A 461373-nucleotide genomic window follows, 5' to 3' on the forward strand; every position below is an offset into this window, starting at 1 on the left:
CTGCGCTCACCGGCCAATCTGCGGCGCCCGCTGCAGAAGTTCCACACGCCCGAGGACATCGCCGATCTGCTCACCCGCGATCGCGACCAGGCCGAGCGCGACCTGGCCCAGGAAGGTTTTGCCTACCTCAACCTGCGCGACTACCAGCAGCGCGCGATCCTGGCAGTGGAAGGCGCGCTGGCATCGGGCTCACGCAACTGCCTGCTGGCGATGGCGACCGGCACCGGCAAGACGCGCACAATGATTGGCCTGATCTACCGTTTGCTCAAGGCCGAGCGCTTTCACCGGATTCTGTTCCTGGTCGACCGCTCTGCGCTCGGCACCCAGGCCACCGAGACGATGCAGGACATGCAGCTTGAGCAGAACCAGACGCTGGCGCAGATCTACAACCTCGATGGCCTGGACGACACCCGCACCGCCGATGAGACCCGCGTGCAGGTCGCCACGGTGCAGGCCATGGTCCGGCGCATTTTCCAGTCCGATGACCCGCCACCGATCGGCACCTTCGACTGTATCGTCGTCGACGAGGCCCACCGCGGTTACACGCTCGACCAGGAAATGACCGACGGCGAGCTGGCCGTGCGCGACCACGCACAATACCTGTCGCAATACCGCCGCGTGCTCGACTACTTCGATGCCTGCCGTATCGGCCTGACCGCAACGCCGGCCAAGCACACCACTGAAATCTTCGGCAAGCCGATCTACACCTACAGCTACCGCGAAGCAGTGGCAGATGACTGGCTGATCGACCACGAGCCGCCCATCCGCTACACCACCGCGCTCGGCAAGAACGGCATCCACTTCGATCGCGGCGAGCGCGTCAGCGTCATCAACACGCAGACCGGCGAAGTCGATACCGCAGACCTGGAAGACGAACTCGATTTCAATATCGAGTCGTTCAACCGGCGTGTGATCACCGCAGATTTCGACCGGGTCGTCTGCGAGCAGCTTGTCATTGAACTGGACCCGGACGGCGAGGAAAAGACCCTGATCTTCTGCGTCAGCCAGCCCCACGCCGAACGCGTCAAGAACCAGCTGGACGAGGCCTTCAAACAGGTTCATGGCAATTACTACAACCAGGCCAGCGTCGCGGTGATCACCGGCAAAAGCGACAAGGTCGACCAGCTGATCCGCAACTACAAGAACGAGCGTCACCCCAATATCGCCATCACCGTCGACCTGCTGACCACCGGCATCGATGTGCCGCGTATCGCCAACCTGGTATTCATGCGCCGGGTCCGCTCGCGCATCCTCTACGAACAGATGAAGGGCCGCGCCACCCGCCGCTGCGACGACATCGGCAAGACCGTGTTCCGCATCTTCGATCCGGTCGATCTGTACGCCGCGCTCGAAGACGTCGACACCATGCGCCCGCTGGTCAAGGACCCCAACATCAGCATCGAGCAGCTGGTCCACGAGCTCGGCCAGCAGCGCAGCTTCGATGCCCCCGGCAGCAACGGCGGCAGCCATGCCGACGACGCGCTCGACCAGTTGAGCCAGCGCATCATGCGCGTGCTGCGCAAGGCCCAGCATCGCGCCGAGCAGCGCCCGGATCTGCGCGACAAGCTCAGCGAGCTGGAAACCTCCTGGGGCGTGGCGCCCGCCGTGCTGCACACCCACCTGCACAAGCTCGGCGCGCGCAATGCGGCCAGCTTCCTCCGCGAACACCCGCGCCTGGTGGAGCAACTGGCCGAAGTGGGCGTGCTGCTGGGCACGGACCGCTACCCTGTCATTTCCGAACACACTGACACCCTGCTCGAACGCGCACAGAACTACGGCGTCAACGAAGCCCCGGCCGATTACCTGGACAGTTTCAACGCCTTCATCCGCGAGCAGATCAATCAGTCCGCCGCGCTCAGCGTCATCGTCAACCGCCCCCGTGACCTCACCCGCGCCCAGTTGCGTGAGGTACGCCTGCTGCTCGACCAGCACGGCTACAGCGAGGCCCACCTGCGCGGCGCGTGGCGCGACAGCACCCAGCAGGAGGTCGCTGCCAGCATCATCGGCTACATCCGCCGTGCCGCGCTGGGCGAGGCATTGGTGCCGTTCGAGCAGCGTGTCGACAAGGCCATGCAGGGCATCTATGCCCAGCGCAGCTGGACGCCGGTGCAGCGGCGCTGGCTCAAGCGGCTGGCCCAGCAGTTGATACACGAGGTGGTGATGGACCGCGACACCGTACAACGCAACTTCAGCGGCGACGGCGGCGCCCTGCAGTTGGACCGCCTGCTCGATGGCCGGCTGGACCAAATCCTGGGCGATCTGGGCGAGCATCTGTGGGATCAGACGGGCTGAGTCGGTGGTTCACACTGGCGTATGAGCCGATTAACCGGGATAATCGGCTCATCCAAAGAGCCAATTAACCCAGCCAATCGGCTCATCGATGCCCAACCAGACAACCGAACTCCGCCCCCGCTGGATCTGGCAGCAGCCTGACTGGCCTCGCTTCCACTGGCAGGCCGATGCCCTGGCGGCACTGCTGCGGGACTGCCAGCACGCCCACGGCCAGCTGCTCGGCATGGCCGGCGCGGTCGCCGGCGACCAACAGACCGCCGAAGCGCTGGACACCCTGCTCTCCAACATCGTCACCTCCTCGGCCATCGAGGGCGAGCGGCTGGATGTCGGCTCGGTACGCTCCTCGCTGGCCCGCCATCTGGGCCTGGCCGAAGACAGCCCGCGGCGCACCACTGGCCGCAGCGAGGGGCTGGCCGAGCTGATGCTAGACGCCACCGGCCACGTCGACGCCCCGCTGGACCTGCCCCGACTGCTGCAATGGCACCGCTGGCTCTTTGCCGAACAGGACAGCCTGCTGCCCACGCGCATCCGCATCGGCGCGCTGCGTGGCGATGAACCGATGCAGGTCGTCTCCGGCCGCCTCGACCGCCCCACCGTCCACTTCGAAGCCCCGCCGCGCGACGGCCTGGACGCCCAGCTCGCCGCCTTCCTCGACTGGTTCGCCAGCTCGCGCACCGACGCCACGCTAGACCCGCTGTTGCGTGCCGGCATCGCCCATCTGTGGTTCGTCACTCTGCACCCGTTCGACGACGGCAATGGCCGCCTCACCCGCGCACTCACCGATCTCGCCCTGGCCCAGGCGCAACCGCAGGCGATCCGTCTCCATGCACTGTCGGCCAGCATCCTCGCCGACCGCAGCGGCTATTACCGCAGCCTGGAAACCACCCAGAAAGGCCTGCTCGACATCACCCACTGGCTGCACTGGTTCCTGACCACCCTGCATGACAGCCTGGTGCAGGCACTGCACCGTATCGATCGGGTAGTGGCCAAAGCACGCTTCTGGCAGCAGCATCACGCACAGCCGCTGTCGACCGAACAGGTCAAGGTGCTCAACCGCCTGCTCGATGGCGGCGAGCGCGGCTTCGAACACGGCATCAGCGCCTCGCAATACCAGGCCGTGGCCAAGGTCTCCAAGGCCACCGCCACCCGCCATCTGGCCGACCTGCTGGAAAAAGGCTGCCTGCGCCGCCTGCCCGGCAGTGGCCGCAGCACCCGTTACGCCATCAACACGCCGGCCTCCAGCATCGCGCTGCCGGCCCGCACCACTTCAGAACAAGGCAGCACCCCATGACCCATAACGACATCGTCCAGAAACTCTGGAACCTCTGCGACGTCCTGCGCGACGACGGCATCAACTACAGCGATTACGTCACCGAGCTGGTGCTGCTGCTGTTCGTCAAGATGGAATACGAGCAGGTGCAGAACAATCCCAACTTCGAGCACAAGCTGCCTGAAGGCAGCCGCTGGCCGGATCTGAAAAGCAAGTCTGGTCGCAACCTGCTCAATCACTACCGGCAGATGCTGCTGAACCTGGGCCAGAGCAGTGATCCGATGATCGCCGCCATCTACGCCGATGCGCAGACCCGCCTCAAGGAACCGCGCCATCTGGAAACCCTGGTCACCGCGCTCGACGGGCTGGACTGGTTCAGCGCGCGCGAGGACGGCCTGGGCGACCTTTACGAAGGCCTGCTGCAGAAGAACGCCAACGAGACCAAGTCCGGGGCTGGCCAGTACTTCACCCCACGCCCGCTGATCGACGCCATCATCCGCTGCCTGCAGCCGCAGCCCGGCGAAACCCTGCAGGATCCGGCCGCCGGGACCGCCGGCTTTCTGATCGCCGCCGATGCCTACATCAAGGCCAACACCAACGCTCTGTACACGCTCGACGACAAGGCCCGCCGCTTCCAGCAGCACAAGGCCTACACCGGCATGGAGCTGGTGCCCGGCACCCGCCGCCTGGCGCTGATGAACTGCCTGCTGCACGGCATGTCCGGCGAAGGCGCCGGCGTGGTCCAGCTCGGCAACAGCCTCGGCAATGCCGGCGCCGCCTTGCCCAAGGTGGACATCATCCTGTCCAACCCGCCGTTCGGCACCGCCAAGGGCGGCGGCGGCCCCACCCGTGACGACCTCACCTACAAGACCAGCAACAAGCAGCTCGCCTTCTTGCAGCACATCTACCGTGGCTTGAAGCCCGGTGGCCGCGCCGCCGTGGTGCTGCCGGACAACGTGCTGTTCGAGGCCGGCGTCGGTACCGACATCCGCCGCGACCTGATGGACAAGTGCACCCTGCACACCCTGCTGCGCCTGCCCACCGGCATCTTCTACGCGCAGGGCGTCAAGACCAATGTGCTGTTCTTCCAGAAAGGCACCGCCGCCAACCCGCGCCAGGACACCGGCTGCACGCAGGCGACGTGGGTCTACGACCTGCGCAGCAACATGCCCAGCTTCGGCAAACGCACCCCGTTCGGGCCGACGCACCTCAAACCGTTCGAGGAGGCCTACGGCAGCGACCCCAACGGCGCCAGCCCGCGCACCGATGAAGGCGAAGACGGTCGTTTCCGTTGCTTCACCCGCGCGCAGATCGCCGAGCGTGGCGATTCGCTGGATATCAGCTGGCTCAAGGATGCCGACAGCGTCGACGCCAACAGCCTACCCGCGCCCGAAGTGCTGGCCGCCGAAGCGATGGCCGAACTCAGCGAAGCCCTGCGCGAACTCGACGCGCTGATGGAGGCGCTGGGCGCCGGTGACGAGGCGCTGGAACAGAAGCGACTGCTGGCCGAAGTGATGGGGCTGGAAGTGAGTGAAGGGGAAAAGCAGTGAGCACCCCCACTCAACACTTTCCGAAGTGGGCAAACTGCACACTTCAAGACGTGTGCACTCTAATCACGGATGGGACACATCACTCCCCAGTAAATTCAATTTCTGGGGAGCACCCATACATAACAGCAAAAAACATAAAAAAATACGGGCTCGACACATCAATAGAGCTCACTTATGTTTCGAGCGAAGTTCACAAGGAGATCTATGCCCGATGCCCCGTGGAGTTTGAGGATGTTCTTTACATCAAGGACGGCGCTACCACCGGCATTGCTGCGATAAATACTCTGAAAGAAGAGTTCTCACTGCTCTCGAGCGTCGCGCTATTGAAGTGCAACAGGTCTGCGATCAACCCTTATTTCCTCAAGCACTGGCTTAATAGCCCGGACACCTTGAGAATGTTCACCGGCAAGATGACCGGAACCGCAATCAAGAGGGTTGTCTTAAAGCAAATCCGCGAGGCCGAGATATATCTCCCGCCGCTCGCAGAGCAAAAGCGCATCGCGCAGAAGCTGGATGCGCTGCTGGCCCAGGTCGACACCCTCAAGGCCCGCATCGACGCCATCCCCGCCCTCCTCAAGCGTTTCCGCTCTTCTATCGTTGAGAGCGCGACTCGTGGAAGTCTGACCAGCGATTGGCGGACTCTGAACTCGACTACTGAATGGGTTAAAACGGTAATTGGCGAACTTATCAAAGAGAAGCCAAGAAACGGATACTCGCCCAAGCCGGTCGACTACGAGACAAAAACACGCTCTCTGAGCCTATCAGCCACAACATCGGGCAAATTTAGGCCTGAGTTTTCAAAATTTATTGCCGAAACCATTCCTTCCGGCTCACACCTTTGGCTTGAGCCAGGGGACATCCTGATCCAGAGAGCCAATACACTGGAATACGTCGGTGTATCAGCCCTTTTTGATGGGCAAACTGGAAATTTCATTTATCCAGATTTGATGATGAAGTGCAGGGCCAAGCCCAGTGTCGCCCCTGCATTTCTTCAACTTGTTCTCAACTCGAAATCAGTGCGCAAATACTTTCGAGACAACGCGACTGGCACGGCGGGTAACATGCCGAAGATCAATCAACAGACGGTGGTGAGTGCTCCAGTGGTGTTGCCCATGATTGAAGAGCAAACCGAAATCGTCCGCCGCGTCGAACAACTCTTTGCCTACGCCGAACAGTTGGAAGCCAAGGTCGCTACTGCCCAGCAGCGCATCAACGCGTTGACCCAGAGCCTGCTCGCCAAGGCCTTCCGCGGCGAACTGGTGCCGCAGGACCCCAGCGACGAACCGGCCAGCGTGCTGCTGCAGCGCATCCGCGCGCAGCGCGCCGCCGCACCCAAACCCAAACGCGGCCGCAAGGCGGCGACAAGCTGATCTGATCCATCCCATCCATCACAAGGAAGCGAACCCATGACCACATTCGACAGCACCAAACTGCCATTGAAGGACCTGCTTAAGGACGTCGTCCAAGGCAAGATCCAGCTACCGGATTTCCAGCGCGGCTGGGTCTGGGATGACGAACATGTGCGTAGTCTGCTGGTCAGCCTGGGGCGCTCGTTCCCGGTAGGCGCGGTGATGCTGCTGGAGACCGGCGGCGAGGTGCGCTTCCAGGTCCGCCCGGTGGAGAACGTGCCGCTGCAAGGACTGGCCGCGCCGGAGAAGCTGATCCTCGATGGTCAGCAGCGTCTGACGACGCTGACCCAGGTGCTCAAGCTGTCCGGCCCGGTCAAGACCACGACCGACAAAGGCAAGCCGGTCGACCGCCACTACTACATCCACATCCCCACCGCCCTTGCCGGCCCTGACCGGCTGGACGAGGCCATCATCGCCACCGACGGCAGCCGCCAGCAGCGCAGCGATTTCGGCCGCAGGCTGGATCTGGACCTGTCCACGCGCGCGCTGGAATGCAAACAGCTGTACTTCCCATGCTCGGAGATCCTGGAGGCGATGGGCTGGCTGCAGGACCTGTTCAAGTTCAACGCCGCTACGCAGGCGCAGTTCTTTGAGTTCAAAGAAAAGGTGCTCGATGCATACAACGAGTACCAGATCCCGCTGATCGTGCTGAAGAAGGAGACCAGCAAGGAGGCAGTGTGCCTGGTGTTCGAGAAGGTCAATACCGGCGGCGTCCCGCTATCGGTGTTCGAGCTGGTGACCGCCAGCTACGCGGCCGATGGCTACAACATGCGCGACGACTGGTACGGCAGCGAGCTGCGTAAGGTGTCCTCGCGCTACAAGCGGCTGGCCAAGGAACCCATCCTGCGCGGGGTGGAGAACACCGACTTTCTGCAGGCGGTGACCATGCTGCACACGCTGGAAAAGCGCCGTGCCGATATCGAGGCCGGCAAGACCGGCAAGCAAGTGGCCCCGGTCAGCGCCAAGCGCGCATCGGTGCTGGAATTACCGCTGGATGCCTACAAGCGCTGGGCTGACCCCGTTGAACAAGGCTTCCTGCGTGCGGCCAAGTTCCTGCGCCAGGAATGCTTCACTGCGCCACGCGACCTGCCTTACCGCACCCAGCTGGCGCCGTTGGCGGCGGTGTTGGCACTGATCGGCGCCGACGAGCACTGGCGCGAGCCGCGCATCCACCAGAAGCTGGCGCAGTGGTTCTGGTGCGGCGTGCTGGGCGAACTCTACGGCGGCGCGGTGGAGACCCGTATTGCAAATGATGTCGATGAGCTGCTGAGCTGGATCGAGCACGATGGCCAACCGCCACGCACGATTGCCGATGCCACCTTCCAGATCGACCGCCTCGCCTCGCTGACCTCACGCCTGAGCGCCGCCTACAAGGGCATCAACGTGCTGGTGCTGCGCGAAGGCGCACAGGACTTGTTCTGGAAATCGCGCATCCGCGACCTGGAAGCCGACGAGGTGGCGCTGGACATCCACCACATCTTCCCGCGCGATTGGTGCGAAAAGCAGGACATCCCGCGTCGGCGCTACGACTCGATCATCAACAAGACGCCGATCTCCTACAAGGCCAACCGCATGATTGGCGGATCGCCCCCCTCCAGCTATCTGGCCGCCCTGCAGGCCCACAAGCAGGTCCAGCTGGACAACGTTGGCATGGATGCACTACTGGCCAGCCATCGCATCCCGGTAGATGCCCTGCGTGCCGATGACTTCGACAGCTTCTGCGATCAGCGCCAGCAGAACCTCTTGGCGCTGATCGAGGCGACAATGGGAAAGCGCGCTGCAGCGGTGGAGACTGACTGACAGCCATCGCTTAGAGCTTTGCCGCCAGCTCCTACAGTAGCGCCGAAGGGCGCTGCGTTTTCCAGCTAACAGGGCACGTCTGGCTGTGCCCTGCGCGCTTGGCCACACCGGTACCTCCCCTGGGGCGCTGGCAATCGCAGTGGACAGTGCGGGCACGCCAAATGCCGTAGGAATGCCACGCTTTGGCGGCCCGATCACGGCGGGAAAGGCATAGCGCACGCCGTGGACCGCAAACTCATGCAGCGCCGTGCGTACCGTCTCCAACGCGCCGCGGCTTTTTTCCAGCGCCAAGCCGGATGCCACCGCGCGCTTGACGCTGCGATGCACCTGAGAAGGGCGCATGCCCAGCGCTTCTCCAAGGGATGCATAGGTCCAGGCCTGGCCCGCCATATTCCATATTCCATATTCCGGAATATGGAATATCCGGCGAACGAGCTGTTTTGCGAGCGGTCTTTGCTGGGCGCTCTGACCCAAACGAGGATCTACCGCTCAACGGCGGAAGCCAGACACGGCTCACCCAATGCTCAGCGGCTTCACCCCCTCCTGCGGCAGCGATCTCTCCTGCGCCTGGCTTTGCCTCTGCACCAAGGTGTGCACGTCGAACTCTTGCAACCTTGCCAGCGACTGCTCCACCGGCGCTGACTACCAAGTCAGTGGGCATGCTTGCACGCAGGTGAGTCCACAGTAGAACGCCCCTGCCCCCGCAACCAAGCACTCGGCCTATCCCCGCAGCGCCACCCGAAGCGCCTCCCCCGCCAACCGCGCACTCGCCAACAAACGCTCCAGGCTCTGCCCATGCCGGGCGCTGGCGGATAGCCCGGCCATGGTGGTGCTGACGAAGTCCGCCAGCCGGTCTGCGTCGTGCGGGCACTGCTTGGCGATGTGGGAGCGGATCAACTCCTGGGCGGCGACATGAAAGCCGCAGGCCGCCTCGCGCGCCTGCGCGTCGTTGCTGCGCGTGCCTTCCAGCACCAGGCAGCCGGTGGCGGCAGGGTCTGCGGCGTAGCAGCGGGCGGCCTGCTCCAGTACGTCGGCCAGGGCGTCGGCCAGCGGGCGGGCGGTGTCCAGGATCTGGGGCAACGGGATGGCCCCGGTCTGCGCGTAGCGGTCGAGGATGCGCGCATACAGGCCGGCCTTGCTGCCGAAGGCGGCGTAGAAACTGGGCGGGTTGATGCCCAGCGCCTGGGTGAGGTCGGCCACGCTCAGTGCGTCGTAGCCGCGCGCATGAAACAGCTGCTGCGCGGTGGCGACCGCTTGATCCGGGTCGAACGCCCGTGGTCGGCCGCGGGCCCGGGAGGCTTCTGTAGCCATTGTTACAAAATCCTTGACGGCAGACGAAATCTATTATGTATTACTCGCTACATTAATTGCGAGGTGGTGCATGTCAGCGTTCAAAGACAAGTCGGTGTTGGTACTCGGTGGCAGCCGGGGGATTGGGGCCGCCATCGTGCGGCGCTTCGTGGCCGAGGGCGCGCGGGTGATGTTTACCTATGCCGGTTCTGCCGAGGCGGCGCAGCGCCTGGCCGGTGACACCGGCAGCACCGCGGTGCTGGCCGACAGCGCCGACCGCGATGCGGTCATCGCCACGGTGCGCCGCAGCGGGCCGCTGGATGTGCTGGTGGTCAACTCCGGCATCGCCTTGTTCGGCGACGCCCTGGACCAGGATCCGGACGCGGTGGACCGGCTGTTCCGCATCAACTTGCACGCGCCCTACCACGCCGCCGTGGAGGCCGCGCGGCAGATGCCGCCCGGCGGGCGGATCATCGTGATTGGCTCGGTCAACGGCGACCGCATGCCGCTGCCCGGCATGGCGTCCTACGCGCTGAGCAAATCCGCGCTGCAAGGGCTGGCGCGCGGGCTGGCCCGCGACTTCGGGCCGCGTGGCATCACCATCAACGTGGTGCAACCGGGCCCGATCGATACCGACGCCAACCCGGAAAACGGGCCGATGAAAGACCTGATGCACAGCTTCATGGCGATCAAACGCCACGGTCGCGCCGACGAAGTGGCCGGCATGGTGGCCTGGCTGGCGGGCCCGGAAGCGGGCTTTGTCACCGGGGCGATGCATACGATCGATGGTGCGTTTGGAGCATGAAGCGGCGGCGTCTGCCTTGATGGCACTGCAGCTGGATACGTCGCGCGACGGATGGCGGCAACGCCCTCCGTCAATCACCTGACGAGCCGCCGTTGCACTGCCAGCATCGTGGTCCACGCGCATTCTCCTACGGGCCGAGTGGTCGCATTCCCATGTCATGCGGCGCATTGCCTATGCAATCGCTGGCTGGGCCTTGGCTGTCGCGTTGATGCTGATTTGATTTGCCTCTAGTCCCGGCGAACCCTGCAATGGATTGACCAATGCACATGATGTCATCCGGCCGGTGCCTGGCTCTTGCACTCGCCGTCGCCGTCACCTTGACCGGCAGTGCCTGTGCACGGACGCCATCACCCGAACAAAAACGGACTTCCCCCATGTCGGACACCGTTACCACAGGCCGCACCATCAACGGCCACACCTACTCGGATGCGCCGGTCGACGTAAAACACCTTCCGCATCCCCGCCAACTACCTGGACAGCCAGATCGCACCGTGACCGGGCGAAGGCGTGACGCTTGTCATCGAGTGGCCGGACATGACCCCGACTCCACCTGGAGCACGGGCCAATCCGCGTACGAATGATTTCCGGAAGGAGATCCCAGTTCGAATCAATTACATCGACCGGGCTCCTATCGAGACATCCTTAGAGCGTCATTCTTCCAATGATGCGATTACCGAGGCCAATTCAGTGCAACGTCGAGATCCGAGGCAGCGCCTCGATCTCCGCCTTGCCCAGCAAGACACGTTGGGCATAACGCCCTACGCAATCGACGAAACGAAAATGCTGGCGTATTCGAAAGAGTACGAAGACCGCTACGGGAAACCGCCGATTCGCAACCCAGCCTACGAAGATGACTGGTATGTCGCCCGCGACTCAAGCGGCGGCCTCAATCACCTTCATCAAGTGCGACAGCACCAAATTTCGTGGAGACGGTGTGCGACTGGAGGCAGCCGAATTAGTACATGAAAAAGGCGCTGTTGCCGCAAGTTGTGTCCACTACTTCTCTGATATCGAGAACAAGCTTTCCATCACCCTGAACTATAAGCGCGCCTTCTTGAAGGACTGGAAACGCATGAAAGACGCGGTAAAGACCGTACTGGCCCGCACCAAGGTCAGGTGATCGGCGCAACGATAAGAAGCAGGACATGAGCGGATTGAATGAGCAGGACCTCAAGATTCTTTCCAGTTATGCAGACGCGGGCAACCGCGAGCTGTACTGGAATTATCTTTCGCAGCTAGACGGTGCAGATCGCTATGGGGCACTGGCGCTAGGCGTGGTGCGTAACGATAGCTTGCCCGGTCAGGTTGCAAATAGTTACGCACAGAATCATGCCAGGACACAGCACGACAACGGCTCTCAGTTTGCCAACGCAAACCTGAGCGAGAGACAGTGGGAAGCGTTTGGGCAACCCCTGCTCGAAAAGGATCTTGAAGCCAGGCAATACTGGATGAGCGAACACCATCCGGACCTGGCGCAGAATTTGCCTGGTGCTGATGTCATGCGGGCACACGATCAAGCCTTCCTGGACCATGAGCTCGATCCCAACTGCTGGACGCCCCGCGTGCTCCTGCAGGCGGCCCTGGAAAAAGCGGCCCCCAGAAGCTGGAACAGATCTGGACCAACATGCTCGACAACGCGTACGCGGGCACCACCCGCATCAGCAACACGGGCTACGAGACCTTTGCGCAGATGGGCATGGTGGCCGGTAGCCAGTACCTGGCCAAGCTCGGCACCACCGAGGCGATCCAGATGCTGGAAGGCCGCTCAGCCGTCGACCCCAACGTGATCGGCAGCAACAGCGTCTATGCGATGTACTTCGAAAAAGAACAGAAGTGGGTGAACGTCAGCGCAGGCGGCGGGCATCCTTCCATGCGCGAAGAGACCAATCCCGGCCGTATCGCCGAACTTGACGATACCCGCGCCATGCGCCTGAAGCGGCAACAGAAAGCCACGCAGTTTCATGCAGACGAGCCGTACCGCTCCATCACCCGCAGCCCGTTCACGGCATCGGTGGATGGCCTGCCCGATCGGACGCAGCCGCCCACCAAACTGGCCGATATCGGCCCTGATCACCGGGACGACGCATTGCTGCAGCAGGTTCGCGCGGGCGTGAGTGCCATTGATGCGCAAGCCGGGCGCACACCGGACGAGAACAGCGACCGCCTGATCGCCAGCGTGATGGCCCTGGCCCGCCAGAACAATCTGGATCGCACCGATCATGTTGTGCTGAGCAACCAGACCACCGAACACCCGGCAGGGCGCACCGTGTTTGTGGTGCAGGGCCAATTGAACAACCCTGCCCAGTTGCGTGCTGCCATGCCCACCGATGTGGCGGTGCGCACACCGGTTGAGCAGTCGCTGCAGCAACTGGAAACGGCTAGCGTGGAGCGGTAACAGGTCTTGATGCAGAGCCAGCAGCAAGACATGGACAATCGTGTTCGCGAGAATATGTCGACGCGCATGGTCTGATGCACGCAGCCAACCGCAGCCGGTCAGCCTGCCCGCTGGAGCCTGGAGCGGCGCACAGAGCTGCACCACGCAGCACGGCTCAGAATCCGCTCGACACCGGAATCGGCAGCCAGCACGCGTGCGCTACGCTTTTCAGGCATCCACCCGCCGGCTCCTCGCTGCTGTTCTTGGCATCCGATGCAGCTGCAATGGTCGCCACTGGGTCAAACAAAACGCCCGGAAACTACCGGGCATTTCGTACCTCCGCGCAACTGCTCAGCCTTTGCGATTTTTCAACCATGCCGCAATCTGCGGCACGCGCCGCTCGCGCAGCGTCACCCGCGTCTTGATGGTACTGATGGCGGTCTCTGCATCGCGGCGTGAAGTGGGGGCCAGGTACTTTTCGGCGTACGCCTTGATCTTGTCGACGGTCTCCAGCTTGCTCGATCCTGCGGCCAGATGCGGGTAGTACCGTGCACGTGACGTGGAGTCGATCAGCGTATCCACCTGGGTGCGATGCGCCAGCGCGAAATCGAACGCCAGCTCTGGGTGCTCGCGGGCAACATCGCCGATCATGCCGGCGCCGGTGGTGGCACCGGGTTCGTCGGTGAGTGCCAGCGCAAGGGCGCGCTGCGCCAGCGCCGGGTCTTTTGCGTAGGCCAGCAACGCGTAAGACTGATCGCGCAGCATCGACGAGGTTTCCTTCTTCGCCATGGCATGCAATGCGTCCCAGGTAGCCGCGTCCGCATGGCGGGCGACGATGCTGAGCACGGTGCTACGCAGCTCCGGCGATAACGTGGCCGGGTCTGTCTGGAAGGCGGCAAAACGGCGACGCGCCTCGGCAATCACCTGCGCATCGTCCAGGGTGCTCAAGCTGCTGAGCAGGTGGGTCCGCAGCTGCTTGGTCTGGGCACTATCGTCCTTGCGCTCGTCCCAGCCCAGCGTGGCGAACTCGGGAGCAAGCCGCGCGCGCGCGAAGCGCCGCCATGTGGCTTGGGCCTTGGGCTCGCCGTCGAACAGACTATCGATACTGGAATACGTACTGGAGACCACGTCCCACAGATCAGGCGCACCGCCGACCGGCACCTTGGCGGTGAGCTCGAGCAACTCCGCTTCGGGCTGCAAGCCCACCGGCGCCAGCGCACCGGTGTCCATCAACACACCCAACTGGTCCACCACCGGCAATGTGCCAAAGCGCTTGCTGAGCGCGGTGAACTGCTCCGGCGCATACAACGTGCGGAAGTAACCCTTCTGCCCGGCATTGACCACAATGGGGGCATTGCAGCCAGGTAGCTGCACCTGTGCACTGCCATCCACCAGCACACGTACCTGCTTGCCGTCGGCACCACGCACCGCCACCGGCACATGCCAGCGCAACGGCTGTTTGTCGGGGCGATCGACGGTGTACTCGCCTTGTTCCAGCGTCACGGTGGTGGTGCCGGCGGTGCAGCTGGCGCTGACCTTGATCAGCGGCACACCCGGTTGCAGCGTGAAGTCGTGCGCCACCTGGGTGAACTGCTTGCCCGGTGCCACCGCATCGACCTGCTGCCACAACGCATCGGTGACGGCGTTGCCGTATTGATGCTGCTTGATATAACTGCGCACGCCACTGCGCCAGGTGTCTGCGCCCACATAGTCTTCGAGCATGGCGATCACCGCTTCGCCCTTGTCGTAGGTGATTTGGTCGAATGCCTGGCTGGCCTGCTCCACGGTGTCCACGTGCTGCACCACCGGGTGAGTCGTGACATACGCATCGCGAGGCATCGCCGCGCGGCTCTTGAACGCCGCGCCGGTATTGTCGATATCCCATTCCGGATGCAGTTTGTGCGTGGTACGCGCTTCCATCCAGTTGGCAAAGCCTTCGTTGAGCCACAGGTCGTCCCACCACGCCATGGTCACCAGGTTGCCGAACCACTGATGCGCAATCTCATGCGCAGCCACGGTGAAAACGCTCTGCTTGTCGTTGATGTTGGAGGTGGCCGGGTCGAGCAGCAGCGAGTATTCGAAGGTGAAGATCGCCCCCCAGTTTTCCATTGCGCTGAAGAATTGGCTTTGCCCGGGCGCTGCGATGTTGTCCAGCTTCGGCAACGGATACGGAATGCCGAAGTAGGCGTTGTATTCGTGCAGCACATCGCGACCGGAATCCAGTGCGAACTGCGCTTGGTCTACTTTGCCTTTCTGTGCGATCACGCCGATCTCGGTGCCGTTGTCGGCCTTGCGCGTCGCCCGCTCGAAATCGCCCACACTCATGAACAACAGATACGTGGACATCTTTGGCGTGGTCTGGAAGACCACGCGCTTCATGCCACCAGCAGCATTGCTGGATGAGGCAACCGGCATATTGCTCACCGCCATCTGCGCGGCCGGCGCAGTGACCGCCAGGTCGAATGTGGCCTTGAAATTGGGCTCGTCCCACGACGGAATGAAACGGCGCGCATCGGAGTTTTCGAACTGGGTGAACAAGGCGCGGCGCTGGCCTTGCGGAGTGGCGTAATCCAGCGCGAATAAACCGTTTGCCTGCGTATTGATCACGCCGCTGTAATCGATGGACAACACGTAGTTGCCCGGCGCCAGCGGCTTGTTGAAGGCGAACGTGGCGGTCTGCGCCTGATCGTCGGTACTGACCTTGGCGGTCTGTGGCGTGCCGCCCTTGCGCTGCGCCAGCGTGCTGCGCGCGAAGCTGAGATTGGCCGCCTGCAACACGATGCGGTCGGTGGCTTGCAGCACGACGATGTCGATGGCGACCTTGCCGTCGAAGGTCATCTTGTCGGCATGCGGGGTGATCTCCACAGCGTAGTGCGTGGGCTTGGCCGTGCGCGGCAACTGGCTGGTGACCTGCGTGGCGGATGCGCTGACTGCATCCGGTGCGGCGGCAGCAGCGTGAGCCGACGCAGCGGCGGAGGTGCTGGCCAAGGCCAGCGCAATAGCGGTCACCAGGATCTGGCGCATGACATCCCTAAAAGAAGTAATGAAGTAAACGGAGTAACTAGCGGCCAGCAGAATGGCGCCGGCGCAGATGAGCACACACGGCCGAAAGTCATGCGCCATCCCTGCGGACGCGAAGACACAGACGTCAAAGAGAAGCCACGCTAACGACTGGGTGTGAATCCATCAGACCGGGGCAGGCAATCCCCACTGGCGCAAGCATGCTACAGGGCCGTGCTGAACACGCCCCGCACCGACAGGGCTTACAACAGCAACGCTCGACCGCAGCGTGCAAACAAAAGCCCCGCTTTCGCAGGGCTTTTGTCGCTTCAATCACGCATCAGCCGATCAGGCGAACGGGTCCTGCAGCACCATGGTGTGGTCGCGGTCCGGGCCGGTGGAGACGATGCTGATCGGGCAGCCGGCCAGTTCTTCCAACGCGCGCAGGTAGGCACGCGCGGCCACCGGCAGCTTGTCCCACTCGGTGATGCCGTGGGTGTTCTCGGTCCAGCCCGGGAACTCCAGGTACACCGGGGTGCACTCTTCCCACCCCTGTGCGTCCAGCGGGGCGTATTCGGTGCGCTTGCCGCGGTATTCGTAGGCGATGCAGACCTTGAGCTTTTCCATGCCATCGAGCACGTCGAGCTTGGTGATGCACAGGCCGGAAATCCCGTTGATGGCCACCGCACGCTTGAGCGCGACGATGTCCATCCAGCCGCAACGACGCGGGCGGCCGGTGGAAGCGCCGTACTCGGCACCGCGATCGCGGATGCCCTGACCCACTGCGTCGTCCAGCTCGGTCGGGAACGGGCCACCGCCAACGCGCGTGGCGTAGGCCTTGGCGATACCCAGCACGTAGTCGATCGCGTCGGCGCCGACGCCGGTGCCGGCCAGCGCGCCGCCCACGGTGGTGTTGGAGCTGGTCACGTACGGATAGGTGCCATGGTCGATGTCCAGCAACGCGCCCTGCGCGCCTTCGAACAGCACGCGCTTACCCTGCTTGCGCAGGTCGTGCAGGATGCCAGCCACGTCCGACTTCATCGGCTGCACGTAGTCGCCGAAGGCAAGCGCTTCGTCGAAGGTCTTCTGGAAGTCCACCGCTTCCACGCCCAGGTACTTGGTCAGCACGAAGTTGTGATAATCCAGCGCGGTGCGCAGCAGTTCTTCCAGCTGCGGCGGGTAATGCAGGTCGGCGATGCGGATACCGCGACGCGCTACCTTGTCTTCGTACGCCGGGCCGATGCCGCGGCCGGTGGTGCCGATGGCCTTGCCGCCGGCGGCCTTCTCGCGTGCCTGATCCAGGGCGATGTGGTACGGCATGATCAGTGGGGCAGCCGGGGAAATCTTCAGGCGCGAACGCACTTCCACACCGGCGCCTTCCAGCTCGCTGATTTCCTTGATCAGCGCGGCCGGGGAGATCACCACGCCATTGCCGATCAGGCACAGCGCGTCTTCGCGCAGGATGCCGGACGGAATCAGATGCAAGACGGTCTTCTTGCCGTTGATGACCAGCGTATGGCCGGCGTTATGGCCGCCCTGGAAGCGGACGACCGCACCGATCTCTTCGGTAAGCAGATCGACGATCTTGCCTTTGCCTTCATCGCCCCACTGGGCACCGAGCACGACAACTGACTGACCCATGACGGGTGGACTCCTGAGTTTTGCTGCGGCCATCGGGGCCGCGGGATGGGACCGGTTCGGGGCTGGCGGCGCCACCTGGCGCGCGGCTCCATCGGGGAGCGTTGCAGCGGCGACCAGCCCGGACACGGAAAAAGCCGAACGGGGTGCTCTGGTTGGAGCATGCCCGTCCGGCTTTTGTGCATTATCCGGGTTTCCGGTGACGTGCACTACCCCTGGCGGCCGGCGGACCGGGCGCGGGTCAGATTGCGGCTGGCCGTCGGTTACGCGGTGCTCCGAGCGCTGCCGGCCCCTAGCCCGGGAGATCCCGTCGCGACAATCCCAATGGCTCGTAGGAGCGCACCAGGGCGCGACGAGCATTCCCGGTAAAGCCAGTCGCGCCCTGGTGCGCTCCTACGCTGCCCGTTGCGGTCGGAATGGACCACCCACTCAGTGACGCACGATCCACAGTGCAATCGCGCCCAGCACCAGCGTCACACCACCAATCACACGCAATTGCGCGGTGGGCAGACTGAACAGTTGCTCGACCATGCGTTTCCAGGCGGTGGGCGCGGCAAACAACAGCAGGCCTTCGATGACGGCGATCAGGCACAACGCGGACAGAAATTCATGCATCAGCAACACCAGGACGTGGGGAACTGCAGTGTGCCGTGTCAGCGCCCTCCACGCGCCCCGCGTAGGAGCGCACCTGGGCGCGACAGGCATTCCCGATAAAGCCGGTCGCGCCCAGGTGCGCTCCTACGCGGCAACGTACCGAACCTAGCCAAACCGGCAGACCGCCCAAAGCACCATCGCCCGATCCACGACAGGCAAACCCCGACAAACCCACCCCGTAGGAGCGCACCCGGGCGCGACGGGCATTTCCGGTAGAGCCGGTCGCGCCCGGGTGCGCTCCTACGCGGCGGCGCGCGGCAAACGGTGGGCATGCACTAGGCCTGCTCGCGGCTCGACGCTCAGAGCCAGATCGCGTCCCAGAACGGATAATCACCGACGTGGGTGACCAGCCCGGCCCGGAGCGGATTGGCGATGAGGTAACGCGCGGCTGCGTGCAGGTCGTCGTCTTTGCGCAACGCGTGGTCGTGGTAGCTGCGGCTCCAGACCGGTGCGTGATGCTGCCGCTGATCGTTCACCGAACGCGCTGCGCACGCTTTCATCCGGGACACGGCGTCGGCCAACGCGGTGACGCTCCCCAGCTGCAACAGCCAATGTGCATGATCCGGCATCAACACCCAGGCCAGCAGCCTGGCATCGCAAGGCGTTGCTGCGGTGAATGCCCGGCAGGCGGTTGCTGCAAGCAGAAAATCTGCGAACACGGCGCGACGCTGCCATGTCGTAGTGGTCAGCAGGTAAACGCTGTTAGGCGAAGACTGCCTGCCGCGGCGCAGCGCGCGATGCCCTGGAGAGTCGATGTTGGCCATGCCGCGATGCTGGCGGCCTTGGACCACGCGGGATATCGGCGGTTACCGCGTTCTGCGCTAGGGAGAATCCATATGGCGACTGACTATCAACGGCAATCAGCGGGGTCCGCCGGTAAGGCCCGTCGCGCCCGGGTGCGCTCCTACCGGGCCGAGTTTGGTCAACACGACGGGAGAGCCGCTCCAGGCAGTTGGATTCCAGACGTGACCATCAGCATCGCAGTGCACGAAGCGCCATGCGCCCGACCCATCCGCCCCATATGCCCCGCGTAGGAGCGCACCTGGGCGCGACGGGCATCCCTGGCAAAGTCGTCGCGCCCGGGTGCGCTCCTACGGTGGGCGAGGCAGCGAGAGGCACATACGACAACGCCCGCATTCCGCGGGCGTTGTCGATTCAGCGCAGAGCGATCAACGATCGCTCTTGAGGTACTGCAGGAACGGGTCGTTCTTGTCGAGCACGATCACGCCGTTGCCGTCGGTCATGGAGCCGCGGTAGGCCTCCAGGCTGCGGTAGAAGGCATAGAACGCGGGATCCTTGGAACCTGCCTGGCCGTAGATGCGGGCGGCTTCTGCATCGCCTTCGCCGCGCAGCTTCTGCGCGTCACGCTCGGCATCGGCCACGATCACGGTGGACTCGCGGTCGGCTTGCGCACGGATGGTCAGCGCCTGCTCTTCACCTTCGGCGCGCAACTTGCTGGCTTCCTGCTTGCGCTGGGCGCGCATGCGCTCGTAGACGTCGGTGATCACCTGGCTGTCGGTCGGCAGGTCGATCTGCTTGATGCGCAGGTCGGTGATCTGCATGCCCAGGCCCTTGATGGCGCCGTTGATGCCCTTGAGCTGGCTGGCGATCAGTTCGCTGCGGTCGCCGGAGACCAGCTGCTGCAGGGTGCGCGAGTTGATCTGGTTGCGCAGCGAGTCGGTGATGATCGGGGCCAGGCGCGAATTGGCGACCGACTCCTCACCACCGGTGGCGCGATAGAACGCCCGCACATCGGAGATGTAGCCGATGGCGAAGAAATCCACGCTGACGTCTTTCTGCTCGGCGGTGAAGTAGCGCGCCGGAGCGGTGTCCAGCACCTGGAAACGTCGATCGAACACGCGCACCGATTCCACCACCGGAATCTTGAAGTGCAGGCCGGGCTTGAGGTCGGCACGCACGACGCGACCCAGGTTGAGCACCATGGCGGTCTGATCTTCGCGCACCACGAACACCGAGCCCATCAGGGTCAGCAACACGGCGACGATCAGGCCGATGATTAGCGAATTCTTCATTATTCGGTTCCCTCACGGCCGGTCGGGCGCGGGCCGCGTTCCGGGTTACGGATGGCCTCGCTGCTGGTGCTTTGCGGCGGATTCAACAGCACGTCCTGCGGCACCATCGACGGCATGCCGCCCGTACCCGGGTTGCCGCCGGCGTTGGCAGCCTTGCCGGCATCGGCCGGCAGCGGCACATAGATGACCTGGCGGCCATCGCTGCCGATCACCTTGCGGTTCTCCGACAACACCTTCTGCACCGTCTCCAGCCACAGACGCTTGCGGGTGACCTCCGGCGCACCGGCGTACTGCGCCTGCAACAGCGTGAAGCGATCGGCATCGCCCTCGGCCTTGGAGATGGTGGCCTGCTTGTAGCCTTCGGCACCGGTGCGGGTGCGTGCACCCTGGCCGCGCGCTTCGGGCACCACCTTGGCGGCGTACGCCTGGGCTTCGTTGATCAGGCGCTCGCGCACCTGCTGGGCACCGTTGACCTCGTCGAAGGCCGGTTTCACTTCTTCCGGCGGGCGCGCATCCGGCAGGGTCACGCCGGTGACGGCCAAGCCGGTGTTGTAGGCATCCAGGGCCGCCTGCAGACGGTCTTTGGACGCGATCGCCAGCGGGCCGCGATTGTTGAGCACGGTATTGAGGTCCGACCGCCCCACCTGCTCACGCACGGCACTCTGCGCGGCCTGCTCCAGCACCAGATCGGCATTACGCGAGCCGAACAGGTACTTGCGCGGGTCGCTGATCTGGTACTGCACGTTGAGCGAGACGTTGACGATGTTCTCGTCGCGCGTCAGCACCGGCACCTGGTTGCTGAAGGTCTTGATCTCGGTGGCATTGACCTTGCGCACCGATTCGATCGGCCAGGGCAACTTGAAGTTGGGGCCGGGCTGCAGGATGCGCGAGAACTGGCCGAAGCGCAGCACCACGCCACGCTGCTGCTCGCCGATGAGCTGGAAGCTGGAGAACAGCACCATCAGCACTACCGCGACAAGGATCCAGCGCCCAACGCCGCCGTCGAACAGCTCTTTCAACGGGGCGGGCAGATTGCCCCAACCGCCACCATTGCCACCACCGCGCGGGCCCCAGGACCTGCGACGGTTGGGATCCGGGCCGTCTCCGCCCTTGTTGCCGGGTGTGTTCCAGGCCATGCACGCTCCATGATCGAGGGGCTGCGCGGGCCAGTCCCGCAGTGCCGCCATGTTGTTTGATTCGCCGATTCTACTAGATGGGGCAGACCCACCGTTTTGAAAGGCCCGGTGTGATGCATTGTTGGTTTAGCCGGCGGGGCGGATCGGGCGGCGCGGACAACAACGCGGCGGTTCTTGGAGCTAGGACTGCGCGCCGCGGATTAGGGTGCGTCCGCGGCATGCGCCGAGGGCTGGTACAGGCCATGCTCGCCCGGAAGCTGCGCACGCGTGTCGTTGGTCCCCGCCCCGGACGCTGATCGGGTCCTGGCTGTATGGAGCCAGCTCGCCGAGTGCGTGCCTGATTGGCTGGTTCTCACGGGAGGCGTGGTGATGCGCGTGACAAGCGGGCACGCCGCGAGACGATTGCTTACTTGGAGCCGGTGTCTTCAACCCGATTGTGGGTTTTAGGCAGAGCGGTGGCTACGCCAGGTACGCTCACCCCAACGCCTACCCCGCGCTTGCGGCGTGGGCGCTCAGAACACGCACGCCACTGGCGCGCAGGCCGTGCCTTCTCGCCACGAAGGAGCGGGGCTTGCCCTTCTCCCACATCGACCGTCGCCCCAATCGACCTGTCCCGAAATCCGACTTCGATCACGTCTGGCCGACGTACTTATGCTGTCGGCGGTTCTTCTTTCTGATTGAACACGCGCTCCATCACTTCCAGCAGCTCATCTTCCGAGAACGGCTTGGTGATGTAGGCGCGGGCGCCTTGGCGCATGCCCCACATGCGATCGGTGTCCTGATCCTTGGTCGTGACCAGGATCACCGGAATGTGCTGGGTAGTGGGCTCGCGCTTGAGCGTGCGCGTGGCCTGGAACCCGTTGAGGTTGGGCATCACCACATCCATCAGCACCAAATCGGGCAGCGATTCCTTGGCCGCTTCCACGCCGGCGGCACCATCGGTGGCGGTGATGGTTTCGTGGCCCAGCTTCTCAACGATGCGCTGAATCCCCAGCAGCTGCGATGGCGAGTCGTCGACGATCAAAATACGTGCCATGTGTTTCCCCTAGTATGCGCGGCGAGTGTAGTGCGCCGGCCGCGCTTTCGATAGCTGGGCCAGGTTTGGTGCTTGGTGAAGGGGTTGCGATCAGCCATTGACCGTCGTTCTTTGGAGACGACTGGAGGAGTACTACGTCGGACAGGGCACGATTGGATTCAACACAGAAGCCAACGAACAGCGGCGTTGATTCCCTCCTCCCATCGGCAAAGGTGGCGCGCAGCGCCGGGTAAGGTGCGGCTGCGATGCGATGGCGTCGGTCGACATTGACGGCCGTGTGGCCTACCGAACCCTCACCCCCAGCACCCCGGCCCGCGCTCGCGGCGCGGGCACTCGAAGGCCTGCGCGCCACTGGCGCGCAGGCCGTGCCTGCCTGCACTGCAGGGAGAGGGGCTCTTCTGGCTTGGGCCGATCAGCTCAGCGTCTCGCCAAACGCCTTGGCCAGGTTGCGGTATGCCTTTTTCTGCGCATCGTCGGTCGGGGCCGGCGCCAGGATTTCCAGTTCCACAATCTGGTCGCCCGGGGTAGTGCCGGGCAGGCCGCGACCGCGCAGGCGCAGCTTGCGTCCGGCATCGGAGTCGGCCGGCACCTTCAATTCGACCGAGCCGCCCAGGGTCGGCACGCTGATCGTGGTCCCCAGTGCAGCCTGCCAGGGCATGACCTGCAAGGTGTACAGGATGTTGCGCCCGTCGACCTCGAAGTGCGGGTGCGCTGCGTATTCGATCTCCAGCAACAGGTTGCCGCCGCCATTGCCCTGCCCGCTCAGGCGGATCACCTGGCCAGGCTGCACGCCCTTGGGCACGCGCACGTCCAGTTGCTTGCCGTTGATGGTGATGCGGACGCTGTCGCCCGAATGCACCGCCTCCAGCGGCACCGCAAGCTTGGCGCGGGTGTCGCCGCGAACCTGCGGGCCGGCACCTGCACCAGGGCCGGCGCCCGGACCGCGCGGACGACCGCCGCGCTGGCCGGCGAACAGGCTCTCGAAGAAATCGCTGAAGCCGCCACCCGCACCACCGTTGCCGAACACCTCTTCGAAATCGAAGCCCTGCCCGCCGCCGTAATTGGGCGGGGCCTGGAACTCGTCGCCCGGCCGGAAACCCTGCGCCTTCAACTGATCGTAAGCCTTGCGCTTGGCCGGGTCGCGCAGCGCTTCGTAGGCTTCGTTGATCGCCTTGAACTTCTCTTCGGCGCCAGCTTCCTTGCTGACGTCGGGGTGATATTTGCGCGCGAGCCGGCGGTAGGCGGTCTTGATCTCCGCATCGCCTGCACTGGGCTCCACGCCGAGCGTTGCGTAGTAATCCTTGAATTCCATCTAATCACCTCTGGAAAAAAAACGGCCCGCAGCCTAGGCCACGAGCCAGTTCGAGCAGCCAGCACTCCGGCGGACAGCGCGTGTGCGGCGCGGAAGGCACGCGGCCCTGCAGCGTACGGGCGTACGTGCCGAGTTCGCATACCAGCCGCGCCCGCAAAGCGGTGAAGCAACGGACGTGTTGGCCAATCTATTCGCAGCCGGGCGGGCAACTGCGCCTATTCTACGGCGCGGCTGTCGCCGGGGAGCGAAGCCGATGGCTCCGCTCCAGGTCCAGGTCCAGGCGCTAGTGGCGGCCTGCCCCGACTGGCACACGTGCCGGCCGAATTCCTCCGGCCGCTGGGCGGACCTGTGCGCCCAGCAAAGGCCTGCCCAGCAAAGACCGCGCGTCAGTTAAGCGCGCCACCGCTACATCCGCTGCGCTTACTGCACCGTGCTGCCGCTGGTGTCCTGACCGTTGCCGACCTGGATACGGCGCGGCGTGGCTGCCGGGCGCTTGGGAATGCGGATTTCCAGCACGCCGTTGTGGCCCGAGGCAGTGATGCCATCGGCATCGGCACTGTCGGGCAGCGCGAAGCGGCGGTGGAAGCTGCCGTAGCGGCGCTCGATCCGTGAGAAACGCTCGGTCTCGGTGCTGGATTCGCTCTTGCGCTCGCCCTTGATCGACAGAATGCCCTTGTCCATCTGCACCTCGATCTGGCTGGGGTCGATGCCCGGCAGGTCGGCGTAGAGCACGAAGTGTTTGGGCTCTTCCTTGATGTCCACGCGCGGCACCCATTGGGCGGTGACCACGGCCGATTCGTCGGTATCGCTGTTGTGTTCGAAGAAACGATCGAACACGTGCTTGATCTCGTTTTGCAGGGCGTGCGTGGGCCACTGAGGATAACGAACGCTGTTCATTGCAAGCCTCCAAAAGGTTGGTTGAAGGGCCGGCAGCTGCGGCATGCACCATCGCGCCGGCCATGTGCGTCAGATAGGCGTGGCCGTGCGGATTTCAAGCGCGTTGACGCGCTTTTCCCCTGCCCTTTTCTAGAATTCGTTCAGCCACACAGAGCCCAGCCCCATGACCATCGCCGTTGGTGACAGCATTCCCGAAGTGGTGCTCAAGCGCATGCGCGACGGCATCGAAGCAGTCGACACCCACACCTTGTTCGCAGGCCGCAAGGTGCTGTTGTTCGCGGTGCCGGGTGCCTTTACCCCCACCTGCTCGGCCAAGCACCTGCCAGGCTATGTGGAACACTTCGACGAATTCCGCAAGCGCGGGATCGAAGTGCTGTGCACCGCCGTCAACGACCCGTTCGTGATGCAGGCCTGGGGCCGCAGCCAGCTCATCCCCGACGGCCTGCACCTGCTGCCCGACGGCAACGCCGAACTGGCGCGCGCCCTGGGCCTGGAAATCGACGCCAGCGGCTCGGGCATGGGCCTGCGTTCGCGTCGTTATGCGCTGTATGCCGACGACGGCGTGGTCAAGGCCTTGTTCGTCGAAGAACCCGGCGAGTTCAAGGTGTCTGCGGCCGACTACGTACTGCAGCATCTGCCCGATTGAAAGAGCAAACCCCCGTCCACTCAGAAGGAAAACGGCCAGCCATGTCTGATCAGCCAGCCAGCAAGACCTCCGCCGGTATCACCGATACCGCCACCTTGCGCGCACGCGCACGCCAGAGCATCGAAGACGGCGCCATCACCGAGAGTTACCATGCCGATCGCGAGAAGGTGATCGAACTGCTCAACACCGCGCTCGCAACTGAGTATGTGTGCACACTGCGCTACTACCGCCACTACTTCATGGCCAAGGGCATGCTTGCCGATGCGGTCAAGGGCGAGTTCCTCGAACATGCGCAGCAGGAACAGGCGCACGCGCACAAGCTGGCAGAGCGCATCGTGCAGCTGGGTGGCGAGCCGGACCTCAATCCGGACACACTGACCAAGCGCTCGCACGCCGAATACAAGGAAGGCACCGATCTGCGCGACATGGTCAAGGAAAACCTGATCGCCGAGCGCATCGCCATCGACAGCTATCGCGAGATGATCGATTTCATCGGCGACAAGGACACCACCACCAAGCGCATTCTCGAAAGCATCCTGGCTCAGGAAGAAGAGCATGCCGACGAGTTTGCCGACATGCTGGAAGGCTGGATCGGCGAGTGAGTTGATACAACCTGTGGGTAGTGCGCTGCACCTTGCGCCTAGGACATGCTGCACATCGGTGCATGCAGGCTTCTTGGTGGCTTCCCTGCCACCAAGAAATTCCGTCACCCGCACGGACACGGGCAACGCGGCGAGCACGAACGAGTGAGTTGATCGACCGCTGCTGAGTTCATCGACCGCTTCCAAGATTGCCTATTGCTCGACCGACGTCGCCAAGTCGAGCCTAAAGCACATTCGCTGCATGAAGGGCGCAATGCCCTCACCCCTCGCCGCACACGCCGTGACTCCGCCCCTGGCGCTCGATGGCGGCATCTATGTCACCAACGTCTGCGCAATTGGAAAGGACATCGCGCCAGACGCGATGGTCTTTGTACTTGGCACATGCCGCGACACGGCGATGCCATACCGGACAGCCACCCGTACGATCACTGGCGGCTCTTGAGCTCGGTTTCAACGCAATACCCGAAAGCGCACCTGCGTCCATGCACCATCGCTGGCCATTGCGGTGAGCGTGTGCAACCCGATTTCTTCGAAATCGCGCTGAAATCCTTGTCGACCGTTGGTCTGCGCGATCCAGCGGCCGTCCAGCAACCAATCGATCCGCGCCTCACTGCCCAATGCACGCAACTGCAATCGTACCGGGCGTGCGGTGTCGTTGGCACGCGCAAGCGTGGCGCGGTCGCTGAGGCCGTCGATGCGTAGCACCCCGCCACCGGTCATGCGCCCGTCCGGCACACAATCTGCAGCCAAGGGCGGTAGTTGCGCGGCAGCGCGTTCGGACGTACTGAGCCAGGGCGACACCAATGCTGGCCAGCGCGCGACTGCGCGCGAGACACGCGCATGCGGCTGGCTGCATTCCTGCGACAACCGCTGACCACTGCGGGCATCGATATCGAAGCGCACTTGTCCGCTTTGCCACAGACGCGCATCGCGCTCGGCGAAGGTGGGCGGCACTGCGCCCTCGAGTGCATACGCATCGGCACGGCGTGCGCAGAGAGGCGGCGGCGTTTGATCGGCAGCGCCGCCCAACGGCCAGCAGATGTTGATTGCCTGCACCGTGGGCGGCATCGGCAACGGCGCGCTGTCGCCGGCGCTGCGTGGCAACGCATCAATGACTTCGAACATCAACGGCAACGCGGTGACCGCACCGTATTGGCCCGGCAACGGCGTGCCATCCGGCCGTCCTACCCAGACGCCCACGGTATAACGCCGCGTCCCGCCAATTGCCCATGCATCGCGGTAGCCGTAACTGGTGCCGGTCTTCCATGCCACGCCCGGGCGCGCGGTGGTGTCGAAGGTACCACTGCCATACCCGGGGCGCGGATTGCTTTGCAAAATCTCGCGCACGATCCAGGCCGCACCCGGCGACATCAAGCGGCGATCGATACGCGCGTCATTCGGCGTATAGCGCACACGTCCGGCAATGCCGCCACGATTGAGCGCGGCGAACGCACCCACCAATTCCTGCAACTGTGCGCCGGTTCCGCCCAGTATCAAAGCCAGCGATGGCGTGCTGCCTGAAGGAAAATGCAGCGCGATGCCGGCATTGGACAGCCGCGCGGCGAACCGCGCCGGACCGATGCGATCGAGTAGATCCACCGCCGGCACGTTCAACGACAGACGCAACGCTGTGGCCGCGCTCACCGGGCCGTTGAATGCCGCATCGAAATTACCTGGACGGTAATCGCCGAAACTCTGCGGCGCATCCACCAGCAGGCTTTCGGAATGGATCAAACCATCGTCCAACGCCATGCCATACAGGAACGGCTTGAGGGTGGAGCCGGGCGAACGCCATGCCTGCACCATGTCGACATGGCCCAGGCGCCTGCGGTCGCCGAAACTGGCCGAGCCCACATAGGCGCGCGCTTCCAGCGTGGCGTTGTCCACCACCAACAACGCCGCGGACGTGCGCTCTGGCAGTTGCGAAAAATACGTGGACACGCGCTCTTCCAGCGTGCGCTGCAATTCCACATCCAGCGTGGTGATCAGACGCGCCGCACGCGGCTGCGCGCTGTGCAGACGCTGCGCCAGCAAGGCCGCAAGCAACGGCGGTTTGAGCGAGCGTGTCACCACCGGCTCGATGCGCGCATCGTCCACCTGCGCACGCGACCACACGCCCAGCTCCACCATGCGATCGAGCACCTTGTCCCGTGCACGCTGCGCGGCTTCGGGATGACGATCCGGACGCAGCCGGCTGGGCGATTGCGGCAGCACCGCCAGCAACGCGGCCTCGGCCTGCGACAAGTCCTTGGCCGGCTTGCCCAGATACGCCCAACTGGCCGCCTCCACCCCTTCGATGGTGCCGCCGTAGGGCGCGCGCTCCAGATACAGCATGAGAATCTCGCGCTTGCTCAGGTGCGCTTCCAGCTGCAGCGCGCGCAACAGTTGCTTGGCCTTGCCCCACGGCGTGCGCGTATGCGGGTCCAGAATGCGCGCCACCTGCATGGTCAACGTGGAGCCGCCGGACACGATGCGGCCCTGCCTGATCCATTGCCCGCCTGCACGCAGCAGCCCCCACGGATTAACGCCGGGGTGGCGCCAGAACCAGCGGTCTTCATAGTTCAACAGCGCCTGCAGATACAGCGGCGACACGCTCTGCGATGTGGCCGGATAGCGCCACACACCGGTGTGGTCGGCGAACGCGCGCAACGGCGTGCCATCGCGCGCAACCACCAAGGTGGAGGTGTCGCGCGACTTGGGCAGCGGCAGTGGGAAGGCCAGATCCAGCAGCAGGATGACGGTCAGCAACGCGGCTGCGCTCCAGCGCAGCCATCGCATCCAGCGGCGTCCATTTCGGGCGTTGTGCTTCGGCATCTGTGGGCGCGGCTGCGTCCGGTTCATCCTTGTTTGCGCCTGCGGTTGTTCGTCCATCGTGCAAAGCATGCAGGGCAAAATGTATTTCGGCCACTGCTATGCGACTGACGCCTCGTAACAGCGACTTATGAGGCCAGTGCCGGACGCCAGGCGACGCCCGACACGCGAATACGCAACCGAATTGGCGGAACGCGATGTCTTCGGCCAGCGGAAACAACAGCTACAGAGCGGTCAGGCGTTGCGCCTCGTCCGTTGAACTGATTGTTGCGCAGCGCGTCGTGCAACGTCCTGTTGCTGGCGCGTGAGGCTGCGCTCAGTGCTTTTCCAGCGTCGCGCGATAGCGCAACAAGGCTTCCGGCGCATCGGTCTGGATGATCGACACACCGTCGCGGTACATCCGGCCCCACACCTTGTCCGGGTCGCGCTCGGCATCGGCGTCGCCACCGTAGCCGGCAATGAAGCCGTCCCACAACGAATTGACCATCAGTCTCACGTTGTGCGCCTTGCTCACCGCGGCCAGCGCCGGCAACTGCGCGGCCGCCATCTTGGGCAACTCGAATGCCATCGGGCGCGCGTTGCGGGTCTGCGCAGTGGCGATTGCCGCAAGATCGGCACTGCCATGCGCGTTGATCAGGATCGGGAAGAAGTACACCGTATCGAACGGCGTCATCGCCGCCAACGGCGGCGTAGCGATGCCGGCTTCGGCCTTGACGATCACCTGGTGCTGCATGCCGGCGCGTGCGACCGCGTCGATCACCTGCACGTAGATCGCATCCTTGACGTCCAGGTTGAGCAGGATGTGCCCTTTGGCCTTGGCGAGCATCTGCTCGAGCGTGACGACGCGCTGGTCGGTCAGTGATGCCTGTGCACCACCTTCGTCGCTGCGCAGGCGCAGTTTCTGCAGGTCGGCCAGCGTGAGCTCGGACAGCTTGCCGGTGCCATCGGTGGTGCGGTCGACGGTGGCGTCGTGCAGCATCACCAAGGTGCCATCGGCTGCACGGCGCACATCGGTTTCCATCACGTCGGCGCCGATGGCGATGCAACGCTCCAGCGCCGCCAGCGAATTTTCCGGCGCGGTGTCGGTGAAACCGTGCTGTGGTGCGACCGCATGACAGCCGCGATGCGCAACCACCACAATGCCGCCCTGCGGATTGGCCAGGCGCGCCTGGATCGCGGCCACGCCGGCAGGCGCTGCACCCGCGCTGGTGGACACGGCAGCACACAGCAACGCAGCGAGGATGGCAGTAAGACGTGAGGTCATCGAACAACTCCGATCAAGTGGCTTGCAAAGCGAGAGCGAGGTAAGCGTAAGGTGCCGCGCCTGGTGCGCGTTACTGGAGTGAAACGGGTGAGCGGCAGTGACAGGTTTCAAGATGCAAGGCTTCGGCACCCCGCGCCCGGCGGCGCTTACAAGGTCGGCGTAAACCGCAGGCCCACCCAATAGGTGGTGGGTACCGAATAACTGTCCTTGAGCAGATTCTGCCCCGGGCCAGTGACGCTGGTGATACGGCTATGGGTGATGTTGCTGACCTGGCCGATCAGGCTCAACTGTTTGCTGACCGCATAGGTTGCAGTGAAATCCAGCTGCGAGCGCGGCGACCAGTACAAGTCCTGCCAATCGATATTGCTGACGATGGACCGCAGCGCCTTGCCCTGCCGGTTGTAAGCAGCACGCAGTTCCAACCCGCCGGTGTTGTAGAACAACGTGGCATTGGCGGTGTAATCCGGCTGGCCGACCAGATTGTCGAGTTTGCGCTCGCGCTGGGTCACGCTGCTGCCGCTGCCGACGCTGTAAGGCACGTCCAGACTGCCGTCGAGCAACGCGACATTGGCGCTGAAACCGACGCCGCTCAGCCACGGCGCGATGGGTGCCAGCGTGTTGACGATGCCGTTGAATTCCACACCGCGAATGCGTGCCTTGGCGGCATTGGCCGGTGTACTGATCAATGCATTGGCATAGGTGGTGCCGTCGAAGGTAAAGCTGTCGGTGCGCGAGAGCGTAAAGATCTCGTCCTGGATGCGCTTGTCGAACACGGCAGCGGACGCGAATGCATCGAACTCGCCGGGAAGGCGCCATTCCAGCGACAGATCCAGGTTATTGGACACGCGCGGTTTGATATCCGGATTGCCAATGGTGACGGTCACACCCTGCGCATTCGGGTTGCCGGCGTCCGTTGTGTTGACGAAGCCGATCGAGGTGCGTGCGGCATATGCATCGTACGGCGGGCGACCCAAGGTGCGGCTTGCACCGGCACGCAGATCCAGTGCATCGGTCAGGTGATAGGTCATGACCGCCGACGGCAATAAATAGTGGTAGTCCGCAGTGGTCTGGTTATCGACATACACGTAGTGATTGGTTGTCGTATCCAGCTGCCGCTCGCGGCCTAATGTGTCGAGCTTGGTACTGTCCAAATGCACACCGGCTTGCACATTCAAACGATCGCTGCGATAGCTGACCAAGCCATAGCTGCCAAACGTTTTTTCGGTATGCGTGAAGTTGTCCTGATTACTGAAAGCCTGCTGGTCGGTGCTGTTGAAGGCGCTCAATGGCGTGGCAGCCAGCACGCGGTTGGCCTTGTTCGGGTCGATGCTCAGCAGATTCAAACCGAGATAGCGCATCGGCGCCCTGCCGGTTCCCACCACATCGGCCAGGCCGAATGCTGGCGCCGTTGTATTGGGCTGATATTCGACACGGTAGATGCCATAGGACGGCTTGTCGGTGGTATACGACACGCCTGCCGCAAAGCCGATGCCCTGATCGCTTTCGCCTTGATTGAAACCGTAGTCGAGCCGGCCGGTGAGGATACGATCGGCAGCAGTGCGTTTGTAGTCCGGGCGCCAGTACGACAGGCTGTAATTGTCGAGATTGTCGTAGGCCTGCGGCGATACGCCGAACCGCTGATCCAACCCGGACGTGTCGTAATTGAATGCGTAGTTCGGCGTAGCATTGAGGGTGACGCCGCTGCCGGTCTGGCCCACCGGCACCGGTGCCGGGCGCGTGATGCCGGTGGCGTACTTGATCATGCGGATCGGCTCGTCGTAGGTCGCATCCGACCACGCCCCACGCGCGGAAAACTGCTGCCGATCGGTCGGCCGCCAGAGCGTGCCCAGCTGCGCAACCTTGGTACGCGTGGTGACGATCTGGTTCGAGTACCCCACCTCGATATCGCCCCCCGGATAGCTGCCAGAGGTGGCGGTTTGATTGAAGACCTGACCACGGTTGCGCGGGTCGATGATGACCTCGTTGCGCTCCATGTTGTCCTTGAAATAGTAGTAGCCGGCCATGGCATACGCTTCGAGCGCTGCACTCGGCCGCATCTCGAATTTTCCGGTGACGCCATAGCGCTCGCGCTGATCTTGCACGTACCAATATTTATCCTGCTGCGGCACCGCCCAGCCGTTGCCAAGATTGGCGCCGGTCTGCAACACACCGCTGTTGTCGTAGAACCCGTAATGCACCGTGTCGGTCGTCATATGGGTTTCGGTGTAGCTGCTCAGCGTTTGATAGTTGGCCGACACGGTGACGCCGTATTGCTGGTCGCTGCCGAAGGTGCGGCTGCCGGTGGCATTGACGCGGTAGCCGGGATCATCTTGATCGCGCGGCTTGCCCACATCGTTGGCGTGGCCGAGTGCCGCATCGGCGCTGAAGAACGGCTTGCCGCCGTTCTCGAACGCGCTGCGGGTCTTCAGGTTGATCGCACCGCCAGTCGCGTTGGGATCCAGATCGGGCGTAAACGTCTTGACGACCTGCAACTCGCTGACCATCGATGCCGGCAGCAAGTCCAGACGCACACCGCGGGTGATCGAGCCGAGTGTCCCGTTCGGTGTGCCGGGCGAGGCGATGGTGAGCCCGTCGATGGTCACGTTGTTGTACGACGGCCCCAGGCCACGCAACACCGGCGTGGCTGCTTCATCGCGCGGATGCTCGTTATCGGTCGCCGGTAACACCGACAAACCCGGCACGCGGCGCAATGCCTCGACGATGGTACTGTCGGGCAAGGCGCGCACATCGGTGGCGCTGATCACATCGGTGATGTTGGTCGCAGCGCGCTTGCTTTCCACTGCGGCGGCGTTGGCGCGGCGCACGCCGGTGACCTGCATGGCGTCGAGCGTTTGTACGCCGCCTTTAGCCGCGTCTGTGGCAGGCGCCTCGCTGCCGGCTGCATCGTTGAGCGCGGTTGTCGGGTCGATGCTCGAGGGATGCGCTGCCGCCGACGCTGTCTCGGTGGGACGCTGGCTCTCGTTGGCTGACGCACTGTCTGGATAGGTTGGTGACACAAAGCGCGCGGAGTCGGCTGACGCACCGACGCTTTGAGCCTGCAGTGCAGGCGAGCATGCGGCAATGGCCACGGCGAGAACGGACAGGTGCATACGGTACGGATCGAGGCGGTGCATGGAATCCCGTAAGTTGCGCAGCAATGACGCCGCGTCGATGAGAAAGCACGCCACCGTAGAACCTGGAAATGACTCTCTGGTGTCGCCTGCATCGCACCGAAAAGACAAAGCGCAGCGATGTCGCGGTGTGCGAAGCAAGCACTCAACGAATCGCCAAAACATCGCACATGCCAGCGAAGGCCGCTCTCCCGCAGGGAGAGGGATTGCAGCAAGGGGACGGGGCGGAACCACTCGCGCTGCTCCAACCCACTCAGGCTTCGCTCGCACCCTCACCCGCCTCTCGCGGTGCACCGTCCCCCTCCCCCCATGAAGGGGGCAATGTCCCAATGGGAGAAGGAATCCGGCCATCGGCCTTCTCCCGAGGGGAGAAGGGCCAACCAACCCATCACCTTACGGCTGCACCACCGTCATCGTGGCTGGCGTGCTGCGACCCACACCGCGTAGCTCGGGGCGGTACATGTCTTCCACCAGCGATGGCGGCACCGTGTACGTGCCAGGCGTGACTGCACGGACCAGGTAATACACCTGCGCCTTGCTGCCGGAGGACAGCGCCAGCGCGGCCACATAGCGGTCGTCGCGGAACTCTTCGTGCTTGACGTCGGCGGCGCTGGAACGCTCGCTGATGCCGATGCCGTCCACCACCACGTCCGCCCACTGCTTGGCATCGCCGAGATTGAAATTCTCGATCTCCAGGCCGGCTGGCAGCAGGTCGGTGAGCAAGGCATCGGGCATGCTGCTGTTGGCGGTGATGGTGACGCGCACGATCAACGCCTCGCCTTCCTTGAGCGGACGGGGCGTCCACGGCTTGCCGTCGGTGGTGTACCAGCTACGCTCCACACTGAGATTGCGCGTGTCCGGTTCCGGTGCGCTGCGCGGAATGCCGGCCACTTCCAGGCTGGCGTACATCGGCGCCTCGCCTTGCGGTGCGAACTGCACGCCGCGCGCCAGGACGGCACTGTCGAAACTGCGCCCGAACACACGTGCCGGTGCGATCTGCTGCACCTGGCCGCCCACCGTCAAGGTGCCCGCTACCTGCTTACCCTGCCCACCCATCAAGGCCTTGCCCAAACGCGCCAACGCGACTTGCTCCTGCGTGCTCAACCACAGCCAACCGGTGGCGCGACGCGCGTCCAGCGCGCGGCCCAGGGCCACCGCGCGGGTGTCGTACTCGGGCTTGGACAAACCGCGCTCGTGCAGCAATGCCATCATCAAGGCATCGTCGCGGATCGCGCTGCCGTAATCGCCGAAGTACGGTGGACGCTCGCTACTGTCCTTGGCAAACCCGGCCTTGATCGCCGCATCGCCACGCTTGGTGTCGCCCTGCAGCGACAAGGCGATGCCCAGATGGACCAGCGACAGACCGGTCAGCGCCTTGTCGCGCTGGTTGTCGTACAGCGCGCGCAGCGTGCCCAACGGCGCGCGGTTGACGCGTGCCAGCACATAGCCGGACCAGGCCTGATTGGCGAACTTCAGATTGTCGCGACGGTCCTGCCCGTAGAACTCGTTGCCGCCGGACAGCAGATCTTCGCTCAGGCGATTGAGCGCCTTCTGCAGCACGTTGTCCGGCACCGCGAAACCGGCGTCCTTGGCGTCGAGCAGGAACTCGGCGATGTAGGGCGTCAGGCTTGGATTGCTGTAGCCATCGTCGCCCCACATCGAAAAATGCCCGCTGGCGATCTGCATCGACGCCAAGCGCCCGAACGCTCCTTCCATGCGTTCGCGCCGCTTTGACGCCTCCAGTCCCTGAGTGCCGAGCGCCTTGGCGGTGGCATCGTCGAGCAGCAGTGCTGCATAGCCTTTGCTGGTGGTCTGCTCGGCGCAGCCGTACGGGTACTCCAACGCGCCTTGCAGCGCGCTGGCGAACGGGATCGGCGGCAGTGCGCTGACCACCATGCGCGCGGTCACCGAGCCGGCCATCAGGCCATCGGCAAAACCGCTGTCCAGGGTGATCGGCGCCAGCGGGTCGAGCACGCGCGTCTGCGCACGCAGTACCTGCGGCCAGCCGGCGCGCACCGGCAGCTCGTAGCTGCGATCGGCCTTGAACCCATTGCCGTCCACGCGCACGCGCACCTTGGCCACGCGATAGCCTTCGGTCGCGCTCAGCGGGAAGCTCAGCGTCTGCTTGGCATCCACACCGAGCTTGACGCTGCGCGACGCCTCGCCAATGGCGAGCGGGCCAATGCCCTCGACACGCACATTGAACTCGCCCGGCTTACCGGTGAAGTTCTGCACGTCCAGCGTCACCGTGCTGCGGTCGCCCGGTGCCATCACGCGCGGCATGCTGGCTTCGGCCAGGATCGGCGCGCGCACGATGGTTTCCATGTCGCGGTTGCCGTAACGCGTGTCCGAATACACCAGCGCCGACACCCGCAAGGTGCCGTTGAAATCCGGCACCGGCAGTTGCACGCGTGCGTTGCCACGGGCGTCAAGTTTTACCGAACCGGAGAACAGGTCAACGGTCTGCACGCGCGCGGTCGGGCGCTTGGCCTGCGGCAAGGCTTCCAGCGCCATGTCGCCGCCGAACTTGAGCTTGCCGCTGGCGCCTTCGAAACTTTCGATGACCCGGCCATAGATGTCATAGGAATCGGTTCCCAGACGACGCTGCGCGAAGAACTGCGCGTTGGCATCGGGCACCGGGAAGCGGGTGATGTTGAGGATGCCCACATCCACCGCCGAGATGGTGACGTGCGCCGCCTTGCCCGCCAGCTCCGGCACGCTCACCGTCACCGGCAGCGATTGCTCGGGGCGCATCTGCTTGGGCGCGGACAGACCCACTGCCACGCGGCGCGCCTTGCGATCCATCGGCACATACGCCACACCCACCGCACGCGCGGGAGTGATCTTGCTCGGCGCGGTGCCGCCGCGGAACACCAGCGCGGTGACGTAGACGTCGTGCCGCTCCCAGCTCTCCGTCACCGGAATTTCGAAGGTGCTACCCGGCTTGACGTCGATGTCCTGCACGTACAGCAGCTTGTCGCTTTCCACCAGCAGCACGCCCTTGCCGGCATGCGGCGGGGTCAGCGTGACGGTGAGCGTGTCGCCGGCGCGATAGCCGGTCTTGTCCAGCGCCAGCTTGACCTTGTCCGGGCGCGCGTCCAGGCCGCGGTTTTCGTCGTTCCAGCTCCAGCCGGCACGGAACGGGTAACGCGTGGTCAGCCCGCTTGCCGGGTCGAACACATCCAGGCGGTACTCGCCCCACTCCACCGGGAACTCGATCTTGGCGTTGACGCTGCCCACATCGAGCGTGCGCGTGTCCTTGTTTTCGAAGCGGCGGGTGAAGTCGTAATCCCAATGGTCGTCGGTGTAGTTCCAGTGGTAGTCGCGCAGCTCGCGCACCAGCGTGGCCTTCAGGCCCTTGGCCGGCTGCGACTTGCCATCGGCATCCACGCGGGTGACTTCAAAGCGCGCCGTACCGTTCGCATCGGCGCCGTCCTTGTCGTCGAACAACGGACGCACGCCGACCAGTGCCTTCGCCGGCCACAGCACGCGCTTGAGGGTGCGGGTGACGGTGCGACCGCCGGTTTCATACACGCTGCCGGAGACGACCGCCGCAATCGTGCTGACCGGCTTGGCTTCGGCAGGCAGCGCGATGTCTTCGCGCAGGATGCCGTCACTGCCGAACGTGGTGTCGATCACGTCCTTGGCGTCGCGCGGCAGCTCCAGCGTGGGGTCGCCGAAGAACCAGCCCGGCAAGGACTCGAGCGGGTGCTGCTCGACGCTGACCGCAAGCTTGGCGGTGAAACGGTTGCCGTCGGCCGGCGCGCCATACAGGTACGCGGCATTGGCGACCAGCGTGAACGGCTGGCCGGGGCTCAGGGTCTTTTGGGTGCTGTCCAGATCCAGCTTCATGCGCTCGGGCAGGAACTCTTCCACGCGCACGGTCATGCCCTGCACGGCGTCCTTGCTGGCCGGATCGGTGCGGAATTCCACCTGCCAGCGGCCGGTCGGCGCATCGGCCGGAATCTGCTGGCTGAACTCGAAATAGCCCTGCTCGCCCGGCTGCAGCTTGGTCTCGCGGAAGGTCTTGCCGTCCGGCTGCTTGAGGCGCAGAAATACCGGTTGCGGCTTGGTCGGCTTGCCGTCGTTGTCGCGCAGGATCGCCGACACCCGCATGGTCTCGCCAGGGCGATACAGGTCGCGGCCGGCCCAGGCAAACACGTCGAACCAAGCGCCCTGACGCCCTGCCACGGCGAACTCGCTCAGATCCAATGCCGGCTGATTGAACGGCAGCAGCGAGATATCGGTCTTGCTGCGCGCGGTCAGCACATGGCCGGCATCGAGCGTGTAGTTGAGCAGCGCGTTGCCGTTACCGTCGGTCGCACCTTTCAGGAACAACTCGCCCTTGGCATCGAGGATGCGCAGTTCCACGTTCTTGAGCGCCTCGCCACTCTGCAACGAGGCGGTGTGCACGAACAGCTTGTCCTTGTAGGCGCGCGTGTGCAGGCCGATGTCGCTGACGGTGAAGAACGCGGTGTCAAATTCATTTTCGAAACTGCCCGCACGCTTCATCACCGCAAAGTACAGGCCCGGCTCCTGCAGTTCCTTGATGTCCTGCGTCGGCAGGTAGGTCAGCACGCGCTCGTTCTGCTTGCCGCCAAGAATGAAGCGATTGACATACACCGGGTCGGCCAGCTTGGACAGCGGCTCCTTGCCGCTGTACTCGCTCTCCAGTTCCCAGCTGCCACGGCGCCCGCCGCGCTGGAAATGCTGGAAAAATGCCGGCAGCGACTTCTCGCGCACGCGCAGGAACTCGACGTCCACTTCCGGCACGTTCACCGACACCACCGGCAGACCACGGCTCTCACGCGCCGGCAGCACGCTGCCCTGCGAAGCGAACCCGGCCACTGGCTTGAGTTCCCCGGTGTAGACCTTCTGCTTGAGCGGCTTACCCAGGCGACTGCCGTCGGCGGCCAACAGGTTGGCGTCGACCAGCACGGTGTAGTCCTTGGCCGCTTCCACATAGGGGTAGCGCAGGGTCTTGCCGTCATCGGACAGCGACCAGCTGCTGTCGCCGGTGCCGACTTTTTCTTCGAAACGCACCAGCGCATCGAAATCCTGCGTCCCCACCAGCGGACGCGAAAATTCCAGCGCCAGCGACAAACCGTCGCCGGTCTGGTCGGGATAGGCACGCGCCAACGCGAAGCCGGTGATGGTCTGCTTGTCGGCCTTGATCGCCTCGCCGCTGGCGGCAGGCAGCTGGCCGCTTTCGTTGCGCTTGCACGCCACTGCGCCGATCGCCACGGCCAGCAGCACCACCCACAGCAGCATGCGCCGCGCACCAAACCACCTCATCCCTGATTGCTGCCTGTCCATTCGCGCTGTCCCATGACTGAGACGGCCAGTATAGCGGCGCGCATCCTGCGGAGGCCGGGTACGTCAGCCCCGCGCCCTCATCCGGCGCTGCGCGCCACCTTCTCCCGCCTGCAGGAGAAGGCAAGGGCGATGCTGCTCACCTCCACGTTACCAATGCTGTCTTCACCGCCTGCCAGCGCTGTCTTGCCCGCCTACAATGCTGCCTTCCCCCGCTCGCGGGGGAAGGTGCCAGAAGGGCGGATGGAGGCGCTTTCAAACCACCCCACCGTCATCCCGCGCTGCGCACCACTGTCTCCCGCGAGCGGGAGAAGGATTTCCAGGAACGGCCTTCGGCACGCTTGCTCAGCGCAGCAGTTGCTGCATGTACAACGCCGTCCATGCCGGCTTGTCCACGCGCAGGCAGGCCTGCACGTTCGGCGTGCCTGGCCCCTCGCGCGTATAGCCCTGCGCATCGACGTCCAGATGCAGTGGCGTGGTCGGGCACAATGCGGGACGCAGCAGCCAGGCTACCGGCACGGCATCGAACAAGGTCGGTGTTGCACTGGCCCAGGGCTGGTCGGTATTGCGCCACTGGTAGTAGAGCTGGGTGAGCGCGTCGGTCAGGCCGTCGCCGTGCGCAAACAGTGCAATGCGCTCGGGCTCTTCCAGCGTGATCTGCGTGGCATCCAGTGGCAACAACACGATCGGCACCCCGGCCGCGAACACGCGCTGCGCTGCCCGCACATCGGCCAGAATGTTGTACTCCGGCGCGGGCGCACTGGCCGGACGATACGCAGACTTGCCGTAGCCCACCCGCACCGATCCGCCCATCGCCACCACACGCTTGAGCTTGGCAAAGCCGGCCGGATCGCGTTGTTGCGCCAGCGCAGCATCGGTCATCGGCCCCAGCACCAGCAAGGTGACCTCACCCGGATGCTGGCGCGCCTGCTGCAGGATCATCGCCGCCGCATCCGGCAGCGCAGACGGCACCTGCCCCTTGGCCGCCCAACGTGCCTGGCTGAAAGCACTGCTGCTGGTGGTGCGCGCACCCACCGCGAGCGGAATCTCGCTGCGCCCGGCCTGCTGCAACAACCGCTGCAGCAACTGCACACGCAACGTGGTGTCGCCCCACGCCGATGCGATGCCCAGCACCTGCAACTGCGGGCTACGTAGCAGCAGCCCCAACGCAAACGCATCGTCGATGTCGTCGCCGATGTCGGTGGAAACCACCACTTTCTCGGTCTGCACCGATGCAGGCGTGGATTGCACCGCCGCCACAGGCTGCTGCGCCCATACGGCTGTCGACATGCACCACATCGCCATCAGTACCCACGCGCGTTGCCAGGTCCGCTGCATCTGCCCACTCCTGCTGCCATAAAAAAAAACCGCCGGCATGATCGCCGGCGGTTCGATACTGCTACACCACGGCGCCGATCAGAAGTTGGCGCGGAACTGCGCACCCACGATGCGCGGGTCGTTGATGAAGCCGGTGAGATTGTTGAAGTCGATCGCACCGGTGACGCGGATCTGGTTGGTGCAGTTGCGGCAGAACACCGACAGCTCGTATGCACCGGCGCCCCAGTTGTAGCCGATCTTGGCGCCACCTTCGACCAGCGGCTGGCCGGTGAATTCCTTGGAGTCGTACAGGAAGAAATTCACTTCGCTGCGGTAGGACCAGTCGGTGTAGAAGAACAGTTCGCCGTCGTTGCCCATCGGGATGCCGTAACGCAGGGTTGCGTTGGCCATCCACTTGGCGGCCTGCGGCAGATCGTTGCCGTCGATCACGGCGCGACCGGCCGCGTTGATCGGATCGGTCACGGTGCAGGTGCGGCACACGCCCACCGACAGGTTCGGGTCGTCGATGCGGGTCCAGTTGTAGGCGCCACCGGCAGTGACGCGCAGGTTCTGGGTGAGCAGGGCTTCGAAATCGAATTCGGCGCCGCGCGCCTTGGTCTTGTCGGCATTGAGCAGACGCACGTCATTGGACGCGCCACCCACCGCGGTGAGCTGCTGGTTCTTCACCCGGAAATCGTAGACGTCGAAGCTCAGACGCGCGCGGTTGTCGAACAGGTCCGACTTGATGCCGACCTCGAACGAATCCACCGTCTCCGGCTCGGCCACAGTCAGCGGCGCGGTGCCAGAGGGCACGCCGAAGCTGGCGCCGCGGAAGCCGCGTGCGGCACGGGCGTACACGTTGACGTCGTCGTTGATGGCGAAGGTGGCCGCCAGATCGCCGGTGACCTTGGAGTTGTCGGTCTGCCCGCTGGACGGCTCGACCAGGGTGACGCGGTCCAGCGCCAGCACGTCGAAGGTCTTCTTGTCGTAGGTGTAACGGATGCCGGCGCGCAGGTTCAAACGGTCGGTCGCCGCGTAGTTCAATGAACCGAACGCCGCCCACGAAGTATTGCGCTGGCGGGTCAGCTGATAGCTGGCCAGGTCGCCGCCGCTGAAGGTGTTGTAGGTGTAGTTTTCGCCTTCCACATCGTCGTGGAAGTAGTACAGGCCGGCCTGCCAGTTGAGCGGGCCTTCGTACTGGGATTCGGCCCGCACTTCCTGGCTGTACTGGTCCAGGCTCTTGATGCCGCCGGCGGTTTCCACCGGGAACGGAATCACGCCCGGGCCCGACGGCGGTGCGAACACTGCGCCGAAGCCGCCATCGATATCGCCGCGGCTGTAGTACTTGCCAATGCCTTCGTAGGCGGTGATCGAGTGCAGCGCGATATCGCCCAGATCCCAGGTCAGGTTGGCGCTGCCGCCGTAGGTCTGCAGTTCCTGGCGATTGGCACCGTCGATGAAGGATTTTTCAGGATCGAAGCCATCCACCAGCTGGTTGGTACCCGGCTGGATGATGTTGGCGCGGAACAGGCGTGCGGTGCCGTCCAGGTGACGCGCATGCGCGTTGAACAGCGCACTGAAATCATCGCTGGCCTGGTACAGCAGCTGCAGGCGCACGGCCGAATCGGTATAGCCTTCCAGATCGCGGCCATCGCGGTTTTCCACCCAATCGTCGCGGCGCTGGCCCAAGGTGGACAGACGCGCTGCCCAATGGTCGCCCATCGCGATGCTCAGGCCGCTTTCCAGGGTCATGGTGCCGTAGGTGCCGTAGGACAGGCTGGCGTAGCCGTCATTGGCGCCGATGGTCGGCTTGACCGAGTTGAACTTGACCACGCCGGCCGGCGTGTTGCGGCCGAACAGCGTGCCCTGCGGCCCGCGCAGCACTTCCAGGCCTTCCAGATCGAAGATCGGGAAACCCTTCAGGAACGCGTTTTCCTGCACCACGTCGTCATAGATCAACGACACCGGCTGCGAAGCATAGGTATTGAAGTCGGTGTTGCCGTAGCCGCGGATGTAGACGCGCGGGAACACACGGCCGTTGGAGGATTCGATGTTGAGGCTGGGCGCCTTGCCGGCCAGCACGCGGATGTCCGAGCCGCTGGTGGAGATGGCATCCAGGAATTCCGGGCGCAGCACCGATGCAGAAACCGGCACGTCCTTGGAGTCTTCCGAACGACGCTCGACCGTGACCTTGACCGCATCCAGACGCACGACACCGTCGTCGCTGGGCGCCTGCTGGGCGGCGGCATAAAGCGGAAGAAGGGAAACGACGGCGACGGCGAGCGCGCTGATCTTGAGCGACCGGCTGGCGGACATGGGGAGAACTCCGGATTCTGGTGGCGGGGCGGCCCGGCCTGCGTGCCGCGGTGCAACAGAATTAACACGATTTACACAAATATGGCAGAGCCCGTACGAAAAAGTTTCCATAATTCGAAAATTCGTTCTAATTAATGCAACACGCCCCGTCAATTTGTGCGATGGCGCATGGAGAGTCTCAGTTAAGCATGCTTGTCACGCCACGCTCCTGCGCCGGGCTTGCGCCATTCGCTGAGCAAGAGAATGTCCATCCACAGCATCGGCGACCATCCAGCGCCTGGACATATGCCAAACCGCAAGGCGAACGACCCGGCTCTACCGCTTACATCTGGAACGCCGGTGCGCGGCGGCTCCGGCTAACACGCGCGCGTGCCACCACTGCCACACCGTGCAACCGACTGGCGCCCGACCGAAGCGATGCAACCATCGCACGCAACATCGCTAGCGCCCCTCTAACCGACGCGTGCGCGGTGTGCATCCAAGCCATCCCACATCCTGTGCCGGTCACTCAGGACCCGGCACCCGCACCCAGCCTTCCATCAGCACCCGCGCGCTGCGGCTCATCAGTGCCTTGGTCACCTGCCACTGGCCATCGACCAGTGTCGCCTCCGCACCGACGCGCAAGCTGCCGGACGGATGGCCGAAGCGCACCGCCGTCCGCGTCGTGCCACCGGCAGCCAGATTGACCAGGGTGCCGGGAACGGCAGCAGCGGTTCCGATGGCGACGGCGGCAGTGCCCATCATCGCGTGGTGCAACTTGCCCATCGACATCGCGCGCACCAGCAGATCGATCTCGTCCGCATGCACCGGCTTGCCGCTGGACGCGGTGTAGTCGGCCGGCGGCGCGACAAAGGCGACTTTGGGCGTGTGCTGACGCGTAACGGCGTCCTCGACGCTGGCAATCAACCCCATCCGCACTGCGCCATGCGCGCGCAATGTTTCGAACATGCGCAGCGCGCGCGCATCGCCGTTGATCGCCTCCTGCAATTCGGTGCCGGTGTAACCCAGCTCGTGCGCATTGACGAAGATGGTCGGGATACCGGCATTGATCAACGTGGCGGCGATCGTACCCAGACCGGGAATCTCCAACTGGTCGATCAGATTGCCGGTAGGAAACATCGCACCGCCCTCGCCCTCGGTCGCATCGGCGGGGTCGAGAAATTCCAGCTGCACTTCGGCGGCGGGAAAGGTCACCCCATCCAGCTCGAAGTCGCCGGTTTCCTGCACCACCCCATCGGTCATCGGTACGTGCGCCACGATGGTCTTGCCGATATTGGCCTGCCAGATCCGCACGGTCGCCACGCCATCACGCGGCACGCGTGCGGAATCGATCAAGCCGCTGGAAATTGCAAACGGACCGACCGCCGCCGACAGATTGCCGCAGTTGCCGCTCCAATCCACAAACGCACGATCGATGGACACCTGCCCGAACAGATAGTCCACATCGTGCCCGTCGCGCGTACTGGCAGACACGATCACGCTCTTGCTGGTGCTGGAGGTCGCCCCGCCCATGCCATCGATCTGCTTGGCATACGGATCGGGGCTGCCGATCACCCGCAGCAACAAGGCATCGCGTTCAGCGCCTGGCTGCTGTGCGGCCACGGGCAGATCCTGCAGGCGGAAAAACACGCCCTTGCTGGTACCGCCACGCATGTAGGTGGCGGGGATGCGGAGTTGGGGTAGATGGGTCATTGGTTTGGTCTATCTCGGTTGAGCGTTATCGCAGCACAGACGCGCCGACTGCGGCATTGCCAGAAGCGTTGGGCGAAACTCGCATCGAACCGTTCAGGCGTCGTCGCTTATCCACGCAGGAATATCGCGCTGCATCTGCAGCACACGCCAGATGACGATGTCCGCGTCGCATTCGATGTAGAAAATCAAATAGGGAAATCCCGTGGGTGGCCACGAGCGCAGGTCCTGCAGCCTTAGCAGCACCGCATGTCGGCTGGAACCGACACCCGGGTGCTGCATCAGCGTCTTGAGCGCCGACTCCAGCGCGTTGGTAAATGCCCCCTCCAGCGCAAGCCCACCTTGTTCGCCGTACCCCGCGGCAGCTTCATCGATATCGCGCAGCGCCAGCGGACGCCAGTGCGCGGGCTTCACTTGCCGGCGACGCGGGCCTGCGCACGCGCACGCATCTTGTCGAAATAATCGGGCTCCATTGCCAAGGCCGGCCCGGAGTTGGCCCCATCCAGCAGCAACCCACGCAGTTGTTCCACATCGCGCTGTTTGCGGATCAGTTCGCGCAGATACTCACTGCTGGAACCGTAGGCATGCTCCTGGACTTGCTGATCGACAAACTGCTTGAGCTCGTCGGGCAAGGAGATATTCATCGTGGCCATGCTGCCTCCGGATGGCAAAGATTGCCAAAGTGTGCGCGCCTGCCTGGGCAGGTGCAAGCGGGCGATCTAGCGCCCTCAGTCATCAAAGGCATCAGGCCGCCGAGGCCTCAAGAAAATCCTGCGCAAACCGCTGCAGCACGCCGCCCGCCGCGTAGATCGACACTTCTTCGGCAGTATCCAGACGGCAGGTCACCGGCACCTGCACCTGCTCGCCGTTGCGCCGATGGATCGAGAGCGTCAGCGTCGCGCCCGGCGTACGCTCACCCATGACATCGAATGTTTCGCTGCCGTCGATGCCCAGGGTCTTGCGATCGATACCCGGCTTGAACTCCAGCGGCAACACGCCCATGCCGATCAGGTTGGTGCGGTGAATCCGCTCGAAACCTTCGGCCACGATCGCTTCCACGCCTGCCAGCCGCACGCCCTTGGCCGCCCAGTCGCGCGAAGAGCCCTGCCCGTAGTCGGCGCCGGCAATGATGATCAATGGCTGTTTGCGCGTCATGTAGGTTTCGATCGCCTCCCACATCCGCACGACCTGTCCTTCAGGCTCCAGACGCGTCAGCGAGCCTGCGGTGACCTGGCCATCGACCACCGCCATTTCGTTGACCAGCTTGGGGTTGGCGAAGGTCGCGCGTTGCGCGGTGAGGTGATCGCCGCGATGGGTGGCATAGGAATTGAAGTCTTCCTCCGGCACGCCCATCTGCGCCAGATATTCGCCCGCCGCACTGCTGGCCAGGATCGCGTTGGAGGGCGACAGGTGGTCGGTGGTGATGTTGTCGCCCAGCACCGCCAGCGCACGCATGCCATGCAATGTGCGTGCACCGGCCAGCGCGCCCTCCCAATACGGTGGACGGCGAATATACGTACTGGTCGGGCGCCAGTCGTACAGCGGGCTCACGCGCGCGCCCTGCCCGACGCTGCGCTTGAACATCGGGTCATACACGCTGCGGAAATGCTCCGGCTTGACGCTGCGCGCCACCACCGCATCGATCTCCGCATCGCTCGGCCATAGGTCCTTGAGCGTCACCGCCACGCCATCGGCATCCATGCCCAGCACGTCTTTTTCGATATCGAAGCGCACCGTGCCGGCAATCGCATACGCAATCACCAACGGCGGCGAAGCGAGAAACGCCTGCTTGGCATATGGATGGATGCGCCCATCGAAATTGCGGTTGCCCGACAACACCGCCGTGGCATACAGATCGCGGTCGATGATCTCCTGCTGGATCACCGGATCCAGCGCACCACTCATGCCGTTACAGGTGGTGCAGGCGAACGCCACGATGCCGAAGCCCAGCTGCTCCAGCTCGCCCAGCAGGCCGGCCTCTTCCAGATACAGCTGCACCGCCTTGGAACCGGGCGCCAGCGAACTTTTCACCCAGGGTTTGCGCGTCAATCCGCGTGCGTTGGCATTGCGCGCCAGCAAGCCTGCGGCAATGACATTGCGTGGGTTGGAGGTATTGGTGCACGAGGTAATCGCGGCAATGATCACCGCGCCATCCGGCATCTGGCCCGGCACCGCGTCCCAGACGCCGGCAATGCCGCGCTCGGCCAGCTCGCTGGTCGCCACCCGCTTGTGCGGGTTGGACGGGCCGGCCATGTTGCGTACCACGCTCGACAGATCGAACTGCAGCACGCGTTCGTACTGCGCGGTGACCAGATCGTCGGCCCACAAGCCGGTGTGCCGCGCATAGGTTTCCACCAGCGCAATCTGCGCGTCTTCGCGACCGGTCAGCCGCAGGTAGTCGATGGTCTGCTGGTCGATATAGAACATCGCCGCCGTCGCACCGAATTCCGGCGTCATATTGGAGATGGTGGCGCGGTCGCCGATGGTCAGCGCGCTGGCGCCGGCGCCGTAAAACTCAAGATACGCCCCCACCACGCGCTGCTGCCGCAGAAATTCGGTCAAGGCCAGCACGATGTCGGTCGCAGTGATGCCCGGTGCCGGCCGGCCGGTCAATTCCACGCCAATGATGTCCGGCAAACGCATCCACGAGGCACGCCCCAGCATCACGTTCTCCGCTTCCAATCCGCCCACGCCCACCGCGATCACACCCAGTGCATCCACATGCGGCGTGTGGCTGTCGGTGCCCACGCAGGTATCCGGGAACGCCACGCCGTCCAGGGTGTAGATCACCGGCGACATCTTCTCCAGATTGATCTGATGCATGATCCCGTTGCCTGGCGGAATCACTTCCATGTTCTCGAACGCACGCTTGGTCCATTCGATGAAATGAAAGCGATCGGCATTGCGGCGGTCTTCCACGCTGCGATTTTTTTCAAAGGCCTGCTTGTCAAACCCGGCGTACTCCACCGCCAGCGAGTGATCGACGATCAGCTGCACCGGCACCACCGGATTGACCTGCGCCGGATCCCCACCCTGCTCGGCGATGGCGTCGCGCAGGCCGGCCAGATCCACCAACGCGGTCTGGCCCAGGATGTCGTGGCAGACCACGCGCGCGGGAAACCAGGGAAAGTCCAGATCGCGCTTGCGCTCGATCAACTGACGCAGGTAGGCCTCCAGCAGCTGCGGCTCGGCGCGCCGCACCAGGTTTTCGGCATGCACGCGCGCGGTGTACGGCAGCGTTGCATAGGCGCCGGGCTGCAGCGCATCCACTGCGGTGCGTGCATCGAAGTAATCCAATGAGGTGCCCGGCAAGGGCTTGCGGTACTGGCTGTTCATGGCTGGCGATATCGAAGCGGACGAAGTTTTTCGCGGTTGCGGTGCTGCTATCGCGGCGCCGCTGCGACTGCAGCCCTTCTCCAGCAAGCGGGAGAAGGTGCCCGAAGGGCGGATGAGGGCCCACGCCCCCACACACTCTCAGGGACGCTGATCCAACGGCACGAATACCTGATCTTCCGGACCGGTGTAGTTGGCCGACGGGCGAATGATCTTGCCATCCACGCGCTGCTCGATGATGTGCGCGCTCCAGCCGGCAGTGCGCGCGAGTACGAACAGCGGCGTGAACATCGCCGTCGGCACGCCCATCATGTGATAGCTCACCGCACTGAACCAGTCCAGGTTCGGGAACATCTTCTTGATGTCCCACATCACCGTCTCCAGGCGTTCGGCGATGTCGTACATCTTGCGGCTGCCCTGCTCCTCGGACAGCTCGCGCGCGACTTCCTTGATTACCTTGTTGCGCGGATCGGACACGGTATAGACCGGATGGCCGAAGCCGATCACCACTTCCTTGCGCTCAACACGTGCCTTGATATCGGCTTCTGCTTCATCCGGGGTGTCGTAGCGCTTCTGCACTTCGAAGGCCACTTCGTTGGCGCCACCATGCTTGGGCCCGCGCAATGCGCCGATACCGCCGGCAATGGCGCTGTACATATCACTGCCGGTGCCGGCGATCACGCGGCATGCAAACGTGGAGGCGTTGAACTCGTGCTCGGCATACAGGATCAGGCTAGTGTGCATTGCGCGCACCCACGAGTCTTTCGGCGCAAAGCCATGCAGCAGATGCAGGAAGTGCCCACCGATCGAATCATCGTCGGTTTCCACGTCGATGCGTTTGCCGTTGTGGCTGTAGTGATACCAGTACAGCAGCATCGAGCCCAGCGAGGCCATCAACTTGTCGGCGATGTCACGCGCGCCAGGATGGTTGTGGTCGTCCTTTTCCGGCTGCAGGCAGCCCAGCACCGAGACACCGGTGCGCATCACATCCATCGGGTGCGCCGATGGCGGCAATTGTTCCAGTGCAGTTTTCACTGCAGCCGGCACACCGCGCAGCGAACGCAGCTTGGCCTTGTAACCGCGCAGTTCGCCGCTGTTGGGCAGCTTGCCGTGCACCAGCAGGTAGGCAATCTCTTCGAACTCGCTGGTCGTGGCCAGATCGAGAATGTCGTAGCCGCGGTAATGCAGATCATTGCCGCTACGCCCCACCGTGCACAGGGCCGTGTTGCCGGCGGCAGTACCGGACAAGGCAACGGATTTTTTCGGCTTGAAACCAGGATTGACGGTGTCGTTCATGCGATGAGCTCCCAAACTGTGTCGTGCCGCGGTAGGGCTGACGAGGTGGCAATGAAGGTGATCAGCAACGCGTAATCATGCGCCTTTGCGTGCAAACAAGGCATCCAGGCGTTGTTCGTAATCGTGGTAGCCGATGCGCTCGTACAGCTCTTCGCGCGTCTGCATCGTTTCCAGCACCGCTTGTTGATGGCCGTCGCGCCGGATGGCGGTGTAGACGTCCTCGGCGGCCTTGTTCGCCGCGCGAAAGGCCGACAGCGGAAACAACTGGATCGCCACACCGGCAGCGGCAAGTTGGTCGCGCGTAAACAGCGGCGTCTTGCCGAACTCGGTGATGTTGGCAAGCACCGGTACGCCCACCGCATCGACAAAACGCTTGTACGTCTCAAGATCGTAGGCAGCCTCGGCGAAGATGCCATCCGCCCCGGCCTCCACGCAGGCGATGGCGCGCTCGATCGCCGCGTCCACGCCTTCCATCTGGATGGCATCGGTCCGCGCGATCAAAAAGAACGCCGGATCGATCTTGGCATCGGCCGCCGCCTTGACCCGGTCCACCATCTCGCCCTGACTGACGATCTCCTTGCCAGGCCGATGCCCGCAGCGCTTGGCGCCGACCTGGTCTTCGATATGGCAGCCGGCCGCGCCCGCCTTGATCAGCGATTTGATGGTGCGCTCGATGTTGAACGCGCTCGGCCCGAAGCCGGTGTCCACGTCCACCAACAACGGCAACGCGCACACATCGGTGATGCGGCGCACATCGATCAGCACGTCTTCCAACGTGTTGATGCCCAGGTCCGGCAGCCCCAGCGAACCGGCCGCCACGCCGCCGCCAGACAGGTAAATCGCCTGGTAGCCGGCGCGCTGGGCCAGCAGTGCATGGTTGGCGTTGATCGCGCCGATCACTTGCAGCGGCGATTCGGCAGCCAGCGCGGCCCGGAAACGCGTGCCGGCAGAAGAGGGGGACGAAGGCGTCATGGCGGTTCCTTGGATGGATATGGGTTAGGCGCAAACAGCGTGCCAAGTACAAGCTATTGATTCTGATGTAATCCACCGGCGCAAATGTTGCAAATTTGCAACAATCGATTCACCATGAAACACCACTGAAACACAGCAACACAATGCGCAGCTCCGCCCTTCCGACGACCGCAGACGCCTCCCTACCCATCATCTGGACCGTCAGCGTGTCGCGCCTGACCGGACTGCTGGCCGATGTCATTCCCGAGTTCGACACGCGCGCGCGTATCGAGCAGATCAACCTCGGCTTTGCCGAAGCAGTAGAGGTCATCGGCCAGCGCCTGCGCCGCGAACGCTGTGACGTCCTGGTCGCTGGGGGCTCCAATGCCGCCTACCTGCGCAGCCGGCTCGCGCTGCCGCTGGCACCGATCCAGGCCACCGGCTTCGATCTAATGGAAGCGCTGGCGCGTGCGCGCCGCATCGCGCCACGCATCGGCGTGGTCACCCATGCCAGCGATGTGCCCTCGTTTCGCGCCTTCCAGCACAGCTTCGATCTGGAGATCGAACACCGCCGTTTTGTCACCGCCGAAGACGCACGCGACTGCATTGCCGACCTGCGCGCCAGCGGCATCCAGGTCATCGTCGGCACCGGTATGGCGATCGATTTCGCCGAGCAGGCCGGGCTACCCGGCGTGCTGCTGTATTCGGCCGATTCGGTGCGCCAAGCATTGGAACACGCCATCGCGCTGGGTACCGCTCCGAGCACGGATCGCCCCGCCGGCCGCACCGTCACGCGCCGAGCACGACGAGCCGATGCCCTGCTGGGCGAAGACAGCGCGATGCTGCAGGTGCGCGAGTTGATCCAACTCTACGCACCGCATGCCGGCACCGTGTTGATCAGCGGCGAGACCGGCACCGGGAAGGAACTGGTTGCACGGCAACTGCATGCTGGCAGTCGACGCCGCGGCCGTTTCGTGGCGATTAACTGCGGCGCCATCAGTGAGTCGCTGCTGGAAGCGGAATTGTTCGGCTACAGCGATGGCGCCTTCACCGGCGCGCGCCGCGGCGGGCATACCGGCCTGATCGAAGCCGCACAGGACGGCACGCTATTTCTCGACGAAATCGGCGAGTTGCCCATGCCGCTGCAAACGCGGTTGTTACGCGTATTGGAAGAACGCGAAGTGCTGCGCGTTGGCGCAACGATGCCCATTGCGGTCGACGTGCGCGTTGTCGCCGCCAGCCTGCAGGAACTGCAGCACCTGGTCGAACAAGGCCGCTTCCGCCGCGACCTGTTCTATCGCCTCGCCGCACTTCGCATCGCCCTGCCGCCGTTGCGCAACCGCCGCAACGACATCGCGCTGTTGCTTGCACATTATTTCGAGCAACTTGGCAGCATTGCATCGCCGTTGTCGCCAGCGGCATTGCAACGTCTGCAACACCACAGCTGGCCCGGCAATGTGCGCGAGCTGCGCAACCTGGTCGAACGCTTGTGCATTCACTGGAAAGCCCAACCGCACAACAGCCTCGACCCGGAGCAACTCGAACGCTGGGCGCCGGAATTATTCGATACGCAGCGCGGCAACCGCCACGCACCGCGTGAGCACGCCGACCTGGCAACCTCTCGCCTGCAACTCACCGCCGCCGCCGTTGGCGCGGCACTGGACCGCGCCAACGGCAACCGCGCCCTCGCCGCGCAAGCACTCGGCGTCTCGCGCACCACGTTGTGGCGCTGGATGCAGGCACAGGCGTCGGCGCGTACGCAAGACCCAGACGTGCGGTGACAGGATTCAGTCGCACCACACATGCACTTCGTCTTTCCCACTCTGGCGGGCATCGAAGGCGTGGCATTGCGCGCTGTGCGCATGGATGCGCCATCCACGCGCACAGCGGCACGCGCCGCAGCCCGCACGACATGCAGCTACAAACCGAAAAGCGAACACCGCGCCGACCGCGACGCCACTCAATCCAGCCCACGCCCGCTGACGAGCGCTTCGCGCTCACTTCACCCGCGTGTACTCGGTATCGCCTGTGCTCAGTTTGCCGGTCGCTTCATCGATCGCGTAGTTGACCGTGCCAACCCCGTTGGACACCTGCAGCACGCCATTGGTCAGTAGCGCAGGATGATTGCGGGTCTTGACGCCGTTGCCGAACAGTTCCGGCCGGGTGTCGCGAATGATGAAACTCTCGCCGTTGTGCTCGATGCTCAGCACGTTCTTTTCCGACTTTACGTTGACCCACTTGCCCACGTACTGCTCGCCCGCATCGCGGGCACAGCCGGCCAACAGCAGCGTCGCAATCAGCGCATTTCCCAGCAGCGTCTTCATCGCCACTCCATCTCGAAACGGGGGGCCTTGCAGGATGGCAAGTCCTTGTCGAGCTCGCAATCACCAGATGCTGGCGGCCCCTGACTCTTACCATCGAAAAGCTCGGGAGCGCCCAACTCGATGCGTGAGCAGTCCAGAAGCGCAGACACAAAAAAACCGGCGCATGGCCGGCTTTTTCTTCGCGTCGAATCCGTAGATCGACTGGATTTCAATGGTGGGCGGTACAGGGTTCGAACCTGTGACCCTTGCCGTGTGAAGGCAATGCTCTACCGCTGAGCTAACCGCCCGGTGACGCGAGCCGTACATTATAGGGCAGCAGCAGCGGTCGTCAACAATTGTTTACTCGCCCCGCCATTCCTGGGAAACCGCAGGTTCAGCGCATCGATCTGACGCAATGATGTGATGACTCGGCCGTGCGCCTCACATGCCGGCCGTGCCATCGCAGCCTTACATCGTATGCGTCGGTTTATCCGAGGTGGTCAAACCGGCCAGCAGCGTCTCGATCTTGTTGCGCACCGCCTCGCCTTCCGGACCGTCCGGGAACTGCACGCCGATGCCGGCAGCGCGGTTGCCCTGCGCTCCTGCAGGCGTGGTCCAGATGACCTTGCCGGCGACCGGCAGGCGTTCGCTGGAATCGGGCAGGGTCAGCAGCAGGAAAACTTCGTCGCCCAGCATGTAGCGCTTGGGCGTGGGCACGAAGATGCCGCCGCCTTTGACGAACGGCATGTAGGCGCTGTAGAGCGCCGGCTTGTCTTTCAACGCCAGCGACAAAATGCCTTGGCGTGCATTCATTGCACTCATCGAGTTCCCCTAGAACGTGGCTGGCGCTCTCCTTCGCGCCAGGCCAGCAACAATTCCGTCACTGCCAGGTCGGCGCGGACGGTGGTGCGCAGCAGATCGCGGGTGCGGTTGGCGGCGTCGAACCAGGTCGCCAGCTTGTGCAACCGCGATGGATCGGTCAAGCCGGCCGATGCTTGCGTCAATGCCAGATCGGCGGCGTGGCGCAGGCGTTGATCGGCCTGGCCATCGTTGGTCCAGCGCTGCGCGACATCCACCGCGCCGGCACGGCCGCTGGCGATCTGCTCCAGATCCTGCGCAACCGCACGCCGCACGGCCAGGCCGTCTTCGCGCAGCCACTGCGCGGCCAGGCCGGGATGGCCGCGGGCGGCCTCCAGCGCTTCCTGCGCGGCGCGCGCATCCATCCCTTGCGACAGCAACCAGGCCAGCGCTTCGTGCGCCGGCGGCAGTTTGAATTCCAGGCGTTGGCAGCGGCTGCGAATGGTCGCCGGCAGGCGCGCCGGTTGCGCGCTGATCAACCACAGGTAACGCCCCGGCGAGGGTTCTTCCAGGGTCTTGAGCAAGGCGTTGCAGGCGGCGCGATTGATCGCATCGGCCGGATCGACGATCACCACCTGGGCAATGCCGTACTGCGGTGTGAGCGAGAGCTTCTGCGAAATCTCGCGCACCTGCTCGATGACGATTTCCGTGCGCAGCTTGTCGCCGGTGCGGTTGGGAATGAACGAGATCAGTTGCAGGTCCGGATGGGTGCCGGCGGCGATCAATTGCCGGGTGCGCTGCGCCAGCGCGGGGTCCGGCGAGCTGGCCAGCACGTGCTCGGCAAGGGCCAGGGCCACGGCGCGTTTGCCCAGACCCTCCGGCCCGCAGATCAGCAACCCGTGCCCCAGCCGACCGGCATCCAGCGCCGCCACGGTCTGGTCGAAGGCGCGCTGCTGCCAGGGCGAAAACGCGGCGGTCATGGCGTGGGCTCCGGTTGCGGCATGTTCGGCTGGCGGCGACGCTGCAGATAACGCGCCACCGCAGCGTTATGTTCGGCCAACGTGGCCGAGAACGCGTGCGCGCCGGTGCCATCGCCCACCGCCACGAAATACAGCGCCTCACCGGGCGCCGGGCGCACCGCCGCCAGCAGCGCCTCGCGGCCCGGCATGGCGATCGGCGTGGGGGTCAGGCCGGTGCGGGTGTAGGTGTTGTACGGAGTGTCGGTGGTCAGGTCGCGCCGGCGGATATTGCCGTCGTAACTGCTGCCGATGCCGTAGATCACGGTGGGGTCGGTCTGCAACTTCATGCCCATCTGCAGACGACGCAGGAACACCCCGGCGATCAACGGCCGCTCGGAGGCCAGGGCAGTTTCTTTTTCGATGATCGAGGCCAGGATCAACGCCTGTTCCGGCGAAGCGAGCGGCAGATTCGGGGTGCGCTGTTCCCATGCCTGCGCCAATGCCTTGTCCATGGCCGCATGCGCGCGCTTGAGCACCTCGATATCGCTGTCGCCACGCTGGTACACATAGGTTTCCGGCAGGAAGCGCCCTTCCGGATGCTGCTTGGCGAACCCCAGACGCGCCATCAGTGCCGCATCGTCCAGCGCATCGATGGCGTGCTGCAGCGGCGTCGCGGTTGCAAGCGCAGCGCGAAGCTGCCGGAAATTCCAGCCTTCCACGATCGTGAAACGGTATTGGATCACCCGCCCCTGGCGCATGCGCGTCAGCAATTCGCGCGGCGACAGCGCCGGTGCCAGCGCGTACTCGCCCACCTTGAGCTTGCCGGCCGCATCGACCTGGCGCGCCAGCAGCTGCCATTCCAGCTCGGTACCCTGCTGCAGGCCGGCCGCACGCAGTTTGCGCAGCGTGACCTTGAGCGAATCGCCGGGCGCAATCACCACGCTGGGCGCACTCGCGGGCATGGGGGTATCGGCAAAGTGCACGTAATGCCGCCACGCCACCACGGCGACAGTCGCCAGCAGCGCTGCGAGCAGCAACACCGTGCTCAGCACGGCCAGACATCCGCGTTTGCCAGTCACCGCCACACCCTCCTCGTCATTGCCCCAGCGCCGCGCAGGATACCGTGCGCCGGTGATGTCCCGTTGAAGCGCTCATGTTGGCTCGATCGCGCGCAGCACGCCACGCGCCTTGGCACGGGTTTCGTCCAGCTCCCGCTGCGGATCCGAATCCACCACAATCCCCGCTCCGGTGCGGAACCGCACCTGATTGCCGGCCACCTCAGCGGTGCGGATCAGAATGTTCAGATCCATGTCGCCATCGCGATTGAGCCAGCCGAATGCGCCGGTGTAGGCACCACGCGCGGTCTGTTCGAGCTCGGCGATGATCTGCATGCAGCGCACCTTCGGGCAACCGGTAATGGTGCCGCCGGGAAACACCGCCGCAATCACCTCGCCCGGCATCATCCCGGCGCGCAGGCGCCCGCGCACATTGCTGACGATGTGATGCACGTGTGCGTAGCTCTCCACGCACATCAACTCGTCCACCTCGACCGTGCCCGGCGCGCAGATGCGACCCAGGTCGTTGCGTTCCAGGTCGATCAACATGACGTGCTCGGCACGCTCCTTCGGATGTCCGACCAGCTCGCGGATGCGCGCGGCATCGTCGTCGCCGGCAAAGCGCGCGCGGGTGCCGGCGATCGGGCGCGTCTGCACCACATCGCCCTGCACCGACACCAGGCGCTCGGGGGAGGAACTGGCCACTGCACGCCCGCCCGCAACGAACAGTCCGGCGAATGGCGCTGGATTGGCCGAACGCAGGCGCGCATGCAGCGCGGCCGGGTCGACCGCCGCGGCAAATGCCGCATGCCAGGCACGCGAGATATTGGCCTGGAAGACATCGCCGGCATGCAGGTAATCGAGCACCCTGCGCACCGCATCGGTAAAGCGCTCGGGTGCGTCCTCCTCCACTGCCACCGGCCCGACCCAGGCCGGCAACGGCGGCAGCGCGGCGCAAGCGGCGATGTCCTCGACGATACGGGCCAGCAGATCGTCGCGCCCCGGTTCGGCCAGCGCGATGCAACGTCCTTCCACGCGGTCACGCAACACCGCTGCCGGCGCACGCAGGGCCAGCGCGCTCGGCAGGCGGTCGGTGCGCACAGGCAGCTGCAGGATTGGTTCGACCTGCGCGGCCAGTTCGTAATCCAGCAACACCGCCCAGCCGCCACGAAACGGCCATGCGCTGCGCGCATCGCGCGGCACCCGTTCGGCGCGCCAGGCGGCGTCCAGCGCATCCAAGAAATTGCTGTCGATCACCCGCCCATCGCCATCGCGCGTGCGCCCGTCCGGATCCAGCCGCAGGCTGGCGCCGTCTGCAAGCAACAGCACGTCCCAGCGCCCGTGTTCGGTGCCGGAAGCGGTGGATTCCAGCAGCGCCGGATAGCGCTGCGGCGCCAGCCGGTGCAGCGCCAGCAAGTCGATGTCCGCGTGCAGTGATCGGGTGAGCGTCATCGGTCCGGAGTGGCGTGAGATACGAAAGCGCGCCGGCCTTGAGAAAGGCAGCGCGCGCAATGACTGGATCAGGAATCTGTGGAACCGACACCGTCCGCTGGCCGCACGCACGCAGTGCATGCGGCGGCCCGGGACCGTTGCAGGATGCGCCGTGCGACGACTCAGACGCGCCGACTCAGACGCGCTTGAACACCAGCGTGCCGTTGGTGCCGCCAAAGCCGAAGCCGTTGGACATCACCGCCTCCACCTGTACTTCGCGCGCCACGTTCGGCACGTAATCCAGGTCGCAGCCCTCGCTGGGCTCTTCCAGGTTGATGGTCGGCGGAATGATGCCGGTATGCAGCGCCATCACCGAGAAGATTGCTTCCACACCGCCGGCCGCGCCGAGCAGATGCCCGGTCATCGACTTGGTCGAACTCACCATGGTTTTGTAGGCGTGATCGCCCAGCGCGCGCTTCATGGCCATGGTTTCGGCCAGATCGCCCAGCGGCGTGGAGGTGCCGTGCGCGTTGAGGTAGCCGATCTGCTCGGGATTGAGCTTGGCATCGCGCATGGCCGCAGCCATGCTGCGCGCCGCGCCTTCGCCATCTTCGCTTGGGGCGGTCATGTGGAACGCATCGGAACTGGCGCCGAAGCCGACCAGCTCGGCATAGATGCGTGCGCCACGCGCCTTGGCGTGTTCGTACTCTTCCAGCACCAGCACGCCGGCGCCGTCGCCCAGTACGAAGCCATCGCGCTGCTTGTCCCACGGCCGCGAGGCGCCGGTCGGGTCGTCGTTGCGGGTGGACATGGCCTTCATCGCGCAGAAGCCGCCCACCGAACTCGGCGACGAACCACGCTCGGCGCCGCCGGCCAACATCACATCGGCATCGCCGTGCTGGATCATGCGCATCGCCGTGCCGATCGAATGGTTGGAGGTGGCGCAGGCCGAGACTGCCGAGAACGTCGGGCCCTTCAGGCCTTTGATCAGGCTCACCTGGCCAGGCAGCATATTGATGATGGTGCTGGGCACATAGAACGGCGAAATCTTGCGCGCGCCGCCCTCGTGAAATTTGATGGTCTGCTCTTCGATACCGAGCAGCCCGCCGATGCCGGAGCCGAGAATGGCGCCCACGCGTTCGGCATTGCTGTCGTCGATCACCAGCCCGGAATCGTCCAGCGCCATGAACGAGGCGCCGACACCGTAGTGGATGAACGAATCCATCTTCTTGACGTCCTTGGCGGACACAAAGAGCGTGGGGTCGAAATTCTTGATTTCACCAGCGATCTTGGTGGTGAACTGCGAGGCATCGATCTGCGTGATCGGGCCAATGCCTGAGCGGCCGTGGACGATTCCATCCCAGCTGGTGGCCAGATCATTGCCCAGCGGCGACACCATGCCCATGCCGGTAACGACAACACGACGACTCATTGCAGATCTCCTCACCACGGAACGGACAGTGCTTGCGGTTTGCGGGTGACATTTGAAAAACACAGGGCCGCATCAGCGGCCCCATGGAATGTCTGACGCGGCAGCGGCTTGATGCGCGCCGCCACGATCAGGAACAACGCATCAGCTCTTGACGTGAGACTTGACGTAGTCGATCGCCTGCTGCACCGAGGTGATCTTCTCGGCCTCTTCGTCCGGGATCTCGCACTCGAACTCTTCTTCCAGCGCCATCACCAGCTCGACGGTGTCCAGCGAGTCGGCACCCAGGTCATCGACGAACGATGCGCTGGTGGTGACTTCCTCTTCCTTGACGCCGAGTTGTTCGACGACGATTTTCTTGACGCGTTCTTCGATGGTGCTCATTGGGGATATCGCTCCAGATGGAGTAGTGGTGGTACGAAAAAACGCCATCGCCGCTGCGATGGCCGCGTTGGATAGTGTAGTGGAAGCGACCGGGCCTTGCATTGCATCACAACTCCCGGCCGATCAGCCACTTAGCGCCTCCCGGCGCCGCACGCTTACGGCATGTACATGCCACCGTTGACGTGCAGGGTCTCGCCGGTGATGTAGCGGGCAGTCGGGCCGGCCAGGAACGCCACCGCATTGGCGATGTCTTCCGGCTGGCCCAGATGACCCAGTGCGATCTGCTGCAGCAAGGCGGCCTTGGCCTCGTCCGGTAGCGCCTTGGTCATGTCGGTATCGATGAAACCGGGCGCCACCACATTCACGGTGACCCCGCGCGAGCCGATTTCCTTGGCCAGCGACTTGGAGAACGCAATGATGCCGGCCTTGGCCGCAGCGTAGTTGGTCTGGCCGGGGTTGCCGGTCACACCCACCACCGAGGCGATGTTGACGATGCGGCCCTTGCGCGCCTTCATCATGCCGCGCATCACCGCCTTGGAGGTGCGGAACACGCTGGTCAGGTTGGTGTCGATGATCGCCTGCCAGTCGTCGTCCTTCATCCGCATCAACAGGTTGTCGCGGGTGATGCCGGCGTTGTTGACCAGGATCGAAATCGCGCCGAACTCCTTGCCGATCGCATCGATCAGGCCATCGACCGCCGCAGCGTCGGTGACGTTGAGCGCACGGCCGTGGCCGCCCTGGGCAGCCAGGCGCGCGCCGATCGCCGCAGCGCCGGAGGCCGAGGTCGCGGTGCCGATCACGGTGGCGCCCTGGGCGGCCAGCGTGTCGGCGATGGCCGCGCCGATGCCGCGACTGGCGCCGGTGACGAGGGCGATTTCACCCTGCAGGGGCTTGCTCATGAATGCTGTTCCTCGAAGGGGGACGTCGCAACCGCGGCCGCGAACGTCGAGGGATGCCGGCACAACCGGCAGCGGCGTTGGATCAGTGGGACCACGCGTCGAGTGCGCCGGCGTAATCGGCAGGCGTGGCCAGTGGGCGCGCGTCCAGGCGCTTGTCGATGCGCTTGATCAGCCCGCTCAGCACCTTGCCGGGGCCGCATTCGGCAATCCGGGTGATGCCCTGGCTGGCGAGCGCCTGCACGCAGCCGGTCCACTGCACGGGCAGGTAAAGCTGTTCAACGAGCGCCTGGCGGATGGCCGCGCTGCCGTCATGTACGCGCGCGTCCACGTTCTGCACCACCGGAATCTGCGGCGCGTGCCAGCTCAGCCCGGCCATCGCCTCGCCGAGCTGGTTGGCGGCATCGCGCATCAGCGGGGTGTGCGACGGCACGCTCACCGCCAGCTTGACCGCCTTGCGCACGCCGCGCTCGGCCAGCAGCGCCAGCGCGCGATCTACCGCTGCGGCATCGCCACCGATCACGATCTGGCCCGGCGAATTGAAATTGGCCGGCACCACTACCTGGCTGCCTGCGGCTTCGGCGCAGACCTCCAGCACCACGGCGTCTTCGGCGCCCAGCACTGCAGCCATCGCGCCGACGCCTGCCGGCGCTGCGGCCTGCATGAACTGGCCGCGCAGCCGCACCAGGTGCGCGCCGTCGTGCAGCGACAAGGCGCCGGCGGCGACCAGCGCGGTGTATTCGCCCAGGCTATGCCCGGCCAGCAGCGCCGGGCGCTGCCCGCGCTGGGCAGTCCAAAGCCGCCACACCGCCACGCCTGCGGCCAGCAAGGCGGGCTGGGTGTATTCGGTGCGGTTGAGCATCTCTTCCGGGCCGCCCTGGGAGAGCGCCCACAGGTCGACGCCAGCGCCTTCGGAGGCTTCGGCGAACGTGTCGCGAATCTGCGGATGCAGCTCGGACAGTTCGGCCAGCATGCCCAGGGACTGCGAGCCCTGGCCGGGAAACACGAAGGCGAGAGTGGATTCGGTCACGCGTTGCTGCCTACAAAAATCGAGCCGGGATCATACGTGCGAAATCGCTCTGGCGTCTGTACTGCCGCGTATGCAGGAGCCACCAGAACGCGTCACGACGTCGCAAAACCGCACACCGGTCTCGATCGATGACGCAACCGCAACGGCCGCGCAGATGCGCGGCAATCCGGAATCGATGTGAGACGCGTTGCCGGCGCATGCGGCGCGGCCACCGCCTGCAAGGCCAATGAGGAAACTGAAGGGATCGGGCATCCCAGGTGTTGCCGCCTGCATCGTTTACCCAGGCAACGGGAATGCCGCCGCCTGTCCACGCAGCACCCCGTCCTCGTCGACAAGCTGCCAGACCACACCCTCGGCGATCCGAAAGCGGGACCCATCCTTCGCGATCCGCACGCCCGCGTAGTCCCTTACGACGCCATCGCGGGTGACCGCATCGAGCAAACGCTGACGTTCCGCTCGCTCCGGCAATTCTGCCGACAGGCGCGAGGGCATCCCAACGAACTCGCTCCAGTCGTAGCCGAAAACGCGCTGCGCGGCCTGGTTCGCATAGACAAACCGCGGGTCCGGAGCGGTGTCGTGCGCAAGCAGCGCGAACGGCGCTTCGTGATACAGCCAATCGGGCTCGATCTGCCGATCTGTAACCAGCGGGCGACCTGCGAACCGCTGGTAACTGCCGGCAAGCAAGGCAACGAAGATGGGGTCGTGAGCAGGGTGCATGCCCCGAATCTACCGGATGGGCGGCCTACTCGGCGTACTGGCCCGCAGACCGGTCGCGTTGAGCGAATCAAACGATACGCGGGGAGCTCAGATTGGCGGAGTTCAAAGACGCAACCCGGCCGCGAGAAGAACAGAGTTGCCGCCATCCCAACCAGCCAGGCGCATTGTCCGCCCTGCATGAACTCGCCCGGGCGGACGCCAGCGCCCGCCCAAACGCAGGAGGCAAAGCCTCAGTAGCGCAGCAGCGCCGAGCCCCAGGTAAACCCGCCGCCAAACGCTTCCAGCAGCAGCAGCTGGCCACGCTGCACACGACCGGAGCGCACCGCTTCGTCCAGCGCCAACGGCACCGAGGCCGAGGAGGTATTGCCGTGGCGATCCACAGTGACCACCACTTGCTCCATCGGCAGGTCCAGCCGCTTGGCGGTGGCCTCGATGATGCGCAGATTGGCCTGGTGCGGGATCAGCCAATCCAGATCGTGCTTGTCGTAGCCGTTGGCGGCCAGGGTCTCATCGACCACCGAGTCCAGCGCCTTGACTGCGTACTTGAAGACGTCGTTACCCTTCATCAACAACGCGCCGCCGCCGTTCTTGCCCTCGCCGAATCCCACCGACACGCCCACCGGATCCCACAGCAGCTCTTTCTTGCTGCCATCGGCATGCAGGTGAGTGCTGAGAATGCCGGTCTCTTCGTCGGCTTGGAGGATCACCGCACCGGCACCATCGCCGAACAGCACGCAGGTGGTGCGATCGGTCCAGTCGACGATGCGGGTCAGGGTTTCTGCGCCCACCACCAGCACGGTCTTGGCGTCGCCACTGCGCACGAACTTGTCGGCCACGCTGAGCGCGTAGACAAAGCCCGAACAGGCAGCGTTGACGTCCATCGCACCGCAACCGATGTTGCCCAGCCGCGCCTGCAACAAACAGGCAGTCGACGGAAAGATCAGGTCCGGGGTGGTCGTGCCGATGACGATCAGATCGATCTCGTCGGCAGTCACACCCGCCGCTTCCATCGCCTTCAGCGAAGCGAAGTACGCCAAGTCGCTGGTGGTCTGGTCGTCGGCAACGATGTGACGTTCACGGATACCAGTGCGCGAGAAGATCCATTCATCGCTGGTGTCGACGATCTTCGACATGTCGTCGTTGGTCAACACCTTTTCGGGCAAATAGCTACCCGTGCCCGCGATTCTGGAATAGATCCGCTTGCTCATACTGTTCCCTGTTGCAAGAGCCGCGGCGACCGGCGGCTCCGGAAGAAGCGAGAGTCACCCGGCCGCGTTGAACGCGGCGGGCGCCACGGATCAATCTTCTTGGACGGCCGACGACTTGGTCGCGATCACCTTCTTGCCGCGGTAGTAACCGTCAGCGGTGATGTGGTGGCGCAGATGGATCTCGCCGCTGGTCGGGTCGGTCGACAGCTGCTTGGCGGTCAGGGCATCGTGCGAACGACGCTGGCCGCGACGGGACGGGGTGACACGGGATTTCTGCACAGCCATGGGATTGCTCCAACCTTTAGTTCGATAACTTGTCTGTTGAGTCGAACAGCACGCTCTACGCCCGCGTCGACCTGTCTTACCGCCCTTAACAGCGGCGGTTACTGTTTCTTCAACGCTGCCAGCGCCGCGAACGGACTGGCCTTGTCTTGCTCTTCCTGGGTCGGAACCCATTCGGCGTCGATCGCTTCGCTGCCCGGTGCCATCGGTACCACGGGCACTGACAGCACCAACTCGTCTTCGACCATGTCGACGGCCCGCAGCATGCCATCTTCCGGCACCAGCAACGCTTCGTACTCGGCCGGCAATGCTGCTTCGTCGGCTTCGTCACGGATCAAACCAAGACGCTGTCTGATTTGCACCGGATACAGGAAACGTTGCAGGCTGCGCTGGCAGGCCAGCGGAAGCTCGACATCGATACTGAGTTCGACATAAGCGACCTTCAGCAGTTCGTCCTGGTCAAACTGAAGCGAATAGACACATTCGCCGTCGGTATCGACAAGACTTCCCTGCAAACGGGTCATCGCAGATAGCGGGATACGGCCATCGAAGCGCCTGCGCGCTGCGACCATCCGCCAAGCATCCAGCATTTCGGGTACGTTCGCGGACATAAGCCGCAGAATGTTAAAGACCCGCAGCGGCCATGTCAAACAGCCCCATTCATGCGATTGCCGCGCCGCCCGCAGAACGGCAGACTCCCCTGCCCGCCCCGTGTAGTGCGCCATGATGCCACGCCTGATCCTTGCCTCCACATCTGCCTACCGGCGCGAGCTTCTGAGCCGCCTGCAGCTCGAATTCGACACTGCCCGACCCGAGGTCGATGAGCAGGCGCAGCCGGGCGAAACCCCGGGCGCATTGGCCAGTCGCCTGGCCGCCGAAAAAGCCACTGCAGTGGCAGCTCGCTGCCCCGAGGCCTGGGTGATCGGCTCGGACCAGGTCGCCGACCTGGGCGGCCAGGCTCTGGGCAAACCAGGCACGCGCGAGCAGGCGCGGACGCAACTGACAGCCATGTCCGGCCAGACCGTGCGCTTCCATACCGCCGTCAGCCTGATCGGCCCGGAGCGCGAGCTGCACGCGCTGGACCTGACCGAGGTGCAGCTACGTGCGCTGACGGCCGCCGAGATCGAGCGCTACCTGGACGCCGAACCGGCCCTGGATTGCGCCGGCAGCTTCAAATGCGAAGGCCTGGGCATTAGCCTGTTCGACGCCATCCACTCGGACGACCCCACTGCTCTGGTGGGACTGCCGCTGATCGCGCTGGCGCGGTTACTGCGGCAGACGGGGTTTCAACTGCCTTGAGTGGCCGGCAACGATGGCTGAGGTGGCAACAACCACCCCCTTTGCATGCAGTGACAACGCCAAAACGGATCCAGTCACTTGAGAACCAGTTGCGAAGGCGAATCTAAAACAAGGCGCCGCCCTTCACATTGAGAGCCCGAAGGCAGGATGGAGCAACAGTTCGTGCCGACCAACCACCCCACTGCGCGCGCCCTCCAACACGCGTCGCCACTCCGATCGGATTTTTATCGCATATCAGCACCAGACCTGACGCCGACGTCTGTCTTGAAATCAAATCGAATCGCGGATTGATCAGTTAAAAGATGACGGACAGGTGTCGCAGCAACATCGCTGATCACCACTGGATCGGTAGCGACCTGCATGCCGCCCGGATCACGTGTTTCCGGCCAAGCAAAGATGGACGTATTTCTGCTTTCAGTATAGGCAGCGCATCGGCAACTTCCGCAAGAACGGTCTCTGCGTGGACGGCATCAACATCAATCACTCCTGCTGCCGCTGCGGTTGCCGTCATGGCGGCGACGGTCTGCATGCGCTGGGCAAGCAGTGCCATCCAGACCGTACTTGGCAGCAGGCAACATGCCCGCGCAATACCGGCACTGCAACTGTGCGCGGGCGCAGCCTCCCATGCCGAATGAACAACCACAGCAATAGACCACTCCCGAACAGCACAATGCACCACCGGGCCCATTGCGAAATAGAACCATTCGGCATCAACCAGCAGTACCTCCGGCAGCTTGCTCCAAGCCCTGCCTGCTCCACGGCACTTCCGGGAATCGCTTGGTAAATGCGTATACGACCGCTTTACTTGGCGCTCGAACGTTACAAGCCACCATCATTCTCGACAGTAAGCGCCTGCTCCCACCAATCTTCCACGCTGCCGTCATGGCCGTGCAGGCGCAGTCCCAGCCAGTGCATGCCGGGTGGCAATGCGTGGGTGTCAAGCGTGGCGGTGAAGCCGACGTTCGGGTGCTGTGGGTCGGTGGAGATTTTCCAGTAAGGGCGCACATCGAGCGGCTTGCCGTAGGTAGCTTGCGCGACCGAGCGACCATCGAGCAGCAGCTCGACATTCGATAGCCCGACGCCGTCCTTGAAGGCCCAGCCACGCACCTCAAACTTGCCTGACACGGAGACGTTCGGCAGCGGTGTGTCGATCCACGCCATCGCCGGGGTGACGCACGGCCCGGGCTGGCGTTGTGCAGGCAGTGCGAACAGCAGGAAGCGCTGATAGCCGTGATCGGTGGACACCACGGTCGGCGGCGGCAGCGGACCGACCATATCGCAGATGGCGTGGTAACGCTTCAACAGCTCGCGGTAGCGCTGATCGCTGGGCGAGAGCACCAGCAGGCGCGGTCCGGTACGCGTGCCGTCACTGAGCAATCCCCACTGCAACAACTGCGCGCTGCGCCCGTGCTTGTCGTTCACCTCGGCAGGCAGCACGTCGATGTTGGCATCGTGCAGCTGGAAGCCGAGCTCGGCGCCCACCTTGAAATTTTCTGCCAGCACGCGCGTGCCCGGCGGCATCTGCGCCAACTGCGCTTTGACCGCGCGCCCCAGAGCGTTCCAGCCAGCGAAGTTGCGCGGGTAGTATTTTTCGCCAGCAGCATGCGCGCGAATCGATGGTACCGACACCGCCAGGTAGTAGCCGTACGCGCCGAGCATGCCGAGCAGTGCGATCAGCCACGCTGCGCGGCGCAGCGGATGCGGCCAGCGCAGCAGGATCACCGGCACCGCCACCAGCAGCGCCAGGTAGCCGGGCAGCGGCCAGTGGAAGCTGATCCTCTCGGCATCGCTGAAGAAGCCGAGCACGAAGATTGCCACGGTCGAAATGCCGCCAAGCAAACCGAAATAGCGCCATTGCGCACGCGAGCCGCCGCCGCTGCGGGTGCCAGCCAGACCGACCTTGACCATCGCCCACGCCAGCAGCGGCGTCACCGCCACCGCCTGGATCAGCAGGAACCACAGCCCGCCGATCTGAAAACGCCATGGATGCCGGTCGACCAACTGGAAACGTAGCCCCGCTTCGTCATGGTCGGTATTCCAGAACAGCAGCGGCAACCAGCTCACCGCGCCCACGGTCAGCGCCATCCAGATGCGTGGATCGCGCATCACCGCGCGCCCTTGGGGGATGCACAGCAACGCGATGCAGCCCACCCCGATCACGCCAACGAAGCGATAGTGACTGAGCGCACCGATGACCAACCCGATGGCAAGCTCCAGCGCACTGGTGGCATCGACCTCGCGCAGCAAGCGAGCGCCAGCATCCATGCACAGCACCGCCGCCAATGCCATCGGCACATCTGGCACGGCCAGAATGCCCAGCGTGGCTGATAGCGGCATCAACAGGGTAAGGCTGCCGGCCTGCCAGCCCAGCGCGGAGCCGAACCAGCGCGTGGCGATATGCGCGACCAACCAGGGAATCAGCGCGGAAATGGCCAGAAACGGCAGCCGCAAGGCCAGCAGGTGATGCCCGCCCACCTCCACACCCAGCCGCGCCAGCCAGGCGGTCATGCCCGGCAGATCCGAATAGGCCGCGGCCAGATGTTGGCCTTCCTGCCAGTAAAACGCTTCGTCCACGAACAGCGGCAAGCGCGCGGCGATCAATAGCTTGACGGCCGTGGCCAGTGTCCACAGGATCACGAAGGTGCGATGTGCGCGTTGGTCCCCTTGCATTGCCCTGTGCACTCTTCTCTCACCTACGGAATTGTGATGTCGACACCGCTGCGTTCCACGGAAATGCTAACCGATGCGCTGCGCCAATCGCTGCGGCGCGCACAAGACCAGGTCAATTCGCTGCTGTTGGGCAAGGTGCAGGAAGTGCGGCTGGCATTCGTGGCGCTGCTGTCCGGTGGACATTTATTGATCGAGGACCTGCCTGGCCTGGGCAAGACCACCCTCGCCCATGCGATGGCCTCCAGCTTGGGCCTAGGCTTTCAGCGCGTGCAGTTCACCTCCGACCTGCTGCCGGCCGATGTGCTGGGCGTGTCGGTGTACGACGCCGCCTCGCGGCAGTTCCAGTTCCATCCCGGCCCGGTGTTCACCAACGTGCTGCTGGCCGACGAAATCAATCGCGCCCCGCCGCGCACGCAGAGCTCGCTGCTGGAAGCGATGGCCGAGCAGCAGGTGACGCTGGATGGCGTGACGCATGCGCTGCCGGAACCGTTCTTCGTGATCGCCACGCAGAACCCGGTCGATCTATCCGGCACCTTCCCATTACCGGATTCGCAGTTGGACCGCTTCCTGCTGCGGCTGAGCCTGGGCTACCCCAGCGCCGATGCCGAGCGTGCCCTGCTTTCCGGGGTAGATCGGCGTGAATTGATCGCCCAGGCCGCACCGCAGCTCAGCGATACCGATGTGGTTGCGCTGCGTGCGGTGGTCAACCAGATCCATACCAGCGATGCGTTGATCGGCTATGTGCAGGCGCTGCTGCTGCGCAGCCGCCAGCACGCCGGGGTACGCGTAGGCCTGTCGCCGCGCGCAGGCATTGCGTTGTTGCGCGCCGCCAAGGCCTACGCACTGCTGCTCGGGCGCGAGCACGTGCTGCCGGAAGACGTGCAGGCGCTGTTCGTGGCCGTGGCCGGGCATCGGCTGGTGCCGGAAGCAGAATCGTCCTCCGGGCCGGCGCTGGCCAAGGCGCTGCTGCACAGCGTGCCGGTGGACTGACCCAGGTGCCTGCGCGCCTGCGCGGCATCGGCCGCCGGCTCAGTCTGCTGGCCCGTCCACGGGGAGCGGAAGCGTTGCCGATCGTGCTGGATCGGCGGCGCATCTATGTGTTGCCGACCCGCTTCGGGTTGTTCGTCGCCGCCCTGCTGTTGGCGATGCTGCTGGGCGCGCTGAACTACAACAACAATCCAGCGCTACTGCTCGCGTTGCTGCTCGCGACAGCCGGGATCGCCAGCAGCATCATGGCGCACCTGCAGTTGTCGGCGCTGCGTATCGAAGCGGTATCGGCCGAACCGGTGATCGCCGGCGAACCGCTGCGCATGCGGGTGTCGTTGGCGCGTCGCGATACCCGCACACGGCGCGGGCTGCGCCTGGATCATCTGGAGAGCAGCGGTTTCTGTTCGCTGATTGAGCACGACATGGTCGAGGTCGACCTGCTGCTGCCGACCGAACGCCGCGGCTGGCAGGACATCGAGCGCATCCGCCTGTCCAGCACCCAGCCGCTGGGCCTGGTACGCGCCTGGTCGTGGGTGTGGCCGGAGACGCCGTTGCTGGCCTACCCCAAGCCAGAAGAACAGGGCCCTGCACTGCCCGACGGTGCAGGCTCGCCCAACCAGACCCGCTTGCACGCGCAGGGCGAAGAACTGCATCAGTTACGCCCGTATCGCGCCGGTGATGCGCCGCGCACGATTTCCTGGAAGCATTCGGCGCGTCGCGACACCTTGCTGGTGCGCGAATACGAACAGCCACTGGGCATCGAAGTCACGCTTGATTGGCGCGCACTGCACGCACTGCCGTACGAACGCCGCATCGCGCGGCTTGCCCGCTGGGTGAATCTTGCCGAACGCGACGGACGCCGCTATCGCCTGCTGCTGCCGGGCCAGCCGCCGCTAGGTCCCGCGCAAGGGCCGTCGCATCACCACCTGTGTCAGCGCGCCCTGGCCCTGCTTCCTCATGACTGAGCCCTCCCTCCCGATCAGCCCGGCAAGCCGCGCCTGGGTGCTGGCCACCAGTTGGCTGGCATTGACGCCACTGCTGTTGCAGCTGCCCGGCCTGCTTGCCGCCACTGTCGCCGTGGCTGCGGTGCTGGTCGGCGTGCTGAGCTGGCGCGGCACCTTGATGGCGCCGGTGCGGTTGTTGCTGGTGATCGCGATGCTGGCGGCGGTGTACTGGCAGATCGGCATGCGCTTCGGCCGCGACACCGGTTGTGCGGTGCTGGCATCGATGCTGGCGATCAAGGCTTCCGAACTGCGTACCCTGCGCGATGCGCGCAGCCTGCTCGGCTTTGCCTTGTTCGCCCCGTTTGCAGCATTCCTGCTCGACCAGGGGCCGGCAACGATGGGGCTGGCGTTGCTGGCGGTGGTCAGCGCCTTGCTCAGCATGCAGCGGCTGGCTGACGAAGAACATCGCACCGCCACGCCCGCCCTGCGCCTGCAATTGCGCGGTATCGGCAAGCTGGTCGCTATCGGTGTGCCGTTGGCGCTGGCCACCTTCTGGTTGCTGCCGCGCCTAAGTGCACCGCTGTGGGGTGTTCCCGAACGCGCGCTGTCGCGCCCGGGACTGTCGGACAACATGTCGCCGGGCGAGTGGATCGACCTGATGGCCGACGACAGCCCGGCCTTGCGCGTGCAGTTCACCGGCAAGGCGCCACCGCCGCAGCAGCGCTACTGGCGCGGGCCGGTGATGTGGGACTTCGATGGTCGCACCTGGCAGCGCGCGCGCTGGACCGGTCGCGCCCAACGCGCTTCGGTCACCGCAGGCCCGCAAACCTATCGTTATCGCCTGGATTACGAGCCTACCGATCGCCGCCAACTGGTGTCGCTGGATCTGCCCACCCACGCGGTAGCCAACGCCGAGTTATCGCCCGACTACGAACTGTTCGCGCAACGCCCGTTGAGCGCACTGACCCGCTGGGACCTGCAATCAGCACCGCCGGCGCGCTTCGATACCGACCTACCGGATCAATTGCGCAAGCGCGCACTTGCCCTGCCGCCCGGCTTCAATCCGCGCACGCTCGCGCTGGCACGGCAATGGCGTAGCGAGGCCGGCAACAACGACGATGCGGTGGTGCAGCGCGCGCTGCAGTGGATCACCGGCGAATTCGCCTACACGCTGGACACGCCGCTGCTTGGCCGCAACAGCGTGGACGAATTCCTGTTCCAGCAGAAGGCTGGTTTCTGCGAACACTTCAGCTCCTCGTTCGTGGTGCTGATGCGCGCGGCCGGCATCCCGGCGCGCGTGGTCACCGGGTACGCCGGTGGCACCTACAACCGGCTGGGCAACTACTGGGTAGTGCGGCGCATGGATGCACATGCCTGGACCGAAGTCTGGCTGGCCGGACGTGGCTGGGTCCGCGTGGACCCCACCGCCGCAGTGGCGCCGGAACGCATCTACGACACGCTCGAAGATCGCCTGCAAAGCGGCGGCGGCAACAACTTCGCCGACCTCGGCGCATGGGCCAGCATTGGCCAAGTCAGCGACTGGCTGCGCCGCGGCTGGAACGAGCTGGTGTTGTCCTTCGATGCCGACCGCCAGCAACGGCTACTGCAACCCTTCGGCATCGATCGCCTGGACACCGCACAACTGGCCGCCATCTTCGGCGTGTTCGCGGTGAGCGCGCTGGCATGGATGGGCTGGCTGCTGGCACGCGGCGAACGTGAGCGCGACCCGTTGCTGCGTGCCTGGCACCGACTGAGCCGGCGCTATCGCAAGCTCGGCCTTGCCCGCGAGCCGCACGAACCGGCCGGCGCCTGGGCACAACGTGTCGCCCGTTCCCACCCGAATACGGCATTGTTGGCACTCAGCCAACGTTTCGCTGCCGCGCGATACGCTGGCGCTGATTCGGACAGCGCCACTCTCTTGAAAGACTTGCTGCAGCATCGCCCGCGAACCGGAGCTTCCTCATGAGTACCCGTTTTCTTGTTCCTCTTATCGCTGTGCTCGGGCTCGCAGCCTGCGCCACCGCGCCCAAGCCGCTGCAGGGCCAGTTTCCTACGGTCAGTCCCAGCGATTCCACCGCCAGCGCCCAGGTCGGCACGTCAGTGCGCTGGGGCGGCAAGATCATCAAGACCACGCCTGGCCAGGGCCAGACCTGCTTTGAACTGATCTCGCGCCCGCTCAATGCCAGCGGTCGACCGGACCGTAATGCCGTCGATGCCAGCGACGGCCGCTTCCTGGCCTGCCGCTCGGGCTTCTACGATCCGGCCGTGTTCGAGCCTGGTCGCGAAGTGACCTTCATCGGCAAGATCGAAGGCTACGAAACCACCAAGATCGGCGAGTACGACTACAAGCTGCCCAAGGTCAATGCCGACGTGGTCTACCTGTGGCCGGTCGTGCGCGACGTGGAAGTCGTACCGGCTTACCCGTACGGCCCGTGGGGCGACCCGTGGGGTCCGCGCTGGGGCGGTGGTTGGGGCTGGGGCCGCGGCTGGTGGTAATGCGCCGCTGACCTAAATGTTATTCGCAAAAACGCCGCTCGCAGGGAGCGGCGTTTTTGTATGTGCGCGACGATCGCAGCGCTACGCGGACTGCGCGCAACGCGTGATCGAACCACGCGTCACGGCGTGCCGAAGCGGCCCAGTGGCGCACCCGCCAGCAAATGCAGATGGATATGGAAAACCGTCTGGCCGGCATGCTCGCGGCAATTCATCACGATGCGGTAGCCGTCCTGCGCCAGCCCCTGTGCGCGCGCGTATGCCGCTGCCGCAATGGCCAATTTACCGACCAGCAGCGCCTGCTCCGGTGGCACATCGTCCAGGGTCGCGATGGCGTGCTGCTTGGGAATGAAGAGCACATGCACCGGCGCCTGCGGTGCGATGTCTTCGAAGCCCAGCACCTCATCGTCTTCATAAACGATGGTGGCCGGGATTTCGCGACGAATGATCTTGCCGAAGATGGTGTCAGACATGGGAAGGAATTGGAGATGGGTCATTTGGGGTTGGCGAGAGCTTACCGCGCGCGCCAGTCTGCTTTAGCGAATCCACAACACCGACTCCCCCAATCCCCGCCTTCAAGGCACCTCACTGCGGGTGCCGAAGGCGTGCGACAAGGTGCCGCGGTCGACGTATTCCAGCTCGCCGCCCAGCGGCATGCCCTGGGCAAGCCGGCTCGGCCGCACCGTGTGCTGGCGCGCCAGTTGCGCGAGGTAATGGGCAGTCGCCTCGCCTTCCACGGTAGCGTTGGTGGCGATGATCATTTCGGTCACTTCGCCAACGGCCAGACGCTCGCCGAGCCGATCCAGCCCCAGTTCGCGCGGGCCGATGCCATCCAGCGGCGACAAGCGCCCTTGCAAAATGAAATACAACCCGCGGTAGCCGGTGGCGTGCTCGATCGCCAGGCGATCAGCCGGCGATTCGACCACGCACAGTTGCTGCCGGTCGCGACTGCTGCTGGCGCAGATGGTGCAGATTTCCGATTCGGTGAAATCGCGGCACTGCACGCAGTGCCCCACCTTTTCCACCGCATTGGCCAACGTCGTCGCAAGACGCCGCCCACCCTCGCGCTCGCGCTCAAGCACGTGATACGCCATGCGCTGCGCCGACTTCTGGCCCACACCTGGCAATACCCGGAAGGCCTCGATCAGTTGTTCGAGCAGAGAGGACATTGGTTCGGGAATCGGGAATCGGGAGTGGGGAATCGCAAAGGCTGAAAAGCAATTTCGCTCTTACGATTCCCGATTCCCCACTCCCGCTTCCCCGCCTCTCAGAACGGCAACTTCATGCCGGGCGGCAACTGCATTCCAGCTGTCGCCGAGCCCATGCGGTCCTTGGATTCGGCGTCGATCTTGTTGGACGCGTCGTTGAAGGCGGCGGCGATCAGATCCTCGGCCATCTCCTGGTCGGAGAGGATGCTCGGGTCGATCCGCACCTTGCGGCATTCCTTGGCGCCGGTCAGCGTCACGCTGACCATGCCGCCGCCGGCGGTGCCGGTGACTTCTAGCTTGGCCAGTTCTTCCTGCGCGCGCTGCAGGTTTTCCTGCATCTTTTGCGCCTGCTGCATCAGTTGGGCAATGTTTCCACGCATGGGGCGTCACTCGTCGTAAGGGCGGATGGAATCGGGGACGATCCGCGCGCCTTGCTGCTGGATCAGCAGCTGCACCGTCGGGTCGTTCATGAAGGCGGTTTCTGCCGCTCTCTGGCGCTCGCCTTTCTGGCGGTTGGCGCGCTCATGCAGGGTCTCGACATCGGCGCTACCGGTTTCGATGACGATGCGCGGCGTGTTTCCCAACACCGGTGCCAGCGCTTGCGCGAGGTTGGCGATGGAGCGCTCGGAATTAAGATATTCAAAGCCTGGTGCCAGCGCCAGCCGCAGCACGCCATCGCGATGGCCGATAAACGCGGCGTTGGCGGCCAGTTGCCGCGACGGGCCGTTCAAGCCGCTGCGCGTGACCAGCTCCAGCCATTGCTCGGCATCGGCGATGCGGCCGTCATCGAGCAGGGCCGATGCATCGGTTGCCGAACGTGATGCTGACGATGCCGTTGCCGATGGCGTAGCCACCACGGGTTCTACAAGCGATGAGGGCTCGACAAGCGGTGTGGGCGAAAACGTTGCGACCGAAGCCGGAGCTTCCACCGCAGCGTCTGACGCAATCGCAACGGGGTGCGCGAGCTCGGCGGGTGCAGACGGCGGAGCCATCGCCGCTTCAGGCGCAAGCACGGCCATCGTGTCGGATGCAGGCGTGGCCTGCGTACGCACCGGCGCATCGTCCACTGCCCACGGCGGTGCGTCCTCATTGCGCGCACTGGCTGCAGACGCACGATTGGCCGAAGAAGACTCTTGGGGGGGAAGCACGACAACGGGAGCCGCGGCCAGAGTCGCCTGGGTCGCTGTGGCCGGCAAGGCCGCCTCCGCAGCAGCAGGCATCATGTCTGTCACCACAGCAGGCACGGCCACCACGGCGGACGCCGCCGTCACCGGCGCAGCCCCTGCCGGCGCAGCAGCCTGACCGCCGCCGGCGGCAGAACGCGCGCCAGCGCCTGCAGTGGCACCGCGCCCGTCATCCGAGCCGCCAGCCGGAACAGCCGCAGCGGGGCGGAAGGCCAGCATGCGCAGTACTGCCATTTCGAAACCGGCGCGCGGGCTGGGCGCCAGGTACAGATCGCGGCGCCCGTTGAGCGCCATCTGGTACCACAGCTGCACGACCTCCGGCCGCAACTGCGCCGCAAACGGGGTCGGGTCGATCCCGTCGCCAACGAAGGCCACCGACGGCACCAGCTGCTGCACCTGCACGCGATGCAACGCCTCGGCCAGTGCTTCCAGCACACCGCTCCAATCGGGTGAAAATTCGGCCAGCGCGGCGACCAACTGCAGCAGGCGTGCGCCATCGCCATCGGCCAGCGATTGCAGCATCGCGCCGACTTGGGTGCGATCGACCGTGCCCAGCATGGCGCGCACCACATCCTCGCGCAGCGCGCCACCGGCGTAGGCGATCGCCTGATCCAGCAGCGACAGACCATCGCGCAACGAGCCGTCAGCGGCTTTGGACAACTGCACGATCGCCGATGGATCCGATTCGATCTGCTCGGCGGCCAGGATGCGGGTCATCTGGCCCTGAATCTGATCCTCATCCAGCCGCTTGAGGTTGAATTGCAGGCAGCGCGACAGCACGGTCACCGGCAATTTCTGCGGATCGGTGGTGGCCAGCAGGAACTTCACGTGCTCCGGCGGCTCCTCCAGCGTCTTTAGCAGCGCATTGAAGGCCGCCTTGGAGAGCATGTGCACTTCGTCGATCAGGTAGACCTTGAACTTGCCGCGCGAGGGCATGTACTGCGCGTTCTCGATCACCTCGCGCACATCGTCCACACCGGTGTTGGACGCGGCGTCGATTTCCAGCAGGTCGATGTAGCGGCCGGCATCGATATCCAGGCAGGCCGGACAGATGCCGCACGGGTCGGCACTGGTGCCGGTCTCGCAATTAAGCGATTTGGCGAAAATGCGCGCGATGGTGGTCTTGCCAACGCCGCGGGTGCCGGTAAACAGGAACGCGTGATGCACGCGCCCACTGTCGAGCGCGTTACTGAGCGCGCGGACCACGTGTTCCTGGCCTACGAGTTCGGCAAAACGCTTCGGGCGCCACTTGCGGGCAAGAACGAGATAAGACATCGGGCAACCGGCTTTGTTTGAGCCGATATTGTGCCACGCCCTGTCTCAACGGCTGCGGCTGGAAGATTCAGCTTGTGGTACGGGCCGGCGACCGCTAGAATTTGCGGCCCTGTTCGACCACGGTCGTGCAGGCACGGAGAGGTGTCCGAGTGGTTGAAGGAGCACGCCTGGAAAGTGTGTAAGCGTCTAAACCGCGCTTCGGGGGTTCGAATCCCCCTCTCTCCGCCAGATTACGCAAACCCCTGAGAAATCAGGGGGTTTTTTGTTAGCGTAAAAACTGGCTGCAGCTGCGCACGTCGGAACACACGACGCCCATGCGCATTCCTCATCATCTCGTTCGAGCCCCCTCCGGACTCTGGTCCTACCGACAGCGTGTGCCGGTCGATTTGCAGCCCATCGTGGGTCGGCAGACCTTCAAACGCACCCTGCACACCTACGACATGCGGGAGGCGAGACTGCGCGCTCTGACCCTGGCTGCCCGGTATGCTCAGGTCTTCACTGTGTTGAAGGAACGACGCATGCAAAGCCAAGACGACGACCTGGACGCGCTCCTGGCGCGCCTGACCGGCACCGAACGTCCGCAGGAGTTGACCCTAAATCGGACGCGCTCGGCAGATGGGTCGATCACCGAGCAATGGCAGATCGACACCCCCGAGGACGTCACGCTCTTCCAGCAACTGATGGCGCTCACCGCCCCGCAGCCCAGTGCGCTGGGGGAGCTGATTCAACAGCACGTGCCGCCTCTCCCCACGCCGAGGCGGGTAACCAAACCCTCCCTCGAATCAATCACGCTCGGGAAGGCCCGAGACGCCTGGCTGAACAGCCTCAAGGGCAGCACCCTGCCCAAGACCTGGACCATCAAGCGGACCGCTGTCGAACTGCTGACCAGCTTCGTGGGCGAGAAGACCAAGCTACACACGATTACCCGCTCGGACCTGGCCCGGTGGTATCAGGACATGCGGGAAAAAGGCGCCTCTACACCGACGTCCCCCCAATTTTGAGTAGCACCTCAGTTTGGAGTCCAATTCCCTACCCCAAGGAGATTGGACGTGAAGAAGCGTTTTACCGAAGAGCAGATCATCGGCTTCCTGCGCGAAGCCGAAGGCGGCGTGGCGATCAAGGATCTGTGCCGGCGCCATGGCTTCAGCGAGGCCTCGTACTATCTGTGGCGTAGCAAGTTCGGCGGGATGAGCGTGCCCGATGCCAAGCGGCTCAAGGACCTTGAGTCAGAGAATGCTCGACTGAAGAAGTTGCTGGCCGAGCAGTTGTTCGAGAACGACCTGATCAAGGATGCGTTGCGAAAAAAGTGGTGAGCGCACCGGCGCGTCGTGCGCTGGTGTGCGAGTGGATCAGGCGTGGTGCCAGCGAACGTCGTGCCTTGGCGGCGATCGGCATGAGCGCCAGCGCGCTGCGCTATTGCCCACGCCAAGACCGCAATGGCGAACTGCGCGAGCGCATTCTTGCGTTGGCGCATCGCCATCGCCGCTACGGCGTGGGGATGATCTATCTCAAGCTGCGACAGGAAGGACGCCTGGTGAACTACAAGCGCGTGGAGCGGTTGTATCGCGAGCAGCAGCTACAAGTCCGGCGCCGCAAGCGCAAGAAGGTACCGGTTGGCGAGCGTCAGCCGCTGCTGCGGCCAGCGCAGGCCAACCAGGTGTGGTCGATGGACTTCGTGTTCGACCGGTCCGCCGAAGGTCGAGTGATCAAGTGTCTGGTGATCATGGACGACGCAACGCACGAAGCGGTCGCCATCGAGGTTGAGCGCGCTATCTCCGGGCACGGGGTTGCGTGCGTGCTGGATCGGTTGGCACGGAGTCGCGGCCTGCCGCAGGTGATCCGCACCGACAACGGCAAGGAGTTTTGCGGTAAGGCAATGGTCGTCTGGGCACATGCCCGTGGTGTGCAACTACGGCTAATCCAACCCGGCAAGCCAAATCAAAACGCCTATGTTGAATCGTTCAACGGCCGACTACGCGACGAATGCCTCAACGAGCACTGGTTCCCGACGTTGCTGCACGCGCGCACCGAGATCGAACGCTGGCGACGCGAATACAACGAGGACCGACCCAAGAAAGCAATTGGCGGCATGACACCGGCTGCCTACGCCCAACATCTTGCCAACACCGATATCATCAGCCCCGGACTCTAAACCCGACCGCTACTCAGGGCGGGGGACGTCGGTCTGCCCTTGGCAGCGCGATGGGCCTCCCTCATTGGCTTGTATACCGGCGCCCGCGCGTCGGAGGTCGGCCAACTCCTGACCGCCGATGTGGTGGAGGACGGCGGTATCCCTTGCATCCAGATTTCAGATGAGGGAGAGCATCAGAAGGTGAAGACGGATGTGAGTTTGAGGACGGTGCCGGTCCACCCCGACCTGCTCGCTTTGGGCTTCCTGAGCTGGTTCGAGCAGGCGCGCGCCGAGGGGCAGGAGCGTTTGTTCCCATCGGCCAAAGCCGACGCCAAAAACGGCCAGGGCAACTGGATTTCCAAAGCGTTTAGCCGGCACCTGGCCGAGGTGGGCAAGAACTGGCCCAAGGCCAAGCGCGGCTTCCACTCGCTCCGCAAGACCTTGATTCAAGAGTTGCAGGGCGCAGGCGTGGTGTCCGAGCTCCGGGCTCAATTGGTCGGCCACGAGTTGGACGACGAGCACCACGTCACTTACAGCCGGGCTTTCACCGCCAAGGAAAAGCTGGACGGGCTCAGGGGCGTGTCGCCGGGGCTGTCGGTGTTGGCCTATGGCCTCAGCCTCGATTCCCTGTCGGCCTTGATGAATCAGACAACGTCAGTCGTTTCCTTGAAAAGCAACGCTCTGAGAGCTTGATGACCTCAGCGAAGGCGTCACCCTAAATGGCTGCAAGCAATCGAACGAAGGGCATCATCTGCGACCAAATTAGGCCGCACCTTGCGCTGAAGCGCCTTGATGCGTTCCCTCTCGGCCGTGCAGCCCACCTTAGCCGACACGGACACCATCGCCGCCCATTGCGGCTCGCACTCGCCTTGGTGCTCCAGCGCCATCTTCGCCGAACGCTCCCCGGATTTCCGGGGAGAACTTGCTTGCTCCGCTGATGGCTCCACCTTCTCAAGAAATGGAACCTCAAGACTTCTCGGGGCGGTTCAGCAATTGGCGGCACGACGCCATCTACGTATGCCAAACAGCTGACCAACACCGATATCACAAACCACGACCTCTAAGCCCGACCGCTATTCAGATTGGGGGGATGTCGCCTTTGATTCACGCATGAATTTGCAGCAAATCAATAAAGCAAGTAGCCAAGCTATTGCTGGATAAATTCCGGTCCAAACTTTATCCGCATTATTGAGATCAAATGTCACGAGAACGACAAGGAAACACACCATAAGGAATGCAAATGCCATCGCACTTGCCGCGAAAAAAATCCTGGCGATCATCTTGATCCTCATCACTTGCAGCCACATTTGGAAACGGATGAATCTACAACTGTGGCTGAGCCAGCAACACCGCCAGCGCCTATTTCAAAGCCACGACTCGGGCCTTTCTCTAAGAAGTTGTAAGCACCCGACCTCTCAGGAGGACTCAGTGCCCCCCCATCACCGCCGACCTGGATCATTGAAAATCCATAGCCGCCAAATGCGGTGATGCCAGCGCTCCACATTGAAAACCATCCATTCAAAACGTTGGGATTAACGTAATTCAGTCTGTCTTGAAGGGTGACGGTTGATGTTGTGAGGCTGAAAGGCGGCACGCCTTTTATCTCCACACCAATCGTTGGGCCTATCGCAACAACTTCCGCACGCCCTTGCTCGCCATTTACGCACTCCGAATTCAGGGAGAGCCTGTAGAAGCCACCTCCAATTCCAGATGCAGCACTGCCACTGGTCATGGTTCCACTCCATTTGACTAACCCCAGTGGATCGATTAATCCAACTGGGTTACCGCCAACATAGGCATACGTAGCAATCCCCCCATCGAGGCCAATCGGATCACTCTGCCCATATCGCCCAATGGCAGCATCGTAATCCCGGAAGTAATTCTGATTTAGTCCACTAGCCGCATCAAACCGCTGCCCCGGGAACCGCATATCCAACACCAACGCCGCACCATCGCCATCCGGATCCTGATTCGGCGCAGTATTGCCGAAGGCTTCGCCCTTTAGGCTCCAGTTCCACACCGCCACGTTACGAGCCGGGTCAACCACCACACGCGGGCTGCCCAAGTGATCGGGTTCGATGTAGTGCAGCTTGTTTGCGCTGGCTAGCAAGCCGACCGGCATGTCGTATAGCCAGATCACCTGTTGTTTGGGCGCGCCATTGGTGTCGTAGTCGCCCAACCAGTGGCCGGCTTCATCGTAAAGCGTGTAGGTGTTGGTGGTGCCGAGGAAGCGGCGCACCTGCTCGCCTTTACCGTTGTAGCGATAATTCATCACCAGCACGCCTGCACGCTTGACCATGCTCATGCGGCCGGATGCGTCGTAGGGGAACTCCCGCGCCTTGCCACCGATGCTCAGCGTATTGCCTGTCTTGTCGTAGGTGCGCGCCACGCCAGCTGCTGCACTCAGGCGATGATTGGTCGTTGGATAGGTGTAAGCCTGTGTAACGCTGCCGACCTTGGCGCTGAGGCGATTGCCGGTGGCGTCATAGCTATAGCCGTCAATGACTGTTCCTGTGATGCCATCGGTGAGGGCAGTGAGGCGGCTGAGCGTGTCGTAGCCCAGGCCGATCTCCGGCGTTGGATTGCCGGCTGGGGTCAGTGCGGTGAGATTGCCCACCGCATCGAACCCGAACCCCACATCCAGACCGCCAACCGCTTTGTCTTGAATGGCCTTGGGGCGGTAATCCTGATCGTAAGCTCGGGTCAGCACGCGGCCGTTGCCGTAGGTCCAGCCGGCCACCGGGCCCATCGGCAGATACGTGACACCCTTGACCAACACCTCGCGCGAGCCTCCAGGCGCGGTATAGCCCACCTCGGCGATCTGGCCCAGCTCATTGCGTACATAGTCAACCATCGCCCCGTCCGGATAGACCATGCTCGTCAGGTTCCCGCCTGCCGTATAGGCATAACGGACCGTCAATGCCTTGCCATTGGTCGTCTGGACCTTACGCACAATGTCGCCGAACCGGTTGTAGCAATACTGCGTCGTGCCGCTGCCGTCCTTCATGCTGGCCAAGCGCCCGGCTGCGAACTGCTCTCCCGCCACGCAGACAGCCGGGGCCACGTCGTAGACAAAACGGGTCTCAAGCGCTGCATCGGCATAGGACACCGATACTGGCCGGTTTAAGGCATCGTAGGTGTAGGTGGCCTGCCGGTTGGCTGCGTCCTTTCTAGACAGCACGTTGCCTGCGTCGTCGTAGGTGAAGCCGGTGCTGCCCGTGTCGGGACTTGTCAGCGCCAACAGTTCGCCCAGACCGTTGCGCTGGTAGGTAGTCTTCAAGCCTTTCGGATCCGTCACCACTGACGGTTGTCCAAGCACGTCGTATTGAAAAGCGCTCGTCGCCTTGATGCCGCCGGCGTCTTCGATACTCTGCTTCAAGCGATGCAAGGCATCATAGGTATAGGTGCTTGACCTACCCATGGCATCTGTCCGCTCCTTCAACGTGCCCACTGCATCGTAGGTGAAATCCGTCGGGTTGCCCTGCGCATCTGCGGTTGTTTTTAGGTGGCCTAGCTCATCGTAGAGCCGGGACATGGTGGCCTTAAGCACACCTTTTGAGTCCTGGATCTCCTCCTTAACTCGCCGTCCGGATTTGTCGAGCGTATAGAGGATGGCATTTCCGTAACGATCCGAAACCTTGGTCAGGCGGAATGCGCTGTCGTAGGTGAAGTTAGACACGTCGCCGCCCGGCAGCGCAACCTGCTTGACCAAGCCGGTGGGCCAATAGCTGTAGCGCGTAATGCGGTCATCCGTCTCCGAGCCGCTGTCCTGTCCCCGGACCATGCTTGCCGTCAGCCGACCTCGGGCATCGTAGCTATAGTCGGTCACAACCCCATTCGGATCCTTCTGCGACAACACACGGCCGGCGCTATCGTAACTGAGGAACTGGGTGACCTGGCCCACTGCATTGGTGATCGTCTTCAGGTCTCCGCCCTGGGCCGCGGGATAGTAGTCGTAGGTGGTGGCGTCGCTGAGATCCGTGCGCGCTCCGTCCACACGCAGCAGCACTCCCACCAGGGGGCAGCTTCCTGCGGTTACGTCGGCCTGCTCGCAATAGGTGAAGGTCTGCTGACGCTGCTTCCCGGAAACGGCATCTTGCTCGACCTGGGTCAGTGCTTGGCCACGCTCATTGCGAGTCCATCGCTTGGACACAACCAGCCCCTGCGCCCCCTTCACATTGAGCTCGGTCAATTGGTGGGTCAGCGCATCCCTCACGCTCTCGGTGCGCACCGCCTCCGGCGTGCCGTCGCCGACCGTCACCGCCGATTGATACGCCGGCGCGTATTCGTAGGAAACCTTGCTGCCCGATGCGTCCGTCACGCTTTGCAGCCGACCATCGCTGAAGTAGGTGTTGGACGTGCTTGCTGGGCCTTCGGTTACGTTGTTGACCGGGCTGAAAATGGTAGACCCATACTCGAAGCGCTTGACCGCGCCAGAAGCTTGTGTAACTTCCGTAACGCCTTCGGCCACGTAGTTTAGGGTCACTCCATCGACCACCTCGGTATCGCCATGGAGAACGCTGCTGATCACGCGTCCATAGGTGTCGTAACCAAACGAAGCATAACGCTGTCCGTTCTCCCCAGTGATACCAGTCAAATAGTTGACCAGCTGGGGCTCCGCAAGCCCCTTCTCATGATAGTGGTAAAGGCGCTTTGCGCCGTCGGGATACGTTGCGACAATCAGATTTCCATCCACATCGTAGTCGTAAAGGACGATGCCGCCACCAGGAATCTCCATGCCTGTGACACGCCCGTCGGTATAGGTGAACGTCACGGCGCGGCCATGGCCATCAACCAATCGCGCAATGCGCGTGCCATCGTAGACCACTGTTACGTCACGGTCCGGCGAGGCTGGATTGCGCACCGCGAGCAGTTGGCCATCCTTACCGAAATCGCGGTATTCGCCAGTTTCTCCGATGACCCGGTAATACGTGGTGCTGTTGCTGATGCGGCGATACAGCCGCCCCGAATTCTGAGCACGACCGGTGCCAGCAGCAACCGTGGTGAAAACATCCCTGTTGCCCGCCTCGTCGAGATAGGCTGTGTTGGAACTGTCGAATCGGTCACTGTAACTCAGCGACCAGCCTTCTCCGACTGGAATGACACTCTTGGTCTGATTGACAGAATGATAGTAGCGATTGAACGGGCGCCCTGCGAACTCAAAGTCTTTCTCTTCTCGAGACTTGTCGCCTGTCGTCGGGTGGCAAGGGTTGTTGGTGCTGCAGCTTTGGAACTGCTTCAAGGGCGACGTGACCCAGGTGTTATCGTCGTTCTCGGGTCTACAAACAGGCTCCGTCGTGAGAGTAGCCTCTGTAAGAATTGAGTCTCGAAGGTAAGGTGTGAAGTTAGCCTCGCAAGTCAACTTTCGCTTTTTGTAGACGTTCCAGCGCTGCGACACCGACACAGGTGCCCCCGAGTTCGACTGACAATTAAATTTCGCGGTGAAATATTTGTCTGAGCTATAACTAACATCGCCACTTGGGAGCAGACCCAGCCCCGTCGTGTTGTAATCCGACGTTTGAGTATTGGACAGAAGTGAACAAGATTTCCCGACCTTGGTCGTTAGGATGTCCAACGACTTGGCGATGAGTGCGCCTTCATCCGTGCACCAGCTTGATCCAAACTCTGGGGACGCTGTGCACCCGGGGTTCCCGACCCCGTAGATACCCAAATTGACCCCATAGGACGGGCTGGAGACCGAGGTTGCTTTTAGAGACGGGACACGGAAATAGGTCCAGACCTCTCCCGCTCCCCGATTCAAGAAACCTCTTGAGTAGGCCTTCAAATACTGACCGATGCCTTGGTAGTCCTTGGAGTTGCGAAGGGCATCGGCAGCCTTCTCCATTGTGTCGTAGCAGCCGAGGGACAGCGCGCAGAACGTAGCTTTAGGCGGAGTTTGGGCGTGCGCAGGACTAGCGCCTAGTAACCCATAGGCACCAAAAACAACCGGCATCAAGAGCGCCGCGCAACGCGCGCTCTTTGACAGAACTGAGGAAGCAGAAAAACGCGCCACGGCCCGATTTGACACGGCAACACTCCTTGTCAGCTGCACTTGCAGCATCAGTTAGGAATCCATTCCCACCCACCCCACGCTAGCAGCGGTGGTGATTACAACCAATCCCATGAAAAGGACGGCAGGCGTTAACGATATCGGATTAGCGATGAGGCGACAAGCAAGGCGTTTCCAACGCAGAAAGTATCGTCTTAAATCATGGTGGCATCGTCAGCGGCAGTGGGGTAATCCCCCGCTTTTAGCGTTCGCCAAAAGTGGAGCTACGCGGCCATCGCCAATTTCATTGCTGGGGTGATACCGCCGAGCGCCATGTTGGGGCGCTCATGGTTATACGTCCATAGCCAGCGCGTGGCCTTGTCCTGAACCTGCTCGATGGTGTCGAACAACGTTGTGGCCAGCCAAGCGTAGCGGACGGTGCGGTTGTAACGTTCGACGTAGGCATTTTGCTGCGGTTTGCCCGGCTGGATGTGCTCGATCCGAATGCCGCGCTGCTGTGCCCAAGCTAGCAGCGCGCCGCTGATGTACTCCGGGCCGTTGTCGCAGCGAATGGCGTTTGGCTTGCCGCGCCAGTCGATGATCTGATCCAACGAGCGGATCACCCGGGCCGATGGCAGCGACAGGTCGACCTCAATGCCCAGACCCTCGCGATTGAAGTCGTCGAGCACGTTAAATAACCGGAAGCTGCGACCATCGGCTAACTGGTCGTGCATGAAGTCCATCGACCAGACCTGGTTGATCGTCTCCGGTACCGACAACGGCTCTGGACGCTCACGTACCAGCCGTTTCTTCGGCTTGATCCGCAGGTTCAACTCCAGCTCCCGGTAGATGCGGTACACCCGCTTGTGGTTCCAGCCGAAGCCCTTCACGTTGCGCAGGTGCAGAAAGCATAGGCCGAACCCCCAATCACGATAGGTCGTGGTCAACCGGACAAGCCAATCGGCAATCTGGACGTTCTCCTCGCTGGCCTTGGCTTGATAGCGGTAGCAGGTCTGGCTGACCTCAAACGCCTGGCAGGCATGCCGGATGCTCATCGCCTTGTTCGCCACCGCCCATCGGGCCATCTCCCGGCGTTGAGATGGCCTCACCATTTTTTTGCCATCGCCTCACGAAGTACTTCGGCAGCCATTTGCGATTCGGCGTACATCTTCTTCAGGCGCCGGTTCTCGTCCTGCAGCTCCTTGAGCTGGGACATCAGCGACGCATCCATGCCGCCGAACTTGCTGCGCCACTTATAGAACGTTGCCGAGCTGATGCCGTGCTCTCGGCACAACTCCGGCACTGAGGTGCCGGCCTCGGCCTGTTTGAGGACGGCGATGATCTGGCTGTCGGTGAAACGGGATGTCTTCATGGAACCTCCTCAGAAAAGGGTACGAGAAAATTCCACTTCTGGCGTCAGCTAACCTGTGGGGGGATTACCCTCTGCAATGAACTGCTGCCCGAGCGAGGAGCAGTGCTTGACCGCACCCGAGCTGTCGATGGCTACACCTCCGAGAATACCCGCCTGATTCATGCCTCCTGCGACGTGGCCCATCAGGTGGCGAAGGGGTACACCTAGATCAACCCGGTTCCGGGAAGTCCGAGTCCTGGGCGGGATATGGCAACAGGGTGCAGGTCGGCTACCGGGTAGTGACCTGCTACCTTCGTCATCGCCATTTCCTTGCGGTCCACCTTCACCGGCTTGTTCTCAGAATCCAGCGTTACCAGTACGTCCGCTTTGATGAGCATTGCAGAGACTACGTGGATGGAATCCGGAGTAGTCAGGATATATGGCTCGCCTGCTCCGTTCTTCTCCTTGCCATAGCAGTGACGTCGGAGGCGGGCCGCTTGTCGAGCGATACCATCGCTTAGGGCTATCGTCTGGAGTTGCTACGGCGAATCATGGACTCGAACCGCTCGCGCGCCTCATCGCCCAATTTCATCGACAAGACCTCTGTAATGCCCACCGTCGAGATCGCAAGGACGATCTGGTTGCGGTCAAATGCTCCGGCTTGCGACAAGAGCGCGTTATAGACTCCGTCGCCGTGGTTCTTTTCCTCTTTGAGCAGCGCGATGAACGCCGAACTGTCCCAATAGATGATAGTGGCCTTACCACTCATTCCGCAGCTCCCGGACGAACTCCGCCGCACTCAACTCGCCGGTGGAGTCCGGCGCGCTTCCAGCAAGTTCACTCAGCGTCGGAAGATCGCTATCTAGTGGATGAATTTCAATGTGCCGGACGCTAACCTCGTGCGGCCAAAAATCATCTTCATACGATTTGAGTTCCCCTTCGACCGTGGCGTTGTGCTCGACAGAGGCGGCGGCTTGAGTAAGCAATTCGAGTGGGAAAAAACACTTGATTTCCACACCTCCAACCGGGGGCACGATCTTGAAATACGGCTGTTTCCCGACGCCCGAGTAACGCTTGACCACGCCCTTGACTGCTCCGAATTCTCGCCGCACATCAGGCAGCGCATCATCGAGAGCTTTGGCGACAGCATCATCGAGTGGAATGGGAGCAATTCCAGGGCCGTCGATCCAAAGCCGCTCGAACCTCTCGCCAACTCCTGCGACCAGCTTCCGCAAGTGACCAACAAGACGGGCACGATCGGAATCGACGCGCGCGGTCCGGCTCCGGACCTGACCCAAGAACGTGACAAAAGAATCTGCGACGCGGCCCGCCTGATGGCCGTTGTCGGCAAGCGAAATAGGCAGCACACCCACCATCGCCGGGCTGTTATGGCTCAACTCAGAGACTACAAAGTCCACCGCAGGCGAGCCCTCATGGGAAACAAGATTTCCCGTCTCTGCCAGCGCCGCTTTGAACGCAGCGAGCTTGTCGATAAACGCGCCCAAGCGAACGTCGCCGCCGAGTTCATCAACGCCTTCCATATGAAGGCGCAGAACCCGGGGCTCGGCAAGTTGGTCAATGGGACGGCTCATGGCGGCATCTTAAAGGCTGAATGACAGAAAGGCTCCCATGCTTCTGTTCACAGGATGAGACGGTAACAAATGGAGGCTAAACGGCTGGCATTTCCAGAGAAAAACCACCGCAGACCCTTGCCCAGCAGTGACCGCAGCGCGAGCCGCCAGCTCCGGGAGGTCTCAATGCGCCCGGCCAAGAGGCCATCCAGCGAATTGGCCCGCAAGCCGTGTTCTTCGCGAATTTCGAGCTTGGTCCGGGAGAGACTATCCGTCCGGACTCGACGTGCTGCCAGCGATAGATGCATTCGCTGCCCCGGGCGCGCGCCCGGCAGGTCGGGTCCGCCCATGGCCTTCACCTGCGCGAACATGCGAGCAAGGTAGCCCGGATCGGGCATAGCCGGGCAATCGCATTCCGCGTAGCGATTGCCTGTGTAGTGCAACTTCCCCCGTCGCCGTCGCTACCTCGTCATTCCCGTCCGCGCCGGGAGGGGTTGGGACCGCGCCTTTCATGCTTCGTAATCCTCGCCCAAAGTCTCGGCGATGGCCTGGGCGGCGAGCTGCCTGCTCAGGTTGGCGATGGGGGTCGGCCCCCAAGGCTAGCGGCGAGCATGCCAGACCAGCTACAATGGCAGACCACAAAGCAGGACACCTTCCTGGTTTGCGTGGCTGTAGGAGAGTCAGGAAGTTGGATCGGGATCAGTACCTCCCCCTCTCTCTCCGCCAGTTTCATGATTTGCGCACTGACACCAATGCCGCAAATCCCAGGGCCATGCCAATGGCCCACGTCTTATGGTGGCCCCGTCGGTCCCTCGCGACGCTAGATCGAAAATCCCGCCAGGGCCGGAAGGCAGCAACGGTATCGATTGATGCGGGCGCCGAGGTCAACCGGCGGGGACACCACCCTAACTTTCGACAGACACCCAGCGGATTCGCCGGAACACTGGCTTGTGCGCGATTGATCGAGCAGCGAGCAGCAGTCATCTTTTGCAGCGCGAGGCCGCCACGCCTCAAGCCGACCAGTCATTCGTACCCGCCGTGGCAACGGCGCATGCATTACCGCAGCATTAGCGTCTCCCACGGCGCGATGCGGGCGCCGAGGTCAACCGTCGGCACACTACCCTAACCTTTTGGATTTCCCCTGCACCAATTTTGCAGGGGGGGAGCATTACCGTGGCTGCGACTCTGGATGCAACCAGCCCGCATCGCCTTCCAGGTAATGCTCGTGCTTCCAGATCGGCACGCGTGCCTTGACCTCATCGATGATGTAGCGGCACGCATCGAAGGCGGCGCCACGATGTGCCGCACTGACGCCGACCCACACCGCCATGTCGCCGATGCGCAGTTCGCCCACGCGGTGCACGCAATGCGCGTGCACGATGGCGAACCGCTGCATTGCTTCGTCAAGAACGCGCTGCCCTTCGGCCTGTGCAAGCGCGGCGTAGGCTTCGTAGCGCAATCCGGCCACGCCGCGGCCTTCGTTGTGATTGCGCACCCAACCTTCGAAACTGGCAAACGCTCCGGCATGCGGGTGCTCGACGCCGGCACGCAACTGATCGACCGGCAATGGCACGTCGGAAAGCGCAAAGATCGCTGCAACCTGCTCGTTCACCGTCAACCTCCCGACACCGGCGGAATAAACACCACTTCGCTGCCATTGCGCACCGCATCCTCCCAGCGCGCGAATGCGCCATCGACGGCCACACGCAACTGCGCAGGCAGCCAGCGCAGGCCATGCCGTGCATCGAGTTCTGCATACAGGCCGCGCAGATCCTGCGCGCCGGTCTGCACACGCTCATCGGCAATGCCTGCGGCCTCGCGCAAGCTGGCGAAATACAACACCGTCACCGTGGCCGTCACTAGGCCGCTCCGATATCGCGCTTGCCGCCGCGCTTGGACACCAGCTTGGTCGGGCCGATGCTCATGCTGTGCGATAACGCCTTGCACATGTCATAGACCGTCAGCGCAGCCACGCTGGCGCCGGTGAGCGCTTCCATTTCCACACCGGTGCGATGCACGCAGCGCACCGTGCAGCGAATATCCAGCACCTGTTCGCCCGCCCAGTCGATCTCGAAACGACACGCATCGATCGGTAGCGGATGACAGAACGGAATCAATTCGTGCGTGCGCTTGACCGCCATGGTGCCGGCGATTACCGCCGTCTCCACGATGCCGCCCTTGGCGCTACGCAAGCCGTTGGCGCGCAGTTGTGCGGCCACGGCAGCCGGAAAGCGCACACGGCTTTCTGCAGTAGCGCTACGGGCGGTGACCGCCTTGTCCGAGACATCCACCATGGTGGGAAGCCCGGCATCGTCGAGGTGGGTCAGGCGTGCGGAACGGGAATTTGCAGACATGGGAAGCAACGCGAAGACAGGTACTCAGAATGCAGCATTCTCGGTGAACAGGGTGCCTTGATGGAACAACAGCTGCCATCCAGCAGCGTTGTTTCGCCACAACGAACTGCGCAAGGCTTGCCGTTTGACGCCATGACGGCAATCCATCGAGCGATAGCGCAACTGCGCCAGATCCGGGGCCAGCCGTACGCATTCGAAGCCATCGGCGTAGTACTCGGCAGCACCACTGGGTGCGCTCAAGGCCGCGATCACCTCGCGCCGTGTGTACCGACGGCCTGACGTCCCGAACTCCACGAAAGCGGGATCGAGCAACGCCTCCAACACTTGCACAGTGGCACGCAGCTGCGGATCGAGCAGATGCAGTTCCAGCGTGCGCAGCTGCGCCAGTAGCGTGTCTTCGCTCATCCGCCGATCAAGAACATCTCGACCGGCTTGCCGCGCCGTGGCACCGAGGCGCGCACTTCGCTATAGCGGTCGCCGCGCACGCTCCAGCGCTGCCGCAGGTGCATTGCCAGCGCAGGCTCGCCATTGGCCAGAGCCGGTTTGAGGTCATCGCCCTGGCTGGCGAACAGGCAGGTGTACAGATGCCCGTCGGCCGACACGCGTGCGCGCTGGCAATCGCCGCAGAACGGCACGCTGACCGAACTGACAAAGCCCACTTCGCCAGTGCCATCCGCAAACGCGTGGCGCTGCGCCACTTCACCCGTGTAATTGGCGTCCAGCGCCACCAACGGCCAGCGCGCGTGGATGCGTTCGTGCAGTTGCGCAGAGGTGACCACCGCGTCCGGCGTCCAACCATTGCAGCTGCCCACATCCATGAATTCGATGAAGCGCAGCACGTGCCCGGTGCCGCGGAAGTGCTCTACCAGCGGTAGCACCTGATCTTCGTTGACGCCACGCTGTACCACGCAATTGATCTTCAACCGCTGAAAGCCGGCCTGCTCGGCAGCGGCAATGCCGGCCAGCACCTGCGCAATCTCGCCGCGATCGCCACTCATGCGCCGGAACAACGCCGGCTCCAGCGCATCCATGCTGACGGTGATGCGGCGCAGCCCCGCCTGCCGCAGCGCAACGGCCTGGCGGGCAAGCAAGGTACCGTTGGTGGTCAGCGCCAGATCTTCGATGCCCTCGATCGCGGTCAGCCGCGCAATCAGGCTCGGCAGGTCGCGCCGCAGCAGTGGCTCGCCGCCGGTCAGGCGCACCTTGGTCACCCCGACCGAGACGAACGCACGCACCAGCGTTTCCAGCTGATCGAAACTCAACCGCTGCTGTGAGTCGAAGCCGTAATCGTCCGGCACACGATCGGCCGGCATGCAATAACCGCAGCGAAAATTGCAGGCTTCGATCACCGATAGACGCAGATCGTGCAGCGGGCGGCCATGGCGGTCCTGCATCGGCGCGGTGACAAGATCCGGCAGCAGCAAGGCGCCCATCAGGGCACCGTCGCGGCGGTCGGATTCGCCAGCGCGAGGTATTGACCGGGCACGGCAACGCGGTGGCCACGTGCACGCAGCACATCGCCGTCGGCGTCGCTGGCGTAGTGGTACAGCAGCATGCGGCTCAACAGGTCCTGCGGGTATTCCCGCTCCAAATCGTCCACCCCAGTATGCGACGGGTTGCCGTGAACGCCGCAGTCATGCGCGATGAGCTCGCTGTCGTCGGCATAACGCTTCAGCATTTCCGGGATCGGCCGGGTATCGCCGGTCCAGACCAGTGCGCCCTTCAACCGCAGGCCGTAGGCCGTCTCCGGCCAGTGGTGGCGTACCGGGAACACTTCCAGCCGCACCCCGTCGTGCCAGAACGCATCGCCGACCGGCACCAGCTGAAACGCATCCCAGAAGTTGGCCCCGCCCTCGGCCAGCACATTGGGGTAATCGGCGATGCGCCGCTGCAGCAGCGGCACGACCGGCGCCGGCACGTACAGGCGCGTGCGTCCGCAGCGCTCGGAGAAATAGCTGTCGACGAACACCCGTTCCAGCCCACCGACATGGTCCAGATGCACATGGGTGATGAAGATCGCCTGCGGCAGCTGGCCGTAGTGGGCCTGATAGGCAGTCAGCCCCTCGCTGCCGCAATCGATGGTCAGCCATGGCGCGCCGGCGCGTTCGAGCGTGGCCATCGGCGAGCCAAGCGCCACCGCCGACGCATTGCCGACTCCCTGCACCCGCAAGGCCCAGTCCATCAGTAGCCCCGGCCCCAGGCCAGTTCGTAGGCGCGGTGCAGACGCTCATAGTCCTTGTCGACGTCCTCGCGACTGCGGTTGCCGCGTAGCTTCAGCAGCGAGCGATGCAGGCGCTCGAGATTGCGCTCGCGCCAGCGTGTGGCCGGAATGCGCAGCACGCCGCGATCGAAATCGATCAGCCAGCCATGCCCGCCGGCATCGAACAGGATGTTGTGCGCGTTGAGATCGGCATGATCCAGGCCGGCGCGATGGAAGCGCGCGATCAATTGGCCAGTGGCCTCCCACGGCGCACCGCGGCCGGCCACCTGGGCATGGTCGGCCAGCGAGCGCACGTCTTCCAAGCGCTCCATCAACAGCGCCGCACGATAGCCCATCCCTTCGCGTAGGTAGCAGGCGGCCAACGGACGCGGCACCGGCAACTTGCGTTTGATCAGTTCGCGCATCAGCCGGAACTCGGCAAAACTGCGCGTGCGCCCTGCCCCTTTCCACAGGTAGCGGTCGCGGCTCACACGTGCGGCCATGCCACCACGCAGGTACTGCCGCAACACGCTGTGGCCGAACGGCGCATCCACGAACCACGCGCCACCACGCCCGCCTTCATCCACCGGCCGTGCCCTGTCGCCCCACGATTGCGGCGAAAACAGGCTGGCATCGGCTTGCCGCAGCCGTTCGCGGTCGAACACAATGGCGCCATAACCGCGACCTTCGCGGTACGGCGCCAGCGCTTCGGTGGCATCGAAAGAAACCATCTATCGAGTCTAACAACACCATGGCTGTAACGCCCGCATCGCTGTGTTTGCTGCGCTTGTCCGCCCTGGGCGATGTCACGCATGTGGTGCCGCTGGTGCACACGTTGCAGGCAGGGTTTCCGGCAAGCGCGTTGCATTGGATCATCGACAAGGCCGGGCTGAAATTGCTTGAGGGGCTGCCCGGTGTGCACTTCCATGCCTACGACAAGCGCAGCGGCGTGGCCGGCATGCGCGCGCTACGCCGGTCGCTGGCACCGCTGGGGCGTTTCGATGCCTTGCTGCAAATGCAGGTGGCCTTTCGCGCCAATGTGCTGTCGGCCTTCGTGCCGGCGCAGCGACGCATCGGCTACGACCGCAGCCGCTCCAAGGACCTGCACGGCCTGTTCGTCAACGAGCGCATCGCCGATCGCCCCGGCATCCATGTGCTCGACGCCATCGGCAGCTTTGCCGAGCCGCTGGGCCTGCGCCAGACCCAGGTGTGCTGGGATCTGCCGGTCCCCGATGAGGCGCATGCCTGGGCACGCGCGCAATGGGACGACGATGGCCGCCCGGTGCTGATGATTTCGCCGTGCTCCAGCCACGCGCGTCGCAACTGGTATCCCGATCGCCACGCCGCGCTGGCCGATCACGCTGCCGCGCAGGGTTGGCGGATCGTGCTGTGCGGCGGCCGCAGCGACCTGGAGCGCAGCACTGCCGACGCCATCGTCGCGGCAGCACGCACGCCGGTACTGGATCTGGTTGGCAAAGACACCCTAAAGCAACTGCCTGCCCTGCTCGCGCGTGCGGACCTGGTGGTCACGCCGGATTCCGGGCCAATGCACATCGCCAACGCGATGGGCACCAAGGTGCTCGGGCTGCACGCGGCCAGCAATCCGCTGCGCAGTGGCCCATATTCGGACGTGCGCTATTGCGTGGACCGCTACGATGCAGCCGCGCGCAAGTTCCTGCACAAGCCGGCCGAACAACTGAGCTGGGGAACCAAGATCGAATTCGACGACGTCATGTCGCTGATCACCGTGGACGATGCGATCGCCGCCTTCGAGCGTTATCGCACCGATCACTCGCGCTAGGGATTGAGCACAGACCGTCGGCGCATCGCAACGGAAAGAATGCTGATCGCCGCAGTGCAAAAGTCGCCGCTCCACTACGACGTCACAACCACAGGCACCGCGCCAGTTGCGTAATGCCAGCCACCATTACTCAGCGATCACGCCGACCAAGCGGCCAGCGCGATCGGTCAATCGGCGCGCTCAGGCACCGTAGCGCGATAGTCCTGATAGGACTTTTCTTCCACGTACGAAGAACCCAGCGCCAGGTTGATCTCTTTCTTGATGCGCGCACGCTCGTCGTTTTCGATATACACGCTGCGTGCCAGCTGCACGAAGGTATCGTCGAAGGTCTGCGCCTGTTCCTTAAGGCGGATGTCGTCCTCGATCACCCACAGCCGCTCATTGACGGCCTTCAGCTCGGCGCGCAGGCGCACGATGTCGTGGCCGGCGGCTGGATGCGCCATCCAGGTGGTTTCCAGCGCAGACAGCTCGTTGCGCACATTGGTCAACTTGGCCGCATCGCGCATGCGCTCGGATTTGATCTGCAGGATCGCGATCTTGTCGAGCAGCTCACCAAAGGACACAGGTACCAGGATCTCGGACATGACAGGTCTCCAACGGGGATCGGGCGGATTGTAGTCATCGCCGCGGCGGGCGACTGCCACACATAAACAAAAGCCCCCTTACGGGGGCTGATGCGAATCTGGCGGAGAGGGGGGGATTCGAACCCCCGAGGCGCTATAAACGCCTGCCTGATTTCGAGTCAGGTACATTCAACCGCTCTGCCACCTCTCCAGATGGTCCCCAGTGTCCTGGGGCCGTGCATCATACGGGCACACGGCCCCCGCCACAAGCGGCCCGGGCCGGCGCCGATAGCACGGCCCTCGCCCAGGCGTGAACCGGCACTGCGACGCCCGTGTCCGGTGTGTTGCCGCTAACCGGCCGGGCCGCGATGATGGTGGCGCATCTCCTCCTTGGCGACCCGGCCCCATGCTCGAATTCGGACACCTCACCCACGTCGGCCTGCGCCGTGACCTCAACGAGGACACCTATTACGGCGACAGCGAGCTGGGATTGTGGCTGGTGGCCGACGGCATGGGAGGGCATGCCTGCGGCGAAGTGGCCAGCGCACTGGCGCGCGAAACCATCGTGCGGGAAATCCGCGCAGGCACCCCACTGGCCCAGGCGGTGCGCATCGCCGACGAAGAGATCATCAAGACCTCGCGCCGCTGCAACGACACCTTGCCGATGGGCACCACGGTGGTCGCCGCACGCGTGCTGGGCCAGCGTTTCGAAGTGGCCTGGGTTGGCGACAGCCGCGCCTACCTGTGGCGCGATGGCCGGCTGGCCCAGCTGAGCCAGGACCACAGCTATGTGCAGGAACTCATCGCCCAAGGCACGCTCACCAGCGAGCAGGCGCGCGCGCATCCGCATCGCAACGTGGTGACCCAGGCACTGGGCGTGACCGACCCGGCGCATCTGAATGTCGCCACCATGCAAGGCGAACTCAAATCCGGCATGCAGCTGCTGCTGTGCAGCGACGGCCTGACCGAAGAAGTCGACGATGCGGCAATCGCGGCCACCTTGGCGCAGGCCGATTGCAGCGCGCAGGAATGCGTGGAATGCCTGGTCGCCGCGGCACTGGATGGCGGCGGCTCGGACAACATCACCGCGATCCTGGTGCGTAGTTACTGACGGTGCGACAGGCCGGACTGCGTGCACTGACGGGCGCACAGCGAATACGCGGGATCGCCAGGGACTGTTTCAGCAGGTACGACCGTCCGGTGTCTGCAGTCAAAAAGATCGCCATCGCTCACCACGCTTTGCCAGCCAATCTGCCAACCGGCGAATCGCCAGCAACGGCGTGCTGAGGCGGAATACGCACGCAGCCATCACTGCAGCTCAAGCCCAGGTGCAAAACAGAGGCGGCCGTTCTTCTCCAACGGCGGCACATCTGCGCGAAATGCCCTGGATCGGCTGACGACATGTAGCGAACAACCGTCAGGTTGGCCTAGACGGTGCGCAAGACCTGCAGCGTACAAGTGGCACATGCAGCACCGAGCATCGGCCGCGCCACCTGGCGGTCAGCGCAGCCGTTTCGTTAGCCGCTCTCACCCGGCAACGGCGACTTGTTCGACCGGCGGATCCCACAACGCACGCCCGGCTTTCTTGCGTAGTTGCGCCAGGCGCGCCTCGTGCGCCTGCGATTCGGAGGCGGTCACTGCAACGCGCGGACGCGGCAACAGCAGCGCCGGGTCGAACGCGATTACGCCGCTCGCGGTGTCGGTCTGCTGGCCAGCGTCAGCGCTGGCAAACCCGATTTCCTCCTGACCCGAGGTCAGCGCGATATACACATCGGCCAGGATCTGGGCATCGAGCAAAGCCCCGTGCAACTGGCGATGCGAATTGTCCACGCCCAGACGCTTGCATAAAGCATCCAACGAATTGCGCTGCCCCGGGTAACGCTCGCGCGCCATCATCAAGGTATCGACCACCGTGGCGCGCTCGACGATGCGGCCGTAGCTATCACCCAGCAGCGCCAGTTCATTGTCCAGAAAACCCAGGTCGAACGCAGCGTTGTGGATGATCAGTTCCGCGCCCTCGATGTAGGCGAGAAACTCGTCCACCACCTCGCCGAACAGCGGTTTATCGGCAAGGAATTCCAGAGTCAGCCCAGTCACTTCCTGCGCGCCTGGCTCGAAGTCGCAATCGGGCTTCAGATAGCGATGGAAGTTATTGCCGCTCGGGCGCCGCTCCAGCAACTCCACCGCACCGATTTCGACGACGCGGTTGCCCTTGCGCCATTCCAGGCCGGTGGTTTCGGTATCGAGAATGATCTGACGCATGTGTCCTCTTACGATGTTGCACGGCCATCGCGCTGGGCGGTGGCCTGATTGCGGGCGAGCACGTCGACGCGCTCGTTGTCCGGGTCGCCATTGTGGCCTTTCACCCAGCGCCAATCGATGCTGTGGCGTTGCGTGGCCGCGTGCAGCCGCTCCCACAACTCGCGATTCTTGACCGGATCGCCGCCGGCGGTTTTCCAGTTACGCCGCACCCAGCCTGGCATCCACTCGGTGATGCCCTGGCGCACGTATTGCGAGTCGGTATGCAACACGATCTGGCACGGCTCGGTCAGCGTTTCCAGCGCCATGATCGCCGCCATCAACTCCATGCGGTTGTTGGTGGACACGGCCTCACCGCCGGCCAGTTCCTTTTCGCGCCCGTTGTAACGCAACAGGGCCGCCCAACCGCCCGGCCCGGGGTTGCCGAGGCAGGAGCCATCGGTATGCACTTCAATGGATTTCATCAGGTTCCAGAGTTGAACGTAAACAGGTCAGATCGTGGCCACCGGTTGCGGCCAGCGGGCTGGCAGCGCAATCGGTGTCGGGCCGATCGTCGCGGCAGCGCGCTTTTCCACTTCCAGCAAATACACTGCGCGCCAGGGTGCGCGGCCGGGGTCGGTGGACGCGCCGCCGGTGCGCCAGATCGGCCCAAGGTAGCGTCCCGCTTGCACGCTATGCAGACCGGCACGTTGCGCCAGCAGGCGCCAGCGATCCGGGCGCAACGCGACCGGTCCACGCCGCGCCCAGCGGAACCGGTAGGGGCTCATCGGATTGAGCGTGAACAACCACAGCCGGCCGCCTGGCATCAGCAGCCGCTCACATTCGGCCAGAAAGTCCGCTGCCCCGCCAACCACTGCATGCTGCACCACGATCGCCTGCAGGCTTTCGGTCGGCAACGGAAACGGCATCGCACAGCGCGCATCGCCGGCGAAGCGCCCGGCGCTGCGGTGCAGCCGCAAACCGCGCCCTTGCAGCGATTCGCGTGGGGGCAATTCGGTCGTCGGGGTCAGCCATAACCAGGGTTGCGACGGACGCGTCTGCAGCGCCTCCAGCGCCAATCGACGCTCCAGCTGAAGCAGGCTGCGCCCCGCACCGGTTTCAAACCAGGATGAGACGCCAGCTTGACGGGAGAATGGCGGGGCAGGCATGGTCCCAATTCTATGCGACTGATCGCCCTGCCCGCATTCGACGACAACTATATCTGGGCGCTAGTCGCTGCAGATGGCCGCGCCATCATCGTCGACCCCGGGCAGGCAGCGCCGGTTATAGCCGCCGCCAAGCGCGAAGGTTTGGTTCCCAGCGCCGTCCTGTTGACCCACCACCATGGCGACCACATCGACGGCGTGGCCGAACTCCAGCAGCGTTGGCCGGGCATGACGCTGGTCGGCCCGGCCGACGAGCGCATCCCGGCAACGGCGCACCCAGTGGGTCATGGCGAGCGCTTGAGTCTGCTTGATGTCGATTTTCAGGTGCTCGAAGTCCCTGGCCACACCCGGAGTCACATCGCCTTCGTCACCGACGGTCATCTGTTCAGCGGTGATACCCTGTTCAGCCTAGGCTGTGGGCGGATGTTCGAAGGTACCGCTCCTCAGATGTTCGACTCGTTGCAGCGCCTGGCCTGCCTGCCTGGCGAAACGCTTGTGTGTTGCGGCCACGAATACACATTGGCCAACGCAGCTTTCGCGCTGCACGTCGATCCCACCAACGCTGCCTTGCAGCGCCGTCAACAGGAAGCCCAGGCCATGCGTCATGCAGCCCGTCCTACCCTGCCGATTTCGCTCAAGAGTGAACTGGCCAACAATCCGTTCTTACGCACCAACCGCCCCGAGATTCGCGCCGCAGTGGCACCGCGCGCAACCGGCGCACTTTCCTCTGAAGTTGATGTTTTCGCCGAACTTCGGCGCTGGAAAGACGAATTTCGCGCATGAGGCGCCTGGTTTTGGCAGTGCTGGCCGCCTGTTCGGCCATTGCACCAGCAGCCGCTTCGCCCAACGACACAAGCGCTACGACCGCAAGCAAGGCCGCCGCGCAGACCAGCGCACCCGGCATACGCAACGGGCGTGAGATTTTTTCGTCGTTCCTCGAGGGCCGCGCCGACCCAGGCTGCGACAGCGCACATAGCGACAGCCGGTGGGAACAGCATTTTTCGCGTGCCCCGGCGCGCTTGGCCGACGATGGACAGGATGTCTTGCCGCTGTTCGGTTATGTGGTCGATGAGCTGCGCAAAGCCGACATGCCGACCGAATTTGCGCTGATTCCGTTCGTGGAAAGCGGCTACCGACCCGGCGCACGCAACGGCAGCGGCCCTGCTGGCCTGTGGCAATTCATCGCCACCACGGCGCGCAATCACCAAGTGCCGGTTGGCGCGCAGTACGATGGACGCCTGTCGGCGGTGGACTCCACCACGGCGGCGGTGCGCTACCTCAAGACCCTCTACGGCATGTTTGGCGGCGACTGGCGCCTGGCGCTGATGGCCTATAACGCCGGCGAGTACCGCGTGCTGCAGGCAATGCGCAGCGCCGGGATGAACGCGCAGAACGCGCGCCCGTCCGAATTGCCGGGCATGTCCAAGGTCACCTTCGAATACGTGGAAAAACTGCACGCGCTCGCCTGCGTGCTCGATCACGCGCAGCAGCAGGGCAACCTGCTGACTTCGCTGGATCGCCCCGTGCCCGTCCTTACCGAACATGCGCTGCCGGCGGGCACCAGCCTCAACGCCTGGGCCGGGCAGCGCGCAATCGAGCCGCAATTGCTCGCCCGCCTAAATCCCGCCCTTGCCGGCGCACGCGCCGCACCGCGCGGCGTGCATGTCCTGGCTCCGATCGCGCTGGCGCAACCCGGTTCTAGCAGCGCCGTGGTCGCATCCGCCGATATGGGACGTGACGTCATGAGTAACGATGCCGCACCGACCGTGGTTGCCACGGTAGCCAGCAAAGCTTCGACCTCGCCAACCCGCACCCACACCGTGCGCAATGGCGAATCGGCCTGGGCAATCGCACGCCGCTATGGCGTCACTGTGACGACCCTGCTCGCCAGCAATGGCCTGGACAAGAGCGCCATCCTGAAGCCGGGCATGGTGCTGTCGTTCGACGATTCGCCATGAGTTGTATGGACTGAGTCGCAGCGCGCATTCGCGCGCGCAGTGCGGTGCAAGCAGGCGACCGGCCGCGCGATCGCGACGATAGCGAACTCCATGTACCAAAATCGATGTATCAGACCGCTTCGTTTCCGGGTGATAGGCTCCAAGAGCTAGCGGCGTCGAGACGGACACGGTGAGCCCTTGTCTCACGCCTGGCGCGCGCCACTCCAAAGAGCCGACTTGGTCACTCAGGTGCGAGTGAAGCTTCGGCAAAAAATCAAAATCTGCAAATTTCTACGCGGCGCACGTCATGCTGTTCGCGACGCGCGCTGCTGAATCAGCCATGCATCGCCGCCTGGCTGATCTAGCCGTTGCAGATCACCCGCACGAGACCTTAGGTGTATTTGCACCACCACCACCCGCGCAGTTATCGCAGAGTCGATCGTCAGCAACCAGTAGCTGACAACGTATGCGACCCAGCTGACAACCCGGCGATTGGCGATTGGCGAGCCTAAATCGCAACTGCCATCAGCCAGCGGAAGCACGCAAACGCCGACGGCAAATCGATAGGCAGCGCGTGTCAGCTCGACATCCCCTGCGCATCCGCCGACTCGCCTTCTGCCACCAAAAACTCAAAGAAAAAGCCCGGTTACCCGGGCTTTTTTTGTCATCCATCGATCACTCAGCCTTAGAGCTGCGCTTCTTCGATCTGGATCTTGTAGCGCTTGCGCATTTCCTTGACGTAAGCCTGCGCAGCGTTGTTGCCGTCGATCTGGCTCAGCTGCTCACGCAGCATCGCCTGCTGTTCGGCCGGCATCTGTTTCAGATCGCCCGGAGTGGCCTTGCTGATGACGAAGACAGCGAAGCGCCCGCCATCCAGTTCTACCTTGCCAACCGACAGCTTACCTTCGGTCGGTCGCGGCGCGCTGAAAATCGCACGGTTCGCAGCCGGGGTCGGGATCGGCGCCGTCCGCGGCAGCCCCGGGATCGGCTGCACCTGCAGTTTCTCGCTGGCGGCCAGCGCCTGCAGCGTCTCACCCTTCTGCACACGTGCCAGCAAGGCATCGGCCGCAACCGCGGCGGCCTTCTCGGCACGGTCAGCGCGGATCGCCGCCGTCACCTTGTCGCGCACCTTGTCCAAGGGCAACGCCTGTTCGGCGGTGTGATTGGTCACACGCAACACCACGCTATGGTTCGGCGCGATGGTGATCGGATCGCTCACCGTGCCGTCCTGCACCAGCGTTTCAGAAAATGCCGCGCGGAGCACGGCTGGATTGGCGGCAACACCGCTGGCATTACTGCGCGAGAACGGCCCCAGCGTCTGTACCGGCAGGCCGACCTGCTTGGCCGCCGGCTCCAGCGCGGTGGGATTCTTGTAGACCTGGTCCACCAACTTGCCACTAATATCAGCAAATGCCTTGTCGGCATCGGCCTTCAGCTGCTCGGCAGCCAGCTGGTCGCGCACCTGCTCGAACGACTTGCCCTGGCCGCCCTTGACCTCACGCAGCTGGATCACGTGGTAGCCGAATTCGCTCTTGATCGGGCCCACCACCTCGCCAGCCTTCATCGAGAACAGTGCGTCCTCGAACGGCTTGACCATGGTCCCCTTCTCAACCCACCCCAGGTCGCCACCGGCATCCTTGGAGCCGGGATCCTGCGAATTCGCCTTGGCAAGCGCAGCGAAATCGGCGCCCGGCTGCTTGGCCTCGGCGGCGAGTTTGGCCGCCTTTGCTTCGGCAGCCTTCTGTGCTGCCGCATCACTGCCGGCACTGATCAAGATGTGCGATGCAAGGCGCTGGTCCGGCTCGACGAAGCGTGCCTTTTCTTCTTCATAGCGCTTGCGCAGCGTTGCTTCATCGGCGGCAGTCGCTGGCGGCATCGTGGCGGCGTTGAGCTCCACATATTCGATCGTGACGGTTTCCGGCTGACGGAAGTCCTGGGTGTGCCCGTCGTACCACTGTTTGATCTGCGCATCGCTCACCGGCGCGGTATCGACGGCCGGCGGCGGCAGCATTGCCAACTCCACATCGCGCGTTTCACCCATCAGCTTGAGCAGACGCTCGAACTCGGACTTGGTGGCAAAGCCGGATTCCGCCACGGCCTGCGGGATGACCGACTGCTGCAGGCTATCGCGCACCAGGGCGTCGAACTGTGCAGGCGTACGCGGCGGCGTGCCTTGCGCGAGGGCGGCGCGGTATTGGTCGGGACTGAACTTGCCATCGACCTGGAACGCCTGAATGTTGGCGATGTAATCGCGCACGGTCGCATCGCCGATGACGATTCCCGCATCTTCTGCGCCCAGTCGCACCACCTGTTCGTCGACCAGTTGGTCGAGTACCTGCAGCTTGTTTTCGCGGGATTCGAACGTGCGCGGATCGAATTTCTCGCCCTGGCGCTGGCGTTCCTGCATGCGCGCCTGCTCGAAACGCGCGCGGAAATCCTGCGTGCTGATTTCGTGGTGCTGCCATAGCAGCGAGACCGGCCACCATGATGGTGCCGATTTCCACCAATTCGGCGGCGCCTGCACCTTGGCCACGTTATTGGCGCCAATGCCGCCCAGGTAGCTGTTGTCGATGACGAACAGGAACGGAATCATCAGCAACCCCAGGATGGCGGTAGCGATCCAGCCTGACGTCTTGTCGCGAAGTTTCTGCAGCATTGGCAAATCACGGCCTGTGGGCGAGCCGCGCAGTGTAACGCGCTTGACGCCAAGCACCCAGCCCATTGCCCGTTAGCACAGTGTCGTGGCGCATCGATCGGCGCCAGGGGTTCACTTCGGTAACGAAAGGCGGACACGAAAGCGTCGAACGCATGACCCGACGCCGCATTGCCGATGCGCGACTCAATCCGCACCATTGACGCAAATCCAAAAAAAAGCCCCCGGCGCAAGGCCGAGGGCTTTCGTATAACTGGCGGAGCGGACGGGACTCGAACCCGCGACCTCCGGCGTGACAGGCCAGCATTCTAACCAGCTGAACTACCGCTCCGCTTTAAACTTGGACATCGTTCTCAACCTCATCCGCAGCGCGAATGTCGTAGAGAAAACGAAGCCCCCAATTGCTCAGGGGCTTCGCGTGTAACTGGCGGAGCGGACGGGACTCGAACCCGCGACCTCCGGCGTGACAGGCCAGCATTCTAACCAGCTGAACTACCGCTCCGCGCTTGAAACGTTTGCCTGGTGCTTAATGGTGGGTGCTGAGGGTTTCGAACCCCCGACCCTCTCCGTGTAAGGGAGACGCTCTACCGCTGAGCTAAGCACCCTAGCGAGTCGATTAGTTTACTGCATCCTTCAGGGCTTTACCAGCCTTGAATGCAGGATTCTTCGAAGCCGCGATCTTGATGCTGTCGCCGGTCTTCGGATTGCGGCCGGTGCGCTCAGCGCGCTCGCGGACCTGGAAGGTACCGAAGCCAACGAGGGTGACGGCGTCGCCCTTCTTCAGTGCCTTGGTGATTTCGCTCACAACCGCGTCAACAGCACGGCCAGCCTCAGCCTTGGAGATGTCAGCGGCAGCGGCAACGCCATCGATCAATTCGGTTTTATTCATTCTTGAAACTCCCTTTGCGGCAGATGCCGCGGAATCGACAATCGGCGCTCTTGCCGTTAGCGAAGAACCCGACACAAGTGGTATCGCGTGACGCATCGCATTTGCCGCGCCCACGAGTCGTGCATTTATACCAGCGCCCCCAACTGCACGCAAGCCAAAACCCAATAACGACGCGGGTTTTGGCTTGTTTTGCGGGAGCCTAGACAGCCCCCGTTAGTGCTTGACGCGGGTGCCGGGTGTGCTACGCGACTTGCCGCGCACGGCGACGCGCGAGGCTGTCTTGCGTGCTTTTTCCTTACTGGCCTTCTTCGGCGTCAGCGGACGCTCCAGTGCCAGATCGAGCACCTCGTCAATCCATTTCACCGGCACGATCTTCAGATCGCGGGTGACGTTGGCTGGGATGTCGGCAAGATCCTTGCGGTTCTCGTCGGGAATCAACACGGTACGGATACCGCCGCGCAGGGCCGCCAGCAACTTCTCCTTCAAGCCGCCAATCGCCGAGACGCGACCACGCAAGGTGATCTCGCCGGTCATCGCCACGTCCGCGCGGATCGGCACCCGGGTCAACACCGACACCAGCGAGGTCACCATCGCGATACCGGCGCTCGGGCCGTCTTTCGGTGTTGCGCCATCGGGCACGTGCACGTGCACGTCCTGCTTCTGCAGGAAATCCACATCGATGCCGAGCCGCTCGGCGCGCGAACGCACCACCGACAACGCCGCCGATGCCGATTCCTTCATGACGTTGCCGAGCTGACCGGTGAGGATCAGATTGCCCTTGCCCGGCACCAGCGTCGACTCGACCTGCAGCAGCTCGCCGCCAACCTCGGTCCAGGCCAGACCCGTGACCAGGCCGATTTCGTTTTCTTCTTCGGCACGGCCGAAATCGAAGCGACGCACGCCCAGGTACTTGTCGAGATTCTTCGCGTTGACGGTGACCAGCGCCTTTGGCTTGCCCTTCTTGGCGACCACCTTCTTGGCCGCGGGCTGCGGACCCGCCAGCGCGATTTCCTTGACCACCTTGCGGCAGATCTTGGCGACTTCGCGTTCGAGATTACGCACACCCGATTCGCGCGTGTAATACCGCACGATGTCCTGGATGGCGTCGCTGCCGATCTCGATCTCTTCCGGCTTCAAGCCGTTGGCCTTGATTTGCTTGGGCACTAGGTAGCGCATCGCGATGTTGAGCTTCTCATCCTCGGTGTAGCCGGGGATGCGGATGACTTCCATGCGGTCCAGCAGCGGGCCTGGAATATTGAGCGAGTTGGAGGTGGCAACGAACATCACCTCCGACAGGTCCAGATCGACCTCCAGATAGTGGTCGTTGAAGGAATTGTTCTGCTCCGGATCGAGCACCTCCAACAGCGCCGACGACGGGTCGCCACGGAAGTCCATCGACATCTTGTCGATCTCGTCTAGCAGGAACAGCGGGTTCTTGCTGCCGACCTTGTTGAGGTTCTGCACCAGACGCCCGGGCATCGAACCGACATAGGTCCGGCGGTGGCCGCGAATTTCGGCCTCGTCACGGATGCCGCCCAGACTCATGCGCACGAACTTGCGATTGGTCGCCTTGGCGATCGACTGCCCGAGCGAGGTCTTGCCCACGCCCGGCGGCCCGACCAGGCACAGGATCGGCCCCTTCATCTGCTTCACGCGCGACTGCACCGCCAGATACTCAAGGATGCGCTCCTTGACCTTGTCCAGACCGTAGTGATCGGCGTCCAGCGTGTCTTCGGCAACCTTCAGATCCTTGCGGACCTTGGTACGCTTTTTCCACGGAACGCCCAGCAGCCAATCCAGATAGTTGCGCACCACCGCCGCTTCGGCGGACATCGGCGACATCTGCTTGAGTTTGTTGAGCTCGGCCTTGGCCTTGGTCTCGACCGGCTTGGGCATGCCCGCTTCGGCGATCTTGCGTGCGAGTTCTTCCAGCTCACCGGGCGCATCGTCCAGGTCGCCCAGCTCCTTCTGGATCGCTTTCATCTGCTCGTTGAGGTAGTACTCGCGCTGGCTCTTTTCCATCTGCGACTTCACACGACCGCGGATGCGCTTTTCCAGCTGTTGCACGTCGATTTCGCCGTCGACCAGCCCGACCAGCAATTCCAGCCGCTCTCCGATGTCGGTAATTTCCAGCAGGCGCTGCTTGTCGGCCAGGCGCACCCCGATGTGCGCGGCGATGGTGTCGGCCAGGCGGCCAGGCTCGTCGATGCCGGCCAGGGTCTGCAGCAGTTCCGGCGGCAGCTTGCGGTTGGTCTTGACGTACTGTTCGAACAACGACATCAGCGAACGCGCGATGGCTTCCACCTCACGCGGCTCGCGGCCATCGCTGGCCTCAACTTCGGTGCCCTGCCCCTGCAAAGCGCCGTCCTGCTCGACAACCTTGTCGACGGTCACCCGCGACAGGCCTTCGACCAGCACCTTGATGGTGCCGTCGGGGAGCTTGAGCAGCTGCAGCACCTGCGCCAGGGTGCCGACGGTATACAGATCGCCGGCCGCCGGGTCATCGGTTTCGGCCGACTTCTGCGCCACCAGCAGGATGCGCTTGTCCGCCTCCATGGCTTTTTCCAGCGCACGCATCGACTTGTCGCGGCCGACGAACAGCGGAATCACCATGTGCGGAAACACCACCACGTCGCGCAGCGGCAACACTGGCAGATCGAGAACTTCTGGTTGGGACTGGGCCATGGGGCGCTCCGCAGGAATGGGGATTTGGGGCAATAAAAATGCCGATGGCCCCGTTATGGGGCCATCGGCGAGGTGTTGCAAGTAGCACTCGGAAAGCCTTTAGCCGCGAGCGAGGCCAGGGCCTGGCGAGGCGGCGACGAGGCTCAGTCGCCGGACGCAGCCTTGGCCGGTGCCGGTTGCGCCTGGTAGATCAGATACGGCTCGGATTTGTGCTCGATCACCGATTCGTCCACGACCACCTTGCTGACATTTTCCTGCGAGGGCAACTCGTACATCGTGTCCAGCAGCACCGATTCGACGATGGTGCGCAGGCCACGCGCGCCGGTCTTGCGCTTGAGCGCCTTCTTGGCGATCGCAGACAGGGCGTCGGGGCGGAACTCCAGCTCCACGCCTTCCATATCGAACAGCTTCTTGAACTGCTTGGTGATGGCGTTCTTGGGCTCGGTCAGGATCTTGATCAGCGCCGGCTCGTCCAACTCCTCGAGCGTGGCGACCACCGGCAGGCGGCCGACGAACTCGGGGATCAGGCCGAACTTGATCAGATCTTCCGGCTCGACCTCGGCCAGGATCTTGCCCACTTCCTGCTTGCGCTCGCTGCTCTTGACCTTGGCACCGAAGCCGATGCCGCCAGCATCGTTGGAACGCGCCTGGATCACCTTGTCCAGGCCGGCGAACGCGCCGCCGCAGATGAACAGGATGTTCTTGGTGTCCACCTGCAGGAATTCCTGCTGCGGATGCTTGCGCCCGCCCTGCGGCGGCACCGAGGCGACCGTGCCTTCGATCAGCTTCAGCAGCGCCTGCTGCACGCCTTCGCCGGACACGTCGCGGGTGATCGACGGGTTCTCGCTCTTGCGCGAGATCTTGTCGATTTCATCGATATAAACGATGCCCTGCTGCGCCTTCTCGACGTCGTAGTCGCACTTCTGCAGCAGCTTCTGGATGATGTTTTCCACGTCCTCGCCGACGTAGCCGGCTTCGGTCAGCGTGGTGGCATCGGCGATCGTGAACGGCACGTTGAGCAGGCGCGCCAGTGTTTCGGCCAGCAGCGTCTTGCCCGAACCGGTCGGACCGACCAGCAGAATGTTGGATTTCGCCAGCTCGACATCATCGTTCTTGCTGCGGCTCTCGATACGCTTGTAGTGGTTGTACACCGCCACCGCGAGCGTGCGCTTGGCGCGCAATTGCCCGATCACGTATTGATCCAGCACCTCAAGAATCTCGCGCGGCTTGGGCAGGCTGGAACGTGCCGACTGCGCCTTCTCTTCGAGTTCCTCGCGGATGATGTCGTTGCACAGCTCAACGCACTCATCGCAGATGAATACGCTGGGACCGGCAATCAGCTTACGGACTTCATGCTGACTCTTACCGCAGAACGAGCAGTAGAGAATCTTGTTGCTGTCGCCGGAACGACCTTGGCGGTCTTCGCTCATGCTTCTGTTACCCAGTTACCCCACCCGATGCACGGGGGTTCGATTTCGAGAATAGCACAGGGTCGGGAGGACATTCGCCCCGCCCGACCCTGCCGGTTTTTCCTGCAATTTCAACGATCTGAGATCAAGACGGCTGGATCGACTCTTCCGGACGACGCTCGAGCACCTGATCCACCAAGCCATAAGCCTGGGCATCGACCGCGCTCTTGAAGTTGTCGCGCTCAGTGTCGCGCGCAATGGTCTCCAGCGACTGACCGGTGTGCTTGGCCAGGATCTCGTTCAAGCGCGAACGCAGGGTCAGGATCTCGCGTGCATGGATGTCGATATCGGTCGCCTGACCCTGGAAGCCGCCCAGCGGTTGATGGATCATCACGCGCGAATTCGGCAGCGCATAGCGCTTGCCGGCGGCACCGGAGGCCAGCAGCAGCGCGCCCATCGAGGCGGCCTGGCCGACGCAGATCGTGCTGACGTCCGGCTTGATGTACTGCATGGTGTCGTAGATCGCCATGCCGGCAGTGACCACGCCACCGGGCGAGTTGATGTAGATGCTGATGTCCTTTTCCGGGTTATCGGCTTCCAGGAACAACAACTGAGCCACGATCACGTTGGCCATATGGTCGTCGATCGGACCGACCAGGAAGATCAGACGCTCCTTCAGCAGACGCGAGTAGATGTCGTACGCACGTTCGCCACGGCTGGTCTGCTCGACCACCATGGGCACCAGGTTCAGGGCTTTGGTCACAATGCTCATCAGTCTTCCTGTTGTGGCAGCGGCCTGTGCCGCTGCCCGTGTTCGACATCCGCGCCCCTGACCGCAGGCGCGGTTCTTCTCTTACTGCCGGATCAGACGCGGATGGCGTCCTGGAACGACAGCGACTGCTCGGTGTGCTGAGCGCGCTCGGCGATCCAATCGATCACCTGCTCCTCCATCACACGGCTCTGCAATCCATTCATCAGTTGGGGGTCGTTGCGGTACATCTCAATGACCTGTTCCGGCTCTTCGTAGGTCGAGGCGATCAGACGCAGCGTTTCGCTGACGCGTTTGGATTCCAGGCGCAATTCGTTACGACGCGCCACTTCACCCACCAACAGCCCGACCAGCACGCGCTTGGCGGCCGCGTCCATGAACCCCTGGTGCGCGTCGGCCGGTACCTGACCCGGATCGCGGCCGCTGCGGCGGACCTGCTCAACCTGCTGGGCCAGCATGGAACGGGCTTCGCTCTCGACCAGACGCGGCGGCATTTCGACGTGCGCATAGGCGGCAATCAGCTGCTCGCCCACTTCGCGGCGCAGACGATTCATCAGCGCACCCTTGAGCTCGCGCTCCAGGTTGGTGCGGATGTCGGCGCGGAATTGCTCGACATCGCCACTCTTCACGCCAAAGCTCTTGATGAACTCCTTGTCCACGGCCGGCAACACCGGCTCGGACACCTCGACCGCCTTGACGTGCACCTGCACGGTCTTGCCGGCCAACTGCGGCACGCGCCACTCGGCCGGGAAATCGACGGTTAGGGTCTTGTCTTCGCCCTTGGTCAGGCCTTCCAGGCCCTTTTCGATCTGGTCGAACATGACGCCCGAGCCCAGCACGCTGCTGCCGGTTTCCACGCCTTCGGCGGGCAGACGCTCGTCGCCGGCCTGCGACCAGGTCTCCAACGCCACCAGGTCACCGACCTGCGCGCCGCGCTCGACCGGGTTCCAGGTACGGCGCTGCAGGCGCAGGTTTTCGATCATCTGGTCGATATCGGCATCGGTTACTTCAGCAGTCGCACGCACCACCGACAGCTTGGTCACGTCGATGTCGCCGAAGTCCGGCACCACTTCGAAGGTGGCGACGAAGTCGAAGTCGCTTTCGCCCTGGTCGATGCGCGGGTTGCCGGCCAACCGCAGCGAATGCTCGCGCACGGCCGAATCGAAGGTCTCACGCAGCAGGCCTTCCATCGCCTCGGCACGCACCTGCTGACCGAAGCGCTGCTCGATGACCTTGGTCGGCACCTTGCCGGGACGAAAGCCCTTGATGCGCGTGGTCCGCGCCAGCTCGCGCAGGCGACCGCCGACGTGGGTCTCCAGACGCTCCTGCGGCAGGGTGAAGGTCAGGCGGCGTTCCAGATTGCCGGTGGATTCGATCGATGCTTGCATGTTGACTCCTGCCACCGACTGCACAAGCGTCGGCACGAGATGGAAGATGCGGGTTGACGGATGGCGAGAAAGCCGCCGAGCCTTGTAGTTTCGCCGATAACGGCGGCGGCTACCAGCGGCATGCGCGTCGCGTCGCCGCGCAATGGAAAGATCCCAGGCCTGCGGCTGGAAGCGGCCGGAACACGCACGGCCGCACTGCATTGGTGCGAAAGGGGGGACTCGAACCCCCACGCCTTGCGGCGTCAGAACCTAAATCTGGTGCGTCTACCAATTCCGCCACTTTCGCGATGCTGCTCTTGCCCGGCCATTGTTGCAGGGATGCCGGGAAAGAAAAAGCATCGCGGGAACAACGATGCCGCTGAATGTCGCCCACGGTTCGCATCCTGCGCGCCCGGACGGACAGCGCGCGCGGCCGACTCTGAATCCGACGCGCCGACGATAAACACATTCATCATGCAACTCGGCGCGCACTGGCGTACCTTGCTTCCGCCCGCCAGCGCTGGGTAAAGCTGGCATTCGATAAAATTCCGTTAACCCCAGTGAGAGGCAGTCATCGCGATGAGAGATCGCTATCGGCAGATCGTGGCCCTGTCCCGCGACTGCATCAAGGAGATCGACCTCGACGGGCGGATTACGGCCATCAACATCAATGGCCTGACCGAACTGCGTGCCAGCCACCAGGATCAGCTGATCGCGCGGCCCTGGCGCGACCTGTGGCCGCCGGAGGCGGCCGAGCTGGTGGATGCGGCAATCGCCGGCTCCCGCGCCGGTTCGATCCAGGAATTCGAGGCCGCCAGCGTGAACTTCGCTGGCGTGCGCCAGATCTGGCAGGTCGTTACCAGCCCGCTGTTCGATGCGCTTGGCAAGGTCGAAGCGATCCTGGCGGTGAGCAGGAACATCTCCGACCGCCGGGCACTGGAGACCGCCTTTCGCACACTGGATTCGACCCTGACCGCAGAGCGCGCATTTTCCAGCGGCGTGCTGCGACTGGCGCGCGCGCGAGAACATTCGCTGTCGACCGAACTGCACAGCCTGCGCGACCTGCAAGAGCGCATCGAAGGCGATCTGGACATTGCGCGCGCCGCACAGAGCGCTGCCGAAAAGATTTCCGAGCAGGCGCAAAAGGGCGAAGCGGTGGGACAACTGCTGGCCGGCGTGGTGCACGATTTGAACAACGTGCTGCAGGCGGCAACCTCGGCCATCGAGCTGGTGGTACAGCGCGCCAGGATCGATGCGCACGACACCAAGCTGTTGAGCGTGGCCGATGCGGCGCTTCAACATGGCTCGGTCATGGCACAGCGCCTGGTCGGGTTTTCGCGGCAGTATCCGTACAGCCCGGAATCGGTGGACCTGGCTGCCTTGACCGAACAGCTCGGCCCCTTGCTCGAACAGGTGATCGGCGCGGATCTGCAATTGCGGCTGCGCACCGCCGAAGGTGGATGCTGCGCAATGGTCGATCGCCACACGGTGGAACGCGCCATCTTGAACCTGGTGATCAACTCCCGCGATGCCTGCCAGGGTGGCGGCGTCATTCGCGTGGAGACCGGCGACGCCGTGGTCGCTGAAGAACAGGCCAACCTGGCCAGGCCGGCCGGGCGCTACGTCACCATCGCCGTGGCCGACAACGGGCATGGCATGGATGCGCACGTGCAGGCGCACCTGTTCGAAGCGTATTTCACCACCAAGGATGCCGACAAAGGCGCGGGCCTGGGGCTGGCGCAGGTGTACAGCGCAGTCCGTCAGGCAGGTGGCTTTGTCGAGGTGACATCGGCGCCCGGCCAGGGCGCGTGCTTTACGCTGGCGTTCCCACGCATGCAGCAGAGCGCGGCGCCCGGGCCCGCCGCATCGCCGTAAGCGACCACGGCTGCAATTGCCCGCAGCCGATCAGGCGCGGCGCATCGCCTCAGGGGCGTATCGAAGCGCCGTCCAATGCAGCAAAGAACCTTTTCCTGCGCATGCTGATGGACACTGCCTGGCGCCCCGTTACTTGGCGCGGGGCAACACTGCCAGGCGCGACCACATCAGCCAGACAAGCACGGCACAGGCGCCACCTGCCGCCAGCCCACACTGCAGCAGCGTCAGCATCACTGCGCGATCGGACATCATCGACCAGCCGCCGATGATCGCCAGCAGTAGCACGATCACCCCGGTCGAGAGCAGACCGCTCAACGCACCGATGCCAACGTGGACTAGCAGGTTGGGCCGGCGCCCGCGATATCGCCAGGCGCAGACGCGCGCGCATAGCGCTCCCGCCGCAGTGCAGGCAATCACCGGCAACACCAGGCCGTAGGACCAGACAACGATCGACAACGCGGTCTGCAGGTCGAAACGGGGCAACAGCACCAGGCCCAGCAGCCCACCGAACGGAGGACCGACGATCGCGAAGACGCCAACCTGGCCCAGGATCGAATGCCGCAATGCTCCGGACACCTCAGACCTCATTGGCATCCGCTCATCCGGGCGACGGTCGGCAGCGATTGCGCAACTGACACAGGCAGCAAGACATCGCGCCGGGCCGAGATCGGCACTGCGTTGCCGCGGCCGCCGACCGAGAAGACAGCAAAGCTGCAGCCGATTTCTTGCGTCATCCTTTCCTCAGCACAAAAAGAAAAGCACCTAGGCTGATGCCTAAGTGCTTTTGTTTGGTGGGCCGTCAAGGATTCGAACCTTGGACCTATTGATTAAGAGTCAACTGCTCTACCAACTGAGCTAACGGCCCTGAAACTGGTCGCACATTGTATGTGCATTTTTGCTTCGTTGCAACACCCGGTGACACATCGGGTCAAACATTCCTGCAATTGCTTGTCATCAGTGGGGTGGCTGAGGGGACTCGAACCCCCGACATCTGGAATCACAATCCAGTACTCTAACCAGCTGAGCTACAGCCACCACTGAAAACTTGCTTCCTACCGTACCGCCGATGGCGCGCCCGACAGGACTCGAACCTGTAACCGCCGGCTTAGAAGGCCGGTGCTCTATCCGGTTGAGCTACGGGCGCCCGGACCGAACTTCGCATTCCCACGCCGTCAGGAGCTCGGAATGGTCGGGGTAGAGGGATTCGAACCCCCGACATCCTGCTCCCAAAGCAGGCGCGCTACCAGACTGCGCTATACCCCGGCGGGACCTTTCAATCCCGAAGGCTCGAAAGGTCGGCTATTTTGGGAACGATTGGCCTCGCTGTCAATCACTCTGTGTAAATTGAACGATCAGCTATCCTCGCAACAACGCTCGTCAGTACGGTGAGCACTACTTTCATGGAGAACACGCATGCGTAGCGGTAACCCTGCCCTTCGGGAATCCACATTCCTCGACTCGGGCTCCGGCTCGGTCATCACCCGCGATGGTCAGGCGATGACCCTCAACGGCACGGTCAACAAGACCGGGGCGCTGTTGCTGATGGCCGTGGTCACGGCTGCCTTCGCCTGGTCGCAATCGATCGGTGCCGATGGCATGCCGCTGCCTGCCGCACGCATCTACATGATCGCTGGCGCGATCGGTGGCCTGGTGTTCGCACTGGCCACCAGCTTCAAGCCGACCTGGGCACCGATCACAGCGCCGCTGTACGCGCTGATCGAAGGTTTTTTCCTCGGCTCGATCTCGGCTGTGTACGAAGCGCGCTTCAACGGCATCGTGTTTCAGGCGGTGCTGCTGACCTTCGGCACGATGTTCGCGCTGCTGTTTGCATATCGCAGCGGCATGATCAAGGCCACCGAGAACTTCAAGCTGGGTGTCGTCGCAGCCACTGGCGGTATCGCGCTGGTGTATCTGGCGACCATCGTGCTGGGCTTTTTCGGCGTGCGCATCCCTTTCATCCACGACTCGGGCCTGATCGGAATTGGATTTAGCCTGTTCGTGGTGGTGGTGGCGGCGCTGAATCTGGTGCTGGACTTCGACTTCATCGAGAGCGGCGTCGAACACGGTGCACCCAAGCACATGGAGTGGTACGGCGCGTTCGGCCTGATGGTCACGCTGGTGTGGCTGTACATCGAGTTCCTGCGTCTGCTGTCGAAGCTGCAATCGCGCAATTAAGCAGGGAGCTGGGAATCGGGATCGGGGAATCGCAAGAGCGGTTCCTTCGAACATCCGGATTTCGAGCAAAAAGAAAGGGCGCCTGGGCGCCCTTTCTTTTTTTGCTGTCGCCGTGTCGCTCAGAGACGGCTGGCGATGGCCTTGGCAAAGCCCATGGTGTTGCCGGTGCCGCCCAGGTCGGGGGTCAGCGAGTCCTTGGCTTCCAGCGTGGCGACGATCGCTTCGCGCAGGCGCTCGGCGTTCTGGGGCTGACCGATGTGGTCCAGCATCTGCGCCGCGCCCAGCAGCAGCGCGCACGGGTTGGCCTTGCCCTGCCCTGCGATATCCGGCGCCGAGCCGTGCACGGCTTCGAAGATCGCCGCGTCCAGACCGATATTGGCACCCGGGGCCAGGCCCAGGCCGCCGACCAGACCGGCGCACAGGTCGGAGATGATGTCGCCGAACAGGTTGGTGGTCACGATGATGTCGAACTGCTCCGGACGCATCACCAACTGCATGCAGGTGTTGTCGACGATCATTTCCTGGAATTCGATTTCCGGGTACTGCGCGGCCACATCGCGCGCCACCTTCAGGAACAGGCCCGAGGTCGACTTGATGATGTTGGCCTTATGCACCGCAGTGACCTTCTTGCGGCCGGTGGCGCGTGCCAGGTCGAAGGCGTAGCGCACGATGCGCTCGGAGCCCTTGCGGGTGATCCGGGTGCCGGAGAACGCAGTCTCGCCATCCTCGGACACGGTCTGGCCTTCACTCAGGTACGCGCCTTCGGTATTTTCGCGCACCGTGATCAGGTCCACGCCATCGGCGAAACGCGACTTGGTGTTTGGGAACGACTTGGCCGGACGCACGTTGGCGTACAGGTCGAACTTGCGACGCATGGCGACGTTGATCGAGCTGAAACCCTCGCCAACCGGCGTGGTCAGCGGGCTTTTCAGCGCCACCTTGTTCTTGGTGATCGAGGCCAGGGTGGACTCGGGCAGCAGATCGCCGTGCTTTTCCAGCGCGACCAGGCCAGCGTCGGCGTATTCGTAGGTCAGGCCAGCTTGCAGCGCGTCGAGCACGAACAGCGTGGCATCCATGATCTCCGGGCCGATACCGTCGCCGCGGATGACCGTGATTGTCTGCGTCATAACGTTGGGTTTCCGAACTTGAAGGGGGGAGCGCCGGCCGGAAAGCCGGCGGATCGGCGCAATGAGGTTTCACTGGCAATTATGCCCGATGCCGGTGAAGGCGCCCAAACCGACCATCGTCTAAGAGCGGCAGGCGCCCAAACGCAACGCGCCACATCGATGGGTGGCGCGCGCGTTGCTGGACCTTATCAATCGCCAATCCCCGTTTCCGCGCCTCAGCGACAGACTCAGTCGTGCGCGTGCTGGGCTGGCGCCTGCGCGCCGCCTTCGAGCTGGTCGAGGAAATCCACAGCGCGACGCAAGTGCGGGATCACGATGGAGCCGCCGACCACCAGGCCGACCGAGAAGGTTTCGAAGAACTCTTCGCGACTGACGCCGGCTTCCTTGCACTGGGCGACGTGGTAGCTGATGCAGTCGTCGCAGCGCAGCACCATCGATGCGACCAGGCCCAGCAACTCCTTGGTCTTCACGTCCAGGGCGCCTGCTTGGTAGGTCTGGGTGTCCAGCGCGAAGAACCGCCGGACCACCTGGTTCGGCTCGGCCAGGATGCGTTGATTCATGCGCTGACGGAATTGCGTGAACTCGCGCAGGCGGTCGGCGCTGCCGTCGTCGGAACCACTCATGCCTGACCACCCGCGCTGCCGGCCAGCAGCGGCTCGAGCTTGCCGGCCCGGTGCATGGCCATCATGTCGTCGTACCCGCCTACGTGAACGTCGCCGACGAAGATCTGCGGCACGCTGGTGCGCTTGGCCAGGGCAACCATCTTGTCGCGCTCGGCCGGGTCCAGGTCAATCCGCACTTCGTTCCAGGTCTTGCCCTTGCTCTTGAGGAAATTCTTGGCGGCCACGCAATACGGGCAAATGGCGGAGGAATACAGGGTGATCTGCGGGCCGGGGGCCGCGTCCTGATCAGTATGGTCTTGGCTCACGGGAAACTCCGTGGTTGGTGTGAGGTCTACCACATGGTACCGGGCGACTGGAATTTCCATGTCGTCACCGCAACACTGTGGGTTAATCGATGATTCACGCCGTCGCGCCGTGCTGCCCGCATGCTCCGCGCACTACCTGGGAGTTCCACTTGCGCCTGCTACCGCTCGCCACTGCCCTCACGCTGGCTGTTGCCATGGGTGTGGCACCTGCGCAGGAAAACCGCCTGCCCGACATCGGTTCGTCGGCCGGTGAGTTGCTGACCCCGGCACGTCAGGCCGAGTACGGCAAAATGATGCTGGCCGAGTTGCGCAACTACGACTACGTGCTGGACGACCCGCTGATCACCGACTGGCTGCAGACCATGGGCACCCGGCTGGGCGCAAACAGCGACCAGCCGCAGCAGCCATTTACGTTTTTCATGCTGCGCGACCGCCAGATCAATGCGTTCGCCACGCTGGGCGGCTATGTCGCGGTCAACGCCGGACTGGTATTGACCGCCGAGCGCGAGGACGAAGTGGCCGCGGTGCTGTCGCACGAAATCGCCCACGTCACCCAGCAGCACGTGCTGCGTGGGGTGGAGCGCGCGCAACGTGACCAGATCCCGATCCTGCTCGGCATGCTGGCGGCGGTGGTGGCGGCGCAGCAGGCCGGAGGCAACTCCAAGGGCGACGCCACCATGGCCACCATCACCAGTGCGATGGGGATGATGCAGCAGCGGCAGATCGACTACACCCGCTCCAACGAATCCGAAGCCGACCGACTGGGCATCCGCACACTGGCGCGCAGCGGTTACGACGTGGATGCGATGGCCGGCTTCTTCGAGCGCATGTCGGTGGCCATGCGCGCCAATGAAGGCGGCTACAGCGCGCCGGATTTCCTGCAGACCCACCCGGTCACCGTCACCCGCATCAGCGAAGCCAAAGCGCGCGCCGAGCAGATGAAGAAGAACACCGTGGTGCTGACCACCTCGGTACCGGGGGGGAGCCGCCAGGAGCGCGTGGACCCAGCAGACCCGTCGCTGTCGGAACCGCTCAGCCGCAATGGCAACGCGCTGCTGCCCTACGCCCTCCGGCTGCCGGTGGACGCACTCAGCCGTGGTGCCGACCAGCGAGGCTTCGATTGGGCCAAGGAGCGCCTGCGCGTGCTCAGTGCGAGCACGCCCGATGCGGCCATTCGCGAATACGAAAACCTGCGCCGCAGCGCCAAGCAGGGCCTGACCGATGCGCAGCGTTACGGGCTGGCGCTGGCGCAACTGCGCAACAGCGGGAGCCGGCCGGGCGAGCCGGTCGCCGAGCTGAGCAGCCTGCTTGAGGCGCATCCGGATAATCTGTGGCTGGCGCTGGGCCTGAGCGAGGCGCAGGCGCGCGTGGGCCAGCACGAGGCGGCCAACGCGCGCTTCGACGCGTTGCTCAAGCAATTGCCGAACAACCGCGCGGTGGCGCTGACCTATGCCAGCGCGCTCAACGAGCAGGCCAGCAAGGAGTCCGGCCAGCGCGCGCGCCAGGTGCTGGAGCCGTTGTTGCACCGGAGCAGCGACGACCCGTTGCTGCAACAGAGCTACGCGCGTGCCTGCGAGCTCTCGGGCGACCAACTGCGCGCCAGCGAAGCGTATGCGGAAGCGGCGTTCTTGAATGGCCGCGCCGAACAGGCGCTGATCCAGCTGGAAGCGCTGAAAAAGAAAGATCTCGACTATGTGACACGGGCCCGCGTGGATGCGCGCATCGCCGCCATCACTCCGACCGTGCTGGAGCTGCGCCGCCAGGGCATTCGCGACCCGGATTTATCCACGCGCTGAACGCTGGTGTGCGTTGCCAGCTGTAAGCGACAGCAGCATATGGAGTGGCCGCCTGCGGCAATGCAACTGCCGAGTCCGCTTCGCCAAGCCGTCACCATCGCGCAGGCGACGCCAGCAATGTCACATTAGAGTCACAAAACCGTAGTCTACTGGCGACCACCACAGCCAGACGGTAAGCCCCGCGTGCAGAAACGCATTCTGATCGTCGATGACGAACCCGCGATCCGCGATATGGTGGCGTTCGCGCTGCGCAAAGGCGAGTTCGAGCCCATCCATGCCGGTGATGCCCGCGAGGCGCAGACCGCCATCGCCGACCGCGTGCCGGATCTGATCCTGCTGGACTGGATGTTGCCGGGCACCAGCGGGCTGGACCTGGCACGACGCTGGCGCAAGGAGCAACTGACCCGCGAGATTCCGATCATCATGCTGACCGCGCGTGGCGAGGAAAACGACCGCGTCGGCGGCCTGGAGGCCGGCGTCGACGACTACGTGGTCAAGCCGTTCTCGGCACGCGAGCTGCTGGCACGCATCCGCGCGGTGATGCGGCGCACCCGCGAAGACGACGAAGACGGCAGCGTGGCAGTGGGACGCCTGCGCATCGATGGCGCCGCGCACCGCGTGTTCGCCGGCGATGCGCCGGTGCCGATCGGCCCGACCGAATATCGCTTGCTGCATTTCTTCATGACCCACCCGGAGCGCGTGTATACGCGCACCCAGCTGCTGGACCATGTCTGGGGCGGCAGCGTGTATGTGGAAGAGCGCACCATCGACGTGCATATCCGCCGCCTGCGCAAGACGCTGGAACCGTTCGGCCTGGAAAACATGGTGCAGACCGTGCGTGGCTCGGGCTATCGTTTTTCTTCGGCGACCTGACGTGCCGCAAAGCCAGCCGGCCGCAGTCTGGCCGGCCGGCTGCCTACCTGACGCTTCGTGGTAACGCCTTCCATGCCCCAACATATCCGTTCCGCCTGGCTCAAGACGCTCGGCACCCTCGCGCTGTTGTTGGGCGCTGCCGTCGTCGCCGGCGTGCTGATCGGGCATGTGTGGATGGCGCTGACGCTCACCGCCCTGGGCGTACTGGCCTGGCATTACTGGCGGCTGCGCCAGGTGCTGCGGCGGCTCACCGCACGCCAGCGTGCCGAGCCTGCCGCCGGCATCGGCGCCTGGAACGAACTGGACCGGCTGCTGTATCGCAGCCAGGCCGAAATGCGCGGGCGCAAGCGGCGCCTGATCGAGATGTTGCGCACCTACCGCGCCGCGGCGCAGGCGCTGCCGGATGCGGTGGTGGTAGTGGATCGCAACAGCCAGCGCGTGCAGTGGTTCAACAAGGCGGCGGGCGGTTTGCTCGGCCTGCACCATCCCGGCGACATGGGCGTATCGGTGGTGGAGCGACTGCAGCCGCTGCCGCTGGCGCATTGGCTGGCAGCCGGGCGCAATGCCGAACCGATGCTGGATGCCGCCTCGCCGGCGGACCCGGATCTGCGCCTGAATCTGCGCCTGATCCCATATTCCGACGACTACTGGCTGCTGGTGGCGCGCGATGTCAGCAAGCTGCTGCGGCTGGAGCAGGTGCGTCGCGATTTCGTGGCCAACGTCTCGCATGAACTGCGCACCCCGCTGACGGTGGTGCATGGCTATCTGGACATGCTCGACCCGGAAGACTTCCCCGATTCGGGCCCGATGCTGGCGGAGATGCGCAAGCAATCGCAGCGCATGGCGCAGTTGGTCGAAGACCTGTTGACGTTGTCGCGACTGGAATCGCAGGAAGAACTCGGCGAAGAACACGTGGCGATGGCACCGATGCTATCGACCCTGCGTCGCGAAGCCGAGGCGCACAGCCAGGGCCGCCACACCGTTGACGTCATCGACGAGGCTGGCGTGGATCTGCTCGGCTCCAACAAGGAACTGCACAGCGCGTTTTCCAATCTGGTCACCAACGCGGTGCGCTACACGCCGGGCGGCGGCACGGTGACGATCCGTTTCGTGCGCGAAGGCGATGGCGCGGCGCTGGCAGTGCGCGACACCGGCTATGGCATTCCCGCCTCGCACCTGCCGCGTATCACCGAACGCTTCTATCGCGTGTCCAGCAGCCGCTCGCGCGAGAGCGGCGGCACCGGGCTCGGGCTGTCGATCGTCAAGCACATTCTGGGGCTGCATCAAGCGCGCCTGGACATCGAAAGCGAAGTGGGACGCGGCAGCGAATTTTCGTGTCATTTCGTGGCTGCACGTGTCGTGCAGCGCGAACCATTGGTGCCACTGTCACGCTCGGCGTGATATGTAGTCAGTGCGCGCCCAGCGCGGTGCGATGGTCGCGTCTCGCGCGCCGCATCGCTTTCGCTGCAGTTGCCCGGTAACCACGCACATAACCCGTCTTGATGATCGATTCCATGGGCCACGCCAAAGAACTGCACGACATCACACCCGGCGACGACATCGCCACCGATCCGTTGCGTGATCCGGCGCTGTACATCAACCGCGAGTTGTCGCAACTGGACTTCAACTTCCGGGTGCTGGCGCAGGCGCTCGATGAGCAGGTGCCGTTGCTGGAACGGCTGCGCTTCCTGTGCATCTCGTGCACCAATTTGGACGAGTTTTTCGAGATCCGTGCGGCCACCGTGCGGCACGCGCAAGAGTTCGGGCTGCCGCCGGCACCGGACGGGCTGAGCCCGACCGCCATCCTCAACGCCGTGCACGACCGCGCTGCCAAGCTGGTAGAGCAGCAATACCACGCGTGGAATGAAGTGCTGCGCCCGGCGATGGAAGACGCCGGCGTTGCCGTGCTCAGCCGCTCGGCATGGACCTCGCGCCAGAAACGCTGGCTGCGTGCCTACTTCCGCAACGAGATCATGCCGGTGCTGTCGCCGCTGGGGCTGGACCCGGCGCATCCGTTCCCGAAGATCCTCAACAAGACCTTGAACATCGTGGTGGTGCTGGAAGGCCAGGACGCGTTCGGCCGTGCCGGGCATCTGGCCATCGTGCGCGCCCCGCGTTCGCTGCCGCGCATCATCCAGCTGCCGGCAAGCCTGTCGCCGGAGGGCGCGCAGAGTTTCGTATTCCTGTCTTCGGTGTTGTCCGAATTCGTCGACGAACTGTTCCCGGGCATGCAGGTCATGGGCTCGTATCAGTTCCGCGTCACCCGCAATTCCGAGTTGGTGGTGGACGAGGAAGAAGTCGAAAACCTGGCGCTGGCCTTGCGCGACGAGTTGGTCACGCGTGGCTACCGGCCGGCCGTGCGGCTGGAGATCGCGCACGATTGCCCGGCGCCGATCCTGCGCACCTTGCTGCAAAATTTCGGGCTGAATGAAAACGCGGTGTATCGCATCGTGGGGCCGGTCAACCTGAGCCGCGTTACGCAGGTCTACGATCTGGTGCAGCGCCCCGAACTCAAGTACCCCTCGTTCAATCCGCGCACCTTGCGCGACAGCGAGGGCATCTTCGAGATCGTCAAAAAAAGCGATGTATTGCTGCATCACCCCTTCGATGCGTTTACTGCAGTGCTGGATGTCATCCGCCAGGCCGCGGTCGACCCGAACGTGCTGGCGATCAAGCAGACGCTATACCGCACCGGCAAGGATTCGTTGATTGTCGATGCGCTGATTCTGGCCGCACGCAACGGCAAGGACGTCACCGTGGTGGTGGAGTTGCGTGCACGCTTCGACGAAGAAGCCAACCTAGGTCTGGCCGACAAGCTGCAGGAAGCCGGCGTGCAGGTGGTCTACGGCGTAGTCGGCTTCAAGACCCACGCCAAGATGCTGCTGATCGTGCGGCGTGAGGGGCGCAAGCTCAAACGCTACGTGCACCTGGGCACTGGCAATTACCACAGCGGCACCGCACGCCTGTATACCGACATCAGCCTGATCACCGCCGATGCCGAGATCGGCAACGATGTGCACATGCTGTTTCAGCAGTTGTCCGGGCTTGCCCCGCGCATGAAGCTGGACCAGCTGCTGCAGTCGCCGTTTACGCTGCATGCCGGCGTGCTGAAGCGGATCGATCGCGAAACGCGGCTGGCCCGCAAGGGTCGCCCAGGCCGCATCATCGCCAAGATGAACGCCCTAAACGAACCGCAAGTGGTGCGTGCGTTGTACATGGCATCGCAGGCCGGGGTACAGATCGATCTGATCGTGCGCGGCGCCTGCACGCTGCGCCCCGGTGTGCCGGGCGTGTCGGACAACATCCGCGTGCGCTCGATCGTAGGGCGCTTTCTGGAACATAGCCGCGTGTACTGGTTCGGCAACGACGGCGCCGCCGAGTTGTATTGCGCCAGCGCCGATTGGCTGGAACGCAATCTGTTGCGGCGGGTGGAGACCTGCTTCCCGATCCTGGAACCGGATCTGGCCAAGCGCGTCTACCGCGAGGTACTGCAGAACTATCTGGACGACAACGTCAGTGCCTGGGAACTGGATGCCGAAGGCGTGTACCACAAGCGCACGCCTGCCCCGGGTGAGCCACCACATTCGGCGCAGATGACCTTGCTCGATCGGATCTGAGCGACGCTGCAGCATGCAAGGTGGGAAGCCGTTCGCGCAGGCGAGCGGCATACCCGCAACGGCGGCCCGCAGGTCGCACCCAGCGATTGCGAACACCAGCTGCGCCCTGACGCTGACGGGGCCCACGCATGACATCTCACGGGCCAACGGCCCATCGGCTACCATGCGGCCATGCCAATGCCCTCCCCCACGATTCGGCCACTGCGCGATGGCGATTTTCTTGCTGCCATCGACCTAGGCTCCAACAGTTTCCACATGGTCATTGCGCGCTACCTGATGGGTCAGCTGCGCGTCGTCGATCGCCTGCGCGAGACCGTGCGCATGGCCGATGGCCTGGATGGCAAAGGTGGTCTCTCCAACGACGCACGTCAGCGCGCGCTCGAATGCCTGGCACGCTTCGGCCAGCGCATTCGCGACGTGCCCTCGCTGCGCGTGCGCGCCTTGGCCACCAACACGGTGCGTCAGCTGCGCTCGCCGCAAGCCTTTTTGATGCCGGCGGAGACTGCACTGGGGCATGCGATCGAAGTGGTCAGCGGGCGCGAGGAAGCGCGCCTGATCTATCTGGGCGTGACCCATGCACAACCGCCCAAGCCCGATCAACGCCGGCTGGTGATCGACATCGGCGGTGGCTCGACCGAATTCATCATCGGCCAGGGCTTCCAGACGCTGGAACGCGAAAGCCTGCAGGCCGGTTGCATTGCCAGCACGCGGCGATTTTTCCCGGGCGGCAAGTTGTCGAAGAAAAAATGGAAGGATGCGCTGACCGAGATCGGTGCCGAATTTCAGCAGTTCGCCGGCCAGTACAAGGCGCTGGGCTGGCATGAGGCGATCGGTTCGTCCGGCACGCACAAGGCGATCGGCGAAATTTGCGCGGCGATGAAGCTCACCAAGGGTGCGATCACCGCGCAGGCGCTGCCGGCGCTGCGCGATGAGTTGCTCAAGGCCAAGCGCATCGAAGATATCCAGCTGCCCGGCCTGGCGGCCGAGCGGCGGCCCATCATCGCTGGCGGCATCCTGGTGCTGGAAGCTGCATTTCAGGCGCTGGGTCTGGAGAAACTGATGGTCAGCAAGGCGGCGATGCGCGAAGGCATCCTGTACGACATGCTCGGCCGCGGCGGCCAAAACGACCCGCGCGATAGCTCGGTGGCCTCGCTGGTGCAGCGCTACGGCATCGATGAGGTGCAGGCGCAGCGCGTGGAAGCCACGGCCTGCCGCCTGTTCGATCAGGTCTGCGAATCCTGGCAACTGGATGGCGACGATGCGCAGGTACTGCGGCGTGCCGCACGCCTGCATGAGTTGGGCCTGATCATCGCGCACAGCCAGTATCACGTGCATGGCAGCTATATCCTGGAACATTCGGATATCGCCGGTTTTTCGCGGCAGGAACAGCAGGTCCTGGCGGCGCTGGTACGCACGCACCGGCGCAACGTGCCCAAGACCGCCTTCGATGCGCTGCCGGACCGCCTGCTGCTGCCCACCCGACGCAAGGCCGCGCTGCTGCGGCTGGCCGTGTTGCTGCACCGTGCGCACGAAGCGGATCCGATCCCGACACTGGAACTCACCGCCGACGACACGCGGCTGTCGTTGATCCTGTCGCAAAGCTGGATCGACTCGCGCCCGCTGCTGCGCGCCGATCTGATCGGCGAAGTCGAAAGCATGGCCGGCCTGGGCATCGCGTTCAAACCGTTTGTGACCTGAGGCCTGCGGCCTCAGGCGGGATCCGGGAGTGGGGAGTAGTCGACTGCGGGGCTCTGATGTCTCTCCCTGACAGGCGGCGGTGGCGCTAAACGCAGGCAGTGCGGCGCCTTTGCGAATCACGAATCCCGAACTCCTAATCCCGTCGCACTTGTCACCGCCGCGTCTTGTCGGCGCAACATCAATGCCATCGCCCTGCCGGAAGCTAGTGAAAACCGGAGAACGGGCATGCGCTACGCGATCGTTACCGAAACCTATCCCCCCGAGGTCAACGGTGTTGCGTTGACCGTGCACGGTCTGGAAACCGGCCTGCGCGCGCGTGGACACCAGGTGGATGTGGTGCGTCCACGCCAGAGCGCCGATACCGCAGCGACCGATGCGCTGCTGGTGCGCGGTGCATCGCTGCCGCGCTACCCGGGATTGAAATTCGGCCTGCCGGCCACGCACCGTCTCGTACGTCATTGGCGCAGCACGCAACCGGATGCGATCTATGTGGCCACGGAAGGCCCCCTGGGCTGGTCGGCAATGCGCGCAGCACGCCGGCTCGCCATTCCGGTCGCCACCGGCTTCCACACCCGCTTCGACGAATACCTGCCCGATTATGGCGCCGCCTGGCTGCAGGGCACCGCGCTGCGCTGGATGCGGCGCTTCCACAACCAGGCCGATGCCACCTTGGTACCCACGCGCGAGCTGCAACAGTTGCTGCGCGATGACGGCTTCGAGCGCGTGCAATTGCTGGCGCGCGCGGTGGACAGCCAGCAATTCGATCCTGGCCGTCGCGATCTCGCATTGCGCGCCGAGTGGGGCATCGAAGGCGAAGGCTTTGCCGCCATCTACGTCGGGCGCATCGCCAACGAAAAGAATCTGCCGCTGGCCGTGCATGCCTTCCGCAGGTTGCAGCAGATTCGCCCGAAGGCGCGCTTTGTGTGGGTCGGCGATGGCCCGGCACGCGAGAAGATTGCGCACGAAAATCCCGACTTCATTTTCTGCGGCGTCCAACGTGGCGATGCATTGGCGCGTCACTTCGCCAGCGGTGATCTGTTCCTGTTCCCCAGCCGCAGCGAAACCTTCGGCAATGTGACGCTGGAAGCGATGGCCAGCGGCGTGGCGACAGTCGCTTTCGATTACGGCGCGGCGCGCGAATATCTGCGCAATGGCCATACCGGCGCAGCGGTGGACACCGACGAGGCCTTCATCCAGGCCGCCGTCGCACTCACCGAAGACGATGCACTGCGCCAGCGCATGGGCACGGCAGCGGCACAGGCCATGAAAAAACTGCACCCAGACAATGTGGTCTCCGACTTCGAAGGCTTGTTGCTGGGAATCAGCGCTGCACGGGGGCGTTATGTCGTCAACGCGGCTTGAGGTCTTGCGCGGTCACGAAGCGCGCTGGTGCCGACGCGCCAATCACTGGTGCCGGCGTAACCCGGTCCGGCGCGCATTCGCCACCATCAGCCGCTTGGGCGACGGCGTGTTCTGGTACGCCTTGATGGGCTTGCTGGTAGTGCTCGACGGCATGGACGGCGTGCGCGCATCAGCGCACATGGCTGCCACCGGTGTGCTCGCATTGACGTTGTACAAAGCCCTCAAGCGCTGGACCCGCCGCCCGCGGCCCTACGCCGCCGACGTGCGTATCCGCGCCTGGGTCGCGCCGCTGGACGAGTTCAGTTTCCCCTCCGGCCACACCTTGCATGCGGTGTCCTTCAGCATCGTGGCACTGGCCTACTACCCATGGCTTGCCCCCTTGCTGGTGCCGTTTTCGGCCGGCGTAGCGCTCTCGCGCGTGGTGCTGGGGCTGCATTATCCCAGCGACGTGCTCGCCGCCACGGTCATCGGCGTCCTGCTGGCCAGCCTGTCGTTGTGGGGGCTGCCGGTGATGTTTGGGTAAGCACTGGCCGTTTGCGACAGCGTCACTAGGTGACGTGCATGCAGACGAGCAACCAAGGCGGAACCGCCGAGCAGAAAGGTTTCTTTGCCTCACCCTTCCCCACCGGGAGAAGGTGCCCCGCAACGGCGGATGAGGGTACGGGCCAAGCCTCGTGCACTTGCCTTGGAAATTCTTTCGCGAACGCCGGAAAAGTCACGACGCATCACATTGCGACGTCAGCGTGCGGCTTCGCCACCCTCCCCCCGCCGCTCCACGCCTTAGCCCACCCCTGCGGCGCGTGCGCACCAATGCACGCGCGCCGGTGGCGCGCGCCGTGCATTGCCGCCCCGCAGCGAAAGGTGGCGAGCCCTAAGCGCTGTGCTTTCAATCACTGATCGCCGATCACTAATAACGATCGCTGATCGCCCCCCCCGAACGTCCATTCCGGAATCACCAACCCGCAATTTCGAATCCTGACCGGAGTCCCGCATCCCGAATTCCCGTCCTCGCCCCTGACCGCCCCGCGCTCCCGCCGTACAATGGCGCGATGACGACACTGTTCATTTCCGACCTGCATCTGGACCCGGCCCGGCCGGCGATCACCGAGTTGTTTCTGGATTTCCTGCGCACGCAGGTACCCGGCAGCGATGCGCTCTACATCCTGGGCGACCTGTTCGAAGCCTGGATCGGCGATGACACCCCGTCCACCGCTGCCGATGAGGTCGCGGTGGCATTGCATGCGGTGGCCGATGCCGGCGTCCCGGTCTTCTTCATGCCGGGCAACCGCGATTTCCTGGTGGGCGATGCCTACGCGCAGCGCGCCGGCTTCCGCATTTTGCCCGACCCCACCGTGATCGACCTCTATGGCCATACGACGCTGCTGCTGCACGGCGACCTGCTGTGCACCGACGACACCGCGTATCAGGCCTTCCGTGCGCAAACGCGCGACCCCGTGTTTCAGGCGCAGTTTCTGGCGCAGCCGCTGGCCGCCCGCGTGGCCTTCGCGCAGCAGGCGCGTGCGGCAAGTCAGGCCCGCTACGCCGAACTCAAGCAGGGCGACCAGGCGCAGCTGGAAAGCGTCACCGACGTGTCGCAGGCCGAGGTGGAGGCGACCTTCGTACGTTACGGGCTGGATCGCATGATCCACGGTCATACCCATCGCCCTGCAATCCATACCCTGCAAGCCGGTGGCAACACCTGCACGCGCATCGTGCTGGGCGACTGGTACGAGCAAGGCTCGGTCTTGCGCGTGGATGCCGATGGCGTATCGCTGGAGCAGCTGGCGTTGTAAGGCAACTCATCCACACGCTGTGCCTGCACTGGCAAGACACAGCGATGCTGAATCGAATGCGCGCGCCGGATCTTCTCAAGCGCGCCTTATGCGACCGCCTCGCCGCTCCGTAGGAGCGTCATTGCTCTTGCTGAAATCTGCGCGCAAATCAGTCTGCATTGTCGATCAATGACTGCAACGCATCACTGCATACTTCGCGCACGCTCGGAGTAGTCGACGAAATCCGCATTCACTACGTCGTACCACAGCAACGTGCCATCCGCCTGCACGCGGAAACGGTCGCGTACCGGGCTGGTCTGCGGGTCGCCAGGGCAACCGTCGCCGTGGCGTTCGCGCACCGCAAAATCGAACGCGTCCGGCGAAGGCGCATCGCCTTCCTCGGCCATGAGGCTGATGCAGTTGTCCGGGTACACATGGTCGCTCTGCAAGCGGGCTTCAAGCATCTTCAACGCACGGGTTTGCGCGTGGTCACTGGCGGGCGCTGCAGGCGCGGTAACGGCAGGCTTGGGCTGCGTGGCAACGGGGTCGGCCGGTTGCTGCTTGCATCCGGCAGCCGCCAGCGCAGCCAGGAGAACAAGCGCATAGCGCAGGGACGTGGACATGAGAGCTCCGCTCGACAGGACAGGGCCGGCAGTTACCGCCGGTGCGCCTAGTCTGCGCGATCCACGCGCGCGGGTGTAGTCAAAAAGCCCGGCACTTGCGGTGCCGGGCCGGACTTGGATCAGTCCACAACACTCAACGGAAGCCGGCAATCGTGGCCTTGGTGTTGACCAGCACGCGTTGGTTGTCGGCGGTGCTGGCATTGCCCATGGGCACGCCGTTGTAGCTGATGTTGGGGTTAGACCAATAGTTCAGACGCGGGCAGCCGCCGGAGCAATCGTAGGCCATGATGGTGCGCCAGCTGTTGCCGTAGCGGTAGCCGTGGCCATAAGCGTAGGGCGAGGTGCTTGGGTCGTTGGTGGCATCGTGGCGTGCGCTCTGCAGATGCCCGATTTCATGCGCAAAGCTGTAGTAGCCGGTGGCGCAATCCCAGTACACCGAAGCGAATGCGCTTGCAGCGGTTGAGCCGATTCCCGATGCCAGACCGCAGTAGCTGCTGTTGTCCAGCACGATCACGCCCACATCGGCGGTGTAGGTGTTGCGGCTGGTGTGGATGCTGTCCATGTAGCCATCGTTGGTCACGCGGAAGCGCTGCAGGTCGGTAGTGAAGTTGCCGGTCTCGGTATAGCTGGTGGTCTCGTAGCGCGCCAGCTGCAAGGTGATGCCGACGTTGCTGTTGATGTAGCCCTGGTTGGCTTCGGCCACCGCCAGCTGCACCAGCGATTGCATGTTGCCGCCGTAAGCGGTCACGGCCTTGTTGGTGGCAACCACCAGCACGCGAATGGTCGCCGGACTACCTGATGAGGCAGCAGCGGCAGTGACGCGTCCATCGCCGGGCATGTCGAACGTCGGCAGCAAGCTGTAGTCAGCCGGATGCTCCTGCGGCATGCGTTGCTCATCCACTTGCACCAGCACGTGACGCCCATCGGCGAGCGGACGCAGGCGATACAGCTTGCCGGCGTAGCGAATGGTGCCGGTGACGGTGTCGCCGCTGCGCACCAGGATGGCCGAGTTCAGCGGGTCGACGCCCGAGAGCGTGCGTGCACGAGTGCCGGCACGCGGGCCGAGGTTGCCGTACCACACGCTATCGCCGCCTTCCAGCGCATCGACCTTGGCCTGAGTGGCGGTGATGGTCTGGCCATCCAGCTGCAGTTCCAGCAATTTTTCCGCGGCGGTCACCGCACCGCCATCGAGCTGGACCACCTGCGCATTGGCAGTGGACGGCGCGCTCAACACGCGTTGCAGCGAAGGTTCGGCTGCTGCGGTGGCGGTGGCGCTGCGGCTCAGCGCAGGACCGGTTTGATACAGCGGTTTGCCGGCAGCGGCGGCCGAACCGGCCAAGCACATGGCGATCAGACCCATCGTGGTGCACATCGACTTCGACTTCATCGTCTTTCTCTCCTAAGACATGAAAGTTATGGATGCGAAACACCGGGCCCCTGCCCCGGGACGCCATTAGGGCGCGTTGCGATCTACCGAATGCAAGTTGTTACAACAGAAAATTACAGTTCTGTGATGTTTACCGATGACTGGATGCGATTCCGGCCGCATGCGCGACGACGTAGCGCACAGTTTCGGTCGACAGGGTGTCGGCAAGACGCGCGCGTCATGCTGCATCGCCGATGTTGCAGCGGTGGAAGTCAGACGAAGTACGCAGATAGACCGACAGACCGAACGCCGCTCGCCAGCCAACGCGCGTCGATCAGGCGGGCATCGCCGTTATTTGGCTGGGCCTGTATCGAATGGACATGTCGGATGCCAGTTCTGGGGGCGCGGCCAACAGCCCCCTGCTTGTTGTTCCCGGCGTTTTCTCAGCCGCTCTAACGAGAAGGTCCACGGTTGTCTTGGAAAGTGTAGGCGCGCTGCATGCGGCGCTTGCAAAGCGCTTGATCCGTGCTTTGGCTGCAGGGCCCTTAGCTGCCACCATCGCGGGACGCGCGGTGAATCCGTCCATGCAGGCTCTTATGCAGCATCCATGCCGCACCAGGTCCCGCGACGGTGGTCGGCCAAGGACCGGTCGTGATGGTCGGTATGCCTGGCTTTTGGAGCGAGCCATCGACCAAGTCCCTGGCGTGTGCCTCTCACCGCGTGCAGGACGTGGTGACCGCAGGGATGGATTCGCTGCGTCGCTTCCGATTGGTGAGGACACCGCAGCCTCGACCAGCGCAACTTGCGAAGCGCGGATGGCACCGAGCGCGCCTACATCACTCTGCGACCCGGGCCCGACAGGGCATGCGTGTGCCGCTGCATGACAGCGGCATCGAATCACGCCCTTAGCCGGCCTGCTCCACCAGATCAGCGAGTTCGTCTTCGTCGAAACCGGCAAGCAGCCGCGCCTGCAGATTGAACGGGCCATGCAGATAACCGCCGGCATATTCGCGCAACAACGCCTTGAAGCGCGCCCTTGGTTCGATACCGGCCTGTGCGCAATACCAGCGGTACCAGCGCGAGCCGGCGGCCACGTGCGCCACTTCCTCGCGCAAGATGGTCTCCAGCACCTCGGCCGTGGCGGCATCGCCGAGCGAACGCAGTTTGACGATCATCGCCGGTGTGACATCCAGGCCGCGCGCTTCCAGCACCCGCGGCACCAACGCCATGCGTGCCAGACCGTCATGCGCGGTTTTTTCGCACATTTCCCACAAGCCGTTGTGCGCGGCAAAGTCGCCGTAGTCGCGATCGTGTGCCTGCAGGCGTGCGCGCAGCAGCATGAAGTGGCGCGATTCGTCGTCGGCCACCGCCACCCAATCGGCGTAGAACGCCTCGGGCAGACCACGGAACCGGTAGACCGCATCCCAGGCCAGATCGATGGCGTTGAGTTCGATATGCGCGATGGCATGGATGAAGGCAGCACGCCCTTCCGGCGTGCCCAGTCCACGCCGCGGCAGCTCGCGCGGGTGCACCAGCAGCGGCGTGGCGGGCCGGCCCGGCATGCGGATCGGGCACGGTGCCGGCGCATCGGCATCGCGCCTCAGCGTGCCATCGCGCCAGGCGGCGGCGTAGCGCTGGGTCAGCGCGACCTTGTGCAGCGGGTCGGCCGCGTCCAGGCAGGCGCGTGCGGCCTGGTACAGGTCGCCGTTCACGACACTGCCGGCGCGCGCGGCGGCGCCTGGCGCATATCCAGCCAGGCGCGCGCGGCCTGCTCGCAACGGTTGCCAGCCACCTTGAGCTCGCAATCCACACGATGCGCGCAGGCCAGGGCGAACGCGCGGCGGCGGTCGGTGATGGTCGGTTCGGCAATGTCCGCCACGGGTGCGCGCGAGGGCCAGCCGGCATCGACGCCGATGCCGGCGGCGAGCAGACGATCCGTGCCGTCCCGGCAGTCAACCGCATAGCCCCACTGCAGCGCATCGGCGCGTACGTCATCGGAGGAGCGCTGCGCGCGCAGTCGCAACATGAGTAGATCCTGGCCGATCCGGTAGCCGCCGACAATCGCCAGCGGTGCGCTGTAGCCGGGCTGCAGCACCGCCAACTGGTCCGGGGCCATGGACAGTTGCAGCGCGGTCAACTGCCCGCTTGGTACGCTGCCGTCGCGCAGACGCGGGTCGTCCACGCTGTGGACCGCTACCGGATCGCGGCCGATGCAGCCGACCAGCATCAACGCGGCAAGCACTGCAGCCGCACTGGCCCGCCGGCTACGTCGCACCAGCGACTCAGGCGCGACGACGCTTCTTGGCATCGTCCGAGCGCAACTGCTGGATGCGTTCGAAATAGCCAGGCTCGATGCCGGTGATGTACTCGCCGTTGAAGCACGAGGAATCGAACTGCTGGATGTCCGGATTGCCCTCGCGCACCGCCACTTCCAGGTCTTCCAGGTCCTGGTAGATCAGCCAGTCGCAGCCCAGGAATTCCTGGATTTCCAGCTCGCTGCGGCCATGCGCGATCAGCTCTTCGGCGGCCGGCATGTCGATGCCGTAGATGTTGGGGTAACGCACCGGCGGCGCGGCCGAGGCCAGATACACCTTGCGCGCGCCAGCGTCGCGCGCCATCTGCACGATCTGCCGGCTGGTGGTGCCGCGCACGATGGAATCGTCCACCAGCAGCACCACGCGATTACGGAATTCCAGGTGGATCGGGTTGAGCTTGCGACGCACCGATTTCTGCCGCTCGCCCTGCCCCGGCATGATGAAGGTGCGGCCCACGTAGCGATTCTTGACGAAGCCCTCGCGGTACTTCACCCCGAGCACGTTGGACATCTCCAGCGCCACGTCGCGCGAGGTGTCGGGGATCGGAATGATGGTGTCGATATCGTGATCCGGGCGCAGGCGCAGGATCTTCTCGCCCAGCTTCAGGCCCATGCGCATGCGCGCCTTGTGCACCGAGATGTTGTCGATCATCGAATCGGGACGCGCGAAATACACATATTCGAAGATGCACGGCGCATTGGTGGTCGGCGCGGCGCAGACCTCCGAAAACAACTCGCCACGTGCGGTGATCACCAAGGCTTCGCCCGGACGCACATCGCGCACGCGCTGATAGCCCAGGATGTCCAGCGCCGCCGATTCGGAGGACACGATGTATTCGATGCCTTCGGCGTGCTCGCGCTTGCCCAGCACCAGCGGACGGATGCCGTGCGGGTCGCGAAAGGCGACCAGGCCCAGGCCCAGCACCACGCTGACCACCGCATAGCCGCCCTTGCAACGACGGTGCACGCCGGCCACCGCGCGGATCGCCGCCTCGGGGGTGAGCATGCGCTGCGCGTCCAGTTCGTAGGCGAACACGTTCAGCAGCACCTCGCTGTCCGAATCGGTGTTGATGTTGCGGCGGTCGGCTTCGAACACCTGCTGGCGCAGGGCCTCGGTGTTGATCAGGTTGCCGTTGTGGGCCAGCGCGATGCCGTAGGGCGAATTGACGTAGAACGGCTGCGCCTCGTCCATGCCTTCCGAGCCTGCCGTCGGATAGCGGCAATGCGCGATGCCGACACGGCCTTCCAGCACCGCCATCTTCTTTTCGTCGAAGACATCGCGCACCAGCCCGTTGGCCTTTTGCACGCGCAGGCGCGTGCCGTCTGCGGTGGCGATGCCTGCGGCGTCCTGCCCTCGATGCTGCAGGACGGTCAGGCCGTCATACAGCTGCCCGGCGACGTTCTGGTTGCCGACAATACCGACGATGCCACACATGGTGCGCGTTCTCCGCTTCGGCTTGCGCCGTTAGTGTGAAGGTGGCCGTGCCTGGCCTTGGGATTCGACCCGAGCCGGGTCGCTTTCTCCGCCGCGAACCTGCGCCGGATCGATGTTGGCCGGCATCGCCTGCGCCGGACTGCGTCCGTCGCTGGCGGCGTTGCCGGGTTTGCCAAGCGCCCGCGACACGGTGTCGCTCAGTCCAGACCCGGACAGCATTTTGCCCAGGTCCGTATTATCGCCTGTCGAAGGCAACTTCCCCAACTCCGTGGGCAGGTTGCCCAGTTCCATGGATGGCATGTCCATCGACGGCATGCGCCAGGCCGGAAGTTGCGCCCGCATCCAGCCTGCGCCTGGCTGCAGCATGGGCAGCAGCACAGACTGGCGCCATGCCGGCTCGCGCGGCAGCGGGGTGAAGCCCATCAGCAACACCAGCACGCTGGCCAGAAACCCCCCGCGCACAACGCCCAGGCCGAAGCCGAGCATGCGGTCGGTGCCGCCGAGCTTGATCGCATCCACGCCGGCGCGGATCACCATGCCGATCACCGCCACGCTGATCAGCACACCGACGAACACCATCGCGTAACCGCCGAACGATTCGGTAGCCGACGGATGCTTGCCGTCGGCCAGCCAGCGCGCGGCCGCGCCGCCGAACATGAAGGTCGCCCAGCCGGCCAGCAACCATGACAACGTGCCGACCACGATCGCGACAAAGCCGCGCAGCAGGCCCAACAAAGCCGACACCAGAATGATGACGCCCAGCACCATGTCGATCATCGGCAACCTCTCAGCGCGGCGCATACGCCGCTCGTGCAATCTGGCTCGGTCTTCATTGCCCTCCCCTCCGTGGGTGCGAGGCGTTCGGAAATCCAGTGGCTGCGGGCCGCGCAGTGCAGGCAGTTAGCGGACCCATGACGGGGCGCCAGCAATGCAGTGTACGAGCGGCTGCCACACGCGCAGCGGCCGCGTTTGCTTGCGGCCGGCGCACAGTTTACGGATGTGGCCGCACCATGCCGGAAATACCGACCTTGGCTGCAACCTGGGCACGCAACTGTTCGGCATCGCTGCGATTGGCGACCGGGCCGACACGCACGCGGTTGAGCGCGCCCTTGTCGGTCCGCACCTGTTCGACGAAGGCGCTGAAGCCGGCGGCGCGCACACGGTCGCGCAAGGCATCGGCATCTTCGGCGCGCGCGAACGCACCCAGCTGCACTGCAAAACCGACCGAACTGGCCGCGGGCGCTGCCGGCGCGGTAGCTGCCGGCTTGGCAGGCTCAGGCTTGGCAGCAATGTCGGGCTTGGCGACGGCAGGCGTCGGGGTTGCAGGCTTGGCGACTTCGGGCTTGGCCGGCACGGGCTTGGCCACTTCGGTCGGCTTGGGCGCGGCCACCGGCTTGGCAGGCTCCGGCGGCAGGCTTTCGGTCTTTGTCGGTGCGGTGGTGCTGGCGGCGGCTACGCTGCTGCCAGGTTTCGCGACGGTCGCCGGCGCTGGTGTGCTGGCGACCGGCGCCGGAGCGGCGGCGTTGGCATCCAACGTCACCACCTGGGCGTTGACGTCGCTGCGCACCTTCACTGCCTGCAGGCGCGCCGATTCGGCCTGGGCCTGGTCGGCATACGGTCCAATCCGCACGCGCCAGGCCGGGCGGCCGTTGATCTGGGTTTTTTCGCTGAAGCCGGGCAACTGCGCCTGCGTGAGCCGCGCAATCACCGCATCGGCGTCGGCACTGGTGGCGTACGCACCGAAATTGACCGCGTAATTGCCAGCGGCCACTTCCGGCGCGGAAGGCGTGCTGGACGGGGCGGCAAGATCGGCCGCATCGGGGTTGTTCTGCACCGGCGACGGCGCACCGGCCATGCCCAGCGCGCCACCGGCCGGCGCATTGCCCGGAGTGACCAGCGGCAATTCGCGGGTTTCGAACTCGCCATTGGCGGGTGCTGCGGGTGCCTCAAGCGGCACATCGGCCACACCGCTCGACGGCGCGGGGCCCTTGACCAGCATCGGCAGGAAGATCACGGCAAGCGCCACCAGAACGATGGCGCCAATCAGTCGCTGTTTCAGAGCAGTGTCCACAGTAAAGAGCGCTACAGGCGTGGCGGGGTGCCGCGGCGATTATAAGGCCGGCGCCACCTCCCCGACCCTAGTGGGCTGAACGAAGTGCGTTCAGCGCGTCGGCAACGGTGTGAAACGAGCCAAACACCAGCACGCGGTCGCCGGTCCTGGCCATGTCCAGGACCGCGCGCACTGCGCTGGCAACGTCGCGATGGCACGGCGCCTGCGCGGCGGCACTGCCCTGCAGACGGGCCTGCAACGCGTGCGCCGATTGCCCGCGCGCGCCCTCCTGACCCGCCAACACCCAGTGATCGATCTGCGCAGCGACTGCCTCCACCACGCCCAGCACATCCTTGTCGGCCAATGCGGCGTAAATCGCATAGGTGCTGCCGGCATGCGCCGGCGCACCGAGCGCGGCGGCCAGCGCGCGCGCGGCCTGCGGGTTGTGGCCGACATCCAGCAAGACCTGCACGCCATCGACCTCAAGGCGCTGCAGTCGGCCGGCCACTTGCGCGTTACCGATGCCCTGCGCCCAGGCTGCAGCGGGCACCTCGACCGGCAACGCCTGCAATGCGGCGATTGCCGCGGCCGCATTGGCCAGCTGTATCGGCGCATGCAATGCCGGCATCGGCAATTCCAGTGTCACTGCCACATCGCGCCAGCGCCAGCGTGGCGCATCGGATTGCGGGCTCTCGGCGTGCGGTGTGTCGATTGGCTCGAAGAAATAATCGCTGCCGGCACGGATCGCATTGGCACCCAGCTGGTAGGCGCGCCGCAACACGCTGGACGGCGGGTCGATCTCGCCCAGCACCACCGGCTTCCAGGCGCGAATGATGCCGGCCTTCTCGGTGCCGATCGCCTCGCGGTCTTCGCCTAGCCAATCGGTATGGTCGATATCGACGGTTGTGATCACCGCCACATCCGAATCGACGATGTTCACCGCATCCAGGCGGCCACCCAGGCCGATCTCCAGCACGGCCAGCTCCAGCGCAGACTGCTGAAACAACCACAGCGCTGCCAGCGTACCGAACTCGAAATAGGTCAACGCCGTGTCGCCGCGTGCCGCCTCGACCGCAGCAAACGCATCCACCAACTGCGCGTCACTGACCTCCTCGCCATCGATGCGCACGCGCTCGTTGTAGCGCAGCAAGTGCGGCGAGGTGTAGGCCCCAACCTTCCAGCCGGCGGCACGGCCGATCGCCTCGATGAAGGCCACCGTCGAGCCCTTGCCATTGGTCCCACCCACGACGATGACGTGCGTTGCAGGCGCTTCGATCTGCAGCCGCACGGCGACCTCGCGCACACGCTCCAAGCCCATGGCAATGGCGCTGGGATGCTGCTGCTCGATGTAGGCGAGCCAGTCGGAGAGCGTAGTGGGGGTGGTCATGGGGTTACCTGATGTCGTGCGGCCGACATTATCGCGTTTGTGACGCCAGCGTGGCCTACCAACGGTCGCAACACTGGGTGCATGGCCTGGGCAGATGGCGCTGGCGAGGCAACGCACCTTAGAGCGGCTAACAAAGCTACTGCACAGCAGTCAGGCGGACGCGGTCGGTGCTCGGAATCGGCATGGACCACACGTACACTCCGGTTCTGAGCGCGCCGCCCACACCCACCTGACGACTGCTCGCTACGTTCTGTTAGCCGCTCTTAGTTTCCTGACGGGCAATGATGCGCATGAGGCAAAGATGAAATCGCAAGTCATCACCTGAGCGACCACATCACGTCATCCAGGACGGCAGGTCACGACCCAATCACTGATGGGTGGCATTGAGATGAAGATTGCGCACTGTGGAGCCAGCAGCGGAGCGTTTCCCCTCGATCACTGCCTGTACATGTCCGCCACCCAAATCAGGAGCTTCACCAGCCAACATACAAAGCCGTTGCGGGGCCCCACGCGGCATGGGGTCCACGGTCACCGCATGCGGGCATAGCAAACTCCCAGACGCCGAGCGGATCACGACATCTTCTGAGTACACATCGCCAAAGACTTGTGTCCATCCCCAGGGACCGAGTCTGACAATCAATGCCCATCCCAGCATCGCAATGACGATCCCCAGCAACGACCATCGGAACATGACGCTACCGACACCATGTCCTTCGATCTGACGTTGAAGCCGGCCAGTTGCATTGGCCCAGAGCAACAAGGAAAAAAACATCGCAGCTGCAACACATGCGACCACAAAGGTCAGATCGATTAATGCATTCGTCGGCGGAAGAAACCTGAAATTAGTGGACTAGCAGAAAAAACGAGAATGTCAGAAAGAGGCAGGCGAGCCGCAGACTTCCTGTGTACCGCGACATGTCCATGATGACTCGTCTCCGTCCTGGTAGACCTGCGCCGACGTTGCCAGACGCTACAACGCCCGATGCTTGGCCTCGCCAAAGAACGGTGTGTGGTGGGCGCAGTCGTTGAGGCGGACCACTTCGAGGTGCTCGACGTCCTCGCCTTCCAGCAGATTGAGTGTGGTCGGGGCCTGGCGGAAGCTCCACAGCTTGGACAGCGGCAGCCCCAGGATCTTGCACAGGATCACGCGGTTGACCGCGTCGTGCGCGACCACCAGCAAGGTGTCGTCAGCGCCCAGTCCATCGGCGGCGCGCACCAGGCCGCGCCAGCTGCGGTCCAGCACCTGACGCAATGATTCGCCGCCTGGCATCAGCACGGTGTCGGGTTCTTCGCGCCAGGCGCGCAGACGCGCGGGATCCTTGTCGTTGATCTCGCTGGCCAGCAGGCCCTCCCATTCGCCGTGCGCAATTTCCTGCAGGTCGGCATCGGTCTGCAGCAGTGCCTCGCGCGAAGCGCCCAGTGCGGCCTTGGCAGTAGCCTGCGCGCGCGACAACGGCGACGCCACTGCGCGATCGATCTGCAGCGTGTGCAGCCGTTCGCCCAATGCGCGCGCCTGGCCTTCGCCGACCGGCGACAGCGGAATATCGATCTGGCCCTGGTAACGGCCTTCGGCGTTCCACGGCGTCTCGCCGTGACGAGCAAGCAGGATGCGCATGCGCTGGGAGTTCCTTGGGGGAGGGACCGGCTCGCCGCAGCGAAACCGGACCGCATCATAACCCCTGCCGCCGCCCCGCTGGCCGGCCGCGTCAGCGCACGCCGAGTTCCTTCAAGAGCTTTGGTGCCGGGGCGACTTCGGTCATGATCCAGCGCAGATAACGACTATCTACGGCGATCATGCGGGTCATTGCCGGGTCGAAGACCCAGTTGCTGCTCACCGACTCCCAATTTCCGTCGAATGCCAGGCCGACCAGCTTGCCCTGCGCGTCCATCACCGGCGAACCGGAGTTGCCACCGGTGATGTCCAGGTCCGACAGGAAGTTGACCGGTACCGTGCCCAGGCGCTTGTCGTCCAGGCCGGCATAGCGCTTGGCCTTGACCGCATCCAGCAGGGCCTTGGGCGAATCGAACGGATCGACGCCGGTGTCCTTGGCGGCTACTCCCTCCAAGGTGGTGAACGGCGTGTAGGCCATGCCATCCTTGGGTGTGTAGCCCTTGACGTTACCGAAGGTGATGCGCAGCGAGGAGTTGGCGTCCGGATAGACGAACTCACCCTGGCTCTTCTTGTAGTCGGCCAGCGCCTGCAGATAGCGCGGGCGCGCCAGCAGTTCCTCGCCTTGGCGACGTTTTTCCTCGCGCTCGATCTGCAGCAGCGCCGGCATCAGCGCCACCGCATAGCGCAGCGCCGGATCGTCGCTGGCCTCGAACGCAGCGCGGTCGGCATGCAGCCACTTCAAGCGCTCTTCAGTGCTGCCCAGCGTGGTGCCGGCCAGTCGCGCCGCGGCGGCCTGCGCGTCGGCGCCGGCCAGCCACCGGTCCAGCGCCGGCAAGCGCTGCGCAGCGGGCAGCTTCAGATACTGGTCGAACCAGTAGCGCTGTAACTGCCCATCCATCGAGGCGACGTAGCGACGCTCCATCTGCTTCTGCGCGCCCTCAATCTCCGGAAGGTCGCGCTCTTGGTAGCCTGGTTCGCGTTCGGCGTCAGGTTTGGCGCGTTCGATTGCCAGCCGGTACAGCGACAGCGCGCTGCCGAGCACACCGGTACGGCGCATCTGGCGCAGGAACAAGTCGCGGTCGCGCGTGGCCTTGGCCTGCTCGTCCAGTGCCAGCAATTGCGTATGTGCCTGCAGCGCGCCGCGGCCGTCGCGGCCCTGGCGCTTGAGCCAGGCCAGCACCGCGCGTTCCTCGGCCTGTTTCTGCGTGGCCGCGTCGATGCGCGTGAAACCCTGCAGCTGGCCTTCGTAGTTCTTGGCTGCGTTGTTCCAGCTAGCCATGGTCGCGGCGTACTTCACCTGGATATCCGGGTCCTGCTTGCCGGCCTGCTCGACCAGTGCGATCAAGTCGCGGTACTGACGTCCGGCGGTGGGATAGGCCCAGTTGGCGGTGTTGTCGAATTCGGCGGCCAGCGCGTAGCGATTGGTGCGGCCCGGATAACCGGCAACCATCACGAAGTCGCCAGCGCCCAGCGGCTGGTCGGCAAATTTCAGGAAGTGCTTGGGACGGTACGGCACATTGTCCTTGGCATAGGCGGCAGGCTTGCCGTCCTTGCCGACATAGGCGCGGTAAAACGAGAAATCGCCCGCGTGGCGCGGCCACATCCAATTGTCGACGTCGCCGCCGAATTTGCCGATTCCCGATGGCGGCGCGTAGGCCAGGCGCACGTCGCGAATCTCCAGCGTGCGGAACAGCCGGTAGGTATTGCCGCCGGAAAAGCTGTATAGCTCGCAGCGGTAGCCGGCCTCGGATTCGCAGGCCGCGACCTGTGCCTTGTCGAACGTTTCCAGCGCCTGGGTGCGCTTGAGCGCATCGCCACCGGCGCCGGCTATCGCGGCCTTCGCCTGCTCGGTGACGTCGGTGATGCGGTCGAGCACGTAGATGCGCGCGTTCGGCCCGGCGCTCAGTTCCGCGCCGACGCTGGTGGCGCTGAAGCCGTCGCGGATCAGATTCTTCTGCGGAGTGGAGTTGAGCTGGATCGCGCCGTAGGCGCAATGGTGATTGGTCACCACCAGCCCTTGCGGCGACACGAAGCTGGCGGTGCAGCCGCCAAGCGACACCACGGCGCCCATCGGATCGCCGGTCAGGTCGGCCAGTTGCTGCGGCGCAAGACGCAAGCCTGCTTGCTGGAGTGGGCCGGCAATCTCCGGCAATTGTTGTGGAACCCACATCCCCTCGCCAGCCTGTGCAGATGAAGTCACTGCCAGCGCGGCCAGCATGGAAACAGCAAGTAGGTTCGGACGCATCCACAGCCCCAGGGTTATTTTCGTTATAGTGTAACGCTGGCGTCTGCGAACTACCCCATGACTGATGGCAGGGTCTGCGCGTGCTCTCTCGACACGCAGACATGGTCGGCGCGCAGCACGCGCCAGATGATCGGCCCGCAGCATACCGGGGCTGAGCGTCGGCTTAGACGCGGCCGAACGCAGGGTCGCTACGACTGGGCCTGCCGGTTTCCAGATGCCCGGCCAGCCGGCGACGGAAGGCGCTACCCGGTTGCTCGACCACAAGGTCGTACCAGTGATCGCTGGCGGCGAGCGCGAAGCGAATGGCCTCGCGCTGACCTGCGGCCAACTGCAACGTGCGTTCGGTTGGATCTGCGTAGTCCAGCGCACGTAGCTGCAAGGTGCATGCGTGCTGCCCCGCATTGCCGATCTCCAGCACCAATGCGTCGCCATCCTGCCGCGCATCTACCCACGGCGCTGCCGATGGCGTGGAGGTCGGTGAACTCTCGCCAGCGAATTCGCGCAGGAAGCCATTGGGCCCATGCACACGCAAAGCGTACGCACCGTGCTGTGTCGCCCCGACCGGCACATCGTCCAGCTGCGTGCCGGGCAGCACCGTGTAGTACCACGGGCCGCCGCTGGCAGCGCTGCTGTAGACGTTGAACGCTGCTGCAGCTGCGCCGCTATTGATGAACTGCAACTGCAGGCCTACGGCATGGTGCACGCGTGCGTGCACCTGCAAGGCATATGGCAGCGCCCGCGCGGGACGTTGTCCTGGCTCCTGCTTCGGCATCGTTGCGGCGGTGGGTGGCGCCGGCTGCGGTTTATCGCGTACGGCAGCCGTACGTGCGCGATAGTCGTCGACCGACGGCAACGCGCTCAATGCCGAATCGTCCGGCTTGCGGAAGTCGAACACGCTGGTGAGATCGCCACTCACCGCCCGACGCCACGGGCTGATGTTCGGCTCGGCCACGCCGAAGCGCCGCTCCAGCAGGCGCAGTACCGAGGTGTGATCGAACACCTGCGAGTTGACCCAGCCACCGCGCGTCCAAGGTGAAATCACCAGCATCGGCACGCGAACACCCAGACCGATCGGCAAGCCGTCGTAGACCTCGCCGCGCGTGTCGACATTGCTGCGGCCCATGCGTGTGTCCAGTGCCGGCAATGGCGCGGGCACATGATCGAAGAAGCCGTCGTTTTCGTCGTAATTGATGATCAACGCGGTCTTTGCCCACACCTCCGGATTGGCGGTGAGTGCATCGATCAAACGCGCCACCAGCGACTCGCCGTACGCAGGCGGGGCTTCCGGGTGTTCGCAATAGGCGGTGGGCGGAATGACCCACGACACCTGCGGCAGACGATTGGCCTGCACATCGGCGGCGATCGCGGCAACCAGATGCTCGGCCTGGGTGGTGGCGGCATTGTCCGCGGTGGAACCGGGCACGCATGCACGGGCGCGCTGGTAACGCTCGTCGTCTGTGTGCAGATCGCGATAGTGCGAAAAATACGCCAGCGAGTTGCAGCCGAAGTTGTCGTATTCCTGATACACGCGCCAGTCCACGCCGGCGGCCTGCAGACGCTGTGCGTACGTGGTCCATTCCAGCGCTGCATAGCCGAGCGCGTCGCGCGCCATGTCCGCGGTCCAGTTGCCATCGTCGGCATTGGTCACTGCCTGCGCACCGAAGTTTCCCACGCTCGGGCCGCTGGTACCGGTGAACAGATACATGCGATTGGGATTGGTCGGTCCGTGCAGCGAGCAGTAGTAGCCATCGCAGATGGTGAACGCGTCGGCAAGCGCGTGGTAGTAAGGGATGTCGTGACGCTGGAAATATCCCATCGTCAATTCGCCCTTGTACGGGACCCACGCATCGTATTCGGCCCAGCGGACCGGATCCTGCCCATGGCCGGCCTTCCAGGAGTGATCCAGGCTCTTGATCAGGGGCGCGCAGGTATTTTGCGAATCGAACGCAAACGGCAGCAGGCGTCGTCCATCGGCTGCGGGCTGACTCCATACCGGATGACCATCGCGCAGTTGCAGCGCGCGCGGATCGCCGAAACCACGCACGCCACGCAGTGCACCAAAGTAATGATCGAACGAACGGTTTTCCTGCATCAGGATCACCACATGTTCGACATCGCGCAATGTGCCGGTCCGCGAGTTGGCTGGCAGCGCAAGCGCGCGGCCGATCGACGATGGCAAGGCGCCAGCAGCGGTGAGCGCAGCAACGCGCTTGAGGAAATCGCGGCGCGAAGGGGAAGACGTCATGGCGGCAAAACCTGCAGAAAAGGACGCGTACGTCCACACGTATAGCGGGCAAGCGCGACAGTTTTGCGACAGCCACCGTCATCAATGTTTCATGAGCCGTTGACACCCTGCGTCGCGAAACGCCGGCTTTACGCCGTGCATCCGCCCTCAGCTTTGCCCGAACAGGACTCCCCCATGACTTCCGCTTGTCGCTTTCATGTCACTCCGCTGGCGCTTGCCCTGGCAACGCTGTTTCCCGTCATCGCGCAGGCCGCGTCGCCGGCCGATCCGGCCGACCCGGCTGCCGTTGCTCCGGCGGAGACAGCGCTGCCGGCCGATGCCAATGCCAATGCCACGCAATTGGATGCGATCAACGTGGTGTCGCAAGGCAGCACGCGCCAGGTGCAGCGCATCAGCCGGCAGGACATCGAGCAGTTGACACCCGGCAGCAGCGCGTTCAAGGCGGTGGAAAAACTACCGGGCGTGCAGTTCCAGTCCGCCGATCCGTTTGGCACGTACGAATGGTCCACACAGGTCACCTTGCATGGCTTCGATCAAAGTCGCTTGGGTTATACGCTCGACGGTATTCCGCTCGGCAACATGAGCTACGGCGTGACCAATGGCTTGCACATCACGCGCGCCATCATTTCGGAAAACCTCGGGTCGGTGGAGATTGCGCAAGGCGCCGGCGCACTTGGCACTGCGTCCAATACCAATCTGGGCGGCACGATGCAGTTCTACTCGGCCGATCCGCTGACCACGCCCGGCGCGCGGTTGGTGCAGACGGTGGGCAGCGACGCAACGCGCCGCACCTTCGTACGTGCCGACACCGGCGATCGCGATGGATTATCGGCATATCTGTCCTATGCCAATGCCAGCACCGACAAGTGGAAGGGCTATGGCGATCAAAAATCCGAGCAGGCAAATCTCAAGACGGTGTACCAATGGGGCGACGGCAACCGTCTGAGCCTGTTCGTGGATACCTCGCGGCGCAAGGAATACGACTACATGGATCTGTCGTTGACCAGCCAGCGCGCGCTCGGCTGGGACTACGATTACCTGCAGCCGGATTGGGCTACCGCCGTGCAGATGGCACGCGCTTATCAGAACACCGGCGCCACCAGCGGCGTGGCCAACGGCTACCCGCAATCGCTAGCTGGCCTGCCCAGCGACTACAGCTGGCTCGATGCCAGCTACTACGCCGGTGGCGGCCTGCGCCGCGACAATCTGGCCGGCTTGTCGGGCACCTTCGTGTTTGGCGGCGCCACGCTCGATGCCAGCGGCTACTACCACGGCAATCGTGGCGAAGGGCAATGGGTGACGCCGTATGTGCGCACCTCTGCAGACATTCCATTGTCGATGCGCACCACCGACTACGGCCTGGACCGCTTCGGCGGCACCAGCGCATTGAAATGGTCGTGGGGCAATCACGATCTGGAAGTGGGCGCATGGGCAGAAAACGCGCGCACCTCGCAGGGCCGCAATTACTTCGCGCTCGGCAACCAGGGATACACCTCCCTGTACAACGTGTACGAAGCGCAGACGCCGTTTCGCCGCGACTTCCTGCAGCGCTACACCACCCAGACCCGCATGCTGTACCTGCAGGACACCGTACGCCTGCTCGACGACCGGCTGACGTTGAACTACGGCGCAAAGGCGCTCAACACCACCACGCGCGCGCAATCGCTGGTGCCGACCACCGCACTGGCGCAAGGCCGTATCCGTGCCGAAGATAATTTCCTGCCGCAGGTGGGCGTGAACTACAAACTCGATGAGCGCCAGGACCTCTACGCGTCCTACAGCAAGAACATCGCCGCCTTCGGCTTCACCCCGTTCGCCACCTCGCAAGCCGCCTTCGACCGCAGCCGCTCCACGCTGGAGCCGGAAGAATCGCAGACCGTGCAGGTGGGCTATCGCGTGCAGGATGCGCAGTTCCAGCTGTCGGCTGATGCCTACTTCACCAAGTTCTCCAATCGCCTGCTGACCACCTCCCCGTGCACCGCGGTGCAGACCTGCGCCTCGATTCTCAGCAACGTCGGCGCAGTGCAAAGCGCCGGTGCGGATCTGGCACTGATGTGGCGCCCGACCGAAGGCTTGAGCTGGTTGAACTCGCTCTCGTGGAACCGCTCGCGTTACCAGGACGATTACCTCAACAACGGTGTGGTCGCGACGTCCGGCAAGGATGTGGTCGGCATCCCGGCGTTGATGTTCTCTTCCAGCGTCAGCTATCAGATCGGCAACCTGCGTTTGGATCTGGATGGCAAGTACGTGGACAAGCGCTACATCACCTTCCTCAACGACTCGCAGGTGCCGTCGTACTGGCTGTTCAATGCCGGCGCGCGTTACGACTTCGGCCGTGTCGGCGGTGTGGCGGATGTGGCCCTCGCGCTCAACGTCAGCAACCTCACCGACAAGCGCTACTTCGCCAGCACCGGCACCAACGGCTACGTCGCCTCCGATCCGGATGGCTATAACCAGACCATGGTGGTTGGCGCACCGCGGCAGTACTTCATGAGTCTGGATGTGAAGTTCTGAGCAGCCCTGCAATCGCCCCTCTCCGGCTGGGCAAGGGGTTGGGGCGAGAATATGGGCGCACGCGAGGCACATGGCGACTCCGCTGGATAGCAGACTGCCTTGATGCCTGAGGCGCCCCTCATCCAGCGCTGCGCGCCACCTTCTCCCGCACGCGGGAGAAGGCATGCAGCCGATCGCCTGGCGTCTTGCATCGATCCGCCGCTGCCTGCCCCGACACAATCCTTCTCGCTTTCTCGATTTATTCGGCCTCTCGACTTCCTCTGCTTCTTTGGCATTCCCGCCCATCCCCCGCTAGCGGGGAAAGGGCGGGAAGGGCGGATGGGGGCAGCAGTCGCCAGCCAACCCACGCATGCGGCCCCCAACCTATCCAGCTCCGCCTTCGCCACCACCCACCCGAACGGCAGGCATCACCGCAGCCTGGTTCTTGCACCGCCGCATGGCTTCCCTGCCGCGACGCTTATAATTGCCGACTTACTTTTACTCAGCAGGCCCGCCAGATGGCGCAGACGATGAAGGCGCTGGTCAAGCGCGAAGCGAACAAAGGCATCTGGCTGGAACAGGTGCCAGTGCCGACGCCCGGCCCCAACGACGTGCTGATCAAGCTGGAAAAGACCGCCATTTGCGGCACCGATCTGCACATCTACCTGTGGGACGAGTGGAGCCAGCGCACTATCAAACCCGGCCTGACCATCGGCCATGAGTTCGTCGGTCGCGTGGCCGAGCTCGGTTCGGCAGTGACCGGTTACCAGGTGGGCCAGCGCGTGTCGGCCGAAGGTCACATCGTGTGCGGCCACTGCCGCAACTGCCGCGGCGGCCGGCCGCACCTGTGCCCGAACACGGTGGGTATCGGCGTCAACGTCAATGGCGCCTTCGCCGAATACATGGTGATGCCGGCCAGCAACCTATGGCCGATTCCCGACCAGATTCCCTCCGAGCTGGCCGCCTTCTTCGACCCCTACGGCAATGCTGCGCACTGCGCGCTGGAGTTCGACGTCATCGGCGAAGACGTGTTGATCACCGGTGCCGGCCCGATCGGGATCATTGCCGCGGGCATCTGCAAGCACATCGGCGCGCGCAATGTGGTAGTCACCGACGTCAACGATTTCCGTCTCAAGCTGGCCGCCGACATGGGCGCCACGCGCGTGGTCAACGTCTCCAAGACCTCGCTCAAGGACGTCATGGCCGATCTGCACATGGAAGGCTTCGACGTGGGCCTGGAAATGAGCGGCAACCCGCGCGCGTTCAACGACATGCTCGATTGCATGTACCACGGCGGCAAGATCGCCATGCTCGGCATCATGCCGCGCGGCGCCGGTTGCGACTGGGACAAGATCATCTTCAAGGGCCTCACCGTGCAAGGCATCTACGGCCGCAAGATGTACGAGACCTGGTACAAGATGACCCAACTGGTACTGTCGGGTTTCCCGCTGCAGAAGGTGCTGACCCACCAGTTGCCGATCGACGATTTCCAGAAAGGCTTCGACCTGATGGAAGAAGGCAAGGCCGGCAAGGTGGTGCTGAGCTGGAATTGACCGCACAAACCGCTTGAACGTAAAAGGCGCCCGAGGGCGCCTTTTGTGTGTTCGCTCAGTGCAGCCGGGTCACGGCCAGGTCACCGTGGCGGTGGCGACGGTCCGGCCTTCGGTATTGGGACGACCGAAACCGAATTCGACAGGCTCGCTGGTATCGTAGTAGCCGATGCTCAACGCAAGCGGGCCAAAGCTCTTGCCGACGGTGATCGCGTAATCGTCGTAGTCGTGATCCACCTGCTTCAGCGCCGATGTGTAGCGGGTGTGCCCGACATGCGCACCGATGCTGAACTTGTGCGGCAACGGCCAGTTGGCATCCAGCGCATAGTAATAGCCGTCGGTCTTGGTGCCGTACAGATCGTTGGTGTATCCGACGGTGAGGCTGTAGGTCTTCAGGAACGTCGTCTTGGTGACCAGTTCGTTGTAGTTCGTCTCGCCCGCACCCGGATAGTTGTAGCGGGTGACCGCGACATCGAGGTCCCACTGCTTGCCCAGTTCGACACCATAGCCGACCGTTGCATCCACTTCCCAGTCCGGATCGCCTTCGCCGGGATCGACGTTGGATGTCCAGGCGGCCGCGTAGAAGCCGGACGGATGCTTGTAGGTCAGCCCGGCCTGGAATGCGGGATCCCCGTTGGTCTGGGACACACCGCGGAACACGTAGTCGCTGGTGACTGCAAAGGTGCCGGTGAACGGCGACACGGGGGCTTCCTCTTCCTGCGCCTGCGCCAACGGCGCGGCACTCAGCGACAGCAAGAGACAACAAGCAAGCGTAGACATCTTCATGGGGCATCTCCTAGAGCGATGGGTGATCGAATCGCGCGAATCGGAACTGACTTCACTTCATAGTTGGACTGCCATTGCAGCGCAACATAAAAGTATCGCTCGCTTGACACAGCGCACACCCTCGGCGCGTCAGAGGCCGATCGGAGTGCTACCGGCAACGTCATCGACTCCAGAAACCGCTTCTTGAGATGCAGTCTGCATCGCCGCATTCCCCTACACCACGTCAGGCCAGACCGCAGTCCGCCAGGTCCCGGTGTCGTCGCCGCTACCGCCCATCTGCTGGTCGAGCCAAGCGCTTCGCCCATTCGCACGGCGGGCATCCTCGCCCATGCGCGGGGGAGCATCGCTGACGATCAAACGGCAGGAAAGACCCCGTAATGCCGCGCCGCCAGCCGCAACTGCTGCCCCGGCTGGAAGCTGCCAGCCGATGCCGGCAGTTCCACTTCCACCTCGTTGCCGGCGGGCTCCAGCGTTGCGCGTAGGCGCAGGCGTGCCCCGCTGCGCTGCGACCACGCCACCGTCGCCGGCCAGCCAGCCTCATCGGGCACCAGATCTTCCGGCCGTACATAGACCTCCACCGGCCCCGCCGCCAACGCGGCATTGGCCAGCGGCAGTGCATGCCCCGCCACCTGGATCTGGCCTTGCGCCAGCACGCCAGGAATCCGGTTCACTGCCCCAACGAACGAATATACGAATGGCGAAGCCGGCTTGTCGTAGATCATTGCCGGTGTGTCGAGCTGCTCGATGCGGCCGCGGTTGAGGATGGCCACCCGGTCGGCCAATTCCAGCGCTTCTTCCTGATCATGGGTGACGAACACCGTGGTCAGGCCGGTGCGCTCGTGCAGCTCGCGCAGCCAGCGGCGCAGATCGCGGCGCACCTGCGCATCCAGCGCGCCGAAGGGCTCGTCGAGCAACAACACGCGCGGCTCGATTGCCAGCGCACGCGCCAACGCCACGCGCTGCCGCTGACCGCCGGAAAGCTGAGTGGGATAACGCTGTTCCAGACCCTGCAGCTGCACCAGCGCCAGCAGTTCTTCCACGCGTGCACGAATGCGCGCTTCGGCCCAACGCTCATTGCCGCGACGTACGCGCAGGCCGAACGCGATGTTCTCAAACACGTCCATATGCTTGAACAGTGCGTAATGCTGGAACACGAAGCCGACCCGGCGCGATTGCACGCTCATGCGGGTGGCATCCTCATCGCCAAACAGCACCTGCCCGCCATCGGCATGCTCCAACCCGGCCATGATACGCAGCAGTGTGGTCTTGCCCGAGCCGGAAGGCCCAAGCAACGCCAGCAACTCGCCCTGGCGCACATCCAGGGTGATGTCGTCCAGCGCGGTAAAGGTCTCGAACTGCTTGCGCAGGTGGTGAATGCGGATGCCCATGGTCACCTCAGTGGCGGTGGTTGGCGGCCAGCGAATCGCCGTGCCGCCATTCCAGATACGTCTTCAGCGCCAACGTCAGCAGCGCGGTCAATGCCAGCAGCGAGGCGCAGGCAAACGCTGCGCTGTAGGCATATTCGTTGTAGAGAATTTCCACATGCAGCGGCAGCGTATTGGTGCGTCCACGGATATGCCCGGACACCACCGATACCGCACCGAACTCGCCCATCGCACGCGCCGCGCACAGCAACACGCCGTACAGCAGGCCCCAGCGGATATTGGGCAGCGTCACTCGCCAGAACATCTGCCACCCGTTCGCGCCCAGACTCAGTGCCGCCAGTTCTTCGTCGCTGCCCTGCTGCTCCATCAGCGGCATCAATTCGCGCGCGATGAAGGGGAACGTCACGAATGTGGTCGCCAGTACGATGCCCGGCAACGCAAACACGATCCGCGGCAGCTGAATCACAAATTCGCCAAGCGCCGGCAGCTGCACATGCCAGCCTTCGTCGATCAACGGCCAGGCCCAGCCGCTGCGGCCGAAGATCAGCACGAAAATCAAGCCCGCCACTACGGGCGACACCGAGAACGGCAGGTCGATCAGGCTGACCAGCAGGCGTTTGCCCCAGAACTGATGCTTGCTGATGGCCCACGCAGCGGCCACGCCGAACACCAGGTTCAACGGCAGCACGATCGCCGTCACCAGCAAGGTCAGCTTGATCGCCGACAGCGCGTCCGGGTCGATCACCGCGCGCAGGAAGGTCTCCCACCCGCCACGTAACGCCTCGGCAAACACCAGCACCAGCGGCAGCAGCAGAAACGCCAGCAAAAAGAGCAAAGCACCCAGGATCATCAGCCATTGCACCCAACGCGGCTCGTTGGTGGCCGAATCGGTGATGCGACGCGCCTGCTGGGTCATGACATGGGTCGGCAACATGGAGGGCAGCGAAGAAACAGCATCGCTCATGCGGGCCTCCGTTGATAGCGCAGCAGGCGTGCCTGCAACGTATTGACCACTAGCAAAATCACGAATGACAGCAACAACATGGCTGCGGCAATGGCGGTGGCGCCAGCGTAGTCAAACTCTTCCAGCCGGATGGTGATCAGCAGCGGCGCGATCTCGGTCGAATTGGGCAGGTTGCCGGCGATGAAGATCACCGAGCCGTACTCACCCACGCCGCGCGCAAACGCCAAAGCGAATCCGGTCAGGACCGCCGGCCATACTCCCGGCAGCACCACCCGCCACACCGTCTGCCAGCGCGAAGCGCCCAATGTGGCAGCGGCAGCCTCCATTCCACGATCGCTCTCGGCCAGCACCGGCTGCACCACGCGCACCACGAACGGCAGGCCGACGAACACTAAAGCCAGCACGATGCCCAGCTGCGTGTAGGCCACCTTGATACCGATCGCCTCCAGCCAGCGGCCGACCCAACCATTGCCGCCATACAGCGCGGTCAGCGCAATGCCGGCCACCGCCGTCGGCAATGCAAACGGCAGATCGATCACCGCATCGAAGAAACGCTTGCCTGGAAACTGATAGCGCACAAACACCCACGCCACCCAGGTACCCATCACCGCATTGAAGGCGCCAGCCGCGAGCGCGGTACCGAAGCTCACCTGCAGTGCCGACAGCACGCGCGGCTCGCTCCATACCCGCCATAGACCCTCCCAACCCAGACCGCTGGTCTTGATGAAGATCCCTAACAACGGGATCAGCACAATCAGGCCAAGCCAGGTCAGGGTGATTCCCAGACTCAAGCCCAGCCCCGGCATCACGCGTCGGCGCGATGACGGCGCTGGGTGGGGTGCAACCGACATCGACATCGCCTACTTTTGTGCCTGGATCTGGTCGAACACGCCACCGTCGGCGAAGTGCTCCTGTTGCGCCTTGTCCCACGAGCCGAACGCTTCCTGGATGGTCACCAACTTGATGTCCGGAAAACGCGCTATGTCGGCCGGGTCGGCAAATTCGGGATGCCGCGGGCGATAGAAGTGCTTGGCCGCCAGCTTCTGTCCTTCCGGCGCGTACAGATAGCGCAGGTAGGCTTCGGCCACATCGCGCGTGCCGTGCTTGTCGACGTTCTTGTCGACCAGCGCCACCGACGGCTCAGCCAGGATCGACAACTTGGGCACCACGATCTCGAACTTGTCCTTGCCAAGCTCCTCGCGCGCCAGCAGCGCCTCGTTTTCCCAGGCCAGCAGCACATCGCCGATCCCGCGCTGCACGAAGGTGGTGGTGGCGCCGCGCGCGCCGGTGTCCAGCACCGGCACATTGCGGAACAACGCCTGCATGTAGCGCATGGTGCGCTCGCGATCGCCCTTGAAAATATGGTCGGCGTACGCCCAGGCGGCCAGGTAGTTCCAGCGCGCACCACCGGAGGTCTTGGGATTCGGTGTCACCACCGCCACCCCCGAGCGCAGCAGGTCCGGCCAGTCATGGATGTTCTTGGGGTTGCCCTTGCGGACCAGAAACACAATGGTCGAGGTATACGGCGCACTGTTGTCGGGCAGCCGCTTCTCCCAATCGGTATCGATCAGTTTGGCCTTCTGCGCGATGGCATCCACGTCGTAGGCCAGCGCCAGCGTCACCACATCGGCCTCGATGCCATCGATCACCGCGCGCGCCTGCTTGCCCGAGCCACCGTGCGAGGTTTCCACGGTGACGGTGTCCTGCGGGTGCTGCTGTTTCCAGTGCGCGGCAAAGGCGGTGTTGTAGTCGCGGTAGAACTCGCGGGTGGGGTCGTAGCTCACGTTGAGCAGCCCAATCTCGCGTGCGCCCGCCGGGCCGGCCAGGACCAGCAAGGCGCAAAGAAGGGAAGCAAGACGGAAACGGGGGTATGTCACGAGGATCTCCTGGCCGGTTGAGCACAGCTGAACAGCAAGCATGCCATGCTGCGCAGCGGCACGCAGGCGGTAAAATGACATCAGCGCCGCCGCTTATGCCGATTTTGCATGACGTAGTGGTATGCCACCGTGATCGTTAAAATCATGCGTCTCTTGCCACTGCGACCGCCATGACCAACGCTCCCGCTGCGCTGACCGCCCATTACGCCGCCGAACTGGAAACCATCCAGTCCCAGGGCCTGTTCAAGTCCGAGCGCATCATCACCGGCCCGCAGTCGGCGCGGATCACCCTGGCCGATGGCCGCAGCGTGCTCAACTTCTGCGCCAACAACTATCTGGGCCTGGCCGACCACCCGGACATCATCCAGGCCGCCAAGGACGCGCTGGACACGCACGGTTTCGGCATGGCCTCGGTCCGTTTCATCTGCGGCACCCAGGACCTGCACAAACAACTCGAACGCACCATCGCCGAGTTCTTCGGTACCGAAGACACCATCCTCTACGCGGCCTGCTTCGATGCCAACGGCGGCCTGTTCGAACCGTTGCTCGGCGAACACGACGCGATTATTTCCGACGCACTCAACCATGCTTCCATCATCGATGGCGTGCGCCTGTGCAAGGCCAAGCGCTTCCGCTACGCCAACTGTGACGTGGCCGACCTCGAAGCGCAGCTGCAGGCGGCAGACGCGGCCGGTTGCAAGACCAAGCTGATCACCAGCGACGGCGTGTTCTCGATGGACGGCTTCATCGCTCCGCTGGACGAAATCACCGCCCTGGCGCGCAAGTACAACGCACTGGTGCATATCGACGAATGCCACGCCACCGGCTTCCTTGGCGCCACCGGCCGCGGCTCGGCCGAGGTCAAGGGCGTGCTGGACCAGATCGATATCTTCACCGGTACGCTGGGCAAAGCCATGGGCGGCGCACTCGGCGGCTTCACCACCGCAAAACGCGAAGTGATCGAGCTGCTGCGCCAGCGCTCGAGACCCTACCTGTTCTCCAACTCGTTACCGCCGCACGTGGTGGCTGCCGGCATCAAGGCCTTCGAGATGCTGGATGCCGCCGGCGAGCTGCGTACGCAGCTGATCGAAAACACCCGCTATTTCCGCGAGCGCATGACCGCCGCCGGTTTCGACGTCAAACCGGGCGTGCATCCGATCAGCCCGGTGATGCTGTACGACGCACCGCTGGCGCAAAAATTCGCCGAGCGCTTGCTGGAAGAAGGCATCTACGCCATCGGCTTCTTCTTCCCGGTGGTGCCCAAGGGGCAGGCGCGCATCCGCACCCAGATCAGCGCGGCACATACGCGCGAGCACCTGGATCAGGCGATCGAGGCGTTTATCAAGATCGGGCGCGAACTCAAGGTCATCACCGCCTGACATGCGTACGGTCCTGCGCCAACGGCTGCTGCTGGCGGCGCAGACCGATGCGCAAGCGCAACTGATCGACGGTCATTGGGACACGCGCTGCCTGCACTGCCGTCGGCATCTGCAGATACGCGCCGATGGCGAGCCGCTCGGCCACACCACGCTCGAACACGTGGTGCCGCAAGCCTGGTTCGGTCGTCGCACGGCGGCATCGCTCTGCGCGTTGGTGGGCGACGATGCCAACGATGCGCGCAATCTCGCCCTGGCTTGTGCTGGCTGTAATCACGCCAAAGGCCGCCGTCATGATGCCAACGGCGCGGGCGATGCGCGCGCTTACGAAGTGGTGAGCGCCCTGCTCAGCGCGCGTCTGGCGCGCTGGCGGGTGCCGGCACCAGCGCTCTGACTTCCTCGGCGCTCAGCATTCGCCACGCGCCTTTGCCTAGCTCGCCCATCGCCAGCGGGCCGATCGCCACGCGCATCAGCCGCAGCACACCGATGTCCACTGCGGCCAACAACCGGCGGATCTGCCGATTACGGCCTTCGTCCAACACGATTTCCAGCCAGGCATTACGCTGGCCTTCGCGCAGCACGCTGACCTGCTTGGCGCGCAACAGCACGCTCCCGCCCTCAGGATCGGGATCAACCACACCGGTCTGCAACTGCGCCAGCTGCGCGGCACTGGGCCGGCAATCGATCTGCACGTGGTAGGTCTTGTCCGGTCCGGTCGTCGGGTGGGTCACCGTCGCCGCCCACTGCGGGTCGTTACTGAAAAGCAGCAGGCCTTCGCTGGCCTTGTCCAAGCGCCCGACCGGAGCGATCCAAGGCAGCCCGGCACCATCGAAACAACGGTAGACCGTGTCCCTGCCCTGCTCATCGCGTACGGTGGTGACCATCCCGCGCGGCTTGTTGAGCATCAGATAGCAACGTGCCGGCCCTGCCAGGGGCTGCCCGTCGACGGTGATTGAGGATTGCTGATCGGCGCGGATCGGAAATTCGGGATCGCGCACCACGCGTGCCGAGACGCTCACGCGACCATCGGCGATCCAACGCCCTGCCTCGGTGCGCGAACACACCCCGAGCTTGGACAACACGCGCGCCAGCCCATGGCGTGGCGCAGCAATGGCGGGTGCGGCAGCGGACGCCCGCGTTGCGCCTACCGCACCCGGACCACGCTGACGTTGCCGGGACGTTGCCGGCGGTGGCCGCCGGGGCATGCCGTCCCGACCGCGTGGCTTACTTGTTCTCGACCGGCTTGGCGTCGGCCGCAGGTGCGGCGAGCGCTGCCGGTGCCGCGCTGGCGGCCGGACGTGCCTTGACCACGCGCACACCACGCGCCTTCATCCAGGCATCGAATTCTTCTGCCGTCATGCGCTTGCCGTTCTGGCTCATGTCGAAGCGCCACGGGGTGTTGTCGAACGCCGTCTTGGCCTTGTAGGCCGCCGGATCATTCGGGTTGACGGTGCCGCCGGGCGGAATGACCTTGGCCAGATCCTGGCAGCCTTCCACGCGCAGGCGCAGCAACACGCGATCCACCGACTGGTCGCTGGTATAGGGCTGTGCCAACACGCCGGTGGGCATGCCCAATTGCACGCTGCGGGTGTAGAACTCTGCAGCCGCCGGTGCGACAGCGGTAGCGGGCAACGGCAGCGGCTGGGACACCGTGCTGCCAGCGCAGTTCGGAGCGGCGTAGGCGGCGGGAATCAGAGCGAGACAGAGCAGTCCTGCCGTAGCGGTACGCAGCATCGGGTTCTTCCAAGTATGAGGGTGGTGTTGACGCGGCGAGTGTAGGCAGCGATGAACGCTGTTTCAACAGGAACCGTGCCGGGATGACAACACAGACAGGATCCGCGGCGCTTGAGCGCGCTTTTCCAGAGCCTGCATAGACAAAACCCGGCGCAAGGCCGGGTTTTGTCTGCAGCAAAGCTAGCGGTCCAATTAGTTCTGGACGTTCAGCTCGGTACGACGGTTCTTCGCACGACCTTCCGGATTGTCGGAACCATCCGGGTTGGTGTTCGGAGCAATCGGACGGCTCTCGCCGTAGCCGATCGGGCCGACCAGACGCGACGCATCGACGCCGTTCTTGGTCAGGTAGTCGTACACGGTGGTCGCACGACGCTCGGACAGCTTCTGGTTGTAAGCGTCGGTACCCTTCGAGTCGGTGTGACCGGCAACCTCGACCTTCAGGTCGGGGTAACGCTTCAGGATCTCGGTCGCTTCGCTCAGGATCGAGATCGCGTCCGGACGTAGGGTCGACTTGTTGAAGTCGAAGTTCACGCCCTTCAGGTCGATCGAGACAGGAACCGGGCAACCGTCCGGACCGATGGTCTGGCCAGGCTGCGAGTTCGGGCACTTGTCGTCGCAGTTGTTGACGCCGTCACCGTCGTCATCCAGATCGGCGCAGCTCGGAGCAACCGGAGCCGGAGCCGGCGGCGGAGCGGTCGACGGAGCCGGTCCCAACGGGATCACGACGCCGACCGAAGCCAGCACGTCACCGAACCAGTCTTCACGCGGAGCAGCAACGCTCTGGTCGTTGAAGTCAGCGCGGTAGGCCAACTCGGCACGCACGGCGACGCGCTTGTCGAAGGTGGTCTGCAGACCGACACCAGCCTTGGCGGCAAAGTTGCCGTCCTTCTGCTGGCCCGGCGAAACCGGGTTCGGGGTCGCGTCGAATTCTTCTTCCGAACGCTGATAGCCCAGACCGAACAGCAGGTAGGGGTTCCAGCCGCGGCCTTCCTGGATGAAGTGGCGACGCAGGTCGAACGAGATGCCGTACTGGCTCCAGTTCAGATCCTGGTTGGCATCGAAGTTGGGGTTCTGATAGTTCAGTTCACCGTCGATCGACCAATTCGGGCTAACGAACTTGCCCAGACCCAGGGTCACGAACGGGGCATCATTGGTCAGACGATCGCTGTCCTGGAAGTTGAAGCCAGCGCTACCGGTCAGGTACCAACGGTCATCGAACTCCTGCGCGGAAGCAGCCTGGGCAACTGCCAGACCGCCGAGCAACGCGGCAGTGAGAATTTTCTTGTTCATTTATACAGCTCCTTCTTTGGGAGATAAAACCGATAGAGGCGTTGTGCTTGGTAAAGATGCTCGTCACATCCAGAGCCATCGGGGCGCAGATTAAGCCGGCCTCGGTGAAGATCGCGTTAACGGTCATATAACATGTGAAAGCAATCACCAGGTTCCGCAATCCCACGCAATACTACGTATACAGCTTCATGAAGGAAAGGACCGGGTACCCAATTCGGATAACTCGCCTGCATGAACCGCAGCCCAATTAAGCTGACTGAAGACGCTTACAAACCGACTGATTTTTAGCGTTCCAAGCGCGACGAAAAACCACATTGGTGAACGTCGAGCCCCGTCTGAGCTGAATTGTGGGGTTGATGGTTGCGGACGACTTGCTCCACAACGCACCCTGAACTTCCCGCTCAGGAGCGTCCCGATGAAAGCCGTCGCCCTCACCCGCCATCTTCCGATCGATGACCCCGCGTCGTTGCTTGATATGGAACTTCCGGCGCCTGCAGCGCCATCGGGGTATGACTTATTGGTGCGGGTGGAAGCGATCTCGGTGAATCCAGTCGATACAAAGGTGCGCGCGCCCAAGCTGCAGCAGTTGCAGGCGCCGAAGATCCTGGGCTACGACGCAGCCGGGGTGATCGAGGCGGTCGGTCCGGAGGTCACGGCCTTTGCCGTCGGCGACGAGGTCTACTACGCCGGCGATATCGGGCGGCCGGGCAGTAACGCGCAGTACCAACTGGTGGATGCACGCATTGCCGGATGCAAGCCGACCTCGCTTAGCTTCGCGCAGGCAGCCGCGCTACCGCTGACCACCCTGACCGCGTGGGAGCTGCTGTTCCAGCGCATGCCATTTGCCTTCGACGGTGCTCGCAATCGCGGCAGGCATTTGTTGATCATCGGCGGCGCTGGCGGCGTGGGCTCCATCGCGATCCAGTTGGCGCGACATGCCGGCTTCACCGTGATTGCCACCGCCTCGCGCCCGGAGAGCATCGAGTGGGTACGCCAAATGGGCGCGCACCACGTGATCGATCATCACCAGCCGCTGCAAGCGCAACTGCAGGCGTTGGGGATGGACACAGTGGATGCCGCGCTCAATCTGGCCGACACCGACCGCTACTGGCAGCAGCTGGGCGAGGTGCTCGCACCGCAGGGGCACGTGGGCTTGATCGTGGAGCCGCGCGGGCCGCTGATGATCGGCGACCCTTACAAAGCCAAGTGCATCGGCATCCATTGGGAACTGATGTTTACCCGCGCGCGCTACGCGACCGACGATCTGGTCGAACAGCACCGCATCCTCAACCGAGCCGCCAGCCTGATCGATGCTGGCGAACTGCGCACCACGCACACGGACACGCTGTCGCCGATCAATGCGCAGCAGCTGCGCGAGGCGCATCGTCGTCTGGAAAGCGGCAACACGATTGGTAAATTGGTGCTGGCCGGTTGGTAATGCACCGGCCGGGCTGGGTTCGCTGACGCAATGCGTTGGGGTGCACACAGCGCCTGCGCATTGGGATGCGGTTCGTGCAGGCGGCAGCGAAGGCGTATTTCTGATCGAACCCCGCCGCATCCAGCGGCAGCGCCGGATGCCTGAGGACTTGCCGCCAGCCGCATTTGCCGGCATCGTGCGCACTCCGTACGCCAGCGTATCCATATCATGTCGCCCGCCACCGGCCCGTCCGCTTCACCCTTCCCGCATCTGTTCACCCCGCTCGATCTGGGCTTCACCCAACTACGCAACCGCGTTCTGATGGGCTCGATGCACACGGGCCTGGAAGACCGTGCGCGCGATTTCCCCAAGCTGGCGGCGTATTTCGCCGAGCGCGCTGCCGGCGGCGTGGGCCTGATCGTGACCGGTGGGTTTTCGCCGAACGTGGTGGGCTGGCTCAAACCGTTCGGCGGCAAGTTGTCGTGGCCGTGGGAAGTCCGCCCGCATCGCCAGGTCACCCGCGCGGTGCACGAACACGGGGCCAAGATCTGCCTGCAACTACTGCATGCCGGGCGCTATGCCTACCACCCGCTGTCGGTGGCGCCATCCAAGCTCAAGGCACCGATCAACCCGTTCACTCCGCGCGCCTTGTCGGCCGGTGCGGTCGACCGTCAGATCGCCGCCTATGCGCACGCCGCGCGGCTGGCGCGCGAGGCCGGCTACGACGGCGTTGAGGTGATGGGATCGGAAGGCTATCTGATCAACGAATTCACCGCCGCGCGCACCAATCGGCGCAGTGACGCCTGGGGTGGCGATGCCACCAAGCGCATGCGCTTTGCGGTGGAAATCGTGCGACGCATTCGTGAGGCCTGCGGGCCGGATTTCATCATCATCTACCGGCTGTCGCTGGTGGATCTGGTCGAAGACGGCAACCAATGGCCGGAAATCCTGGCGCAGGCGCAAGCGATCGAAGCGGCCGGCGCGACCATCATCAATTCCGGCATCGGTTGGCACGAAGCGCGCATTCCCACCATTGCCACCTCGGTGCCGCGCGCCGCGTTTGCCGGCGTCACCGCCAAGCTCAAGCCGCATCTGCGCATTCCGGTGGTAGCGACCAACCGCATCAACATGCCGGAAGTGGCTGAGCGCATCCTGGCCGAGGGTGCCGCAGACATGGTGTCGCTGGCGCGGCCGCTGCTTGCCGATCCGCAGTGGACCAATAAGGCGCGCGCTGGGCAGTCGCACACCATCAACACCTGCATTGCCTGCAACCAGGCATGCCTGGATCACGTGTTCGACAACAAGCTGGCGACCTGCCTGGTCAACCCACGCGCTGCGCACGAAACCGAGCTCAATTACACGCCAACCACCGCGCCCAAGCGGATTGCCGTGGTCGGCGCCGGCCCGGCTGGCTTGGCCTGCGCGACGGTGGCAGCAGAGCGTGGCCACCGGGTGACCTTGTTCGATGCAAGCGATGCGATCGGCGGGCAGTTCAATGTCGCCAAACGCATACCCGGCAAGGAGGAATTCAACGAGACCTTGCGCTATTTCGGCCATCGCATCGAGGCGACCGGTGTGCAATTGCGCTTGAATACCCGCGTGCAGGCAGCCGATCTGAGAGATTTCGACGAGATCGTGCTGGCGACCGGCATCGAGCCGCGCAAGGTGGATTTCCCAGGCGCCGATCATCCGATGGTGGTGAGCTATCTGGATGTCGTGCTGGGCCGCCATGTGGCCGCAGACAAGGTGGCGATCATCGGTGCGGGCGGTATTGGCTTTGATGTCGGTGAATTTCTGGTGCACTCGGGTGAATCGCCGTCGCTGGACCCACAACGCTGGATGGCCGAATGGGGCGTGGATCCGAGCTTTGAAGCACGCGGTGCCTTGACCGAACCGCAGCCCGAGCGCCCTGCCCGTCAGGTCTGGCTGTTGCAGCGCAGCCCCGGCAAGCCCGGTGCGCGCCTGGGCAAGACCACCGGCTGGATCCACCGCGCTACGCTCAAAGCCAAGGGCGTCAAGATGCTCGGCGGCGTGGAATACCTGAGTGTGGACGATGCCGGGTTACGCATTCGCGTGGAAGGCAGCGAGCAATTGCTCGACGTCGGCACGGTGGTGATCTGTGCCGGGCAGGAGCCGCGTCGCGAGTTGCTGGCCGCGCTGCAAGCCAATGGCCAGCAGCCGCATTTGATCGGTGGCGCGGATGTGGCCGCCGAACTGGATGCCAAACGCGCGATCAACCAGGCGAGTCGGCTGGCAGCGACGTTGTAAGGGGTTCGCAAGGACGGCGTCACTACGATGACGTCGCAGCGTTCGAGTTTCGACTGCACTGCCGACCTGCATGCGGCGTGACCAACGCCGGCATGCCCGCGGATGCGGTGGTCTGCCACGCCGGCCGCGGGCGTGCGGCCCGGCTGCAAGCACTCGCATGTCATCGCCACCGCGCGCATTATCTACTGCGCTACCGCCTGCCGCATTGCTTGCCTACGCGGCAGCCCATTTCGGCAAGAGCCTGCTCTGGTACACCGGCCAATTGCTGCTGATTTTCGCGTTGACCGACTACTCGTGGCCTGAGCGCCCGTCGCGGCCGGATCTTCAGTGACGGGCGGATGGATCGTCAGCGCAATAATGGGGTTCGTTACTGCACAGCGTTGGGGTGCTGGCACGAGCCTGGCGTGGGTGGGACGAACGCAACGGCAAGGCATTGCGTTGGCCGCAGTGGCGCTGTCGCTCGTGCTCATGACTCCGCTACTTCCACGCCCGGCCAGCGTGTTGCTGCTCAGGCTAGCTGTCGTGCAAAAACACGCTGCTGGGGCTTGCACGCCGGCGCTGGCGCGGTGCACGTGGTGTCAGCGCAATGCGCCTGATCGGAAGCGGCTCGGCAGCTTTGCTGGTCGGCGCGGCAATCGGGCTGGTGTTGACGACCGGCTCTCACAATGCAGCGGCGACGGCATTGCTGATCGTCGTATTGTGAGCAGCATCGCGCTGCTCTCGACGTGGTGATTACACCAAACGCTGCAACCGCACATTCACCATGTTGCGAAAGTAACGGCATCGATGCCTGCAGTGCGATGGCAGCGCAGACAATCACTGGCGGTGGCACTAGCCCTGGCTTTACCGACCTTTACCAGGCTGACACCGTCCCTGGCGCAGTTACAACGTGGCGCTGCTGGATGGCGCAGCGCGGTACTGACAGTGCCCTCTGATTGAGGCCTGCTGCGTGCGTTGATGAGTTGCAATTGCCGCCACAGCATCACCTGTTGTTCCAAGATACGATCACGCTGGGTGATCTGTCATTTCGACTGAGATCTTCGCCAGATGCATGCGAGTTTCTGACGCCAGTCCATGTCGCGCCGACTGTCGCACTTGGCACCTCAGCGTTTCGTTGCGCTGGTGCATATGTGTCTTCAATTTTCTATTTTATTTTCTTGCGCATTTGCACGCCTTTGCACGCTCATGCCAATAACGATGCGATCTCGGAAACACAGTGCAACGCACTCGAACGCACTATCGACACATCGAATGATCGACAGGTTTTTTCAGCCTACCGCCAAACAACTTCGAACATCATCCAATGACGGCAACCACGTCGGGATGCCAAATCAGCTTTCCTTGCAACAGTGATACCTCCGCCGCCTCTGATGCTGCCATCAGAAACATGCGCCAAGGCGCGCATCTATCTGCCTCAACGGATGCTGCATAAATCAGCGGTCGTGCAGCACGCATGACACCTGCATCGCATGCGCTTCGCACTTCGCGGCTTTCGACGCTTCCGCAACTCGCGGGCGCATCTGTATGAGACAGCGTAAGAAGCGGCAGTACGCAACTTCACTCCAGCACCACACCACCGCGTGATGAAGGTGTACACAAATCTCGCAATGTTCTGAAATCCGTTTTCTTTGGCGCCTTCCAGCGACAATTCAAAGCAGCACGCAACAGCGTCGATACGCGCGAAACAGCAAAGACGTCATGCAGCACGGGAGTCGCTGCGAGGATGCGACGCAGATCCAATGCTGCGATGCACGGCGCAGTGTTGCGCGTCGCTAGGCACTGCAAGCAATCGCAATCGTCAACCCCTCTCATTCAGCCACGATTATGTGATCGACGCCTACCTTGCGCCAACTTTTTGACCTACCACATTTGGTGGGCACCTTCGGCAGATGTTCTTTCGCCGGAGACTGTGGCGACCAATGTCAGGCCGCCTCCCCATGACGCCAAGCCCTCTGCACTGGTGCGTCCACATTGGATGCTCTGCAGACCGGCCCATACGGAGCAAGGAGTTCTATGAAACTTGTTTGGATACTCTGGCTGTCGCATGTGTTGCCGCAGCCAGCCGCAGATTCGCTGTGTTTGAGTACAACCGTTTATCTGGAAGCGCGCGACCAGACCTTGCGTGGCCAACAGGCCGTCGCGGAAGTTGCGTTGCGTCGTCTGGATAGTGGTTTGTGGGGCGACTCGATGTGTCAGGTGGTTACTGCACGCAAGCAGTTTGCACCGACAATCGTGGCGCCGGGCACGCAGCTGAAGAACGACGATGCCTGGAACAAGGCGTTGGACGTGGCACTGGCGGCGCAGCGCAACTGGGCACTGCCGGTCGGCCAGCGCAAAGAGATCGTACCGGGTGCCAGCCACTTTGCCGCAAGCGCAATTGCGAGCCCCAGCTGGCGTAATGCCTATCAGGTGGCCACCATCGGCGACCATACGTTCTATCGCGTACAAACACTGCGCCCGCGCAACGCGTCCTGAGCGCGCCGTGCCGCGGCGCATCCACAGACACATACCGCTGACACGCCCAACTGCTGAGATCCGCTGATCACGCGCTTGATACGCTCTCATGTATCGAAGCCGCAGCGGCATGGCTGGCGCAATGAGCGCGCGTCGCGATCATCAGCCCACACCGAACTGGTTGGCCAATTGCATGCGATATCCGCATTTGGTGAGCGCCAAGGCTAGAGATTGAGCAAGGCAGCGTTGCTGCCGCTTGCCCCTCCGGCGCTAGCACTGGCAATCGCCCTGCCGCCACTCCAGCTGTCGCAGCCGCCACGTCCACCGATCTCGCGCCGCCGCAGCCACACCACCCGCCATTGCGCTCCACACCGAGTCATTCGCCGGCTAAGCTAGCGACTTCACTCCCGTGTGGATCGCCCATGAAGCTGTATACCAAGCCCGGCGCCTGTTCGCTGGCAGATCACATCGTGTTGCGTTGGTCTGGGTTGCCCTTCGACCTGAGTGTGGTCGATGCGGCGACGATGAAATCCCCTGAGTACCTACGCCTGAATCCAGCCGGTGCTGTGCCGTTGCTGTTGGTCGACGATTGGGCGCTGACACAGAATGCTGCCATCCTCAATTACATCGCCGATATCGCACCACTGACCGGCCTCTCCGGCGATGGCACCGCGCGCAGCCGTGCAGAAATCAATCGCTGGATCGCCTTCGTCAATGCCGACGTGCACCCCGCGTTCAAGCCGATCTTCGGCAGCACCGCGTATCTGCAGGACCCTGCGCTGATTGCGCGCAGCCACGACGATGCACGCAGCAAATTACGCACGCTGTACGAGCGTGTCGATGCGCATCTGCAAGGTCGCACCTGGCTTGCCAGCGACAGCCATACCGGTGCCGATGCGTACCTGTTCGTTACCTTGCTGTGGGCGCAGAAAGTCGCCGTGAATCTGGATGGCTTGGACGCGCTGCAGGCGTTCGTGCAACGCATGCTGGCCGACGCCGATGTGCAGGCCGCACTGAAGGCCGAGGGCCTGACCTGACAGCGCAGGCATCGCGACACGACACGCAAAAAAACGCCGGGCAATGCCCGGCGTTTTCATGACAGCAGCGAGCCAATGACTCAGCCCAGCAGGTGCGACACGCCGCTGCGCTCTTCTTCCAGCTCGGCCAGGGTCTTGTCGATGTACTTCTGGCTGAAGTCGTCGATCGGCAGATCTTTGACCACGGTGTACTGACCGTTCTCGGTGGTGACCGGGAAGCCGAAGATCACGCCTTCCGGAATGCCGTAGGAGCCGTCCGACGGCACACCCATGGTGACCCACTTGCCGTTGCTGCCCAGCACCCAATCACGCACGTGATCGATGGCCGCATTGGCAGCCGACGCTGCGGACGACAAGCCACGCGCTTCGATGATCGCCGCACCGCGCTTGCCCACGGTCGGGATGAAGGTGGACGCGTTCCATTCCTGGTCGTTGATCGCATCGCCTACCGAGGCGCCATCGGAGGTGGCGAAACGGTAGTCCGGGTACATGGTCGGGCTGTGGTTGCCCCACACCACCAGCTTCTCGATGCCGCCGACCGGCTTGCCGAGCTTGAGCGAGAGCTGGCTCAGCGCGCGGTTGTGGTCCAGACGCAGCATGGCGGTGAAGTTCTTCGGGTTCAGATCCGGCGCCGACTTCATCGCGATGTAGGCGTTGGTGTTGGCCGGGTTGCCGACCACCAGCACCTTGACGTCGCGCTTGGCGACCTTGTTCAGGGCAGCGCCCTGCGCGGTGAAGATCTTGGCGTTTTCCAGCAGCAGGTCCTTGCGCTCCATGCCGGGGCCGCGCGGACGCGCACCGACCAGCAGGGCGACGTCGATGTCCTTGAACGCCACTTCGGCGTCGTCGGTACCGACCATGCCGGCCAGCAGCGGGAACGCGCAATCTTCCAGCTCCATCATCACGCCCTTGAGCGCAGCCTGGGCCTTCTCATTGGACAGTTCCAGCAATTGCAGGATCACCGGCTGATCCTTGCCCAGCATTTCGCCGGAGGCGATGCGGAACAGCAGGGCATAGCCGATCTGGCCGGCAGCGCCGGTCACAGCAACACGAACAGGTGCTTTCATGGGGTGTTTCCTCTGCTAAAAAGCGTTGGTGGGGGTCGCGCGCTGGCGTGGCGCAAGGCCTGGCGGCGCGCTGTGACAAGCAAACGGCCGCACAAGGCGGCCGTTCGACGGGATGCGATCAGGCGGCGAGGATCTTGTTCCACTCCGCAACGCGGTCGGCCTTGGCGGCCAGCACAGCGTCGGTGTCGCCTTCGATGGTGAGCGTATTGATGGTGTCGCCCTGGGCCACGCTATCGACCACGTCCAGGCCCTGGGTGACCTTGCCGAATACGGTGTGCTTGCCGTCCAGCCACGGGGTGGCGGTGTGGGTGATGAAGAACTGGCTGCCGTTGGTGTTCGGGCCGGCGTTGGCCATGGACAGCACGCCGCGCTCGTGGCCGACGCCGTTGTTGGCTTCGTCTTCAAAACGGTAGCCCGGGCCACCGCGGCCGGAACCTTCCGGGCAACCGCCCTGGATCATGAAGTCGGCGATGACGCGGTGGAAGCTCAGGCCGTTGTAGAAGCCGCGCTTGGCCAGATTGACGAAGTTGGCAACCGTCAGCGGGGCCTTCTCCGGGTACAGCTCGACAACGATCGGGCCGCGGGAGGTGTCAAAGGTGGCGATCAGGGACATGGAAATCCTTGCAGGTTCTGGAGTGATCAACAGCCCATTAGGATACACCCGGGCGTGCGACCGGCCGCGTGGTTACGACCATGGTCCAAAGCCTGCCCGGCCCGGCCATGGGCCTCGTCACGCTGGCTGAATGGGCGATCTGAACGGACTTTCGCCAATCCGCAACGGGAGCGCAACGAAACCGCTATAATGTCGGGCTTACCTCATCTCAAGACTGGCGCCAGACAGGGGCCCTTTCCGCATGTCTATCGAAAAACTCCGCAATATCGCCATCGTCGCGCACGTCGACCATGGCAAGACCACCCTCGTCGACTGTCTGCTGAAGCAGTCCGGCACCCTGTCCGAACGCACCGTGTTGGCTGAGCGCGTGATGGACAGCAACGATCAGGAAAAGGAACGTGGCATCACGATCCTGGCCAAGAACACGGCCATCACCTGGAACGGCAACCGCATCAATATCGTCGACACCCCGGGACACGCCGACTTCGGCGGCGAAGTCGAGCGCGTGCTGTCGATGGTGGACTCGGTGCTGATCCTGGTCGACGCGATGGATGGCCCGATGCCGCAGACCCGCTTCGTGACCCAGAAGGCGTTCGCGATGGGCTTCAAGCCGATCGTGGTGGTCAACAAGATCGACCGTCCCGGCGCACGCCCGGACTGGGTCATCGATCAGGTGTTCGACCTGTTCGACAAGCTAGGCGCAACCGACGAGCAGCTGGACTTCCCGATCGTCTACACCTCCGCCCTGAACGGCTACGCCAGCCTGGATTCGGACGTGCGCGACGGCGACATGACCCCGCTGTACGAAGCGATCATGCAGCACGTGTCGGCACCGGACGTGGATCCGGACGGCCCGTTCCAGATGCGCATCAGCCAGCTGGACTACAACAACTTCGTCGGCGTGATCGGCATCGGCCGCATCCAGCGCGGCGTGCTGAAGAAGAACATGCCGGTCAGCGTGATCGACCGCGAAGGCAAGAAGCGCCAGGGCAAGGTGCTGCAGGTGCTGGGCTTTTTGGGCCTGGAGCGCATCGAGCAGGACACCGCCGAGGCCGGCGACATCGTCGCCATCTCCGGCGTGGCCGAGCTGACCATTTCCGACACCGTGTGCGCGCTCGACGCCCCGGAAGCGCTGCCGGCGCTGACCGTGGACGAGCCCACCATCTCGATGACCTTCCAGGTCAACAACTCGCCGTTCGCCGGGAACAAGGACCTGTCCGGCGGCAAGTTCCTGACCAGCCGCCAGCTGCGCGACCGTCTGGACCGCGAGAAGGTGCACAACGTGGCACTGAAGGTCGAGGAAGGCTCCGACGCCGACAAGTTCCTGGTCTCCGGCCGTGGCGAACTGCACCTGTCGGTGCTGATCGAGAACATGCGTCGTGAAGGCTACGAGCTGGCCGTGTCGCGTCCGGAAGTGATCATCAAGGAAATCGACGGCAAGTTGATGGAGCCGATCGAACAGCTGGTGGTGGATATCGAAGAACAGCACCAGGGCGGCGTGATGGAAAAGCTGGGTACCCGCAAGGGCCAGCTGAAGAACATGGAGCCGGACGGCAAGGGCCGTGTGCGTCTGGATTACATGATCCCGGCGCGTGGCCTGATCGGCTTCCAGAACGAATTCCGTACCCTGACCCAGGGCTCGGGCCTGCTGTTCCACGTGTTCGACCATTACGGTCCGAAGGAACAGGGCGCCATCGCCAAGCGCCAGAACGGCGTGATGATCGCCAACGCACCGGGCGCAACTCCGGCCTATGCGCTGGGGCCGCTGGAAGAGCGTGGCCGCCTGTTCGCCGCCGAAGGCGACAACGTGTACGAAGGTCAGCTGGTCGGTATCCACTCCAAGGACAACGACCTGACCGTCAACGCGATCAAGACCAAGCCGCTGACCAACATGCGCGCCTCGGGCAAGGACGATGCGATCAAGCTGACCCCGGCGATCAAGTACACGCTGGAACAGGCCCTGGACTTCATCGAGGACGACGAGCTGGTGGAAGTCACCCCGAAGGAAATCCGCCTGCGCAAGAAGTTCCTGACCGAAAGCGACCGTAAGCGCGCTGGTCGTTCGGGCTAAGTTGTCGGGCCGACACGCGTGAGCACCAAACCCTATAGCCCGGATCCGCGCGCGCATCCGGGGTTGCATGTGATCGCCTTGCTTGAGGCGGTCAAGGGAACGCTTGCGCTGTTGGCGGCGACGGGCCTGGAAATTCTGGGCCCGCTCCCCCTGCAAAATGCGGTCATCACCCTGATCCGCCGCTTCAATCTGGACCCGGACCACGGCGCACTGCCGTCGTTGCTCAAGACCATCAGCCCCGATGCCGTGCATCTGGCCGCTGCCGCCATGCTGGCATACGGCCTGCTGCATGTGGTGGAAGCCTGGGGATTGTGGCGTGCCAAGGCCTGGGCCTCGGTACTGGGCTGCCTGTCGGCGGCCATCTATCTGCCTTTCGATATCTACGCCATCGTCCGCCATCCTGGCTGGACCGCCTGGGCCGTGCTGGCGATCAACCTGATCGTGGTCGGCGTGCTGGCACGCGATCTGGTGCGACGCCGCCAGCGCTGAGCCGCCCTGCCCGTTTGCGGGCACATCATCCGTTGTCACCCCGACGCAGCGCCGTTAGCCTGCGACCTCTCCCCGGGGAAGATCATTCATGCGATTCACCACGTTGTCTTTCGCGCTGCTTGCTGCGCTGTGCGGTTGTGCGCATGCCGATGACCCGTCGCGCCCGGCGAACGGCACCCCAAAGGAGTCTGCGGTCACCCCCATCGATCTGACCGAGGCCGACGTGGCCGGCCTGCAAGCCCGCATGACCAGCGGCCAAAGCAGCAGCCTGCAGCTCACGCGCGCGTATCTGCAGCGCATTGCCAGCATCGATCGCGCCGGCCCCACGCTCAACGCGGTGATCGAACTCAATCCGCAGGCCGAAGCCGACGCACGCGCCTTGGACGCCGAACGCAGCGCCGGGCGTGTCCGTGGGCCGCTACATGGCATCGCGGTGCTGCTCAAGGACAACATCGACGCGTTGCCGATGGTCAACAGCGCCGGCTCGCTGGCACTGGCCGAGTTCCACCCCAGCCGCGATGCCTTCCTGGTACAACGCCTGCGCGCCGCCGGCGCGGTGATCCTAGGCAAGACCAACCTCAGCGAATGGGCCAATTTTCGCTCCACCCAGTCCAGTTCCGGCTGGAGCGGGCGCGGCGGACTGACCCGCAATCCGTATGCACTGGATCGCAATCCCTGCGGCTCCAGCGCCGGCACTGGTGTGGCCATCGCGGCCAGCCTGGCCACCGGCGGCATCGGCACCGAAACCGATGGCAGCATCACCTGCCCTGCTTCGGTGAACGGACTGGTCGGACTCAAACCGACCGTGGGCCTTGTCAGTCGTGACGGCATCATCCCGATTTCCGCCAGCCAGGACACCGCCGGGCCGATGACACGCAGCGTCGCCGATGCGGCCGTGCTCCTGCAGGCCATCGCCGCGCCCGACCCGCAAGATCCGGCCACCGCCAAGGCGCCAGCGACCAGCGTCGATTATCTCGCCCACCTGAAGCCCGACGGTTTGCATGGTGCGCGCCTGGGCCTGTTGCGCAATCCACTGCGCGAAGATCCCGCGATTGCCGCAGCATTGGATCGCGCCGTACAGACCTTGCGCACGGCCGGTGCCACGGTGATCGAGACCCGCCTGGCCACCGAGGGACAGTGGGATGCCGCCGAGCAAACGGTGCTGTTGGTCGAATTCAAGGCCGGCTTGAACGCGTATCTGCAAACCCACGCTGCGCCCGTGACGAGCCTGGAACAGGTGATTGCCTTCAATCGCAAGCATGCGCAGCGCGAGATGCCGTATTTCGGGCAAGAGTTATTCGAACAGGCGCAGGCGGCGCCCGGTCTTGACGAGGCAGGGTATGTGAGCGCGCGTGACACTGCCAGGCGGCTAGCCGGACCAGAAGGCATCGACGCAGCATTGAAGGCAGAGCGTCTGGATGCCTTGATCGTGCCCACGACGGGCGCGGCGTGGATCACCACCCTCGGCAAGGGCGACACCTTCCCGGGTGCCGGCTATGGCGCTGCGGCGGTGTCCGGCTACCCGAGCCTGAGCGTGCCGATGGGACAGACCCAGGGCTTGCCCTTGGGTCTGTTGTTCATGGGCACCGCCTGGAGCGAGCCGCGCCTGATCGAGCTGGCGTATGCGTACGAACAGCGCAGCCATGCGCGCTTTACGCCTGGCTATGCGCCGCGTGCGCCGGCTGCGCCAAGTTCTCCCACGTCAGGGACTGCGCCTGTGGCACCACCGCCGGGTTCTATCACGCGTGATTGACCGCCGCTACACCTAGCGCACAAGAGCAAGAACCGCCCCGGTGGCTACTTGTGCGTTACCGGCCGCACATCCTAGATGCCGGCAAGTAGAGCCGTGCGACCCGCTAAGAGCAGCGCCAAGAACATTGCCAGCAGTCGTCAGGTGCGCATGGACGGCGCGCTCACAATCACAATCGCATGCGCGAGTGGTACATGCCGATTTCGGACACCGGCCGCACTCGCTTGGCAGCTGTGCAGTCGGTTCCTGAGCTGCGCTAGATGGTGGTCGCGGGCTCGCCGTCCTCGGCGCCCGGCGAACGCACGCTCTCCTGTGCAATCGGCTGGGCGGCGCGCGACGGCGCTTTTTCCTGCGACGCGATTTCAGCGCGAATCCTCGGCAATGCATATGCATGCTCGCGGGTCAGGAAATCGATCATGCGTTCGCGCACCAGACAGCGCAGGTCGAAGGCATCGCCCGAGTTGCGCGCGCTCACCAGCAGTCGGACCTGGATGGTGTTGTCGCTGGTGTCGGTAATCTGGGTCACACACACGCGGCCATCCCATAACGGCTCGCTGTGACAGATGCGCTCGAGCTCCGCGCGTACCGCTGCAATCGGCGTGCGGTAATCCAGCCACAAAAACGCGGTGCCGAGTAGATCGGCGCTGCTGCGCGTCCAGTTCTGAAACGGGTTTTCGATCCACCAGGTCAGCGGCACCACCATGCGGCGCTCGTCCCAGATCCGCACCACCACGTACGCGCTGCCGATCTCTTCAATGCGGCCCCACTCGCCTTCCACGATCACGACATCGTCCAGGCGAATCGGCTGGGTCAATGCAATCTGCAGGCCGGCGATCAAATTGCCGAATACCGGCTTCGCCGCGATACCGGCCACCAGCCCGATGATGCCTGCCGAGGCCAGCAAGGTCTTACCGATCTGGCGCACCTGCGGAAAGGTCAGCAGGACGACAGAAATACCGAGCAAGATCACCGTGCCCATCAGCACGCGGCTCAGCACCCGCGTCTGGGTCTGGATGCGACGCGCGGTGAGGTTGTCCGACACTTCGATCGGGTTGCTGCGCAAGATCGCCGCCTCGCCAGCAGCCACCGCGCGCACCAGCAACCAGGTGACGCAGCCGACGATGCCCAGGTGCAGCAGATGCTGCACCGCTGCCAGCGCCTTGCCGGCCAACGGAGTCGCTTCGGTGGCGATCCCCAGAAACAACAGCGGCAAAATGAAGGCCGCCGGCAGCGTGATCACGCGAATGATGCGCGCACGGCGATAGTCGCGGCCCTGCATGCGGCGGAACAGCCACAGCATCAGCGACCAGGTGACGACACCCGCCAGCAGCGCGGCGCCTAGCGGGATTGCGTATTCGCGGATGACGTTCCAATCGGCAGTCAAACCGTTCCTCCTGTGGGGGGAAAGAGGGATGGCTGCAAGAGCATGCCGCACGCGGCATGAGCATCACGTCATACGCACGGTGCGGTCACGCGCCCAGCGGCCGCGAGCTCACCTGCTGTTGCTTGCGCACGATCGCCATCGCAATTTCCAGCGACTGCTCATAGTTCAAGCGCGGGTCCACGCTGGAGCGATAGGCCCGCTCCAGATCGCGCTCGGTCAGCTCGCGCGCGCCGCCAGTGCACTCGGTGACATCTTCGCCGGTCAGTTCCAGATGCACGCCACCCAGCCGCGTACCGGCGGCCGCGTGCAGGTCGAAGGAGACTTCCACTTCGTTGCGGATATTGTCGAAACGACGCGTTTTATAGCCATTTCCGGTGCTTTCGGTATTGCCATGCATCGCATCGCACACCCAAAGCACCCGTCGCCCATCGCGCTTTACGGCATCCAGCAGCGGCGGCAACTTCTCGGCGATCTGCGCTGCGCCCATGCGATGGATAAAGCTCAAGCGCCCGGGCTCGTCGTCGGGATTGAGCACATCGATCAGGCGCAGCAGTTGATCTGGCTGCACCGACGGCCCGACTTTGATCGCGATCGGGTTGCGCACGCCACGCAGGTATTCCACGTGCGCCCCATCCAGCGCCGCGGTGCGCATGCCGATCCATGGGTAGTGGGTGCTGAGATTGAACCAGCCCCACTGCCGCGGCACCTGCCGGGTCAGGCCTTCTTCGTACGGCAGCAGCAAGGCTTCGTGCGAGGTGTAGAAGTCGATGCGATTGAGGTTGTACACCTCCGCACCGGACAGGGTTTCCATGAAGCGGACGGCATCGCCGATCGAAGCGACCATCTTCTGGTAGTCCGCCGCCAGCGGCGAATAGCCCACCCAATCCAGATTCCAGTATTCGGGGTGATGCAGGTCGGCGAAGCCGCCGTCGATCAACGCACGCACGAAGTTCATCGTCATCGCCGACCGCGAATGCGCGGTGATCATGCGGCGTGGATCGGGCACACGCGCCGCTTCGGTGAAGGCCGGCGCATTGATCACATCGCCGCGGTAGCTCGGCAACGTCACGCCATTGCGGGTCTCGGTATCGGCCGAACGCGGTTTGGCATATTGCCCGGCAAAACGGCCTACCCGCACCACCGGCAAGTGCAGCCCGTGCACCAGCACCAGGCTCATTTGCAGCAGCACCTTCAGCCGATTGGAGATGGTACCCGACTCGCAATCGCTGAAATTTTCCGCGCAATCGCCGCCCTGTAGCAGGAAGCGCTTGCCTTCCTGCGCTTCCGCCAGCTGGCGCTTGAGCGCAAAGATTTCCCACGAGGTCACCAACGGCGGGAGCTGCCCCAACTCGCGCATGGCGGCCTGCAGCGCGGCCTCATCCGGATACACCGGCAGCTGCAACGCAGGTTTGCCGCGCCAGCTGTCCGGCGCCCACGCTGCGGCGGCGGGATCGGAAACGGGAGTGGGGGCGGAAAGATTCATGAAAGGGCTCCTAGGCAGTCTGCGATGTTGGCAGAGCCGGAACGCTACGCAAAGCACCCGCATGCCAAGCGCACCGAATTGCCACCGCAGCGCCCGCAGTGGCACTGGCGCGCAAGCGCCTGCGACCTGAACACCAAGCAACATCCCCCATTCGAGCCATGACTTTCGACCTACGCTAGCGCCCGCAAAGAGGTCCAATGTTACAAAATAACAACACCCTTCCCTTACCCGCCTCGCGAAACTGCCATGACTCCTCGTCTTCTGTCTGCTGCCATCACCGTCGCCCTGCTGGCCGCACCCGTCGGTGCGGCGTTTGCCGCCGATGCCGACTCCGAGCGCACTACCGATCTGGATACGGTCAATGTGATCGCCAAGCTCGAGGCGGCGCGCAATGCCCTGTCACCGGATATCGGCAGCAGCCAATTCGCCATCACCGCTGAAGATATCGATCGCCTGCCGCTTGGCGCCGCGACTCCGCTCAACCAGGTCCTGCTGCAGGCACCGGGCGTGGTGCAGGATTCCTACGGCAGCATCCACGTGCGCGGCGACCACGCCAACCTGCAGTACCGCATCAATGGCGTGATGATTCCCGAATCCATCTCCGGCTTCGGCCAGAGCCTGGAGCCGCGCATTATCAAGAACCTCAAGCTGCTCGATGGCGCCTTGCCGGCGCAGTTCGGCGATCGCACCGCCGCGGTGGTCGACATCACCACCAAGAGCGGTGCAGAACTCGGCAATGGCGGCAGCGTCGGCATCACCGCTGGCTCGTTCGGCACCATCAACCCCAATGCCTCGCTTTGGGGCAGCAGCGGGCGTTGGAGCTGGTTCGTCAGCGGCGATTACGACCAGAACAAGAATGGCCTGGAAAACCCGGTCGACAGCCTCAATCCGATCCATGACAAAAGCCATCAGGGCAAGGGCTTCGCCGATTTGACCTACCTGGTCAACGAGAACACCCGTCTCAGCCTATTGGTCGGCTACGCCAACAACCGCTTCCAGATCCCCAACAACCCCGGGCAGACGCCAGCGTTCGATTACCTGGGCACCACCGATTTCGATTCGTCGCAGCTGGACGAAAACCAGCGCGAAAACACCCGTTTCGGCACGTTGGCCCTGCAAGGCACAGTCGGCGACACCAGCTATCAGATCTCTGCCGGCCAGCGTTACAGCAGCGTGGCCTTCTCACCCGACGTCGCCGGTGACCTGATCTTCAACGGCATCGCCTCGCAAGTGGACCGCAGCAACCGCGCCAATACCGTGCAGGCGGACTTCGCAACGCCGTGGGGCGGCTCGCATACCTTGCGCTATGGCGTGTACGGCAATTTCGAACATGCCATCGCCAGCAACAACTCTTACGTCTTCCCGGCGAACGATGACGGCAGCCAGAGCAGCAACGTGCCGCTGTTCATCCCCGATGGCAGCCGTTTCCATGCCAGCACCTACGCGCTCTACCTGCAGGACGAGTGGAAAATCGGCGACGACTGGACCGTCAATTACGGGCTGCGCGGCGACAAATACAAGGCGTTCGGCAATACCGAAGGTCAGCTCAGTCCGCGCCTGGGTTTCATCTGGCGTGCCAGCGACAGCACCACCGTGCATGCCGGTTACGCACGCTACTTCACCCCACCGGCCAGCGAGCTGATCTCCACCAGCGACATCGCGCTGTACGACGGCACCACCAATCAGCAGTCGGCCGGCAACGGCCAGACCACGCCACTGAGCGAGCGTAGCGACTACTACGATCTGGGCATCTCGCAAGTGGTCACCGACCATCTGACGCTAGGTCTGGACACCTATTACCGCAAGGCAGATCGGCTTCAGGATGAAGGCCAGTTCGGTGCGGCCTACGTCTATTCCACCTTCAATTACCGCTATGGCCGCATCCGTGGCGCCGAGTTCAGCGCCGACTACACCAATGGGCCGGTCACGGCCTATTTCAACGTCGCCTACAGCAAGGCCATGGGTAAGCGGGTCATCACCAGTCTGTATAACTTCGACCCGGATGCACTGGCTTATGCCTACGACAACTGGATCCACCTGGACCACGATCAGAAGCTGACGTCCTCCGGCGGCATCAACTACGCCTTCAGCGAAGGCAGCAAGGTCGGCCTCAACTATCTGTTCGGCAGCGGCTTGCGTACCGACACCGACACCGTGCCCAACGGCGCTTCACTCCCGTCGTACTTTCAGTTGAATGCCAGCGTCGGGCACGACTTTGACGTCAATACGCATCCGCTGCATGTACAGCTGGCCGCAGTCAATGTCCTCAACCGCAGCTACCAACTGCGCGATGGCGGCGGCATCGGCGTGTTCGCGCCGCAGTGGGCGCCACGCCGCGGCGTCTATGTGAGCCTGCAGCAGGACTTCTGATTGCGGTACAAGGCAGCGCGGATGGACCGGATGCAGTCCGGTTCATCCGCACGCATGGCGACGATGGCGACGCATAAAGAGGCGACAGGATCAGCCTGCGCGCTGGCTGCGTGGCTGGTACGCATCGTCTGAAGGGCGCGTTGTTACCAACTTGTCGCTCTTACCGATGCTGCGAGCCAGGTCGCGATCCACCAGAGCTGGCCAACGGGAAAAATTCAGGCGTTAACCACACCGTAGATCTCACTCCACTCGACACGCCGCAGACGCGTGCAAGCGGCAGCAGGTGCCCAAGTGTTGGATGCAATGAAACAAACGCATCGAGCGCGTCGAATGCGTGCGGCGCAGATCGGTTGCGTACCGATGATCCAAAGGGTATGACCGGCAGCAGATCAGGGCGCCCCTTTCAGCCGTCTATCAGCCGTCGAACAACGCACCATCGCCGCCCAGGCGACGCAGAGCCGCGGTTTGGCTACCGCGATGACACCCGCCCGCCTCCAGGGCTGCACCGGGCGTGGCAACGCGCGGCACCGCTCATCAGTGACGAACCGAACTACGTCGTGCCTTGAAGCCCGCGTACAGCGCCCACAGCGCCAGCCCCACGAACCACACCATGCTCCACATCGGCATACTCAGCCCCAGGAAGCGCCAATCGATATTGCCGCAGTCGCCGGTGCCGGTCAGCACGGTACGGAACACCTCGAACGGCCCCATCGTCTCGCTCAAAAAGCTCAACGGCGGCCCGCACGAGGACATCATGTCCTTGGGCCGGATCTGCACCCAGACGTGCCGCGCAGCGATGCCCATGCCCACGCCTGCTGCGATGAAGCTCAACACGCCATAGACCTTCCGCGCGCCCGCAGCTCGCGGCCCATGCAGCGCGCCGATCAGGAAAAACACCGCCAGCGCCGCAAATGCGATCCGCTGGAAGATGCACAGCGGGCAAGGCTCCAGACCCAGGTGCAACTGCACATAGATCGCGTAAGCCAGCAGTCCTGCGCACGCAAGAAAGCCCAGCAGAAACTGCGCCCGGAAACTCCAACGAAAAGGATTCATCGTCACTGCTTGCCTAGGGTCGAGTTGTCGATTATCAGCCATCGCCACAGCCGTGACCACGCATGCGCGAGCGGGCGATCGCAGTGTGCGAAGCCCCCCCTGACGCCTGAAGCCGCGGCAACGCGTGCTAACTCGCACGCATCAGGTCATAGCGCCACGGGTTCGTAGGCTGCGATCCGCGCTGCGCGATCTACAACCTGCGATGCATCGACCAAGCCGCCGGCCGCTGCAGTGGACGCCAACCTGGCCGCCTCGCCTCATCTTTCGCGCAGCATCCGTCGACCGACCGGTGCAGCCGACAGCATTCAACGCCACCTCGTTCGACCAGCCAATAAAAAAGCCCGGCGTGCGCCGGGCTTTTTCAAGAATCTTCACAGAAGCGATCCGATTACTCGGCAACTTCTTCAGCAACGACCGGACGGTCGACCAGCTCGACATACGCCATCGGCGCATTGTCACCGGCACGGAAGCCGGCCTTCAGGATGCGCAGGTAGCCGCCGGGACGGGTCGCGTAACGCGGGCCCAGTTCGACGAACAACTTGCCCACTGCTTCCTTGTCGCGCAGGCGAGCGAACGCCAGACGACGATTGGCAACGCCATCGACCTTGCCGATGGTGATCAGCGGCTCGGCGACGCGACGCAGTTCCTTGGCCTTCGGCAAGGTGGTCTTGATCAGCTCGTGCTTGAACAGCGAGGCGGCCATATTGCGGAACATGGCTTCGCGGTGCGCGCTGGTACGGTTGAACTTACGGCCGGATTTCTGGTGACGCATGAGTGTGGTTTCCTAAGGAATATTGAGACTACTGCAGTGACGTTGTCGCCATCCTGGCGCTGTTGAATGGACTGCGGTTGGTCCTAGCCGGCCGTCCCTTGACCGGATGTCATCGCGGGCTTTGGCCCGTCAATGTAAAAAAACGAACATGGGCGCCCGAAGACGCCCATGCCTTGAAGCATTAACCAAGCATGCCGTGCTGGGCGACACCGGCCGGCGGCCAGTTCTCCAGCTTCATGCCCAGAGCAAGGCCGCGCTGTGCCAGCACTTCCTTGATTTCGGTCAGCGACTTCTTGCCCAGATTCGGGGTCTTGAGCAGCTCCACTTCGGTCTTCTGGATCAGATCGCCGATGTAGTAGATGCTCTCGGCCTTGAGGCAGTTGGCCGAACGCACGGTCAGCTCGAGGTCGTCGATCGGGCGCAGCAGCACCGGATCCACGCCGCTGGCAGCCGGCTTGGCCGCACCGCGATCGCGGTGGGTGAAATCGCCGAACACCGACAGCTGATCGCTGAGAATGTCGGCGGCCGTGCGCACGGCTTCCTCGGCATCGATCGTGCCGTTGGTTTCGATATCGATCACCAGCTTGTCGAGGTCGGTGCGCTGTTCAACACGCGCAGCTTCCACGGCATAGGCAACGCGACGCACGGGCGAGAACGACGCATCCAGCATCAGACGACCGATGGTGCGGGTCTCTTCGTCCGGACGACGACGCGCAGCCGCCGGCTGATAGCCGAAACCACGCTCGATCTTCAGACGCATGTTCAATGCGGTGTCTTTAGTCAGGTGGCAAATCACGTGGTCGCCGTTGATGATCTCAACGTTGTGATCGGTCCTGATGTCTGCCGCAGTGACCGTACCCGGACCCTGCTTGGACAACGACAGCGTGGCGCTGTCGCCACTGTGCATACGAATTGCCACGTCTTTCAAGTTCAGCAGGACGTCAAGCACATCTTCCTGCAAACCTTCGACCGTGGTGTACTCGTGCAGCACGCCGTCGATCTCGACCTCGGTGATCGCAAAACCGGGGATCGACGACAACAACACACGACGCAGGGCATTGCCCAGCGTATGCCCGTAACCGCGCTCCAAGGGTTCGATCACGACCTTGGCACGGTTGTCGGTAAGACGTTCGATCTGCGGACCACGGGGGCGCAGAACCTGGTTGGCGGTAACCGTCATGTTGCGGGGTCTCCTGCGAACCTCCGGCAGTACCGGAGGTTCTCCAATGTGAATTACTTCGAATACAACTCGACGATCAGCGCTTCGTTGATATCCGAAGGCAGGTCAGCGCGATCCGGAACGGCCTTGAACACGCCGCTGAACTTCTTCGAATCGACTTCAACCCACGACGGCGTCATGTCGTGCTGCTCAGCCACGGTCAGGGCTTCCTGCACGCGGAGCTGCTTCTGTGCCTTTTCCGACAGCGTGATCGCATCGCCAGCCTTGATCTGGTACGAGGCCAGATTCACCGACTTGCCATTGACCAGCACGCCACGGTGCGACACCAGCTGGCGCGCGGCCGGACGGGTGACGGCAAAGCCCATGCGATAGCAGACGTTGTCCAGACGGGTTTCCAACAACTGCAGCAGGTTCTCGCCGGTGTTGCCCTTCTTGGTCGAGGCCTTCTTGTAGTAGTTGCGGAACTGACGTTCCAGCAGACCGTAGATACGCTTGACCTTCTGCTTTTCGCGCAGCTGGGTCGCGTAGTCGGAGAGCTTGCCCTTGCGAGCCGCGCCGTGCTGGCCGGGCTTCTGCTCAAGCTTGCACTTGGAGTCCAGCGCACGCGCCGGGCTCTTGAGAGAAAGGTCGGCGCCTTCGCGGCGCGCGAGCTTACAGGTAGGACCGATATAACGAGCCATTTCTTATCGCTCCCTTTAGACGCGACGCTTCTTCGGCGGACGGCACCCGTTGTGCGGGATTGGCGTCACGTCGATGATGTTGGTGATCTTGTAGCCCACGTTGTTCAACGAACGCACGGCCGACTCACGGCCCGGACCCGGACCCTTGATACGCACTTCCAGCGACTTCACGCCGTAATCGAGCGCAGCGCGGCCAGCCTTTTCGGCGGCAACCTGAGCAGCGAACGGGGTCGACTTGCGCGAACCACGGAAACCGGCGCCGCCGGATGTAGCCCACGACAGCGCATTACCCTGGCGGTCGGTGATGGTGACGATGGTGTTGTTGAACGAAGCGTGGACATGAGCGACGCCGTCAGTGATGACGCGCTTGATCTTCTTCTTCGTTTTCTTTTCTGCTGGCTTTGCCATGATCTATCCCTTACTTCCTGATCGCCTTGCGCGGACCCTTACGGGTGCGGGCGTTGGTACGGGTGCGCTGACCACGCAGCGGGAGACCACGGCGATGACGTAGACCGCGATAGCAGCCCAGGTCCATCAGTCGCTTGATCGCGATACCGATTTCGCGGCGCAGGTCGCCTTCGACGACATACTTGCCGACTTCGGCGCGCAGGCGCTCGATTTCGGGTTCGGACAGATCACGAATCTTCGTGGTCGAGGTAACGCCTGCGGATTCGCAGAGCTTCTTCGAACGGGTACGGCCGATGCCGTAGATGCTTTGCAACCCGACCCAGACGTGCTTCTGGGCTGGCAGGTTGACGCCTGCAATACGCGCCATGACGCGATTCTCCAACTGAGTGATGGCCCGACAGCGCCCAGGCGCCATCCGGCAGGATGGATCAAAAGTGAACTCGGAATTATAGCAAGGCCTCGGATTGCTGTGAAGCCCGTGGAACCAAAGGTTCCATGGACCCGGCGTGGGGAGTGTGCCCTCGCTCCGGCGCCGGACGGTGTTGATCCAGAAAACTGCTCCGAATCGCCTGTGCTACTCCCGCACAGGACCACCCCGTCACACCCGCGCGCGAGACGTCGCGCGAGCCGCCCTTCTGATCGGAAGATCGTGGCCCGGGAACCAGGCCGTCTTCACGTAATGAAGATTTAGTGTACCACTTAACCGCGCGCAAGACCGCCGCGCGAGCCACCCTTGAGGTTGGCCTTCTTCAGCAAGCTCTCATACTGATGCGACATCAGATGCGCCTGGATCTGCGCAATGAAGTCCATCACCACTACCACCGCGATCAACAGCGAGGTGCCGCCGAAGTGGAACGAGGTGCCGAGCTGCGTGCGCATGATTTCCGGCAACAGGCAAACGATCACCAGGTACAGCGAACCGGCAGCGGTCAGACGCGTCAGCACGCCATCGACGTAATCTGCAGTGGCCTTGCCCGGACGAATACCCGGAATCAGCGCACCCGACTTCTTAAGGTTATCGGCGGTTTCCTGCGAGTTGAACACCAGCGCGGTGTAGAAAAACGCAAAACCGATGATCAGCGCCGCAAACACCAGCATGTGCACCGGCTCACCGGGCCCAAGCGCGTTGGCGATCTTCTGCAGCCACGAGCCGACACCACCCGACGCTGCCTGACCCGACCACATCGATAGCGTCGCCGGGAATGCCAGGATGCTGGAGGCGAAGATCGGCGGAATCACGCCGGCCATGTTGAGCTTCAGCGGCAGGAACGAGGTCTGGTTCATGTACGCATTGCGACCGCCCTGGCGGCGTGCGTAGTTGACCGTAATCCGACGCTGCCCTCGTTCGACAAACACCACGAACAGCGTGAATGCCAGGATCGTGATAACGATCAGCAGCAGCGAAATGAAGCTCAGGTTGCCTTCGCGAAACGCTTCGACGGTCTGGATGGCGGCCGACGGCAGGCCCGCCACGATGCCGGCAAAGATGATCAGCGATACGCCATTACCAATGCCGCGCTCGGTGACCTGCTCGCCCACCCACATCAGGAAGATGGTGCCGGCGGTCAGCGCAATTACCGCTGTAAGCACGAAGCCCATGCCCGGGGCATATACCACCGGAGCGCCACCGGGCGCGGTCTGATTCTGTAGTGCCAGCGCAATACTGCCGCCCTGCACCACTGCCAGCAACACCGCACCGATACGCGAATATTGGGTGATCTTGCGTCGACCGGATTCGCCTTCCTTCTGCATCGCCTTGAGGGCGGGAAAGATGTGCGTGGCCAACTGGATCACGATCGATGCCGAGATGTACGGCATCACATTCAACGCAAAAATACTGAAACGGTGCAGGGCGCCGCCCGAGAACATGTTGAACATGTCCACGATGCCGCCGCCCTGCGCCTGCATCAACGAAAGCATGGCATCGGGATTCACGCCAGGCACCGGCACGTAGCAGCCGATGCGATAAACGATCAATGCCCCGAGGACGAACAGCAACCGCTGGCGAAGTTCTGTGAACTTGCCGAGCCCGCCGCCGAGGTTACCAATGCCAGCCTGCGCCATCTGCCGATTACTCCTCTACGCTGCCGCCGGCAGCTTCGATTGCTGCCTTGGCGCCTGCGGTAGCCGCAAGGCCCTTCAGCACGAACTTCTTGCTCAACTCGCCCTTCAGCACGATCTTCGCCTTCTTGGCGCGGCTCGGGACCAGATTGGCCGCGCGCAGCGCTGCAAAGTCGACATCACCGGCATCCAGCTTATCCAGCTGGTAGGACAACACTTCCGCGGTGTCGCGCGCCATCTTGGAGCGGAAACCGATCTTCGGCAGACGGCGCTGCATCGGGGTCTGGCCGCCTTCGAAGCCGGCCTTGATCTTGCCGCCGCCCTTACGAGCGAACGAACCCTTGTGACCGCGACCAGCGGTCTTGCCGAGGCCAGAACCGATACCACGACCGACGCGAGTGCGCTCGGTACGGGCACCGTCGGCCGGCTTGAGGTCATTAAGACGCAGAGTCATGGGATTACTCCTCAACCTTGACGAGGTAGTGAACCGTATTGATCAGACCACGCACCTGCGGGCTGTCTTTCAGTTCACGCACATCGTTGAGCTTATTCAGGCCCAACGCACGCACCGACAGACGGTGACGCGACTGGGTTCCACGCAGGCCACGCACCAGGCGCACCTTTACGGTCTTGTTGGTGTCCTTAGCCATGGTTGAGCTCCTCCACCTTCTTGCCGCGCTTGGCCGCAACACGCGCCGGCGACTGCACTTCCGACAGACCCTTCAGGGTTGCACGTACCAGGTTGATCGGGTTACGCGAACCAACTGCCTTGGCCAGCACATTCTTGACGCCAACCGCTTCCAGCACAGCGCGCATGGCGCCGCCTGCGATGACGCCCGTACCTTCTGAAGCCGGCTGCATGTAAACGCGTGCTGCGCCATGACCCGACTTGACGGCATGCCACAAGGTGCCGTTATTCAGATCGACCGTGGCCAGGTTCTTACGCGCCTGCTCCATCGACTTTTGGATGGCGACCGGCACTTCGCGCGCCTTGCCATACCCGAAACCAACCTTGCCCAGACCATCGCCGACCACGGTCAGCGCAGTGAAGGTGAACTGGCGACCACCCTTAACCGTCTTGCTGACGCGATTGACCGCGACCAGCTTTTCGATCATGCCATCGTCGACTTTTTCTTCGCGGTTACGGTCGCGATCACGACCCCGCGGTGCGCGTTCTTCTGCCATCTTGATTCCTTGATTGATTGAGTATGTACGGCTCGAAGCCGCTTATGGTTGTGGAGTCACGCTGTGTTCCCGGCACCGTTGCAAAAGAACGGGACGGTCCGGCATCTCCCTGCCGGCGGTATCGCGGATGTGGTCGATGACCACATCCGCAGCAGTGCTTAGAACTGCAGGCCGCCTTCGCGCGCTGCATCAGCGAGCGCCTTGATGCGGCCGTGGTAGCGGTAGCCCGAGCGGTCGAATGCGACCTTCTCGATGCCCGCGGCCTTGGCGCGCTCGGCGATCAGCTTGCCGACCTTGACGGCCGCATCGCTGTTCTTGCCGTTCTTCAGACCGTCCTTGACGTCGGCCTGCAGGGTGTTCGCAGCAGCGATCACCTTGGAGCCGTCGGCAGTGAAGACCTGTGCGTACAGATGCTGACCGGTGCGCAGCACCGACAGACGGGCGACGCCCAGCTCACGGATGTGCGAGCGGGTGGACTTGGCGCGACGCAGACGGGCGATGTTCTTGTTGATGCTCATGATATTTATCCTACGGAAGCTGAAGGAAAGCAGGCTTTTGCATCGAAAAGTCCGGCCATGGATGGCCGGGCTCCTAGCAGAGGGACCTGCGTTACGCCTTCTTGGCTTCCTTGCGAATGATGACTTCACCGGCGTACTTCACACCCTTGCCCTTGTAGGGCTCCGGCGGACGGAAACCGCGAATCTTGGCGGCGACTTCGCCGACGCGCTGCTTGTCGGCGCCCTGAACCACGATTTCGGTCTGGGTCGGAGTCGACAGCGTGATGCCTTCCGGCGCCACGAACACCAGCGGGTGCGAGAAACCGAGCGCCAGGCTCAGGTCCTTGCCCTGCATGGCGGCACGGTAACCGACGCCGACCAGCTCGAGCTTGCGCTCGAAGCCTTCGGACACGCCCTTGACCATATTGGCCAGGATGGCGCGCACGGTGCCGGTGATGGCGATCTGCGACGGTTCGTTGGCCGACAGCGTGGCAACGTCGCCGTCAACGGCGATTTCGACGCCAACCGGCTTCGGCAGGGTCAGGGTGCCCTTCGGGCCCTTGACGCTGACCAGCTCGGGCTGGACCTTGAGTTCAACACCCTTCGGAAGGGAGACAGGCTTCTTGGCTACACGGGACATGATCGATTCCTTCCCTTAGGCCACGAAGCACAGAACTTCACCACCAACGCCGGCTTCGCGAGCCTGCGCATCGGTCATGATGCCCTTCGACGTGGAGATGATGGCGATACCCAGGCCACCGAGGACCTTGGGCAGCTCGGTCTTGCCGCGGTACTGACGCAGACCCGAGCGCGAGAAACGCTTCAGGGTCTCGATCACCGGACGGCCTTCGAAATACTTCAGCACGATTTCCAGCTCCGACTTGTTGTTTTCGGTCGCCGTAACGCGCAGGTCGGTGATGTAACCCTCGTCCTTCAGGACTTGGGCGATCGCGACCTTAATCTTGGACGACGGCAATTTCACCGTCTGCTTACCAACCGCGGCCGCATTCTTGATGCGAACCAGCAGGTCGGCGATGGGATCAGTCATGCTCATGTGAGTACCTTTGAGTGCACCGATATCCGCTTTCGCGAAAATCTTGTGTTTTCCTGGGGACGGGCCAGGACCCTTCACGCCATGCCAGGCCCGTACGGGCAAGACAGAAGCGGGAGTATACGACAAAAGAGCCCGACTTGCGTCGGACTCCCGTGTTGAACAGAACAATCCTGTTCAAATCCGGCCGCGGACGGCCGGGATGCTGTTACCAGCTTGCCTTACGCAGGCCCGGAACGTCACCGTTCATCGTGGCTTTGCGCAGCATGTTGCGACCCAGACCGAACTTGCGGTAGACACCGCGCGGACGGCCGGACAGCTCACAACGGTTGCGGTGGCGGCTCGGCGACGAATCGCGCGGCAGCTTCTGCAACTTGGTCGACGCATCGATCTTCTCTTCGTAGGACGCATCCTGACTGGAGAGGATCTTCTTCAGCGCATCACGCTTGCCGGCAAATTTCTTCGCCAGCTTTGCACGCTTGATGTCGCGGTGGATCATGGAGGTCTTTGCCATTTCGGATGTCCTCGACGGTCAGTTACGGAACGGGAACTTGAACGCTGCCAGCAGCGCCTTCGCTTCCGCATCCGTCTTGGCGGTGGTGGTGATGGCGATATCCATACCGCGAATCGCGTCGACGGCGTCGAAGTCGATTTCCGGGAAGATGATCTGTTCCTTCACACCCATGTTGAAGTTGCCACGACCGTCGAAGGAGCGACCGGACACACCACGGAAGTCGCGCACGCGCGGCAACGAGATGTTGATCAGGCGATCCAGGAATTCGTACATCTTGGCGCGACGCAAGGTGGTCTTGCAGCCGATCGGCCAACCGTCACGAATCTTGAAGGATGCGACCGAGACGCGCGACTTGGTGACCACCGGCTTTTGACCGGAGATCTTGGACATGTCGGCGACCGCATTTTCCAGAATCTTCTTGTTGGTGGCGGCTTCGCCCACGCCCATATTGAGCGTGACCTTGACCAGCTTCGGCACTTCCATCGGATTGGTGTAGCCGAATTCCTTCATCAGGGCCGGCACCACGTTTTCCTTGTAAAACTTTTCGAGACGAGTGTTCATGATCTCATTCCTCAGGCGTCGAGCGCCTCACCGCTGGAGCGGAACACACGCAATTTGCGTCCATCCTCCAGCACCTTGAAGCCAACGCGCTCGCCCTTACCCGTTGCCGGGTTGACGATATTGACGTTGGAGATATGGATCGACGCTTCACGCTCGACCACGCCGCCGGCGACACCCGCCTGCGGGTTCGGCTTGGTGTGGCGCTTGATGACGTTGGCATTGGAGACGATTACGCGATCGCCGTCCACACGCACAACTTCACCCTGCTTACCCTTGTCCTTGCCGGTGTTGATGACGACCTGGTCGCCCTTCTTGATACGGTTAGCCATGTATATGTCCTCCGCTCACAGCACTTCGGGAGCGAGCGAGACGATCTTCATGAACTTCTCGGAACGCAGCTCGCGCGTCACCGGCCCGAAGATGCGGGTCCCGATCGGCTCCTGCTTATTGTTCAACAGCACAGCGGCGTTGCCATCAAAGCGGATCAGCGAACCGTCGGGACGGCGCACACCCTTGCGGGTACGCACCACGACGGCGTCGTAGACTTCGCCTTTCTTGACCTTGCCACGCGGAATGGCGTCCTTGACGGTCACCTTGATGATGTCACCAATGTGGGCGTAACGGCGCTTCGAGCCGCCCAGCACCTTGATGCACATCACTTCCTTGGCACCCGAATTGTCGGCGACATCGAGGTAGCTCTGCATCTGGATCATGATTCAGATCTCCCTTATTCGGCCGAACGGGTGACGATTTCGACCACCCGCCAGTTCTTGGTCTTGGACATCGGAGCAATCTCGGTCACACGCACGACGTCGCCTTCGTTGCAGGCATTGTCGGCGTCGTGTGCGTGGAGCTTGGACGAGCGCTTGATGTACTTTCCGTACAGAGCATGCTTGACCTGGCGCTCCACCAACACGGTGACCGTCTTGTCCATCTTGTTGCTGACGACACGGCCTTCGACCGTGCGCAGCGTTTGCTTTTCGTTGTTGTCACTCATCGCGGCCGTCCTTACTTGGTGCTGCCGAGCAGGTACTTGACGCGAGCAATCTCGCGGCGCACCCGGCGGGTATCGTGGGTCTTCGGCAGCTGGCCGGTGACCTGCTGCATACGGAGCGAGAACTGCTCCTTACGCAGATCGGTCAGGTGGGCCTTCAGTTCGTCAGCCGACTTCTCGCGGAGTTGTTTGATATCCATCAGCGCACCGTCCGGGTCACGAAAGTGGTGGTCACCGACAATTTCGCGGCGGCAAGGCGGAACGCCTCACGTGCGATATCCTCGGGAATACCCTCGATTTCATAGATCATGCGGCCCGGTTGAATCTGCGCGACCCAGTACTCCACGTTGCCCTTACCGGAGCCCATGCGGACTTCGATCGGCTTCTTGGTGATCGGCTTGTCGGGGAACACACGAATCCACATCTTGCCGCCCTTCTTGACGTGGCGGCTGATCGTACGACGTGCTGCTTCAATCTGACGCGCGGTCAGCTGACCGTGCGCGGTTGCCTTGAGGCCGTACTCGCCGAAGCTGACGGCGTTTCCGCTCCATGCCAGGCCGTCATTGCGGCCCTTGTGCATCTTGCGATATTTGGTTCGCTTGGGTTGCAACATTGCCGTTACCTCGCTTCACGAGCCGGGCGCGAAGGACGGTCACCACGGTCGCCGCGATCGTTACGATCGTTGCGCGGGCTGTCGTCCTGCTTTTCCTGGCCAACCTGAGAGAAGTCGAAGACTTCGCCCTTATAGATCCAGACCTTGATACCGATGATGCCGTACGTCGTGGACGCTTCGGCAAAACCGTAATCAATGTCGGCACGTAGCGTGTGCAGCGGCACGCGGCCTTCGCGGTACCACTCCGAACGAGCAATTTCTGCACCGTTGAGGCGGCCAGCTACATTGACCTTGATGCCCAGGGCACCCAAGCGCATCGCATTACCGACCGAGCGCTTCATTGCGCGGCGGAACATGATGCGACGCTCAAGCTGCTGCGCGATCGACTCGGCGACCAGCTGCGCATCCAGCTCCGGCTTGCGCACTTCGGTGACGTTGATGTGCGCCGGAACGCCCATCAGCTCGCTCACTTCCTTACGCAGCTTTTCGATGTCCTCGCCACGCTTGCCGATCACCACACCCGGACGGGCGGTGTGAATGGTCACGCGGGCGGTTTTGGCAGGGCGCTCGATCAAGATCTTGCTGACACCTGCCTGCGCGAGCTTCTTGCGCAGCATTTCACGCACTTTCAGGTCGGCTGCCAGATAGGCAGCGAAATCGCCCTTGTTTGCGTACCACTTGGAGTTCCAGTCTTTGGAGATACCAAGACGGATTCCAGTCGGATGAACTTTATGACCCATGGTCTTTTCCTTTCCGCTTACTTGGCGGCGCCGACAATCACAGTGATGTGACTGGTGCGCTTGAGGATGCGGGTACCGCGGCCTTTCGCCCGCGCCATGAAACGCTTCAGGGAGGGACCTTCATCAACCATGATGGTCTTGACCTTCAGCTCGTCGACATCCGCGCCCTGATTGTTCTCGGCATTGGCAATCGCCGACTCCACAACCTTTTTGATCAGGTGTGCAGCCTTTTTGTCAGAGAACTTCAGCAGATTGACCGCACGCTCGGCGGACAAACCACGCACCTGGTCAGCGACCAGGCGGGCCTTCTGCGGGGAGATGCGCGCGGTGCGCAGGATTGCTTTCGCTTCCATCGTCATCTCTCCTTACCTGCTCGACTTCTTGTCGCCACCGTGACCCTTGAAGGTCCGGGTGACGGCAAATTCGCCGAGCTTGTGGCCGACCATATTCTCGTTGACGAGCACCGGAATGTGGTTCTTGCCGTTATGCACGGCGATGGTGATGCCTACCATTTCCGGCAGGATCATCGAACGGCGCGACCAGGTCTTGATCGGCTTCTTGCTACCCGCAGCGGACTCCACCTTCTTTGCAAGGTGGTGATCGACGAACGGGCCCTTCTTAAGTGAACGTGCCATGGTCGATTAGCCCCTACGATCGCGGACGATGAACTGCTGGGTGCGCTTGTTCTTGCGCGTCTTGTAACCCTTGGTCGGAACACCCCACGGGGTGACCGGATGCGGATTACCCTGACCAGCCTTCGCTTCACCACCACCGTGCGGGTGATCGACCGGGTTCATGGCCGCACCGCGAACGGTCGGGCGAACACCGCGCCAACGCTTGGCGCCGGCCTTGCCCAACTTCTCGAGGTTGTGCTCGTCGTTGCCGACTTCGCCGATGGTGGCGCGGCACTCGACCGGCACCTTGCGCATTTCGCCCGAACGCAGACGCAGCGTGGCATAAATGCCTTCGCGAGCAACCAGCTGGACGGCTGCACCGGCTGCACGTGCGATCTGAGCGCCCTTGCCCGGCTTCAGCTCGATACCGTGAACCGTCGTACCGACCGGGATATTGCGCAGCGGCAGCGTGTTACCGGTCTTGATCGGGGCATTGGCACCGGCAATGACCTGGTCGCCCGCCTTCAGGCCCTTGGGGGCGATGATGTAGCGACGCTCGCCATCGACGTAGCACAGCAGGGCGATATGAGCGGTACGGTTCGGATCGTATTCGATCCGCTCCACACGCGCCGGAATACCTTCCTTGTTGCGCTTGAAGTCGATGATGCGATAGTGCTGCTTGTGGCCACCACCGACGTGACGCACGGTGATGCGGCCATGGTGGTTACGACCACCAGACTTGCTCTGCGAGTCGAGCAGCGCCGCGTGCGGTGCGCCCTTGTGCAGATCGGGAGTAACCACGCGCACGGCGGAACGACGGCCGGGAGAGGTGGGTTTGAACTTCATCAATGGCATGGGATGGACCTCAGGCCTTGGCCGTTACGTCGATGGACTGACCATCAACCAGGCGGACGTACGCCTTGCGCCAATTGCCACGGCTGCCAGCACGGTTACGGAAGGACTTGCTCTTGCCCTTGACGTTGACCACGTTGACTGCCTTGACCTTGACGTCGAACAGCTGCTCAACCGCGGCCTTTACATCGGCTTTGGTGGCTTCGTTCGAAACTTCGAAGACATACTGGTTGGAGATTTCCTGCAGGCGCGCGGTCTTTTCGGAGACTCGCGGAGCACGCAGCACGCTGAAGATTTTTTCGTTGCTGCTCATGCCAGCCACTCCTCGACCTTCTTGACCGCATCGGCGGTGATCACGACCGTATCGGCCCCGACCAGAGCGACCGGATCCAGACCCTGCACGTCACGCACCTGCACATACGGCAGATTGCGAGCGGACAGATACAGGTGCTCGGAAGCCTCCTCGGTGACGATCAGGGGGCGCTTGCCCACGTCCAGTCCCTTGAGCTTTTCGATCAGGCCCTTGGTCTTGGTCGCTTCGAGGTCGAACGCGTCCACGATCATCAGACGGCCCTGACGGTTCAGCTCGGAGAAGATCGCGCAGATGGCCGCACGGTACATCTTGCGGTTGACCTTCTGCTCGAAGCTGCGCGGCTTGGCCGCGAAGGTCACGCCGCCACCGACGAAGATCGGAGCCGTCAGCGCGCCATGACGCGCACCGCCACCCTTCTGCTTCTTCGACTTCTTGGTCGTGCCCGCAACTTCCGAACGCGTCTTCTGTGCCTTGGTACCGGCGCGACCGGCGTTGCGATAAGCGACGACGACCTGGTGAACCAGATCTTCGCTGAATTCGCGACCGAACACGGCATCGGAGACCGAGACCTTATTGTTGCTACCCGTGATAACGAGTTCCATCGTCATCTCTCCTTATGCCTTGCTCGCCGGACGGACGATCACGTCGCCACCAGCTGCGCCAGGCACGGCGCCGCGGATAGCAATCAGACCACGCTCGACGTCGACCTTGACCACTTCCAGGTTCTGCGTGCTTTGCTGCACGGCGCCCATGTGGCCCGACATCTTCTTACCCGGGAAAACGCGACCCGGGGTCTGGCGCTGACCCAACGAACCCGGCGCGCGATGCGACAGCGAGTTACCGTGAGTTGCATCGCCCATACGGAAGTTGTAGCGCTTGATGGTGCCCTGGAAACCCTTACCCTTAGTGACGCCCTGGACGTCGACCTTCTGGCCGACCTCGAAGATGTCCGCCTTGATTTCGCCGCCGACGGCGAAATCGCCGAGCTGGGCATCTTCAACGCGGAATTCCCACAAGCCACGACCCGCTTCCACCTTCGCCTTGGCGAAGTGACCGGCGGCCGGCTTGTTGACCAGTGCGGCGCGACGCGCGCCAACGGTAATCTGCACTGCGCTGTAACCGTCGGTTTCAACGGTCTTGATCTGCGCGATGCGGTTCGGAGTTGCTTCGATCAGCGTGACCGGTACCGAGCGGCCGTCTTCAGTGAAGACGCGACTCATACCAGCCTTGCGGCCCACGAAGCCCAACGAATATTTCTTCGTCATGGTCGTAGTCCTCAGGTCAGCTTGATCTGGACGTCGACGCCAGCCGCGAGTTCGAGCTTCATCAGCGCGTCCACGGTCTTGTCGTTCGGGTCGACGATATCGAGCACACGCTTGTGCGTGCGGGTTTCGTATTGGTCACGCGCATCCTTGTCGGCATGCGGGGATACGAGGATGGTGTAACGTTCGATCTTGGTCGGCAACGGGATCGGGCCACGCACTTGCGCGCCGGTCCGCTTAGCCGTTTCGACGATCTCGCTGGCCGAACGGTCGATCAAACGATGATCGAACGCCTTCAGCCGAATCCGGATCTTTTGCTGTTCCGACATGACGGAAGATTCCTTCATTAAAAGAGCGACGGGCAAGGCCTCTGGGATACCTGCCCCGATATTCCTGACGTTGGTGAAATCGCTGCGCATCCTGCAAGCGAGGGCATTTCCTCCGCCCAAAAACTGAGGCAGACCGGTAAACCGGCCTGCCCAGACGGAAAAGTATAGGGCGCAACAAGAGCACCGTCAACAACGCGTGAGTTGTTGAGTGCTCCATGCAACGCGACCTTCCCGGTCTGGCGAACACGAGCGGCGTCCTGCCGTTCTTTTCGCTGTATCTCAGCGCCCTACCCAGGGACACCGAGCCGCGCATTTTAGCGCCCCGCTGAGGCGCGCGCAAGCGCCGTCCCCTATCTCAACTGAGCCCATGGCGGACCCCGGCAGATGGACAGCACTCCCTGGCGCCCAACCTTCATCGCCTGGCCGATTGGATGGGTTTTCAGGCGAAAGCTGAACGTGAAATCGCTCGGCGAGGTGACATCGCCGCGCCATCGCCCCCCTCAGACATCCAGCAGGGCCGGCTGACGCCGCCGGAAATATCGCGGCAACCGGCGAAAGGCTCGCGAAAGCTGGGCCTGCCAGAGTCAGGCAGGGCAGCCTCCACCATGCTGATGAATGGTGATCACCACCGGGCCGGATCGGCGCGGCACTCATAACGGAACGATGAGATCGGGGCAGTGCGCCATGGAAGGTTCGCTTTTCCGCGCGGCAAGGTGCTCGATTCCCCCAGCCGGGCGTGGCTGGGGACAATCAGACTTGCCACTGCTGAACGACGTGCGTGTCGGCACCAGTGGCGCGGGCTCTGACAACGCGCAGACGCTGGAGAATGCCGCGATGAACGATCCCAATGTCGGCTACGTGGGAGGCCGTGCCGGCACCCCTCCGATCAAGCCCCACTGCGGCCTGGACCATGGCCAGCCGAGAAACAGGCGCCACGACGCACATGCATATCAGCGCCTTCAAGTAACCGACCTCACCTCTCCCGAGTTGGAGATGCTCCAACTCGGGAAACAATCCCCTAACGGAGATCTTCCATGAAGTTCCTCTGCCAGCCCCGCCTGTTCGTGATGCTATTTCTCACCATCGCCGCCCAAGGTTCACTGCAGGCGATGCAGCCCGCGCCATCCAATGAAGCGGAGCAGGCGCTCGCTTATGTCTTGAAGAACGACAGGGTGCTATCGAGGACCTTCGGCGCATGTCCGGGCCTCACCTTCAAGCGCACCCAGGCGAAGGCGAGCAAGGCCTTCCTCATCGAAGGGACTTGCAACATCAGGAACAACCCCGAGGAAGATGCGGACTGTCCCGCCTACCAGGTCCGCGCCACCGGGACGATCGACACGCCCACCCATTGGACAGTCCGCCAGCTGCAATTGACGCTGGTTTGCTCCGGATAAGGAGCGGCAGCGCAACGCTAACGTTGAGCGAACGGTACGTCGCTTTCCCCTGAAGAACGGACTCGCCGACGCCGCCCGCGACCTGCAATCCGCATCGACAGCCACCCCGTCTCATCGTCCTGCGACCGCCCACGACATCGACGCGGCAATGCTCTCCGAAGGCCGCTACGCATCCATACGCCGACTTGCGCATCTATCGTCTCGCTGCCTGCGCGTTACACAGCGCAGCAACAGTGACACTGAGCGCGCGCTGCTTGTTGTCGCAGCGCGCCACAGGATCGGTTGGAATGTGTGGTCAGGAGCAGTGCGACCGGATAAACCAAAGCGAGGCCGCTTTTTCGCCGCATACCTTTAAAGCTACTACGAGGCGGGGAGCGCTCCCTGCCTCGTTCTTGCACGATCCCACCATCGGAAAGTCCTCATGTCCCGGTCCTCCCTTTCGCTGTTCGGCCTGTTGCTCCTCGGCCTGGTTGCCCCGCAGTCCCACGCTGCCGGCAGCGATGGCTTGGCCTGCACGCGCGCCCTGCACCAGGCGTTAGCGACCTCCGCCAACGCAGCCACCCTGCCGGTTGCATGCACGCGCATCGGCCCGGTCGCACTTGGAATGCGCAAGCAACAAGTCCTGGCCGCGCTAGGCCAGCCGGACGTCACCCGCACCGATGCGGCAGATCCGGGCAGGCTCAGCCTGTTGTATCTCTATCCACGCGACTTCAAAGCGCAGCTGGCGCAGCATCCGCGCCCAGCCGGCACTCTCGTCCACAGCGAGCTGGCCGTCGGATTGCGCAATGACCGCGTCAGCAACCTGATTGCCTTGGCCGATCCGAAGGCGCCCCTGCCCTTCGATCTGCTCGGCCAGCCGGCCGGCACCCTTATTGACCGCATCCTTCCAGCGATCGGCGGCAACCCACAATGGAACGCCAGCCGCGATTACATCCAGTTCGCCGCGATTCCACTGGGTATGGACGTGGCCCCGGATACCTCGGCCATCGTCGGGCTGAACATCGCAACGACCAAACAGGAGTTGGACAACTTCGGCTTGCCTGGCCTGGATCTGCTCAAGGACGCAAAAAGCGGACTGGTCAACGCAGTTCGCTAACCACGACCAGCGTCTGTACGCATGCTGCGCGGCATCCTTTGCATCCGAGTCCCCACCCGCGATCGCGTCGCTGACGCGACCTGCGCAGGCAGCGTTACGGGCGACCGGACGCAGAGACTGCAGGTGGCGCAGGCACCCTCTTCCCCTGGCTACCGCCGCGGCGGCACTGGCAGCGGCTTGCATCGATCGCGAGTCAGGGGTGTCTACACAACAGGCAATGACCGGCACCAGCGGGGCGTTGCACGAATGTTGTTAGACGTCAGGGAAAATAAGACTTCCCGTTGCGGGGGACCTGCCGAGCGCTCCCGTACGTGTCGGTGCGCCCGGCCATCAGGCTCCCGGCCCAGGTGCCCCTGCGATGCATTCCTGCGCTGGTCGCAGTCCTTGACCAACGCGCGGGCAAAGAAAAAGGCCGGCTTTCGCCGACCCTCTCTTTCGCGTGGCACGGCAGCCGAAGCTGCCGTGCTGCAGGCGTTGCTTACTTGATGATCTTGGCAACCACGCCGGCGCCGACGGTACGACCGCCTTCACGGATGGCGAAGCGCAGACCTTCGTCCATCGCGACCGGGTTGATCAAGGTCACGACCATCTTCACGTTGTCGCCCGGCATCACCATTTCCACGCCTTCCGGCAGCTGGCACGCGCCAGTGATGTCGGTGGTGCGGAAGTAGAACTGCGGACGGTAGCCCTTGAAGAACGGGGTATGACGGCCACCCTCGTCCTTGGACAGCACGTAGACTTCGGCTTCGAACTCGGTGTGCGGCTTGATCGAACCCGGCTTGCACAGCACCTGTCCACGCTCGACGTCGTCACGCTTGGTGCCGCGCAGCAGCAGACCGGCGTTGTCGCCTGCCTGACCCTGGTCCAGCAGCTTGCGGAACATTTCCACGCCGGTCACGGTGGTCTTCTGCGTATCGCGGATACCGACGATTTCGATTTCGTCGCCCACCTTGATGATGCCGCGCTCGATACGACCGGTCACCACGGTGCCGCGGCCGGAGATCGAGAACACGTCTTCCACCGGCATCAGGAACGGACGATCGACGTCGCGGGTCGGCTCCGGGATGAAGGTGTCCAGCGCGTCGACCAGCTTCAGAATCGCCGGCACACCGATCTCGCTCTGGTCACCGTCCAGCGCCAGACGCGCCGAGCCGTGGATGATCGGCGTGTCATCGCCCGGGAAGTCGTACTTGCTCAGCAGCTCGCGCACTTCCATTTCGACCAGCTCGAGCAGCTCGGCGTCGTCGACCATGTCGGCCTTGTTCAGGAACACGACGATGTGCGGCACACCGACCTGACGCGAGAGCAGGATGTGCTCACGGGTCTGCGGCATCGGGCCGTCAGCGGCCGAACACACCAGGATCGCGCCGTCCATCTGCGCAGCACCGGTGATCATGTTCTTGACGTAGTCGGCATGGCCGGGGCAGTCAACGTGCGCGTAGTGGCGGTTCGGGGATTCGTATTCGACGTGTGCGGTCGAAATCGTGATGCCGCGCGCCTTCTCTTCCGGCGCCGCGTCGATCGCGTCGTACGCCTTGAACTCACCACCGAAACGCTCGGCACCGATCTTGGTCAGCGCAGCGGTCAACGTGGTCTTGCCATGGTCAACGTGACCGATGGTGCCGACGTTCACGTGCGGCTTGGTGCGCTCGAATTTAGCTTTTGCCATGACTAACTACCTCTAATTAAAAAAATTTGTGAGAAGTGGCTGAGCGAACTCAGCCCTTCTTGGTGACGGCGTCGGCGATGTTGGCCGGTGCCTCTTCGTAATGGTCGAATTCCATCGAGAACGTCGCACGACCCTGGCTCATCGAACGCAGCGAAGTCGCGTAACCGAACATCTCACCCAGCGGAATCATCGCATTGATGATCTTGCCCGACGGGCTGTCGTCCTGACCCTGCAACACGCCACGACGGCGGCTCACGTCGCCCATCACATCACCCAGGTAATCCTCCGGGCTGACGATTTCGACCTTCATGATCGGCTCCAGCAACACCGGGCTGGCTTTCGCGAAGCCCTGCTTGAACGCCATCGATGCGGCCAGCTTGAACGCCATTTCCGAGGAGTCGACGTCATGGTACGAGCCGAACACCAGCTTGACCTTCACGCCAACCACCGGGAAGCCGGCGATCGGACCACTCGTGATCGTTTCGCGCAGGCCCTTCTCGACCGAGGGGATGAATTCCTTCGGAATGATGCCGCCGGTGATGTCGTTGACGAACAGGAAATCGTCCTTGACGTTGTCGCTCTTGCGCTCTTCCTCGGTCATCGGCGACAGCTCGATCACGACGTGACCGTACTGACCCTTACCACCGGACTGCTTGGCGTGCTTGTAGTCGGACTTGACGTCGGACTTGCGGATCGTTTCGCGGTAGGCCACCTGCGGCTTGCCGACGTTAGCCTCGACATTGAACTCGCGACGCATACGGTCGACGATGATGTCCAGGTGCAACTCGCCCATGCCCGAGATGATGGTCTGGCCGGATTCTTCGTCGGTCTTGACGCGGAACGACGGATCTTCCTGCGCCAGACGGCCCAGGGCCATACCCATCTTTTCCTGGTCCGACTTGGTCTTGGGCTCCACCGCCATCGAGATCACCGGCTCCGGGAACACCATGCGCTCCAGGGTGATGATCTTGTCCTGCGCACACAGCGTGTCGCCGGTGGTGACGTCCTTCAGACCCACGGCAGCGGCGATGTCGCCAGCGCGCACTTCCTTGATCTCTTCGCGATTGTTGGAGTGCATCTGCAGGATGCGGCCCACGCGTTCCTTCTTCGACTTGACCGGGTTGTAGACCTGGTCGCCGGAGTTCAGCGTGCCCGAATAGACACGGAAGAACGTCAGCGAGCCCACGAACGGGTCAGTCATGATCTTGAACGCCAACGCCGAGAACGGCGCCGTATCGGTCGCAGCGCGAGTGTCTTCCTTCTCGTCTTCGTCGATACCCTGGACCGGCGGACGGTCGGCCGGCGACGGCAGCAGGTGCACCACGCCGTCGAGCATGGCCTGCACGCCCTTGTTCTTGAACGCCGAACCACAGAACACCGGCACGATCTCCACCTTCAAGGTGCGCTCGCGCAGACCCTGCAGGATCTCTTCTTCGCTCAGGTCGCCCTCGTTGAGGTACTTGTCCATCAGGTCTTCGCTGGCTTCTGCAGCCGCTTCGACCATGAACGAACGTGCCTCGGTCGCGATATCGACCAGATCGGCCGGGATATCGCGGTATTCGAAGGTGGTGCCCTGCGATGCGGTATCCCAATGGATCGCCTTCATCTTCAACAGGTCGACCACGCCCTCGAAGCCGTCTTCGGCGCCGATCGGCACCTGCATCGGCACGGCGTACGCACCCAGACGAGCCTTCAGCTGCTCAACGACCTTGTCGAAGTTGGCACCGGTACGGTCCATCTTGTTGACGAAGGCCATGCGCGGCACGGAATACTTGTTGGCCTGACGCCACACGGTCTCGGACTGCGGCTGCACGCCACCGACGGCGCACAGCACGAACACCGCACCGTCGAGCACGCGTAAGGAGCGCTCCACTTCGATGGTGAAGTCGACGTGCCCGGGGGTGTCGATGATGTTGAAGCGGTGCTGCGGCATGGACTTGTCCATACCCGACCAGAACGCAGTGGTCGCAGCGGAGGTAATGGTGATACCACGCTCCTGCTCCTGCTCCATCCAGTCCATCACTGCAGCGCCGTCATGGACTTCGCCGATCTTGTGACTGACACCGGTATAGAACAGGATGCGCTCGGAAGTAGTGGTCTTGCCGGCATCGATGTGAGCCATGATGCCGAAGTTGCGGTAACGCTCGATAGGGGTGGTGCGGGCCACGGGGAGCCTCTCAATTTCTTGGATTTCGGATGGCCGAACGCCGCCTTTCGGCGGCCTTCGGATTGGATGCGACGCAAAATGCGTCGCAAACAGCACTCAGATGGTGCTGAAGGGCCCCGTTACCAAGGCCCCCGAGGTCACCAGCGGTAATGTGCGAACGCCTTGTTCGCCTCCGCCATACGGTGCGTCTCTTCGCGCTTCTTGATCGCGCCGCCGCGGCTTTCCGAGGCGTCCAACAGTTCTGCAGCCAGCTTACGCGGCATGGTGTTCTCGCCACGCTTGCGCGCGGAATCGATCAACCAGCGCATTGCCAGCGCCATGCGACGGGAGGAACGCACTTCGACGGGCACCTGATAGGTAGCACCACCGACGCGACGCGATTTAACTTCGACAGCCGGGGCCACGTTATCCAGTGCTTTCTGCACCAGCTCGATGGCATTCGGATTCTTTTCGCCAATGACGTCCATTGCGCCATAGACAATTTTCTCAGCAACCGACTTCTTGCCACTTTGCATCACCATATTGATGAAGCGGGCAATGGTTTCGCTGCCATGCTTTGGATCTGGCAGGACGGTGCGCTGCGGAGTAGAACCTTTACGGGACATTTGAGTATTTCCTTAGCTCTTCGGGCGCTTGGCGCCGTACTTGGAACGGCCTTGACGACGCTTGGCGACGCCGGCGGCGTCCAGCGAACCACGGACGGTGTGATAACGCACACCGGGAAGATCCTTGACGCGGCCACCGCGAATCAGGACCACGGAGTGCTCCTGCAGATTGTGGCCTTCACCACCGATGTAGCTGATGACCTCTTCCTGATTCGTCAGGCGCACCTTGGCGACTTTACGCAGGGCCGAGTTCGGCTTCTTCGGGGTAGTGGTGTAGACGCGTGTGCAAACGCCGCGGCGTTGCGGACACTTGTCCAGTGCCGGGGAGGCACTCTTGTAGGTGGTCGCTTGCCGAGGCTTGCGGACCAGCTGATTGATCGTCGTCATCAGTTGATTCTTCTGATTGAGAGGCCGAGACGGCCTGCACGAAAACAAAGGCAGGCCGAGACCGGCCCACCGAGACAAAGAAGTATAGCTGGCAGGGCGAAACTCCGTCAACTTCACGAAATCTGAACCTGCTGGCCCATCCAAGGCCGGAAAACGGAGGGCGTCCTGCCCTCCTTTTCGCTTGGCTTACAGCGGCCTTGCGACCGCCGTCGGAGCGCTTACTCCTCGTCCGCGCCAGCGTCGGCCACAGCTGCGACCGGTTCGGCAACTGCCGGCTTGCCCGACAGCGTTTCCATTTCCGAGTCGGTCAGACCCGAAGCCTTGCGACGGCCGGCGTGGTACGCCAGACCGGTACCGGCCGGGATCAGGCGACCCACGATCACGTTTTCCTTCAGACCGCGCAGGTTGTCACGGGTGCCGCGAACGGCTGCCTCGGTCAACACGCGGGTGGTCTCCTGGAACGATGCCGCCGAGATGAACGATTCGGTGGCAAGCGACGCCTTGGTGATACCCAACAGCACCGGATCGTACTTGGCCGGCAGTTCGTTGCGCTTGACCAGACGGGCATTTTCCTCGATGACGCGCTGGCGCTCGACCTGCTCGCCGTTGAGGAACTTGCTGTTGCCCTGATCGACGATCTCGACCTTACGCAGCATCTGGCGAGTGATCACCTCGATGTGCTTGTCGTTGATCTTCACGCCCTGCAGGCGATACACGTCCTGAATTTCCTTGACCAGGTATGCGGCCAGCGGTTCGACACCCAGCAGACGCAGGATGTCCTGCGGGCTCGGCTCACCGTCCACCACGGTCTCGCCCTTGGTCACGTGCTCGCCTTCGAACACGATGATCTGGCGGTACTTGGGAATCAGCTCTTCGTGTTCCGAACCATCGGTATCCTTGATGATCAGGCGCTGCTTGCCCTTGGTGTCCTTACCGAAGCTGATGATGCCCGAGCGCTCGGCCAGGATCGCCGGATCCTTCGGCTTGCGTGCTTCGAACAAGTCGGCAACGCGCGGCAGACCACCGGTGATGTCACGGGTCTTGGACGCTTCCTGCGGGATCTTGGCCACCACGTCGCCCACGCCGACGGCGGCGCCGTCCTGCAGGTTGACGATGGAGCGCGGCGGCAGCAGGTACTGCGCCGGCAGATCCGTATTCGGGATCGTCAGGTCATTACCCTTGCCATCGACGATACGCACGATCGGACGCAGTTCCTTGGCATGCGCACCGCGACGCTTCGGGTCGGTGATTTCGCGCGAGGCCAGACCGGTCAGTTCGTCGGTCTTCTCGATGACGGTGACGCCGTCGACGAAGTCGATGAAGCGAATGAAACCGGCCACTTCCGACACGATCGGGTGGTTATGCGGATCCCAGTTGGCAACGCTCTGCCCGGCCTTGACCGCATCGCCATCTTTGGCGGTGATGGTGGCGCCGTACGGCAGCTTGTAACGCTCGCGCTCGCGGCCATGGCCATCGAGCACGGACAGTTCGCCAGAACGCGAGACCGCAACCAGCGAGCCGCTGGCGTGCGCCACCGACTTGAGGTTGTTGAACTTCACCGAACCGGTGGTCTTGACGGTGATGTTGTCCACCGCAGCCGCACGCGATGCCGCACCACCGATGTGGAACGTACGCATGGTCAGCTGGGTGCCCGGCTCACCGATCGACTGGGCAGCGATGACGCCGACCGCTTCGCCGATGTTGACCTGGTGACCACGCGCGAGATCGCGGCCGTAGCAGCGTGCGCACACGCCGAACGAGGATTCGCAGCTGATGGTCGAACGCACCTTCACCGACTGCACGCTGGCGTCTTCGAGCTTGGCGACCCAGGCTTCGTCGAGCAGCGTGTTGCGGGTGACAATCGGCTCTTCGTCGTTGCCCGGCAGGTAGACGTCCTCGGCCACAACACGGCCCAGCACGCGCTCCCTCAACGGCTCCACCACGTCGCCGCCTTCCACGATCGGGGTCATGATCAACCCTTCGGTGGTGCCGCAATCGATTTCGGTGATCACCACGTCCTGCGCCACGTCGACCAGACGGCGGGTCAGGTAACCCGAGTTCGCGGTCTTCAGCGCGGTATCGGCCAGACCCTTACGGGCACCGTGGGTGGAGTTGAAGTACTCCTGCACGTTCAGACCTTCGCGGAAGTTCGCCTTGATGGGCGTCTCGATGATCGAGCCGTCAGGACGCGCCATCAGGCCGCGCATACCCGCCAGCTGACGGATCTGCGCCTGGCTACCACGGGCACCGGAGTCGGCCATGATGTACAGCGAGTTCATCGACTTCTGATCGATGGTCTCGCCCTTGGCGTTCTCGACCTTTTCGGTACCGATGGTATCCATCATCGCCTTGGCGATGCGCTCGCTGGTACGCGACCAGATATCCACGACCTTGTTGTAGCGCTCGCCGGCGGTGACCAGACCGGACTGGTACTGCTCCTGGATTTCCAGCACCTCGGCTTCGGCCTCGGTGAGGATGCCCTTCTTCTCGTCAGGGATCAGCATGTCGTCGATACCGATCGACACGCCTGCGCGGGTGGCGTAGGCATAGCCGGTGTACATCAGCTTGTCGGCGAACACGACGGTGTCCTTCAAGCCCAGCAGGCGATAGCTGGAGTTGATCAGACGCGAGATGTTCTTCTTGGTCATCTCGGTGTTGGCCAGCTGGAACGGGAGGCCTTCGGGCAGGATTTCGCTCAGCAGTGCGCGACCGACCGTGGTATCCACGATCGAGGTGCCGCTGGTGCGCTTGCCATCGACCGCGTCCACGTCCACCTGGGTGATGCGGACCTTGACCTTGGCATGCAGTTCGACCACGCGGTTGTCGTAGGCGCGCTTCACTTCGCTGGTGTTGGCGAACACCATGCCTTCGCCCTTCTTGTTCTCCAGGGCGCGGCTCATGTAATACAGGCCCAACACCACGTCCTGAGACGGCACGATGATCGGCTCGCCGTTGGCCGGCGACAGGATGTTGTTGGTGGACATCATCAGCGCACGCGCTTCCAGCTGGGCTTCCAGCGAGAGCGGCACGTGGACGGCCATCTGGTCACCGTCGAAGTCGGCGTTGAAGGCGGTACACACCAGCGGATGCAGCTGGATGGCCTTGCCTTCGATCAACACCGGTTCGAACGCCTGGATGCCCAGACGATGCAGGGTCGGCGCACGGTTCAGCAGCACCGGATGCTCGCGGATCACCTCTTCCAGGATGTCCCAGACTTCGGCTTCTTCGCGCTCGACCAGCTTCTTGGCCGCCTTGATGGTGGTGGCCAGGCCGCGACGCTGCAGCTTGGCGAACACGAACGGCTTGAACAGTTCCAGCGCCATCTTCTTCGGCAGGCCGCACTGGTGCAGCTTGAGGTACGGACCGACGGTGATGACCGAACGGCCGGAGTAGTCCACGCGCTTGCCGAGCAGGTTCTGACGGAACCGGCCCTGCTTGCCCTTGATCATGTCGGCCAGCGACTTCAGCGGACGCTTGTTGGTGCCGGTGATGGCACGGCCGCGACGGCCGTTGTCCAGCAGCGCATCGACCGATTCCTGCAGCATGCGCTTCTCGTTGCGCACGATGATGTCCGGCGCATTGAGCTCGAGCAGGCGACGCAGACGGTTGTTGCGGTTGATTACGCGGCGGTACAGATCGTTCAGATCCGAGGTCGCGAAGCGCCCACCATCCAGCGGCACCAGCGGACGCAGGTCCGGCGGCAGCACGGGAAGCACGGTCATGACCATCCACTCCGGACGGTTGCCCGATTCCAGGAAGGCTTCGATCAGCTTGATGCGCTTGGTCAAACGCTTGAGCTTGGTTTCCGAACCGGTGCTGGCGATTTCCTCGCGCAGGCGGGTCATTTCCGACTGCAGGTCGATCGTGCGCAGCAGCTCGTACACGGCCTCGGCGCCCATGGCAGCGTCGAAGTCGTCGTTGTACTCCTGGCGTGCGGTCAGGTACTGCTCTTCGGTCAGCAGCTGACGGCGCTCGAGCGGGGTCAGACCCGGCTCGGTGACGACATAGGCTTCGAAGTACAGCACGCGCTCGATGTCACGCAGGGTCATGTCCAGCATCAGGCCGATGCGCGAGGGCAGCGACTTGAGGAACCAGATGTGCGCGACCGGCGAGGCCAGGTCGATGTGACCCATGCGCTCGCGGCGCACCTTGGCCAGGGTGACTTCGGTGCCGCACTTTTCGCAGACCACACCACGATGCTTCATGCGCTTGTACTTGCCGCACAGGCATTCATAGTCCTTGATCGGTCCGAAGATGGCGGCGCAGAACAGGCCGTCACGCTCGGGCTTGAAGGTACGGTAATTGATGGTTTCGGGCTTCTTCACTTCGCCGTAGGACCACGAACGAATCAGGTCCGGCGACGCCAGCGCGATCTTGATCGCGTCGAAATCCAGCGTCTGGCGCTGCTGATTGAAGAGGTTGAGCAGGTCTTTCATTTGATATCTCCGGGTCGGAGGAATTTCGTATCTGAGATGAAACGCGAATAGCTTTGATCGGGACGGGGATCAGGGAACCGTACCGCGGAAGAGCGAACGCGCTAGGCGCTGGTCTCTTCCGGGTTGCCGGCCCCTGACCGGGCCCTGCTCTTACTCTTCCAGTTCCATGTTGATCGCCAGCGAGCGGATTTCCTTCACCAACACGTTGAAGGATTCCGGCATGCCCGCGACCATCTCGTGCTCACCATCGACGATGTTCTTGTACATCTGGTTGCGGCCCTGCACGTCGTCGGACTTCACCGTCAGCATTTCCTGCAGGGTGTAGGCCGCGCCGTAGGCTTCCAGCGCCCAGACTTCCATTTCGCCGAAGCGCTGACCACCGAACTGCGCCTTGCCGCCCAGCGGCTGCTGGGTCACGAGCGAGTACGGCCCAGTCGAACGTGCATGCATTTTGTCGTCGACCAAGTGGTTCAACTTCAGGTAGTGCATGTAGCCGACCGTGGTCTTGCGATCGAACGCTTCGCCAGTGCGACCGTCGTACAGCTGGGTCTGACCGCTCTGCGGCAGGTCGGCCAGTTCCAGCATGCGCTTGATTTCCGCTTCGCTGGCGCCGTCGAACACGGGGGTGGCCATCGGCACGCCGTCGATCAGGTTCTTGCCCAGGTTGAGCAATTCCTCATCGCTGAACTGCGACAGATCCACACGCTGCGCATTGATCGCGCTGTCGTGGTTGTAGATGTCGTCCAGGAACTTGCGCAGTTCGCTGACCGCCGTCTGCGCTTCCAGCATGCGCTGTATCTTGCGACCCAGGCCCTTGGCGGCCCAGCCCAGATGCACTTCCAGAATCTGGCCGATGTTCATACGCGACGGCACGCCGAGCGGGTTCAATACGATGTCGACCGACTCGCCGGTGGCCATGTACGGCATGTCTTCGACGGGCACCACGTTGGAGACCACACCCTTGTTGCCGTGGCGGCCTGCCATCTTGTCGCCCGGCTGGATCCGGCGCTTCACGGCCAGGAACACCTTGACCATCTTCAGCACGCCCGGCGCGAGGTCATCGCCCTGGGTGATCTTGCCCCGCTTGTCGGCAAAACGTGCTTCGAATTCCTTCTCGTGCGCCTGGATCTGCTTTTGCGCGCGCTCGATGGCGTCTGCAGCGTCCTCGTCCTTCATACGCAGCTGGAACCAATCGGACTTCTTCAGCCCATCCAGGTACGCGTCGGTGACGGTGTCGCCCTTCTTCAGGTTCGCGCCGCCGTTGGCAACCTTGCCCACGATCTGCGAGCGCAGACGTGCGTAGATGGCTGCTTCCAGGATGCGGAACTGGTCGTCGAAGTCCTTCTTGACGCGCTTGATTTCAGACTCTTCGATCTGACGCGCACGCTTGTCCTTCTCGATGCCGTCGCGGGTGAAGACCTGCACGTCGATGACGGTGCCGTCCATGCCCGGGGGAACGCGCAGCGAGCTGTCCTTCACGTCGGACGCCTTCTCACCGAAGATCGCACGCAGCAGCTTTTCTTCCGGAGTCAGCTGGCTTTCGCCCTTCGGCGTGACCTTGCCGACCATGATGTCGCCGGCGCGCACTTCTGCACCGATGTACACCACGCCGCTTTCGTCCAGACGGTTCAACGCCTGCTCGGACACATTGGGGATGTCGGCGGAAATTTCCTCCGGCCCCAGCTTGGTGTCGCGCGCAACGCAGGTCAGTTCTTCGATATGGATCGTGGTGTAGCGATCTTCTTCCACCACGCGCTCGGAGAGCAGGATGGAGTCTTCGAAGTTGTAGCCGTTCCACGGCATGAAGGCGATCAACATGTTCTGACCCAGCGCCAGTTCACCGATGTCGGTGGACGGGCCGTCGGCCAGCACGTCGCCGCGCGCAATCACGTCACCCACGTTCACCAGCGGACGCTGGTTGATGCAGGTGTTCTGGTTGGAGCGGGTGTACTTGATCAGGTTGTAGATATCCACGCCGGCATCGGTGCCGCCGCCAATTTCTGCCTCGTTGACCTTGACCACGATGCGGGCCGCGTCGATCTGCTCGATCACGCCACCACGCAGCGCATTCACGGTCACACCCGAGTCGCGCGCAACCGCACGCTCGATGCCGGTACCGACCAGCGGCTTCTGCGAACGCAGCGTCGGCACGGCCTGGCGCTGCATGTTGGCGCCCATCAGTGCGCGGTTGGCGTCGTCGTGCTCCAGGAACGGCACCAGCGCCGCTGCGACCGACACGGTCTGCATCGGCGAGACGTCCATGAAGTGCACTTCGGACGGCGGCTTCAACAGCGATTCGCCCTGGAACCGGCACGGCACGAACTGCTCGGTGAGCATGTTCTTGGCATCGGTCAGCGCATTCGCCTGGGCGATCACGTACTCGTTTTCTTCGATCGCCGACAGGTATTCGACGTCGTCGGAGACCTTGCCGTCCAGCACCTTACGGTACGGCGTCTCGAGGAAGCCGTACTGGTTGGTGCGGGCGAACACGGCTAGCGAGTTGATCAGGCCGATGTTCGGGCCTTCCGGCGTTTCGATGGTGCAGACGCGACCGTAATGGGTCGGATGCACGTCGCGCACTTCGAAGCCGGCGCGCTCGCGGGTCAGACCGCCCGGGCCCAGTGCGGAGACGCGACGCTTATGCGTCACTTCCGACAGCGGGTTGTTCTGGTCCATGAACTGCGACAGCTGCGAGGAGCCGAAGAACTCCTTGATTGCGGCGGCCACCGGCTTGGCATTGATCAGCTCCTGCGGGGTCAGGCCTTCGGATTCGGCCATCGACAGCCGCTCCTTGACCGCACGCTCGACGCGCACCAGGCCCACGCGGAACACGTTCTCGGCCATTTCGCCGACCGAACGCACGCGACGGTTACCCAGGTGATCGATGTCATCGACCACGCCGCGACCGTTACGGATCTCGGTGAGCACCTTGATCACTTCCAGGATGTCGGAAGTATCGGTGTGCTCGGCAACCAGACGCTTGGATTCTTCGTCGTTACGCTCGGCAAAGTACTTCTTGTCGTACAGCACCGACTCGCCCAGCACGTCCTTGCGGCCGACGCGACGGTTGAACTTCATGCGACCGACCGTGGACAGGTCGTAGCGCTCGAAGGTGAAGAACAGGTTGTGGAACAGGTTCTGTGCGGCTTCCTTGGTCGGCGGCTCGCCCGGACGCATCATGCGGTAGATTTCGACCAGCGCTTCCAGCTGCGTCTTGGTCGGATCGATGCGCAAGGTGTTGGACAAGTAAGGACCACGATCCAGATCGTTCACCCACAGGGTGCCGACCGCATCGACGCCGGCCTTGCGGAACGCAGCCAGCTGGTCTTCGCTGATTTCGTCGTTGGCATTGGCCAGCAATTCGCCGGTCGAGCCATCGACAACGTCGTGCGAGAGGATGCGGCCGACCAGGTAGTCGTCCGGCACGGCCAGCGCGGCAACGCCGGCGGCTTCCAGTTGCTTGACGTGACGCGCGGTGATGCGCTTGCCGGCTTCGACGATGACCTTGTCGCCGTCGGCCAGGTCGAAGTTCAGCGTTTCACCACGCAGACGCTCCGGCACCAGCTCCAGCTGCACGCCTTCGTCCGGATTGATGTGGAAGGTGTTGATCTCGAAGAACTCGGCCAGCATTTCTTCGTTGTTGTAGCCGAGCGCGCGCAACAGGATCGACACCGGCAGCTTGCGGCGACGGTCGATACGGGTGAACAGCGCATCCTTCGGATCGAACTCGAAGTCCAACCAGGAACCGCGGTACGGAATGATGCGGGCGCTGTACAGCAGCTTGCCCGAGCTGTGGGTCTTGCCACGGTCGTGGTCGAAGAACACGCCCGGCGAGCGGTGCAGCTGCGAGACGATCACGCGCTCGGTGCCGTTGACGATGAAGGTACCGTTGCCGGTCATCAGCGGGATTTCGCCGAGATAAACCTCCTGCTCCTTCACGTACTTGATCGCCTTGGTCGACGATTCGCGGTCGTAGATCACCAGACGCACCGTGACACGCAACGGCGCGCCGTAGCTCATGCCACGCTGACGGCATTCACGCTCGTCAAACACCGGCTGACCCAGCTTGTAGCCGACGTACTCCAGCGCAGCATTGCCGCTGTAGCTGGAAATCGGGAACACCGACTTCAGAGCCGCATGCAGACCGAGGTCCTTGCGCTTGGTCGGCTCCACGTCTTCCTGCAGGAATTCGCGGTAGGAATCCACCTGGATGGCAAGCAGGAACGGCACTTCGAGGATCGAGCGCTGCTTACCGAAATCCTTGCGGATACGCTTTTTTTCGGTGAACGAATAAGACGTCATGAGGTCTTCACCCTAGGCTGCGGGGGCCGCGTCGCGGCGGCCCTGAAATAACAAAATTGTCAGTTGGAAGTCGCTGGTATTGCCGGCACCAGCACGCCTTCTCCTGCTACTTCCAACTACCAACTCGGTGAAGCGGGGATTGGGGGATGGCGGGATTGGGGATGCGCGAAGACTGCCTTCGCATCCCGAATTCCACCGCTCAAATCCCGGCTTTCCATCAACGGCCAAAGGCCGGGAGCTTTACGCTCCCAGCCTTCAGTGCATCACCATGAAACGCTGGCGATGCAAGATGTCGCTTACTTGACTTCGACGGTCGCGCCGGCTTCGGTCAGTTCCTTCTTGATCTTCTCGGCTTCGTCCTTGCTGACGGCTTCCTTCAGCATGCCGCCAGCTTCGGTCAGATCCTTGGCTTCCTTCAGACCCAGGCCGGTGACAGCACGGACGGCCTTAATGACGCCGACCTTGTTGGCACCACAGTTGGTCAGCACCACGTTGAACTCGGTCTGCTCTTCAACCACGGCGGCCGGGCCAGCTGCGCAGCAGCAGCGACCGGGGCAGCGGCGGAGACGCCGAACTTTTCTTCGATGGCCTTGACCAGCTCCATCACTTCCATCAGGGACTTCTCGGCGATGGCGTCGACGATCTGTTCGTTGGTAAGGGACATTGTGATTACCTTTAAATGATTTTCTGGATTGGGGTTCTAGCGAACGCTAGGACATCAAGCTTCGGCAGTCTCGGCGACCGGCGCGGCGGCTTCGTCGCCACCACCCTGCTTGTCGCCAACGGCCTTGACGGCACGGGCGAACATGGCAGCCGGTTCGGACAGCACGCGGGCCAGCATGGCCAGGGCCTGGTCACGGGTCGGCAGCGAGGCCAACACGTCGACGTGGCCAGCCGGGAACAGTTCCCCGCCGATGGACACGACCTTGGCCTGCAGCTTGTCGTTGCTCTTGGCAAATTCCTTGATCAGGCGACCGGCGGCACCGGGCTCCTCCATCGAAAACGCATACAGCAAAGGACCGACCAGCTTGTCAGCAGCGACAGCGAAATCAGTGCCTTCAACGGCGCGCGCAGCCAGGGTGTTCTTGACAACTTTCAAGAACACGCCGGTTTCGCGGGCCTGCTTACGCATCGCGGTCATCTGGGAGACCGTGGTGCCAGCGTATTCGGCGGCGATCAGGGAGTGGGCCTTGGCGGCGATGTCTGCCAGCTCGGCGACTACTTCTTGCTTCTGGGACAGATTGAGAGCCATTGCACTCCTCCGTTAAAGCCGGGATTGGTGATTGGTGATTGGCGATTCGTCGAGAGCCATGAAGCCACTCCTGCAAATCCCCAATGCCGAATCCCTCATCCCCGCTTCAAACTACTCCGCTCGCGGCTCCTGCCGGTTGCGGTCCAGGGCAGCCTCCTTCCTGGAAGCCGGGAACATCAACTGATGCTCCTTTGGTGGCCGTTCTAGACCTGGAGTGGACTCGATCCGGGATGTCCCAGACGCGCGTAAACCAGAAAGCTCCAGAAGGGCGACACCATCTACGCCGGCCGGTTCGAAACGAACCAATTAAGCGATCCCGCTGCATCGACGGCGACTCCTTGCCAGTGCGAGCATCCTTGCCCGTCGTCGATCTGCGCTGACCGCGCCTGCGGTCTTTGACGGCTACCGCCGGACGTGCCGGCGATCGCCTTCAAAATGTCCGTTACCCCAAAGGAGGGAACGGACTCCCAGCACACGATGACCCGGGCCGGAAAAACAATGCATTACTGCCAAACACGTCAGGCGCATGACGCCCGACGCATTCGATTACTTCAGCGACAGGCTCGACTGATCGACCGTCACGCCCGGGCCCATGGTCGAGCTGACCGAAACCTTCTGCAGGTAGGTACCCTTCGAGGTAGCCGGCTTGGCCTTGACCAGATCCAGCAACAGCGCCTGCAAGTTCGACTTCAGCGCTTCGTCATCGAAGCTGGCCTTGCCGATGGTGCAGTGGATGATGCCGGCCTTGTCGGTGCGGTAACGCACCTGGCCCGACTTGGCGTTCTTGACCGCTTCGCCCGGGTTGGCCGACACGGTGCCGACCTTCGGGTTCGGCATCAGACCGCGCGGACCCAGCAGGGTGCCCAGCTTACCGACAACGCGCATGGCGTCCGGGGTCGCGATGACCACGTCGTAGTTCAGATCGCCGGCCTGCATCTTCTCGGCCAGGTCGTCCATACCCACCGCCTCGGCGCCAGCAGCCAGGGCCTCGTCGGCCTTGGCGCCTGCCGGTGCGAACACTGCAACGCGCACGCTCTTGCCGGTACCGGCCGGCAGCACGGTCGAACCGCGCACTTGCTGATCGGACTTCTTGGCGTCCACGCCCAGGCGTACGGCAACATCGATCGACTCGACGAACTTGGCCTTGGTAGCGGTCTTCAGGATCTTGATTGCGTCTTCGAAGGCATAGGTCTTGCCCGGAACGACAGCGGCCGCAATGGCCTTAACGCGCTTGCTCTGTGCCATGTCTTAGCCCTCCACCGTCAAACCCATGCTGCGAGCAGAACCCGCAATCGTGCGAACTGCCGCTTCCAGCTCGGCTGCCGTCAAATCGGCTTCCTTGACCTTAACGATCTCTTCGAGCTGCTTGCGCGTCACCTTGCCCACCTTGTCGGTGTTGGGACGCTTCGAGCCGGAGGTCACGCCTGCGGCCTTCTTGAGCAGCACGCTGGCAGGGGTGCTCTTGGTGACGAAGGTGAAGGTACGGTCGGAATACGCAGTGATGATCACCGGCGTCGGCAGACCCGGTTCCAGCTTCGACGTCGCAGCGTTGAATGCCTTGCAGAATTCCATGATGTTCAGACCGCGCTGACCCAGTGCAGGGCCAACCGGCGGCGCAGGATTGGCCTGACCGGCCTTGACCTGCAGCTTGATGAAAGCAGTAATCTTCTTAGCCATTTCGATACTCTCCGGGTGCTAACGCCTGACAACAGGCTCCCCATCGGACCGGGAATCACGTGTCCCGGCTTCACGTTGTTGACCACATGCAGATGGCCGCCGTGCGGCAGCCATTGTTTCCCGGCGATTCGCCAGGACAGCGAGCCGCGCACTATAGCAGTATCTGAGGCGAGCGCCTAGTCGGCGCTCGCCAGGGTCAGCCCTTCTCGACCTGGCCGAATTCGAGCTCGACCGGGGTGGACCGACCGAAGATGAGCACGGCCACACGCAGCCTGCTCTTCTCGTAATTGACCTCTTCGACGACGCCATTGAAGTCGTTGAACGGACCCTCGGTGACACGCACCATCTGGCCCGGCTCGAACAACACCTTCGGACGCGGCTTTTCGACACCGTCCTGCACGCGCTGCAGGATCGCATCAGCCTCTTCGTCGCGGATCGGCAGCGGCCGATCGGCGGTACCGCCAATGAAGCCCATCACCTTGGAAGTTTCCTTCACCAGGTGCCAGCTCTCATTGTCGATGCGCGGAATGCCCGCCTCTTCATGCGTTTCGATCTGGACCAGCACGTAGCCGGGGAAGAATTTACGCTCGGACCGACGCTTCTGGCCGGCGCGCATCTCGATGACCTCTTCGGTCGGCACCAGCACGTCGCCAAAACGATCTTGCATTTCGGTACGGGCGATACGGTCGCGCAGTGCCTGCGCAACGGATTTTTCGAAGCCTGAATAGGCGTGAACGACATACCAACGCTTCACTGCTTGATTCTCCTCAACGAGCCAGGAACCACTGCGTGAGCTTCTGGATGACAAAGTCGAAGCCGCCCAACAGCAAACTCAGAATGATCACAACAACAATCACGACCCAGGTGGTGCGAATGGCTTCCTGGCGCGTCGGCCAGACAACCTTACGCAATTCGAACCTGGATTCGGACATGAATTCGCGGGTCTCACGGCCTTTGCCGGTGCCCAGAAACACAAATGCACCCGCCACCAATCCCACGATCACAGCCAGCGCGCGCAACTGCGGCGTCCAGGCTCCAAGCTGGGTGGCGCGCTCAGGCGCAGAAAACCAGAACCACACAAACAACCCCGCAACCACGAGGAGTGCGGAGATGACGTATTTCACGATATCAGCGCTGGCAGCAGACGCGCTTTTGGAAGGCTCGATTTTGCTATTCATCCGGCTCTAGTTACCGATCTGACCCGAATCGCTGGGCCGGAAAGAGGAGTGGCACGCCAGGAGGGACTCGAACCCCCAACCTGCGGTTTTGGAGACCGCTGCTCTGCCAATTGAGCTACTGGCGTATGTACTCGTTTACCGCAAACCCTAAGACAACGAAGGCGGACCGCGGTTCAGCCGGCCCGCCATTCGTTTGAATCCAGCCGCCATCAGGCAGCTGGACGCAGGCACTTACTTGATGATCTTGGCAACCACGCCGGCGCCGACGGTACGACCGCCTTCACGGATGGCGAAGCGCAGACCTTCGTCCATCGCGACCGGGTTGATCAAGGTCACGACCATCTTCACGTTGTCGCCCGGCATCACCATTTCCACGCCTTCCGGCAGCTGGCACGCGCCAGTGATGTCGGTGGTGCGGAAGTAGAACTGCGGACGGTAGCCCTTGAAGAACGGGGTATGACGGCCACCCTCGTCCTTGGACAGCACGTAGACTTCGGCTTCGAACTCGGTGTGCGGCTTGATCGAACCCGGCTTGCACAGCACCTGGCCACGCTCGACGTCGTCACGCTTGGTGCCGCGCAGCAGCAGACCGGCGTTGTCGCCTGCCTGACCCTGGTCCAGCAGCTTGCGGAACATTTCCACGCCGGTCACGGTGGTCTTCTGCGTATCGCGGATACCGACGATTTCGATTTCATCGCCCACCTTGATGATGCCGCGCTCGATACGACCGGTCACCACGGTGCCGCGGCCGGAGATCGAGAACACGTCTTCCACCGGCATCAGGAACGGACGATCGACGTCGCGGGTCGGCTCCGGGATGAAGGTATCCAGCGCGTCGACCAGCTTCAGAATCGCCGGCACACCGATCTCGCTCTGGTCACCGTCCAGCGCCAGACGCGCCGAGCCGTGGATGATCGGCGTGTCATCGCCCGGGAAGTCGTACTTGCTCAGCAGCTCGCGCACTTCCATTTCGACCAGCTCGAGCAGCTCGGCGTCGTCGACCATGTCGGCCTTGTTCAGGAACACGACGATGTGCGGCACACCGACCTGACGCGAGAGCAAGATGTGCTCACGGGTCTGCGGCATCGGGCCGTCAGCGGCCGAACACACCAGGATCGCGCCGTCCATCTGCGCAGCACCGGTGATCATGTTCTTGACGTAGTCGGCGTGGCCGGGGCAGTCAACATGCGCGTAGTGGCGGTTCGGGGATTCGTATTCGACGTGTGCGGTCGAAATCGTGATGCCGCGCGCCTTCTCTTCCGGCGCCGCGTCGATCGCGTCGTACGCCTTGAACTCACCACCGAAACGCTCGGCACCGATCTTGGTCAGCGCAGCGGTCAACGTGGTCTTGCCATGGTCAACGTGACCGATGGTGCCGACGTTCACGTGCGGCTTGGTGCGCTCGAATTTAGCTTTTGCCATGGGTGCGTGTCTCGGTAATCGTTTGGAGTTGACGACGATTGAGTAGTGGTGCTCACGAAAGGAATCGAACCTTCGACCTCCTCCTTACCAAGGAGGTGCTCTACCGACTGAGCTACGTGAGCGAGTTTTGCATTATGCCATGCATTTGCGTTCAATGGAGCGGGAGACGGGAATCGAACCCGCACCATCAGCTTGGAAGGCTGAGGTTCTACCGTTGAACTACTCCCGCGCCGGGAACTACATGCCACAACGTGAAACTGGTGGAGGGAGGTGGATTCGAACCACCGAAGGCGTAAGCCAGCAGATTTACAGTCTGCCCCCGTTGGCCGCTTGGGTATCCCTCCAGCTTTTACTACCGGACCGGCGCGCCACGAGGCGAATTCGGTTCGGGGTGAAGCAGCCCGTTATTTTGTTGTGTGATGCATACAGTGTCAACAAAAATTTTGAGCAATCTTCACTATCAACAACACGTAACTTTGGGTGACACGCGCAGCCGATCAGACGTTGAAGCGGAAGTGCAGCACATCGCCTTCTTGGACGCGGTATTCCTTGCCTTCCAGGCGCAGACGCCCCGCATCGCGGGCACCGGCTTCACCGCGATACTTGATGAAGTCGTCAAAGCCAATCGTCTCGGCGCGGATGAAGCCCTTTTCAAAATCGGTGTGGATCACGGCAGCAGCCTGCGGCGCCGTCGAACCGGCCCGAACCGTCCAGGCGCGCACTTCCTTGACGCCCGCGGTGAAGTAAGTCTGCAGGCCCAACAGCGTGTACGCCGCGCGGATGACGCGATTCAGGCCCGGCTCCTCCAAGCCAAGATCCGCCAAGAAGGTGTCGCGGTCTTCGTCGTCGAGTTGGGACAGCTCTTCTTCGATGGCGGCCGACACCGGCACCACTTCCGCACCTTCGGTCAACGCATGTGCGCGAACCGCATCCAGGTGCGGGTTGTTATCGAAACCGTCCTCGAGCACGTTGGCGATGTAGAGCACCGGTTTGAGCGTCAGCAGGAACAAATCGCGCACCAGCGCCTTTTCTTCTTCATCCAGCCCGGCCGCACGTCCGGCCTTGCCGTCGGCCAGCGCGGCCTGCAACTTGGCCAGCACCGGCTTGCGCGCCGCTGCATCCTTGTCGCCGCCCTTGGCGCTGCGTTCTGCACGGTTGAGGGCCTTTTCCACGCTATCCAGATCGGCCAGCGCCAGCTCGGTATCGATGGTTTCGATATCGGCGATCGGGTCGACCTTGTTGTTGACGTGGATGACGTCGTCGTTCTCGAAGCAACGCACCACGTGGGTGATCGCGTCGACTTCGCGGATATGCGCCAGGAACTTGTTGCCCAGCCCTTCGCCGCTGGCCGCACCCGCCACCAGGCCGGCGATATCGACGAACTCGACCGCGGTCGGAATCAGTTTCTGCGGCTTGACGATCTCAGCCAGTTGATTGAGGCGCGGATCCGGCACCGGCACGATGCCCACGTTCGGCTCGATGGTGCAGAACGGAAAATTGGCCGCAGCGATGCCCGCCTTGGTCAGCGCATTGAACAGGGTCGACTTGCCGACGTTGGGCAGGCCGACGATGCCGCATTTGATACCCATGGGTTTTCCAGTGAATGGAGAATCGGGAATCGAGAATGGCAAGAGCAGCACCCCTCCCATTCCCGATTCCCCATTCTCTATTTCGCGGTATGCAGGCGCTTCATCGCTTCGTTGAAATTGCCGTCCATCGCCAGCGGCAGTATATCGATGGCCGCATCCACCGCAGCACCGATCGCAGCCTCGTCCTCGCGCCCTGCCCGTCCCAGCACCCACGGCACCACACGATCCTTGTGACCGGGATGGCCGATGCCGACGCGCAAGCGGTGAAACTTGCCGTGCCCGAGCAGGCGGATCGTGTCACGCAGGCCATTCTGACCGCCGTGGCCGCCGTCGAACTTGAGCCGTGCCGTGCCCGGCGCCAGATCCAGCTCGTCGTGTGCGACGAGCAGTTGCTCCGGCTCGATCTTCCAGAACCGCAGGGCGGCGGTGATCGATTTGCCACTGAGATTCATGAAGGTGGCCGGCTTGAGCAGCCAGACCGGTTGTCCTGCGATATCGACCTTGGCGGTTTCGCCGAACAACTTGCTGTCCAGACCCCAGCGGGCGCCACTGCGCTCGACGAGGGCATCGACGAAACGAAACCCGGCGTTGTGCCGGGTTTGCGCGTGTTCCGGACCCGGATTCCCGAGTCCGACGATCAGTCGAAGTGCAGACATGCCAATCACCGCAGCCGATTCCCCGCGCAGGCGAGGAATCGGCCGACGGATTACTTGGTCTCTGCGCCTTCGCTGCCTTCTTCACCGGCAGCGTCTTCTTCTTCGACGCGCACGTGCTTGGCAGCAACCACGGCAACGTCGTGTTCCTTACCCAGCTTCAGTTCGGGGATCTCGACGCCAGCCGGCAGCTTGATTTCGGACAAGTGGATCACGTTACCCACTTCCAGGGCACCGAGGTCGACTTCGATGAACTCCGGCAGATCCTTCGGCAGGCAGACCACCTGGACTTCGTTGAGCTCGTGGGTCACGACCACTTCGCTCGACTTGCCGGCCGGCGAGGCTGCTTCGTTGATGAAGTGCAGCGGCACAGCAGCGCTCAGCTTCTCGTTGGCGCTGACGCGCTGGAAGTCGATGTGCATGATCAGCTGCTTGAACGGATGGCGCTGCATGTCACGCAGCAGTACCTGCTGCACGTCGCCATTGAGGTTCAGGTCCAGGATCGACGAGTAGAACCACTCGTTCTGCTGGGCGAGCCAGATCTGCTCATGGTTGAGCTGGATGCTGACCGGCTCGAGTTCGCCACCGTAGACGATGGCCGGAATGACGCCAGCGTGACGCAGGCGGCGGCTCGCACCCTTCCCCTCGTCTGCGCGGCGCTCGACCTTGATTTCGTGAGTCTTTGCCATGTTGTTTCACTACCTAGATTGGAATACCGCCTCGCGGCGATGAAGCGTCTCACCCGCGACCAGGAGAGACGTGTACCGGCACCCGGAGATCCGGGCACCGAATGCGGGATCAGTCGACGTAGAGCGAGCTGACCGATTCGCCGAAGGCGATGCGGCGGATGGTCTCGGCCAGCAGCTCGGCCACGCTCAGCTGACGAATCTTGGCGCAGGTGCGCGCGGCTTCGTTCAACGGAATCGTGTCGGTGACCACCAGCTCGTCGAGCTGCGAATTGTTGATGTTGTCCACGGCCGGGCCCGACAGCACCGGGTGGGTGATGTAGGCCACGACCTTGAGGGCGCCGCGCTGCTTCAGCGCTGCGGCGGCGGCGCACAAGGTGCCGGCGGTATCGACCAGATCGTCGACCAGCACGCAGGTCTTGCCCTGCACGTCGCCGATGATGTTCATCACCGTGGCGACATTGGCGCGCGGACGGCGCTTGTCGATGATGGCCAGATCGGCATCGTCCAGACGCTTGGCGACGGCGCGCGCGCGCACCACCCCACCCACGTCCGGCGACACCACGATCAGGTTGTCGGTGCCATAGGCGCGCCAGATATCGGCCAGCAGCAGCGGCGAGGCATAGACGTTGTCGACCGGCACATCGAAGAAGCCCTGGATCTGGTCGGCATGCAGGTCGACCGTCAACACGCGGTCGGCCTCCATCGCGCAGATCATCTTGGCGGCGACCTTGGCGGTGATCGGCACGCGCGAGGAGCGCATGCGGCGGTCCTGACGCGAATAACCGAAATACGGAATCACCGCAGTGACGGACTGGGCGCTGGCGCGCTTGAGCGCGTCGATCAGCACCAGCAGTTCCATCAGATTTTCGGCGCTCGGCGCGCAGGTCGGCTGGATGACGAACACCTCCTGCCGGCGCACGCTCTCTTCGATCTCCACCTGCACTTCGCCATCGGAAAAGCGCGTGACCAGCGCCTTGCCCATGCGAACGCCCAGTTCCTTGCAGATGCTCTGGGCAAGCGGCTTGTTGGCATTGCCGGAGAACACCAGCAGATTACGTTGGTCTTGCATGAGATCTCTCGGGCTGCGGCGAAGAGCGTGCGGGTCGATGATGGAGCAGGACAAAGCCGAACCAATGCCGGGCTTTTCGTTCAATCCCGCGCAAGGATGCGCGAGGTATTGCAGAGGGATCTGCAGTTAAAACTCTTGCGGGTGGACCTGACTTTTCTCGACAAACTGGCAGGGGCGGTAGGATTCGAACCTACGAATGCCAGGATCAAAACCTGGTGCCTTGGGCCTCTTGGCGACGCCCCTGCATCAAAACTTCATCGCGTCCCGTGCGTCGAGCAATGGTGAGTGCGCTGCACCCTCCACCACCCACGCCCGCAGACTGCCCGGCAACTGCGCCAGGGCCTGCTCTGCAGCAGCGCGCGTGGCGAATTCGACGAAACAGCCACTTCCCGACCCGGTCAATCGCGGTGCGCCGACCCTGGAAAGCGCCTGGAACACTGCCTCAACGGCGGGTTCGCGGCGCCGCAGAACCGGCTCGAACGCATTGTCGAGCAGAGAACCGGAAGCGAAGTCCGCTATTTTCGCGGGCGCAGCATCCCGCGTCAATTCCTGTGATCGAAATAACACCGGTGTCGGCACATGAACGCCCGGATCGACCAGCAGATAAGACGCTTCCGGGAGGGCAATCGGGGTCAGCTGTTCGCCCACGCCTTCGGCCCAGGCATTGCGGCCGCGCACGAAGACCGGCACATCCGCACCCAGCTGAAGGCCCAATTCGGCCAGCACCTCCGCCGCCAGACCCAAGCCCCACAAGGCATTGAGCGCCACCAGCACGGTCGCCGCGTCCGAGGAGCCCCCACCGAAACCGCCGCCAGCGGGAATGCGCTTATCGATCCGAATCTCCGCACCCGACCCAGCGCCGGCTGCCGATTGCAGCAGGCGCGCGGCGCGGATCACCAGGTCATCGTCTTCGGCCACGCCAGGCAAACTCTCGCCAATGCGCAGGATCCGGCCATCGCTGCGCAGGCGAAGATGAATGGTATCCCCCCAATCCAGCAGGCGGAACACGGTCTGCAGCAGGTGGTAGCCATCGGCGCGGCGCCCGGTGATCTGCAAAAACAGATTGAGCTTGGCTGGCGCAGGCCACGCCGACCAATCATTGCCCGGCGCGTCCATCAGGGGGATACGGTCCATTGATCGACCAGCAGACGCACCTTGGCCTCACCGTTACGGGCTTCGATCCGCTGCGGCAGCTCGGGCTGCTCGGCGCTGGCGGGCGTCCAGGCCAGAAAGTCGATCGTCCAGCCATCCTGCTGCACGGTACGCGGGCGCCCGGCGGCATCCAGGTCGACACGCGCCGCCCCAGCGTCGGCGATGCGCAGCGCGCGCACCCAGTCCGGCATCTGATTGACCGGAATCGTCCAGCCGGTTGCTTCCAGCAATACCTGCTCTGCATCGGGGCCGCTACGCGGGCCGCCGTCCAGCCCTTCCAGCCGGCCGGCGCCGCTGGCGGTATCGCCGGTGAGCACCCAGCTTTGCCGGGTGACCGGTGCGCTGAGTTGTACGCGGTAGCGCGGGCCCTCCTGCTGCCAGTCGATGCGGCCGCTACCGCCATTGCGGTCCTTGCTGATCGCCACCCGACCCTGGAACGACCAGTTGGGATGCGCCTGCAGCCAGGCTTGGCGGGCGGCTTCGGCCTGACGGGCGCTATCGGAGACTTGCTCGACTACCGCCGCGCCACTGCCCTGCCCGCGCGGCACACTGACGCACGCCGACAGCCCGACCAGCACCAGCCCGCTCAGGCCCAGCGTTCGGAACGCCGTGCTCATAGCCCGAACTTTTCCACAGCGCGTTGCAGCGCACGGTTGTCCGGGTCGAGGCGGCGCGCTTCGTCGAAGTAACGCCGCGCCTCTTCCTGCTTGCCGCTGACCCAGAGGACTTCGCCCACATGCGCGGCGATTTCCGGGTCCTTGACCAGCGCCCAGGCGCGGCGCAGCTGCACCAGGGCTTCCTTGGTGCGGCCCATGCGGTACAGCACCCAGCCGTAGCTGTCGACGATGGCCGGGTTGTCCGGGTCGGCGGTGCGGGCACGGTCGATCAGCGCCAGCGCTTCCTTGTAGCGAGTGGTGCGATCGGCCAGGGTGTAGCCCAGCGCGTTCAAGGCCGCGACATTTTCCGGCTCGGCGACCAGGATCTTGCGCAGGTCGGCCTCGGCGCGCGCCACGTCGTCGCGCCGCTCCCAGGCCAGGCCGCGGGCGTACAGCAGCGCACTGTCGTCCGGATAAGCCGCCAAGCCACGTTCGAAAGCGTCCAGCTCACCAGGCGCATCGTCGGCCCGCTGATGCAGCTCGGCTTCGAGCACGTAGGCGTCGCGGCGGGCGTCATCGTCGGCACTAGCGTCGCCCTGCAGAGCACGCGCTTCGGCAAGCGCTTCGGGTTTGCGGCCCAGTTCGTACAACGCGCTGGCGGCGCGCAGACGCGCCTCGCTCACCTGCGGGCCACCCGGCACGCCGCGATACCACTCCACCGCCTCGTCGTAACGCTTGAGGAATTCGGCGATCTTGCCCAGCAGCAGGCGGCGGTCCGGATCGGGCTTGGTGGCATTGCTTTTCAGCTCGCCGTACAGCGCCTCTAGCGAGCTGCGGTCTTTTTCCTTGGCCAGCATCGAGGCGCGCAAGCCGTAGGTCTGAGTGTCCTGCGGTCCAGTCGAGAGCACGCGCGCGGCGGCTTCAGTCTGGCCCATGGCGTCGTAGGCAAAGGCCAACGCGCCGCGCAGCTCCGAATCCTTGACCGCCTTCGGCTCGATGTTCTTCAGCAGCGCCAGCGCTTCGTCGTTCTTGCCTTCCTGCTGCAGCTGGGTGGCGTGCAACAAGGCTACGCGCGGCTCTTCGGGGAAGCGGCGCACCACTTCGTCGACGATGCGCTTGGCCAGCGCCGGACGCTCCATGCGCAGCGCGAGCCGGCCAAATTCCTGCCAGGCTTCGATCTGATTCGGGATGGCACCGGCCTTGACCAGGTCTTCGAGCACGTCGGCCGAGGCTTCCGGCTCGCGGCCGCCGTTGGCCAGCGCGATCAACGCAAAGCGCCAGCCGCGCGGATCGGGCTCCTTGAGCAGGCCCAGCAGATCGCGGCGGGCGGTGCGCAGCTCATTGCGGCGCAGGGCCAGCGAGGCCTCGGTGCTGCGCATGGACATCGACGACGGCGCGCGAGCGCGCCATAGCGCCAACGCTTCGATCGCGCGCGGGTCGTCATTGGCCAGCATGGCGATGCGGGCGGCGCGCTCGGCGAGCCCGGCATCGCCGGCTTCGGCCTTGGCAGCGTCCAGGTAGGCACGCGCGGCATCGTCCAGCTGTCCGGCCTGCAAGGCGAATTCGCCGGCCAGCACGGGTTCCAGCGAGGTGGCGCCGGCACTGCCGGTCGGCGGAGCGGGCAGTGCTTTCTTGGGTACTGCGGTGGCACTGGCGGAGACTGCGACCAGCAGAAGAACACTCAGGATGCGAATCGGTACAGGCATCGGGGGCAACCGGGCCGTAAAATGGGGCCCTGAATGGCGGCCAGCTTATCGCAAGCAACTGAACAATGACGTTGTGGGTGCTCGGACTGAATCACCAGACCGCACCTGTGGACCTGCGCGAACGCGCGGCGTTCGCAGGTGACGCGCTGCCGCGCGCGCTCGAATCGTTGCGTGCGCTACCGCAGGTGAGCGAGGCAGCGCTGCTGTCCACCTGCAACCGCACCGAGTTGTATGCGATGGCCGACGAGGCGCACAGCCTGGTCAACTGGCTGGAAACGCATGCGCCCGGGCTGAGCGGTTATCTGTACCAGCACCAGGAGGCCGAGGCGGTGCGCCACCTGTTCCGCGTCGCCACCGGGCTGGACTCGATGGTGCTGGGCGAGCCACAGATCCTGGGTCAGGTGAAGGACGCCTGGGCGGTGGCGCGCGCACATGGTGCGCTGGGCAGCGGCCTGGACCGGCTATTCCAGCAGACCTTTTCGGTGGCCAAGCGTGCGCGTACCGATACCCGCGTCGGCGCCAATCCAGTCTCGGTGGCGTCCACCGCGGTGCGGCTGGCGCAGGAATCGTTTGCCCGGCTCAACGAATCCACGGTGCTGCTGATCGGCGCCGGCGAGACCATCGAACTGGCGGCCAAGCATTTGAGCGAAGGCCGCGTGCGCCGCCTGCTGATCGCCAACCGCACACTTGCGCATGCGCAGACGCTGGCCAGCCAGCACGGCGGTTACGCGCTGCCGCTGACCGATCTGGAACGCCACCTGGCCGAAGCCGACGTGGTGTTCTCGGCCACCGCTGCACGCGAGCCGCTGGTGACCCGCATGCAGGTGGAACAGGCGTTGCGCACGCGCAAACGCAAACCGATGCTGCTGTTCGACCTAGCAGTGCCACGCGATATCGAGGCCTCGGTGGGCGAGTTGAGCGATGCCTACCTGTACACGGTGGACGATCTGGAACGCGCGGTGGAAGACAACCGCCGCGGCCGACGCGAAGCCGCCGACCAGGCCGAAGCCATCATCGACCTGCAGGTGGCGCGCTATGTCGAAACCGTGCAGGCCAACGCGCGCCAGGCGCCGCTCAAGCGCTTGCGCGCGTTCGGCGACAGCACCCGCGACGAACTGCTGGCCAAAGCGCGCCAGCAATTGCACAACGGCAAACCAGCCGACGAAGTGCTGGAGCAGTTGGCGCACGCACTGACCAACCGCTTGCTGCATCCGCCCACTGCCGCACTGCGCGATGCAGCGCGCAACAACGACCTGGATTTGACCACTGCAGCCGACCGGCTGTTTCCGGAAAAACCGGGTTATCAACATCCCCCTATAGCTACCCCGATCGTGAGGACCGATGACGCCGACCCTGCGCCGTAAGCTCGAAGCGCTGGCCGAGCGCCGCGAAGAACTGCAGCACCTGCTCTCCGACCCAGACGTGGTCAATAACAACGACAAGTTCCGCACGTTGTCGCGCGAACTGTCGCAACTGGAGCCGGTCGCGGTGGCGCTGGAAGACGAGGCGCGCGCCAAGGCCGACCTGGCCGCAGCCGAAGCCATGCGCAGCGACCCGGAAATGCGCGAGCTGGCCGAAGAGGAAATCGCCGCCGCACAGGCGCGCCTGGAAGAACTCGACGCGCAGCTGGCATTGCTGCTGGTACCGCGCGACCCACGCGACGACGGCAACCTGTTTCTGGAAGTACGCGCTGGCACCGGCGGCGACGAAGCGGCGATCTTTGCCGGCGATCTGTTCCGCATGTACGCGCGCTACGCCGAACGCCAGGGATGGAAGGTGGAAATCGAATCCGACAGCCCCGGCGAACACGGCGGCTACAAGGAAGTGGTGGCGCGCGTGGTCGGACGCGGTGCGTATTCGCGCCTGAAATTCGAATCCGGCACCCATCGCGTGCAACGCGTGCCGGCGACCGAATCGCAGGGCCGTATCCACACCTCGGCCGCGACGGTGGCCATCATTCCCGAAGCCGATGACGTGGAAGAAATCGTGATCAATCCGGCCGATCTGAAGGTGGATACGTTTCGCTCGTCCGGTGCAGGCGGCCAGCACGTCAACAAGACCGAATCGGCGATCCGCATCACCCACGTGCCCAGCGGCGTGGTGGTGGAATGCCAGACCGAGCGCAGCCAGCACGCCAATCGCGACAAGGCGATGAAGCGGCTGAAAGCGCAGTTGGTGGAAGCCGAACGTAGCAAGGCCGCAGCGGCCGAGGCGCAGACGCGCAAGTTGCAGGTGGGCAGCGGCGATCGCAGCCAGCGCATCCGCACCTACAGCTTTCCGCAGGGCCGCATCACCGATCATCGCGTCGAAGGGCTGACCTTGTACGACCTGCCCAACATCATCGAAGGCGATCTGGATGCATTGATCGCGCGGCTGCTACACGAGCATCAAGCCGACGAACTGGCACGGTTAAGCGACAGCCCATGAGTGCGCAAGTCCCGCGCGAGCTGTTGCAGCTGCGCGAGGCAGTGCGACGCCAGCCCGGCGATTTCGTCGCCTGGTTGATGCTGGCCGATGCCGAGCTCGGCATGGGCGTTACCGCTGCCGGCGAAGCCGCCGTGCAGCGCGCGCTGGTGCTGTATCCAGGGCATCCGGAAGCGGTGGCACGGTTGGGCCGGGTACGCTGGGCGCAGCAGCGCCATGTAGAAGCCGCCACGTTGCTGCAGCAGGCCTCGGACCGGGTGCCGCAGCACCCGGGCATCGCCTTGTGGCTTGGACATGCGCTCGAAGATGCAGGCCAACCCGAGCAGGCGGCGGCCGCTTACACGCGCGCGCATCAGTTGCTGCCCGACGAGCCGTACATCGCCGCGCAGCTGCTCAACTGGCGCCGTCGTTTATGCGATTGGCGCGATCTGGATGTCTTGGCCGCGCAGGTCCGCAACGCCGTGGCGCACGGCGCAGCGGCGGTGGAGCCGTTCGCGTTCCTGAGCGAAGACGCCACTGCGGCCGAGCAACTGGCCTGTGCCCGCACGCGTGCGCAGGGGATTGCCGCCTCCCTGCGCCCGCTGCCAGCGGCACCGGTGCGCAGCCGCGGCGCACTGCAGCTCGGCTTCGTCTCCGACGGCTTTGGCGCGCACCCCACCGGGTTGCTGACCGTGGCCTTGTTCGAAGCGTTGCAACGCCGCCAGCCGGACATGCAAGTGCATCTATTTGCGACCAGCCGTGACGATGGCAGCGAGCTTCGTGCACGCCTGGCAACGGCGACGCGCATCCACGACGTCACCACGCGGGGGCATCTAGCAACCGCGCAGCACATCCGCGACCAGGGCATCGATCTGCTGTTCGATCTGCGCGGCTGGGGCGGTGGCGGACGCCCGGAAGTCTTTGCGTTACGACCGGCAGCGGTACAGCTCAACTGGCTGGCGTATCCAGGCACCTCGGGCGCGCCGTGGATGGACTATGTGTTGGGCGATGCATTCGCATTGCCCCCATCGCTGGAGCCGTTTTACAGCGAAAAAGTCCTGCGCCTGCCGCGCGTGTTTCAGCCCTCTGACACCTCGCGCACGCTTGCCGAGCCGCCATCACGCGCGCAATGCGGCCTGCCTGAGCACGGCGTGGTGTTGTGCTGCTTCAACAACAGCTACAAACTCAATCCACGCAGCATGGCGCGCATGCTGGCGGTATTGCGTGCGGTACCCGGCAGTGTGCTGTGGTTATTGTCGGGGCCGGGCCAGGCCGATGCGCGCTTGCGTGCGGCAGCACAGGCGCAGGGCGTGGATGCGCAGCGCCTGGTCTTCATGCCGAAATTGCCCCACCCGCAGTATCTGGCACGTTACCGACACGCCGATCTGTTTCTGGATACGCATCCATACAACGCGCATACCACCGCCTCCGATGCGTTATGGGCGGGTTGCCCGGTGCTGACCACGCCCGGCGAGACGTTTGCCGCACGGGTGGCGGGTAGCCTCAACCAGCACCTGGGGATGGAAGAGATGAACGTGGCCGACGACGCTGCGTTTGTGGCCAAGGCGATTGCGTTGGCGAGCGATGCGGATGCCTTGGGTGGCGTACGCGTGCGCTTGGCGGAGCAACGCCTGTGCAGTGGCGTTTTTAACATGGACGGATTTGCTGATGATCTGGCCGCGCTGCTGCGGGACGTTGCACAGCGTAGTGGATGGCTGGGGGTTTAGACGTCTCTCCCATCGGGAGAAAGTGGCGCGTCGCGCCGGATGAGGGTAAGTGTGCGGCAATAGCACTGGCTAACCATACCCTCACCCCTCTCCCGGCGGGAGAGGGGCTACAGCAACACGTCGGTCAATGCCTGGCGGTTAGGCGCTGCGTGCAACTTCACACCGCGGCGCTGTACCCGGCCGTCCAGGCTCGCTAGGCTGCGTGCATGCCTTCCACTCTCGACTTCATCCCCCTGCGCCTGTGCGTACTGACCGTGTCCGACAGCCGCACGCTGGCCGATGACCGCTCCGGCGATTACCTGGCCGATGCCCTCACCCACGAAGGTCACGTTCTGCACGAACGTGCACTCTGCCCCGACGACCGTTACCGCATGCGTGCGATCGTGTCCGGCTGGATCGCCGATGCGGCGGTCGACGGCATCCTGATCACCGGTGGCACCGGCTTCACGGGACGCGACAGCACCCCGGAAGCGATCACCCCGCTGCTGGACAAGGTCATGCCTGGGTTCGGCGAGATGTTCCGCGCGATCAGCGTGGACGAAATCGGCACCTCCTCGTTGCAGTCGCGCGCGTTTGCCGGGCTTGCCAATCACAGCTTCGTGTTCTGCCTGCCCGGCTCCACCTCGGCCTGCCGCACAGCATGGGAAAAGATTGTGCGTGCCCAGCTGGATGCGCGCACCAAACCCTGCAATCTGGCGACATTGCGTCCACGCCTGGGGCAATAGCCTGCGCGCTGTTCACTGTTGCTGGAACGCGCATGTCGCACCTGAAACGCAAGGCTTACAAAAAGTTGCTGGCGCCGATGCAATTGGAGCTGGTCAACATGGCGCGTTGGCTGCGCCACACCAACCAGCGTGCCCTGGTGCTGATGGAAGGTCGCGACACCGCCGGCAAGGGCGGCGTGATCCAGACCATCGCCAGCCACCTCAACCCGCGCCAATGCCGTGTGGTAGCGCTGCCCAAGCCTAATGATCGTGAAAGCACGCAGTGGTATTTCCAGCGCTACGTGACGCACTTGCCGGCGGCCGGCGAATTGGTGCTGATGGATCGCAGCTGGTACAACCGCGCTGGCGTCGAAAAGGTGATGGGCTATTGCACCGACGCGCAATACGACCTGTTCCTGGAGCAGACACCGCGTTTCGAACAGATGCTGGTCGACGACGGCATCCTGCTGTTCAAGTACTGGTTGTGCGTGGACCAGGCCGAGCAGGAAAAGCGTTTTGCCGAACGCCGCGAAGATCCGCTCAAGGGCTGGAAGCTGTCGCCGGTCGACCTGCAGTCACGCGCCAAATACGACGACTACACCGCTGCGCGCGAACGTATGCTGGAAGCGACGCATACGCCCGATGCACCGTGGACGCTGGTGGATTTCAACGACCAGAAACGGGGCCGCTTGAGCCTGATCCGCGATTTGCTGGACCGGCTACCGGACACTGCAGTGCCCGATACGTTGGTGCAGCTGCCGCCATTGCCCGGCAAGCTGCACAAGGAACGCTATGGCGTTCTGGAACCGATCGACGATTACGCCGCCCAATCCTGAGAGAGTTCGTCGCTGGCCGCAGTAGCACGCGGCAGCGGATGCAGGCCGGCCTGACGTTCGGCCTGCTCGGCCTGCAGCACCAACTGGCTCAGGCGCTGACTGAACAACTGCATGAAGCCGCGATGCAACGGGCGCATCGCCTCCATGTAGTCGACGTCATCGGCCTGCGCACCGAGCGGGCTGCAGGACGACAGCAACACCTCGTCCAGACGCAATGCGCTGTCGGGCAGGCGCACCAGTGCGGCACGGCGTAGCCAGTCGCGCATGCCTTGGCGGTATTCGGCGGCCAGGATGTAGGCCACTTCGACCTGGTCCAGGTCCACATCAGGGTTCCATGCCAGCACCTGGATCACCTGCGAACGCTCGTCCAGCATGCGGCCTTCGGCGACCAGCGCGTGCAGCTGCTGCAGCAGACGCCATTGCACGCCAGCGGCCTCGCGCTGGGCGGTCGGCATCGCTTCGATGGCCAGCGCCAGACGCCGGGCAAACAGCGCCGGCACTTCGGACAGCACGATCGGGCCGGCATCGGCACCGAGCAGGAAACGTTCGGTGCGCAGCGCAGCGGTGTCGGGCAGATAACCGTCCTGCAGCGGTCGCATCACGCCGTGGTCGAGCAGCGACAGCACCACATCCAGCCAGTAGCGACGTTCCTGCTGCAGCGTGCGGTTGGCGGCGGCGTTGTGCCAGGCTTGGCGCAGATCGTCCAGGCGCACGATGCAGGACTGCGCATCCAGCCCGTCCCACGGCGCACGGGTGGCGTCGTTGGGGTCGAACGTTTCCGCGCTGAGCATGCCGCCGCCGAAGCGGTGCCAGGCTGCGCCGCGCTGGGCGCTGGCCGGGTCCGGCCTGGCCGCGGCAAACGGGGCTGCGGTGGCCGGACGCAGGAGCGCGGCATAGGCATCGGCCCACGAATCGGGCAGGCGTGCCGACAACGGGTAGCTTGCCGAGGGCTGAGCCAGCCCCTGGCGTGCCAGACGCAGGCTCCAGACCACCGCGCCGACGACGATGCCGCCGAAGATCCAGGCCAGCAGCCAGCTGGTTGATGCCTGTTCGGGCTGCAGCACGCGGGTTTGCGGGTGCAGAAACAACAACCAGCCGCTGCCCAGCAGGACACCGAGATACAGCCACGGTGCCAGCTGCGCCATCTGGCGGTTGTGGCGATGGGCGGGCAGGTCATGCCCGTCGTTGCGGTCTTGAGATGGAGCGGCCATTACATTCCCCGTACACGCCTGATCGCGTTGACAGGGTTATCGGCGAGGCAATCCAACTCTGTTGGCCTGCTTCAGTGGCGCACGCTCATCCAGTTACAAAGTCTTCAGTCGGCGCAACGGCGCACGGCGTGCGCGTCACCGCCTCGACCGTCGCGGCAGGCGGGCCCTGCCACAGCCATGCTTCCAAGGCCTCCAGCGCCGCCGCACTGCCGGCGGCGACCACTTCCACGCTGCCGTCCGCCTGGTTGCGCGCATGCCCAACCAGGCCGAGTGCGACCGCGCGTTCGCGGGTGGAAGCGCGATACCACACACCCTGCACCACCCCGCTCACCACGAAACGCGCCCCCTGCATTAACCCGCCTTGCCGGTGATGCCGACGGCGGCTTCGATATCGCGCGCAGTGACCGGGCCGAGGAATTGCTTGGCAACCTTACCGTCCGGACCGATCAGATAGGTCATCGGCAGGCCGCGCGGCGTGGCGAAGTCCTGTGGCGGCTGATACGGGTCAAGGATCGCGATCGGATACGAGACCGGGTGGTCCTTCAAAAATGCCTGCATGTCGGCACTGGTGATGTCTTCATAGGCCAGACCCACCACTTCGATGGTGTCGCGCATGGTGTGCAGCGCCGACAGCTCGGGCATTTCCTTCAGACACGGGGCGCACCAGGTGGCCCAGAAGTTCACCACCACCCATTTGCCGCGATGCGCAGTCAGGTCGTAGGTCTCGCCGGTCACGGTCGGCAGCGAGAGCTTGGGCATTTCGGCGGTCTGCTGCACCACCGAGCTGTTGGGCGGTGCGGCCGGGTCGGCGGGCTTGGCCGGCGCAGTCGGCGCCTGGGTGGCGGCAGCAGGCACGGCATCGTTGCCGGCGGCGGGGGTGCCCTCGTTGGCGGGCTTGCAGGCGGTCAGCAACATCAATGGCAACAGCAGCGCACAGGCGCCGCGGACAAGACGCACAGTCATGGAGGATCTCCGGGAAGGTGGGTGTAAAGGTCGCCGACCGGTTGCGCCAGCACGCCGCGCAACGGTTGACGCAATTGTTCCAGCGCGGCGGCGGCGGCCTGGCCGTAGGCGTCGTCGCGGCATGGCAGCGGGCGGTCTTCGATCGGCACGCGCAATTGGCAGTTTTCGTAGAGCTCGGCCAATGGCACCACGTCCAGGTCGCGCGCCAACAGCCATTGGCCGCGCTCGTCGCGCCGCAGCAGGCGGATGCGTTTGAGTTCGCACAGCAACTCCTGCATCAGCGTGTCGGTGAGCATGGGTTCCAGCGCCAGGATGCGGTCTTCGTCCAGACCTTCGCCGTGGATGCGCGCCTGACGGAACCGGCCGAGCAGACGCAACAGGCCGTAGATTTCGAAACCCGGCGGCAGGCGCATGGCTTCGGGCTGATAGCGAAACGCCGACATCGACGATGCCAGCGAGGCGCCCAGCAGCACCGAGACCCAGCTCAGGTAGATCCACAACAGCAGGATCGGCAGCGCCGACAGTGCGCCGTAGATGCGTTGATAGGTCTGGAAATTTCCCAGATAGAAGCCGAAGCCCCATTTGACGATTTCCATCAGGATCACCGCCAGCAGCGCGCCCGGCAGCGCGTGCCGCAGCCGCACCACGTGCTGCGGCACCACGCGGTAGATCAGTACGATACAGACGAACTCCACCGCCATCGGCGCCAGCCGCCAGGCGAATTCGGCCAGCCATTGGCCTTCGGTGGTGCGGAACAGCGGCAGCGCGAACACATAGGCGGCCATTGCCATCGAGGCGGCGGCGAGCATCGTGCCCAGGGTGAGCACCGTCCAGTAAATCAGGAAACGCGTCACCTTGGGCCGGGCGGCTGCCACCCGCCAGATGCTGTTGAAGGTCTGCTCGATGCTGTGCAGGGTGATCAGCAGCGAGGCCACCAGCGCGACCATACCGGCCACGGTGAACTTGCCCAGGTCTTCCAGCGAGCGGTTGAGATAGTTCTGCACCGAGCGCGCGGCGCCGGGCACGAAATTATTGAAGATGAAGTCGGTCAGCGCGTCCTTCCACTCGTTGAAGGCCGGAAATGCCGACAACACACCGAACACCACGATCGCCAATGGCACCAGCGCGAACACGGTGGTGTAGGCGAGCGAGGCAGCGGCCTGGAATAGCCGGTCGTCGAGAAAGCGGCGCCACAGAAAGCGCCCGAAGCTCACCGTCCGCGCACGGTCGCGCAGACGTTCTTTCCATTGGTGGAGTTTGTTTACACGCGACATCGCGCAAGGGTACCCGATGCGCCATCCTCGCGGCCTTGCCGCGCCTGCAGCGTGCAGCAACGGGCTGGCTTGGTCGATACTGCGGCAACTCACACAGGCGGCAACGACACGATGGCGGAGATTCTGGTGCTGTATTACAGCCGGGGCGGTTCGGTGGCGCGGCTGGCGCGGCAGATCGCGCGCGGCATCGGCGAAGTGCCCGGCATCAGCGCGCGACTGCGCACCGTGCCGCCGGTGGCTGCGGTCACCCAGACCAGCGCCCCGCCGGTGCCGGACGAAGGCGCTCCATACGTGGACCGCGCCGATCTGGCCGAGTGCAGCGGCCTATTGCTGGGCAGCCCCACCCGCTTCGGCAACATGGCCGCGCCGATGAAGCATTTCCTCGACGGCCTGGGCGCCGAATGGGCCAGCGGCACCCTGGCCGGCAAACCAGCCGGCGTGTTCACCTCCACTGCATCGATGCATGGCGGGCAGGAATCCACCTTGCTGTCGATGCACCTGCCGCTGCTGCATCACGGCTGTCTGATCGTCGGCATCCCGTTCACCGAGCCGGCGCTCAGCCATACCACCAGCGGCGGCACGCCCTATGGCGCCAGCCATGTCTCCGGCGCCGGCGGCGACCCGCAACCGAGCGAGGACGAAGCGCTGCTGGCGCGTGCGCTGGGCCGCCGGGTGGCCGATATCGCGCGGCGGCTGGCAAGCCCGTGAACGTGCGCGTCATGCATTGGCTGCTGAGCGCCACGCTGCTGGCACTGGCGACGTTGTTCGCGGCCTGGTTTCACGACGATCCCCGCCCGCTCGCCGCGCTCATCGTCTTCGTGCTGCCGGCCGCGCTGACCGGTGTACTGGCGGTGCGCAGCGCGCGTGCACGCTTCTGGGCAGGCGTGTTTGCGCTGGGCTGGTTCAGCCACGGCGTCATGGCCGCCTGGAGCCAGCCCCAGGCACGTGGAATGGCATGGCTGGAACTGCTGCTTGCCCTGGCGGTGGTGGGACTGGTGGGCGGACCGGGCATGGCGGCGCGCTTGGGCAAGAAACGCCCGCCCCGCTGATGCATGCCCAGCTGCGCGATGCAGCGGGTGGCAGCGCATGTAATTGAAAGCCGTCAGGCCGCCACTCCTAAGAACACCCAACAAACCACCTGCGATTACCGTCAGGCGGACGCGGCCGGCGCTCGGGGTGACATGTTCCAAGTGTCCACTCCGGGTCCTGCGCACTGTCCACGCCCACCTGACGACGCATCGCTGCGTTTCGTCGCCGCTCTCAGTTTCCGACCAGCGTGGTCACGCTTTGCGGATCGACATACAGCGAGGTCTTGCCGTTGACCACGCTGTAGTTGCCGCCGAACCCCACATTGAGTGTGCTTGAGGTGCTGTATTTGGCGAACTGCGCGGCAGCGCCGGACGGTAGCGTCAGATCCAGGCGCTGATGGCCGGTGCCGGTGTTGACCGCCACCAGCACCAGCTTGTTGTCCGGTGTGCGGTAGGCGGTGACGGAGACATCGGAATACGGGTGCTCGGTGGCGCCGATGCGCACCGATCCGGGACGCACGAAGCGTGCGAACTGCGACATCGCGTAGCCGCGCTTGCTCACTGCGCCGTTTTCGCTCATCAACCCATAGCTGCGCCGGATGTACCACCAGACATAGGCATTGAAATTGGCCGCCATGCTGGCGTGCACCTCACTGGCCACACCCAATGCCGACGGCCACGCATTGCCGTCGGTGTTGTCGGTGTAGTGCTCGGTCATCCAGATCTGCTTGCCTTTGCTGCGCGCCAAGGCATAGTCGCGCGGCGTCGCGCCATACAGATGGCCGGCCACGATGGAGGTGGCCTGATTGGCAGCGGCGTTGTTGAGGACCGGATCGGTGATGGAGAAGTTGAACCCCACCGACTCGCCGACGATGACCTTGAGGCTGCCGAACTTGCTGCCTTCGCTCACGAGGTAGTTGACGAAGTCGCTGCCACTCCAGTCGGCCGACTCATAATCGGGATGCCAATCCGGCTCGTTTTGCAGGGAAATTGCGTACAGCGGCGCTCCCTTGCCAGACATGTAATTGGAGAAATCCAGCAGGTGCTGGGTGTAAGCGGCGTAGTAGCGCGGCAGCAGTTTGCCGCCATTGGTCAAGCTATTGTTGGACTTCATGTAGGCCGGCGGCGTCCACGGGCTTGCGAACACCAGCCCGCCCAGCGCACGCACGCGCGTCGCCGTGGGCACCTGGGTTGCCCAGCCTGAGCTGGACGGGTCGATACGCATGCGCAGAATCGACAGCCCGATCTGCCCGCTACCACTGCCATAGGCCAGATCCACCTGCGCTGGCGTCAGGTCGTTGATCCAGCCGGCGCCATTCATGCCGCCGAAACCGCGCACTGTCTGGTAGGTCTGCGTAGGCGTGATCGTCACCGTCTGCGCAGCGGCTTGGCCCGCCAGCAGCACGGCCATCGCGCAGCTGAGCGCGCGCAACATCGACAAGGGCTTTTTCATGAGTGTCTCCGGAAGGGGATGGCGACGGCAACGTTGTACCGACGGCCCGCCAACTATCGACCGCAAAAATGGCAATTCAATTTCCGTACTGTCGCATTGTTAAGTTCGTGACGCAGCACACGCACCCAGCGCAGCGGAGCAGTGCGTGGATCACAGTGCGTTCCGCACTGCGGCATGCGGAAGCTGGGCGCAGGCAACGCGCAGACAACGCGTTCAATCCCAGCTCTACGCGCACGCTGGCTCGGCGCGCGCGGTACATGGGCGGGGATGCGCGCAGCGTGCACAACGCCCGCCGCGCCTCGAACGTGCAGTCACCCTGCCTCGTGTCGGCGTACGACTGCGCCACGTCGTCTCACTCGGATGCAGCGCCGCCACACCTTGGGCAACCAAGCGCAAGTCTCGACCACTCCCGTTTATTGCGATCGCCACCTGACTGCCAGCCTCCTGGCCGGGCGGTATCATGGCGACCCGCACGCGGCCTGCACCGCGTTTGCCCTACAGGATTCGTAGCAATGGAAGACCTCCTGATCGTCACCACCGGTGGCACGATCGACAAGATCTACTTCGACGATAAATCGGACTACCAGATCGGCGACCCGCAGATCGGCCAGATCTTGAAAGAACTGGGCGTGACCTTCCGTTTTTCGGTGATTCCGATCATCCGCAAGGATTCGCTGCACATCACCGATGCCGATCGCGAGCTGATCCGCGCCACCATCGCCGCCCAGCCCACCCGCCACGTGCTGATCACCCACGGCACCGATTCGATGGTGGAGACCGGCAAGGTGCTGCAGACGATCGCCGACAAGACCATCGTGATGACCGGTGCGTTGAACCCGGCGCGCTTCCGCGGCTCGGACGCCGAATTCAATATCGGTTGCGCAGTCGGTGCGGTGCAATCGCTGCCGGCAGGCGTCTACATTGCCATGAACGGCCGCATCTGGAATCCGGAAAAGGTGCGCAAGAACGTAGCCGCCAACCGCTTCGAATCGGTTTGACGCCATGAGCAAGGCCACCCGCGCGACCAAGGCATTGGAGGCTGCGGGCATGCGTTACGTATTGCACCCGTACGACTATCAGGCCGATGCTGATGCGAAGGGATTGCAAGCCGCACATGCATTGGGCCTGCAGCCGCACACGGTGTTGAAGACGCTGATGGCCTGGGTCGACGACAAGGCGGTCTGCGTGGTGATCCCATGCGACCGCCGGGTGTCGTTGAAGAAATTGGCCAGCGCCTGCGGCGGCAAGTCGGCACGCATGATGGAGGTGGCCGATGCCGAGCGTCGCACCGGCTACAAGGTCGGCGGTATCAGTCCGCTCGGCCAGCAACGGCAAGCGCCAGTGCTGGTCGAAACCACGGCACTGGACGCACCCGCGCTATGGATCAATGCCGGCCAGCGTGGGTTGCTGCTGGAATTGCCGGGCGCCCAGCTGTTGCATGCACTCGCCGCACGCGCGTGCGCACTGTGCGAATGAACACCTAACCACGACACGCGTGCCTGTGCGCGCGCGTCACTGCCTCAGCAATCGACTCGCGCGATGCATCACGGTCGATCATCTGCTTGGACTCCGACACCCAGCCGATCTCACGCCACACTGCACGCATGCGCTGACGACTGCCGCACTCCAGCGTTCATCAGCATCTGTCGGCGCGCCAGCAACACCGCGCCGAGGTCACTCAATACGCTGCGGTGACGCTAACGCCGGAAAAGCCCAGCGTTGCCTTCAAGCGCACGTAGTAGACACCCGCTGCCGGCGCCGCCAGCGTGCAGCTGTCGCCATTGCCCGGCAACATGCTGCGGCAGCTGTACGCGGCATCGGTTGGTAACGCACCAGCACGTACCGAGAGGTCGGCATTCCCGCTGCCACCGGCGAGCGTGACCTTGAGCGAACGTGAGCCGGCGGGCACATTGACTTGGTAATACAGCGAATCGGAGAGCGCTGCGCTCAGTCCGGTGCGTGCCGCATTGCTGGTCAACGTGGTCGAAGCGATCACCGCCGCCACTGCGCCATCAGCATTCACCAGCCCTGCCCCGCACCCCTGCGTGCAGGCCACCGGTAATGGCCGTGCACTGGCCTTGAGCAGGGCTTTCACCGTTGCCGGCGTCAGCGGATTCAAGGCCACCGACTGCATCAGCGCCACCACACCAGCCACATGCGGTGCCGCCATCGAGGTGCCGCTATAGACCGCATATGCAGGATTGCCCGGCACCGTGGTTCCGGTATTGAGCGTAGACACGATCGATTGCCCGGGCGCCGCGATATCCACGCCGTTGCCGAAGTTGGAGAAGCTGGCCTTGGCGCCGGCCGACGTGGTGGCCGCCACTGCGATCACATTCGCGCAATTGGCCGGCACACTGGTGGAGACATCCATATTGCTGTTGCCGGCGGCCACGACCACCGCGCTGCCACGTGTCACCGCCGCGGTGATGGCATTGTTCAGCGTCGCCGAGCAGGTGCCGGGGCCGCCTAGCGAGAGATTGATCACCGTGGCCGGATTCGGATTGGCCGGCACGCCGTTGACCTTGCCACCGGCCGCCCACACGATCGCATCGGCGATATCGGACATGTAGCCGCCACATCGGCCCAGCACCCGCAAGGGCAGAATCTTGGCGTTGAACGCGGTCCCGACCACGCCCACCGCGTTGTTGCCGACCGCCGCCACGATGCCTGCCACATGGGTGCCATGCCAGCTGGAATTGGATGCCGACGTGCCAGGTCCGCATTCGTTGGCCGCAGCCCAGTCGCCTTGGTCGGTGGCAGTGGCATCGCGCGCATTGCCATCGCGCGCAGTGGCCGGGTCGACGATGAAGTCGTAGCCGGGCAACACATTGGCTGCCAGGTCCGGATGATTGGTGATGCCGGTGTCGATCACCGCCACCACGATGCCTTTACCGGTGGAGCGGTCCCAGGCCGAACGGATGTTGAGGCTGGCGGCGGTCGCGCCCATCGCCCACTGCTGTGGCACGCCCGGGTCGTTGGGAACCAGCAATGGCCGCATCAGGATGTCCACTTCCACGCGCTTGACGGCTGGGTCCGCGGCCAGGCGCCGCATCAGGCTTTCCGAATCCACGCGGTCCAGCTTGCGGTCAGCCACCAGCAACATCGGTCCACCACTGAGCCGGCGCGTGGCCGATAACCCCAGCGCACGTCCGTGCGCCTCCGGCACGGCGCGCGCGATGTCGCCCCATGGCGCAGACAACCCGGTCGCCCGGCTGCTGCCGACGCGGTCCTTGTAGCTGACGATAAAGCGCTGATGCGTGCTGCTGGAATTCAATCCTTGCAGACTGACCTCGCCAGCGACGGCATGAAACGTGCACGACAACGCGCAGACGAATGCAACGCGGCGCAGTGCGCCAACTGAGTGATACGACATGACTCCATCCCTCCCCAAGGATCTGGCAACCCGGATGGCAACGCGCTAACGCTACTGCGATGCGACGTGCCCGATGTGCGGGCATGCAGATGGTGCATGCCTCACGTGGGGTGGCTATCGGCGTGCCATCGGGTGCACTGAAGCGGCCCCCCTGTGCTGGTGGACACTTCATTCAGCCATCGCTGCCAGCCCTATCTGGCGACCCGGCAATTGCCGCTGTCCAAACGCACACTGCCCTGCGCAAAGCGGGGCAATGCAAGCTTCAAACCACCGACAGCCACGTCGGGGAAGACCCGACGCGATGCCGGCAAGGTGCCGGCTTACGGGGTCTGGCTGACTGCACCGGCCGCGTTGACGATGCCCGCGCCGCAGCCGGCCGAGCAAGCGCCCGGTAACGGACGCGCAGTGTTCTTCAACAGCGTTTCCACCGCCGCCGGCGTCAGCGGACGGCTGGCGACCGACTGCACCAGCGCCACCACGCCGGCCACATGCGGGGCCGCCATCGAGGTGCCGTTGTAGCTGGCGTAGCTGGCCGAACCCGGCGTGGTGGTGCCGCTGTTCAAGGTCGACAGGATCGCCGAGCCAGGGCCGGAGATATCGATGGTGCTGCCGAAGTTGGAGAAGCTCGAACGCGCGCCGGCCGAGGTGATCGACGCCACCGAAATCACGTTGGCGCAGCTGGCCGGGGTGAAATTGGCCACGTTGGCATTGCTGTTGCCGGCAGCAACCACCACGGTGGTGCCACGCGACACCGCGCTGTTGATCGCGTTCTGGTAACTGCTCGAACAGCTGCCGCTGCCGCCCAGCGACATGTTGATCACTTCGGCCGGGTTGGCATTGGCCGGCACACCGGACACAGCGCCACCCGAGGCCCACACGATCGCATCGACGATGTCGGAGGTGGAGCCACCGCATGCGCCCAGTGCACGGATCGGCACGATGCGCGCATTGAACGCGGTGCCGGCGACGCCGGTACTGTTGTTGGTGACCGCCGCAATGGTGCCGGCCACATGGGTGCCGTGCCAGCTGGAATTGGAGGCCGACGAACCGGAGCCGCATTGGCCAGCAGTGGTCCAGTCGCCTTGGTCGGCCGGATTGCTGTCACGCCCATTGTTGTCGCGCGCACGCGTGGCATCGCTGATGAAATCGTAGCCCGGCAACACGTTGGCATTGAGATCCGGGTGGCTGGTGATGCCGGTGTCGATCACCGCCACCACCACGCCGGTGCCGGTGGCGGTGTCCCAAGCCGGGCGCACGTTGATGCTGGACGAAGAGGTGCCCAAGCCCCACTGCTCGGACAGACGCGTGTCGTTCGGGGTCAGCACCGGGTACATGATCTGGTCGACCTCCACATAATCCACGCTGGGGTCGGCCGCGATGCGGCGCATCAGCGTTTCGGCTTCGGCGCGGTCCAGGCCACGGTCGGTCTTGAGCACCTCCGAACCCAGCGCAGTACGGCGCACGTGGTTCAGGCCCAGCGCACGACCGGCGCGCGCCGGCATCGTACTGGCAACGGAATTGAGCGATGCGCGCATCGAGGTGGGGCTCACCGCCGCACTGGAACCGTCTTTGTATTTGACGATGAAGCGTTCCAGCGTGGGTTGCGAATCCAAGCCGGAGAGATTGACCTGACCGGCGAATGCCGGCACGGCCAGCAGGGACGTCAGCGCGGAAACACCCAAAACCACCAGCGCGCACCTGGGCGCACGAGGTTGCGACACATTGGACATCGATCGTTCCTTATTGGAGAGGTGCCGCAGCTGCGGCGAGAGGACCGGCCTTCGCCGCATGCAGCGGATCGGAGCCGGCAACTGCACGGGCGCCAGGCCCATGAAAACGATTGACCGGTGTCCCTTCCGGCCGAGCGGCAACAGCTCGCCTGCGCCTGCCGAAACGGCAGACCTTTACGAGACATTGCAGATGAGGTGACGCGAAGGAGGCAGCGTTCCCTGGCGGCATGGCCAGGGAACGCACCCAGCGCGCGCGTTTAGTAGCTCGCTGTCAGAGTCACGCCGGAGAACGTGCTGTAGGCCTTGATCCGCACGTAGTAGATGCCCGACGGCGAGGTGATGTTGCAGGTTTCGTTGTTGCCATCGAGATACGGACGGCAAGCGTAAACAGTGTCGGTCGGCGCGCTGCCGGCCCGCACGTACAGGTCCGCATCGCCGCTACCACCATTGGTGGTGACGGTCAGCGTGCCGCTGCCGGCCGGCACCGTGATGGTGTAGTTCAACTCCGCACCTGTGGTCGCGCCAAGGCCGCTTACCGGCGTGCCATTGGTCAGGGTGTTGCCGGTTCCGCCACCACCACCGCCATTACTGCCGGCGATGGCCGCGGTCACTGCCGCGTCGGCGTCGACGATGCCCGCACCGCAACCACCCGAACAGGCGCCCGGCAAGGCGCGCGCGGTGTTCTTCAGCAGCGTTTCTACATCGGCAGGCGTCAACGTGGTCGGTGCAACCGACTGCACCAGGGCAACAACGCCGGCGACGTGCGGGGCCGCCATCGAGGTACCGTTGTACGAGGCGTAGCTGGGATTGCCCGGGGTGGTGGTGCCGCTATTGAGTGTGGACAGAATGCCAGAACCCGGTGCGGAGACATCGATTCCGGCGCCGAAGTTGGAATAGCTGGCCTTGGCACCGGCCGAGGTGGTGGCCGCCACCGCGATCACGTTGGCGCAGTTGGCCGGCAACGAGCCGGACACGTTGGCCGAACTGTTGCCAGCCGCCACCACCACCGTGGTGCCACGCGAGACCGCACCGTTGATCGCGCTCTGCATGGTGGACGAACAGCTGCCGCCGCCCCCCAGCGACATGTTGATGACTTCGGCCACGTTGGCATTGGCCGGCACGCCGTTGACGCTGCCGCCGGACGCCCAAATGATGGCATCGGCGATATCCGACAGCGAGCCACCGCACCGCCCCAGCACGCGCACCGGCACCACCTTGGCATTGAACGCAGTGCCAGCGACACCGGTGGTGTTGTTGGTCACCGCTGCCACCGTGCCGGCGACATGGGTCCCATGCCAGCTGGAATTGGATGTGGAGCACCCACTGGTCGAGTTCCAGTCGCCTTCGTCGGCAGGATTGCTGTCACGCCCATTGCCGTCGCGCGCGGCGGTGGCATCGCTGATGAAGTCGTAGCCGGGCAGGATGTTGGCGTCGAGATCGGGATGGCTGACGATGCCGGTGTCGATCACCGCGACCACGACGTTGGCACCGGTGGACTTGTCCCAGGCCGAGCGGATGTTGAGACCGGCGTTCGTGGTGCCGAAGGCCCATTGCTCGGACAGGCGAGAGTCGTTGGGGGTCAGGACGGCGTGCAGCATCTGATCCACTTCCACGCTCTGCACGTTGGGGTCGGCAGCCAGTTGACGCATCAGGGTTTCGGCTTCGGCACGATCCAGCGCGCGGTCGGCCTGCACCAGCTCCGGTCCCACCGCCAGGCGGCGCACGCTGTTCAGGCCCAGCGGCTTGCCGGCTTTGGCCGGTAGCGCACGCGCTGCTGTACGCAACGAGTTGGTCAACACGCTCGCGCTACTGAGGGCGCTGCTGCCGTCCTTGTAGGTCACGATGAACTTCTGGTGGGTCTGCGCGGTGGCCAGGCCATCGAGGTAGACATCGCCGGCGAAAGCCGGCGTTGCCAGCAGCAGGGAGGTCAGTGCGGAGGCACCCAGGATGCAGAGCGCACGGTGGCGCGGACGAAACGACGCGTTAGACATCGAATTCCCTTCCAGTCAAGAGAACCGCCGAAGCGGTATTTCCGGAACCGCCGCAATGGCGAATGCCCCAGAGGCCCGGATCGCCCCTGTTATCGATCCGTTCAGCGAACCTATCCCAAATAAACCAAACTGGACAATACACAGTTGGTCATTTGCAAAATTAAGTTACATATATGTGACGTAAATCACATCGGACTCATGCTGACTTCGAGGTATTCCAGGTCGAAAAACGTCGTTTTTGCTGTTTTGCAAACAAAAAAGCCCCCGCGTTGACACACGGAGGCCCTTGTTTGACGAAATATGTCGACTTACGACAAACGCACCAGCCAGCCGTGACGATCCGGCAGGCGTCCGTACTGGATGTCGGTCAGTTCCTGGCGCAGGGACATGGTCACCTCGCCCGCCGGCGCAGACAGATCGCCCACCGCAAAGCCATCGCTCTTCAACTCGCCGATCGGGGTCACCACTGCCGCCGTACCACAGGCGAACACCTCGGTGATTTCACCCGACGCCACGCCCTGCTTCCATTCATCGATAGCGACCTTGCGCTCGATCACCTGCATGCCGCGGTCGCGGGCCAGTTGCAGGATGCTGTCACGGGTGATGCCCTCCAGAATGCTGCCGGACAGTTCCGGCGTCACCAGCGTGCCGTCCTTGTAAACCAGGAACACGTTCATGCCGCCCAGTTCTTCGATGTATTTGCCTTCCACCGGGTCCAGGAACAGCACCTGCGAGCAGCCCTGCGCGTAGGCCTTCTGCTGCGGCAGCAGCGAGGCGGCGTAATTGCCACCGCACTTGGCCGCGCCGGTGCCGCCCTTGGCCGCGCGCGCATATTCGGTGGACAGCCAGATCGACACCGGCGCCACGCCCTTGGCGAAATACGGACCGGCGGGACTTGCGATGACGTAGTACGACGCCTTGTGCGCCGCACGCACACCCAGGAACGCCTCGTCGGCAATCATGAACGGGCGGAAATACAGGCTGGTTTCCGGCGCCGACGGCACCCAATTGCCGTCCACGGCGACCAGCTGACGCAGCGATTCGACAAACAGGTCCACCGGCAGTTCCGGCAGCGCCAGACGGCGCGCCGAGCGCTGCAGGCGCTCGCCATTGGCCTGCGGGCGGAAGGTCCAGATCGAGCCGTCGGCATGCCGGTAGGCCTTGATGCCTTCGAAGATTTCCTGGCCGTAATGCAGCACCGAGGCAGCTGGGTCCAGCTGCAGCGGCCCGTAGGCGCGCACCTGGGCGTCATGCCAGCCCTGCTCGTTGTTCCAGGAAATGGCGACCATGTGGTCGGTGAAATGCAGCCCGAAACCGGGCGCGGCCAGGATCACGGACAGTTCGTCGGCGCTGCGCGGCGACGGAGAACGGGTGGAAGCGAAGGACACGGACACCGGAAGATTCCTGTATGGCGGGCGAAAGGACGCGGCGCCACATCGTGGATATGGCGCCTGACGATCAGAGCATGCCGGTCTCGAGACGGGCCGCTTCGGACATCATATGCCGGCCCCATGGCGGGTCGAACACCAGTTCGACATCCGCCTCGGCAATGGTCGGGATCATTTCGACCTTGCTGCGCACGTCATCGACCAGGATCTCACCCATGCCGCAACCGGGCGCGGTCAGCGTCATCTTGACGTCGACCCGGCGCTGATTGTCTTCCTCGCGATGGCTGACCACTGCCTCGTAAACCAGCCCGAGATCGACGATGTTGAACGGAATTTCCGGGTCGAAACAGGTGCGCAGCTGCTGCCACACCAGGGCTTCCACTTCCTCGTCGCTGGCGTTGTCGGGCAGTTCCAGCCCCGGCGGGGCCTCCTTGCCGATCGCATCGCCATCCTTGCCGGCAATGCGGAACAGGTTGCCTTCGACGAAGACGGTATAGCTGCCACCCAGCGCCTGGGTGATATAGCCGTAACTGCCTGCGGGCAGGGTCACCGAATCGCCCTGCGGCACCATGACGGCATCGCAATCGCGTTCGAACTGGACGGGTTCGCTGCTACGGGAGTACATGGGCTGGATATGGGGCCGCGCAGGTCGCGCGCAAGTCGGCCATTCTAGCCGACCACGACGGCGTCGCCGCCGGCCGCCCCGCCAAGCGCCGACGACGCTGCATTCCATCAGCCGCACTGTCGTGGCGCGCCACGCGTCGCAAACGCCGGCTTGCGCTCTATCATGTGCGCACTGTCAGGAGCTCCAATGCCGCCCACCACCGCGTCCGCCAGAACTGCCCACTGGCTCTGGCCCCCGCTCCTGCTGCTGGGATGCGTCACCGCCCTCATCGCCTGGCTGCTCATCGCACTCGCCCTGGGCAACCAGGCCGGGTGGATGGCCGTGGTCGCCGCCCTGGAGATCGTCTGGATGCTGCGCCTGGGCACCCTGCACGCCGGCCGGTTGCGCATCGGCGTGGCCGTCGTGACGACGGCGCTGATCATCATCGGCACCAACTGGGGGATCGCTTCGGCGCAACTGGGCGGGTCGCTGGGTCTGGACCCGTGGACCTCGGCACAGAAGATGGGCACCGGCCTGGCCTGGACGCTGCTGCAATTGGCCAACAACGGCTTCGACCTGCTGTGCTACGTCGCAGCCCTGCTGGTGGCGTGGTGGGCAGCGCGCTGAGTCTGATTGCAGCGTAGCGGCCACTGCCGGGCTGGTGTGATCGCCGGCTTACATGCGCTGATATGCGACCGCTCATCGCAGGCACACCTGCGTCGTGCGGGGCCAGGCGAGTAGCGCCGTGCACATCAATGCACGCCCCCATCCAGCGCCTTCAATTCGCTGACCAGCGCGCCGGCCGCTTCGGCACCGTCGCCGTAGAGCATGCGGGTGTTGTCGGCGTAGAACAGCGCGTTTTCGATGCCGGCAAACCCGGTGCCCTTGCCACGCTTGATCACCACGGTGTTGCGTGAATTGACCACATCCAGGATCGGCATCCCGTAGATCGGGCTGGCCGGATCGGTTTTTGCGACAGGATTGACCACATCGTTGGCACCGATCACCAGCGACACATCCGTACTCGCAAATTCCGGATTGATATCGTCCATATCGGCGATCAGGTCGTAGGGCACGCCGGCTTCGGCCAGCAGCACGTTCATGTGCCCGGGCATGCGCCCGGCGACCGGGTGAATCGCGAACTTCACCTTGACCCCGCGCGCGATCAACCGTTGCGCCAGCTCCCAGATCTTGTGCTGTGCCTGCGCCACCGCCATGCCGTAACCGGGCACGATCACCACCCGCTCGGCAAAGGCCATCATCGCCGCCACATCGCCGGCCTCGATCGGCTTTTGCGTCCCGCTGATTTCCTGCGCCTGTCCGCCACCGCCGAAGTTGGAAAACAGCACACAGCTGATCGGCCGATTCATCGCCTTGGCCATCAACCGCGTCAGCAAGATACCGGCCGCGCCTACCATCATGCCGGCGATGATCAATGCCTCATTGCCGAGCACATACCCCTCGAACGCCACCGCCAACCCGGTAAACGCGTTGTAGAGCGAAATCACCACCGGCATGTCGGCGCCGCCGATCGGCAGCGTCATCAGTACCCCCAACGCCAACGCCACGACGAAGAACGCGATGATCGCCAGCGGCTGCAGACTGCTCGCGGCCCAACTGCCGAGCACCAGCACCGCCACTGCCACCACCAGGTTGAAGACCTGCTGGCCGGGGAAAGCCACCCGCCGGTCGAGCCGACCGTCGAGCTTGGCCCAGGCAATGATCGACCCCGACAACGACACCGCCCCGATCGCCGACCCGATCACCGCCAGCACCACGGTGGTGGTGTCCGGCCGCCGCGCTGCCAGGTCGGCAATCGCCTGCGCGCTCCAGTGCGCCGTGTCACGGTTGGCGAAGAACGAAAACCGCAGCAGCTCCACCGCCCCGATCGCCGCCGCCGACCCGCCGCCCATGCCGTTGTACAGCGCCACCATCTGCGGCATGTCGGTGATGGCGACCTTCTTGGCCGACCACCACGCCACGCCGGTACCGATCGCCAACGCGGCCAAAATCAGCGGCACGTTGTGCAACTCGGGCAGGAAGAACGTGGCCACAGTGGCGATCAACATGCCCAGCCCGGCCCAGCGGATGCCGCTGCGCGCGGTCAGCGGCGACGCCATGCGCTGCAGCCCGAGCAGGAACAAGGTCGCCGCGACCAGATAGCTGGACTTCACCAGCCATGCCAGCAGCTCGGCGGTGGAGACGTTCATGGCGCGTCCCCGCCCGACGGCTTCTTGCTGGACTTGAACATGTCCAGCATCCGCTCGGTCACCACGTAACCACCGGCCGCGTTGCCCGCACCCAGCATCACCGCGACAAATCCCAATGCCTTTTCCAGCGTGGTATCGGCATGCCCCAACACCACCATCGCACCGATCAGCACGATGCCGTGGATGAAGTTGGATCCGGACATCAGCGGCGTATGCAGGATCACCGGCACCCGCGAGATGATCACGTGGCCGGCGATGGCCGCCAGCATGAAGATGTACAGCGCTACGAATCCGTCGCTCATCGTCGTTCGCTCCACTGGCCGGTGCGGCCCGCCGATCATACCCACGCCGCGCGCGTGCGGGCGCCTGTCAACCGAATCGGCGCTCGCCCGTTGACGTCGTATCGTCTCTGCGGAAGCTACGCTGTGCTGGTGGGAACCCCTTTCGATCCGCAACCTGCCGCACCGGCCGACACCGTGCCGGTCTCGCTGGACGCCTTCCTGGCCGGTATCGGCCCGCGTGCGTTCCGCTTTGCCGAGGCCGGCCTGCGTCACCGCGAAGATGCGCTGGACGCCGTGCAGGACGCCATGGTGAAGCTGCTCGGCTACCGTGAGCGCCCGGCCGCCGAATGGACGCCGCTGTTCTGGAGCATCCTGCGCAGCCGCATCATCGACCTGCAGCGGCGGCGCAGCTTTCGCCTGAAATTCTGGGCGCCGGCCGAGCGCGCCGACGACCAAGGCCCCATCGACTGGGCCGACCCCGGCACCGGGCCGGTGGACGAACAACAGCATCAACAGGCCTACCAACGGCTGGTCGAGGCCTTGCGCAACCTGCCGGCGCGCCAGCGCGAAGCGTTCACGCTGCGCGTGCTGGAAGACCTGGACGTGGCCACCACCGCCAAGGCGATGGGCTGCTCCGAAGGCTCGGTCAAAACCCACCTGTCGCGTGCGCGCGACGCGCTGCAAAAACAGTTTGAGGATTTCCTGTGAACCGCTCCCACGACACCGCTCGGCTGGATGCGCAACTGCGTCAGCTGCATGCCACGGCGCTGACCAGCCTGCCGCCGCAGACGTTGGCGCGCCTGCGTCAGGCCCGCCACGCGTCGGCCACCACGCGCAGCCGGCGCGGCTACTGGTTACTGGCCACCGCGTGCTCGGGCCTGCTGGCGATCGGCATTGGCCTGCAATTGCGTCCGGGCGAGAGCGCTCCGTCTGGCACCGCGCCGACGCAGTTGGTTGCCAGCGGCAGTGCCGCTACCGATACCGACGACCTGCTGACCCAGAACCCGGACCTCTACGTCTGGCTCGGGTCCGACACTGCCCTGGCCATGGAATGAGCACGATGACCCACACCACACGCCTGTTGTTGACCTTGTTGCTGTGCGCCGGGCCGTGCGCCTTGACGCTGGCCCAGGACCGCCCGCCCGGACCGCCACCGGGCCCACCCATGGATGGACCTGGCCCGCGCGGCCAGGGTGCGCATGACGAGCCCCCGATGCCTGAGTGGGACCAGCTGACCCAGCAGCAGCGCCAGGTCATGATCGATGCGCTACGCGAGCGCTGGAACGACGTGCCCGAAGAACGCCCCAGGATGTACCGGCACGCTCGCCGCTGGCTGGACATGACGCCGGAGCAGCGCAAGCAGGCCAAGGCCGGCATGGACCGCTTCCGCAACATGACCCCGGAGCAACGTCGTGAGGCCAAGGCCTTGTTCGACCGCATGCGCACGCTTAACCCGCAGCAGCGCAACGAACTGCAGCAGCGCTGGCAGAAGATGAGCCCGACCGAGCGCAGCACCTGGCTACGCGAGCATCCGCCGGTCGAGGACTGATGCGCGATGGGAAACGGGGCAGCGCACACAGCAGACGGTCTTGAGTGATCAGGCGCTATGCATTGCGTTAGTGGACGGTCGCCATCCATCACGGGCGATGCACCGCGTCTTGCAGCGCCACCGCCGCTAACGTCAGCCACGCGCACATGGCCGGTGTCGGTCATACCCTCGTACGGCAAGACGAGTACGGCGGGTAGCGCACAGCGCTGCAACGCTTTCGACCGCAACGCTGGGCAACAGCGTCTCCCCACTCGCGGCCCTGGCGGGCTGCATCCACCACCACAACACTGCCAGCACCACGAACGCGGCACTGAAGACGCCGACCAACGCCCAATGTTCGGCGGCGCAAATGGAACCGCCACCTCTTGCGGTAGCGCGAACGGCACCACATCTGCGAGCTACAGGATCAGATGACTTGCAGGACATCGGCACCGCCCGATGGCTGCTCACGATCCGCTGTGCATCGTGCTGGGCTGATCGCTCGCGATGTAGTTTCTGCCGCCGCTACCCGTTGCTCGCTGCCTGCGCCGACCACCGCGTCTTCGCCAGCAACTCATCGTCCCAATCGAAGGTCAGCGCGCCGTCCTTGATCAACAAGGCCGCGAATGCGTAGACGTTGCGCGCAAACATTTCGCTGGCATGCACGGCGCCCTGGCTGGCGAGATTGAGCGGGCCGGCGACGACCACGCCGTCGAGGTCATAGGTCTCGCCCGGGCGGGTGGCGGCGCAGTTCCCACCGGTTTCCGCCGCCAGATCCACGATCACGCTGCCGGTGCGCATACCGCGCGCCATCTCGGCGGTCACGATCTTCGGCGCCGGCCGGCCTGGCACTGCGGCGGTGCACACCACCACGTCCACGCTTTTGAGATGTTCGGCCAGACGGCGCTGCTGTTCCGCGCGTTCGTCATCGGTGAGCTGGCGCGCGTAGCCGCCTTCACCGGCCGCGCTCACGCCCAGGTCCAGAAACCGCGCCCCCAGCGAGGCGATCTGCTCACGCGTTTCCGGTCGCACATCGAAGCCTTCCACCTGCGCGCCCAGTCGTTTGGCCGTGGCGATCGCCTGCAGCCCGGCCACACCCGCGCCGATCACCAGCACCTTGCACGGACGCATGGTGCCGGCCGCAGTCGTCAGCATCGGGAAAAAGCGCGGTGCCAGTTGCGCGGCGATCAGCACCGCCTTGTAGCCGGCCATGCCGGCCTGCGAACTCAGCACGTCCATCGATTGCGCACGCGTGGTGCGCGGCAGGCGCTCCAATGGAAATGCGATCAACTCGCGCGCGGCAAATGCCTGCGCACGCGCCGGATCCGCGTCTGGCGCCAGCATGCCGATCACCACCGCCTGCGGCTTGCAGTGCAGCAGCACATCGGTGGGCGGCGCCTGCACGCATAGCACGACGTCGGCTTGAGCCAGCGTCTGCGTGTGGGCAAGCTGCGCACCGGCCGCGCTATACGCCGCATCGTCCATACTGCTGGCGCGGCCGGCAGCCGGCTCGATCCACACGCTGGCGCCTAGCGCGACCAGCTTCTTGACCGTTTCCGGCGTTGCTGCCACGCGGCGTTCGCCTGCCGCCTGTTCTTTCAGCACCAGCACCTGCACAGCCATGGGTTGCTCCGGTCGCGCGCTTCAGTCGCCGCGATGCTAGCAGAGCGCACCGGCCAAGCTGGCGGTGATGCACGCGTGTGCCGTTGGCGGGCAGATCGCAAGCGCGTGGCCCGCGCGATCGTCTGGCGGCAGCGTCTCTGCCGCACTGCACCTGCATTACGGCTCCAGCAATCCCTTCAACAGGGGCGCCATCACGGTTTCCGGCGCGAAGGCGCGCAATCGCTCGTGCCGGCCGTCGATCACCAGCGAGGCATAGCCGTGCACCGCGCTCCAGCTCAACAGGGTGCGTTGCTCCAGCAGCGCCGCATCCGGGTCGCTGCCATGGCGGGCGATCCACTGGGCGCGCACCGTCTCGCGCAGATAGGCGATCGCCTCTTCGCTGATCTGCACCAGTCGCGGCAGGCCGCTGGCACGCACGTCCAGTCCCAGCATCAAGCGGAACTGCTGCGGATAGTCGACAGCAAAGCGGATATAGCCCAGCCCGCAGCCAAGCAGCGGGTCGTTCACTTCCTGCTGGGTGGCGCGGATGCGATCGAGCATGCGCGCATAGCCATCGGCCGCCAGCTCCGCCAGTAGCCCATCCAGCGAGCCGAAGTGGTGCGCCGGTGCGGCGTGCGAAACGCCCGCGCGCCGCGCGCACTCGCGCAGGGTGAGTCCACGCAGGCCGGATTCGCCCAGCACCTCCCACCCGGCACGCCGCAGTGCGGCCGGTAGGTCGCCATGGTGATACGCAGCCGGGGCGTCTGGTCGTGGCATGGCGGTTCGCTTCTCGGGATCCCAGTGCAGCAGATAATCTTGACGATGACAAGATTCAGGCACCAGACTTCGCATGCATCTTGTCATCGACAAGATGGCTCACTCCCACAAGGAACGCCCATGAGCCCATCCCTCATCAAGTTGCGCGCGAGGCTGCTGCGCGGGCTACTGGCCGTCGCCAGCCACCTGGCTCCAGGCCCGACCGGCCGTTACCTGGCGCGCCGCTTCGTCACCCCGGGCCCGGCCGGACGTCGACAGGCTGCCGCTATCGCAGCCACGCTGGACGATATGCAACGCCAGACGCTGCACATCGACGGTTTCGGCATCGTGGTGTACCGGTGGGGCGATCTCGCCCGGCAGCCGTACGTCCTGCTGTCGCATGGCTGGGCCAGCTACGGCTTGCGCTTTGCCGCCTGGGTTCCGCAGCTGCGGGCACTCGGGTATGCGGTGCTGGCCTTCGACCAGGCCGCACACGGCCTGAGCAGTGGGCAGATCAGCAATCTGCCGCATTTCGTGAAGGTCCTGCGCGAGATGGGCAGCCGCTTCGGACGCCCCGCCGTCTTTATCGGTCACTCGCTGGGCACCGCCGCCGCAGTATTTGCCGATGATCCGACCTGGCGCGCCGCGCGCTATGTCCTGATTGCCCCACTGGTGGAGCCTGCAGCCAGCGCGAGGCGCCAGTTCCAGGCCGCCGGCATTGCGCCTGCGACCTTTGCGCCGTTCGAAAACTGGCTGATCCAGCTGACCGGCACCTGTTTTGCCGACTTCGACGCGACGTCGCATCTGCCGCAGTTCGATCGCCCGGCGCTGGTCATCCACGACCGCCGCGATCGCGAAACGCCCTGGGAAGAAGGCGCACGCTTTGCCGCGCTCTGGCCGGGCGCGCAGCTGTTCAGTACCGACGGGCTGGGGCATACCCGCATGGTCGATCACCCTTCGGTGATCACGCGCGCCTTGGATTTTGTCGGGCCGGCAGCGCCTTAAGCACACTCCGTCAGGGCGTCAGGGTTGACTTGGCCGGCAGGCCTCAGATGCGATGCGCATCGGTGGACTGCGCTGGCTGACGCGGTTGCGCGCCAACGCCCGCCACTGGCGAGCAGGCATGTGGGTGATGTGAGTCCTGCAAGTAGTTCCACCCGCCTGGCTGGCCAAGGCAACGACGCCAGCGCGCCTTCAGTGCACCGTGCCGCTGGTGTGCTGCGGGTCCAGTCGATCGATCACGCCCTGCATCGCACTGTCGAACGCGCCATCGTTGATGTGTTCGCGCAGGCGGCCCAGCCGCACCATCACTGCCAGCTCTTCGGGCGAGGCGACGCAGAAACGCACACCGCGGCGGTTGACGAACAACAGCCGCTGCGAGATCGGGCTCACCCACGACAGCTTGCCGGCCTGGACCTTGCCATCCTTGTCGACAAAATCCAGCCAGGTACCGATGTCCATCGCACGGAAACGTTCGGCGTCGGCACTGTCGATGCTCTGCGCCACCGCTTCGGCACCCAGCACCACGCTAACGCTTTCGGCGGCCGGCGGCGGCAGGTTGACCTGGGGTAGTTCCGGCAGGGCTTTTTCCAGCTCCGGGCGCGCTTCGGCAATCGCCTGCAAGGTGTCGTGCAGTGCCGTAATCGCCACCAGCACCGCATCGCCGTGCAGGCCTACGCTCGCGAACACGCGGTGCAGCGCCGGCTGCCAAACCTGCAGCCATGGCTTGCCGACGATATGCCGGCGCGCTTCTGCCAGTTCCTCCAGCACGCCATCGGCCACTGCCAGCGCCTCGATCGTGCCCGGACCTTCGTCGCCATCGCGCAGGATCGCCATGGTCAGGTGGTGCAGCCACGGCTGGCGCAGGAAATCTTCCACGGCCCTCGGAAGGCCAGCCTCTTCGGGCACGCGCTGCTCCAGCTCCGACAGCGCGCGGCTGCGGGCCAGTTCCAGCTTTTCTTGCCCGCGTTGGGTTTCAGTGGCACGGCGTTCGGCAATTTCTACCCGACGCCGATGCTGCGACAGGAAGTCGCGGAATTCTTCTTCTAACGTGAGGAAGATCGCCAGGTTCTCGTTGAACTCAGCCACCAGGCGGTCGACGATTTCTTCGACCTTGCCCATCAGCACGCGCTCGGCAGCGCTGTCGCCGTTGTTGCCTTCGCAGGCCTCGGCCAACGAGTTGAGCAGACGCCGCGCGGGGTGGGTCTTCTGCACGAACATCTTGCGGTCCAGCAGTGCGACCTTGACGAACGGCACCACCAGGCGGCCGATCATTTCGCGCGAGCGATTTTCCAGATCGCGCTCGTCCAGCATCACGTCAAATAGCATGCCGACCAGGTCGATGGCATCTTCGTCCATCGGGTCGAGTTTTGCGGTGGCCGGGTCCACGCCCAGCCGCGTGGCGCTGGACAGCACCTCGTTCTTCAGCCGCTGCGCCAACGATTCGTCGTCATCGCCGATGGCCGCCTGCAGCGTCGCGCTCGGCGTGGCCTGCAGCAGCGACAGCACCGACATCATTTCGCGCTGGCTCAACGGGCGTTGCTGGCCGACCGCTACCGTTGCTGCGGACGCAGCAGTGTCGCGCACGCTGCGCGTCTGCTGCAGCAACTCGTGCAGCGCTTCGAGCAGCATGCCCTGGCTACCGCCCGGATGATCGGCCTCGCCGTCCATGCCGCCAGCACTGCCGCCGTCGGCATGGCCGCGCTGCGTCGCGGCCTGCATGCGTCCGCGGCTATGCGCCCAGCGGTCTAGGAACCGGTTGGCCCAGGCAGGTGCGTACTGATCGCCCTGGTCGTCGCCGCCCATCCCGGCATGACCGCCCTGAGCCTGGGCCTGGGCGCGCTCTTCGGGCGTGTCGCCACGCGGCTGCATGCGCGGTGGCGGGCGCTTGGGCTGCGACATCTCCGGCATCACGCCGGCCTTGGCCAGGATCTCGTCCAGGCGTGCATACAACTTGCCGATCGGCTCAGCCAGATCGCGTTCGCACAGCTTGATCAGCACCAGCCGTACTTCCGGCGCCAGGTCGCAGGTGGCGAAGGCTTCGTGAATCGCCACACCCAGATGTTCCGGACCAATCGGGTTGGTGTCGGCCATCAATTCCAGCCCACCGGCGATCCAGCCCAGGCGGCGGTCGACCCGCGCCAGCACCTGCTTGAAATCACGCAACAGCACGGTGGCCAGATTGCGCACCGCCAGCCGCGATTCCAGCACGTGCTCGGGCACCAGACTCAGCGGGCCGGTGCCCATGTCGCCGGCCAGCACCACTTCGGCCGACAACGGCGTGCCCAGCACCAGCGCCTGCCAGCCGTCTTCCAGCTGTTGGCGGAACTGGCTGGCAACCTCTTCGCGCTTGCGACGCAATTCGCGCATGCCATCGAGAAACAGCAACTGCGACGCGCCAGCGGATTCGGCACGGTCAAACAGCACATCGTCGAAATGCGCGACTGCAGCAGCAAACACCTGCGCGAGCGCCGGCACGAACACATCGTGCGCCTGCTCAAGCAAGCGTTGGTCACGGCCCGGGTGTCCCGACGGACTGGGCTGAAAAGTCATGCGCAAAGGCTCCCCGCCTCTGCAGGCGTGAAAATATTCAAACGAGGAAAAACAGACGCGGCCCCAAATTCCGCCTTCGCATGGTAGGCGGTTCGTTCGTTTGTTAAATGTGACTCATCTCTCACTTTACTCGTGACCGCCCAGGGTTTGCGCGTCAAGCAGCCATCCTAGCTCGCTACGCCGCGGTGGAGCTTGCCGGCCGGCATTATCCGCACGCGTGGGTTAAGCCTTCAGCGTGGCGAGCTCTTCCGGACAATCCATACGTCTTGCATCGCGCCAGTGTCCACGGCCTCTGCCCGCCATGACGCGGCGAGCGTTAGGAAGGGGCCGGCTATAATTCAATGCCTCGTTGCTCCGACCCGGATTTATGCACGCACCGTATTCACTTCAGGCGCTGGACGCGCGCCGTTCGGTTCCCTCCAAACAACTCGGTGCGCCTGGGCCGGATGAAGACACCCTGCTGCGCATGCTCACCTCGGCAGTGCGTGTGCCCGACCATGGCAAGCTGGTGCCGTTCCGCTTTCTGCGCATCGGCGGCGACGCGCGCGCCGCACTGGGCGATTTCCTCGCCGAGCGCACTCTGGCCGCCGACCCGCTGGCATCGCCCGCTACCATTGCCAAGGAACGTGGGCGCTTCGGCGACGCGCCGGTCGTGATCGTGGTGATCGCCTCGCTGCGCACCGAACACAAGGTGCCCGAGCAGGAGCAACTGCTCACCGCCGGTTGCGTCTGTTTTGCATTGCTGCAGGCCGCGCAGGCGCATGGCTTCGGCGCGCAGTGGCTGACTGCCTGGATGGCCTACGACCCGGCCGTGACCGGCTATCTGGGCCTGGGCGAACACGAGCGCATCGCCGGCTTCATCCATATCGGCACCCCGCGCATGCAGGTGCCCGAGCGCGAGCGTCCGGACCCGCGCGCCTTGCTGCGCGACTGGACCCCGTGAGCACGCTGCCGGGTGCCATTGCCGCGGCGCTGCCGGGCGGCGCGCGCCCGGAGCCGCTGTACCTGATCGATGCCAGCCTGTACGTGTTCCGTGCCTGGCACTCGATCCCGGACGAGTTTCAGGACGCGCAAGGCTGGCCGACCAATGCGGTGCACGGCTTTGCGCGTTTTCTGCTGGACCTGCTGGAACGCGAGCGCCCGCAGCACATCACCATCGCCTTCGACGAAGCACTGGACAGCTGTTTTCGGCATGCGATCTACCCCGCTTACAAGGGCAACCGCGAGCCCGCACCGGATGCACTGCGACGCCAGTTTGCGCATTGCAAGGCGCTGTGCGCGGCGCTGGGGCTGAGCGTGCTGGCCCACCGCGAGTACGAGGCCGACGATCTGATCGGCAGCGCCTTGCACAGCGTGCGCGCGCAAGGCTTGCGCGGGGTGATCGTGTCGGCCGACAAGGACTTATCGCAGCTATTGCTCGAACATGACGAGCAGTGGGATTACGCGCGCAATCTGCGTTGGGGCATGGACGGCGTGAAGGCGCGCCATGGCGTGCATGCGCATCAGATCGCCGACTATCTGGCGCTGTGCGGCGATGCGATCGACAACATTCCCGGCATCACCGGCATCGGCGCCAAATCGGCGGCGGTCCTGCTGGCGCATTTCGGCAGCCTGGATGCCTTGCTGGAGCGCATCGACGAGATCCCGTTCCTGCGCTTGCGCGGCGCTGCGCAAATGGCCGTACGGCTGCGCGAACAACGCGATCACGCGTTGCTGTGGCGACAGCTCACCACCATCGCACTTGACGCCCCGCTGGCGCTGACCGATGCCGGCTTCACGCGCGCGCAAGCCGATACCGACATGCTGGGCGGCTTGTGCGAGAGCCTGCGCTTCGGCCCGCTCACCCGGCGCCGGTTGCTGGCCGCCTGCGGCGGCGCGCCGGCACCGCGCACTCCCGTTTCCCTGGAACAAGGCCTGCATCCATGAACCGACACGACACACCGCCCACCGTGGTCTACGAAGGCAAGTACCAGCGCATGGTCGTGCGCGGCACCTGGGAATATTCCGAACGCGTGCACGCCGGCGGCCTGGCCGCGATCATCGTGGCGGTGACCCCGGACGATACGATGTTGTTCGTCGAACAGTTCCGCGTGCCGCTGCAGGCACGCACCATCGAAATGCCGGCCGGTCTGGTCGGCGATGTGCATGCCGACGAGTCGATCGAGCTGTCGGCCATTCGCGAACTGGAAGAAGAAACCGGCTGGACCGCCGCGCACGCCGAAGTGCTGATGATCGGCCCCACCTCGGCCGGTGCCAGCAGCGAGAAGATCGCCTTCGTGCGCGCCACCGGCTTGCGCAAGGTCGGCGACGGCGGCGGCGATGCGAGCGAAGACATCACCGTGCACGAAATCCCACGCGCGCAGGTCGGTGCCTGGCTGGTGCAGAAGATGGCCGAGGGCTATCAGATGGATCCCAAACTGTGGGCCGGCCTGTATCTGGTCGATCACGCGTTGGATGGCACTCCGCGTGGCTGAGGACGCAATCGAACCATTGCTCGGTGCCGACGATCCGGCGCCATTTACTGTGCACAACCCGCAGGCAGCATCGCCATGGTTGCTGATCGCCGACCACGCCGGGCAGCGCGTGCCGGCACGGCTGGCCAACCTGGGACTGCCGCAGTTTGAGCTGGACCGCCATATCGGCTGGGATATCGGCATTGCGCAGGTCACCCGTCTGCTGGCCGAGGCGCTGGATGCGTTCGCTATCGCGCAGACCTATTCGCGCCTGGTGATCGACTGCAACCGGCCCGATGGCGCGGCCAGCCGGATACCGGACATCAGCGACGGCACGTCGATTCCCGCCAACCTGGCGTTGACCGGCGCCGACCGCCAGCAACGTATCGATGCGATCTTCGCGCCATACCAAGCGCGCATCGCCGCCGAACTGGATGCACGCGCGCAGCGCGCCCAACCGACGCTGCTGGTGTCGATGCACAGCTTCACCCCGGTGATGGCCGGCAACGCGCGGCCCTGGCATGCCGGCGTGCTGTACCACCGCGACACGCGGCTGGCGCATCGCTTGCTGGATGCCTTGCGTGCGGAACCGGAGTTGGTGGTTGGTGACAATCAACCGTATGCGGTCAGCGATGCCACCGACTACGCCATCCCGGTCCATGGCGAAGGCCGCGGCCTGCTGCATGTGGAACTGGAAATCCGCCAGGACTTGATTGCCGAGGCGGCCGGACAACAGGCCTGGGCAGCGCGGTTAGCGCGCATCCTGCCGCCGCTGGCGGAGGTATTGTTGGCGCCCTGAATCGCGGCGATTGGCAGCTGCATCACCGACGCGTTGAGCATCGGCAATCAGTGGGAGCGCGCTCGCGCGCGACGGAGCGTCACCGGCAAGGCTGCATCGGGCGCAAGCGCGCTCCTACCTGGGTTTCACTGCATTGCACTTCAGCGCACACGCGGGTTGATCAAGCACATCGACCGAAGCGAACCCCGATCGACACGCAAGCAATCACTTAGGCAAACCCATCGGTCGCGCGCACCAATGCATCCACATTCTCCGGCTCGAAGGCCGAGTGTCCCGAGGCCGGGCTGATCTGCAGCTGCGCCTTGGGCCACACCTTGTGCAGATCCCATGCGCTTTGCAGCGGGCACACCACATCGTAGCGGCCGTGCACGATCACACCGGGAATGTCGGCAATGCGATGCGCGTCGCGTAGCAACTGATCTTCGACCTCGAAGAAACCACCGTTGACGAAGTAATGGTTCTCGATGCGCGCGAACGCCAGGGCGAAATGCGCGTCCTCGTGTCCGGTAACGAAGTCCGCGTCCACATGCAGGAAGCTGGTGGCGCCTTCCCACACGCTCCAGGCCTTGGCTGCAGCCAGACGCGTGGCCTCGTCATCGCTAGTGAGGCGGCGATGAAACGCAGACATCAGATCGGCGCGTTCCACCGGCGGAATCGCAGTGACGTAATGCTCCCAGGCATCCGGGAACAAACGGCTGGCGCCTTGCTGATAGAACCATTCCAGCTCGAAGCGACGCAGCAGGAAAATGCCGCGCAGCACCAACTCGGTGACCTGTTGCGGATGGGTCTGCGCATAGGCCAGCGCCAGGGTCGAGCCCCAGCTGCCACCGAACACCTGCCAGCGCGCGATGCCCAGGTGTTCGCGCAGGCGCTCGATGTCGGCGACCAGATCCCAGGTGGTGTTGTCGACCAGATCGGCATGCGGCGTGGAGCGGCCGGAACCGCGCTGATCGAACAACACGATGCGGTACTTGGCCGGGTCGTGGAAGCGCCGCATCTTGTCGTTGCACCCGCCGCCCGGGCCGCCGTGCAACATCACCACCGGCTTGCCCTGCGGATTGCCGCACTGTTCGAAGTACAGCGTGTGGCGGTCGTCGACCTTCAGCATGCCGCTGTCGAACGGTTCGATCTTGGGATATAGCGCGCGCATGGTGGCTCCGACGCAAAGACCTGGATTTTAACCAGGTTAGAGCATGCCGACCTGACTGAGCAGGTTGCAATGACCTGCGGCGTCCGCGGCGCCGAACCGGCTACACCATTGCCGACGCGCCTCTGGCGCTGGCGCCATCCTGTTGGCGTTGCAGTGCATCCATCGCCACCTGCTGCTCACGCTGCTGATTGAGCGCCTGCGCTTGCTGCAACGTGTCATGCATCGGTGCTGGCTGCTGCGATATATCCGTGGCAGCGCGGAAACCCGGGGTGGTGCCGGCCACCCACATGGTGTCGCCGACCATTGCCACGCGGTCAATCTTGCCGGCGTCGGTGATGCCATTCCGCTTGGCGTCGAGCATCGCCTGGGCGACATGCGCGTCGCCAACATGTGCCGGCGCGTCCTGACGGATGCGCGCAAACATGGCCTGATCTGCCGCCGACAGTGCGGCGATGCCGTGTCCATTGGCGTGAGGCGCACGATGCGCACCGGAGGGAGCTCCATGGTGGCCGGGAGCGGGCGCCGTGGAAGAGTGTGCAGCTGGAGCGTGCGGCGTAGCCTGAGGATGCACCGCGGCGGGCGCAGGCGCGTGCGGTTGCGTCGGTGCATGCGCTGGCGCCTCACGCTGGAACCACTGACCAGGATGGGTGAGGGTGTCATAGGCCTGACCTGCCGCATGCTTGGCGGCGTCGATGCCCTGCGAGGCACTATGCGTGGCGGATTCGTACATCTGCGTGCCGCTTCGCACGGCCGTGTCTGCGGCTTGCGAGACTGCGTGCCTAGAGGCGTCGTAGGTCTTTGTGGCAACGTGTTCGGCCCGCTCCACGCCTTCGGAAAGCGCGTGCTTGGTCGCGCCGTAGGCCTGCTTCACGGTGCGCTCGGTCCGATCAATTCCCTCGGTGACCGCATGCACGCCGTCCTGATATTTTTGCGCAACCGTGTGCGACGCAACCCTAGCGGCGTCATAGGTATCGACGATGTGGTTGACGGCGTTGGCAGCGCCAGCCTGGAAGCGAGGATCATGGACACGCTGCACCACGGCCTCGGCTGCAGCGTGAGCGCCTCGCTCAACAAGACCTTTGGCTGATTCCAGGCCATCACCCACAATGCGGCCCGCTGCATCGATGCTCTGCCCGTGCAGATGCGCCGCGTCACCCACGAGACTGACCGCAGGGAAGATTGGAGCGATATAGACGCCAGCTTTGCGCGCTACCGCCTCCACGCCCTCGTCTACACCCTTCACGGCGTGGCCGCTCGCACGGACAAGATCGGCACCGTATTGCAGGCCGTACCCGACGCCTTGTACAGGAGCGTTGCGCTCAATGTTGTCGCGGATGGCCGGATCGACATTCAGGGCCAGATATTCATTCAATTGCCGCCGGAGATTCGGCGATAACTCGCCCTGGCCGTCTTTACCGTGCATCTGGCGCAGCGATTCGGATAGTTCCGCGCGCGCTTGCGATACATCTCTGCCGAAATGGTCGATGCCGGCCTTGTGCTCGGCGTAGCGTTGCGAGGCCTCCTGGAAGCGATGTGGCTCCAGGATGTTGTCCGGGCTCTTGCTGTGGAAATGCTGCTGCCCGCCGTGGTCGCTCAGCTGCATCGCGATCAACGCATTGGGCGGCGCGGACCCGGCCGGCGCATCCAGATACCGACCGGCACGCAGGCTCTGGATATCCTCTTTGCTAGCCAGCGACACCACCTCACCGACATGCGGACTCGCTGCGCTCACCACGTCGCCGGCCATACGGTAATTGGTGAGGTGAAAACCCGGCTGCGGCTGGCCATCAATCAGCTCGGCAGCACCGAAAGCGTTGTACGTGGCACCGCGCAGGCCGTACTTCGCGGCCTCTATCTCGGCTACCGCGCCGCCCAGCGAATGGCCGGTGGCGAATACCTGGCTCTTTGGAATGCCCTGTGCCGCCGCCTTGGCGATCATCTGCGCAGTGAATGCATCCGCTGCGGGCTTTTGCGTATTGACGGTGTCACGCACCATCTTGGCATCGACGGCGATATCTTGAAAAGTGGTAAGCGCATGGTCCGCTTTTTCTGACTTGGTTTCGCCAGAGAATAAACCTGGATCAGTGCCGCGGTAAGCAATGATGACGTTATGAGGCGCCACCGTACTTTGATAGGCGGTTGCATGGAAGCCAGTCATTGGGTCGCTTGCGTAGCCGAAGACCTTGTATTTGTGACCATCTAGAGATACATACTTATTATTATCACCGACATCGCTTCGCGAACGATTGGCATACGAATCGTTGCTCGCATCGGCTAGCGCTTGATCGATGGGCTTCATGACTTGGCTTCCTTAACAGTGATCGTCACTGGAAAATAAGCATCCGGGCTTTGGAGCACTTCAGGATCATTAGGGTTTAACTCTAGCGCGCCATAGGGGACTAACGACGGGTCTCCGTAGGAACTCTTTTTGAAATAACTTTTGCCAATATTTTCGTGCAAGAGCTCATCTAACAGCCCGCCCCAACCGAACTTCACCCCCTTTCCTATTGCGCTCACACCGACACTGGTCACATCCCAATGACAGACACCTAGGTTGAAGTAGTCCTCATCAACCAATGCATCACGATAAAAATAGCCTTTCCAGGTGTGGTCATCCACTTGAACCATTGGGACATCGAGCCCGGCATTTGGTACATGCTGTTCGCCAATCAAGGGAATCATCGGCACGCATTTCGTATTGATGACGTCATATCCGATATAAGCCCCCTTGAACGAATCCCACGGTCCCGGTGCGTGCGATGTGGCGATGACTTCGTAACGCTTCACCGGGTGTGGATTGAGGTGACCGGTTGCGCCATCGTTGCCGACATCGATACCTTTCGAACAGCCGGCGGTGGTCGCAGCAGCCAGGGGCATGATGGCAGCAGCGGCCAGATGGTGCAGTTTCATTAGATCGTCCTCAGTGGGATAAGCCGCAGGGGTTGCGGCAGGGCGTACGGGTGGGAGCGGCGGTAGCGATCCGCGCGTGGGCGTTAGTGGAAACTCGTCATGCGGCAACCTGCCCAGCCTGGTGTCGAGGTGGGCATCGCTACTCACCATCTCGCGCAAGATCTGCGCATCGCGCGCTGCGCGTGCACGGTAGGAGTTGTCGCGGTTCTCGGTCTTTTCACGGTTCATCGCGCGCATCCTTCCTTGTTCTCCAGGCATCCAAGCTACGCTGGCGATACTACTCTTCGACATCCGCAAAGCCAGTGCTGTAGTACCGGCGACATCAGCGCCGGTGATGGTCATTCCCGTGCACGCTAGGACGCTAATCGCGGTTGACACCGTATTCCTGCAACGCAGCAGGAAAAGCGATACCTCAGCCGCGCTCCCGAAAGCACCCGAGATGAACACCACGGGACATCCCTGTCAGGCACCCTGGCAGCTGCGCCATACGCTGGCCGCCACAAACCTAGGCCAGCGGTTTGCGCCCCAGCGTGACCCGGTCGCGCTGCTCCAGGTCCTGGTAGGTCGCTACCGTGTCGAAACCGGCTGCGGCAAGCAATGCCCGCACCGCAGCCCCCTGGTCCCAGCCATGTTCCAGCAACAGCCAGCCGCCCGGTAGCAGATGCACAGGCGCATCGGCCACGATCAGGCGGATATCGTCCAGCCCGTCGCTGCCGGAGGCCAGCGCACTACCCGGTTCATAGCGCAGATCGCCCTGCTGTAGATGCGGGTCGTGCGCGGCGATATACGGTGGGTTGCTGGCAATTAAGTCGAAGGCCTCCCCCGCCAATGGCGCGAACCAGTTGCCCAGCCGGAAGTCGACATTGGGCAAGCTGTGGCGATCCGCGTTGCGACGCGCCATCCCCAGCGCCGCTGCGCTGGCATCGGTGGCGATCAGCTGCGACTGCGGACGTTCGCTGGCGATGGCCAGCGCAATCGCACCGCTGCCGGTGCCCAGATCGGCGGCTCGACGGCCCGGCGAGGTGTCCAAGCGCTCCAGCGCCAGCTCCACCAGCAGCTCAGTGTCAGCGCGCGGGATCAGCGTGGCCGGCGAGACGGCCAGGTCCAGCGTCCAGAATCCGCGCGAGCCGGTCAGGTAGGCGACCGGCACGCCGGCCTCGCGGCGCTGCACCAACGCCTCGAAAGCCTGCGCGACCGATGGAGGCACCGCATCGCGCCCGTGCATGAACAACCAGGCGCGATCACGCCCCAGCGCATGCAGCAGCAGCGCCTCGGCATCACAGCGCTCGATCCGTTCGGCGGCGCGCCGTAGCACCTGATCGGCTGGAATGGCAGCGAGATCGTCGGACATACGGACTGTTCACTCATGCGCAACATCGGCTGGCCATTATCGACGATGGCGTACGCCACGGTTGCACTAGATTCAGCCTGAAGAATCGATAGCTCCAGCCTATCTATACAATTCCATCAATCGATTTGAGGAATCTATCGCTCCTGCCTACTATGGCGTCTGTTCCATCCCCCGCCCCCTTTTACCGCACGAGGAAACTCAATGTCTCTCATCAACACTCAGGTTCAGCCGTTCAAGGCGAATGCGTACCACAATGGCAACTTCATCGAAGTCACCGAGGCCAGCCTGAAGGGCAAGTGGTCTGTGCTGATCTTCATGCCGGCCGCATTCACCTTCAACTGCCCGACCGAAGTGGAAGACGCTGCCGACAACTATGCTGCCTTCCAGAAGGCTGGCGCCGAGGTGTATATCGTCACCACGGACACGCACTTCTCGCACAAGGTGTGGCACGAAACCTCCCCGGCCGTGGGCAAGGCGAAGTTCCCGCTGATCGGCGACCCGGCCCACAAGCTGACCCGCGCCTTCGGCGTGCACATCGAAGAAGAAGGCCTGGCCCTGCGCGGCACCTTCATCATCAATCCGGAAGGCGTGATCAAGACCCTGGAAATCCACGACAACTCCATTGCCCGCGACGTCACCGAGACGCTGCGCAAGCTGACGGCGGCACAGTTCGTGGCCAACAATCCTGGCCAGGTCTGCCCGGCCAAGTGGAAGGAAGGCGCCAAGACCCTGGCTCCGTCGCTGGATCTGGTCGGCAAGATCTAAGCCGCCGCGCATCCCTGGCCCGGTTCATCGGGCCGGGGGTGAACCGGAGCCGGTGCCGGGCTGCCCGCCAGCCATCGCCAGCACGCATTCCCGACATCGCGCCGGCTGCGGTTCACCTCCTTCCTCCCCGGCGACCTGCGTTTGCGCAGCGAGCGACGCCACGCTCTCCCCTTGCCCATTCCCAGGAGTTTTCCATGTTGGATGCCAATCTCAAGACCCAGCTGACCGCCTACCTGGAACGGGTGACGCGGCCGATTCAAATCAACGCATCGATCGACGAAAGCCCTGGTTCGCGCGAAATGCTCGACCTGCTGGAAGAGTTGGTGCTGCTCTCGGACAAGATCAGCCTGGACATCCACCGCGACGACAACCAGCGCAAGCCCTCGTTCGCGCTGACCACGCCGGGCCAGGACATCTCGTTGCGCTTTGCCGGGCTGCCGATGGGCCATGAATTCACCTCGCTGGTGCTGGCGCTGCTGCAGGTGGGCGGCCACCCGTCCAAGGCGGCTGCCGAACTGATCGAGCAGGTGCAGCACCTGGATGGCGATTACCAGTTCGAAACCTATTTCTCGCTGTCGTGCCAGAACTGCCCGGACGTGGTGCAGGCGCTGAATCTTGCCGCCGTGCTCAACCCGCGTATCAAGCACGTGGCCATCGACGGTGCGTGGTTCCAGGACGAAGTGGAAACCCGCCAGATCATGTCGGTGCCCACCGTGTATTTGAACGGCGAGCTGTTCGACCAGGGCCGCATGACGCTGGAGCAGATCGTCGCCAAGCTCGACACCAACGCGTCCAAGCGCGACGCTGCGAAAATCGCCGCGAAAGAGGCGTTCGACGTGCTGGTGGTGGGCGGCGGCCCGGCTGGTGCTGCTGCAGCGGTGTATGCCGCGCGCAAGGGCATCCGCACCGGCGTGGCGGCCGAGCGTTTCGGTGGCCAGGTGCTGGACACCATGTCGATCGAAAACTTCATCTCCGTGCAGGAAACCGAAGGCCCGAAGATGGCCGCCGCGCTTGAGCAGCACGTGCGCCAGTATGAGGTGGACATCATGAATCTGCAGCGTGCCGAGCAGCTGATTCCAGCCGGCGCCGATGGCCTGATCGAGATCAGGCTGGCCAATGGCGCCTCGCTCAAGAGCAAGACCGTGATCCTGTCCACCGGCGCGCGCTGGAGACAAATGAACGTGCCCGGCGAAGACCAGTACAAGAACAAGGGTGTTGCGTATTGCCCGCATTGCGACGGCCCTCTGTTCAAGGGCAAGCGCGTGGCAGTGATCGGCGGCGGCAACTCCGGCGTGGAAGCGGCGATCGACCTGGCCGGCATCGTGGCGCATGTCACGCTGGTGGAATTCCATGACAAGCTGCGCGCCGATGAAGTGCTGCAACGCAAGCTGCGCAGCCTGCACAACGTGCGCATCATCACCAGCGCGCAAACCACCGAAGTGCTTGGCGACGGGCAGAAGGTGACCGGCCTGGTTTACAAGGACCGTACCGGCGGCGACATCCAGCATATCGATCTGGAGGGTGTCTTCGTCCAGATCGGCCTGCTGCCCAACACCGAGTTCCTGCGTGGCACGGTAGCGCTGTCGCCGCGCGGCGAGATCATCGTCGACGACCGCGGCCAGACCGATGTGCCGGGCGTGTTCGCCGCCGGCGACGCCACCACGGTGCCGTACAAGCAGATCGTGATCGCGATGGGTGAAGGTTCCAAGGCGGCACTGAGCGCATTCGATCATCTGATCCGCTCCAGCGCACCTGCCACTGCCGATAACGTGGCCCAGGCCGCATGAGCGAGCGCCTGCTTAGCACCCGGCCAGCCCGGGCGCTAAGCTCGCAGCACGCTCCAGTCGTTCCCCGTCACCGCAATGAAGGCTGCTGCATATGAACCTGCGTGACCTGAAATATCTGGTAGCCCTGGCCGACCACAAGCACTTCGGACGCGCTGCGACGGCGTGTTTCGTGAGTCAGCCAACACTGTCTACCCAGATCAAGAAACTCGAAGACGAGCTCGGCGTATCGCTGGTGGAGCGCGCGCCGCGCAAGGTCATGCTGACCCCGGCCGGCCGCGAAGCCGCCGTGCGTGCGCGTAGCATCGTGGCCGAAGTCGAACAGATGAAGGAAGCCGCACGCCGCAGCCAGGACCCGGAAGCGGGCACCGTGCGTCTGGGCATCTTTCCCACGTTGGCGCCATACCTGTTGCCGCATGTGGTGCCGCGCATCCGTGAGCGTTTTCCGCGCCTGGAACTGCTGCTGATCGAAGAGAAAAGCGACCAGTTGATGCACCAGTTACGCGAGGGCCGCCTGGATGCTGCGCTGCTTGCCCTGCCATTGCAGGATGACCAACTGCATGCCGAATTTCTGTTCGAAGAGCCCTTCGTGCTGGCAGTGCCGGAAGGCCACCCACTGGCGCGCCACGACAGCATGACCCTGGACGATCTGTCCGAGCAGCGCCTGTTGCTGCTGGAAGATGGCCACTGCTTGCGCGACCAGGCACTGGATGTCTGCCATCTGGCCGGCGCGCTGGAAAAATCCGAATTTCAGGCAACCAGCCTGGAAACCCTGCGTCAGATGGTGGCCGCCAATGTCGGCGTGACGTTGTTGCCCCTGCTCGCGGTCAAGCCGCCGGTCGCACGCTCGGACAATATCCGCCTGATCCGCTTCCGCGAAGACAAGCAGCCCAGCCGCCGTATTGCGATGGCCTGGCGGCGTAGCTCGGCGATGACCGCTTTTCTGGAGCAGCTGTCGCAGCTGTTCAAGGAACTGCCCGATAGCCTGTTCACGCTGGATCAGCCTGCAGCGGGACCGAAGGCGGTTGCCGCTTAGAGCAGCTCACAAAACGACTGCGATCACCGTCAGGCGGGCGCGGCCGGTGCTCGGAATCGGCGTGTACCACGCGTACACTGCGGTCCTGGGCGCGCCGTCCACGCCCACCTGACGACTGCGCGCTACATTTTGTTAGCCGCTCTTAGGGATTTGGAATTTTGAGAGTCGGGATGCGTTGCACCATTGCTGCGGTCGCTTGGTGCGAGGACTGCCAGTTTTGTACGAAGGCGACGCGAGAGCGTCGCCTTTTGTTTGTCTGGTGTTTACGAGACACAACGTACAACAGCCGTGTGGTAAAGCTCGCTTGAGACAGGTGAGCAATCAGCGCACACGGCAAGCGTTGCGCTCGCATGCGCTACGTTCTTCTACGTCACCGTTCTGTTCTGATCGAAGCAGGATCCTCATAAGATCGCCGCCCTACTGGGAGCCGGGCCTGGCGCTCCGGTGCCTCGCTCGAAGCTAGGCAGTCGGGTACGCAGCCCCACATTGCGATCTGCCCATGGCGCCCTCATCTTGCCGATGCTGCTTGCCGTCTTGGCAAGCCGTATTCGTCAGGAGACTGCCATGACTTCGCAACACAACAGCGGCTTGCCGCCATCCATTCTGGTATCCAGCCACGACCTTGCCCGGCTTGAGGCATTGCTCGATTCGCCGACCTTCAACAAGCACCCCGCCGCCACTGCGCTGAGCGATGAACTGGGCCGCGCCCGCGTGCTGCCGCCCGACCAGATTCCTGGCGATGTTGTCACCATGCACTCACGCATCGAATGCGAAGACGAACTGCATGGCGAACGGCATACGCTTACCCTCGTGTATCCGCATGAGGCCGATGTGCAGCACGGCCGCATCTCGGTGCTTGCGCCGGTCGGCAGTGCGCTGCTTGGCCTGTCGGTCGGTCAGAGCATTGATTGGCGCACGCCCGACGGACGCGACCTGCGCCTGCGCGTGACTGCCGTGCACGATCAACCTGCAGCTGCGGGCGACTTCCCGCGCTAAGCGCGCTAACGTAGCGCGCTGCGTCCTATCCACGACCCGTTCCACGATTCGAGAGAACCCGCATGACCGCATCCCCCTCCAAGCTTGCCCAACTGCGCGACCTGTCTGTCGTCGTTGCCGACACCGGCGATTACGACGCCATCAAGCGATTGAAGCCGGTTGACTGCACCACCAATCCCACACTGGTCAAAAAGGCGCTGGACCTGCCGGTCTATGCCGATCTGATCGAACGCGAACTGACCTGGGGCCGCGAGCACGGCGGCGACGATCGCACCGCCACCATCCACGAGGTCGCCGACCGCCTGACCATCGGCGTGGGCGTCAAGCTGGCCGAACTGGTGCCGGGCCGCGTGTCCACCGAGGTGGACGCCGACCTGGCCCACGAAACGCAGGCCACCATCGCCAAGGCGCGCAAGTTCATCGCGATGTACGCCGAGCGTGGCGTGTCCAAAGACAAGATCCTGATCAAGATTGCCGCGACCTGGGAAGGCATCGAAGCCGCCCGTCAGCTGCAGCGCGAAGGCATCGACTGCAACCTCACGCTGATCTTCAATCGCTCCCAGGCACTGGCCTGCGCAGAAGCCGGCGTGTTCCTGATTTCCCCGTTCGTGGGCCGCATCCTGGATTACTACGTCGCCCATGGGCAGACCCCGGCCAGCATCGACGAAGATCCGGGCGTGGTGTTCGTGCGCACCGTCTACAACGAATTCAAGCGGCGCGGCTCATCCACCGTGGTGATGGGCGCCTCGTTCCGCTCCACCGCGCAGATCGAAGCGCTGGCCGGCTGCGACCGCCTGACCATTTCGCCGGATCTGCTGGAAAAGCTCGACGCCGAACACGGCGAGTTGCCGCGCAAGCTCTCGCCGGCCGACGCCAACAATGCGCAGATCACCCCGATCAACAGCGACAGCTTCGCTTCTGGCCTGGCCGCCGACCCGATGGCCACCGAAAAGCTGGCCGGCGGCATCGACACCTTTGCCAAGGATCTACAGGCCCTACGCCAGACCATCGCCGACAAGCTCGCTGGCTGATCGCAGCAACGTTGTTCTGCGACATCGACGCCCGCGGCCTTCTGGCTGTGGGCGTTGTGGTTTCTGGGGTCTGGCTTTCGTGAGATTGAAGGCCGAATCCATGTATTCGCAGACACGCCGAAAGGTCCACGGCGGCAGCAGCGCGATGCCTCGCCCACCCGCATCGAAACGTATCGATAGCGTTACCTGCAGGCGCATCGCTGCCTGCACCTACATCTGTATCGCCACTTGTAGCGAGTGCCACATCTGCACCTGCCATGCACACAGACAGGCGACCACAGGGCCCAGCACGCTGGCGACTGTGCCAAGCACCGGCCCAGGATCGACCGGCGTCTGCAGCAATATCTCTCTCTCCACATATCGCTTACACCCGGCGCACGCGCACTGCCTAGAATCCGGGTTCCCTCAACTGGCGTAACCGACAATGGCAAACATTGCAGTGGTGATGGTCGACGGCGTGGCCGATTGGGAAATCGGCGTGGTGCTGCCGGCGGCACGCGAGTGGTTCGGCGACGAGGTCGCGATCGCCAGCATCGATGGACAGCCGGTGCAGTCCATCGGCGGCCTGCGCATCACCCCGGAATTTGCGCTCTCGGATCTGGCGCCGCTTGAGGCCGACCTGTGGATCCTGCCCGGCAGCGAGCGCTGGCAGGCCGGCGAGATCCCTGGGCTGAGCGGTCTGCTGGCCGAGCGCGTGCAGCAGCAGCGCCCGGTCGCCGCGATCTGCGGCGCCACCCTCGCCTTCGCCTATGCAGGCCTGCTCGATGAGCGCACACACACCAGCAACGCGCTGGCATTCCTGCAGGAGCACGTGGTGCCGTACGCGGGCGCGGCGCACTATCGCCACGAAAAAGTCGTCAGCGCCGATGGCGTCATCACCGCACCTGGCACCAGCCCGGTGGGCTTTGCGCTGGCCTGCATGCGGCAATTGCATCCGGAGCGCACTGATACGCTTGCCCAACTGCGTGGCATGTTCGCCGGGGAATTTGTTTAATCCAAACGATTCAGGCCGGTACAGCTGATGCACGGCATTGGCTCGCTGCGATGATTCACCAAACCGGTTCCTGCACGCGCGCCGCAGCAACTCTCTCGTGCTGTCGATCGCGCACCAAGCAGCGGCGGGGATGTGTTCAACGGTTGTCTGCATCACTTGCCATGGCGACTGGCTCATGTGGATCGCTGCGCAGCTTCGCCATAGCGGCTCAAAAAGATGGCCGCGTCGTCTCCGACGTGGCCATTCAAGTTGCCCGGCATGCACTCCCATGCGCTGCCTGATCGTGATAACGCTGCCGGTCACTGTTGGCCATCGGCGCGCTGCCACGATCATGTGGACGACAGCGCTTCAATCCGGCCCGCCTTTCCGTCAGGCATCCAGCCCGATCGGGCAGCTCACTCCCGTGCCGCCAAGCCCGCAATAGCCATTGGGATGCTTGGCGAGATATTGCTGGTGATCGTCTTCGGCGTAGTAGAACGCGGGCGCCGGGAAGAGGATCTCCGTGGTGATTGCGCCATACCCGGCTGCTGTCAGCTGTTGCTGATACGTATCGCGGCTGGCAAGCGCGGCGGCGTACTGCGCCGGTGTGGTGCAGTAAATCGCCGAGCGATATTGCGTACCGACGTCGTTACCCTGCTGCATACCCTGGGTCGGGTCGTGACTTTCCCAGAAGGTGCGCAGCAATTGTTCGAACGACACTGCTTGTTCGTCGAACACCACCAGCACCGCTTCGGTGTGGCCGGTTTGCCCGGAACACACTTCCGAGTAAGTCGCGTTCGGCGTCTGCCCGCCGGCGTAACCCACTGCTGTGGTGTACACCCCTGGGACGTCCCAGAACTTGCGTTCCGCGCCCCAGAAGCAGCCGAGCCCGAATTGCACCTGGGCCAGGCCCGTGAACTCACCACGCAACGGATGACCGTTGATCAGGTGGATGTTGTGCAGCGGCAGCGCTTGCTCGCGCCCGGGCAATGCCTCGCCCGGACGTGGCATACGTTGTTTGAAGGCGCCGATTCCCAGCATGGTGCAACTCCGCAATCGTGAGGATTGCTTGCTGGATGGCGCCGGCCGGAGCCGCTTTCAAGCCTGCCTGGCCAGCGCATGTCGCCTGCGCCGCATTACTTGGTCTTGGCGACTGCCGCGCGCGTATCCACTTCTGGCATCGCCGAGCTGTGGTGGTTGATGATCAGCCACTTGCCGTCGCGCTTTTCGTACACGAAGGTGTAGCGGGCCTGCACGTTGCTCTTCTTGCCTTCCTTGTCGGTCAACGTGAAGGTGTACACACCGGCATCCACTGCGCTGTCCTCATCGAGCACCCGCACGGTGCGGTAATTGACCACGCCCTGCGGCTTCTTGGTCAGGAACATTTCGAAGTAATTTTCGATCTGCTCGCGCGAGGCGCGTACTTCGTTGGAGACGGTCGGCAGCAACACGCCGTCCGGGGCGTACAGATCGGCCACCTTGTGCGGGTTGCCGGTGGCCAGCGCCGCGTTCCAGGTATCGAACAGCGCAGCGACTTCGCGCTCTTCGCCGCCGGTCGGCAGCTTGGCCTTGTCGGTGTAATGCATCACGCCGCCAGCCAGCGCCGGGGTGGCAGCCAGAGCCAGAACAAGAGAGAAAAGAGTGCGACGCATGGGTATCTCCGTGTGATTGATGGGGGGCCTCATCGGGCAGGCTCAGTATCGAAATCAAGCAGCCCCAACAATTCTGCCGAGTGGCATATACTCAAATACGCTGATCGGCCTAGGGCAACATCATGGAAACCCCCACCAATGCGGGTGATTGGCGGCTAGCCTTACGCCGCGAAGCCTCCGACAGCGCACGTTGGCAAGCGCTTTGGGAAGCCGCCGTGACACTGCGCCAGGCGCAAAGCCCCGAGCAGGCCTGCGATGCAGTCCTTGGGAGGGCGCTGCTGTTACTGGGCCTAGAACACGGCGCGGTGCTGGCGCAGCGCGGCCCGCGCGCGCACGTGCTGGCCAGCCGTGGCCGCGCCTTACCGCCCGGGGCCAGCGCCGCTGGCGACGGCCACGAAGCGGCCTGGTTGATGCCGCCACGTCCTTCAGACATTGGCGAAGCCAGGGTGCCGATCCATGCGCTAGGCACCACCCACGGCATGCTTTGCGTGGCCTGGACCGAGGGCCGCCAAGCACCCGGCAACGACGATGTACAGGCGCTGCAGGCATTGGCGCTACTGCTGCCGGCGATGGTGGCCGAACCGGTCAAACCGATCCCCACGCGGCGGCGCAAACCGGTGCACGACGATCGTCTGGGCGCGCTGAGCAAGCGCGAAAAACAGGTGTTGTCACTGCTCCCGCGCGGACTCACCAACGCGAGCCTGGCAGCTGAACTGGGAATTGCTCCCGGCACGGTGAAAGTGCACGTGGAGCGAATCCTGCAGAAACTTGAGGTAAAAGATCGCACCCAGGCCGCGGTCTACGCGGTCCAATCCGGACTTGCGCTATGAATGCATTGGCGGTGCGTTGGAACGATTGGCCGATCACCCGCAAGAGCCTGGCAGTTGTCACACTGCCGTTGCTGTTGCTGGCCGTGGCATTGATGGCGATCTACAGCGTGGAGCGGCAAAACATCGCTGCCGAAAACGACGTGCGACAGACCCTGGAAGTGCTCAGCGATCTCTACGAAGCGCACGCGTTATTGGCCGAAACCGCGGCCGGCGTGCGCGGTTACCGGCTGGTGCGGCGCGATGAATTCCTCACCCCGTATCGCGATGCCGAGCCACGCCTGCAAGGCGTGGTCGACCGTCTGTCGCAACGCATTACCGACCCCAGTCAAGCGCAGCGCTTTGCGCGTATCAAGCCACTTTTCGCCGAAAAAATGCAGGGTTGGCGCCGATTGCTGGCCCCGGATCTGAGCCGCGAAGAAGAGATCCGGCAGCTGTGGGACGGCAAGTACAAGCTCGACATTCTGCGTGCCGAACTGCGCGAATTGCGCAATTACGAAACCGCGCAGTTGCAGGTGCGCACCGCCAAGGCGCAAGGCCTGCGTCAGCGCAACCTCATCATCACCTTGAGCGCAGCGATGCTGGGCGGCCTGGGCGCGGTGTTTGCGGTGGCGTGGTTCGCCTCGGCATTGTCCGGACGCCTGCGCACGCTGGCCGCCAATGCCGACCGCCTGGGCGAAGGCCTGCCGCTGGCAGCGCAACCGCGAGCCGGCGATGAGCTGGGACAGGTTGGTCAGCGCCTGGCCCAGGCCAGCGAACTGCTGGCCGCACGCGCAGCCGAAGCGCAACTGGCGCGGCGCGAAGCGGAAACCGCCAATCGCGCAAAAACCGAATTCCTGTCGCGTAGCAGCCATGAGTTGCGCACCCCACTCAATGCGATTCTGGGGTATGCGCAGGTGCTGGAAATGGATCTGCCCGAGCCAGCCCATCGCCGGCATCTGCAGCATATTCTCGGTGCAGGTCGGCACTTGCTCGGGTTGATCACCGAGTTGCTGGACATCGCGCGCATCGAAGCCGATCAGCTGGATTTGAGCCCGGAACCGATCTCGGTCCGTGCGGCCGTGCATGAAGCCTTGGGCCTGATCGCACCGGATGCAGACAAGCATGGCATCGCGTTGCAACCCGCATCGATCGACGGGCCGTGGACGGTGCGCGCCGATGCGCAGCGGCTGCGCCAGGTGCTGCTCAATCTGTTGTCGAACGCGGTCAAGTTCAATCGTACCGGCGGACAGGTGCAGGTAAGCGCGCATACCGAAGGCGAACACGTGCGCATCACGGTGGCCGACCAGGGCGCAGGGCTGACGCCGGCGCAGATCGAACGCTTGTTTACACCGTTCGAGCGGCTGGGCGCCGAGCGCTCTGCAGTAGAAGGCACCGGTCTTGGGTTGGCACTGAGCAAGCGCCTGATCGAGGCCATGGGCGGGCACATCGGCGTGGACAGCACCCACGAGGGTGCGCGCTTCTGGATCTCGCTGCCGCAAGGTGAACCGCAGCGCAGTGAACCGGCCCGCCCCCTGCTGCCACCTAGCGTCAGTGGCAGCGGCATTTGCCGCGTGCTGAGCATCGAAGACAACCCCTCCAACCAGGCATTGATCCGCACGCTTACCGAGCGTCGCCCGCAATGGCAACTGCTTGAAGCGGAGAGCCTGGCACAGGCGCGGGAGCTGTTGCAGCAGGGCGTGCCGGATCTGATCTTGCTGGATCTGCATCTAAGCGATGGCAACGGCGAAGAGCTGTTGCGCGAATTGCAGGGGCAGACGGCGATGGCCGCCATCCCGGTGGTGGTGATCAGCGCCGATGCCACGACCGCCACGCTTGCGCGCGTCGGTCACCAGGGCGTGCGCGCCTATCTGACCAAACCGCTTGATGTGGCGGAATTCTTCACCGTGATCGACAGGTTGCTGGCATGACACGCGACGAAATCCTCGCTTCCCGCATCCTCATCGTCGACGACGAGCCGGCCAACGTACGGCTGCTCGAGGACCTGCTCCAGCGCGAAGGATTCCAGCAAGTGATCGCCACCACCGATCCGTTGCGGGTGATGGGGCTGGTGTCGGCCTTTGCGCCGGACCTGATTCTGCTGGACCTGAAGATGCCGGAGCTGGACGGCTTCGCGTTGCTGGAACAGCTAGCGCGGCTATCGGACCCCGGCCAGTTTCTGCCAGTGATCGTGCTGACCGCCGACCCCAGCCGCAGCGCGCGCCACCGTGCCCTGGGCCTGGGTGCCAAGGACTTCTTGACCAAGCCGCTGGACACTTTCGAGGTCGCCTTGCGGGTCTGGAACGTGGCCGAGACCACCGTATTGTTCAAGCGTCTGCGCGCATTGGCAGCCCCGGATGCAGCGCCGCCGGGATGGCGTCAGCAGAGTTGAGTTGGAGAGCGGATGCGACGCGGCCATTCAACATCTCACACCGCCCGCGTGACCTGCCCGCACAAGCCGATCTCCGCCAGCACTGCCTGGGCCTGGCTCAAATGCACATCGGCCACGCAAACCTGCAGCACGCCGAAAGCAGGGAGCTCGCCGGCGCCGCCCAGCAGCGATTCGCCGAAGACGAACGCCGTGATGCCGGCATCTTCCAGCGCGTGCTTGGCCAGATGCGCATCGATGATGTGACTGGCGCGGTAGGCGATCTGCATCTTCAGCCACGCTCCGCACGTTCGCGCTCAGCGCCGTTGCGCCAGTCGCGTAACGCCGGCAATGCATCCAGCGCTGCCACATAATCGCCGGCGGCTTCAAACAGCGGCACGCCGTAGCTGGAAAAACGTAGCGCTACCGGCGCGAACATCGCATCGACGATGCCGAACTCGCCACACAGGAACGGCCCGGCGTGGCCGTGTTCGGCGCGCAGGCTTGCCCATAGTGCCTGGACGCGCGTGATGTCGCGCTCGGCCGCCGCATCCACCTGCGCGGGGCCCGGCGCGCGGGCCAGATTCATCGGCAGCTGGCTGCGCAAGGCGGCAAAGCCCGAATGCATTTCTGCCGAGGCAGCGCGCGCTTGCGCACGCATAGCCAGGTCGGCCGGCCAGCCGCGACCGTCCAGCCAACGCTCATTGATGTACTCGCAGATCGCCAGCGAATCCCACACATGCAGCGCGTCGTGCCACAGCACCGGCACCTGGCGGGTTGGCGAATACCCGGCAATGCGTACCTCGTATTCGGATGTCGCGAGCGGCAGCGCGATTTCCTCGAACGGCACCTGAAAATGCCGCAACAGCAGCCACGGCCGCAACGACCAGGAGGACAGGGTCTTGTCGCCGATCACCAGGCGGGGCAGTGGCATGGGCTGTGCGCTCCAAGAGGGTCGGCGCAGCGTACGCGTCGCGCCCCATGGCCGCCAGCCATGGCTTGCCGCACGGCACGCCCTGCCCTGCAGCCCGCATCGAGGCAGAGCTTGACGCAAACGACCCCAGGCAGGACGCGCGAGAAGCCACGCGCAGCGCCTGCCACGGCATGGCCGCGGCGGCGCGTGCTCCTTGGCTGCATGTGCCAAGGCAGGCGGCAACAGCGCCAACCATGGCACGCACGGCCTGCAGGAGGCTACCCGGCACGCCGGCCACGCCCGAACCGCGGACCAAACCCCACCACGCAGCGCTCGCGCCTACCCCTAACCGGTGCCACCGCCTAAACTTGCGGTTTACCTATTGCTGATGCGCGCATGTCCGAGACCCTAGCCACCGACGCCACCGCCCCGGCGGAGAAGAAAGACTTCATCCGCCAGATCGTCCGCGAGGATCTGGCCAGCGGCAAGCACACGGTTATCCGCACCCGCTTCCCGCCCGAGCCCAACGGCTACCTGCACATCGGCCATGCCAAGGCGATTTGCCTGGATTTCGGGTTGGCCGCCGAGTTCGGCGGGCTGTGCAACCTGCGCCTGGACGACACCAACCCGGCCAAGGAAGACCCAGAATTCGTCACCGCCATTCAGGACGACGTGCGCTGGCTGGGCTATGACTGGGCGCAGCTGCGCCACGCCTCGGATTATTTCGAGGTGTATTACTTGGCCGCGCAGAAGCTGATTCGCGATGGCCACGCCTTCGTGTGCGACCTTTCCGCAGAACAGGTGCGCGAATACCGCGGCACGCTGACCGAGCCCGGCCGCAATTCGCCATTCCGCGAGCGCAGCGTCGAGGAAAACCTCGACCTGTTCGGCCGCATGCGTGCCGGCGAATTTCCCGATGGTGCGCGCACGCTGCGCGCCAAGATCGACATGGCCAGCGGCAACATCAACCTGCGCGACCCGGCGCTGTACCGCATCAAGCATGTCGAGCATCAGAACACCGGCAATGCGTGGCCGATCTACCCGATGTACGACTTCGCGCATTCGCTGGGCGATGCGGTGGAAGGCATCACCCATTCGCTGTGCACGCTGGAATTCGAAGACCACCGCCCGCTCTACGACTGGTGCGTGGACAAGGTGGACCTGGCCGGGCATCCGGAGCTGCTGCAGCCGCTGCTGGACAAGGGCCTGCCGCGCGAGGCCGCCAAGCCGCGTCAGATCGAGTTCTCGCGCCTGAACATCAACTACACGGTGATGAGCAAGCGCAAGCTCACCGCGCTGGTGGAAGAACAGCTGGTGGATGGCTGGGACGACCCGCGCATGTACACGCTGCAGGGCCTGCGCCGGCGCGGTTATACGCCGGCGGCGATGCGCCTGTTCGTGGATCGGGTGGGCATCAGCAAGCAGAACTCGCTGATCGATTTCTCGGTGCTGGAAGGGTGCTTGCGCGAAGATCTGGACGCAGCAGCGGCGCGGCGCATGGCGGTGATCGACCCGCTCAAGCTGGTGCTGACCAATCTGCCGGAGGGCCATACCGAGACACTGCAGTTTTCCAATCATCCCAAGGATGAGAGCTTCGGCACGCGTGAGGTGCCGTTCGCGCGCGCGCTGTGGATCGAGCGCGAGGACTTTGCCGAGGTTCCACCCAAGGGCTGGAAGCGGTTGGTGCCGGGCGGCGAAATCCGTCTGCGCGGCGCGGGCATTGCGCGCGTGGATGAGGTGATCAAGAACGAAACGGGTGAGATCGTCGAATTGCGTGGCTGGCTGGATCCGGAATCGCGGCCAGGCATGGAGGGCGCCAACCGCAAGGTCAAGGGCACCATCCATTGGGTCAGCGCTGCGCATGCGGTGGAAGCGGAAATCCGCCTCTACGACCGCCTGTTTTCGGTGGAAAAGCCCGACGACGAATCCGAAGGCAAGACCTACCGCGACTATCTCAATCCCGAGTCCAAGCGCAACGTGCGCGGCTATGTGGAGCCTAGCGCAGCGTTGGCAGCGCCCGAGCAGGCATTCCAGTTCGAACGCACCGGCTACTTCGTGGCCGACCGCCGCGACCATAGCGCGGCCACACCGGTGTTCAATCGCAGCGTGACCCTGCGCGACACCTGGGCCAAGTAATCGCGGCAACCACGTCGGCGACGCTTGCGATAAGGCAGGCGTCGCCGATTGTTTGATGGGCACATGAAATCGTTCGCCCAGCTTGTTTATCGTGAGAGCAATGACAGATCACACCGGGCACGCGGCTTGCGGGAGCACGCTGCTGGCTGCTTCATTGTGAGAGGGCCGTGGGCGTACGCGTGCGTGGCGAGCTTGATCAACGCAGCGCTGCACTGCACGCTGCAGTGCATTGCATAAAGGAGAAGCACGATGCGTGAGCGCCTGGCGATGGGCGTGGCCTGCGGCATCGGTGCGGGCGCGTTGTGGGGGCTGGTGTTTCTGGCACCGCAGTTGTTGTCGGCGTTCACCCCGCTGCAATTGGCAGTGGCGCGCTACCTGTCGTATGGCGCGGTGGCCGCGCTGGTACTGGCCCCACGCGCGCGACAGACTGCTGCCCGCCTGGGCCGCGCCGAATGGTGGGCGCTGGTGCGCCTGAGCCTGATGGGCAATCTGGTGTATTACGTGCTGCTTGGCAGCGCCGTGCAGTGGGCGGGCAGCGCGGCAACTGCGCTGATCATCGGGCTGCTGCCGGTGGTGGTCACCATCATCGGCACGCGCGCCGCCGGCGCGGTGCAATTGCGACGTCTGGCGGCGCCCTGCGTGCTCTGCGTCATCGGTGTGACATTGGTCGCACTGGACACCGTACAAAACGACTCGGGCGCCCTGGCAAGCGACCGCCTCACCCGCATCGCCGGCCTGTTGTGCGCAGTAGGTGCGCTGGTGTCGTGGTCGGCCTATTCGATCGCCAATGCGCGCTGGTTGCGCCGGCGCCCGGATCTGTCCGGCGGCGACTGGTCGCTGCTCACCGGCGTGGTCACCGGCGCACTGGCGTTGTTGCTGGCGCCGGCGGCCCTGATCGGCAGCGCAGCGCATGCTCCGCTCGAATGGGCCAGTTTCTGGGGTGTGTCGCTGTTGCTGGGCATCCTGGCCTCGGTGATCGGCAATGCACTGTGGAATCGCGCCAGCCGCGTGCTGCCGCTGACCCTGGTCGGGCAAATGATCGTGTTCGAAACAGTGTTTGCGTTGCTGTACGGCTTTGCCTGGGAACTGCGCCTGCCCACCCCGTTGGAGCTGGCCGCGATCGCCTGCCTGCTGATCGGGGTGCTGTGGTGCGCGGCATTGCATGCGCCAGTGCGTGATGCAGGCCGCTGACGCGCATGCGCGAGCACGATGCAGCTATGTCCCGCAGGAACACGCCAGGCGCCTGCCTCTGCCATTCACTACCGGCGTTGAGCAGCTAGGTTCAAGACGGTGGCGGACTTGATCGCGCATCGCTGATGGCCAGGCGCCGAGCGCCGATCGCGCGCCATGCGCGCACTGCGCCGTCGCCGGCGTAAGAGTGCTTGCCTGTACACCGCTTTCTGCTTGTCGGCACAGATCCCGCCAGCCGCTCTCACCCTGCGCGCGGCCTGGGCTTACCATGGTCCCTCATATGGTCTGATCGGAGCAGCCGCATGTCCCGTCTTGTGTCCTGGTGCCTGAGCAGCCTGTTGCTGCTGTCCTGTCTTGCCGCGATCGGCTGTGTGGCAACGCCACCGACCGATGCGGCCACGCCGCCGCCGGCCAGCATCCCGGCGCCTGCCACACCGGTCGCCGTCACCACCACCTGCCGCACCGATGCCGATTGCACGGTGAAGAATGTCGGCAACTGTTGTGGTGCGTTTCCGGCCTGCGTCAACGTCAACAGCGCCACCGACCCCAAGGGCGTGCTCGCGCAGTGCCAGACCAGCGGCATGATGAGCGTGTGCGGCTTCCGCGAGATCAGCGCCTGCCAGTGCGTGGCCGGGCAATGTGCCGCAAAGGACGCGCAGGCCGATACACTGCGCCCCGCCATTCCCCCTATAGAAACGGTCCACTGATGCTTAACGCGCACGTCCACCTCACCCTGCCCGACTGGATCCACGCGCATGTCGACGACAGCCGCGCCTATCCCAGCGATGAAGACAAGGTGGCGCTGGCGATCGAGCTGTCGCGGATGAATGTGCGCGAGCGCAGCGGCGGTCCGTTCGGCGCGGTCGTGTTCGGCCCGGACCACCGCATCATCGCTGCAGCAGTGAACCGCGTGGTGCCACAAACCACCTCGCTGGCGCATGCCGAAAACATGGCTTACATGCTCGCGCAGCAACGCCTGCAGACACCGCGTTTGAACGATGTGCTGTCGCCGGTGACGCTGGCCACCTCCGCGCAGCCGTGCTGCCAATGCTATGGCGCCACGGTGTGGGCCGGCATCGACCGCCTGCTGATCGGCGCGCGCGCCGACGACGTGATGGCGCTGACGCAATTCGACGAAGGCCCGTTGCCGGCCGACTGGGTAGGCGAACTGAGCCGCCGCGGCATTGAGGTGGTGCGCGACGTGCTGCGCGACCAGGCCTGCGCGGTGCTGCGCAACTACGGTGAGGGCGGCGGTGATCATTATTGATGTCGTGTGCGCTGCTGGCGCACTGCCGGTGCCGCGATGAGCGGCCTGCTGTGTTACTGCCGCCAGGGCTTTGAACCTGAGCTGGCCGCAGAACTGAGCGCGCGCGCCGCATTCGTCGGCATTGCCGGTTATGCGCGGACCCAGCGCAACGACGGCTATGTGCTGTTCGTCTGCGACGAGGCCGCACAACTTGCTGCCAAGCTGCAATGGCGCGAGTTGATCTTCGCGCGGCAGAAGCTGGTGGTGATTGCCGAGCTGAAAGGCATCGACCCCAAGGACCGCATCACGCCGATCCTGGCCGCGCTGGACGGCCAACAGCGCTTCGGCGATCTATGGGTAGAACATCCGGATTCGGACGCGGGCAAGCCGCTGGCGGGCCTGGCGCGCAGCTTCGGCAATGCGCTGCGCCCGGCCCTGCGCAAGGCCGGCCTGCTCACCGACAAGCCGCAACCGCGTCAACCGCGGTTGCACATCTGTTTTCTCGACGGCGACCACGCCTTGCTTGCGGTGGCCGACAGCGCCGACAGCGCGCCGTGGCCCTTGGGCATTCCACGCCTGAAATTGCTGCCGGAAGCGCCGTCGCGCTCTGCACTCAAACTCGACGAAGCCTTGCTGACGCTACTCAGTCCCGAAGAACGCGAAGCACTGGTCAAGCCCGGCATGCGTGCGGCCGATCTGGGCGCTGCACCCGGCGGCTGGACCTGGGTGCTGACGCGGCAGCATGTGCACGTCACCAGCGTCGACAATGGCCCGCTGCGCGAGCATGTGCTGGAAACCGGACTGGTGGAGCATCTGCGTGCCGACGGCTTCCACTGGAAGCCCGCGCAATCGCTGGACTGGATGGTCTGCGACATGGTCGAGCAACCACGCCGCGTGGCCGAACGCATGGCCACTTGGGTGCGCGAAGGCTGGTGCCGCAATACGATCTTCAACCTCAAGCTGCCGATGAAAAAACGCTGGGACGAGACCCGTCTATGCTTGGATCTGTTCGAGCAACAGGCAGAGAAGTCATTGATCGTGCGCGCCAAGCAGCTGTATCACGATCGCGAAGAGATCACGGTGCTGGCGATGCGGGACTGATGAGTGGCAGTTGGGAGTTGGGATTCGTAAAAGCGGGTGACCGGCGGGTGCGTTGCTGCGTTTGCTGATGGGATCAGGAGTGCCTCGATCGACAGCCGCTGCAATCTGCCGTGCATTGTTCAGATGCCCCTGACGCGCCTTTCCATGGCATTGCACCCGCGCACTTGGCAGTCGTGGTCCACCAGCATCGCCCGGCAACGCTCAACAAGTCATACAACGAGCCTGCACGACAGCTTTGCGCATTGATCGAAGCAAGCCTGCTTGCTCAGCTCACCAAGTCCCCGCCCTGCTTGTCAACAGAGCGGGCCACCCTCACAGCACAATGCGCTTGCTACCCTCGCGCGCCGAGCGATAGATCGCATCGACGATGCGGATATCACGCAGGCCTTCTTCGCCCGGCGCACGCAGCGGTGTGCCGTTCATGATCGCCAGCGCGTCTTCGTCCATCTGCAAAGCCTGCTGATGCTGCACCTTGGCGTCGAACACGCGTCCATCGCTGGCCTTTCCGGTCACGCCCTGGTAGCTCTGGAACGGCGACAACGCATACCAGCCGCGCTCGCATTCGGCGCGTAGCACATTCATATTCTTGCCGAAGCTGGTCTTGCACTCGGCACGCACCGCATTGGGAAATTCCAGGGTGAAGTCCATGTGCTCGTCGACTTCATCAAACAGATCGGGACGGTCGGTCCAGCTCTTGGCCGTCACTGCCAGCGGCTCGGCACCGACGGTGTAGCGCGCCGCATTGAGCGGATACACGCCCATGTCATACATCGCGCCACCACCGAACTGCGAACGCAACCGCCAAGGGCGGTCCGCCTTGGTCGCATCGTGGTAGCCGTTATACCCGGCCTCGGCACGCACGCGCTGCATTGCACCGAACGGCTTCTCGCTGGCCATCGCAATCACGCGCCGCGTATTGGGCTCGTGCTGCATACGGTAGCCGATGGTCAGCGCCACCTTACTGCGCTTGCAGGCCGCAATCATCGCCTCGCATTCGCCGGCATGCATCGCCATCGGCTTTTCGCACCATACGTGCTTGCCTGCCGCAGCAGCACGCAACGTCAGCGGCGCATGCAGATGCGTAGGGGTGACGATGTACACCACATCGATCTCGTCGTTGTCGGCGATACGATCGAAATTTTCATAGTTGTAGACATTGCGATCGGCAATGCCGTATTTGGCCTGCCACTGCGGAATCTTCGCCGGCGTGCCGGTGACGATGCCGGCGAGCTTGCAATGCTTGGTCAATGCCAGGCCCGGCGCGAGCTGCTCGCTGGCATAACTGCCCAACCCGACCAACGCCACATTCAGCGGTTTTCCAGGCTTTTTCTTCGGCACCGCCCAGGTCGGTGCAGCAAGCAGAATGCCTGCACCGCCGAAGGCAGCAAGCAAGCGGCGACGTGTGATCGATTCCACGGACATGCAAACCTCCTTCGCGAGTGATAACGGCCAACATAACTCCCGCGCAGTCTTCGGACGGCTCGCTACCCTTTGTTAGCCGATCTAGGGCGGACTGCTCGCGCACCTTACTTGATCGCAGGTGATCACCGCCACGGTCGCGCTGCAGGTTCTGGCACACTGCTGGCGATCACATCCGGAGCATTGCGCATGATCGTTGTTGCCCGTCTTCGTTTTTTGCCGCTGGCACTGCTGTTGTCCAGTTCGTTCGTTATTGCCGCCGACAAACCATTCGTTGCGCGTGATCTGATCGGCGATGGCGCATTCACCCACAATGCCGAAGGGCCCGCCACTGGTCCGGATGGCGCGCTGTACGCAGTGAATCTGGGCAAGGACGGCACCATCGCACGCATTACGCTCCAAGCAGACGGCAGCGCCAAGGCAGAGGTGTTCGTGACCCTGCCCGACGGCAGCACCGGCAATGGCATCCGCTTTCGCGACGGCAGCATGTATGTCGCCGATTACACCGGCCACAAAATTCTGCAGGTGAACATGCAAACGCGCGCAGTGAGTACGTTTGCGGCATTGCCCGAGGCCGATGGCCCCAACGATCTGGCCCTTGCACCCGATGGCAGCTTCTACGCGAGCGATCCGGACTGGAAGGAGAACAGTGGACGTTTGTGGCACATCAGCCGCGAGGGCGTGACGCGGTTGCTGGAATCGGGCATGACCACGCCCAACGGGCTGGACGTCAGCCCCGACGGCAAGCATCTCTACGTCAACGAAAGCATGTCGCGTAAGGTGTGGGTCTACGACCGTACCAGCGACGGCAGCCTACGCCACAAACGCCTGCTGATCAGCTTTCCCGATTTCGGCATGGACGGCATGCGCTGCGATGCCGACGGCAATTTATACATCGCCCGCTACGATGCCGGGCAGATCGCAGTGGTGTCGCCGCAGGGCAAACTGCTGCGCACGGTTGCGCTGAAGGGTCGCAAGGTCAGCAACGTGGCATTCGGCGGTACCGATGGCCGGCAGGTGTTTGTCACAGTGCAGGACCGCGGCGCAGTTGAAACGTTCAGGTCCGATCGTCGCGGGCGCGAAACCGGTCGCTGAAACTGGCGTGTGCGTCGCATTGGTTCTCAGGTCGCGCAACAGCGTCCTGGCATCCTGCAGGTCACCTGTAGAGGACTCCCCCATGCAACCGATCGAATTGAAGGACGCGGCCGCCTTTGGCAACGAATTCCTGCGCCTGACCCTGTTGCAGGGGTTTCAGTCGCTGACCAAGCGTGATCTGGAATTGTTGATCTTCGTGCTGCTTGAACGCGACGGCGCCATCTCGCGCAACAGCGCCAACGCCATGGTCGCGTTGCAGTTGCGGGTGACCTCGGCCAAGGTCAAGGCACTGCGGCGCGATGGCTATGCGCGCTGGCGCTCGCTGGTACCCGAAGAAGGCGACGCGGCGATGCAGCGCATCGTCGCCAACGTGCTCACCGAAGACAATCTGCGCTCGGGCGCAAAGCACGTCAGCGAACGCAGCCGCAAGGAAGGCTTCTTGGCGGTGCGCATCGAACATCCCGACGACGCGCAACAGTTCGAACAAGCCATTCTCGATGTCGGCGCGCTGCCGGTGTACGAACGCAACCGCGAAGTGGTCGCGGTGCGCTTCGACACGCTGCTGAAAATCGCCGAGCGCTGGGGCTATCTGCAACCGGATCCGCAAGCCACCGTGCGCGAACTGCAAAAGCTCACGCCCACGGCAGAAGAGGTCTCGGATCTACTGAAGAAGGACATCGCGCAGTTGCGCTGGGACGACGTCCGCCGCGCGCTCAACAGCCTGGGTGCCAAGGCGGTGGCAAGCACGGCGGAGGGCGGCCTGAAGGGCCTGCTGAAGATCGTGTTTCCATTCATCCCAGGCTGATTCGCGTCATACGGCGCGCACGGCATGATGCAATGCACAGTGCGCGCCCCACGCCAACAGCGCCGGGCCGAGACGAACCTTGTTTGCCCAACACCCGCTCGAACACTGCCTCACCCATCCCCAACCACCACGCCATCGTCGCGCCGCAAGATGGCGGCCAAGCTCTATGCTTGCAGGCTGTTCTACATCAGGGGGATCTGATGACCACTCGCCGCACTGCCACACGCATCTCCACGCTCGCTCTCTCGCTGTTGCTTTGTACCGCCGCGCACGCACAACAGGCGCCCACCCCGGCCAGCAGCTCGCCGCTGATCGATGTCCCCAGCCCCATCCGTACCCAGCCGTTGTCCAACGGCGAGGTCACCCACCAAACCGAGCTGGTGCGCCCACGCGGGGAATCCAGCGTGATCGTGCGCTCGATCCAGCCGAGCACCGTAGTCGGCAGCTACCGCATCGATTTTCAGGCCATGGACACCGATGGCGACGGCCGCATCAGCCGCGCCGAGGCGCAGGCCAACCCGGCCCTGGCCGATGAATTCGACGCACTCGACACCCATCACAGCGGCTATCTGACCCGCGAACAGCTTGCAGGCTGGCTAATTCAATAATTGTCTTTCCCGCAAGCGCGGCTGTACTACGCAGCCGCGCACAGCGCTTCGCGCAGCGCCATGGCCCCCTCTTGCAGCGCCCGCTTCGGTCGGCTAGATTGTATTTAACGGATACAATTTGGACGGACCGATGACCGCTCGCCTTTCACTTGCCGCCGACCTTGGCTACCAGCTGCAATTGGCCGCCCTCGCCTCCAGCCACGCCGCGCGCCAGGAACTGGCCGAGCTGCAACTCACCCCGGCGCGCGTCACCGCATTGATCCATATTCGCGATCAACCCGGCTGCGACCAGACCGAACTGGGTAACCGCCTGCTGGTCAATCGCGCGGCCGGCATGAAAATCGCCAATGCGCTGGCCGAGCAAGGCCTGATCGAACGCCTGGCCGGCCGCGATCGGCGCAGCAAGGGTTTGTATCTGACGGACCTGGGCGAGCGCACCCTGCTGGTTGCACAAGGCTGCCTGGCGCGCGCGGGCGAGCGCACCTGCACCGGCCTGCAGGCCAGCGAGCAGCAGACCTTGTTGCGCCTGCTCTGCAAATTGAACGCCAGCGCTGCACTGGAACGCGCCGCCGCACCAGACGCCGCGCTGGCCGAAGCACTCTAAGCCCATCAACACACCAGCACTCTCACGACTGGAAGGAGACGCCGCTTGAACGAGCATGACGTGGTATCGGTTCGCATCGAAAACCGCATTGCCTGGGTGAAGTTCGCACGCCCCGACAAGCGCAATGCGATGAGCCCGGCGCTCAACCGCCGCATGATGGACGTGCTGGACGAGCTGGAATTCGACGACAACGTCGGTGTGCTGGTGCTCGGTGGCGAAGGCACTGCCTGGTCGGCCGGCATGGACCTGAAAGAATATTTTCGCGAAACCGAAGCGCAGGGTCTGCGCGGCGTGCGGCGCTCGCAGCGCGAATCGTATGGTTGGTTCCGCCGGCTGCGCTGGTATCAGAAGCCCACCATCGCCATGGTCAACGGCTGGTGCTTCGGTGGCGGCTTCGGCCCACTGTTCGCCTGCGATCTGGCGATTGCCGCCGACGAGGCACAGTTCGGCCTGTCGGAAATCAACTGGGGCATCCTGCCCGGCGGCGGCGTGACCAAGGTGGCGGTGGAACTGCTGTCGATGCGCGATGCGATGTGGATGACGCTGACCGGTGAAATGGTAGACGGCAAGAAGGCCGCCGAATGGCGCCTGGTCAACGAAAGTGTGCCGCTGGAACGCCTCGAATCGCGCACCCGCGAAGTGGCCGAACTGCTGCTGCGCAAGAACCCGGTCGCGCTCAAGTATGCCAAGGATGCGGTGCGCCGCGTCGGCACCATGACCTACGACGAAGCCGAAGATTATCTGGTGCGCATGCAGGAAGCGGCCAACTCGTTCGACAACAACGCCCGCAAGGAAGGCATCCGTCAGTTCATCGACGAGAAGAGCTACAAGCCCGGCCTGGGCGAATACGACCTCAAGAAAAACAGCGCCTAATCACGTCCTACGGCGCCCGAAGCGATGCGTGCGACCCACGCATCGCTGGCGCTGCCAGTGGTTTTCTGCACCGAGGAGGGAGTATGGAAGCCTTATCCGCAACGCTGCGCGGGATCGCCGCGCGTGGGCCGCTGGGTCTGTTCATCGACGGCCAGTGGCGCGCAAGCAGCGGCGATCGCCCTGTCGATGTGATCGCCCCGCATACCGAAGAACACCTGCTGCGCTACACCGAACCATCGCATGCAGATACCGAGGCCGCCGTGGCCGCGGCACGTGCCGCCTTCGACACCGGACCCTGGCCGCAACTGTCGCCGCCCGAGCGCGGGGTGATCCTCAAGCGCGTTGCCGAACAGTTGCGCGCGCGCATGCCGGAACTTGCCGAAGCATGGACGGGCCAAGTTGGCGCCACCATCGGCTTCAGCACGCGTGCGTCGCAGCAGGCGCCAGATTTATTCGACTACTACGCCGATCTGATTGCCACGCATGCCTTCGTCGACCCACGCGTTCGCCCGAACGGTGGACGCGTGCATGTGGTGCAGGAGCCGGTTGGCGTGGTCGCCGCAATCACGCCCTGGAACGCGCCACTGGTATTGCTGTGCTACAAGGTCGCCGCCGCGCTGGCAGCCGGCTGCACGGTGGTAGCCAAGCCATCGCCGGAAACGCCGATCGACGCCTACATCCTGGCCGAATGCATTAGCGCTGCCGGCATGCCCGACGGTGTGTTCAATCTGCTCCCCGCCGGCCGCGAGGTGGGCGAGCAATTGATCCGCCACCCGCATGTCGACAAGGTCAGCTTTACTGGCTCTACGCAGGCGGGGCGCTTGATCGGCATCGCCTGCGCCGAGCGCCTGGCGCGGGTTGGCCTGGAGCTGGGCGGCAAATCGGCGGCGATCGTGCTGGAGGATGCCGACATCGCCAAGGTGCTGCCCACCTTGGTGCCCTACTCGATGCCGATCGCCGGGCAGGTGTGCTTTTCGTTGACGCGCGTCCTGGTGCCGACGCAGCGCCGCGAGGAGATTCTGCAGGCGTATTGCGCGGCATTGAGCGCAGTGAAACTAGGCGACCCATTTGCCGCCGACACCGGCATGGGCCCGTTGGCGCTGGGCCGCCAGCTCGAACGCGTGCAGTCCTACATCGCAAAAGGCAGTGCCGAGGGCGCGCGCCTGGTCATGGGCGGTGGCCGTCCGGCGCACTTGCCGCGCGGCTTCTTTGTCGAACCGACGGTGTTCTCCGAAGTCACACCGGACATGACCATTGCGCGCGAGGAAATCTTCGGCCCGGTGGTGAGCTTCATTGACTACCACGACGAAGCCGATCTCATCGCCAAAGCCAATGCCAGCGACTACGGTTTGCACGGCACCATCTACAGCGAAGATGCCGAACGCGCCTATCGCATCGCGCGCCGCGTGCGCAGTGGCAGCCATGCGATCAACGGCATGTGGGTAGACATCAGCATGCCATTCGGCGGCTTCAAACACTCGGGCATCGGCCGCGAAGGCGGTATCGAAGGTCTGCATGCCTTCCTCGAAACCAAGACCGTGTATCTGAGCTAGCACGCGTCCGGACAAGCGCGCGTGTTGGTGTGCAGTTTCTCCGAGTGATTGCTCACCGCCTGGGTGCTGTTTGCCTGCGTGTCGGCTGCCTGCAGCCGAAATTCTCTCACCCGCCCTTCCGTTGCGTTTAAACCTTCCACACGCAGCAGTCGCACTCACCCCAGTCACTTCCTCATTTTCCAGAAGACAGCGCCATGGCCATGCCGACCGACTCGATCGCTTTCCACGCCCGTCTCTCGCCGCAACAGCTGGCCGCACGGGATCTGTTGCTGGGCATCGAATGGACCTATGCCGAACTCGACGCGTTGGTCGGCCGCCTGGCTGCCATGCTGCGCAGGCGCGGCTGCGTCGATGGGGAGCGGCTGGCGGTGCTGGCGCGCAATTCGGTGTGGCAAGTGGCCTTGCATTTCGCCTGCGGGCGGGTTGGCGCGATTTATGTCCCGCTCAATTGGCGGTTGAGCGCAACCGAGCTGGATGCATTGCTGCAACGCGCGGAGCCGCGCGTGTTGCTGGGCGACGATATCGCCGCTGGTCGCACGGACGTGGAAGCCTTGGCGGGGTTCATCGCAAGTGCCAATGCCTTGGAGCCAGCCGACACGCCATCGATTCCGCCGGAACGCATCAGCCTGATCCTGTTTACTTCCGGCACCTCCGGTCAGCCCAAGGGCGTGATGCTGAGCGAGCAGAATTTGCGGCACGCGGCGCACAACTTTGGCGTCACCACGCGGGTGGACGCGAGCAGCAGCTTTCTGTGCGAAGCGCCGATGTTTCACATCATCGGCCTGGTCACCAATGTGCGCCCGGTGCTGGCAGTGGGTGGCTCGATCCAGGTATCTAATGGCTTTGAGCCCAAACGCACGTTGGGCTGGTTCGCCGATCGATCGTTGGGCATCACCCACTACGTCGGCGTGCCGCAGATGATGCAGGCATTTCGCAATCAGCCCGGCTTCGATGCTGCGGTGCTGCGCCATCTCACCGCATTGGTCAGCGGTGGCGCGCCGCACGCCAGCGACGATCTGCTCGGCTGGCTGGACGATGGCATCCCGATGGTCTGCGGCTTCGGCATGAGCGAGGCCGGCACGGTGTTCGGCATGTCGGTGAATTGCGATGTGATCCGCAACAAGCTGGGCGCGGCTGGCATCGCAGCGCCATCGGTGCAGACACGCGTGGTCGATGCCAACGGCGACGACTGCCCGGCGGGCGTTCCCGGTGAGTTGCTCTTGCGCGGCCCCAACCTCAGCCCAGGTTACTGGCGTGACCCGCAGGCCAGCGCCGATGTGCTCGATAGTGAAGGATGGTTCCGTACCGGCGATATCGTGCAGCGTGATGCCGACGGCTTCTTCTGGATAGTCGACCGCAAGAAGGACATGTTCATTTCCGGCGGCGAGAACGTGTATCCGGCAGAGATCGAAGCGTTGCTTGCCGATCACCCGAGCATTCGCGAGTGCGCGGTGGTCGGCATGGCCGATCAGCAATGGGGCGAAGTGGGCTATCTGGCGATCGTGCCGGCCGATGAGATACCGGATCTGGAAGAGATCCGCAGCTACCTGATCGCACGGCTGGCCAAGTACAAGGTGCCCAAGCACCTACGCTTGGTGGAGACATTGCCGCGCACGGCCACCGGCAAGTTGCAGAAGGGGCGCTTGAGGGATGCCCTGGCCAGTGAGAACTGATGTGCCATCGCATCGGCGCGAGTACGCAGGCCAAACAGTACAACGGGCAGCCTGAGCCGCCCGTTGCTGGGGCATTACGCACTGTCTGCTGCATCAAACCGCTATGCGTTCGACATCCGTCGAGCGTTTATGCACGTCAGCACGAGCAGCGCTCGGTGCCCAAGCCTCGTGCGATCACGCAGATTCGTTCAGCAACACGTCGTCTTCGCCGATACGATCATCCACCCACACCGCACCCTGTTCGGCCATGAGCGCGAGCTGGTTCTCCAGCTCGCGCATCAGCAAGCGCACGCCGGGCTTGTGGATTGCGCCGCCATCGCGATAGATCACCCCACCTGCGCGGGCCTGCGAGGGCTGCTGCAGCTGGAAGGCACGCAACTCGCCGCGTGCGATATCGCCAGCCACCATCATGCTTGGCATCACCGCAATGCTGTCGGTACCGAGCAGAATTTCACGCGTGAAACTGGCCGAGCTGGAACGCAACTGATCGCGCGTTGCCAGGCCGTGTTCGCGCATCACCTGTGCCACGTCGCGTTCGACATGTTGGCTCAGGGTCGGCAGCACCTGGCGGTAGGCTACCGCTTCGGCGATGCGCACCGGGCCGTTGGCGAACAGCGGGTGGTCGCTGCGCGCCACCAGCGCAATCGGGTCCTGGTACAACACCTTGCGAATCAGCGCGTCGTAGCGGGCCAGCGGATACAATCGCCCGACCACCAGATCGATCTCGTTACCGGCCAGCTTGGGCAACAGCTCATCGGTGCGACCGTGCAACAGGCGTACCCGCAGCGTGGGTTCGGTGCGATACAACGCGGCCAGTACCGCCGGCAGCAAACCGCTGGCCGCCACCGGCAAGGCGCCGACCGTGATGGTGAGCGCATCGTCCTGCAGCAGTCCCTCGAAGGTGTCCTGCGCACGCCGTAGCTGGCCCAGCACCACATGCGCAGTCTGCACCAGCACCTCGCCCATCGCGTTGGGGCGCACGCCGCGCGAGTGCCGCTCGAACAGTGGCGCGCCGACGATCTCTTCGATCTCCTGCAGGGCACGCGTGAGCGCAGGCTGGGTGACATTCAGGACGCGTGAGGCGCGCAACAGGCTTTTCTGCCGGTCCAGCGCTTCTATCACACGCAGGTGCCGCACCTTGATGCGATGTTCAAAGAACACGGAGGACATGGTCATGGGGTGGGCCTTACGTTGGGAAGTCGGGTAACGCGGCGGTACGGCGCATCGCCGATACGCGCCGCTCAGCGCGCATGGGGCACACGCCGCGTCTGCATGAAGTCCTCGAACGATTCGCCGCGCATGATGGCGTAGACCTGCAGATTGGTCATGCGCACCACGCGCGCGAATTTTTCGATGACGAAGAAGTTGGCGCCATACTGCACCAGGCCAAGCCAATCGCGCGCGCGGATCAACGCCTTCTCCTGTTCGGTGAGTTCGGCTTCCTGCATCAATACTTCTGCATCCTGCAAAAAGCGATCGCGCCACGGGGCGCGGATCATGTGCCAGAAGAACCGGTTGAGGCGTAGCGCGCGATTGCTGGTGCGCAGATCGAACAGGTAAGTACCTTCGATCTGCTCCATGCCCTGTGTTTGCGGATTCATCAGCACCTCCTCATGCCGCGTCGGCAGTGCGCGCGAGCAACTCGGCCGAACGCGGCGCGTCGGCAGCTTCTTCGCCCGGCTCGTACAGCACCACGGTCATCGCAGTGGTGGTCATCAGGTAGTAGTTTTGATGCAGCTTACGGATCGGACCGTCGAGCGCGCCGCGCATCGCCAGCCACATGATCTGCTCCACGCTCTCGGCACCGCCCAGGCGCACGTAATCGGTGTGGGTGAGATCGGTGAGGGTCTCTGGTGCATGCTGGAACCGGTCCAGAAATTCCATGTCCCAATCGGTATTGTTGAAGCCGGTGCGCTCGCCATGGATCTGGTGCGATAGCCCACCGGTGCCCACGACCACCACCCTGAGATCCTCAGGATACGACTCGATCGCGCGGCGCACCGCCTGGCCCAGGCGATAGCAACGGCGCGCGGTCGGCAACGGGTACTGCAGCACGTTGATGGCGATCGGCACCACCGTGCCCGGCCAGTCCGGCACATGCGGCCACAGCAGCGGCAGCGGCGCCGCGCAGCCATGGTCGATGGGCTTGTCCTGGAACACGGTCAGGTCGAACTCGTCGTTGACCAGGCATTCGGCGATATGTGCCTGCAACTGCACATCGCCACGAATCGGCGGCAAGTTGCGCAGCCCCGCCCCTTCGTCGGCAACCGGGAAACGTTCGCCCACGCCCAGCGCGAAGGTGGGATACAGATCGAAGAAGAACGTCGTGCAATGGTCGTTGTAGAAGAACACCAGCACGTCGGCCTGTTGTTCGGCCAGCCACGCCGCTACCGGCGTGTAGCCGTCAAACAGCGGCTTCCACACCGGATCCTGCTGCTTGCCCTTGTCGTAGGCCACCCCGATGGTGGGAACATGCGAGGTCCCGATACCGCCGATGATGCTTGCCATGCTGCGCTCCTGCGACGCGGGCCGGCCGCTGATCAGGGCGGGCGCGCATCAGTAAGTGAGTCGGGACCTGCACCGCAATGGATCCCAGAAAAGGAAGACCAACGACTACGGATCGCCAAATCGGTATCCTTGGGATCCAAAGTGCCATCAAGCGATCTCATCCGCAAGTTTTTTTATACCAGTAATTGCAAGTTTTCCCTGTCGAAGGAACGTGCGCTGCGGTATGGCGCGAGAGAATGGAGCCAATGGCGAACAATCACCGATTGCAAGCGATACAGCAGCTACGCGAATTGATCCTGTGCGGCACCCTCGCCCCTGGCCAGCGCGTCACCGAGGCGGCACTGGCCGAGCGCCTGGGCATTTCGCGCACGCCGATCCGTCAGGCCCTGCCGGCGTTATGCCAGGAAGGTCTGCTGGTGCAGGCCGGCAGCCGTGGTTACGCGGTGCGGCGTTTCAGCCAGCAGGAAAGCCTGGATGCACTGACGGTGCGCGCATTGATGGAAGGCATGGCCGCGCGCACGGTCGCCGAAGAAGGCGCATCCGAGGAGTTACTCACCATGCTGCATGCCTGTTTGGGCGAAGGCGACCGCATCCTGGCCAGTCGCCCCCTCTGCGCCGACGATGAGCAGGCCTATGGCGCAATGAATGCCCGTTTCCATCACGCCATCGTGGAGGCTGCCAACAAGCCGATCCTCACCGAAACCGTGGAGCGGTGCACGCTGGTGCCGTTCGTCAGCCCGATCAACGTGGTGTTCGGCCAACGCTCTGCCACGCTCACCTACGACGACCTGTATTACGGACACAGGCAACACCGCGCGATCGTCTCGGCCATCGAACAACGTGATGCCGCACGCGCCGAATTGCTGTTCCGCGAGCACGCCAACACCCAACGGCACAGCATGGGAATCTGAGACGCAGGTGTTGCGGCGGTTGGTCCCGTTGTACTGGCAGCGGCACCTTCCTGATCGATGATGTCGCGTGCACAGCGCAACCCGATCCGCTCGAGACCTCGCATCAGTTCCATCCCACATTGCCGGAGCCGGTGCGCCGGCAATGTGGGACGCGTGACCGGCGCGCGTTACAGCGAATGCACAAACATCAGGTTGTAGGTATTGCCCGCCACCGAGTTCTCAACATCGATGGGAAGATAGACATTGAAGTTGAGCAGGTTCTTTTCATCGAAACGCCAGGACATCCCGGGGCCCGCATAGAACTGCCTGCGCTTGCTGTCCGGCACGCGCTCTCCATTGGTGCGGTTGTCCTTTAGCTGCTGCAGATAAAACCCATTGACGCCTACGCGCAGCTGTTCGGTGACCTTGACCGAACTGGCGAAGTTGACCCAGAGCGCATCGCCAGCCTGGCCGTTGCGAAACTGGAACCCGGGAATCGGCGGCACGCCGCCGGCGCGGCTGGTGCGAAAGTTGTAGAGGTAATTCACCCGCCCGCTGATTTCCCAGTTGTCGGTGGGTTGCACGGTAAAGGCCCAGTGCGGAACGACCGACCAGAAACCGGTGCTCTGGTTGATGGCGACATCGCGATCGAACTTGCCCACGGGTGCGAATGCGTCGACGGCAAATCGCTGGATGAAGAACGGCCGCCCATCGCGCATCACCGGTGGCATCTGCAGCGCCAGCCCGAACGAGATGTCGCCTATGCCTAAGCCATTGCTGCTCAAGCGCACCGGGCTATCGGCAGCGAAAGAGGTGTCGTAATTGACCAGCGGCACGATGGTGTCGAAGCTCAACACACCGCCTTTCCACGTGTATGGGGTGACGTAGATCAGTTGGGTCAATGCCACGCTGACGCCAACCTTGGGATCACGGAACGCTGGCGAATTGTCGCCGTTCGCATTCTTGATCGCATCGAAATCGGAGTGCCGCAGATATTCGATGGCTGTCCATCCGGGTTTCATGGAACTGAAACCATCGAAGAAGCTGGTACCGCCGAGGTTGATGCCCTGGGGTACCGCCGCAGTTTCCGGCACGGCCTGCGCCCATGCCGCTGGCGATGCCCCGGCAAGCAAGGCAGCGATGATCAATGCAGGTTGACGACGCGACAGCGCACGCGGCAACACGGAACCACAACGAATAGACGAACGGACGCGTTCCACTAGGCGAATCTCCGATGCAGATGGATGGATGACTGCAATGCGCCGCGAGGGGGAGAATGCGGTATTGCAAGACGGCGGCATGCGGCATGCGCCATCAGGACTGCGGTGCAGCAAATGTTGTTTTCTGCAGCGATGCGCTGACTTAGCCGGTGCCAACGCGCAGGAGCAGCGAACCGAGCCGCTGCTGGAACAGCCAGCGCCCCTGGTCGAGCACCAGTACATCATCGAAACTGCCCAGCAATGCCGGCGATTGCGCCGTCCACGGCGGCGGCGTGGAAGTATCGTCTGCGGTGTAAAGCAGTACGTGGCTATGCGCGTGCGCCGACGTGTGCGACTGGACACTGACCACCGTATTGAGCATCAGGTGGCACGTGGTGCGCGGCGGACGCTCGCGAAACGACTGCAAGATGGCCTGGCGCCCCCGCACCGGCGCATCCGGCGCACTGGGGCGCGCGAACACGCCATCGTCGGTAAACAACGCGGCGAGTCCAGCATGATCGTGGCGATCGTTGTACAGCGCGAACCGGCGGATCGCTTGCTCGCAGGCAATGATGATCGAGACATCTTCGTGCATGCAGCGCTCCTTAAGGTCTTACCAACGCGATCTGGATTGCCATCCGGTGATGCGCGTCAGCACCAACCTGGTGACAGCGCACTGTCGGCCGGCATGCCATCACGCGTCCTGCAACCAGTCGCGCAGTGCGTCGTTGACGGCGGCAGGCGCTTCGACAGGCGCCATGTGCCCGCAGTCCTCGAAAATTGCCAGCTGCGCCTGCGGAATCTGCCGCGCCATGTCCTGATGCCGCGCCAAGGGGCTCCACGCGTCCTGTCGCCCGACCCCCAATAACGTGGGGCAGGCAATCTGCGCCAGGACCGGCGCCGCATCGGGACGCTCCAGCAAGGCATTGGTCTGGCCGGCGAAGCTCTGCGCGCTCTGCCGTTGCACCATGGCCATCAAACCGTGCATTAACTCGGTATCAGTGGTGTGATCGGGATGCAGCATCGGCGGTAACCAGCGCTGTGCCAGCGCTTGCATGCCCTGGGCGTGCGCCAGTCGTACCAGCGCCAGTCGCTCTTCGCGTTCGCCGTCGCGACGCGGCGCGATGCCTGTGTCGAGCAATGCCAACCGCAGCACACGTGTGGGCGCCTGCCGCATGATTTCCAGCGCGACCCGTCCGCCCATCGAATGCCCAGCCAGCGCAAATTGCGGCGGCGCGACGGCCAGGACATGCGCTGCCATGTGCGTGATGCTGTCGAACCCGGCGAAATCCACCACCTGCACATCGGCCAGATCGCGCAGCGCGGCACGCTGCGGTTGCCAGATGGCGGCGTCGCACAGCAAGCCGCACAACAGCAGCACTACCGGCTTGGACGAAGGGTGAGCGGACGAGATCATGACGCGACTGTAGCCACGCCTGCCTCGTCCGTCGTATGGAACCTGCTGCCTTCGCTATATCTTTAAAGGCATACCAAGACTTCGCTGCCAGCCGCCGATGCGGGTCACGGCGTCTGTCGTGGTGCGATCACGCGCCGCCGGAGGCGCGCTTCCACAGCACATCGACCAGCGGCGGTAACTTGCCGGCCAGGCCAAGCACCGATCCGCGTAACAAGGTCAGGTGCATCTCGTCATTGGAAAACACCCTGTTGATCGCGTCGAAGCCGTACGCGGCAACGGTGTTTTCGCTACGCCGGGTGCGTGCCCAGCGCTGCAGGCGATGTGGCGCGGCCCAATCCGCACGCTTGGCGATCGCCTCGCGCACGGTCTGACGCAACGCGGCCACATCGCGCAGGCCGAGGTTGACGCCCTGCCCGGCCAGCGGATGCACGACATGCGCGGCGTCGCCCAAGGTCAGCACGCGGCCGCTGGCGTATTGCTGCACCAACTGCCGCTGCAGCGGGAAGGCGGTGCGCGCCGACACCACGCGCACGACGCCCAGGCGGGCGGCAAAGGCCTGGGTCAACTCGCGCGAGAACTCCGGATCGTCCAGCGAAAGCACACGCTCGGCGTCGGCATCCGGCAAGGTCCAGACGATCGAACTGCGCCCATCGGCGAACGGCAGAAATGCCAGCGGCCCGGTGGTCAAGAAGCGCTGCCAGGCGGTGGCCTGATGCGGGTGTTCGGTTTCCACGAAGGCAACCACGCCACGCTGTGCGTAGGCGTGCCGCGAGACTGGCAGCCCGGCAAGCTCGCGCAGGGTAGAGGCTGCGCCATCGGCGGCAATCGCCATTGCCGCTTCCAGCCGGCTGCCATCGTCCAGCCGCAGCCGCACGCTAGTGGCGTCCTGCTCCAGTTCGACCACGCGTGCAGGGCAATGCACCTCGATGCCGGCCGCATGCACGGCTGCCCACAAGCGGTCGACCAGCACGTCGTTTTCGATGATCCAGCCCAGTTGCTCGCGCCCCAGCGTGTCGGCATCGAAGCCCAGCTCGCCACCACCAGCGGCGTCCCAGACCCGCATCCGCCGGTACGGTTGCACGCGCGCGGTGCGCACCGCGTTCCACACGCCCAGACTGTCCAGCAACGCGGCGTTATCGGCGGCGAAGGCATAGACGCGCAGATCAGGTTGATCAGCGCGCCAGCGTGCTGGCTCGCGCCCTTCGACCAGGGCGACGCTCAGGCCGGCATCGGTCAACGCCAGCGCGCAGGCGGCGCCGACAACGCCACCGCCGACGATCACGGCATCACGCGTGCTGCGTCGGCTCATGCGACGCCCCGGCAGAGCTGCGGCACATCGCCACGGAAGCCCATGGCACCACCGACCAGCATCGACTGCAGCGGCGCTGCCTGTGAGGTCACGAACAAACCGAGGCTGCGCAACGGCCGCAGCAAGGGTGCCGGGTTGCCGGTGAGCCGGGCCAGACCGCTGGAAAAACCGATGGTGTGCTCGCGGTCCACACGACGCCGCGCCACATAGTCGGCCAGCAACGCGCCAGCACCGACATCGCTGCGATCGTGTTCGATCAATTCGGCAAGCGTCAGCGCATCGCGCAACCCCAGATTGAAGCCCTGCGCACCGATCGGATGCAGCGTCTGCGCGGCATTGCCCAGCAGCAGCACGCGCTCGGCGATGAGACTGTTGGCCAGCACCTGCACCAGCGGGTAGGCGCTGCGCTCGCCGCTGGCGATAAACCGCCCGGCGCGCCAGCCAGCGGCACGCTGCAGGCGGGCCAGCCAGCCAGCCTCATCGAGCGCAGCCACTGCCTCCGCCTCGGAGCGCGCCACGCAATGGATCGCGCCGTAATGGCGGTCGCCGCGTGGCAACAGGGCGGTTGGACCATGTTCGCCAAAACGCTCCCAGGCCGTGCCGTCGGGTGGTCGCGACGCACGTACGCGTGCCACGAACAAGGTCTGCAGGAAATCGTGGGCGTCGGTGCCGATATGCAGCAGCTCGCGCACCGCGCTATGGCTGCCATCCGCGCCAACCACCAGTTTGGCGTGGACACGCTGCTCACCAGTCTCGGTGGTCAGACGCACCGCGCGCAGGCCGCCCTGCACCGGCTCTATGCCGATGCATCGCGCAGGGCGATAGCGGCGCAGATGGGTTAACTCGTCCAGGCGCGCCTGCAACGCATCGCCGAAGTCGCGCGCCACCACCACCTGGCCGAAGGCGTCGCGGCCGTAATCGGCCGCGTCCAGTTGCACGCGACCGAAGTCACCGGCACGACTGACATGGATGCGCCGGATCGGCCCGGGCGGGCTGCGCAGCTTGGCCATCACTCCAAGCGCGCCCAGCGCGTTCACGGTGGCCGCCGCAAAACTGAGGTTGCGTTGGTCAAACACCGCCGGCGGGGAGCCGGCCGGGGTGGCCTCCACCAACCCGACATCCAGGCCAAGGCGGTCCAGCGCAATCGCCAGGCTGGAGCCGACCAGGCCGCCGCCAACGATCAGAACGTCATGGGGAAGTGTCATGTCCACATGATAAGCCTTCGTCCCCTGCGCGTTGCCGCCGCAAGGCGGGACATCTTGCCGCGCCCGCTGTCGCCTGCGCCTTGTGTGACTCAGATGCACCGCAGCTGTCTACGCGCTCCCGACCAAGCCACAGCGGCTACAAACACGTCGCACGCAGTCGCCAGGTGGGTGTGGACAGCGCCCAGGGACCGCAGCGTACACGTGGTAGATGCCGATCCCGAGCACCGGCTGCGCCGCCTTGGGACTGGGCAGTCCTTTTGGTCGCTGCGCTTAACCCAAGCCGCGGGCGACGCCGCTCCGCGCTACACTCGCTGGCCTGTAATCCGACTCCTTTCCGCATGACTCCTCGCTCGCACGACACCCTGATTCTGAGTCTGCTGGCCGTGTTGATGGCAGCCACGCGGATCAATCACTTCGCACCGGTCCCTGATGCCTCCTGGGCGGTGTTCTTCATTGGTGGCTTTCATCTGGCTGCGCGCACCAAGCTGGCGTTTCCGCTGCTGATGCTGCTGGCCGTGGCGGTGGATTGGCTGGTGATCACCCGGCAGGGCATGAGCTTCTGGCAGCACTACTGCGTGTCGCCGGCGTATTGGTGCCTGATCCCGGCGTACTTCGCGCTGTGGGCAGGCGGCGTGTGGCTGCGCCGGCACTATCACGGCGCGCAGTGGAGCGCGCTGGCCCGGCTGGTGCCCGCGCTGCTGATCGCCGTGGCGCTGTGCCAGCTGATCGCCCAGGGCAGCTTCTACTGGATCAGCGCCAGCGTGGCCGAACCGACCGTGGCTGGCTGGTTCAAGAATTACACCGACTGGCTGGGTCCCTACCTGCGCAGCGCCGCGCTCTACGTGGCGGCCGCCGCGGCAATCCAGGTGGCTGCCGAGCGTGGGGCCGCACCGCGCCGCCAGCCTCACGCCGGCTAAGCCATGGGCAACCGACTCTCTCGTATCTATACCCGGACCGGCGACGACGGCAGCACCGGCCTGGGCGACGGCAGCCGGACCGGCAAGGATGCATTGCGCGTCAATGCCTACGGCACCGTGGACGAAGCCAATTCGGCCATCGGCGTGTTGCTGGCCGCACCCAGCGTGCCGGAGCCGATTGCCGCCTTGCTGACCACCGTGCAGCACCAGCTGTTCGACCTCGGCGGCGAGTTGTGCATCCCCGGCCACGCGGCCATCGACGCGGCCGACATCCAGGCGCTGGAGCGCCAGCTGGATGCCTTCAACGACACCCTGCCCGCACTGAAGGAATTCATTCTGCCGGCCGGGGGCGAAGCCGCCGCGCGCTGCCACCTTGCCCGCACCATCGTGCGCCGGGCCGAGCGCGAGACCGTCGCGCTGTCGCGTCAGGAAGCGGTGCGCAGCGAGGCGATCGGTTACCTCAACCGCTTGTCCGACCTGCTGTTCGTGCTGGCGCGCGTGCTGGCGCGTGCCGATGGTCAGCAGGAAGTCTTGTGGCGGCACGACCGCCGACGTGGTTGAGCATGTGCCAGAGTCGGCGCCGAGGCTAGAGTTGCCCCATGTTGGTCTTTACCCATCCCGCCTGCCTCGGTCACGACGCCGGCCCTGAGCACCCGGAAAGCCCTGCCCGCCTGGAAGCGGTGGTCGACGCCCTGCGCGCCGCATTCCCGGATCTGGATTGGCGCGAGGCGCCGTTGGCCAAGCTGGGCGACCTGTGCCGCGTGCACGAGCGCGAGCAGGTGGATTCGGTACTGGAAACGGCCTTCGACGGCTATCGCCAGCTGGACGTGGACACGCGCATGGTGCCTGCCTCGCGCGCAGCCGCCTTGCGCGCCGCAGGTGCCGGCATCGCCGCGGTGGACGCGGTGATGCAGGACCAGACCCGCACCGCCTTCTGCGCAGTGCGCCCGCCCGGCCACCACGCCACCGCACAGGTGTCGATGGGATTCTGCCTGTTCAACAACATCGCCGTAGCCGCCGCCCACGCGCGCGATCGGCATGGTCTTGAGCGCATCACCATCGTGGATTTTGACGTCCACCACGGCAATGGCACGCAGGCGATCTTCGAGCGCGACCCGGCCGTGCAGTACCTGAGCACCCATCAGTCCGGGCTGTATCCGCATTCGGGCAGCGTGTACGAGCGTGGCGTCGGCAATATCCACAATCTGCTGCTGCCCCCGGGCAGCGACGGACTGCGCTTCCGCAATGTCTGGGAAGACGAGATGCTGCCGCTGGTCGATGCCTTCCGCCCGCAATTGATCCTGATCTCCGCCGGCTTCGATGCGCATTTGCGCGATCCGCTGGCCGACCTGATGCTCGACGACGACGATTTCGCCTGGCTCACCGGGGTGCTGCGCACCCTGGCCGACCGCCATGCGCGCGGCCGCGTGGTGTCCATGCTGGAAGGCGGCTACGACTTGCAGGCGCTGCGCGAAAGCAGCGTGGCGCACGTGGCGGCGCTGCGCTGAATCCCTGTCGGGGCGCCAGTCGCGCCACCGATTGCGATGAACCTCGTCCTCCCGACGCCGGCACTCTTCATTGCCCCTATGCGGGCTATGCGGCAAGCTAGTGGCCATTTTATTGGTTGAACCCCCGCGTGCGCCGAGCTCTCCGCCTGCTGCCCCTGCCTTTGAGCATCGCCATGTGCCTTCCTGCCATGGCTGCCGACAAGCCGTTGAACTGGGGATTGTGCCCGGCCGTGGACCCGCTACCCGGCTTCGACGGCGCCCCCGCGGCGGACCCCAAGGCGGCCGAAATGCGCCAACAGTTGCCGACCGACATCGAAGGCGACCAGCTCTCCGGCACCAACACCACTCCGCAATACCAGGGCAACGTGGCGCTGAAGCGCGGTGATCAGTTCCTGGGTGCGGACAACCTGCGCATGGATACCGAAACCGGCAATTACATTGCCGAGGGCAATGTCCGTTATCAGGACACCTCCTTCCGCATGGTCGCAGACCGCGCCGAAGGTAATCAGGACACCGACACCCACAAGGTCACCAACATCCAGTATCAGTTGGTGGAGCGCCGCGGCAATGGCGACGCCGAATCGGTGGATCTGCAGGGCCAGGTCGGGCAGATGCACCGCTCGACGTACACCACCTGCGACCCGTCGCAGCCGATCTGGCGCGTCCGTGCCCCCGAGATCGACGTCGACAACGAAGAGGGTTTTGGAACCGCGCGTAACGCTGTCCTGCAGATTGGCAAGGTGCCGGTGCTGTATTTCCCGTGGTTCAAGTTCCCGATCGATGACCGCCGCCAGACCGGCCTGCTGTTCCCGCAGTTCGGTTTGTCCGGCCGCAACGGCTTCGATTACCTACAACCGATCTACCTCAACCTGGCGCCGAACTACGACGCGACCCTGCTGCCGCGCTACATGAGCAAGCGTGGTTTCATGTTCGGCACCGAATTCCGTTATTTGTACGACGGCGGTCGCGGCGAAATCACCGGCAATTATCTGCCCAACGACAAGTTGCGCGACAAGGACCGCGGCAGCGTGTTCTATAGCGGCTACCACAACGTCAACACCTACTGGCAGGCGCGCAGCAGCATCGCTTGGGTCAGCGACACGCGCTACGTTGAGGACTTCACCAGCCGTATCAACGGCATGGGCTCGGCGTCCAGCCTGCAGAGCACGGTGGGTATCTACGGCACTGGCGAGACCTGGACCGCAGGCCTGATGGCCGACCGCTGGCAGCTTACCGACTACACGCTGGACGAGCAGGCCCTGCCCTACAACCGGCAGCCGCGCGCGTATTTCACCTGGGAAAAGCCGCTGGGCATTTTCGAGGCGGGCGTGTACGCAGAGGCGGTGCACTTCACCCACGACGATTCGTACCAGGTGAATTTCATTCCGAACGCCGACAACAATAATAGAAACGGCGACGAGTACGTCCGCACCAACATCCGCAATAAGCAATACGGAAGCGGCTCTCGCCTGGACGTCAAACCGTATATTTCGATGCCGCTGTCTGGCGCAGCTTGGTTTGTGACACCGACGGTGGCATGGCGTTACACCGCTTACCAGCTGGACTCCACGCTGGCCACCACCCCGCCATTGACCGGCAATCGCTCGCCCACGCGCAGCCTGCCGATCGCGTCCGTGGACGCCGGTCTGTATTTCGATCGCGAGACCTCGCTGTTCGGCACCAACTACCTCAATACGTTGGAGCCGCGCATGTACTACCTGTACGTGCCGTACCGCGACCAGGACGATCTGCCGGTGTTTGACACCCGTCCGTTCACGTTCAGCTACGGGCAGCTGTTCCGCGATACCCGCTACACCGGTGCCGACCGCCAGAACGATGCCAACCAGTTGACCCTGGCGGTGACCTCGCGCTGGCTGCGCCAGGACGATGGCCGCGAGAAGCTCTCGCTGAGTGCCGGGCAGATCCTGTACTTCAGCGACTCGTTGGTCACCATCAACAACAGCAACAACTCGGCAGCTGGCAGCGAGCAGACCATCGACCAGGGCAAGTCCGCCTGGGTGGCTGACGCCAACTACATGATCAACGACCGCTGGTCGATGGGCGCCACCTACCAGTGGAACCCGAACTCGCGCAAGGAAGATCTGGCGAGCATGCGCACGCGCTACCTGCTGAACAACGACGGCATCATCAACCTGGCGTATCGCTATCGTCGCAACCTTGTCGACAACAGCGACCAGCTCAAGCAGGCCGACTTCTCCTTCCTGTATCCGATCAGCCCCAGCTGGAGTGCGGTCGGTCGCTACTACTACTCGCTGCTGGACCGCAAGCCGCTGGAAATCATCGGTGGCGTGCAGTGGGATAGCTGCTGCCTGGCGGTCCGCGGGCTGGTACGCCGGTTTGTGCGTAACCGCGATGGCCAGATGGACAACTCCATCCAGGTGGAGTTCGTGCTGAAGGGATTGAGCTCGTTCGGGCAGAACACGGACCGCACTTTGCGCCGTGCTATTCTCGGTTATTACCGCGACGACCTGTACCTGGTCCCGCCCAGCAACACCACGACCAATCCGGACGATTACGATCCGAACCTGATTCCATGACCAAGCCTTTCTCTGTTCTTCTTGCCTCGTTGCTGGTAATCACCAGCACGGTCTCGCCGCTGGCATCGGCGCAGCAATCCCAGCCGCTGGATCGTATCGCCGCTATCGTGGACGAAGACGTGGTGCTGCAGAGCGAGCTCGATCGCGCTGTACGCAACGTCAAGTCGCAGTATGCCGGTCGCGAAAACCAGCTGCCGCCGGACGACGTGTTGCAGCGCCAGGTCCTAGAGCGCCTGATCCTGGTCAAGCTGCAGGTCGGCCGTGCCGATGGCAGCGGCATCCGCGTCAGCGACGAGGAGCTCAACCGCGCCATCGCCAGCATCGCTCAGCAAAACGGCACCACCGTGGACGGCTTGCGCCAGAAGCTGGCCGCCGACGGCATGGGCTACGCCGATTTCCGCGCCTCGGTGCGCGACGAAATCATTGTGCAGCGCCTGCGCCAGAGCTTTGCGCAGAGCCGCATCAGCGTGAGCGAAGGCGAAGTGGATACCGCGCTGGCTCAACAGGCCGCCACCGGCAGCCAATACCACCTGGCGCACATCCTGATCGGCTTGCCGGAAGGCGCGACCGCCGAGCAGATCGCCACTGGTCAGAAGAAGGTCGATGGCGTCAAAGCCTTGATCGACAAGGGCGAGTTGGACTTTCCGGCTGCTGCGGTGCGTTATTCGGACAGCCCGAATGCGCTCGAAGGCGGCGATCTGGGCTGGCGCAGCCTGGATGAAATTCCCAATGCATTTGCCCAGCTGATTCGCGATATGAAGCCAGGTCAAGTGGCCGGACCGCTCCGCGGCCCGAGCGGCTTCCAGTTGCTCAAGCTGGTGGAAATGCGCGACGCCAATGCCGGCGGCGAAAAGAAGGTGGTCACCGAGTACAACGCACGCCACATCCTGGTGCGGGTCGGCGACAACCAGACCGAGGCGCAGGCCAAGGCAAAGATCGATACGATTCGTGCGCGCATCGTCGGTGGTGCCGACTTCCAGGCAACGGCCAAGGAGTCCTCCGAGGACACCAATAGCCGCAGCCAGGGTGGCGATCTGGGCTGGTTCCCGGCTGATGCGTTCGGCCCGGACTTCGGCAAGCAGGTCGAAGGCTTGGCAGATGGCGCGGTGTCTGAGCCATTCCGCACCCAGGCGGGCTGGCACATCGTGCAGCGCGTTGGTAGCCGCCAGACCGACGTCAGCGCCGAGAACCAGCGCGCGCAGGCCCGTGAAACGATCGGCCGCCGCAAGCTGGAAGAAGAGTACAACCGCTATCTGCAGGAACTGCGTGGCGAAGCGTATGTGAGCTACCGCACCGGCGACCGCGCCGATGACAATGCCACTGCCGCTCCGGCCAAATCGGCAGATCCTGCAGCGCCCACGCCGCCATCGGCAAAGCCGACGCGCTGAGGCCGGGCGCGGCAGATAGCATGATGGTCCCGTCGCTCGCGCTGGTACCAGGTGAGCCAGCCGGAATCGGGCCGGAGCTATGCGTCCGGCTCGTCCAGCGGCCGCGCTCGGATGCGCATCTGATTGCCTACGCCGATCCAGATACCCTGCACAGCGCCGCGAAGGCGCTGTGTTTGTCTGTGCGCCTGCTCGATCCCGACCAGCCGGCGCGCGCGCCTGGCGACCTGCCACTGCATCCCGTTCGCCAAGCCGTGGCGACACGCTTTGGCGCGCCCGACCCGGCCAATGCGGCGGCAGTGATTGCCGGCCTGCGCGGGGCGGCGGGCGACTGCCTCGCCGGCCGCCTGCAGGGCATCGTGACTGGCCCGGTGAACAAGGCGGTGATCAACGGCGGCGGCATTCCCTATACCGGCACCACCGAACTCCTGGCCGAACAAGCCGGCTGCCCGGTGGTGATGATGCTGGCCAACCGCATCGTGCGCGTCGCCCTGGTGACGACTCATCTGCCACTGCGTGCCGTCGCCGATGCAATCACCGCCGATGCCTTGCTGCAGTGCCTGCGCATCACCCATGCAGCGATGCAGCGCGACTTCGGCCTGGAGCATCCACGCATCGCCGTGCTCGGCCTCAACCCGCATGCCGGTGAGGAAGGACATCTGGGCCGCGAGGAACTGGATATCGTGATTCCGGTGCTGGAGCACCTCCGTGGCGAAGGCATGCAGCTGATCGGCCCGCTGCCGGCGGACACCGCATTTTTGCCGCAAAAGCTGAGCGGCTTTGATGCAGTGGTGGCGATGTATCACGATCAGGGCCTGCCGGTGCTCAAGTACAGCGGCTTCGAGCAGGCAGTGAACATCACCCTGGGCCTGCCCTACCCGCGTGTGGCGGTGGATCACGGCACCGCACTGGAACTGGCCGGCCGCGGAATCGCAGCCCCTTCCAGCCTGATGGCGGCCACCGAGCTGTGCGCGCGATTGGCGGCACGCCGCTTATCCGCCAGGTCTTAGAGCGGCCAATAGACAACTGCCCTGTCGTCAGACTGGCACGACCGGTGCTCGGTTCGGCATGTACCTTTCGTACACCGCGGTTCTGAGCCCACCGCCTGCGCCCGCCTGACAACGCTCGCTACGTGTTGGTACAGACTCTTAGTCTGCGCAAACGACGCCGCGTGTAGGCGCCGCCTCCGTTAAACTGCGCGGATGAATTCTTCTTTCAGCGCACCGGCCAAGAAGTCGCTTGGTCAGCACTTTCTTGCCGACCGGTATTACATCGACCGCATCGTGCAGGCGGTGGATCCGCGCGCCGGCCAGCATCTGGTCGAGATCGGCCCGGGCCAGGGTGCCATCACCTTTCCGCTGCTGCGCAAGCATGGCGCATTGACCGTCATCGAATTCGATCGCGACCTGATCGCACCGTTGACCGAAGCCGCCGCACCGATCGGCGCGTTGCGCATCATCCACCGCGATGTGCTCAGCGTGGATTTCACCGCGCTGGCCGACAGCACGCCGATCCGCCTGGTCGGCAACCTGCCCTACAACATCTCTTCGCCGATTCTGTTCCATGCGCTGGACCATGCCGGCGCCGTGGCCGACATGCACTTCATGCTGCAAAAGGAAGTCGTCGACCGCATGGCCGCCGGCCCGGGCAGCAAGGTGTACGGGCGACTGAGCGTGATGCTGCAGGCGTATTGCGAGGTGACGGCGTTGTTCGTGGTGCCGCCAGGTGCGTTCCGGCCGCCGCCGAAGGTGGATTCGGCGGTGGTGCGGCTGGTGCCGCGCGACCCGGCCACGGTGCAGATCAATGACCGCCGCCGCTTCGCCGATGTGGTGCGCGCCGGGTTCGGGCAACGCCGTAAGACCTTGCGCAATGCCTTATCCAATGTCTGCGAGCCAGCCCACTTTGAAGCTGCGCAGGTGCGCCCGGACGCACGCGCCGAACAACTCGAGGTCGCCGATTTCATCCGGCTGGCCAATGTCGAGCTGGCTTGAGCGCCGCTCCCACACTGTTTTATTTAGACTTTCGCCATGCACGATGATCCGCGCTACAGGGTCGAGGTCGAGGTATCGCCCCGCTTCCTCGCCCATCAATCCGCCCCGGACGAAGGCCGCTATGCCTTCGCCTACAGCATCCGCATCCAGAATGCGGGCGCGGTTCCTGCGCGGCTGATCGCGCGCCACTGGCAGATCACCGATGGCAACGGACGCACCGAGCAGGTCGATGGCGAAGGCGTGGTCGGCGAGCAGCCGTGGCTGCGCCCGGGCGAGGCCTTCCATTACACCTCCGGCGTGCTGCTGGAGACCGAGCAGGGACAGATGCAAGGCCACTACGACATGGTGGCCGACGATGGCACCGAATTTATCGCCCCGATCGCCGCCTTCGTGCTGAGCGTACCCAGGACGCTGCACTGATGAATGCTGGACTGAGGGAGCGCGCGCAATGAGCGTCTGGGCAATCGGCGACCTGCAAGGGTGCTACGACATCACCCAGCGGTTGCTGGAAAAAATCAATTTCGATCCCGCGCAGGACACGCTTTGGTTTTGCGGCGACCTGGTCAACCGCGGTGGGCAATCGCTGGAGACGTTGCGCCTGGTGCATTCGTTGCGCGCGCACAGCGTGGTGGTGCTGGGCAATCACGATCTGTCGCTGCTGGCGATCGGCGCGCGCTCGGAAGAAGAGCAGCGCAAGGTCAACCCGGATCTGCTGCGCATCGTGCTGGCCGAAGATCGCGATGCGCTGCTCGATTGGCTACGTATGCAGAAGCTGGCGCACGTGGACCGCGAACTGGGCTGGATGATGATCCACGCGGGGTTGGCGCCGAAATGGACCACGCAGATGGCCGAGAAGCATGCGCGCGAGGTCGAGCAGCAACTGCAAGGCGGCGGCTATCGCAAATTGCTGCGCAATATGTACGGCGATCAGCCGGGCTGGTCGCCGGGCCTGAGCGGTTACGACCGCAGCCGCGCGATCATCAATCTGTTCACTCGCATGCGCTATTGCACCCCACGCGGGCGCATCGCCACCGACGACAAGGGCACGCCGGGAACGCAGGCGCAGGGCCTGTATCCGTGGTTCGAAGTGCCGGGACGGGTCGAGCGCGATCTGAAGATCGTCTGCGGGCATTGGTCTGCGCTGGGCCTGACGATCACCCAGGGCGTGCATGCCATCGACACCGGCGCGGTGTGGGGCGGCAAGCTCACCGCCTTGCAGCTGGATACCGACGAATTGCGCGTTGTGCAGGTACCCGGACGTGAGGTGACCGGACCGGCACCTGTCGCACGCGCACCGCGACGTCCACGCGAGCGCCAGGGGCGTCCGCGTTCGCGCGGCAACCGGGGCAATGCGGGGAACGCTGCGGTGCCGCTGAAGCCGCCAGTCGATACCCCACAAGACTGACTGCGCAACCAGCCCGCCATCGTGATCGCGGGCGTTCGACAGCGCAGAACTCAGCGGCGCGCGTAATCCACGAATGAAAACGTAGCGGCGTGTCGGTCATCGGCAGCATGCAACTCGCGCCTCACAGGCGACCACACTGCCGGGTCGATCGGCGGGAAATGCGTGTCGGCACTGTCTACTGCCGTGTCCACTTCGGTCACGGCCAGCAGATCCGCATGCTCCATGGTCAGGCGGTACACCTCGCCGCCACCGATCACGCATAGCTCCTGCGCGCCGTTTTGCACGGCGCGTTCGATCGCCTGCTCCACCGATGCCACCGCCTGCATGCCGTCGAACGGCACCTGCCCCGAACGCGTCAGCACCAGATTCAATCGCCCCGGCAACGCACGCCCGAGAGACTGCGCCGTCTTGCGCCCCATCAGGATCGGCTTGCCCAGCGTCAGCGCTTTGAAGCGCTTGAGATCGTCCGGCAATTTCCACGGCAGATCGTTATCGCGGCCAATGGCGTTATTGCGGTCGAAGGCGACGATCAGGGTGACTTTCATGCGTTCGGATATAGCTCGTTATAGATTTTCATTGCCGCTTTCCGGCCAAGCATCCCGACCAAAAAAGCGGCCAAATAGCACACAGCAATCCCGCCAAGCGCAGCCGACGACTGTTCGCCGAGCACTTTTGCAAGCTCTAGCCGCTCGCCTTTATACAGCGCGACGCCGAAAAATCCGATCGGTGCTATCAGAAGCACACTTGTCAAATTGACGAACAGACTTGCCTGCATAGACATCAGCGAGTCTGCAAGTTTTTCCCTTGCTTTAATCGAGTTCTTAGCCATCACACGCTTCCTTCTAAATGAGGGATAGCATGCAGTGCCCTGGTCTCACTAATCGAGACCAGGAGTCATACTGCCACTGGCGCCTTGATCGCCGGATGCGGGTCGTAGCCTTCGATGGCGATATCTTCGAAACGGAACGCGAACAGGTCGGTGACTTCGGGATTCAGACGCAAGGTGGGCAGCGCACGCGGTGTGCGCGTCAGTTGCTCGCGGGCCTGCTCGAAGTGGTTCGAGTACAGATGCGCATCGCCCAGTGTGTGCACAAAATCGCCCACGCTCAGCCCGGTGGCTTGCGCCACCATGTGCGTGAGCAGCGCATAGCTGGCGATATTGAACGGCACGCCCAGAAAAATGTCGCCACTGCGCTGATAGAGCTGGCAACTGAGCTTGCCGTTCACCACGTAGAACTGGAACAAGCTGTGGCAAGGCATCAGCGCCATCTGCGGTAGCTCGCCAACGTTCCAGGCGCTGATCACCAGCCGGCGCGAATCAGGGTTGCGCTTGATCTCGTTCACCAGCCACTGCATCTGGTCGATCTCGACACCATCGGGGCCGGTCCAGCGCCGCCACTGCTTGCCATATACCGGACCGAGATCGCCGTTGTCGTCGGCCCACTCGTCCCAGATGCGCACCTGGTTGTCTTTCAGATAGCCGATATTGGTGTCGCCCTGCAGGAACCACAGCAGCTCGTGGATGATCGAGCGCAGGTGCAGCTTCTTGGTAGTGACCAGCGGAAAGCCGGCGTTGAGATCGAAGCGCATCTGCCAGCCGAATACGCTGCGCGTGCCGGTGCCGGTGCGATCGGACTTTTCGGCGCCGTGCTCCAGCACGTGCTGCAACAGATCCAGGTAAGGCTTCACTTGGCAGCCTTCACGCCTGCGGGCGTCGGCAAGGCTGGCTGCAACACCGGCGCGCGGCGCGACACCGCCAGCAACACCAGGCCAACGGCAATCAACGGCAGGCTCAGAATCTGGCCCATCGTCAGCCAGTTGAAGGCCAGATAGCCGATCGGCGCATCAGGCACGCGCACGAATTCCACGATAAAGCGGAACACGCCGTATAGCAGCGCGAACAAACCCGAGACCGCATAACGTGCGCGCGGCTTCATCGAGAACGTCCACAACACCACGAACATCACCACGCCTTCCAGTGCAGCTTCATAGAGCTGCGAAGGGTGGCGTGCGAACTGGTTCAACGCACCGGCGGCGTACTGCGCCTGGATCTGCGCAGGTAACTGGTCAGCCAGTTCCGGCGCATGCGGGAAGATCACGCCCCAGCCGGCCTGGGTGAACTTGCCCCACAATTCGCCGCCGACGAAATTGCCGAGCCTCCCGAAGCCAAGACCCAACGGCACCAGCGGCGCGACGAAATCCATCACATCGAAGAAGTGCAGCCGGTGCTTGCGCGCCCACAACCAGCAGGCGATCAATACGCCGAGCAGGCCGCCGTGGAAGCTCATGCCGCCTTCCCACACCTTGAACAGGATCAGCGGGTTGGCCCGGAAAGTCTCGAACGCATAAAACAGCATGTAGCCGATGCGCCCGCCCAGCACCACGCCGAGCATGCCGTAGAACAGCAGATCGGAAAAACCGTCCATGTCCACGCCGGGCAGGCGGCCGCGCAGGATGCGCGAGCGGCCCAGCGCCCAGGCGGAAAAGAAGGCCGCCAGGTACATCAAACCGTACCAGTGCACCTGCACCGGGCCGAGCGAGAAGGCGATGGGGTCGATGGCGTGCAGATAGATCATGCGGACCGCGTATCACGAAAAAGCGAGGCGGCTATTCTGACACCTTGCGCGCGATCAGCCTAAGAGCTGTGGGCGGTCAGGTAGCTCGTCTTCATGCTGCGCATCGTCTGCGGCCGGGAAATGCTCGGCCAACAGCTCGGTCACCGCCTCGATGCCGGCCAGGACCGCCGCTTCGTGCTGGCCTTCGCGCAGGAACTGCTGCATGCGCCGGCATACCTCTGCCCAGCGCTCTTCGGGCACCCGACTGCGCAGGCCGCGGTCGGCGACCACTTCGATGGCGTGGTCGGCCAGCAGCAGGTAGATCAGCACCCCATTGTTGGCCTCGGTGTCCCAGGTGCGCAATTGCGCGAAGGCCTGCTCGGCACGCTGGCGGGCGCTATGCCCACGCCACAACGCGTCCAGCGGCAGATCGGCCTCGACCGCCACCATGATCTGGCCGGTGTGGGAACGCTCGCTAGCGGAGACCGCCGCTGCAATGGCGTCCATGCACGCGGCTGGAAAACTACGCTGCGCCGAGGGCGCGAAAAGATGCCTGAGCCACCGCATTACCAGCTCCCCGAGGCGCCACCGCCTCCTGATGACCCGCCGCCGCCACCCCAGCCGCCGCCACCAACGAAGCGTCCAGGCGAGCCAGCGGCAAGGCCGGCCAGCAAGCCGATCACCGCTGCGCCCGCGCTGGCGAACAGCAACGACGTAAACAGCAATGCCGCGCCGCCCGCAGCAACCCCGGTCAGCAAGGCGCGAAGCGGGCGAGGTAACGCGCCCAGGATGCCGCGCGCGACCATGGCCACCACGAAGCCGACGAACAGCGCCATGATCCAGCCACCGCCGCCCGCGCCGTTGCCGCCATCGGCATGTCCACTGACCGGCGGCGGCAGGGCCTCACCCTCGATCAGGCCGGCCAACGTCGCGGTTGCAGCACCGATGCCGCCGGCGTAGTCGCCCTCACGGAAGCGCGGCGCCAGATACTCCTGAATGATGCGGTTGGCCGTGATGTCGGGGATGGCGCCTTCCAGGCCGTAACCGGGCTGGATACGCACGCGGCGGTCGTCCTTGGCCACCAGCAGCAGCACGCCGTCGTCCACGCCCTTGCGGCCAATCTTCCACTGATCGAACACACGCTGGGTGTACTGCTCGATCGCTTCCGGCTGCGTGGTCGGCACGATCAAGATCTGCAGCTGCGCGCCCTTGCGCTGCTGCAAGGCCAGCGCCTGTTGCTCGAGTTGCTGGATCTGCCCCGCATCCAGGGTGCCGGTGACATCGACAACCGGCGAGCGCAGCGGCGGGATGGCAGCCAACTCCTGCGCCAGCAGCGCCGCCGGCAGCAGCAGCAACGCCATCATCCACACCACTCCCAAAGACGTTCGCCGCATTGCCAACTCCTCATCTGATGCGCGCTGATCGTCGATCAGCGCTGGGTTTTGCTACTGCTTCTCCCTGCGGGATATTTGCCCCTTACAGAGAGATAAAGGTGCCGGAAACGGCGCCACCTGGGGCTGGGACGACTGCCGGGCCCCGCGTCATTCCCCTGCTCCCGACCGGAAAGCTCTCCGCCTCGACACGTTCTGTTGGCTTGGTCCGCAGATGCGTACGGATGTGCTGCTCGGCGTGCGTTGCCTTGGCGCGTGCCTAGGGTGCTTTGGCATCGCGCGTACGGCGTTTGCTACCGATAATTGCGCGGGCACCGCACACGCACGGTCGCTGATTACTGGGCAGGCTGCGGCGCGGGCTGTTGCTGCGGCGTCTGCTGATGACCGAAATCCACCTGCGGAGCGCGCGAGATCTGCGCTTCGTTTTCCACGCTGAAATTCGGCTTGGGCTGATATCCAAACATCTTCGCCGTGATCACCTGCGGGAACGAACGGATATAGGTGTTGTAGTCCTGCACGGTCTGGATATACCGACCACGTGCCACGGTGATGCGGTTTTCGGTACCTTCCAGCTGCACCTGCAGATCGCGGAACGACTGGTCCGACTTGAGCTGCGGATAGTTTTCGCTGACCACCAACAAACGCGACAGCGCGCTACCCAGCTCGCCTTGCGCCTGCTGGAACCGCTTCAATGACGCTTCGTCATCGGCATTGACCTGGATCTGGCCCACGCGCGCGCGCGCATTGGTCACTTCGGTCAGCACCTGGCGTTCCTGCTGGGCATAGCCCTGCACGGTGCGCACCAGATTGGGAATCAGATCGGCGCGACGCTGATATTGATTGAGCACTTCCGACCAACCGGCCTTGACGCCTTCTTCCTTCTGCTGGATCGCGTTATAGCCGCAACCCGACAGCGAAGCGGTCAGGACCAGCAACGCCAGGGCGCGAATCAGGACAGGCATGCAGGCGATTCCGTTGAAAGAGAGCCCGAGCATGCCATGGGCCAAGTCAAGCCCGCATGCACATGGCCCTGCCCGGCTCGCTCGCCGGTGGTACCGCCGCTTCAGAACAGCCGCGGTAGCAGGATCAATCCCCAGCACAGCAGCACATTGATCAGCAGCACGAACACCGCGGCCGACCCCATGTCCTTGGCACGCCCGGCCAGTACGTGATGCTCCGGGCCATAGCGTTCGATCACCGCCTCGATCGCCGAGTTCAATAGTTCGGCAGCCAGCACGATCAACAACGGTGCGATCAGTGCAATACGCTCGAGTCCCGACTGCCCTAGCCACAGACCGAGCGGTACCAGCACCGCCGCCAGGCAGACTTCCAGCCGGAACGAGGATTCATGCAGCCACGCCGCGCGCAATCCCTGCCATGACCAGATCGCCGCCTTGAGCATACGGCGCGGGCCGCGCGGCACGTGCCCCAATTGATCAGCCATGCGTCAGCGCTTCCCGCCGTGAAGGCGAATATGGGAACAAATCGAACGCATGGCAGGGTCGCTACTGAGGAAAGTGCGAATCTTGCACCGTGACGCTCCGCCCCGCCAGCGGCAGCCGGTTTGCCCTCAGCTTCCAGCATGGCGCACCATGACAGCTTGCCTCACTGCTCAAGGTTCCTGCATGCCCCTCTATCGCCTGCGCACGGTGCTGTGCGCCCTCGCCCTGTTGTCCGGCCATGTGTCCGCCGACGCACTGCACACCGCTCCCGCCGTGCCGACGCAGGTCTCCAACGCCGCTTGGGAAGAAGACATGCAACGCTTCGCCGAAAGCGACGCACGTCAGCCGCCTCCCAAGCACGGCATCGTGTTCGTCGGCAGCTCGTCGATCCGGTTTTGGGAGACGCTGGCCGAGGATTTCCCGGGCAAACCGGTCATCAACCGCGGTTTCGGCGGCTCGGAAGTGCGCGACAGCACGTGGTACGCAGACCGCATCGTGATTCCGTATACACCGCGCCAGGTGGTGCTGTATGCCGGCGACAACGACCTCAACAGCGGCCGCTCGCCCGAGCAGGTGCGCGATGACGTGCTGGCATTCGTGACGCGCGTTCGCCGCGATCTGCCCGAGGCACGCATCAGCTATCTGTCGATCAAGCCCAGCCCGTCGCGCGCGCAACTGCTGCCGGAGGTCATCACTGCCAACCGGCTGATCAAGGAAGCGCTCGCACCGCTACCGCGCGTGGACTTCGTCGACATCTACACGCCGATGCTAGATGCCAGCGGCAAACCGCGCGCAGAACTGTTCCGCGCAGACAGGCTGCACATGACGGCCGATGGGTACGCGATCTGGCGCAAGATCGTGGCACCGGTATTGGAAGACCGCTAAACGCAATGGAATCGATCCGGCGCGCGGCGTCGGATCGGCCAGTGCGCAGGCGATGCGCTGGTCAACGCTTCATCATCTGCAGCGCGCATGTCGGCGCGGCGGCAAAGCGTCGAAGTCGCTACGGCATGCAGCTGATTTAGCCATCTGCTATTCCGCACGCAGCTGACGTCGCTCGGCGATGCGCGAGAGATCGCAGCAAGGCTCAACCATCTTTAACCTCGCTGACAGCCGTTACAAGAGCGTAGGCATCGGCGCGCTGCGCTGGTCGCACCGCCATTGATCGTTGTGGCTGCAGAGCTGCTGAATTTGGCGATCGACGCGGCGATCGAATCCCGCCTGCCGCAGCCGTTGGTACGCTTTGCCGGTATCTGCTGCCGGGCTACGTAGCCGGCAGTAAGACGTGATCAGCCAACGCCATGCCTACCGACCGCCACCTCAGGCCACGACCACCGCCACCGAAGTTCCGACGCCGGGTTCGCTCTGCAATTCGATGCGCCAACCGAAGCGGTCGCAAAGCCGGCGCACGATCGACAGGCCCAGGCCGGTGCCTTGCGGGCGGGTGGGGTCGGCGCGGAAGAACGGTTCGAACGCACGTGCGCGCGCTTCCTCGCTCATGCCGATCCCGGTGTCACGCACCACGATGCGATCGTGCGTCACCTCGACATCGATGCTGCCGGTATCGGTGTAAGCGCAGGCGTTACGTAACAGATTGCTGAGCACCACGCGCATGACCCTGGGCGGTGCGAACATCTGCAGGCTACGGTCGCCGACCATGCGCAATGAGACCGGCTTGTCGCCAAGCAAGTCACGCGCGCTCTCGACTTCTTCTCTGGCTAGTTCGGCGACATCGAAGTTTTCGCTTTGCGGATCGATCTCGGCTTCGCGTGCCAGGATCAGGAATGCGTCGATCACCGCTTCCATATCGTGGCCGGCACGCTGGATGCGGCGCAGGCTGCGCTGCGTGCGCGTCGGCAATGCGTCGTCGGCCAATGCCATGTCGCTGGCCACGCGGATCACCGTCAGTGGCGTACGCAATTCATGGCTGGCATCGCGGGTAAAATTGCGTTCGCGCGCCACATGCTCGCTGACGCGTAGCCCTAACGCATGCAACGCTGCGGCGAGCTGGCGTGTTTCGCCCTGTAATTCGGCAGGCAGCCGTTCCGGAGCCAGTTCGTCCACATCCGGGTTACGTGGGTCCCATTGCGACACACGCCGCGCCAGCCAGCTGATCGGCGAGACCAGCCGTTTGGAAACACGGTAGGTCACCCAGGACACGCCGTAGATCGCCAGCAACACCACGATCGCCGGCACCACGCCGAACCACAGCGTCAGATGCGCCGCACGCGAGCGCGGAAACACCAGATACAGGCGCCCCTCCGGACGTTGATCGACATACACCAGTGCATCGGCGGCAGCGACTTCACTGAAACCCGGCGACTGCGCACGCAGCGCGGGCGGCGTGGTATCGGCAGCAGCGCCTGCGGGCGAAAAGTACCCCTGGATGTTGCGCGTGTTCGGCGGCCGATTGTCCGGCACGCTCTTTTGCATCTGCCAGAAATGCACCGCCTCGTCGGCGAGCACGGTGCGCACCAGGCTGTATTTGACGACGAACGACACCAGATACCCGGCCAGCACGAGGGCAAGACTCGCCAACGCGACCTGCAACAGGAAGGCGAGACGTATTTTTCGCGGGAGCCCGTGTGGCATTGCTGCATCCAGGGGAGAGCGCCGGAGTATAGGCAACGCTTCCGTGAGTCCGTCGTGCAACCAGCCGGCAGCACGGGAAAACGATCGGCGCGTGGGCGCCTACACCGCGGCCGGCCGCCAGAACGGCGGCCGGCCGAGGACATCAGGCCATCGGTTGGGCGATGTCGGCGATGCGATAGCCGGCGCTCTGCACGGTGTGCAGCAGCGGGCGGTCGAACGGCTTGTCGATGATCTTGCGCAGGTTGTACAGATGGCTACGCAGGGTGTCCGAATCGGGCAACCCGTTGCCCCAGATCTCGCGCTCGATTTCCTGGCGGGTCACCACACGCGGCGATTCGCGCATCAGGATGGTCAGCAGGCGCAGGCCGATCGGCGAGAGCTGCAACTCGGTGCCGGCACGGGTGGCGCGCATGCTCACCGGATCGAGCACCAGGTCGGCGACCTTGAGCACTTCCGAACCCACCTGGCGGCGCTCGCGGCGGATCAGGGCACGCAGGCGCGCTTCCAGTTCCTGAATCGCGAACGGCTTGGTCAGGTAGTCATCGGCGCCGAAACCCAGACCGGTGAGCTTGTCGTCCAGCGTGTCGCGGGCGGTTAGCATCAACACCGGAGTGGACTTGCGTGCGTCGTTACGCAGGCGGCGACACACTTCGATACCGTCCAGGCGTGGCAGCATGAGGTCCAGCACGACCACGTCGTAGCTGTTCTCGGCGGCCAGACGGTAACCGTCCAGGCCGTCCTGCGCGTAGTCGACCTCGAAGCCACGGCCTTCCAGGTATTCGCCGATCATTTCGGAGATATTGCGATTGTCTTCGACGACCAGCACGAGGCCGGACGTTTCCTTGGTCTGACGCATGGACTTTCCTCGGTCTTCAGCTTTGTGAAACATGCCGGATCGACGGTGGAAAGGGTGTGAAGAGTGGATAACGTTTTGCTTTGCTCAGCGTTTAGCGGCCGAGCAGCGGACGCAACGCAGGCCACACCGTTTCCAGCACCTTCGGCTGCGCAGCGGCGGTGGGGTGTAGACCGTCGGCCTGCATGAGCCCAGGCTGCAACGCAACCTTTTCCAGGAAAAACGGCACAAGCGCGGTTTTGTACTGTCTGGAGAGGTCGGCGTAGGTCGCCTTGAGCCGCTCGCGGTAGGCTGGGCCGTAATTGGGCGGCACATCGATCCCGAGCAGCAGTACCTTAGCGCCGGCCTGCTGGCTGAGCTGGACCATCTTTTCCAGGTTGCCCTTGAGCTGGGCCGGGGTCAGTCCGCGCAACGCATCGTTGCCGCCGAGTTCGATCACCACCACGCCGGGGCGGTGCTTCTGCAGAAGGCCAGGCAGCCGCGTCAGCGCACCGGAGGTGGTTTCGCCGCTGATGCTGGCATTGACGACCGCCGGTGGCGTCGCCATGTCACGCTTGAGGCGTTGGTCCAGCAGGGTGACCCAGCCGGACTGCACCGGGATGTTGTGCGCGGCGCTCAAACTGTCGCCGACGACCAGGATCGGCGCGGTTGCGAGCGGACTTTTGGCAGAGGCAATCACCGGCGCAAGCAGGGGGAGTGTCAGCAACCACAAGGCCAGCGCGCCATATCGCAGTGTTCTTTCACGCATTCGGAGATTCCTCATCGACAGTCTGGCCCCCCGCTCCAGCACCCGCACCGCCATCGACGTTCGCGAGGTCGGCAAGTCCGTCATTGGCCCGGAGGGAACGCTCCACATCCTCGACAACGTCAGCTTGACGGTCAGTGAAGGCGACAGTATCGCCATTGTCGGTGCGTCCGGTTCGGGCAAGACCACCCTGCTGGGCTTGCTCGCCGGGCTGGACCTGCCCAGCCGTGGCAGCATCGCGCTCTCAGGCCAGGATTTAGGCAAGCTCGACGAAGAAGCCCGGGCCGCGCTACGTGCCCGCGAAGTCGGGTTCGTGTTCCAGAGCTTCCACTTGCTGCCGGCGCTGACCGCCGAAGAAAACATCGCGTTGCCGCTGGAACTGACCGGACGCGAGGATCCGGCACGGGTGCGTGAGGTGCTGGAAGCAGTGGGCCTGAGCGCACGTGCGCGGCATTACCCGCGCCAGCTGTCCGGTGGCGAGCAGCAACGCGTGGCGCTGGCGCGCGCGTTCGTGGCCAAGCCGCGCATCCTGTTCGCCGACGAGCCCACCGGCAGCCTGGACCAGGCCACCGGCGCGCAGATCAGCGACCTGCTGTTCGCGCTCAATGCCACCAGCGACACCACCCTGGTGCTGGTCACCCACGACACGACCCTGGCGCAGCGCTGCCGTCACATCTACCGCATCGATAGCGGCCGTCTGCATGCACAGACCGGTTCGGCCGCATGAACGTCGTGCGCCAAGCCGCGCGCGCAGTGCGCCGCGAATTCCTGGCCGGCGATCTGCTGACCGTGTTCGCCGCGCTGGTGTTGGGCGTGGCGGTGATGACGGCGGTGGGCACCCTGGTCGACCGGGTCACCCTGGCGCTGACCTCCAGCGCGGCCGAAGTGCTCGGCGGCGATCTGGGCGTGAACGGGCGGCAGGAAATCCCGGCCGATTTCGCCGAAGAAGCCAAACGGCGTGGCCTGAAGAGCACGCGCATGGTCAGCTTCCCCAGCGTGTTGTTCCATGGCGATGCCAGCCAGATGGCCAATATCCGCGGCGTCGGTGCGGGCTACCCGCTGCGCGGGCAATTGCTGGTGTCCAAGGATGGCACCGGGACGGAAGGCAGCGTCGCCAGCGCGCCGCCGCCGGGCCAGGCCTATGCCGATCCGCGGCTGCTGGAAACACTGGGCCTGCGCGTTGGCGAGCGGCTGGAATTCGGCGCCGGCCATCTGACCATCACCGGCGTGTTGCGCGCCGAGCCGGATGCCTCTGGTGAGCTGATGCAGCTTGCGCCGCCGCTGCTGGTCAACCGTGCCGATATCGACGGCGCCGGCCTGCTGGGCCCGGGCAGCCGCGCCTCCTACCGATTGATGTTTGCCGGTGCGCCGGACGCGATCGCCGACCTGCGCGCCTGGCTCAAGCCGCGCGCCAGCGAATACCGCCTGGTCGGCATCGAAGACACCCAGCGCGGCATGCGCGCCGCGTTCGATCGCGCCGGGCGTTTCCTGGCTCTGTCGGCCTTGCTGGCGGTGTTGTTGTCCGGCGTCGCCACTGCGCTGGCGGCCAACCGGTTTGCGATGCGGCGCATCGACACCGTGGCGGTGCTGCGCTGCCTGGGCGCCAAGCAGCGCGACATCCTGGCAATGCTGTCGCTGCAGTTGCTGTTGACCGCGATCCCGGCCTGTCTGGTCGGCATTGGCTTGGGAATGCTGGCGCAGGAAGGCCTCGTACAGGCGCTGGGTAGCCTGATCCCGAACCGGCTGCCGCTGCCGCAGGCCACGCCGGCCCTGGCCGGTGCAGGCATCGGCCTGGTGCTGTTGCTGGGCTTCGGTCTGCCACCGCTGCTGCGGCTGCGCAACGTGCCGCCGATGCGCGTGCTCAACCGCAGTTTTGCCGCGGTGCCGCCAAGCTCGTTGCTGGTCTACGGCGCAGCGTTGGCAGCGACGCTGGCGCTCACCGTCTACGCCACCGGCAACTTGGTGCTGGCCGGCTGGGTGCTGGGCGGCCTTGCCGCGCTGGCACTGGTGGCGATGTTGCTGGGGCTGGGCTTGCTGGCGTTGCTGCGGCCGATCCAGCACCGCCTGCGCGGTTCCTGGAAGCTGGGCCTTGCCTCGCTGACGCGGCGCCGCGGGCTGAGTGTGGTGCAGTTGGTCGGGCTGTCGCTGTCGTTATGCGCGCTCTTGCTGCTGGCGGTGGTTGGCCCAGGCCTGCTTGGCCAGTGGCGCGATCGCTTGCCGGCGGACACGCCGAACTACTTTCTCATGAACATCCAGCCCGAACAGACCCAGCCAGTGCTGCAGACGCTGCGCGGCCTGGGTGTGGAGGGCGCGGCAGTAGAGCCGTTCTCCACCGGCCGCCTGGTCGCCATCAACGACAAACCGCCGGTGCGCGACGATCGCGACCCGCAGGACGACGGCGACGGTGACAACCGTCCAGTCAATTTTTCCTGGCGGCATGCATTCCCGCCGGCAAATACGCTGCTCAAGGGCAAATTCTGGGCAGCCGACAGCACCGCGGCGGAAGCCTCGGTGGAAGAAGGCTGGGCGCAGCGCTACCAGCTCAAACTGGGCGATCGCATCACCTTGCTGCTGGGCGAACAGCAACGCACGTTCACCGTGACCAGCATCCGCAAGGCCGACTGGGATTCGTTCCGGGTCAACTTCTTTCTGCTGCTCAACCAGGGATCGGTCGGCGACGCGCCGTACAACCTGATTTCTGCCTTCCACCTGCCGCCCGGCACTGCGTCCAAGCTGGCGTCCTTGAGCCGCGACTATCCCAATATCTCGTTGCTGGATATCGACGCCATCCTGGGCCGCGTACGCGAGGTGATCGACCAGGTAGCGCAGGCGGTGCAGTTGGTGATGGGCTTCAGCCTGCTCGCCGGCGTGCTGGTATTGCTGGCCGCGTTGCAGGCCACCGCCGGCGAGCGACGTTACGACAGCGCGGTGTTGCGCACGCTGGGCGCACGCCGTGGTCAGTTGCGCGGTGCGGTGCTGGTGGAATTCGGTGCACTCGGCTTGCTGGCCGCCACGCTGGCGGTCACCGCTGCGGCCGTGATCGGCGCGGTGGTCGGGAAGCAGGCATTCGACATCGCGTTGACGCCGGATTGGCCGCGGCTGCTGATCGGCGGCGCATTCGGGTTGGCCCTGAGCCTGCTGGCGGGTTGGTCGGGCACCCGGCGCATCCTGTCCACGCCGCCGGCGTTGGCGTTGCGTAGCGAATAAGCGCAGCCAACAACACAACTGCGCAGCTGTCTGACGGCTGCTCGCTACGTGTTGGCGGCCGCTCCAGGCGCGCGGGAACGCCGCGCATGCTGGCGTCGGCATGCGCTGTGCCGGCAATCAGCGCAACGCAGGTTGCCGCGCGTGCCATGCGGCGCTCGCTAGCCGGGCTTGCATATACCGGCAACGCATAAGCACCTTGCAAATCGTACGTTCGCAGCGGCGACACGACTGCCTACAGTGGCGTGTCCGGTCGCCGACCCAGGCGGCCTTTCGTTGCCGTCGAGGTGCCACGTCATGGTCAGCATCACTTCCGCAGCGCGTGTGCAGACGCCGCGCGATGCGTCTTTCCCCATGCAGAGCTCCAGCGTCAGGATCGTGGCGTTCGATGGCCCGCTGGGCGCCGAGGTGATCGGCCTGGACCTCTCGCGGCCGCTGGATGCCGACACCTTCGCCCGCATCCATCGGGCGCATCTGGATCACCACGTGCTGGTGTTTCGCGATCAACGCATCACACCGGCCCAGCAGGTGGAGTTCAGCCGTCGCTTCGGGCCGTTGCAGATTCATGTGCTGCGCAATTTCCAACTGCGTGGACATCCGGAAGTGCTGGTGGTGTCCAACATCAAGGAGAATGGCGAGCCGATCGGCCTGGGCGACGCCGGACATTATTGGCACTCGGATCTGTCGTACAAGGAAACTCCGAGCCTGGGATCGCTGCTGCATGCGCAGGAGCTGCCTGCCGAAGGCGGCGACACCCTGTTTGCCAACCAGCATCTGGCCTGGCAAACGCTGCCCGAATCGCTCAAGCGCACGGTGCAGGACCTGCGTGCCGAACACAGTTATCTGGCCAAGTACGAAGAGTTGCGCGCGCGTAATCCGTGGCGCCCGGCACTGACGCCCGAGCAGATTTCCGAAGTGACACCCGTGCAGCATCCGGTGGTGCGTACGCATCCGGAAACCGGCCGCAAGGCGCTGTTCGTCAGCGAACATTTCACCACCCGCATTGTCGGCCTTCCCGAAGACGAAAGCCGCGCGCTGCTGCACACACTCTTCGAGCACACCACGCGCGCTGCGCTGGTGTATCGACATCGCTGGCAGCCGCACGACATGGTGTTCTGGGACAACCGTTCGGTGATGCATCTGGCAGCAGGTACGCCGGATCATCTGCGCCGTCGGCTCAACCGCACCACCATCGAAGGCGATGCGCCGTTCTGAGCATGCACCTGTTCCCTCCCCCTTTCCGACTGGAGCGCCGCATGCGTTTGACTGTCACTTCTCACGCGCCCGCGCAGCGCTGGCTTCTTTTGCGGCGTATCGCGCTGCTGGTGTTGGCCGCGCTGCCGCTGCTACATAGCGCGCATGCGCACGCCGAAGGCAAGCTGCGTATCGCCAAACAATTCGGCATCGTCTACTTGCTGCTGGACGTGGCGCAGGATCAAAAGTTGATCGAACAGCAGGGCAAGGCCGCCGGCGTGGATATCGACGTGCAGTTTCTGCAGCTCTCCGGCGGCGCAGCGGTCAACGATGCCTTGCTCACCGGTTCGATCGATATCGCAGGCGCAGGCGTCGGGCCGCTGTTCACCATCTGGGACCGCACGCGCGGCCGGCAGAATGTGCGTGGTGTGGCCTCGCTGGGCAATTTCCCGTACTACCTGATCAGCAACAACCCGCGCATCAGATCCATTGGCGATTTCACTCCAAAGGACCGCATTGCGGTACCGGCGACGGGTGTCTCGGTGCAATCACGTTTCTTGCAACACGCATCGCAACAACGCTGGGGCGACAAGGGTACCCATCAGCTCGACGCGCTGCAGGTCGCGTTGCCGCATCCGGATGCCGCCGCGGCGATCATCCGTGGGCGCAGCGAAATCACCGCGCATTTCGCCAGCCCACCGTTTCAGGAGCAGGAGCTGTCTCGCAATCCGGCCGCGCACATTGTCACCAGCTCGTACGAGATCGAAGGCGGCCCGTCGTCGGCAACGGTGTTGTATGCCACCGAAAAATTCCGCAGCGACAATCCCAAGACCTACCGCGCGTTTGTCGCCGCACTGGATCAGGCAGCGAAGTTCGTCACTGCCCATCCGGAGCAAGCGGCCGATATCTTTTTGCGTCGTAACGGGTCGAGCATCGACCGTGCGCTGGTCCTGCAGATTCTCAAGGACCCCAAGGTGCAGTTCACCGTGGCGCCGCAGAACACGCTGGGGCTGGGCAAATTCATGCAGCACAGCGGTGCGATCAAGCAGGTGCCGGGCAAGGTGAGCGATTACTTCTTCGACGACCCGCTGATTGCGGGCGGGAGCTAAGCGATGAGTGCGCCGCTGCTGCAAGTCGATCATGTCAGCCTGGAATACGCCTCCGCGCGACGCGTGGTGCGGGCTACCCATCGTGTGCGCTTCGATGTGCATGAGGCCGATCGCTTCGTGCTGCTGGGACCATCGGGCTGCGGCAAATCCACCCTGCTCAAGGCGGTTGCCGGTTTCGTTGCACCGCGCGAAGGGCAGATCCGTCTGGATGGTCATGCGGTCACCGGGCCGGGACCAGACCGGGTAGTGGTGTTCCAGGAATTCGACCAGCTGGCACCATGGAAAACCGTACGCCAGAACGTGGTGTTCGGCCTGCGCGCAGCGCGCAAGCTCGGCCGCGCTGAAGCGCGCGAGCGCGCCGATGAAAGTCTGGCCCAGGTCGGGCTGAGTGCATTCGCGGATGCCTACCCGCACACCTTGTCCGGCGGCATGAAACAGCGCGTGGCAATCGCACGCGCCCTGGCGATGCGCCCGCGCGTGCTGCTGATGGACGAACCGTTCGCGGCATTGGATGCGTTGACGCGTTCGCGCATGCAGGAGCAGGTGCTGGAATTATGGGAACACTCGCGCTTCACGCTGTTGTTTGTGACCCATTCCATCGAAGAAGCGCTGGTGGTCGGCAACCGCGTTTTGCTGTTTTCGCCGCACCCGGGCCAGGTACGCGCCGAACTCAACGCGCATGCATTCGGCCCGCACAGCGCCGGTAGCGTGGCATTCCAGCAAACCGCGCAACGCATTCACCGACTGCTGTTCGATCTGCCCGATGAGACGCTGGACGACGACAAGGTGGCACCGCTGCGTCGCTCCTCCTTGCGCCAACGTGAGGCGCTGACATGAGCCGCAACACCGCGACCGCGCTGCCGCCGATTCCGCCGGTGCGGCCCGAGTACGAAGTGGCATTGACACCGCTGGACCCTGCCCTGGTCGCCGCTGCGACGCCCACGCGTTGGCGGGCACCGCCGTGGCTGCGCAAAGCACTGGTGCTGGCGGTCTTGGTCGCGGTCTGGGAAGTCGCCGCGCGCGTGGTCGGCGACGACCTGATGCTACCCAGTGCACTGCAGACCGCGCGCGCGTTTTACGACGGGCTGCTCTCCGGCGAATTGCTGCGCCGTGTCGGCGCCTCGTTACGCGTGCTGGCGCAAGGCTATGCGCTGGGGGTGTTGTTTGCCTTCGTGTTGACCGCGCTGGCCGCATCCACGCGCTGGGGCCGCGACGTGCTCGGCACGCTGACCGCCATGTTCAACCCGCTGCCCGCCATCGCGCTGTTGCCATTGGCCTTGCTGTGGTTCGGGCTGGGCACCGGCAGCCTGGTGTTCGTGCTGGTGCATTCGGTGCTGTGGCCGCTGGCCCTGACCACCTACGCCGGCTTCCAGGCTGTGCCGGAGACACTGCGCATGGCCGGGCGTAATTACGGTCTGCGCGGGCCGCGCTATGTGGCGCAGCTGCTGATCCCGGCGGCGCTACCGGCGATCCTGTCCGGGCTGAAGATCGGTTGGGCGTTCGCCTGGCGCACGTTGATCGCCGCCGAGCTGGTCTTCGGCGCCACCTCCGGCCAGGGCGGTTTGGGTTGGTACATCTTCCAAAACCGCAACGAGCTCTACACCGACAAGGTCTTTGCCGGGCTGGCGATGGTGATTGTGCTGGGGCTGCTGGTGGAAGGCGTCGTGTTTCAGGCGATTGAGCGGCTGACCGTGCGCCGCTGGGGCATGCAGCGCTAGAGCGACCTCGGCGGCACGGTCGCGTGCGCTTAACGCAGTTGGCTTATGCTTCGCCCCCCATTCTCTGCCGCTCGCCGCCGCCATGCCCACCGCCCCCTTTACTGCCTACATCTACCCGGTCCTGCTGTTGCTGGCCAGCAATGTGTTCATGACCTTCGCCTGGTACGGGCATCTGAAGTACAAGAGCACGCCGCTGATGATCGCGATCATGGTCAGCTGGGGCATCGCGTTCTTTGAATACTGCCTGCAGGTGCCGGGTAACCGTCTGGGCAGCGCAGTGTATTCGGCGCCGCAGCTCAAGGGCATGCAAGAAGTCATCACGCTGCTGGTGTTCGCCGGTTTCTCCACGTTCTACCTGGGGCAGTCGTTGAAGTGGAATCACTGGGCGGCGTTTGGGCTGATCTTGGTGGCGGCGTTTCTGATGTTCAAGGAATAAGCAATTCCCCGTAGGAACGCGCTGGCGCGCGCTGAGGCGTTACCGATCCAGCCTCGTCGCGCGCCAGCGCGCTCCTACGCATCATGCGATGGGTTTAATTCGCCCGTTCCACCCACTGCGCGAGCACCGCATCGATTTGCGCGTCCTTGACGCGTTTGCCCCGTTGCACCGACTCGGCCTGCTCGAACATCGGCATGATCATCGCCATGCCATCTGGCTTGGTTTTCAGGTGCAGGCCCGATGGTGTTTCCAGGAATGTGGACCAGCGCGTGCGCACCTTGGCCCAATAGCCCTGCGTGCCGTTCCAGTACGCATAGGCAGGGGCGAAGTCCATCTCGGTGGTCTTGCGGTAATCGTTGAAGCCGAACTCGCGCGCAATCGCTTCCTGTGTTCCGTCCGGCTTGCGCAACACCTTGGTGTTGAACTGTTCGTGGGTCCAACCGTTCGGCGTGAGCGTGTGGCGGTTGATCACCGACAGCGCGTTGTAGTCGCTGCGCTTGGTGTACTCGCGCCGCGGCAACGGGCGCCAGCTCAGATCACTGGTCCAGGTGGGATGGCCATCGGCGTAGTCCCAGCGGCCGGTGCCGCAATAGCGCGGCGCGTCGCTGACTTCATACACGCATTGAGTCCAGGCGCCGGTGGTGACTGCCGGCGGCAGCGCATGCACCGTCCAGGTCTGCTCGGCGCTGAATTCGAAACGCTGCGGCGCCTCGTAGATCCAGTCCTGCCGCCAATGCTTGGTCACGTGCTTGGTCTTTTCGTCGACCAGCAGATGCTGCAGCACCAGCTTGTGCGGTGAATCCTCCACCACGATCACCACTTCGCTGGCGCCGCTGCGCATGGCCGACGCACGCTCGTAGCCGGGCTTGAGCAACACGGTTTCGTCGAACGCAAAATCCACCGCGTATTCGCCCTGCATCGCCAGGATGCTCTGGCGATCGCGCTGGGCGTCGGCGGCGGCAATCAACGGCAACAGGCTCAGCGTGGCGGCCATACAGCGGGGAAACAGTCGGCTCATTGGCAGTCTCTTTGTTGATCTTGGGAACGTCAGCGGCGCAAGCGCAGCAGCGAGGTCGTCATGTCGGTGGGATCGGAGCCGCGTGCGTTTGCAGCGCCAGTGCGCAGCGCCGCAGCACGTGCACAGCAGCAGTCGTCCACCGCCACGCGGCCGTCGATGCCCTCTTGACGTGCGAGCCGAGCGGCGACCTCCGCGCCCAGCGCCGAGACGGTAGCCAGGCTGGCGGTGATGGGGTGATCGTGGCTGGCTGCAGGCTGCAAGCGGAGTGCGCTCAAACGCCATGCGTCGCCGCGCAGGCGTCCGGCCAGGCGGCGCCATAGCCGTTCGCCGACGCCCAGCTCATGCGTGTCCGTTGGCAGTGGTGGCAGCCGCGACACCAGGCGGTCCCAGTTCAGGAAATCGCTGTCGGGCAACAGGCAGAGCCGCCAACAGCAGTGTCCTGCGGCATCGAGGAACCAGATGCTTTCGCGCACGCCGTCGCTGTCGACTTGACGGCACGCCGCCGCTGCAACCGCGTGCTGCCAACCATCCAGTTCGTTGCCCAACGCGGGCCGATATAGGCATAGCACTGTGCCCAGGGCCGCCAGTTGCTGCGGTCGTGGCAACGCCGCGCGGCTGGCACGGGCCTGCAAGGACAGCGGCAATGCGCAGACGTTTGGCATGGCCGCTACCAGCTCACAGCCAGGCTGACCGAGGCAGTACGCCCGGCACCGGTGAAACGATCGAGCACCATGCTGCTGGCCAGCGTGCCGTTGGGCAGCGCGTTCCAGTCCACGTAACGGCGATCGGCCAGATTGAAGATGCCGGCAGTGACGTTGGCGCCGGGTGCGAACTCCCAGTGGCCCATTAGATCCAGCGTGGCGTAGCCGGCCGGCGCGTAATAGCTGTCCAACTGCGGACGACGTTTGCGGGCCACGAAGGTGCCGATCAATTCCGCCCCCCAGCGCTCGCTGTCGAAGGCAACGCCGAGCGTGCCGCGCAACGGGTCGACCGAATTGAGCGGGGTCCCATCGGTGCGGTTGTCGCCCTCCGAATAGGCAACCGCACTGTTCACCGACCAGCCCTGCCAGTCCGCCAGCGCGCCCAGATCGACTCCCCCGCGCGCTTCGGCCCCCCTGATCACCACATCGTCCACGTTGCGCGACTGGAACAGTGCCAGCCCCTCGGCGTTCACGCCGGCCGGCGCATACGATTCGATGAAGTTGCGGTAGTCGGTGTAGTACACGGCGAGCCCGAGATAGCCGACCGCGTCGTTGAAACGCAGCCCCAGTTCGCCACCGCGACTGGTTTCCGATTTCAGGTTCGGATTGGCGATGGCGGTGTAGCGGGCCTGCAAATTAGTAAAGCCAATATTGACGTCGTTGTACGGCGGGGCACGAAAGCCATGCGCATAATTGGCGTACGCCGACCATGCATCGGAGAACCGCCACACCGCGCCGAACTTGGGCGAGACTTGGGTTTCGTCGACGGTCTCGGCTGCCACCCCCGGATTGTCTTCGCGGAAGATGTCGTCTACCTGCGGCGACAGGCGAAAGTAATCCACGCGCACACCCGGCGTCAGCGACAAACGCCCATCGAGCAGGCCGATTTCGTCCTGCGCATACACCCCGAGCTTGGTGGTTTCGCTCATGGGGAAATCGCGTACCGGGAACACGTCCTGGCCGACGCGGTTACTTACCGCACCATTGGCAAGATTGACCGAATAGCCATCGCGCTTAGCGCGCGTATCGGTCCAGGTACCGTCCAGTCCATAGGTGATCTCGTGGCTGAGCGTGCCGGTGTCGATGGATTTATGCGCGTTGACCAGCAGCCCGTAAACGCGCTGATCGAAGGTGTGTTCGTTATGCCGGCGCGTGTTGTTGCCGCGTAACTCGTTGGTGCGCTGCAGGCTCTCGCTGTCCTGGCGATACAGCTGCCACTGCAGATCGTCGGCCAAGGCGGAGTCCAGCGCATCGATTTCATTCCGCAGCGATACCCGCGCACGGGTCTGATGATCGCGCCCCTCCTGCGACAAAATGCGCAGCGACGCAGTCGGGCTACGCATGTCGATACCCGTCAGCGCATCGATGCTGCCGTAGTCTTCGTTGCCTTCGACAGTGAGTTTGAAGCGCTGTTGGGTGCTTGGCGCGTACACAACGTTGGCCAGCACGCTGCGGCCATCAATGCGCTGCGGATTGGCCGCAGTACGGGTGAAATCGCGGCTGCGGTTGTCGCCCTGGTTCTGCGCCTCCTGGCCCTGGCGATGACTCACCGCCACCATGCCGCTCCAGCGCTCGCCGCCGAACGCACCGGTAGCACCGGCGAACATGCCGTTCCAGTCGCCTTCATAGCCAAATTTCAGGCCGACGTAGCTGTGCTTGTCGACGCTCAGATAATCCGACGGATCCTTGGTGACGAAGGCGACCACGCCGCCTAGCGCATCGGAGCCATATAACGAGCTGGCCGGCCCGCGCACCACTTCCACGCGCTTGAGCGTTTCCAGGTCGACGAAGTTACGGTTGGCGTTGAGGTAACTACCGAAACTGAAGGTGTCCGAGACAGGCACATTGTCCACCAGAATCGCCACGCGATTGCCATCCAGCCCGCGGATACGGATGCCGTTGGCACCGATGAAGCGGCCGCTGGTGCTGGTGACCGAGACGCCCGGCGTGTAACGGAACAGATCCTCGAGTTCGCGCACCAACTGGTTATCGAGCTGTTCGCGATCAATCACATCCACCGTGCTCGGCACATCCACCAGCGCACGCTGGGTGCGTGTGGCGGTGACCTGCAACCGGGCGAAGTCGTGCACTTCACGCGCAGTCTCGGCGCCGGCATCGAGTTCGGCGGCGTAGGCAGACAACGAGACAGCAGGCAGCGCAAGCGACAGCGCGACCACCAGCGGATGCAGGCGAATCATCAGAAACCTTTGCGAAAACCCTCGACGGCGCGCACCGCGGCACATGCCGCTAGTGGCAAACAAGGGTGGAGCGTTGAGTGGCGGGCGGCGGCGGCAGCGCCCGCTGCGATCATCCGGCACTCGCGTTCAGCGAATGCGGCGGTATGAGATGCGATGGCGACCGAGCGTTGCGTGCGGCAAAGGATCGCGTGAGCGGCGCTCGGGGTGCGCGTACGATCGCGTTGCAACAGCGGCCGCACCCATTCGGTGGTGCGCAGCCTTAAGCTCTTTGCTGGATTACTTGGTCAGGATCAGCTTGTCGTTGCTGGTATGGCGCAGGCGATAGACGCGGTCGCCATGCTGGATCAGCACTTCACGCCGGCCCTTGAGCAGCGCTTCGCTGCTGATGAGGTCTTCGGCAGGCACAGCACGCGGCGTGGCGCGGTCGCGCAGGTTGACCGGTTCGGAACGAAGCAGCACGGGGTGAGCGGTCATGATCTGGATCTCCAGTCGGTTGGCCCAACAAATAATAACCATTCTCATTTATTGATCAAGAGCCATTCTCATTTGAAGGGCTTGATGTTTGGATCGTTTTACGTATTTCGATTCACACAGCCAATCACGATGCCCGCAGCCAACCGACGTCGGGCATCACGGATATCGCTCAATATTTCGTCGTAGCGCCCATCCCGATTGGGTCGGCGGGGCGTCGCCCCATGATCTGGCACGCGCACAGGCGTGGATGACGAAGGCGCGCCCACCCGCATCAGCCGGATGCCAAGCCGGCGACTCAGCGCGTGCTGGACTCCACCCGCGCCCAACCGGCCTCATCGACCTGATTCAAGGTGTCCAGGGCGCCGAGGTTTTCTTCCAATTGCATCACCCGGCTGGCGCCCAGGATCACGCTGGACACATGCGGGTTGCGAAGGCACCAGGCGATGGCCAGCCGTGCCGGCGACTGCCCAAGCTCGGCGGCCAGCACACAGAACGCGCGAGCACGCTCGAGCCGGCGCGCTTCTGGTGCGCCAAGCACTTCGTCCTGCAACCACTGGTTGCCCGGCTGGCCTAGACGGCTGTCGGCCTCCACGCCGGCGTTGTACTTGCCGGTCAGCAGACCAGACGCCAGCGGCGACCAGATCGTGGTGCCCAGCCCGCCTTCGCACAGCGGCGCGTATTCGCGCTCCAGCCGCTCGCGGTGTAGCAGGTTGTACTGCGGCTGCTCCATCGCGGGCGCATGCAGGTGTTCGCGCTCGGCAATGGCGATGGCCGCGCGCAACTGCTCGGCACTCCATTCGGATGTCCCCCAGTACAGTACCTTGCCCTGGCGGATCAGCGTATCCATGGCGCGGACGGTTTCCTGGATCGGCGTGTCCGGATCGGGCCGATGGCAGTAATAGAGATCCAGGTACTCCACCCGCAGGCGCTTGAGCGCGGCGTGGCAGGCATCGGTGACATGCTTGCGCGAGAGCCCGCGTTGGGTTGGACGCGGGCTGTCCACCGCGCCGAAAAACACCTTGCTCGACACACAGAAGCCATCGCGTGGTAGCCGCAGATCGGCGATCACATCGCCCATCACTTCTTCGGCGCGGCCGCGCGCATAGACCTCAGCGTTGTCGAAGAAGTTGATGCCGTTGTCCCAGGCGGCGGCGATCAGATTGCGCGCTTCGCTGCGCCCGATCTGCTTGCCGAAGGTGACCCAGGCACCGAACGACAAGGCCGATAGCTGCAGCCCGGTGGAACCCAGACGACGGTAAAGCATGGCGAACTCCCGCAACCTCCAGGGCACCTGCCCCGGACCGGCGTGCGCAGTGTAGGCCGTGGCGTCGTGTAGGCAACAGCACGTGGCGTGTCCAGCGCTGCATAGAGCAGCGTCAGCCGTCGCACTTTGCAAGCGCGGTGTCACACCTGGCGGGAGCGTGTGGCGATCGAGCCCCACGGCAAAATAGGTGGCGTGTCCCAACGTGGATGCGCGCTGCGCATCGACCTCTTCTCGGCTCGACATCTGTTCGCTCGGCGCGTAGGTGCTGATGCGTGCGTTGTCTCCCTTGCGTTCTCTGCAAGTTCTGCGCGCGTGATTCGGTCTACTGCAGGCGCTTGCACCCTCACCAGTGAGGGACACACCGCGCGCATGTCCGTGTCGTCTCTTACCCGGCATCCATGCCGCGTAAGGTCCACGCCGTTACGCGCGCAAGCGCCAGTATTCGTTGTCGGCAGCTCAAGAAAAAGCGGCATCCAGGTGATTGGCCGTGCTTCTGGATGTGCTCCTGACGTGGCCTTCGCCGGCGAGCACAAGCGCTGCGGCAACATCAATTGCAGCATCCATTGATGCTATGCCTTCCTCTAGCGATTGATTGCGGATCACCGGCCGCAAATCCTGGGAGCGTGGCATCGCATCCGGAGGCGGGATCGTTGGCGCCGTGTCTGCCGCCATCGAGCCTCCATGGATGGATTGACGGCGTATCCCCACACCGGATGCGGCGCCGCGCCTCGATAAACCAGCCCATGACGCCGGCAGACACGGATGCGTGGGCACCCAGCACGACCGGCGCGCACACCATCGTCACCGATCGCAATCGGTCTTCGATAGCAGACATCCTTTAGCCACTGGGGCTGATGCGGCACCGGCAACAGTGATTGCTGCGACGATCGACTGCACTCACCCCGACAAATCCGAGTCCCACCGGCCAGGCATCGGCACGCGCGCGCGGTCTGCTGCGCGCCTCACCTGTGCTGATGCCACGACCGCAACCGGCAGCGCGGCCACGATGTGAAACGCCGCCCCGTCAGCGCCGTGAACTGTCGACTTTGCGCAAGCACAGCCCACCAGCTCGCTAGCGCAGGTCTGCCCGGGCCCGCCGCATCTCGGCTGCAGGCCAACCGGGAGCGTCTGAATGCCGCTCACCTTGCCCCCTGTCACCCCCTGCTCTAGGCTTCCTGTTTTGCCGGCAGCAGCTTCGGGGATTGGAATGGTCGAAGGTTTGGGAAGGATCGGTTTCGGCCTGTTCGGTCTGGCGGTGCTCATCGGTATCACCTGGCTTTTTTCGAGCAACCGCCGCGCGATCGACTGGAAGCTGGTCGCCACCGGTCTGGCCTTGCAGATTTCGTTCGCCGCAGTGGTGTTGCTGGTGCCGGGCGGGCGCGACGTGTTCGACGCGCTGGGCAAGGGTTTTGTCAAGGTGCTGAGTTTCGTCAATGAAGGGTCCACCTTCATTTTCGGCAACCTGATGAACATCGACAGCTACGGCTTCATTTTTGCGTTCCAGGTGCTGCCCACCATCATCTTCTTCTCGGCGCTGATGGGCGTGCTCTACCATCTCGGCGTGATGCAGGTTGTGGTGCGTGCAATGGCGTGGGCGATCACCAAGGTGATGCGCGTGTCCGGTGCGGAAACCACCAGCGTGTGCGCCAGCGTCTTCATCGGTCAGACCGAAGCACCGCTGACGGTGCGCCCATACATCCCCAAGATGACCCAGTCCGAGCTGTTGACGATGATGATCGGCGGCATGGCGCATATCGCCGGCGGTGTATTGGCGGCGTACGTCGGCATGCTCGGCGGCAACGATCCTGCACAGCAAGCGTTTTATGCCAAGCATCTGCTGGCTGCCAGCATCATGGCCGCGCCCGCCACCTTGGTGGTCGCCAAGTTGTTGGTGCCAGAAACCGGCACCCCGTTGACCCGCGGCACGGTCAAGATGGAAGTGGAAAAAACCACCAGCAATGTGATTGATGCGGCTGCGGCCGGTGCCGGCGACGGCTTGCGCCTGGCGCTGAACATCGGCGCGATGCTGCTGGCCTTTATCGCGCTGATCGCGCTGATCAACGCACCGCTGACCTGGGTGGGGGAAGTCACCGGCGCGGCCGCGCTGCTCGGCCGCCCGACCAACCTGTCGACGATCTTCGGCTACGTGCTGGCGCCGATCGCCTGGGTGATCGGCACCCCATGGATGGATGCGACCACGGTAGGTTCGTTGATCGGGCAGAAAGTGGTGATCAACGAGTTTGTCGCCTACAGCGAATTGTCGCGCATCGTGAAGGGCGAAGTGCCGGGCGTGGGCCTGAGCGCCGAGGGCCGCCTGATCGCCACCTACGCGTTGTGCGGCTTCGCCAATTTCAGTTCGATCGCGATCCAGATCGGCGGGATCGGCGGGCTCGCGCCAGAGCGTCGTCACGATCTGGCCAAGTTCGGCCTGCGTGCGGTGCTCGGCGGTTCGATCGCCACCTTCATGACCGCGACCATCGCCGGCGTGCTGTCGCATTTCGGTTGAGGCGGCGCGGGTTCATCGGCGTAACGGTCTAATCACTGCACGCCGCGTTTCATCCAGTCATTCAAGTCAGTCATTCAAGGCAAGGGTATTTATGAGTTCGGTCGTCGTTGTCGGGTCATTCAATGTCGATCACGTGTGGCGCTGCGATGCCTTGCCAGTGCCGGGTGCCACCATCGCCGGGCGCTACAGCACCGGCCCGGGCGGCAAGGGCTTCAATCAGGCAGTTGCGGCCGCACGTGCTGGCGCCAAGACGCATTTCTTGTGCGCGTTGGGCGACGACGCCGGCGGTGCGCTGGCGCGTTCGCTGGCTGCGCAGGATGGCTTTGCGCTGATCGCCGAGCCGAGCAATGAGCCCACCGGCACCGGTGGCATCTATGTCGACGGGCACGGCCGTAACACCATCGTGATCGGTGCCGGCGCCAACGCTGTGTTGAGCCCTGCCTTCATCGACAATCAGCGTCCGCTGATTGCTGCGGCGAAGGTGCTGCTGGCGCAGCTGGAATCGCCAGCCGAGACCATCGAGTCGGCATTGGCGCTGGCGCACGAATGCGGCGTGCTGACCGTGCTCAATGCCGCACCGGCCAATGCGCCGACCTCGATCGGCCTGCTCAAACTGTCGGATGTGTTGACCCCGAACGAAACCGAATTTGCCGCCCTGCTCGGTCGCCATGTCGGCGAACGCATCAACGCCGACGATGTCGCTGCGCTGGATGGCAATACGTTGCACTCGCTGTGCCGCAAGTTGTTGCCTGGCGGTAGCGTGGTCGTCACCCTGGGCGCAGTGGGCGCCTTCATTTCGCACGCCGAAGAACAACTGCGTGGCGACAACCAAGCGCATTATCGGGTAGGTGCGGAAAGCGCGCAGACCATCGACACCACCGGTGCCGGCGATGCCTTCAACGGCGCGCTGGTGGCATCGCTGGCGCAGCTGCCGGCTGCAAGCTTCGCAACCCACGTGCGCTTTGCCACGCGTTATGCGGCCCGCTCCACCGAGGTGGAAGGCGCGGCTGTATCGATGCCGCGGCTGCGCGCAGACGACTGACGCCGCGTTTCATGGCGGTTCGGCGTGCGCCGCATGCGCACGCCGTCGATACAGCACCCACCTCAGTGCACCCAGGTCTCCTGGAAGAATGCATGCGCGTGTCTCGCGCTCCATGATGACTGCAACAAGCGGGCAACCTCGTCGCACGACATTGCGCTCGACGAGGTGACACTGCGATAACCGCATCGTCTTCTCGCAGCGCTGCGCACGCTCTGCTGCTATCGGCACGCCACCTGATGCGCCATCGCGCCCAGGCGTGACCGAGCGCTGCTTTCTGTGCTCGAAAAGCGAAAGCGCATTGCATAAAGCGTGCTGACCTGCTGTGCGCGCTAGCGCGTTGTCCCGGGTTCACTATTATCGCCGTACCACCGGGCGCACCACGACCATTGCCTGTTGTCATGCGAGGCCGCCCTTGGCGGCGCGGCTTGCCAACTTGCGGGCTGCATCGCCGAACTGGCGCACTCCACGCCACGCAGTCGGCAGTGCAGCCTGCGCCTGGCCCTGCCCCCCAGCTCAACGGAACAACCGATGATCCTGCGTCGATCGCGCAAGCCACTGCTGCTTCCATGCGTCTTACTTTCCTGCCTGCTCAGTTCCTGTGGCGGCCAAGATGCCCCCGATACCAGCGCCGCTGCGACACCATCGCCCGCGGCAACGGTCACCGTGAGTGCTCCCCGCGCCATGACGTCCACCACCACGCCGGCTGCCACGACAACGGCGAACACGCGTCTCGATCCGTCACTACGCCGCACTCTCTCGCCCGACCAGCCGATGTTCGTCATCGCCGCCGACACCTGGAATGCTGCCGACCCGCAGAAGATCATCGACCTGATTCCCGCCGATCTACGCCCGTATTCGGTTTTGTTGATCTCGCTGTCGATCAATCACAAAGGTGCCACCGGGAATCAGTGCAACTGGATCCAAGTGGAAAACGGCATCGAAACCGCGCGCTCGTGGATCAAGACGGCTGCCGCCAACGGGGTCTGGGCGATGATCCAGCCTTCTAGCGGCGGCTTCAGCCACTTCCCCGACTACCCTGCCGGCACCGACCTGGAATCGACCGTCTACGGCGAATTCTTCCGCGACTATCCGAACTTCCTCGGTTTCAATTATGCCGAGCAGTTCTGGGGATTCGATGAGCCCTGCTCGGTGTCGGCGGCGCAGCGCTGGGAGCATTGGTCCAACCTGCTCAAGCTCACCAACAAGTACGGCGGCTACCTGGCGGTGAGCTTCACCGGCGGCTACTGGGGCGCGAACATCAATCCATTGGCGATGGTCAAACGCAACGAAGCGCTCCGCAGCGCGCTCGGAAGTTACTCCAAGAACTTCATCATCGAAGAAAAGTTCACCGCCAATTACGGCTTCCACGATATCGAAAGCCTCAGCCTGGGCATGTTCCTGTCCGGTTTCGCTGGCCACTACGGCATCCGCCCGGACCGCACCGGCTGGTACGCCGCCGATGGCAGCAGCTATCCGGTGCAGGCAGGTGCGCCGCACTTGATCGAGCACTTAACGCTGACCGGCGAAACCTATTTCGACGGCCCGGAGTTGATCACCGCCGACACCGTGCACAGCCTGCCCAATGGCCTGACCGCCGATGGCTACAGCACCAGGCGCTGGGAGTTTTTCCCGCAGTTCAAGAACATCCACATGGATGTCTACCGCAAGATCATCGATGGCACCTTGCGCATCCCCAGCCGCCAGCAGGTGATCGACCGGACCAAGGTGGTGGTGGTCGACGACACCACCAGCGGCAACGACCAGACACTGTATGCATCGCCGGAAACGTTGTTCTCCGGCCTGTATGTGATGGACGACGACGGGACGTATTTCAACCAGCACAGCTGGTACAAAAAGAGCGGCCGCTATCCGGCCATTCCGACCGTGTGGCAACTCACGGACGATGCGGCCAAATCGTTTCCGGTGCAGATCAAGCGCAGCGAATACGCCACGCGTTGGCCCAGCATCGCGGCCAAGACCCAGGAGTTGAACGCGCTGTTTCCGCAGGAATACAGCGGCGATATCTACGCAGGGCGTCAGGACAACACCTGGGTGACCTACAACCCGTACAAGACCAATCAGAGCGCAAGCGGCACGCTGGATCTGAAGTACAACACCTGCGCATCCGTGAAACTGACCTACGGGCCTTACACCACCGGCGTCATCAAGGAATTCTCCGATGCGCTGTCGATCTACCTGACCAATTTCGATTCCGAAACCGGCCCGCTCAAGACCGACACGATCGCCATCAGCGGCGCAAGTGCTCCCCCCACTTACACCTTCGCCGATCGCGGCGAGCACCAGGCCAGCACGATCACGGCCACACCCAGCAGCGCTGGGCTGACACTCAACGTCGCCCACAACGGCCCGCTGGACATCACCGTGAAATGTTCCGGCCCTGCCACCGGGCGCCTGAGCGCGTTCCCGACCGCCAACATCCAGGCACCGGCCGCACCAGCAACCTACACCGGCGTCCGCCAGTACGAGGCGGAAAACTTCGATTTCCTGAGTATCGGCAGCCTGGTCGCCAATGGTCTCTACGGCGCAGTCCGCAATTACCAGGGTATGGGATATGTGGACTTCGGGGGCAACCCGGGCGCACGCCTGCGGACCACCGTCACTGTTCCCACGACTGGGACCTACACGTTGAGCACTCGCTATTCCGCCCCCGGCGGGAGCCTCACCACCGTCGACCTCTACGTCAACGGTGTGCGGGTCGGGACGCCGGCATTCACGCAGACCAGCTCGGCCAGCGAGTGGGCCAGCAGCCCGCAGACGGCAATGCTGACTGCCGGCAGCAACGTGGTCGAGTATCGCGCGCGCGCCGGCGCGCAGACCAAGCTGTATCTGGATAACTTGGCCATCTCGCAATAAGCGCAACTAACAAAACTACTGCGCAGCCGCCAGGCGGGCGCGGCCGGTGCTCGGAATCGGCATGTACCACTCGTACACTGCGGTTCCCGCGCGCCGTCCGCGCCCACCTGACAGCTGCTCGCTACGTTTTGTTAGCCGCTCTAAGGGCAGTGCCATGCACCGTCGCTAGCGGCCCGCCCGCGGCGGCGGCAGGCGGCAACACACGGCAGGCAAGGACGCCTGCCGATACACTATGGCCATGCAGATTGGCCCCTACTCCATTGCCCCCAAGGTGATCCTCGCCCCCATGGCGGGCGTCACCGACAAGCCGTTCCGGCTGCTGTGCAAGCGGCTGGGTGCTGGGCTGGCCGTGTCGGAGATGACCATCTCCGACCCGCGTTTCTGGGGCACGCGCAAGTCGCTGCACCGCATGGATCATGCTGGCGAGCCGGACCCGATCAGCGTGCAGATCGCCGGCACCGAGCCGCAGCAACTGGCCGAGGCGGCGCGCTATAACGTCGACCACGGTGCGCAACTGATCGATATCAACATGGGCTGCCCGGCCAAGAAAGTGTGCAATGCCTGGGCCGGCTCGGCGCTGATGCGCGATGAAGACCTGGTGGCACGCATCCTCACCGCAGTGGTGCAGGCGGTGAACGTGCCGGTGACGTTAAAGATTCGCACCGGCTGGGATTGCGACCACCGCAACGGCCCGGTGATTGCGCGCATCGCGCAGGACTGCGGCATCGCCGCGCTCGCCGTACACGGGCGCACCCGCGACCAGCATTACACCGGTAGCGCCGAGTACGCGACGATTGCGCAGATCAAGGCCGCGCTGCAGATTCCGGTAGTTGCCAATGGCGACATCGATTCGCCGCAAAAAGCCGCGCAGGTGCTGCGCGACACCGGCGCCGATGCAGTGATGATCGGCCGCGCCGCGCAAGGGCGCCCGTGGATCTTCGGCGAAGTGGCGCATTTCCTCGCCACCGGCCAGGTATTGCCGCCGCCGTCGCTGGCGTTCGTACGCGACACCTTGCTCAGCCACCTGGAAGCGCTGCACGCGTTCTACGGCCAACCGCAGGGCGTACGCATCGCGCGCAAGCATTTGGGTTGGTATGCCAAGGACCACCCGCAAAGCACCGACTTCCGTGCGGTGGTCAATCGTGCCGAAACGCCGGAAGCGCAACTGGCCCTGACGCGCGATTACTTCGATGCCTTGATCGCCGGCGTGCCGCCCGCCTTGTCGGACGCTGCCTGAGTTTTTCTGCTTGCTGGAGCCGCACGCATGAGCACACCGGGCGACACCCCAACCTATCTGCACGGATTTTCGGCGACCGAACAGGCGCGTCTGCTCAAACAGGCGCGCTTGCTGGAAGCCACGTTGTTCAATCAGATCGATTACAGCGGCGCGCGGCGCCTGCTGGAAGTGGGCAGTGGCGTCGGCGCGCAGACTGAAATCCTGCTGCGCCGTTTTCCCGAGTTGCATGTCACCGGTGTGGACTTGAGCCAGGCAAAGCTGGGTGCGGCGCGAGCAAATCTCGAACGGCTGGCGTGGTGCCGCGAGCGTTACACCCTGCAACAGGCCGATGCGAGCGACCTACCGTTTGAGGCGCGTCAGTTCGATGCGGCATTTCTGTGCTGGGTGCTTGAACACGTGCCCTCGCCTGCGCGCGTGCTCAACGAAGTGCGGCGCGTGCTGCTGCCCGGCTCGCCGGTCTACGTGACCGAGGTGATGAATGCCTCGTTCTTGCTGCATCCGTACTCGCCCAATCTGTGGCGCTACTGGATGGCGTTCAACGATTTCCAGCATGACCAGGGTGGCGACCCGTTCGTCGGTGCCAAGTTGGGTAACCTGCTGCTGGCGGGCGGTTTCCGTGACGTGCAGACCGAGATCAAGACGCTGCATCTGGACAACCGCGAGCCGGGCCGGCGCAAGACCATGATCGGCTTCTGGGAAGAAGTGCTGCTATCGGCGGCCGAACAATTACTGCAAGCCGGCGCGATCGACGCAGACACCGTGGATGGCATGCGCCGCGAGCTGGCGCAGGTGCACAGCGACCCGAACGCGGTGTTCTTCTATTCGTTCGTGCAGGCGCGCGCCACGGTCTATTGAGTTGCCGATGCGGGCGCGGCGGGCGGAGCGCTGGCGTCTTCCAGGTCGCCGGTCAGCACGGTACTGCGGGGCTCATGCCAGATGCGCTGCCACATCTGCGCCAGCACCGCACCGATCTGATCGCGTGCCACCGGCGCACGGTACGCCGCCTGCACCTGCCGCGGCACGATCGGCTGCCACTTGCCGTTGTCGCGATGGGCAACCACAAAGTTGAAGTTGTAGTCCGGTTCCAGGCCCATGCGCAGGTCGCTCAGCATCAGGTCGTCATCGACCAGACGCGCCCGCATGAAGCCGCGATTGAACCAGGTCAGCCGGCGCACCGAGTCGAACGCGGCCACCTCGCCCAAGGCCTGGGTATTGCTGGAAAACCCGCGAAAGTGCATCGGGCCGGTATCTGCCACCAGTGAACGCTCGCCGATGACATAGCCGCTGGGCGTCATCGCCACCACGCGCCACAGCAACGTGTTGAGCGGCATCGGCACCGAGAACCGCGGCGCATCGGCCAGGCCCATCGCCGCCAGCGCGCGATCGGCTTCGCGGTCGACCAGCTGCTTGGCGATCAACGACCAGCCCAGATACGCGGTACTCGCTACCAGCCCGATCACCAGCACGTGCTGCGCAAACGGGCGCGCGCGCGCAAACCAGGCCACCACGCAGGCCAGCAAGAGCCACAGGGTGTACGCCGGATCGATGATGAAGACGCTCGACCACATCGTCGGATGCGGATGCAGCGGCCACCACAGCTGGGTGCCATAGACGGTGAACGCATCCAGCAGCGGGTGCGTGATCAGGGCCAGTTGGATCGCCCAGAACCAGCGCGTGGGCGCAGCGGCCACCCGTCCGTTGCCGTAGCTGCGGAACAGCCACCAGATCAACCAGCCCACCAGCGGCAGCACGAACAACGAGTGGCTGACGCTGCGATGCGCCGTCATCAGCGTCACCGGGTCGTCGGTCAGTGGCAACAGCGCCAATGCGTCGAGGTCGGGCAAGGTGCCCAACGCCGCGCCGGCCAACAAGGCGGCACGCCGCTGCCCGGGCGGCGCGATGGCGGCAGCGATGGCGCCGCCAAGAACGATCTGGGTCAATGAATCCATCGGCCGATGCTAGCAGGGCGGACATGCACGGGTAGGCGTTTGGGCGCGACAGTTGGCCGGTCAGCACCAGTCCGTCACCGGGCAGTTAATCGTCCCGCCAATGCGTCCGGGGGGGGGGGGCCGTGCGTCCGGCCGGTAGGCACCGACATCGGCTTAACCCCAAAGCGATCCATTCAGGCGCACAATGCAACCGAAACACGGTGCGTGTATCATCCGCACCCATCTTTTCATCCGAATAAAGGGATATAAGCCTGATGTCCAGCTACCTGTTCACCTCCGAATCGGTCTCCGAAGGCCATCCGGACAAGATCGCCGACCAGATCTCCGACGCAGTGCTGGACGCCATCCTGGCCCAGGACAAGCGCGCCCGCGTGGCGTGCGAGACGATGGTCAAGACGGGCGTTGCGATCGTGGCCGGCGAAGTGACCACCAGTGCCTGGATCGACCTGGAAGCGTTGACCCGCAAGGTCATCCTGGACATCGGCTACAACAGCTCCGACGTCGGCTTCGACGGCGAGACCTGTGGCGTGCTCAACCTGATCGGCAAGCAGTCGCCCGACATCAACCAGGGCGTGGACCGCAAGAACCCCGAGCAGCAGGGCGCTGGCGATCAGGGCCTGATGTTCGGTTATGCCACCAACGAAACCGACAGCTTCATGCCGGCGGCCATCCACCTCTCGCACCGTCTGGTCGAGCAGCAGGCCAAGATCCGCAAGAAGAAGAACTCGGCGCTGTCCTGGCTGCGTCCGGACGCCAAGTCGCAGGTCACCCTGCGCTATGAAGACGGCGTGGCGACGGCGATCGATGCGGTGGTGCTGTCGACCCAGCACGATCCGGGCGTGAAGCAGAAAGATCTGATCGAAGCGGTGCGCGAGGAAATCCTCAAGCCGGTGCTGCCGGCCAAGTGGCTGCACAAGGGCACCAAGTTCCACATCAACCCGACCGGCAAGTTCGTGATCGGCGGCCCGGTGGGCGACTGCGGCCTGACTGGTCGGAAGATCATCGTCGACACCTACGGCGGCTGGGCCCGTCACGGCGGCGGCGCGTTCTCGGGCAAGGATCCGTCCAAGGTCGACCGTTCGGCAGCCTACGCTGCGCGTTACGTGGCCAAGAACGTGGTGGCTGCGGGCCTGGCCGACCGTTGCGAAGTGCAGGTCTCCTACGCCATCGGCGTGGCCGAGCCGACCTCGATTTCGGTCACCACCTTCGGCACCGGCAAGATCGCCGACGAGCAGATCGAAAAGCTGATCCGCAAGCATTTCGACCTGCGCCCGTTCGGCATCATCCAGATGCTCGACCTGATCCATCCGATGTATCAGCAGACCGCGTCTTACGGCCACTTCGGCCGCAAGCCGAAGGACTTCACCTACACCGACGGCACCGGCGCGCAGCACAGCGCGACCTCGTTCTCGTGGGAAAAGACCGACCGCGCCGACGCACTGCGTGCGGCCGCCAAGCTGAAATAATCACGCTGCTCCTGCCGGAGCAAGCGAGATGCGTGATGACTGGGCCGCTGATGCGGCCCAGTTGCGTTTTGGGAGTGTGTCGGCAGGATGCAGTCGATGCTGTTGCAGTTGCCTGATGCAGCTGTCTGCCGCTGGATAGCCAGCGCGCCGGGATTGTTGCGCTCATTGGCCGCGCGCTTGCCGGCGTCGCGGATAAAGCCCCGCTCCCCGCGAACGAGGGGTTGGGGTGGGGTACGGGCGAAGCAGTGGGTGCGTCACCGTCGAAAGCGCGTGGCGACGCGTTGGTCATCTCAGCAACTGGTGACGCTCTGCGGCGCACCCTCATCCGCCCCCCGAAGGGCACCTTCTCCCCATGAAGGAGGGCAATATCCCGAGGGGAGAAGGAAGCAGCACGTCCCTGATTTAAGTAAGGGTAAAGTCCGTCACAGGGCTCCAACACGCGCGATCACAAGCGCGCTATCACCGATCGAGCAGCAACTGCTGTTCAAGCGCCTTGGCAAATTCAGGCAATGGGCAGGCCATCCGTTGCGTCGGAGCGCACAGACCCAGCGCCAACTGCTGCTGCAACGGCGGGTGGGCCAGATCCAGCGGTGCCAGGGTGCGTAGCTGATCCAGTGATTGCGCCAGATAGCGGGCACGCACCACCCGCGTTCCGTCGGGTTGGCGCCACAGGCCTAGCAGCAACGCGCCACCCGGTGGCGGATCGTCGGCGCCATAGCCAGGCAGATGGAAATGCACACCCAGCAGGCCACTCAATGCGGCGATGTGGGTGTCGCTGCCGACGAACAGCGAGATCTTCGGCGCCTGCGCGTCACCGAAACGTTGCAAGACCTCGCGCGCCAGCGGTGCACCCGAACGCGAGGCCATGTAGTGCGGCCGTGCGTAAATGTCGAACAGCAAGGCGTGCAAGCGGGAGACCTGGGCCAGGCGCTCGGGCGTGGCGCGGCCCCAACCGACCTGCGAGAGCGGCAGGCCTTCTGCGTATTGCAGCAGCAACACCTCGCCGGTGCCGGATGTCAGATCAATCGGGCCGCCTAATGCAAGGCCGCGCCCGTTGACCGACGGCGCCAGCGTGGAAGGCATCTGCGCGAAATCGCAGGGCGTCTGCGTGCAGCCCAGAATCTGCTGCAGTGCCTGCAGCTCGGCAGCATGGCCTTGCAGCAAGGCGGCAGGGCCACCGGTCTGTTGTCGGATCGATGCGACCGCTGCGGCCGCATCGAACGGCACCGTGCCGGCTTCGATCGGTCGAAACAGCGGATCGTTGCTGCCAGCCTCCCGATGCCCGGCGACGATGCCGCAACCGGGTGCGAGCGCATCGGCCAGCAACGCGCCGCTATCGATGGTGCGTTGATCGGTATTGGCCCACACCGACATGCTGCCGTTTGCGGGGCACCCACTGCTCGGCAACAGCGCGTGCTGCACCAACCATTGGCGCAGATACTCGCCGCTCAAGCGCACGCCTTTGCGACCATGCGGGGTGAGAAGGCTGGCAGGCGTGGACCACTGCGGCCAGGGTTGGTCGGCATAATGCGCGGCGGCGGCCTCGCCTTGCAGTGGTGCGCGCACGCCGTGCCGGAACACCACCACCACGCGCTCCAGTTGCGCGGTCTGCGCAGATGCCGGCGCTCCGGTGCCTACCTGTTCGCCAGCGGTGTCGGTCGATTGATCGCCCCCGCGCGCTGTGGAGACGCTTGGAATCGAAGCGGCGCAGCCGCCCAACGCCAACGCAGCCGCCAAGACCAGGCACCACATGCTGCCGTTTGCCATTGGCATGCCACAGGGCGTGCTGGACCTTGACGCAATGCGGACGCAGTGCCTGCGCCTTGCCTGCCGCGTAGGTGCCGCGATCCCCATCGCGGCACCTACGCTACCTACAGCGCGGTCGGCCCAGCGCGGCTCCCCACCGCCGGCCCACAGCGCGCGTCGCAGTGCCCCCTGCCCGGTTCCGTCGCAGCCACCCGCGGGCCCTGCGCGGTGTTGCGCGTCCGTCATGCCGTTTGCATCTTGCTGCGCGCCTGTCGGGTCGTCGCATGCGAGTTTCGCGCGATCAGAACACATATTTTGCGGTCAACAGGCTGGTCATGCCGGAATCGACGATGTCGGAAATCGCATCGGTCTCGCGGCCCACATGTGCCCAATAGCTGTGCTGTTTGGTGAGGTTGGCCACCGACAGATCCACACGCAGGTGCTCGTTCGGTGCATAGCCCAGATGCAGGTCCACGCGGGTGATCGGCTTGATCCACAGGTTGTCCCAATTTGCGCCCTTGTTGAGATAGTCGTACACCGACACGTATTCGCCGGAGTAGTGATAGCTCAGGTTGACCGACCACGGCCCCTTTTCGTAGAACAGCTCCGCATTGGCGAGCAGGTTCGGTGCGTTCTGGATACGTTCGTGCGAGAAGCCCTCTTCTCCCAGATCCACGCGTGTGGTCTGGCGGGTGAGGTTGGCACCGATGCCGAAGCCGTCCAGCGGTGCGGGCAGGCCCTGGAAGGTTTGCCGCACGGCCGCTTCCATGCCCAGCACGCGGCCGTCGCCGCCGTTTTGCGGACGGACGAAACGGATGTTGCCGCTTTCGCTTTCGCCGGCATTGGCGGCGTTCGAACCGCTCTCGTAGATGTAATCGGTGAGGCGCTTGTAATAGCCGGCCAACATGGCGTGGCCGCCGCTGTCGTTCTGCCATTCGCCCGACAGGTCCAGGTTGAGCGACTTGATCGGTTTCAGATCCGGGTTGCCTTCGGTGATGGTGGTCTGGCCATCGCTGGAGATGTCGGTGGAGCGGCCGCCGCCCAGTTGCACGAACGCCGGGCGCGTGTAGCTGGTCCACACCGAGCCACGATACACCGCGCCATCGCCATCGGGCCGGTAATTGACGAACACGTTGGGCAAGGCGACGTTGTAGCGCGTGTGGTTATTGGCGAACGCGCCGACCTGCTCGGCACCCTTGATGGCGGCCGGCTGCGCCCAGAACGTGTTGGTGATGGCGGTATGTTCGAAGCGCAAGCCCGGCAGGATTTCCCAGTTGCCGGTGCGCAAGGTGGCCATCGCGTAGGCAGCGCTCACCGCTTCGGTCGCGCGCATGGTGTTGCAGTTGAGGTTGTTGGTCGCCAACTGGCCGCAACTGTCGAAACTGGCGGGCGTGAGCGTGCGTGCGATCAGGTCGTTGAGGGCTGCATTGCTCAGGCGCACGGTGGGAAACGCGTATTGGCCTGGATATACCGCATCGTAGCGCTGCGCGATCAGGCCGGTATCGCGCAACAAGGTGCCATTGGTGTACTTGGCATTAGTCCAATCGCGATCGGTGAAGCTGCGCGAGCTGTCGACATACTTCACGCCAAAGGCAATGCGGCTGAGCAGTCCCGCATCGAAGTCATATGCCACATCGAACTTGCCGCCGCCCTTGTCCTGACCGCTGTATTGCTTGGAAATCTGCCCGGTGCGCCGCGCATACAGGCTGCCCACGTCCGAGGCCTGCGCCTGCATGGCCGGGGTGAGCAATGGGATCGGGAAACCGTCGCCGTCGTAGCTGATGAAACGGTTGGCGCCGTAGGCGAAGTTGGTCGAACTGTACTGGTCGTTGCGCGCGGAGATTTCCACGTGATCCGGGCGGTCGTTATTGCCGGTGCCGTAGAAGATGTTCGGCGCGAACGTCCAGTGGCCGAGCTGCTTTTCTGCACCGAACTGCACGGTGGCCAGATCGGCCTGCTCGGGATTGGTTTCGTACCAGTAACGCACCGCAACCCGATTGATCTGCGGCTGATACACGCCGCTGCTGCCGATCTGGGTGAAGCTGACATTGGCCGGCACGAACTGCGTGTAGCCGGTGTTCTGCTCGGTCTTGGCGAAGGCGTAGGTCATGCGTGCATACAGATGCAAGCTGGGATCCACACGCCAATCGAAGGCCGCATTGCCGCCGTAGCGGCGCGTGTCGCCCTGCGAGTAACCGATATTCACGCCGGTGCTCTGCAAGACCTCTTGCGGGTCGGCGCCGGCCGCCAGATTGCCGCTGGCATCGGCCCGTGCGAATTTCCATGCGCCATCGTTGCGTGCAGCCGAAGCAGAGGCCACTTCGCTGTTCACGAAATGGCGCTCGTCGTAATACGCACTGACCGACACGCCGAACTGCCCGGCATCGCCGAAACGCGCATGCCAATCGCCGGCTGCGCCACTGCCCAGACCAGAATCACCGTAGTCGCGCGCACGGCTTTCCAGGCGTCCACTCAACGTCACGCTGCCGCCCTGGCGATCGGGCGAATCGAATGCACTGGGCGTGCGGTAATCGATGGTGCCGCCGATCGCATCGCCGTCCATGTCGGCGGTGGAGGTCTTGTTCAACACGATGGTCTGCAGGCCCGAGGGCGGCAGCAGGCTCAATTGCACGCCGCGGCTGTACGGCATGCCTTGCGCGACGTTGATGCCGTTGATCAGGTTGACGTTGTATTCGGCATTGAGGCCGCGCACCGATGAAAACATGCCTTCGCCGCGCGCGGCGCCGTCGATGCCGCCGAAATACGACTGCCCGGTATTGATCACGTTGACGCCCGGCATCAGGCCCAGCGCTTCGGCTACGTTGTGCACGGCGGTGGTCTTGAGATCGTCGGCCGACAACACGTTGACGGTATTGGTGGCGGCCATCTGCATGTCGGTCGCGTTATAGCGCGTGGCAGCGACAGTGACCTTGTCCAGCGTGGCCATGTCGCCCTGCGCGGGCGTGGTGACTTGCGTGGCCTGTGCCGCGGCATGGCCGCACAGTGCGCACAACGACAAACACAGCGCCTGCGACAACCGCGAAGGACGCAACAGCCAACGACGAACGATCATGATCGAATCCGATGAATGCAGCAGCGCGCCATGGATACGCGCCAAGGCTGCGCCGCCGCGAATGTGGGGAAGCCAAGCAGCCAGCGGAGGCGGAACTGCATCACACCTGCAAGCAGGCGCCGCGCATGGTGGTGATGCGGTATTTCAGTTTGGTGACTGTGCTGGCGAACGTGACAAATGCACGTAACGCATGCGCAAGTCGGCACAGTCGTTGGCGTATGGAGGCGAAAATTGTCGAAGGTCTGCGCTGCTTGCCTGGCGCGCACATCCGCCGACATCAGGGCATGCACGCCAGCGACGCGTTGCACGGGCCCTGATGTTGGCGCAGACACCCTTTTCAATCACCTGACGGTTGCGCGCGCGAACGGCGAGCTGGGGCCGGCAGCCTGTTCGGCGACCCAGCCAGCATGCGATCGACGCGCATCACGATTGCACGCAGGGCAGCCCACACCAATGCGCGCGCGGCTCAAGCGCTCCCCCGCCCGCCACGCCTGCGTCAGGTGCGCAGGAAGATTTCCACCCGTCGATTGAGCTGCCGTCCGCCCGGATTGTCCTGGCCGTTGACGGTATTGGGCGCAACCGGCTGCGATTTGCCATAGCCTTTCGCGTTGGCCGACTGCGCGGCACCGCGGGCGCGCAACGCCGCCAGCACGGCATTGGCGCGGCGCTCGGAGAGCGCCTGGTTGTAGTCGTCGCTGCCCTTGGCATCGGTGTGTCCGCGCACCTGCATGTCTTTTGCGCTGACCTTGGCCAGCGCGGCACCCAGGATGTCGATCACGCGCGCCGCGTCGGGGCGGATGTCGGACTTATCGAAGTCGAACAGGATGCGGTCGTTCAAGGTGATCAGATAGCCGCAAGGTGCGCCGGGCGGTGCGAACTTGTGCAGCGGTGGGAAGCGGCCGGCCGGCGGCACTTTCGCTAGCGGCGGCATGCGCACTTCGCGCGGCGGCGTACCCACCGTGCCGGTGCCGTCACCGTGGTTTTGCACCAGGCCATCCGGACCATTCCAGGTACCCGAGCCGTCTGCGTTGATGGTGATCAGGCCGCGCGGCCCGTTCCAGGTGCCGCTGCCGTCGCCACGATTGTCGACAAGCCCGCTCTTGTCGCTGTTCCAGGTACCGGCGCCCTTGCCGTCCAGGCTGATCAGGCCGGCCGGGCCGTTGTAGGTACCGCCACCATTGGACTGCACATTGATGAGCGCCCCGCCTTTCCCGCCCTCGCCGGTCGCATTGATGGTGCCGCTGCCGTCGGCGTTGACGTTGACCAACCCACCTTCGAAGTTGGCAGTGCCGCTGCCGTCGGCCTTGAGATTGAACAGGCCGCCATCGCCATTGCGCAACAAATTGCCGTTGGCATCGACGCTGGTGATGCCGGCATCGGTGATCAAGGTACCGCCATCGCCGCAGCGTGCCGGGGCGACGCTGACGCCTTCGATCGGGTCGAGAATATCCTGCAGCGATGCCTCCAACGCGCGCTGCGCCGGGGTCACGCCCACGATGTCGGGCACCACGATCGTCGGGATGGCCGGAAATTCCGGTACGGCTTCGTTGGCGCCCGCTGCAGCATTCGACGGGCCCGCAGACTGCACAGCTGCTGGGGCTGTTGCAGTGGCAGCATCGGTGGCGTCCTTCGGCGCTTCACCGCGCCCACAACCGACCAACAACACGGGCACCCACAACATCGCCGACAGCTTGCGCATCGCCTCTTCCCTGTTCGAGCCTATAGTCAGATCCGCCTGATAACACGAACGCGGTCAAAAAGGCGCTAAGGGCCACTATCCGCTTGCCGAGTGCTCTGGGTGCTGGCAGTCACGCCGTCTCTGGCCACGCTGCACGAAGGGAGATAGCGGCCCACCCTTGGACATCAACACCGCTCGCCTATTGCGAGCTCACAACTTCGCAGGTGACGCCGCGGCCCCCGGTGCCTGCACCTGCGCGGGTACGTCGCCGGCCTCGGCCTGCAACTGCACATGCAGAATGCGACGAATCTCCAGAATGGCCTGCGGCGTTTCCTGCACGCTGTGCCAGGAGGTCACCACCAGTTCCGATGCTGCGCCCTCCAGATGCGCGCTGCGATACGGCACCAGACCATCGTCGGAATCGGCGAGCGGCACCTGCGGTTTTTCGCGCCCGATGATGGTGTGGTACTGCACAGTTGAAGAAATCGGCAGATCCATCGTGGCGCGCACGAACGGATCGGTGTCGCGCAGGTTATCGATGCTGGTGGGCACAAGCGCGCGTCCCTTGCGGCGAGGAGGGCCGCCCGAATCGTCGCGCTCGCTGTTGGCCAGGTCCTGCATCACATCGCCGAAGCGATCCAGCAATGCGCCCGGCAGACGTACCAACTTACCGACGAACCGCCCCAGCCCGCCCTCGGCCAAGGGCGTGCCGCGATGCGGCGCGGCGATGAAGATGGCACGGTCGATTTGCGGCATCGGCGAAAAATGCAGCAATGGCCACAATGTGGCGCGCACGCGTGCACCGCGTTCGCCCTCGAGTCGGTAATTTTCCAACAACGCATTCCACAGCTGTTCGCCAGAGGACGACACCAGCAGCCGCCCGATGACTCCGCCCATGCTGTGTCCGATCAAGACCATGTCGTGCGAAGCGATGGCACTGCCGGATGGGTCGAAGTGCTGCAGGCTGCGTTCCACCAGCGCCTGAATTTCTGCCCGATTGATCGCCATCGGCGCATTGGTCGGGTAATACACCTGCCAGATCTGATAGCGCTGACGCAGCGTTTCATCGCCCATCACTTCGTTGGCCACATTGACCCAGGCTTCCGGGCTGCTGGCCAGACCGTGCAGCATCAACAGCACGCGGCGGTTGGGGTCGTAGGGCTGCATCAGATACAGATGCGGGCGATCGATGCCGCGTGCGCTGCCCAGCATCGACCGCAGCGACTGTTCCGCAAATCCGGATTTGGCCAGCCACAATCCATACGCGGCAGTGAAGTTGCCGGCCAGCGGCACGCGCTGACCATGCAGCACCACTTCGTTCTGGCGATACGGGTCGTAGGGCACCAAGGTGACCAGGTGACTGCGCAACACCTCAGCGAGCGTGTCGCCCTTAAAGCGCAGCAACACGGTCGCCGGTGCGTACGGCATTTCACTGAATGTGGGTAACGGGCGATCGGGTGGAGCGCCCGCCGCTGCGGCCTGTTCTAATGCGAGGCCGGCAGGGTCGCCCACCAATTGCGGGTCGACTTCGGCGACCAGCTCGGCGCCAAATCCATCGCGACGATACGTACTGCGCAAGCCATTGAAGCGCAGGGCCGAGGCGGCAAAGATGGCACGCGGCGTATTGCCGTCCCCTGGCAGCCGATAGGCGGACAGATCGATGTCGAGCTGCCAGCGACCGACCGTGGCAGGCCCTGGGGTGGTTTCGCCGGCTTGCTGCGAGCGTGCGAACAGGCGCTCTACCACCTGCTGCACGGCGTAGTTGTAGTAATCGCGCACCTGGGTCTGGCGGTTTTCGAACGCACGCGCACTGGGCGCGCGCGCCGTAAAAAACAGGTACGCATATGCATGCCGTGCTGCTTCCAACCAGGCCTCCACCGCCGCATCGCTCATCGTGGTGGGATTGCGTCCACCCAGTGCGATGGCACGCGCAGTCCACAGTTCGGCCTGCGTGGCCAAGCGGCGCTCATCGCCGATACCGGCCTCACCGGTGAGCTGCTGCAGGCACGGCAGCGGATCGACACGGCAGGCCTTGGGCTGCAAGCCGGCAACCTGCAAGGTCTCGCTGCCGGACTGACTCAATTCACCGGTGCTCAGCACATCGCCACGCGTCTGGGCGATGTAGTCGCCGCTGTTGCGCGATTGCACCGTCACCATGGCGCAGCCACTCAACCACAGACTTGCCAGCAGTCCCGCCAGGAGTGCCGCGACGCGGCGACCACGCATGCGCGGCATCATCGCGGTGCAGTCGCTGTTGCGCCTGGCGCCGGCGCCAGCGGCATGCCGGCACGGATGCGCGCGGAAAAGTCCGTGGCCTTGTCGGCGGCGATCGCACGCGCGGTGAAATGCCCGCGCTGCTTCAAGGTGGCGAAGTCGTAACCGGGCGTCAGGCCGTGATGGTCGTAGGCGTATTCGGCGGCATAGCCGGACAGCAGCAGCCGATGATCCAGCGGCAGTGTGGGCTGCAATTGCCGCACCAGCGCGAACACAATGGTGGTGCAGTTGCTGGTGAGCGTGTTGTAGAACGCTGGCTTGCGATCGAGTTCGTTGGCTAGCTCCACATACCCCATAAACATGCGGCGCAACCCGGCCTTGGGTATCGCCAGGCGATACAGGTACATGTCCTCGCCGCGCACGTTGGTGCGCACGCGCAGGATGTCGCGCTCGTCGGCGGCCACCAGCGTTTCTTCGAAACTGCGGAAAAACCCACCCAACGCCGAGAACGATTCGCCACGTTCCTTGCGGATTTCCAGCGAAAACACCACGTGCGAGCCGTCGTCGAAGCCGAACGACACCAGCGTGTGTGCGATCGCCGGGCCCATCCAGTACGACAGCGCAAGATCCGCGCTGACCAGGCGATCCAGATCGTATTGGCGTGTTTCCCAGTGCGGCACGTAGTCGGTTTCGCTATGCCAATCGAAATTGCGCACGTTGTGCAGGGTGACGATGTTGCCCTGCACCTGCGGCCGCAGACGCTGGGCGACATCGTCGGCCCAGTCGCGGTCCTGGCTGGGTTGCATCATCCACCACGACAGCGCCAGCACCACGAACGCCGCACTGAAGATGCCGACCAACGCCCAGTTCTCGCGACCACGGCGCAAGCCCCATAGCGCTGCCAATGCCATCGCGCACCACGACGTCACCCATCCGGCGCGCACTAGTGCGTTACCGGTAAGTACGTCATAGATCGCCAGACCACCCCATGCTGCGGCCAGCACCAGCGCAACCCGTAGAGCCCAGCGACCGATGCGGCCGCGTGTGGCCGGTGTCATCGCGTGCCGCCTTCGTGCACCTGCATGCCCAGCGCATGCATCAGCAGATCGGCCGAGCGATGCGCAAGCCGCTTGCGCTCGGCCTCGTTGCTGCCGCGCAGGCAGCTGCCGAGCATGTCGATCACCAGCAGCACTTGCTCTTCGTCGACATCGGCCCGGCACAGTCCGGCATCGCGGGCGCGATGGACGAACGGCAGAAAGATGCTGACCGCACGCCGATCCGCTGCGTCCACTGCCGGGTGCGCGCGTTCGATCGAGCGCCAGAAATCCACCAGCGGCGCGGACTGTGCAATGTGCTCGGCGACATCGTGCAGCAGCACCGCCAAGCCATCCGGGCGGTCGGCCAAGTCGGCGGCCATGCGCTCCAGCCCATCCAGGCCACGCGCCATCAACGCCGTCATCAACGCGATCCGGTCGGGGAAATTGCGGTACAGGGTGGCGCGGCCAAGACCGGCGCGCTCCACCACCAATTCCAGCGGAGCATTGACGCCGTGTTCGCTGAACACTTCGTCGGCGGCATCGAGAATTTGCCGGCGGCGCAGCGCGGCATCGGGGCGGGAAGTCGTCATGCCGGCATTATCGGACAGATTTGTCCGGTTACGCCAGAGTTCGCTTGCCGATTGCACGCCTTCCCCGACCAACGGCATGGTTGCCGCTGATTTGCCGTGGGATTGCCCGCTATCCCGCCGCGCAGCGCGCGGTTCGATCAGCCAGTGTTCTGCACACCTTGCGAGACGCCGTTGACGCAGGCCACCAGCGCGCGCAGCAGCGCTTCGTCTTCGCCATCGGTGGCGCGCCAGCGTTGCAGCAGGTCCACCTGCAACACGCTGATGGGGTCGATGTACGGGTTGCGCAGGCGAATCGATAACGCCAGCCGCGGATCGTGCTGCAACAGCGATTGCTGCTGCAGCAGGGCTTTGACCCAGCCCTTGGTCAGTGCCAGCTCGTCGCGAATGAGCGGGAAAAACCGCGTGTGCAGGTCGCCCGACAACCGCGAGAACAACTCGGCGATGTTCAGATCGCCCTTGGACAACACCATGGCGATGTCGTCCAGAAAGGTACGGAAGAACGGCCAGTCCTGCGCCATTTCACGCAAGGTGTCTTCATGCCCGGCATCCACCGCTGCCTGCAGGCCACTGCCCACGCCGTACCAGCCCGGAATCACCGCACGCGCCTGGCTCCAGGCGAACACCCATGGAATGGCACGCAGGTTGGACAACGCCGCGTCCTGGCCCAGCCGCCGCGACGGGCGCGAGCCCAGCGTCATGCGTTCGATCACATCGATCGGCGTGGCCAGACGGAAGTACTGCATGAACTCCGGCGCGCCAACGAAGGCGCGATACGCGACGGTGCTGCGTTCTGCCACCAGATCCATCACCGGGCGCCAGTGCTCCTCGCGCGGCTCGGGCGCACGGGGGCGCAGGCTCGAGAGCAGCACGGCGCCGGTCATCTGCTCCAGCGAGCGCAAGGCCAATGCACGAATGCCGTATTTGCGGTGGATCACCTCGCCCTGCTCGGTGACGCGTAAGCGGCCATCGACACTGCCGCGCGGTGCGGCATCCAGCGCGCGACTGGTCTTGCCGCCCCCGCGTGCGATCGAACCACCGCGGCCGTGGAAGAAGGTCAGTCGCACACCCAACTCGGCAGCGGCTTCCAGCAACTCGACCTGCGCACGTTGCAGGCCCCAGCGCGAGGCGGCGATGCCGCCGTCCTTGCCGCTATCCGAATACCCCAGCATCACCATCTGCGTATCGCCGCGCGCGGTCAGATGCTGGCGGTACACCGGGTCGGCCAGCAGGTCCTGCACAGTGCCGGTGCCGCCACGCAAATCGTCCACGGTTTCGAACAGCGGCACGATATCCAGCGGCACTGCGCCGGTGTCGTCGACCAGCCCGCCGCGACGCGCCAGTGCGAGCACGGTCAGTACGTCTGCACGGTTGTGCGCCATCGAGATGATGTAGCTGCCCAGTGCATCGGCACCGTGGCGCGTGCGTGCATCGGCGAGCGCGGCAAATACCGCATCCAGCCGCGCATTCCCTTCGTCATCGGCGCGCGGCAACGCCTGCTCGCCGGAGGCATAGGGGCCGAGCACGGCGGCACGCTGCGTCGCGTCCTGTGCGTCCCAGTCGGTCTGGCCCAGGGCATCGGCCACCGCGCGCGCATGCACGCTCGATTCCTGGCGCACGTCCAACCGCGCCAGATGGAAACCGAAGCTGCGCACGCGCCACAACAGCCGCCGCACGGCGAACCAACCGGCATGTAGCCCCTTGTTGGCCTGCAGGCTGTCCAGGATCAACTGCAAGTCGTGTTCGAGCTCTGCTGGAGCCGCGTAGGCGCCGTCGGCATCGTCCAGCGTGGCCTGCAGGCGTGCGCGCATCAGGTCGTTGAGCAGACGGTACGGCATGTCGCCGTGGCGTGGGCGCGAACGTGCCGCAGCGTCGGGCAGCAGCGCGCGGTAGCGCTCCAGCTGCGCGGTGAGCTCGGGGCTCACCTGCACCAGCGTGGTCGATTGACTGAGCAGGCTAGCCAGCTGCCAGAGTTCTTTTTGATAGCGGTCCAGCACTGCGCGCCGCTGCGCGTCCAGGGTGCCGGCGATGGTGTTGGCATCCACATTGGGATTGCCGTCCATGTCGCCGCCCACCCAGGTGCCGAAACGCAGCAGGCGCGGCAAGGCCGGCACGCTGCCGTAGGTTTCTTCGATGGCGTGTTCCAGCGTTTCGTACATCACCGGGATGACGCGGTAGAGCACCTGGGTGAGATAGAAGCCCACATGCTCGCGCTCGTCGTCCACGGTGGGGCGCACTGGCGAGGAATCGGCCGTCTGCCACGATGCGGTCAAGGCCATGCGGAAGCGCGCCGCATCGCTGGCGCGTTCATTGGGCGTGCGCATGCCGTCCAGATTGTCGACCAAGCTGGCGACCATCAGCTGTTCTTTTTCCAGCAACGCGCGGCGCACCGCCTCGGTGGGATGCGCAGTGAACACCGGCTCCACATCGATGCGCGGCAACCACTGGCTGAGTTCGTCCAGGGTCACGCCCTGCGCCTTGAGCCGACGCAAGGCGTCGTGCAGGCCATCGGGCTGCGGCGTGTCGGTGCCGCTACGCTGGTACTCGCGGCGGCGGCGGATGCGGTGCACGCGCTCGGCGATATTGACGACCTGGAAATAGGTGCTGAAGGCGCGCACCAGCGCTTCGGCATCACGCGGCTCGCGCCCGGTGAGTTGTTCGCTCAACGTGGATGGCGGAGCATCGCTTTGGCGCCGTGAGATGGCGGTCGTGCGCACGCGTTCGATTTCATCGAGGAATTCCGCAGACACCTGCTCGGCGAGCAGATCACCCACCAGTGCACCGAGCCGACGCACGTCGTCGCGCAAGGGAAGATCGGGGGTAGCGAACACAAGACTGCTGCGGTACTCGTTCATCGGAAACGCACACCCTCTTCAAGCGCAAAGTCGTCGAAGACTAACCCAAAAGGATTAGATGGTTGCGACGACAGCGACGGTTTCAACCACAACCATCGCGCATCGAACAGGATCAACGCACCGAGATTTACGAGGACGCGACAGCAGAGCCGCGTGCAGGAGCGCATGCGTGCGCGATGAGGCGCATCGCGCACGCGTCGCTCTCAAACCAACGCGCCCAAGCGCCGTTGTCGCGCTTGTCACGGTGCCAGGCCCTGCTCGCCCCGACACCGGCGGCCATCGCCATGCGCAATTCACTGCTGCGTGATGTTGCGCGACCGCTGCCCCCTCATCGCGCGCAGAGCCTGCTGGCATTGATTGCGTTCATTCGTGATGTGTGGCGCACGCTCGTTGGGCGTGCATCAGCCGCCGTCGCCTGCAACAACGCACTGGTGCGCGAGAGCGCGACCGCCAACGCCGCATCGCGCACCCGCGCCCACTGCCCACGCTGCCTGGCTCACCGTTTGCGGGCCGCATCCGTCTGCTGCGTGGGATCGCCCACATGGGTCTTCAACCACTGCTCGCTCTCGGCCAGCATCTGCAGGATCGACTGTCGCGCGCGATAGGCATGCGATTCGTTGGGCAGCATCACCAGCTTCGCGGTGCCGCCCAGACCCTTGATCGCGGCGAACATGCGTTCGCTCTGGATCGGAAAGGTGCCGGTGTTGTTGTCGTCCTGGCCGTGGATCAGCAGCAGCGGGTCCTTGATCTTGTCGGCGTAGTTGAACGGCGACATCGCCTGATACACCGGTTGCGCCTGCCAGTAATTGCGTTCCTCGGCCTGGAACCCGAACGGAGTGAGCGTGCGGTTGTAGGCGCCGCTGCGGGCGATGCCGGCCTTGAACAGGCGCGTGTGCGCGAGCAGATTCGCCGTCATGAACGCGCCGTACGAGTGCCCGCCGATGGCGATGTGCTCGCGGTCGGTGACGCCGCGTCGCACCACTTCATCCACCGCCGCCTGTGCGTCGGCGATCAGCTGCGGCACATAGGTGTCGTTGGGTTCGGCGTCGCCTTCGCCGACGATCGGCATGGTCGGATTGTTGAGCACCACGTAGCCGATCGCCAGGAATGCCTGCGGCCCCCAGTAGCTGATCGCATTGAAGCGATACGGCGAGTCGGTGACCTGGCTGGCGGTGTCGGCGCTTTTGAACTCGCCCGGATACGCCCACATCAGCAGCGGACGTGGGCCATCGCGTTTGGGGTCGTACCCTGGCGGCAGCAACAGCGTAGCGGTGAGGTCCACGCCATCGGCACGCTTGTAGCGAATCTGCTCCTTCTGCACGCCGCGCAACTGCGGCAACGGGTGCGCGAACTGCGTCAACGCACGCGGTGCCGGCGCCGCATCGTCCAGCGACTGCACGAAATAATTGGCGGGTTCTTCAGGCGATTCGCGGCTGAGCAGCACCTGCGTGCCCTGCGCATCCAGCACGGCCAGTGGTGCGGAATAGGTGGGCGCCTGCGAATGGAACAGCCGTGTGGCGCGCTTGCTTTGCAGATCGAAGCGATCCACAAACGGGCGGTCGCCTTCCGGTGAGGCGCCCTTGCCGAGCAGGAACAGGCTGTTGCCATCGACACTGGTCTGCAGCAACTGGCGGCCCTTGCCGTCGGCCACCGTCGCCGGCGTGCCCGGGTCGCTGTAGCGGTCCTGCGAGGAGCGGTCCCACAGCAACTCGGGCGCGTGCTTGGGCTGATCGGGGGCGATGCGCCATTGCTTGGTGCGGCGGGTCTTCCACCAGCTCTCGCTGAGGATGGCCAGATCGCCGCGGCCCCATTGGATGCCCTCGAACCGGCTGCCCAGCTGCGCCAGCGTCACCGGCGTGCGCGTAAACGGCGCGGCCTGCATCCGTACCGCGTCGCGGAGCTTGCTCTCGCGTGCCGGGTCGCCGCCGTCCAGCGCTTCGGCCCACACCAGCGTAGCCGGTGCGTCGTGTCGCCAGGCGATGTCGCGCACGCCGGTGGGCACGGCGTCATTGCCGGTCGGCAGGCCTTCGACTAAGGGCAGTTGCGCGATCTGGCGCACCAGCTTGCCCTGCAGATCCAGCACCTCGATGCGGCGCGCGAAGTTATCCACCGGCACGAGATACGAGAACGGCCTCTCGCTGCGTTCGCTCAGGATGTACCGCCCATCCGGGGACACCGACAGGTCGAGGTAGATGCCGGGCGTGGCGATCGGGCGGATCTGCCCGGTGACGCTGACGATGACCGGCTGGCCGGTGGCGTAGTACTCGAACACGCGCGCATCGGCCTCGTTGCGCAGCAGGTCCTGATAGGTCGGCAGCGAGCGCACGCCTGCGGCGGCGCTGGTCTGCTGGATCGCCGGGCCGTCCGGCACCGCGTCGCGAGTGGGCGGCGCGCCCTGCCCTGCCACTTGCTGCTGCAGCAGCAAGCCGCTGCCATCGGGCAACCAGCGCAACTCGTCATTGACGCTGGTGTTCAAACCGGCCACCAGGCGCTTGGCCTGCCCCGCCGCCACGTCCACCAGCCACAGCTCGTTGGCGCCGCTGGTCGCGTCCTCGCGCCGGAACGCCAGGTAGCGTTGATCCGGCGACCAGCTCAGCGTGGCCAGCGACAAGGGCGTCGGCAGGCCGGCAATCTGCCGCTCGCTGCCATCGGCGACCGACAGCAGCCACAGCTTGCCGGCGAAGGCGAACCGACTGCTGGCGAAGGTCTTGGGATGGATGCGCAGGCCGGCCAGCTTGAGCTCGGGCTGGGCCACCTCGGCGATATCCGGCAGCGCCGGCATTTGCAGCATCGCAGCCAGATCGCGTTTGGGCGAGAGGTGCAGCAGCGGCGCGCGCGGGGCGTCGACCACCGCCTGCAGCGCCTTGGAGGGCAGCTGATACCCGCTGGCTGCAGCAGCGGGTTGCCCAGCCGGTGCGCCTGCCGCCGCTGCCAGCAGCGGCGCGCTCACTGCCAGCACTCCCATCCACGCCCACGTGCACCGCCGCCCGCCCTGCGCATTCGGCCTTGCCTGCATCGTCCTTCCCCGGTCTCGATCGACCCTGGACCTTAGCAGCCGTCGGTCGGCGACTCCCCTGCCGTTGGTTGGGGGTCGTGCCGATTCAAGCCGGCCAATTCATGTCGGAGGGGGGGGCTGCCGATATAATCGACGCTCTCGTCGAGGGGCGCTGCGACCGGTATGGCGGACTGATCCGCCAACTGCACGAAAAGTGCAGGAAATACGGCCAGGCTCGACAAGCATCCATCGTTCAACGGCGCCCGGAATTGCAGACATTGATCTGCCTACCGGAGCTATTGCATGAACGCTGTCACGAAAATTGCCCCACACACCGACTACAAGGTCGCCGACCTCTCCCTGGCCGATTGGGGCCGCAAGGAGCTGGACATCGCCGAGCACGAGATGCCGGGCCTGATGTCGATCCGCCGCAAGCATGCGCAGAGCAAGCCGCTGAAGGACGTGCGCATCACCGGCTCGCTGCACATGACCATCCAGACCGCCGTGCTGATCGAAACGCTCAAGGACATCGGCGCCAACGTGCGCTGGGCCTCGTGCAACATCTTCTCGACCCAGGATCACGCCGCCGCCGCCATCGCGGTCAGCGGTACGCCGGTGTTCGCCTGGAAGGGCGAGACGCTGGAAGAGTATTGGGACTGCACTCTGGATGCGCTGACCTTCACCCTGGCCGACGGCACCCAGACCGGCCCGGAGCTGGTGGTGGACGACGGCGGCGACGTCACCTTGCTGATCCACAAGGGCTATGAGCTCGAAAACGGCAGCACCTGGGTCGACGAACCGGCGTCCTCGCACGAGGAAGGCGTGATCAAGGCGCTGCTCAAGCGCGTGGCCGTCGAGCGCCCCGGTTACTGGACCCGCGTGGTCAAGGACTGGAAGGGCGTCTCCGAAGAGACCACCACCGGCGTGCACCGCCTGTACCAGATCGCCGAAGCCGGCAAGCTGCTGATCCCGGCCATCAACGTCAACGACTCGGTCACCAAGAGCAAGTTCGACAACCTCTACGGCTGCCGCGAGTCGCTGGCCGATGGCCTCAAGCGCGCGATGGACGTGATGCTGGCCGGCAAGGTCGCGGTGGTCTGCGGCTATGGCGACGTCGGCAAGGGCAGCGCCGCCTCGCTGCGTGCCTACGGTGCCCGCGTGATCGTCACCGAGATCGACCCGATCTGCGCCCTGCAGGCGTCGATGGAAGGCTTCGAGGTCAACACCATCGAATCCACCCTGGGCCGCGGCGACATCTATGTCACCACCACCGGCAACAAGGACATCATCACCGTCGAGCACCTGCAGGCGATGAAGGACCAGGCCATCGTGTGCAACATCGGCCACTTCGACAACGAGATCCAGGTCGATGCGCTGAATGCACTCAAGGGCGTGGAGAAGATCAACATCAAGCCGCAGGTGGACAAGTACGTGTTCGCCAACGGCAACGCGATCTTCCTGCTGGCCGACGGCCGCCTGGTCAACCTGGGCTGCGCCACCGGCCACCCGAGCTTCGTGATGTCCAACTCGTTCGCCAACCAGACCCTGGCGCAGATCGACCTGTGGGAAAAGCGCGACACCTACGAGAAGAAGGTCTACATCCTGCCCAAGCACCTGGACGAGGAAGTGGCCCGCCTGCACCTGGAAAAGATCGGCGTGAAGCTGACCACCCTGACCAAGGACCAGGCCGACTATCTCGGCGTGGACGTGGCCGGCCCGTACAAGCCGGATCATTACCGCTACTGATCCGTCGGCAAACCATCGCCATGCAGACAAGAACGGGCGCCGCAAGGCGCCCGTTCTTGCTTGATCAGCGGGAACTCCATCTGGCTCGGATGCTGTACCACACCTGCACTAGTTTGCCTCACCCTCACCACCGGGAGCCCGCATAAGCACCACCACAGCCATTCGCCTGCCGGACGCGCTCAAGGCACGCGTCGCCGAGGCAGCCGAAGCGATTGGCACCACAGCACACCACTTCATCCTGGAAGCCATCGCCGAGAAGGCCAAACGCACCGAGCGACGCGCCGATTTCCACGCATCCATCGAGAACCGATCTGCACTGGCGGCTTTCACCGCCTACAGTGAAACCGCACCAGGGCCTTACTCCATGACAGCGTCCGCCAGCACGTACACCGAGATCTGGATGCGGCTGCGCGCGTCATACGGCTCGCGGTCCCAGCCGCCCCACCGCGCGTGCAGTCGCAAACCGGCAATCTGCGCCATCAGGTCGAGTTCCGACGGCCAAACGTAACGTCGATGCTCGGAAAAGATACGCGTGCCGTCCTCGCTCAGAACCACCACCCGTTGATCGATGCGCTGTTTCACCGGATCGGGTTGCGAGCACACCAGCATGACGGCGCCCCCCTCGCTCTGCGTCTGCGGCATGTCGAGCACCTGGCTTATCTTTCCGCTGCCGTCGAACACTTCGGCGCCAGGCACCGCAGTCTGGATCACGAGCATGCCATTGGGCGCCAGGCACGACGCGGCATTGACGATGCAGCGCAACTGCTCGGCCTGGGTAAGCAAACAGCCAAACGAGTTCACCGCGTAGATCAGACCAAACGGCCCGCTTAAAGGCATGTCGGTAAAATCAGCGCAGATCAGTTGCACCTGATCGCTGCCAGGTTTGGCACGCAGTGCGTCGAGCATCGCGCGCTCATTGTCGATGCCGGTTACTGGCACACCACGGTGGGCCAACGGCAATGCAATGCGCCCGCTGCCAATGCCCAACTCCAGCGATGCACGGCCATCGGCGAGATCGGCCAGAGTTTGCACGCATCGCTGCAGTGCCTGTGTCGGCCAACGATCATGGACGCTGTCGTAGAACGCAGCCATCCGATCGTATTGAGACTTGCCGGGCATACATCGCGCTCGCGTTCAAACCAGTTCGGCGATCGTAAGCGGCGACGACGCTGCGAGTGTTCGCTGCAGAGACAAAGACTCGAAACACTACGTATGCCGCGACAGGTTTGCGTACTTTGGTTTGACCAATTCAGTTCATATATAGACTATTCAATTGATCAGATTATCCTGATCGTTGAACAAATTCTTCACAAATCGGCACGCTTTTAACTTCAGCCTTATAAGGAAATTATTATGAAAGCTATTTTTTATGCATTGTCGCGCTGGCTCCAGGTCATAAGTGGCCGCAAGCTCGGCTACATCTACAACTACTAACCATCCACGCTGTTGCGGGAGGACAGCCCCCTTCCCGCAACATCACGCGGCACCGCAGCCCGTCCGCTCCGCGTCTGTCACGCGCCGCGTACTTCGTCGCCGATGACGTTCCGCACGCATATGAACTCAGGTCGCAGGCATGCTCTCCCGCCTGGCCCAACCGGGCATTGGGCATTCGGCAACCGCCGGCAGTTCTCTGAAGACCCCTTGCCATTCCTGCAATCCTGCGCGCGCGTGCACGGCGACGTGTCCAGGGTTGCAGAGCGCACGTATCTGCTCGCCGGACCGGCCACGATCGGTAAGGTACTGAGTGATGACGGCACGCTTTACGGCAAGACTGATCCTGACCCGAGCGCGCGCCGTGCGGCGTTTCCCGCTTCGGTGATGAATAGCACTGGCGCAGTCTGGCGGCACAAGCGGCGGACGCTACAGCCTGCGTTTCGTGCAGCCCTGGTGCGCGATTCCGCAGCACAGGCATCGGCTGCCACCCTTTCGCTGCTAGGCGAACAAGGCCCGTCCACCGCTGCACAGGACATGCGCATGCTGATGACTACGCTATGCGCACAATTGGGTGCCGGCGTTCTGCTCGGGAACCCTGCACATGTGCCGGACCTGCTGCGCATGCTGCCGATGATCGATGCAATCCTGCAGCAGACGCGCCGTCCATCCCTGGCGCCGACGTGGTGGCCATCGGCGCATCGGCATCGCATGCGCCGCGTACGCGCGGATCTCGACAAGGCGCTGGAACGCATTCTGGTGCGCAGTACGCAGCAGCCCCCGCATGCAGCATCGGTCCTGTCGCTGCTGCTGGCCGACGCTGCGCAAGGTGGCAGCGACTGGTGCCGCGACGAAGCAGCGGCAATGCTGATGTCCGCACTGGAACCGATGGCGGCAGCGCTGACCTGGACCTTGCTGCTACTGGCGCAGCATCCGCACGTGGCGCAGCAAGTTGCGCAGGAAGCAGACGCATTGGACGACGCTGATGCCGCAGCCAGCACCGGGTTGCTCGATCGGTTGCCGCAACCGCGGGCCTGCGTGAAAGAGGCCATGCGCCTGTATCCGCCGGCCTGGATGACCGCGAGGATCGCGCAACGCGACACCACCTTGGACGGCTTCCATGTCCCCCACGGCACCCAACTGCTGATTAGCGCGTGGGTCGTGCACCGCGACGCACGTCATTTTCCCGATCCCGACGCTTTCCTGCCCGCACGTTGGCTGGACGATACCGCCACCCACTCGCTGGCGCGCTACAGCTACTTCCCATTCGGCGGCGGCCCACGCAGTTGCATCGGCAGCATGCTGGCACTCACCCAGATGACCGCGGTCATCGCCACCGTGTTGCGTGCGCGCAGCCTGCATCTGGCTGCCGACGCGCGCCCCACGCCTTTTCCCGCGCTGGTGTTGCGGCCACTGGACGTGCGCATCGCACTGCGGCCACGCCCCAACATCGCGTCTCGCTTAGGCACTGGCACATGACTGATCCACACGTTCGAAAAAAAAGCAGGGAATATCCAAACCAATTCTTCGACTCCAGCGTGTGGAACGATCTGGCTCTACGCGAAGGGGATATCGTGATCGCCAGTTATGCCAAGGCCGGCACGACCTGGCTGCAGCAGATCGTGGCGCAACTGATCTTCGGCGGCGAAGCGGAGATCGCTGTCTCAACCATTTCTCCGTGGCTCGACGGCGTCTATCCGGACAAGGCAACCAAGCTCGCGCTGCTGGACGCGCAGAGCCACCGGCGCTTCATGAAGACACACTTGCCAGCCGATGCACTGGTCACCAGCGCGCTCGCCAGGTATCTGTACATTGGCCGCGATGGACGCGACATTGCGCTGAGTCTGTACGCCCATCAATGCGCGTTGAGCCAGGATGCGCAGGCACGTCTGGACGCTGGCGGTGCCGACCCCGGCAAGCTGCGCGTGCTGCCGCCACCCCGTCTGACGCGCGATGCCTATGTGGCGCATTGGCTGGAACATGATGGGGCGCCCTTCTGGCCGTTATGGGACGGGGTCCGTTCGTGGTGGGAGCGGCGCGAGGATGCCAACGTGCTGCACCTTCACTACAACGACTTGCTCCACGACCTGCCCGGCCAAATCCGCCGCATCTCCGCCTTCCTCGACATCCCGATTCCGTCCGGCAAATGGGACACGATCGTGGCGCACTGCCGCTTCGACTACATGCGACAGCATGCGGCACGCTACGTGCCACAGGGTTCCGGACTGTGGCGCGAAGGCGGCAAGGCGTTCTTCAACCAGGGCTGCAATGGCCGCTGGCGCACGGCCCTGCCGGATGCACTCAATCACGCATATGTGCAACGCGCACATGCGGAACTCGGCGTAGACGCAGCACAGTGGCTGGCCCACGGCCAGGCGCGACCGTCGTGAGCCTCCACCTCATTGGCGCCGGTCTGGGCCGCACTGGCACTCTCTCCCTGAAGCTGGCGCTTGAGCGGCTTGGTGTGGGCCGCTGCTACCACGCGATGGAATTGGCAGCGAATCTGCGTCAAGACTTGCCGCGCTGGGAGGCGGCGATCGACGGGCACCCGGACTGGGACGCACTGTTCGCCGGCTATGCGGCGACGACCGACTACCCTGGCTGCTGTTTCTGGGAGGAATTGTCCGCGTACTTTCCGCATGCCAAGGTGATCCTGACCGTGCGCGACCCGGACGCGTGGTTCGACTCGGTCAGCGCGACGATCTTCTCCGGCGACGGCAGCGTGCCATCGCTGTTTGGCGCCCATGGTCAACGCGTGAGCCGCTTCTTGCGTCGCGATCCGGAGGCAAACCTCGGTGATCGCGCCTTCATGACCGACTACTTCCGTCACTGGAACCAATCCGTGATCGAGCGTGTACCAGCACAGCGCCTACTGGTACTCGATGCCGACGCCGATTCGCACTGGGAACGCCTGTGCGCATTTCTAGCGCTGCCAATGCCAGCGCTCCCATATCCGCGCGTCCATGCCCGCGGCATCGGTGGCGCACCGGCGCGTCGGCTGCCAACGGAGCCGCCACTGATCGAACAATGCATGCGCCACTACCTGGAACGGCTCGCCGAAGAGGCCTTCCTGCCGCTGACCGGACCATAACTGCGTTGGGGGACGTGGATCATGCCACGCCGAACGCAGCGTCCAACGCGACAAACAGCGGGCAGACGGCACCAATCACGTCTCCGGCACATGCGCTGGAGTCATGCGGCTGGTCGTGCATCACACGGTGGCCTGTGGCGATCTGCCAGTGCAGTGTCGCCAACTCGTCACGGCCGCCAATTGGCATTGCGTTCCCAAAACGCCACGCTGCGCCGGTATGCGTCGCGATCCAGCGGCGTGCCCGAGCCACCCTCTTCCACGCCCAAGGCATTGCGCAACATGGTGATCGAAGCCATCGGAATCTCATCCGGCTCTGCGGTATACAGACACCCCACGACACCCCAGTCTGCATCGATCGGCGTGCCTTCCTTGGCCAACTGATCGCGGCTGTAGAGGATGGGCAGTAGATACGCGGCCACCGGCGGCTCGACGCCTTCGAACCAACGGACCAGCACGGCCAATTCCTGCGAGCTGCGTGCCTCGTAACCGGAACGCAGCAGGTGTCGGTTGTCATCGGTGATGGGGACAGTAAGGCAGCGGGTCGAGGTCCAGTTGCGGTGCACATGCAGCTGGCAAAACGGCGCGTAGCCCCCGATCACACGGAACGGCGCCTCGTCATTGAGGCGCTGGATGAATTGCTCGGGCGTGCAGTCCTGGATCGCATTGCGACGGCCATCGCGCGGGAACAGGCGGGTGCGTGCGAACTGGGTCAAGACGATCGACATAAGAAGGATGTGCGGCGACAAAGAGCGTCAGGGTAGCGCGCGGGCTGGCGGGCGACTACGTTGCGCGACAACGCAGCCACTGCGCGGCGACAGGGCAGGCACGAACAGGTCTTCGGAATCGTTTTCTGTCGGCAGTCGTGCAACACTCGCCGATAAGGTTCAGGTACGCGCCACCTCGCGCTGACGCGAACACGTGCGGGTAGATCCGTCTCTGAAGTAACTCGTCAGCGCTTACCAGATCAAATCGTCCGGAACTTTGAACTGGCTGTAGTAGTCGTCATCACTCTCGGCCGTGGCCGGCGCGCTGCTGCGTCCGTGATCAAGCACAACGGTATCGGCATCGCGGCTGTAGACCTTGTCGGCGGCGGCGCGCGGGATCAGCTCGACGCCATCGCCGTGCCGCACGATCACCAGCGCGCCGCTGGCCAACTGGCCGCGCAGCGTTGGGTTCACCAGCACGCTGCGGATGACGCTGCCATCGTTGAAGCGGTAGTCGATCTCACCTTCGCGCTTGACCTTGTTGGTCTCCACGATCTGCCGCACCTGGGCCAGCACTTCCTGCCGGCGCACCTGCACATTGCGCTCTTCGGCCAGGGCACGATCGCGCTCGGCACGCTCGGCCTGCAAGCGCGCCGCATCGACCTTGTCCGCATCTGCCGGCGGCACCGCCGCGCCCTTGGCATGGCGCTGCTTGACCTGTTCGCGCGCAACCTTGTCCACCTGGGCTTTTTTCACCAAGCCGGCCTTGAGCAGCTGTTCTTGCAATGGATTGCGCATCGGGAGGCTGGGCAGTGGACTGGCGGCTAGTTTAACGCGGCTGGCGCCACGACCCGTCGCGGCCTGGTCGGACCGCTGGCATCGCCGTCTATCGGAAGCGCGGGCAGGTATCTGCCCAAGCAGCGCCGCCGCCCTTATCATCCGCCACTTCCAACCAATTCAAGGACGAATGATGATCATCTGGGGATCAGGCGGCGACGTGATTGCGCTAGGCGCAGCCGACAACGCGCATTGCGACCACTGCGCGCAGCAGCGCAGCTTTCGCCACGTGCTGCAGTATCGCTACGCACATCTGTGGTACCTCTTCAGCTGGGTCACCAAGAAGCAATACCTGCGGGTTTGCGATGGCTGCAACCACACCACCGCGCTGGACACCAAGACCTTCGAGGCCAGCCGTGGCAAGCCGCCCATTCCGGCTTACCGCCGTTTCGGTGGACTGGTGCTGCTCGGCCTGATTGCGGTGCTAGTGATAGTCGGCGCCTACAGCGCTTGGCAGACCTCCAAGCGCGATGGCGTCTGGCTTGCGCAGCCCGCCCAAGGCGACCTGTATACCGTCGACCTGCAGACCCTGGCGCCCGGTGCGTATGACGGACACGCTTACGGCGTGGTACGGGTGGAGCGCGTGAGCGGTGAGACCGTGACGTTGGCGCTGCCGAACAAGGGCTACGACAAGTGGAAAGGCGCCGAGCGCGATGCTGGCGGCAGTAGCGCAAAGCAGCCAGCCTACTACACCGACGAACGTATCGAGATGCCTCTGACCAAGCTGCACACGTTGCATGCCAGCGATGCGCTTGGCCACGTCTATCGCTGAGTCTTAGAGCAGCCACCAAAACGTGGCGAACAGTTGGCCGGTGCGTGCGGACGGCGGACGGAAAACGCGATGAACGAGTGGCACATGCCCATTCCGGGCACCGGCCGCGCTCGTGTGGCGACTGCGCAGTAAGGGGATTGGCTGATCTTGAATTGCTACAACCGGTGCAGGCACTCTCGCATCGACCATGTCTTCGTCCGCATTTTGCGACCAACCCCTTTGTTGAAGCGAAACCCTGCGCGCAGTTTGCCGGCGCAACGTAGTGAATACGTATGCACAACACCGATGCTGCGCCGCGATGCGCGTTTAGCATCACCGCGCGCTGCACGCCGTGCGCGCGCTTTCCGGAACAGGAGCCGGAGGCATTGATGCGGGTATCGCGCACTGCGCGTTTGCCTGCGCCACCCACTGGAGATCGATCCGATGCGCAACACGCCTGTCCATTGTCCGCCTTCGCTCATGCAGCGCAGTGCACGCCTCTTGCTGACGGCGCTGGTCTTGTTACTGGCGACTGCCAACGTCCAAGCCGATGTCATCCTGCATGCCTTCAACTGGCCGTATGCCACTGTTGAAGCGCGCGCCAAACAGATCGCCGATGCCGGCTATCGCAAGGTGCTGGTCGCCCCCGCGTACCGCTCCGAAGGAAGCGCCTGGTGGGCGCGCTACCAGCCGCAGGACATCCGCCTGATCGACAACCCGCTCGGCGACACCGCTGCATTTAAAAAGATGGTGCAGGCATTGGCTAACAACGTCCTAGAAACCTATGCCGACATCGTGTTCAACCATATGGCCAACGAAGCGGCCACGCGCTCGGACCTCAACTACCCCGGTAGCGCGGTGCTGTCGCAGTATGCCGCCAATCCCGGCCGTTACGATTCGCTGCGCCTGTTCGGCACGCTGCAATCAAACTTCCTGAGCGCCAGTGATTTCGGCCAGGCGCAATGCATCAGCAACTACAACGATGCTTACCAGGTGCGCAATTACCGCATTTGCGCCGGTGGCAGCGATCCCGGCCTGCCAGATCTGGTCGGCAACGATTGGGTCGTGCAACAGCAGCGTGCCTATCTGCAGGCACTCAAGGACATCGGGGTAACCGGCTTCCGTGTGGATGCCGCCAAGCACATGACCTTCGACCATCTCAATCGCGTCTTCGATGCCGGTATCCGCTCCGGTGTGTATGTCTTCGGCGAAGTGATCACCGGCGGCGGCACGGGCAATGGCGATTACGATCAATTCCTGGCGCCCTATCTGCAATCCACACCGCATGCAGCCTACGACTTTCCGCTGTTCAATGCGGTACGCAATGCGTTCGCCGTTGGCGCCAGTATGCAGCAGCTTGTCGACCCGGCCGCGTCCGGACAGGCATTGCCGGGCAATCGCGCCGTGACTTTTGCGGTCACCCACGACATCCCCAACAATGCCGGCTTCCGCTACGCGATTCTCGACCCGGTGGATGAAACGCTGGCATATGCGTATCTGATCGGCCGCAACGGCGGCATGCCAATGATCTACACCGACAATAACGAGAGCGGCGATAACCGCTGGGTCAACGCGTATCTGCGCGATGATGTGCGCCGAATGATCGGTTTCCACAACGGCGTGCAGGGCACCGACATGCAGGTCTTGTCGTCCAGCTCCTGCCACATCCTGTTCCGTCGCGGCAGCCTGGGCATCGTGGGCATCAACAAGTGCGGCAATCCGGTCATCACCACGGTGGGAATGAACAACAGCGTGTTGTACTGGAATGCCGATTACGTTGACGCGCTGGGCTCCGGGAACGTAGTGCGCATTTCCAGCAACTCATACACCTTTACGCTGCCGGCGCGTGGTGCACGCATGTGGCGCCGCTGAGGAGTCACTTGCACAGGGCAATGACGCAATGCCCCTAGTGCTCCCGCCGGTTGAGAAGGTGAATTGCAGCGCACCCTGCAAGCCGCAATGCACCGCTACCTGGCGCTCAACGCTTTGCCCCCGACGCGCGTGCATGCGCGGGGGCTCTTTGTCTCTGGGCGGCGCTGATTGACTGCAACAGGATGACGGAGGGTATAGCGCATGCTCACTGGCATCGATTGACTGCTGCCGCACGCAGCCGTCAGGGCGTTACGTGCGGTAACACGCTCGACAGTTGGCTGAAATAGCACCGGCAATGGTGCGTGATACGCACGCGCCTAACGCCACTTCCAGAGATAGCAGCTGCCTGCAGAACTTCCGGCATGCAGCCGACGGCGTTCAACGGCTAATCAAATGGGTGCATCGACTTACCAAGCGAACGGTGCGGTGACCTTGCGCGCCCCGAGCATGAATGCATCGGCCACATGCACGAACGGTGCGACATCCACATCCGATTGGCCGGCGCGTACCAACTGCACGAAGCGCCGATACAGACCATCGTATTCGCTGGACGCGGGCAGTGCCTGAGGCTGCCCATCGATGCTCAGCTTGGCACCGCCTTCGCTGAGCATGAGCATGCCCGCGGTGGTTTCCACTTCGATATCCCAGCGCTGGTGACCGGTCTGCAGGAAGTCGAACTCGGCCGTCACCGGTACGCCTGCGGTATCGACAAACGCAAGGCGGGCATACAGCGGCGCCTGCCGGTTGTCCGGCGTGTGCAGCTCGGCATCGCGCAGCGCGAAGCTGTGCGGCAGCAGATGGGTCGCGATGGAAAGCGCATTGATGCCGGGGTCGAACACACCCATTCCGCCAGGTTCGAGAATCCAGTCCTGGCCCGGATGCCAGTGGCGGATGTCTTCCTTCCAGGCGATGTGCGCACGCACGAGTTGCTTGTTTGCCAACCATGCACGGGCAGGCTCAACACCGGCGGCGCAGCGCGAATGCCAGCTGGTGAACAGGCTGCGTTGCGCACGCTGCGCCACGTCTTGCAGGTCATGAATTTCGGCGAGCGTGGCGGCCGGCGGCTTTTCCAGAAACACATGGCGGCCGGAAATCAACGCGGCATGCGCCAATGCGTGCCGTCCAACCGGTGGCGTGCACAAGGCGACCGCCTCGATCTCCGGCTGCGCGGCGAAGGCTTCTTCCAGGGTGTGATAGGCGGGCACACCGTCGACCGTGCCATGCCGGCTCACGCTGGCCACCAGCTGCACATCGTGGCGCGCCGCGATGGTCGGCACGTGCTGGTCGCGGGCGATCTTGCCGATCCCGACAAGGACAATGCGCAATGCGTCTGGATGCTTCATCGAAACCTTCGTGCTGGTAGGAGGTGGCAAGCGGCGCGAGCACCGGCTCACGCACACTGCTTGGGCAACGCTGCAGGGGCGCGATGCGGGGAGCCCACGCGACGGCGCAGTGTAAGGTCAGGGTGCGACCCACCGCGAGACATCGCTCCTGCTTGTTTTGCTATACCTGCGCGCTGGTCGTTGCGTACGGGCCGGCCCACCTACGCCACGAATGGCGTGAATGGACTGCAGGCGCACTGGGCACGGCAGCGACAGGTGGCGACGGTCGACCACCACGCCACCGACACGCGTTGTAACCCGCGATTGACGCAAGCCCGCATGCAGACCAGCATCGCCACCGGCATGCCGATGTGCCGTCGCCGTCGCCGTCGCCGTCGCCGTTGAAGGCTGCACCGATGTTGCATCATGTTTCGCTGGGCGTTCGCGCGATCGACGCCTCCGTCGCCACACTAGGCGCGCTTGGCTATGTGCGGGTGTGGTCGGATCTGGAGCCGGGCACGTTCGACCAAGCGGTCGGCTACGGCTGGCCCGGCGGCGAAGACTGCCTGGCGTTGAAGCAACGTCAGGCTGCACAGTGCACCCCGGGGGCCGGCTTCCACCTGGCATTTGCGGCCACTGATGCGTCAGCTGTGGACGCCTTCCATCACGCTGCGCTACAGCACGAAGGTCACGGCGATGCCTGCGTCAGAAAACGGTCGAAGTCGCCGATGTTCATGCTGCCCCAACCCGACGCGAAGTCCCAGCCGTAGCTCGCGTTGTATCCATCGCGATAAAGGCCATTGGTGCCGACCACGACGTCATGGGCGCGCTGCGCATCGTGACGCTGGCTCGCATACTGATAGATCTGCGGCGCGACGAAGCCCAGATTGGGATGCGACTGCAACAGCCGGGCGATATAGCCGGCGAAGGTCGGGGTGGCTGCGCTGGTACCCCACACATACCAGGCAGCCTCGTTACCCTGCGCATCGGTGCCGCGGATCTGCGCACTGCTGTAGAACGAGCCATTGAAGCTGACATCGGGCACAGCACGGTAGCCGGAGGCCGTCTGCCCAGGCAGCAGGGTGCGCTGCCACTGCGGCGCATAGGCAATCTTGCTGACGCCGCCCTGGCTGAGTTGACGGCCGACACCGGCATTCCAGACGCGCTCGGAGGCGTAGCTGCCGGGGTTGCCACCCTGCGTCAGCAACTCGGTGGCGCCAACAGCAATCGCGTAGCGGTGCGACGCCGGCCAACCGACCTGGCGCAGGTCCGGACGCCCCGCCAGCGTGTCGTAATAAGGCGTGTTGGCGCGTGCACTCAGCGGCAGATAGACGCCGTCGTCGCCGCTGCAGATCACGAAGTTCTGCCCCTGACGCACCGCCTTGGTCAGGCTGGCGTCCATGGCCTGGAAGACCGCGTCGTTGACCTGGATTTCCTGTCCATAGATCGACATGCTGACCACGCGGGCCAGATTGTCGTCGGCCGCGCGTGCCATACCGTCGATGATGCTCTTCCAGGAAAAATCCGGGATGTTGTAGATGATCAGCCGCTTCAACCCGCCGGCGCTACCGACCAGCAACTGGGTATCCATGTCCCACTCGACTTCGGAATCCTTGCTGGCAGCATCGGGCTGATAACCCGGTGCACTGGGGTCGCCCACCGTCACCACCATGACCGGGGTGTGGAGGCCGTGCAGGGCCTGGAAGCTCTGCAGCCGCGCGAGGGTATTTTCCAGATTGCCCGCGGCAATGACCGCACCGACGATATCGCTGGCCGGTACCAGCGTATCGGCACCATAGGCGCTATTGAGCTCCTCGATGCTGTGGCGCACGACTTCTGCGCCGCCGCTGTTGGCGGCCATCACGGCGCTGCCGTTCAACAACGATGTGCGCGCGGTGCTCAGCGGCGCCCAGTGCGGCGCGACCTTGGCACCGGCGGTGCCGTCCAGGCCAACCACACCTTGCACTACTGCCTGCAAGCCGGCGGGCACTGCGACCACGCCCTGCGCCGCGGCAACGCCGACGCGGCCATCGGCACTCACCGCACGCAGTTGGGTGCCAAGGGCGGCCTGCAACGCCGCCGCCGTCGCACTGACTTGCAGCAAGCGGCCATCGGTGGCCGGGCGCACATCGGTGATGCCATACCGGCTCAGATATGCCTTGACCTGTGCGATATCGCTGGTGGAAGCAGACGATGCGCGGGCCAGTTGGCCGCGCAACAGCGGATCGCCGCCGTCGCGCATCAACCAATGCTCTACCGCCACATGTTGCTGGCTCATGGCCACCTGCGGCTTGAGCACAAATCCCACTTGCAGGATGCGTTGCGGCGCGAGGGCACCGACGGCGGCGAGTTGCGAAGGTAGCGGTTCGGCTGCATGCGCGACACCGGTCACGCCCAATGCGATAGCGCAGACCAGGACGGCCTGACAGAAAGAGCGCGTCATCATTCGTTGGCCGCCATTGATCGTGAGTTAACAAGCTGCGGATTCTCACGATGCGGCAGTGGTTTCAGACTCAACGGTGCGAACTCGGTGTGCGTGAAACGATGCAACCGCGAACTGACACGCGAACCTTGTGCCTTAGTGCCTGTCCGATTGCGCGCGGCGGCGCTGCCGACACGCGTCGATCGCAGCTCGCACGGCGCCTGCAGCCGCTGGCGCCGATCTTGGTAATGCGACTGACTGCGTTCTACATCTCCAGCACGACCTTGCCCAGGTGACTGCCCTCCTCCAGGTAACGATGCGCCGCGGAGGCCTCGCTCAGCGGGAAGCGCTTGTCGAGCAACACACGGAGCTTGCCCTGTTCGATCCACGGCCACACCACGCGTTCCACTTCCGCGGCCAGTCGGGCTTTTTCATCGGCATTGCGTGGGCGTAGCGTCGAGCCGGTGATGACCGCCTGCTTGCGCATCAGCACCGGAATCGGCACCTCGATGGTGGCGCCGGCCTGCGAGGCAATGTAGACGATGCGTCCGCGCGGATTGAGCGCTTCCAGGGTATCGGCGAACACTGCAGCGCCCACCATGTCGAGCGCAACGTCCACGCCGCCATGCGCCTTGGCCACTTCGACAAACGATTCGCTGGTGGAATCGATCGCCACATCGGCGCCCAGCCCGCGCGCCTGCGCCGCCTTGCTGGCCGAGCGTGCGGTGGCCAGCACATGTGCGCCCGCCGCCTTGGCCATCTGGATCGCGGTGACGCCGATGCCCGAGGTCGCACCGTGCAGCAACAGCCACTCGCCCGCCGCGAGCCGGCCGTGTTCGAACAGATTGGCGTAGGCGGTGAAGATGGTTTCCGGCAACGCAGCGGCGTGCACCAGGTCCATACCGACAGGAATCGGCAGCACGTGGCGTGCATCGACGGCGGCGTATTGCGCATAACCGCCGCCGCCCAGCAGTGCGCACACACGATCGCCCACCTTCCAGCGACCAGCCGGCTCCACGATCTCGCCAGCGATTTCCAGCCCCAGCGTTTCCGGTGCGCCAGGCGGCGGCGGGTAGTGCCCGGCGCGTTGCAGAAGATCGGGGCGATTGATGCCGGCGGCGTGCACGCGGATCAGCACCTGCCCCGGCGCAGGACGCGGGCGCGCTTGCTCGGTGGCGTACAGCGCGTCGGCGTCGCCCTTGCCATCGCGGATGGCGATGGCGGTCATCGTGGTATCGCTCATAACGGCGCTCCGTGGAAAGTGCGTCCAGTGTAGGGGCGCAGACGTCAACGCTTGGCGCAGATGCATCCCACCTTTGGTGCAGGTGTTGCCGCAGCACCGATAGGCAGGCGACGTGGTTTCGTGGAACTGCGCAGCAGTGTCGCCGCGTGTACGAACGAGGGAATGCGCAGGTGGACGAGCGGTTATCGTCCACAGCATCGCGAAGATTCATGCGAACAATCGGCTGGCTGCAGCGACACCATGCAGTGGGAATATGGACGCCATCACCTCCAATCGAGCGCCGCCTACAACACATCGCAAGCCGGTGTTCGCCGAGTTTCGACGACACGATTGGAACGGTAGTGCCGGCGTGCTGCGACATCCATTCACAACAGGATGCGCTAGCCCGCAAGCAGCCGCAACCAGACAGATGCTGCGCGCTCGTCCGCACCACGGTGTCCCGGCCTATGCTGGCGTATTGCTAGCCACAAGGAGTCGCCATGCAGTTGCCGTGGGGTATGCGCATCACCGTCATCTGCCTGCTCGCACTGTCCGCCGCCACGCCCGCACGCGCGGCGCAGGTGCGCATTGCGCAGGAAGCAGACGGCTATCGCCTGTTGGTGGATGGCGCCCCTTTCGTGATCAAGGGCGCCGGTCTGGGCAATGGCAGCATGGAGACACTGGCCGCACGCGGTGGCAACGCATTGCGCACCTGGCGCGTGGACGCTGACCCGCAACGCCAGCGCGCCATGCTCGACCGCGCGCAGCGCAATGGCTTGAAGGTGGCGGTCGGCATTGAGGTCGGCAACCAGCGACATGGCTTCGATTACGACGATGCGGCCGCCGTGCAGCAGCAACTGCAGCGCATCCTTGCGCAGGTGCGGCAATCGGCGGCGCATCCGGCGGTGTTGATGTGGGTGGTCGGTAACGAGCTCAATTTGGATTACACCAATCCCAAGGTGTGGAACGCGGTCGGCGAGATCGCCCAGGCGATCCACGCCGTCGATCCGGACCACCCGGTCACCACCACGTTGGCCGGCTTCGACAAACAGCTGATCGACCAGCTCAAGACGCGCGCACCGGCATTGGACCTGATTGCCGTGCAGCTTTACGGCGATATCGCAGCGCTGCCGCAGAAACTGCGCGATAGCCAGTGGCATGGCCCCTACGTGGTCACCGAGTGGGGCCCCACCGGGCATTGGGAATCGCCGACCACCCGCTGGGGCGCACCGATCGAAGCCGACAGCACGCGCAAGGCGCTGTTGCTGGAACAGCGTTACCGCACCTACATCGCCAGCGACACCCACCAGGGGCTGGGATCGTTTGTATTCCTGTGGGGCGACAAGCAGGAGCGCACGCCCACCTGGTATGGCCTGTTCCTGCCCTCGGGCGAAGCCACGCCCAGCGTGGACACGTTGCAACTGCTGTGGACCGGGCAGTGGCCGGCCACGCGTGCGCCAGCGGTGTCGGCGCTGATGCTGGATGGCCAGCGCGCGACCGACAGCGTGAGTCTTTACCCGGGCCAGACCGTCACCGCGAGCGTTCACGCCAGCGGCGCATCCGTATTGCGCTACGACTGGCATGTGCGCACCGAAAGCACGGCGCGCAGCATCGGCGGCGACCCCGAGACGTTGCCACCGCTGGTCGATGCCAAGCTTGAGCCGGCTCCCGCTGGTGATGATCGCAACGACGTGCCTGATATCGGCGGCGCGGTCCGCCTGACCGCGCCATCGCCAGGCAACTACCGCTTGTTCGTTGAAGTCCACGACGACGCCGGCAGCGCCGGTTACGCCAATCTGCCGTTCCGCGTACTGCCGTCGCATCCAGCATCGGTGCAGCGCGAATCGGAACTCCCGCAATCAAATATGCATTCATCGCGATGAAGCGATATTATGCCCGCACGATCTGCCGGACCCGCCGCGATGACGCCTCTCAGTTTCGAGTTCTACCCGCCCAAAACCGATGACCAGCGCGCGCAACTGGACCGCACCGCAGCCAGGTTGAAGGGCTACGCGCCAGAGTATGTGTCGTGCACCTTCGGCGCTGGCGGCTCAACGCTCAGCTACACCTCCGAAACGGTACGCCACCTCAAGCAGAAGCATGGCTTCGAAGCGGCGCCGCATCTGTCCTGCGTCGGCGGCAGCCGGCAGGAGATTCGCGAACTGCTCAAGTTGTACCAGGCGATCGGCTGTACCCGCATCGTCGCGCTGCGTGGCGACCTGCCCTCGGGCATGGGCCATCCGGGCGACCTGCGTTACGCCTCGGATCTGATCGCCTTCATTCGCGCCGAGCATGGCGATGCATTTCGGATCGAGGTGGGCGCCTATCCCGAGACCCACCCGCAAGCGGTCGATGCCTTGAGCGACCTGCGCTATTTCAAAGCCAAGGTCGATGCCGGTGCCGATGCGGCGATTACGCAGTATTTCTACAACGCCGATGCCTACTTCCATTTCCGCGACGCGGTACAGCGCATGGGCGTGGAGGTGCCGATCATTCCCGGCATCATGCCGATCTCCAACTTCTCACAGCTACGTCGATTTTCCGAACAATGCGGCGCAGAGATTCCGCGCTGGATCGGCAAGAAGATGCAGTCCTACGGCGACGACACTGACGCGGTGCGCGCGTTTGGCGCAGAAGTCGTGGCGGCCTTGTGCGCGCGACTGATCGCGGGCGGCGCGCCGGCATTGCACTTCTATACGCTCAATCTAGCCAAACCGACCACACAGGTGTTGCAGCTGCTCGGGCGCTGAGCGTCTGCCTCGGATGGCGGTGCGCGCTTGGAGACAGGCCTTGCACCACAAAAGCGCATCTCGCGCACCACAGCCGAAGGCTTGGGTCGCAACGCGGGCTGCCGACATTGACTGCGACACAGCCAGTCGTCACCCAGCGCCAGCGCACGTGTCTCTCGCCAGCTCACACGCGCCCGGCTACGCTGCGCTGATGCCTCGTCTTCTGCCCCTGCTGCTATTGCTCTGCGCCTGTCCCGCCGCACGTGTGCACGCGCAGGAGATCCATCGCTGCGTCTCGCCGGACGGGCAAACCATGTTCACCGATCGGCGCTGCGAAGACGTTGACGCGGCCAGCCGCGCGCCGCCCGCCATCCGCCCGCAGGGCAATACCGGCCTGTATCGCTACGGCTGCCCGCGACGGCTGAGCGAACTGGTGTCGTTGCTGCAATTGGCGGTCGACAGCCGCGACGTCAACCGCCTGTCCAGCCTGTATCTGTGGAGCGGGCAATCTGATGCCGCCGCCAATCGGGTGCTGAGCCGGCTGGAGGCCATCGTGCAGCGTCCGTTGCTGGAGATCGTGCCGATGTATCCGCAAAGCGACACCCCGACCTGGGACGCAGACACCACCGCACCCACACCGTCGCTGGATGGCAGCACCATTGATGCGCCACTTCCGACCCCGCCCAGCCGCCCGCGCCCCTGGGGACTTCGGCTGGAACAGAACCTCGCCAGCGGCACGCCCGCGCGCAGCGTGCTGCGGCTGCACCGGCAATACAACTGCTTTTGGGTGACGTTTTAGCGCCCTAGGTGTATCGCCCGGTTGCATGGGACCGCAGCAGGATGGCCGAACACCACCAGCGTCATTGCAGTCATTGCAGTCATTGCGGCCATAGCGACCGAATTGCCGCGATGCCCTGCGCCCCATGCGAGCGCGCCTCGCGCACATCTTCAACCTGCATGCCGCCAAGCGCGTAGAGCGGCAGCGAGACCTGTTCGCGCAAGGTTTCGAAACCGTCCCATCCGATTGGTGTGGCGCCCGGATGCGATGCGGTGGCCTGCACCGGCCCCAGCACCGCGAAGTCGCAACCGATCCGTTGTGCGTGGCGCAGGTCGTCCAAGCCATGGCAAGAAGCCGCCACTGGTTGTTCTGCGGGCAGCGGGCGTTCCTGCAAACCAGCCAACTGCTCCGATCCCAGATGCACGCCGATGCCAAGCGCGCTGGCCAGCGCGATATCGCGATTGAGCAGCAGCTGCGCGCGCGCGCGGCCACGCAAGCGCATGACCTGCTGCAACATCGCCTGCCAACGCGCAGGCGCAAGATGCTGCGCACGCAGCTGGATCCGCGTCATGCCGTTCTGCAATGCGCGCTGCAGGCCTTCCAGCCAGCGAACATCATCCTCCGGTTCGGGCGTGATCAGGTAACGGTCGGGCTGGCGCAGCACACCCACTACCGGCACGTCAGCAGGCGGCATCGAATAGCGGGTCAGCTTGTCTGCAGCCACCCAGGTCATGGCCTGACCTTCGCGGCCGCGCGGGCTGCCTTTCCAGGCGGTGATGTGACGCACTTCCAGACGCAGTCGCTTGTCCGGATACAGCTGCGGCACATCCATCACCCAGTCGCCCACCTGCGCTTCGATGCCGAGCTCTTCGTTGAGCTCGCGCACCAACGCCTGTTCGGAGGTTTCGCCAGGCTCGCGCTTGCCGCCCGGGAATTCCCACAGGCCAGGCATATCACGGGTTTCGGTACGGCGGGTCAGCAGGATGCGTCCGCGGGGGTCGGTGATCACGCCGGCAACGACGTGAATGGATCGAAGAGAATCAGGCATGGCCGCAAGAGTGCCGCGAGTGAGCCATTCAGCGCAATCGCCTGAAGGCCGGGATTAGGGATTAGGGATTAGGGATTGGGGATTGATTGAAGCGCGCACCATGCCCGCTTTTGCAATTCCCCACTCCCCATTCCCGATTCACGCCTACAACGGCTGCCCGATCCGCCACAGCACACCGCTGGGATCGTGCAGGGTGAAATCGCGCGCCCCCCATGGCCGATCTTCCGGCGCACTAAAGCTCACACCGAATTGCTCATCCAACCCCAGGTCGTGCACGTGCTGCCACCACCCGTCGGCATCGTCCACCCACAGATGAAGCATCAGGTTCTCGGCCAGCTCGCGCAGATAGAAATCCTGCAGCAAGAACGCACAGTGCGCACCGTGCCGAAAGCAGGTCACGTTGCCCACCTCGTCCTCCTGCACGAATCCCAGCGCACGATAGAACCGCTGCGACACCGCGTAGTCGCGTGCAGGCACGAACACCTTCAATTGCTGGCTGGACAGCAGTGCCATGACCGCACTCCACGCAGGACGTGGATCGAGCATACGCCCCGCAGTGGCACCGGCGGAGACGCTTGTATGCGGAAGGCGCCGTTGGCGCCACAAGAGATGGACAACGCTTGGCTGGCCTGCCCTGCCCAGGCCCACCGCAAGACAGCTCGCGGACGCTTCCAGTGTCTACGCCGTGGTTGTCGACCTTGCCTGGCAACGATGCAGGCAATGCCGTTGGCAGGGAGCTAGACAAGGGTACGAGGTCCCGGCGGGGCATTGCACCCGGCCTCCGACACTCCATGACCTGCTCATCAGCAGCTCCAGCGAATCCCATCCGTAAGCAGAGCCCCCTTGGTAAGGGGGCGCGCCAAGGGCGCGGGGATCGGAAGCAAGGAGCGCGCACCAGGCGTCCGCTACGCGGGCGTCTGGTGTGCAGCCCGCCAAGCGGGCTGCACCACGGTCAACTCAGCATCAGCTGAGTTGACCGTGGCAGTGCTTGTACTTCTTGCCGCTGCCGCACGGGCACGGATCGTTACGGCCGACTTTGGGCTCGTCGCGGGTGACCTGCGAGACCGGGACCGGTGCGTTGCCGCCCTGCATCTGCTCCACTTCCTCGTCGGCGCCGTAGCCGCCCGCCTCCTGGTGCTGGAACTGAGAGGCCATCAAGCGCGCCTGCGCCTGAAGACGTTCCTGCTCTTCCAGTTCGGCCACTTCTTCTTCGCTGCGGATGCGCACGCGCGCCAGCAAGTTGATCACCTCGCGCTTGACGTTTTCCAGCATCTCGGAGAACAGCTCGAAGGCTTCCTTCTTGTATTCCTGCTTGGGCTGCTTCTGTGCATAACCGCGCAGATAGATGCCCTGGCGCAGGTAATCCATCTTGGCCAGATGCTCCTTCCAGCCCTGATCGAGCACGGTCAGCATCACATGTTTTTCCAGCGCGCGCATGGTGTCGTTGCCCACGGCCGCTTCCTTCTCGGCGAAGTGCGCATCCACCGCCGTCTGTACCTTGGCGGCGATCTGCTCGGCATCGATCTCTTCTTGCGTGCGCACCATGTCGGTCAGCGACAAGCTCATGCCCAGCTCCGACTCCAGCGTGGCTTCCAGGCCCTTCAGGTCCCACTGCTCGTCGACCGAATTGGGCGGCACGAAGCGCGCGACCAGGTCATAGATCACATCACCGCGGATGCCGTCGACGTTGTCCTTGACCGATTCGGCGTCCAGCAATTCATCGCGTTGGGCGTAGATCACCTTGCGCTGATCGTTGTTGACGTCGTCGAAGTCCAGCAAGTTTTTGCGGATGTCGAAGTTGTGCGCTTCCACCTTGCGCTGCGCCTTCTCGATCTGCCGGCTGACCAGGCGGTCTTCGATGACGTCGTCTTCTTTCATGCCCATCATGCGCATCGCCTTCTGGACCCAGTCCGAAGCGAAGATGCGCATCAAATTGTCTTCCAGCGACAAATAGAAGCGCGACGAACCCGGGTCGCCCTGACGACCGGCACGACCACGTAACTGGTTGTCGATACGGCGTGATTCGTGGCGTTCGGTACCGATGATGTGCAGTCCGCCGGCGGCCTTGACCGCGTCATGACGACGCTGCCATTCGGTCTTGGCAGCGAAGCGCTGCTCGTCGCTGATGTCGTCGCCCATGGCATGCAGTTCGGTTTCCAACGAACCGCCCAGCACGATGTCGGTACCGCGACCGGCCATGTTGGTGGCGATGGTCACCGCGCCCGGCTGGCCGGCGTTGGCAACAATGGTGGCTTCGCGCTCGTGCTGCTTGGCGTTGAGCACTTCGTGCTTCACCCCGGCCTTGCGCAGGTGCTCGGACAGCATCTCCGAGGTTTCGATCGAGGTGGTACCCACCAGCACCGGTTGGCCGCGCTTGGCGCAGTCTTCGATATCGGCCAGCACCGCGTTGAACTTGCCCTTGCGGTTGAGGAACACCTGGTCCGGATGGTCCTTGCGCACGGTCGGGCGGTTGGTCGGAATCACCACCACTTCCAGGCCGTAGATGCTCTGGAATTCGTAGGCTTCGGTGTCGGCCGTACCGGTCATGCCGGACAGCTTCTTGTACATGCGGAACAGGTTCTGGAAGGTAATGCTGGCCAGCGTCTGGTTCTCGCGCTGTACCGGTACGCCTTCCTTCGCTTCGACCGCCTGATGCAGACCGTCGGACCAGCGACGCCCGGATAGCGTACGTCCGGTGAATTCGTCCACGATCACCACTTCGCCATCGCGCACGATGTAATCCACGTCGCGCTGATAGATCGCATGCGCACGCAGCGCCGCGTTGAGGTGATGCACCACGCTCAGGTTTTGCGCGGCGTACAGGCCGTCTTCGGCGTTTTCCAGGATGCCGGCCTGCATCAGCAGTTCCTCGGCGTGGCCCATGCCCGCCTCGGACAGATGCACCTGCTTGCCCTTCTCATCGATCCAGTAATCGCCCTCGCTCTCTTCGCTTTCCTGCTTGGTCAGCTGCGGCACGATGCGGTTGACGCGGATGTACAGCTCCGGCGATTCGTCGGCCGGGCCGGAGATGATCAGCGGGGTGCGCGCTTCGTCGATCAGGATCGAATCGACTTCGTCGACGATCGCGTAATGCAGATTGCGCTGGTAACGGTCGGCGCGCGACAGCGCCATGTTGTCGCGCAGGTAGTCGAAGCCGAATTCGTTATTGGTGCCGTAGGTGATGTCGCTGCCGTAGGCTTCGCGCTTGTCGCTATGCGGCATCCCCGGGTACACCACGCCCACGCTCAGGCCCAGCCAGTTGTACAACTTGCCCATCTGCGCGGCATCGCGGCGCGCCAGGTAGTCGTTGACAGTGACCACGTGCACGCCCTCGCCCTGCAGTGCGTTGAGGTACACCGGCAGCGTGGCCACCAGGGTCTTGCCTTCGCCGGTGCGCATCTCGGCGATCTTGCCCAGATGCAGCACCATGCCGCCGATCAGCTGCACGTCGTAATGGCGCATGCCGAGCACGCGGCGGCTGGCCTCGCGACACACTGCAAAGGCTTCGGGAAGAATCTTGTCCAGGGACTCGCCGGCGGCAAGCCGCTGCTTGAACTCCGGGGTCTTGGCTTGCAGCTCGGCGTCGGAGAGCTTCTCGATCGTCGACTCCAGCGCATTGATCTGGGTGACGAGGCGGTTGAGCTGGCGCAGCTGGCGTTCGTTACGACTGCCAAAGACACGGGTAAGCAGACTGTTGATCATTGAAGAAACCGGTTGAAAAGGAACGGTTTGACCGACGCCGGTCCCCACAGACCCGGCCGCCGTAAACGAAACAGGGCGCACTGCGCCCTGTCGATGGCAACACCCTATTGTAGCTTGGGGCGGGCCTTCACGAATCAAGCGCGGCCCGCGCCTTCGTCAACCGCGCCCGCGGCGGCCCACCGGCGTGGTATCGCCCAGGAACTTGCGCGGATTGACCACGCGCCCGTCCGCCCACACCTCGAAATGCACATGTGCGCCGGTGGAGCGACCACTGGAGCCGGCACGCGCAACCTGCTGGCCGGCGCGCACCAGATCGCCCACCTTCACCACCAGGCGCGAGTTGTGCGCGTAGCGGGTCACATAGCCATTGCCGTGATCCACTTCGACCACGTTGCCGTAGCCGCCGCGCACGCCGGCGTAGCTGACCACGCCATCGGCGACGGCCATCACCGGGTCGCCCACGTTGGCGTGGAAGTCCACACCCTTGTGGAAGGCCGAACCACCGTCGAACGGATCGGCGCGACCGCCAAAGCCCGAGGTGATATAGGTGTTGCGGATCGGCATCCGCGAAGGCACCGAATTCTGCTCAAGCTGATGATCGAACATCAGCGAGGCCAACACATTCAGTTGCTGGCCGGAGGCGGAGAACTGCTGCTCCACTTGCCCGAGCGTCTCCTTGAGCTCCTTCACCGGCATGTCGCTGACCGGCTCATCGCCGCCACCGACGCCGACCGGCTCGTCGAAGTCGAACTCGCCGTCCTTCAACTTGCCCATCTCGGTCAGGCGCTCGCCCAACGCGTTAAGGCGGGTGGCCTGCGCCTGCAGCTCGCCCAGACGGGCGGCCAGTGCATTGACCTGTGCCTGCGAGGCGCGCTGCGCCTGGGCCAGCTCGGCCTGTTGCTGCGCAACCTTGGCCTGCAGCGCGGAATTGGTCACCATGCCGGTGGCGGTGCTTGCGCCAACGCCGATCAGCATGCCAAGGCCCAGTACCGCACCAAGCACCACCATCGGCCGATCCGCTGCAAAACCCTGGAACTGTCGGGCCATACGCTGCACCCGGGTCTCGCGAGATTTGATTACAACTTTGTTCAACGCCATATGAGTGTCATGTCCAAGCCCAAGTCCAACGCACGTCACCCTTCCACTCCACAACCGGCCATCGAGGCCGCGCTGGGGGAAAAGGCTGGCGACCCCTTGCGCCGAGCCTTGTGGCTCGATGCGATGGACCGGCAGTTGCGCCCCCTGTTACCACCTCATCTGGCCACCCGTTGCCGGTTAGCCAATGTCCGAGGCGAACAGCTCGTTTTTCTGGTGGATTCGCCGGTCTGGCATGCCAAGGTGCGGCTTGCCGAAACCCAAATCCTGGATGCCGCCCGATCCGTCGGACTGAAGGCCACCGCAGTGACTGTCAAGACCGCAACCGTGCCGCTGCATTCCCCAACGCAGCAGAACCGCGACCGTCCCAAACCCGTGTCCGAGGCGACGCACAAAGGTTTGCGCGACGCATTGGCTTCCTTGCAGGACGTCTTACCGACCAAGCGGTAAGGTCCTCGCCGCTCATCCAGAGCGGCCGCCAGTGCGTGAAAGAGTTGCGAAGGCCGCGCACGACCCGACGCATCCTAGCGGGCATGTGGCCCGCAGGAGTTAGAGAAACCTTAAATAAATGTTAAGAATGGACCTGAAATACGATACAGTTCACACTTCAAGCGCCAACCAGGGCATTCCCTGACACTACACGTAGACAGGGCTGGCGTAGGTGACTGGCGGTTGCTCGGTGCCTTCCGGGAAGCTGACCCATTCCCAGGCGGCCTGGTCGGCCAACAGCGCACGCACTAGTTTGTTGTTGAGCGCGTGGCCAGATTTGAAGCCTTCGTAAGCACCGAGGATGGCGCCGCCGGCCAGATACAGGTCGCCGATGGCATCCAGAATCTTGTGCCGTACGAATTCGTTGGTGTAGCGCAGGCCGTCTTCGTTGAGGACGCGGAACTCGTCCAGCACGATGGCGTTGTCCATCGACCCGCCCAGACCCAGATTGCGCTCGCGCATGTACTCAAGGTCGCGCATGAAACCGAAGGTGCGCGCACGCGAGATTTCCTTGACGTACGCCGAGGTGGAGAACTCGATTTCCTGGCGCGATTGCTTGGCCGGGATCATCGGGTGATTGAATTCGATGGTAAAGCCCAGCTTGTAGCCTGCGTACGGCTCAAAGCGCGCCACCTTGTCGCCCTCGCGCACTTCCACCGTCTGCTTGATCCGGATGAAGCGCTTGGGCTTGCTCTGTTCGACGATGCCTGCCGACTGCAGCAGGAACACGAACGGACCGGAGGACCCATCCATGATCGGCAACTCGGCCGAGGACAGTTCGACGATGACATTGTCCACACCCAGGCCGGCCAGTGCCGACATCAGGTGCTCGACGGTCTGGATCTTGGCACCGTTGCAGGTCAGGCCAGTGCACAGCGTAGTCTCGGTGACCAGCTCGGCATCGGCAGGGACTTCGACGATCGGTTCCAGATCCACACGTCGGAACACCACGCCGTGATCGACCGGAGCCGGTCTTAGCGTCATATACACCTTGTCGCCGCTATGCAGGCCGACGCCGGTGGCGCGAATGGTGTTCTTGAGAGTGCGTTGCTGGGTCATATGCGAAGTCTGGCTGAACAATGCAGACAGACGCTGAACCGGCTGTCTAATCCGCGGAGATTATCCGAATTTTAACAAGTCGCGCGTGACGGGAACTGTAATCACCCGGTCACGCTTACAAAAGCTGCCGGATCGGCACCGATCCGGCAGGAATGACATGACATGGCGGTGCAACCCGAAGCGGACTCCGGGGCGGGACGGGCTGCGTCACCGTAGCGACGCAGCCGACGCTCCTTAGTCGGCCTGGCGGCGCAGGAACGCCGGGATATCCAGGTAATCGTTGGGCAGGTCAGCCGCCGGCGCCGAAGAGCCGCCGCTGGTGTGGTTGCCGCTGCCGCTGCCGACCGAGTCGCTGCTCGGACGGCGCAGGCCCAGGCCCATGCTGCCGCCGACGGCCTTGGACACCGCGTCTCCGCTGGTGGTGTCGAAGTCGCCGAATTCCGGCTGGCCGGTGGTGGCGTTGCGCACCAGCTTGATCGGCGCGCGCTGATCCGGACGCTGGCTCTGGCGGGCAACCGCACGGTTCAGGCCGGTGGCCACCACGGTCACGCGCACTTCGTCCTGCATGTCCGGGTCGAGCACGGTACCGACCACCACGGTGGCATCTTCGGACGCGAAGGCTTCGATGGTGCGGCCGATCTCGTCGAACTCGGACATGGTGAAGTCCGGGCCGGCGGTGATGTTGACCAGGATGCCGTTGGCACCGGCCAGGTTCACATCGTCCAGCAGCGGATTCTGGATGGCGGCTTCGGCAGCGGCCTGCGCGCGATCGTCGCCGCGTGCCGAACCGGTGCCCATCATGGCCAGGCCCATTTCCGACATCACGGTGCGCACGTCGGCGAAGTCGACGTTGATCAGACCCGGACGCACGATCAGATCGGCGATGCCCTGCACGGCGCCCTGCAGCACGTCGTTGGCAGCGCGGAACGCCTGAATCATGGTGGCGTTGCGGCCCAGCACGGTGATCAGCTTTTCATTGGGGATGGTGATCAGCGAGTCGCAATGCTGGCTCAGTTCCTCGATGCCCTTCAGCGCAACCTGCATGCGGCGGCGACCTTCGAACGGGAACGGCTTGGTGACCACAGCCACGGTCAGGATGCCCATTTCCTTGGCCAGCTGCGCCACCACGGGGGCTGCGCCGGTGCCGGTGCCGCCGCCCATGCCGGCGGTGATGAACACCATGTCCGCACCCTGCAGCGCGTCCATGATGCGCTCGCGATCTTCCAGCGCCGCCTGACGGCCGACTTCCGGATTCGCGCCTGCGCCCAGGCCCTTGGTGACGTTGGTGCCAAGCTGCAGCTGCAGCTTGGCGCCGCAGTTCTTGATCGCCTGCGAGTCGGTGTTGGCGGTGATGAATTCCACGCCATCGACGTTGGTGTTGACCATGTGTGCGACGGCATTGCCACCGCCACCGCCGACGCCAACCACCTTGATGACCGCGTTGGGAGCCATTTTTTCAATCAGTTCGAAATGTGCCATGTCAGTGTCCTCTTTAGATGCCGTGAATGGGGAATCGGGAATGGGGAATCGGATTGCTCCGTTCGCCAGCCCAACACCCGCATGTCGGCGAATGTTGTTGTTTGAATGCCGGGAATCGGGAGTCGGGAATGGGGAATCGCAACAGCGAATCATCTCCACGCCAACCACCACTTTCCTCGGCGGAACCACAAAAAATTACGCCCTGCCCGCTCTCACCGCTCTCCACTCAAACCTGCCGCAACCGCTTTGCCTTTGCTTCAACCAATTCTCGAATCCCGATTCCTCAGAATTCCCCGCGATACCAGTTCTTCAATTTCTTGAACAAGCTTCCTGCGCGCCCGGTCGGAATCGACGGGCGACGCGGATGTTCGATCTGGCTACCCATCAGCAACAGGCCAACGCCGGAGGCGTGCACCGGGTTGCCCACCACTTCGCCCAAGCCAGTGACGTGCTGCGGAATGCCCACACGCACCGGCATCTGCAGCATTTCTTCGGCCAGTTCCACCACGCCTTCCATTTTCGACGCGCCACCGGTGAGCACCATGCCGGCGCGCACCATTTCTTCGAAGCCGGAACGGCGCAGTTCGGCCTGCACCATCTCGAAGATTTCTTCGTAACGGCCCTGCACTGCCTGCGCGAGTGCATGACGCGGCATGCGGCGCGGCGGGCGGTCGCCCACCGACGGCACCTGGATGCTTTCTTCGGCGGTGGCCAGCTGCGCCAGCGCACAGGCGTAGCGTACCTTGATCTGCTCGGCTTCCGGGGTGGGCGTACGCAGCATGTGCGCGATGTCGTTGGTGACGTGGTCGCCGGCAATCGGCAGCGAGGCGGTATGGCAGATCGCGCCCTGCACGTAGACCGCAAGGTCGGTGGTGCCGGCGCCGATGTCCACCAGCACCACGCCCAGTTCGCGCTCGTCGGCGGTCAATACCGCCACGCTGGAAGCCAGCGACGACAGCACCAGATCGTCGACCTGCAGGCCGCACTTCTGCACACACTTGGTGATGTTGGCGGCCGCCGACTGCGCGCACACCACCAGATGCGCGTGCACCTCCAGGCGTACACCGGTCATGCCGACCGGGTTACGGATGCCTTCCTGCGAATCGTCCAGCACGTACTCGCGCGGGATCGCATGCAGGATGCGCTGGTCGGCAGGAATGGCCACGGCCTTGGCGGCGTCGAGCACGCGCTCCAGATCGCTCCAGGTCACTTCGCCATCGCGGATCGGCACGATGCCGGGCGAGTTCTTGCACTGCACATGGTTGCCGGAAATCGATGCGTACACCGAGCGGATTTCACAGCCGGCCATCAGCTCGGCTTCTTCCACCGCGCGCTGGATCGACTGCACGGTGGATTCGATGTCCACCACCACGCCGCGCTTGAGACCACGCGATTCATGCGAACCGATGCCGATCACTTCGATCGGATTGCCGGGCGAGTATTCGCCGACCAGCGCAACGACCTTGGAGGTGCCGATGTCCAGTCCAACGATGAGGGATTTGTCGCCTTTGCGATTCATGTATGCAGACTGCGTTGAAGAGTAAATGACGGAAGCGCGCAGGCCAGACGATCGATCAGGCGTTGCGGAACACGGGTGGCGACGGGATGCACGTCCGCAGGCGGCGCGGCGGGCGTGACCGGCGTGGCGCTCTTGGGTTTCTTGCTGTCGTGCGGCGTCTCACCGGGAGCGCGCTCGACGGTAAATCCGTTGGTGTAGCGCAGATCGGCGCGGGCGATCGGGCGCTGCGGGTCGGCCAGCTGCGGCAGCACACGCGCGAAGCGCTGCAGTCGCGCGCGTGCATCGTCGCGGCCGACCACGATCTGCACGCCATTGCTCAGGCCCAGCGACCAGCTGCCGCGGGCGTCCATTTCAAGACGCTCCACATCCAATCCGGTCGGCGCAAACAAGGTGCGCGATTCGTTGTACAGCGCCACCACATCCTGGGTCTTGCTGTCCGGGCCACCCAGTTGCGGCAATTTGAAGTCCTTCAACAGCGGCGGCGTACGAAACAGCCGGCCCTGCTCGGACAGCATGCGGTCGGTACCCCAACGCGCGAACGGCTTGTGCTCGGTCACGTGCACTTCCAGCACGTCCGGCCAGCGCTTGCGCACCTGCGCACTCTCCACCCACGGCAAACGCGCGATGGCGTCCTGCGCCTGCTGCAACTTCACCGCGAAAAAGCCTGCGCGCGCATACGGCAACACCACCGCACGCAATTCTTCGGCCGGCACTCGCTTGAAGTCGCCGGACACGCGCAACTTCGCCAGCGGCCAGCGCTCGGCACCGACCCAGCCATTGAGCACAGCCACCACCGGCAGCGCGACCAACGCCAGCGCGAGCAACCAGGCCAGAATGCGCAGGGTGGCGTTCATGCGCGCGCTCCGCGCGCGGGAATGGGCAATCGGCAATCGGCAATCGGCAACAGCAGCGCACTGGCTGCTGCCGCTTTTGCGCTTCCCGATTCACGATTTCCGATTCCCGTCATCACAGCGTCTGCTCCAGCACCCGCCAGACCAGCGTTTCGAAATCGATGCCGAGCTGGCGTGCAGCCTTGGGCACCAGCGAGTGGCTGGTCATGCCGGGAGCGGTGTTGACTTCGAGCAAATACAGCTGGCCGCTGCGGCCATCGCGCATCACGTCCACGCGACCCCAGCCACGGCAGCCGGCGGCACGGAAGGCGTCAAGCGCAAGCTGGCGGATCTGCGCTTCTGCCTCGCCTTCCAAGCCCGGGCACAGGTACTGCGTGTCTTCGGCGAAGTACTTGGCGTTGTAGTCGTACCACTGGCCCTTGGGCACGATGCGGATCGACGGCAGCGCGGTCTCGCCCAGAACGGCCACCGTGAGTTCGTCGCCTTCGATCAATTGCTCCATCAACAGCGCGCCGTCGTAACGGGCAGCCAGGGTCACTGCTGCTTCGAGCTGCGCCTGATCGAACACACGGCTGACGCCGACGCTGGAACCTTCGTTTGCCGGCTTGACGATGACCGGCAAACCGATCTGTTGAGCAGCGGCGTGAATGGCCTCGGCGCTCGCGCCAGCGGCCAACCGCGCGTAACGCGGCGTCGATAGGCCCAACGACAGCCACACCTGCTTGGTGCGGATCTTGTCCATGCTCAGCGCCGAGCCAAGCACATTCGAGCCGGTGTACGGCACGCCGAAGGCTTCCATCAGACCCTGCACGATGCCGTCTTCGCCGCCGCCGTTATGGCCGTGCAGTACGTTGAACACGCGATCGAACTGCTGTGCGACCAATGCCTTGGCCAACGCTGGAATGCCATCGACCGGCTGTGCATCCACGCCGCGCGCGCGCAGCGCGTCCAGCACGTTGCTGCCGGAATTCAACGACACGTCGCGCTCGGACGAGGTGCCGCCGAGCAGCACGGCGACACGACCAAAGGCGGCCGGATCGCTGGTGCGGGCATTGGCGATGACTGCGCTCATGCCGACTCTCCGACAAACCCGTTGTTGATGATGTGCTGAGCCACGTAACCGATATCGCCGGCGCCCATCATCAGCAGCAAGTCGCCGTCCTGCAGCACGTCCGGCAACACTTCGGCAAGACCGGCAATCTGGCCGACGACCACCGGCTCGCTGCGGCCACGCGCACGGATGGCGCGGGCCAGTGCACGTGAATCGGCACCCGGAATTGGCGCTTCGCCGGCCGGGTAGACCTCGCTCAATACCAGCGCATCGACGGTGCTGAGCACCGCAGCGAAGGCGTCGAACTGATCGCGGGTGCGGCTATAGCGGTGCGGCTGGAAGGCGACGACCAGACGCTTGTCCGGCCAGCCGCCACGCGCCGCAGCGAACACGGCTTCGAGCTCGCGCGGGTGATGGCCGTAATCGTCGACCACGCGCACACGTGCGCCGGTGCTGGTGGTGACTTCGCCCAGATCGTTGAAACGACGGCCGATGCCGGCGAAGTTTTCCAGCGCGCGCGCAATGGTCTGCGGCTCCACGCCGAGCTGCCAGCCGATCGCCGCGGCAGCCAGCGCATTGAGCACGTTATGCCGGCCCGGCAGCGCCAACGTCACCGGCGTGGTGGTGCCTTCCGGCAGACGCAGCGTGAAGCGCATGCGCGGGCCGTCCTGCTCCACATCTTCGGCGCGCACGTCGGCGTTTTCGCTCATGCCGTAACTCATCACGTGGCGCGGCGTCTTGCCGGCCAGTGCGGCCACTTCCGGGTCGTCGATGCACAGCAGCGCCAGGCCATAGAACGGCAGGCGCTGCAGGAATTCGGCGAATGCGGCCTGGATACGCGCAAAATCGTTGCCGTAGTTTTCCAGGTGATCCGAATCGATGTTGGTGATGACCGCCATCAACGGATTCAGGCGCAGGAAGCTGCCATCGCTTTCGTCGGCCTCGGCGACAAGCCACTGGCCGCCACCGAGTTTGGCGTTGGCGCCGGCGGCCAGCAGCTGACCGCCGATGACGAACGTCGGGTCCAACCCGCCTTCGCTCAGCACCGCTGCAGCCAGGCTGGTGGTGGTGGTCTTGCCATGCGTGCCGGCCACCGCAATGCCGCGACGGAAGCGCATCAGCTCGGCCAGCATCGCCGCACGCGGCATGATCGGAATGCGCTGGCTGCGCGCTTCCATCAGCTCGGGGTTGTCGTCGCGAATGGCGCTGGACACCACAACGCAATCGGTGCCCAACACGTTGGCCGCCGAATGGCCGCGCATCACGCGCGCACCCAGCTTGGCCAAGCGACGCGTGGCCGCGTTGTCCGAGTTATCGGAGCCGGAGACTTCATAGCCCAGCGTCAGCATCACCTCGGCAATGCCACTCATGCCGGTGCCGCCGATGCCGACGAAATGGACACGCGGAAATGCCCGCACCAGATCGCCACTGTCCTGCAGACGGCGGATCACGCGGCACCTGCTGTGGAGGCGCGAATCGGGAATCGGGAATCGGGAATCGTATGAAGCGAAGCGCCAACGGCGACGGACGCCTGGTCGGTGCGCTTGTCTGCGTGCATTGAGGTGTATTCCTGCGGTTGATCTGAGCTCTGCCTATTCCCCATTCCCGACTCACCATTCCCGGCTTCCTGAAGAATGATGTCCGCAATACGCTCGGCGGCATCCGGCTTGGCCAGGGTGCGGGCGGCGTTGGCCATCGACAGGCGACGGGCCGGGTCGGTGAGCAGGGTCTGCAAGACCTGCTGCAAGCGCACGGCCAGGCTGTCGTCCTGCTTGAGCAGCACGGCGGCGTCGGCGCCGACCAGATATTCGGCATTGCGGGTTTGATGGTCGTCGACGGCGGCGGCAAACGGCACCAGCACGCTGCCGACACCGGCCGCACACAGTTCGGCCAGGGTGGAAGCGCCGGCGCGGCACACGACCAGGTCGGCCCAGGCGTAAGCAGCGGCCATGTCGGCGATGAAGGGTTCGACGCTGGCGTTGACGCTGGCCTGTGCGTACGCCGCCTCAGCTTCGGCGCGCAGCTTTTCGCCGCACTGGTGGCGCACCTCGACATCCGGATGACCGAGTGCGGCCAATGCTGTCGGCACTGCCTGATTCAACGCGCGCGCGCCCTGGCTGCCGCCCAGCACCAGCACGCGCACCGCGCCAGTGCGGCCGACCAAACGGTCCGCCGGCACAGGCAGTGCAGCGATTTCTGCGCGCACCGGGTTACCTACCGCTTCTTCGCCGGCGAAGCTGCCCGGAAAGCCGGTCAGCACGCGGCGCGCGAAACGCGACAACACCTTATTCGTCATGCCAGGTGCGCGATTCTGTTCGTGCACCAGCAACGGCGCACCGAGCAAGCGCGCAGCCAGGCCGCCCGGGCCGGCAGCAAAGCCGCCAAAACTGATCACCGCACGCGGCTGGCGCTTGCGCAGCACGAAGCCGGCGGCGCGCACTGCGCGCATCACCCGCACCGGTGCACCAAGCAACTTGATGATGCCCTTGCCACGCAAACCGCTGATTGCCAGCGTGTCGATTGGAATATCGTGCTGCGGTACCAGACGGGTTTCCATGGCGCCATCGGCACCCAGCCAGGTCACCGGCACGCCCCGCGCGCGCAGCACCTTGGCCACGGCCAGTCCCGGGAAGATATGTCCCCCGGTGCCGCCAGCCAGAATCATCACGGGCCGAATCCGCGCAGAAGGATGCGCGGGCGTTTGCGAGGCGTTTGCAGAAACGCTCACGCGATCCTCCCGAACGTCGGTTCCACACGCGGCTGCATGCGGCTGGTGCCGCGCAGGATCGCCGACGCCGGTGCCACGGAGGCCGCGGCAACCGGTGCCGCTGCCACAGGCGCGGGTGCAGCAGCAGTGTCGCGCTGCGGCTTGCGCGCAGGCGCATACGCCGGCGGCACCGCGTCGACCACCGGCTCAGACGGCTCAGCCGATGGCGCGGTCGCCCCCTGCGGCGACAACTTGCTGCGCAAGCGTTCGGCACGATCCATTTCGTAGGACACGCGCAGCAGCAGGCCCATTGCCACACAGGTCATCAGCACCGACGAGCCGCCGGAGGAGATCAATGGCAGGGTCAGGCCCTTGGTCGGCAAGATGCCCAGGTTGACGCCAATCGACACGAAACTCTGCATCGCGATCCACAGGCCGATGCCGAAAGCGATGTAGCCGGAGAAATGTCGCTTCATTTCCACGCAACGCATGCCTAGCCAGAACGCGCGGCCGACCAGCAGCGCATACAGTGCGACCACGCCGCAGACGCCGATGAAACCGAGTTCTTCGGCAATCACAGAGAAGATGAAGTCGGTATGTGATTCGGGCAGGTAGTTGAGCTTCTGCACCGAGGCACCCAGGCCCACGCCAGTCCACTGACCTCGGCCGACCGCCATCAAGGCATTTGACAACTGATAGCCGGAGCCAAGTTGGTCGGCCCACGGGTCCAGGAACGAGGTGATACGACGCAGGCGATACGGCTCCAGGATGGCGATGAAGGCGAATATCGGCAGCCCGATCACGATCGGCATCGACATGCGCGGCAGATTCACGCCGCCCAGCACCAGCATGCCGGCGGTGATCGCCAGCAACAGCGTGGACGAGCCGAAGTCCGGCTGCATCAGCAACAGACCGACCAGCGCGACCGCAACACCCAGCGGTTTGAGCATTGCCGGCCAGGTCGCGTTGACCTCATCGCGAAAGCGCACCAGATAGCTGGACAGCCACACGATGTAGAGCACCTTGACCGCTTCCACGGTCTGGAATTTCGACACGCCTAGATTGATCCAGCGCTTTGCACCGTTGACGCTGCTGCCCAGGCCCGGCACGAACACCACCATCAGCAGGCCGAAGCAGGCCAGCAGCAGCACCTGGTTGTATTGCTCGATGGTCTTGAGCTCGGTACGCATCGCCCAGAACGCCAGACCGACACCAATCCCCAGGAACAGCAGGTGGCGGGTGAGGTAATAGAACGGGTTGTCGGACAGCTCGATCGAGCTGGACGCCACCATCACCACGCCCAGCGAGGCGAGCGTGGCCGCGGCCCCGAGCAGCCACGGGTCGTAGCGGCCGCCGATGGCGTCCAGTCGTGTGGCCTGGCGGGACATGTCGTTCATCAGCGCACCTTCAACGTGGCAAGGCCGATCAGCACCAGCACCACCGAAATGATCCAGAAGCGCACGATCACGCGCGGCTCCGGCCAACCCTTGAGTTCGAAGTGGTGGTGGATCGGCGCCATGCGGAACACGCGCTTGCCGGTCAGCTTGAAGCTGGCCACCTGGATCATCACCGACAGCGTTTCGATCACGAACACGCCACCCATGATCACCAGCACCATCTCCTGACGCACGATCACCGCGATGGTGCCGAGCACCGCGCCCAGCGACAGCGCGCCGATGTCGCCCATGAACACCATCGCCGGGTAGGTGTTGAACCAGAGAAAGCCCAAGCCTGCCCCTGCGATCGCCGAGCAGATGATGATCAGCTCGCCGGCGCCGGGAATCAGCGGGATTTTCAGGTATTCGGCAAACACCACGTTGCCCGACGCATACGCGAACACACCCAGCGCGCACGCCACCAGCACGGTGGGCATGATCGCCAGGCCATCCAGCCCGTCGGTGAGGTTGACCGCGTTGGAGAAGCCGACGATCCAGAAATAGGCGATCACCACGAAGCTCACGCCGGCCAGCGGCAGCGCGATCGACTTGAACATCGGAATGTAGAACGTGATCGCCGCCGGTACGTCGGCGGTGTAGTACAGGAACAGACCGGCGGCCAGGCCGAAGATCGACTGCAGCAGATACTTCCAGCGCGACTTCAGACCGTTGGGATCGCGCCGCACGATCTTGATCCAGTCGTCGTACCAGCCGATCGCACCGAAACAGAGCATCACCGCCAGCACCAGCCACACATAACGGTTGCGCAGATCGCCCCACAGCAGCACCGACAAGGTCACGGTCAGCAGGATCAGCGAGCCGCCCATGGTCGGCGTGCCGGCCTTGGAAAAATGCGTCTGCGGGCCGTCCTGACGGATCGGCTGGCCGCCCTTGAACTGGGCCAGCTTGCGAATCACTGCAGGACCCATCCACAACGACAGGAACAACGACGTCAGCGCCGCCAGGATGCCGCGGAAGGTCAGATAGTTGAACAGCCCGAACAGGCTCTCCAGTTGCTGCAGCCAACGGGCCAACTCAAGCAGCATGGGATGCGCCCTCCGCCGATGCGAGCAACGCGGTGACGACGCGGTCCATCGCGCTGCCGCGGGAGCCCTTCACCAGGATCGTGATGGAGGCGGCACCCGCCGGGGCGACCGTGGACGGCGATTGCTGTTCGTGAATCACTGCATGTTCCTGCGTATTTCCTGATGCGTGTTGCTGTGTTCGTGTTTTTCGACTGGCGGCATCGACCAGATCCGCCTGCAAGGCGTCGATCAGCTCGGCATGTGTGGCGAACACGCGGCCACCCTCGCCAAATGCCTGTGCTGCGGCGGCGCTGAGCTCGCCCAGCGCGTACAGCCGCTGCAGCTTGGCCGCACGTGCGCGACGTCCGGCGGCGGCATGCAGTGCGACGCCTTCGGCGCCGAGTTCGCGCATGTCGCCGAGTACCAGCCAGCCTTCGCCCGGTGCGGCGGCCAAAGCGTCGATGGCCGCATCCAGCGAGCCGGGGTTGGCGTTGTAGCTGTCGTCGATCAGCACCGCGCCGCCCGGCAAGGTCTGTGCGATTTGCCGACCAGCCACCGGATGCGCCTGCGCCAAACCGGCAGCGATCACCGGCAAGGCGATGCCAGCACCGAGTGCCAGACCGGTTGCCGCCAGGGCGTTGAGCACGTTGTGGCGGCCCGGCAATGGCAGCGCAATCTGCGCCTCACCCTGCGGGGTCACCAAGGTGAACTGCGCAGCGCCAGCCTGCAGTTGCAGCTGACGCGCAGTGATATCGGCACTGATCTGCAAGCCGTAGCGCAAGATGCGACGTCCCTGCATCGGCTGCGCCTGCAACTGCTGCTCGAACCACAGACCGAAAGCGTCATCGGCATTGATCACGGCCACGCCATCGGCGGGCAGCGCGGCGTAGATGGCGCCCTTGGTCTGTGCAACGCCGAGCAGGCTACCCAGACGTTCCAGATGGGCGGGCGCGATGTTGTTGACCAGCGCGACATGCGGCTGCGCGATATCGGTGAGATAGGCGATATCGCCCGGCTTGCCGGCGCCCATTTCGTAGATCGCAACGTCGGCATCATCGGGCGCGGCAATCACGGCCAGCGGCAAACCGATCTCGTTGTTGCGGTTACCCGGCGTGGCGTACACGGTGGTGCCATCCACGCGCCCGGCTTCCTGCAGGATCGAGAGCAGCAGCGCCTTGACGCTGGTCTTGCCATTGGAACCGGTCAAGGCAATCACGCGGGTGGCGCGGTCGCGCTGCATGCCGGCCGCAATCCGCGCCAATGCCAGCTCGGTATTTTCCACGACCACCTGCGGCACGCTCAGCGCCGACAGCAGGCGATCCACCAGCAATCCGCTGGCACCGCGCGCGACTGCGTCGGCGGCAAAGTCATGCCCATCGAAGCGCTCGCCCCGCAGCGCGACATATAGACTGCCATTGGCGAGCGTGCGGGTGTCGTTGCCGACCGCATCGATCATGGCGTCGTCGCCATGCAGCTCGCCACCGGCCCAATGCGCAATCAACGACAGTGGAATGAGCTTCATGGGCGCACTCCCAACACGGTGCGCGGCAGCAGCGCCTGCGCCGCCACGATGGCGTCGTCGAAGGCATGCCGCACGCCGGCAACTTCCTGATATGGCTCGTGGCCCTTGCCGGCAATCAACACGATGTCCGACGCGCTGGCCATGCCGATGGCCTGATGGATCGCGACAGCGCGGTCGCGCTGCACGATGGCGGCATCCGGGCGCGCGAAGCCGCGCAGGATATCGGCCACGATGACGTCGCCATCTTCGCCACGCGGGTTGTCGTCGGTGACGATGGCCACGTCGGCATTGAGTTCTGCAATTGCTGCCATCTGTGGGCGCTTGCCGCTGTCGCGTTCACCACCGCAACCGAACACGCAGATCAGCCGGTCCTGCGCATGCGAACGCAGACTGCTCAATGCCTGCTCCAGCGCATCGGGCGTGTGCGCGTAATCGACCACCACCAGCGGTGCGCCATGCGCGCCGCCGAGGCGGTTCATGCGGCCATGGATCGGCTGCAACTGGCCAAGCACGGTGGCGATTTGCGCAGGTGCGATGTCCAGCGCCCACAACGCGCCGGCCACGGCCAGCAGGTTGTCCACGTTGAAGCGGCCCAGCAGAGGCGAGTGCACCGGATGCACTTCGCCTTGGATATTCAGTGCGAAGTTGATGCCGTTATGGTCCAGCTGCAGTGCCTGCGCGCTCACACGGGCGTCGGCATGTGCGCGCGCGCTCACGCCGACGGCATGCAGCGCGGGATCGAGCGAAGCGAAAAGCGTGCGGCCGAAGGCATCGTCCAGATTCACCACGGCCGATTTCAAGCCAGCACGGGTGAACAGCTTGGCCTTCGCGGCGCCGTATTGCGCCATGTCGCCGTGGTAATCGAGGTGATCGCGGGTGAGATTCGTGAACACCGCGACGTCGAAATGCACCGCATCCACGCGGCCCTGATCGAGCGCGTGCGAGCTGACTTCCATTGCTACCGCCTGCGCGCCCTCATCGCGCAACTGCGCCAGTAGCGCATGCGTGGGCAGCACCAGCGGCGTGGTGAATCCGGTTGGCACAGCCGCGCCATACAGACCGACGCCCAAGGTGCCGAGCGTGCCGGTGGGCGTACCGAGCAGCGTCAATGCCTGCGCCAGTAGCTGCACGGTGGAGGTCTTGCCGTTGGTACCGGTGACGCCGACCATGCGCATTGCATGCGACGGCCGGCCATGAAATTGATCGGCCATCACGCCAAGGCGCGCGCGCAAACCGGGCACGGCAATCGCATCGGCCGGGACCGGCATACCGTCCGGAGCCGGCGGCTCGAACAACACCGCCGTTGCGCCATTGGCGCGCGCCTGTTCGACAAAGCCCAGACCATGCGCACCGAAGCCGGCGATCGCGACGAATGCATCGCCTGGGGCCACCGTACGGCTATCCATCACCAGACCGGAGACCTGCGCGTCTTGTGGTAGCGCCACGTCCGGCAGCAACTGCGAAAGTGCCATAGAGCGGCTCACTGGCGGCTCTCCTGCAACGGCGCAGGCTGCGCTGGCGCGTTGGCCGGCGCAGGTGCCACTGCGGTCGGAATGCCGGCAGACACTTCGTCCACCGGGTCCGGCACCAGCGCCGGATCCAGATCGGCCGGCTGCGGCTTGGCGATCGGTTGACCGGTCTTGCCGGCGGCCTGCGCGGCCAGCCACGACTGGATGTCGTCCGGCGGCACGTCCATCAAGCGCAGCGCGCCTTCCATCACCTTGTGGAAGACCGGGGCCGACACCAGGCCGCCGTAATACACCTTGCCCTGCGGATCGTTGATGACGATGACGGTAGCAAAGCGCGGCCGCGTCGCCGGCACCAGGCCGGCAAACAACGCGTTGTAATGCCCGCGCTCGTAGCCGTTGGCGCCATTCTTGCGCGCAGTACCTGTCTTGCCAGCCACGTGGTATCCCAGAATCGCTGCACCCTTGGCGCCGCCCTGGGTGACCACGGTCTCCATCATGTCGATGACCTGGCGCGCCACTTGCGGCGTGATCACCTGGCGGGTTTCGTTGTGCTGACCGCGTACGAAGGTCGGCGGGGTGAGCTTGCCGCCGTTGCCCAGCGTGGCGTACGCCTGCGCAATCTGCAGCGGCGTCACCGACAGGCCGTAGCCATAGGACATCGTGGTCTTGGACGGGCCGCTCCAGCGCGCCGGCTGCAGCACCACGCCGGCTGATTCACCGGGAAACCCACTATGCGGCGCGCTGCCGTAACCGAAGTTGCGGATCGACTGATAGAAGGTCTGGTCCGGCACCTTGGCCGCGATCTTGGCCGCACCGATGTTCGAACTGCGGGTGATCACGCCGGTGACGTTGAGCACGCCGTTGTTGCGCGGCACATCGCGAATGGTGAAGCGCCCCACCGACATGTAACCGGGGTTGGTATCGATGATGGTGTCCTTGGTCACCACGCCGGCAGTCAGCGCGGTGGCCACGGTCAGCGGCTTCATCGTCGAACCCGGCTCGACCAGATCGGTGACCGCACGGTTGCGGCGTGCCGACGGGTTGATACCGGTGACCGAATTCGGGTTGTAGGTGGGCAGGTTGACCATCGCCAGCACTTCGCCGGTGGCCACGTCCATCACTACCATCGAACCGCCGGCCGCGTTGTTTTCGACCAGCGCATTGCGCAGTTCCTTGTAAGCAAGGAACTGGATGCGGCGGTCGATGCTCAGCGTCAGGTCCTTGCCCGGCTGCGCCGGACGCACCAGGTCCACGCTTTCCACGATGGCGCCGCGTGCATCGCGCACCACCTTCTTGGAGCCGGGCTTGCCGCGCAGCCATTCGTCGAACGCCAGCTCCAGCCCTTCCTGGCCGCGGTCGTCGATGTTGGTGAAGCCCAGCACATGGGCCATCGCCTCGCCTTGCGGATAGAAACGGCGGAACTCGCGCTGCGAGAACACGCCGGGAATCTTCAGATCGACAATCGCATGCGCCTTGTCCGGATTGATCCGGCGCTGCAGGTACATGAATTCCTTGCCGGCCTTCTGCGCGAGCTTGGCGTTCAATTCGTCCAGCGGCTGTCCGAGTGCCTTTGCCAGTTCGGGAATGCGGTCCGGGTTACGCAGCAATTCCTGCGGATTGACCCAGATCGATTCCACCGGCGTGGACACTGCCAGCGGCTCGCCATTGCGGTCGGTGATCATGCCGCGCGAGGTGGCGATCGGAAGCTCGCGCAGATAACGCGCTTCGCCCTGGCGCTGGTAGAAATCGCGATTGACCAGCTGCACGAATGCCGCCCGGCCGATCAGCGTCACCGAGCACAGGCCCAGCGCGATGCCGACCAGGGTCAGGCGACCACGGAGATTGAAATTGCTGCGGGGGCGGTTGCGGCCGGCTTTCATGGCGCACCTCCGTGTGCGCCACCCTGCGGGCAGCTCCGCTGTGCAAAACGGCTGTCCTGCCGTTTTGTCATGGGCGCACCTGCATATGCGCCACCCTGCGGGCGGCTGCGCCGCGCAAAACGGCTATGCTGCCTTTTGCTCATGGGCGCACCTGCATGTGCGCCACCCTGCGGGCGGCTGCGCCGCGCAAAACGGCTATGCTGCCTTTTGCTCATGGGCGCACCACCACGATGTCGTTGGTCTCCGGGAACTTCATCCCGATGCGCGCACGCGCGACCTGATCGACCCGGTTGCTTTCCGCCCACGTGGCCTGTTCCAGCTGCAGCCGGCCGAATTCGATATTCAACTCGTCACGCGTGTGTTCGAGCTTGGACAACTGCACGAACAACTTGCGATGCATGTGGCGCATGTACACCACCCCGATCGCCGAGGCGATGCTGCAGGCAAGCAGCACGATCAGCAGCAGGCGGCTCATGCAGCGTCTCCGTTCGGAGACGCCGGGAATGGGGAATCGGGAGTCGGGAATCGGGAAGCAGCGGCGCTGTCGCCTTTGCCCATTCTCGATTCCCCATTCCCCATTCCCAGCTTCTCAGCTACCCGCAACACCGCGCTGCGGGCGCGCGGGTTGAGGTTCAATTCTGCGTCGTCGGCCTTGATCGCACCGCTCACCAGCTGCAGCGTCGGCACGAACGGCTGCGCTTCGGGCAGGCGGCGATTGCTCGGCGGCGCCTTGGCGTAGCGGGCCATGAATTGTTTGACGATGCGGTCTTCCAGCGAGTGGAAGCTGATCACGGCAAGCCGGCCGCCGGGCTTGAGCGCGGCCAGCGCCGCATCCAGGCCGGCTTCCAGGTCGTCGAGTTCGCGGTTGATATAGATGCGGATCGCCTGAAAGCTGCGTGTGGCCGGGTGGGTCTTGCTGTCGCCGCGCGGCATCACCGAGGCAATCAGCTCGGCCAGTTGCGCGGTGCGCAGCAACGGCTGTTCGGCTCGGCGCGCCACGATGGCGCGCGCGATACGGCGGCTCTGGCGCTCTTCGCCATAGGTCCACAGCACATCGGCGATCTCGCGGTCGCTGGCCTGCGCCAGCCACTGCGCCGCGCTCTGGCCGCTGTCCGGGTCCATGCGCATGTCCAGCGGACCGTCCTTGCCGAAACTGAAACCGCGCCCGGCCACGTCCAACTGCGGCGAAGACACGCCCAGATCCAGCAGGATGCCGTCGACCGTGGCAGCGGCAACCACCTGACCGAGCCCGGCAAAACTGCCGCGATGGATGGACACGCGCGCATCGCCACCGAAGCTCTGTTCGGCCACTGCGATCGCTTCGGGGTCCTTGTCCATCACCAGCAGTCGACCTCCCGGGCCAAGGTGTTCCAGCACGCCGCGTGCGTGTCCGCCACGCCCGAACGTGCCATCGAGATAGATTCCGTTTTCGGTCACTTGCAGGCCATCCAGAACCTGCGTGTACAGCACCGGCACATGGGCCGCCGGCGGCTGCGACACCGGGTGACCGGGCTGCGCTTCACCGCGCATCCGGGCACCCCGGCTCACAACCTGAGATCGAGCAATTCATCGCCCAGATCCCCGTCAGACAATGTCTGTTGGATCAGTGCGCGATGTGCCTGCTCGCTCCAGAGTTCGAATTTGTCGCCCATGCCCAGCAGCACGGCTTTTTTCTCGATGCCGACCGCATTGCGATGGCTGGCCGGGATGCTCAGACGGCCATTGGCGTCCAGCTCGAGCACGGCCGAAGAACCCACCAGTTTTTGCTGCAGCGTGCGGATCACGCGCTGGGTATTGGGCTTGGACATCACATCGTCGCGCACCCGCTCCCACTCCTTTTCCGCGTACAGCCACAGGCATCCAGCTTCGAACGGGTTGTAGGTGAGTACCAGGCGGTTGCCGCTGACACGCGTGACGAGGTCGCGGTATGCGGTTGGCACCGCCATACGCCCCTTGTCGTCCACCGTGATGGCAGTCTCGCCCTGAAACACCGAATACAACCTCGAATACCCGCTGGGGGATCATTGAACCACGAAAAACCACAAAACACCTGGTTTTCCCTCCGTTGCCCACCTTAGCAGCGCGTCAAAGGTTGTCAACAACTTTGAGGACCGCAAATCGCCAGTCGCATCAATGAGTTGCAGCACTCTTTAGAGACTTGTTCAAAGGTTATCCACAAGTTGCTGTTTCGTCTCAGATTTTGAGATTGAACGGAAATTCAGGGGCGTGAAGGCCATGTAAACTCGACCGCTATCTCACTTCACATTGCGCCAGCTGCATCTCTCAACTGCGCAAACAAGTGACAATGGGTGGCATGTGCCTGGTCGCCCTTGCCTGGAAAACCCACCCGCGCTGGCGCCTGTTGTTGGCGGGCAACCGCGATGAATTCCACGAACGCCCTACCGCAGCGTTGGCGCCCTGGGCGGCACCGGCCGATACCGTGCTGGCCGGGCGCGACCTGCGCTCGGGCGGGAGTTGGGTCGGACTGGGCAGCGACGGCCGTGCGGCAGTGGTCACCAACGTGCGCGACCCGCTGGCGACCATGTCTGGGCGCTCGCGCGGACATCTGATCGCCGACTATCTATCCGGCAGTTCCGACGCTGCCGCTTATGCCCGGGAACTGGCCCCAGCTGCACACGCGTTCCCACCGTTCAATCTGCTGCTGTGCGATGCCGAGCGGTGCGAGCACCTCAGCAATCACCCGCCACTGGCCCACGCTCTGGCTCCCGGCATCCACGGCATGTCCAACGGCCCACTGGACGCGCCCTGGCCCAAGGCCGCTGCGCTGACTGCGGCCCTGCACGAGTGGTGCGCCGCAGGCGCCGAAGAGCTGCACCCCCTGTGGACCGCCTTGGCCAACCCGACTGTCGCTCCCGACGACGCACTGCCTAACACCGGCGTGGACCAGGCCACTGAACGCCTGCTCTCGGCCGCCTTCATCACCGGGGCCAGCTATGGAACCCGCGCCAGCACCATCGTCGCGGTGGACCACCAGGGCAGCGGCTTCATCCACGAACGCCGCTTCGGACCGAACGGGATCTTCCAGGGCGAGACACGGCTGGACATTTAGGAAGACCGGCACTGCGTGGCGGGACGACGAGGCCAGAGACACCGGGCCAGGCCCGCGCATTGATCCCCGTAAGCGGGGAGGATGCAGACTGCCTCGCTCTCCTTCTCCCGCCTGCGGGAGAAAGTGGCGCAGCGCCGGATGAGGAGGGATCCGCCACGCATCTGCGCACTGCCCCCATCCGCCCTTCGGGCACCCTCCCCCGCAAGCGGTGGAAGGCACATCCCTCCGGAGCTCCAGGGTTCCGGGACTATCCCCTTATCCCGTAAGCGGGGAGGATGCAGACTGCCTCGCTCTCCTTCTCCCGCCTGCGGGAGAAAGTGGCGCAGCGCCGGATGAGGAGGGATCCGCCACGCATCTGCGCACTGCCCCCATCCGCCCTTCGGGCACCTTCCCCCGCAAGCGGTGGAAGGCACATCCCTCCGGAACTCCAGGGTTCCGGGACTATCCCCTTATCCCGTAAGCGGGGAGGATGCAGCCTGCCTCGCTCTCCTTCTCTCGCCTGCGGGAGAAGGTGGCGCGCAGCGCCGGATGAGGGGGGATCCGCCACCCATCTGCGCACTGCCACCCATCCGCCCTTCGGGCACCCTCCCCCGCAAGCGGTGGAAGGCACATCCCTCCGGAACTCCAGGGTTCCGGGACTATCCCCTTATCCCGTAAGCGGGGAGGATGCAGCCTGCCTCGCTCTCCTTCTCCCGCCTGCGGGAGAAGGTGGCGCGCAGCGCCGGATGAGGGGGGATCCGCCACGCATCTGCGCACTGCCACCCATCCGCCCTTCGGGCACCCTCCCCCGCAAGCGGTGGAAGGCAGATATCTCTGCAAACCGACGCTCCAGCAAGGCATCCAGGTGCAAGCCCCCTTGAGTCAAGGGGCGCGGCGGCGACTGCGGGGGTTCTGGCATGCCCGGTGCGGGGCCCGCGTTTTGGACGGCCATCGGCGACACGAAGCGTGGGCGCTTTCGAGAAGGGCGAACGCCCAAACGAAGGTGGCGGAGCCGGCCGATAAGCCGGGTTCTGTCGTGGACAGTCATTCGTCTAGGCGCTACGTCACCGCAGCGCTCAAGCAACCTACCCGGATCCAGCGCGGGCCACGCCAATGGATCCCTATTTGGTCTTGCTCCAGGTGGGGTTTGCCGTGCCGGTCCGTTACCGGACTCGCGGTGCGCTCTTACCGCACCATTTCACCCTTACCGGCCCCTCGCCACCCCTCTGCGGCCTCCGAACGCACTTGGCAGCGATGCTGAGCATCGCCGACACGTTTCAGTGGCGGCAGAGGGGTGACGAGGGACGTAGGCGGTATCTTTCTGTTGCACTTTCCGTCGGCTTGCGCCGCCCAGGCGTTACCTGGCACCTTGCCCTATGGAGCCCGGACTTTCCTCGGCACTCTTGCGAGTGACGCGACTGTCTGGCCGACTCCGCCGGGGAGAACTATACGCTATTGCCAGACAACGCCCTGCCCATCACTGTCTTCGGCGTACAGCACAACACGTTCGAATTGATGCGCAAACGACCATCCCGCCGCCTCGGCTGGCACCGTGAGCTGCGCGTGCGAAGGTGCCCTCGGGCAATAAATCAGCAGCGCGACGGCATCTGCATGCGCGCGATATCCCTCGATCTTCGTGTGCTTTTGCAGAATGCATGTCGACGCCTGCAACTTTGTGAGTGCGGGCACTTCAAAGACGCCGCCTCCGAACACGTCCGCTTGAGTAGCTGACCAAAGTTGCACATGTCTCAAGAATGCGGGGAGCCCTTCCTGATGGCCTGATTGCCTTCGATCAGTCTCGACTTCTCGGACAACAGATGCTCGACCTGTTCAATTGCGTCTGGAAGCTTGGGGAGCGGCTGATCCGTAAAACCAAGACTGATCTGTACGCCAGGCAGACGCTGCGCCAATCGCGGCTTCAGCGACGCTAGTAATTTTTCACGTGCCTTAACGCGCGCTTTTCCATCCGGTCGCAGAAGTTGGGTGACCTCGACGGCATAAGTTGAGCCATCCGCAATGCGAAAACGGATGTCGGCTGCAGGCTCGTTGGGCTGTTCTATCTCACCGATCTGCGGCGGAAATGCATGCGGCCAGTTCGTCAAGACGCACTTGAACTGACGCAACTCCAGCGCCTTCTTCTTTTCCTCGGCAGTCGTTGTATCAGCCATTACCGCCATACAAGGCCTTGCGCGGCGCACCAGTCAGCTCGGCAGCCAGCTTGGCGGCGGTGGACGGCGGCAGGTGTTCGGCGAGCTTGGCGTAGACGCGGCGGCCTTCGGCGAGCTGGCCTTCGGCGGCGTCGGCGGCGCCCTGCACCATCACCACGAATTCGCCCTTGCGCTGGTTGTCGTCGGCTTCGACCTGGGCCTGCAGCTCGGCCAGGCTGCCGTCGAGTACGGTTTCGAACAACTTGGTCAGCTCGCGGGCGATCACTGCCGGGCGCTCGTCGCCGAAGGCAAAGCGCAGGTCGGCCAGCGATTCGACAATACGGTGCGAGGATTCGTAGAACACCAAGGTGCGGGTCTCGCCAGCCAGCCGTGCCAGGCGCTCGCGGCGGGCGGCGCTCTTGGCCGGCAAAAACCCTTCGAAGCCGAAGCGGTCGCTTGGCAGGCCGGCGACACTGAGCGCGGCGATCGCTGCGCAGGCGCCTGGCACCGGGCTGACCTTGATGCCGGCGGCACGGGCGGCACGCACCAGCTTGAAACCCGGATCGCTGACCAACGGGGTGCCGGCGTCGCTGACGATGGCCAGCGATTCGCCCTCGCGCAGGCGCGCCACGATGCGTTCGGACATGGCCTCTTCGTTATGGTCGTGCAGGGCCAGCAGCGGCCGGTCGATGCCGAAATGACTCAGCAACTGGCGGGTATGGCGGGTGTCTTCGGCGCAGATCGCGGCCACGCCACGCAACACCTCCTGCGCGCGCGGCGACAGGTCGGCCAGGTTGCCGATCGGCGTGGCGACCACGTGCAGGGTTCCAGGGGACGTCATCAGCGGTTTTCCGGGGGCAAAGGGTAGAATCGTAGCGTTTTTAACGGTCCGCCCCGGCGGCCCCTGTCCAATGGATCTGAAATGAACAAGCGTGTTGCAAGGATCTCCGCCCTCTCGCTGATGGTGATGCTGGCCGCCGGTTGCGCCACCAGCAGCGTCACGCCGACCGCCTCGCCGACGCAGAGCGCGGCGCTGGCGTTGCTGGACCAGGGCAAGCCGCGCGAAGCCGCGCAGCAGCTGGAAGCCGAAGCCGCCAGTGCCAGCGGTGCGCAGCGCAGCCGGTTGCTGGCTGCAGCCGCGTTCGGTTGGCATGACGCCGGCGACGATGCGCGTGCCCGCACATTGCTGGCGCAGGTCAACGCGCGCCAACTGAGCGGCGAGGAGCGCGCCCGCTTCGGGCTGCTCACCGGCGAGTTGGCCGTGATCGACAAGCAGGGCGCGCAGGCATTGCAGGCCCTGGGCGACAGCCCGCAGGGACTGACCCAGCCGCTGCAGACGCGTTGGTTTGTGGCACGTGCCGCCGCACTGGAAGCCACCGGCGACCTGTTCGGCGCCGCCGCCGACCGCGCGCGCGCCGATGCCAGCCTGACCGGCACTGCGCGCAGCGAAAACCAGCGCGCGATCGTGCGCCTGCTCGCCGCCCTCGACGACGCCACCCTCAAGGGCCGCACCGCGGCACTGCCGGCCGGCGACCCGCTGTACAACTTCGCCGGGCGCGCACTGATCAGTCGCGGTCTGGGGCTGCCGCGCGCGTTCGAGCGCGATGCGCAGTGGGGCTTTGACACCAGCAAGCGCCCACCGGCCGAGCGCGACGGCTACCGTCCGCCGATGAAGCTGGGTGTGCTGTTGCCGATCACCGGCAACCTGGCCACCGTTGCCGCGCCGGTGCGCGATGGCCTGCTGGCCGGCTACTACGCTGAAACCCGCCGCCGCCCGGAAGTGCAGTTCTTCGATACCGCCGGCACCGCCGCCGGTGCCAACGCCGCCTACGACAAGGCAGTGAGCGCCGGGGTGGATTACGTCGTCGGCCCGTTGGGGCGCGACGAAGTCAGCGCATTGTTCTCGCGCGGCCAGCTGGCAGTGCCGGTGCTCGCGCTCAACCGCCCCACCGACAACAAGGCACCGCCCAGCGGCAGCGCCGGGTTCTCGCTGGCGCCCGAAGACGACGGCATCATGGCCGCCGAATATCTGCTCTCGCGCGAACGCCGCAATGTGCTGATCGTCGGCACCAGCGACGACAACGGCAAGCGCACCATCAAGGCCTTCCGCGACCGTTTCACCGAACGTGGCGGCACCGTCGCCGGCAGTATCAGCGTGGCCGATGCGCCGGGCGACATCGGTGCGCAGCTGCGCAACTACGGCACTGCCGATGCGGTGTTCCTGGCAGTGCGCGGCAACACCGCGCGCGCGCTCGCACCGCAGCTGGCACTGGCCGGATTCGCCGGCAAATCGCGCGTGGGCACGTCGCAGTTGGTGGCCGGCACCGGCAAGGTCGAAGACGATCTGGCGCTGGATGGCATCGTCTACCCGAGCGAAACCTGGACCGCCCTGGGCGTGTCCGGCCTGCCGGCAGTGAGCCAGGTGGCCAGCACCCTGCCCAGCGCGCGCGGCCCGGCCGCCCGCCTGTTCGCGTTCGGCTATGACGCCTGGAAGATCACTGCGTACCTGGAAAAACTCGCCACCGGCACCGATGGCGGCCTGCGTGGCGCCACCGGCACCTTGCATCTGGACGGCTTCGGCAATGTGCTGCGCACGCCGGCCTGGTCCACCTTCAACGGTGGCCGCCCGATGCCGATCGCCGACGGCCGCTAAGGCCATGCCGGCGGCGCGTCAGCAGCGCGGTGCGGCGGTCGAAGCGGCCGCACGCGCATTGCTGGAGCAGGCCGGGCTGCGGCTGGTGGTCGGCAATGCCAACTACCGCGGCGGCGAACTGGATCTGGTGATGCGCGATGGGCAATCGCTGGTGTTTGTGGAAGTGCGCTACCGTCGCGACGATCGCTTCGGTGGCGGCGCGGCATCGGTGGACTGGCGCAAGCGCCGCAAGCTGGTGCTGGCTGCGCAGCTGTTCCTTGGCGCTCACCCCGCACTGGCGGCGTTGCCGTGCCGCTTCGATGTGGTCGATGCCAGCGGCGAACCGCCGCTATTGAACTGGATCCGCGACGCGTTCCGCGCCGACGATTGCTGACCGCCACCGACGCGCATACCGACGTTCCGATGCCAACCATCATGACCCACGCTGCCGTGCCGTTGGCGCTCTGGTGCGCCAGTGAACGCGGCCGCATCTCGCCGCGCCTGCTGGCGGCCGGCGTCGTGACGGCGATGCTGCCGGATGCCGATGTGCTGGCATTCGCGCTGCATATTCCCTACGCAGAGGCGTTCGGCCATCGCGGCGCCAGCCACTCGCTGGTGTTCGCTGCGTTGATGGCGGTGCTCGGCGTTGCAGCACATCGCCTGTTGCGAGCGGATGCCATGCAGGCAGCCGTGTTTTTGTTCGTCTGCACCGCATCGCACCCGCTGCTGGATGCGATGACCTCCGGCGGCCTGGGCGTTACGCTGGGCTGGCCATGGAGCCAGACGCGTTGGTTCGCACCCTGGCGGCCGATTCGGGTGTCGCCGTTCGCTAACAGCTTCTTCAATGCGCGCGGCCTGACCACGTTGCTCTCCGAGCTACGCTGGGTCTGGTTGCCGCTCACCGTCGCCGTGCTGGGGTGGAAATGCATCCAGCGCGCGACACCACAGGATCGCGTGTCATGACCGATGGACTTCCCACCGCACTTGCCGAACTGCTGGCCGCGCGCCTCGGTGCCGATGGCTGGTTGACCGGCGACGATGCGCGTCGCCGCTATGGCGAAGACGATTCGCGCCGCTGGGCACTGCCTGCTGCCGTCGCCTTGCCGCGCGACACCGATGACGTAGTGGCGATCGTGCAGGCGTGCCGTGCACACGGCGTGCCAATCGTGGCGCGCGGCGCCGGCACCGGTACCACCGGCGCGGCAGTGCCGTTTTCCGGCGGCGTGGTGGTGTCGATGGCGCGCATGAATCGCCTCATTGCGCTGCGCCCGGAAGACCGCTGCGCGGTGGTGCAACCCGGCCTGCTCAATGGCGACCTGCAACAGGCGCTGCAGCCGCATGGATTGTTTTGGCCGCCGGATCCGTCCAGCGCGGAGATCTGCAGTATCGGCGGTAATTTATCCACCAATGCCGGCGGCCCGCGCGCGGTGAAGTACGGTGCGACCCGCGACAACGTGCTCGGTCTGGTTGCGGTGACCGGCACCGGCGACGTGATCCGCTGTGGCGGCGCATACACCAAAAATTCCACCGGCTACGACCTCACGCATCTGCTGGTCGGTAGCGAAGGCACCCTCGCGATCATCGTCGAGGCAACCTTGAAACTGACCCCGCGCGCGATCGCGCAGGCCGGTCTGCGCGCGCTATACCGCGATGCGTCCAGCGCTGCGGCCGCGGTGTCGCGGCTGATGGCGCAACCGACCACGCCGGCCATGCTGGAATTCATGGATGCCAGCGCGATTGCACTCCTGCGCCGCAATGGCAGCGATGTGCCCGACGCCGGCGCCATGTTGTTGATCGAAGCCGACGGCGATCACGACACCTTGCCGTACGCATTGCAGGCCCTGCACGACGCCGCAGATGGCGATGGCGTGCTGAGCCTGGACGTGGCCGCCGATGGCAGCGCGCGCGATAAGTTGTGGGCCGCGCGCCGCGCCCTGTCGCCGGCCTTGCGCACCATCAAGCCGGGCAAGATCAACGAAGACGTGGTGGTGCCGGTGTCGCGCATTCCCGAACTGGTGGCCGGCGTGGAAGCGCTCGCTGCGGAGTTCGCACTGCCCATCGTCGCCTTCGGCCACGCCGGCAACGGCAACCTGCACGTCAACATCATGTACGACCCGGCCGATGCCGACGAAGACGCGCGTGCGCATGCCGCGCTACCACGCCTGTTTACGCTGGTGCTGGCGTTGGAAGGCACGCTCTCCGGCGAACACGGCATCGGCGTGGCCAAACGCGATTTCATGGCACAGGCGTTCAGCGCACCGACGCTGGCTGCCATGCGGGCGATCAAGGCGGCGCTGGATCCGGATGGCATCTTGAATCCGGGCAAAGTCCTGCCGCTGCCACCATTAGAGAGTTGCAATTAACTTCAATTGTATCCCCACGCCAATTTGGCGCGAAGACAGCTTGCCTTGGCCTGACTTCTCTGGCTAGCTTGATTATCGAATCCGGTAATTGGAGCGCATATCGAATGGTAAGCAAAAAGCATAAATCAGATGAATTTTCCGCACAGCGTAGACATAGCGCAGTAACGTGGATGGCAACATCATTGCTCCTGGCATTGACCGGCTGTTCGTCGCCAGATGTCGGCGCCACCACGCAAAGCAAGTCAGGGACATCATCAAAGGCCAATACGGATTGTTCACAAGCTGGTGCAAACTCTGACAGAGAGGCTTGTCTGTTGGCATTGTCAAAAAATGACTGCCAAGCATCAGGGCCTGCGTGTGTAGCACTGCAGCAAAGTCACGCTATCGATGAAAGAATGACTGCAACTGAGAAACAGATCATTAGCAAGGCACGCACCCGTTACTCCAGCTATACCAGCGATGACCCAGCGTATCTTGATGATCTTGAAAAGAACTTTGTGGCATCCGCCAATGCTTGGCGCAGTTATCGAGACAGCTATTGCCAAGCCGAGCCCATGGTACAGGGGATGTCTCGCAGCGAGCTGGAAGAGCTATCAGCAGCGTGCAAAGCAAGCATCACACTTTCACGTGTCCAACAACTTGAGCAACTTGCCAAATCCATCCCGTAGGATCTGATTATGACGCGAAACTACGTATACGATGCACTAACCCGGCAGAGCTTTGAGGTTCTTGCTTACAATGCTGTAGGACGCTCCAGCGAAGTCAATCTTGGCGCTGCGTACGCCTTGCAACACAGCACGGGAAACTCAGGCTGGTCGGTAGGGCATCATGCAGTGGGATTTCGGTCAGCCGGGGCGTGGCGAAGCCGCTGCCGACATGCTTCTTCGGTATGCCGAATGGGCACCAGCCGACGAACGCTTTAATCAAGCAGAGCAGGCAGACCTACTACGGCGACTGCAGACACGCGGACAAGTGGGTAACGACCTTTCCACCACGGAACAAGATCGTCTCAACGAATTCCTCAGATCTGATGACGGACGCATGTTTGTGCAAGCCCTCAACGATCAGCAGGTCGAGCGAAAATGGCAAGCCGTGGGCGAACCTCTGTCGGAAATAGGCTGGCTACAGAATCTCAATCGAACTCACCCGGGCGAAGCTGCGGAAATCGTTGCTGTGACCAGCAAACTTTACAACCAGAACCAAGCTCGTGGAGCGCTACTCGTAGACACCCTCCATCAATCCACCGGCATGACGCCCGATAGCGTCCGCGATTGGGTTGGGAACCAAGGGATCAACGGCCTGAACCCTGCTGCTCGAGCAGCGATCACATCCGGGCGCGATGCGACAGCCAGGGGAGTCGGCCTCGTCAATGCGTTGGAACTGGGGCAGGGGCAAGGCAGTGAAGAATGGAGAGCTCAGGTCAGAGAGGCTAACAATCCAGCCCTGGCACGCGGATTCAACAGCGAACCTAGCTTGCAGCTTTTCGATGCAATGTTCCGTGACCCGGCAAACGGCGCTCGCATCCTTGCGAGGATGGATGCCCAAACCCCTGGAACTCCACTGGCAATTTCTGGAGGAAATGAACTTGCTAGAGCTGAAATTTCTCAGGTAAGAATCGATCGCCAGGGCCACTTATCAGTGACCGATCCCGCTGGCGAAGTGCACACCTGGATCGGCAGATCTTGGGCTTCGTCACTTGAACGAGCCGATCCAATTTACCACCAAGGAGCTCACCCTTTTGGGCCTCCTGCACCATTAACCCTCGAGTCGCCAGACCTACCACCGATATTTGGACAGTGCCTTGAACGTGTTCATGCTTTAGATCGAACGATGGGGCGATCACCAGATGAACGCAGCGACCGAGCGGCCGCATGTTTGGCTACTGAGGCAATGGCAAATGGCCTTACGCGGGTAGATCACGTCATGCTCAGCACGGCTACGCCCTCACTGCAGGCAGGGCATCATTTTTTCGCGGTGCAAGGAACGCCAAGCAATCCCGCACACATGCGGGCCCATGTAGAGACCGAGGTGGCAATCAATACACCAATCGAAGTATCGATCCAGCGTGGCCTAGACCTGCATAGGGAACAATTGAGTCAACAGCAAAGCATGCAGCTCGACCAGACACAGCAAGCACCGCGTCAAGGACCGGTCATGGGGTAGATAGCGTACGCTCCGGCGTACCCCAAAACTCATGGACCAGCCGATATCGTTTTCAACGATCTGCGTATACGACCCTGGAGATGTTGCTGATTTAGGATCCTCGTGCACCATAGGCCACTTGGCTCAGCGCGTCACGCCGATAAAGCGCAACCCCACGCCCGGTTCGGTGACGATGTAATGCGGATTAGCGGCGTCGTCCTGCAGTTTCTGGCGCAGTTTGCCGACCAGGATGCGCAGGTAGTGGGTGTCTTCTTCGTGGGTGGGACCCCACACTTCGCGCAGCAGCTGCGGTTGGGTGACCACGCGGCCGGCATGCTTGAGCAGCAGTGCGAGCAAGGCGTATTCCTTGCGGCTCAGCGGCACGGCTTCGCCGTTGAGGGTGACTTCGCGCAGGCCCAGGTGGATATGCAGGCGACCGTCGTCAAAGACGCTCTCTTCCACCGTGCTGCCGGCTCCGGCATGACGCAGCAGCGAGCGGATGCGGGCCATCAATTCCTGCACGCCGAAGGGTTTTGTGACGTAGTCGTTGGCACCGGCATCGAGCGCGGCGACCTTTTCGATTTCGCCGGCACGCACGGTGAGCATGATCACCGGCACGTTGGACCACTGACGGATCTCGCGCAGTACCTCGTGGCCGTCACGGTCGGGCAGGCCGATGTCCAGCACCACCAGTTCGGCGCCCTGCCCGGCCAGCACGGCCAAGCCCTCTTCGGCGGTGCCGGCCTGTAGCACGCGGTAGCCCTGTGCACGCAGGCTGATGTCGAGAAAACGGCGGATCTGCGGCTCGTCGTCGACGATCAGCACACGGGCGGGCGGGATGGCAGTGAGGTCAGTCGGCATCAGGGCGAGGTGGCGCGGCGGGAACAAGCAACGGCAGCGTAATGCGAATCGTGGTGCCGTGACCATGCGCACCTGCCAATGCCTCCACGCTGCCGCCGTGCGCACCGATCATGCCCTGGCAGATGGCAAGGCCCAACCCGGTGCCGTTGCGCCCACGGTCGCCGCGTTCCACGCTGTAGAACATGTCGAAGATGCGCGCGCGTTCGTCTTCGGGAATGCCCGGACCCTGGTCGCCGATGTCGATCTGCAGCGCACCGATCCGCAGCTGCGCCTGCACGGTCACCGCCGCATCGGCTGGCGAAAATTTCGCCGCATTCTCCAGCACGTTGAAGATGGCCTGCTCGACCAGTGCCGGGTGTACCCAGATCGCCGGCAGGTCGGCGGCCAGGTCCAGCTGCAGGCGCACGTCCGGCTGGTAGCGCTGCAGGCGGCGGGTGGCCGAGCCGATCAATTCGTCCACGCCGATCCAGTCGCGGTTCAAGGTCAGCCCGGTGTGGCCGAGCCGGGTCATGTCGAGCAGATTCTGGATATAGCGATCCAGCCGCTCGCCTTCGAGCTGGATGGTGTCGAGCAGGCTGTGGCGGTCGTGCGCGTCCATCGCATCGCCGTAACTGGCCAGGCTGCTGGCCGAGCCGATCATCGAGGCCAGCGGCGAGCGCAGATCGTGCGAGACAGACGATAACAATGCCGAGCGCAGGCGCTCGGTTTCGCCACTGACGCGTGCGCCTTCCAGATCGGCGACCAGGCGCGTGCGCAGCGCCGCCTGGCCGATGTCTTCCACCATCGCTTCGGCCAAGCGGCGCTGTTCCAGACCGGGCCGTTGCACGCCTTGACGAAAGCGCAACGCGGCCACGCCCAATGTGCCGCGCTCATGGCGCACCGGCAGGCACCACCACTGCGCGCCGGCCAACGTATCGGTGAAGCGGCCGGCGGGCTGTCCATGCCGCTGAGTCCAATCGGCGGCGCTGCGATCGAGCGCACCGAAGCTGGTAGGTGCATCGCTTTCGCGCTGCTCCAGGCGTAACCAGACGTCGGCATCCAGCGCGGTGGCCAGCGCGCGACGGCCGGCTTCCAGCACCTGGCCCAGATCGGCAGCGGTGCTGAGCTGGCGGGCCAGCGCCTGCAGGGCGTTGGCGTGCGCATTGGCCGCACGCAATGCCAGGACCTGACTGCGCAAGCGCGAAGCCAGCCGGCCGGCGACCAACGCGGCGATCAGGAACATGCACACCGTCACCACGCCCTGGCGCGCGCTGATCTGCAAGGTGAAACGCGGTTCGATGAAGAAGAAGTTGTAGGCGACAAAACTCAGCAGCGCGGCGACCACCGCAGCGGCCATGCGCGTGCGCGAGGCCACCAGCACCACCGCGACGATGAACACCATCGACAAGTCGTCGATGTCGGTCCAGCGTTGCAGCAACCACGCCACGCCCACCGCGCCGGCTGCTGCAATCGCAGCGAACACCAGGTCGTACCGCTGCAGCCATTGGCGTGGGTTACGCCAGCGCTGACGCGCACGTGCACGCGCATCGGCGGAACTGACGATGACCAGCTCGTAATGCGCGCCACGCTGCAGCAATTGCTGGGTCAACGTGCGATTGAACATACGTGCCAGCGGGCGTTCGCGGGTACGTCCCAGCACCAGGGTGGAGATGCCGTTTTGTGAGGCGAAATCCAGCAAGGCCTCGGCGACGTTAGTCCCGTGCAGCAGTGCGGTGTCGCCACCGAGACGACGTGTCAACGCGAACGCGCGGTCGATCTCCAGCTGCCAGGCCGCATCGGTCACGGTGCGGGTCTGCACGGTGACCACGGTCCACGGTGCATCGCGCCGCTCTGACAAACGACGCGCCACGCGCACCAGATAATCCGAGCTGCCACGGCCATCGATGGCCACCACCACACGGCGCCGCAACGCGGCGGTGCCGGGTAAGCCACGCGCGGCCTGGGTATCGCGCAGATCGCTGTCGACGCGGTCGGCAGCGGTCTGCATGGCCAGCTCACGTAACGCCGTGAGGTTGGAGGGCGAGAAAAACGCCTGCAATGCTTGCGTGGCCTGCTCGGGCAGATACACCTTGCCCTGCTGCAGGCGCTCGATCAGTTCGCGTGGCGGCAGATCCACCAGCACGATGTCGCGCAAGCGGTCGAAGACAGCATCGGGCACGGTTTCGGACACGCGCACGCCGGTGATGCGCAGCACGATGTCGTTGAGGCTTTCCAGGTGCTGGATGTTGACCGTGGTGTAGACGTCGATGCCGGCATCGAGCAATTCCACGATGTCTTGCCAGCGCCGCTCATGGCGGCTGCCGGGCACGTTGCGGTGCGCCAGCTCGTCGATCAGGGCCAGCCGCGGTTTGCGTGCCAGCAGTGCATCCAGATCGAGTTCTTCCAGCATGCGGCCCTGGTAACTCACGCGGGCGCGCGGCAGCAGTGGCAAGCCCTCCAGCAGCGCAGCGGTTTCGCTGCGCCCGTGCGTTTCCACCACGCCGGCCACCACATCCATGCCCTGCCGCAAGCGCTCGCGCGCCCGCGACAACATGGCGTAGGTCTTGCCCACCCCGGGCGCAGCACCCAGGAACACCGTCAACCGCCCACCGTGTTCGCGCTGTAATTCGCCGATCAAGGCATCGGCTTGCTGGGTGCGGGCGTCGGACATTCGGGCGGGATTAGGCAGTCGAGATTCGGGATGGGTCGATGGCAAAGCCTACAGCGGACTGCCCGGCCTGGTGCTATTGCGTTGCGCCATGCTTGCTACCCGACTCCGCAGTCCCGGCCTTATCCAGCGCCAGATTCAGGGCGAGCACGTTGACCCGCGGCTGCCCAAGCAGTCCGAACTGTGGCGCTTCGGTCGCAGCTTGCACCAGTCCAGCAACGCGTTGCTCGGACAGGCCGCGTGCGGTGGCCACACGACGGATCTGCACCTGTGCGCCGGCCGGGCTCAGATGCGGGTCCAGGCCACTGCCGGATTGCGTCAGCAGCTCGCCCGGTACCGCCTCCGGGGCGATGCCGTCGCGTCTGGCCACCTGCGCACGCGTGGCAGCGAGACGGGCCAGCAAATCAGGGTTGGAGCGTGCCTGGTTGCTGCCCGAAGCGGCGGTGAGGTCGTACTTGGCGGCCGACGGACGCGGCTGGAAATAGCGCGCATCGGTAAACGGCTGGGCAACCAATGCCGAGCCGACAACGCGCGCATCGACGCGCAACAGCGAACCGGTGGCCTGCTCGGAGAACAGCGCACCGGTGATGCCGGTGGCGACCAGCGAGTAGGCCAGGCCCAACCCGAACAGGGTGAAGACCGCGAGTATCAGCGAACCGCGCAGGGCGCCGTCGTCGCGTAACGGCAAGGAAGAAGACATGGACATGTTCCCGGAAGAAGAAAGGTGCATCACACGTGGCTCAGGCACCGAAGACGGCGACCAGCACCAGATCGATCACTTTGATCGCAACGAACGGCAGCAACACGCCACCCACGCCGTAGATCAGCATGTTTCGGCGCAACAACGCGGTGGCGCTGGAAGGACGAAAACGCACGCCGCGCAACGCCAGCGGAATCAATGCCGGGATGATCAACGCATTGAAGATCAACGCCGCCAGTACCGCGTGGCGCGGGCTGGAGAGCTGCATCACGTTGAGCGCTGCCATCGACGGGATGGCAGCGGCAAACAGCGCCGGCAGGATCGCGAAGTATTTGGAAACGTCGTTGGCCAGCGAGAACGTGGTCAACGCACCGCGCGTGATCAACTGCTGCTTGCCCACTTCCACCACCGCCAGCAGCTTGGCCGGATCCGAATCCAGATCCACCATGTTGCCGGCTTCCTTGGCGGCTTGCGTGCCGGAGTTCATCGCCAGGCCCACGTCGGCCTGCGCGAGCGCCGGTGCGTCGTTGGTGCCGTCACCGACCATCGCCACCAGCCGCCCACCGGTCTGCTCGGCACGGATGCGCGCCAGCTTGTCTTCCGGGCGTGCCTGGGCGATGTAGTCGTCCACGCCGGCTTCGGCAGCGATCGCCGCAGCGGTGAGCGGGTTGTCGCCGGTGATCATCACCGTCTTGATGCCCATCGCACGCAACTGCGCGAACTTTTCCTTGATGCCCTGCTTGACCACGTCGCTCAACTCGACCACACCAAGCACATGGCGGCCTTCGGCCACCACCAACGGTGTGGCACCGCCACGCGCGACTTCTTCGATACGGCCCTGCAATTCCGGCGACACCGTGGCGCCCATGCCTTGCACATACGCCACGATCGAATCGCCGGCGCCCTTGCGGATGCTGCGCCCGCCAAGATCGACACCGGACATGCGCGTCTGCGCGGTGAACGCGATGAAATGCGCCCCCTCCGCCTCCACTGCCACCGCACCTTGCTGCCGCGCCAGCTTGACGATGGATTTACCTTCCGGCGTCGGGTCGGCCAGCGAAGCGAGCATGGCCGCATCACGCAGTTGCGCGCGGTCGACGCCGGCCAGCGGATGGAACGCGGTGGCCTGGCGGTCGCCGTAGGTAATGGTGCCGGTCTTGTCGAGCAGCAGCACATCCACGTCACCGGCCACTTCCACTGCCTTGCCGGATTTGGCCAGCACATTGGCCGACAGCGCGCGGTTCATGCCGGCAATACCGATCGCCGGCAACAGCCCACCGATGGTGGTCGGGATCAGACACACCAGCAACGCGATCAGCAGCAGCGGATCCAGCGTGACGCCGACAAAGCCCGCAATCGCCGGCAACGACGCCACCACGATCAGGAACGTCAGCGTCATCGCGGCCAGCAACAGCGTCAGCGCGATTTCGTTCGGCGTCTTCTGCCGATTGGCGCCTTCCACCAACGCGATCATGCGATCGAGGAAGCTATGCCCCGGCTCGGCGGTGACCTTGAACACGATCTCGTCGGAAAGCACGCGCGTGCCACCGATGACGCCGCTGCGATCGGTGCCGGCCTCGCGCAACACCGGTGCCGACTCGCCGGTCACCGCAGCTTCGTTGATGGTGGCAACACCACGCACGATCTCGCCATCGGCTGGTACAAATTCGCCTTCGGACACCATCACGTAATCGCCTGGGCGCAACTCTGCCGCCGGCACGCGGGTTTCGCGGCCACCGAGTGCGGTTTCCACCCGGCGTGCCACCAGGTCCTTGCGCGCCCGCCGCAACGAGGCGGCCTGACCGCGGCCACGCGCTTCAGCAATGGCTTCGGCAAAATTGCCGAACAACACGGTGACGAACAGAATCGCCGTCACCGCCCAGCCGAAGCCGGCATTGCCATAGCCGCTGGCGGTGATCACCGCCGCCAGCAGCGTGCCGCCCATCACCACCGCCATCACCGGGCTGCGCAGCAGATGCCGCGGCGCCAACTTGCCGAAGGCAGCACGCATCGCCGCAACCAGCACGGCGGCATCGAACAACGCTGCGTCACCGCGCTCGCGTTTTTCAGTCGTATCGATCGTAGACATTGCTCAAAACTCTCAGGACGCCGCCAGGGCGAGGTGTTCAGCGATAGGACCCAGCACCAGTGCCGGCATGAACTGCAGCACGGTCAGCACCAGCACGATCGCCATCAGGGTCAGCGCAAAGGTGGGCGTTTCGACCTGCAGGCTGCCGGCCGACTCCGGCGCACGCCGCTTCACTGCCATGCGCGCAGCCACCATCAACGGCAGGACCAACGCCGGATATCGTCCCAGCGCCAGCACCACAGAGCAGCTCAGATTCCACCAGTACGTGGCATCGCCCAGACCTTCGAAACCCGAGCCGTTATTGGCAAATGCGGAGGTGTACTCGTAGAACACCTGGCTGATGCCGTGGAAACCGGGATTGGAATTGGCAGTGAATGCCGGCACGGCCAGCGCCACTGCGGTGAAGCCCAGCACCACCAGCGGCTGCAGCAGGATCAACAGCGCCAGCAACTGCACTTCGCGCGATTCGATCTTGCGGCCGAACAACTCCGGCGTGCGTCCGGTCATCAAGCCGGCAAGGAACACGCTCAGCAACAGATACACCACGAACTGCTGCAGGCCGCAGCCAATACCGCCCCAGATGGCGTTGATCAGCATGTCGACCAGCGTGACCAGGCCGCTCAACGGTGCCAAGGAGTCGTGCATCGCGTTGACCGAACCATTGGAGGTCTGCGTGGTCAACGCCGCCCACAACGCAGAGGCATCCGCACCGATGCGCACTTCCTTGCCTTCCATCAGCGCTGGCGAGTTCGCGCTGGCCGAATGCGCTTCGGACCACAGCAGCAACGCGGTGGACGCGGCCGACATCGTCAGCATGGTGCCGAAGACCAACGCAGTGAGTCGCTTGCGCCCGGTCAGATAGCCGACCATGAACACCACGCTCATCGGCAGCAATACGATGGCCAAGGTTTCCAGAAAATTGCTCAACGGCGTGGGGTTTTCCAACGCGACCGAGCTATTGGGGCCATACCAGCCACCACCGTTGGTGCCGAGCTGTTTGACCGCCACCATCGCCGCAACCGGGCCCACTGGAATGGTCTGCTTGGCCATGCCGGCGCTGCTATCCAACGGTACAGCGGTCGCCGCGCCCTGGAATGTCGACGGTACACCCTGCCAGCCGAGCAAAACGGTCCACAACAGGCACAGCGGCAACAGCACGCGCACGCTGGAGCGGATCACGTCAGCCCAGTAATTGCCGACGTCTGCTTCAGGCAGCGCTTCCAGGCCGGACCCCGTGTGTTGGCGTCCCTGACGCGACAGTTCCGGCTCCGACATCTCCGCCACGGCCGTCGTGTCCGAAACAGGGGCCGCGACTGACGCCTGTTTGGCGGCGCGCCCGCCGAACAACGCACGCAGCGTCGCAACCGCCAACGCCAGGCCCATCATCGGCGTCACCACCTGCAGGCCAACGATGCCGGTCATCTGCGACAGGTACGACAACTGCGCCTGGCCGGAGTAATGCTGCTGATTGGTATTGGTGACGAACGACACCATGGTGTGCAGCGCGGTATCCCAGCGCATGTTCGGGATGGCGTCCGGGTTGAACGGCAGCCACGCCTGGGTCATGAACACCCCCCAGGTCAGTAAGCCGACCACCAGGTTGCTGAGCAAAAATGCCACGCTGTACCCGCGCCACGACATGCCCTGCTGCGGGCGCGTGCCGAGCAATGCGTACAACGGCCGTTCGATCCAGCCGAACAGCGTGTCGCCACGCATCGGTGCGCCGCGCATCACGGCAGCCATATAACGGCCCAAAGGCCACGCCAGCACGATGGCCAGCGCGTACACAAGAAAAGTTTCAGTCATTGGAGCGCACTCGGATCAGAAGTCTTCGGGCCGCAGCACCACGTACAGCAGGTACGCAGCGGCAACGAGTACGGCCACGCCGCACAACAGGGACAACCAGGCAGGCATGTCAGCTACTCCCCGAGACGTGCGCACGATGGCGCGATGGATGCGATGTGTCGCGGCGTAGGCAGCACGTGCGTGCCAACATGACAAAGCGCTGCAACACCGGGCGCACAGCGCCGATGGAGCAGACAAGGGAAGGAATGCATCGGGATCGTCCACGGCGGAACCGCTCCGCCAACGTGCGCAGTCTCTGCCTGCGCCGCGTAAAGTCGCTATGGATCTGCCGCCGGCGCGACGTAAAGTCCGCATAAAATGCGCAGGCCAGCCCTGCGCCACAACCAGATGGCCCGCCGCGCGTTCCGACGGTTGGGTTCCCTGGCTGCGCCGGCCTGGCGGCACGCCGATGGCAGCGACGCTGCGAAGTTCCATCTGCTCAAGGGTCGGGCCGGACAGGGTGGCGCCAGGCATGCGCGTGCGCTTGTGTGACCAGACCACACTCAATCAAACCGTGCTCACGTGTCCATATATCTGCGCGACACAGTCGCAAGCATCATGCTGGCCGTGGCGATCGCTTCATCGCATCTGGCGATGAGTTCAGCGGCATGGTTCGGGATCGCAGCAGCCTGCGCACGAACGGTGGCAATGACCTGTATCTGCTCGCTCGGGAAGAGGCTCACCGCCGCTGCAAGCACATCCAGGCTGCACAGATAACGCACCGCGGCAGGCTGGTGCGGCAACGCCCCAGCCAACCGCCTCAGCACCGCAGAGCCACTCTCTGTGCTGTCCAATGCGTGCACGGCCCGCGTCAATTCCCTGAAGGCAGCCTGGCGCAATCCCGGATTGGGCAGTCTGTTCAACAAGGCCACCAAGTGGGTCAAGGCTTCGGCTCCATCGCCGGAACGCGCGAGGCGCTCGGCAAGCTGCGCATACGCGTGCTGGAATCGATGGATCGGCTCCAATCCGACAAGATGCAGGCGTAAGGTCACCTCCGCCAGCAGGCGGGGGCCGGTCTGGAGCGCGGCAGCCTCGGTTATCGCTAGGTTGACTGCCTCTTCGGGCAGCTGTCTGATCGCCGATGCCAGCAAATTAAACGGAAGCGCTCCGCCGATGCCTCCGGCAGCGCCACCCTGTGCCAGAGCCACAGCGCCTTGCACCCCTGGCCCACCATCACCTTGCACGCCCCCTGCATCAGCCTCTGCTACTGCCCCCATTTGGCCACCGTGCGCTGCTCCGGCAGCAGCCTGCAGCGCTTGCCGGCGCGTGGCAATCAAACTGGGCAAGATTGCATGGAAGGCGAGCGCGCGCAGGTCCTCGGGCAAGCCGCCAAGGTCATCCGTCAAGCGTGCCATCACGCGAAATGCCATATTCCCTGAATAGCGGGTGGCGTGATTCAACACCGCGGTAAACGCCTCAAATCGCTGCGCCTGCGGCAATGATGGAATCCGCGCCGCAAGCCTTCCGTATCCGCGCAATATCTGCTCGCTGCGATCCTCATCGTCCGGGTAGGGGAAGTGCGTCACTTCGTCCAGGGCGAGACGCATGCTTTCTGCACTATGGACGGCCCCGAACTCCAAGCTCGGGTCATAGCGCGGACGCGCGGTCAGGAACGCTCGCACATCCCTGGTGTCTTCCGCCATCTGCCGCGAGACGCTACCCAGGCGCACGAGGCTGCGCGGTCCACACCGCTGCACAATCTCGCGGCGTAGATCATTCGGCAGCGCAGACAGTCCATCGAAGGTCTCGGCACGCCGGGGTGGCACTGTGCCTGGATCGAGGACTCCTTGGCTCGCCGAAGCCTGTGACGTCTCCTGCGTTTGGCTGGTTGACGCCACAGCGTGCGGCAGAGCGGTTCGGTTGATCGGCATATCGGATCTCCTGCGGTGTGCCGCAGCAGCGGCATCGAGTTAGGCTTCGTGCGTACTTTCCCGAAAGCGATCTCGTGTCCGCGCGCACGGCCAGAAATCGCGTTCGCCTGCGCGAACGCGACGTGACCGGTGCAGATGCGGGTTCGGCGGATGGCACGCCACCCGCCGCTGTTCGCTAGTACCGCGGCGGACGATCTGGGACGATGCAGATACGGCGTGCTGCCCTACCGCAGCGGCACGTTCAACACGGAGGGCGTTGCCACTGGCGAGGTGAATGTCACGGTGCCACCGCCGTCGCTGGCATCGGTGTAGCGCGCGTCGCGGGTGTCGATCACCAGTACCAGCCGCTGCCCTGCCGGAATCTCGGTTGCTGCCGCCTGCAGCGGCCAGTCCAGGGTGACCGCGCGTCCGGGTGTGGCATTGCGCAGCGAGTACGGCGCATGCGTGATCAGTTGCGCCACGCCCAAGCGATCCATGCGGTACAGATACGCAAACAGACTCACCTTCGATTGACTGGGCACCACGGTCACGCGCAACGACGGGCTACCGGCCAGGCGCCGCACACTGCTCGATGGCGCGCCGACCCAGACTGCAGCGCCGGCGCGATTGACCAGCGGAATGGAGGTGCTCACCGGCACGCCGATGCCTTGCAGCAATCCGCTGACCAGCACCACGCCGGAATCGGCCAGGGTCGGCACGTCGGTGGCGATGCGCGACTGCCACCCGCTCGACGTTGCGCCGGTCAATCCACCGGTCGGGCTCAGCGCGCCTGCTGGTGCGGACAGGCCGAGCTGCGTGTTGGCCTGTTGTACCGACGCCCAGTCCGGATAGTCCAGCCATTGCCCCGCACGTGGCGATAGCCGCACCGGCGCTTCTGCATCCACTCCATTGGGTGATTGCTTGAGATGGCGGTCGAACCAGCGCGTGGTCGCGGTATAAATCTCGTTGGGTAACCCCAGCGCACCGGGCAGCTCCGCGGTGGCGTGATCGCCCTGGCTCAGCAGCAGTTGTTTCGGGCCACGTAACTGGTTGAAGAACGCAATGGTCTGGTTCGGCGGGAACAAGCCATCGTTGAAGGCATTGCCCAGCAACACAGCGGTACCGCGCGCGTTGAGCGCGGCCACATCGGTGGCAGGGCTGCGCGACGCGGCTTGTGGCAGGAAGCCCTGCACCGCGCCGTCGTAATCGCCTTGCGCCACGCGTGCGCCGATCTGCGCCAGATCCGGGCCGGCCCGTCCGGTCAATGCACCGGCGCCCACCAACAGCCCGACGCCCTGCTGGCTGACCGTGCGGTTGGAATACAACGATGCCTCCAGATCGGCCCAACCGCTGAGCGCGGCCACCGCCTTGATGCGTGGGTCGCGCTCGGCAGCCAGCAGGCTGATGCCCGCACCGTACGAAATGCCCGAGGCACCGATCGCATTCGGATTGGCCGGCGTGTGCGCCAACGCCCAGTCGATCACCGCGCTGACGTCTTCCACCGTGTCTGGCCCGGCGATATCGATCTGCCCGGCCGAATCCCAGAATCCACGCGAGGTATAGCTGACCACCACGTAGCCGTCGCTGGCCAGTTGGGTGGCGCGACCCAGATATTCCAGATTCGGCAACGACCAGCTGGCCGGCATCACGATCAGCGGAAATGGCCCGGCCCCCTGCCCCTGCGGCACCAGCACCAGTGCGCCCATCTGCGCACCGTCCCAGCCGGGGATGCGTTCATAGGTCTTGCTGAAGGCGCCCGCCACCGCCGACGCCGATGCCATCAACAACGCCAGTGCGGCGATGCTCCCGATCCAACGTTTGCTCATGCTGCTGTCTCCCATGCAAAGCCAGGCCGGGGTGGCCCAGCGGCAACTGCCATGCATCCGTTGTTCGGGGGGAGAACGCTGCGAACGTACCAGACGGTACGGTATGGATCAAGAGCCGGGATTCGGGATTCGGGAATGCCAGAACCGTCGAGACTCGATGCTCAGGGATTCCTGAGCGCGAGCGACTCAGCCAACGAAGTGCTGGTAGCCGCGCTGCGGCGGTTGCCAGGGGTTGCCGTCGGCGTCGTGCACCACCACGCCGGGCGTGGCGACGATCTGGCCGATGCGCGTTGCGGCCAGCTGCGCAAATTCCATTGCCTGCACCACGGCATCGCGATGCTGCGGCGCGGCGGTGAAGCACAGCTCGTAGTCGTCGCCACCGCCGAGTTGCCAGCCAAGGCACTGCAACGCACTGATCCCGGCACTGCGCGGCATCGCCGGCAATGCGGCAAGCGCCAGTTGCGCGCCCACGCCGCTGCGCTCGCACAGATGCCCCAGATCAGCCAACAGCCCGTCGGAGATGTCCACGCAGGCGTGCGCAAGCCCGCGCAAACGCAGCCCGGCCTGTACGCGTGGTTGCGGACGCAGCAAGCGGCGACGCCACTGCTCGTGCAACGGGTCGGCCGCCGCGCAGGTGACATCCAGCTGGCCGGCCTGCCACAGCGACAAGGCCGCCGCCGCCTCGCCCGGCGCGCCGGTGACCCAGACGTCGTCGCCCACACGCGCGCCATCGCGACGCAGCGCCGCACCCGGCGGCAGGCTGCCGATCGCGGTCACCGCACACGCCAACGGCCCGCGCGTGGTGTCGCCACCGACCAGCGCAATGTCATGCGCATCGGCCAGCGCGAAGAAGCCGTCGGCGAATCCATCCACCCACGCCGCATCGTCCTGCGGCAGCGACAACGACAAGGTGCACCAACGCGGTTGCGCGCCCATGGCTGCCAGATCGGAGAGATTGACTGCCAGCGTCTTCCAGCCCAGATCGTCGGCGCGCGTCTCGTGCGGAAAATGCACGCCGGCATTGAGCGTATCGGCGGTGATCGCCAGCTGCTCACCGGCCGGCGGCTGCAGCAACGCCGCATCGTCGCCAATGCCCAACGGCACATCGGCACGCGCTGCAATGCGCGCACGTAGCCGGGCGATTAGATCGAATTCGGGCATAGGGACGGGAATCGGGAAAAGAGAATCGGGAATCGCAAAAGCGCGTCAGGAGATGTCGGAAACGGTGCTCTTGCGATTCCCCATTCCCCATTCCCGACTCTCCAATCCCGCGGCGCTTCAGGCGCCGCTGGCGCCGCTGGCGCCCGACTCGACCTTGCGCCACTCCACCGCAGCGCGATCCAGCACGCCGTTGACATAGGTGTGGCCGTGTTCGGAGCCGAAGCGCTTGGCGGTTTCGATCGCTTCGTTGATCACCACGCGGTACGGCACGTCCTGGCGGTACAGCAATTCATAGGCGGCCAAACGCAGCACTGCGCGTTCGATCGCATCGACCTCTTCCACGCCGCGATCCAAATACGGGATCAACGCGGTATCCAGTTCGGCGCGGTTGCTCAGCACGCCTTCGACCAGATTCTCGAAATACGCCAGATCGGCCACTTCGTGCGCCTGCTCGTGAGCGAACTGGGCGATCACCTGCTTGGCGAAGCCACCGGAAATCTGCCACGCATAGACCGCCTGCAAGGCACGCCGACGTGCGCGCGAACGCAGCACCGGGTCGATGCCGTCGCGACGGCCGTGGCGCGGGTGCCCACCGGGCTTGCTCATGGCAACAACTCCATCAAATTCACCAGTTCCAGCGCGGCAAGCGCGCATTCCTCGCCCTTATTGCCATGGCTGCCACCGGCACGCGCTTCGGCATCTTCCACGCGTTCGACCGCCAGCACGCCGTTGAGCACCGGCACGCCGGTCTGCAGCTGCACGCTCATCAGGCCTTCGGCGCACAGGTCGGCCACGTGTTCGTAGTGGCGGGTATCGCCACGGATCACGCAGCCAAGCGCAATGATCGCGCCGTGCTGGCCAGACTGCGCCACCCGGTTGGCGGCGATCGGAATTTCCCAGGCGCCGGGCACACGGATCACGTCGATGGCGTCCTCGCCGATGCCGTTGCCGGCCAGGCTCTGGCGCGCACCGGCAACCAGCACGTCGGTGATACGGGCATTCCAGCGGCTGGCGATGATCGCAAAGCGCGCGGTGGTGGGGCGAAGATCGCCTTCGTAGTGGGTCATGCGGGTCGGCAACTCGAGGGGGCGGGAAGTTTAACAGCTGCCGGGGCCAGGCCCGGCCGACGCGTGCACGCCGGGTCCACCAAAGCAGACCCGGCCATGCGCTTCAACGCCAACGTGCAAGAGCGTCAGTCCACCGCACCACCAGCGGACACGGCCTGCGCCTGGAACCGGTGGCCTCGGTCCGGCTACTGCGGTTGCGGCACGTAAGCCGCAGCAGCTGATGGCTGCGCGCGATCAGCCACGCGTCAGCGCCGGCACCGGGGCGCAACCATCGGCACGGGGCAGGTGACTGCGGTAACGGCTCGCAGCCATTTCAGGGCACGGCAGACGGAGGCACCGAACGCATGCCTTCGCCGGCGTGGCATTCCAGATACTCCACCACCTCCAGCCCGAACCCGGCCAACCCCACCTGACGCCGCGGGGTACCCAGCACGCGCAACTTGCCCAGGCCGAGCTCGGCCAGGATCTGCGCGCCGGCGCCATTGCGCCGCCACTGACTCACATCCTTGGCGTTGGCGGCCGTCTCGGGCTGCTGACGCAACCGTGCCAACAGCGATTCGCTGTCGCGCGGGGCCGACAGCACCACCATGACGCCCTGCCCTTCGGCGGCAATTGCACGCAAGGCATCGGTGGCCGCCACGCCGAAATCATCGCGCTGCCAGTGCAGCAAATCGGCCAGCGGATTTTCCACCTGCACACGCACCAGGGTGGGTGTGTGCGGATCGGCGCTGCCGCGCACCAATGCAAAATGCAGGTCGTGCGCGATGCGGTCGCGGTAGGTCACCAGCGTGAACGGGCCGAACTCGGTGGTGATATCGCGCTCGTCCACCCGTTCGACGGTGTGCTCGTTGGCCAACCGGTAGGCGATCAGATCGGCGATCGAGCCCATCTTCAACCCATGCTCGCGTGCGAACACTTCCAGCTGCGGGCGGCGCGCCATGCTGCCGTCCGGGTTGAGCACTTCCACCAGCACGCCGGCCGGTTCCAGCCCGGCCAGCATCGGCAGATCGCTGGCCGCTTCGGTGTGACCCGCACGGGTCAGCACGCCACCGGGCTGCGAAATCAGCGGGAAAATATGCCCCGGCTGGCTCAGATCCTGCGGTTTGGCATCCGGACGTACCGCGGTGCGCACGGTATGCGCGCGGTCGTAAGCGGAAATGCCGGTGGTCACGCCTTCGGCAGCCTCGATGCTGACGGTGAAGTTGGTCTGGAACTGCGCGGTGTTATTGCGCACCATCGGCGCCAGGCCCAGTTGCGCACAGCGCTCGCGGGTCAGCGACAGGCACACCAAGCCACGCGCGTGAGTCACCATGAAGTTGATGTCCGACGGCTTGACCAACTCGGCAGCCATGATCAGATCGCCTTCGTTTTCGCGGTCTTCGTCATCGACGATCACCACCATGCGACCGGCGCGCAGCTCTTCGATCAACTCGGGAACGGGCGCGAAATTCATGCCATACCCCGTGTGCCGAGCAGGCGTTCGACATAGCGCGCCACCAGATCGATTTCTAGATTCACCGCCGCACCCACTGCCGTCTGCGCAAACGCGGTGTTGGCCACCGTATGCGGAATCAACGCAACCTCGAAACCGTCTTCGTCTACTTCATTGACGGTAAGGCTGACGCCGTCCACACAGATCGAGCCCTTCTTGGCGACATAGCGCAACACCGACGGCGGTGCGGCAAACCGCCAGCGCTGCGCACGCGCATCATCGTGCACCGATTGCACCTGACCCAGGCCATCGACGTGGCCACTGACCAGATGCCCGCCGAGGCGATCGGTCGGGCGCATCGCACGTTCCAGATTGATCACCGCGCCTTCCGACAAGGCGCCCAATGTGGTCAGCGACAGGGTTTCGGTGGAGGCATCGGCCTGAAAGCTAGCTGCGTCGAACGCAATCACGGTCAGGCAGACACCGTTGACGGCAATGCTTTCGCCGAGCTGCACCGCCTCGAACGGCAAGTTGCCGACGGCAAAGGTAAACCGCACATCGCCGCCCTGCGGCTTGCGCGCCGCCAGACGGCCGACGCCTTCAATGATTCCGGTAAACATCAGCGCGCCCCCGTTTGCAGCAGCGATCGGGGGCGGGGGGCGCTGTGGAGGGTCGCGATGCAACGCGACAGGTGATGCATGGACATAGTCGTTTCTCGCAGAAGTTGAGCGAAAAACGCCGCAAGGCAAAGCAAACAGGCGCGCGCACAGCCACAAGGGCTGCGCGTTGGCCGTCTTCTTTCATCCGGACTATACCGTCGGCTCCGGCATTGGACCGGATCTGCTGACCTTCGCGCGATGCCCGGCACCTGCAGTGCCAACCATCACGACGAAGCGCTCGCGGGCTCACATGCGTGCGCATGCCTACCGCCGGTGGGGAATCGCACCCCGCCCTGAAGACGTTCGTAAGTGCCGGCGAACCGGCCGATGAAGTTTAACAGCGCGTCCAGGCGCCATGGCTGAGCGTTAGCTAAGGCTGACAGGACGCTGTGTCGTGTCGGGAAATTCCCCATAGCAAGCCTTGTGAAATATCTGTTAAATTCTGCGCCGCGACGGGAGACGTCGTTCTTTTCCACCTCGCAACGGGGCGGAGACACGGACATCAATTCGGAGAGAACCATCCAATGCGCAACACCTTGATTCTGGCCGCCCTGCTGGCTGCCGCACCGTTTGCCGCCTCTGCTGAAGGCCTAAGCTACAACTACGTCGAAGGCGGCTGGAACCGTACCGACTTCAACGTCAATGATGACAACGAGGGCATCAACGGCGGCTATCTGCGCGGTTCCTGGCAGATCGCCCAACCGGTCTATGTCTTCGCCGGCTACCAGCGCGCCACCAAGGACTACAACCTCGGCAGCGGCTTCACGATCGACGGCACCCTGACGCAGGCCAACGTGGGCATCGGCTACCGCCAGGAAATGACCGAGCGCGTGGAGTTCATCGCCGACATCAGCGCGCTGCGCACCAAGGTCGATGCGGACCTGCGCCAGCGCGGCCGTTCGCTGGGCAGCAGCTCCGACTCCACCACCCTGGGTTGGGCCAATCTGGGCCTGCGCGGCAAGCCCTCGCCGCGTACCGAAGCATGGGTCAAGGCCGGCTACATCGACGGCAGCGACGTGGACAAGGGCGAGTTCGTTGGCACCCTGGGTGGCCAGGTGAACTTCACCCAGACCTGGGGCCTGGTTGGCGAAGCCCAATTCATCGACAACGCAAATCAGTACCGCGTCGGCGTGCGCGCGAGCTTCTGATCGGCATCGTGCACCGATAAAAAGGCCCCGCGTGCGGGGCCTTTTTTGCACTCATACCGCCGCTAGTGGCGCGTAGCGCAAACGCAGATCCTGCCCAAGCTGACGCACATCGCGTAGTTGCAATTCGTAGCGCTGGGCCATCGTTTCGATGCCGAGGCCGGCAAGCAGCGGCCTTGCGGTGTCACCTAGCAGTACCGGCGCCAGATAAACCAGCAGCTCATCCACCAGCCCGGCCTGCAGGAGCGCACCGCTCAGCGTGGCGCCGGCTTCAACATGCACTTCATTGATGCCGCGCTCGGCCAGCAACGCCAGCACCGCAGCCAGATCGAACCGTCCAGCATGCAGCGGCAGTGCCGCACATTCCGCATCATCCAGCGCAGCTGGAGCGACAGCATCGCCATGCATATACAGCGTCGGCGCATCGCCATTGCGGATGTTCTTGCACGCCACCGTGCGTAAGCCGGCATCCAGCACCACACGCAGCGGTGGCACGAACGCGGTGTCATCGCCCAGCCGCACCGTCATCGACGGATCGTCGGCCAACACCGTGCCGGCACCGGTCAAAATTGCACCAGCCCGCGCACGCCAGCGCTGCACGTCTGCGCGCGCATCGGCACCGGTGATCCACTTGGATTGCCCGCTAGCCAACGCGGTGCGTCCATCCAGACTGGCGCCGAGCTTGACCCTTAGCCACGGCCGGCCACGCTCCACGCGCGATAGAAATCCCTGATTGAGCGTGCGCGCCTGGGCGTGCAACACCCCGCTCAGCACCTCGATTCCAGCGTCGCGCAAGAGCGCAAAACCACCGCCATTGACCTGCGGAAACGGGTCGGCCATCGCTGCGACCACACGCTTCACGCCTGCATCGATCAACGCCAACGCACACGGCGGCGTGCGCCCGTAATGCGCGCATGGCTCCAAGGTCACATACGCAGTGGCACCGCGCGCCAACTCACCGGCCGCACGCAGCGCGAAGACTTCAGCATGCGGGCCACCCGCACGTTGATGAAAGCCTTCGCCCACGCAAACGCCATCGCGCACGATCACGCAGCCCACCATCGGATTGGGGCGGGTGGTGTAGGCACCGCACGCGGCCAAGCGCAATGCCCGCGCCATCCAGCGGTGGTCATCGGCACTCGCGGTCGCCGCGGTCTCACTCATTGCGTTACTGCTCCCGGCGCGATGCACATCACCACGACTTGCATCGGGCCCAGCAAAAATTCGGTGTGCGTCTGCCACCCCAGCTGCTGATAAAACGGCACCAATGCCGGTTGGCAATACAGGTAAAGCAACGGCACGCCTAGGCATGCGGCGGCCTGCACGCAGTGCGCCACCAGCGCCTCGCCGATCCCCTGCCCGCGTGCCTGCGGCTGCACGTACAACGACGCCAACCAGGGCGACCATTGTCGAATGCGCGCGTCGTCGTTTTCGAGCAGGCTCACCGAGCCCAGCCACTGGGTCTGATCCAGCGCCACCCAGGTCGTCGGGATGACGCCATCGCGCGTATGGCTACGCAATTCGCTCAGCGCCTCATCGAAGTTCCATTCCGGCAGCAGCGTGCCGAAGGCCTGCAGATGCGCCTGTGCAATCGCAGGCAGATAATCCGGCGTTTCCGCCACGCAGGCGATACGCATGGCGCTCACCGCTTGCTGGGTTTGCCGGCGCGTTCCAGTGCCGCTTCCAGTAATGGCAGTTGTTCGCTGCCGACCGGCAATTCGCGTTCGAGTTTTTCGATTTCTTCGCGGAAGTCGGCCACGTCCTGGAAGCTGCGATACACCGAGGCGAACCGCACATAGCCCACATGGTCGAGCTTGCGCAGCTCCACCATCACGTACTCGCCCACCCGCAGCGAGCCCACTTCGCGCTCGCCGGACATGCGCAGCTGATGCACCACCGCGCGTACCGCCGCTTCGATCTGTTCTTCGGACACCGGACGTTTCTGCAGTGAGCGGTCGAAGCTGGTGCGCAGCTTGCGCGCGTCGAACGCCTCGCGGCCACCGTCGCTCTTGACCACGGTGGGCAGCTTGAGTTCGATGGTTTCCAGCGTGCTGAAACGCTCGCCGCAGGCCTCGCACTCGCGGCGCCGACGAATCGTCGTGCCGTCTTCGGACACACGCGAATCGATCACGCGGGTGTCGTTGTGCTGGCAAAAGGGGCAATGCATCAGGCGTCCGGGAATAGGGAGAGGGGAATAGGGAATCGGAACAGCAGAGCTATCGCAGCGTTGCTTTTACCATTCTCGTCTCGCTATTCCCTATTCCCCATTCCCATCTCAGCCGTAGACCGGATAACGCTTGCACTGCGCGGTCACTGCGTCGCGCACCTTGGCCAGCACGGCGTCATCGCTCGGCGCATCCAGCACGTCGGCGATCCAGTTGGCCAGGTCGATGCTGTCCTGCTCCTTGTAACCGCGCGTGGTGATCGCCGGGGTGCCCAGGCGCAGCCCCGAGGTGACGAACGGCGAGCGCGGGTCGTTGGGTACCGCGTTCTTATTGACGGTGATGTGCGCTTTGCCCAGCGCGGCTTCTGCATCCTTGCCGGAGACGTCACGGCCGATCATGTCCACCAGCATCAGGTGATTTTCGGTGCCGCCGGAGACGATCTTGTAACCGCGCGCGATCAGCGTGTTGGCCATCGCCTGCGCGTTCTTGACCACCTGCTGCTGGTAGGTCTTGAACGCCGGCTCCAGGGCTTCCTTGAACGCAACCGCCTTGGCCGCGATCACGTGCATCAGCGGGCCGCCCTGGATACCGGGGAACACGATCGACTGCAGCTTCTTCTGCAGGTCTTCGCTGGCGCCCTTGGCCACGATGATGCCGCCGCGCGGGCCGCGCAGGGTCTTGTGCGTGGTCGAGGTGACCACGTGCGCATGCTCCAGCGGGCTGGGGTACACGCCGGCGGCGACCAGGCCGGCCACGTGCGCCATGTCCACGAACAGATACGCACCGACGCTGTCGGCGATGGCGCGGAAGCGGGCCCAGTCGATCTTCTGCGAGTACGCAGAGAAACCGGCCACCACCATTTTCGGCTTGTGCTCGGTCGCCAGACGCTGCACTTGGTCGTAATCGATCAGGCCCTGCTCGTTGACGCCGTATTGCACCGCGTTGAACAGCTTGCCTGAGACATTGACCTTGGCGCCGTGGGTCAGGTGGCCGCCATGCGCCAGGCTCATGCCCAGGATGGTGTCGCCGGGCTGCAGCAGCGCCAGATACACCGCCTGGTTGGCCTGCGAACCGCTGTGCGGCTGCACATTCGCGTAGTCGGCATCAAACACCTGCTTGATGCGCTCGATCGCCAGCTGTTCGGCAACATCGACGAACTCGCAGCCACCGTAGTAGCGCTTGCCCGGATAGCCTTCAGCGTACTTGTTGGTCAGCTGGCTGCCCTGCGCTTCCATCACCAGCGGGCTGCAGTAGTTCTCGCTGGCGATCAGCTCGACGTGATCCTCCTGGCGGCCGGCTTCAGCAACGATGGCCTTGGCCAGTTCGGGGTCGTAGGTTTCCAGTCGGACATCGCGCGAGAACATCAGGTCTCCAGAGGAATGGACAGATGGCAGGCGCATAGTTTAAGGCGTCTTGCACCCTTTGAGGTGAGATGCCATGCACGAGGGCCGGGGCCGAAATCAGTTCAACCCCAGCAGGTCAGAAGACAGCTGCCTGCAAGCAGGCGCAGTCGCAGGCAAGCCCGCGCCTGCGCCGTGGCGCTTTACAGTGCGAACGATCCGCCAAATGTGACCATCAGCGTGCGGTCCTGCAGAAGTTGCCAGGTCGCTGCCGAGGCCGTGGTGTCCAGCGCCGTGGTCGACGCGAACGTCAGCGCCTTACGGTTGCCCAGGTTGAACAGGTTGACCTTCAGGTAAGGCTTCTTCAGGTTGCCGATGTCATGGAAGTTGTAGCCACTGTTGAGGTTGACGGTGGCAAATCCACCAGCGTCCGAGCCACCTGAGTTGAGGAATGTGCCCCAGATCCTGCTCTGCGCATTCACGCTCAGGCTGGCCCAAAGCGCCCGGCCTGTGTAGTTGACCGAGGCATATCCCGCGTTTCTCGGTGCGTTGACCAGGGTCTTGCCGCCGGTGGCATAGGTGCTTGCGCCAAGCGCGACATCGCTCTTCATCTGGCTCTTGTTGTACGCATAGGAGGCATACACAGACCACAGGTCGTCGATCTTGTAGCTCAACTCGGTATTGACGCCGCGCATCTGCACGCTGCCCAGCTGGTAGTAGACCGGAGCGCGGGTCACCGGATCGGCGCCACTGAACTGCTTGTGCTCGAAGTTGGTCGCATACAGATCGAGCACCGTGCTCAGATTGTCGCCGTAGTAGCGCCAGCCCATGTCGGCGGTCAGCGACTGCTCGGGTTCGGCATCGCTGATCGATGTCTGCGCACCGATGGCACTGGCGTAGGCGGCGTTCCAGAAATCGTACAACGCGGCGGTGTTGATCGGCGCGCGGTAGGTCCTGCCCACTCCGAGGAATAACTGGTTCTGCTCGTCGAGCTGGAACTTGACGCCCCCCGTCGGAGTGAATTTCTTGTACGTATTCGCGCCGGAGGCGTACAGCGAGCTGTTTCCCGGCGTGGTCAGATCGATGCCCAGGTCCGCGCCCGGCCAGGTCGAATACCAGCCGTTGCGCTGCACCCAGGTATAGGCGCCGCCAACGGTCAGCGTCCACTGGTCGTTGGGCGTCCAGGTGTTGGTCACGAAAGCGCGGTAGGTCGGCGTGGTCGAGTAGAAGCGATAGGCGACCTGCGGGCTACCGTTGGCGTTTTTATAGTAATACCGGCTGTCATGGCCCCAGACATCGGCAGGGTGGCCCTGTGGGTCAGCCGGGAGGAAGACATTGGACCCTTGCTCACGCGGGCGCTCGACCAGCATGCCGTACTCCAGGCTGTCGCTCATGCCAAAGTCCTGCTTGAACTTGACGTGGATGCCTGGCCGGAAAGTATCGAAGGTGTAGAACACATAGGTACTGGCGTACCCGTAGCCGCCACCACCGTAGCCGTACACGAAGTACGGCACCACCGATAGATGCAGGCTGTCGCTCAGTGTGAACTCACCGTCGAGGCTGGCAATCCAGCTGCGGAACGGGTTGGTCCGCGTGTCGACCCAGTCACTGGGGTCGCCTGACTTGTAGGACTCCACATAGCCGAAATCGTAGCCATTGGCGGCGATCTGTGCCTTGGTCAGGTTACGGTAGTCGTTTCTCACATGGCGTGTGTATTGCAGCGCGCCGGTGATCGCGTCGCCGTCGTCCAGCATCCACACCGACTTGGCGTCGATCTTGGTCACCGTGGACTGGCCATCGCCGCGCCATTGGTCGGCCTGGTTGTTCGAATAGGAGAACCACGAACGGACCGGACCACTGTCACCGGTGTTGTAGCGCAGGAAGGTGCGCCTGTAGTGATTGCTGCCCAAGCTCTGGCTCACGTCCAAGCCGGCATCGGCGGTCGGATCGACGGTCACCCAGGCGATGTTGCCGCCGGCTGCGCCGATCACCGGTGAGGTCACGCCCGGGTAGCCCTGCTCGACGGTGATGTCGCCCATGTTTTCGGTGTCGCCGTATTCGGTGGCGTAGATCGTGTAATCACCCGAGTCGTTTAGCGGCACACCATTGAGGGTCACGCCGATCTCGTCGGCGGTGAAGCCGCGTACGGTGACGCTGCCGTCACTCAGGCCGGTCATGTCGTTGGTGGCCGAGATCGCGCCGGGGATGCTGGACAGCATCTGGGTGAAGTTGGCGCCGGGCACGCCCCTGATAATGGCCTGGCGACTGATGGTGGACACGGCCTTGGGCGCGTATTGCACCTCCATGTTGCCACTGCCTAGCGACACCGAGCTACCGGTCACCTTGACCGCGTCGAGCTGGAGCGCGCGTTGAGTGGCGTTGGAGTTGGTGGTGTTGGAGGTCGTGGTGAGGCTTCCGCGCGGAACGGCATCGGTCCCGGCGGCGTCCTGGGCGAAGGCGGCGCCCGCGGCCGCGTACAACACCGCCATCACGGCCACGGAAAGAAGCGCTCTGTTCATGAGTAGATTGCCAGTGTGGGGAAAGGTATCTGGTCAAGCCATCGCAGCGTCCGCACGCGCAGTCGCCGATCATTGTTCGGGCCGCGTCCGTGGCCCGACTGCTTGCAACTGCTGTCCATTGACTCGGGCGTCGCCGTCTTCCGGATGGCGGTTCAGGTCTGCGCAGTTGGACAAAGTACCTGCCCTGTTCGAGTCGTCCACGAGCCCGATGTCCCGGACTACGCAACCCAACGCGCCGGTGGCATCGAACATCTTCATCGGTAGGAACAGCAGCACGTGCCACGCCGCAGCGCACCGGCGGTGTCGAGCTTCAGGCGAGAGCCGCACCAACCGATAATTTGGTGCGCAGCATGCGGCCGTTGCCGGCCAGATCGAAGCCGGAACTGCTCTATTCCAGATGGGCGCGTCAGTCATGGCGGGTTGCGAAGAAAGCATGACGGTCAGATGGCGAAAGTCTGCGAATCAGGAAGGTGGAATGCTGGTGGGCGCGTCTTGACGGACACCAATCACGGCACGGACGTCTCGCCTCCGACACACCACATGGCCGATGGCAGCATAAATTTTTCCCGCCGGACTTACGGACTCTGAAGTCGTCAGATGTCCCGTTTTGCGATCTGGATGACGCTTCAGGGCATGCAATAGCATTTTATTGTCCTCTTCTGTGGACAAGGCTTGTTTCTTAAGCCATCTGCACGATCCTGGAGCGCCTGAACAGCATGTCGGGCGCTAATCCAGAATAGGCGAAACAAGCAGCACTGCTGCACACCTGTAGCGTCGGAAACAACCTGTCCATCGGTGCGGATCCTTTGGACGGATGGATCGCTCAGGCCCAATGCACTCTGACACACAGGGCCGTTAGGTCGAATCACCATCCTGCTGAGCTGCCGCAGCAATGGAGTGCCCATCTACCAACGCTTTTCCACCCAGGTTAGAGGAGCGATGAACTTGCAGAACAGAAGCCTGGGTCGTCAGCGGAGCGCAAACTGGTGCCGGAAGCAGCAAGCCGACAGCGACGCGTCCAGCAGGTTTGCGGGTACAGGCGCAGCAGTGCTCCCTGAGCCGGCTGTCGTCAAGGACATAGACAAGAAGGAGATGGTCGTTGCTTGGCGCCGACTATCTAATGAACTAACGCAAGCACAGCTTCCAGGCCTGCAGATGACGGAAGCGCTTGAACTGATGCTCAACGGTTTACGCGTCGCGGCGATACCGCCAGAGCTGGCGAACTTGTGCGATGCCGCATGCCAATGCTTCAGCAATAACTCCTATGCCGACTCGCGCAAGTGTTCGGCCATCGCCGCATGCACCAAATGCTGCGCTACGTCCTTTCGATCGAGCAACACGTCGCGCCAGTGCGCATTGGTGAAGGCACTGGTTAGTCGAGGATCCCTAAAGCGGGGCTGCCACAATGCGACAGGGCGCACCAAAGTACGCCCTGTCGCCGTTACCGATCCACTGGCTGCGCCTGGCCGCCCTGGTTGATGGCCACGCTCAATTGTTGAGCACCAGATCGGCAATGATGCCGCTGGCGATGGCGACCAACAGCAGATTGCCGCGGTCGTCGCGCTGCCAGCGGTAGCCGTATGGCGGGCGACGCAGGTCGTAGCGGTCGTAATCGTTCACCACATAGACCGGCCCGTGATACCGCTGGCCACGGGCCCACTACGGACGCGGCGGCGGGCCGGCGCGATAGTACGCAGGGCGGTCATACACATAGACCCGATTGCGGTCGTAACGACGGTCCTGGTAACGGGCGTCGCGATAGCCCTCGCGGTAGCCGTTGCTGTAGTAGCGACGGTCCTGACGCCACTCGCGGCGATCGTCACGGCGATCGTCGCGCCAGTCGCGGCGATGATCCCGGCCATGGTCGCGGCGATCGTGGTCGCGGTCCCAATCCCCGGCAAACGCAGCCGGTGCAAAGGCACCAAGCGCCAGGATGGAGGAAAGCACAACGGTAACGATGCGTTTGCGGTTCATGACAGTTCCTGTTCGCGGTGTCGTAATTTCATTAATGAGGCTGGCCGCCTTAATGCATTCTTGCTGGAATCGATTACGAAAAAGCCTATTCAGGTAGGAAGTAAGGTGCCGTTTAGCTGCAGACGTGCCGCCGCGGGCCAAGCCACTTGCCCGTATAATTGACGCAATCCCTTTTCCGCCGCCCCCGGCCTCGGCCGGCGGGCTGCCTGCGTCCCCGGAGCACCCATGTCGCAATACATTTACACCATGAACCGCGTCAGCAAGGTGGTCCCGCCCAAGCGGCAGATCATCAAGGACATCTCGCTGAGCTTCTTCCCGGGCGCCAAGATCGGCCTGCTGGGCCTGAACGGTGCGGGCAAGTCCACGGTGCTGAAGATCATGGCCGGTGTGGACACCGACTTCGAGGGCGAAGCCCGCCCGCAGGCCGGCATCAAGGTCGGCTACCTGGCACAGGAACCGCAGCTCAACCCCGAGCACACCGTGCGCGAAGCGGTGGAAGAAGGCGTGGGCGACGTGCTGCAGGCCCAGGCCGCGCTGGATGCGGTGTACCTGGCCTATGCCGAGGAAGGCGCCGATTTCGACGCCCTGGCCAAGGAACAGGAACGCCTGGAGGCGATTCTGGCCGCCGGCGATGCGCACACCCTGGAAAACCAGCTGGACGTGGCCGCCGATGCGCTGCGCCTGCCGCCGTGGGAGGCGATTGTCGGCAAGCTCTCCGGTGGCGAAAAGCGTCGCGTCGCGCTGTGCCGCCTGCTGCTGCAGAAGCCGGACATGCTGCTGCTCGACGAACCGACCAACCACCTGGACGCCGAATCGGTGGAATGGCTGGAGCAGTTCCTGGCGCGTTACACCGGCACCGTGGTGGCGGTCACGCATGATCGCTACTTCCTCGACAACGCTGCCGAGTGGATCCTGGAACTGGACCGCGGCCGCGGCATTCCGTGGAAGGGCAACTACACCGACTGGCTGACCCAGAAGGACGAGCGCCTCAAGCAGGAAGACAACCAGGAAAAGTCACGCCAGAAGGCGATCCAGAAGGAACTGGAATGGTCGCGGCAGAACGCCAAGGGCGGCCGCACCAAGGGCAAGGCGCGTCTGGCCCGCCTGGAAGAGCTGCAGTCGGTCGATTATCAGAAGCGCAACGAAACCAACGAGATCTTCATCCCGCCGGGCGAGCGCCTGGGTAACGCGGTGATGGAGTTCAAGAACGTGTCCAAGAAGTTCGGCGACCGTCTGTTGATCGACAACCTGTCGATGATCGTGCCGCCCGGCGCCATCGTCGGCATCATCGGCCCCAACGGTGCCGGTAAGTCGACGCTCTTCAAGATGATCACCGGCCAGGAAAAGCCCGATTCCGGCGAAATCGTGGTCGGCCCCACCGTGCAGCTGTCCTATGTGGACCAGAGCCGCGACGCGTTGGAAGGCAACCACAACGTCTTCCAGGAAATCGCTGGCGGCCTGGACATCCTTAACATCAACGGCGTGGAGATCCAGTCGCGCGCCTACATCGGCCGCTTCAACTTCAAGGGCCAGGACCAGCAGAAAATGGTGGGGTCGCTGTCCGGTGGTGAGCGCGGTCGTCTGCACATGGCCAAGACCCTGCTGCAGGGCGGTAACGTGCTGCTGCTCGACGAACCGTCCAACGACCTGGACATCGAAACGCTGCGTGCGCTGGAAGATGCGTTGCTGGAATTCCCGGGCAATACCTTCGTGATTTCGCATGACCGCTGGTTCCTGGACCGTATCGCCACGCACATCCTGGCCTTCGAAGGCGACTCGCACGTGGAGTTCTTCCAGGGCAACTACCGCGAGTACGAAGAAGATAAGCGCCGCCGCATGGGCGATGACGCAGGTCCCAAGCGCCTGCGCTTCAAGGCGCTGAAGTAAGTAGTCGTCGGAGTTCAAAAAAGGCGCCGAAAGGCGCCTTTTTTATTTTGTCGCCGGCGACTGGGCGCCTGGCGATGGGCCTATCCCGAGCGGCGCCTGCTTGTCTCGATGTATCTCGAGGCGAACCCGTAGCGAATGGTTCCTGCATGCGCACTCCCTACGCGCTTCCCGCTGCATGCCGGGAAGCGCGCTGCACATGCATTCGTCCAGCATCGACAGACGGTATATGCGCATCTAAATCATGGGATGTAACGCATTGCAGGTAAGCGCAATGATCCACGGCATCAAGGGCGCAACGCCCTCACCGCGCCACGAAATTTTCTACTGGCTTTCCTGAAGAACGAGGGGTACCGCGCCTCACGTTTGCGGGCGCACATAGCCTGCCTTAAAGGAATTGCTTCACCCAGCGCAGAGAGAGCCTCAGGACATTGCAGCAGCCAGACTGCAACGTATGGCTCACGAGATGCATTACAGGTCGTACGACAACACGTCATCGAAACCAAATGTGTCGAAGTTTTCGATGCGCGAGGGATACAGGCGACCGACCAGGTGGTCGTATTCGTGTTGCACCACTCGTGCGTGGAAGCCTTCGGCCTCATGCTCGATCGGGCTGCCATCGGGTGCAACGCCGCGGTAACGAATGTAGCGATAGCGTGGAATCACTGCGCGCAGGCCAGGGATCGACAGGCAGCCTTCCCAACCATTTTCCATCTCTTCCGATAGCGGTTCGATCTGTGCATTGGCCAGAGCCGTGCGCGGTACTGCGGGTGCTTCGGGATAGCGCTCGCTGGCTTCGAAACCGAACACCATCAATTGCAGATCCACCGCGATCTGCGGCGCTGCCAGACCGACGCCACGCGCAGCGTCCATGGTCTCGAACATATCGGCCACCAGCGCGTGCAACTCGGCGCTGCCCAGGTTGGTGACCGGTGGCGCCACACGCAGCAAGCGTTTGTCGCCCATGCGGATAATTTCGCGAATCATGCGTGTGCTCCTGAAGATCGTGACATGGAGTTTAGAGTGGCTGACAACACCTAGCGAGCAGTCGTCAGCCGGGTGTGAACGGCGCGCAGGAAAACTGCAGTTTAGCGTGGCAGATGCCGACACTCGCGCATGCCGACTCCGAGCAACGGCCGCATCGTTTGGCGGTGAGTACAGTCCGCCTCGTCAGCCGCTCTCAGAGCGTGTTGCGCATGCAGCAGCGCGTGTGCAGCAGCTCATGACTCTATGGATGGGCGCACTGCGTCCAATCGGCAACGTTGCAGCCAGCGTGACGACGCAAGGCCGGCTGCGCGCGCCAATTGAACATGTCAGCGGCGGATGCGTTGCCCGGTTTCGTCGAGCAAACGCTCGCCGTCTTCCTTGACGAAGCCGTGCGTGGCTGGCGGCAACAGGTCGAGTACCAATTCGGAAGGACGGCACAAGCGCGTGCCGAGCGGGGTCTGTACGAATGGGCGGTTGATCAGGATTGGGTGCGCGAGCATTGCGCTCAACAGTGCAGTGTCGTCCAGGGCGGGATCGTCGAGCCCCAGGTCCAGATATGGCGTGCCTTTCTGGCGGATGGCCTCGCGGACCGTGATGCCGGCAGCGGCGATAAGCGACTGCAAGGCCTCGCGGCTTGGCGGGTGCTGCAGGTAGTCCACGATCTGCGGTTCGACGCCGGTATGGCGAATCAGCGCAAGGGTGTTGCGGGACGTCCCGCAGCCGGGGTTGTGGTAGATGACGGCGTGCATGGTGGCCTGGTGCAGGGTTGGCGGATGTGTAAGGCGCCGCCGGCAACTGGTGTCTGGCGGCGCTGAGCGCGGCAAGTGTACGAGTGGCATCTCGGGATGCCGAGCGCTAACCGCCTACGCGCAGTCGCAGGGTGGGTGACGACATCAGGGAAACCAGCGGGTGGACATGCCCCCGGAGGCTGCGCTCATGCCCTCATCCACTCCTTCGGTGCCCCTTCTCCCATTGCGAGAGAAGGAATGCGGCCGGTTACTGTCGGGACATCGGCCATCTATGAAGACCTGGGCAGCTTGGCTGGGACAGCAACGCACGCACCCAGCGACGCACCGTGGCCGTGACCGGAATCTGACGGGTTCCGGACGCCTCAGGCGTGCCGCGTCCAAGCAATCCCCAGTCCACAATCCCGTCGACGACTTTTTCAGGCTGCCACTTCGCATTCGTCGTCCAATGTGTCAAAAGATTGACACGACTCACGGATTCATGATTCAGTCATGAACAGACTGAAATGGAAGGATTCCCCGAGCGCCGGTGTCAGCACGGCGTTTTTTCTCCCTGTTGGACCCAAGGAAACCCCAACGATGATGAGCTTTCGCAAGCCCGGATGGATGCTGTCCGGTGTGTTGTGCGTCGTGTGCCTGCCGGCGATCGCCGCCGCGCAGCAGACAGCCACCAGCAGCTCCAAGGTCGGTATCGATCCCACCACCGGCAAGTTGCGCCCGCTGACCGAGGCCGAGAGCGCGGCACTGGATCAGCAGGCCGCCGCGTCTAACTCCGCAGCCCGCAGCAGCGCCGCACGCACGTCGGTTCCGCAGACCGACGCGGCCGCTCGCGCGACCGAGCGTCGCCTGCCCAACGGCACCGTGGCGCGCAAGCTGCCGGCCACCCAAATGAGTTCGCTGACGGCAACCCGCCAGGCCGACGGAAGCATCGTCATCGAACACAGCGAAGACGCCGATGCCACCCAACCCGCCCACGCCGAGCACGGAGCGCTGCCGCATGAATAAGCCCTTGTTGCTGTTGTCGCTGGCCGTGGCCGCCGCCCTGGCACCGCTGCATGCATCGGCGGCCAATGTCACGCTGATCAATGGCGATGCCGGCACCGTGGTCGGCCTGAACGATCCGACCGCTGCCGCGCCACTGGGCGGCAATCCGGGGCGCTCGATCGGTGAGCAACGCCGTATCGCGTACCAGTACGCCATGGACCTGTGGGGCGCGGTGCTGCAGAGCAATGTCGAGATCAAGGTGTATGCCTCGTTCGCACGACTGACCTGTACTGCCACCGGCGGCACGCTGGGCCAGGCCGGCCCGAACTGGATCGTCAACAATTTCCCCGGCGCCAAGCCCGATACGCTGTACCCGTCCGCGCTGGGCGATGCGATCGCCGGGCAGGATCTGGTGCCGGATCCGTCCGATCCGGCCGACGTGTTTTCGCAGTTCAACGGCGACCTGGGCAAGGACGATTGCCTGGCCGGTTCGGGTTGGTACCTGGGTCTGGACGGCAAGACGCCTGCAGGTCAGATCAACTTCCTCAACGTGGTGATGCACGAGATCGGCCACGGCCTGGGCGCTGCGGGCTTCCTCAACAAGACCACCGGCGTGCTGGGTTCGGGCAGCGGTTTGACCGACGTCTACACCTCGCAGGCCTACGACAACGTCCAGAACAAGCGCTTCGACGACCCCACCATGACCAACGCCCTGCGCGCCGAAGCAATGCGCACGCCCGGCCGCACGGTATGGGCCGGGACGCGCGTGAACCGCGAGGCGGCGTTGATTCTGGATCCGCGCACGCTGCTGCGTGTGACCGCACCGGCCGGCGCTGCGGGTAAGTTCGAAGTGGGCTTTGCCAGCTTCGGGCCACTGGCCACGGCGGCCAATTTCCCGGCACGCTCGGTGGTGACGGTCGACGATGGCGTGGCGGCTGCATCGGCCAGCGATGGCTGCGAAACCCCCTTCGTCAATGCGGCCGATGTCGCCGGCAAGGTCGCGCTGATCGACCGCGGCACCTGCGCGTTCGCGATCAAGGTGAAGAATGCCCAGCTCAACGGCGCGGTGGGCGTGATCGTCGCCAACAACGCGGCGGGTGTGCAGACGATGGGCAATGCGGCACCGCCGATCACCGACATCACCATCCCCGCGATCATGGTCTCGCAGGCCGATGGCGCGCGCCTGAAGACCGCCTCCGTGGTCGCGGCGCTGTACGAAGATCCGGAGTTGCTGCAGGGCACCGACAGCGCAGGCCGCACGCGTCTGTATTCGCCCAGCGTGGTGGCCGGCGGCTCGACGTTCTCGCATTTCGATACCGATCTGCAGCCGAATGCATTGATGGAACCGTTCGACACACCGGAAGTGCAGGCGCACGTCAACGTCGACCTGACCCCGGCGCTGTTTGCCGATATCGGATGGACCTTGAACAGCGGGCCGGCCAAGCTGGGCAGCTGCAGCACGCAGGTGCCGACGGTGGAGACTGGCGGCCTGATTCCGGGCGCAAACATCTCCGCCGAAAGCAGCCTGTGCAAGACGCAGAACGTCGGCAACCGTCTGGGTTACCTGACCTGTATGGACGAGCACGTGCGCCAATTGCAGAGCCAGGGCGTCATCAGCCGCGCGCAACAGGCCGCGGTCTTCGTTTGTGCCACCAAGGTGCGCCCATAGTGGTGTATGGGCTTGCGTGATGCGAACGGCGCCGAAAGGCGCCGTTCGTTTATTTGCACTCGTACTGGTCAGTGCAGGCCAGTGTATCGATGCGGCGCTGCAGCGACACCGAAGGCGCACCCAGTCAGCGCGCCGGCGCCATGCATAGGCAGCCCGCTGACTCTTGGACTGCTGGACAGAACGGCTGCGCGCGATCACCGCGATGCGGTGGATGTGCCAGCAATCAGTTCCCAGGCTAGGTGTCTGGATTTTCGGCAGTGCATGCCAACCTGCGTCACTCAGGCCGTACCTGGTGACGCCGGCCGGCTAAGCCTCTGCCATGGGCGGCAGCCCGAACACGTCGCGCAGATAGCGCAGATATCCGATGTCGTCGCACATGCTCTTGCCGGGCGAATCGCTGAGCTTGGCCACCGGCTGACCATTGCAGCGAACCATCTTGATGACGATCTGCAGCGGCGTCGGCCCCAGATCGTTGGTCAGACTGGTGCCCACGCCGAAGGCCAGCCGGCAGCGGGCATGGAAATGCGCGTACAGACGCATCACCTTGTCGATATTGAGGCCGTCGCTGAACACCAGCACCTTGGCGCGTGGATCGATGCGGTGCGCTTCCAGATGCGCGATGACGCGCTCGCCCCATTCGAACGGGTCGCCCGAATCGTGGCGCATGCCATCGAACAGCTTGCAGAAATACAGATCGAAATCGCGCAGGAACGCATCCAGCCCGACCACATCCGACAACGCGATGCCCAGATCGCCACGGTATTCGCGCGCCCACGATTCCAGTGCCGCCACCTGCGAATCGCGCAATCGCGGTCCCAGCGCCTGGAATGCCTGCAGATACTCGTGCGCCATCGTGCCCAGCGGGGTCAGCCCGTATTGCTTGGCGAAATGCACGTTACTGGTGCCAACGAACTGCTCGCCCAGGCCATCGCGCAGCAGCGGCAGCAACTCACCATGCCACTGCCGCGAGTAACGCCGGCGCGTGCCGTAATCGGCAATCTTGCAGCCGGCCGGCATGCTGCGCAGGCTGCTCACCTTCTCGCGCAAACGGCTGCGGCCCTCCTCGAAATCCGGCTCGGAGGTATTGCGGAACCAGACCTCGTTGATGATCGCCAACAGCGGCACCTCGAACAGGATGGTGTGCAGCCACGGCCCGCGGATGGTCAGCTCGATCTCGCCCGGGTGGGTCGCCGATGCGGCCAGGCTCAGATACTTGCGATCCAGATGGAACAAGGCGAGGAAGTCGGCGAAGTCCGGCTTGATGAAGCGCAGGCTGCGCAGGTAATCCACCTCATCTTGGCGCAGCCGCAACCGACACAGCGCATCGATCTCGCGCGAGATCTCGTCAATGAACTGGGCCAGGTCCACACCGGGAGTGCGGCATTTGAAACGGTAATCCACCTGCGCCGCAGGGTGCTGGTGCAGCACCGCCTGCATCATGGTGAATTTGTACAGATCGGTGTCGAGCAGCGAATGGATGATCATGGCGCCGGATTATGCCCGCTGCAGCGATGCCGGCGTGTGCGCCGGTCAAGATCCGAGTGACCGCGCCGTGCCCCGAACTGCATCCGAGGCGCGTGCCTGGGCTCGCCGAGGCGCTAGTTAGTCGCAACTCGTCCCGAGCCGTGCATCCATCAGCGGAAGGTCCGCGTCGCAATCACCAATGCGCGGCCGCCTGACGCGCTGCGAACCTGCGCAACACGCTCGTGTCGTGGCGATCCACAGCGGCTGACAACCGCAACGAGCAGTCGTCAGCCGGGTATCCGGGGCTCGCAGGAACCGTCGCATGCGAGCGCTGCCTGTCGATCCCGAGCACCTTGGCGCCCCGCCCTGCGCGGCAAGCGCAGGCGTTTACTCGCCGCTCTTAGCGCGCCAGCACCTGCTCCGCCGGCTTGCCCTGCACGGTGAAGTCGCTGTCGCCCGGACCGCCGGCCTTGGGGTCGGTGTACCAGCACCACAACGCGATGCCTTCCACGCTATGCGCCTGCAGCACCTTGCGCCACTGTTGCAGCACCTGCAGCTGCAGCTTCGTATCGACGGCGGCCGTGCGTTGCTCCGGACTTTCCCACGGCGCCGCCAGACTGCCGCGCGCCGAACGCAACCCCAGCTCGGCCACCCACACCGGCTTACCCACACGCTGACCCAACTGCTGCAAGCGTTGCGCGGCAGCGGTCATTTCGGCGGTGCGCGCATCGGCAGCTTCGGAGAGGCGCGGATACAGACTGGTGCCCACCGCATCGAACAACGACCAATAGCGGAAGCTCTCGGCATGCTCCATGCCGTCGGCCACATACAGCAGTTTTCCGTTGTAGACCTTGCGCACTGCCGCGACCAACGCCGGCCATTGCGGCGCATCCTGCAACTTACGCAACTCGGTGCCGATCACCAGCGCTTCGGCATGTTCGTCCTGGGCCAACTTGGCCAACGGCAGCAGCGCGTTCTGATACGCCGCAAACCAGGCCGCTTGATCGGTGGGCGCGGCATCGCCCGCCCAGTGCCCCGGAATCCAGACATGCACCTTGAGCGTTGGCTGCAAGCCGGCCTGAACACTTGCTCGCAACGCAGCGCGCATGGCCTCCACACTGCTGTCGCTGCCCAATACCGGATCGTTGGACTGCGGGTTGGCTTGCCACACGAACGCAACCAACAGCGCCTTGCTGGCGCCGGTCTTGGCTAATGCATCCAGCGACTGTGCTGCAGCCTGGCTTTCCCACGGTGCATTAGCGGAAACCTTGACGTTGGCGCCCATCCAGGTGGGCGCGGCGGCATTGCAGCCGTTTGCCAACAGACACACGCCGATCAACGTTGCGATGCTTAGAACGCGCTTGAACATGCAGCAGCCACCCCCGCATTCGACGGCGCCGCGTGCTGGGCGCACGCCGTCGCACGCAAGGATGCATTGCTCTTGTCCGTCGGCGCGACCGTGGCCGCTGACGGGTTTGCCGGCTCGGCACTGTCCGCAGGTGCTGTGGCAGCTGGGGCCACGGCAGCGATGTCCGCGATCGCCGGCTGCACCACACCACCATCCTGCACGGCAGGAGCAACCGATGCACTCACCGGCAACGCCATCGGCGGCGTCGTGACGACAGGCTCGCCCTGCACCAGGGACTGTTCGTCGCTGGCTGCGTTACGCATCCAGCTGCCCCAGCCCTGTGGTTGTGCCCAGACCGCACCCACCAGGCCCAGCAGCAGCAACCCGGCCGCTTGGCCGCGTTGATCGGCCTGCAACGCGCGCAACAACAACGCCACCGGCACCCATAGCAGCAGCAAGGCATCGAAGCCGGCCCAGCCAAACGCAAACGACAATGCTGCCGCGCAGATCACGGTGCCGGCACTGGCCACCACGCCACGCGTCAACGCGCCACTACGCGTCCGCGCCACCAGCGCCAGGACCGGGAAGCACACCGCTGCCGCAACGCCCCAACGTACCGCCGGCAACCAGCCTTCGGCATGACCCGCCAGCGGCAGTGGCAGTGGGTTGAACGCCGGCGCGATGCTGAGCATCGTCGGCCACGGCGCCTTGAACACGAGCAGATTGACGTACGCCCACATACCGATCAGGAACGCGAACGGCAAATAGCACACTAGGTAAAACGAACCCGGCGCCTTGCGCAGCATCTGCGGCGGCATCACCAACAACAGCCACGGCGCGACCATCGTCGACAGCGCCAGCGTCTGCAGATCCAGACACAACAGAATGCACAACCAGCCGGCAATCCGCAGATAAGTGAACGCTTCCACCTGCGCCTGCAACCGGCGCAAGGTGCGGCACAAGCCGTAAAAGGCCAGCAATCCCACCGCGTGACTGCCACCGGCAGCGATCGGCAGCAGGAACAACGGATTGCAACCCACCAGCAACGTCAGACCGCTGGCCCAGCCTCGTCCGAACACACCGGCCAGATCGCGCCACAGCAGCGACAGGAACAGCCCGTTCGCCGCCACCGCCACGAACGGCCACACCTGGAACGGCAGATTCCAACTGTGCTGGGTCAGATCGACTACCCACCCCAACACCCCGGTCGCCGGCAGTCCGACACCCGGCGCAAGCGCAGGCGCCGCGGGGCCTGCGGACTGCACCAGCAACGGCTGGCTCAGCAGCGACAGCGCCACCACGGCGACCAGGAACGCCGGCAGCCCGCTATCGCGACGCGGCGCGACCGGCTCACTCTTCGAGTGCGGCACGGCGCTCGTTTTCCGAATGCTTGCTGATGCCATGCGTGGTCTTCTCCCAATAGAACGGGTTGTGGATCAACTGCCACAACCCCTTGTAGGCAGCGATCGACTGCAACGCCCAGTAGAACGGTACCGTCAGCGCGTACGGCGCCAACTTGAAGTAGTCGCGCTTGAATGCAGCGACCAGCGTGATGTAGATGAAGAACGCATTGGCCAGCAGCAGATTGACCAGTGAGACAGCAGCCAACCACGGCGGGAAGAAGCGCTCGAAGATCGTGGTGCCGGTGAGCATCCACACTGCGTACAGCGCCCACAGCACCGGCACGCCCAAGGCAGTGAAGAAGCCGCCGCCGATGAAGAACTGAAACCCCCAAAATCCCTTGAAGCCGGTACTGCGATACAGATGCACCGGGTCGCGCATGTGCACCAGCCAGGTCTGCATATAGCCTTTGAGCCAGCGCGAACGCTGCCGGATCCAATTGGGAATGCTGACGTTGGCTTCTTCGAACGTAGTGGAATTGACCACATTGACGCGGTAACCGTTTTGGATCAGACGCACACCTAGATCGGCGTCTTCGGTGACGTTGTACGGATCCCACGCGCGCACCTGGCGCAACACGTCCAGTCGGAAGTGATTGGAGGTGCCGCCCAACGGAATCGGAATGCGCAGGTATTCCAGCGCCGGCAGGTAGAAGTCGAACCAGAGCGTGTACTCCAGCGTGAACATCCGCGTCAGCCAGTTCTCGTCGGCGTTGTAGTAGTTCAGCCGCGCCTGGATGCACACCACATCCTTCTCGGCCTTGCGGAATGCCGCCACCACGCGCTTGAGCTGATCCGGCTCGGGTTTGTCTTCGGCGTCGTAGATGGTGAGCAATTCGCCGCGCGCAAAGTGCAACGCGTAGTTGCAGGCCTTGGGCTTGGTCTTTGGCTGCGATGGCGGCACTCGGATGATTTCGAAGAACGCTTCCAGGCCAAGCTTCTTGGCCGCTTCGATGGTGTCGAAATCGTCAGCTTCCAGTACCAGCTTCACGTCCAGCTTGCTGATCGGGTAATCCAGCTTGCGCAGCGCGTTGGCCAGAATCGGCAGGACTTCCGGCTCCTTGTACATCGGCACCAGCACGGTATAGACCGGCAGGTCGTCATCCTTCAACGCGGCCACTTCGTCTTCGGTGACCTTGATGTCGATGCGGTGGCGCGAGCCAAACCACACCAGCAGCAACTTCAAACCGAAGGTAGCCAGAAAGCCAAGCGCCACCAGCACGTTGACGACGATCAATGCAGGCACCGGGAACAGCACCAGCGTGACCAGCATCACCGCAGCCAACACCCACAACACGAACTTTTGCCCGCGCGTGACGACCTGGCGTGCGGAATACGTCGGCGCATGCGCCGCGAGCAGATTCAACGCGTTGTCGGTGAGCTGCTCATCGGCATAGCGCTGCAGGCTCCAGATGATGTCGAACTTGGCGGTACCGACAAAGCGCACGTCCTGGCCGTAATGCTCACGCGCCCAGGCGAACAACGCCGGGTCCGGGTCGGCCACGGCCAGCACCAGCACGCCGTCTTCGCGCCGCCACGGCAACACCAAGCGTTGTGCGTAGCTATCCAGATCACCGGGGGTGAGCAGCGCAGGATCCGGTGACTGCTGCACCAGATCGATGAATTGCAACCCGAAGTGCGCCGCAACGATGGCGTAGAACCGCTGCGCTGGCACGCCGCGTTGGGCCAGGATCACATCGCCCAGACGCGAGTTCCAGCGTTGCTGCAAGGCCAGCGCCGAACGCAGCTGTTCATCGGTGATGACGCCTGCCGACACTAGCGCACGGCCCAGCAGACCGCGCTCGCGGCCGATGTCCGGCGCGCGTCCCAGCGCTTCCATTTCGCAGGTGACCGTCATGTAGATGAGCCCTTAGAAACGCCACCAGCCGGCCACGAATGGCCCGCCTGCGGCACCGGTATTGCGGCCCATCACCGGCTGCTGATATCCGAGCTGCCATTGGCTGCCACCCGGCGCCGTGTACAGCGTGGACAGCTGCAGCTTGGTGAGATCGTAGTTGGTGCCGGTGGCGACGAAGCCGGAATCGGCAGGCGTTTTGCCGCTGATGAAAGCGTCGTTGCGCCCATTGCCCAGGCCCTGGATCACGTTGATTTCGCCCAACAACAACCAGCTCGGGGCCAGGCTCAAGCCTGTAGACGCATCCACCCGCACTTCGTCCGAGGCGGCACTGCCGCGCAGGCGCACCGCGCCGCCCAGATCGACGTAACCGTTGTGATCGCCGAGGGTGTAGCCGCGGCCACGGCTATAACGCAGTTCCAGACCGTAGTCGCCGAGGCCGAGCGCAGGGTCACGTGACGGATTATTCGGGTGGTATGTCTTGCTGCGACCATACGCAGGGATGCTGACCAGCGCCTGCACCGAACTACGCCAGACGTCGTTCTGCGCGCTTGGCAGCGCGTAGCGCAGGCCAATTTCCTGATCGGCAAAACCGGTCGTCGTGGTTTGCTGCCGGCCGTTGGAGGCATCGTGGCTGCTAAAACCAACTTCATTGAAATAAAAATTGCCGATGAAGCTGAGCTTGTCGGTCAAACCATGCTCGACATACACGTTGAGCTGGTCCTGGCGGGCGCGGCCGTTGCCGTCGAACTGTTGGCCCTCGCCAAACGTGGTGCGATGGTGACTGTCGTCGAACCATCCGCGGCCATCGCTATGCAACGCCTTGACGATCACCAACGTGTCGCCCTGGGGCTGGGTCCATGCACCGGCCAGGGCGGTGCCCGGCAACGCGACCAGCAGACAGCTCAATGCGAGCGCCGATGCCAGAACGGACGGCGCACAGCGTGGGGGTGGATTGGAGTGAGACAGCGAGACAACCAGGCTGGACTGCAGCGGGGTAGCGCACGGCTGACGGACCCGCAACTGCGGGTCGTTCTGTAAAGACATTGCACGATTCCTGATGGGGGACCAGGGAGGGACAGGAAGCTCGGTAGTGATCACACTTCGGAGCGAAACGTATCACAGTTCCAGCCCGCTACTCATCACTGCTTTATCACAAATTTAACGCACTTGACGTCATTTCTTCTGCAACAAACGCGGCACTTGCACAGCCGCGTGGGTCCAGATCGCCAGCCAGACGCCGAGCCGGGTGAACACCCCGCGCTGACGAGCCTCGAACTTGCGAAAATAGCGCCACAATCCACGATGCTTATGCCATTCCACGAAGAACGGCCGCGCGCGGCTGGAGACGCCGCGCACATGCAGCACCTGCAGATCGTTGGCCACCGCCACCAGGGCACCGGACTGGCGGGCACGTCGACACAGGTCCAGGTCTTCGGCATGCAGGCGGTAATTGCCGTCCCAGCCGTGCAGCCGGTCGAACAGGCTGCGCTGCATCAGCATCAACGCGCCGGAGATCGCATCCACCGGCTGCAGGGCCCGCGACGGATCGGCCGGCACCGCCAGATTGGCGGCGTCACGCGGCGCGCGCAGCATCGCGGCAAAGTCCGGGTCGCGGCGGCGCACGGCCGCATCCGGCCGACCCTGTTCGTCCACCTGCTCCACCCCCAACAGCACCGCCGCATGCCCGTCGGCGCGCGCGCACAACTGCACCAGGGTATCGGCGTCGACCATCAGGTCCGGGTTGATGAAGACCAGCCAGGGCGCCTGCGAGTCGCGCGCGCCCTGATTACAGGCGGTAGCAAAGCCTGGATTGTCCGGGTTGGCGATGAAGTGCACCCGCGCATCGGCCAGCGCATGCCGCTGCACCACATCCAGGGTATCGTCGCCGGAGGCGTTGTCGACCACCCGGATCTCGCTGACGCCGTCGGCCGCACGTAGCCGCGACAGGCAGGCATCGATGGTGCTGCTGCTCTGATAGGTGACGACGACGGCGGCGATCTGGACGGGAGTCATCCGGCCATTATCCGGTGCCGGAGCGACGCAGCGCCATCTCGAGTTCGCAGCTGCAAGCTGAGCATCAGGCGCTGGCGCGACTGCATTGTGTTGATGTTCGCGGGCGGGGTGGAGATTGCGCCACCGCTCCTGCTTGCCAGCAGTCATCCGCGCCAATACGCCATGCAGCATGGCGACCCATCGCCGCAAGGCGCATACTGCGCGCCCGGAACCGCCACGCGGTCTCCGTTTGCGACTTTTTGAGCGGCCAGCAAAACGACTGCGCAGCCACCAGACGAGCGCGGGCGGCACTCGATGCACGTACCACACATGCATCCGCTTCAGAGCACACCGCCCGCGCCCATCTGATCGCCAGACGTTCTGCCAGCCGCTTTGGTGCAGTCCCACACCTGATTGTTGAGATGACGGTTAGCGACCTTGCGGTTTCGCGCTGCCTTTTCATTCATTGCATTGCTGCAGCCTGATGGCGGATGCGATGCGACAACGGCCCGGCAGCGCCGTTCTTGTTCTTGACGGCGCGCGCGCCGAGTCCGCGGCCTCACCCTCGATTCACTGGTCTATACCACTCGCCAATGCCGCACGGTTCCTGCTGCCGGGAGTCGGGCCATGAACGTGCCGCATCAGGTGCATGGCATGAGCCTGGAACTGGCCCTGGCGGACTGGCCGGTGCTGACCACCGATGAAATCCATCGCGCGCTCCAGGGGTTTGCAGCCGCGGGCCGGCTCAATGTGGTGCGATGGCATAGCGCGCGTCCGTTCTCGGCTGCGGCTTGCGTGGACACTGAAAGCGGCCCGGTCATCGTCAAACGCCACCACCGCAGCGTGCGCAGCGTCGCCGCGCTGCGCGAGGAACACAGCTTTATGGCCCATTTGCGCTGGGCCGGCGCGCCGGTGGTGGAAGTGCTGCACGACGCCCAGGGCCGCACCGCGCTGGCGTACGACGATTGGGTGTACGAAGTGCAGCGCGTCGGCGCCGGGCGTGACCTCTACCGTGATGCCCTGTCGTGGACACCGTTCACCAACGTTGCGCATGCCCGGGCGGCCGGCGCTGCGTTGGCACAACTGCATCACGCTGCCCAGGGCTTCGATGCGCCGGCGCGCTCCACCAGCGTGCTGGTTGCCAATCTGCGGCTGTTTGCGCAGGCGGACCCGGTGCAGGCATTGCACGATGTCTTGCCAACGCGTCCGCACCTGGCAGCCGCCTTGCAGCACCGGCCCTGGCAATACGATCTCGCTACCCATCTGCTGCCGTGGCATACGCGTGCGTGGCCGCTACTGTCCGCACCGGACGCGCTACCGCCGCTGTGGACGCATGGCGATTGGCACGCCTCCAACCTGCTGTGGGACACCGACGATGGGCATACCCGCGTCAGCGCCATCTTCGATTTCGGGTTGAGCGATTGCAGCAGCGCGCTGTTCGACCTGGCGACCGCTATCGAGCGCAACCTCATCCCCTGGCTGCGACTGGACACCGGCGCACGCGCCCAGGCCGAGCTGGCTCTGCTCGACGCGTTGCTGGATGGCTACGCGCAACATCGTCCACTGGATGCCAACCAGTTGCGTCGCCTGGCCGCATTGCTGCCGATCGTGCATGCCGACTTCGCCTTGAGCGAGATCGAATACTTCGCCGGCATCACGCGTTCGTCCGCCAACGTCGACATCGCCTATCACCGCTATCTGCTCGGCCACGCGGACTGGTTTGCCAGCGCCGATGGTCAGCACCTGCTCGAGCATCTGCACGCGCGTGCGCGTCAGCAGCCGTGAGCGCCTTCCTTTCTCTGTAGAGCCTTGCCAATGTCCGTGACCTTCCCCCTGCTCTCCCGCTGCCCGCTCGCGCTAGCACTGGCGCTGTGCTGCGCCCCTGCACTGGCGCAGCAGCAATCCGACGCCGATGCCGTCGAACTGGATGCGGTCAACGTGCGTGGCGAGCGCATCGAGACCAGCACCGCATTGAGCGGATTCGGCGCAACCCGGCTGCTGGACGCACCCGCGTCGATCGCGGTCATCGATCGTGCGCAATTGCTCGATCGTCAGGCGCGCGTCCTCAGTGAGGTATTGCGCGCCGATGCCTCCGCTGGCGATGCGTATGCGCCGATCGGCTATTACGAAAACTTCGTGGTGCGTGGCTATTCGCTCAATGCCGCCAACAGCTACCGCATCAATGGCATGAGTGCGGTGGGCGAACAATCGATCGCGTTGGAAAACAAGCAGCAGGTGCAGATACTCAAGGGGCTGGCCGGGTTGCAATCGGGCGTCAACGAACCGGCCGGGCTGATCGACTACCGCACCAAGCGGCCCGAGCACGTGCGTAGCGTGACCTTGGGCACCGACGAACAAGGGTCGCGCTACATCGCCGCCGACCTGGGCGACTGGTTCGGCGGCGAACGCAGGCTGGGATTGCGGGTCAACGCCGCACGCGAAGACATCGACAGCTATGTCGATCACGCCGATGGTTACCGCAATTTCCTTTCGCTGGCCGGCGACTGGAAGATCACCCCGCAAGCGCTGCTGCAGTTGGACGTGGAATATCAGCATCGGCAACAGCGCTCGGTGCCTGGCTATCAACTGCTGGGGGGCACGCAGGTGCCGCGCGATATCGATGTGCATCGCCTGCTTGGCTACCAGCCGTGGGCACGCCCGGTGGAAATGGATTCACTCAACGCGCAGCTGCGGTACGCCTACCAGTTCAACGACGACTGGCGCGCCACCGCCGACGCATCGCGCAGCCGCTCGACGATCAACGACTTCTCCGCGTTCGCCTGGGGCTGCTACGGCGCGGCAAGCTGCGCAGACCTCGCCACGCCGAACTTCTTTAGCGCGCAGGGCGAGTACGACGTCTACGACTACCGCAGCCCCGACGACACCCGCGTGCACGATCAGCTGCGTGCCACGCTGGAAGGCCGTGTCGCTACCGGCGCGCTGGAGCATCACCTGAGCATCGGCGGCGAGTGGCTGCGCCGCACCATCGACCGCTTTGGTTCGGTCAACGAATTCGTCGGCAGCGGCAGCATCGATCGCGATCCGGACGTCTTCGCACAGACCGATGTTCCGCTGGATCCCAAGCAGCGCCGCCTGGATAGCCGCCAACACGCGTTGGTGCTGGCCGACCGTATCGGCCTGGGTGCGCAGTGGGAGCTGTCGCTTGGCACGCGCTATGTGCAACTGGACGAACGCGCCTTCGATCGCGAAGGGCGGTTGGAACGACGCACCCGCAAAGACACGGTGCTGCCGCAGGCGGCTCTGTTGTTCAAACCACAACAGAACGTGTCGCTGTATGCCAGCTACGCCAAGAGTCTTGCGGCTGGCGGCACTGCGCCATGGTTTGCAGATAACGCCGACCAGATTCTGCCGCCCACCAACGCATACCAGCTGGAAACCGGCGCAAAGATCGACTTGCAGGGCCTGCGCTTGGGCGCGGCGCTGTTCGACATCCGTCAGGCCTACCAGTTCACCCAACCGCAGGCCGATGGTGGACTGCTGTTCGTGCAACAGGGCCGACTGCATAACCGCGGCCTGGAGCTGTCCGCCGACGGCGCAGCAACACAGCAACTGCATCTGTTCGCCAGCGTTGCGGCAATCCGCGCACGTGCGGAAGACACCGACACTGCCGAGTACGAAGGTCACCAGGCCATCAATGTGCCAAAGCTGCGCGCCAGCGTGCAGGCCGATTACAGCGTGCCCGGCGTCGATGGGCTGGCGCTGCTGGCCGGCCTGCAATACAGCGGGCGCAAGTTCGCCGACCGCCTCGGCAACGCCAGCGTGCCGGCCTACAGCGTGGCCAATCTCGGGGCGCGCTACGCCACGGTCCTGGGAGGGCTGGCTACGACCTGGCGCCTGAACGTGGACAACGTGTTCGACAAGCGCTACTGGCGCGATTCCGGCGAGTACCAGGGCGATGCGTATCTGTTCCCCGGTGCGCCACGCACCGCACGGCTGACGGTGCAGGTGGATTTTTGAGGTCTGCTGCCCCCATCCGCCCTTCGGGCACCTTCCCCCGCAAGCGGGGGAAGGACGTCGAAGCGAAAGCACCTGTGCGTGTGCGTGTGTCGGGCACCGGCTGAAGGCAGCAGACAGCAACTGAAGGCAGGGGCGCAGCGGTCAGGGCGCTGTCGCGTTTCCATCGCGCGCAGATTCGGGGCATCACGCAGCATCCACTTCCAACTGCACCACTGTCTTGCACCGGTTGCCCCCCTCCCGTCGCTCTCCACTTTCCATCAGGCATTGCATGTCGTTGCTCGAATCCATCGCCGTCGTGATCAACCTGCTGGGCGTGTGGCTCACCGCGCGGCGCATTCGCTGGTGCTGGCCGGTGGGCATCGTGGCGGTGGCGTTGTACGCGTGGCTGTTCTATCAGTGGAAGCTGTACTCGGACATGCTGCTGCAAGGGGTCTATGTGCTGACCCAACTCTACGGATGGTGGCACTGGCAACGCGGCACTAACGCAGACACGCGCATTCGCCCACTGCCGATGCCGACCGCGGAACTCTGGCTCTCGCTGTGCATCGGTGCGGCGTTCGCTGCGGCACTGGGCGCCTACATGCATTACCGCACCGATGCGGCGCTGCCGTGGCTGGATGCGGCACTAGCCAGTTTCAGCCTGGTGGCCAGCGTGTGGGCAGCACGCAAGCGCATCGCCAACTGGGTATTGTGGATCGTGCTCGACTGCGTCTATGTCGGTGTCTTCATCAGCAAGGGGCTGTACCCCACTGCCGTGCTCTACGCCGGCTTCGTGGCGCTTGCGGTGTACGGCTGGCACAGCTGGAAAACCCAACAGAACCCGAACCTGGCTAGCGCACGCTGAGCCAGGCGCGGTTTGCGCGCGTGTTCTTCTTTACCATCGCAACATGCACACCGCTCACCTCATGGCCTTGCCGATCTCCCCCGCCTTCCATCAACGGTTCGCTGCATGAGCGTGTCGCGCCAGCACATCATCACCGAGGCGATCTCTGCGCAGATTGCAGCCGGCGAATGGGGCCCGGATCAACGCTTGCCGGTGGAACGCGCGTTGGCCGAGCGGTTTGCCTGCACCCGCATCACGCTGCGCGAAGCGTTGCAGCAGCTTGAAGCCGAAGGCCGCATCTACCGCGAAAACCGCCGCGGCTGGTTCGTCAGCGCGCCGCGCGTACGCTACGACCCCACCAGCATCGCCGGTTTCATGCAGTACGTGGCCGCGCAAGGGCGCAAGCCGCGCACCGAATTATTGAGCGCCACCCGGCAGATCGCAGGCGCGGCCTACGCTGCGGCATTGCGACTGGATAGCCCGTACGACGAGGTATTTGTGCTGCAACGTCGACGCTGGATCGACCGCCGCGCCGTGCTGCTGGAAACCAATGTGGTGCTCGCGACCTGGGCGCCGGGCCTGCTCGAACATGATCTGGCCGGGTCGCTGTCGAGCGTGTTCAACCAGCGGCTCGGCCTGTTTCTCAGCCGCGCGCAGCTGTCGATGCACCCGGCCGGCTTGGACGCGGCACAGGCGGTGCTGCTGCAATCCACTCCCGGCACGCCGTGCTTCCGGCTGCAGCGAATCAGCTTTGCCGACGATGGCCGCGCGGTGGAACTGGATATCGAATCCTGGCGTCACGATGCACTGGATGTGGTGGTGCGGACGGAGGCACCGACGCGCGCTGCGTCGTAGTGCCGGGATTGGGGATTGGGGATTGGGGATTGGGGATTGGGGAATCAGGATTCGTTGAACAGCGCGCCGCTGCGCGGTTTTTTGCGGCTTTATTGCGGCCTCGACGTAGCCGACAGCGTATTGCGAACTGTCGCATTGCGAAACTGTCGATAGGGATTGCTCGGAACAGAGCGCACCGGTCATCCATGCGGCGCCGAGTACCGGCAGCGAACCTTCGGCGATAACTGCAGTTGTTTTGTGAGCTGCTTTAGGCGTCGAACAGGGCGCGTTGCGGGTCCGGTGGCGGAAGATCGGCCAGACGTTGAGTCAACTGGTCACGCTGCGCGCGCAGCGGGTCGTGCATCAGAAAGTTGGCCAGGCGCGCATGCCAGGCCGGCCAGCGGGTGGCCAAGGCATCCATGTCGCCGTCGACCGGTCGGCCCTCGTGCGGAGAGGCAACGAAGGCGGTGTCGCACAACACATTGCGCCAGCCCAGCCCGCCCATGCGCAGGCTCAAGTCCACCAGTGCCGCGTACCACGAGCCGTAACTGCTGACATCCAGGCCGCCAGCCTTGCGCCGCGCGGTGCCACGCAACAGTACCGCGTGCCCGATCGCCGACGGCAGTTCCGAATGCAACGGCGGCATCGCAGCGCAGGCAGCCGCGAGCCGCTCGGGTGCATCCGGTATCGGGTTGAGTTCGCCCAACCGCGGCCAGCTGCAGGCTTCACCCACATTGCTCCATGGTGTGGCCGTGGCGATCGCGGCGTCACGTGCAAAACATGCGGTCAGTTGCTGCAACCACCCAGGCAACGGGCGGGCATCCACTCCGAGCACCACCACGTCGGCATCGCCGCAAGCGCTGAGCATTTCGTCCAGATGCGCGACCTCGCCCAGCATGCGCTGGCGACGGGTGTGATGCGCCTGCAGTTGCGTGCGTACCAGCCAGTGCTCGATCACCGCGCGCCCACGCGGGCCAGCTTGCGCATCATCGGCCAGCCATACCCGCGTACCGGCGGGCGTGGCGGCATCCAGCGCACCCAGACAGGCATCCAGAGCCTCGTCGTCGGTGCCGACCGGCACCAGCACGACGGGCAGTGCTGCACTCATTGCGGCTTCTGGCTGGGTTTCAGCGGCTCCATGGCCTTGAACTTCTGACCGTATTCGTCGGTGAGATTGCGCGCTTCCTGCGGGTTGCGCACGATCGACGGGGTGATCAGCACGATGACTTCGCGGCGGTTGCTGGTACGACTCTTGGAACCGAACAGCGCACCGACCACCGGCAACTTGCTCAGGAAAGGCACGCCACTGCTCCCATTGGTGGTGCTGTCATCGATCAAGCCGGCCAGCATAATGGTGTCGCCGCTCTGCACGGCGGCCTCGGTCTTGACCCGGCGGGTGTTGATGTCGACGTTGCAAGCAGCCGCATTGATGGTCGCCGTGGCGGACTGACAAGCAGTCGGCCGGTCGCCTGGGCTGCTGACCTCCTGCACGATATCCAGGAACACCATGCCGTCCTTGGTGACGCGCGGGCGCACCTTGAGGATCACACCGGTATCGATGTACTGCACCGACGAATAGCTGCTGTCGACGCCGATGCCGGTATTGATCGAGGTGGAGTTGATGGCGATGCGCGAACCCACGTTGAGCGTGGCCTCGGCATTGTTACGCACGAACACCGACGGGGTCTGCAACAGATGCACATCGGTCACTTTATCGAGTGCGTTGATGATCGCGGCGGCGTTTTTCCCCAGAAACGACCACTGCGCGCCTCCGAGATCGGTGACCTTACCGGCGATGTCTCCCCAGATGTTGCGCCCCGCAGCGCTGGCCAATCCTGCGCCGACGCCGATCCCAGTGCCGTTGGTAGCGGAGTCCGCAGCGGCATTGACCGAATTCTCGAAATACCAGTTGACGCCATAACTCAGCGCACCAGTCAAATTCACCTCGGCCACCTGCGCTTCGATATGCACCTGCATCGGCATCACGTCGAGCTTTTCGATCACGTCGCGGATCGAGCTCCATGCCTGCGGCGTGGAGCGCACCAGCAAGGTATTGGTCTCGGCCACCGCAGACACGCCGACCTTGTCGCCGGATACTTCCAGCGTCACCGCGCCGTTGCCATTGCTGCGCGGCGACAGCTGCAGGCTGCCGTTCCCCAAACTACCACTGCTGCTACCGCTGGTGCCGAAACTGCTGCCCGACGAACTGCCATCGCCGCTGTCGCCGATGCTGCCGCCGGTCATGCCGGTGCTGCCGCCCATGCTGCTGTCGCGATTGCCGAGCGCGCCGCCAAGCACGCTGGTTTCCGAACCCGGCGCCAGCGACGCATTGGAATCGCCACCGTTGCTGCGGCCACCGAACACTTCCGAAAGACGATCGGCCAGGTCCTTGGCCTTGATGTACTTCAACTCGTACGAAAACAGCCGCACGCCGCCGCCGGCACTGTCGATGCGATCCAGCCACTGCTGGATCTGATCCAGATAACGCGGTTGGGGGGTGATTACCAGGACCGCATTGGCGTTTTCCAGCGGCATGAAACGGAACATGCCGGCACTGGGCGTCTTGCTCTGCTCGCCGAACACTTTTTCCAGATCGGCGGAGACTTTTTCGGCCTTGCCGGACTGGATCGGGAACACACCGACCGACATGCCCGACAACCAGTCCACGTCGAAGATCTGCACGGTGCGCAGGTAGTTTTCCAGTTCGGCGCGGGTACCGCCCAGGGTGATCACGTTGCGCGCCGGGTCGGTGCCGACGATGGCATTCGGGCGCGCGTACGGCTCCAGCACCTTCTTCATTTCGCTGGCGGAGATGAACTTCAACGGCACCACGCGCACTTCGAAACCGCGGGCCGACGACGGCGATGCGGTGCTGGGTGCGACCGTGCCGGCCAGCGCCTGATCGGCCGGCACGATGTTGTAGCGGCCACCGCTGAACACCATGCGGGCGTTGTTCCAACCCAGCACCATTTCCAGCAGGTTCAAGGCCTGCGCCGGAGAGACCGGGTTGGGCGTGGCCAGGGTCACGGTGCCCTGCACGCCCGGGGCGATGACGTAGTTCTGGCCGAGCATGTCGCCCAGGATGGCCTTGACCACCGCCTGCACCGACTCGCCTTCGAAATTGAAGGTGGCGCTGCCGCTGCTGGCCATGCCTAGCGTGGGCGCCGGCGCGGACGCAGCGCTCTGGTTGATCATGGTGCCGCTGCCGCGCCGGATCACCGGGCTGGGCTTGGCGCTGGCGCTGGCGTTGCCATTGCCATTGCCGTCGGCACTCTGCTCGGCGGTAGTTTGGGTAGCGCCGGCAGCGCCGACGTGTGGATCCAGGCGCGCGTCGCGGCGCACGTCCGGCGGCGGAGTGGTGGCGCAACCGGCCAGCAGGCCAATCAGCAGGGACACGGGGAACAGGCGCGGCGTCATGCGTTCACTCATTGGGTCTGACCGGGGGTAGAGCCGCTCTGGCGCTGCTGTTGCAGCTGGCGGCGTCGGGCTTCGATACGTTCGCGGATGGCACGCATCTGATCGTCGGAGGGGCGTGGGGCTTCCTGCGCGCCATCGCTGCGCTGCGGCGGCACCGTCGGCGGTGCCTGCCCGCCAGGCTGTTGCACAGGCGTCACGGGTTGCGGTTGTTGTTGCGGCGGCTGCGGCGTGGCAACCGCCGCAGCGTCGGGAGACGGCACCGGCGGGGCCGCCGTGGCAGCACCACGTGCAGCGGCATTGGCGGTGGGCGGCTGCCCGCCCTGGCCGTTGAACACATGCAATTCCAGCGTTTGCGTACCGCTGGGACCTTCGATCGTCGCGCTACGCGGCTGCAAGGCGAGCAGGCGCCAGCCCTTGACCGCATCACCGCCCAGTTGCACGCGCACCGAATCCTGCGGTTCCAGGGTCAACGTCGCCATCTTGAAGGTATCGGTGAGCAGCACGCCGGTCAGGCGCACCGTCGAAGCGGCGTTGCTGCCGTCGTTGCCGGACAGGAAGAACGGATGCGGCAGGCGGTCTTCGGCGAATGCGGGATGTGCGGCGATTTCCGAATATTTTTCGAACGCACCCAGGCGCTCCGGTGCCGGTGCCGGCAGCGTCGGCAGCCGCTGCACCAGCGCAGGGTCGTCAGGCAGCAGCTCCACGCGCTTGCCCAGGCCGGCGACGGCCAGCACGCACACCAGCAGTGCCCACCCGACCACGGTGGCCAGCAACCAGGTACGCAGGCCGATCATGTCAAGGCGCATTGCTGGCCTCCGCGGCGTTGGGAGCGGCAGGTGCGGCTTCGTTGTTCAGTGGCGCGGCATTGGCGCCAGGGCGCAGATAACCGGCCAATTCGAAGGCGATATCCAGACCGTTGCCGCTTTCGTTGGGCGAAAGCTGGTAGCGCTGTGCCATCACGTTGAGGTTGTCCACGAACAATCGCGGCGTGCCGTTTTCCAGGCTGTACAGCACAGAAGCCAGTTCCGGCGTGCCGCAGCGCAAACGCACCTGCACCGCCACGCGGGTGAACCGGTTCTTGCTCTCCGGCTGCAGCGGCGAACGGTTGCTGATGGCGCAGCTGCGGTTGCCGGGGCTGGCTTCCACCACCGCCCGCTCCAGCCGCTGCACCAGCCCGGCGGAGGCGAGTTCGGCCGAGGTTTCCGGCAAGAAGCCCGGCCGGCTTTCCAGCGTCTGACGCGCCTGCCGCAGCCGCTTGCTGACTTCCGGTGCCTGCTGCAATTGCACGCGCACACGCAGTTCGCGCTCGCGCAACGCTTGCAGGTCGTCCTGCACCGCGATCATCGGTTGGGTGAACCACGGGTGCACCAACACCAGATACGCCACGCCGATCACCAGCAACAGCAGGCCCAAAGCGATCCAACGATCGCGCTTAACGCTGCGTGGCATCGCCGGCCTCCTTCGCATCGGGGCCGGCAAGCTCGGCGGTGATGGTGAAGCGGTCGACATTGCGCCCGGCATCGCTCTGCAGCACGCCGGTCAGCGACGGCGTACGCCACAGCGGCGAGCCTTCCAGACGACGCACCAGCGACGAGGCTTCGTTGCTCAATCCGATCAACTGCAATTGCCCGCCTTCGACCGAGAATTTTTCCAGATAGGTGCCACCGGGCAAACGCCGACTCAATTCGTCCCAGATCTCCACCGAGGTCGGGCGGGTCGCGCGTTGCTGCTGGAAGAACCGTGCGCCTTCGACCAAGTCCATCAATTGCTGGCGTTCGGCAGCCACCTGGCGTGCGCGCGCAGCATTGGCCTGCACCTTGGCACGCAGATCGTCGGCAGCCTGCCGGCGATTGTCGAGCAGCAGCCAGCCGGCCACGGCCAGCAACACCAGCGCCGCGGCGGCGAGTAACAGATTCCAGCGCTGCATCGGGTCGCTGCGGCGCAGGCGGCGCGCCGGCGGCAGCAGATTCACACCCAGCGGCAAACCGTTGGCGTCGGCCACATCGATGCCCGACAGCGCGCTATTCCATGCGTCCGGCACGCCGGCCGGGCCATCGATCATGCGGCGCGGCACCACCACCAGTTCGGCATCGAGCTGGCCGTCTTCGCGCACGTCGAGCACACGCGCATCGAAATACACCTGGTCGGCGGTGAACGGGGTCTGCCGATCGATCTCGAAACGCGCCACATCCTGCAAGCGCGCTGCTGCCGCTGCGGGCAGGCGCAATGGTCGACGTAGCGCATGGGCGGCAGGCAACAGCCAATGCCGCGGCAGGCCTTCCAGCGCAGTCGGCAGCAAGCTATTCACTTCCTGCGGATGGACCGGCCACGGCAGGCTGGCGACGCTGTCGCAGCTCTGGTCGCGCTGGCGCAGCAACTGCAGCGCACCGCCGTCCTGCTGCAACAACAGGCGTGCCTGCGACAGACCCAGCTGCCATTGCCAGCGCTGCGGCAGCCAGGCAAGCAGCGATTGCTGCCACCAACGCCAGACGCCTCCGGCTCCCGGCATGGCGCGTACGCCGATACGACCCAAGGTATCCCGCCATGCGGTCATTGCACTGCTGCTCCCTCTTCCCAACGCAACACGGTATAGGCCGACCCTGGTAATGCAGACGCGCTGGTCGACACCACCGCCCGCAACACGGCCTCGCGTCCCTGACGCAGTCGCGCCCGGCTCTCGATACTATAAGTGCCCGAGCCACCGACCGTCGCCTCGCTGCCCGGCAAACCCAGCGGCGCGTCACGCTGGGCCAGTAGTTGCTGCGCATCCAGCCCCATCGCGGTGAGCACCGGAGCGGGCGCAAAACGCGCTTCAGGCCGCGAACGACCGCTGTACAGCGTGACGTTAGGCAATAGCTTGCGATACAGCTCGCCATCGATGCCCAGCACCAGGCGCAGTTCGCCCAGCGTTTCGAATGGGCTGTCTTTTGCGCCATACGGCAGACCGGCATCGGCGTAATCGCGATCTTCCGCGCCACCGCCCGGCTGGCTCAATGAATCGGTATCGCGCCAATCGACAATGGCACCGGCGATGCGCGTGGCACTGGCCTGGTCGCCACCCACTGCACGCACCAGACCGGCCAGCAAGCTGGGCTCGGCCATGTTCAGATCCACCTTGCCGCTTTCATCGGTAATACGAATCTCCACGCTGACATCGTCCATTTGCCAGCGATAGCGCCGGCCGTCCGGACGCCAGCGTGCCTGGCTGTCAGCGTCTTGCAAGCGAAACAATGCGTATTCCAGGCCAGAACGCGCGTATTCCTGCGCCTGCGCACCGTTGCGTAGCATGCTGCCCTGCAACGCCTCCACACGTGCAGTGAGCGCGAACGCACCGATCATCGCGGTGAGCAATGCGATCAACCACAACACCAGCACCAGCGCGGCGCCGCGCGAGCGGATCATTGCCCTGCACCCGGGTTGCTGGATTGCGGCAACGCCACCACCATCGGCGGCCATGCGGCATCGTCACTGCGGATCTCGATGCGCACCATCAGCGGCAGGCGGTCGTGCCATTCCCACTGCGGCAGCCACTTGCTCAGCCGGCCGGTTTGCGGATCCATGCCGCGATAACGAAAACTCACCTGCTGCACGCCTTCGGCAAGTGTTTCCGGCCGCAGCGGAGTGCTCTCTTCGATCGACTTGCCCGATTGCAGCATGGTCAAGGCGATCAGCAGGTTGCGCTGATCGCCCTCGCCGGCCACCGACAGGTCGTGCAGATATGGCCCGCCACGGCCCAGATAATCCGGCACGTCTGCGGCAAAGCGCAGGCGTTGCGGCTCGCCGATGAACAGGATCGGCTGCTGGCTTTGCGTATCGATGCCCATGGCGATCGGCAATGCCGCGGCCAAGCGCCGCCGCAGGAATTCTTCCACTGCACGCACGCGCTCGCTGCGTTGTGCGATCGCTTCGCCGCGCTGACTCACCGCACTGGCCGAACGCAAGGTGGCAAACGCCAACGCCAGTCCCCCGACCAACAACATCGTGGCCAGCAGCACTTCGATCAACGTGAAGCCCGTGCTGCGCGAACGGCTCATGGCGGGCTACCCTGCGTATTGGCCGCCACCAAGCGCAACGTACGCCATTGCAGCATCTGATTGGGCTGCTCACCCCAACGCACCACCAGGGTCAGTTGCAGCAGACGATGCGCACCGGGCGACATCGGCGCCTGCGGGTTGCGCCGCGGTTCGTCGTAGGGGCGCACCTCCATCGACCAGCGAAAGTGGCCGTTCTCGAAGGCGCCTTGTTGCTGCCCGGGCTCCAGCGGCTTTTCGATACCTTGCACCGCCAGCAGCGATTGCGCGTGCAGTGTGGCACGCGTGCTTTCATCGGCAGCGCGCACCTGGCGTGCGGCGCCGGACAACGACCCAAGCAACAGGCTCAATGCCAATGCCAGCAAGGCGAAGGCGACGATCACTTCGATCAAGGTGTAACCGCGCTGACGCTTCATGGCGATGGCGTCCGCAAGGGGCCCGAACGCACCTCACCGGTGATCCAGCCCACGTCTACGCGCCATCTGGCGTCCTTGACCTGCAAATCGATGCGCCCGCCGGTAGATGCGCCATCCGGGAAAAACTGGATCGCACCCTGATCCTGCCGCGATTGCACCTGGCGCGCGCCGGTGAAGCGGACCTCCAGCGACGGCGGCAGATCGCCATGATGGCCGCCAGGCGCTTCCCAGCGACGCTGCTGCGGATCGATCAAAAACCGCTGCGGCGTGCCGGTGGCAATGGCCTGGGTGCGCGTATAGCGCAGCTGCGAGGCGATCGCCTTGCCGGCAGTGCGCAGGCGCATGCCATCGATGCCGCCGTTCAATGCCGCGGCGGCGAGCACACCGGCCATTGCGATCAATGCGATGACCAGGAGCATCTCCAACAACGAGGTACCACGCGTGCGTGCCCGACCAGGGCCGACCACTCCATGCAGATGACGCAACGGCTGACACGCAACGCGCATGGCGAGGACTTATTGGTACTTGATGTCCGCGTCGTAACTGCTGCCGCCGGGCTTGCCGTCTTTGCCCAGGCTCATCAGATCGAACGGCTGACCGTCGCCGGGCACGCGGTATTCGATGGTGTGGCCCCATGGGTCGTTGAGTTCGGCCGGCTTGGCGTATGGACCCAACCAACCACTGCTGTCGCCGGGCTGGGTCACCAGATCATCGAGCTTGCTCGGCAACTTGCCGGTGTCGAGCTGAAAATTCTCGATCTTGCCGGCCAGCGTCTGGATCTGCGATTTGGCAAGATTGGCCTTGCCGCGATCGGCACCGCCGAGCACGCGACTGCCAACCAGCGTGAGCACCGCACCGATCAGCACGATGACGATGATGATTTCCAGCAAGCTCATGCCGGCCTGGCCTGCGCGCGACGGACTGCGGGTAATGGAACGCTTGATCATGAACGATTTCCTTGCACGTCGATGAAGGATGCTGCCGCCAACAGATGACACGGCGGGCATTGCAATGGTTCCCGCATGGGTGTCGTGCGGTTACCGGAACGTTGTTGTGAATACGCTACCCGGTCAAGACGACTGGCATAGCGCTGCGCGCGCTTGGTCATTGGACCCAGCACGCGTGCAGGATGTGCAGTGTACGAGCGGTCCAGGCCGATTCCGAGCATCGGCTGCGCTCGCCTGATGGCTGCACCGTTGCACCGACCTCCGCTCTCAGCCGATTGCATTGGTGAGGTCATACAACGGGACGAGTACCGAAATGATGACAAGCCCCACCACCGAGGCCAGCACCAGCGTGATGAACGGCACCAGCGCGGCCAGTGCGCGGTCGATGGCCTGCGCGGTTTCCAGCTCGAAGGTGTCGGCGGTCTTGAGCAGCATCGTATCCAGTGCGCCGGATTCTTCGCCCACCTGAATCATCTGCAGCGCCAGTCGGGGAAAACGCTTGCCGCGTGCCAGTGACATCGACAGGCCATGCCCGTTCTTGACGTCGTCGGCAGCGTTGGCGACATCCTCCACCAATGCCAGATTGGACATCACGTTACGCGCGATGCCGATCGCCGCCAGCAGCGGCACGCCATTGCGCAGCAAGGTGCCCAACGTGCGTGTCAGGCGTGCGGTTTCCAGCCGCGCGATCAGGCTGCCGACCACTTTCTGGCGCAGCAACCACTCGTCCAGCGACGCACGGAATGCGGCGTTGCGCCGCTTGCGATCCAGCCACAGCCCGAGCACGCCCGGCACCACGATCAACACCAGCCACCAGTCGCGCACCAGCAGGCCCACGCTCAATACGGCCTGGGTAAACCACGGCAGCGCCACATCCAGGCTTTCGTACATCTGCGCAAACTGCGGCACCACGTAGCCCAGCAGGAACAGCAGCGCGCAGCCCACCACCGCCAGCAGGATCGCCGGGTAGATCAACGCATTGATCACCTTGCCCCTGAGTGCACGGCTGCGCTCCAGATAATCGGCCAGCCGTTGCAGCGTGTCTTGCATGCTCCCGCCGGCTTCGCCTGCGCGCACCATGTTGATGTACAGCTTGGAAAACAGCCCGTGCTGGCGCTCAAGTGCAGACGACAACGGCGCACCACCACGCACGGTATCGCGCACATCGCCGATCACCCGCCGGCTTTTTTCGTCTTCAGGCAAATCCATCAGAATCGACAGCGCGCGATCCAGCGGTTGGCCGGCTCCGATCAGGGTGGCCAGCTGCTGGGTAAATTGCACCAGCGCCGCATTGTCGAATGGCTTCTTGCGCAGCAGCATGCGCAACGAGGGCGAATCGTTTTCGCCGGTGGCCAGGCGCGTTTCCACCGGCAGATGGCCCTGCTCCTGCAGACGCAGCGCCACCTCGGCGTCGCTGGCCGCTTCCATCTGGCCGTCGAGCATGTCGCCGTGAGCGTCCAGGGCTTTGTAGCGGTAGAGAGGCATCAGGCCTGCGAGCTGGGATTGGGGAATCGGGATGGGAGATTCGGCAACCGCGGCTTCGCGCCGGACTGCGCGTTGGCAGCGCGTCGGTTCGCGCAGGAAACGGCTGCAGCGACGCTGTTGCCGTGCCCGTTTCCGCGTCTCAGGGAAACTGGTCCCGGCACCTCACTGATCACGCATCCTCCGTAACGCGCAGGACTTCTTCGATGGTGGTTTCGCCGCGCAGGGCCTTGGACAACCCATCCTCGTACATGGTGCGCATGCCGGCCTTGCGCGCCAGTTGTTCGATCTCGCCCATGCCGGCGCGGCGCATCACCGCGCGCCGCAATTCGTCGTTCATCACCAGGAATTCGACGATGGTGGTGCGGCCGAGATAACCGGTGGGTGCGGTGGCCGAGGGACGCGGCCGATACAGGAAGATCTCGCCCTCGGGCTGCAGACGGCGCAGATTGAAGCGTTCGATCTCTTCGGGCGATGCGGCATAGCGTTCGGCGTTGGCCAGATCGAGTTTGCGTACCAGCCGTTGCGCCAGGATGCCGTTGATGGTGGAGGTGAGCAGATAGTCCTCCACGCCCATGTCGAGCAGGCGGGTGATGCCGCCAGCCGCGTTATTGGTGTGCAGCGTGGATAGCACCAAGTGACCAGTGAGCGCGGACTGGATCGCGATGCGCGCGGTTTCCAGATCGCGCATTTCGCCGATCATGATGATGTCCGGGTCCTGACGCACGATGCTGCGCAATGCGTTGGCGAAATCCAGCCCGATCTGCGGCTTTGCCTGAATCTGGTTGATGCCTTCGATCTGGTATTCCACCGGGTCTTCGACGGTGATGATTTTCACGTCGGAGGTGTTGAGCTGGCTCAACGCCGTATAGAGCGTGGTGGTCTTGCCCGAGCCGGTGGGGCCGGTGACCAGCATGATGCCGTGCGGTTGCTCCAGCACCTTGCGAAACTGCGGCAGGAAGTCTTCGGTAAAGCCGAGCTTGTAGAAGTCGAACACCACCGTTTCGCGATCGAGCAGACGCATCACCACGCTTTCGCCATGCGCGGTAGGCACGGTGCTGACGCGCAGATCCAGCTCCTTGCCCTGCACGCGCAGCATGATGCGGCCGTCCTGCGGCAGGCGGCGTTCGGCGATGTTGAGCTTGGCCATGATCTTGATGCGACTGATCACTGCAGCAGTGAGCTTGGCCGGCGGGCTTTCGCCTTCCACCAGCACGCCGTCGACGCGGTAACGCACCTTGAGCCGGCTTTCGAACGGTTCGATATGGATGTCGGAGGCACGCAGCTCCACCGCGTGCTGGATGACCAGATTCACCAGCCGGATCACCGGCGCTTCGGACGCCAGGTCGCGCAGCGCTTCGATGTCGTCGCTGCTATTGGCATCGCCATCGGCGGTTTCGACGATGGTGCCCATCGCGCTGCGGCCCTGGCCGTACCAGCGCTCGATCAGATCGTCGATTTCCGAACGCAAGCCAACCTGCAACAGCAGGGTGCAGCCAGTGGCAAGACGCACCGCATCAATGGCGTAATCGTCGTAAGGGTCGGCGATCCACAGCTCCAGCCGGCCATCGCGTTCGCCGACCGGGCAGAGATGAAATTGTTTGAGGAAGCGCAACGACAAGCCCTGCACTTCGGGCAGCATTTCCGGCGGTGTATCGCCGAGTTGGCGTGCATCCACCAACGGCAGGCCGAGCACCTCGGCGCAGGTCTCTGCGTGATCGCGTTCGGACACCAGACCCAGGCGGCCGAGCAGCGTGAGCAGGCCCATGCCGGATTCGGTCTGCAATTGGCGCGCGCGCAGCAGATCGGTGTCTTTCAGACGACGGCGTTCAAGCAGCGCATCGACGATGCGCATTTCCGCACTTCGATGCTCGATAGGATCGACGGCAACCGCGTTCACACTCGTCTCCACTGGTCCGGCGCCGACTGTAGCAGTTTGCCGCGACGATCAACCGCACGCATCTGAATCGCCCTGAAAAGCAATGCCCCCGGTCATTGGCCGGGGGCATCGGTCACACTATTTCGCTACTTACTGTCGTGCAAC

Annotated in this window: 395 protein-coding genes, 16 tRNA genes, 10 other RNA genes, 12 pseudogenes and 2 riboswitches (2 of these 435 cut by a window edge); of the genes and pseudogenes, 145 read left to right on the plus strand and 288 right to left on the minus strand. The window is 64.1% G+C overall.

Annotation, left to right across the window (positions count from 1 at the left end; genetic code table 11):
- The 5 genes from hsdR to M0D43_RS22140 form a co-directional block, all read left to right on the plus strand.
- Positions 1–2292, plus strand: partial view of a type I restriction-modification system endonuclease gene (hsdR, locus tag M0D43_RS05330; RefSeq protein WP_260808014.1) — the 3' portion only. It extends 1182 nt beyond the left edge of the window; 2292 of the gene's 3474 nt are visible here — the last part of the coding sequence; its start codon lies beyond the left edge, outside the window; the stop codon is at positions 2290–2292.
- An 88-nt stretch (positions 2293–2380) separates the two neighbouring features.
- Positions 2381–3583 (plus strand): Fic family protein, encoded by a 1203-nt coding sequence (locus tag M0D43_RS05335; protein WP_252163831.1) that lies wholly within the window; start codon positions 2381–2383, stop codon positions 3581–3583.
- Positions 3580–5112: a class I SAM-dependent DNA methyltransferase gene (locus M0D43_RS05340; protein ID WP_252163832.1), complete on the plus strand. Its 1533-nt coding sequence runs from the start codon at positions 3580–3582 to the stop codon at positions 5110–5112. The genes M0D43_RS05335 and M0D43_RS05340 overlap by 4 nt, the downstream gene beginning before the upstream one ends.
- On the plus strand, positions 5109–6482 hold the full coding sequence (locus M0D43_RS05345) for a restriction endonuclease subunit S (protein WP_252163833.1): 1374 nt from the start codon (positions 5109–5111) through the stop codon (positions 6480–6482). Before M0D43_RS05340 ends, M0D43_RS05345 begins: the two co-directional genes overlap by 4 nt.
- Before the next feature lie 36 nt (positions 6483–6518).
- Complete coding sequence (locus M0D43_RS22140) at positions 6519–8321, plus strand: GmrSD restriction endonuclease domain-containing protein (RefSeq protein ID WP_425510644.1); 1803 nt, start codon at positions 6519–6521, stop codon at positions 8319–8321.
- 78 nt (positions 8322–8399) lie between these two features.
- Here M0D43_RS22140 and M0D43_RS22145 read toward each other — a convergent pair.
- Positions 8400–8711: pseudogene (locus M0D43_RS22145) on the minus strand (MarR family transcriptional regulator); the annotation flags it as partial.
- Positions 8712–9041: 330 nt separating this feature from the next.
- Entirely contained in the window at positions 9042–9632 is a 591-nt protein-coding gene (locus M0D43_RS05360; protein ID WP_252163836.1) for a TetR/AcrR family transcriptional regulator, read from the minus strand.
- A 70-nt stretch (positions 9633–9702) separates the two neighbouring features.
- Between M0D43_RS05360 and bdcA the strand changes: the two genes are divergently transcribed.
- The 3 genes and pseudogenes from bdcA to M0D43_RS05375 all read left to right on the plus strand — a co-directional run bounded on the left by bdcA (position 9703) and on the right by M0D43_RS05375 (position 12886).
- Complete coding sequence (bdcA, locus tag M0D43_RS05365) at positions 9703–10416, plus strand: SDR family oxidoreductase (protein WP_252163837.1); 714 nt, start codon at positions 9703–9705, stop codon at positions 10414–10416.
- 374 nt (positions 10417–10790) lie between these two features.
- Positions 10791–11536: pseudogene (locus tag M0D43_RS05370) on the plus strand (hypothetical protein).
- A gap of 25 nt (positions 11537–11561) precedes the next feature.
- Positions 11562–12886, plus strand: a pseudogene (locus tag M0D43_RS05375) (Smlt3024 family type IV secretion system effector).
- Positions 12887–13141: 255 nt separating this feature from the next.
- Here M0D43_RS05375 and M0D43_RS05380 read toward each other — a convergent pair.
- The 9 genes from M0D43_RS05380 to M0D43_RS05420 all read right to left on the minus strand — a co-directional run bounded on the left by M0D43_RS05380 (position 13142) and on the right by M0D43_RS05420 (position 24496).
- Positions 13142–15814, minus strand: a complete 2673-nt coding sequence (locus M0D43_RS05380) for a M1 family metallopeptidase (protein ID WP_252163838.1) — start codon at positions 15812–15814, stop codon at positions 13142–13144.
- A 324-nt stretch (positions 15815–16138) separates the two neighbouring features.
- On the minus strand, positions 16139–17431 hold the full coding sequence (locus M0D43_RS05385; protein WP_101363538.1) for an adenylosuccinate synthase: 1293 nt from the start codon (positions 17429–17431) through the stop codon (positions 16139–16141).
- Between the two features lie 426 nt (positions 17432–17857).
- Entirely contained in the window at positions 17858–18043 is a 186-nt protein-coding gene (locus M0D43_RS05390; RefSeq protein WP_039524090.1) for a DUF2065 domain-containing protein, read from the minus strand.
- Positions 18044–18381: 338 nt separating this feature from the next.
- Positions 18382–18846 (minus strand): REP-associated tyrosine transposase, encoded by a 465-nt coding sequence (locus M0D43_RS05395; protein WP_102581857.1) that lies wholly within the window; start codon positions 18844–18846, stop codon positions 18382–18384.
- 405 nt (positions 18847–19251) lie between these two features.
- Positions 19252–20115 carry a protease modulator HflC gene (gene hflC, locus M0D43_RS05400; RefSeq protein ID WP_252163839.1) on the minus strand — a complete coding sequence of 288 codons (864 nt, stop codon included), beginning with the start codon at positions 20113–20115 and terminating at the stop codon, positions 19252–19254.
- Positions 20115–21251 carry an FtsH protease activity modulator HflK gene (gene hflK, locus M0D43_RS05405; RefSeq protein ID WP_252163840.1) on the minus strand — a complete coding sequence of 379 codons (1137 nt, stop codon included), beginning with the start codon at positions 21249–21251 and terminating at the stop codon, positions 20115–20117. Before hflK ends, hflC begins: the two co-directional genes overlap by 1 nt.
- A gap of 649 nt (positions 21252–21900) precedes the next feature.
- Positions 21901–22287: a twitching motility response regulator PilH gene (gene pilH / locus M0D43_RS05410; RefSeq protein WP_252163841.1), complete on the minus strand. Its 387-nt coding sequence runs from the start codon at positions 22285–22287 to the stop codon at positions 21901–21903.
- A 412-nt stretch (positions 22288–22699) separates the two neighbouring features.
- Positions 22700–23599: a DnaJ C-terminal domain-containing protein gene (locus M0D43_RS05415; protein ID WP_101363543.1), complete on the minus strand. Its 900-nt coding sequence runs from the start codon at positions 23597–23599 to the stop codon at positions 22700–22702.
- Positions 23600–24019: 420 nt separating this feature from the next.
- A complete protein-coding gene (locus M0D43_RS05420) occupies positions 24020–24496 on the minus strand; it encodes an Hsp20/alpha crystallin family protein (protein WP_252163842.1) in 477 nt (158 codons plus the stop codon).
- 163 nt (positions 24497–24659) lie between these two features.
- Between M0D43_RS05420 and M0D43_RS05425 the strand changes: the two genes are divergently transcribed.
- Both M0D43_RS05425 and M0D43_RS05430 read left to right on the plus strand, forming a co-directional pair.
- On the plus strand, positions 24660–25142 hold the full coding sequence (locus tag M0D43_RS05425) for a peroxiredoxin (protein WP_252163843.1): 483 nt from the start codon (positions 24660–24662) through the stop codon (positions 25140–25142).
- 41 nt (positions 25143–25183) lie between these two features.
- Complete coding sequence (locus M0D43_RS05430) at positions 25184–25744, plus strand: ferritin-like domain-containing protein (RefSeq protein ID WP_046963150.1); 561 nt, start codon at positions 25184–25186, stop codon at positions 25742–25744.
- Between the two features lie 450 nt (positions 25745–26194).
- Here M0D43_RS05430 and pbpC read toward each other — a convergent pair whose 3' ends face one another.
- The 12 genes from pbpC to prpB form a co-directional block, all read right to left on the minus strand.
- The gene (gene pbpC / locus M0D43_RS05435) at positions 26195–28585 is read right to left on the minus strand and encodes a penicillin-binding protein 1C (protein WP_252163844.1); all 2391 of its coding nucleotides are present in this window, start codon (positions 28583–28585) and stop codon (positions 26195–26197) included.
- A gap of 286 nt (positions 28586–28871) precedes the next feature.
- Entirely contained in the window at positions 28872–29819 is a 948-nt protein-coding gene (locus tag M0D43_RS05440) for a glycerophosphodiester phosphodiesterase family protein (RefSeq protein ID WP_252163845.1), read from the minus strand.
- A gap of 146 nt (positions 29820–29965) precedes the next feature.
- A complete protein-coding gene (locus M0D43_RS05445) occupies positions 29966–32953 on the minus strand; it encodes a TonB-dependent receptor (protein ID WP_252163846.1) in 2988 nt (995 codons plus the stop codon).
- A gap of 390 nt (positions 32954–33343) precedes the next feature.
- Entirely contained in the window at positions 33344–38266 is a 4923-nt protein-coding gene (locus tag M0D43_RS05450) for an alpha-2-macroglobulin family protein (protein ID WP_425510645.1), read from the minus strand.
- 342 nt (positions 38267–38608) lie between these two features.
- On the minus strand, positions 38609–39601 hold the full coding sequence (locus tag M0D43_RS05455; protein WP_252163847.1) for a nucleoside hydrolase: 993 nt from the start codon (positions 39599–39601) through the stop codon (positions 38609–38611).
- A gap of 78 nt (positions 39602–39679) precedes the next feature.
- Positions 39680–41896, minus strand: coding sequence for a TonB-dependent receptor (locus M0D43_RS05460; protein ID WP_252163848.1), 2217 nt, complete (start codon positions 41894–41896; stop codon positions 39680–39682).
- A gap of 504 nt (positions 41897–42400) precedes the next feature.
- Positions 42401–43588 carry a 2-methylaconitate cis-trans isomerase PrpF gene (prpF, locus tag M0D43_RS05465; RefSeq protein ID WP_252163849.1) on the minus strand — a complete coding sequence of 396 codons (1188 nt, stop codon included), beginning with the start codon at positions 43586–43588 and terminating at the stop codon, positions 42401–42403.
- Between the two features lie 93 nt (positions 43589–43681).
- Positions 43682–43999 (minus strand): type II toxin-antitoxin system RelE/ParE family toxin, encoded by a 318-nt coding sequence (locus tag M0D43_RS05470; RefSeq protein WP_252163850.1) that lies wholly within the window; start codon positions 43997–43999, stop codon positions 43682–43684.
- Positions 43996–44238 carry a type II toxin-antitoxin system ParD family antitoxin gene (locus M0D43_RS05475; RefSeq protein ID WP_252163851.1) on the minus strand — a complete coding sequence of 81 codons (243 nt, stop codon included), beginning with the start codon at positions 44236–44238 and terminating at the stop codon, positions 43996–43998. Before M0D43_RS05475 ends, M0D43_RS05470 begins: the two co-directional genes overlap by 4 nt.
- Positions 44239–44329: 91 nt before the next feature.
- Positions 44330–46921 (minus strand): Fe/S-dependent 2-methylisocitrate dehydratase AcnD, encoded by a 2592-nt coding sequence (gene acnD / locus M0D43_RS05480; RefSeq protein ID WP_252163852.1) that lies wholly within the window; start codon positions 46919–46921, stop codon positions 44330–44332.
- Between the two features lie 138 nt (positions 46922–47059).
- The gene (gene prpC / locus M0D43_RS05485; RefSeq protein WP_252163853.1) at positions 47060–48214 is read right to left on the minus strand and encodes a bifunctional 2-methylcitrate synthase/citrate synthase; all 1155 of its coding nucleotides are present in this window, start codon (positions 48212–48214) and stop codon (positions 47060–47062) included.
- A gap of 75 nt (positions 48215–48289) precedes the next feature.
- Positions 48290–49186, minus strand: a complete 897-nt coding sequence (gene prpB / locus M0D43_RS05490) for a methylisocitrate lyase (RefSeq protein WP_101363557.1) — start codon at positions 49184–49186, stop codon at positions 48290–48292.
- A gap of 143 nt (positions 49187–49329) precedes the next feature.
- Between prpB and prpR the strand changes: the two genes are divergently transcribed.
- A complete protein-coding gene (gene prpR / locus M0D43_RS05495; protein ID WP_252163854.1) occupies positions 49330–50946 on the plus strand; it encodes a propionate catabolism operon regulatory protein PrpR in 1617 nt (538 codons plus the stop codon).
- A gap of 216 nt (positions 50947–51162) precedes the next feature.
- On the opposite strand, the gene M0D43_RS05500 is transcribed toward prpR, so the two are convergent.
- From M0D43_RS05500 to M0D43_RS05570, 15 genes are all read right to left on the minus strand, one after another.
- Positions 51163–51489 (minus strand): hypothetical protein, encoded by a 327-nt coding sequence (locus M0D43_RS05500; RefSeq protein WP_252163855.1) that lies wholly within the window; start codon positions 51487–51489, stop codon positions 51163–51165.
- Positions 51490–51701: 212 nt separating this feature from the next.
- Positions 51702–51776 (minus strand) — tRNA-Val (locus M0D43_RS05505).
- A 160-nt stretch (positions 51777–51936) separates the two neighbouring features.
- A complete protein-coding gene (locus M0D43_RS05510; protein ID WP_003483889.1) occupies positions 51937–52290 on the minus strand; it encodes a PilZ domain-containing protein in 354 nt (117 codons plus the stop codon).
- Entirely contained in the window at positions 52287–53246 is a 960-nt protein-coding gene (locus M0D43_RS05515) for a DNA polymerase III subunit delta' (RefSeq protein ID WP_252163856.1), read from the minus strand. Before M0D43_RS05515 ends, M0D43_RS05510 begins: the two co-directional genes overlap by 4 nt.
- On the minus strand, positions 53243–54304 hold the full coding sequence (mltG, locus tag M0D43_RS05520) for an endolytic transglycosylase MltG (protein WP_252163857.1): 1062 nt from the start codon (positions 54302–54304) through the stop codon (positions 53243–53245). The genes M0D43_RS05515 and mltG overlap by 4 nt, the downstream gene beginning before the upstream one ends.
- A gap of 72 nt (positions 54305–54376) precedes the next feature.
- On the minus strand, positions 54377–55732 hold the full coding sequence (locus M0D43_RS05525) for an aminodeoxychorismate synthase component I (RefSeq protein WP_252163858.1): 1356 nt from the start codon (positions 55730–55732) through the stop codon (positions 54377–54379).
- Positions 55733–55907: 175 nt separating this feature from the next.
- Positions 55908–57143 (minus strand): beta-ketoacyl-ACP synthase II, encoded by a 1236-nt coding sequence (fabF, locus tag M0D43_RS05530; protein ID WP_101363563.1) that lies wholly within the window; start codon positions 57141–57143, stop codon positions 55908–55910.
- An 11-nt stretch (positions 57144–57154) separates the two neighbouring features.
- A complete protein-coding gene (locus M0D43_RS05535) occupies positions 57155–57280 on the minus strand; it encodes a hypothetical protein (protein ID WP_260808015.1) in 126 nt (41 codons plus the stop codon).
- A gap of 4 nt (positions 57281–57284) precedes the next feature.
- The gene (acpP, locus tag M0D43_RS05540; RefSeq protein ID WP_010368407.1) at positions 57285–57524 is read right to left on the minus strand and encodes an acyl carrier protein; all 240 of its coding nucleotides are present in this window, start codon (positions 57522–57524) and stop codon (positions 57285–57287) included.
- Between the two features lie 155 nt (positions 57525–57679).
- Positions 57680–58423, minus strand: coding sequence for a 3-oxoacyl-ACP reductase FabG (gene fabG, locus M0D43_RS05545; RefSeq protein WP_252163859.1), 744 nt, complete (start codon positions 58421–58423; stop codon positions 57680–57682).
- A gap of 82 nt (positions 58424–58505) precedes the next feature.
- On the minus strand, positions 58506–59450 hold the full coding sequence (gene fabD, locus M0D43_RS05550; RefSeq protein WP_252163860.1) for an ACP S-malonyltransferase: 945 nt from the start codon (positions 59448–59450) through the stop codon (positions 58506–58508).
- A gap of 276 nt (positions 59451–59726) precedes the next feature.
- Positions 59727–60167 carry an MEKHLA domain-containing protein gene (locus tag M0D43_RS05555; RefSeq protein WP_252163861.1) on the minus strand — a complete coding sequence of 147 codons (441 nt, stop codon included), beginning with the start codon at positions 60165–60167 and terminating at the stop codon, positions 59727–59729.
- A 230-nt stretch (positions 60168–60397) separates the two neighbouring features.
- The gene (locus M0D43_RS05560; RefSeq protein WP_252163862.1) at positions 60398–61375 is read right to left on the minus strand and encodes a beta-ketoacyl-ACP synthase III; all 978 of its coding nucleotides are present in this window, start codon (positions 61373–61375) and stop codon (positions 60398–60400) included.
- Between the two features lie 90 nt (positions 61376–61465).
- Positions 61466–61660 (minus strand): 50S ribosomal protein L32, encoded by a 195-nt coding sequence (gene rpmF, locus M0D43_RS05565; RefSeq protein ID WP_003483870.1) that lies wholly within the window; start codon positions 61658–61660, stop codon positions 61466–61468.
- A gap of 98 nt (positions 61661–61758) precedes the next feature.
- On the minus strand, positions 61759–62268 hold the full coding sequence (locus M0D43_RS05570) for a YceD family protein (protein WP_101363568.1): 510 nt from the start codon (positions 62266–62268) through the stop codon (positions 61759–61761).
- Between the two features lie 112 nt (positions 62269–62380).
- Between M0D43_RS05570 and M0D43_RS05575 the strand changes: the two genes are divergently transcribed.
- Positions 62381–62956, plus strand: a complete 576-nt coding sequence (locus M0D43_RS05575; RefSeq protein ID WP_252163863.1) for a Maf family protein — start codon at positions 62381–62383, stop codon at positions 62954–62956.
- A gap of 103 nt (positions 62957–63059) precedes the next feature.
- On the opposite strand, the pseudogene M0D43_RS22015 reads toward M0D43_RS05575, so the two are convergent.
- A pseudogene (locus tag M0D43_RS22015) lies at positions 63060–63625 on the minus strand (hypothetical protein); the annotation flags it as partial.
- Positions 63626–63775: 150 nt separating this feature from the next.
- Entirely contained in the window at positions 63776–65626 is a 1851-nt protein-coding gene (locus M0D43_RS05585) for a glycosyltransferase family 39 protein (protein WP_252163865.1), read from the minus strand.
- 36 nt (positions 65627–65662) lie between these two features.
- Between M0D43_RS05585 and M0D43_RS05590 the strand changes: the two genes are divergently transcribed.
- Genes M0D43_RS05590 through M0D43_RS05605 form a run of 4 tightly spaced genes read left to right on the plus strand, consistent with a single transcriptional unit; the run spans position 65663 to position 70053 of the window.
- Complete coding sequence (locus M0D43_RS05590) at positions 65663–66616, plus strand: AAA family ATPase (protein WP_252163866.1); 954 nt, start codon at positions 65663–65665, stop codon at positions 66614–66616.
- Between the two features lie 5 nt (positions 66617–66621).
- Positions 66622–67578, plus strand: a complete 957-nt coding sequence (locus tag M0D43_RS05595) for a DUF58 domain-containing protein (protein WP_252163867.1) — start codon at positions 66622–66624, stop codon at positions 67576–67578.
- Complete coding sequence (locus M0D43_RS05600; protein WP_252163868.1) at positions 67571–69523, plus strand: transglutaminase TgpA family protein; 1953 nt, start codon at positions 67571–67573, stop codon at positions 69521–69523. The genes M0D43_RS05595 and M0D43_RS05600 overlap by 8 nt, the downstream gene beginning before the upstream one ends.
- On the plus strand, positions 69520–70053 hold the full coding sequence (locus M0D43_RS05605) for a Slp family lipoprotein (RefSeq protein WP_054320576.1): 534 nt from the start codon (positions 69520–69522) through the stop codon (positions 70051–70053). Before M0D43_RS05600 ends, M0D43_RS05605 begins: the two co-directional genes overlap by 4 nt.
- A 119-nt stretch (positions 70054–70172) precedes the next feature.
- On the opposite strand, the gene M0D43_RS05610 is transcribed toward M0D43_RS05605, so the two are convergent.
- The 4 genes from M0D43_RS05610 to dnaX all read right to left on the minus strand — a co-directional run bounded on the left by M0D43_RS05610 (position 70173) and on the right by dnaX (position 73717).
- Positions 70173–70523, minus strand: a complete 351-nt coding sequence (locus tag M0D43_RS05610; protein WP_101363574.1) for a histidine triad nucleotide-binding protein — start codon at positions 70521–70523, stop codon at positions 70173–70175.
- A gap of 102 nt (positions 70524–70625) precedes the next feature.
- A complete protein-coding gene (gene recR, locus M0D43_RS05615) occupies positions 70626–71219 on the minus strand; it encodes a recombination mediator RecR (RefSeq protein ID WP_252163869.1) in 594 nt (197 codons plus the stop codon).
- Positions 71220–71317: 98 nt separating this feature from the next.
- Positions 71318–71638 (minus strand): YbaB/EbfC family nucleoid-associated protein, encoded by a 321-nt coding sequence (locus M0D43_RS05620; protein ID WP_005913896.1) that lies wholly within the window; start codon positions 71636–71638, stop codon positions 71318–71320.
- A 6-nt stretch (positions 71639–71644) separates the two neighbouring features.
- Positions 71645–73717 carry a DNA polymerase III subunit gamma/tau gene (gene dnaX, locus M0D43_RS05625; protein ID WP_260808016.1) on the minus strand — a complete coding sequence of 691 codons (2073 nt, stop codon included), beginning with the start codon at positions 73715–73717 and terminating at the stop codon, positions 71645–71647.
- 135 nt (positions 73718–73852) lie between these two features.
- On the opposite strand from dnaX, the gene M0D43_RS05630 reads away from it, so the two are divergent.
- From M0D43_RS05630 to M0D43_RS05645, 4 genes and pseudogenes are all read left to right on the plus strand, one after another.
- A tRNA-Ser gene (locus M0D43_RS05630) sits at positions 73853–73945 on the plus strand.
- An 86-nt stretch (positions 73946–74031) separates the two neighbouring features.
- Positions 74032–74703 (plus strand): annotated as a pseudogene (locus M0D43_RS05635) (DUF6538 domain-containing protein); the annotation flags it as partial.
- A 63-nt stretch (positions 74704–74766) separates the two neighbouring features.
- Positions 74767–75869, plus strand: a protein-coding gene (locus M0D43_RS05640; RefSeq protein ID WP_252163870.1) for an IS3 family transposase whose coding sequence is annotated in 2 segments (ribosomal slippage) — positions 74767–75025 and positions 75025–75869 — 1104 coding nt in all. Because the reading frame shifts where the segments join, the coding sequence is not laid out codon by codon here.
- Between the two features lie 33 nt (positions 75870–75902).
- Positions 75903–76541: pseudogene (locus M0D43_RS05645) on the plus strand (site-specific integrase); the annotation flags it as partial.
- 598 nt (positions 76542–77139) lie between these two features.
- Here M0D43_RS05645 and M0D43_RS05650 read toward each other — a convergent pair.
- The 5 genes from M0D43_RS05650 to M0D43_RS05670 form a co-directional block, all read right to left on the minus strand.
- Positions 77140–81909: an RHS repeat-associated core domain-containing protein gene (locus tag M0D43_RS05650; RefSeq protein ID WP_313905552.1), complete on the minus strand. Its 4770-nt coding sequence runs from the start codon at positions 81907–81909 to the stop codon at positions 77140–77142.
- A gap of 212 nt (positions 81910–82121) precedes the next feature.
- Positions 82122–83209, minus strand: a protein-coding gene (locus tag M0D43_RS05655) for an IS3 family transposase (protein WP_252163873.1) whose coding sequence is annotated in 2 segments (ribosomal slippage) — positions 82122–82957 and positions 82957–83209 — 1089 coding nt in all. Because the reading frame shifts where the segments join, the coding sequence is not laid out codon by codon here.
- A 502-nt stretch (positions 83210–83711) separates the two neighbouring features.
- Positions 83712–83957: a PIN domain-containing protein gene (locus M0D43_RS05660; RefSeq protein ID WP_252163875.1), complete on the minus strand. Its 246-nt coding sequence runs from the start codon at positions 83955–83957 to the stop codon at positions 83712–83714.
- Positions 83947–84780: a hypothetical protein gene (locus tag M0D43_RS05665; RefSeq protein WP_252163876.1), complete on the minus strand. Its 834-nt coding sequence runs from the start codon at positions 84778–84780 to the stop codon at positions 83947–83949. Before M0D43_RS05665 ends, M0D43_RS05660 begins: the two co-directional genes overlap by 11 nt.
- Positions 84781–84827: 47 nt before the next feature.
- Positions 84828–85130 (minus strand): hypothetical protein, encoded by a 303-nt coding sequence (locus M0D43_RS05670; RefSeq protein WP_252163877.1) that lies wholly within the window; start codon positions 85128–85130, stop codon positions 84828–84830.
- Between the two features lie 430 nt (positions 85131–85560).
- On the opposite strand from M0D43_RS05670, the gene ffs reads away from it, so the two are divergent.
- An RNA gene (ffs, locus tag M0D43_RS05675) (signal recognition particle sRNA small type) lies at positions 85561–85657 on the plus strand.
- 270 nt (positions 85658–85927) lie between these two features.
- Here the strand turns inward: ffs and M0D43_RS05680 are convergent.
- Genes M0D43_RS05680 through M0D43_RS05710 form a run of 7 tightly spaced genes read right to left on the minus strand, consistent with a single transcriptional unit; the run spans position 85928 to position 90044 of the window.
- Positions 85928–86377, minus strand: a complete 450-nt coding sequence (locus M0D43_RS05680) for a molybdenum cofactor biosynthesis protein MoaE (protein WP_260808018.1) — start codon at positions 86375–86377, stop codon at positions 85928–85930.
- Positions 86374–86619 carry a MoaD/ThiS family protein gene (locus M0D43_RS05685; RefSeq protein ID WP_252163879.1) on the minus strand — a complete coding sequence of 82 codons (246 nt, stop codon included), beginning with the start codon at positions 86617–86619 and terminating at the stop codon, positions 86374–86376. The genes M0D43_RS05680 and M0D43_RS05685 overlap by 4 nt, the downstream gene beginning before the upstream one ends.
- Positions 86619–87113 (minus strand): cyclic pyranopterin monophosphate synthase MoaC, encoded by a 495-nt coding sequence (gene moaC, locus M0D43_RS05690; protein ID WP_260808019.1) that lies wholly within the window; start codon positions 87111–87113, stop codon positions 86619–86621. Before moaC ends, M0D43_RS05685 begins: the two co-directional genes overlap by 1 nt.
- Positions 87114–87137: 24 nt before the next feature.
- Positions 87138–87518 (minus strand): nuclear transport factor 2 family protein, encoded by a 381-nt coding sequence (locus M0D43_RS05695; protein WP_260808020.1) that lies wholly within the window; start codon positions 87516–87518, stop codon positions 87138–87140.
- On the minus strand, positions 87515–88546 hold the full coding sequence (gene moaA, locus M0D43_RS05700) for a GTP 3',8-cyclase MoaA (protein ID WP_260808021.1): 1032 nt from the start codon (positions 88544–88546) through the stop codon (positions 87515–87517). The genes M0D43_RS05695 and moaA overlap by 4 nt, the downstream gene beginning before the upstream one ends.
- Positions 88546–89295 (minus strand): MBL fold metallo-hydrolase, encoded by a 750-nt coding sequence (locus M0D43_RS05705; RefSeq protein WP_101363581.1) that lies wholly within the window; start codon positions 89293–89295, stop codon positions 88546–88548. The genes moaA and M0D43_RS05705 overlap by 1 nt, the downstream gene beginning before the upstream one ends.
- Positions 89295–90044: a 3-deoxy-D-manno-octulosonic acid kinase gene (locus M0D43_RS05710; RefSeq protein ID WP_252163883.1), complete on the minus strand. Its 750-nt coding sequence runs from the start codon at positions 90042–90044 to the stop codon at positions 89295–89297. Before M0D43_RS05710 ends, M0D43_RS05705 begins: the two co-directional genes overlap by 1 nt.
- A gap of 20 nt (positions 90045–90064) precedes the next feature.
- Here M0D43_RS05710 and M0D43_RS05715 point away from each other — a divergent pair, with 20 nt between their 5' ends.
- Positions 90065–91114: a glycosyltransferase family 9 protein gene (locus M0D43_RS05715; protein WP_252163884.1), complete on the plus strand. Its 1050-nt coding sequence runs from the start codon at positions 90065–90067 to the stop codon at positions 91112–91114.
- Positions 91115–91281: 167 nt separating this feature from the next.
- Here M0D43_RS05715 and M0D43_RS05720 read toward each other — a convergent pair whose 3' ends face one another.
- The gene (locus M0D43_RS05720; protein ID WP_252163885.1) at positions 91282–91698 is read right to left on the minus strand and encodes a DUF6165 family protein; all 417 of its coding nucleotides are present in this window, start codon (positions 91696–91698) and stop codon (positions 91282–91284) included.
- A gap of 99 nt (positions 91699–91797) precedes the next feature.
- Positions 91798–91888: transfer RNA gene (locus tag M0D43_RS05725), tRNA-Ser, on the minus strand.
- 195 nt (positions 91889–92083) lie between these two features.
- On the opposite strand from M0D43_RS05725, the gene M0D43_RS05730 reads away from it, so the two are divergent.
- Entirely contained in the window at positions 92084–92788 is a 705-nt protein-coding gene (locus M0D43_RS05730) for a PP2C family protein-serine/threonine phosphatase (protein WP_101363587.1), read from the plus strand.
- Positions 92789–93068: 280 nt separating this feature from the next.
- Here M0D43_RS05730 and M0D43_RS05735 read toward each other — a convergent pair.
- The 4 genes from M0D43_RS05735 to M0D43_RS05750 all read right to left on the minus strand — a co-directional run bounded on the left by M0D43_RS05735 (position 93069) and on the right by M0D43_RS05750 (position 95084).
- Positions 93069–93144, minus strand: a non-coding RNA gene (locus M0D43_RS05735) — sX9 sRNA.
- Positions 93145–93204: 60 nt separating this feature from the next.
- Positions 93205–93939, minus strand: a complete 735-nt coding sequence (dnaQ, locus tag M0D43_RS05740; RefSeq protein ID WP_252163886.1) for a DNA polymerase III subunit epsilon — start codon at positions 93937–93939, stop codon at positions 93205–93207.
- 8 nt (positions 93940–93947) lie between these two features.
- Positions 93948–94400, minus strand: a complete 453-nt coding sequence (gene rnhA, locus M0D43_RS05745; RefSeq protein WP_065466128.1) for a ribonuclease HI — start codon at positions 94398–94400, stop codon at positions 93948–93950.
- Positions 94401–94427: 27 nt separating this feature from the next.
- Positions 94428–95084, minus strand: coding sequence for a hypothetical protein (locus M0D43_RS05750; RefSeq protein ID WP_252163887.1), 657 nt, complete (start codon positions 95082–95084; stop codon positions 94428–94430).
- 12 nt (positions 95085–95096) lie between these two features.
- On the opposite strand from M0D43_RS05750, the gene gloB reads away from it, so the two are divergent.
- Both gloB and M0D43_RS05760 read left to right on the plus strand, forming a co-directional pair.
- The gene (gene gloB / locus M0D43_RS05755; RefSeq protein WP_252164967.1) at positions 95097–95864 is read left to right on the plus strand and encodes a hydroxyacylglutathione hydrolase; all 768 of its coding nucleotides are present in this window, start codon (positions 95097–95099) and stop codon (positions 95862–95864) included.
- The gene (locus M0D43_RS05760) at positions 95861–97039 is read left to right on the plus strand and encodes a lytic transglycosylase domain-containing protein (protein ID WP_252163888.1); all 1179 of its coding nucleotides are present in this window, start codon (positions 95861–95863) and stop codon (positions 97037–97039) included. The genes gloB and M0D43_RS05760 overlap by 4 nt, the downstream gene beginning before the upstream one ends.
- A 664-nt stretch (positions 97040–97703) precedes the next feature.
- Here the strand turns inward: M0D43_RS05760 and M0D43_RS05765 are convergent.
- The 10 genes from M0D43_RS05765 to M0D43_RS05810 form a co-directional block, all read right to left on the minus strand.
- Positions 97704–99674: a peptidyl-prolyl cis-trans isomerase gene (locus M0D43_RS05765; RefSeq protein WP_260808022.1), complete on the minus strand. Its 1971-nt coding sequence runs from the start codon at positions 99672–99674 to the stop codon at positions 97704–97706.
- Between the two features lie 251 nt (positions 99675–99925).
- Positions 99926–100002: transfer RNA gene (locus M0D43_RS05770), tRNA-Asp, on the minus strand.
- Between the two features lie 94 nt (positions 100003–100096).
- Positions 100097–100173, minus strand: a tRNA-Asp gene (locus tag M0D43_RS05775).
- Between the two features lie 28 nt (positions 100174–100201).
- Positions 100202–100276 (minus strand) — tRNA-Val (locus M0D43_RS05780).
- An 11-nt stretch (positions 100277–100287) separates the two neighbouring features.
- Positions 100288–100560, minus strand: a complete 273-nt coding sequence (locus tag M0D43_RS05785; RefSeq protein WP_002806049.1) for a non-specific DNA-binding protein Hbs — start codon at positions 100558–100560, stop codon at positions 100288–100290.
- A gap of 213 nt (positions 100561–100773) precedes the next feature.
- Positions 100774–103245: an endopeptidase La gene (lon, locus tag M0D43_RS05790; RefSeq protein WP_101363593.1), complete on the minus strand. Its 2472-nt coding sequence runs from the start codon at positions 103243–103245 to the stop codon at positions 100774–100776.
- A gap of 143 nt (positions 103246–103388) precedes the next feature.
- Positions 103389–104675 (minus strand): ATP-dependent Clp protease ATP-binding subunit ClpX, encoded by a 1287-nt coding sequence (clpX, locus tag M0D43_RS05795; RefSeq protein WP_046963201.1) that lies wholly within the window; start codon positions 104673–104675, stop codon positions 103389–103391.
- Positions 104676–104799: 124 nt separating this feature from the next.
- Complete coding sequence (gene clpP / locus M0D43_RS05800) at positions 104800–105426, minus strand: ATP-dependent Clp endopeptidase proteolytic subunit ClpP (protein ID WP_002806026.1); 627 nt, start codon at positions 105424–105426, stop codon at positions 104800–104802.
- Between the two features lie 92 nt (positions 105427–105518).
- Positions 105519–106811, minus strand: a complete 1293-nt coding sequence (gene tig / locus M0D43_RS05805; protein ID WP_252163889.1) for a trigger factor — start codon at positions 106809–106811, stop codon at positions 105519–105521.
- Positions 106812–107012: 201 nt separating this feature from the next.
- A tRNA-Leu gene (locus M0D43_RS05810) sits at positions 107013–107097 on the minus strand.
- Between the two features lie 272 nt (positions 107098–107369).
- Between M0D43_RS05810 and M0D43_RS05815 the strand changes: the two genes are divergently transcribed.
- On the plus strand, positions 107370–108665 hold the full coding sequence (locus tag M0D43_RS05815) for a PAS domain-containing sensor histidine kinase (protein ID WP_252163890.1): 1296 nt from the start codon (positions 107370–107372) through the stop codon (positions 108663–108665).
- A 129-nt stretch (positions 108666–108794) separates the two neighbouring features.
- Here the strand turns inward: M0D43_RS05815 and M0D43_RS05820 are convergent, their stop codons facing one another.
- The 5 genes from M0D43_RS05820 to M0D43_RS05840 all read right to left on the minus strand — a co-directional run bounded on the left by M0D43_RS05820 (position 108795) and on the right by M0D43_RS05840 (position 109928).
- A complete protein-coding gene (locus M0D43_RS05820; RefSeq protein WP_252163891.1) occupies positions 108795–109241 on the minus strand; it encodes a hypothetical protein in 447 nt (148 codons plus the stop codon).
- Positions 109242–109454: 213 nt separating this feature from the next.
- A tRNA-Lys gene (locus M0D43_RS05825) sits at positions 109455–109530 on the minus strand.
- 93 nt (positions 109531–109623) lie between these two features.
- A tRNA-His gene (locus M0D43_RS05830) sits at positions 109624–109700 on the minus strand.
- 32 nt (positions 109701–109732) lie between these two features.
- Positions 109733–109809, minus strand: a tRNA-Arg gene (locus M0D43_RS05835).
- A gap of 42 nt (positions 109810–109851) precedes the next feature.
- Positions 109852–109928, minus strand: a tRNA-Pro gene (locus tag M0D43_RS05840).
- A 150-nt stretch (positions 109929–110078) separates the two neighbouring features.
- Between M0D43_RS05840 and M0D43_RS05845 the strand changes: the two genes are divergently transcribed.
- The gene (locus M0D43_RS05845; RefSeq protein ID WP_101363595.1) at positions 110079–110840 is read left to right on the plus strand and encodes a Bax inhibitor-1/YccA family protein; all 762 of its coding nucleotides are present in this window, start codon (positions 110079–110081) and stop codon (positions 110838–110840) included.
- A 119-nt stretch (positions 110841–110959) separates the two neighbouring features.
- On the opposite strand, the gene M0D43_RS05850 is transcribed toward M0D43_RS05845, so the two are convergent.
- The 3 genes from M0D43_RS05850 to grxC all read right to left on the minus strand — a co-directional run bounded on the left by M0D43_RS05850 (position 110960) and on the right by grxC (position 112895).
- A complete protein-coding gene (locus tag M0D43_RS05850; protein WP_010368534.1) occupies positions 110960–111967 on the minus strand; it encodes an isocitrate dehydrogenase in 1008 nt (335 codons plus the stop codon).
- A 227-nt stretch (positions 111968–112194) separates the two neighbouring features.
- Entirely contained in the window at positions 112195–112590 is a 396-nt protein-coding gene (locus tag M0D43_RS05855) for a carboxymuconolactone decarboxylase family protein (protein ID WP_007968963.1), read from the minus strand.
- Positions 112587–112895 carry a glutaredoxin 3 gene (gene grxC, locus M0D43_RS05860; protein WP_101363691.1) on the minus strand — a complete coding sequence of 103 codons (309 nt, stop codon included), beginning with the start codon at positions 112893–112895 and terminating at the stop codon, positions 112587–112589. The genes M0D43_RS05855 and grxC overlap by 4 nt, the downstream gene beginning before the upstream one ends.
- Before the next feature lie 149 nt (positions 112896–113044).
- Between grxC and M0D43_RS05865 the strand changes: the two genes are divergently transcribed.
- The 8 genes from M0D43_RS05865 to lpxH all read left to right on the plus strand — a co-directional run bounded on the left by M0D43_RS05865 (position 113045) and on the right by lpxH (position 124034).
- Positions 113045–114691 carry a M48 family metalloprotease gene (locus tag M0D43_RS05865; protein ID WP_484637056.1) on the plus strand — a complete coding sequence of 549 codons (1647 nt, stop codon included), beginning with the start codon at positions 113045–113047 and terminating at the stop codon, positions 114689–114691.
- 183 nt (positions 114692–114874) lie between these two features.
- Positions 114875–115564, plus strand: a complete 690-nt coding sequence (gene phoB / locus M0D43_RS05870) for a phosphate regulon transcriptional regulator PhoB (protein ID WP_002806631.1) — start codon at positions 114875–114877, stop codon at positions 115562–115564.
- Between the two features lie 72 nt (positions 115565–115636).
- A complete protein-coding gene (gene phoR / locus M0D43_RS05875; protein WP_252163928.1) occupies positions 115637–116965 on the plus strand; it encodes a phosphate regulon sensor histidine kinase PhoR in 1329 nt (442 codons plus the stop codon).
- Positions 116966–117078: 113 nt separating this feature from the next.
- Positions 117079–119181: a polyphosphate kinase 1 gene (ppk1, locus tag M0D43_RS05880; protein ID WP_252163929.1), complete on the plus strand. Its 2103-nt coding sequence runs from the start codon at positions 117079–117081 to the stop codon at positions 119179–119181.
- A gap of 177 nt (positions 119182–119358) precedes the next feature.
- Positions 119359–120879, plus strand: coding sequence for an exopolyphosphatase (gene ppx / locus M0D43_RS05885; RefSeq protein ID WP_260808241.1), 1521 nt, complete (start codon positions 119359–119361; stop codon positions 120877–120879).
- A 225-nt stretch (positions 120880–121104) separates the two neighbouring features.
- Positions 121105–122241, plus strand: coding sequence for a glycosyltransferase family 4 protein (locus tag M0D43_RS05890; RefSeq protein ID WP_252163930.1), 1137 nt, complete (start codon positions 121105–121107; stop codon positions 122239–122241).
- On the plus strand, positions 122222–122764 hold the full coding sequence (locus tag M0D43_RS05895) for a phosphatase PAP2 family protein (protein ID WP_252163931.1): 543 nt from the start codon (positions 122222–122224) through the stop codon (positions 122762–122764). Before M0D43_RS05890 ends, M0D43_RS05895 begins: the two co-directional genes overlap by 20 nt.
- 526 nt (positions 122765–123290) lie before the next feature.
- Positions 123291–124034 carry a UDP-2,3-diacylglucosamine diphosphatase gene (lpxH, locus tag M0D43_RS05900; RefSeq protein WP_252163932.1) on the plus strand — a complete coding sequence of 248 codons (744 nt, stop codon included), beginning with the start codon at positions 123291–123293 and terminating at the stop codon, positions 124032–124034.
- Between the two features lie 182 nt (positions 124035–124216).
- Here lpxH and M0D43_RS05905 read toward each other — a convergent pair whose 3' ends face one another.
- The 8 genes from M0D43_RS05905 to folC form a co-directional block, all read right to left on the minus strand.
- Positions 124217–124636: a hypothetical protein gene (locus M0D43_RS05905; RefSeq protein ID WP_252163933.1), complete on the minus strand. Its 420-nt coding sequence runs from the start codon at positions 124634–124636 to the stop codon at positions 124217–124219.
- 133 nt (positions 124637–124769) lie between these two features.
- Positions 124770–126023 carry a zinc-dependent metalloprotease gene (locus tag M0D43_RS05910; protein ID WP_260808024.1) on the minus strand — a complete coding sequence of 418 codons (1254 nt, stop codon included), beginning with the start codon at positions 126021–126023 and terminating at the stop codon, positions 124770–124772.
- An 884-nt stretch (positions 126024–126907) separates the two neighbouring features.
- Positions 126908–127714 carry a ferritin-like domain-containing protein gene (locus M0D43_RS05915; RefSeq protein ID WP_252163935.1) on the minus strand — a complete coding sequence of 269 codons (807 nt, stop codon included), beginning with the start codon at positions 127712–127714 and terminating at the stop codon, positions 126908–126910.
- Entirely contained in the window at positions 127711–128310 is a 600-nt protein-coding gene (locus M0D43_RS05920) for a hypothetical protein (protein WP_260808025.1), read from the minus strand. Before M0D43_RS05920 ends, M0D43_RS05915 begins: the two co-directional genes overlap by 4 nt.
- On the minus strand, positions 128285–129751 hold the full coding sequence (purF, locus tag M0D43_RS05925; RefSeq protein ID WP_184623035.1) for an amidophosphoribosyltransferase: 1467 nt from the start codon (positions 129749–129751) through the stop codon (positions 128285–128287). The genes M0D43_RS05920 and purF overlap by 26 nt, the downstream gene beginning before the upstream one ends.
- Positions 129752–129781: 30 nt before the next feature.
- Positions 129782–130528 carry a CvpA family protein gene (locus tag M0D43_RS05930; RefSeq protein WP_252163937.1) on the minus strand — a complete coding sequence of 249 codons (747 nt, stop codon included), beginning with the start codon at positions 130526–130528 and terminating at the stop codon, positions 129782–129784.
- A 214-nt stretch (positions 130529–130742) separates the two neighbouring features.
- Positions 130743–131822: an SPOR domain-containing protein gene (locus M0D43_RS05935; RefSeq protein WP_252163938.1), complete on the minus strand. Its 1080-nt coding sequence runs from the start codon at positions 131820–131822 to the stop codon at positions 130743–130745.
- Between the two features lie 67 nt (positions 131823–131889).
- Positions 131890–133188, minus strand: a complete 1299-nt coding sequence (folC, locus tag M0D43_RS05940; RefSeq protein WP_260808026.1) for a bifunctional tetrahydrofolate synthase/dihydrofolate synthase — start codon at positions 133186–133188, stop codon at positions 131890–131892.
- A 182-nt stretch (positions 133189–133370) separates the two neighbouring features.
- Here folC and M0D43_RS05945 point away from each other — a divergent pair.
- Positions 133371–133447: non-coding RNA, sX9 sRNA (locus M0D43_RS05945), on the plus strand.
- Between the two features lie 108 nt (positions 133448–133555).
- On the opposite strand, the gene M0D43_RS05950 is transcribed toward M0D43_RS05945, so the two are convergent.
- The 4 genes from M0D43_RS05950 to M0D43_RS05965 all read right to left on the minus strand — a co-directional run bounded on the left by M0D43_RS05950 (position 133556) and on the right by M0D43_RS05965 (position 139290).
- Positions 133556–133960, minus strand: a complete 405-nt coding sequence (locus M0D43_RS05950; RefSeq protein WP_252163940.1) for a hypothetical protein — start codon at positions 133958–133960, stop codon at positions 133556–133558.
- A 198-nt stretch (positions 133961–134158) separates the two neighbouring features.
- On the minus strand, positions 134159–134803 hold the full coding sequence (locus M0D43_RS05955; RefSeq protein WP_252163941.1) for a histidine phosphatase family protein: 645 nt from the start codon (positions 134801–134803) through the stop codon (positions 134159–134161).
- A gap of 91 nt (positions 134804–134894) precedes the next feature.
- Positions 134895–136970 (minus strand): S46 family peptidase, encoded by a 2076-nt coding sequence (locus M0D43_RS05960; RefSeq protein WP_260808242.1) that lies wholly within the window; start codon positions 136968–136970, stop codon positions 134895–134897.
- Between the two features lie 238 nt (positions 136971–137208).
- Entirely contained in the window at positions 137209–139290 is a 2082-nt protein-coding gene (locus M0D43_RS05965) for a phosphocholine-specific phospholipase C (RefSeq protein ID WP_252163942.1), read from the minus strand.
- An 84-nt stretch (positions 139291–139374) separates the two neighbouring features.
- On the opposite strand from M0D43_RS05965, the gene M0D43_RS05970 reads away from it, so the two are divergent.
- Both M0D43_RS05970 and tdh read left to right on the plus strand, forming a co-directional pair.
- Entirely contained in the window at positions 139375–141804 is a 2430-nt protein-coding gene (locus M0D43_RS05970) for a TonB-dependent receptor (RefSeq protein WP_252163943.1), read from the plus strand.
- 497 nt (positions 141805–142301) lie between these two features.
- Positions 142302–143336 (plus strand): L-threonine 3-dehydrogenase, encoded by a 1035-nt coding sequence (gene tdh, locus M0D43_RS05975; protein ID WP_252163944.1) that lies wholly within the window; start codon positions 142302–142304, stop codon positions 143334–143336.
- Positions 143337–143405: 69 nt separating this feature from the next.
- Here the strand turns inward: tdh and M0D43_RS05980 are convergent, their stop codons facing one another.
- The 5 genes from M0D43_RS05980 to M0D43_RS06000 all read right to left on the minus strand — a co-directional run bounded on the left by M0D43_RS05980 (position 143406) and on the right by M0D43_RS06000 (position 148426).
- On the minus strand, positions 143406–144119 hold the full coding sequence (locus M0D43_RS05980) for a TorF family putative porin (protein ID WP_252163945.1): 714 nt from the start codon (positions 144117–144119) through the stop codon (positions 143406–143408).
- Positions 144120–144472: 353 nt separating this feature from the next.
- Positions 144473–145507, minus strand: coding sequence for a sulfate/molybdate ABC transporter ATP-binding protein (locus M0D43_RS05985; protein ID WP_252163946.1), 1035 nt, complete (start codon positions 145505–145507; stop codon positions 144473–144475).
- 7 nt (positions 145508–145514) lie between these two features.
- Complete coding sequence (gene cysW, locus M0D43_RS05990; protein ID WP_252163947.1) at positions 145515–146468, minus strand: sulfate ABC transporter permease subunit CysW; 954 nt, start codon at positions 146466–146468, stop codon at positions 145515–145517.
- Positions 146465–147325 carry a sulfate ABC transporter permease subunit CysT gene (cysT, locus tag M0D43_RS05995; RefSeq protein ID WP_252163948.1) on the minus strand — a complete coding sequence of 287 codons (861 nt, stop codon included), beginning with the start codon at positions 147323–147325 and terminating at the stop codon, positions 146465–146467. The genes cysW and cysT overlap by 4 nt, the downstream gene beginning before the upstream one ends.
- Before the next feature lie 3 nt (positions 147326–147328).
- Positions 147329–148426: a sulfate ABC transporter substrate-binding protein gene (locus M0D43_RS06000; RefSeq protein ID WP_252163949.1), complete on the minus strand. Its 1098-nt coding sequence runs from the start codon at positions 148424–148426 to the stop codon at positions 147329–147331.
- Positions 148427–148515: 89 nt separating this feature from the next.
- On the opposite strand from M0D43_RS06000, the gene kbl reads away from it, so the two are divergent.
- Both kbl and M0D43_RS06010 read left to right on the plus strand, forming a co-directional pair.
- Positions 148516–149724, plus strand: a complete 1209-nt coding sequence (kbl, locus tag M0D43_RS06005; RefSeq protein WP_252163950.1) for a glycine C-acetyltransferase — start codon at positions 148516–148518, stop codon at positions 149722–149724.
- 1 nt (position 149725) lies between these two features.
- Positions 149726–150115, plus strand: a complete 390-nt coding sequence (locus M0D43_RS06010) for an HNH endonuclease (RefSeq protein WP_252163951.1) — start codon at positions 149726–149728, stop codon at positions 150113–150115.
- On the opposite strand, the gene M0D43_RS06015 is transcribed toward M0D43_RS06010, so the two are convergent.
- The 3 genes from M0D43_RS06015 to M0D43_RS06025 all read right to left on the minus strand — a co-directional run bounded on the left by M0D43_RS06015 (position 150069) and on the right by M0D43_RS06025 (position 152745).
- A complete protein-coding gene (locus M0D43_RS06015) occupies positions 150069–150926 on the minus strand; it encodes a pseudouridine synthase (protein ID WP_252163952.1) in 858 nt (285 codons plus the stop codon). The genes M0D43_RS06010 and M0D43_RS06015 overlap by 47 nt on opposite strands.
- A gap of 19 nt (positions 150927–150945) precedes the next feature.
- A complete protein-coding gene (locus M0D43_RS06020; protein ID WP_260808027.1) occupies positions 150946–151455 on the minus strand; it encodes a hypothetical protein in 510 nt (169 codons plus the stop codon).
- A gap of 192 nt (positions 151456–151647) precedes the next feature.
- A complete protein-coding gene (locus tag M0D43_RS06025; RefSeq protein ID WP_010368610.1) occupies positions 151648–152745 on the minus strand; it encodes an OmpA family protein in 1098 nt (365 codons plus the stop codon).
- 415 nt (positions 152746–153160) lie between these two features.
- On the opposite strand from M0D43_RS06025, the gene M0D43_RS06030 reads away from it, so the two are divergent.
- The 5 genes from M0D43_RS06030 (at position 153161) to M0D43_RS06050 (ending at position 159921) form a co-directional block, all read left to right on the plus strand.
- On the plus strand, positions 153161–154183 hold the full coding sequence (locus M0D43_RS06030; protein WP_252163954.1) for a zinc-binding alcohol dehydrogenase family protein: 1023 nt from the start codon (positions 153161–153163) through the stop codon (positions 154181–154183).
- 207 nt (positions 154184–154390) lie between these two features.
- The gene (locus tag M0D43_RS06035; RefSeq protein WP_260808028.1) at positions 154391–156430 is read left to right on the plus strand and encodes an NADPH-dependent 2,4-dienoyl-CoA reductase; all 2040 of its coding nucleotides are present in this window, start codon (positions 154391–154393) and stop codon (positions 156428–156430) included.
- Positions 156431–156587: 157 nt separating this feature from the next.
- Positions 156588–156761, plus strand: a complete 174-nt coding sequence (locus M0D43_RS06040; RefSeq protein ID WP_260808029.1) for a hypothetical protein — start codon at positions 156588–156590, stop codon at positions 156759–156761.
- Positions 156762–158443: 1682 nt separating this feature from the next.
- Entirely contained in the window at positions 158444–158905 is a 462-nt protein-coding gene (locus M0D43_RS06045; protein ID WP_010368619.1) for a cell wall hydrolase, read from the plus strand.
- A gap of 401 nt (positions 158906–159306) precedes the next feature.
- Positions 159307–159921 carry a glutathione binding-like protein gene (locus tag M0D43_RS06050; protein ID WP_260808030.1) on the plus strand — a complete coding sequence of 205 codons (615 nt, stop codon included), beginning with the start codon at positions 159307–159309 and terminating at the stop codon, positions 159919–159921.
- An 80-nt stretch (positions 159922–160001) separates the two neighbouring features.
- Here the strand turns inward: M0D43_RS06050 and M0D43_RS06055 are convergent, their stop codons facing one another.
- Together M0D43_RS06055 and M0D43_RS06060 are read right to left on the minus strand one after the other, a co-directional pair.
- The gene (locus M0D43_RS06055) at positions 160002–160988 is read right to left on the minus strand and encodes a malate dehydrogenase (protein ID WP_260808031.1); all 987 of its coding nucleotides are present in this window, start codon (positions 160986–160988) and stop codon (positions 160002–160004) included.
- A 118-nt stretch (positions 160989–161106) separates the two neighbouring features.
- Positions 161107–161601, minus strand: coding sequence for a peptidylprolyl isomerase (locus tag M0D43_RS06060; RefSeq protein WP_010368631.1), 495 nt, complete (start codon positions 161599–161601; stop codon positions 161107–161109).
- A 241-nt stretch (positions 161602–161842) separates the two neighbouring features.
- On the opposite strand from M0D43_RS06060, the gene typA reads away from it, so the two are divergent.
- The 3 genes from typA to M0D43_RS06075 all read left to right on the plus strand — a co-directional run bounded on the left by typA (position 161843) and on the right by M0D43_RS06075 (position 165914).
- Positions 161843–163672, plus strand: a complete 1830-nt coding sequence (gene typA, locus M0D43_RS06065) for a translational GTPase TypA (protein WP_252163959.1) — start codon at positions 161843–161845, stop codon at positions 163670–163672.
- Between the two features lie 69 nt (positions 163673–163741).
- Positions 163742–164161: a DUF2127 domain-containing protein gene (locus tag M0D43_RS06070; RefSeq protein ID WP_252164972.1), complete on the plus strand. Its 420-nt coding sequence runs from the start codon at positions 163742–163744 to the stop codon at positions 164159–164161.
- 103 nt (positions 164162–164264) lie between these two features.
- Positions 164265–165914 carry an amidase gene (locus M0D43_RS06075; RefSeq protein ID WP_252164973.1) on the plus strand — a complete coding sequence of 550 codons (1650 nt, stop codon included), beginning with the start codon at positions 164265–164267 and terminating at the stop codon, positions 165912–165914.
- Between the two features lie 253 nt (positions 165915–166167).
- Here M0D43_RS06075 and M0D43_RS06080 read toward each other — a convergent pair whose 3' ends face one another.
- Together M0D43_RS06080 and M0D43_RS06085 are read right to left on the minus strand one after the other, a co-directional pair.
- A complete protein-coding gene (locus M0D43_RS06080) occupies positions 166168–167295 on the minus strand; it encodes a mechanosensitive ion channel family protein (protein ID WP_252163960.1) in 1128 nt (375 codons plus the stop codon).
- Between the two features lie 85 nt (positions 167296–167380).
- Positions 167381–168778 carry a class II 3-deoxy-7-phosphoheptulonate synthase gene (locus M0D43_RS06085; protein WP_252163961.1) on the minus strand — a complete coding sequence of 466 codons (1398 nt, stop codon included), beginning with the start codon at positions 168776–168778 and terminating at the stop codon, positions 167381–167383.
- A 246-nt stretch (positions 168779–169024) separates the two neighbouring features.
- On the opposite strand from M0D43_RS06085, the gene M0D43_RS06090 reads away from it, so the two are divergent.
- The gene (locus M0D43_RS06090) at positions 169025–171148 is read left to right on the plus strand and encodes a TonB-dependent receptor (protein WP_252163962.1); all 2124 of its coding nucleotides are present in this window, start codon (positions 169025–169027) and stop codon (positions 171146–171148) included.
- A 534-nt stretch (positions 171149–171682) separates the two neighbouring features.
- On the opposite strand, the gene M0D43_RS06095 is transcribed toward M0D43_RS06090, so the two are convergent.
- The 28 genes from M0D43_RS06095 to rpsJ all read right to left on the minus strand — a co-directional run bounded on the left by M0D43_RS06095 (position 171683) and on the right by rpsJ (position 186827).
- Positions 171683–172201, minus strand: a complete 519-nt coding sequence (locus M0D43_RS06095; protein WP_252163963.1) for a disulfide bond formation protein B — start codon at positions 172199–172201, stop codon at positions 171683–171685.
- A 388-nt stretch (positions 172202–172589) separates the two neighbouring features.
- The gene (gene rplQ / locus M0D43_RS06100; protein ID WP_003486665.1) at positions 172590–172973 is read right to left on the minus strand and encodes a 50S ribosomal protein L17; all 384 of its coding nucleotides are present in this window, start codon (positions 172971–172973) and stop codon (positions 172590–172592) included.
- A 181-nt stretch (positions 172974–173154) separates the two neighbouring features.
- Complete coding sequence (locus M0D43_RS06105; protein WP_002811635.1) at positions 173155–174153, minus strand: DNA-directed RNA polymerase subunit alpha; 999 nt, start codon at positions 174151–174153, stop codon at positions 173155–173157.
- A 53-nt stretch (positions 174154–174206) separates the two neighbouring features.
- Positions 174207–174833 carry a 30S ribosomal protein S4 gene (gene rpsD / locus M0D43_RS06110; RefSeq protein ID WP_002811641.1) on the minus strand — a complete coding sequence of 209 codons (627 nt, stop codon included), beginning with the start codon at positions 174831–174833 and terminating at the stop codon, positions 174207–174209.
- A 15-nt stretch (positions 174834–174848) separates the two neighbouring features.
- Entirely contained in the window at positions 174849–175241 is a 393-nt protein-coding gene (gene rpsK / locus M0D43_RS06115; RefSeq protein ID WP_003486671.1) for a 30S ribosomal protein S11, read from the minus strand.
- Positions 175242–175251: 10 nt separating this feature from the next.
- Positions 175252–175608: a 30S ribosomal protein S13 gene (gene rpsM, locus M0D43_RS06120; protein ID WP_003486672.1), complete on the minus strand. Its 357-nt coding sequence runs from the start codon at positions 175606–175608 to the stop codon at positions 175252–175254.
- A 332-nt stretch (positions 175609–175940) separates the two neighbouring features.
- A complete protein-coding gene (gene secY, locus M0D43_RS06125) occupies positions 175941–177305 on the minus strand; it encodes a preprotein translocase subunit SecY (protein WP_008571664.1) in 1365 nt (454 codons plus the stop codon).
- 7 nt (positions 177306–177312) lie between these two features.
- A complete protein-coding gene (gene rplO / locus M0D43_RS06130; protein ID WP_252163964.1) occupies positions 177313–177756 on the minus strand; it encodes a 50S ribosomal protein L15 in 444 nt (147 codons plus the stop codon).
- A 4-nt stretch (positions 177757–177760) separates the two neighbouring features.
- Complete coding sequence (gene rpmD, locus M0D43_RS06135; protein WP_003486678.1) at positions 177761–177952, minus strand: 50S ribosomal protein L30; 192 nt, start codon at positions 177950–177952, stop codon at positions 177761–177763.
- Positions 177945–178487, minus strand: coding sequence for a 30S ribosomal protein S5 (gene rpsE, locus M0D43_RS06140; protein ID WP_003486682.1), 543 nt, complete (start codon positions 178485–178487; stop codon positions 177945–177947). Before rpsE ends, rpmD begins: the two co-directional genes overlap by 8 nt.
- A gap of 158 nt (positions 178488–178645) precedes the next feature.
- The gene (gene rplR / locus M0D43_RS06145) at positions 178646–179005 is read right to left on the minus strand and encodes a 50S ribosomal protein L18 (protein ID WP_010371104.1); all 360 of its coding nucleotides are present in this window, start codon (positions 179003–179005) and stop codon (positions 178646–178648) included.
- 91 nt (positions 179006–179096) lie between these two features.
- Complete coding sequence (gene rplF, locus M0D43_RS06150) at positions 179097–179624, minus strand: 50S ribosomal protein L6 (protein WP_024938564.1); 528 nt, start codon at positions 179622–179624, stop codon at positions 179097–179099.
- A 15-nt stretch (positions 179625–179639) separates the two neighbouring features.
- On the minus strand, positions 179640–180038 hold the full coding sequence (gene rpsH / locus M0D43_RS06155) for a 30S ribosomal protein S8 (RefSeq protein ID WP_010371096.1): 399 nt from the start codon (positions 180036–180038) through the stop codon (positions 179640–179642).
- A 205-nt stretch (positions 180039–180243) separates the two neighbouring features.
- Positions 180244–180549 carry a 30S ribosomal protein S14 gene (rpsN, locus tag M0D43_RS06160; protein WP_005917137.1) on the minus strand — a complete coding sequence of 102 codons (306 nt, stop codon included), beginning with the start codon at positions 180547–180549 and terminating at the stop codon, positions 180244–180246.
- A gap of 18 nt (positions 180550–180567) precedes the next feature.
- On the minus strand, positions 180568–181110 hold the full coding sequence (rplE, locus tag M0D43_RS06165; RefSeq protein WP_010371090.1) for a 50S ribosomal protein L5: 543 nt from the start codon (positions 181108–181110) through the stop codon (positions 180568–180570).
- Between the two features lie 11 nt (positions 181111–181121).
- Positions 181122–181439, minus strand: coding sequence for a 50S ribosomal protein L24 (gene rplX / locus M0D43_RS06170; RefSeq protein ID WP_003486696.1), 318 nt, complete (start codon positions 181437–181439; stop codon positions 181122–181124).
- 15 nt (positions 181440–181454) lie between these two features.
- Positions 181455–181823, minus strand: a complete 369-nt coding sequence (gene rplN, locus M0D43_RS06175) for a 50S ribosomal protein L14 (RefSeq protein WP_003486699.1) — start codon at positions 181821–181823, stop codon at positions 181455–181457.
- A 14-nt stretch (positions 181824–181837) separates the two neighbouring features.
- On the minus strand, positions 181838–182107 hold the full coding sequence (gene rpsQ / locus M0D43_RS06180) for a 30S ribosomal protein S17 (RefSeq protein ID WP_101363636.1): 270 nt from the start codon (positions 182105–182107) through the stop codon (positions 181838–181840).
- Between the two features lie 11 nt (positions 182108–182118).
- Complete coding sequence (rpmC, locus tag M0D43_RS06185) at positions 182119–182304, minus strand: 50S ribosomal protein L29 (protein WP_006450638.1); 186 nt, start codon at positions 182302–182304, stop codon at positions 182119–182121.
- Positions 182304–182717: a 50S ribosomal protein L16 gene (gene rplP, locus M0D43_RS06190; protein WP_011036127.1), complete on the minus strand. Its 414-nt coding sequence runs from the start codon at positions 182715–182717 to the stop codon at positions 182304–182306. Before rplP ends, rpmC begins: the two co-directional genes overlap by 1 nt.
- Positions 182718–182722: 5 nt before the next feature.
- Positions 182723–183457, minus strand: coding sequence for a 30S ribosomal protein S3 (rpsC, locus tag M0D43_RS06195; protein WP_005993372.1), 735 nt, complete (start codon positions 183455–183457; stop codon positions 182723–182725).
- 17 nt (positions 183458–183474) lie between these two features.
- A complete protein-coding gene (rplV, locus tag M0D43_RS06200; protein ID WP_002811686.1) occupies positions 183475–183810 on the minus strand; it encodes a 50S ribosomal protein L22 in 336 nt (111 codons plus the stop codon).
- A 12-nt stretch (positions 183811–183822) separates the two neighbouring features.
- The gene (rpsS, locus tag M0D43_RS06205; RefSeq protein WP_005993369.1) at positions 183823–184092 is read right to left on the minus strand and encodes a 30S ribosomal protein S19; all 270 of its coding nucleotides are present in this window, start codon (positions 184090–184092) and stop codon (positions 183823–183825) included.
- Between the two features lie 6 nt (positions 184093–184098).
- Positions 184099–184926, minus strand: a complete 828-nt coding sequence (gene rplB / locus M0D43_RS06210; RefSeq protein ID WP_003486715.1) for a 50S ribosomal protein L2 — start codon at positions 184924–184926, stop codon at positions 184099–184101.
- 10 nt (positions 184927–184936) lie between these two features.
- The gene (gene rplW / locus M0D43_RS06215) at positions 184937–185236 is read right to left on the minus strand and encodes a 50S ribosomal protein L23 (RefSeq protein WP_002811694.1); all 300 of its coding nucleotides are present in this window, start codon (positions 185234–185236) and stop codon (positions 184937–184939) included.
- On the minus strand, positions 185233–185838 hold the full coding sequence (gene rplD / locus M0D43_RS06220; protein ID WP_010371054.1) for a 50S ribosomal protein L4: 606 nt from the start codon (positions 185836–185838) through the stop codon (positions 185233–185235). The genes rplW and rplD overlap by 4 nt, the downstream gene beginning before the upstream one ends.
- Positions 185839–185850: 12 nt before the next feature.
- The gene (gene rplC, locus M0D43_RS06225; protein ID WP_005993363.1) at positions 185851–186501 is read right to left on the minus strand and encodes a 50S ribosomal protein L3; all 651 of its coding nucleotides are present in this window, start codon (positions 186499–186501) and stop codon (positions 185851–185853) included.
- 11 nt (positions 186502–186512) lie between these two features.
- Positions 186513–186827: a 30S ribosomal protein S10 gene (gene rpsJ / locus M0D43_RS06230; RefSeq protein ID WP_101363637.1), complete on the minus strand. Its 315-nt coding sequence runs from the start codon at positions 186825–186827 to the stop codon at positions 186513–186515.
- Positions 186828–187861: 1034 nt separating this feature from the next.
- On the opposite strand from rpsJ, the gene M0D43_RS06235 reads away from it, so the two are divergent.
- Together M0D43_RS06235 and M0D43_RS06240 are read left to right on the plus strand one after the other, a co-directional pair.
- Positions 187862–188221 carry a hypothetical protein gene (locus M0D43_RS06235; protein ID WP_252163965.1) on the plus strand — a complete coding sequence of 120 codons (360 nt, stop codon included), beginning with the start codon at positions 187862–187864 and terminating at the stop codon, positions 188219–188221.
- Positions 188222–188642: 421 nt separating this feature from the next.
- Complete coding sequence (locus tag M0D43_RS06240; protein WP_252163966.1) at positions 188643–189317, plus strand: secreted signal peptide protein; 675 nt, start codon at positions 188643–188645, stop codon at positions 189315–189317.
- A gap of 478 nt (positions 189318–189795) precedes the next feature.
- Here the strand turns inward: M0D43_RS06240 and tuf (M0D43_RS06245) are convergent, their stop codons facing one another.
- The 25 genes and pseudogenes from tuf (M0D43_RS06245) to M0D43_RS06365 all read right to left on the minus strand — a co-directional run bounded on the left by tuf (M0D43_RS06245) (position 189796) and on the right by M0D43_RS06365 (position 215866).
- Positions 189796–190986: an elongation factor Tu gene (gene tuf, locus M0D43_RS06245; protein WP_053051265.1), complete on the minus strand. Its 1191-nt coding sequence runs from the start codon at positions 190984–190986 to the stop codon at positions 189796–189798.
- A 49-nt stretch (positions 190987–191035) separates the two neighbouring features.
- Positions 191036–193153, minus strand: a complete 2118-nt coding sequence (gene fusA, locus M0D43_RS06250) for an elongation factor G (RefSeq protein ID WP_101365184.1) — start codon at positions 193151–193153, stop codon at positions 191036–191038.
- Positions 193154–193290: 137 nt separating this feature from the next.
- Positions 193291–193758 (minus strand): 30S ribosomal protein S7, encoded by a 468-nt coding sequence (gene rpsG / locus M0D43_RS06255; RefSeq protein WP_005917592.1) that lies wholly within the window; start codon positions 193756–193758, stop codon positions 193291–193293.
- Positions 193759–193770: 12 nt separating this feature from the next.
- Complete coding sequence (gene rpsL / locus M0D43_RS06260) at positions 193771–194145, minus strand: 30S ribosomal protein S12 (RefSeq protein ID WP_002811712.1); 375 nt, start codon at positions 194143–194145, stop codon at positions 193771–193773.
- Positions 194146–194363: 218 nt separating this feature from the next.
- Positions 194364–198581: a DNA-directed RNA polymerase subunit beta' gene (gene rpoC / locus M0D43_RS06265; RefSeq protein ID WP_053502912.1), complete on the minus strand. Its 4218-nt coding sequence runs from the start codon at positions 198579–198581 to the stop codon at positions 194364–194366.
- A 150-nt stretch (positions 198582–198731) separates the two neighbouring features.
- Positions 198732–202883, minus strand: coding sequence for a DNA-directed RNA polymerase subunit beta (rpoB, locus tag M0D43_RS06270; RefSeq protein WP_260808032.1), 4152 nt, complete (start codon positions 202881–202883; stop codon positions 198732–198734).
- A gap of 296 nt (positions 202884–203179) precedes the next feature.
- Positions 203180–203547, minus strand: a pseudogene (gene rplL, locus M0D43_RS06275) (50S ribosomal protein L7/L12).
- A gap of 54 nt (positions 203548–203601) precedes the next feature.
- The gene (gene rplJ, locus M0D43_RS06280) at positions 203602–204135 is read right to left on the minus strand and encodes a 50S ribosomal protein L10 (protein ID WP_005930748.1); all 534 of its coding nucleotides are present in this window, start codon (positions 204133–204135) and stop codon (positions 203602–203604) included.
- A 546-nt stretch (positions 204136–204681) separates the two neighbouring features.
- Positions 204682–205380, minus strand: a complete 699-nt coding sequence (gene rplA, locus M0D43_RS06285) for a 50S ribosomal protein L1 (RefSeq protein ID WP_024712228.1) — start codon at positions 205378–205380, stop codon at positions 204682–204684.
- Between the two features lie 3 nt (positions 205381–205383).
- Positions 205384–205812 carry a 50S ribosomal protein L11 gene (gene rplK / locus M0D43_RS06290; RefSeq protein WP_065466062.1) on the minus strand — a complete coding sequence of 143 codons (429 nt, stop codon included), beginning with the start codon at positions 205810–205812 and terminating at the stop codon, positions 205384–205386.
- A 196-nt stretch (positions 205813–206008) separates the two neighbouring features.
- Entirely contained in the window at positions 206009–206566 is a 558-nt protein-coding gene (gene nusG, locus M0D43_RS06295; protein WP_065466060.1) for a transcription termination/antitermination protein NusG, read from the minus strand.
- A 13-nt stretch (positions 206567–206579) separates the two neighbouring features.
- The gene (gene secE, locus M0D43_RS06300; RefSeq protein WP_011260040.1) at positions 206580–206990 is read right to left on the minus strand and encodes a preprotein translocase subunit SecE; all 411 of its coding nucleotides are present in this window, start codon (positions 206988–206990) and stop codon (positions 206580–206582) included.
- Between the two features lie 49 nt (positions 206991–207039).
- Positions 207040–207115 (minus strand) — tRNA-Trp (locus tag M0D43_RS06305).
- Between the two features lie 106 nt (positions 207116–207221).
- Complete coding sequence (tuf, locus tag M0D43_RS06310; protein WP_053051265.1) at positions 207222–208412, minus strand: elongation factor Tu; 1191 nt, start codon at positions 208410–208412, stop codon at positions 207222–207224.
- A 46-nt stretch (positions 208413–208458) separates the two neighbouring features.
- Positions 208459–208534, minus strand: a tRNA-Thr gene (locus M0D43_RS06315).
- 33 nt (positions 208535–208567) lie between these two features.
- A tRNA-Gly gene (locus tag M0D43_RS06320) sits at positions 208568–208641 on the minus strand.
- Positions 208642–208670: 29 nt separating this feature from the next.
- A tRNA-Tyr gene (locus tag M0D43_RS06325) sits at positions 208671–208756 on the minus strand.
- 153 nt (positions 208757–208909) lie between these two features.
- Positions 208910–210001, minus strand: a complete 1092-nt coding sequence (ychF, locus tag M0D43_RS06330) for a redox-regulated ATPase YchF (RefSeq protein WP_252163967.1) — start codon at positions 209999–210001, stop codon at positions 208910–208912.
- 77 nt (positions 210002–210078) lie between these two features.
- The gene (gene pth, locus M0D43_RS06335) at positions 210079–210657 is read right to left on the minus strand and encodes an aminoacyl-tRNA hydrolase (RefSeq protein ID WP_252163968.1); all 579 of its coding nucleotides are present in this window, start codon (positions 210655–210657) and stop codon (positions 210079–210081) included.
- Between the two features lie 50 nt (positions 210658–210707).
- Complete coding sequence (locus tag M0D43_RS06340) at positions 210708–211343, minus strand: 50S ribosomal protein L25/general stress protein Ctc (RefSeq protein ID WP_252163969.1); 636 nt, start codon at positions 211341–211343, stop codon at positions 210708–210710.
- A 109-nt stretch (positions 211344–211452) separates the two neighbouring features.
- Positions 211453–212412, minus strand: a complete 960-nt coding sequence (locus M0D43_RS06345; protein ID WP_010367308.1) for a ribose-phosphate diphosphokinase — start codon at positions 212410–212412, stop codon at positions 211453–211455.
- Between the two features lie 166 nt (positions 212413–212578).
- Positions 212579–212655, minus strand: a tRNA-Gln gene (locus tag M0D43_RS06350).
- Between the two features lie 3 nt (positions 212656–212658).
- Positions 212659–213546: a 4-(cytidine 5'-diphospho)-2-C-methyl-D-erythritol kinase gene (ispE, locus tag M0D43_RS06355; RefSeq protein WP_252163970.1), complete on the minus strand. Its 888-nt coding sequence runs from the start codon at positions 213544–213546 to the stop codon at positions 212659–212661.
- Positions 213528–214181, minus strand: coding sequence for a lipoprotein insertase outer membrane protein LolB (gene lolB, locus M0D43_RS06360; RefSeq protein ID WP_252163971.1), 654 nt, complete (start codon positions 214179–214181; stop codon positions 213528–213530). The genes ispE and lolB overlap by 19 nt, the downstream gene beginning before the upstream one ends.
- Positions 214178–215866 carry a tetratricopeptide repeat protein gene (locus M0D43_RS06365; protein ID WP_252163972.1) on the minus strand — a complete coding sequence of 563 codons (1689 nt, stop codon included), beginning with the start codon at positions 215864–215866 and terminating at the stop codon, positions 214178–214180. The genes lolB and M0D43_RS06365 overlap by 4 nt, the downstream gene beginning before the upstream one ends.
- Positions 215867–215931: 65 nt before the next feature.
- Here M0D43_RS06365 and hemA point away from each other — a divergent pair, with 65 nt between their 5' ends.
- The 5 genes from hemA to ppk2 all read left to right on the plus strand — a co-directional run bounded on the left by hemA (position 215932) and on the right by ppk2 (position 221536).
- Entirely contained in the window at positions 215932–217230 is a 1299-nt protein-coding gene (gene hemA, locus M0D43_RS06370) for a glutamyl-tRNA reductase (protein WP_252163973.1), read from the plus strand.
- Complete coding sequence (prfA, locus tag M0D43_RS06375) at positions 217208–218293, plus strand: peptide chain release factor 1 (RefSeq protein ID WP_252163974.1); 1086 nt, start codon at positions 217208–217210, stop codon at positions 218291–218293. The genes hemA and prfA overlap by 23 nt, the downstream gene beginning before the upstream one ends.
- On the plus strand, positions 218290–219996 hold the full coding sequence (locus M0D43_RS06380) for an O-linked N-acetylglucosamine transferase, SPINDLY family protein (RefSeq protein WP_252163975.1): 1707 nt from the start codon (positions 218290–218292) through the stop codon (positions 219994–219996). The genes prfA and M0D43_RS06380 overlap by 4 nt, the downstream gene beginning before the upstream one ends.
- A gap of 206 nt (positions 219997–220202) precedes the next feature.
- Positions 220203–220721 (plus strand): molybdenum cofactor biosynthesis protein B, encoded by a 519-nt coding sequence (moaB, locus tag M0D43_RS06385; protein WP_252163976.1) that lies wholly within the window; start codon positions 220203–220205, stop codon positions 220719–220721.
- Between the two features lie 32 nt (positions 220722–220753).
- On the plus strand, positions 220754–221536 hold the full coding sequence (gene ppk2, locus M0D43_RS06390) for a polyphosphate kinase 2 (protein ID WP_252163977.1): 783 nt from the start codon (positions 220754–220756) through the stop codon (positions 221534–221536).
- Here the strand turns inward: ppk2 and M0D43_RS06395 are convergent.
- From M0D43_RS06395 to M0D43_RS06410, 4 genes are all read right to left on the minus strand, one after another.
- The gene (locus M0D43_RS06395) at positions 221518–222747 is read right to left on the minus strand and encodes a hypothetical protein (RefSeq protein ID WP_252163978.1); all 1230 of its coding nucleotides are present in this window, start codon (positions 222745–222747) and stop codon (positions 221518–221520) included. The two genes, ppk2 and M0D43_RS06395, sit on opposite strands and share 19 nt — an antisense overlap.
- 85 nt (positions 222748–222832) lie before the next feature.
- Positions 222833–223099, minus strand: a complete 267-nt coding sequence (locus tag M0D43_RS06400) for an acylphosphatase (protein ID WP_101362526.1) — start codon at positions 223097–223099, stop codon at positions 222833–222835.
- Entirely contained in the window at positions 223099–223710 is a 612-nt protein-coding gene (locus M0D43_RS06405; protein ID WP_101362527.1) for a TlpA family protein disulfide reductase, read from the minus strand. The genes M0D43_RS06400 and M0D43_RS06405 overlap by 1 nt, the downstream gene beginning before the upstream one ends.
- The gene (locus M0D43_RS06410) at positions 223707–224984 is read right to left on the minus strand and encodes a YihY family inner membrane protein (RefSeq protein WP_252163980.1); all 1278 of its coding nucleotides are present in this window, start codon (positions 224982–224984) and stop codon (positions 223707–223709) included. Before M0D43_RS06410 ends, M0D43_RS06405 begins: the two co-directional genes overlap by 4 nt.
- 111 nt (positions 224985–225095) lie before the next feature.
- Between M0D43_RS06410 and wrbA the strand changes: the two genes are divergently transcribed.
- The 3 genes from wrbA (at position 225096) to M0D43_RS06425 (ending at position 226240) form a co-directional block, all read left to right on the plus strand.
- Positions 225096–225692: an NAD(P)H:quinone oxidoreductase gene (gene wrbA, locus M0D43_RS06415; RefSeq protein WP_260808033.1), complete on the plus strand. Its 597-nt coding sequence runs from the start codon at positions 225096–225098 to the stop codon at positions 225690–225692.
- Entirely contained in the window at positions 225689–226033 is a 345-nt protein-coding gene (locus tag M0D43_RS06420; protein WP_252163982.1) for a DUF2069 domain-containing protein, read from the plus strand. Before wrbA ends, M0D43_RS06420 begins: the two co-directional genes overlap by 4 nt.
- A gap of 132 nt (positions 226034–226165) precedes the next feature.
- Positions 226166–226240, plus strand: a non-coding RNA gene (locus tag M0D43_RS06425) — sX9 sRNA.
- A gap of 4 nt (positions 226241–226244) precedes the next feature.
- Here M0D43_RS06425 and M0D43_RS06430 read toward each other — a convergent pair.
- Positions 226245–227465, minus strand: coding sequence for a glycoside hydrolase family 30 beta sandwich domain-containing protein (locus tag M0D43_RS06430; RefSeq protein WP_260808034.1), 1221 nt, complete (start codon positions 227463–227465; stop codon positions 226245–226247).
- Between the two features lie 512 nt (positions 227466–227977).
- Between M0D43_RS06430 and M0D43_RS06435 the strand changes: the two genes are divergently transcribed.
- Positions 227978–228463 carry an asparaginase domain-containing protein gene (locus M0D43_RS06435; RefSeq protein ID WP_007965873.1) on the plus strand — a complete coding sequence of 162 codons (486 nt, stop codon included), beginning with the start codon at positions 227978–227980 and terminating at the stop codon, positions 228461–228463.
- A 4-nt stretch (positions 228464–228467) separates the two neighbouring features.
- Positions 228468–228941 (plus strand): Cys-tRNA(Pro) deacylase, encoded by a 474-nt coding sequence (ybaK, locus tag M0D43_RS06440; protein WP_260808035.1) that lies wholly within the window; start codon positions 228468–228470, stop codon positions 228939–228941.
- 202 nt (positions 228942–229143) lie between these two features.
- On the opposite strand, the gene M0D43_RS06445 is transcribed toward ybaK, so the two are convergent.
- From M0D43_RS06445 to sufT, 5 genes are all read right to left on the minus strand, one after another.
- A complete protein-coding gene (locus tag M0D43_RS06445; protein ID WP_252163985.1) occupies positions 229144–230841 on the minus strand; it encodes a S8 family peptidase in 1698 nt (565 codons plus the stop codon).
- Positions 230842–231161: 320 nt separating this feature from the next.
- Entirely contained in the window at positions 231162–232571 is a 1410-nt protein-coding gene (locus M0D43_RS06450) for a S8 family peptidase (protein WP_260808036.1), read from the minus strand.
- 257 nt (positions 232572–232828) lie between these two features.
- The gene (locus M0D43_RS06455) at positions 232829–234562 is read right to left on the minus strand and encodes a serine protease ExpR (RefSeq protein WP_260808037.1); all 1734 of its coding nucleotides are present in this window, start codon (positions 234560–234562) and stop codon (positions 232829–232831) included.
- Between the two features lie 308 nt (positions 234563–234870).
- Positions 234871–235956: a branched-chain amino acid aminotransferase gene (locus M0D43_RS06460; protein WP_252163988.1), complete on the minus strand. Its 1086-nt coding sequence runs from the start codon at positions 235954–235956 to the stop codon at positions 234871–234873.
- A 64-nt stretch (positions 235957–236020) separates the two neighbouring features.
- On the minus strand, positions 236021–236575 hold the full coding sequence (gene sufT / locus M0D43_RS06465; protein WP_064508622.1) for a putative Fe-S cluster assembly protein SufT: 555 nt from the start codon (positions 236573–236575) through the stop codon (positions 236021–236023).
- Between the two features lie 186 nt (positions 236576–236761).
- On the opposite strand from sufT, the gene M0D43_RS06470 reads away from it, so the two are divergent.
- Complete coding sequence (locus tag M0D43_RS06470; protein ID WP_260808038.1) at positions 236762–237181, plus strand: hypothetical protein; 420 nt, start codon at positions 236762–236764, stop codon at positions 237179–237181.
- A gap of 125 nt (positions 237182–237306) precedes the next feature.
- Here the strand turns inward: M0D43_RS06470 and M0D43_RS06475 are convergent, their stop codons facing one another.
- Positions 237307–238764 carry an NAD(P)(+) transhydrogenase (Re/Si-specific) subunit beta gene (locus tag M0D43_RS06475; protein ID WP_260808039.1) on the minus strand — a complete coding sequence of 486 codons (1458 nt, stop codon included), beginning with the start codon at positions 238762–238764 and terminating at the stop codon, positions 237307–237309.
- Positions 238761–239066, minus strand: a complete 306-nt coding sequence (locus M0D43_RS06480) for an NAD(P) transhydrogenase subunit alpha part 2 (RefSeq protein WP_046346232.1) — start codon at positions 239064–239066, stop codon at positions 238761–238763. Before M0D43_RS06480 ends, M0D43_RS06475 begins: the two co-directional genes overlap by 4 nt.
- Positions 239067–239189: 123 nt before the next feature.
- Between M0D43_RS06480 and M0D43_RS06485 the strand changes: the two genes are divergently transcribed.
- From M0D43_RS06485 to M0D43_RS06495, 3 genes are read left to right on the plus strand one after another with little or no spacing between them, the layout of a single operon-like run.
- Positions 239190–239753, plus strand: a complete 564-nt coding sequence (locus M0D43_RS06485) for an RNA polymerase sigma factor (RefSeq protein ID WP_260808040.1) — start codon at positions 239190–239192, stop codon at positions 239751–239753.
- The gene (locus M0D43_RS06490; protein WP_252163992.1) at positions 239750–240100 is read left to right on the plus strand and encodes a hypothetical protein; all 351 of its coding nucleotides are present in this window, start codon (positions 239750–239752) and stop codon (positions 240098–240100) included. The genes M0D43_RS06485 and M0D43_RS06490 overlap by 4 nt, the downstream gene beginning before the upstream one ends.
- Positions 240101–240105: 5 nt before the next feature.
- Entirely contained in the window at positions 240106–240594 is a 489-nt protein-coding gene (locus M0D43_RS06495; protein WP_260808041.1) for a DUF3106 domain-containing protein, read from the plus strand.
- Positions 240595–240820: 226 nt separating this feature from the next.
- Here the strand turns inward: M0D43_RS06495 and M0D43_RS22150 are convergent.
- The 3 genes and pseudogenes from M0D43_RS22150 to M0D43_RS06505 all read right to left on the minus strand — a co-directional run.
- Positions 240821–240933: pseudogene (locus M0D43_RS22150) on the minus strand (DUF4105 domain-containing protein); the annotation flags it as partial.
- A gap of 165 nt (positions 240934–241098) precedes the next feature.
- Complete coding sequence (locus tag M0D43_RS06500; protein ID WP_252163994.1) at positions 241099–242196, minus strand: NAD(P) transhydrogenase subunit alpha; 1098 nt, start codon at positions 242194–242196, stop codon at positions 241099–241101.
- A 156-nt stretch (positions 242197–242352) separates the two neighbouring features.
- A complete protein-coding gene (locus M0D43_RS06505) occupies positions 242353–242952 on the minus strand; it encodes a TetR/AcrR family transcriptional regulator (RefSeq protein WP_252163995.1) in 600 nt (199 codons plus the stop codon).
- Positions 242953–243072: 120 nt separating this feature from the next.
- Here M0D43_RS06505 and M0D43_RS06510 point away from each other — a divergent pair, with 120 nt between their 5' ends.
- Positions 243073–243936, plus strand: a complete 864-nt coding sequence (locus M0D43_RS06510; RefSeq protein ID WP_252163996.1) for an alpha/beta hydrolase — start codon at positions 243073–243075, stop codon at positions 243934–243936.
- A 189-nt stretch (positions 243937–244125) separates the two neighbouring features.
- Here M0D43_RS06510 and M0D43_RS06515 read toward each other — a convergent pair whose 3' ends face one another.
- On the minus strand, positions 244126–246483 hold the full coding sequence (locus tag M0D43_RS06515) for a PacR family protein (RefSeq protein ID WP_252163997.1): 2358 nt from the start codon (positions 246481–246483) through the stop codon (positions 244126–244128).
- 367 nt (positions 246484–246850) lie between these two features.
- Between M0D43_RS06515 and M0D43_RS06520 the strand changes: the two genes are divergently transcribed.
- Genes M0D43_RS06520 through M0D43_RS06535 form a run of 4 tightly spaced genes read left to right on the plus strand, consistent with a single transcriptional unit; the run spans position 246851 to position 249735 of the window.
- Positions 246851–247426 carry a nitroreductase family protein gene (locus M0D43_RS06520; RefSeq protein ID WP_252163998.1) on the plus strand — a complete coding sequence of 192 codons (576 nt, stop codon included), beginning with the start codon at positions 246851–246853 and terminating at the stop codon, positions 247424–247426.
- On the plus strand, positions 247423–248409 hold the full coding sequence (locus M0D43_RS06525) for a 5'-3' exonuclease (RefSeq protein ID WP_252163999.1): 987 nt from the start codon (positions 247423–247425) through the stop codon (positions 248407–248409). The genes M0D43_RS06520 and M0D43_RS06525 overlap by 4 nt, the downstream gene beginning before the upstream one ends.
- Complete coding sequence (locus M0D43_RS06530) at positions 248406–248957, plus strand: NUDIX hydrolase (RefSeq protein ID WP_252164000.1); 552 nt, start codon at positions 248406–248408, stop codon at positions 248955–248957. Before M0D43_RS06525 ends, M0D43_RS06530 begins: the two co-directional genes overlap by 4 nt.
- Positions 248938–249735, plus strand: a complete 798-nt coding sequence (locus M0D43_RS06535; protein ID WP_252164001.1) for an N-formylglutamate amidohydrolase — start codon at positions 248938–248940, stop codon at positions 249733–249735. The genes M0D43_RS06530 and M0D43_RS06535 overlap by 20 nt, the downstream gene beginning before the upstream one ends.
- A 208-nt stretch (positions 249736–249943) precedes the next feature.
- On the opposite strand, the gene pip is transcribed toward M0D43_RS06535, so the two are convergent.
- From pip to prmC, 4 genes are all read right to left on the minus strand, one after another.
- The gene (gene pip, locus M0D43_RS06540; protein ID WP_252164002.1) at positions 249944–250885 is read right to left on the minus strand and encodes a prolyl aminopeptidase; all 942 of its coding nucleotides are present in this window, start codon (positions 250883–250885) and stop codon (positions 249944–249946) included.
- 100 nt (positions 250886–250985) lie between these two features.
- Positions 250986–253184 (minus strand): Tle-like phospholipase domain-containing protein, encoded by a 2199-nt coding sequence (locus M0D43_RS06545; RefSeq protein WP_252164003.1) that lies wholly within the window; start codon positions 253182–253184, stop codon positions 250986–250988.
- Positions 253181–254137: a hypothetical protein gene (locus tag M0D43_RS06550; RefSeq protein WP_252164004.1), complete on the minus strand. Its 957-nt coding sequence runs from the start codon at positions 254135–254137 to the stop codon at positions 253181–253183. Before M0D43_RS06550 ends, M0D43_RS06545 begins: the two co-directional genes overlap by 4 nt.
- Before the next feature lie 163 nt (positions 254138–254300).
- Complete coding sequence (gene prmC / locus M0D43_RS06555) at positions 254301–255146, minus strand: peptide chain release factor N(5)-glutamine methyltransferase (protein WP_252164005.1); 846 nt, start codon at positions 255144–255146, stop codon at positions 254301–254303.
- A 201-nt stretch (positions 255147–255347) separates the two neighbouring features.
- On the opposite strand from prmC, the gene ahpC reads away from it, so the two are divergent.
- The 7 genes from ahpC to M0D43_RS06590 all read left to right on the plus strand — a co-directional run bounded on the left by ahpC (position 255348) and on the right by M0D43_RS06590 (position 261752).
- Entirely contained in the window at positions 255348–255911 is a 564-nt protein-coding gene (gene ahpC / locus M0D43_RS06560) for an alkyl hydroperoxide reductase subunit C (RefSeq protein ID WP_010381556.1), read from the plus strand.
- A 194-nt stretch (positions 255912–256105) separates the two neighbouring features.
- The gene (ahpF, locus tag M0D43_RS06565) at positions 256106–257698 is read left to right on the plus strand and encodes an alkyl hydroperoxide reductase subunit F (RefSeq protein ID WP_252164006.1); all 1593 of its coding nucleotides are present in this window, start codon (positions 256106–256108) and stop codon (positions 257696–257698) included.
- 91 nt (positions 257699–257789) lie between these two features.
- Positions 257790–258731 carry a LysR substrate-binding domain-containing protein gene (locus M0D43_RS06570; protein WP_101362553.1) on the plus strand — a complete coding sequence of 314 codons (942 nt, stop codon included), beginning with the start codon at positions 257790–257792 and terminating at the stop codon, positions 258729–258731.
- 61 nt (positions 258732–258792) lie between these two features.
- Positions 258793–258869: non-coding RNA, sX9 sRNA (locus M0D43_RS06575), on the plus strand.
- 426 nt (positions 258870–259295) lie between these two features.
- On the plus strand, positions 259296–259727 hold the full coding sequence (gene rnk / locus M0D43_RS06580) for a nucleoside diphosphate kinase regulator (protein WP_101363059.1): 432 nt from the start codon (positions 259296–259298) through the stop codon (positions 259725–259727).
- 62 nt (positions 259728–259789) lie between these two features.
- Positions 259790–260758: a transaldolase gene (locus M0D43_RS06585; RefSeq protein ID WP_260808042.1), complete on the plus strand. Its 969-nt coding sequence runs from the start codon at positions 259790–259792 to the stop codon at positions 260756–260758.
- Between the two features lie 424 nt (positions 260759–261182).
- Positions 261183–261752 (plus strand): type 1 glutamine amidotransferase family protein, encoded by a 570-nt coding sequence (locus tag M0D43_RS06590; RefSeq protein WP_260808043.1) that lies wholly within the window; start codon positions 261183–261185, stop codon positions 261750–261752.
- Between the two features lie 369 nt (positions 261753–262121).
- Here M0D43_RS06590 and msrA read toward each other — a convergent pair whose 3' ends face one another.
- Together msrA and M0D43_RS06600 are read right to left on the minus strand one after the other, a co-directional pair.
- On the minus strand, positions 262122–262772 hold the full coding sequence (gene msrA / locus M0D43_RS06595; protein ID WP_252164007.1) for a peptide-methionine (S)-S-oxide reductase MsrA: 651 nt from the start codon (positions 262770–262772) through the stop codon (positions 262122–262124).
- Between the two features lie 95 nt (positions 262773–262867).
- Positions 262868–263383: an SgcJ/EcaC family oxidoreductase gene (locus M0D43_RS06600; RefSeq protein WP_252164008.1), complete on the minus strand. Its 516-nt coding sequence runs from the start codon at positions 263381–263383 to the stop codon at positions 262868–262870.
- Between the two features lie 122 nt (positions 263384–263505).
- Between M0D43_RS06600 and M0D43_RS06605 the strand changes: the two genes are divergently transcribed.
- Genes M0D43_RS06605 through M0D43_RS06615 form a run of 3 tightly spaced genes read left to right on the plus strand, consistent with a single transcriptional unit; the run spans position 263506 to position 266581 of the window.
- The gene (locus M0D43_RS06605; RefSeq protein WP_252164009.1) at positions 263506–264213 is read left to right on the plus strand and encodes a helix-turn-helix transcriptional regulator; all 708 of its coding nucleotides are present in this window, start codon (positions 263506–263508) and stop codon (positions 264211–264213) included.
- Positions 264210–266120, plus strand: a complete 1911-nt coding sequence (locus M0D43_RS06610) for an ATP-binding protein (protein WP_252164010.1) — start codon at positions 264210–264212, stop codon at positions 266118–266120. The genes M0D43_RS06605 and M0D43_RS06610 overlap by 4 nt, the downstream gene beginning before the upstream one ends.
- The gene (locus M0D43_RS06615; protein ID WP_252164011.1) at positions 266117–266581 is read left to right on the plus strand and encodes a response regulator; all 465 of its coding nucleotides are present in this window, start codon (positions 266117–266119) and stop codon (positions 266579–266581) included. Before M0D43_RS06610 ends, M0D43_RS06615 begins: the two co-directional genes overlap by 4 nt.
- A gap of 35 nt (positions 266582–266616) precedes the next feature.
- Here the strand turns inward: M0D43_RS06615 and M0D43_RS06620 are convergent, their stop codons facing one another.
- Entirely contained in the window at positions 266617–266847 is a 231-nt protein-coding gene (locus tag M0D43_RS06620; protein WP_010367414.1) for a putative signal transducing protein, read from the minus strand.
- 2 nt (positions 266848–266849) lie between these two features.
- Positions 266850–267491, minus strand: coding sequence for a glutathione S-transferase family protein (locus M0D43_RS06625; protein WP_252164012.1), 642 nt, complete (start codon positions 267489–267491; stop codon positions 266850–266852).
- A 375-nt stretch (positions 267492–267866) separates the two neighbouring features.
- Between M0D43_RS06625 and M0D43_RS06630 the strand changes: the two genes are divergently transcribed.
- From M0D43_RS06630 to rlmM, 5 genes are all read left to right on the plus strand, one after another.
- Positions 267867–269606 carry a glutamine--tRNA ligase/YqeY domain fusion protein gene (locus M0D43_RS06630; protein ID WP_252164013.1) on the plus strand — a complete coding sequence of 580 codons (1740 nt, stop codon included), beginning with the start codon at positions 267867–267869 and terminating at the stop codon, positions 269604–269606.
- A gap of 249 nt (positions 269607–269855) precedes the next feature.
- The gene (locus tag M0D43_RS06635; protein ID WP_260808044.1) at positions 269856–270797 is read left to right on the plus strand and encodes a DMT family transporter; all 942 of its coding nucleotides are present in this window, start codon (positions 269856–269858) and stop codon (positions 270795–270797) included.
- Positions 270798–271099: 302 nt separating this feature from the next.
- Positions 271100–271504: a hypothetical protein gene (locus tag M0D43_RS06640; RefSeq protein WP_252164015.1), complete on the plus strand. Its 405-nt coding sequence runs from the start codon at positions 271100–271102 to the stop codon at positions 271502–271504.
- Complete coding sequence (locus M0D43_RS06645; protein WP_101362565.1) at positions 271504–272064, plus strand: nucleoside deaminase; 561 nt, start codon at positions 271504–271506, stop codon at positions 272062–272064. The genes M0D43_RS06640 and M0D43_RS06645 overlap by 1 nt, the downstream gene beginning before the upstream one ends.
- Positions 272065–272100: 36 nt before the next feature.
- Positions 272101–273144: a 23S rRNA (cytidine(2498)-2'-O)-methyltransferase RlmM gene (gene rlmM / locus M0D43_RS06650; protein WP_101362566.1), complete on the plus strand. Its 1044-nt coding sequence runs from the start codon at positions 272101–272103 to the stop codon at positions 273142–273144.
- A 312-nt stretch (positions 273145–273456) separates the two neighbouring features.
- Here rlmM and M0D43_RS06655 read toward each other — a convergent pair whose 3' ends face one another.
- Entirely contained in the window at positions 273457–274566 is a 1110-nt protein-coding gene (locus M0D43_RS06655; RefSeq protein ID WP_260808045.1) for a Gfo/Idh/MocA family protein, read from the minus strand.
- Positions 274567–274752: 186 nt separating this feature from the next.
- Between M0D43_RS06655 and M0D43_RS06660 the strand changes: the two genes are divergently transcribed.
- The 7 genes from M0D43_RS06660 (at position 274753) to M0D43_RS06690 (ending at position 281774) form a co-directional block, all read left to right on the plus strand.
- Positions 274753–275658, plus strand: coding sequence for an SMP-30/gluconolactonase/LRE family protein (locus tag M0D43_RS06660; RefSeq protein ID WP_260808046.1), 906 nt, complete (start codon positions 274753–274755; stop codon positions 275656–275658).
- An 82-nt stretch (positions 275659–275740) separates the two neighbouring features.
- Positions 275741–276463 (plus strand): hypothetical protein, encoded by a 723-nt coding sequence (locus tag M0D43_RS06665; RefSeq protein ID WP_101362569.1) that lies wholly within the window; start codon positions 275741–275743, stop codon positions 276461–276463.
- A gap of 200 nt (positions 276464–276663) precedes the next feature.
- Positions 276664–277071: an EF-hand domain-containing protein gene (locus tag M0D43_RS06670; RefSeq protein ID WP_252164018.1), complete on the plus strand. Its 408-nt coding sequence runs from the start codon at positions 276664–276666 to the stop codon at positions 277069–277071.
- Between the two features lie 130 nt (positions 277072–277201).
- Positions 277202–277675 (plus strand): MarR family winged helix-turn-helix transcriptional regulator, encoded by a 474-nt coding sequence (locus M0D43_RS06675; RefSeq protein ID WP_101363060.1) that lies wholly within the window; start codon positions 277202–277204, stop codon positions 277673–277675.
- A 45-nt stretch (positions 277676–277720) separates the two neighbouring features.
- Complete coding sequence (locus tag M0D43_RS06680) at positions 277721–278548, plus strand: p-hydroxycinnamoyl CoA hydratase/lyase (RefSeq protein ID WP_101362571.1); 828 nt, start codon at positions 277721–277723, stop codon at positions 278546–278548.
- Positions 278549–278631: 83 nt separating this feature from the next.
- On the plus strand, positions 278632–280101 hold the full coding sequence (locus M0D43_RS06685) for an aldehyde dehydrogenase (protein ID WP_252164020.1): 1470 nt from the start codon (positions 278632–278634) through the stop codon (positions 280099–280101).
- A gap of 194 nt (positions 280102–280295) precedes the next feature.
- A complete protein-coding gene (locus tag M0D43_RS06690) occupies positions 280296–281774 on the plus strand; it encodes an AMP-binding protein (protein ID WP_252164021.1) in 1479 nt (492 codons plus the stop codon).
- Positions 281775–281948: 174 nt separating this feature from the next.
- On the opposite strand, the gene M0D43_RS06695 is transcribed toward M0D43_RS06690, so the two are convergent.
- From M0D43_RS06695 to M0D43_RS06705, 3 genes are all read right to left on the minus strand, one after another.
- Positions 281949–282950, minus strand: a complete 1002-nt coding sequence (locus M0D43_RS06695) for a LysR substrate-binding domain-containing protein (protein ID WP_101362574.1) — start codon at positions 282948–282950, stop codon at positions 281949–281951.
- A gap of 65 nt (positions 282951–283015) precedes the next feature.
- The gene (locus M0D43_RS06700) at positions 283016–283375 is read right to left on the minus strand and encodes a protocatechuate 3,4-dioxygenase (protein WP_252164022.1); all 360 of its coding nucleotides are present in this window, start codon (positions 283373–283375) and stop codon (positions 283016–283018) included.
- 10 nt (positions 283376–283385) lie between these two features.
- On the minus strand, positions 283386–284282 hold the full coding sequence (locus tag M0D43_RS06705; RefSeq protein WP_252164023.1) for a gallate dioxygenase: 897 nt from the start codon (positions 284280–284282) through the stop codon (positions 283386–283388).
- A gap of 236 nt (positions 284283–284518) precedes the next feature.
- On the opposite strand from M0D43_RS06705, the gene M0D43_RS06710 reads away from it, so the two are divergent.
- On the plus strand, positions 284519–285193 hold the full coding sequence (locus M0D43_RS06710) for a GntR family transcriptional regulator (protein ID WP_252164024.1): 675 nt from the start codon (positions 284519–284521) through the stop codon (positions 285191–285193).
- Positions 285194–285360: 167 nt separating this feature from the next.
- Here M0D43_RS06710 and M0D43_RS06715 read toward each other — a convergent pair whose 3' ends face one another.
- From M0D43_RS06715 to M0D43_RS06740, 6 genes are all read right to left on the minus strand, one after another.
- Positions 285361–286392 (minus strand): SphA family protein, encoded by a 1032-nt coding sequence (locus M0D43_RS06715; RefSeq protein ID WP_252164025.1) that lies wholly within the window; start codon positions 286390–286392, stop codon positions 285361–285363.
- Between the two features lie 142 nt (positions 286393–286534).
- A complete protein-coding gene (locus M0D43_RS06720) occupies positions 286535–286966 on the minus strand; it encodes a nuclear transport factor 2 family protein (RefSeq protein WP_252164026.1) in 432 nt (143 codons plus the stop codon).
- 99 nt (positions 286967–287065) lie between these two features.
- Positions 287066–287788, minus strand: a complete 723-nt coding sequence (locus M0D43_RS06725) for an alpha/beta fold hydrolase (protein WP_252164027.1) — start codon at positions 287786–287788, stop codon at positions 287066–287068.
- A 127-nt stretch (positions 287789–287915) separates the two neighbouring features.
- Complete coding sequence (locus M0D43_RS06730; RefSeq protein ID WP_252164028.1) at positions 287916–289097, minus strand: UbiH/UbiF family hydroxylase; 1182 nt, start codon at positions 289095–289097, stop codon at positions 287916–287918.
- Positions 289094–290302, minus strand: a complete 1209-nt coding sequence (gene ubiH / locus M0D43_RS06735) for a 2-octaprenyl-6-methoxyphenyl hydroxylase (RefSeq protein ID WP_252164029.1) — start codon at positions 290300–290302, stop codon at positions 289094–289096. The genes M0D43_RS06730 and ubiH overlap by 4 nt, the downstream gene beginning before the upstream one ends.
- 134 nt (positions 290303–290436) lie before the next feature.
- A non-coding RNA gene (locus M0D43_RS06740) (sX9 sRNA) lies at positions 290437–290512 on the minus strand.
- 128 nt (positions 290513–290640) lie between these two features.
- Between M0D43_RS06740 and M0D43_RS06745 the strand changes: the two genes are divergently transcribed.
- The 9 genes from M0D43_RS06745 to M0D43_RS06785 all read left to right on the plus strand — a co-directional run bounded on the left by M0D43_RS06745 (position 290641) and on the right by M0D43_RS06785 (position 300066).
- Positions 290641–291219, plus strand: coding sequence for a hypothetical protein (locus tag M0D43_RS06745; RefSeq protein ID WP_252164030.1), 579 nt, complete (start codon positions 290641–290643; stop codon positions 291217–291219).
- Between the two features lie 3 nt (positions 291220–291222).
- Entirely contained in the window at positions 291223–291780 is a 558-nt protein-coding gene (locus M0D43_RS06750) for a cob(I)yrinic acid a,c-diamide adenosyltransferase (protein WP_252164031.1), read from the plus strand.
- Positions 291781–291818: 38 nt separating this feature from the next.
- Positions 291819–292727: a histone deacetylase family protein gene (locus tag M0D43_RS06755; RefSeq protein WP_252164032.1), complete on the plus strand. Its 909-nt coding sequence runs from the start codon at positions 291819–291821 to the stop codon at positions 292725–292727.
- Between the two features lie 128 nt (positions 292728–292855).
- Positions 292856–295285, plus strand: a complete 2430-nt coding sequence (gene lptD / locus M0D43_RS06760; RefSeq protein WP_425510651.1) for an LPS-assembly protein LptD — start codon at positions 292856–292858, stop codon at positions 295283–295285.
- Positions 295282–296673, plus strand: a complete 1392-nt coding sequence (locus M0D43_RS06765) for a peptidylprolyl isomerase (RefSeq protein WP_252164034.1) — start codon at positions 295282–295284, stop codon at positions 296671–296673. The genes lptD and M0D43_RS06765 overlap by 4 nt, the downstream gene beginning before the upstream one ends.
- A gap of 20 nt (positions 296674–296693) precedes the next feature.
- A complete protein-coding gene (pdxA, locus tag M0D43_RS06770) occupies positions 296694–297680 on the plus strand; it encodes a 4-hydroxythreonine-4-phosphate dehydrogenase PdxA (protein WP_260808047.1) in 987 nt (328 codons plus the stop codon).
- Between the two features lie 192 nt (positions 297681–297872).
- The gene (gene rsmA / locus M0D43_RS06775) at positions 297873–298661 is read left to right on the plus strand and encodes a 16S rRNA (adenine(1518)-N(6)/adenine(1519)-N(6))-dimethyltransferase RsmA (RefSeq protein ID WP_252164036.1); all 789 of its coding nucleotides are present in this window, start codon (positions 297873–297875) and stop codon (positions 298659–298661) included.
- Between the two features lie 36 nt (positions 298662–298697).
- On the plus strand, positions 298698–299081 hold the full coding sequence (gene apaG, locus M0D43_RS06780) for a Co2+/Mg2+ efflux facilitator ApaG/CorD (protein ID WP_252164037.1): 384 nt from the start codon (positions 298698–298700) through the stop codon (positions 299079–299081).
- 28 nt (positions 299082–299109) lie between these two features.
- Positions 299110–300066 carry a symmetrical bis(5'-nucleosyl)-tetraphosphatase gene (locus tag M0D43_RS06785; protein WP_252164038.1) on the plus strand — a complete coding sequence of 319 codons (957 nt, stop codon included), beginning with the start codon at positions 299110–299112 and terminating at the stop codon, positions 300064–300066.
- A 50-nt stretch (positions 300067–300116) separates the two neighbouring features.
- On the opposite strand, the gene M0D43_RS06790 is transcribed toward M0D43_RS06785, so the two are convergent.
- From M0D43_RS06790 to M0D43_RS06825, 8 genes are all read right to left on the minus strand, one after another.
- Complete coding sequence (locus tag M0D43_RS06790; protein WP_252164039.1) at positions 300117–300611, minus strand: dihydrofolate reductase; 495 nt, start codon at positions 300609–300611, stop codon at positions 300117–300119.
- Entirely contained in the window at positions 300608–300895 is a 288-nt protein-coding gene (locus M0D43_RS06795) for a hypothetical protein (protein ID WP_252164040.1), read from the minus strand. Before M0D43_RS06795 ends, M0D43_RS06790 begins: the two co-directional genes overlap by 4 nt.
- A gap of 65 nt (positions 300896–300960) precedes the next feature.
- Positions 300961–301755 carry a thymidylate synthase gene (locus M0D43_RS06800; protein ID WP_252164041.1) on the minus strand — a complete coding sequence of 265 codons (795 nt, stop codon included), beginning with the start codon at positions 301753–301755 and terminating at the stop codon, positions 300961–300963.
- Positions 301752–302642 carry a prolipoprotein diacylglyceryl transferase gene (gene lgt / locus M0D43_RS06805; protein ID WP_252164042.1) on the minus strand — a complete coding sequence of 297 codons (891 nt, stop codon included), beginning with the start codon at positions 302640–302642 and terminating at the stop codon, positions 301752–301754. The genes M0D43_RS06800 and lgt overlap by 4 nt, the downstream gene beginning before the upstream one ends.
- Positions 302643–302696: 54 nt before the next feature.
- Positions 302697–303188 carry a TPM domain-containing protein gene (locus M0D43_RS06810; protein WP_252164043.1) on the minus strand — a complete coding sequence of 164 codons (492 nt, stop codon included), beginning with the start codon at positions 303186–303188 and terminating at the stop codon, positions 302697–302699.
- Positions 303188–304015 (minus strand): TPM domain-containing protein, encoded by an 828-nt coding sequence (locus tag M0D43_RS06815; RefSeq protein ID WP_252164044.1) that lies wholly within the window; start codon positions 304013–304015, stop codon positions 303188–303190. Before M0D43_RS06815 ends, M0D43_RS06810 begins: the two co-directional genes overlap by 1 nt.
- A gap of 332 nt (positions 304016–304347) precedes the next feature.
- A complete protein-coding gene (locus M0D43_RS06820; RefSeq protein WP_101362595.1) occupies positions 304348–304974 on the minus strand; it encodes a LemA family protein in 627 nt (208 codons plus the stop codon).
- Between the two features lie 101 nt (positions 304975–305075).
- Positions 305076–305456 carry a diacylglycerol kinase gene (locus M0D43_RS06825; RefSeq protein ID WP_101362596.1) on the minus strand — a complete coding sequence of 127 codons (381 nt, stop codon included), beginning with the start codon at positions 305454–305456 and terminating at the stop codon, positions 305076–305078.
- Positions 305457–305637: 181 nt separating this feature from the next.
- On the opposite strand from M0D43_RS06825, the gene M0D43_RS06830 reads away from it, so the two are divergent.
- Positions 305638–306339: an SGNH/GDSL hydrolase family protein gene (locus tag M0D43_RS06830; protein WP_252164045.1), complete on the plus strand. Its 702-nt coding sequence runs from the start codon at positions 305638–305640 to the stop codon at positions 306337–306339.
- 435 nt (positions 306340–306774) lie between these two features.
- Here M0D43_RS06830 and M0D43_RS06835 read toward each other — a convergent pair whose 3' ends face one another.
- From M0D43_RS06835 to M0D43_RS06845, 3 genes are all read right to left on the minus strand, one after another.
- Positions 306775–308046, minus strand: coding sequence for a sensor histidine kinase (locus tag M0D43_RS06835; RefSeq protein ID WP_252164046.1), 1272 nt, complete (start codon positions 308044–308046; stop codon positions 306775–306777).
- Between the two features lie 142 nt (positions 308047–308188).
- Positions 308189–308902, minus strand: a complete 714-nt coding sequence (locus M0D43_RS06840) for a response regulator transcription factor (RefSeq protein WP_002811889.1) — start codon at positions 308900–308902, stop codon at positions 308189–308191.
- A 91-nt stretch (positions 308903–308993) separates the two neighbouring features.
- Entirely contained in the window at positions 308994–309662 is a 669-nt protein-coding gene (locus M0D43_RS06845) for an arylesterase (RefSeq protein WP_260808048.1), read from the minus strand.
- Positions 309663–309753: 91 nt separating this feature from the next.
- Here M0D43_RS06845 and M0D43_RS06850 point away from each other — a divergent pair, with 91 nt between their 5' ends.
- The 7 genes from M0D43_RS06850 to M0D43_RS06880 all read left to right on the plus strand — a co-directional run bounded on the left by M0D43_RS06850 (position 309754) and on the right by M0D43_RS06880 (position 317305).
- A complete protein-coding gene (locus M0D43_RS06850) occupies positions 309754–310371 on the plus strand; it encodes an ABC transporter ATP-binding protein (protein ID WP_260808243.1) in 618 nt (205 codons plus the stop codon).
- Complete coding sequence (locus tag M0D43_RS06855) at positions 310368–312851, plus strand: ABC transporter permease (RefSeq protein ID WP_252164048.1); 2484 nt, start codon at positions 310368–310370, stop codon at positions 312849–312851. Before M0D43_RS06850 ends, M0D43_RS06855 begins: the two co-directional genes overlap by 4 nt.
- Before the next feature lie 294 nt (positions 312852–313145).
- Positions 313146–314063 carry a TauD/TfdA dioxygenase family protein gene (locus M0D43_RS06860; protein WP_252164049.1) on the plus strand — a complete coding sequence of 306 codons (918 nt, stop codon included), beginning with the start codon at positions 313146–313148 and terminating at the stop codon, positions 314061–314063.
- 41 nt (positions 314064–314104) lie between these two features.
- Positions 314105–315151, plus strand: coding sequence for an ABC transporter substrate-binding protein (locus tag M0D43_RS06865; RefSeq protein ID WP_252164050.1), 1047 nt, complete (start codon positions 314105–314107; stop codon positions 315149–315151).
- Between the two features lie 3 nt (positions 315152–315154).
- The gene (locus tag M0D43_RS06870; protein WP_260808049.1) at positions 315155–315988 is read left to right on the plus strand and encodes an ABC transporter ATP-binding protein; all 834 of its coding nucleotides are present in this window, start codon (positions 315155–315157) and stop codon (positions 315986–315988) included.
- Entirely contained in the window at positions 315985–316869 is an 885-nt protein-coding gene (locus M0D43_RS06875; RefSeq protein ID WP_252164052.1) for an ABC transporter permease, read from the plus strand. Before M0D43_RS06870 ends, M0D43_RS06875 begins: the two co-directional genes overlap by 4 nt.
- Before the next feature lie 82 nt (positions 316870–316951).
- The gene (locus M0D43_RS06880) at positions 316952–317305 is read left to right on the plus strand and encodes a DMT family protein (protein ID WP_101362605.1); all 354 of its coding nucleotides are present in this window, start codon (positions 316952–316954) and stop codon (positions 317303–317305) included.
- 94 nt (positions 317306–317399) lie between these two features.
- Here M0D43_RS06880 and M0D43_RS06885 read toward each other — a convergent pair whose 3' ends face one another.
- The 6 genes from M0D43_RS06885 to M0D43_RS06910 all read right to left on the minus strand — a co-directional run bounded on the left by M0D43_RS06885 (position 317400) and on the right by M0D43_RS06910 (position 323632).
- Positions 317400–318323 carry a DUF6607 family protein gene (locus M0D43_RS06885; protein ID WP_252164053.1) on the minus strand — a complete coding sequence of 308 codons (924 nt, stop codon included), beginning with the start codon at positions 318321–318323 and terminating at the stop codon, positions 317400–317402.
- A 29-nt stretch (positions 318324–318352) separates the two neighbouring features.
- A complete protein-coding gene (locus M0D43_RS06890) occupies positions 318353–318985 on the minus strand; it encodes a Hemin transport protein (RefSeq protein ID WP_252164054.1) in 633 nt (210 codons plus the stop codon).
- A 5-nt stretch (positions 318986–318990) separates the two neighbouring features.
- Positions 318991–321222 carry a TonB-dependent hemoglobin/transferrin/lactoferrin family receptor gene (locus tag M0D43_RS06895; RefSeq protein ID WP_260808050.1) on the minus strand — a complete coding sequence of 744 codons (2232 nt, stop codon included), beginning with the start codon at positions 321220–321222 and terminating at the stop codon, positions 318991–318993.
- 276 nt (positions 321223–321498) lie between these two features.
- Positions 321499–321738: a hemin uptake protein HemP gene (gene hemP, locus M0D43_RS06900; protein ID WP_252164975.1), complete on the minus strand. Its 240-nt coding sequence runs from the start codon at positions 321736–321738 to the stop codon at positions 321499–321501.
- Positions 321739–321991: 253 nt separating this feature from the next.
- Positions 321992–322960 carry a potassium channel beta subunit family protein gene (locus M0D43_RS06905; RefSeq protein ID WP_252164055.1) on the minus strand — a complete coding sequence of 323 codons (969 nt, stop codon included), beginning with the start codon at positions 322958–322960 and terminating at the stop codon, positions 321992–321994.
- Positions 322961–323416: 456 nt separating this feature from the next.
- The gene (locus M0D43_RS06910) at positions 323417–323632 is read right to left on the minus strand and encodes a hypothetical protein (RefSeq protein WP_260808051.1); all 216 of its coding nucleotides are present in this window, start codon (positions 323630–323632) and stop codon (positions 323417–323419) included.
- Between the two features lie 535 nt (positions 323633–324167).
- Between M0D43_RS06910 and M0D43_RS06915 the strand changes: the two genes are divergently transcribed.
- The 6 genes from M0D43_RS06915 to M0D43_RS06940 all read left to right on the plus strand — a co-directional run bounded on the left by M0D43_RS06915 (position 324168) and on the right by M0D43_RS06940 (position 331474).
- The gene (locus M0D43_RS06915) at positions 324168–325466 is read left to right on the plus strand and encodes a NupC/NupG family nucleoside CNT transporter (protein ID WP_252164056.1); all 1299 of its coding nucleotides are present in this window, start codon (positions 324168–324170) and stop codon (positions 325464–325466) included.
- Positions 325467–325557: 91 nt separating this feature from the next.
- The gene (locus M0D43_RS06920) at positions 325558–326508 is read left to right on the plus strand and encodes a ribokinase (RefSeq protein WP_101362612.1); all 951 of its coding nucleotides are present in this window, start codon (positions 325558–325560) and stop codon (positions 326506–326508) included.
- A 528-nt stretch (positions 326509–327036) separates the two neighbouring features.
- On the plus strand, positions 327037–329382 hold the full coding sequence (locus M0D43_RS06925; RefSeq protein ID WP_260808052.1) for a glycoside hydrolase family 98 domain-containing protein: 2346 nt from the start codon (positions 327037–327039) through the stop codon (positions 329380–329382).
- A gap of 61 nt (positions 329383–329443) precedes the next feature.
- A non-coding RNA gene (locus M0D43_RS06930) (sX9 sRNA) lies at positions 329444–329519 on the plus strand.
- Between the two features lie 101 nt (positions 329520–329620).
- Positions 329621–330619, plus strand: coding sequence for a tRNA dihydrouridine synthase DusB (dusB, locus tag M0D43_RS06935; RefSeq protein ID WP_252164057.1), 999 nt, complete (start codon positions 329621–329623; stop codon positions 330617–330619).
- A 27-nt stretch (positions 330620–330646) separates the two neighbouring features.
- On the plus strand, positions 330647–331474 hold the full coding sequence (locus M0D43_RS06940; protein WP_252164058.1) for a methyltransferase domain-containing protein: 828 nt from the start codon (positions 330647–330649) through the stop codon (positions 331472–331474).
- Here M0D43_RS06940 and M0D43_RS06945 read toward each other — a convergent pair.
- Complete coding sequence (locus M0D43_RS06945) at positions 331468–332568, minus strand: metal-dependent hydrolase (protein ID WP_252164059.1); 1101 nt, start codon at positions 332566–332568, stop codon at positions 331468–331470. The genes M0D43_RS06940 and M0D43_RS06945 overlap by 7 nt on opposite strands.
- A 254-nt stretch (positions 332569–332822) precedes the next feature.
- Between M0D43_RS06945 and metK the strand changes: the two genes are divergently transcribed.
- The gene (gene metK, locus M0D43_RS06950) at positions 332823–334034 is read left to right on the plus strand and encodes a methionine adenosyltransferase (RefSeq protein ID WP_005910819.1); all 1212 of its coding nucleotides are present in this window, start codon (positions 332823–332825) and stop codon (positions 334032–334034) included.
- Between the two features lie 459 nt (positions 334035–334493).
- Here metK and M0D43_RS06955 read toward each other — a convergent pair whose 3' ends face one another.
- Both M0D43_RS06955 and M0D43_RS06960 read right to left on the minus strand, forming a co-directional pair.
- A complete protein-coding gene (locus M0D43_RS06955) occupies positions 334494–336092 on the minus strand; it encodes a histidine-type phosphatase (protein WP_252164060.1) in 1599 nt (532 codons plus the stop codon).
- Positions 336082–338853, minus strand: a complete 2772-nt coding sequence (locus M0D43_RS06960) for a TonB-dependent receptor (protein WP_252164061.1) — start codon at positions 338851–338853, stop codon at positions 336082–336084. The genes M0D43_RS06955 and M0D43_RS06960 overlap by 11 nt, the downstream gene beginning before the upstream one ends.
- Between M0D43_RS06960 and M0D43_RS06965 the strand changes: the two are divergent.
- Positions 338852–339170: pseudogene (locus M0D43_RS06965) on the plus strand (hypothetical protein). The gene M0D43_RS06960 and the pseudogene M0D43_RS06965 sit on opposite strands and share 2 nt — an antisense overlap.
- Before the next feature lie 179 nt (positions 339171–339349).
- Here the strand turns inward: M0D43_RS06965 and M0D43_RS06970 are convergent.
- The 6 genes from M0D43_RS06970 to M0D43_RS06995 form a co-directional block, all read right to left on the minus strand.
- Positions 339350–340552 (minus strand): OmpA family protein, encoded by a 1203-nt coding sequence (locus M0D43_RS06970; protein WP_313905364.1) that lies wholly within the window; start codon positions 340550–340552, stop codon positions 339350–339352.
- A 189-nt stretch (positions 340553–340741) separates the two neighbouring features.
- On the minus strand, positions 340742–342769 hold the full coding sequence (locus tag M0D43_RS06975) for an esterase/lipase family protein (RefSeq protein ID WP_252164062.1): 2028 nt from the start codon (positions 342767–342769) through the stop codon (positions 340742–340744).
- Positions 342766–343803, minus strand: coding sequence for an Lnb N-terminal periplasmic domain-containing protein (locus M0D43_RS06980; RefSeq protein ID WP_252164063.1), 1038 nt, complete (start codon positions 343801–343803; stop codon positions 342766–342768). The genes M0D43_RS06975 and M0D43_RS06980 overlap by 4 nt, the downstream gene beginning before the upstream one ends.
- The gene (locus M0D43_RS06985) at positions 343800–344372 is read right to left on the minus strand and encodes a TetR/AcrR family transcriptional regulator (RefSeq protein ID WP_252164064.1); all 573 of its coding nucleotides are present in this window, start codon (positions 344370–344372) and stop codon (positions 343800–343802) included. The genes M0D43_RS06980 and M0D43_RS06985 overlap by 4 nt, the downstream gene beginning before the upstream one ends.
- 137 nt (positions 344373–344509) lie before the next feature.
- Complete coding sequence (gene ppc, locus M0D43_RS06990; protein WP_252164065.1) at positions 344510–347224, minus strand: phosphoenolpyruvate carboxylase; 2715 nt, start codon at positions 347222–347224, stop codon at positions 344510–344512.
- Positions 347225–347720: 496 nt separating this feature from the next.
- Positions 347721–350240, minus strand: a complete 2520-nt coding sequence (locus tag M0D43_RS06995) for a S9 family peptidase (RefSeq protein WP_252164066.1) — start codon at positions 350238–350240, stop codon at positions 347721–347723.
- 137 nt (positions 350241–350377) lie between these two features.
- Positions 350378–350491, plus strand: a riboswitch (S-adenosyl-L-homocysteine riboswitch).
- Positions 350492–350522: 31 nt separating this feature from the next.
- Between M0D43_RS06995 and ahcY the strand changes: the two genes are divergently transcribed.
- On the plus strand, positions 350523–351965 hold the full coding sequence (gene ahcY / locus M0D43_RS07000) for an adenosylhomocysteinase (protein WP_252164067.1): 1443 nt from the start codon (positions 350523–350525) through the stop codon (positions 351963–351965).
- Positions 351966–352107: 142 nt separating this feature from the next.
- Positions 352108–352281, plus strand: a pseudogene (locus M0D43_RS22020) (CopG family transcriptional regulator); the annotation flags it as partial.
- A 41-nt stretch (positions 352282–352322) separates the two neighbouring features.
- On the opposite strand, the gene M0D43_RS07005 reads toward M0D43_RS22020, so the two are convergent.
- Positions 352323–353084, minus strand: a complete 762-nt coding sequence (locus M0D43_RS07005; RefSeq protein ID WP_252164068.1) for a class I SAM-dependent DNA methyltransferase — start codon at positions 353082–353084, stop codon at positions 352323–352325.
- Between the two features lie 435 nt (positions 353085–353519).
- Between M0D43_RS07005 and M0D43_RS07010 the strand changes: the two genes are divergently transcribed.
- From M0D43_RS07010 to M0D43_RS07020, 3 genes are read left to right on the plus strand one after another with little or no spacing between them, the layout of a single operon-like run.
- Positions 353520–354875 (plus strand): cytochrome P450, encoded by a 1356-nt coding sequence (locus tag M0D43_RS07010; RefSeq protein WP_260808053.1) that lies wholly within the window; start codon positions 353520–353522, stop codon positions 354873–354875.
- Positions 354872–355786 (plus strand): sulfotransferase domain-containing protein, encoded by a 915-nt coding sequence (locus tag M0D43_RS07015; protein WP_260808054.1) that lies wholly within the window; start codon positions 354872–354874, stop codon positions 355784–355786. Before M0D43_RS07010 ends, M0D43_RS07015 begins: the two co-directional genes overlap by 4 nt.
- Positions 355783–356487 carry a sulfotransferase family protein gene (locus tag M0D43_RS07020; RefSeq protein ID WP_252164071.1) on the plus strand — a complete coding sequence of 235 codons (705 nt, stop codon included), beginning with the start codon at positions 355783–355785 and terminating at the stop codon, positions 356485–356487. The genes M0D43_RS07015 and M0D43_RS07020 overlap by 4 nt, the downstream gene beginning before the upstream one ends.
- 167 nt (positions 356488–356654) lie before the next feature.
- Here the strand turns inward: M0D43_RS07020 and M0D43_RS07025 are convergent, their stop codons facing one another.
- Together M0D43_RS07025 and M0D43_RS07030 are read right to left on the minus strand one after the other, a co-directional pair.
- Complete coding sequence (locus M0D43_RS07025; RefSeq protein ID WP_252164072.1) at positions 356655–357212, minus strand: DUF3228 family protein; 558 nt, start codon at positions 357210–357212, stop codon at positions 356655–356657.
- A 231-nt stretch (positions 357213–357443) separates the two neighbouring features.
- Positions 357444–357989 (minus strand): DUF2058 domain-containing protein, encoded by a 546-nt coding sequence (locus M0D43_RS07030; protein ID WP_252164073.1) that lies wholly within the window; start codon positions 357987–357989, stop codon positions 357444–357446.
- A gap of 172 nt (positions 357990–358161) precedes the next feature.
- Between M0D43_RS07030 and M0D43_RS07035 the strand changes: the two genes are divergently transcribed.
- The gene (locus M0D43_RS07035) at positions 358162–358800 is read left to right on the plus strand and encodes a hypothetical protein (protein WP_252164074.1); all 639 of its coding nucleotides are present in this window, start codon (positions 358162–358164) and stop codon (positions 358798–358800) included.
- 10 nt (positions 358801–358810) lie between these two features.
- On the opposite strand, the gene M0D43_RS07040 is transcribed toward M0D43_RS07035, so the two are convergent.
- Positions 358811–358886: non-coding RNA, sX9 sRNA (locus tag M0D43_RS07040), on the minus strand.
- A 394-nt stretch (positions 358887–359280) separates the two neighbouring features.
- Here M0D43_RS07040 and M0D43_RS07045 point away from each other — a divergent pair.
- Positions 359281–360651 carry an alpha-amylase family protein gene (locus M0D43_RS07045; protein ID WP_252164976.1) on the plus strand — a complete coding sequence of 457 codons (1371 nt, stop codon included), beginning with the start codon at positions 359281–359283 and terminating at the stop codon, positions 360649–360651.
- Between the two features lie 407 nt (positions 360652–361058).
- Here M0D43_RS07045 and M0D43_RS07050 read toward each other — a convergent pair whose 3' ends face one another.
- Positions 361059–361994 carry a Gfo/Idh/MocA family protein gene (locus tag M0D43_RS07050; protein ID WP_252164075.1) on the minus strand — a complete coding sequence of 312 codons (936 nt, stop codon included), beginning with the start codon at positions 361992–361994 and terminating at the stop codon, positions 361059–361061.
- Between the two features lie 395 nt (positions 361995–362389).
- Between M0D43_RS07050 and M0D43_RS07055 the strand changes: the two are divergent.
- Positions 362390–362662 (plus strand): annotated as a pseudogene (locus M0D43_RS07055) (VOC family protein); the annotation flags it as partial.
- Here M0D43_RS07055 and M0D43_RS07060 read toward each other — a convergent pair.
- Both M0D43_RS07060 and M0D43_RS07065 read right to left on the minus strand, forming a co-directional pair.
- A complete protein-coding gene (locus tag M0D43_RS07060; protein ID WP_252164076.1) occupies positions 362662–364419 on the minus strand; it encodes a S53 family peptidase in 1758 nt (585 codons plus the stop codon). The pseudogene M0D43_RS07055 and the gene M0D43_RS07060 overlap by 1 nt on opposite strands.
- Before the next feature lie 241 nt (positions 364420–364660).
- Complete coding sequence (locus M0D43_RS07065; RefSeq protein WP_252164077.1) at positions 364661–365638, minus strand: NAD(P)H-quinone oxidoreductase; 978 nt, start codon at positions 365636–365638, stop codon at positions 364661–364663.
- Positions 365639–366117: 479 nt separating this feature from the next.
- Here M0D43_RS07065 and M0D43_RS07070 point away from each other — a divergent pair, with 479 nt between their 5' ends.
- The 3 genes from M0D43_RS07070 to M0D43_RS07080 all read left to right on the plus strand — a co-directional run bounded on the left by M0D43_RS07070 (position 366118) and on the right by M0D43_RS07080 (position 369145).
- Positions 366118–367500: a glycoside hydrolase family 2 TIM barrel-domain containing protein gene (locus M0D43_RS07070; RefSeq protein WP_252164078.1), complete on the plus strand. Its 1383-nt coding sequence runs from the start codon at positions 366118–366120 to the stop codon at positions 367498–367500.
- Between the two features lie 39 nt (positions 367501–367539).
- The gene (metF, locus tag M0D43_RS07075) at positions 367540–368367 is read left to right on the plus strand and encodes a methylenetetrahydrofolate reductase [NAD(P)H] (protein ID WP_252164079.1); all 828 of its coding nucleotides are present in this window, start codon (positions 367540–367542) and stop codon (positions 368365–368367) included.
- Positions 368368–368515: 148 nt separating this feature from the next.
- Positions 368516–369145: a hypothetical protein gene (locus M0D43_RS07080; RefSeq protein ID WP_252164080.1), complete on the plus strand. Its 630-nt coding sequence runs from the start codon at positions 368516–368518 to the stop codon at positions 369143–369145.
- Positions 369146–369224: 79 nt separating this feature from the next.
- Here the strand turns inward: M0D43_RS07080 and M0D43_RS07085 are convergent, their stop codons facing one another.
- The 4 genes from M0D43_RS07085 to M0D43_RS07100 form a co-directional block, all read right to left on the minus strand.
- A complete protein-coding gene (locus tag M0D43_RS07085) occupies positions 369225–370172 on the minus strand; it encodes a Nudix family hydrolase (RefSeq protein ID WP_252164081.1) in 948 nt (315 codons plus the stop codon).
- A gap of 144 nt (positions 370173–370316) precedes the next feature.
- A complete protein-coding gene (locus tag M0D43_RS07090) occupies positions 370317–370685 on the minus strand; it encodes a VOC family protein (protein WP_101362639.1) in 369 nt (122 codons plus the stop codon).
- 450 nt (positions 370686–371135) lie between these two features.
- Positions 371136–373874 carry a preprotein translocase subunit SecA gene (gene secA, locus M0D43_RS07095; RefSeq protein WP_252164082.1) on the minus strand — a complete coding sequence of 913 codons (2739 nt, stop codon included), beginning with the start codon at positions 373872–373874 and terminating at the stop codon, positions 371136–371138.
- 156 nt (positions 373875–374030) lie between these two features.
- Positions 374031–374972, minus strand: coding sequence for a M23 family metallopeptidase (locus tag M0D43_RS07100; protein ID WP_260808055.1), 942 nt, complete (start codon positions 374970–374972; stop codon positions 374031–374033).
- On the opposite strand from M0D43_RS07100, the gene M0D43_RS07105 reads away from it, so the two are divergent.
- The gene (locus tag M0D43_RS07105; protein WP_252164084.1) at positions 374973–375419 is read left to right on the plus strand and encodes a DciA family protein; all 447 of its coding nucleotides are present in this window, start codon (positions 374973–374975) and stop codon (positions 375417–375419) included. It begins immediately after the preceding gene.
- Between the two features lie 186 nt (positions 375420–375605).
- Here M0D43_RS07105 and lpxC read toward each other — a convergent pair whose 3' ends face one another.
- From lpxC to mraZ, 15 genes are all read right to left on the minus strand, one after another.
- Positions 375606–376517 (minus strand): UDP-3-O-acyl-N-acetylglucosamine deacetylase, encoded by a 912-nt coding sequence (gene lpxC / locus M0D43_RS07110; protein WP_252164085.1) that lies wholly within the window; start codon positions 376515–376517, stop codon positions 375606–375608.
- Positions 376518–376751: 234 nt separating this feature from the next.
- Positions 376752–377996, minus strand: coding sequence for a cell division protein FtsZ (gene ftsZ / locus M0D43_RS07115; protein WP_252164086.1), 1245 nt, complete (start codon positions 377994–377996; stop codon positions 376752–376754).
- 283 nt (positions 377997–378279) lie between these two features.
- Positions 378280–379515 (minus strand): cell division protein FtsA, encoded by a 1236-nt coding sequence (gene ftsA, locus M0D43_RS07120; protein WP_003485272.1) that lies wholly within the window; start codon positions 379513–379515, stop codon positions 378280–378282.
- The gene (locus tag M0D43_RS07125) at positions 379512–380369 is read right to left on the minus strand and encodes a cell division protein FtsQ/DivIB (protein WP_252164087.1); all 858 of its coding nucleotides are present in this window, start codon (positions 380367–380369) and stop codon (positions 379512–379514) included. Before M0D43_RS07125 ends, ftsA begins: the two co-directional genes overlap by 4 nt.
- Positions 380370–380481: 112 nt before the next feature.
- Positions 380482–381438: a D-alanine--D-alanine ligase gene (locus M0D43_RS07130; protein WP_252164088.1), complete on the minus strand. Its 957-nt coding sequence runs from the start codon at positions 381436–381438 to the stop codon at positions 380482–380484.
- The gene (gene murC / locus M0D43_RS07135) at positions 381435–382868 is read right to left on the minus strand and encodes a UDP-N-acetylmuramate--L-alanine ligase (protein WP_252164089.1); all 1434 of its coding nucleotides are present in this window, start codon (positions 382866–382868) and stop codon (positions 381435–381437) included. The genes M0D43_RS07130 and murC overlap by 4 nt, the downstream gene beginning before the upstream one ends.
- Complete coding sequence (murG, locus tag M0D43_RS07140; RefSeq protein WP_252164090.1) at positions 382865–384145, minus strand: undecaprenyldiphospho-muramoylpentapeptide beta-N-acetylglucosaminyltransferase; 1281 nt, start codon at positions 384143–384145, stop codon at positions 382865–382867. Before murG ends, murC begins: the two co-directional genes overlap by 4 nt.
- Positions 384142–385521 (minus strand): putative lipid II flippase FtsW, encoded by a 1380-nt coding sequence (ftsW, locus tag M0D43_RS07145; RefSeq protein ID WP_252164091.1) that lies wholly within the window; start codon positions 385519–385521, stop codon positions 384142–384144. Before ftsW ends, murG begins: the two co-directional genes overlap by 4 nt.
- On the minus strand, positions 385521–386606 hold the full coding sequence (mraY, locus tag M0D43_RS07150) for a phospho-N-acetylmuramoyl-pentapeptide-transferase (protein WP_005991584.1): 1086 nt from the start codon (positions 386604–386606) through the stop codon (positions 385521–385523). Before mraY ends, ftsW begins: the two co-directional genes overlap by 1 nt.
- Positions 386596–388107, minus strand: a complete 1512-nt coding sequence (locus M0D43_RS07155) for a UDP-N-acetylmuramoyl-tripeptide--D-alanyl-D-alanine ligase (protein ID WP_252164092.1) — start codon at positions 388105–388107, stop codon at positions 386596–386598. Before M0D43_RS07155 ends, mraY begins: the two co-directional genes overlap by 11 nt.
- On the minus strand, positions 388104–389579 hold the full coding sequence (locus M0D43_RS07160; protein ID WP_260808244.1) for a UDP-N-acetylmuramoyl-L-alanyl-D-glutamate--2,6-diaminopimelate ligase: 1476 nt from the start codon (positions 389577–389579) through the stop codon (positions 388104–388106). Before M0D43_RS07160 ends, M0D43_RS07155 begins: the two co-directional genes overlap by 4 nt.
- Positions 389580–389587: 8 nt before the next feature.
- Positions 389588–391456 (minus strand): peptidoglycan D,D-transpeptidase FtsI family protein, encoded by a 1869-nt coding sequence (locus M0D43_RS07165; RefSeq protein WP_252164093.1) that lies wholly within the window; start codon positions 391454–391456, stop codon positions 389588–389590.
- A gap of 211 nt (positions 391457–391667) precedes the next feature.
- Positions 391668–391931, minus strand: a complete 264-nt coding sequence (gene ftsL / locus M0D43_RS07170; protein WP_005991913.1) for a cell division protein FtsL — start codon at positions 391929–391931, stop codon at positions 391668–391670.
- Entirely contained in the window at positions 391928–392986 is a 1059-nt protein-coding gene (gene rsmH, locus M0D43_RS07175) for a 16S rRNA (cytosine(1402)-N(4))-methyltransferase RsmH (RefSeq protein ID WP_252164977.1), read from the minus strand. The genes ftsL and rsmH overlap by 4 nt, the downstream gene beginning before the upstream one ends.
- Before the next feature lie 14 nt (positions 392987–393000).
- Positions 393001–393456: a division/cell wall cluster transcriptional repressor MraZ gene (gene mraZ, locus M0D43_RS07180; RefSeq protein ID WP_024939430.1), complete on the minus strand. Its 456-nt coding sequence runs from the start codon at positions 393454–393456 to the stop codon at positions 393001–393003.
- Between the two features lie 314 nt (positions 393457–393770).
- Here mraZ and M0D43_RS07185 point away from each other — a divergent pair, with 314 nt between their 5' ends.
- Complete coding sequence (locus M0D43_RS07185; RefSeq protein WP_252164094.1) at positions 393771–394526, plus strand: NRDE family protein; 756 nt, start codon at positions 393771–393773, stop codon at positions 394524–394526.
- Between the two features lie 983 nt (positions 394527–395509).
- Here the strand turns inward: M0D43_RS07185 and rnpB are convergent.
- The 4 genes from rnpB to rsmI form a co-directional block, all read right to left on the minus strand.
- An RNA gene (gene rnpB / locus M0D43_RS07190) (RNase P RNA component class A) lies at positions 395510–395939 on the minus strand.
- Positions 395940–395957: 18 nt separating this feature from the next.
- Complete coding sequence (locus tag M0D43_RS07195; RefSeq protein ID WP_252164978.1) at positions 395958–396176, minus strand: hypothetical protein; 219 nt, start codon at positions 396174–396176, stop codon at positions 395958–395960.
- A 77-nt stretch (positions 396177–396253) separates the two neighbouring features.
- Entirely contained in the window at positions 396254–396673 is a 420-nt protein-coding gene (locus tag M0D43_RS07200) for a hypothetical protein (RefSeq protein ID WP_252164095.1), read from the minus strand.
- Positions 396666–397493, minus strand: a complete 828-nt coding sequence (gene rsmI / locus M0D43_RS07205) for a 16S rRNA (cytidine(1402)-2'-O)-methyltransferase (protein WP_101362655.1) — start codon at positions 397491–397493, stop codon at positions 396666–396668. The genes M0D43_RS07200 and rsmI overlap by 8 nt, the downstream gene beginning before the upstream one ends.
- 81 nt (positions 397494–397574) lie before the next feature.
- Between rsmI and M0D43_RS07210 the strand changes: the two genes are divergently transcribed.
- From M0D43_RS07210 to M0D43_RS07235, 6 genes are all read left to right on the plus strand, one after another.
- Entirely contained in the window at positions 397575–399305 is a 1731-nt protein-coding gene (locus M0D43_RS07210) for a penicillin-binding protein activator (protein WP_252164096.1), read from the plus strand.
- Positions 399306–399309: 4 nt separating this feature from the next.
- Entirely contained in the window at positions 399310–399678 is a 369-nt protein-coding gene (locus M0D43_RS07215) for a YraN family protein (RefSeq protein WP_101362657.1), read from the plus strand.
- 29 nt (positions 399679–399707) lie between these two features.
- Positions 399708–400247 carry a metal-dependent hydrolase gene (locus tag M0D43_RS07220; protein ID WP_252164097.1) on the plus strand — a complete coding sequence of 180 codons (540 nt, stop codon included), beginning with the start codon at positions 399708–399710 and terminating at the stop codon, positions 400245–400247.
- Positions 400244–401647: an FAD-binding oxidoreductase gene (locus tag M0D43_RS07225; protein ID WP_252164098.1), complete on the plus strand. Its 1404-nt coding sequence runs from the start codon at positions 400244–400246 to the stop codon at positions 401645–401647. The genes M0D43_RS07220 and M0D43_RS07225 overlap by 4 nt, the downstream gene beginning before the upstream one ends.
- A 104-nt stretch (positions 401648–401751) precedes the next feature.
- Positions 401752–402315: a lysozyme inhibitor LprI family protein gene (locus tag M0D43_RS07230; RefSeq protein WP_252164099.1), complete on the plus strand. Its 564-nt coding sequence runs from the start codon at positions 401752–401754 to the stop codon at positions 402313–402315.
- A gap of 160 nt (positions 402316–402475) precedes the next feature.
- Entirely contained in the window at positions 402476–403810 is a 1335-nt protein-coding gene (locus tag M0D43_RS07235; RefSeq protein ID WP_260808056.1) for an XVIPCD domain-containing protein, read from the plus strand.
- Between the two features lie 123 nt (positions 403811–403933).
- On the opposite strand, the gene M0D43_RS07240 is transcribed toward M0D43_RS07235, so the two are convergent.
- From M0D43_RS07240 to M0D43_RS07300, 13 genes are all read right to left on the minus strand, one after another.
- Positions 403934–404650 (minus strand): response regulator, encoded by a 717-nt coding sequence (locus tag M0D43_RS07240; protein WP_101362659.1) that lies wholly within the window; start codon positions 404648–404650, stop codon positions 403934–403936.
- On the minus strand, positions 404640–407300 hold the full coding sequence (locus M0D43_RS07245) for a DUF4118 domain-containing protein (protein WP_252164101.1): 2661 nt from the start codon (positions 407298–407300) through the stop codon (positions 404640–404642). The genes M0D43_RS07240 and M0D43_RS07245 overlap by 11 nt, the downstream gene beginning before the upstream one ends.
- Positions 407301–407373: 73 nt before the next feature.
- Positions 407374–407997 carry a potassium-transporting ATPase subunit KdpC gene (gene kdpC / locus M0D43_RS07250; protein ID WP_252164102.1) on the minus strand — a complete coding sequence of 208 codons (624 nt, stop codon included), beginning with the start codon at positions 407995–407997 and terminating at the stop codon, positions 407374–407376.
- A 40-nt stretch (positions 407998–408037) separates the two neighbouring features.
- Positions 408038–410086 (minus strand): potassium-transporting ATPase subunit KdpB, encoded by a 2049-nt coding sequence (kdpB, locus tag M0D43_RS07255; protein WP_260808057.1) that lies wholly within the window; start codon positions 410084–410086, stop codon positions 408038–408040.
- A gap of 12 nt (positions 410087–410098) precedes the next feature.
- Positions 410099–411892, minus strand: coding sequence for a potassium-transporting ATPase subunit KdpA (gene kdpA, locus M0D43_RS07260; RefSeq protein ID WP_252164104.1), 1794 nt, complete (start codon positions 411890–411892; stop codon positions 410099–410101).
- Positions 411893–411907: 15 nt separating this feature from the next.
- The gene (locus tag M0D43_RS07265; RefSeq protein ID WP_006452907.1) at positions 411908–412000 is read right to left on the minus strand and encodes a potassium-transporting ATPase subunit F; all 93 of its coding nucleotides are present in this window, start codon (positions 411998–412000) and stop codon (positions 411908–411910) included.
- A 449-nt stretch (positions 412001–412449) separates the two neighbouring features.
- Positions 412450–413802: a type III secretion system effector F-box protein XopI gene (gene xopI / locus M0D43_RS07270; RefSeq protein WP_252164105.1), complete on the minus strand. Its 1353-nt coding sequence runs from the start codon at positions 413800–413802 to the stop codon at positions 412450–412452.
- 224 nt (positions 413803–414026) lie between these two features.
- Entirely contained in the window at positions 414027–415607 is a 1581-nt protein-coding gene (locus M0D43_RS07275) for a CocE/NonD family hydrolase (RefSeq protein WP_252164106.1), read from the minus strand.
- A gap of 186 nt (positions 415608–415793) precedes the next feature.
- On the minus strand, positions 415794–416768 hold the full coding sequence (gene thiL, locus M0D43_RS07280; RefSeq protein WP_252164107.1) for a thiamine-phosphate kinase: 975 nt from the start codon (positions 416766–416768) through the stop codon (positions 415794–415796).
- Positions 416769–416885: 117 nt separating this feature from the next.
- Positions 416886–417374: a transcription antitermination factor NusB gene (nusB, locus tag M0D43_RS07285; protein WP_252164108.1), complete on the minus strand. Its 489-nt coding sequence runs from the start codon at positions 417372–417374 to the stop codon at positions 416886–416888.
- Positions 417371–417835, minus strand: coding sequence for a 6,7-dimethyl-8-ribityllumazine synthase (gene ribH, locus M0D43_RS07290; RefSeq protein WP_003490334.1), 465 nt, complete (start codon positions 417833–417835; stop codon positions 417371–417373). The genes nusB and ribH overlap by 4 nt, the downstream gene beginning before the upstream one ends.
- A gap of 313 nt (positions 417836–418148) precedes the next feature.
- Positions 418149–419288: a 3,4-dihydroxy-2-butanone-4-phosphate synthase gene (gene ribB, locus M0D43_RS07295; protein ID WP_101362668.1), complete on the minus strand. Its 1140-nt coding sequence runs from the start codon at positions 419286–419288 to the stop codon at positions 418149–418151.
- A complete protein-coding gene (locus tag M0D43_RS07300) occupies positions 419285–419887 on the minus strand; it encodes a riboflavin synthase (RefSeq protein ID WP_252164109.1) in 603 nt (200 codons plus the stop codon). The genes ribB and M0D43_RS07300 overlap by 4 nt, the downstream gene beginning before the upstream one ends.
- Positions 419888–420055: 168 nt before the next feature.
- Positions 420056–420231, minus strand: a riboswitch (FMN riboswitch).
- A gap of 219 nt (positions 420232–420450) precedes the next feature.
- Here M0D43_RS07300 and M0D43_RS07305 point away from each other — a divergent pair.
- Positions 420451–421074, plus strand: coding sequence for an outer membrane beta-barrel protein (locus M0D43_RS07305; RefSeq protein WP_252164110.1), 624 nt, complete (start codon positions 420451–420453; stop codon positions 421072–421074).
- 51 nt (positions 421075–421125) lie between these two features.
- Here the strand turns inward: M0D43_RS07305 and ribD are convergent, their stop codons facing one another.
- From ribD to M0D43_RS07335, 6 genes and pseudogenes are all read right to left on the minus strand, one after another.
- The gene (gene ribD / locus M0D43_RS07310; RefSeq protein ID WP_252164111.1) at positions 421126–422235 is read right to left on the minus strand and encodes a bifunctional diaminohydroxyphosphoribosylaminopyrimidine deaminase/5-amino-6-(5-phosphoribosylamino)uracil reductase RibD; all 1110 of its coding nucleotides are present in this window, start codon (positions 422233–422235) and stop codon (positions 421126–421128) included.
- Positions 422232–422717: a GNAT family N-acetyltransferase gene (locus tag M0D43_RS07315; protein ID WP_252164112.1), complete on the minus strand. Its 486-nt coding sequence runs from the start codon at positions 422715–422717 to the stop codon at positions 422232–422234. The genes ribD and M0D43_RS07315 overlap by 4 nt, the downstream gene beginning before the upstream one ends.
- On the minus strand, positions 422714–423238 hold the full coding sequence (nrdR, locus tag M0D43_RS07320) for a transcriptional regulator NrdR (protein ID WP_252164113.1): 525 nt from the start codon (positions 423236–423238) through the stop codon (positions 422714–422716). The genes M0D43_RS07315 and nrdR overlap by 4 nt, the downstream gene beginning before the upstream one ends.
- A gap of 108 nt (positions 423239–423346) precedes the next feature.
- The gene (gene glyA / locus M0D43_RS07325) at positions 423347–424600 is read right to left on the minus strand and encodes a serine hydroxymethyltransferase (protein WP_252164114.1); all 1254 of its coding nucleotides are present in this window, start codon (positions 424598–424600) and stop codon (positions 423347–423349) included.
- A gap of 179 nt (positions 424601–424779) precedes the next feature.
- Entirely contained in the window at positions 424780–427095 is a 2316-nt protein-coding gene (locus tag M0D43_RS07330) for a TonB-dependent receptor (RefSeq protein WP_252164115.1), read from the minus strand.
- A gap of 1488 nt (positions 427096–428583) precedes the next feature.
- Positions 428584–429069, minus strand: a pseudogene (locus M0D43_RS07335) (RcnB family protein).
- A 225-nt stretch (positions 429070–429294) separates the two neighbouring features.
- Between M0D43_RS07335 and ettA the strand changes: the two are divergent.
- Positions 429295–430956, plus strand: a complete 1662-nt coding sequence (ettA, locus tag M0D43_RS07340) for an energy-dependent translational throttle protein EttA (protein ID WP_252164116.1) — start codon at positions 429295–429297, stop codon at positions 430954–430956.
- Between the two features lie 468 nt (positions 430957–431424).
- Here ettA and def read toward each other — a convergent pair whose 3' ends face one another.
- The 3 genes from def to arsC form a co-directional block, all read right to left on the minus strand.
- Entirely contained in the window at positions 431425–431940 is a 516-nt protein-coding gene (gene def / locus M0D43_RS07345; protein WP_252164117.1) for a peptide deformylase, read from the minus strand.
- Positions 431941–431978: 38 nt separating this feature from the next.
- Positions 431979–432055: non-coding RNA, sX9 sRNA (locus M0D43_RS07350), on the minus strand.
- Positions 432056–432266: 211 nt separating this feature from the next.
- A complete protein-coding gene (gene arsC, locus M0D43_RS07355; protein WP_260808058.1) occupies positions 432267–432689 on the minus strand; it encodes an arsenate reductase (glutaredoxin) in 423 nt (140 codons plus the stop codon).
- A gap of 576 nt (positions 432690–433265) precedes the next feature.
- Between arsC and M0D43_RS07360 the strand changes: the two genes are divergently transcribed.
- Both M0D43_RS07360 and M0D43_RS07365 read left to right on the plus strand, forming a co-directional pair.
- Positions 433266–433691 carry a post-PEP-CTERM-1 domain-containing protein gene (locus M0D43_RS07360; RefSeq protein WP_252164979.1) on the plus strand — a complete coding sequence of 142 codons (426 nt, stop codon included), beginning with the start codon at positions 433266–433268 and terminating at the stop codon, positions 433689–433691.
- Positions 433684–435339 (plus strand): PA domain-containing protein, encoded by a 1656-nt coding sequence (locus M0D43_RS07365; protein WP_260808059.1) that lies wholly within the window; start codon positions 433684–433686, stop codon positions 435337–435339. Before M0D43_RS07360 ends, M0D43_RS07365 begins: the two co-directional genes overlap by 8 nt.
- Before the next feature lie 306 nt (positions 435340–435645).
- Here M0D43_RS07365 and pncB read toward each other — a convergent pair whose 3' ends face one another.
- The 6 genes from pncB to M0D43_RS07395 all read right to left on the minus strand — a co-directional run bounded on the left by pncB (position 435646) and on the right by M0D43_RS07395 (position 443422).
- Positions 435646–436824, minus strand: coding sequence for a nicotinate phosphoribosyltransferase (pncB, locus tag M0D43_RS07370; protein WP_252164120.1), 1179 nt, complete (start codon positions 436822–436824; stop codon positions 435646–435648).
- 379 nt (positions 436825–437203) lie between these two features.
- Entirely contained in the window at positions 437204–438172 is a 969-nt protein-coding gene (locus tag M0D43_RS07375) for a glycoside hydrolase family 113 (RefSeq protein ID WP_260808060.1), read from the minus strand.
- Entirely contained in the window at positions 438154–439452 is a 1299-nt protein-coding gene (locus M0D43_RS07380) for a hypothetical protein (protein ID WP_252164980.1), read from the minus strand. The genes M0D43_RS07375 and M0D43_RS07380 overlap by 19 nt, the downstream gene beginning before the upstream one ends.
- 49 nt (positions 439453–439501) lie before the next feature.
- Positions 439502–441409: a glycosyltransferase family 2 protein gene (locus tag M0D43_RS07385; RefSeq protein WP_260808061.1), complete on the minus strand. Its 1908-nt coding sequence runs from the start codon at positions 441407–441409 to the stop codon at positions 439502–439504.
- A gap of 12 nt (positions 441410–441421) precedes the next feature.
- Positions 441422–442453 carry a hypothetical protein gene (locus M0D43_RS07390; protein WP_260808062.1) on the minus strand — a complete coding sequence of 344 codons (1032 nt, stop codon included), beginning with the start codon at positions 442451–442453 and terminating at the stop codon, positions 441422–441424.
- Positions 442454–442582: 129 nt separating this feature from the next.
- On the minus strand, positions 442583–443422 hold the full coding sequence (locus tag M0D43_RS07395) for a glycosyltransferase family 2 protein (RefSeq protein ID WP_252164124.1): 840 nt from the start codon (positions 443420–443422) through the stop codon (positions 442583–442585).
- A 606-nt stretch (positions 443423–444028) separates the two neighbouring features.
- Here M0D43_RS07395 and M0D43_RS07400 point away from each other — a divergent pair.
- From M0D43_RS07400 to M0D43_RS07415, 4 genes are all read left to right on the plus strand, one after another.
- Positions 444029–445186, plus strand: coding sequence for a phosphotransferase enzyme family protein (locus M0D43_RS07400; protein ID WP_260808063.1), 1158 nt, complete (start codon positions 444029–444031; stop codon positions 445184–445186).
- Positions 445187–445216: 30 nt separating this feature from the next.
- Complete coding sequence (locus tag M0D43_RS07405; protein ID WP_260808064.1) at positions 445217–447379, plus strand: TonB-dependent receptor; 2163 nt, start codon at positions 445217–445219, stop codon at positions 447377–447379.
- Between the two features lie 268 nt (positions 447380–447647).
- Positions 447648–448223 carry a nicotinamide riboside transporter PnuC gene (pnuC, locus tag M0D43_RS07410; protein WP_252164127.1) on the plus strand — a complete coding sequence of 192 codons (576 nt, stop codon included), beginning with the start codon at positions 447648–447650 and terminating at the stop codon, positions 448221–448223.
- A 105-nt stretch (positions 448224–448328) separates the two neighbouring features.
- Positions 448329–449057 (plus strand): UTRA domain-containing protein, encoded by a 729-nt coding sequence (locus M0D43_RS07415; RefSeq protein WP_260808065.1) that lies wholly within the window; start codon positions 448329–448331, stop codon positions 449055–449057.
- 247 nt (positions 449058–449304) lie between these two features.
- Here the strand turns inward: M0D43_RS07415 and M0D43_RS07420 are convergent, their stop codons facing one another.
- The 13 genes from M0D43_RS07420 to M0D43_RS07480 all read right to left on the minus strand — a co-directional run.
- A complete protein-coding gene (locus tag M0D43_RS07420; RefSeq protein ID WP_252164129.1) occupies positions 449305–450144 on the minus strand; it encodes a glycosyltransferase family 2 protein in 840 nt (279 codons plus the stop codon).
- Complete coding sequence (gene gspD / locus M0D43_RS07425; RefSeq protein WP_260808066.1) at positions 450141–452465, minus strand: type II secretion system secretin GspD; 2325 nt, start codon at positions 452463–452465, stop codon at positions 450141–450143. The genes M0D43_RS07420 and gspD overlap by 4 nt, the downstream gene beginning before the upstream one ends.
- Entirely contained in the window at positions 452462–453259 is a 798-nt protein-coding gene (gene xpsN, locus M0D43_RS07430; protein ID WP_252164131.1) for a type II secretion system protein XpsN, read from the minus strand. The genes gspD and xpsN overlap by 4 nt, the downstream gene beginning before the upstream one ends.
- The gene (gene gspM / locus M0D43_RS07435; protein WP_252164132.1) at positions 453249–453902 is read right to left on the minus strand and encodes a type II secretion system protein GspM; all 654 of its coding nucleotides are present in this window, start codon (positions 453900–453902) and stop codon (positions 453249–453251) included. Before gspM ends, xpsN begins: the two co-directional genes overlap by 11 nt.
- A complete protein-coding gene (locus M0D43_RS07440) occupies positions 453886–455007 on the minus strand; it encodes a PilN domain-containing protein (RefSeq protein ID WP_252164133.1) in 1122 nt (373 codons plus the stop codon). Before M0D43_RS07440 ends, gspM begins: the two co-directional genes overlap by 17 nt.
- Entirely contained in the window at positions 455004–455855 is an 852-nt protein-coding gene (locus tag M0D43_RS07445; RefSeq protein ID WP_260808067.1) for a type II secretion system minor pseudopilin, read from the minus strand. Before M0D43_RS07445 ends, M0D43_RS07440 begins: the two co-directional genes overlap by 4 nt.
- Positions 455852–456487 carry a type II secretion system protein J gene (locus tag M0D43_RS07450; RefSeq protein ID WP_260808068.1) on the minus strand — a complete coding sequence of 212 codons (636 nt, stop codon included), beginning with the start codon at positions 456485–456487 and terminating at the stop codon, positions 455852–455854. The genes M0D43_RS07445 and M0D43_RS07450 overlap by 4 nt, the downstream gene beginning before the upstream one ends.
- Positions 456484–456900: a type II secretion system protein XpsI gene (gene xpsI / locus M0D43_RS07455; RefSeq protein WP_252164136.1), complete on the minus strand. Its 417-nt coding sequence runs from the start codon at positions 456898–456900 to the stop codon at positions 456484–456486. Before xpsI ends, M0D43_RS07450 begins: the two co-directional genes overlap by 4 nt.
- The gene (gene xpsH / locus M0D43_RS07460) at positions 456897–457406 is read right to left on the minus strand and encodes a type II secretion system protein XpsH (protein ID WP_252164137.1); all 510 of its coding nucleotides are present in this window, start codon (positions 457404–457406) and stop codon (positions 456897–456899) included. The genes xpsI and xpsH overlap by 4 nt, the downstream gene beginning before the upstream one ends.
- 9 nt (positions 457407–457415) lie before the next feature.
- Positions 457416–457847, minus strand: a complete 432-nt coding sequence (gene gspG, locus M0D43_RS07465; protein ID WP_010367778.1) for a type II secretion system major pseudopilin GspG — start codon at positions 457845–457847, stop codon at positions 457416–457418.
- 267 nt (positions 457848–458114) lie between these two features.
- A complete protein-coding gene (gene xpsF, locus M0D43_RS07470; RefSeq protein WP_260808069.1) occupies positions 458115–459332 on the minus strand; it encodes a type II secretion system protein XpsF in 1218 nt (405 codons plus the stop codon).
- Between the two features lie 169 nt (positions 459333–459501).
- On the minus strand, positions 459502–461229 hold the full coding sequence (gspE, locus tag M0D43_RS07475; protein WP_252164138.1) for a type II secretion system ATPase GspE: 1728 nt from the start codon (positions 461227–461229) through the stop codon (positions 459502–459504).
- 129 nt (positions 461230–461358) lie between these two features.
- A protein-coding gene (locus tag M0D43_RS07480) for a diffusible signal factor-regulated S8 family serine peptidase (protein WP_252164139.1) crosses the window boundary here: on the minus strand, positions 461359–461373 show its 3' portion. The gene runs 1869 nt beyond the window's last position; only the last 15 of its 1884 coding nucleotides appear in the window; its start codon lies beyond the right edge, outside the window; its stop codon occupies positions 461359–461361.

The organism is Xanthomonas prunicola (assembly GCF_025266575.1).
In the GTDB taxonomy this organism is placed as follows: Bacteria; Pseudomonadota; Gammaproteobacteria; order Xanthomonadales; family Xanthomonadaceae; genus Xanthomonas; species Xanthomonas prunicola.

Coding starts and splice junctions, on each gene's coding strand:
- M0D43_RS07090 (WP_101362639.1), bottom strand. CDS start 370,685: ATGGCACTGCTGTCCAGCCAGCAATTGAAGGTGTTCGTGCCTGCACGC.
- M0D43_RS06875 (WP_252164052.1), top strand. CDS start 315,985: ATGAGCCGCAACACCGCGACCGCGCTGCCGCCGATTCCGCCGGTGCGG.
- M0D43_RS06475 (WP_260808039.1), bottom strand. CDS start 238,764: ATGAACGTCTCCACCGCCGAGCTGCTGGCATGGCTGGTGAAGTCCAGC.
- M0D43_RS06105 (WP_002811635.1), bottom strand. CDS start 174,153: ATGACGGTTACCGCCAACCAGGTTCTGCGCCCCCGTGGTCCGCAGATC.
- M0D43_RS06915 (WP_252164056.1), top strand. CDS start 324,168: ATGGTCGAAGGTTTGGGAAGGATCGGTTTCGGCCTGTTCGGTCTGGCG.
- M0D43_RS05960 (WP_260808242.1), bottom strand. CDS start 136,970: ATGTGGGTTCCACAACAATTGCCGGAGATTGCCGGCCCACTCCAGCAA.
- M0D43_RS06365 (WP_252163972.1), bottom strand. CDS start 215,866: ATGCCTGTACCGATTCGCATCCTGAGTGTTCTTCTGCTGGTCGCAGTC.
- moaC (WP_260808019.1), bottom strand. CDS start 87,113: ATGTCTGCAAATTCCCGTTCCGCACGCCTGACCCACCTCGACGATGCC.
- pbpC (WP_252163844.1), bottom strand. CDS start 28,585: ATGAACCGGACGCAGCCGCGCCCACAGATGCCGAAGCACAACGCCCGA.
- M0D43_RS07215 (WP_101362657.1), top strand. CDS start 399,310: ATGCCGGCGGCGCGTCAGCAGCGCGGTGCGGCGGTCGAAGCGGCCGCA.
- M0D43_RS07275 (WP_252164106.1), bottom strand. CDS start 415,607: ATGAGCAAACGTTGGATCGGGAGCATCGCCGCACTGGCGTTGTTGATG.
- M0D43_RS05610 (WP_101363574.1), bottom strand. CDS start 70,523: ATGTCTGACACCATCTTCGGCAAGATCATTCGTCGCGAAATCCCGGCC.
- rplF (WP_024938564.1), bottom strand. CDS start 179,624: ATGTCCCGTGTAGCCAAGAAGCCTGTCTCCCTTCCGAAGGGTGTTGAA.
- ychF (WP_252163967.1), bottom strand. CDS start 210,001: ATGGGTATCAAATGCGGCATCGTCGGCCTGCCCAACGTCGGCAAGTCG.
- M0D43_RS06455 (WP_260808037.1), bottom strand. CDS start 234,562: ATGTCTAACGCGTCGTTTCGTCCGCGCCACCGTGCGCTCTGCATCCTG.
- rpsL (WP_002811712.1), bottom strand. CDS start 194,145: ATGACGACGATCAATCAGCTGGTCCGCAAGCCTCGGCAAGCGACCACC.
- rsmI (WP_101362655.1), bottom strand. CDS start 397,493: ATGACGTCCCCTGGAACCCTGCACGTGGTCGCCACGCCGATCGGCAAC.
- M0D43_RS05600 (WP_252163868.1), top strand. CDS start 67,571: ATGACTGAGCCCTCCCTCCCGATCAGCCCGGCAAGCCGCGCCTGGGTG.
- rnhA (WP_065466128.1), bottom strand. CDS start 94,400: ATGAAATCCATTGAAGTGCATACCGATGGCTCCTGCCTCGGCAACCCC.
- rplW (WP_002811694.1), bottom strand. CDS start 185,236: ATGAGCAGCAACGAAAAAATCTTCAGCGTGCTGCGTGCTCCGCGAGTC.
- nrdR (WP_252164113.1), bottom strand. CDS start 423,238: ATGCATTGCCCCTTTTGCCAGCACAACGACACCCGCGTGATCGATTCG.
- M0D43_RS07400 (WP_260808063.1), top strand. CDS start 444,029: ATGAACGTGCCGCATCAGGTGCATGGCATGAGCCTGGAACTGGCCCTG.
- rplK (WP_065466062.1), bottom strand. CDS start 205,812: ATGGCTAAGAAGATTACTGCTTTCATCAAGCTGCAGGTCAAGGCCGGT.
- M0D43_RS06515 (WP_252163997.1), bottom strand. CDS start 246,483: ATGACTTTTCAGCCCAGTCCGTCGGGACACCCGGGCCGTGACCAACGC.
- dnaX (WP_260808016.1), bottom strand. CDS start 73,717: ATGTCTTATCTCGTTCTTGCCCGCAAGTGGCGCCCGAAGCGTTTTGCC.
- M0D43_RS05515 (WP_252163856.1), bottom strand. CDS start 53,246: ATGACCGCCGCGTTTTCGCCCTGGCAGCAGCGCGCCTTCGACCAGACC.
- M0D43_RS06605 (WP_252164009.1), top strand. CDS start 263,506: ATGGAAACCCCCACCAATGCGGGTGATTGGCGGCTAGCCTTACGCCGC.
- M0D43_RS06030 (WP_252163954.1), top strand. CDS start 153,161: ATGAAAGCCGTCGCCCTCACCCGCCATCTTCCGATCGATGACCCCGCG.
- M0D43_RS06795 (WP_252164040.1), bottom strand. CDS start 300,895: ATGGCTAAGAACTCGATTAAAGCAAGGGAAAAACTTGCAGACTCGCTG.
- hflC (WP_252163839.1), bottom strand. CDS start 20,115: ATGAAGAATTCGCTAATCATCGGCCTGATCGTCGCCGTGTTGCTGACC.
- thiL (WP_252164107.1), bottom strand. CDS start 416,768: ATGCCCGAATTCGATCTAATCGCCCGGCTACGTGCGCGCATTGCAGCG.
- secA (WP_252164082.1), bottom strand. CDS start 373,874: ATGATCAACAGTCTGCTTACCCGTGTCTTTGGCAGTCGTAACGAACGC.
- M0D43_RS05420 (WP_252163842.1), bottom strand. CDS start 24,496: ATGAACAGCGTTCGTTATCCTCAGTGGCCCACGCACGCCCTGCAAAAC.
- M0D43_RS06470 (WP_260808038.1), top strand. CDS start 236,762: ATGCCGCCCACCACCGCGTCCGCCAGAACTGCCCACTGGCTCTGGCCC.
- M0D43_RS05510 (WP_003483889.1), bottom strand. CDS start 52,290: ATGAGTGCAATGAATGCACGCCAAGGCATTTTGTCGCTGGCGTTGAAA.
- M0D43_RS06435 (WP_007965873.1), top strand. CDS start 227,978: ATGGAAGACCTCCTGATCGTCACCACCGGTGGCACGATCGACAAGATC.
- ppk1 (WP_252163929.1), top strand. CDS start 117,079: ATGGGCCACGCCAAAGAACTGCACGACATCACACCCGGCGACGACATC.
- M0D43_RS05460 (WP_252163848.1), bottom strand. CDS start 41,896: ATGTCCGCCAGCCGGTCGCTCAAGATCAGCGCGCTCGCCGTCGCCGTC.
- M0D43_RS06895 (WP_260808050.1), bottom strand. CDS start 321,222: ATGATTCGCCTGCATCCGCTGGTGGTCGCGCTGTCGCTTGCGCTGCCT.
- M0D43_RS06890 (WP_252164054.1), bottom strand. CDS start 318,985: ATGCCAAACGTCTGCGCATTGCCGCTGTCCTTGCAGGCCCGTGCCAGC.
- ribD (WP_252164111.1), bottom strand. CDS start 422,235: ATGAGTGAGACCGCGGCGACCGCGAGTGCCGATGACCACCGCTGGATG.
- M0D43_RS06000 (WP_252163949.1), bottom strand. CDS start 148,426: ATGTCATTTTACCGCCTGCGTGCCGCTGCGCAGCATGGCATGCTTGCT.
- mraY (WP_005991584.1), bottom strand. CDS start 386,606: ATGCTGCTTGAGTTGGCCCGTTGGCTGCAGCAACTGGAGAGCCTGTTC.
- M0D43_RS06235 (WP_252163965.1), top strand. CDS start 187,862: ATGAAGTTCCTCTGCCAGCCCCGCCTGTTCGTGATGCTATTTCTCACC.
- phoR (WP_252163928.1), top strand. CDS start 115,637: ATGCCCCAACATATCCGTTCCGCCTGGCTCAAGACGCTCGGCACCCTC.
- M0D43_RS07125 (WP_252164087.1), bottom strand. CDS start 380,369: ATGAACGCCACCCTGCGCATTCTGGCCTGGTTGCTCGCGCTGGCGTTG.
- moaB (WP_252163976.1), top strand. CDS start 220,203: ATGCCTTCCACTCTCGACTTCATCCCCCTGCGCCTGTGCGTACTGACC.
- rplJ (WP_005930748.1), bottom strand. CDS start 204,135: ATGGCTCTCAATCTGTCCCAGAAGCAAGAAGTAGTCGCCGAGCTGGCA.
- rpmC (WP_006450638.1), bottom strand. CDS start 182,304: ATGGATATCAAACAACTCCGCGAGAAGTCGGCTGACGAACTGAAGGCC.
- M0D43_RS06530 (WP_252164000.1), top strand. CDS start 248,406: ATGAACCGACACGACACACCGCCCACCGTGGTCTACGAAGGCAAGTAC.
- M0D43_RS06450 (WP_260808036.1), bottom strand. CDS start 232,571: ATGTCCAATGTGTCGCAACCTCGTGCGCCCAGGTGCGCGCTGGTGGTT.
- apaG (WP_252164037.1), top strand. CDS start 298,698: ATGCACGATGATCCGCGCTACAGGGTCGAGGTCGAGGTATCGCCCCGC.
- M0D43_RS06085 (WP_252163961.1), bottom strand. CDS start 168,778: ATGAATCTTTCCGCCCCCACTCCCGTTTCCGATCCCGCCGCCGCAGCG.
- M0D43_RS07330 (WP_252164115.1), bottom strand. CDS start 427,095: ATGAACAGAGCGCTTCTTTCCGTGGCCGTGATGGCGGTGTTGTACGCG.
- M0D43_RS06815 (WP_252164044.1), bottom strand. CDS start 304,015: ATGCGGCGAACGTCTTTGGGAGTGGTGTGGATGATGGCGTTGCTGCTG.
- prpC (WP_252163853.1), bottom strand. CDS start 48,214: ATGAACGACACCGTCAATCCTGGTTTCAAGCCGAAAAAATCCGTTGCC.
- M0D43_RS06985 (WP_252164064.1), bottom strand. CDS start 344,372: ATGACGACTTCCCGCCCCGATGCCGCGCTGCGCCGCCGGCAAATTCTC.
- M0D43_RS06620 (WP_010367414.1), bottom strand. CDS start 266,847: ATGCAGATCGCCTACCGCGCCAGTCACATCATCGATGCGCATCTGGCC.
- typA (WP_252163959.1), top strand. CDS start 161,843: ATGTCTATCGAAAAACTCCGCAATATCGCCATCGTCGCGCACGTCGAC.
- rplN (WP_003486699.1), bottom strand. CDS start 181,823: ATGATCCAGATGCAGAGCTACCTCGATGTCGCCGACAATTCGGGTGCC.
- rplB (WP_003486715.1), bottom strand. CDS start 184,926: ATGCCATTGATGAAGTTCAAACCCACCTCTCCCGGCCGTCGTTCCGCC.
- M0D43_RS05390 (WP_039524090.1), bottom strand. CDS start 18,043: ATGCATGAATTTCTGTCCGCGTTGTGCCTGATCGCCGTCATCGAAGGC.
- M0D43_RS07185 (WP_252164094.1), top strand. CDS start 393,771: ATGTGCCTGGTCGCCCTTGCCTGGAAAACCCACCCGCGCTGGCGCCTG.
- M0D43_RS06855 (WP_252164048.1), top strand. CDS start 310,368: ATGAACGTCGTGCGCCAAGCCGCGCGCGCAGTGCGCCGCGAATTCCTG.
- M0D43_RS07415 (WP_260808065.1), top strand. CDS start 448,329: ATGAGCGTGTCGCGCCAGCACATCATCACCGAGGCGATCTCTGCGCAG.
- M0D43_RS06095 (WP_252163963.1), bottom strand. CDS start 172,201: ATGAATCCTTTTCGTTGGAGTTTCCGGGCGCAGTTTCTGCTGGGCTTT.
- M0D43_RS07395 (WP_252164124.1), bottom strand. CDS start 443,422: ATGACTCCCGTCCAGATCGCCGCCGTCGTCGTCACCTATCAGAGCAGC.
- ftsW (WP_252164091.1), bottom strand. CDS start 385,521: ATGAACGACATGTCCCGCCAGGCCACACGACTGGACGCCATCGGCGGC.
- M0D43_RS07025 (WP_252164072.1), bottom strand. CDS start 357,212: ATGTCGATCGTCTTGACCCAGTTCGCACGCACCCGCCTGTTCCCGCGC.
- M0D43_RS06840 (WP_002811889.1), bottom strand. CDS start 308,902: ATGCGTCAGACCAAGGAAACGTCCGGCCTCGTGCTGGTCGTCGAAGAC.
- prpB (WP_101363557.1), bottom strand. CDS start 49,186: ATGACGCCTTCGTCCCCCTCTTCTGCCGGCACGCGTTTCCGGGCCGCG.
- M0D43_RS07130 (WP_252164088.1), bottom strand. CDS start 381,438: ATGAGCGCAGTCATCGCCAATGCCCGCACCAGCGATCCGGCCGCCTTT.
- M0D43_RS06405 (WP_101362527.1), bottom strand. CDS start 223,710: ATGACTGTGCGTCTTGTCCGCGGCGCCTGTGCGCTGCTGTTGCCATTG.
- M0D43_RS06345 (WP_010367308.1), bottom strand. CDS start 212,412: ATGCAAGACCAACGTAATCTGCTGGTGTTCTCCGGCAATGCCAACAAG.
- lolB (WP_252163971.1), bottom strand. CDS start 214,181: ATGAGCACGGCGTTCCGAACGCTGGGCCTGAGCGGGCTGGTGCTGGTC.
- M0D43_RS06035 (WP_260808028.1), top strand. CDS start 154,391: ATGTCGCCCGCCACCGGCCCGTCCGCTTCACCCTTCCCGCATCTGTTC.
- M0D43_RS06835 (WP_252164046.1), bottom strand. CDS start 308,046: ATGCCACACGGGCTCCCGCGAAAAATACGTCTCGCCTTCCTGTTGCAG.
- M0D43_RS07070 (WP_252164078.1), top strand. CDS start 366,118: ATGCAGTTGCCGTGGGGTATGCGCATCACCGTCATCTGCCTGCTCGCA.
- purF (WP_184623035.1), bottom strand. CDS start 129,751: ATGTGTGGCATCGTCGGTATTGTCGGCAACCAGAACGTCGCCGGGCAG.
- rpsD (WP_002811641.1), bottom strand. CDS start 174,833: ATGGCTCGTTATATCGGTCCTACCTGTAAGCTCGCGCGCCGCGAAGGC.
- M0D43_RS06535 (WP_252164001.1), top strand. CDS start 248,938: ATGGCACTCCGCGTGGCTGAGGACGCAATCGAACCATTGCTCGGTGCC.
- rlmM (WP_101362566.1), top strand. CDS start 272,101: ATGAGCGGCCTGCTGTGTTACTGCCGCCAGGGCTTTGAACCTGAGCTG.
- M0D43_RS05950 (WP_252163940.1), bottom strand. CDS start 133,960: ATGTTTTTTTCCTTGTTGCTCTGGGCCAATGCAACTGGCCGGCTTCAA.
- pilH (WP_252163841.1), bottom strand. CDS start 22,287: ATGGCACGTATTTTGATCGTCGACGACTCGCCATCGCAGCTGCTGGGG.
- M0D43_RS06710 (WP_252164024.1), top strand. CDS start 284,519: ATGGAGCCAATGGCGAACAATCACCGATTGCAAGCGATACAGCAGCTA.
- M0D43_RS06615 (WP_252164011.1), top strand. CDS start 266,117: ATGACACGCGACGAAATCCTCGCTTCCCGCATCCTCATCGTCGACGAC.
- pth (WP_252163968.1), bottom strand. CDS start 210,657: ATGTCTGCACTTCGACTGATCGTCGGACTCGGGAATCCGGGTCCGGAA.
- M0D43_RS06480 (WP_046346232.1), bottom strand. CDS start 239,066: ATGAGCGACGGATTCGTAGCGCTGTACATCTTCATGCTGGCGGCCATC.
- M0D43_RS05760 (WP_252163888.1), top strand. CDS start 95,861: ATGAGGCGCCTGGTTTTGGCAGTGCTGGCCGCCTGTTCGGCCATTGCA.
- M0D43_RS05815 (WP_252163890.1), top strand. CDS start 107,370: ATGAGAGATCGCTATCGGCAGATCGTGGCCCTGTCCCGCGACTGCATC.
- M0D43_RS05440 (WP_252163845.1), bottom strand. CDS start 29,819: ATGACCTCACGTCTTACTGCCATCCTCGCTGCGTTGCTGTGTGCTGCC.
- gloB (WP_252164967.1), top strand. CDS start 95,097: ATGCGACTGATCGCCCTGCCCGCATTCGACGACAACTATATCTGGGCG.
- M0D43_RS07235 (WP_260808056.1), top strand. CDS start 402,476: ATGCAGTGGGATTTCGGTCAGCCGGGGCGTGGCGAAGCCGCTGCCGAC.
- M0D43_RS07375 (WP_260808060.1), bottom strand. CDS start 438,172: ATGTTCAAGCGCGTTCTAAGCATCGCAACGTTGATCGGCGTGTGTCTG.
- ettA (WP_252164116.1), top strand. CDS start 429,295: ATGTCGCAATACATTTACACCATGAACCGCGTCAGCAAGGTGGTCCCG.
- M0D43_RS05665 (WP_252163876.1), bottom strand. CDS start 84,780: ATGAGCCGTCCCATTGACCAACTTGCCGAGCCCCGGGTTCTGCGCCTT.
- M0D43_RS06910 (WP_260808051.1), bottom strand. CDS start 323,632: ATGGCGGCAGACACGGCGCCAACGATCCCGCCTCCGGATGCGATGCCA.
- M0D43_RS06090 (WP_252163962.1), top strand. CDS start 169,025: ATGACTCCTCGTCTTCTGTCTGCTGCCATCACCGTCGCCCTGCTGGCC.
- M0D43_RS06790 (WP_252164039.1), bottom strand. CDS start 300,611: ATGAAAGTCACCCTGATCGTCGCCTTCGACCGCAATAACGCCATTGGC.
- cysT (WP_252163948.1), bottom strand. CDS start 147,325: ATGTCGATGTCGGTTGCACCCCACCCAGCGCCGTCATCGCGCCGACGC.
- M0D43_RS05415 (WP_101363543.1), bottom strand. CDS start 23,599: ATGGAATTCAAGGATTACTACGCAACGCTCGGCGTGGAGCCCAGTGCA.
- moaA (WP_260808021.1), bottom strand. CDS start 88,546: ATGGGCGCCTTGCTGCTGCCGGATCTTGTCACCGCGCCGATGCAGGAC.
- M0D43_RS05705 (WP_101363581.1), bottom strand. CDS start 89,295: ATGGACTGGGCCTTGCGGGTGCAGGGAGTCGGCAATGCGTCGGCGGTG.
- rpsN (WP_005917137.1), bottom strand. CDS start 180,549: ATGGCAAAGACCTCCATGATCCACCGCGACATCAAGCGTGCAAAGCTG.
- M0D43_RS06590 (WP_260808043.1), top strand. CDS start 261,183: ATGGCAAACATTGCAGTGGTGATGGTCGACGGCGTGGCCGATTGGGAA.
- M0D43_RS22140 (WP_425510644.1), top strand. CDS start 6,519: ATGACCACATTCGACAGCACCAAACTGCCATTGAAGGACCTGCTTAAG.
- M0D43_RS06020 (WP_260808027.1), bottom strand. CDS start 151,455: ATGCTGCGTACCGCTACGGCAGGACTGCTCTGTCTCGCTCTGATTCCC.
- M0D43_RS05605 (WP_054320576.1), top strand. CDS start 69,520: ATGAGTACCCGTTTTCTTGTTCCTCTTATCGCTGTGCTCGGGCTCGCA.
- M0D43_RS05575 (WP_252163863.1), top strand. CDS start 62,381: ATGATGCCACGCCTGATCCTTGCCTCCACATCTGCCTACCGGCGCGAG.
- M0D43_RS07225 (WP_252164098.1), top strand. CDS start 400,244: ATGACCGATGGACTTCCCACCGCACTTGCCGAACTGCTGGCCGCGCGC.
- xpsF (WP_260808069.1), bottom strand. CDS start 459,332: ATGCCTCTCTACCGCTACAAAGCCCTGGACGCTCACGGCGACATGCTC.
- M0D43_RS05430 (WP_046963150.1), top strand. CDS start 25,184: ATGTCTGATCAGCCAGCCAGCAAGACCTCCGCCGGTATCACCGATACC.
- rsmH (WP_252164977.1), bottom strand. CDS start 392,986: ATGCGCGGTGAAGCGCAGCCCGGTCACCCGGTGTCGCAGCCGCCGGCG.
- M0D43_RS07305 (WP_252164110.1), top strand. CDS start 420,451: ATGCGCAACACCTTGATTCTGGCCGCCCTGCTGGCTGCCGCACCGTTT.
- M0D43_RS06970 (WP_313905364.1), bottom strand. CDS start 340,552: ATGCGCAAGCTGTCGGCGATGTTGTGGGTGCCCGTGTTGTTGGTCGGT.
- rpoB (WP_260808032.1), bottom strand. CDS start 202,883: ATGACGTCTTATTCGTTCACCGAAAAAAAGCGTATCCGCAAGGATTTC.
- M0D43_RS06635 (WP_260808044.1), top strand. CDS start 269,856: ATGCGTGAGCGCCTGGCGATGGGCGTGGCCTGCGGCATCGGTGCGGGC.
- M0D43_RS05525 (WP_252163858.1), bottom strand. CDS start 55,732: ATGACGCTCACCCGATCACTGCACGCGGACATCGACTTGCTGGCGCTG.
- M0D43_RS06685 (WP_252164020.1), top strand. CDS start 278,632: ATGGAAGCCTTATCCGCAACGCTGCGCGGGATCGCCGCGCGTGGGCCG.
- rpsK (WP_003486671.1), bottom strand. CDS start 175,241: ATGGCAAAGCCAGCAGAAAAGAAAACGAAGAAGAAGATCAAGCGCGTC.
- ribB (WP_101362668.1), bottom strand. CDS start 419,288: ATGAATTTCGCGCCCGTTCCCGAGTTGATCGAAGAGCTGCGCGCCGGT.
- M0D43_RS06045 (WP_010368619.1), top strand. CDS start 158,444: ATGAAACTTGTTTGGATACTCTGGCTGTCGCATGTGTTGCCGCAGCCA.
- M0D43_RS05650 (WP_313905552.1), bottom strand. CDS start 81,909: ATGCTGCAAGTGCAGCTGACAAGGAGTGTTGCCGTGTCAAATCGGGCC.
- ppk2 (WP_252163977.1), top strand. CDS start 220,754: ATGTCGCACCTGAAACGCAAGGCTTACAAAAAGTTGCTGGCGCCGATG.
- M0D43_RS05855 (WP_007968963.1), bottom strand. CDS start 112,590: ATGAGTGGTTCCGACGACGGCAGCGCCGACCGCCTGCGCGAGTTCACG.
- fabG (WP_252163859.1), bottom strand. CDS start 58,423: ATGAGCAAGCCCCTGCAGGGTGAAATCGCCCTCGTCACCGGCGCCAGT.
- M0D43_RS06400 (WP_101362526.1), bottom strand. CDS start 223,099: ATGCAGGGGGCGCGTTTCGTGGTGAGCGGGGTGGTGCAGGGTGTGTGG.
- M0D43_RS05955 (WP_252163941.1), bottom strand. CDS start 134,803: ATGCGCATCCTGCTTGCTCGTCACGGCGAGACGCCGTGGAACGCCGAA.
- M0D43_RS07300 (WP_252164109.1), bottom strand. CDS start 419,887: ATGTTTACCGGAATCATTGAAGGCGTCGGCCGTCTGGCGGCGCGCAAG.
- M0D43_RS05590 (WP_252163866.1), top strand. CDS start 65,663: ATGTCGACACCGCTGCGTTCCACGGAAATGCTAACCGATGCGCTGCGC.
- M0D43_RS06750 (WP_252164031.1), top strand. CDS start 291,223: ATGGGCAACCGACTCTCTCGTATCTATACCCGGACCGGCGACGACGGC.
- M0D43_RS07440 (WP_252164133.1), bottom strand. CDS start 455,007: ATGACCGCATGGCGGGATACCTTGGGTCGTATCGGCGTACGCGCCATG.
- prmC (WP_252164005.1), bottom strand. CDS start 255,146: ATGTCCGACGATCTCGCTGCCATTCCAGCCGATCAGGTGCTACGGCGC.
- M0D43_RS05730 (WP_101363587.1), top strand. CDS start 92,084: ATGCTCGAATTCGGACACCTCACCCACGTCGGCCTGCGCCGTGACCTC.
- rplA (WP_024712228.1), bottom strand. CDS start 205,380: ATGGCACAGAGCAAGCGCGTTAAGGCCATTGCGGCCGCTGTCGTTCCG.
- M0D43_RS06510 (WP_252163996.1), top strand. CDS start 243,073: ATGAGCCCATCCCTCATCAAGTTGCGCGCGAGGCTGCTGCGCGGGCTA.
- M0D43_RS05455 (WP_252163847.1), bottom strand. CDS start 39,601: ATGCAGCGGACCTGGCAACGCGCGTGGGTACTGATGGCGATGTGGTGC.
- M0D43_RS05500 (WP_252163855.1), bottom strand. CDS start 51,489: ATGAAGACGCTGCTGGGAAATGCGCTGATTGCGACGCTGCTGTTGGCC.
- tuf (WP_053051265.1), bottom strand. CDS start 208,412: ATGGCAAAAGCTAAATTCGAGCGCACCAAGCCGCACGTGAACGTCGGC.
- sufT (WP_064508622.1), bottom strand. CDS start 236,575: ATGTACTCCCGTAGCAGCGAACCCGTCCAGTTCGAACGCGATTGCGAT.
- M0D43_RS07165 (WP_252164093.1), bottom strand. CDS start 391,456: ATGAAAGCCGGCCGCAACCGCCCCCGCAGCAATTTCAATCTCCGTGGT.
- xpsH (WP_252164137.1), bottom strand. CDS start 457,406: ATGCGCGTTGCGTGTCAGCCGTTGCGTCATCTGCATGGAGTGGTCGGC.
- pnuC (WP_252164127.1), top strand. CDS start 447,648: ATGTCGTTGCTCGAATCCATCGCCGTCGTGATCAACCTGCTGGGCGTG.
- M0D43_RS06860 (WP_252164049.1), top strand. CDS start 313,146: ATGGTCAGCATCACTTCCGCAGCGCGTGTGCAGACGCCGCGCGATGCG.
- M0D43_RS05845 (WP_101363595.1), top strand. CDS start 110,079: ATGCGTAGCGGTAACCCTGCCCTTCGGGAATCCACATTCCTCGACTCG.
- M0D43_RS07015 (WP_260808054.1), top strand. CDS start 354,872: ATGACTGATCCACACGTTCGAAAAAAAAGCAGGGAATATCCAAACCAA.
- lpxC (WP_252164085.1), bottom strand. CDS start 376,517: ATGACCCAGCAACGCACTCTCAAGAACACCATTCGCGCCACCGGCGTC.
- M0D43_RS05395 (WP_102581857.1), bottom strand. CDS start 18,846: ATGGCCAACATCGACTCTCCAGGGCATCGCGCGCTGCGCCGCGGCAGG.
- M0D43_RS06445 (WP_252163985.1), bottom strand. CDS start 230,841: ATGTCGTATCACTCAGTTGGCGCACTGCGCCGCGTTGCATTCGTCTGC.
- M0D43_RS06060 (WP_010368631.1), bottom strand. CDS start 161,601: ATGTCCCTGATCGCCACCTTTGACACCTCCCGCGGCCCGATCGTTGTC.
- kdpB (WP_260808057.1), bottom strand. CDS start 410,086: ATGTCTACGATCGATACGACTGAAAAACGCGAGCGCGGTGACGCAGCG.
- pdxA (WP_260808047.1), top strand. CDS start 296,694: ATGATGGTCCCGTCGCTCGCGCTGGTACCAGGTGAGCCAGCCGGAATC.
- fabF (WP_101363563.1), bottom strand. CDS start 57,143: ATGAGTCGTCGTGTTGTCGTTACCGGCATGGGCATGGTGTCGCCGCTG.
- M0D43_RS06955 (WP_252164060.1), bottom strand. CDS start 336,092: ATGTGTTCTGATCGCGCGAAACTCGCATGCGACGACCCGACAGGCGCG.
- M0D43_RS05785 (WP_002806049.1), bottom strand. CDS start 100,560: ATGAATAAAACCGAATTGATCGATGGCGTTGCCGCTGCCGCTGACATC.
- M0D43_RS06980 (WP_252164063.1), bottom strand. CDS start 343,803: ATGACACCGGCCACACGCGGCCGCATCGGTCGCTGGGCTCTACGGGTT.
- M0D43_RS06675 (WP_101363060.1), top strand. CDS start 277,202: ATGACCGCTCGCCTTTCACTTGCCGCCGACCTTGGCTACCAGCTGCAA.
- M0D43_RS07085 (WP_252164081.1), bottom strand. CDS start 370,172: ATGCCTGATTCTCTTCGATCCATTCACGTCGTTGCCGGCGTGATCACC.
- M0D43_RS07155 (WP_252164092.1), bottom strand. CDS start 388,107: ATGAAGCTCATTCCACTGTCGTTGATTGCGCATTGGGCCGGTGGCGAG.
- M0D43_RS05335 (WP_252163831.1), top strand. CDS start 2,381: ATGCCCAACCAGACAACCGAACTCCGCCCCCGCTGGATCTGGCAGCAG.
- M0D43_RS07200 (WP_252164095.1), bottom strand. CDS start 396,673: ATGGCTGATACAACGACTGCCGAGGAAAAGAAGAAGGCGCTGGAGTTG.
- acpP (WP_010368407.1), bottom strand. CDS start 57,524: ATGAGCACCATCGAAGAACGCGTCAAGAAAATCGTCGTCGAACAACTC.
- M0D43_RS06240 (WP_252163966.1), top strand. CDS start 188,643: ATGTCCCGGTCCTCCCTTTCGCTGTTCGGCCTGTTGCTCCTCGGCCTG.
- M0D43_RS07160 (WP_260808244.1), bottom strand. CDS start 389,579: ATGGCACTTTCGCAGTTGCTGCCGGACGTGGCGCTACCACAAGACGCG.
- def (WP_252164117.1), bottom strand. CDS start 431,940: ATGATTCGCGAAATTATCCGCATGGGCGACAAACGCTTGCTGCGTGTG.
- tuf (WP_053051265.1), bottom strand. CDS start 190,986: ATGGCAAAAGCTAAATTCGAGCGCACCAAGCCGCACGTGAACGTCGGC.
- rpmD (WP_003486678.1), bottom strand. CDS start 177,952: ATGGCTAAGGACACCAACAAGACCGTAAAGGTGCGCCTGGTGCGTGGC.
- M0D43_RS07230 (WP_252164099.1), top strand. CDS start 401,752: ATGGTAAGCAAAAAGCATAAATCAGATGAATTTTCCGCACAGCGTAGA.
- msrA (WP_252164007.1), bottom strand. CDS start 262,772: ATGCTGGGAATCGGCGCCTTCAAACAACGTATGCCACGTCCGGGCGAG.
- recR (WP_252163869.1), bottom strand. CDS start 71,219: ATGTCCTCTCTGCTCGAACAACTGATCGAGGCCTTCCGGGTATTGCCA.
- M0D43_RS07210 (WP_252164096.1), top strand. CDS start 397,575: ATGAACAAGCGTGTTGCAAGGATCTCCGCCCTCTCGCTGATGGTGATG.
- M0D43_RS06880 (WP_101362605.1), top strand. CDS start 316,952: ATGCCCACCGCCCCCTTTACTGCCTACATCTACCCGGTCCTGCTGTTG.
- folC (WP_260808026.1), bottom strand. CDS start 133,188: ATGACCACCCCCACTACGCTCTCCGACTGGCTCGCCTACATCGAGCAG.
- M0D43_RS06810 (WP_252164043.1), bottom strand. CDS start 303,188: ATGCGGTGGCTCAGGCATCTTTTCGCGCCCTCGGCGCAGCGTAGTTTT.
- M0D43_RS06655 (WP_260808045.1), bottom strand. CDS start 274,566: ATGTCCGTGGAATCGATCACACGTCGCCGCTTGCTTGCTGCCTTCGGC.
- M0D43_RS07420 (WP_252164129.1), bottom strand. CDS start 450,144: ATGAGTGCAGCACTGCCCGTCGTGCTGGTGCCGGTCGGCACCGACGAC.
- M0D43_RS05715 (WP_252163884.1), top strand. CDS start 90,065: ATGGCTGTAACGCCCGCATCGCTGTGTTTGCTGCGCTTGTCCGCCCTG.
- M0D43_RS05985 (WP_252163946.1), bottom strand. CDS start 145,507: ATGGGCATCCGCATTCACCACCTGCGCAAGCAGTTCGAGACCTTTACC.
- M0D43_RS06025 (WP_010368610.1), bottom strand. CDS start 152,745: ATGAACAAGAAAATTCTCACTGCCGCGTTGCTCGGCGGTCTGGCAGTT.
- lgt (WP_252164042.1), bottom strand. CDS start 302,642: ATGATCTATCTGCACGCCATCGACCCCATCGCCTTCTCGCTCGGCCCG.
- M0D43_RS06820 (WP_101362595.1), bottom strand. CDS start 304,974: ATGCCTGTCCTGATTCGCGCCCTGGCGTTGCTGGTCCTGACCGCTTCG.
- acnD (WP_252163852.1), bottom strand. CDS start 46,921: ATGAACAGCCAGTACCGCAAGCCCTTGCCGGGCACCTCATTGGATTAC.
- M0D43_RS05475 (WP_252163851.1), bottom strand. CDS start 44,238: ATGGCCACGATGAATATCTCCTTGCCCGACGAGCTCAAGCAGTTTGTC.
- kdpC (WP_252164102.1), bottom strand. CDS start 407,997: ATGTCTTCTTCCTTGCCGTTACGCGACGACGGCGCCCTGCGCGGTTCG.
- M0D43_RS05720 (WP_252163885.1), bottom strand. CDS start 91,698: ATGTCCGAGATCCTGGTACCTGTGTCCTTTGGTGAGCTGCTCGACAAG.
- M0D43_RS06905 (WP_252164055.1), bottom strand. CDS start 322,960: ATGCTTTACCGTCGTCTGGGTTCCACCGGGCTGCAGCTATCGGCCTTG.
- dnaQ (WP_252163886.1), bottom strand. CDS start 93,939: ATGCGTCAGATCATTCTCGATACCGAAACCACCGGCCTGGAATGGCGC.
- hemA (WP_252163973.1), top strand. CDS start 215,932: ATGACGTTGTGGGTGCTCGGACTGAATCACCAGACCGCACCTGTGGAC.
- ppx (WP_260808241.1), top strand. CDS start 119,359: ATGCCCTCCCCCACGATTCGGCCACTGCGCGATGGCGATTTTCTTGCT.
- M0D43_RS05890 (WP_252163930.1), top strand. CDS start 121,105: ATGCGCTACGCGATCGTTACCGAAACCTATCCCCCCGAGGTCAACGGT.
- M0D43_RS05910 (WP_260808024.1), bottom strand. CDS start 126,023: ATGAAGTCGAAGTCGATGTGCACCACGATGGGTCTGATCGCCATGTGC.
- ftsZ (WP_252164086.1), bottom strand. CDS start 377,996: ATGGCACATTTCGAACTGATTGAAAAAATGGCTCCCAACGCGGTCATC.
- M0D43_RS07035 (WP_252164074.1), top strand. CDS start 358,162: ATGATCATCTGGGGATCAGGCGGCGACGTGATTGCGCTAGGCGCAGCC.
- M0D43_RS06395 (WP_252163978.1), bottom strand. CDS start 222,747: ATGGCCGCTCCATCTCAAGACCGCAACGACGGGCATGACCTGCCCGCC.
- rpsE (WP_003486682.1), bottom strand. CDS start 178,487: ATGGCAGAAGAACGCGCACCGCGGGGTCGTGATCGCGACCGTAACCGC.
- pip (WP_252164002.1), bottom strand. CDS start 250,885: ATGCGCGCGCTATATCCCAAGATCGAACCGTTCGACAGCGGCATGCTG.
- rplC (WP_005993363.1), bottom strand. CDS start 186,501: ATGACGAAGAAATATTCGTTGGGCTTCGTGGGCCGCAAGGCTGGTATG.
- M0D43_RS06570 (WP_101362553.1), top strand. CDS start 257,790: ATGAACCTGCGTGACCTGAAATATCTGGTAGCCCTGGCCGACCACAAG.
- M0D43_RS07450 (WP_260808068.1), bottom strand. CDS start 456,487: ATGAGCCGTTCGCGCAGCACGGGCTTCACGTTGATCGAAGTGCTGCTG.
- M0D43_RS06610 (WP_252164010.1), top strand. CDS start 264,210: ATGAATGCATTGGCGGTGCGTTGGAACGATTGGCCGATCACCCGCAAG.
- M0D43_RS07010 (WP_260808053.1), top strand. CDS start 353,520: ATGAACTCAGGTCGCAGGCATGCTCTCCCGCCTGGCCCAACCGGGCAT.
- M0D43_RS06725 (WP_252164027.1), bottom strand. CDS start 287,788: ATGATCTCGTCCGCTCACCCTTCGTCCAAGCCGGTAGTGCTGCTGTTG.
- M0D43_RS06925 (WP_260808052.1), top strand. CDS start 327,037: ATGATCCTGCGTCGATCGCGCAAGCCACTGCTGCTTCCATGCGTCTTA.
- M0D43_RS06865 (WP_252164050.1), top strand. CDS start 314,105: ATGCGTTTGACTGTCACTTCTCACGCGCCCGCGCAGCGCTGGCTTCTT.
- kdpA (WP_252164104.1), bottom strand. CDS start 411,892: ATGACTGAAACTTTTCTTGTGTACGCGCTGGCCATCGTGCTGGCGTGG.
- M0D43_RS06700 (WP_252164022.1), bottom strand. CDS start 283,375: ATGAATCCGCAAACACAGGGCATGGAGCAGATCGAAGGTACTTACCTG.
- prfA (WP_252163974.1), top strand. CDS start 217,208: ATGACGCCGACCCTGCGCCGTAAGCTCGAAGCGCTGGCCGAGCGCCGC.
- M0D43_RS06745 (WP_252164030.1), top strand. CDS start 290,641: ATGACTCCTCGCTCGCACGACACCCTGATTCTGAGTCTGCTGGCCGTG.
- rpsQ (WP_101363636.1), bottom strand. CDS start 182,107: ATGAGTGACAACAACGAAAAGCAAACGCTGCGCACGGTCGAAGGCCGT.
- M0D43_RS05560 (WP_252163862.1), bottom strand. CDS start 61,375: ATGAGCAAGCGGATCTATTCCAGAATCGCGGGCACGGGTAGCTATTTG.
- M0D43_RS06500 (WP_252163994.1), bottom strand. CDS start 242,196: ATGGCTGTGCAGGTGCTGGTGCTGAAAGAACAGGCGGCAGGCGAACGC.
- kbl (WP_252163950.1), top strand. CDS start 148,516: ATGACCAACGCTCCCGCTGCGCTGACCGCCCATTACGCCGCCGAACTG.
- M0D43_RS05930 (WP_252163937.1), bottom strand. CDS start 130,528: ATGATCGACATGGTGCTGGGCGTCATCATTCTGGTGTCGGCTTTGTTG.
- M0D43_RS06625 (WP_252164012.1), bottom strand. CDS start 267,491: ATGCCACTGCCCCGCCTGGTGATCGGCGACAAGACCCTGTCCTCCTGG.
- M0D43_RS06945 (WP_252164059.1), bottom strand. CDS start 332,568: ATGGATTCATTGACCCAGATCGTTCTTGGCGGCGCCATCGCTGCCGCC.
- prpR (WP_252163854.1), top strand. CDS start 49,330: ATGCGCAGCTCCGCCCTTCCGACGACCGCAGACGCCTCCCTACCCATC.
- M0D43_RS07365 (WP_260808059.1), top strand. CDS start 433,684: ATGAATAAGCCCTTGTTGCTGTTGTCGCTGGCCGTGGCCGCCGCCCTG.
- clpX (WP_046963201.1), bottom strand. CDS start 104,675: ATGAGCGAAGACCGCCAAGGTCGTTCCGGCGACAGCAACAAGATTCTC.
- tig (WP_252163889.1), bottom strand. CDS start 106,811: ATGCAAGCATCGATCGAATCCACCGGCAATCTGGAACGCCGCCTGACC.
- rplQ (WP_003486665.1), bottom strand. CDS start 172,973: ATGCGTCACCAGAAATCCGGCCGTAAGTTCAACCGTACCAGCGCGCAC.
- rplP (WP_011036127.1), bottom strand. CDS start 182,717: ATGTTGCAACCCAAGCGAACCAAATATCGCAAGATGCACAAGGGCCGC.
- M0D43_RS05360 (WP_252163836.1), bottom strand. CDS start 9,632: ATGGCTACAGAAGCCTCCCGGGCCCGCGGCCGACCACGGGCGTTCGAC.
- M0D43_RS06545 (WP_252164003.1), bottom strand. CDS start 253,184: ATGAAGCCCATCGATCAAGCGCTAGCCGATGCGAGCAACGATTCGTAT.
- M0D43_RS07060 (WP_252164076.1), bottom strand. CDS start 364,419: ATGATGACGCGCTCTTTCTGTCAGGCCGTCCTGGTCTGCGCTATCGCA.
- gspG (WP_010367778.1), bottom strand. CDS start 457,847: ATGATCAAGCGTTCCATTACCCGCAGTCCGTCGCGCGCAGGCCAGGCC.
- nusB (WP_252164108.1), bottom strand. CDS start 417,374: ATGAGCAAGCCCGGTGGGCACCCGCGCCACGGCCGTCGCGACGGCATC.
- M0D43_RS07005 (WP_252164068.1), bottom strand. CDS start 353,084: ATGCCCGGCAAGTCTCAATACGATCGGATGGCTGCGTTCTACGACAGC.
- rpsC (WP_005993372.1), bottom strand. CDS start 183,457: ATGGGTCATAAAGTTCATCCGACTGGAATCCGTCTTGGTATCTCCAAA.
- M0D43_RS06690 (WP_252164021.1), top strand. CDS start 280,296: ATGGCCATGCCGACCGACTCGATCGCTTTCCACGCCCGTCTCTCGCCG.
- rplD (WP_010371054.1), bottom strand. CDS start 185,838: ATGGAACTCGTTATCACGGGTAGCAACAATAAGGTCTCGGTCTCCGAT.
- secY (WP_008571664.1), bottom strand. CDS start 177,305: ATGGCGCAGGCTGGCATTGGTAACCTCGGCGGCGGGCTCGGCAAGTTC.
- ftsA (WP_003485272.1), bottom strand. CDS start 379,515: ATGAATCGCAAAGGCGACAAATCCCTCATCGTTGGACTGGACATCGGC.
- M0D43_RS06640 (WP_252164015.1), top strand. CDS start 271,100: ATGTCCCGTCTTGTGTCCTGGTGCCTGAGCAGCCTGTTGCTGCTGTCC.
- arsC (WP_260808058.1), bottom strand. CDS start 432,689: ATGCACGCCGTCATCTACCACAACCCCGGCTGCGGGACGTCCCGCAAC.
- M0D43_RS05445 (WP_252163846.1), bottom strand. CDS start 32,953: ATGCACCGCCTCGATCCGTACCGTATGCACCTGTCCGTTCTCGCCGTG.
- dusB (WP_252164057.1), top strand. CDS start 329,621: ATGCAGATTGGCCCCTACTCCATTGCCCCCAAGGTGATCCTCGCCCCC.
- ubiH (WP_252164029.1), bottom strand. CDS start 290,302: ATGACACTTCCCCATGACGTTCTGATCGTTGGCGGCGGCCTGGTCGGC.
- rplX (WP_003486696.1), bottom strand. CDS start 181,439: ATGGCTAACCGTATCAAGAAGGGCGACCAGGTCGTCATCAACACCGGC.
- M0D43_RS05340 (WP_252163832.1), top strand. CDS start 3,580: ATGACCCATAACGACATCGTCCAGAAACTCTGGAACCTCTGCGACGTC.
- M0D43_RS06055 (WP_260808031.1), bottom strand. CDS start 160,988: ATGAAAGCACCTGTTCGTGTTGCTGTGACCGGCGCTGCCGGCCAGATC.
- M0D43_RS06380 (WP_252163975.1), top strand. CDS start 218,290: ATGAGTGCGCAAGTCCCGCGCGAGCTGTTGCAGCTGCGCGAGGCAGTG.
- M0D43_RS05670 (WP_252163877.1), bottom strand. CDS start 85,130: ATGTTCGCGCAGGTGAAGGCCATGGGCGGACCCGACCTGCCGGGCGCG.
- rplO (WP_252163964.1), bottom strand. CDS start 177,756: ATGACTCTGCGTCTTAATGACCTCAAGCCGGCCGACGGTGCCCGTACC.
- M0D43_RS05425 (WP_252163843.1), top strand. CDS start 24,660: ATGACCATCGCCGTTGGTGACAGCATTCCCGAAGTGGTGCTCAAGCGC.
- M0D43_RS06940 (WP_252164058.1), top strand. CDS start 330,647: ATGAGCACACCGGGCGACACCCCAACCTATCTGCACGGATTTTCGGCG.
- wrbA (WP_260808033.1), top strand. CDS start 225,096: ATGGCGGAGATTCTGGTGCTGTATTACAGCCGGGGCGGTTCGGTGGCG.
- M0D43_RS06585 (WP_260808042.1), top strand. CDS start 259,790: ATGACCGCATCCCCCTCCAAGCTTGCCCAACTGCGCGACCTGTCTGTC.
- ribH (WP_003490334.1), bottom strand. CDS start 417,835: ATGACCCACTACGAAGGCGATCTTCGCCCCACCACCGCGCGCTTTGCG.
- ispE (WP_252163970.1), bottom strand. CDS start 213,546: ATGGACCGTATCCCCCTGATGGACGCGCCGGGCAATGATTGGTCGGCG.
- M0D43_RS06600 (WP_252164008.1), bottom strand. CDS start 263,383: ATGCGTCGCACTCTTTTCTCTCTTGTTCTGGCTCTGGCTGCCACCCCG.
- bdcA (WP_252163837.1), top strand. CDS start 9,703: ATGTCAGCGTTCAAAGACAAGTCGGTGTTGGTACTCGGTGGCAGCCGG.
- xopI (WP_252164105.1), bottom strand. CDS start 413,802: ATGCCGATCAACCGAACCGCTCTGCCGCACGCTGTGGCGTCAACCAGC.
- M0D43_RS06755 (WP_252164032.1), top strand. CDS start 291,819: ATGTTGGTCTTTACCCATCCCGCCTGCCTCGGTCACGACGCCGGCCCT.
- M0D43_RS07105 (WP_252164084.1), top strand. CDS start 374,973: ATGAGTGTCATGTCCAAGCCCAAGTCCAACGCACGTCACCCTTCCACT.
- M0D43_RS06040 (WP_260808029.1), top strand. CDS start 156,588: ATGTCATCGCCACCGCGCGCATTATCTACTGCGCTACCGCCTGCCGCA.
- M0D43_RS05765 (WP_260808022.1), bottom strand. CDS start 99,674: ATGCTGCAGAAACTTCGCGACAAGACGTCAGGCTGGATCGCTACCGCC.
- xpsN (WP_252164131.1), bottom strand. CDS start 453,259: ATGCGCCTTGACATGATCGGCCTGCGTACCTGGTTGCTGGCCACCGTG.
- M0D43_RS06695 (WP_101362574.1), bottom strand. CDS start 282,950: ATGACCATGTCCTCCGTGTTCTTTGAACATCGCATCAAGGTGCGGCAC.
- hflK (WP_252163840.1), bottom strand. CDS start 21,251: ATGGCCTGGAACACACCCGGCAACAAGGGCGGAGACGGCCCGGATCCC.
- secE (WP_011260040.1), bottom strand. CDS start 206,990: ATGAATAGCAAAATCGAGCCTTCCAAAAGCGCGTCTGCTGCCAGCGCT.
- M0D43_RS05570 (WP_101363568.1), bottom strand. CDS start 62,268: ATGTCCGCGAACGTACCCGAAATGCTGGATGCTTGGCGGATGGTCGCA.
- M0D43_RS06995 (WP_252164066.1), bottom strand. CDS start 350,240: ATGCAGGCAAGGCCGAATGCGCAGGGCGGGCGGCGGTGCACGTGGGCG.
- M0D43_RS06340 (WP_252163969.1), bottom strand. CDS start 211,343: ATGGCAAAGACTCACGAAATCAAGGTCGAGCGCCGCGCAGACGAGGGG.
- ahpF (WP_252164006.1), top strand. CDS start 256,106: ATGTTGGATGCCAATCTCAAGACCCAGCTGACCGCCTACCTGGAACGG.
- M0D43_RS07030 (WP_252164073.1), bottom strand. CDS start 357,989: ATGCGCAATCCATTGCAAGAACAGCTGCTCAAGGCCGGCTTGGTGAAA.
- M0D43_RS06665 (WP_101362569.1), top strand. CDS start 275,741: ATGCAACCGATCGAATTGAAGGACGCGGCCGCCTTTGGCAACGAATTC.
- M0D43_RS06430 (WP_260808034.1), bottom strand. CDS start 227,465: ATGAAAAAGCCCTTGTCGATGTTGCGCGCGCTCAGCTGCGCGATGGCC.
- M0D43_RS06495 (WP_260808041.1), top strand. CDS start 240,106: ATGACCCACACCACACGCCTGTTGTTGACCTTGTTGCTGTGCGCCGGG.
- M0D43_RS06975 (WP_252164062.1), bottom strand. CDS start 342,769: ATGATGCCGCGCATGCGTGGTCGCCGCGTCGCGGCACTCCTGGCGGGA.
- M0D43_RS06010 (WP_252163951.1), top strand. CDS start 149,726: ATGCGTACGGTCCTGCGCCAACGGCTGCTGCTGGCGGCGCAGACCGAT.
- M0D43_RS05965 (WP_252163942.1), bottom strand. CDS start 139,290: ATGACGTCTTCCCCTTCGCGCCGCGATTTCCTCAAGCGCGTTGCTGCG.
- clpP (WP_002806026.1), bottom strand. CDS start 105,426: ATGAGCATTGTGACCAAAGCCCTGAACCTGGTGCCCATGGTGGTCGAG.
- M0D43_RS05750 (WP_252163887.1), bottom strand. CDS start 95,084: ATGCCTGCCCCGCCATTCTCCCGTCAAGCTGGCGTCTCATCCTGGTTT.
- prpF (WP_252163849.1), bottom strand. CDS start 43,588: ATGACCCATCTACCCCAACTCCGCATCCCCGCCACCTACATGCGTGGC.
- M0D43_RS05895 (WP_252163931.1), top strand. CDS start 122,222: ATGTCGTCAACGCGGCTTGAGGTCTTGCGCGGTCACGAAGCGCGCTGG.
- M0D43_RS05905 (WP_252163933.1), bottom strand. CDS start 124,636: ATGTCCACGTCCCTGCGCTATGCGCTTGTTCTCCTGGCTGCGCTGGCG.
- M0D43_RS06845 (WP_260808048.1), bottom strand. CDS start 309,662: ATGAGGAATCTCCGAATGCGTGAAAGAACACTGCGATATGGCGCGCTG.
- rpsJ (WP_101363637.1), bottom strand. CDS start 186,827: ATGTCGGAACAGCAAAAGATCCGGATTCGGCTGAAGGCGTTCGATCAT.
- M0D43_RS06050 (WP_260808030.1), top strand. CDS start 159,307: ATGAAGCTGTATACCAAGCCCGGCGCCTGTTCGCTGGCAGATCACATC.
- metF (WP_252164079.1), top strand. CDS start 367,540: ATGACGCCTCTCAGTTTCGAGTTCTACCCGCCCAAAACCGATGACCAG.
- M0D43_RS06705 (WP_252164023.1), bottom strand. CDS start 284,282: ATGGCAAGCATCATCGGCGGTATCGGGACCTCGCATGTTCCCACCATC.
- ahpC (WP_010381556.1), top strand. CDS start 255,348: ATGTCTCTCATCAACACTCAGGTTCAGCCGTTCAAGGCGAATGCGTAC.
- ppc (WP_252164065.1), bottom strand. CDS start 347,224: ATGAACGAGTACCGCAGCAGTCTTGTGTTCGCTACCCCCGATCTTCCC.
- rpsS (WP_005993369.1), bottom strand. CDS start 184,092: ATGGCACGTTCACTTAAGAAGGGCCCGTTCGTCGATCACCACCTTGCA.
- M0D43_RS05380 (WP_252163838.1), bottom strand. CDS start 15,814: ATGCGCCAGATCCTGGTGACCGCTATTGCGCTGGCCTTGGCCAGCACC.
- M0D43_RS05555 (WP_252163861.1), bottom strand. CDS start 60,167: ATGCACCCTGCTCACGACCCCATCTTCGTTGCCTTGCTTGCCGGCAGT.
- M0D43_RS05385 (WP_101363538.1), bottom strand. CDS start 17,431: ATGGGTCAGTCAGTTGTCGTGCTCGGTGCCCAGTGGGGCGATGAAGGC.
- M0D43_RS05660 (WP_252163875.1), bottom strand. CDS start 83,957: ATGAGTGGTAAGGCCACTATCATCTATTGGGACAGTTCGGCGTTCATC.
- M0D43_RS06730 (WP_252164028.1), bottom strand. CDS start 289,097: ATGAGCCGACGCAGCACGCGTGATGCCGTGATCGTCGGCGGTGGCGTT.
- M0D43_RS07245 (WP_252164101.1), bottom strand. CDS start 407,300: ATGTCCGACGCCCGCACCCAGCAAGCCGATGCCTTGATCGGCGAATTA.
- M0D43_RS07445 (WP_260808067.1), bottom strand. CDS start 455,855: ATGATCCGCTCGCGCGGCGCCGCGCTGGTGCTGGTGTTGTGGTTGATC.
- M0D43_RS06870 (WP_260808049.1), top strand. CDS start 315,155: ATGAGTGCGCCGCTGCTGCAAGTCGATCATGTCAGCCTGGAATACGCC.
- M0D43_RS05620 (WP_005913896.1), bottom strand. CDS start 71,638: ATGCGTGGAAACATTGCCCAACTGATGCAGCAGGCGCAAAAGATGCAG.
- M0D43_RS06885 (WP_252164053.1), bottom strand. CDS start 318,323: ATGAGCCGACTGTTTCCCCGCTGTATGGCCGCCACGCTGAGCCTGTTG.
- M0D43_RS06785 (WP_252164038.1), top strand. CDS start 299,110: ATGAGCGTCTGGGCAATCGGCGACCTGCAAGGGTGCTACGACATCACC.
- M0D43_RS06765 (WP_252164034.1), top strand. CDS start 295,282: ATGACCAAGCCTTTCTCTGTTCTTCTTGCCTCGTTGCTGGTAATCACC.
- M0D43_RS06720 (WP_252164026.1), bottom strand. CDS start 286,966: ATGCACGAAGATGTCTCGATCATCATTGCCTGCGAGCAAGCGATCCGC.
- lpxH (WP_252163932.1), top strand. CDS start 123,291: ATGACGACACTGTTCATTTCCGACCTGCATCTGGACCCGGCCCGGCCG.
- M0D43_RS07390 (WP_260808062.1), bottom strand. CDS start 442,453: ATGTCTTTACAGAACGACCCGCAGTTGCGGGTCCGTCAGCCGTGCGCT.
- M0D43_RS07385 (WP_260808061.1), bottom strand. CDS start 441,409: ATGACGGTCACCTGCGAAATGGAAGCGCTGGGACGCGCGCCGGACATC.
- rpoC (WP_053502912.1), bottom strand. CDS start 198,581: ATGAAAGACCTGCTCAACCTCTTCAATCAGCAGCGCCAGACGCTGGAT.
- rpmF (WP_003483870.1), bottom strand. CDS start 61,660: ATGGCTGTGCAGAAATCCCGTGTCACCCCGTCCCGTCGCGGCCAGCGT.
- M0D43_RS06630 (WP_252164013.1), top strand. CDS start 267,867: ATGTCCGAGACCCTAGCCACCGACGCCACCGCCCCGGCGGAGAAGAAA.
- M0D43_RS05920 (WP_260808025.1), bottom strand. CDS start 128,310: ATGCCAAGAAGCGTCGTCGCGCCTGAGTCGCTGGTGCGACGTAGCCGG.
- M0D43_RS06830 (WP_252164045.1), top strand. CDS start 305,638: ATGCCCCTCTATCGCCTGCGCACGGTGCTGTGCGCCCTCGCCCTGTTG.
- pncB (WP_252164120.1), bottom strand. CDS start 436,824: ATGATCATCCATTCGCTGCTCGACACCGATCTGTACAAATTCACCATG.
- M0D43_RS06960 (WP_252164061.1), bottom strand. CDS start 338,853: ATGATCGTTCGTCGTTGGCTGTTGCGTCCTTCGCGGTTGTCGCAGGCG.
- M0D43_RS06015 (WP_252163952.1), bottom strand. CDS start 150,926: ATGCCCCGGCGGCCACCGCCGGCAACGTCCCGGCAACGTCAGCGTGGT.
- M0D43_RS07100 (WP_260808055.1), bottom strand. CDS start 374,972: ATGGCGTTGAACAAAGTTGTAATCAAATCTCGCGAGACCCGGGTGCAG.
- M0D43_RS05710 (WP_252163883.1), bottom strand. CDS start 90,044: ATGGTTTCTTTCGATGCCACCGAAGCGCTGGCGCCGTACCGCGAAGGT.
- M0D43_RS05585 (WP_252163865.1), bottom strand. CDS start 65,626: ATGCAAGGGGACCAACGCGCACATCGCACCTTCGTGATCCTGTGGACA.
- M0D43_RS07065 (WP_252164077.1), bottom strand. CDS start 365,638: ATGAGCGATACCACGATGACCGCCATCGCCATCCGCGATGGCAAGGGC.
- M0D43_RS06670 (WP_252164018.1), top strand. CDS start 276,664: ATGACCACTCGCCGCACTGCCACACGCATCTCCACGCTCGCTCTCTCG.
- rpsH (WP_010371096.1), bottom strand. CDS start 180,038: ATGAGCATGACTGATCCCATCGCCGACCTGCTGGTTCGCATCAAGAAT.
- M0D43_RS06920 (WP_101362612.1), top strand. CDS start 325,558: ATGAGTTCGGTCGTCGTTGTCGGGTCATTCAATGTCGATCACGTGTGG.
- rpsG (WP_005917592.1), bottom strand. CDS start 193,758: ATGTCCCGTAAAGGTTCTACTCCGCAGCGCACCGTCCTGCCAGATCCA.
- ahcY (WP_252164067.1), top strand. CDS start 350,523: ATGAACGCTGTCACGAAAATTGCCCCACACACCGACTACAAGGTCGCC.
- gspM (WP_252164132.1), bottom strand. CDS start 453,902: ATGCCACGCAGCGTTAAGCGCGATCGTTGGATCGCTTTGGGCCTGCTG.
- M0D43_RS06410 (WP_252163980.1), bottom strand. CDS start 224,984: ATGTCGCGTGTAAACAAACTCCACCAATGGAAAGAACGTCTGCGCGAC.
- metK (WP_005910819.1), top strand. CDS start 332,823: ATGTCCAGCTACCTGTTCACCTCCGAATCGGTCTCCGAAGGCCATCCG.
- M0D43_RS05970 (WP_252163943.1), top strand. CDS start 139,375: ATGTTTCATGAGCCGTTGACACCCTGCGTCGCGAAACGCCGGCTTTAC.
- rplR (WP_010371104.1), bottom strand. CDS start 179,005: ATGAGCATCAACAAGAACATCGCCCGTCTGCGTCGCGCCAAGTCCACC.
- gspD (WP_260808066.1), bottom strand. CDS start 452,465: ATGAGTGAACGCATGACGCCGCGCCTGTTCCCCGTGTCCCTGCTGATT.
- M0D43_RS07360 (WP_252164979.1), top strand. CDS start 433,266: ATGATGAGCTTTCGCAAGCCCGGATGGATGCTGTCCGGTGTGTTGTGC.
- M0D43_RS05980 (WP_252163945.1), bottom strand. CDS start 144,119: ATGAAGATGTCTACGCTTGCTTGTTGTCTCTTGCTGTCGCTGAGTGCC.
- rsmA (WP_252164036.1), top strand. CDS start 297,873: ATGAATTCTTCTTTCAGCGCACCGGCCAAGAAGTCGCTTGGTCAGCAC.
- M0D43_RS05695 (WP_260808020.1), bottom strand. CDS start 87,518: ATGAGCGAAGACACGCTACTGGCGCAGCTGCGCACGCTGGAACTGCAT.
- M0D43_RS06505 (WP_252163995.1), bottom strand. CDS start 242,952: ATGCCACGACCAGACGCCCCGGCTGCGTATCACCATGGCGACCTACCG.
- M0D43_RS07405 (WP_260808064.1), top strand. CDS start 445,217: ATGTCCGTGACCTTCCCCCTGCTCTCCCGCTGCCCGCTCGCGCTAGCA.
- M0D43_RS06645 (WP_101362565.1), top strand. CDS start 271,504: ATGCTTAACGCGCACGTCCACCTCACCCTGCCCGACTGGATCCACGCG.
- hemP (WP_252164975.1), bottom strand. CDS start 321,738: ATGGTTATTATTTGTTGGGCCAACCGACTGGAGATCCAGATCATGACC.
- rpsM (WP_003486672.1), bottom strand. CDS start 175,608: ATGGCGCGTATTGCAGGCGTCAACCTGCCAGCCCAGAAGCACGTCTGG.
- M0D43_RS07265 (WP_006452907.1), bottom strand. CDS start 412,000: ATGCCTGCCTGGTTGTCCCTGTTGTGCGGCGTGGCCGTACTCGTTGCC.
- ftsL (WP_005991913.1), bottom strand. CDS start 391,931: ATGAGCCGCCTGCTGCTGATCGTGCTGCTTGCCTGCAGCATCGCCTCG.
- xpsI (WP_252164136.1), bottom strand. CDS start 456,900: ATGAAGCGTCAGCGCGGTTACACCTTGATCGAAGTGATCGTCGCCTTC.
- rnk (WP_101363059.1), top strand. CDS start 259,296: ATGACTTCGCAACACAACAGCGGCTTGCCGCCATCCATTCTGGTATCC.
- rplE (WP_010371090.1), bottom strand. CDS start 181,110: ATGAACACTCGTCTCGAAAAGTTTTACAAGGAAAACGTGGTGCCGGCC.
- glyA (WP_252164114.1), bottom strand. CDS start 424,600: ATGTTCTCGCGCGATGTCCGACTGGAAACCTACGACCCCGAACTGGCC.
- lon (WP_101363593.1), bottom strand. CDS start 103,245: ATGGCCCAGTCCCAACCAGAAGTTCTCGATCTGCCAGTGTTGCCGCTG.
- rplV (WP_002811686.1), bottom strand. CDS start 183,810: ATGGAAGCGAAAGCAATCCTGCGCACCGCGCGCATCTCCCCGCAGAAG.
- M0D43_RS05450 (WP_425510645.1), bottom strand. CDS start 38,266: ATGGACAGGCAGCAATCAGGGATGAGGTGGTTTGGTGCGCGGCGCATG.
- M0D43_RS07220 (WP_252164097.1), top strand. CDS start 399,708: ATGCCAACCATCATGACCCACGCTGCCGTGCCGTTGGCGCTCTGGTGC.
- M0D43_RS06825 (WP_101362596.1), bottom strand. CDS start 305,456: ATGGCTGATCAATTGGGGCACGTGCCGCGCGGCCCGCGCCGTATGCTC.
- cysW (WP_252163947.1), bottom strand. CDS start 146,468: ATGAGCGATGCTGTTTCTTCGCTGCCCTCCATGTTGCCGACCCATGTC.
- M0D43_RS06550 (WP_252164004.1), bottom strand. CDS start 254,137: ATGACCATCACCGGCGCTGATGTCGCCGGTACTACAGCACTGGCTTTG.
- M0D43_RS06660 (WP_260808046.1), top strand. CDS start 274,753: ATGATCGTTGTTGCCCGTCTTCGTTTTTTGCCGCTGGCACTGCTGTTG.
- M0D43_RS05850 (WP_010368534.1), bottom strand. CDS start 111,967: ATGACGCAGACAATCACGGTCATCCGCGGCGACGGTATCGGCCCGGAG.
- M0D43_RS06520 (WP_252163998.1), top strand. CDS start 246,851: ATGCACGCACCGTATTCACTTCAGGCGCTGGACGCGCGCCGTTCGGTT.
- M0D43_RS07050 (WP_252164075.1), bottom strand. CDS start 361,994: ATGAAGCATCCAGACGCATTGCGCATTGTCCTTGTCGGGATCGGCAAG.
- M0D43_RS07240 (WP_101362659.1), bottom strand. CDS start 404,650: ATGCCGACTGACCTCACTGCCATCCCGCCCGCCCGTGTGCTGATCGTC.
- ybaK (WP_260808035.1), top strand. CDS start 228,468: ATGAGCAAGGCCACCCGCGCGACCAAGGCATTGGAGGCTGCGGGCATG.
- tdh (WP_252163944.1), top strand. CDS start 142,302: ATGGCGCAGACGATGAAGGCGCTGGTCAAGCGCGAAGCGAACAAAGGC.